The 446,321-nt window shown below is 66.4% G+C and carries 407 protein-coding genes, 17 tRNA genes, 1 other RNA gene, 5 pseudogenes and 1 riboswitch (1 of these 431 cut by a window edge); of the genes and pseudogenes, 253 read left to right on the forward strand and 177 right to left on the reverse strand.

Annotated features, from left to right (window positions below; all coding sequences use genetic code 11):
• The 3 genes in view from ACZK3W_RS07360 to ACZK3W_RS07370 are tightly spaced (at most 7 nt apart) and all read right to left on the reverse strand, a layout consistent with a single transcriptional unit that may run on beyond the window.
• A protein-coding gene (locus ACZK3W_RS07360; protein WP_293791277.1) for a fimbria/pilus outer membrane usher protein crosses the window boundary here: on the reverse strand, window positions 1-1,067 show its beginning. The gene continues 1,312 nt to the left of window position 1, outside the view; 1,067 of the gene's 2,379 nt are visible here — the first part of the coding sequence; its start codon is at window positions 1,065-1,067; the stop codon falls past the left edge of the window.
• Window positions 1,068-1,074: 7 nt separating this feature from the next.
• The gene (locus ACZK3W_RS07365; protein WP_049399527.1) at window positions 1,075-1,824 is read right to left on the reverse strand and encodes a fimbrial biogenesis chaperone; all 750 of its coding nucleotides are present in this window, start codon (window positions 1,822-1,824) and stop codon (window positions 1,075-1,077) included.
• Window positions 1,824-2,354, reverse strand: a complete 531-nt coding sequence (locus ACZK3W_RS07370) for a Csu type fimbrial protein (protein WP_032127934.1) — start codon at window positions 2,352-2,354, stop codon at window positions 1,824-1,826. Before ACZK3W_RS07370 ends, ACZK3W_RS07365 begins: the two co-directional genes overlap by 1 nt.
• A 234-nt stretch (window positions 2,355-2,588) precedes the next feature.
• Here ACZK3W_RS07370 and map point away from each other — a divergent pair, with 234 nt between their 5' ends.
• The 6 genes from map to dapE are packed head-to-tail and all read left to right on the forward strand — an operon-like array spanning window position 2,589 to window position 9,479.
• Window positions 2,589-3,365 carry a type I methionyl aminopeptidase gene (gene map / locus ACZK3W_RS07375; protein ID WP_032127933.1) on the forward strand — a complete coding sequence of 259 codons (777 nt, stop codon included), beginning with the start codon at window positions 2,589-2,591 and terminating at the stop codon, window positions 3,363-3,365.
• A gap of 20 nt (window positions 3,366-3,385) precedes the next feature.
• Window positions 3,386-5,995: a [protein-PII] uridylyltransferase gene (locus ACZK3W_RS07380; RefSeq protein ID WP_478450829.1), complete on the forward strand. Its 2,610-nt coding sequence runs from the start codon at window positions 3,386-3,388 to the stop codon at window positions 5,993-5,995.
• A complete protein-coding gene (gene dapD / locus ACZK3W_RS07385; RefSeq protein ID WP_125893845.1) occupies window positions 5,995-7,074 on the forward strand; it encodes a 2,3,4,5-tetrahydropyridine-2,6-dicarboxylate N-succinyltransferase in 1,080 nt (359 codons plus the stop codon). The genes ACZK3W_RS07380 and dapD overlap by 1 nt, the downstream gene beginning before the upstream one ends.
• A 2-nt stretch (window positions 7,075-7,076) precedes the next feature.
• On the forward strand, window positions 7,077-7,943 hold the full coding sequence (locus tag ACZK3W_RS07390; protein WP_125893847.1) for a hypothetical protein: 867 nt from the start codon (window positions 7,077-7,079) through the stop codon (window positions 7,941-7,943).
• A gap of 31 nt (window positions 7,944-7,974) precedes the next feature.
• Window positions 7,975-8,346, forward strand: a complete 372-nt coding sequence (locus tag ACZK3W_RS07395; RefSeq protein WP_180838119.1) for an arsenate reductase — start codon at window positions 7,975-7,977, stop codon at window positions 8,344-8,346.
• On the forward strand, window positions 8,343-9,479 hold the full coding sequence (gene dapE / locus ACZK3W_RS07400) for a succinyl-diaminopimelate desuccinylase (protein WP_125893849.1): 1,137 nt from the start codon (window positions 8,343-8,345) through the stop codon (window positions 9,477-9,479). The genes ACZK3W_RS07395 and dapE overlap by 4 nt, the downstream gene beginning before the upstream one ends.
• A gap of 66 nt (window positions 9,480-9,545) precedes the next feature.
• Here dapE and ACZK3W_RS07405 read toward each other — a convergent pair whose 3' ends face one another.
• The gene (locus ACZK3W_RS07405) at window positions 9,546-10,424 is read right to left on the reverse strand and encodes a tetratricopeptide repeat protein (protein WP_125893850.1); all 879 of its coding nucleotides are present in this window, start codon (window positions 10,422-10,424) and stop codon (window positions 9,546-9,548) included.
• 339 nt (window positions 10,425-10,763) lie between these two features.
• Between ACZK3W_RS07405 and asnB the strand changes: the two genes are divergently transcribed.
• Both asnB and ACZK3W_RS07415 read left to right on the forward strand, forming a co-directional pair.
• A complete protein-coding gene (asnB, locus tag ACZK3W_RS07410; protein ID WP_125893852.1) occupies window positions 10,764-12,455 on the forward strand; it encodes an asparagine synthase B in 1,692 nt (563 codons plus the stop codon).
• A 101-nt stretch (window positions 12,456-12,556) separates the two neighbouring features.
• Window positions 12,557-13,945, forward strand: coding sequence for a cation:proton antiporter domain-containing protein (locus ACZK3W_RS07415; protein ID WP_041864491.1), 1,389 nt, complete (start codon window positions 12,557-12,559; stop codon window positions 13,943-13,945).
• Window positions 13,946-14,027: 82 nt separating this feature from the next.
• Here ACZK3W_RS07415 and ACZK3W_RS07420 read toward each other — a convergent pair whose 3' ends face one another.
• Entirely contained in the window at window positions 14,028-16,355 is a 2,328-nt protein-coding gene (locus ACZK3W_RS07420; RefSeq protein ID WP_293791286.1) for a penicillin acylase family protein, read from the reverse strand.
• Between the two features lie 123 nt (window positions 16,356-16,478).
• Between ACZK3W_RS07420 and bfr the strand changes: the two genes are divergently transcribed.
• On the forward strand, window positions 16,479-16,967 hold the full coding sequence (bfr, locus tag ACZK3W_RS07425; RefSeq protein WP_004151115.1) for a bacterioferritin: 489 nt from the start codon (window positions 16,479-16,481) through the stop codon (window positions 16,965-16,967).
• Between the two features lie 287 nt (window positions 16,968-17,254).
• Here the strand turns inward: bfr and parC are convergent, their stop codons facing one another.
• Both parC and ACZK3W_RS07435 read right to left on the reverse strand, forming a co-directional pair.
• Window positions 17,255-19,498 carry a DNA topoisomerase IV subunit A gene (gene parC, locus ACZK3W_RS07430; RefSeq protein WP_182267510.1) on the reverse strand — a complete coding sequence of 748 codons (2,244 nt, stop codon included), beginning with the start codon at window positions 19,496-19,498 and terminating at the stop codon, window positions 17,255-17,257.
• A 60-nt stretch (window positions 19,499-19,558) separates the two neighbouring features.
• Entirely contained in the window at window positions 19,559-20,440 is an 882-nt protein-coding gene (locus ACZK3W_RS07435) for a helix-turn-helix domain-containing protein (RefSeq protein WP_049399506.1), read from the reverse strand.
• 172 nt (window positions 20,441-20,612) lie between these two features.
• On the opposite strand from ACZK3W_RS07435, the gene emrR reads away from it, so the two are divergent.
• From emrR to emrB, 4 genes are read left to right on the forward strand one after another with little or no spacing between them, the layout of a single operon-like run.
• Window positions 20,613-21,056 (forward strand): multidrug efflux system transcriptional regulator EmrR, encoded by a 444-nt coding sequence (gene emrR / locus ACZK3W_RS07440; protein WP_032127923.1) that lies wholly within the window; start codon window positions 20,613-20,615, stop codon window positions 21,054-21,056.
• Window positions 21,053-22,546, forward strand: coding sequence for a multidrug efflux transporter outer membrane subunit EmrC (gene emrC / locus ACZK3W_RS07445; protein ID WP_049463707.1), 1,494 nt, complete (start codon window positions 21,053-21,055; stop codon window positions 22,544-22,546). The genes emrR and emrC overlap by 4 nt, the downstream gene beginning before the upstream one ends.
• Before the next feature lie 11 nt (window positions 22,547-22,557).
• Window positions 22,558-23,736, forward strand: coding sequence for a multidrug efflux MFS transporter periplasmic adaptor subunit EmrA (gene emrA / locus ACZK3W_RS07450; RefSeq protein ID WP_125893864.1), 1,179 nt, complete (start codon window positions 22,558-22,560; stop codon window positions 23,734-23,736).
• Window positions 23,737-23,743: 7 nt separating this feature from the next.
• Complete coding sequence (emrB, locus tag ACZK3W_RS07455; protein WP_032127920.1) at window positions 23,744-25,330, forward strand: multidrug efflux MFS transporter permease subunit EmrB; 1,587 nt, start codon at window positions 23,744-23,746, stop codon at window positions 25,328-25,330.
• Between the two features lie 110 nt (window positions 25,331-25,440).
• Here the strand turns inward: emrB and ACZK3W_RS07460 are convergent, their stop codons facing one another.
• The 3 genes from ACZK3W_RS07460 to ACZK3W_RS07470 form a co-directional block, all read right to left on the reverse strand.
• Window positions 25,441-25,719 (reverse strand): hypothetical protein, encoded by a 279-nt coding sequence (locus tag ACZK3W_RS07460; RefSeq protein WP_285302816.1) that lies wholly within the window; start codon window positions 25,717-25,719, stop codon window positions 25,441-25,443.
• A 325-nt stretch (window positions 25,720-26,044) separates the two neighbouring features.
• A tRNA-Leu gene (locus ACZK3W_RS07465) sits at window positions 26,045-26,129 on the reverse strand.
• Between the two features lie 50 nt (window positions 26,130-26,179).
• Window positions 26,180-27,079 (reverse strand): LysR family transcriptional regulator, encoded by a 900-nt coding sequence (locus ACZK3W_RS07470; protein WP_285302815.1) that lies wholly within the window; start codon window positions 27,077-27,079, stop codon window positions 26,180-26,182.
• A 99-nt stretch (window positions 27,080-27,178) separates the two neighbouring features.
• On the opposite strand from ACZK3W_RS07470, the gene ACZK3W_RS07475 reads away from it, so the two are divergent.
• Window positions 27,179-27,925: a sulfite exporter TauE/SafE family protein gene (locus ACZK3W_RS07475; protein ID WP_285302814.1), complete on the forward strand. Its 747-nt coding sequence runs from the start codon at window positions 27,179-27,181 to the stop codon at window positions 27,923-27,925.
• A 78-nt stretch (window positions 27,926-28,003) separates the two neighbouring features.
• Here ACZK3W_RS07475 and ACZK3W_RS07480 read toward each other — a convergent pair.
• Window positions 28,004-28,088 (reverse strand) — tRNA-Leu (locus tag ACZK3W_RS07480).
• Between the two features lie 38 nt (window positions 28,089-28,126).
• On the reverse strand, window positions 28,127-29,119 hold the full coding sequence (locus ACZK3W_RS07485) for a DMT family transporter (protein ID WP_458073666.1): 993 nt from the start codon (window positions 29,117-29,119) through the stop codon (window positions 28,127-28,129).
• 20 nt (window positions 29,120-29,139) lie between these two features.
• Between ACZK3W_RS07485 and ACZK3W_RS07490 the strand changes: the two genes are divergently transcribed.
• From ACZK3W_RS07490 to ACZK3W_RS07500, 3 genes are all read left to right on the forward strand, one after another.
• A complete protein-coding gene (locus ACZK3W_RS07490) occupies window positions 29,140-29,700 on the forward strand; it encodes a helix-turn-helix domain-containing protein (RefSeq protein ID WP_132809718.1) in 561 nt (186 codons plus the stop codon).
• 79 nt (window positions 29,701-29,779) lie between these two features.
• Window positions 29,780-30,607, forward strand: a complete 828-nt coding sequence (locus tag ACZK3W_RS07495) for an AraC family transcriptional regulator (RefSeq protein ID WP_478450614.1) — start codon at window positions 29,780-29,782, stop codon at window positions 30,605-30,607.
• Between the two features lie 75 nt (window positions 30,608-30,682).
• A complete protein-coding gene (locus ACZK3W_RS07500) occupies window positions 30,683-31,069 on the forward strand; it encodes a cupin domain-containing protein (protein WP_032127914.1) in 387 nt (128 codons plus the stop codon).
• 54 nt (window positions 31,070-31,123) lie between these two features.
• Here ACZK3W_RS07500 and ACZK3W_RS07505 read toward each other — a convergent pair.
• Window positions 31,124-31,208: transfer RNA gene (locus tag ACZK3W_RS07505), tRNA-Leu, on the reverse strand.
• 128 nt (window positions 31,209-31,336) lie between these two features.
• Here ACZK3W_RS07505 and rnr point away from each other — a divergent pair.
• The 3 genes from rnr to rlmB all read left to right on the forward strand — a co-directional run bounded on the left by rnr (window position 31,337) and on the right by rlmB (window position 35,228).
• Window positions 31,337-33,802, forward strand: coding sequence for a ribonuclease R (rnr, locus tag ACZK3W_RS07510; RefSeq protein WP_478450615.1), 2,466 nt, complete (start codon window positions 31,337-31,339; stop codon window positions 33,800-33,802).
• A 94-nt stretch (window positions 33,803-33,896) separates the two neighbouring features.
• Window positions 33,897-34,391 carry a GFA family protein gene (locus ACZK3W_RS07515; protein WP_164080700.1) on the forward strand — a complete coding sequence of 165 codons (495 nt, stop codon included), beginning with the start codon at window positions 33,897-33,899 and terminating at the stop codon, window positions 34,389-34,391.
• 93 nt (window positions 34,392-34,484) lie between these two features.
• Window positions 34,485-35,228 carry a 23S rRNA (guanosine(2251)-2'-O)-methyltransferase RlmB gene (gene rlmB, locus ACZK3W_RS07520; protein WP_005408775.1) on the forward strand — a complete coding sequence of 248 codons (744 nt, stop codon included), beginning with the start codon at window positions 34,485-34,487 and terminating at the stop codon, window positions 35,226-35,228.
• A 76-nt stretch (window positions 35,229-35,304) separates the two neighbouring features.
• Here the strand turns inward: rlmB and ACZK3W_RS07525 are convergent, their stop codons facing one another.
• The 3 genes from ACZK3W_RS07525 to ACZK3W_RS07535 are packed head-to-tail and all read right to left on the reverse strand — an operon-like array spanning window position 35,305 to window position 39,937.
• Window positions 35,305-36,744: an efflux transporter outer membrane subunit gene (locus tag ACZK3W_RS07525; RefSeq protein ID WP_478450616.1), complete on the reverse strand. Its 1,440-nt coding sequence runs from the start codon at window positions 36,742-36,744 to the stop codon at window positions 35,305-35,307.
• Entirely contained in the window at window positions 36,741-38,699 is a 1,959-nt protein-coding gene (locus ACZK3W_RS07530) for a MacB family efflux pump subunit (protein ID WP_329893097.1), read from the reverse strand. Before ACZK3W_RS07530 ends, ACZK3W_RS07525 begins: the two co-directional genes overlap by 4 nt.
• Window positions 38,696-39,937, reverse strand: a complete 1,242-nt coding sequence (locus tag ACZK3W_RS07535) for an efflux RND transporter periplasmic adaptor subunit (RefSeq protein WP_478450617.1) — start codon at window positions 39,935-39,937, stop codon at window positions 38,696-38,698. The genes ACZK3W_RS07530 and ACZK3W_RS07535 overlap by 4 nt, the downstream gene beginning before the upstream one ends.
• A 204-nt stretch (window positions 39,938-40,141) precedes the next feature.
• On the opposite strand from ACZK3W_RS07535, the gene ACZK3W_RS07540 reads away from it, so the two are divergent.
• From ACZK3W_RS07540 to ACZK3W_RS07550, 3 genes and pseudogenes are all read left to right on the forward strand, one after another.
• On the forward strand, window positions 40,142-40,870 hold the full coding sequence (locus ACZK3W_RS07540) for a response regulator (RefSeq protein ID WP_005408779.1): 729 nt from the start codon (window positions 40,142-40,144) through the stop codon (window positions 40,868-40,870).
• A 6-nt stretch (window positions 40,871-40,876) separates the two neighbouring features.
• Window positions 40,877-42,286: an ATP-binding protein gene (locus tag ACZK3W_RS07545; protein WP_049421607.1), complete on the forward strand. Its 1,410-nt coding sequence runs from the start codon at window positions 40,877-40,879 to the stop codon at window positions 42,284-42,286.
• Between the two features lie 177 nt (window positions 42,287-42,463).
• Window positions 42,464-45,489: pseudogene (locus ACZK3W_RS07550) on the forward strand (two-component regulator propeller domain-containing protein).
• Window positions 45,490-45,584: 95 nt separating this feature from the next.
• Here the strand turns inward: ACZK3W_RS07550 and rnt are convergent.
• The 11 genes from rnt to pstS (ACZK3W_RS07605) form a co-directional block, all read right to left on the reverse strand.
• Window positions 45,585-46,235, reverse strand: a complete 651-nt coding sequence (rnt, locus tag ACZK3W_RS07555; RefSeq protein ID WP_014036542.1) for a ribonuclease T — start codon at window positions 46,233-46,235, stop codon at window positions 45,585-45,587.
• A 169-nt stretch (window positions 46,236-46,404) separates the two neighbouring features.
• Window positions 46,405-46,926 carry an HvfX family Cu-binding RiPP maturation protein gene (locus ACZK3W_RS07560; protein ID WP_478450618.1) on the reverse strand — a complete coding sequence of 174 codons (522 nt, stop codon included), beginning with the start codon at window positions 46,924-46,926 and terminating at the stop codon, window positions 46,405-46,407.
• 26 nt (window positions 46,927-46,952) lie between these two features.
• The gene (locus tag ACZK3W_RS07565) at window positions 46,953-47,708 is read right to left on the reverse strand and encodes an HvfC family RiPP maturation protein (RefSeq protein ID WP_032127952.1); all 756 of its coding nucleotides are present in this window, start codon (window positions 47,706-47,708) and stop codon (window positions 46,953-46,955) included.
• Window positions 47,701-48,576 (reverse strand): HvfB family MNIO-type RiPP peptide maturase, encoded by an 876-nt coding sequence (locus ACZK3W_RS07570; protein WP_180855169.1) that lies wholly within the window; start codon window positions 48,574-48,576, stop codon window positions 47,701-47,703. Before ACZK3W_RS07570 ends, ACZK3W_RS07565 begins: the two co-directional genes overlap by 8 nt.
• Entirely contained in the window at window positions 48,563-48,922 is a 360-nt protein-coding gene (locus ACZK3W_RS07575; protein WP_049421602.1) for an HvfA family oxazolone/thioamide-modified RiPP metallophore, read from the reverse strand. Before ACZK3W_RS07575 ends, ACZK3W_RS07570 begins: the two co-directional genes overlap by 14 nt.
• Window positions 48,923-49,127: 205 nt before the next feature.
• Complete coding sequence (gene phoU, locus ACZK3W_RS07580) at window positions 49,128-49,835, reverse strand: phosphate signaling complex protein PhoU (protein WP_008265615.1); 708 nt, start codon at window positions 49,833-49,835, stop codon at window positions 49,128-49,130.
• 97 nt (window positions 49,836-49,932) lie between these two features.
• Window positions 49,933-50,763: a phosphate ABC transporter ATP-binding protein PstB gene (pstB, locus tag ACZK3W_RS07585; RefSeq protein WP_005408788.1), complete on the reverse strand. Its 831-nt coding sequence runs from the start codon at window positions 50,761-50,763 to the stop codon at window positions 49,933-49,935.
• 19 nt (window positions 50,764-50,782) lie between these two features.
• A complete protein-coding gene (pstA, locus tag ACZK3W_RS07590; protein WP_032127902.1) occupies window positions 50,783-51,646 on the reverse strand; it encodes a phosphate ABC transporter permease PstA in 864 nt (287 codons plus the stop codon).
• Window positions 51,646-52,614 (reverse strand): phosphate ABC transporter permease subunit PstC, encoded by a 969-nt coding sequence (pstC, locus tag ACZK3W_RS07595; protein ID WP_008267250.1) that lies wholly within the window; start codon window positions 52,612-52,614, stop codon window positions 51,646-51,648. The genes pstA and pstC overlap by 1 nt, the downstream gene beginning before the upstream one ends.
• 82 nt (window positions 52,615-52,696) lie before the next feature.
• The gene (gene pstS, locus ACZK3W_RS07600) at window positions 52,697-53,785 is read right to left on the reverse strand and encodes a phosphate ABC transporter substrate-binding protein PstS (protein WP_049399479.1); all 1,089 of its coding nucleotides are present in this window, start codon (window positions 53,783-53,785) and stop codon (window positions 52,697-52,699) included.
• A gap of 511 nt (window positions 53,786-54,296) precedes the next feature.
• Window positions 54,297-55,313 carry a phosphate ABC transporter substrate-binding protein PstS gene (gene pstS / locus ACZK3W_RS07605; RefSeq protein WP_049463600.1) on the reverse strand — a complete coding sequence of 339 codons (1,017 nt, stop codon included), beginning with the start codon at window positions 55,311-55,313 and terminating at the stop codon, window positions 54,297-54,299.
• 552 nt (window positions 55,314-55,865) lie between these two features.
• Between pstS (ACZK3W_RS07605) and ACZK3W_RS07610 the strand changes: the two genes are divergently transcribed.
• Window positions 55,866-57,098 (forward strand): porin, encoded by a 1,233-nt coding sequence (locus ACZK3W_RS07610; protein WP_032127900.1) that lies wholly within the window; start codon window positions 55,866-55,868, stop codon window positions 57,096-57,098.
• Window positions 57,099-57,179: 81 nt separating this feature from the next.
• Here ACZK3W_RS07610 and nth read toward each other — a convergent pair whose 3' ends face one another.
• The 3 genes from nth to ACZK3W_RS07625 are packed head-to-tail and all read right to left on the reverse strand — an operon-like array spanning window position 57,180 to window position 59,012.
• Window positions 57,180-57,872 carry an endonuclease III gene (gene nth / locus ACZK3W_RS07615; protein ID WP_049463598.1) on the reverse strand — a complete coding sequence of 231 codons (693 nt, stop codon included), beginning with the start codon at window positions 57,870-57,872 and terminating at the stop codon, window positions 57,180-57,182.
• A complete protein-coding gene (locus tag ACZK3W_RS07620) occupies window positions 57,872-58,225 on the reverse strand; it encodes a hypothetical protein (protein WP_049399879.1) in 354 nt (117 codons plus the stop codon). The genes nth and ACZK3W_RS07620 overlap by 1 nt, the downstream gene beginning before the upstream one ends.
• 4 nt (window positions 58,226-58,229) lie before the next feature.
• Complete coding sequence (locus ACZK3W_RS07625) at window positions 58,230-59,012, reverse strand: enoyl-CoA hydratase/isomerase family protein (RefSeq protein ID WP_032127897.1); 783 nt, start codon at window positions 59,010-59,012, stop codon at window positions 58,230-58,232.
• 167 nt (window positions 59,013-59,179) lie between these two features.
• Here ACZK3W_RS07625 and ACZK3W_RS07630 point away from each other — a divergent pair, with 167 nt between their 5' ends.
• From ACZK3W_RS07630 to ACZK3W_RS07640, 3 genes are all read left to right on the forward strand, one after another.
• On the forward strand, window positions 59,180-59,881 hold the full coding sequence (locus ACZK3W_RS07630) for an FKBP-type peptidyl-prolyl cis-trans isomerase N-terminal domain-containing protein (RefSeq protein ID WP_032127896.1): 702 nt from the start codon (window positions 59,180-59,182) through the stop codon (window positions 59,879-59,881).
• Between the two features lie 136 nt (window positions 59,882-60,017).
• Window positions 60,018-60,821 carry a CoA pyrophosphatase gene (locus ACZK3W_RS07635; RefSeq protein ID WP_032127895.1) on the forward strand — a complete coding sequence of 268 codons (804 nt, stop codon included), beginning with the start codon at window positions 60,018-60,020 and terminating at the stop codon, window positions 60,819-60,821.
• Window positions 60,818-61,720 carry a sulfurtransferase gene (locus ACZK3W_RS07640; protein ID WP_125893471.1) on the forward strand — a complete coding sequence of 301 codons (903 nt, stop codon included), beginning with the start codon at window positions 60,818-60,820 and terminating at the stop codon, window positions 61,718-61,720. Before ACZK3W_RS07635 ends, ACZK3W_RS07640 begins: the two co-directional genes overlap by 4 nt.
• Before the next feature lie 433 nt (window positions 61,721-62,153).
• Here ACZK3W_RS07640 and ACZK3W_RS07645 read toward each other — a convergent pair whose 3' ends face one another.
• Window positions 62,154-62,720: an N-acetylmuramoyl-L-alanine amidase gene (locus tag ACZK3W_RS07645; RefSeq protein WP_125893473.1), complete on the reverse strand. Its 567-nt coding sequence runs from the start codon at window positions 62,718-62,720 to the stop codon at window positions 62,154-62,156.
• A gap of 72 nt (window positions 62,721-62,792) precedes the next feature.
• On the opposite strand from ACZK3W_RS07645, the gene ACZK3W_RS07650 reads away from it, so the two are divergent.
• Together ACZK3W_RS07650 and rlmKL are read left to right on the forward strand one after the other, a co-directional pair.
• Window positions 62,793-63,320: an alpha/beta hydrolase gene (locus ACZK3W_RS07650; protein WP_014036558.1), complete on the forward strand. Its 528-nt coding sequence runs from the start codon at window positions 62,793-62,795 to the stop codon at window positions 63,318-63,320.
• A 145-nt stretch (window positions 63,321-63,465) separates the two neighbouring features.
• Window positions 63,466-65,604: a bifunctional 23S rRNA (guanine(2069)-N(7))-methyltransferase RlmK/23S rRNA (guanine(2445)-N(2))-methyltransferase RlmL gene (rlmKL, locus tag ACZK3W_RS07655; protein ID WP_293798848.1), complete on the forward strand. Its 2,139-nt coding sequence runs from the start codon at window positions 63,466-63,468 to the stop codon at window positions 65,602-65,604.
• Window positions 65,605-65,759: 155 nt separating this feature from the next.
• Here rlmKL and ACZK3W_RS07660 read toward each other — a convergent pair whose 3' ends face one another.
• The 7 genes from ACZK3W_RS07660 to aptA form a co-directional block, all read right to left on the reverse strand.
• Entirely contained in the window at window positions 65,760-66,089 is a 330-nt protein-coding gene (locus tag ACZK3W_RS07660; protein ID WP_032127891.1) for a DUF3325 domain-containing protein, read from the reverse strand.
• Entirely contained in the window at window positions 66,086-67,723 is a 1,638-nt protein-coding gene (locus ACZK3W_RS07665; RefSeq protein WP_071228416.1) for a PepSY-associated TM helix domain-containing protein, read from the reverse strand. Before ACZK3W_RS07665 ends, ACZK3W_RS07660 begins: the two co-directional genes overlap by 4 nt.
• Window positions 67,720-68,034, reverse strand: coding sequence for a DUF3649 domain-containing protein (locus ACZK3W_RS07670; RefSeq protein WP_125893479.1), 315 nt, complete (start codon window positions 68,032-68,034; stop codon window positions 67,720-67,722). The genes ACZK3W_RS07665 and ACZK3W_RS07670 overlap by 4 nt, the downstream gene beginning before the upstream one ends.
• 107 nt (window positions 68,035-68,141) lie before the next feature.
• A complete protein-coding gene (locus ACZK3W_RS07675; protein ID WP_125893481.1) occupies window positions 68,142-70,367 on the reverse strand; it encodes a TonB-dependent siderophore receptor in 2,226 nt (741 codons plus the stop codon).
• 291 nt (window positions 70,368-70,658) lie between these two features.
• The gene (locus ACZK3W_RS07680) at window positions 70,659-71,945 is read right to left on the reverse strand and encodes a DUF445 domain-containing protein (RefSeq protein ID WP_125893483.1); all 1,287 of its coding nucleotides are present in this window, start codon (window positions 71,943-71,945) and stop codon (window positions 70,659-70,661) included.
• 118 nt (window positions 71,946-72,063) lie between these two features.
• Complete coding sequence (locus ACZK3W_RS07685) at window positions 72,064-72,942, reverse strand: plasmid replication/partition related protein (RefSeq protein ID WP_032127886.1); 879 nt, start codon at window positions 72,940-72,942, stop codon at window positions 72,064-72,066.
• A gap of 63 nt (window positions 72,943-73,005) precedes the next feature.
• Window positions 73,006-74,358 (reverse strand): omega-aminotransferase AptA, encoded by a 1,353-nt coding sequence (aptA, locus tag ACZK3W_RS07690; RefSeq protein WP_478450619.1) that lies wholly within the window; start codon window positions 74,356-74,358, stop codon window positions 73,006-73,008.
• 104 nt (window positions 74,359-74,462) lie between these two features.
• On the opposite strand from aptA, the gene ACZK3W_RS07695 reads away from it, so the two are divergent.
• Window positions 74,463-75,959 carry an aldehyde dehydrogenase gene (locus ACZK3W_RS07695; protein ID WP_293798857.1) on the forward strand — a complete coding sequence of 499 codons (1,497 nt, stop codon included), beginning with the start codon at window positions 74,463-74,465 and terminating at the stop codon, window positions 75,957-75,959.
• A gap of 153 nt (window positions 75,960-76,112) precedes the next feature.
• On the opposite strand, the gene ACZK3W_RS07700 is transcribed toward ACZK3W_RS07695, so the two are convergent.
• A complete protein-coding gene (locus tag ACZK3W_RS07700; RefSeq protein ID WP_125893489.1) occupies window positions 76,113-76,754 on the reverse strand; it encodes a hypothetical protein in 642 nt (213 codons plus the stop codon).
• Between the two features lie 147 nt (window positions 76,755-76,901).
• On the opposite strand from ACZK3W_RS07700, the gene ACZK3W_RS07705 reads away from it, so the two are divergent.
• Window positions 76,902-78,203, forward strand: a complete 1,302-nt coding sequence (locus tag ACZK3W_RS07705; RefSeq protein ID WP_478450620.1) for an MFS transporter — start codon at window positions 76,902-76,904, stop codon at window positions 78,201-78,203.
• Here ACZK3W_RS07705 and ACZK3W_RS07710 read toward each other — a convergent pair.
• The 3 genes from ACZK3W_RS07710 to ACZK3W_RS07720 form a co-directional block, all read right to left on the reverse strand.
• Window positions 78,184-78,645, reverse strand: coding sequence for a bacteriohemerythrin (locus ACZK3W_RS07710; protein WP_004151683.1), 462 nt, complete (start codon window positions 78,643-78,645; stop codon window positions 78,184-78,186). The two genes, ACZK3W_RS07705 and ACZK3W_RS07710, sit on opposite strands and share 20 nt — an antisense overlap.
• 85 nt (window positions 78,646-78,730) lie before the next feature.
• Window positions 78,731-80,074 (reverse strand): diguanylate cyclase, encoded by a 1,344-nt coding sequence (locus ACZK3W_RS07715; protein WP_032127881.1) that lies wholly within the window; start codon window positions 80,072-80,074, stop codon window positions 78,731-78,733.
• Between the two features lie 95 nt (window positions 80,075-80,169).
• Window positions 80,170-81,705 (reverse strand): MASE1 domain-containing protein, encoded by a 1,536-nt coding sequence (locus tag ACZK3W_RS07720; RefSeq protein ID WP_125893544.1) that lies wholly within the window; start codon window positions 81,703-81,705, stop codon window positions 80,170-80,172.
• A gap of 346 nt (window positions 81,706-82,051) precedes the next feature.
• Here ACZK3W_RS07720 and ACZK3W_RS07725 point away from each other — a divergent pair, with 346 nt between their 5' ends.
• A complete protein-coding gene (locus ACZK3W_RS07725; protein WP_260467283.1) occupies window positions 82,052-82,471 on the forward strand; it encodes a hypothetical protein in 420 nt (139 codons plus the stop codon).
• 109 nt (window positions 82,472-82,580) lie between these two features.
• On the opposite strand, the gene ACZK3W_RS07730 is transcribed toward ACZK3W_RS07725, so the two are convergent.
• From ACZK3W_RS07730 to ACZK3W_RS07740, 3 genes are all read right to left on the reverse strand, one after another.
• Window positions 82,581-84,170 (reverse strand): MASE1 domain-containing protein, encoded by a 1,590-nt coding sequence (locus ACZK3W_RS07730; RefSeq protein ID WP_125893546.1) that lies wholly within the window; start codon window positions 84,168-84,170, stop codon window positions 82,581-82,583.
• Window positions 84,171-84,361: 191 nt separating this feature from the next.
• Window positions 84,362-85,969 (reverse strand): MASE1 domain-containing protein, encoded by a 1,608-nt coding sequence (locus ACZK3W_RS07735; protein ID WP_125893495.1) that lies wholly within the window; start codon window positions 85,967-85,969, stop codon window positions 84,362-84,364.
• Between the two features lie 51 nt (window positions 85,970-86,020).
• A complete protein-coding gene (locus tag ACZK3W_RS07740) occupies window positions 86,021-87,298 on the reverse strand; it encodes an NAD(P)/FAD-dependent oxidoreductase (RefSeq protein WP_125893497.1) in 1,278 nt (425 codons plus the stop codon).
• A gap of 161 nt (window positions 87,299-87,459) precedes the next feature.
• On the opposite strand from ACZK3W_RS07740, the gene ACZK3W_RS07745 reads away from it, so the two are divergent.
• The 3 genes from ACZK3W_RS07745 (at window position 87,460) to ACZK3W_RS07755 (ending at window position 90,816) form a co-directional block, all read left to right on the forward strand.
• On the forward strand, window positions 87,460-88,221 hold the full coding sequence (locus ACZK3W_RS07745; RefSeq protein ID WP_125893499.1) for a gamma-glutamyl-gamma-aminobutyrate hydrolase family protein: 762 nt from the start codon (window positions 87,460-87,462) through the stop codon (window positions 88,219-88,221).
• Window positions 88,218-89,615: a glutamine synthetase family protein gene (locus tag ACZK3W_RS07750; RefSeq protein WP_049423285.1), complete on the forward strand. Its 1,398-nt coding sequence runs from the start codon at window positions 88,218-88,220 to the stop codon at window positions 89,613-89,615. Before ACZK3W_RS07745 ends, ACZK3W_RS07750 begins: the two co-directional genes overlap by 4 nt.
• A gap of 91 nt (window positions 89,616-89,706) precedes the next feature.
• Window positions 89,707-90,816: a polyamine ABC transporter substrate-binding protein gene (locus ACZK3W_RS07755; protein WP_125893501.1), complete on the forward strand. Its 1,110-nt coding sequence runs from the start codon at window positions 89,707-89,709 to the stop codon at window positions 90,814-90,816.
• Between the two features lie 39 nt (window positions 90,817-90,855).
• On the opposite strand, the gene ACZK3W_RS07760 is transcribed toward ACZK3W_RS07755, so the two are convergent.
• Window positions 90,856-92,256, reverse strand: coding sequence for a flavin-containing monooxygenase (locus tag ACZK3W_RS07760; protein ID WP_125893503.1), 1,401 nt, complete (start codon window positions 92,254-92,256; stop codon window positions 90,856-90,858).
• 273 nt (window positions 92,257-92,529) lie between these two features.
• Between ACZK3W_RS07760 and ACZK3W_RS07765 the strand changes: the two genes are divergently transcribed.
• From ACZK3W_RS07765 to ACZK3W_RS07780, 4 genes are all read left to right on the forward strand, one after another.
• On the forward strand, window positions 92,530-93,666 hold the full coding sequence (locus ACZK3W_RS07765) for an ABC transporter ATP-binding protein (RefSeq protein ID WP_478450621.1): 1,137 nt from the start codon (window positions 92,530-92,532) through the stop codon (window positions 93,664-93,666).
• On the forward strand, window positions 93,663-94,595 hold the full coding sequence (locus ACZK3W_RS07770; protein ID WP_049399899.1) for an ABC transporter permease subunit: 933 nt from the start codon (window positions 93,663-93,665) through the stop codon (window positions 94,593-94,595). The genes ACZK3W_RS07765 and ACZK3W_RS07770 overlap by 4 nt, the downstream gene beginning before the upstream one ends.
• Entirely contained in the window at window positions 94,592-95,434 is an 843-nt protein-coding gene (locus ACZK3W_RS07775; RefSeq protein ID WP_253143299.1) for an ABC transporter permease subunit, read from the forward strand. Before ACZK3W_RS07770 ends, ACZK3W_RS07775 begins: the two co-directional genes overlap by 4 nt.
• Before the next feature lie 83 nt (window positions 95,435-95,517).
• The gene (locus ACZK3W_RS07780; RefSeq protein WP_180837462.1) at window positions 95,518-96,882 is read left to right on the forward strand and encodes an NAD-dependent succinate-semialdehyde dehydrogenase; all 1,365 of its coding nucleotides are present in this window, start codon (window positions 95,518-95,520) and stop codon (window positions 96,880-96,882) included.
• A 172-nt stretch (window positions 96,883-97,054) separates the two neighbouring features.
• On the opposite strand, the gene ACZK3W_RS07785 is transcribed toward ACZK3W_RS07780, so the two are convergent.
• The 7 genes from ACZK3W_RS07785 to ACZK3W_RS07815 form a co-directional block, all read right to left on the reverse strand.
• Window positions 97,055-98,077, reverse strand: a complete 1,023-nt coding sequence (locus tag ACZK3W_RS07785; protein WP_125893509.1) for a magnesium and cobalt transport protein CorA — start codon at window positions 98,075-98,077, stop codon at window positions 97,055-97,057.
• 6 nt (window positions 98,078-98,083) lie between these two features.
• Window positions 98,084-99,334, reverse strand: a complete 1,251-nt coding sequence (locus ACZK3W_RS07790) for a lipoprotein N-acyltransferase Lnb domain-containing protein (protein WP_125893511.1) — start codon at window positions 99,332-99,334, stop codon at window positions 98,084-98,086.
• Window positions 99,331-100,212: an HlyC/CorC family transporter gene (locus tag ACZK3W_RS07795; protein WP_005408827.1), complete on the reverse strand. Its 882-nt coding sequence runs from the start codon at window positions 100,210-100,212 to the stop codon at window positions 99,331-99,333. The genes ACZK3W_RS07790 and ACZK3W_RS07795 overlap by 4 nt, the downstream gene beginning before the upstream one ends.
• Window positions 100,213-100,276: 64 nt before the next feature.
• The gene (locus ACZK3W_RS07800) at window positions 100,277-100,864 is read right to left on the reverse strand and encodes a hypothetical protein (protein ID WP_182267537.1); all 588 of its coding nucleotides are present in this window, start codon (window positions 100,862-100,864) and stop codon (window positions 100,277-100,279) included.
• Complete coding sequence (locus ACZK3W_RS07805; protein ID WP_260467285.1) at window positions 100,864-101,451, reverse strand: hypothetical protein; 588 nt, start codon at window positions 101,449-101,451, stop codon at window positions 100,864-100,866. Before ACZK3W_RS07805 ends, ACZK3W_RS07800 begins: the two co-directional genes overlap by 1 nt.
• A 62-nt stretch (window positions 101,452-101,513) precedes the next feature.
• Entirely contained in the window at window positions 101,514-101,999 is a 486-nt protein-coding gene (gene ybeY / locus ACZK3W_RS07810; protein WP_478450622.1) for an rRNA maturation RNase YbeY, read from the reverse strand.
• Window positions 101,996-102,982, reverse strand: coding sequence for a PhoH family protein (locus tag ACZK3W_RS07815; RefSeq protein ID WP_019337148.1), 987 nt, complete (start codon window positions 102,980-102,982; stop codon window positions 101,996-101,998). Before ACZK3W_RS07815 ends, ybeY begins: the two co-directional genes overlap by 4 nt.
• Window positions 102,983-103,465: 483 nt before the next feature.
• Between ACZK3W_RS07815 and ACZK3W_RS07820 the strand changes: the two genes are divergently transcribed.
• From ACZK3W_RS07820 to ACZK3W_RS07830, 3 genes are read left to right on the forward strand one after another with little or no spacing between them, the layout of a single operon-like run.
• The gene (locus ACZK3W_RS07820; protein ID WP_478450623.1) at window positions 103,466-104,422 is read left to right on the forward strand and encodes an HlyD family secretion protein; all 957 of its coding nucleotides are present in this window, start codon (window positions 103,466-103,468) and stop codon (window positions 104,420-104,422) included.
• Between the two features lie 20 nt (window positions 104,423-104,442).
• The gene (locus ACZK3W_RS07825; RefSeq protein ID WP_125893517.1) at window positions 104,443-105,366 is read left to right on the forward strand and encodes an ABC transporter ATP-binding protein; all 924 of its coding nucleotides are present in this window, start codon (window positions 104,443-104,445) and stop codon (window positions 105,364-105,366) included.
• Entirely contained in the window at window positions 105,363-106,475 is a 1,113-nt protein-coding gene (locus ACZK3W_RS07830; protein ID WP_478450624.1) for an ABC transporter permease, read from the forward strand. Before ACZK3W_RS07825 ends, ACZK3W_RS07830 begins: the two co-directional genes overlap by 4 nt.
• Window positions 106,476-106,554: 79 nt before the next feature.
• Here the strand turns inward: ACZK3W_RS07830 and miaB are convergent, their stop codons facing one another.
• Window positions 106,555-107,973: a tRNA (N6-isopentenyl adenosine(37)-C2)-methylthiotransferase MiaB gene (miaB, locus tag ACZK3W_RS07835; protein ID WP_125893521.1), complete on the reverse strand. Its 1,419-nt coding sequence runs from the start codon at window positions 107,971-107,973 to the stop codon at window positions 106,555-106,557.
• 198 nt (window positions 107,974-108,171) lie between these two features.
• Window positions 108,172-108,792: a glutathione S-transferase family protein gene (locus ACZK3W_RS07840; RefSeq protein ID WP_012510589.1), complete on the reverse strand. Its 621-nt coding sequence runs from the start codon at window positions 108,790-108,792 to the stop codon at window positions 108,172-108,174.
• A gap of 80 nt (window positions 108,793-108,872) precedes the next feature.
• On the opposite strand from ACZK3W_RS07840, the gene ACZK3W_RS07845 reads away from it, so the two are divergent.
• The 7 genes from ACZK3W_RS07845 to ACZK3W_RS07875 all read left to right on the forward strand — a co-directional run bounded on the left by ACZK3W_RS07845 (window position 108,873) and on the right by ACZK3W_RS07875 (window position 114,946).
• On the forward strand, window positions 108,873-109,841 hold the full coding sequence (locus ACZK3W_RS07845; protein ID WP_293794655.1) for a helix-turn-helix transcriptional regulator: 969 nt from the start codon (window positions 108,873-108,875) through the stop codon (window positions 109,839-109,841).
• A 46-nt stretch (window positions 109,842-109,887) separates the two neighbouring features.
• Window positions 109,888-110,814, forward strand: coding sequence for a lytic transglycosylase domain-containing protein (locus ACZK3W_RS07850; RefSeq protein ID WP_125893525.1), 927 nt, complete (start codon window positions 109,888-109,890; stop codon window positions 110,812-110,814).
• Window positions 110,815-111,014: 200 nt separating this feature from the next.
• On the forward strand, window positions 111,015-111,635 hold the full coding sequence (gene petA, locus ACZK3W_RS07855) for a ubiquinol-cytochrome c reductase iron-sulfur subunit (RefSeq protein WP_010486121.1): 621 nt from the start codon (window positions 111,015-111,017) through the stop codon (window positions 111,633-111,635).
• Window positions 111,635-112,894 carry a cytochrome b gene (locus ACZK3W_RS07860; RefSeq protein ID WP_032128877.1) on the forward strand — a complete coding sequence of 420 codons (1,260 nt, stop codon included), beginning with the start codon at window positions 111,635-111,637 and terminating at the stop codon, window positions 112,892-112,894. Before petA ends, ACZK3W_RS07860 begins: the two co-directional genes overlap by 1 nt.
• On the forward strand, window positions 112,887-113,636 hold the full coding sequence (locus ACZK3W_RS07865; protein WP_032128878.1) for a cytochrome c1: 750 nt from the start codon (window positions 112,887-112,889) through the stop codon (window positions 113,634-113,636). The genes ACZK3W_RS07860 and ACZK3W_RS07865 overlap by 8 nt, the downstream gene beginning before the upstream one ends.
• Window positions 113,637-113,773: 137 nt before the next feature.
• Window positions 113,774-114,409, forward strand: a complete 636-nt coding sequence (locus ACZK3W_RS07870) for a glutathione S-transferase N-terminal domain-containing protein (RefSeq protein WP_032128879.1) — start codon at window positions 113,774-113,776, stop codon at window positions 114,407-114,409.
• An 84-nt stretch (window positions 114,410-114,493) separates the two neighbouring features.
• On the forward strand, window positions 114,494-114,946 hold the full coding sequence (locus tag ACZK3W_RS07875) for a ClpXP protease specificity-enhancing factor (RefSeq protein WP_019659028.1): 453 nt from the start codon (window positions 114,494-114,496) through the stop codon (window positions 114,944-114,946).
• Window positions 114,947-115,031: 85 nt separating this feature from the next.
• On the opposite strand, the gene ACZK3W_RS07880 is transcribed toward ACZK3W_RS07875, so the two are convergent.
• The 4 genes from ACZK3W_RS07880 to ACZK3W_RS07895 all read right to left on the reverse strand — a co-directional run bounded on the left by ACZK3W_RS07880 (window position 115,032) and on the right by ACZK3W_RS07895 (window position 117,644).
• Entirely contained in the window at window positions 115,032-115,382 is a 351-nt protein-coding gene (locus ACZK3W_RS07880) for a DUF3301 domain-containing protein (protein ID WP_049423257.1), read from the reverse strand.
• 67 nt (window positions 115,383-115,449) lie between these two features.
• Window positions 115,450-116,451, reverse strand: a complete 1,002-nt coding sequence (locus ACZK3W_RS07885) for a DUF2272 domain-containing protein (protein WP_164079885.1) — start codon at window positions 116,449-116,451, stop codon at window positions 115,450-115,452.
• A 75-nt stretch (window positions 116,452-116,526) separates the two neighbouring features.
• Complete coding sequence (gene nadC / locus ACZK3W_RS07890) at window positions 116,527-117,378, reverse strand: carboxylating nicotinate-nucleotide diphosphorylase (RefSeq protein WP_049463565.1); 852 nt, start codon at window positions 117,376-117,378, stop codon at window positions 116,527-116,529.
• Window positions 117,375-117,644 carry a Trm112 family protein gene (locus ACZK3W_RS07895; RefSeq protein WP_032128883.1) on the reverse strand — a complete coding sequence of 90 codons (270 nt, stop codon included), beginning with the start codon at window positions 117,642-117,644 and terminating at the stop codon, window positions 117,375-117,377. The genes nadC and ACZK3W_RS07895 overlap by 4 nt, the downstream gene beginning before the upstream one ends.
• Window positions 117,645-117,702: 58 nt before the next feature.
• Between ACZK3W_RS07895 and purE the strand changes: the two genes are divergently transcribed.
• The 3 genes from purE to ACZK3W_RS07910 all read left to right on the forward strand — a co-directional run bounded on the left by purE (window position 117,703) and on the right by ACZK3W_RS07910 (window position 119,805).
• Window positions 117,703-118,206: a 5-(carboxyamino)imidazole ribonucleotide mutase gene (purE, locus tag ACZK3W_RS07900; RefSeq protein ID WP_005412808.1), complete on the forward strand. Its 504-nt coding sequence runs from the start codon at window positions 117,703-117,705 to the stop codon at window positions 118,204-118,206.
• A complete protein-coding gene (locus ACZK3W_RS07905) occupies window positions 118,203-119,351 on the forward strand; it encodes a 5-(carboxyamino)imidazole ribonucleotide synthase (protein WP_032128885.1) in 1,149 nt (382 codons plus the stop codon). Before purE ends, ACZK3W_RS07905 begins: the two co-directional genes overlap by 4 nt.
• A gap of 112 nt (window positions 119,352-119,463) precedes the next feature.
• A complete protein-coding gene (locus ACZK3W_RS07910) occupies window positions 119,464-119,805 on the forward strand; it encodes a carboxymuconolactone decarboxylase family protein (protein ID WP_004152082.1) in 342 nt (113 codons plus the stop codon).
• Between the two features lie 114 nt (window positions 119,806-119,919).
• Here ACZK3W_RS07910 and ACZK3W_RS07915 read toward each other — a convergent pair whose 3' ends face one another.
• Complete coding sequence (locus tag ACZK3W_RS07915; protein ID WP_049423333.1) at window positions 119,920-120,498, reverse strand: superoxide dismutase; 579 nt, start codon at window positions 120,496-120,498, stop codon at window positions 119,920-119,922.
• 120 nt (window positions 120,499-120,618) lie between these two features.
• Here ACZK3W_RS07915 and grxD point away from each other — a divergent pair, with 120 nt between their 5' ends.
• The 11 genes from grxD to ACZK3W_RS07970 all read left to right on the forward strand — a co-directional run bounded on the left by grxD (window position 120,619) and on the right by ACZK3W_RS07970 (window position 134,819).
• On the forward strand, window positions 120,619-120,939 hold the full coding sequence (gene grxD / locus ACZK3W_RS07920) for a Grx4 family monothiol glutaredoxin (protein ID WP_005408852.1): 321 nt from the start codon (window positions 120,619-120,621) through the stop codon (window positions 120,937-120,939).
• On the forward strand, window positions 120,936-121,712 hold the full coding sequence (locus tag ACZK3W_RS07925) for an SDR family NAD(P)-dependent oxidoreductase (RefSeq protein WP_049399918.1): 777 nt from the start codon (window positions 120,936-120,938) through the stop codon (window positions 121,710-121,712). Before grxD ends, ACZK3W_RS07925 begins: the two co-directional genes overlap by 4 nt.
• 232 nt (window positions 121,713-121,944) lie before the next feature.
• Window positions 121,945-125,193, forward strand: a complete 3,249-nt coding sequence (locus ACZK3W_RS07930) for a TonB-dependent receptor (protein ID WP_080355163.1) — start codon at window positions 121,945-121,947, stop codon at window positions 125,191-125,193.
• Window positions 125,194-125,445: 252 nt separating this feature from the next.
• The gene (ppnN, locus tag ACZK3W_RS07935) at window positions 125,446-126,834 is read left to right on the forward strand and encodes a nucleotide 5'-monophosphate nucleosidase PpnN (RefSeq protein ID WP_010486098.1); all 1,389 of its coding nucleotides are present in this window, start codon (window positions 125,446-125,448) and stop codon (window positions 126,832-126,834) included.
• A 161-nt stretch (window positions 126,835-126,995) separates the two neighbouring features.
• On the forward strand, window positions 126,996-127,514 hold the full coding sequence (locus ACZK3W_RS07940) for a GspH/FimT family pseudopilin (protein WP_049412580.1): 519 nt from the start codon (window positions 126,996-126,998) through the stop codon (window positions 127,512-127,514).
• Window positions 127,511-127,978, forward strand: coding sequence for a type IV pilus modification protein PilV (gene pilV / locus ACZK3W_RS07945; protein WP_125893529.1), 468 nt, complete (start codon window positions 127,511-127,513; stop codon window positions 127,976-127,978). Before ACZK3W_RS07940 ends, pilV begins: the two co-directional genes overlap by 4 nt.
• A gap of 56 nt (window positions 127,979-128,034) precedes the next feature.
• Window positions 128,035-129,168 (forward strand): PilW family protein, encoded by a 1,134-nt coding sequence (locus ACZK3W_RS07950; RefSeq protein WP_049412604.1) that lies wholly within the window; start codon window positions 128,035-128,037, stop codon window positions 129,166-129,168.
• A gap of 7 nt (window positions 129,169-129,175) precedes the next feature.
• On the forward strand, window positions 129,176-129,667 hold the full coding sequence (locus ACZK3W_RS07955) for a pilus assembly PilX family protein (protein WP_029380064.1): 492 nt from the start codon (window positions 129,176-129,178) through the stop codon (window positions 129,665-129,667).
• A 416-nt stretch (window positions 129,668-130,083) separates the two neighbouring features.
• Window positions 130,084-134,031, forward strand: coding sequence for a pilus assembly protein (locus ACZK3W_RS07960; RefSeq protein ID WP_478450625.1), 3,948 nt, complete (start codon window positions 130,084-130,086; stop codon window positions 134,029-134,031).
• Window positions 134,032-134,260: 229 nt separating this feature from the next.
• Window positions 134,261-134,674 carry a type IV pilin protein gene (locus ACZK3W_RS07965; RefSeq protein ID WP_125893533.1) on the forward strand — a complete coding sequence of 138 codons (414 nt, stop codon included), beginning with the start codon at window positions 134,261-134,263 and terminating at the stop codon, window positions 134,672-134,674.
• Between the two features lie 68 nt (window positions 134,675-134,742).
• Window positions 134,743-134,819: transfer RNA gene (locus tag ACZK3W_RS07970), tRNA-Asn, on the forward strand.
• 60 nt (window positions 134,820-134,879) lie between these two features.
• On the opposite strand, the gene ACZK3W_RS07975 is transcribed toward ACZK3W_RS07970, so the two are convergent.
• Window positions 134,880-135,440: a GspH/FimT family pseudopilin gene (locus ACZK3W_RS07975; protein ID WP_253143284.1), complete on the reverse strand. Its 561-nt coding sequence runs from the start codon at window positions 135,438-135,440 to the stop codon at window positions 134,880-134,882.
• A gap of 92 nt (window positions 135,441-135,532) precedes the next feature.
• Between ACZK3W_RS07975 and uvrB the strand changes: the two genes are divergently transcribed.
• The 3 genes from uvrB (at window position 135,533) to ACZK3W_RS07990 (ending at window position 137,912) form a co-directional block, all read left to right on the forward strand.
• Window positions 135,533-137,557: an excinuclease ABC subunit UvrB gene (gene uvrB, locus ACZK3W_RS07980; protein ID WP_032128896.1), complete on the forward strand. Its 2,025-nt coding sequence runs from the start codon at window positions 135,533-135,535 to the stop codon at window positions 137,555-137,557.
• A 107-nt stretch (window positions 137,558-137,664) separates the two neighbouring features.
• Window positions 137,665-137,739, forward strand: a tRNA-Val gene (locus ACZK3W_RS07985).
• Between the two features lie 98 nt (window positions 137,740-137,837).
• A tRNA-Val gene (locus ACZK3W_RS07990) sits at window positions 137,838-137,912 on the forward strand.
• Window positions 137,913-138,010: 98 nt separating this feature from the next.
• Here the strand turns inward: ACZK3W_RS07990 and ACZK3W_RS07995 are convergent.
• A complete protein-coding gene (locus ACZK3W_RS07995) occupies window positions 138,011-138,343 on the reverse strand; it encodes a hypothetical protein (protein ID WP_125893534.1) in 333 nt (110 codons plus the stop codon).
• 182 nt (window positions 138,344-138,525) lie between these two features.
• On the opposite strand from ACZK3W_RS07995, the gene ACZK3W_RS08000 reads away from it, so the two are divergent.
• Window positions 138,526-138,666: a hypothetical protein gene (locus ACZK3W_RS08000; protein ID WP_165929929.1), complete on the forward strand. Its 141-nt coding sequence runs from the start codon at window positions 138,526-138,528 to the stop codon at window positions 138,664-138,666.
• A 44-nt stretch (window positions 138,667-138,710) separates the two neighbouring features.
• Here ACZK3W_RS08000 and ACZK3W_RS08005 read toward each other — a convergent pair whose 3' ends face one another.
• Both ACZK3W_RS08005 and ACZK3W_RS08010 read right to left on the reverse strand, forming a co-directional pair.
• On the reverse strand, window positions 138,711-138,995 hold the full coding sequence (locus ACZK3W_RS08005; protein WP_032128898.1) for a hypothetical protein: 285 nt from the start codon (window positions 138,993-138,995) through the stop codon (window positions 138,711-138,713).
• A gap of 30 nt (window positions 138,996-139,025) precedes the next feature.
• Complete coding sequence (locus ACZK3W_RS08010) at window positions 139,026-139,793, reverse strand: MipA/OmpV family protein (protein WP_125893535.1); 768 nt, start codon at window positions 139,791-139,793, stop codon at window positions 139,026-139,028.
• A gap of 145 nt (window positions 139,794-139,938) precedes the next feature.
• Here ACZK3W_RS08010 and ACZK3W_RS08015 point away from each other — a divergent pair, with 145 nt between their 5' ends.
• From ACZK3W_RS08015 to ACZK3W_RS08085, 15 genes and pseudogenes are all read left to right on the forward strand, one after another.
• Complete coding sequence (locus tag ACZK3W_RS08015) at window positions 139,939-140,610, forward strand: response regulator transcription factor (RefSeq protein ID WP_032128900.1); 672 nt, start codon at window positions 139,939-139,941, stop codon at window positions 140,608-140,610.
• 1 nt (window position 140,611) lies between these two features.
• On the forward strand, window positions 140,612-141,964 hold the full coding sequence (locus tag ACZK3W_RS08020) for a sensor histidine kinase (protein WP_049399928.1): 1,353 nt from the start codon (window positions 140,612-140,614) through the stop codon (window positions 141,962-141,964).
• 59 nt (window positions 141,965-142,023) lie between these two features.
• Window positions 142,024-144,423: a DNA internalization-related competence protein ComEC/Rec2 gene (locus ACZK3W_RS08025; RefSeq protein ID WP_478450626.1), complete on the forward strand. Its 2,400-nt coding sequence runs from the start codon at window positions 142,024-142,026 to the stop codon at window positions 144,421-144,423.
• 3 nt (window positions 144,424-144,426) lie between these two features.
• Window positions 144,427-145,089: a MotA/TolQ/ExbB proton channel family protein gene (locus ACZK3W_RS08030; RefSeq protein ID WP_019337175.1), complete on the forward strand. Its 663-nt coding sequence runs from the start codon at window positions 144,427-144,429 to the stop codon at window positions 145,087-145,089.
• A gap of 3 nt (window positions 145,090-145,092) precedes the next feature.
• Window positions 145,093-145,515 (forward strand): ExbD/TolR family protein, encoded by a 423-nt coding sequence (locus tag ACZK3W_RS08035; protein WP_125893537.1) that lies wholly within the window; start codon window positions 145,093-145,095, stop codon window positions 145,513-145,515.
• Window positions 145,512-147,260, forward strand: a complete 1,749-nt coding sequence (gene msbA, locus ACZK3W_RS08040; RefSeq protein WP_032128904.1) for a lipid A export permease/ATP-binding protein MsbA — start codon at window positions 145,512-145,514, stop codon at window positions 147,258-147,260. The genes ACZK3W_RS08035 and msbA overlap by 4 nt, the downstream gene beginning before the upstream one ends.
• Window positions 147,260-148,279 carry a tetraacyldisaccharide 4'-kinase gene (gene lpxK / locus ACZK3W_RS08045; RefSeq protein WP_125893538.1) on the forward strand — a complete coding sequence of 340 codons (1,020 nt, stop codon included), beginning with the start codon at window positions 147,260-147,262 and terminating at the stop codon, window positions 148,277-148,279. Before msbA ends, lpxK begins: the two co-directional genes overlap by 1 nt.
• 74 nt (window positions 148,280-148,353) lie before the next feature.
• Entirely contained in the window at window positions 148,354-149,127 is a 774-nt protein-coding gene (gene kdsB, locus ACZK3W_RS08050) for a 3-deoxy-manno-octulosonate cytidylyltransferase (RefSeq protein ID WP_478450627.1), read from the forward strand.
• Complete coding sequence (locus ACZK3W_RS08055) at window positions 149,124-149,612, forward strand: low molecular weight protein-tyrosine-phosphatase (RefSeq protein WP_032128907.1); 489 nt, start codon at window positions 149,124-149,126, stop codon at window positions 149,610-149,612. The genes kdsB and ACZK3W_RS08055 overlap by 4 nt, the downstream gene beginning before the upstream one ends.
• Window positions 149,609-151,021 (forward strand): hypothetical protein, encoded by a 1,413-nt coding sequence (locus ACZK3W_RS08060; RefSeq protein WP_478450628.1) that lies wholly within the window; start codon window positions 149,609-149,611, stop codon window positions 151,019-151,021. Before ACZK3W_RS08055 ends, ACZK3W_RS08060 begins: the two co-directional genes overlap by 4 nt.
• Entirely contained in the window at window positions 151,018-152,862 is a 1,845-nt protein-coding gene (gene uvrC / locus ACZK3W_RS08065) for an excinuclease ABC subunit UvrC (RefSeq protein ID WP_071228378.1), read from the forward strand. The genes ACZK3W_RS08060 and uvrC overlap by 4 nt, the downstream gene beginning before the upstream one ends.
• A gap of 18 nt (window positions 152,863-152,880) precedes the next feature.
• Entirely contained in the window at window positions 152,881-153,507 is a 627-nt protein-coding gene (pgsA, locus tag ACZK3W_RS08070; RefSeq protein WP_012510614.1) for a CDP-diacylglycerol--glycerol-3-phosphate 3-phosphatidyltransferase, read from the forward strand.
• 293 nt (window positions 153,508-153,800) lie between these two features.
• Window positions 153,801-153,876: transfer RNA gene (locus ACZK3W_RS08075), tRNA-Gly, on the forward strand.
• 138 nt (window positions 153,877-154,014) lie between these two features.
• Window positions 154,015-155,121 (forward strand): annotated as a pseudogene (locus ACZK3W_RS08080) (NAD(P)/FAD-dependent oxidoreductase).
• 115 nt (window positions 155,122-155,236) lie between these two features.
• A tRNA-Gly gene (locus ACZK3W_RS08085) sits at window positions 155,237-155,312 on the forward strand.
• 66 nt (window positions 155,313-155,378) lie between these two features.
• Here ACZK3W_RS08085 and ACZK3W_RS08090 read toward each other — a convergent pair.
• On the reverse strand, window positions 155,379-155,726 hold the full coding sequence (locus ACZK3W_RS08090; RefSeq protein ID WP_317217839.1) for a hypothetical protein: 348 nt from the start codon (window positions 155,724-155,726) through the stop codon (window positions 155,379-155,381).
• Window positions 155,727-155,916: 190 nt separating this feature from the next.
• Between ACZK3W_RS08090 and ACZK3W_RS08095 the strand changes: the two genes are divergently transcribed.
• From ACZK3W_RS08095 to ACZK3W_RS08110, 4 genes are read left to right on the forward strand one after another with little or no spacing between them, the layout of a single operon-like run.
• Window positions 155,917-157,380, forward strand: a complete 1,464-nt coding sequence (locus ACZK3W_RS08095) for an efflux transporter outer membrane subunit (RefSeq protein WP_478450630.1) — start codon at window positions 155,917-155,919, stop codon at window positions 157,378-157,380.
• Window positions 157,377-158,516 carry an ABC transporter permease gene (locus ACZK3W_RS08100; protein ID WP_414578612.1) on the forward strand — a complete coding sequence of 380 codons (1,140 nt, stop codon included), beginning with the start codon at window positions 157,377-157,379 and terminating at the stop codon, window positions 158,514-158,516. Before ACZK3W_RS08095 ends, ACZK3W_RS08100 begins: the two co-directional genes overlap by 4 nt.
• A gap of 10 nt (window positions 158,517-158,526) precedes the next feature.
• A complete protein-coding gene (locus tag ACZK3W_RS08105) occupies window positions 158,527-159,255 on the forward strand; it encodes an ABC transporter ATP-binding protein (protein WP_032128913.1) in 729 nt (242 codons plus the stop codon).
• Window positions 159,252-160,166, forward strand: a complete 915-nt coding sequence (locus ACZK3W_RS08110; RefSeq protein WP_329893776.1) for an HlyD family secretion protein — start codon at window positions 159,252-159,254, stop codon at window positions 160,164-160,166. The genes ACZK3W_RS08105 and ACZK3W_RS08110 overlap by 4 nt, the downstream gene beginning before the upstream one ends.
• Before the next feature lie 10 nt (window positions 160,167-160,176).
• On the opposite strand, the gene ACZK3W_RS08115 is transcribed toward ACZK3W_RS08110, so the two are convergent.
• The 3 genes from ACZK3W_RS08115 to ACZK3W_RS08125 form a co-directional block, all read right to left on the reverse strand.
• The gene (locus tag ACZK3W_RS08115) at window positions 160,177-160,659 is read right to left on the reverse strand and encodes a hypothetical protein (RefSeq protein WP_223224653.1); all 483 of its coding nucleotides are present in this window, start codon (window positions 160,657-160,659) and stop codon (window positions 160,177-160,179) included.
• Between the two features lie 64 nt (window positions 160,660-160,723).
• Window positions 160,724-161,167, reverse strand: a complete 444-nt coding sequence (locus ACZK3W_RS08120; protein WP_478450631.1) for a hypothetical protein — start codon at window positions 161,165-161,167, stop codon at window positions 160,724-160,726.
• A complete protein-coding gene (locus ACZK3W_RS08125) occupies window positions 161,160-161,561 on the reverse strand; it encodes a hypothetical protein (RefSeq protein WP_478445643.1) in 402 nt (133 codons plus the stop codon). Before ACZK3W_RS08125 ends, ACZK3W_RS08120 begins: the two co-directional genes overlap by 8 nt.
• A gap of 130 nt (window positions 161,562-161,691) precedes the next feature.
• On the opposite strand from ACZK3W_RS08125, the gene ACZK3W_RS08130 reads away from it, so the two are divergent.
• The 3 genes from ACZK3W_RS08130 (at window position 161,692) to ACZK3W_RS08140 (ending at window position 162,125) form a co-directional block, all read left to right on the forward strand.
• Window positions 161,692-161,767 (forward strand) — tRNA-Gly (locus ACZK3W_RS08130).
• A 142-nt stretch (window positions 161,768-161,909) separates the two neighbouring features.
• Window positions 161,910-161,985, forward strand: a tRNA-Gly gene (locus ACZK3W_RS08135).
• Window positions 161,986-162,051: 66 nt separating this feature from the next.
• Window positions 162,052-162,125, forward strand: a tRNA-Cys gene (locus tag ACZK3W_RS08140).
• A gap of 77 nt (window positions 162,126-162,202) precedes the next feature.
• Here the strand turns inward: ACZK3W_RS08140 and ACZK3W_RS08145 are convergent.
• Window positions 162,203-162,607, reverse strand: a complete 405-nt coding sequence (locus ACZK3W_RS08145) for an NUDIX hydrolase (protein WP_107432306.1) — start codon at window positions 162,605-162,607, stop codon at window positions 162,203-162,205.
• Between the two features lie 107 nt (window positions 162,608-162,714).
• Here ACZK3W_RS08145 and ACZK3W_RS08150 point away from each other — a divergent pair, with 107 nt between their 5' ends.
• A complete protein-coding gene (locus ACZK3W_RS08150) occupies window positions 162,715-163,236 on the forward strand; it encodes an N-acetyltransferase family protein (protein ID WP_478450632.1) in 522 nt (173 codons plus the stop codon).
• 10 nt (window positions 163,237-163,246) lie between these two features.
• Here the strand turns inward: ACZK3W_RS08150 and ACZK3W_RS08155 are convergent, their stop codons facing one another.
• On the reverse strand, window positions 163,247-163,888 hold the full coding sequence (locus ACZK3W_RS08155; protein ID WP_107432308.1) for a flavin reductase family protein: 642 nt from the start codon (window positions 163,886-163,888) through the stop codon (window positions 163,247-163,249).
• Window positions 163,889-163,993: 105 nt separating this feature from the next.
• Between ACZK3W_RS08155 and ACZK3W_RS08160 the strand changes: the two genes are divergently transcribed.
• On the forward strand, window positions 163,994-164,698 hold the full coding sequence (locus tag ACZK3W_RS08160; protein ID WP_049420989.1) for an ArsR/SmtB family transcription factor: 705 nt from the start codon (window positions 163,994-163,996) through the stop codon (window positions 164,696-164,698).
• Between the two features lie 123 nt (window positions 164,699-164,821).
• Window positions 164,822-165,091 (forward strand): hypothetical protein, encoded by a 270-nt coding sequence (locus tag ACZK3W_RS08165; RefSeq protein WP_032128923.1) that lies wholly within the window; start codon window positions 164,822-164,824, stop codon window positions 165,089-165,091.
• A gap of 15 nt (window positions 165,092-165,106) precedes the next feature.
• Here the strand turns inward: ACZK3W_RS08165 and ACZK3W_RS08170 are convergent, their stop codons facing one another.
• The 3 genes from ACZK3W_RS08170 to ACZK3W_RS08180 form a co-directional block, all read right to left on the reverse strand.
• Window positions 165,107-165,871, reverse strand: coding sequence for a thioesterase family protein (locus ACZK3W_RS08170; RefSeq protein ID WP_293792561.1), 765 nt, complete (start codon window positions 165,869-165,871; stop codon window positions 165,107-165,109).
• Between the two features lie 118 nt (window positions 165,872-165,989).
• Window positions 165,990-166,190 carry a hypothetical protein gene (locus tag ACZK3W_RS08175; protein WP_032128925.1) on the reverse strand — a complete coding sequence of 67 codons (201 nt, stop codon included), beginning with the start codon at window positions 166,188-166,190 and terminating at the stop codon, window positions 165,990-165,992.
• A gap of 88 nt (window positions 166,191-166,278) precedes the next feature.
• The gene (locus ACZK3W_RS08180) at window positions 166,279-167,232 is read right to left on the reverse strand and encodes an alpha/beta hydrolase family protein (protein WP_478450830.1); all 954 of its coding nucleotides are present in this window, start codon (window positions 167,230-167,232) and stop codon (window positions 166,279-166,281) included.
• Window positions 167,233-167,616: 384 nt separating this feature from the next.
• On the opposite strand from ACZK3W_RS08180, the gene ACZK3W_RS08185 reads away from it, so the two are divergent.
• Both ACZK3W_RS08185 and ACZK3W_RS08190 read left to right on the forward strand, forming a co-directional pair.
• Window positions 167,617-168,129: a P-loop nucleotide/nucleoside kinase family protein gene (locus tag ACZK3W_RS08185; RefSeq protein WP_180837488.1), complete on the forward strand. Its 513-nt coding sequence runs from the start codon at window positions 167,617-167,619 to the stop codon at window positions 168,127-168,129.
• A 96-nt stretch (window positions 168,130-168,225) separates the two neighbouring features.
• The gene (locus tag ACZK3W_RS08190) at window positions 168,226-169,059 is read left to right on the forward strand and encodes an AraC family transcriptional regulator (protein ID WP_032128928.1); all 834 of its coding nucleotides are present in this window, start codon (window positions 168,226-168,228) and stop codon (window positions 169,057-169,059) included.
• A gap of 3 nt (window positions 169,060-169,062) precedes the next feature.
• Here ACZK3W_RS08190 and crcB read toward each other — a convergent pair whose 3' ends face one another.
• Both crcB and ACZK3W_RS08200 read right to left on the reverse strand, forming a co-directional pair.
• Entirely contained in the window at window positions 169,063-169,455 is a 393-nt protein-coding gene (crcB, locus tag ACZK3W_RS08195; RefSeq protein WP_032128929.1) for a fluoride efflux transporter CrcB, read from the reverse strand.
• Between the two features lie 82 nt (window positions 169,456-169,537).
• Window positions 169,538-169,601: riboswitch (Fluoride riboswitch) on the reverse strand.
• A gap of 22 nt (window positions 169,602-169,623) precedes the next feature.
• A complete protein-coding gene (locus tag ACZK3W_RS08200) occupies window positions 169,624-170,025 on the reverse strand; it encodes a transcriptional regulator (RefSeq protein ID WP_010486043.1) in 402 nt (133 codons plus the stop codon).
• A gap of 111 nt (window positions 170,026-170,136) precedes the next feature.
• Here ACZK3W_RS08200 and ACZK3W_RS08205 point away from each other — a divergent pair, with 111 nt between their 5' ends.
• Together ACZK3W_RS08205 and ACZK3W_RS08210 are read left to right on the forward strand one after the other, a co-directional pair.
• Window positions 170,137-170,346, forward strand: coding sequence for a helix-turn-helix domain-containing protein (locus tag ACZK3W_RS08205; protein ID WP_032128930.1), 210 nt, complete (start codon window positions 170,137-170,139; stop codon window positions 170,344-170,346).
• Window positions 170,347-170,699: 353 nt separating this feature from the next.
• Entirely contained in the window at window positions 170,700-170,936 is a 237-nt protein-coding gene (locus tag ACZK3W_RS08210) for a hypothetical protein (protein WP_032128931.1), read from the forward strand.
• Window position 170,937: 1 nt separating this feature from the next.
• Here the strand turns inward: ACZK3W_RS08210 and ACZK3W_RS08215 are convergent, their stop codons facing one another.
• Together ACZK3W_RS08215 and ACZK3W_RS08220 are read right to left on the reverse strand one after the other, a co-directional pair.
• Complete coding sequence (locus ACZK3W_RS08215; RefSeq protein ID WP_478450633.1) at window positions 170,938-171,987, reverse strand: 4Fe-4S dicluster domain-containing protein; 1,050 nt, start codon at window positions 171,985-171,987, stop codon at window positions 170,938-170,940.
• Window positions 171,984-172,271, reverse strand: a complete 288-nt coding sequence (locus ACZK3W_RS08220; protein WP_010486039.1) for a hypothetical protein — start codon at window positions 172,269-172,271, stop codon at window positions 171,984-171,986. The genes ACZK3W_RS08215 and ACZK3W_RS08220 overlap by 4 nt, the downstream gene beginning before the upstream one ends.
• A 179-nt stretch (window positions 172,272-172,450) precedes the next feature.
• Between ACZK3W_RS08220 and ACZK3W_RS08225 the strand changes: the two genes are divergently transcribed.
• Both ACZK3W_RS08225 and hemN read left to right on the forward strand, forming a co-directional pair.
• Window positions 172,451-172,891: a group III truncated hemoglobin gene (locus ACZK3W_RS08225; protein WP_032128934.1), complete on the forward strand. Its 441-nt coding sequence runs from the start codon at window positions 172,451-172,453 to the stop codon at window positions 172,889-172,891.
• 44 nt (window positions 172,892-172,935) lie between these two features.
• On the forward strand, window positions 172,936-174,345 hold the full coding sequence (gene hemN / locus ACZK3W_RS08230; protein WP_125894748.1) for an oxygen-independent coproporphyrinogen III oxidase: 1,410 nt from the start codon (window positions 172,936-172,938) through the stop codon (window positions 174,343-174,345).
• Window positions 174,346-174,368: 23 nt separating this feature from the next.
• Here hemN and ACZK3W_RS08235 read toward each other — a convergent pair.
• A tRNA-Leu gene (locus tag ACZK3W_RS08235) sits at window positions 174,369-174,455 on the reverse strand.
• Window positions 174,456-174,585: 130 nt separating this feature from the next.
• Here ACZK3W_RS08235 and ACZK3W_RS08240 point away from each other — a divergent pair.
• From ACZK3W_RS08240 to ACZK3W_RS08255, 4 genes are all read left to right on the forward strand, one after another.
• On the forward strand, window positions 174,586-175,020 hold the full coding sequence (locus tag ACZK3W_RS08240; RefSeq protein ID WP_032128935.1) for a BLUF domain-containing protein: 435 nt from the start codon (window positions 174,586-174,588) through the stop codon (window positions 175,018-175,020).
• 142 nt (window positions 175,021-175,162) lie between these two features.
• On the forward strand, window positions 175,163-176,449 hold the full coding sequence (locus tag ACZK3W_RS08245; RefSeq protein WP_032128936.1) for a nucleotide sugar dehydrogenase: 1,287 nt from the start codon (window positions 175,163-175,165) through the stop codon (window positions 176,447-176,449).
• Between the two features lie 55 nt (window positions 176,450-176,504).
• Window positions 176,505-178,127, forward strand: coding sequence for an FMN-binding glutamate synthase family protein (locus ACZK3W_RS08250; protein WP_049420983.1), 1,623 nt, complete (start codon window positions 176,505-176,507; stop codon window positions 178,125-178,127).
• Between the two features lie 75 nt (window positions 178,128-178,202).
• Window positions 178,203-178,664: a GNAT family N-acetyltransferase gene (locus ACZK3W_RS08255; protein ID WP_132809775.1), complete on the forward strand. Its 462-nt coding sequence runs from the start codon at window positions 178,203-178,205 to the stop codon at window positions 178,662-178,664.
• Window positions 178,665-178,772: 108 nt separating this feature from the next.
• Here ACZK3W_RS08255 and ACZK3W_RS08260 read toward each other — a convergent pair whose 3' ends face one another.
• Together ACZK3W_RS08260 and ACZK3W_RS08265 are read right to left on the reverse strand one after the other, a co-directional pair.
• Window positions 178,773-180,020 carry a TIGR03862 family flavoprotein gene (locus tag ACZK3W_RS08260; RefSeq protein WP_164080505.1) on the reverse strand — a complete coding sequence of 416 codons (1,248 nt, stop codon included), beginning with the start codon at window positions 180,018-180,020 and terminating at the stop codon, window positions 178,773-178,775.
• Window positions 180,007-180,441: an FKBP-type peptidyl-prolyl cis-trans isomerase gene (locus ACZK3W_RS08265; protein ID WP_478450634.1), complete on the reverse strand. Its 435-nt coding sequence runs from the start codon at window positions 180,439-180,441 to the stop codon at window positions 180,007-180,009. Before ACZK3W_RS08265 ends, ACZK3W_RS08260 begins: the two co-directional genes overlap by 14 nt.
• 70 nt (window positions 180,442-180,511) lie before the next feature.
• On the opposite strand from ACZK3W_RS08265, the gene ACZK3W_RS08270 reads away from it, so the two are divergent.
• The 4 genes from ACZK3W_RS08270 to ACZK3W_RS08285 all read left to right on the forward strand — a co-directional run bounded on the left by ACZK3W_RS08270 (window position 180,512) and on the right by ACZK3W_RS08285 (window position 183,758).
• Window positions 180,512-180,877 carry a DUF6164 family protein gene (locus tag ACZK3W_RS08270; protein WP_346487352.1) on the forward strand — a complete coding sequence of 122 codons (366 nt, stop codon included), beginning with the start codon at window positions 180,512-180,514 and terminating at the stop codon, window positions 180,875-180,877.
• 329 nt (window positions 180,878-181,206) lie between these two features.
• On the forward strand, window positions 181,207-181,974 hold the full coding sequence (locus tag ACZK3W_RS08275; RefSeq protein WP_478450635.1) for a sulfurtransferase: 768 nt from the start codon (window positions 181,207-181,209) through the stop codon (window positions 181,972-181,974).
• A gap of 222 nt (window positions 181,975-182,196) precedes the next feature.
• Window positions 182,197-183,192, forward strand: a complete 996-nt coding sequence (locus tag ACZK3W_RS08280; protein ID WP_478450636.1) for an LLM class flavin-dependent oxidoreductase — start codon at window positions 182,197-182,199, stop codon at window positions 183,190-183,192.
• A gap of 68 nt (window positions 183,193-183,260) precedes the next feature.
• A complete protein-coding gene (locus ACZK3W_RS08285) occupies window positions 183,261-183,758 on the forward strand; it encodes a pyridoxamine 5'-phosphate oxidase family protein (protein WP_293792615.1) in 498 nt (165 codons plus the stop codon).
• A 92-nt stretch (window positions 183,759-183,850) separates the two neighbouring features.
• On the opposite strand, the gene ACZK3W_RS08290 is transcribed toward ACZK3W_RS08285, so the two are convergent.
• Both ACZK3W_RS08290 and ACZK3W_RS08295 read right to left on the reverse strand, forming a co-directional pair.
• Window positions 183,851-184,510 (reverse strand): exopolysaccharide biosynthesis protein, encoded by a 660-nt coding sequence (locus ACZK3W_RS08290; RefSeq protein WP_043034336.1) that lies wholly within the window; start codon window positions 184,508-184,510, stop codon window positions 183,851-183,853.
• Window positions 184,494-185,798 (reverse strand): hemolysin family protein, encoded by a 1,305-nt coding sequence (locus tag ACZK3W_RS08295; RefSeq protein ID WP_293792625.1) that lies wholly within the window; start codon window positions 185,796-185,798, stop codon window positions 184,494-184,496. Before ACZK3W_RS08295 ends, ACZK3W_RS08290 begins: the two co-directional genes overlap by 17 nt.
• 292 nt (window positions 185,799-186,090) lie before the next feature.
• Between ACZK3W_RS08295 and ACZK3W_RS08300 the strand changes: the two genes are divergently transcribed.
• Both ACZK3W_RS08300 and ACZK3W_RS08305 read left to right on the forward strand, forming a co-directional pair.
• A complete protein-coding gene (locus tag ACZK3W_RS08300; protein WP_004152833.1) occupies window positions 186,091-186,717 on the forward strand; it encodes a DUF47 domain-containing protein in 627 nt (208 codons plus the stop codon).
• A gap of 13 nt (window positions 186,718-186,730) precedes the next feature.
• Window positions 186,731-187,852, forward strand: a complete 1,122-nt coding sequence (locus ACZK3W_RS08305; RefSeq protein ID WP_180837493.1) for an inorganic phosphate transporter — start codon at window positions 186,731-186,733, stop codon at window positions 187,850-187,852.
• A gap of 375 nt (window positions 187,853-188,227) precedes the next feature.
• Here the strand turns inward: ACZK3W_RS08305 and ACZK3W_RS08310 are convergent, their stop codons facing one another.
• The 3 genes from ACZK3W_RS08310 to parE form a co-directional block, all read right to left on the reverse strand.
• Window positions 188,228-189,724, reverse strand: coding sequence for a S10 family peptidase (locus tag ACZK3W_RS08310; RefSeq protein ID WP_180837494.1), 1,497 nt, complete (start codon window positions 189,722-189,724; stop codon window positions 188,228-188,230).
• 109 nt (window positions 189,725-189,833) lie between these two features.
• Entirely contained in the window at window positions 189,834-190,412 is a 579-nt protein-coding gene (locus ACZK3W_RS08315; protein WP_107432345.1) for a GNAT family N-acetyltransferase, read from the reverse strand.
• Window positions 190,413-190,558: 146 nt separating this feature from the next.
• A complete protein-coding gene (parE, locus tag ACZK3W_RS08320; protein ID WP_019338185.1) occupies window positions 190,559-192,448 on the reverse strand; it encodes a DNA topoisomerase IV subunit B in 1,890 nt (629 codons plus the stop codon).
• 172 nt (window positions 192,449-192,620) lie between these two features.
• Here parE and ACZK3W_RS08325 point away from each other — a divergent pair, with 172 nt between their 5' ends.
• From ACZK3W_RS08325 to truD, 10 genes are all read left to right on the forward strand, one after another.
• Window positions 192,621-192,854 carry a hypothetical protein gene (locus ACZK3W_RS08325; RefSeq protein ID WP_005416022.1) on the forward strand — a complete coding sequence of 78 codons (234 nt, stop codon included), beginning with the start codon at window positions 192,621-192,623 and terminating at the stop codon, window positions 192,852-192,854.
• A gap of 400 nt (window positions 192,855-193,254) precedes the next feature.
• Complete coding sequence (locus ACZK3W_RS08330; RefSeq protein ID WP_032130113.1) at window positions 193,255-194,919, forward strand: CTP synthase; 1,665 nt, start codon at window positions 193,255-193,257, stop codon at window positions 194,917-194,919.
• Between the two features lie 89 nt (window positions 194,920-195,008).
• Window positions 195,009-195,839 carry a 3-deoxy-8-phosphooctulonate synthase gene (kdsA, locus tag ACZK3W_RS08335; protein ID WP_014036736.1) on the forward strand — a complete coding sequence of 277 codons (831 nt, stop codon included), beginning with the start codon at window positions 195,009-195,011 and terminating at the stop codon, window positions 195,837-195,839.
• On the forward strand, window positions 195,836-196,183 hold the full coding sequence (locus tag ACZK3W_RS08340) for a hypothetical protein (protein WP_125895670.1): 348 nt from the start codon (window positions 195,836-195,838) through the stop codon (window positions 196,181-196,183). The genes kdsA and ACZK3W_RS08340 overlap by 4 nt, the downstream gene beginning before the upstream one ends.
• The gene (locus ACZK3W_RS08345; protein WP_049400376.1) at window positions 196,183-196,512 is read left to right on the forward strand and encodes a hypothetical protein; all 330 of its coding nucleotides are present in this window, start codon (window positions 196,183-196,185) and stop codon (window positions 196,510-196,512) included. The genes ACZK3W_RS08340 and ACZK3W_RS08345 overlap by 1 nt, the downstream gene beginning before the upstream one ends.
• A gap of 96 nt (window positions 196,513-196,608) precedes the next feature.
• Window positions 196,609-197,901: a phosphopyruvate hydratase gene (gene eno, locus ACZK3W_RS08350; protein WP_032130116.1), complete on the forward strand. Its 1,293-nt coding sequence runs from the start codon at window positions 196,609-196,611 to the stop codon at window positions 197,899-197,901.
• Window positions 197,902-197,905: 4 nt separating this feature from the next.
• A complete protein-coding gene (gene ftsB, locus ACZK3W_RS08355; protein ID WP_032130117.1) occupies window positions 197,906-198,259 on the forward strand; it encodes a cell division protein FtsB in 354 nt (117 codons plus the stop codon).
• Window positions 198,256-198,954 carry a 2-C-methyl-D-erythritol 4-phosphate cytidylyltransferase gene (gene ispD / locus ACZK3W_RS08360; RefSeq protein WP_049400377.1) on the forward strand — a complete coding sequence of 233 codons (699 nt, stop codon included), beginning with the start codon at window positions 198,256-198,258 and terminating at the stop codon, window positions 198,952-198,954. Before ftsB ends, ispD begins: the two co-directional genes overlap by 4 nt.
• 34 nt (window positions 198,955-198,988) lie before the next feature.
• Window positions 198,989-199,486: a 2-C-methyl-D-erythritol 2,4-cyclodiphosphate synthase gene (ispF, locus tag ACZK3W_RS08365; protein ID WP_005409005.1), complete on the forward strand. Its 498-nt coding sequence runs from the start codon at window positions 198,989-198,991 to the stop codon at window positions 199,484-199,486.
• Window positions 199,483-200,514 carry a tRNA pseudouridine(13) synthase TruD gene (truD, locus tag ACZK3W_RS08370; RefSeq protein ID WP_478450637.1) on the forward strand — a complete coding sequence of 344 codons (1,032 nt, stop codon included), beginning with the start codon at window positions 199,483-199,485 and terminating at the stop codon, window positions 200,512-200,514. The genes ispF and truD overlap by 4 nt, the downstream gene beginning before the upstream one ends.
• A 69-nt stretch (window positions 200,515-200,583) precedes the next feature.
• Here truD and ACZK3W_RS08375 read toward each other — a convergent pair whose 3' ends face one another.
• Window positions 200,584-201,123, reverse strand: coding sequence for a Smr/MutS family protein (locus ACZK3W_RS08375; protein WP_478450638.1), 540 nt, complete (start codon window positions 201,121-201,123; stop codon window positions 200,584-200,586).
• 209 nt (window positions 201,124-201,332) lie between these two features.
• On the opposite strand from ACZK3W_RS08375, the gene surE reads away from it, so the two are divergent.
• The 5 genes from surE (at window position 201,333) to ACZK3W_RS08400 (ending at window position 204,864) form a co-directional block, all read left to right on the forward strand.
• A complete protein-coding gene (gene surE / locus ACZK3W_RS08380; RefSeq protein ID WP_180837497.1) occupies window positions 201,333-202,112 on the forward strand; it encodes a 5'/3'-nucleotidase SurE in 780 nt (259 codons plus the stop codon).
• Window positions 202,109-202,786, forward strand: coding sequence for a protein-L-isoaspartate(D-aspartate) O-methyltransferase (locus tag ACZK3W_RS08385; protein WP_010485977.1), 678 nt, complete (start codon window positions 202,109-202,111; stop codon window positions 202,784-202,786). Before surE ends, ACZK3W_RS08385 begins: the two co-directional genes overlap by 4 nt.
• 18 nt (window positions 202,787-202,804) lie before the next feature.
• Window positions 202,805-203,419, forward strand: coding sequence for a YqaA family protein (locus tag ACZK3W_RS08390; protein ID WP_014036746.1), 615 nt, complete (start codon window positions 202,805-202,807; stop codon window positions 203,417-203,419).
• Complete coding sequence (locus tag ACZK3W_RS08395) at window positions 203,416-204,201, forward strand: peptidoglycan DD-metalloendopeptidase family protein (RefSeq protein ID WP_253144629.1); 786 nt, start codon at window positions 203,416-203,418, stop codon at window positions 204,199-204,201. Before ACZK3W_RS08390 ends, ACZK3W_RS08395 begins: the two co-directional genes overlap by 4 nt.
• Window positions 204,202-204,375: 174 nt before the next feature.
• Entirely contained in the window at window positions 204,376-204,864 is a 489-nt protein-coding gene (locus ACZK3W_RS08400) for a hypothetical protein (protein ID WP_478450639.1), read from the forward strand.
• 27 nt (window positions 204,865-204,891) lie between these two features.
• Here ACZK3W_RS08400 and ACZK3W_RS08405 read toward each other — a convergent pair whose 3' ends face one another.
• Both ACZK3W_RS08405 and yhbY read right to left on the reverse strand, forming a co-directional pair.
• Window positions 204,892-205,266, reverse strand: a complete 375-nt coding sequence (locus ACZK3W_RS08405; protein ID WP_012510659.1) for an Mth938-like domain-containing protein — start codon at window positions 205,264-205,266, stop codon at window positions 204,892-204,894.
• A 13-nt stretch (window positions 205,267-205,279) separates the two neighbouring features.
• Window positions 205,280-205,585: a ribosome assembly RNA-binding protein YhbY gene (yhbY, locus tag ACZK3W_RS08410; RefSeq protein ID WP_004152868.1), complete on the reverse strand. Its 306-nt coding sequence runs from the start codon at window positions 205,583-205,585 to the stop codon at window positions 205,280-205,282.
• Window positions 205,586-205,650: 65 nt separating this feature from the next.
• Between yhbY and rlmE the strand changes: the two genes are divergently transcribed.
• The 15 genes from rlmE to ACZK3W_RS08485 all read left to right on the forward strand — a co-directional run bounded on the left by rlmE (window position 205,651) and on the right by ACZK3W_RS08485 (window position 221,037).
• Window positions 205,651-206,283, forward strand: a complete 633-nt coding sequence (gene rlmE, locus ACZK3W_RS08415; RefSeq protein ID WP_005409014.1) for a 23S rRNA (uridine(2552)-2'-O)-methyltransferase RlmE — start codon at window positions 205,651-205,653, stop codon at window positions 206,281-206,283.
• Window positions 206,284-206,352: 69 nt separating this feature from the next.
• The gene (ftsH, locus tag ACZK3W_RS08420) at window positions 206,353-208,287 is read left to right on the forward strand and encodes an ATP-dependent zinc metalloprotease FtsH (RefSeq protein ID WP_010485966.1); all 1,935 of its coding nucleotides are present in this window, start codon (window positions 206,353-206,355) and stop codon (window positions 208,285-208,287) included.
• A 102-nt stretch (window positions 208,288-208,389) separates the two neighbouring features.
• Entirely contained in the window at window positions 208,390-208,575 is a 186-nt protein-coding gene (locus tag ACZK3W_RS08425) for a hypothetical protein (protein ID WP_021202558.1), read from the forward strand.
• Window positions 208,576-209,184: 609 nt separating this feature from the next.
• Window positions 209,185-210,081 (forward strand): dihydropteroate synthase, encoded by an 897-nt coding sequence (gene folP / locus ACZK3W_RS08430; protein ID WP_125895280.1) that lies wholly within the window; start codon window positions 209,185-209,187, stop codon window positions 210,079-210,081.
• Window positions 210,081-211,034: a tRNA (adenosine(37)-N6)-dimethylallyltransferase MiaA gene (gene miaA / locus ACZK3W_RS08435; RefSeq protein WP_125895282.1), complete on the forward strand. Its 954-nt coding sequence runs from the start codon at window positions 210,081-210,083 to the stop codon at window positions 211,032-211,034. The genes folP and miaA overlap by 1 nt, the downstream gene beginning before the upstream one ends.
• A 96-nt stretch (window positions 211,035-211,130) precedes the next feature.
• Window positions 211,131-211,406: an RNA chaperone Hfq gene (hfq, locus tag ACZK3W_RS08440; RefSeq protein ID WP_004152891.1), complete on the forward strand. Its 276-nt coding sequence runs from the start codon at window positions 211,131-211,133 to the stop codon at window positions 211,404-211,406.
• Window positions 211,407-211,420: 14 nt separating this feature from the next.
• On the forward strand, window positions 211,421-212,731 hold the full coding sequence (gene hflX / locus ACZK3W_RS08445; protein WP_032128411.1) for a ribosome rescue GTPase HflX: 1,311 nt from the start codon (window positions 211,421-211,423) through the stop codon (window positions 212,729-212,731).
• A gap of 122 nt (window positions 212,732-212,853) precedes the next feature.
• Complete coding sequence (locus tag ACZK3W_RS08450; protein ID WP_010484249.1) at window positions 212,854-213,348, forward strand: CinA family protein; 495 nt, start codon at window positions 212,854-212,856, stop codon at window positions 213,346-213,348.
• Window positions 213,349-213,382: 34 nt separating this feature from the next.
• Window positions 213,383-215,065, forward strand: a complete 1,683-nt coding sequence (ubiB, locus tag ACZK3W_RS08455) for a 2-polyprenylphenol 6-hydroxylase (RefSeq protein ID WP_049461320.1) — start codon at window positions 213,383-213,385, stop codon at window positions 215,063-215,065.
• A 212-nt stretch (window positions 215,066-215,277) separates the two neighbouring features.
• Window positions 215,278-215,913, forward strand: coding sequence for a transcriptional repressor LexA (gene lexA / locus ACZK3W_RS08460; protein WP_032128412.1), 636 nt, complete (start codon window positions 215,278-215,280; stop codon window positions 215,911-215,913).
• Between the two features lie 204 nt (window positions 215,914-216,117).
• Window positions 216,118-217,155 (forward strand): recombinase RecA, encoded by a 1,038-nt coding sequence (recA, locus tag ACZK3W_RS08465; RefSeq protein ID WP_010484252.1) that lies wholly within the window; start codon window positions 216,118-216,120, stop codon window positions 217,153-217,155.
• Between the two features lie 110 nt (window positions 217,156-217,265).
• A complete protein-coding gene (recX, locus tag ACZK3W_RS08470) occupies window positions 217,266-217,757 on the forward strand; it encodes a recombination regulator RecX (RefSeq protein WP_125895284.1) in 492 nt (163 codons plus the stop codon).
• 109 nt (window positions 217,758-217,866) lie between these two features.
• A complete protein-coding gene (alaS, locus tag ACZK3W_RS08475; protein ID WP_125895286.1) occupies window positions 217,867-220,515 on the forward strand; it encodes an alanine--tRNA ligase in 2,649 nt (882 codons plus the stop codon).
• A 147-nt stretch (window positions 220,516-220,662) separates the two neighbouring features.
• Entirely contained in the window at window positions 220,663-220,866 is a 204-nt protein-coding gene (gene csrA, locus ACZK3W_RS08480; protein WP_004152909.1) for a carbon storage regulator CsrA, read from the forward strand.
• Window positions 220,867-220,944: 78 nt separating this feature from the next.
• Window positions 220,945-221,037: transfer RNA gene (locus ACZK3W_RS08485), tRNA-Ser, on the forward strand.
• A gap of 84 nt (window positions 221,038-221,121) precedes the next feature.
• Here the strand turns inward: ACZK3W_RS08485 and ACZK3W_RS08490 are convergent.
• Window positions 221,122-221,577 (reverse strand): DUF4189 domain-containing protein, encoded by a 456-nt coding sequence (locus ACZK3W_RS08490; RefSeq protein ID WP_180838531.1) that lies wholly within the window; start codon window positions 221,575-221,577, stop codon window positions 221,122-221,124.
• A gap of 121 nt (window positions 221,578-221,698) precedes the next feature.
• Entirely contained in the window at window positions 221,699-224,029 is a 2,331-nt protein-coding gene (locus ACZK3W_RS08495; RefSeq protein ID WP_125895290.1) for a TonB-dependent receptor, read from the reverse strand.
• 139 nt (window positions 224,030-224,168) lie between these two features.
• Between ACZK3W_RS08495 and ACZK3W_RS08500 the strand changes: the two genes are divergently transcribed.
• Window positions 224,169-225,107 (forward strand): helix-turn-helix transcriptional regulator, encoded by a 939-nt coding sequence (locus ACZK3W_RS08500; RefSeq protein ID WP_049422688.1) that lies wholly within the window; start codon window positions 224,169-224,171, stop codon window positions 225,105-225,107.
• Window positions 225,108-225,218: 111 nt separating this feature from the next.
• The gene (fauA, locus tag ACZK3W_RS08505; protein WP_125895292.1) at window positions 225,219-227,390 is read left to right on the forward strand and encodes a TonB-dependent alcaligin siderophore receptor FauA; all 2,172 of its coding nucleotides are present in this window, start codon (window positions 225,219-225,221) and stop codon (window positions 227,388-227,390) included.
• Window positions 227,391-227,407: 17 nt separating this feature from the next.
• Here fauA and ACZK3W_RS08510 read toward each other — a convergent pair whose 3' ends face one another.
• The 4 genes from ACZK3W_RS08510 to ACZK3W_RS08525 form a co-directional block, all read right to left on the reverse strand.
• A complete protein-coding gene (locus ACZK3W_RS08510; RefSeq protein ID WP_125895293.1) occupies window positions 227,408-228,514 on the reverse strand; it encodes a YdcF family protein in 1,107 nt (368 codons plus the stop codon).
• Window positions 228,514-231,009 carry a TonB-dependent receptor gene (locus ACZK3W_RS08515; protein ID WP_478450640.1) on the reverse strand — a complete coding sequence of 832 codons (2,496 nt, stop codon included), beginning with the start codon at window positions 231,007-231,009 and terminating at the stop codon, window positions 228,514-228,516. Before ACZK3W_RS08515 ends, ACZK3W_RS08510 begins: the two co-directional genes overlap by 1 nt.
• Before the next feature lie 86 nt (window positions 231,010-231,095).
• Window positions 231,096-232,253: an ROK family protein gene (locus ACZK3W_RS08520; protein WP_125895295.1), complete on the reverse strand. Its 1,158-nt coding sequence runs from the start codon at window positions 232,251-232,253 to the stop codon at window positions 231,096-231,098.
• Window positions 232,250-233,479 carry an MFS transporter gene (locus ACZK3W_RS08525; RefSeq protein ID WP_125895296.1) on the reverse strand — a complete coding sequence of 410 codons (1,230 nt, stop codon included), beginning with the start codon at window positions 233,477-233,479 and terminating at the stop codon, window positions 232,250-232,252. The genes ACZK3W_RS08520 and ACZK3W_RS08525 overlap by 4 nt, the downstream gene beginning before the upstream one ends.
• Window positions 233,480-233,668: 189 nt before the next feature.
• On the opposite strand from ACZK3W_RS08525, the gene ACZK3W_RS08530 reads away from it, so the two are divergent.
• Window positions 233,669-234,151 carry a LuxR family transcriptional regulator gene (locus ACZK3W_RS08530; RefSeq protein WP_125895297.1) on the forward strand — a complete coding sequence of 161 codons (483 nt, stop codon included), beginning with the start codon at window positions 233,669-233,671 and terminating at the stop codon, window positions 234,149-234,151.
• A gap of 51 nt (window positions 234,152-234,202) precedes the next feature.
• Here ACZK3W_RS08530 and aceE read toward each other — a convergent pair whose 3' ends face one another.
• Together aceE and ACZK3W_RS08540 are read right to left on the reverse strand one after the other, a co-directional pair.
• A complete protein-coding gene (gene aceE / locus ACZK3W_RS08535; RefSeq protein ID WP_125895298.1) occupies window positions 234,203-236,875 on the reverse strand; it encodes a pyruvate dehydrogenase (acetyl-transferring), homodimeric type in 2,673 nt (890 codons plus the stop codon).
• Window positions 236,876-237,119: 244 nt separating this feature from the next.
• The gene (locus tag ACZK3W_RS08540) at window positions 237,120-237,419 is read right to left on the reverse strand and encodes a hypothetical protein (protein ID WP_032128423.1); all 300 of its coding nucleotides are present in this window, start codon (window positions 237,417-237,419) and stop codon (window positions 237,120-237,122) included.
• Window positions 237,420-237,557: 138 nt separating this feature from the next.
• On the opposite strand from ACZK3W_RS08540, the gene ACZK3W_RS08545 reads away from it, so the two are divergent.
• From ACZK3W_RS08545 to ACZK3W_RS08560, 4 genes are all read left to right on the forward strand, one after another.
• The gene (locus tag ACZK3W_RS08545) at window positions 237,558-238,073 is read left to right on the forward strand and encodes an RNA polymerase sigma factor (protein ID WP_032128424.1); all 516 of its coding nucleotides are present in this window, start codon (window positions 237,558-237,560) and stop codon (window positions 238,071-238,073) included.
• Complete coding sequence (locus tag ACZK3W_RS08550) at window positions 238,070-239,092, forward strand: FecR family protein (RefSeq protein ID WP_125895299.1); 1,023 nt, start codon at window positions 238,070-238,072, stop codon at window positions 239,090-239,092. Before ACZK3W_RS08545 ends, ACZK3W_RS08550 begins: the two co-directional genes overlap by 4 nt.
• Window positions 239,093-239,233: 141 nt before the next feature.
• Entirely contained in the window at window positions 239,234-242,167 is a 2,934-nt protein-coding gene (locus ACZK3W_RS08555) for a TonB-dependent receptor (RefSeq protein ID WP_125895300.1), read from the forward strand.
• Between the two features lie 10 nt (window positions 242,168-242,177).
• Window positions 242,178-243,773 (forward strand): alkaline phosphatase D family protein, encoded by a 1,596-nt coding sequence (locus ACZK3W_RS08560; protein WP_125895301.1) that lies wholly within the window; start codon window positions 242,178-242,180, stop codon window positions 243,771-243,773.
• A 113-nt stretch (window positions 243,774-243,886) separates the two neighbouring features.
• On the opposite strand, the pseudogene ACZK3W_RS08565 reads toward ACZK3W_RS08560, so the two are convergent.
• Window positions 243,887-245,996: pseudogene (locus tag ACZK3W_RS08565) on the reverse strand (phosphocholine-specific phospholipase C).
• Window positions 245,997-246,004: 8 nt separating this feature from the next.
• Complete coding sequence (locus ACZK3W_RS08570) at window positions 246,005-248,383, reverse strand: TonB-dependent receptor (RefSeq protein WP_121503741.1); 2,379 nt, start codon at window positions 248,381-248,383, stop codon at window positions 246,005-246,007.
• Between the two features lie 150 nt (window positions 248,384-248,533).
• Here ACZK3W_RS08570 and ACZK3W_RS08575 point away from each other — a divergent pair, with 150 nt between their 5' ends.
• Window positions 248,534-250,063, forward strand: a complete 1,530-nt coding sequence (locus tag ACZK3W_RS08575) for an OmpA family protein (protein WP_478450641.1) — start codon at window positions 248,534-248,536, stop codon at window positions 250,061-250,063.
• A 12-nt stretch (window positions 250,064-250,075) separates the two neighbouring features.
• Here the strand turns inward: ACZK3W_RS08575 and ACZK3W_RS08580 are convergent, their stop codons facing one another.
• Together ACZK3W_RS08580 and ACZK3W_RS08585 are read right to left on the reverse strand one after the other, a co-directional pair.
• Entirely contained in the window at window positions 250,076-251,002 is a 927-nt protein-coding gene (locus tag ACZK3W_RS08580) for a c-type cytochrome (protein WP_032128430.1), read from the reverse strand.
• Window positions 250,999-252,345 carry a c-type cytochrome gene (locus ACZK3W_RS08585; protein WP_478450642.1) on the reverse strand — a complete coding sequence of 449 codons (1,347 nt, stop codon included), beginning with the start codon at window positions 252,343-252,345 and terminating at the stop codon, window positions 250,999-251,001. Before ACZK3W_RS08585 ends, ACZK3W_RS08580 begins: the two co-directional genes overlap by 4 nt.
• A 185-nt stretch (window positions 252,346-252,530) precedes the next feature.
• Between ACZK3W_RS08585 and ACZK3W_RS08590 the strand changes: the two genes are divergently transcribed.
• Window positions 252,531-253,649 (forward strand): alpha/beta fold hydrolase, encoded by a 1,119-nt coding sequence (locus tag ACZK3W_RS08590; protein ID WP_049400454.1) that lies wholly within the window; start codon window positions 252,531-252,533, stop codon window positions 253,647-253,649.
• A gap of 82 nt (window positions 253,650-253,731) precedes the next feature.
• On the opposite strand, the gene ACZK3W_RS08595 is transcribed toward ACZK3W_RS08590, so the two are convergent.
• On the reverse strand, window positions 253,732-254,871 hold the full coding sequence (locus tag ACZK3W_RS08595; protein ID WP_336686288.1) for an MFS transporter: 1,140 nt from the start codon (window positions 254,869-254,871) through the stop codon (window positions 253,732-253,734).
• A gap of 184 nt (window positions 254,872-255,055) precedes the next feature.
• Between ACZK3W_RS08595 and ACZK3W_RS08600 the strand changes: the two genes are divergently transcribed.
• On the forward strand, window positions 255,056-255,751 hold the full coding sequence (locus ACZK3W_RS08600) for an alpha/beta hydrolase (RefSeq protein ID WP_336686280.1): 696 nt from the start codon (window positions 255,056-255,058) through the stop codon (window positions 255,749-255,751).
• 147 nt (window positions 255,752-255,898) lie between these two features.
• Window positions 255,899-258,103 carry a TonB-dependent siderophore receptor gene (locus ACZK3W_RS08605; protein ID WP_478450643.1) on the forward strand — a complete coding sequence of 735 codons (2,205 nt, stop codon included), beginning with the start codon at window positions 255,899-255,901 and terminating at the stop codon, window positions 258,101-258,103.
• A 115-nt stretch (window positions 258,104-258,218) separates the two neighbouring features.
• On the opposite strand, the gene ACZK3W_RS08610 is transcribed toward ACZK3W_RS08605, so the two are convergent.
• Entirely contained in the window at window positions 258,219-258,920 is a 702-nt protein-coding gene (locus tag ACZK3W_RS08610; protein WP_012510689.1) for a pirin family protein, read from the reverse strand.
• A gap of 140 nt (window positions 258,921-259,060) precedes the next feature.
• Between ACZK3W_RS08610 and ACZK3W_RS08615 the strand changes: the two genes are divergently transcribed.
• Window positions 259,061-259,981: a LysR family transcriptional regulator gene (locus tag ACZK3W_RS08615; protein ID WP_180844130.1), complete on the forward strand. Its 921-nt coding sequence runs from the start codon at window positions 259,061-259,063 to the stop codon at window positions 259,979-259,981.
• 758 nt (window positions 259,982-260,739) lie between these two features.
• On the opposite strand, the gene ACZK3W_RS08620 is transcribed toward ACZK3W_RS08615, so the two are convergent.
• The 10 genes from ACZK3W_RS08620 to ACZK3W_RS08665 form a co-directional block, all read right to left on the reverse strand.
• Window positions 260,740-260,816: transfer RNA gene (locus ACZK3W_RS08620), tRNA-Arg, on the reverse strand.
• A gap of 32 nt (window positions 260,817-260,848) precedes the next feature.
• Window positions 260,849-260,925: transfer RNA gene (locus ACZK3W_RS08625), tRNA-Arg, on the reverse strand.
• A 69-nt stretch (window positions 260,926-260,994) separates the two neighbouring features.
• Window positions 260,995-261,071: transfer RNA gene (locus ACZK3W_RS08630), tRNA-Arg, on the reverse strand.
• On the reverse strand, window positions 261,062-261,988 hold the full coding sequence (locus ACZK3W_RS08635) for an alpha/beta hydrolase family protein (protein ID WP_049421725.1): 927 nt from the start codon (window positions 261,986-261,988) through the stop codon (window positions 261,062-261,064). The genes ACZK3W_RS08630 and ACZK3W_RS08635 overlap by 10 nt, the downstream gene beginning before the upstream one ends.
• The gene (gene thiD / locus ACZK3W_RS08640; protein WP_478450644.1) at window positions 261,985-262,794 is read right to left on the reverse strand and encodes a bifunctional hydroxymethylpyrimidine kinase/phosphomethylpyrimidine kinase; all 810 of its coding nucleotides are present in this window, start codon (window positions 262,792-262,794) and stop codon (window positions 261,985-261,987) included. Before thiD ends, ACZK3W_RS08635 begins: the two co-directional genes overlap by 4 nt.
• Window positions 262,795-262,858: 64 nt before the next feature.
• Complete coding sequence (locus ACZK3W_RS08645) at window positions 262,859-263,527, reverse strand: YoaK family protein (protein ID WP_032128844.1); 669 nt, start codon at window positions 263,525-263,527, stop codon at window positions 262,859-262,861.
• Between the two features lie 12 nt (window positions 263,528-263,539).
• Window positions 263,540-264,046 (reverse strand): hypothetical protein, encoded by a 507-nt coding sequence (locus ACZK3W_RS08650; RefSeq protein WP_004153046.1) that lies wholly within the window; start codon window positions 264,044-264,046, stop codon window positions 263,540-263,542.
• Window positions 264,043-265,443, reverse strand: coding sequence for a PhoH family protein (locus ACZK3W_RS08655; RefSeq protein ID WP_010484287.1), 1,401 nt, complete (start codon window positions 265,441-265,443; stop codon window positions 264,043-264,045). The genes ACZK3W_RS08650 and ACZK3W_RS08655 overlap by 4 nt, the downstream gene beginning before the upstream one ends.
• An 84-nt stretch (window positions 265,444-265,527) precedes the next feature.
• Complete coding sequence (locus ACZK3W_RS08660) at window positions 265,528-266,007, reverse strand: peroxiredoxin (protein ID WP_182267592.1); 480 nt, start codon at window positions 266,005-266,007, stop codon at window positions 265,528-265,530.
• Between the two features lie 79 nt (window positions 266,008-266,086).
• Window positions 266,087-266,647, reverse strand: a complete 561-nt coding sequence (locus ACZK3W_RS08665; protein ID WP_005409051.1) for a glycine cleavage system transcriptional repressor — start codon at window positions 266,645-266,647, stop codon at window positions 266,087-266,089.
• Window positions 266,648-266,811: 164 nt separating this feature from the next.
• On the opposite strand from ACZK3W_RS08665, the gene dapA reads away from it, so the two are divergent.
• Together dapA and ACZK3W_RS08675 are read left to right on the forward strand one after the other, a co-directional pair.
• Window positions 266,812-267,705 (forward strand): 4-hydroxy-tetrahydrodipicolinate synthase, encoded by an 894-nt coding sequence (dapA, locus tag ACZK3W_RS08670; protein WP_049463695.1) that lies wholly within the window; start codon window positions 266,812-266,814, stop codon window positions 267,703-267,705.
• Window positions 267,706-267,737: 32 nt separating this feature from the next.
• Window positions 267,738-268,253 (forward strand): hypothetical protein, encoded by a 516-nt coding sequence (locus ACZK3W_RS08675; RefSeq protein ID WP_006432432.1) that lies wholly within the window; start codon window positions 267,738-267,740, stop codon window positions 268,251-268,253.
• A 243-nt stretch (window positions 268,254-268,496) separates the two neighbouring features.
• Here the strand turns inward: ACZK3W_RS08675 and fdxA are convergent, their stop codons facing one another.
• Entirely contained in the window at window positions 268,497-268,820 is a 324-nt protein-coding gene (fdxA, locus tag ACZK3W_RS08680; protein WP_004153066.1) for a ferredoxin FdxA, read from the reverse strand.
• A 192-nt stretch (window positions 268,821-269,012) separates the two neighbouring features.
• Here fdxA and ACZK3W_RS08685 point away from each other — a divergent pair, with 192 nt between their 5' ends.
• Window positions 269,013-270,437 (forward strand): sugar porter family MFS transporter, encoded by a 1,425-nt coding sequence (locus ACZK3W_RS08685; protein ID WP_329914603.1) that lies wholly within the window; start codon window positions 269,013-269,015, stop codon window positions 270,435-270,437.
• A 377-nt stretch (window positions 270,438-270,814) separates the two neighbouring features.
• Here the strand turns inward: ACZK3W_RS08685 and ACZK3W_RS08690 are convergent.
• Window positions 270,815-270,889: transfer RNA gene (locus ACZK3W_RS08690), tRNA-Glu, on the reverse strand.
• A 52-nt stretch (window positions 270,890-270,941) separates the two neighbouring features.
• On the opposite strand from ACZK3W_RS08690, the gene pcnB reads away from it, so the two are divergent.
• From pcnB to ACZK3W_RS08735, 9 genes are all read left to right on the forward strand, one after another.
• Complete coding sequence (gene pcnB, locus ACZK3W_RS08695) at window positions 270,942-272,321, forward strand: polynucleotide adenylyltransferase PcnB (protein WP_478450831.1); 1,380 nt, start codon at window positions 270,942-270,944, stop codon at window positions 272,319-272,321.
• 3 nt (window positions 272,322-272,324) lie between these two features.
• A complete protein-coding gene (gene folK / locus ACZK3W_RS08700; RefSeq protein WP_478450645.1) occupies window positions 272,325-272,810 on the forward strand; it encodes a 2-amino-4-hydroxy-6-hydroxymethyldihydropteridine diphosphokinase in 486 nt (161 codons plus the stop codon).
• Between the two features lie 34 nt (window positions 272,811-272,844).
• The gene (gene panB / locus ACZK3W_RS08705) at window positions 272,845-273,660 is read left to right on the forward strand and encodes a 3-methyl-2-oxobutanoate hydroxymethyltransferase (protein ID WP_005416119.1); all 816 of its coding nucleotides are present in this window, start codon (window positions 272,845-272,847) and stop codon (window positions 273,658-273,660) included.
• On the forward strand, window positions 273,657-274,496 hold the full coding sequence (panC, locus tag ACZK3W_RS08710) for a pantoate--beta-alanine ligase (RefSeq protein ID WP_478450646.1): 840 nt from the start codon (window positions 273,657-273,659) through the stop codon (window positions 274,494-274,496). The genes panB and panC overlap by 4 nt, the downstream gene beginning before the upstream one ends.
• A 64-nt stretch (window positions 274,497-274,560) precedes the next feature.
• On the forward strand, window positions 274,561-275,058 hold the full coding sequence (locus ACZK3W_RS08715; RefSeq protein WP_049400941.1) for a hypothetical protein: 498 nt from the start codon (window positions 274,561-274,563) through the stop codon (window positions 275,056-275,058).
• A gap of 87 nt (window positions 275,059-275,145) precedes the next feature.
• Entirely contained in the window at window positions 275,146-275,526 is a 381-nt protein-coding gene (panD, locus tag ACZK3W_RS08720; RefSeq protein WP_032128853.1) for an aspartate 1-decarboxylase, read from the forward strand.
• On the forward strand, window positions 275,523-277,037 hold the full coding sequence (pgi, locus tag ACZK3W_RS08725; protein ID WP_478450647.1) for a glucose-6-phosphate isomerase: 1,515 nt from the start codon (window positions 275,523-275,525) through the stop codon (window positions 277,035-277,037). The genes panD and pgi overlap by 4 nt, the downstream gene beginning before the upstream one ends.
• Window positions 277,038-277,353: 316 nt before the next feature.
• Window positions 277,354-277,560 (forward strand): DUF6229 family protein, encoded by a 207-nt coding sequence (locus ACZK3W_RS08730; protein ID WP_478450648.1) that lies wholly within the window; start codon window positions 277,354-277,356, stop codon window positions 277,558-277,560.
• Between the two features lie 80 nt (window positions 277,561-277,640).
• Entirely contained in the window at window positions 277,641-280,538 is a 2,898-nt protein-coding gene (locus ACZK3W_RS08735; protein ID WP_478450649.1) for a type 2 lanthipeptide synthetase LanM family protein, read from the forward strand.
• Window positions 280,539-280,556: 18 nt separating this feature from the next.
• Here the strand turns inward: ACZK3W_RS08735 and ACZK3W_RS08740 are convergent, their stop codons facing one another.
• Both ACZK3W_RS08740 and ACZK3W_RS08745 read right to left on the reverse strand, forming a co-directional pair.
• Complete coding sequence (locus tag ACZK3W_RS08740; RefSeq protein ID WP_012510702.1) at window positions 280,557-281,126, reverse strand: response regulator transcription factor; 570 nt, start codon at window positions 281,124-281,126, stop codon at window positions 280,557-280,559.
• Entirely contained in the window at window positions 281,123-282,349 is a 1,227-nt protein-coding gene (locus ACZK3W_RS08745; RefSeq protein ID WP_094000016.1) for an ATP-binding protein, read from the reverse strand. The genes ACZK3W_RS08740 and ACZK3W_RS08745 overlap by 4 nt, the downstream gene beginning before the upstream one ends.
• A 114-nt stretch (window positions 282,350-282,463) precedes the next feature.
• Between ACZK3W_RS08745 and ispG the strand changes: the two genes are divergently transcribed.
• The 3 genes from ispG (at window position 282,464) to ACZK3W_RS08760 (ending at window position 285,308) form a co-directional block, all read left to right on the forward strand.
• Window positions 282,464-283,729: a flavodoxin-dependent (E)-4-hydroxy-3-methylbut-2-enyl-diphosphate synthase gene (ispG, locus tag ACZK3W_RS08750; protein WP_478450650.1), complete on the forward strand. Its 1,266-nt coding sequence runs from the start codon at window positions 282,464-282,466 to the stop codon at window positions 283,727-283,729.
• Complete coding sequence (locus ACZK3W_RS08755; protein ID WP_478450651.1) at window positions 283,710-284,459, forward strand: phosphatase PAP2 family protein; 750 nt, start codon at window positions 283,710-283,712, stop codon at window positions 284,457-284,459. Before ispG ends, ACZK3W_RS08755 begins: the two co-directional genes overlap by 20 nt.
• A 201-nt stretch (window positions 284,460-284,660) precedes the next feature.
• Window positions 284,661-285,308 (forward strand): response regulator, encoded by a 648-nt coding sequence (locus ACZK3W_RS08760; RefSeq protein WP_004153112.1) that lies wholly within the window; start codon window positions 284,661-284,663, stop codon window positions 285,306-285,308.
• 329 nt (window positions 285,309-285,637) lie between these two features.
• Here the strand turns inward: ACZK3W_RS08760 and eda are convergent, their stop codons facing one another.
• The 5 genes from eda to zwf form a co-directional block, all read right to left on the reverse strand.
• Window positions 285,638-286,297, reverse strand: coding sequence for a bifunctional 4-hydroxy-2-oxoglutarate aldolase/2-dehydro-3-deoxy-phosphogluconate aldolase (gene eda, locus ACZK3W_RS08765; RefSeq protein WP_032128859.1), 660 nt, complete (start codon window positions 286,295-286,297; stop codon window positions 285,638-285,640).
• Between the two features lie 205 nt (window positions 286,298-286,502).
• The gene (gene edd / locus ACZK3W_RS08770) at window positions 286,503-288,419 is read right to left on the reverse strand and encodes a phosphogluconate dehydratase (RefSeq protein ID WP_478450652.1); all 1,917 of its coding nucleotides are present in this window, start codon (window positions 288,417-288,419) and stop codon (window positions 286,503-286,505) included.
• 58 nt (window positions 288,420-288,477) lie between these two features.
• Complete coding sequence (gene pgl / locus ACZK3W_RS08775; RefSeq protein ID WP_049423528.1) at window positions 288,478-289,203, reverse strand: 6-phosphogluconolactonase; 726 nt, start codon at window positions 289,201-289,203, stop codon at window positions 288,478-288,480.
• Window positions 289,200-290,207, reverse strand: coding sequence for a glucokinase (gene glk / locus ACZK3W_RS08780; protein WP_049400948.1), 1,008 nt, complete (start codon window positions 290,205-290,207; stop codon window positions 289,200-289,202). Before glk ends, pgl begins: the two co-directional genes overlap by 4 nt.
• Window positions 290,204-291,640 (reverse strand): glucose-6-phosphate dehydrogenase, encoded by a 1,437-nt coding sequence (gene zwf / locus ACZK3W_RS08785; RefSeq protein WP_049400949.1) that lies wholly within the window; start codon window positions 291,638-291,640, stop codon window positions 290,204-290,206. Before zwf ends, glk begins: the two co-directional genes overlap by 4 nt.
• Before the next feature lie 352 nt (window positions 291,641-291,992).
• Here zwf and ACZK3W_RS08790 point away from each other — a divergent pair, with 352 nt between their 5' ends.
• Window positions 291,993-293,075, forward strand: a complete 1,083-nt coding sequence (locus ACZK3W_RS08790) for an ABC transporter ATP-binding protein (RefSeq protein ID WP_369353732.1) — start codon at window positions 291,993-291,995, stop codon at window positions 293,073-293,075.
• 87 nt (window positions 293,076-293,162) lie between these two features.
• On the opposite strand, the gene ygfZ is transcribed toward ACZK3W_RS08790, so the two are convergent.
• Complete coding sequence (gene ygfZ, locus ACZK3W_RS08795) at window positions 293,163-294,038, reverse strand: CAF17-like 4Fe-4S cluster assembly/insertion protein YgfZ (protein WP_478450653.1); 876 nt, start codon at window positions 294,036-294,038, stop codon at window positions 293,163-293,165.
• 39 nt (window positions 294,039-294,077) lie between these two features.
• Between ygfZ and ACZK3W_RS08800 the strand changes: the two genes are divergently transcribed.
• From ACZK3W_RS08800 to ACZK3W_RS08845, 10 genes are all read left to right on the forward strand, one after another.
• On the forward strand, window positions 294,078-294,248 hold the full coding sequence (locus ACZK3W_RS08800) for a DUF1674 domain-containing protein (protein WP_005409075.1): 171 nt from the start codon (window positions 294,078-294,080) through the stop codon (window positions 294,246-294,248).
• A 56-nt stretch (window positions 294,249-294,304) separates the two neighbouring features.
• Window positions 294,305-294,697 (forward strand): succinate dehydrogenase, cytochrome b556 subunit, encoded by a 393-nt coding sequence (gene sdhC / locus ACZK3W_RS08805; protein WP_024958620.1) that lies wholly within the window; start codon window positions 294,305-294,307, stop codon window positions 294,695-294,697.
• Complete coding sequence (gene sdhD, locus ACZK3W_RS08810) at window positions 294,694-295,080, forward strand: succinate dehydrogenase, hydrophobic membrane anchor protein (RefSeq protein ID WP_032128865.1); 387 nt, start codon at window positions 294,694-294,696, stop codon at window positions 295,078-295,080. Before sdhC ends, sdhD begins: the two co-directional genes overlap by 4 nt.
• A gap of 31 nt (window positions 295,081-295,111) precedes the next feature.
• Window positions 295,112-296,902, forward strand: coding sequence for a succinate dehydrogenase flavoprotein subunit (sdhA, locus tag ACZK3W_RS08815; protein ID WP_049460632.1), 1,791 nt, complete (start codon window positions 295,112-295,114; stop codon window positions 296,900-296,902).
• Window positions 296,903-296,968: 66 nt separating this feature from the next.
• Window positions 296,969-297,754 (forward strand): succinate dehydrogenase iron-sulfur subunit, encoded by a 786-nt coding sequence (locus tag ACZK3W_RS08820; RefSeq protein ID WP_478450654.1) that lies wholly within the window; start codon window positions 296,969-296,971, stop codon window positions 297,752-297,754.
• Window positions 297,755-297,886: 132 nt separating this feature from the next.
• Window positions 297,887-298,135, forward strand: coding sequence for an FAD assembly factor SdhE (locus ACZK3W_RS08825; RefSeq protein ID WP_005409080.1), 249 nt, complete (start codon window positions 297,887-297,889; stop codon window positions 298,133-298,135).
• Window positions 298,086-298,535, forward strand: a complete 450-nt coding sequence (locus tag ACZK3W_RS08830; protein ID WP_071229280.1) for a hypothetical protein — start codon at window positions 298,086-298,088, stop codon at window positions 298,533-298,535. The genes ACZK3W_RS08825 and ACZK3W_RS08830 overlap by 50 nt, the downstream gene beginning before the upstream one ends.
• Window positions 298,536-298,558: 23 nt before the next feature.
• A complete protein-coding gene (locus ACZK3W_RS08835) occupies window positions 298,559-299,800 on the forward strand; it encodes a lipoprotein-releasing ABC transporter permease subunit (RefSeq protein WP_099554219.1) in 1,242 nt (413 codons plus the stop codon).
• A complete protein-coding gene (gene lolD / locus ACZK3W_RS08840; RefSeq protein WP_005409083.1) occupies window positions 299,793-300,506 on the forward strand; it encodes a lipoprotein-releasing ABC transporter ATP-binding protein LolD in 714 nt (237 codons plus the stop codon). Before ACZK3W_RS08835 ends, lolD begins: the two co-directional genes overlap by 8 nt.
• Window positions 300,507-300,710: 204 nt before the next feature.
• Window positions 300,711-301,160 carry a DUF6491 family protein gene (locus ACZK3W_RS08845; protein WP_049460626.1) on the forward strand — a complete coding sequence of 150 codons (450 nt, stop codon included), beginning with the start codon at window positions 300,711-300,713 and terminating at the stop codon, window positions 301,158-301,160.
• A 74-nt stretch (window positions 301,161-301,234) separates the two neighbouring features.
• Here ACZK3W_RS08845 and ACZK3W_RS08850 read toward each other — a convergent pair whose 3' ends face one another.
• From ACZK3W_RS08850 to ftsY, 3 genes are all read right to left on the reverse strand, one after another.
• Window positions 301,235-301,504, reverse strand: a complete 270-nt coding sequence (locus tag ACZK3W_RS08850) for an oxidative damage protection protein (RefSeq protein WP_049400957.1) — start codon at window positions 301,502-301,504, stop codon at window positions 301,235-301,237.
• A 5-nt stretch (window positions 301,505-301,509) separates the two neighbouring features.
• Window positions 301,510-302,634, reverse strand: coding sequence for an A/G-specific adenine glycosylase (mutY, locus tag ACZK3W_RS08855; RefSeq protein ID WP_478450655.1), 1,125 nt, complete (start codon window positions 302,632-302,634; stop codon window positions 301,510-301,512).
• 82 nt (window positions 302,635-302,716) lie between these two features.
• Window positions 302,717-304,045 carry a signal recognition particle-docking protein FtsY gene (gene ftsY, locus ACZK3W_RS08860; protein WP_279913381.1) on the reverse strand — a complete coding sequence of 443 codons (1,329 nt, stop codon included), beginning with the start codon at window positions 304,043-304,045 and terminating at the stop codon, window positions 302,717-302,719.
• A gap of 129 nt (window positions 304,046-304,174) precedes the next feature.
• On the opposite strand from ftsY, the gene ACZK3W_RS08865 reads away from it, so the two are divergent.
• Window positions 304,175-304,474, forward strand: coding sequence for a hypothetical protein (locus tag ACZK3W_RS08865; protein WP_478450656.1), 300 nt, complete (start codon window positions 304,175-304,177; stop codon window positions 304,472-304,474).
• Window positions 304,475-304,754: 280 nt separating this feature from the next.
• Here the strand turns inward: ACZK3W_RS08865 and htpG are convergent, their stop codons facing one another.
• Window positions 304,755-306,644: a molecular chaperone HtpG gene (htpG, locus tag ACZK3W_RS08870; protein WP_125895124.1), complete on the reverse strand. Its 1,890-nt coding sequence runs from the start codon at window positions 306,642-306,644 to the stop codon at window positions 304,755-304,757.
• Between the two features lie 312 nt (window positions 306,645-306,956).
• Here htpG and ACZK3W_RS08875 point away from each other — a divergent pair, with 312 nt between their 5' ends.
• From ACZK3W_RS08875 to ACZK3W_RS08910, 8 genes are all read left to right on the forward strand, one after another.
• Entirely contained in the window at window positions 306,957-307,526 is a 570-nt protein-coding gene (locus ACZK3W_RS08875) for a hypothetical protein (RefSeq protein ID WP_253143889.1), read from the forward strand.
• Window positions 307,504-308,049: a hypothetical protein gene (locus tag ACZK3W_RS08880; protein WP_125895128.1), complete on the forward strand. Its 546-nt coding sequence runs from the start codon at window positions 307,504-307,506 to the stop codon at window positions 308,047-308,049. Before ACZK3W_RS08875 ends, ACZK3W_RS08880 begins: the two co-directional genes overlap by 23 nt.
• Window positions 308,050-308,182: 133 nt before the next feature.
• Window positions 308,183-308,761 carry a 16S rRNA (guanine(966)-N(2))-methyltransferase RsmD gene (rsmD, locus tag ACZK3W_RS08885; protein WP_125895130.1) on the forward strand — a complete coding sequence of 193 codons (579 nt, stop codon included), beginning with the start codon at window positions 308,183-308,185 and terminating at the stop codon, window positions 308,759-308,761.
• A gap of 26 nt (window positions 308,762-308,787) precedes the next feature.
• Complete coding sequence (gene coaD, locus ACZK3W_RS08890; RefSeq protein ID WP_032130277.1) at window positions 308,788-309,297, forward strand: pantetheine-phosphate adenylyltransferase; 510 nt, start codon at window positions 308,788-308,790, stop codon at window positions 309,295-309,297.
• Between the two features lie 60 nt (window positions 309,298-309,357).
• Entirely contained in the window at window positions 309,358-309,849 is a 492-nt protein-coding gene (locus ACZK3W_RS08895) for a hypothetical protein (protein ID WP_004153167.1), read from the forward strand.
• Between the two features lie 132 nt (window positions 309,850-309,981).
• Window positions 309,982-310,263, forward strand: coding sequence for a YfhL family 4Fe-4S dicluster ferredoxin (locus tag ACZK3W_RS08900; RefSeq protein WP_004153175.1), 282 nt, complete (start codon window positions 309,982-309,984; stop codon window positions 310,261-310,263).
• Window positions 310,260-311,990, forward strand: a complete 1,731-nt coding sequence (gene ggt / locus ACZK3W_RS08905) for a gamma-glutamyltransferase (RefSeq protein WP_032130276.1) — start codon at window positions 310,260-310,262, stop codon at window positions 311,988-311,990. The genes ACZK3W_RS08900 and ggt overlap by 4 nt, the downstream gene beginning before the upstream one ends.
• 120 nt (window positions 311,991-312,110) lie before the next feature.
• Window positions 312,111-312,998 carry an MBL fold metallo-hydrolase gene (locus ACZK3W_RS08910; RefSeq protein WP_125895132.1) on the forward strand — a complete coding sequence of 296 codons (888 nt, stop codon included), beginning with the start codon at window positions 312,111-312,113 and terminating at the stop codon, window positions 312,996-312,998.
• Between the two features lie 85 nt (window positions 312,999-313,083).
• On the opposite strand, the gene ACZK3W_RS08915 is transcribed toward ACZK3W_RS08910, so the two are convergent.
• Window positions 313,084-313,377: a PsiF family protein gene (locus ACZK3W_RS08915; RefSeq protein WP_032130275.1), complete on the reverse strand. Its 294-nt coding sequence runs from the start codon at window positions 313,375-313,377 to the stop codon at window positions 313,084-313,086.
• A 146-nt stretch (window positions 313,378-313,523) separates the two neighbouring features.
• A complete protein-coding gene (gene upp, locus ACZK3W_RS08920) occupies window positions 313,524-314,156 on the reverse strand; it encodes a uracil phosphoribosyltransferase (protein ID WP_005409099.1) in 633 nt (210 codons plus the stop codon).
• Window positions 314,157-314,369: 213 nt separating this feature from the next.
• Between upp and ACZK3W_RS08925 the strand changes: the two genes are divergently transcribed.
• The 4 genes from ACZK3W_RS08925 to ACZK3W_RS08940 are packed head-to-tail and all read left to right on the forward strand — an operon-like array spanning window position 314,370 to window position 319,987.
• Entirely contained in the window at window positions 314,370-316,883 is a 2,514-nt protein-coding gene (locus ACZK3W_RS08925) for a TonB-dependent receptor (RefSeq protein WP_263010093.1), read from the forward strand.
• Complete coding sequence (locus tag ACZK3W_RS08930; RefSeq protein ID WP_132809827.1) at window positions 316,883-317,998, forward strand: NHL repeat-containing protein; 1,116 nt, start codon at window positions 316,883-316,885, stop codon at window positions 317,996-317,998. Before ACZK3W_RS08925 ends, ACZK3W_RS08930 begins: the two co-directional genes overlap by 1 nt.
• 14 nt (window positions 317,999-318,012) lie before the next feature.
• A complete protein-coding gene (locus ACZK3W_RS08935) occupies window positions 318,013-319,362 on the forward strand; it encodes a purple acid phosphatase family protein (protein WP_293797175.1) in 1,350 nt (449 codons plus the stop codon).
• A 10-nt stretch (window positions 319,363-319,372) separates the two neighbouring features.
• Window positions 319,373-319,987 carry an inorganic diphosphatase gene (locus tag ACZK3W_RS08940; RefSeq protein ID WP_478450657.1) on the forward strand — a complete coding sequence of 205 codons (615 nt, stop codon included), beginning with the start codon at window positions 319,373-319,375 and terminating at the stop codon, window positions 319,985-319,987.
• Between the two features lie 19 nt (window positions 319,988-320,006).
• On the opposite strand, the gene ACZK3W_RS08945 is transcribed toward ACZK3W_RS08940, so the two are convergent.
• Window positions 320,007-320,591, reverse strand: coding sequence for a hypothetical protein (locus ACZK3W_RS08945; protein WP_478450658.1), 585 nt, complete (start codon window positions 320,589-320,591; stop codon window positions 320,007-320,009).
• A 109-nt stretch (window positions 320,592-320,700) separates the two neighbouring features.
• Here ACZK3W_RS08945 and ACZK3W_RS08950 point away from each other — a divergent pair, with 109 nt between their 5' ends.
• Complete coding sequence (locus ACZK3W_RS08950) at window positions 320,701-322,116, forward strand: cryptochrome/photolyase family protein (protein WP_478450659.1); 1,416 nt, start codon at window positions 320,701-320,703, stop codon at window positions 322,114-322,116.
• A 139-nt stretch (window positions 322,117-322,255) separates the two neighbouring features.
• The gene (locus tag ACZK3W_RS08955) at window positions 322,256-322,951 is read left to right on the forward strand and encodes a YiaD family glycine zipper/OmpA-like lipoprotein (protein WP_008267948.1); all 696 of its coding nucleotides are present in this window, start codon (window positions 322,256-322,258) and stop codon (window positions 322,949-322,951) included.
• 209 nt (window positions 322,952-323,160) lie between these two features.
• On the opposite strand, the gene ACZK3W_RS08960 is transcribed toward ACZK3W_RS08955, so the two are convergent.
• Complete coding sequence (locus ACZK3W_RS08960; RefSeq protein WP_005409107.1) at window positions 323,161-324,192, reverse strand: LysR family transcriptional regulator; 1,032 nt, start codon at window positions 324,190-324,192, stop codon at window positions 323,161-323,163.
• Between the two features lie 147 nt (window positions 324,193-324,339).
• On the opposite strand from ACZK3W_RS08960, the gene ACZK3W_RS08965 reads away from it, so the two are divergent.
• From ACZK3W_RS08965 to ACZK3W_RS08990, 6 genes are all read left to right on the forward strand, one after another.
• Window positions 324,340-324,567, forward strand: a complete 228-nt coding sequence (locus tag ACZK3W_RS08965) for a hypothetical protein (RefSeq protein ID WP_032128321.1) — start codon at window positions 324,340-324,342, stop codon at window positions 324,565-324,567.
• Entirely contained in the window at window positions 324,564-325,334 is a 771-nt protein-coding gene (locus ACZK3W_RS08970) for an SDR family NAD(P)-dependent oxidoreductase (RefSeq protein ID WP_049400332.1), read from the forward strand. Before ACZK3W_RS08965 ends, ACZK3W_RS08970 begins: the two co-directional genes overlap by 4 nt.
• Window positions 325,335-325,425: 91 nt before the next feature.
• Complete coding sequence (locus ACZK3W_RS08975; RefSeq protein WP_478450660.1) at window positions 325,426-326,652, forward strand: efflux RND transporter periplasmic adaptor subunit; 1,227 nt, start codon at window positions 325,426-325,428, stop codon at window positions 326,650-326,652.
• Between the two features lie 127 nt (window positions 326,653-326,779).
• Window positions 326,780-329,950 (forward strand): efflux RND transporter permease subunit, encoded by a 3,171-nt coding sequence (locus ACZK3W_RS08980; RefSeq protein ID WP_032128264.1) that lies wholly within the window; start codon window positions 326,780-326,782, stop codon window positions 329,948-329,950.
• A 64-nt stretch (window positions 329,951-330,014) separates the two neighbouring features.
• Complete coding sequence (locus ACZK3W_RS08985; protein ID WP_012510730.1) at window positions 330,015-330,752, forward strand: SDR family oxidoreductase; 738 nt, start codon at window positions 330,015-330,017, stop codon at window positions 330,750-330,752.
• Window positions 330,746-332,167: an efflux transporter outer membrane subunit gene (locus ACZK3W_RS08990; protein ID WP_478450661.1), complete on the forward strand. Its 1,422-nt coding sequence runs from the start codon at window positions 330,746-330,748 to the stop codon at window positions 332,165-332,167. Before ACZK3W_RS08985 ends, ACZK3W_RS08990 begins: the two co-directional genes overlap by 7 nt.
• A gap of 41 nt (window positions 332,168-332,208) precedes the next feature.
• On the opposite strand, the gene ACZK3W_RS08995 is transcribed toward ACZK3W_RS08990, so the two are convergent.
• Window positions 332,209-332,586 (reverse strand): VOC family protein, encoded by a 378-nt coding sequence (locus ACZK3W_RS08995; protein WP_071229462.1) that lies wholly within the window; start codon window positions 332,584-332,586, stop codon window positions 332,209-332,211.
• A 140-nt stretch (window positions 332,587-332,726) separates the two neighbouring features.
• Here ACZK3W_RS08995 and ACZK3W_RS09000 point away from each other — a divergent pair, with 140 nt between their 5' ends.
• Window positions 332,727-332,990 (forward strand): hypothetical protein, encoded by a 264-nt coding sequence (locus ACZK3W_RS09000; protein WP_049423576.1) that lies wholly within the window; start codon window positions 332,727-332,729, stop codon window positions 332,988-332,990.
• A gap of 19 nt (window positions 332,991-333,009) precedes the next feature.
• On the opposite strand, the gene ACZK3W_RS09005 is transcribed toward ACZK3W_RS09000, so the two are convergent.
• The 6 genes from ACZK3W_RS09005 to ACZK3W_RS09030 all read right to left on the reverse strand — a co-directional run bounded on the left by ACZK3W_RS09005 (window position 333,010) and on the right by ACZK3W_RS09030 (window position 337,305).
• The gene (locus tag ACZK3W_RS09005) at window positions 333,010-333,864 is read right to left on the reverse strand and encodes an endonuclease/exonuclease/phosphatase family protein (protein WP_478450662.1); all 855 of its coding nucleotides are present in this window, start codon (window positions 333,862-333,864) and stop codon (window positions 333,010-333,012) included.
• Between the two features lie 156 nt (window positions 333,865-334,020).
• Window positions 334,021-334,263 carry a hypothetical protein gene (locus tag ACZK3W_RS09010; RefSeq protein ID WP_478450663.1) on the reverse strand — a complete coding sequence of 81 codons (243 nt, stop codon included), beginning with the start codon at window positions 334,261-334,263 and terminating at the stop codon, window positions 334,021-334,023.
• A 135-nt stretch (window positions 334,264-334,398) separates the two neighbouring features.
• A complete protein-coding gene (locus ACZK3W_RS09015) occupies window positions 334,399-334,632 on the reverse strand; it encodes a hypothetical protein (protein ID WP_032128272.1) in 234 nt (77 codons plus the stop codon).
• Window positions 334,633-334,719: 87 nt separating this feature from the next.
• Window positions 334,720-335,424: a PA1136 family autoinducer-binding transcriptional regulator gene (locus ACZK3W_RS09020; RefSeq protein WP_049423583.1), complete on the reverse strand. Its 705-nt coding sequence runs from the start codon at window positions 335,422-335,424 to the stop codon at window positions 334,720-334,722.
• Between the two features lie 5 nt (window positions 335,425-335,429).
• Window positions 335,430-336,302: a glyoxalase III HchA gene (gene hchA, locus ACZK3W_RS09025; RefSeq protein WP_423163439.1), complete on the reverse strand. Its 873-nt coding sequence runs from the start codon at window positions 336,300-336,302 to the stop codon at window positions 335,430-335,432.
• A gap of 70 nt (window positions 336,303-336,372) precedes the next feature.
• Window positions 336,373-337,305 (reverse strand): cupin domain-containing protein, encoded by a 933-nt coding sequence (locus ACZK3W_RS09030; RefSeq protein WP_478450664.1) that lies wholly within the window; start codon window positions 337,303-337,305, stop codon window positions 336,373-336,375.
• Window positions 337,306-337,403: 98 nt separating this feature from the next.
• Between ACZK3W_RS09030 and ACZK3W_RS09035 the strand changes: the two genes are divergently transcribed.
• A complete protein-coding gene (locus ACZK3W_RS09035; RefSeq protein WP_125895148.1) occupies window positions 337,404-338,096 on the forward strand; it encodes an alpha/beta hydrolase in 693 nt (230 codons plus the stop codon).
• 74 nt (window positions 338,097-338,170) lie between these two features.
• On the opposite strand, the gene ACZK3W_RS09040 is transcribed toward ACZK3W_RS09035, so the two are convergent.
• Window positions 338,171-340,192, reverse strand: coding sequence for an esterase/lipase family protein (locus tag ACZK3W_RS09040; RefSeq protein WP_032128277.1), 2,022 nt, complete (start codon window positions 340,190-340,192; stop codon window positions 338,171-338,173).
• A 153-nt stretch (window positions 340,193-340,345) separates the two neighbouring features.
• On the opposite strand from ACZK3W_RS09040, the gene ACZK3W_RS09045 reads away from it, so the two are divergent.
• Window positions 340,346-340,807, forward strand: a complete 462-nt coding sequence (locus ACZK3W_RS09045) for a methyltransferase family protein (RefSeq protein WP_478450665.1) — start codon at window positions 340,346-340,348, stop codon at window positions 340,805-340,807.
• Between the two features lie 14 nt (window positions 340,808-340,821).
• On the opposite strand, the gene ACZK3W_RS09050 is transcribed toward ACZK3W_RS09045, so the two are convergent.
• Both ACZK3W_RS09050 and soxR read right to left on the reverse strand, forming a co-directional pair.
• On the reverse strand, window positions 340,822-341,307 hold the full coding sequence (locus ACZK3W_RS09050) for a hypothetical protein (protein ID WP_317217772.1): 486 nt from the start codon (window positions 341,305-341,307) through the stop codon (window positions 340,822-340,824).
• A gap of 91 nt (window positions 341,308-341,398) precedes the next feature.
• A complete protein-coding gene (gene soxR / locus ACZK3W_RS09055) occupies window positions 341,399-341,869 on the reverse strand; it encodes a redox-sensitive transcriptional activator SoxR (protein WP_032128280.1) in 471 nt (156 codons plus the stop codon).
• A 108-nt stretch (window positions 341,870-341,977) separates the two neighbouring features.
• Here soxR and ACZK3W_RS09060 point away from each other — a divergent pair, with 108 nt between their 5' ends.
• On the forward strand, window positions 341,978-343,411 hold the full coding sequence (locus ACZK3W_RS09060) for an MFS transporter (protein ID WP_478450666.1): 1,434 nt from the start codon (window positions 341,978-341,980) through the stop codon (window positions 343,409-343,411).
• Between the two features lie 48 nt (window positions 343,412-343,459).
• On the opposite strand, the gene ACZK3W_RS09065 is transcribed toward ACZK3W_RS09060, so the two are convergent.
• Complete coding sequence (locus tag ACZK3W_RS09065) at window positions 343,460-344,965, reverse strand: S8 family serine peptidase (protein WP_223224726.1); 1,506 nt, start codon at window positions 344,963-344,965, stop codon at window positions 343,460-343,462.
• 343 nt (window positions 344,966-345,308) lie between these two features.
• Window positions 345,309-345,701, reverse strand: a transfer-messenger RNA (tmRNA) gene (gene ssrA / locus ACZK3W_RS09070).
• A 197-nt stretch (window positions 345,702-345,898) separates the two neighbouring features.
• On the opposite strand from ssrA, the gene ACZK3W_RS09075 reads away from it, so the two are divergent.
• The 3 genes from ACZK3W_RS09075 to ACZK3W_RS09085 all read left to right on the forward strand — a co-directional run bounded on the left by ACZK3W_RS09075 (window position 345,899) and on the right by ACZK3W_RS09085 (window position 347,357).
• On the forward strand, window positions 345,899-346,126 hold the full coding sequence (locus ACZK3W_RS09075) for a hypothetical protein (protein ID WP_258015708.1): 228 nt from the start codon (window positions 345,899-345,901) through the stop codon (window positions 346,124-346,126).
• Between the two features lie 64 nt (window positions 346,127-346,190).
• Entirely contained in the window at window positions 346,191-346,643 is a 453-nt protein-coding gene (locus ACZK3W_RS09080; RefSeq protein WP_293799520.1) for a GNAT family N-acetyltransferase, read from the forward strand.
• 141 nt (window positions 346,644-346,784) lie between these two features.
• Complete coding sequence (locus tag ACZK3W_RS09085; protein ID WP_032128284.1) at window positions 346,785-347,357, forward strand: hypothetical protein; 573 nt, start codon at window positions 346,785-346,787, stop codon at window positions 347,355-347,357.
• 36 nt (window positions 347,358-347,393) lie between these two features.
• Here the strand turns inward: ACZK3W_RS09085 and ACZK3W_RS09090 are convergent, their stop codons facing one another.
• Both ACZK3W_RS09090 and smpB read right to left on the reverse strand, forming a co-directional pair.
• The gene (locus ACZK3W_RS09090) at window positions 347,394-348,332 is read right to left on the reverse strand and encodes an IS110 family transposase (RefSeq protein WP_478450667.1); all 939 of its coding nucleotides are present in this window, start codon (window positions 348,330-348,332) and stop codon (window positions 347,394-347,396) included.
• A gap of 353 nt (window positions 348,333-348,685) precedes the next feature.
• Window positions 348,686-349,189, reverse strand: a complete 504-nt coding sequence (gene smpB / locus ACZK3W_RS09095) for an SsrA-binding protein SmpB (RefSeq protein WP_010484447.1) — start codon at window positions 349,187-349,189, stop codon at window positions 348,686-348,688.
• Window positions 349,190-349,246: 57 nt separating this feature from the next.
• On the opposite strand from smpB, the gene ACZK3W_RS09100 reads away from it, so the two are divergent.
• Together ACZK3W_RS09100 and ACZK3W_RS09105 are read left to right on the forward strand one after the other, a co-directional pair.
• Entirely contained in the window at window positions 349,247-349,672 is a 426-nt protein-coding gene (locus ACZK3W_RS09100) for a type II toxin-antitoxin system RatA family toxin (RefSeq protein ID WP_010484449.1), read from the forward strand.
• Between the two features lie 3 nt (window positions 349,673-349,675).
• Complete coding sequence (locus ACZK3W_RS09105) at window positions 349,676-349,933, forward strand: RnfH family protein (RefSeq protein WP_032128285.1); 258 nt, start codon at window positions 349,676-349,678, stop codon at window positions 349,931-349,933.
• Window positions 349,934-349,969: 36 nt separating this feature from the next.
• On the opposite strand, the gene ACZK3W_RS09110 is transcribed toward ACZK3W_RS09105, so the two are convergent.
• Window positions 349,970-350,362, reverse strand: a complete 393-nt coding sequence (locus tag ACZK3W_RS09110) for an outer membrane protein assembly factor BamE (protein ID WP_010484453.1) — start codon at window positions 350,360-350,362, stop codon at window positions 349,970-349,972.
• Window positions 350,363-350,465: 103 nt separating this feature from the next.
• Between ACZK3W_RS09110 and fur the strand changes: the two genes are divergently transcribed.
• Window positions 350,466-350,873: a ferric iron uptake transcriptional regulator gene (gene fur, locus ACZK3W_RS09115; protein ID WP_005409235.1), complete on the forward strand. Its 408-nt coding sequence runs from the start codon at window positions 350,466-350,468 to the stop codon at window positions 350,871-350,873.
• 58 nt (window positions 350,874-350,931) lie between these two features.
• On the opposite strand, the gene ACZK3W_RS09120 is transcribed toward fur, so the two are convergent.
• Window positions 350,932-352,176, reverse strand: coding sequence for an SGNH/GDSL hydrolase family protein (locus ACZK3W_RS09120; RefSeq protein WP_478450668.1), 1,245 nt, complete (start codon window positions 352,174-352,176; stop codon window positions 350,932-350,934).
• 97 nt (window positions 352,177-352,273) lie between these two features.
• Between ACZK3W_RS09120 and ACZK3W_RS09125 the strand changes: the two genes are divergently transcribed.
• Window positions 352,274-353,191: a LysR family transcriptional regulator gene (locus ACZK3W_RS09125; RefSeq protein WP_478450669.1), complete on the forward strand. Its 918-nt coding sequence runs from the start codon at window positions 352,274-352,276 to the stop codon at window positions 353,189-353,191.
• A gap of 121 nt (window positions 353,192-353,312) precedes the next feature.
• Here the strand turns inward: ACZK3W_RS09125 and recN are convergent, their stop codons facing one another.
• Window positions 353,313-354,974: a DNA repair protein RecN gene (gene recN, locus ACZK3W_RS09130; protein ID WP_478450670.1), complete on the reverse strand. Its 1,662-nt coding sequence runs from the start codon at window positions 354,972-354,974 to the stop codon at window positions 353,313-353,315.
• A gap of 114 nt (window positions 354,975-355,088) precedes the next feature.
• On the opposite strand from recN, the gene hrcA reads away from it, so the two are divergent.
• The 4 genes from hrcA to dnaJ all read left to right on the forward strand — a co-directional run bounded on the left by hrcA (window position 355,089) and on the right by dnaJ (window position 360,116).
• Window positions 355,089-356,153: a heat-inducible transcriptional repressor HrcA gene (gene hrcA, locus ACZK3W_RS09135; RefSeq protein ID WP_107432375.1), complete on the forward strand. Its 1,065-nt coding sequence runs from the start codon at window positions 355,089-355,091 to the stop codon at window positions 356,151-356,153.
• Window positions 356,154-356,216: 63 nt separating this feature from the next.
• Window positions 356,217-356,732 carry a nucleotide exchange factor GrpE gene (grpE, locus tag ACZK3W_RS09140; protein ID WP_032128290.1) on the forward strand — a complete coding sequence of 172 codons (516 nt, stop codon included), beginning with the start codon at window positions 356,217-356,219 and terminating at the stop codon, window positions 356,730-356,732.
• Window positions 356,733-356,914: 182 nt separating this feature from the next.
• Window positions 356,915-358,837 carry a molecular chaperone DnaK gene (gene dnaK / locus ACZK3W_RS09145; RefSeq protein WP_100449879.1) on the forward strand — a complete coding sequence of 641 codons (1,923 nt, stop codon included), beginning with the start codon at window positions 356,915-356,917 and terminating at the stop codon, window positions 358,835-358,837.
• A gap of 154 nt (window positions 358,838-358,991) precedes the next feature.
• Window positions 358,992-360,116 (forward strand): molecular chaperone DnaJ, encoded by a 1,125-nt coding sequence (gene dnaJ, locus ACZK3W_RS09150; protein WP_478450671.1) that lies wholly within the window; start codon window positions 358,992-358,994, stop codon window positions 360,114-360,116.
• Between the two features lie 60 nt (window positions 360,117-360,176).
• Here the strand turns inward: dnaJ and ACZK3W_RS09155 are convergent, their stop codons facing one another.
• On the reverse strand, window positions 360,177-360,974 hold the full coding sequence (locus ACZK3W_RS09155) for an AraC family transcriptional regulator (protein WP_164162774.1): 798 nt from the start codon (window positions 360,972-360,974) through the stop codon (window positions 360,177-360,179).
• 72 nt (window positions 360,975-361,046) lie between these two features.
• Between ACZK3W_RS09155 and ACZK3W_RS09160 the strand changes: the two genes are divergently transcribed.
• The 3 genes from ACZK3W_RS09160 to ACZK3W_RS09170 all read left to right on the forward strand — a co-directional run bounded on the left by ACZK3W_RS09160 (window position 361,047) and on the right by ACZK3W_RS09170 (window position 364,800).
• Entirely contained in the window at window positions 361,047-362,246 is a 1,200-nt protein-coding gene (locus tag ACZK3W_RS09160) for an MFS transporter (protein WP_293796513.1), read from the forward strand.
• 524 nt (window positions 362,247-362,770) lie between these two features.
• A complete protein-coding gene (gene pdxY, locus ACZK3W_RS09165; RefSeq protein ID WP_478450672.1) occupies window positions 362,771-363,679 on the forward strand; it encodes a pyridoxal kinase in 909 nt (302 codons plus the stop codon).
• Entirely contained in the window at window positions 363,676-364,800 is a 1,125-nt protein-coding gene (locus tag ACZK3W_RS09170; protein WP_478450673.1) for a prephenate dehydrogenase, read from the forward strand. Before pdxY ends, ACZK3W_RS09170 begins: the two co-directional genes overlap by 4 nt.
• A 266-nt stretch (window positions 364,801-365,066) precedes the next feature.
• On the opposite strand, the gene ACZK3W_RS09175 is transcribed toward ACZK3W_RS09170, so the two are convergent.
• From ACZK3W_RS09175 to ACZK3W_RS09195, 5 genes and pseudogenes are all read right to left on the reverse strand, one after another.
• A complete protein-coding gene (locus ACZK3W_RS09175; RefSeq protein ID WP_005409247.1) occupies window positions 365,067-365,261 on the reverse strand; it encodes a hypothetical protein in 195 nt (64 codons plus the stop codon).
• A 70-nt stretch (window positions 365,262-365,331) separates the two neighbouring features.
• Window positions 365,332-367,104, reverse strand: a complete 1,773-nt coding sequence (locus tag ACZK3W_RS09180) for an ABC transporter transmembrane domain-containing protein (RefSeq protein WP_369353952.1) — start codon at window positions 367,102-367,104, stop codon at window positions 365,332-365,334.
• Entirely contained in the window at window positions 367,097-367,693 is a 597-nt protein-coding gene (locus tag ACZK3W_RS09185; protein WP_049400110.1) for an IMPACT family protein, read from the reverse strand. Before ACZK3W_RS09185 ends, ACZK3W_RS09180 begins: the two co-directional genes overlap by 8 nt.
• A gap of 40 nt (window positions 367,694-367,733) precedes the next feature.
• A pseudogene (locus ACZK3W_RS09190) lies at window positions 367,734-368,737 on the reverse strand (hypothetical protein).
• Window positions 368,734-369,252 (reverse strand): RNA polymerase sigma factor, encoded by a 519-nt coding sequence (locus ACZK3W_RS09195; protein WP_229301232.1) that lies wholly within the window; start codon window positions 369,250-369,252, stop codon window positions 368,734-368,736. Before ACZK3W_RS09195 ends, ACZK3W_RS09190 begins: the two are co-directional and overlap by 4 nt.
• Window positions 369,253-369,499: 247 nt before the next feature.
• Between ACZK3W_RS09195 and ACZK3W_RS09200 the strand changes: the two genes are divergently transcribed.
• On the forward strand, window positions 369,500-372,340 hold the full coding sequence (locus tag ACZK3W_RS09200; protein ID WP_478450674.1) for a bifunctional diguanylate cyclase/phosphodiesterase: 2,841 nt from the start codon (window positions 369,500-369,502) through the stop codon (window positions 372,338-372,340).
• A gap of 19 nt (window positions 372,341-372,359) precedes the next feature.
• Here the strand turns inward: ACZK3W_RS09200 and ACZK3W_RS09205 are convergent, their stop codons facing one another.
• Window positions 372,360-372,953 carry an LOG family protein gene (locus tag ACZK3W_RS09205; RefSeq protein WP_032128301.1) on the reverse strand — a complete coding sequence of 198 codons (594 nt, stop codon included), beginning with the start codon at window positions 372,951-372,953 and terminating at the stop codon, window positions 372,360-372,362.
• 217 nt (window positions 372,954-373,170) lie between these two features.
• Complete coding sequence (locus ACZK3W_RS09210) at window positions 373,171-374,667, reverse strand: aminotransferase class III-fold pyridoxal phosphate-dependent enzyme (RefSeq protein WP_478450675.1); 1,497 nt, start codon at window positions 374,665-374,667, stop codon at window positions 373,171-373,173.
• Between the two features lie 210 nt (window positions 374,668-374,877).
• On the opposite strand from ACZK3W_RS09210, the gene queA reads away from it, so the two are divergent.
• The 6 genes from queA (at window position 374,878) to fabV (ending at window position 382,627) form a co-directional block, all read left to right on the forward strand.
• Window positions 374,878-375,945: a tRNA preQ1(34) S-adenosylmethionine ribosyltransferase-isomerase QueA gene (gene queA, locus ACZK3W_RS09215; RefSeq protein ID WP_032128303.1), complete on the forward strand. Its 1,068-nt coding sequence runs from the start codon at window positions 374,878-374,880 to the stop codon at window positions 375,943-375,945.
• A 177-nt stretch (window positions 375,946-376,122) separates the two neighbouring features.
• Window positions 376,123-377,253 (forward strand): tRNA guanosine(34) transglycosylase Tgt, encoded by a 1,131-nt coding sequence (gene tgt, locus ACZK3W_RS09220; protein ID WP_029379947.1) that lies wholly within the window; start codon window positions 376,123-376,125, stop codon window positions 377,251-377,253.
• Between the two features lie 134 nt (window positions 377,254-377,387).
• On the forward strand, window positions 377,388-377,732 hold the full coding sequence (gene yajC / locus ACZK3W_RS09225) for a preprotein translocase subunit YajC (RefSeq protein ID WP_005409257.1): 345 nt from the start codon (window positions 377,388-377,390) through the stop codon (window positions 377,730-377,732).
• A 61-nt stretch (window positions 377,733-377,793) separates the two neighbouring features.
• The gene (gene secD / locus ACZK3W_RS09230; RefSeq protein ID WP_049400105.1) at window positions 377,794-379,650 is read left to right on the forward strand and encodes a protein translocase subunit SecD; all 1,857 of its coding nucleotides are present in this window, start codon (window positions 377,794-377,796) and stop codon (window positions 379,648-379,650) included.
• Window positions 379,651-379,665: 15 nt separating this feature from the next.
• Window positions 379,666-380,646, forward strand: coding sequence for a protein translocase subunit SecF (gene secF / locus ACZK3W_RS09235; protein ID WP_071228983.1), 981 nt, complete (start codon window positions 379,666-379,668; stop codon window positions 380,644-380,646).
• 721 nt (window positions 380,647-381,367) lie between these two features.
• Window positions 381,368-382,627 (forward strand): enoyl-ACP reductase FabV, encoded by a 1,260-nt coding sequence (gene fabV / locus ACZK3W_RS09240; protein ID WP_049425168.1) that lies wholly within the window; start codon window positions 381,368-381,370, stop codon window positions 382,625-382,627.
• A 108-nt stretch (window positions 382,628-382,735) separates the two neighbouring features.
• On the opposite strand, the gene ACZK3W_RS09245 is transcribed toward fabV, so the two are convergent.
• The 3 genes from ACZK3W_RS09245 to ACZK3W_RS09255 all read right to left on the reverse strand — a co-directional run bounded on the left by ACZK3W_RS09245 (window position 382,736) and on the right by ACZK3W_RS09255 (window position 386,626).
• Window positions 382,736-384,805: a GGDEF/EAL domain-containing response regulator gene (locus ACZK3W_RS09245; protein WP_478450676.1), complete on the reverse strand. Its 2,070-nt coding sequence runs from the start codon at window positions 384,803-384,805 to the stop codon at window positions 382,736-382,738.
• A 91-nt stretch (window positions 384,806-384,896) separates the two neighbouring features.
• Complete coding sequence (locus ACZK3W_RS09250) at window positions 384,897-386,081, reverse strand: BaiN/RdsA family NAD(P)/FAD-dependent oxidoreductase (protein ID WP_121503055.1); 1,185 nt, start codon at window positions 386,079-386,081, stop codon at window positions 384,897-384,899.
• Window positions 386,078-386,626, reverse strand: coding sequence for a YaeQ family protein (locus ACZK3W_RS09255; RefSeq protein WP_478450677.1), 549 nt, complete (start codon window positions 386,624-386,626; stop codon window positions 386,078-386,080). Before ACZK3W_RS09255 ends, ACZK3W_RS09250 begins: the two co-directional genes overlap by 4 nt.
• A 124-nt stretch (window positions 386,627-386,750) precedes the next feature.
• On the opposite strand from ACZK3W_RS09255, the gene ACZK3W_RS09260 reads away from it, so the two are divergent.
• The gene (locus ACZK3W_RS09260) at window positions 386,751-387,629 is read left to right on the forward strand and encodes a pseudouridine synthase (RefSeq protein ID WP_478450678.1); all 879 of its coding nucleotides are present in this window, start codon (window positions 386,751-386,753) and stop codon (window positions 387,627-387,629) included.
• Between the two features lie 6 nt (window positions 387,630-387,635).
• Here ACZK3W_RS09260 and ACZK3W_RS09265 read toward each other — a convergent pair whose 3' ends face one another.
• The gene (locus ACZK3W_RS09265; protein WP_010484520.1) at window positions 387,636-388,124 is read right to left on the reverse strand and encodes a YaiI/YqxD family protein; all 489 of its coding nucleotides are present in this window, start codon (window positions 388,122-388,124) and stop codon (window positions 387,636-387,638) included.
• Window positions 388,125-388,425: 301 nt separating this feature from the next.
• Between ACZK3W_RS09265 and ACZK3W_RS09270 the strand changes: the two genes are divergently transcribed.
• The 3 genes from ACZK3W_RS09270 (at window position 388,426) to ACZK3W_RS09280 (ending at window position 391,112) form a co-directional block, all read left to right on the forward strand.
• Complete coding sequence (locus tag ACZK3W_RS09270; protein WP_004153307.1) at window positions 388,426-388,635, forward strand: cold-shock protein; 210 nt, start codon at window positions 388,426-388,428, stop codon at window positions 388,633-388,635.
• A gap of 189 nt (window positions 388,636-388,824) precedes the next feature.
• The gene (locus ACZK3W_RS09275) at window positions 388,825-389,514 is read left to right on the forward strand and encodes a glutathione S-transferase family protein (protein ID WP_049461212.1); all 690 of its coding nucleotides are present in this window, start codon (window positions 388,825-388,827) and stop codon (window positions 389,512-389,514) included.
• A gap of 32 nt (window positions 389,515-389,546) precedes the next feature.
• Window positions 389,547-391,112, forward strand: a complete 1,566-nt coding sequence (locus tag ACZK3W_RS09280; protein WP_478450679.1) for a protein adenylyltransferase SelO — start codon at window positions 389,547-389,549, stop codon at window positions 391,110-391,112.
• Between the two features lie 433 nt (window positions 391,113-391,545).
• On the opposite strand, the gene ACZK3W_RS09285 is transcribed toward ACZK3W_RS09280, so the two are convergent.
• Window positions 391,546-392,897, reverse strand: a protein-coding gene (locus tag ACZK3W_RS09285) for an IS3-like element ISStma2 family transposase (protein WP_132810585.1) whose coding sequence is annotated in 2 segments (ribosomal slippage) — window positions 391,546-392,450 and window positions 392,450-392,897 — 1,353 coding nt in all. Because the reading frame shifts where the segments join, the coding sequence is not laid out codon by codon here.
• 235 nt (window positions 392,898-393,132) lie between these two features.
• On the opposite strand from ACZK3W_RS09285, the gene ACZK3W_RS09290 reads away from it, so the two are divergent.
• On the forward strand, window positions 393,133-393,669 hold the full coding sequence (locus ACZK3W_RS09290) for an adenine phosphoribosyltransferase (protein WP_032969786.1): 537 nt from the start codon (window positions 393,133-393,135) through the stop codon (window positions 393,667-393,669).
• Window positions 393,670-393,811: 142 nt separating this feature from the next.
• On the opposite strand, the gene dbpA is transcribed toward ACZK3W_RS09290, so the two are convergent.
• On the reverse strand, window positions 393,812-395,188 hold the full coding sequence (gene dbpA, locus ACZK3W_RS09295) for an ATP-dependent RNA helicase DbpA (protein ID WP_049461879.1): 1,377 nt from the start codon (window positions 395,186-395,188) through the stop codon (window positions 393,812-393,814).
• A gap of 154 nt (window positions 395,189-395,342) precedes the next feature.
• Complete coding sequence (locus ACZK3W_RS09300; protein WP_253144384.1) at window positions 395,343-396,422, reverse strand: YeiH family protein; 1,080 nt, start codon at window positions 396,420-396,422, stop codon at window positions 395,343-395,345.
• A gap of 102 nt (window positions 396,423-396,524) precedes the next feature.
• On the opposite strand from ACZK3W_RS09300, the gene ACZK3W_RS09305 reads away from it, so the two are divergent.
• Together ACZK3W_RS09305 and ACZK3W_RS09310 are read left to right on the forward strand one after the other, a co-directional pair.
• Window positions 396,525-397,400, forward strand: coding sequence for a LysR family transcriptional regulator (locus tag ACZK3W_RS09305; RefSeq protein ID WP_125895769.1), 876 nt, complete (start codon window positions 396,525-396,527; stop codon window positions 397,398-397,400).
• A 256-nt stretch (window positions 397,401-397,656) separates the two neighbouring features.
• Entirely contained in the window at window positions 397,657-399,540 is a 1,884-nt protein-coding gene (locus ACZK3W_RS09310) for an ATP-binding cassette domain-containing protein (RefSeq protein ID WP_180836829.1), read from the forward strand.
• A gap of 185 nt (window positions 399,541-399,725) precedes the next feature.
• Here ACZK3W_RS09310 and ACZK3W_RS09315 read toward each other — a convergent pair whose 3' ends face one another.
• Entirely contained in the window at window positions 399,726-400,187 is a 462-nt protein-coding gene (locus ACZK3W_RS09315; RefSeq protein ID WP_006361215.1) for a c-type cytochrome, read from the reverse strand.
• Between the two features lie 9 nt (window positions 400,188-400,196).
• Window positions 400,197-400,586: a c-type cytochrome gene (locus ACZK3W_RS09320; protein ID WP_005413034.1), complete on the reverse strand. Its 390-nt coding sequence runs from the start codon at window positions 400,584-400,586 to the stop codon at window positions 400,197-400,199.
• A gap of 206 nt (window positions 400,587-400,792) precedes the next feature.
• Between ACZK3W_RS09320 and ACZK3W_RS09325 the strand changes: the two genes are divergently transcribed.
• From ACZK3W_RS09325 to ACZK3W_RS09335, 3 genes are read left to right on the forward strand one after another with little or no spacing between them, the layout of a single operon-like run.
• Window positions 400,793-401,944 carry an efflux RND transporter periplasmic adaptor subunit gene (locus tag ACZK3W_RS09325; RefSeq protein WP_149909093.1) on the forward strand — a complete coding sequence of 384 codons (1,152 nt, stop codon included), beginning with the start codon at window positions 400,793-400,795 and terminating at the stop codon, window positions 401,942-401,944.
• A 56-nt stretch (window positions 401,945-402,000) separates the two neighbouring features.
• The gene (locus ACZK3W_RS09330) at window positions 402,001-405,462 is read left to right on the forward strand and encodes an efflux RND transporter permease subunit (protein WP_478450832.1); all 3,462 of its coding nucleotides are present in this window, start codon (window positions 402,001-402,003) and stop codon (window positions 405,460-405,462) included.
• On the forward strand, window positions 405,459-408,545 hold the full coding sequence (locus tag ACZK3W_RS09335) for an efflux RND transporter permease subunit (RefSeq protein WP_478450680.1): 3,087 nt from the start codon (window positions 405,459-405,461) through the stop codon (window positions 408,543-408,545). Before ACZK3W_RS09330 ends, ACZK3W_RS09335 begins: the two co-directional genes overlap by 4 nt.
• Window positions 408,546-408,745: 200 nt before the next feature.
• Here ACZK3W_RS09335 and ACZK3W_RS09340 read toward each other — a convergent pair whose 3' ends face one another.
• The 6 genes from ACZK3W_RS09340 to ykgO all read right to left on the reverse strand — a co-directional run bounded on the left by ACZK3W_RS09340 (window position 408,746) and on the right by ykgO (window position 413,244).
• Window positions 408,746-409,966 (reverse strand): TraB/GumN family protein, encoded by a 1,221-nt coding sequence (locus tag ACZK3W_RS09340; RefSeq protein ID WP_100437560.1) that lies wholly within the window; start codon window positions 409,964-409,966, stop codon window positions 408,746-408,748.
• 4 nt (window positions 409,967-409,970) lie between these two features.
• Window positions 409,971-410,501 carry a GNAT family N-acetyltransferase gene (locus tag ACZK3W_RS09345; protein WP_107432020.1) on the reverse strand — a complete coding sequence of 177 codons (531 nt, stop codon included), beginning with the start codon at window positions 410,499-410,501 and terminating at the stop codon, window positions 409,971-409,973.
• A gap of 14 nt (window positions 410,502-410,515) precedes the next feature.
• Entirely contained in the window at window positions 410,516-411,403 is an 888-nt protein-coding gene (locus ACZK3W_RS09350) for a carbon-nitrogen hydrolase (RefSeq protein WP_478450681.1), read from the reverse strand.
• A 162-nt stretch (window positions 411,404-411,565) separates the two neighbouring features.
• Complete coding sequence (locus ACZK3W_RS09355; protein ID WP_478445700.1) at window positions 411,566-412,603, reverse strand: agmatine deiminase family protein; 1,038 nt, start codon at window positions 412,601-412,603, stop codon at window positions 411,566-411,568.
• A 39-nt stretch (window positions 412,604-412,642) separates the two neighbouring features.
• Window positions 412,643-412,942: a hypothetical protein gene (locus ACZK3W_RS09360; RefSeq protein ID WP_423175526.1), complete on the reverse strand. Its 300-nt coding sequence runs from the start codon at window positions 412,940-412,942 to the stop codon at window positions 412,643-412,645.
• A 176-nt stretch (window positions 412,943-413,118) separates the two neighbouring features.
• Entirely contained in the window at window positions 413,119-413,244 is a 126-nt protein-coding gene (ykgO, locus tag ACZK3W_RS09365) for a type B 50S ribosomal protein L36 (protein WP_005409283.1), read from the reverse strand.
• A 197-nt stretch (window positions 413,245-413,441) separates the two neighbouring features.
• On the opposite strand from ykgO, the gene cmk reads away from it, so the two are divergent.
• The 8 genes from cmk (at window position 413,442) to galU (ending at window position 421,728) form a co-directional block, all read left to right on the forward strand.
• Window positions 413,442-414,119, forward strand: coding sequence for a (d)CMP kinase (gene cmk, locus ACZK3W_RS09370; RefSeq protein ID WP_032130077.1), 678 nt, complete (start codon window positions 413,442-413,444; stop codon window positions 414,117-414,119).
• 198 nt (window positions 414,120-414,317) lie between these two features.
• Window positions 414,318-416,003, forward strand: a complete 1,686-nt coding sequence (gene rpsA, locus ACZK3W_RS09375; protein ID WP_005416230.1) for a 30S ribosomal protein S1 — start codon at window positions 414,318-414,320, stop codon at window positions 416,001-416,003.
• Window positions 416,004-416,090: 87 nt separating this feature from the next.
• Complete coding sequence (locus ACZK3W_RS09380; RefSeq protein ID WP_005409286.1) at window positions 416,091-416,396, forward strand: integration host factor subunit beta; 306 nt, start codon at window positions 416,091-416,093, stop codon at window positions 416,394-416,396.
• A 77-nt stretch (window positions 416,397-416,473) separates the two neighbouring features.
• Window positions 416,474-416,758 (forward strand): LapA family protein, encoded by a 285-nt coding sequence (locus tag ACZK3W_RS09385; protein ID WP_010484569.1) that lies wholly within the window; start codon window positions 416,474-416,476, stop codon window positions 416,756-416,758.
• Between the two features lie 6 nt (window positions 416,759-416,764).
• Entirely contained in the window at window positions 416,765-417,943 is a 1,179-nt protein-coding gene (lapB, locus tag ACZK3W_RS09390; RefSeq protein ID WP_005416232.1) for a lipopolysaccharide assembly protein LapB, read from the forward strand.
• 3 nt (window positions 417,944-417,946) lie between these two features.
• Entirely contained in the window at window positions 417,947-418,936 is a 990-nt protein-coding gene (locus ACZK3W_RS09395) for an MraY family glycosyltransferase (RefSeq protein WP_049399455.1), read from the forward strand.
• Window positions 418,937-418,939: 3 nt separating this feature from the next.
• Window positions 418,940-420,853 carry a polysaccharide biosynthesis protein gene (locus ACZK3W_RS09400; protein ID WP_032130079.1) on the forward strand — a complete coding sequence of 638 codons (1,914 nt, stop codon included), beginning with the start codon at window positions 418,940-418,942 and terminating at the stop codon, window positions 420,851-420,853.
• A complete protein-coding gene (gene galU, locus ACZK3W_RS09405) occupies window positions 420,850-421,728 on the forward strand; it encodes a UTP--glucose-1-phosphate uridylyltransferase GalU (protein WP_019336276.1) in 879 nt (292 codons plus the stop codon). The genes ACZK3W_RS09400 and galU overlap by 4 nt, the downstream gene beginning before the upstream one ends.
• A 618-nt stretch (window positions 421,729-422,346) precedes the next feature.
• Here the strand turns inward: galU and ACZK3W_RS09410 are convergent.
• The 3 genes from ACZK3W_RS09410 to ACZK3W_RS09420 all read right to left on the reverse strand — a co-directional run bounded on the left by ACZK3W_RS09410 (window position 422,347) and on the right by ACZK3W_RS09420 (window position 426,726).
• Entirely contained in the window at window positions 422,347-423,555 is a 1,209-nt protein-coding gene (locus ACZK3W_RS09410) for an acetyl-CoA C-acyltransferase (protein ID WP_049399460.1), read from the reverse strand.
• A gap of 105 nt (window positions 423,556-423,660) precedes the next feature.
• Window positions 423,661-426,033, reverse strand: coding sequence for a 3-hydroxyacyl-CoA dehydrogenase/enoyl-CoA hydratase family protein (locus tag ACZK3W_RS09415; protein WP_014036899.1), 2,373 nt, complete (start codon window positions 426,031-426,033; stop codon window positions 423,661-423,663).
• Between the two features lie 39 nt (window positions 426,034-426,072).
• A complete protein-coding gene (locus ACZK3W_RS09420; protein WP_006431024.1) occupies window positions 426,073-426,726 on the reverse strand; it encodes a TetR/AcrR family transcriptional regulator in 654 nt (217 codons plus the stop codon).
• Window positions 426,727-427,051: 325 nt separating this feature from the next.
• Here ACZK3W_RS09420 and ndk point away from each other — a divergent pair, with 325 nt between their 5' ends.
• The 7 genes from ndk (at window position 427,052) to der (ending at window position 433,683) form a co-directional block, all read left to right on the forward strand.
• Window positions 427,052-427,477: a nucleoside-diphosphate kinase gene (gene ndk, locus ACZK3W_RS09425; protein WP_008265389.1), complete on the forward strand. Its 426-nt coding sequence runs from the start codon at window positions 427,052-427,054 to the stop codon at window positions 427,475-427,477.
• Window positions 427,478-427,487: 10 nt separating this feature from the next.
• Entirely contained in the window at window positions 427,488-428,693 is a 1,206-nt protein-coding gene (gene rlmN / locus ACZK3W_RS09430; protein ID WP_005409296.1) for a dual-specificity RNA methyltransferase RlmN, read from the forward strand.
• The gene (pilW, locus tag ACZK3W_RS09435) at window positions 428,680-429,465 is read left to right on the forward strand and encodes a type IV pilus biogenesis/stability protein PilW (RefSeq protein ID WP_478450682.1); all 786 of its coding nucleotides are present in this window, start codon (window positions 428,680-428,682) and stop codon (window positions 429,463-429,465) included. The genes rlmN and pilW overlap by 14 nt, the downstream gene beginning before the upstream one ends.
• 18 nt (window positions 429,466-429,483) lie before the next feature.
• The gene (locus ACZK3W_RS09440; RefSeq protein WP_032130492.1) at window positions 429,484-430,356 is read left to right on the forward strand and encodes a RodZ domain-containing protein; all 873 of its coding nucleotides are present in this window, start codon (window positions 429,484-429,486) and stop codon (window positions 430,354-430,356) included.
• Between the two features lie 65 nt (window positions 430,357-430,421).
• Window positions 430,422-431,060, forward strand: a complete 639-nt coding sequence (locus ACZK3W_RS09445) for a YfgM family protein (protein ID WP_032130493.1) — start codon at window positions 430,422-430,424, stop codon at window positions 431,058-431,060.
• The gene (gene bamB / locus ACZK3W_RS09450; RefSeq protein WP_478450683.1) at window positions 431,060-432,268 is read left to right on the forward strand and encodes an outer membrane protein assembly factor BamB; all 1,209 of its coding nucleotides are present in this window, start codon (window positions 431,060-431,062) and stop codon (window positions 432,266-432,268) included. Before ACZK3W_RS09445 ends, bamB begins: the two co-directional genes overlap by 1 nt.
• Window positions 432,269-432,285: 17 nt before the next feature.
• Complete coding sequence (der, locus tag ACZK3W_RS09455) at window positions 432,286-433,683, forward strand: ribosome biogenesis GTPase Der (RefSeq protein WP_049453247.1); 1,398 nt, start codon at window positions 432,286-432,288, stop codon at window positions 433,681-433,683.
• Between the two features lie 304 nt (window positions 433,684-433,987).
• Here der and ACZK3W_RS09460 read toward each other — a convergent pair whose 3' ends face one another.
• From ACZK3W_RS09460 to ACZK3W_RS09475, 4 genes are all read right to left on the reverse strand, one after another.
• Window positions 433,988-435,106, reverse strand: coding sequence for an amidase family protein (locus tag ACZK3W_RS09460; protein ID WP_478450684.1), 1,119 nt, complete (start codon window positions 435,104-435,106; stop codon window positions 433,988-433,990).
• A gap of 238 nt (window positions 435,107-435,344) precedes the next feature.
• Complete coding sequence (locus ACZK3W_RS09465) at window positions 435,345-436,127, reverse strand: lysine transporter LysE (protein ID WP_478450685.1); 783 nt, start codon at window positions 436,125-436,127, stop codon at window positions 435,345-435,347.
• Between the two features lie 94 nt (window positions 436,128-436,221).
• Entirely contained in the window at window positions 436,222-436,857 is a 636-nt protein-coding gene (locus ACZK3W_RS09470) for a LysE family translocator (protein WP_478450686.1), read from the reverse strand.
• 74 nt (window positions 436,858-436,931) lie between these two features.
• Window positions 436,932-437,747 (reverse strand): helix-turn-helix domain-containing protein, encoded by an 816-nt coding sequence (locus tag ACZK3W_RS09475; RefSeq protein WP_478450687.1) that lies wholly within the window; start codon window positions 437,745-437,747, stop codon window positions 436,932-436,934.
• Window positions 437,748-437,836: 89 nt separating this feature from the next.
• Between ACZK3W_RS09475 and moeB the strand changes: the two are divergent.
• The 6 genes and pseudogenes from moeB (at window position 437,837) to guaA (ending at window position 446,206) form a co-directional block, all read left to right on the forward strand.
• Window positions 437,837-438,974, forward strand: a pseudogene (gene moeB, locus ACZK3W_RS09480) (molybdopterin-synthase adenylyltransferase MoeB).
• A gap of 218 nt (window positions 438,975-439,192) precedes the next feature.
• Complete coding sequence (locus ACZK3W_RS09485; RefSeq protein ID WP_478450688.1) at window positions 439,193-441,025, forward strand: monovalent cation:proton antiporter-2 (CPA2) family protein; 1,833 nt, start codon at window positions 439,193-439,195, stop codon at window positions 441,023-441,025.
• 240 nt (window positions 441,026-441,265) lie between these two features.
• The gene (gene folD, locus ACZK3W_RS09490) at window positions 441,266-442,144 is read left to right on the forward strand and encodes a bifunctional methylenetetrahydrofolate dehydrogenase/methenyltetrahydrofolate cyclohydrolase FolD (RefSeq protein ID WP_014036908.1); all 879 of its coding nucleotides are present in this window, start codon (window positions 441,266-441,268) and stop codon (window positions 442,142-442,144) included.
• Window positions 442,145-442,599: 455 nt separating this feature from the next.
• Window positions 442,600-444,057 carry an IMP dehydrogenase gene (guaB, locus tag ACZK3W_RS09495; protein WP_049483302.1) on the forward strand — a complete coding sequence of 486 codons (1,458 nt, stop codon included), beginning with the start codon at window positions 442,600-442,602 and terminating at the stop codon, window positions 444,055-444,057.
• 107 nt (window positions 444,058-444,164) lie between these two features.
• Entirely contained in the window at window positions 444,165-444,644 is a 480-nt protein-coding gene (locus tag ACZK3W_RS09500) for a hypothetical protein (protein WP_315974081.1), read from the forward strand.
• Entirely contained in the window at window positions 444,641-446,206 is a 1,566-nt protein-coding gene (gene guaA / locus ACZK3W_RS09505) for a glutamine-hydrolyzing GMP synthase (protein ID WP_012479957.1), read from the forward strand. The genes ACZK3W_RS09500 and guaA overlap by 4 nt, the downstream gene beginning before the upstream one ends.
• Window positions 446,207-446,321: the final 115 nt, after the last annotated feature.

Genomic DNA, 446,321 nt, shown 5'->3' on the forward strand with positions numbered 1-446,321 from the left:
GCCACGGTGCGGTCGTCGTAGGCGAAGGAGCGCTGGCCGAAGTCCTCGCGCAGTTGGCCAACACCGACCGACCAGTCCGACAGGCCCTTGGCCAGCAGTTGCTGGGTGCCATAGAAGCTGAAATCCAGTGTCTGCATGCGGCCGAATGCGTCGGTGACCACCACCTGTGCGCTGCCGGTGCCGCTGATGCCCGGCTGTGCGGCCAGCTGGAACGGGCCGACCGGGACCTGGCCGCTGTACTGGCGCAGGCCATCGACGTACAGCTCGACCGTGGACGGCACCACCGCCTGGCCGAGGAAACTGGGCGTGGGGGTCAGCACGCGATAGGGCTGCAGGCCGTAGTTGCGACCGATCTGCAGGCCACCCAGGCGCACCGGACGGGTCCAGTCGACGAAGCCGCTGTAGAAATCGCCGACCTCCAGCGTCATCGCCTGGTCGGGGAAATCCAGGCTCCAGCGCGTATCCAGGCGCACGCTCTCCCCTCGCCAGCGACGGTCGCCAGGCTGCTGGTAGCGCCTGCTGACCGCGGTGTTTTCGAAGGTGCCGTTGCCGACGCCGAACAGGCGCAGTTCGGAGCTCAGGCTGAGGTTGCCCAGCGTATCCACCCGGCTGCCATACACGTCGTAGTTGAGCAGCAGTCCGGGTGAGGCACTACCTGCGGGCGCGTGTGTCTGCGGGCGGCTGAGCACGGTGGTTGGCAGGGTCAGCTGGTCCAGTGGCACGTCCAGCGCCAGGGTCTGCAGGCGTGCGTCATAGCGCACCACCGCGCCGCTGATCTGGTCCAGGTACACCGGTGCATCGCCGTGGGCGTTGAAGCCGAGCTGGCGCAGTACGTCGGGGCTGGCCTGCAGGCGGCCACGGTTCTCGATGAAAGGCAGCAGTCCGCGTGGGGTGCTGTTGAGCGAAACGTCCAGGTACAGCGTCTGGTTGGCGGTCAACGGTGTGGGCGGTGGCAGCATCGCATCGGCGGAGATGCCTGATACATCGGCGGTGGCGGTAGCCGCTGCACCGGACACATCGGCGGCTTGGGTCGCCGCAGGAGCCAGGGCAGCAAGCAGCGCGCCCATCAACGCCTCAGCGAGCCGATGGGGGCGACAGCGGCGTCTGTTCCGACTCGCCATTGAGCTTGGCCGTGATCTGGTCGTTGTCGCGGTCGATCGCCGTGCGCTCGATCGGCCAGCGCATCACCTGCCCGGGCAGCACGTAACCCAGCAGTCCGGGATGCACGATGCGTGGGCGCGTGGGGCTGCCCAGCGCAAGATCGGCGATCTGCGCATAGCTGTTGCCTGCGTTGGCCACCTCGACGCCGTTGCGGCCATCGGGCAACTGCACCAGGCGGGCCTGCAGCTGCGGCGCAAGCTTGCCGGCGGCGGGCTGCACGAACACCGGTATCGAATAGCGCAGCACGAACTGCATGCCGTCGGCGCGGGTGGCCAGGTCGGGCACCTCGTCAACAATCAGCCTGTAGTACTGCTGTGCCGGCGGTGGCGTCCTGTCCGGACGCATCACCCGGACCAGCTGCTGCTGCCCGGCAGCCAGTTCCTGCATCGGCGGGGTGACCACCAGTTCATCGGTGGGCAACAGTTGCTCCTGGCCGTCCTGCTGCACCCAGCGGAACACCCGAACCTGCAGCTTCACCGGCGAGGTGCCACTGTTGGTCAGCCAAAGCTCGCCGGCACGCTGGCGCGCTTCCAGCTGCAGGCTGGTCGGGGCGACCTGCAGGCTGGTGGCTTCGACCGGGGCGGCGAATACCAGGCTCAGGACGAGCAGCGCCACGCCGGTGGCGCGCCACGGGCGGGGTCCGGCCATGCGGGCGTGCTCCATCAATAGGTGATCGTGGCGGTAACCGTATCCAGGTAGTTGCCGGTCGCCGGGTTGTTGGTGCTCAGGTTCAGGATCTGGCCGTACACGATGTAGGGCACGGCCAGGCCGGTGCCGATGCCAGCCTGGGTGTTGGTGCCGGAGGTGGCACCCCAGACCAGGGTGTGCGCGGCGTCCTGGTAGAGCTGGTAGCCGACGTAGTTGTTGGCGGTCACCGCGGCGTTGGTGTTCTTCATCCGGCGAGTGGTGACGTCATTGGCGGTGCTGGCATTGGCACCCGCATTCAGTGAAATCGTGTAAGGGGTCAGTGCCGAGCACTGGGCGGTCACCGTGCCCTGGCCCAGGGTGGGGGTCGCGGTGGTCGAGGCCGCCGTGCCGAAGTCAACGTTGGTGGCGGCAGCAGCCGTGATCGTGCAGGCCTTGGTCACCACCAGGGTGACATTGAAGGTGGTGGTGTCTGCGGCCAAGGCCGGGCCGGACAGCAGGACCCCGGCCAAGGCCCAGGCAAGCGGGGAACGAAGCGCGGATCGCATGGACAACCTCCCTGACCCGAAGGTCCGTTGAACAAGGCGAAGGCGGCACGTTCGGCACCGCTTCGGCGACGGTGACCCCAGCTTAGGAGGCGTAAGTGTCTGTATTCCGTGATAAACAGGGAGGCGAAAGGGGGGCGGCGATCACGCTTTCACTTTCCTTGCCGGAACCGTGCATGGCCCGCCAGTTGGGTGGCGTTCGTTCAGATTGTGGCCGGATCGGCGATAATGGGGGCCATGAGCGTGAATCTGAAAACCCCGCAGGAAATCGAGATGATGCGAATCGCCGGCCGCATGGCCAGCGAAGTGCTCGACATCGTCACCCCCCACGTCAAGCCCGGTGTCACCACCGAGGAACTGGACCGCATCTGCCACGACCACATCGTGAACGTGCAGGGCGCCGTTCCGGCCAACGTCGGCTACCGCGGCTTCCCGAAGACCGTGTGCACCTCGGTCAACAACGTCATCTGCCATGGCATCCCTAGCGAAGGGAAGGTGCTCAAGGATGGCGACATCATCAACATCGACGTCACCGTCATCAAGGATGGCTGGCACGGCGACACCAGCCGCATGTACTTCGTCGGCACCCCGTCGGTGATGGCCCGCCGCCTGGTGGAAACCACCTACGAAGCCATGTGGCGCGGCATCCGCGCGGTGCGTCCGGGCGCGACCCTGGGCGACATCGGCCATGCCATCCAGAGCTATGCCGAAGGCGAGCGTTTCAGCGTGGTGCGCGAGTACTGCGGCCACGGCATCGGCAAGGTCTACCACGATGAACCGCAGGTGGTGCATTACGGCCGCCCGGGCCAGGGCCTGGTGCTGCAGCCGGGCATGACCTTCACCATCGAGCCGATGATCAACGAGGGCACCCGCTACAACAAGGTGCTGCCGGATGGCTGGACCGTGGTGACCAAGGACCGCAAGCTGTCGGCACAGTGGGAGCACATGATCGCGGTCACCGAGACCGGCGTGGACGTGCTGACCCTGTCGCCGGGCGAGTCGCAGGTCTCCTGAGGATGCTGCCGGCGAGTTCGCTGCTGGACACGCCGGCCGCGTCGCTCAACGACCCGGACTGGGCTGCTGCCGCGCGCCAGGCGCTGCAGCAGGCCGACGCGCGCCTGTACCGCCGCTTCGACCAGGGCGACAACATCGAGCGCCTGCTGGCGCTGCGGGCGCGCGCTGCCGACCATCTGATCCGCCTGGCCTGGCAGCGCTGCCTGCCGGCCGACAGCGGGCTGTCGCTGTTCGCGGTCGGCGGCTATGGCCGCGGTGAACTGTTTCCGCGTTCGGACATCGACCTGCTGGTGTTCGGCGATCCGCCGGCACAGCTGGCCCATGAGGCGGCGCTGGCGCGCCTGTTCGCGCTGCTATGGGATTGCGGGCTGGCCGTCAGCCATGCGGTGCGTTCTGCATCGCAGTGCCGCGAGGCGGCAGTGGACCAGACCGTGCTGACCGCGCTGATCGAGGCGCGCCCGATCTTGGCCGATGATGTGGCGCGCCGCGCGCTGCGCGAGGCCGTCGACGATCGTGAACTGTGGCCGGCGCGCACCTTCTTCCTGGCCAAGCTGGAAGAGCTGCGCAACCGACACCAGCGCTTCGGCGATACCGCCGACAACCTGGAGCCGGACCTGAAGGATGGCCCCGGCGGCCTGCGCGATCTCAATACGCTTGGCTGGATGGCGTTGCGTGCCTTCGGCGTGCGTGACCTGGAGGCGCTGGTCGGGCTCGGCCATCTGGGCGCAGACGAAGCGGCAGCACTGAAGCGCGAACGTGCGGTGCTGGCGCGGCTGCGCTTTGGCCTGCATCTGGTCGCGCGTCGCCCGGAAGAGCGCCTGCGTTTTGATTACCAGAAGACCCTGGCGGCACGCCTGGGCTTTGAAGACGATGCCGAGAACCTCGGTGTCGAGAAGATGATGCAGGGCTTCTACCGCGCCGCGCTGGTCGTGCGCCGGATCAGCGACCGCCTGCTGCAGCGCTTCGAGGAACAGTTCGATGGCGAGGCGCAGCCGGAGCCGCTGACCGTGGGTTTTTCCCTGCGCCGTGGTTACCTGGCGGCCAACGAAGCCGACTGGCCGCGCGGCGACATCGGCCAGGTGTTCGCGCTGTTTGCCAGCTGGGCCAACAACCCGCAGGTGCGCGGCCTGCATTCTCTGACCGCGCGTGCGCTGGCCGAAGCGCTGCCACTGCTGCCGGCCTACGACCAGGCTGATGCCGATGCACGCGAGCAGTTCCTGGCGCTGCTGCGCGGCCAGCGCCCGGTCGATACGCTCTCGCGCATGGCGCGGCTGGGCGTGCTTGGCCAGTGGATTCCCGCGTTCGCCCAGGTCAGCGGGCGCATGCAGTTCGACCTGTTCCATGTCTACACCGTCGACCAGCACACGCTGATGGTCCTGCGCAATATCGGCCTGTTCGCCAGCAGTCGTGCCGACGAGCGCTTCTCGATCGCGCACGAAGTGTGGCCGCGCCTGCGCAAGCCCGAGCTGCTGCTGCTGGCCGGCCTGTTCCATGACATCGCCAAGGGCCGTGGCGGCGACCATTCGGAGCTGGGCGCGGTGGACGCGCGCGCGTTCTGCCAGGCGCATGCGCTGAGCACGTCCGACACCGAACTGGTGGCGTGGCTGGTCGAACAGCACCTGCGCATGTCGGTGACCGCGCAGAAGCAGGACATCGCCGATCCGGAGGTGATCCATCGCTTCGCCACCCTGGTCGGCAGCCGCGACCGCCTGGATTACCTGTACCTGCTGACCTGCGCCGACATCGCCGGCACCAGCCCCAAGCTGTGGAATGCATGGAAGGACCGCCTGCTGGCCGACCTGTACTTCGCCACCCGGCGCGCGCTGCGCGAGGGGCTGGAACACCCGGTGCCGGCGGCCGAGCGCGTGGCCGAAGCGCGTGACAGCGTGCGCGCGCTGGTGCGCGAGCGGGGTTACGACGATGCCACCATCGATCGCCAGTTCGCGGTGATGCCCGACGAAGGCTTCATCCGCCTGCGCCCGGAGCAGCTGGCCTGGCAGGCTGCCGCGCTGGTGCCGGTGAAGCAGGGCCAGGCGCTGGTGAAGGTACGCCGGATCAGTGTCGACGATCCCGCGCTGGAAGTCTTCGTGCATTCGCCGGACCGCGACGGGCTGTTCGCCGCGATCGTGATGACGCTGGACCGCAAGGGCTACGGCATCCACCGCGCACGCGTGCTGGACGGTCCGGCCGATACCATCTTCGATACCTTCGAAGTGAACCCGGCCGATACCTTCGCCGATGGCAGCAGTGCCAACCTGGAAGCGGCGCTGCGCGAGGCACTCAGTGGTGACCTGTCGCGCCTGCGGCCGTCACGCCGGGTGGTGCCACGGCAGCTGCGGCACTTCCGCTTCGCCCCGCGCATCGAATTCCGCGATGAGCCGGGCGCAACCCGTTTCGCCCTGGTCGCCCCCGACCGCCCCGGCCTGCTGGCCGATGTGGCGTTCGTGCTGCGCAATCAGGGCCTGCGCGTGCATGATGCGCGCATTGCCACGTTCGGCGAACGCGCCGAAGACACCTTCGTGATCAGTGACGAACACGACCTCCCCCTGACTGAACCTGCCCGGCAGCAGCTGCATGACGCGATGCTGGCCTGCCTGGACCCTGATCGAAACGCCGGAGACCCCGCCTGATGGCCACCAAGCCCGCCAAGAAGACCGCCGCGACCCCCAAGAGCGCAGCGGCCCGGAAACCTGCTGCTGCCGCACCGGCCGCGAAGAAGACCCCAGCGCCGAAGAAGGCCGCTGCGGTGAAGGCCCCGGCGAAGAAAGCGGCTGCGGTGAAGCGTGCTGTGAAGAAGCCGGCGCCGTCCAAGAGTGCCGAAGCGGTCCGCGCCGAAACCATCGCCCGCAAGTCGCTGCGCAAGCCTTCAGCCCCGGGCGTGGAAGAGCTGAAGTTCGGCATCGAGAGTGCCTTCGAGCGCCGCGCTACCTTGACCCTGCACGAGCTGGAAGGCTCGACCAAGCCGCTGGTCAACCGCGTGATTGACGGCCTGGAGAGCGGTGAGTTCCGTGTTGCCGAGCCGGACGGCCAGGGTGGCTGGAAGGTCAACGAGTGGCTGAAGAAGGCCGTGCTGTTGTACTTCCGTGTCAATGACATGGCCGTGGTCGACGCCCGTCCGGCGCCGTTCTGGGACAAGGTCGAATCGCGCTTCGCCGGCTATGACGAGGCGAAGTTCCGCCGTGGCGGCGTGCGCGTGGTGCCGGGCGCGATCGCCCGCCGCGGCACCTACTTCGGCAAGGACGTGGTGCTGATGCCGAGCTTCACCAACATCGGCGCCTACGTCGGCGAAGGCACCATGGTCGATACCTGGGCCACCGTCGGCTCCTGCGCGCAGATCGGCCAGCACTGCCATCTGTCCGGCGGCGCCGGTATCGGTGGCGTGCTGGAACCGCTGCAGGCCAGCCCGACCATCATCGAGGACCACTGCTTCGTCGGTGCGCGCTCGGAAGTGGTGGAAGGCGTGGTGGTCGGCCACCACAGCGTGATCGGCATGGGCGTGTTCCTCAGCCAGAGCACCCGCATCTACAACCGTGCCACCGGCGAAATCACCTACGGCTACATCCCGCCGTACAGCGTGGTGGTGTCCGGCTCGCTGCCGAGCAAGGACGGTACCCATTCGCTGTACTGCGCGGTGATCGTCAAGCAGGTTGATGCCAAGACCCGCAGCAAGACCAGCGTCAACGACCTGCTGCGCGGCCTGGCCGACTGAAGGTGACTGCGCCGGAGGATCTGGCGCAGTCCGCGATCTACCGGCATCCGTCCGACACCCTGGTCGGGCGGATGCTGCCGCGCCTGCTGCACGCCCCGCGCTGGACCCGGCTGCGCCGTGCACTGTCGCGGCGCTGGCCGATGCCGGCGCTGGTCAGTGACGTGCGCGATGTGGTCTACGTGAGCTGGTGGGTCGACGTGCGTCACGCACCAATGCCACCGCCGGGCCATCATTACGTGGTCCATGCCGGACGCACGCCTTACACCATCCTCAGCTACCGTCACGGCCACTTCGGGCCCGCGCTGGCTGGGCCGCTGCGTTCCCTGATGCCGTCACCACGGCAGAGCAACTGGCGCTGGTACCTGCGTCGTGACGACGATCCGGACGGGACGCCGGTGGTGCTGTTCGACCGCAACGTGATGGACCAGCTGGCCTTCGTCGCCGGCGCGCGCGTTTTCAGCGATGCCATGCAGCCGCATCTGTCGGTGCGCTTCACGCATGCGCTGGATGCCGAAGGGAGTGGCCACACACGGATCGAGGGCGGGCAGGGCAGTGCCCCGGCGCTGCACCTGCAGTGGCAGGCCGCCGCGGGCTGGGACGATGCCGGGTGGGCGGCGGCCTTCGGCAGCCATCAGGCCCTGCTGCGTTTCCTGACCTGCCAGGACGAGGCCATCGCCCGTACCTGCGACGGCCGCTGGGCCAGCACCCGCATCGCGCTGCCGGTGGAGATCGACAGCCTGCAGCCCCTGCGCCTGATCGGTGAGCAGCAGTGTCCGCGGCTGCAGGCGATGGACTTGGCGCTGCAGGAAGGGCTGGCCTTCCGGCTGCCACGGGTGCCGTTCCGGGTCGTGTCCGAGCGCCTGTTGTGAGATTCTGGCCCTCTGTTTTCCAGCATCACAGATGGCCATGAGCACCACTGTCTACGGTTTGAAGAACTGCGATACCTGCAAGAAGGCGACCAAGTGGCTGGACCGCTTCGGCGTGCCTTACACCTTCGTCGATTACCGCGAGAACAAGCCGAGCCCGGAAACACTGCTGGCGTGGGCTGGGCAGCTGGGGGGCCTGGCCGCGATGGTGAACAAGTCGTCCACCACCTGGCGGCAGTTGCCGGACAACCGCAAGGCCGCCGACTCCGAGGCCGAATGGAAGCTGCTGCTGCGTGAATACCCGCAGCTGATCAAGCGTCCGCTGGTGGTCACGGCCGATGGCACGGTCAGCCAAGGCTTCAGCGACAACGGTTTCAAGGCCCGCTTCGGCGTGGGTGACGCATGAGTGCGGTCCTCGACCTGACCTGCGAACTGATCGCACGACCCTCGGTGACGCCGGATGATGCTGGCTGCCAGACACTGCTGGCGGCACGCCTGAAGCAGGCCGGGTTCCAGTGCGATCACCTGCGCCTGGGCGAGGTCGACAACCTGTGGGCGACCCACGGCCAGGGCGCGCCGGTGCTGGTGCTGCTGGGCCACACCGACGTGGTGCCGACGGGCCCGTGCGAGGCCTGGGCCAGCGACCCGTTCACGCCGCAGATCCGTGACGGCGTGCTGTACGGCCGTGGCGCCGCCGACATGAAGGGCAGCGTGGCGGCGTTCGTGGTCGCCGCCGAGCAGTTTGTCGCTGCGCATCCCGATCACCCTGGCACGCTGGCGGTACTGCTGACCAGCGACGAGGAAGGCGATGCCATCGATGGTGTGCGTCACGTTGCACGGCTGTTCGCCGAGCGCGGCCAACGCATCGACTGGTGCATTACCGGAGAGCCATCGTCTACCTCGACGCTGGGTGACCTGCTGCGCGTAGGCCGTCGTGGCAGCCTGTCGGCCAAGCTGCGCGTGCAGGGCGTGCAGGGGCATGTGGCGTACCCGGAAAAGGCGCGCAATCCGATCCATCAGGCGGCACCGGCACTGTCCGACCTGAGCGCAAGGCGCTGGGATGAAGGTTATGAGAGCTTCCCGCCGACCAGCCTGCAGATCTCCAACATCCATGCCGGCACCGGTGCCAACAACGTGATTCCCGGCGAGCTGGAGGTGGATTTCAACATCCGCTACAACCCGCACTGGGATGCACCGAAGCTGGAGGCGGAGATCACCGCATTGCTGGGCCGCCATGGCCTGCAGTACACGCTGAAGTGGCACCGCAGCGGCGAGCCGTTCTACACCCCGGAAGGCACGCTGCGCGCCACCGCGCGTGCGGTGCTGGCCGAGCACATCGGCCGTGCGCCGGAAGAAAGCACCGGCGGCGGCACGTCAGATGCACGCTTCATCGCGCCACTGGGTGCGCAGTGCATCGAAGTGGGGCCGGTCAACGCCAGCATCCACCAGGTGGATGAGAACGTGCGCGTGGACGATCTGGAAGCGTTGCCGGGGCTGTACCAGCGCCTGGTGGAACGGCTGCTGGTGGGAACCCCATGACGGAATGAATCCCGCGAGGGTGGGTGCCGACCGTTGGTCGGCACGCCCCCCGCCGGGGCCGCTTCTCTACTCTGAAAAAATGAAGAACGGCGGCTCGACCGCTTTCTTCCAGTAACTTGGCGCGGCCATGTAGAAGTGTTGCGCCTCGGCTCTGGCGAACCAGCGCGCCGCCGCGTCGGTGTCTTTCTCCACACCCGGCGCACTGCGGCCCAGCAGCAGACCGGCGAAGTACTGGCCGAACACATTGCCCTTCTCACCGGCGCGCTGGTACAGCTGCAGCGCACGCGCCGGATCGCGCGGCAGTCCCATGCCTTTCTCCAGCAGCGCGCCCAGGTCGACCTGCGCTTCGGCGTCGCCGTGCTCGGCACGACGCTGGATCTGCGCCACCAGCGGATGCACGGTGTCACCCTGTGCGGCCACCGCATCCGGCAGTCGCGACGACGAACTCGGGTAGCGCTCGTAGATCATTCCGCGCAGGTCCCAGCGCAGCGCCTGCTGCGCGTCGCCTCGCTGGCGGTAGGCCTTGGCGAGCCCGTAGAACGCATAGGGATTGCCGTGGTTGGCAGCCGCCAGATAGGCGCGTTCGCCACGTCGCCAGGACGCGCGCAGGACAGGTGCAGGGTTGATATGGGGGCTGTCGGCATGCTGCAGCCTGCCGGAGATCCAGATCCGGCCCAGTGCTTCTTCCGCTTTGGTGTTGTGGAAGGTCCAGGGCGTGATCGCGGCAGCACGCTCGTAGTAGGTAACGGCGCGCGGATCGTTGAAACGTTCGAAGGTCTGCGCGGTGTCCCAGGCTCCGTCGAAGCTGCCGTCGGTGCCGCGTTGCTCCAGTGCCTGTTGCTGCGCCAGCGGCAACGTGGAGGGCGGAGGCAGGGTCTGGCAGGCGGCCAGGCCCAGGCAGAGCAGGGCGGCCAGCGCCGCGTTGCGTCCAGTGCGGTGTTGCATTTCCATTACACGTTTCACGGCGGGCCATTATGCGCGCCGGGGAGTGGTTGCCAACGCAACGGTTGCGCCGTGCCGGAAACCGGGGTAGGGTCGATGCCATGTCGATCCGTCTGGTCACCGCCGTCAATAACAACAACCGCAATAATCTGCGCGCGAATAATCGTGCGCGGCCGATGCGGGACTGCGCCCTGGGTAGATAGACGGCAACACACGCCCGGACACCAGAAAACCCGCATCAGCCGATGCGGGTTTTTTTGTGCCCGGGCGCAGCCCCACCCGGGCCTGGATGGCCGGTCGAACACCCTCCCACCCGTGAAATCCCCCAACAGGAGCTCTCCCATGTGTTCGATCTTCGGAATCTTCGGCCTGCAGGCCGGTGACGATCTTCCCGCCCTGCGCCGCCATGCGCTGGAACTGTCGCAGCGCCAGCGCCACCGTGGCCCGGACTGGAGCGGCGTGTACCTCGACGAAGGTGCGCTGCTGGTCCATGAGCGGCTGGCCATCGTCGACCCGGCCGGTGGTTCGCAGCCGCTGCTGTCGGCCGATGGCCAGCTGGCGCTGGCGGTGAACGGCGAGATCTACAACCACCAGGCATTGAAGGCGGCGCTGACCACCGCCTACGACTTCCAGACCGGCTCGGACTGCGAGGTGATCAATGCGCTGTATCGCCAGGGCAGTTCGCCGGCGCAGTGGCTGGAACAGCTCAACGGCATCTTCGCCTTCGCGCTGTGGGACCGCGACAGCGGGCGCGTGCTGGTGGCGCGTGACCCGGTCGGTGTGGTGCCGCTGTACTGGGGCCACGATACCCAGGGGCGCCTGCGCGTGGCCTCGGAAATGAAGGCGCTGGTCGATACCTGTGCCGACGTCGCACAGTTCCCGCCGGGTCACTACTTCGACAGTGCCAGCGGTGAGCTGGTGCGCTACTACCAGCAACCGTGGCGCGACTATGCCGACGTGCAGGGCCGCCAGGCCGACCTGGCCGAACTGCGCCAGGCCTTCGAGCATGCGGTGGAGCGCCAGCTGATGAGCGACGTGCCGTATGGGGTGCTGCTGTCCGGTGGCCTGGACTCGTCGCTGGTGGCGGCCGTTGCCGCGCGCTATGCGCGTCGCCGCATCGAGGATGGCGGGCAGACCGAAGCCTGGTGGCCGCGCCTGCATTCGTTCGCGATCGGCTTGAAGGGTTCGCCGGATCTTGCTGCTGCGGCGATCGCTGCCGAGGCTCTTGGCACCGTGCATCACGGCTTCGAATACACCTTCGAGGAAGGCCTCGACGCGCTGCCGGAAGTGATCCGCCACATCGAAACCTACGACGTCACCACCATCCGCGCCTCGACGCCGATGTTCCTGCTGGCACGGCGGATCAAGGCGATGGGCGTGAAAATGGTGCTGTCCGGCGAGGGCAGCGATGAGATCTTTGGTGGCTACCTGTACTTCCACAAGGCGCCGGATGCACGTGAATTCCACGACGAGCTGGTGCGCAAGCTGGACGCGCTGCACAACTACGACTGCCTGCGCGCCAACAAGTCGATGATGGCCTGGGGCGTGGAGCCGCGCGTGCCGTTCCTCGATCGTGAGTTCCTTGATGTGGCGATGCGCTTCGATGCCGCGCACAAGATGGTCGGTGCCGGCTTCGGTGGGCGCCGCATCGAGAAGGCGGTGCTGCGCGAAGCATTCGAGGGCTACCTGCCGGACAGCATCCTGTGGCGGCAGAAGGAACAGTTCAGCGATGGCGTCGGCTACGGCTGGATCGACGGGCTGAAGGCGCATGCCGAAGCACAGGTGAGCGACCGTGTACTGGCGGCGGCCGACAAGCGCTTCCCGCACAACCCGCCGCAGACCAAGGAGGCGTACTACTACCGCCACCTGTTCGAGCAGTTCTTCCCGAGCCGCGCGGCGGCCGAGACCGTGCCGGGCGGCAAGTCGATCGCCTGTTCGTCGCCGGCCGCCATTGCCTGGGACGCCAGCTTCGCCGCGGCGGCGGACCCCTCGGGCCGCGCGATCGCCGGCGTGCACGAGCAGGCACTGGCCTAAGTCCCAAAAAGGGGACGGAGGGGATTAAGTCGTTTTTGCCACAAACGACTTAATCCCCTCCGTCCCCTTTTTTCGTATCATCGCCCCCTGCACATTGGGGAATGTTCATGGGCGTACAGACCGGGGGCCAGGCGCCGCCGATGAAATGGGGATGGCGTTATCTGGCCTGGGCCGGCGTGCCATTGCTGGCCGGGGTGCTACTGGCGCGGTATGCCGGGCCGGCAGCGCCTGCGGCGGTCGCCCGTGCCTCGGTAGCCGCCGAAGGCAGCTGGGCGCAGCACCTTGCCTCACCGCTGGGCCTGTTCCTGCTGCAGCTGCTGGTGCTGCTGCTGGTGGCCAAGGGCGCGGGCGCGCTGCTCAAGCGCTTTGGACAACCGGCGGTGATCGGCGAGATGGCCGCTGGCCTGATGATGGGGCCGCTGGTGCTCGGCAGCCTGCTGCCGCAGCTGCATGGTGCGTTGTTCCCGGCCAGCTCGCTGGGTCCGCTGGGCATGCTCAGCCAGCTGGGCGTGCTGATGTTCCTGCTGGTAGCCGGTGCCGAGCTGGACCTGGCGGCGCTGCGTGGCCGCCGGCGCTTCGCCTTCACGGTCAGCCATGCCGGTATTGCAGTGCCGTTCGTGCTCGGCGTGGCGCTGGCGATCTGGCTGTATCCGCAGCACGGTCCGCAGGGTGTGGGCTTTACTGCTTTCGCATTGTTCGTCGGCATCTCCATGAGCATCACCGCGTTCCCCGTGTTGCTGCGCATCCTTGCCGATCGTGGGATCACACAAACGCCATTGGGCCAGACCGCGATCGCCTGCGCGGCATTGGGCGATGCCACCGCCTGGTGCCTGCTGGCCTTGATCGTCGCCGCCGCCCAGGCCAGCGGCTGGTTGCCGGCCAGCCTCAACCTGCTGTGCGTGGTCGTGTTCGTGGCGCTGATGCTGGGGCTGGTGAAGCCGTGGTTTGCCCGCCAGCAGATTGCGCCGGGCCGTGAGGGACGTTGGTTGCTGGGTATCCTGCTGCTGTCACTGGCGAGTGCGCTGGTCACCGAGATGCTGGGCATCCACGCGTTGTTCGGTGCATTCGCTGCGGGCGTCGCGGTATCGTCCAACGCGCAGCTGCGCGACCTGTTGATGGCCCGCGTCGAACCGTTCGCGGTGACCCTGCTGCTGCCACTGTTCTTCGCCATGACCGGCCTGCGCATGCGCGCCGATGCGCTGCAGGCCAGCGATATCGTGTTGTGCGTGGTGGTGATCGCGGTGGCCACGGCCGGCAAGCTGCTGGGCACCTTCAGTGCCGCGCGCAGTGCGGGCATGCCCACGCGCGAAGCGTGGCGGTTGGGGGCGCTGATGAACACCCGTGGTCTGATGGAGCTGATCGTGCTCAACCTGGGCTACGAGCTGGGCCTGCTCGGCGATCGGCTGTTCGCGGTGCTGGTGATCATGGCGTTGGTGACCACGGCGATGACCGGGCCGCTGCTGAACCTGATCGAGCGACGCCGGGGCTGAGCGCTGGACGGTAGTGCCGGCCGCTGGCCGGCATCCAGGCTGGTGTGTCCAGCATCATGAGGTTGCCGGCCAGCGGCCGGCACTACCGCGCCGGTACCAGCGTCATCGTGTGCTGCGCCTTGCCGGGCAGGAACGGTGTCGGCCGCCCATGCACCCAGTCTTCGTGGCCGGCGCCCCAGTACGGCGACAGCGGGTGCCCGCTCTGGCCGCCGGGCATGTGCACGATTCCGTCGGCCTCATGTCCGGGCGAAACCACCATGCGTTCGGAGGCGCCGAAGTTCGGCGTCTGCACGCGCGGCATGTCACGGTCGCCGGGCAGCGGGTCGGCGGGCATGCACAGCCAGCGCTTGGCGATGTCCGGCAATGCACGCGCGATGGGATGGCAGAGCGCCGCGGTGTTGCGCTCTCCCCAGGTGCGCTGGGCCAGCGGGCCCTGCTTGGCCAGCTCGCTCTCGGTGCGGCGTGCGGCATCAAGCAGCAGCGCGTCCCAGCTGTCGTAGGCCGGTGGCAGCAGGTTGGCGGGGCGTTGCTGCAGCATCGGCCAGGCCACGCCTTCCAGTTGTGCCAGGCGCGGGTCCAGATAGTCATCGCCCAGCTGCGCGTTGGCCGGTGCCAGCAGTGCTTCGGACAGGGTATCCATCACCTGCGTGCGGAACGCGCGCACCACCCGGTAGCTGACCGAGCCGGCCGAGGCCCGGCCGCCCCATTGATGGCTGACCGCCTTCAAGCGCTTCAGAGCAGGGTCGTCACTGCGTTCGATGACGTCATGCAGCAACGCCCACCAGCGCTGCAGAAACACGGCGCGATCATCGAGCTGGATCGCCAGCAGGTCGTGTTCGTCGAAGCGGTCCTGGATGGCGAGCAGGTCGCGGATCTGCTGCGCACGCGCGCCGAGGTCATAGCCACCGTTGCCAACAGTAGCCAGCGCCTCGCCGTCGAGGACGCGTCCGTTGGCGGTCCACAGGCGATGGTTGGGGGGATCGATCAATGCAGGCGAGGCATCGCTGCGGATCGGCCACGGCGCGCAGTCCTGGTTGCTGGCGGCATTGAAGCCGGCCGGCGCACAGCCGGGGCCGCGGTCAGGGCGGGCGCCGATCAGCCGCCAGGCAATGCGGCCGCTGCGGTCGCCGACCACCAGGTTCTGCGCGGGAATGCCGGCGCGGTCGGCGAAGTGCAGTGCACCGTCAAGGTCACCGGCGCGGGCCAGATCAGCGAAATCCAGGCGTACGGCGCCGGGCAGGTGTGCGACCCAGCGCAGGGCATCGCCACTGCCATCGGCATGGGTGTGCAGGATCGGCCCCCAGGCGGTTTCGCGTACCGGGAACAGCACGTCGGCCTGGCCGGCCACCGCGATGCGTTCTTCGTGCACGGTCACCGTGGCGTTGGCCGGTTCCGTGCGGTAGTCCGCCGTGTCGATGTAGCTGTTGGTGAAGCCCCAGGCGACGTGGCCGTTGCTGCCGACGATCACCGCCGGCAGGCCAGGCAGCGAGAAGCCAGTGACGTCGACCTGGCCGCCGGCGGCCTGCGGGTCCGGATAGCGCAGGCGCACCCGGAACCACAGCCCCGGCGCACGCAGGCCCAGGTGCATGTCGTCGGCAACGATCGCGCGGCCGTCGGCGGTGAGTGCGCCGGCCACCGCGAAGTTGTTGCTGCCGATGACGTCCGCCTCCTCCTGCTCGGTGCCCGGCTTTCCCTTCAATGTGCGCAGATCGAGCTGGCTGGCATCGGGCAGAATCGCATTGCCGGTGGCTTCGCCAAACAGCGGTGCATCCCATTCGGTGCCGTCGTGGGCAATCAGCGCGTACAGCGCCGGCGGCACCACCGCACGGATGCGGCTGAGGGCAAGCTCGGTCTGGTTGTTCGGGTCCTGCAGGTCGGCGTACATGGCCAGCCCGGCCAGCACGCTGTCGCTGGCCTGCCACGGTTGCGGTGACTGCCGCAGCAGCAGGTAGGCCCATGGCCGCACGGAGAGATCGGTAAGGCCTTCGTTGACGCCATCTACATAGGCGCGCACGACCGCGCCGTTGTCGCCCAGCGCGGTATCCAGATGCGCCTCGGTGCGGGCGCGCAGGCGGTGCACGCGCATGCGCTTGTCGGCGTCGATGGCCTTCGGTCCGAACAGCGCCGACAGCTCGCCGGCGGCACTGCGGCGCATCAGGTCCATCTCGAAATAGCGTTCCTGCGCATGCACATGGCCGAGTGCGCGCATCGCGTCGGCCTGGCTGCCGGCAGTGATGGTGACCACCCCCAGCGCATCGCGCTCGATGGTGACCGGCTTGGCCAGGCCCGGCAGCGCATGCTCGCCGTCCAGGTCGGCCAGGCTGCCGCGCAGCAGCAGCCACAGGGCCAGTGCGGTGACCAGCACGATGGCGACCAACACACCCAGCACCCAACGCCATGTACGTCGCATCGCACGTCCTTTCCGAACTCGTGGGCCGATTGTAGCCGCAGGCGCAACTGCGACTGATTCCGATTAGATCACCGTATTTTGAAATGCGGCACCCTATGCCACATCGATTCACAGGAGCCCCCCATGAAAGGCAACCCGGACGTCATCGCCTGCCTGAAGGAACTGCTGCGCGGCGAGCTTGCTGCCCGCGACCAGTACTTCATCCATTCCCGCCGCTACGAGGACCAGGGCCTGTTCGCGCTGTACGAACGCTTGAACCACGAGATGGAAGAGGAAACCCAGCACGCCGACGCGCTGCTGCGCCGCATCCTGTTCCTCGGCGGCGACCCGGACATGCGCCCGCATGCCACCGAGCCGGGCAAGACCGTGGAAGAGATGCTGCAGAAGGATCTCGACACTGAATACGCGGTTCGGAACAATCTCGCCGCCGGCATGAAGCTGTGCGAAGAGAAGGGTGACTACGTGAGCCGCGACATGCTGCTGGCGCAGCTGAAGGACACCGAGGAAGACCACGCCTGGTGGCTGGAGCAGCAGCTGGGCCTGATCAAGCGCATCGGCCTGGAGCTGTACCAGCTGAGCAAGATCGACGGCAACGGCGCTCCGGCGCACTGAGCCGCAGGCGCCGCCGGGCCATGCCCGGTGACCACCCGGTAGAGCCGACCGCTGGTCGGCTGCTCTTCAAAAGACAGCCGACCAGCGGTCGGCTCTACCAGAAGAAGCACAGCGTTCTGTCGCCCGCCAGCACCGGAGCATCGCCAGCCAGCTTTCGCCAGCCAGCCGCTCCACCGCCCGCCAGCCGACAACGAAAAAGCCGGGGAATGCCCCGGCTTTTTCGTGTCTGGTCTCCGGCAAGGCGTGTCAACCAAGGTTGACACCCACCAGGAGCAAGGCCCCAGCCTTTATTCCACCGACAGCCCTTCCACCTTCTGCCAGCCGCGCGGCAGCAGGTGGCCGCGGGTGGCGCGGGCGCCGAGGTAGGCGTCAAGCTCGTTGAACTTCAGGCCCATCGTGCGCTGGCCACTGCGCACCTGCAGGGTCTGCCCCGGGCTGATGGCCACGATGGCGACCACGCGTTCGGTGGCGAGCTTGGCCTTGGGGATCTCGATGATCTTGTTGCCCTTGCCCTTGTCCAGTTCCGGCAGGTCGTTGGCGGCAATCGCCAGCAGGTTGCCGGAGCTGGTCACTGCCACGATGCGGTCGGTGGCGACGTTGGCGACCACCGACGGGGTCAGCACCGACGAACCCGCCGATAGGTTCAGCATCGCCTTGCCGGCCTTGTTGCGGCCGATCAGGTTCTCGAAGCGGGTGACGAAGCCGTAGCCGTGGGTGGAGGCCAGCACGAAGCGGGTGTCCGGCTCGGCGCTGGCCAGGGTCACGAAGCTGGTGCCCGCGGCCGGCGAGAAGCGGCCGGTCAGCGGTTCACCGTTGCCACGCGCGGAGGGCAGGGTGTGCACCGGCGTCGAGTAGGCGCGGCCCTCGCTGTCGAGGAACGCGACCTGCTGCGTACTGCGCGCACGCACCGCGCCCTGCAGGGCGTCACCATCACGGTAGGACAGGGCGGACGCATCGACGTCGTGGCCCTTGGCGGCGCGGATCCAGCCCTTCTCCGACAGCACGACGGTCATCGGCTCGCTCGGCACCAGCTCGGTCTCGTCGATGGCCTGCGCGGCCTGGCGCTGCACCAGCGGCGAACGGCGCGCGTCGCCGAATTTCTTGGCATCGGCGGTCAGTTCGTCGCGGATCAGCTTCTTCAGCTTGGCCTTGCTGTCGAGGATGCCGAGGATCTTCTCGCGCTCCTTGGCCAGCTCGTCCTGCTCGCCACGGATCTTCATCTCCTCCAGGCGGGCCAGCTGCTTCAGCTTGGTTTCCAGGATGTACTCGGCCTGGTCGTCGGACAGGCCGAAGCGCGCGATCAGCGCGGCCTTCGGTTCGTCCTCGGTACGGATGATGTGGATCACCTCGTCCAGGTTGAGGAACGCGACCAGCAGGCCTTCCAACAGGTGCAGGCGGCGCTCGACCTTCTGCAGGCGGTGCTGCAGGCGGCGGGTGACGGTGTTGCTGCGGAAGGTCAGCCATTCGCTGAGCAGCATCTTCAGGTTCTTCACCTGCGGACGGCCGTCCAGCCCGATCACGTTGAGGTTGACGCGGTAGCTGCGTTCCATGTCCGTGGTCGCGAACAGGTGGCCCATCAGCTGCTCGGCGTCGACGCGGTTGGAACGCGGCACCAGCACCACGCGCACCGGGTTGGCGTGGTCGGACTCATCGCGGATGTCTTCCAGCCACGGCAGCTTCTTGGCGCGCATCTGCGCGGCGATCTGCTCGATCACCTTCGACGGCGACACCTGGAACGGCAGCGCGGTGACCACGATGTTGTGTGCTTCCTTGGTGAAGGTCGCACGTGCGCGCACGCTGCCGTTGCCGGTTTCGTAGATGTTCCGCAGATCGTTGGCCGCGGTGATGATCTCGGCGCTGGACGGATAGTCCGGGCCCTGCACGTGCTCGCACAGGTCGCGCACGCTGGCATCGGGGTTGTCCAGCAGGTGCAGCAGTGCGCTGACGATCTCGTTGAGATTGTGCGGCGGCACGTCGGTGGCCATGCCCACGGCGATGCCGGTGGTGCCGTTCAGCAGCAGGTGCGGCAGCCGTGCCGGCATCCAGGTCGGTTCCTGCAGGGTGCCGTCGAAGTTCGGTGCCCAGTCAGTGGTGCCCTGGCCCAGTTCGCCCAGCAGCACTTCGGCAATCGGGGTCAGCTTGGATTCGGTGTAACGCATCGCCGCGAACGACTTCGGGTCGTCGCTGGAGCCGAAGTTGCCCTGGCCCTCGATCAGCGGGTAGCGGTACGAGAACGGCTGCGCCATCAGCACCAGCGCCTCGTAGCACGCGCTGTCGCCATGCGGGTGGTACTTACCGATGACGTCACCGACGGTGCGCGCGGACTTCTTCGGCTTGGACGCGGCATTCAGGCCCAGCTCGCTCATCGAATAGATGATGCGGCGCTGCACCGGCTTCAGGCCGTCGCCGATGAACGGCAGGGCGCGGTCCAGGACCACGTACATCGAGTAGTCGAGGTAGGCGCGTTCGGCGTACTCGCGCAGCGGCAGTTGTTCGAATCCGTGGAACACGGGGCGGGCAAGTTCGGTCATGCGGCGTTGTTACCTGTTGTCGGGAGGCGGCGACGGCGGTCGCCGCTCGCAATCCTGTGATTATCCGGATGCGGCGGGGGATGCCAAGCCGCGCGCAGGGTCCAGCCCGGTTTCCAGGCCGTGTCCGGCCCGTGCCAGGTAGCGCCCCGGTGGCAGCCCGAAGTGGCGGCGGAACACGGTGACGAAGGCGCTGGCGCTGCTGAAGCCCAGCGCGTGGGCGATATCGGCCACGCTGCGGCCGTCGGTCAGCTGGCGCAGGGCTTCGGACAGCCGGGCCTGCTGCCGCCACTGGGCGAAGCTGAGCGTGGTCTCGTCGCGGAAGTGGCGGGTCAGGCTGCGCGGCGACAGTCCGGCCCAGTGCGCCCATTCGGCCAGGCTGCGCTCGTCGGACGGGTCGGCCAGCAGCTGCGAGGCGATCTTCAGCAGGCGCCGGTCATGCGGCATCGGCAGGTGCATGCGCTGGCGCGGCGCGGTACGGATCTCGTCCAGCAGCACCTCGATGATGTGCTGGCGCTCGGGCGTGGTGTCGTAGCCCAGCGGCCATTCGCAGATGCGGTCGGCCAGCGCCTGCGCCAGCTTGGACAGGCCCAGTACGCAGGGATCGGCGGGCAGGGTGGCGCAGGCCGGTGCGGCCAGCGCCATGCCCCAGCCACGCAGCGGGCCGTCGAGGGTGACCGTATGCGGCTCCAGCGGCGGCATCCAGCCGGCCGAGCCCGGCGCCAGTGACCACGTTCCGTGCGAGGTGCGGGTGGTCAACAGGCCGCGTTCGACGCAGATCAGCTGCGCGCGCTGATGGTGGTGCCAGTCCACTTCACGGACCAGGCCCAAGGGGCTGTCGAAGCGGAAGGCGACAACCGGTGGCCCGTCATTGCGCTCGAACCAATCCAGGGCGTCGTCGCGCAGCAACCGCTTGGGAGGGGGGATTTCTGCCTTGTTCATCATATCCGCTGGCTGAAATGTGTCATCCATTGGCTGAATTGTACTACCGGGCCACCTGACCAGATCATTAAGGTAGGCGCCTTCGTTGATCCAGCCCGCTGCTGCAACACAGCATTCGATGCCAGATCGAATATTTCCATTGAGAAATATTTTTTTTGGAAGAGAATGCTCCCCCATGATCTGTCCTGCAACCACTCCCCCCAGCTTCGGCCTGCTGCTGCGCCAGGTGCGCGACGGCCTGGTCCGTCAACTCGACGCATCCATGGCTGAAGAAGACCTGGGTATCGGCTTCACCCATTACATCGGGCTGAAGGTGCTTTCCAACATGGCTCCGTGCACGGCCAACGAGCTGGCCCAGGCCATCGACCAGGTGCCCAGTGCGGTGACCCGCCTGCTGGACAAGCTGGAGTCGCTGGGCTGCGTCCGCCGCGAACCGCATGCCCAGGACCGGCGTGCGCTGCAGATCGTGCTGACCGATGAAGGCCGCGCACTGTGGGCGCGGCTGAAGCTGCGTGGCGACGCGGTGATGGATTACGCCCTGCGTGATCTTTCCGCCGACGAGCGCACGCAGCTGCTGTCCCTCCTCACCCGAATCCGCGATTCCCTGACGACCCCATGAACCCGATCCCGCAATCCACTCTCCGCCGGTCCGGGCGCGCGCTGCTGGTATCAGCGCTGGCCCTGGCCCTGGCCGCCTGCGCCAGCAGTCGTGGCCTCAACCCGCAGGGCCACGTGCTCGACGTGGACAGCCTGCACAGCGAACGCACCCTGGCCGACACCGACCTGAGCGCCACCGGCTTCCCGGCGCAGGACTGGTGGAAGGCACTGGGCGATGCGCAGCTGGACGCGCTGGTCGCCGAGGGCCTGGCTGGCCACCCGAGCCTGGACGCTGCCGATGCGCGCCTGCGCCAGGCGCAGTCGCAGGTCGGTACCGCGCGTGCCGATCGCCTGCCGAGCCTGTCGGTGTCCGGTGGTTACACCGGTCTGCGCCTGCCCGAGTCGATGGCCGGCAGCGAGATGGGTGGCCATTACGCTGGCAGCAGCCAGGTCGCGTTTGATTTCAGCTATGGCGTGGACCTGTGGGGCGGCAAGCGCGCTGCCTGGGAAGCGGCCGTGGACGGCGCCCATGCCGCCACTGTCGAAGCCCAGGCTGCACGCCTGAACCTGTCCACCGGCATCACCCAGGCCTATGCCGACCTGGCGTATGCATGGCAGCTCAATGACGTGGCCGAAGAAGAGCTGGGCCGCTCGCAGAAGTCGCTGGAATTGACCCGCCAACGCCGCAGCGCCGGCATCGACAGTGATCTGCAGGTGCGCCAGGCCGAGGCCCGCGTGCCCGCCGCGCAGCAGCAGGTGCAGGCCGCGCAGCAGCGCATCGATGCGGCCCGCACCGCGCTGGCCGCGCTGGTCGGCAAGGGTCCGGACCGTGGCCTGTCGATCCAGCGCCCGCAGGCGTTGAATCCGATGGCGCTGCAGCTGCCGGGCGTGCTGCCCAGCGAACTGTTGGGTCGTCGCCCGGACATCGTTGCCGCGCGCTGGCGCGTGGAAGCGGCCGACAAGCAGATCAAGGTCGCCAGGACCAAGTTCTACCCGAGCTTCAACCTGACCGCACTGGCTGGCGTCGTCGCACCGAACGTGGGCGATCTGCTGAAAAGCAGTTCGACCTTCGCCTACATCGGACCGGCGCTGAGCCTGCCGATCTTCGAAGGCGGCAAGCTGCGCGCCAACCTGGCCAACACCGATGCGCAGTACGACCTGGCGGTGGCCAACTACAACCAGACCGTGCTCGATGCACTGCGCGACGTGGCCGACCAGGTCAACGCGGTGCGTTCGCTGGCACAGCAGGCGCATTCGCAGCAGCAGGCGGTGGATACCGCACGTTCGGCCTTCGACCTGGCCCAGCAGCGCTACCGCGCCGGCATCGGCAGCTACCTGGACGTGCTGACCGCGCAGTCCACCCTGCTGCAGTCGCAGCAGCAGCTGGCCGGCCTGCAGTCGCAGCAGGTGCAGACCTCGGTGCGCCTGAGCAAGGCGCTGGGCGGTGGTTTCCAGCCCTCTGACGCCGACCGCGCACCGATCGCCTCCCATTCCGATTCCTCGCATTCCTGAAGACTTCCGCCATGAGCCAGACCCAAGACACTGCGGCCCCGGCCGCCCCCAACCGCCGCGGCAACCTGCTGCGCGGCCTGTTCGTGATCGTCGTGCTGCTGCTTGCCGCACTGGCGCTGTGGTACTTCATGTTCGGCCGTTGGTTCGAAGAGACCGACGACGCCTACGTGCAGGGCAACCAGGTGCAGATCACCCCGCTGGTGGCCGGTACCGTAGTCGCCATCAACGCCGATGACGGCATGCGCGTGGAGCGCGGCCAGCTGCTGGTGCAGCTGGATCCGTCCGACACCGCAGTAGCCCTGCAGCAGGCCGAAGCCAACCTGGCCAAGACCGTGCGCCAGACCCGCGGCCTGTACCGCAGCGTGGAAGGTGCGCAGGCGGACTTGAACGCCCGCCAGGTGACCCTGAAGCGCGTGCGCGACGACTTCGCCCGCCGTAAGGATCTGGCCGCCACCGGCGCCATCTCCAACGAAGAACTGGCCCACGCCCGCGATGAGCTGGCCGCTGCCGAAGCGGCCGTGGCCGGTTCGCGCGAGACGGTCGAGCGCAACCGCGCGCTGGTCGACGATACCGTGATCGCCACCCAGCCGGATGTGCAGGCCGCCGCCGCGCAGCTGCGCCAGGCCTTCCTCAACAACGCCCGCGCCGGCATCGTTGCGCCGGTCACCGGCTACGTCGCCCGTCGTTCGGTGCAGGTCGGCCAGCGCGTGCAGCCGGGCAATGCCCTGATGGCGGTGGTGCCGACCGAGCAGATGTGGGTCGAGGCCAACTTCAAGGAAACCCAGCTGCGCCACATGCGCCTGGGCCAGGAAGTGGAGCTGAAGTCGGACCTGTACGCCGGTGACGTGAAGTACAAGGGCCGCGTCCAGAGCCTGGGCCTGGGCACCGGCTCGGCGTTCTCGCTGCTGCCGGCGCAGAATGCCAGCGGCAACTGGATCAAGATCGTTCAGCGCGTGCCGGTACGCATCGCCATCGATGCCAAGCAGCTGGCCGAACACCCGCTGCGCATCGGCCTGTCGATGAAGGCCGAAGTGAGCCTGCGCGACCAGAAGGGCGAAGTGCTGCCGAGCACCCCGGCCAAGGGCACGGTGTTCGACACCGACGTGTATGCCAAGCAGCTGCATGATGCCGACGAGGTGATCCACACGATCATCCAGGGCAACCTGCCGCAGCAGGCGAAGGTGGGCTGAGGTCGCCATGTCCGCACAAGCTCCAGCCGCGCCCGGTGCTCCGGGCGCCCCGGCGGCGCCGGGTGCGGCCTCCGGGTTCCTGCCGCCCAGCGTCGCCCTGTGCACCGTCGGCCTGGCGATGGCGTCGTTCATGCAGGTGCTCGACACCACCATCGCCAACGTCTCGCTGCCGACCATCGCCGGTAACCTCGGCGCCAGTTCGCAGCAGGCGACCTGGGTCATCACCTCGTTCGCGGTCAGCACAGCCATCGCGCTGCCGCTGACCGGCTGGCTCAGCCGCCGCTTCGGCGAACGCAAGCTGTTCGTCTGGGCCACGCTGGCCTTCGTCATCACCTCGCTGCTGTGCGGCCTGGCGCAGAGCATGGGCATGCTGGTGCTGTCGCGTGCGCTGCAGGGTTTCGTGGCCGGCCCGATGTACCCGATCACGCAGTCGTTGCTGGTCTCGATCTATCCACGGGAGAAACGCGGGCAGGCACTGGCGCTGCTGGCGATGATCACGGTGGTGGCGCCGATCTGCGGCCCGATTCTCGGTGGCTGGATCACCGACAACTACAGCTGGGAATGGATCTTCCTGATCAATGTGCCGCTGGGCATCTTCGCTGCGCTCGTTGTGGGCAACCAGCTGAAGGGGCGCCCGGAGCACATCGAGAAGCCGAAGATGGACTACGTCGGCCTGGTCACCCTGGTGATCGGTGTCGGTGCGCTGCAGCTGGTGCTCGACCTGGGCAACGACGAGGACTGGTTCTCGTCGATGAAGATCGTGGTGCTGGCGTGTGTGGCCGTGGTCACGCTGACGGTGTTCCTGATCTGGGAACTGACCGACAAGGATCCGATCGTCGACCTGAAGCTGTTCCGGCATCGGAACTTCCGCGCCGGTACGCTGGCGATGGTGGTGGCCTACGCGGCGTTCTTCAGCGTGGCGTTGTTGATTCCACAGTGGTTGCAGCGTGACATGGGCTACACCGCGATCTGGGCGGGCCTGGCGACAGCGCCGATCGGCATCCTGCCGGTGATCATGACCCCGTTCGTGGGCAAGTATGCATCGCGCTTCGACATGCGCATGCTGGCTACGATTGCGTTCATTGTGTTGTCGATGACCAGCTTCCTGCGTTCGAACTTCAACCTGCAGGTGGACTACAACCATGTGGCGGGCGTGCAGCTGATCATGGGCATCGGCGTCGCGCTGTTCTTCATGCCGGTGCTGCAGATCCTGCTGTCGGACCTGGATGGGCGCGAGATCGCGGCGGGCTCAGGCCTGGCCACCTTCCTGCGTACGCTGGGCGGCAGCTTCGCGGCGTCGCTGACGACGTGGCTGTGGGCGCGGCGCACCCAGGTGCACCACGCCGACCTGACCGAGCACATCTCGGTCTATCAGCCGGGCATGCAGGACCAGGTGACAGCGATGGGGCAGGGCGACCTGCAACATGGCGCAGCGGTACTGAACAACATGATCAACCACCAGGCATCGCAGATGGGCTTCAACGACATCTTCTTCCTGCTGGGCTGGATCTTCCTGGCGATCATCGCGTTCCTGTGGCTGGCCAAACCGCCGTTTGGCGCAGGCGCAGGTGCGGCCGCCGGTGGCGGACACTGAAACTCCCTGGAAACACGTGCTGTATTTTGACCCCGCCGCAAGGCGGGGTTTTTGTTTGTGCACCGCGGGTCGCACAGGCCCTGCCCTTGGGGTCCTGCCGTGGCGCAGGTTCAGCGCGTGCGATAGACGCGCTTGAACTCCACCCGATCGCGGAACAATCGGGAGATGGCCCACATTCCCGCCACAAGTACGGCGCCGCATGTGAGCCAGCCAGCAGTGGCCTGCAATCGGCTGCCGACCAGTGCGCCGCAGATGATGGCGGCAACAAAGACCAGCATTACGGCCTCCTTCGATGCGCCGTAGTGGACCTCGGCCTGGCATCCCACGCATACGCGTACGCCGTGGTTCGAGCCTGTATGGCAGTGAGGGCAGATGATGCTGCGCTGCATGGGTGCGTCCTTTGGGGAAGGGGGAGGGCGCTGGTCAGGTCGTGGCGATACACCTGCAACCGGCTTCTGTAAATCTGCCTTCCACCGAAAAGGAATCGGGTAAATCTCGACTAGGAAAAGTACGAATTGAACGGCTAACGTGAAATCCGCCCCAAAAAGGGGGCCGTTCAAGGCCTGGTAACGACGCGCCGGGAGGAGATATGCAGCAGCAGGCGACTGCCGGGTGGTGCGAGATACGACAGTTCCAGCGGTAGATGCGATGCCAGGTTCGCCAAATCCCGGAAACGAAAAAACCCGCTTTCGCGGGTTTGATCATCTTGAGTCATGGTGCCCAGGAGAGGACTCGAACCTCCACGGTTTTACCCGCTAGTACCTGAAACTAGTGCGTCTACCAATTCCGCCACCTGGGCGACTCAGGAGATGAATTATGGGGAGCGACAGAAGATGTGTCAACAACATTTCACACCTTTTTCTGCGGCTGTACGCCCAGGTGAAGCAGCAGGCTGCGCATCGCCGATGACAACTGCGCCCACTCGGCAAAACAGGCGCACAGGCGGCGCTGTGCCCATGCATCGGCGAGCGGTACGCCGACGGTATGCGTGCTGCGCCGATGCTGGCGGGCGATGGTCCGCGGCACGATGCCGACACCAATGCCGTGGCCGACCATGATGCATACGCCTTCGAAGGTCTTCATGCGGATGCGTACGTCCAGGCGGCGCCCGATGTCGCGCGCCTGGTCCTCGATGTAGGTCTGCAGTGCATTGCCATCGGCCAGTGCGACGAAGGTCTCGCCGGCAACATCGGTGAAGGCCACGCTGCGCTGCGATGCGAAGCGGTGGTCTGCGGGCAGCAGCATCACCAGTGGATCTTCGGCGACCACATGCTGCTGCAGGCCGGCAGCGTCGACCGCATCGCTGATGATGCCGGCCTCGGCCTGGCCAGCGCTGATCGCGCGCACGACTTCGGGGCTGGTGCGCTCCAGCAGCTCCACGTGCAGGCGCGGGCGTTCGGCCAGCCACGGTGCGAGCCGCGAGGGCAGGTAGTTGGTCAGCGCTGCGGTGTTGGCATACAGATGCAGGGTGCCGCGCGCACCGTGCGCGAACGCCTGCAGTTCACCGCGCAGCTGCGCCTGCTGCTGCAGGATCAAACGTGCATGGTGGGCGAGAGCGGCACCGGCTTCGGTCAGGCTGACGCCGCGCGGATGGCGGTTCAGCAGTACGGTGCCGGCATCGGCTTCGATCGTGCGCAGGCGTTCGCTGGCGGAAGCCAGTGCCAGGTTTGCCTGCGCGGCACCGGCCGTGATGCTGCCCGCCTCGGCAATGGCCAGGAACAGGCGCAGGTCGGCGATATCCATCCGCATGTGATGCCCTCATCGCAACGCCTGCGCCTTCGGATCAGCCGAAGGCGAGGCCGGGAAGACCGCATTGTGCGCCGAGCGGCCGGCCGATCCAATGAAGGCATGAATGAATCGATGTACTTCTACGTGCTGCTGGTGGTGGTGTTCGTGCTGGCCGGTGTGGTCAAGGGCGTGACCGGCATGGGCTTGCCGACAGTGGCGATGGGTCTGCTCGGTGGCGTGCTGTCGCCGGTGGCGGCGGCATCGATGCTGTTCATCCCCACCTTCGTCACCAATGCGTGGCAGCTGTTGTCCGGGCCATCGCTGGGCCACATCGTGCGGCGCCTGTGGCCGATGATGCTGGCCGTGGTGGTGGTGACGCTGGGTTCGGCGGCGCTGCTGGTGCGGGTCGATCGCACCTTGTCGCGTGTTGCGCTGGGCGTTGCGCTGGTGGTTTATGCGGCCTATGCCCTGCTTGCGCCGGTGTTCCGCGTGCCGCAGCGGCGCGAGCGATGGCTGGGGCCGCTGGTGGGGGCGTTGTCGGGTGTGGTGACCGGCGCCACCGGCGTGTTCGTGATGCCGGCGGTGCCGTACCTGCAGTCGCTGGGGTTGCAGCGCGAGGAGCTGGTGCAGGCGCTGGGACTGGCGTTCACTGTGTCGACGATTTCGCTGACCACTGGCCTGGTGCTGCACGGCGCATTCGGCATCCAGCAGCTGGGGCTGAGTACGCTGGCGGTGCTGCCGGCATTGCTGGGCATGTGGCTGGGGCAGGTGATCCGGCAGCGCATCAGTGCGCGGGTGTTCCGCGCCTGTTTCCTGGGTTTCCTGCTGCTGCTGGGGCTGGAGCTGGTGCTGCGGCCGCTGTTGTGATGCCGGCTGCCGGTCGCGGCGATGCCGAATCACGGGCATGAAAAAACCCGCTTTCGCGGGTTTTTCTCATTCTCGACGTGGTGCCCAGGAGAGGACTCGAACCTCCACGGTTTTACCCGCTAGTACCTGAAACTAGTGCGTCTACCAATTCCGCCACCTGGGCGTCGAGGAGCGAGATTATGGGGTGTTGTTACGGGGGTGTCAACACTTTTGGTCGTGTTCGGCGTCACTCGCTGTGCCGCCCTGCATTCCGCCCGCCCGCAGCAGGTTCATGCCGGCGACGGCGCCGAGGATCGCCGCGCTGCCCATCCATTGGGCCGGCCCCAGCACATGGCCGAATGCCGCCGCATCGATGGCAATGGCGATGACCGGGTAGAGGAAGGACAGGACGCCAACCAGCAGGGTCGGTAGTTTCTTCAGGGCTGAGTACAACAGCGTCGACATCATGCCAGTATGCACGAAGCCCAGCGTCAGCAGCAGTGCCCATCCATGCGACGGAGCGTCGCCCGGCCAGCGCGCGAAGGGCAGCAGCAACAGGCTGCCCATCAGGAGCTGCACCGTTACGACCACGGGCGTGGGCACGTCCACCAGTCGTTTGCCGATGGCTGCGGCAATGGCGTAGAGGAGGGCGGCCGCCAGCGCCAGCAGAATGCCAGTGAAGTAGTTGGCCGAAGGGGTGGTGCCTGAGGGGGTGGCAACAACGATCATCACCACGCCGCCGAAGGCCAGCAGCAGCCAGCCCCACTGAGCGGGGCGTGGGCGTTCGCCGAAGGCCAGCACGCCAAGGGCCACCAGCAGGAACGGTTGGGTGTGATAGGTGACGGTCACCACGCCGATCGACGCATACGGGTAGGCGGAGAACAGGCAGATCCAGTTGAGGGTCAGGGCTGCACCGCCAGCAAGAATCCAGGGTAGGCAGCGCCGCTTGCGCGCATCCCCTAGCGGCAGGCGCAGTACGACGCAGGCCAGCAGCATGGCCAGTCCGCCCAGCAGGCAGCGCCAGAACACCACGGTCGGCGCGGGCAGTCCGGTTTCCACCACGAACCAACCCACGCTGCCGGATATCACCATCGCTGCCGCCATCTGCAACGCGCCAACGCGGATGGACTGCATGCCACCTCCAGCGGTGTTCGATATGTCGAACGATTGGCCGCTAAGATAGAAGTGATCACTAGTGTTCGTCAAGTCGAACATTCGTTCGATATGGAGTATTCATGTCTTCATCCAAGTTCGCGCCCATTGATGTCCTCGCCCGTGCCCTCAGGCGGGAGCGCGAGCATTTGGGGGTGTCTGTTTCTGAGCTGGCCAAGCGGGCTGGCGTTGCCAAGTCCACGCTTTCCCAGCTGGAGGCTGGTATTGGCAATCCCAGCCTTGAAACGCTGTGGGCGCTGGCCTCGGCGCTGGAGGTTCAGGTATCGCAGCTGATCGCTCCGCCGCAGCAGCCGGTGCAGGTGATACGTGCTGGAGAGGGCGCTCGTTTGGCCTCCGAGCAGGCTGATTACGTCGTGCATCTGCTGGCCGCGTGCCCCGCGGGGGCGCGCCGCGATATCTATCGGGTCGTGGTCGAGCCTGCATCCATCCGTGAATCCGCACCGCATCCGCCGGGAACGGTGGAGCACGTGGTGCTATGCAGTGGCCGCGCGCGCTTGGGGCCAGTGGGGCAGTGCGTCGAACTGGGGGCGGGCGACTACATCAGCTATGCGGCCGATGTCGCGCATGTGCTGGAGGCGATGTCGGAACCGGTCACCGCGGTGATGTTGATCGAGCATCGCTGAACCCGGACGACCGGAACGCTGGTAAGAGAATCCCTGCCGACATCCATGCTGGAGTGGTGGTGCCTGATGGAGCGTGGAAATGACTGAGAAGGCTTCGCCAGGTGACTGGGTCAAGCGCGGGGAGGGTGACGGTGGCATTGAGCGCATCGAGGCGTTCTTCGAAGGCCACGGTTACGCGCCTCATCGACATGACACTTATGCCATCGGATTCACGCTGGCTGGGGTGCAGAGTTTCCAGTATCAGCGCTCACGGCGGCACGGCGTGCCTGGATCGGTGCTCGTGCTGCATCCTGATGAACTGCACGATGGTGAGGCGGGCACGGCCGCCGGATTCCGCTACAGGATGGCCTATGTCTCACCTTGGCAGGTGCAACAGGTGCTTGGCGGTGCGCCGCTTCCCTTCGTGCAGGGGGGGGGGGTATCCAGCGACCCTCGCCTGAGGGCCGCGATTCTGCCTCTACTGGCGCACCTACAGGCCTGCCTGGATCCCATGGAAGAGGCTGACGCGCTCTATGATCTATCGCACAGCCTTGTCGCGGTGGCCGGGCGCCCGCGTGCCATGCGCAGGCCCGATGCGGCCGGGGTGGAGCGGGCCCGCGCTTACCTGATGGACAGGCTCGGACAGCAGGTGACCTTGGATGCGCTGGAGCAGGTCAGCGACATGGATCGCTGGCAGCTGAGTCGTGATTTTCGCGCGCTGCTGGGTACCAGCCCCTATCGGTTCCTGACACTTCGGCGGCTCGACAGGGTGCGCAGGGCCCTGCTGGCCGGGCAATCAATCGCCTCGGCTGCACTCGATACGGGCTTCTTCGATCAGAGCCACATGGCGCGGCAGTTCCTGCTTGCCTACGGGGTCACGCCTGCGCTGTGGCTCAAGCGGATGGGCATGCGCGGCCGGCGCCGTTGATCGTTGCACGATCGTACAAGAACCCCACGGCGGAGTTTTCCATGCTTCCTCTTCCATGTCGCCAAGAGCATCCGCATGTCACACCTTGATCCCTCTCCTCTGCCCCAGCCGGTCTCGCTTGCCCGGAAATTTGCGCTGTTTACCGAACAGTGGGCACCCAAGGTCATCGCCGAGATGAATGACTACCAGTTCAAGATCGTACGCATCGAGGGCGTATTCGTATGGCACGTGCACGCCGACACTGATGAGGCGTTCCTGGTGGTTGAGGGAGAGCTGCGCATCGAATTCCGCGACGGGCACATCCTGCTGCGACGAGGCGAACTGTACGTCGTGCCTAAAGGGGTGGAGCACAGAACCTGTGCCGATCACGAAGTGTGGTTGATGCTGGTCGAGCCGCGAGGCGTGCTCAATACGGGCGATTCGCGCGGCGAGCGCACTGCGCAGAACGATGTCTGGATATGAGGCGGAGGCGCCGGACAACAAAAAACCCCTGATCGCTCAGGGGTTCTTTATCAGTGGTGCCCAGGAGAGGACTCGAACCTCCACGGTTTTACCCGCTAGTACCTGAAACTAGTGCGTCTACCAATTCCGCCACCTGGGCGTTCCAGAGGCGCAATTGTGAAGATGAATCCGCAGGCTGTCAACGACTTCCTGAATATTTTTCATGCAAGGCCTTCAAGACAGCCGCTGACCCGTTCTGCACGCCGTCAGCGGCTACCATGTAGGGCGATGACTACCAAAAAACCAAGCAAGGGCGGGAGCACCTCCCGCAGCCAGGCCCCGAAGAAGGGCGCCAAGGCGGGCACGGCCCGCACCACCAAGCCGGGCAAGCCGTTGCCGGGCTGGTTCCCCGAATTGAATGAAGGCGGCGCACCACCGCGTGGTCGCAAGGTCCGCAGCGCCGATGCCGCCGCTCCGGGCCCGGCCCCGGGCCGCAAGCTGCCGCCGACCGGCAAGGTGATCGACGATCCCTATGCCGCCCGCGAAGCCGAGAAGTACGAACAACCCATCGCCAGCCGCGAGGCCATCCTGGCCCTGCTGGAGCGCTGCGAAGGGCCGCAGACCGCCGAAGAACTGGGCGCGCGCCTGGGCCTGACCGCGCCGGACCGGGCCGAGGCGCTGTCGCGCCGGCTCGGTGCCATGGTCCGCGACGGCCAACTGGTGCAGAACCGTCGCGGCGGTTTCGCCCCGATCCAGACCCTGAACCTGGTCACTGGCGTGGTGATCGCCAACCCGGAAGGGTTCGGTTTCCTGCGCCCGGTCGAGGGCGGTGACGACCTGTTCCTGCCGCCGTATGAAATGCGCAAGGTCATGCACGGCGACAAGGTGCTGGCCCGTGTGACCGGCATCGACCATCGTGGCCGTCGCGAAGGCAGCATCGCCCGCGTGCTCGAGCGCGGCATGACCCGCCTGATCGGCCGCTTCAGCATCGAGATGGGCATCAACTACGTGGTGCCCGACGACAAGCGCGTGCAGCGCAACGTGCAGGTGCCGCCGGACCAGACCGGTGGTGCGCGCGATGGCCAGCTGGTGGTCTGTGAACTGACCCAGGCGCCGGACAGCCGCCGCCCGCCGATCGGCCGCATCATCGCCGTGCTCGGCGACAAGCTGACCGCCTCGCTGGTGGTGGAAACCGCCATCCACGGTCATGAGCTACCGTTCGAGTTCCCGCAGGAAGTGTTGGACGAAGCCGCCTCGGTACCGCTGGTGGTCGAACCGGCGATGATCGGCGACCGCGTCGACCTGCGCAGCACGCCGCTGGTCACCATCGATGGCGAGGATGCCAAGGACTTCGACGACGCGGTCTACTGCGAGCCGAATGCCGAGGGTTTCCGCCTGGTGGTGGCGATCGCCGATGTCTCGAACTACGTGCGCCCCGGCACGCCGCTGGATGAGGAGGCGCAGAAGCGCGCCACCTCGGTGTACTTCCCGGGCTTCGTGGTGCCGATGCTGCCGGAGACGCTGTCCAACGGCATCTGTTCGCTGATGCCGAAGGTCGACCGCATGTGCTTTGTCTGCGACATGCAGATCGACCGCGACGGCCTGGTCACGCGTTCGCGCTTCTACGAGGCGGTGATGAACTCGCACGCGCGCCTGACCTACACCCAGGTGTGGAAGGCGGTGGGCGAGGACGATGCCGATACCAAGGCCTGGATGGGCGACCTGCTGCCGCAGGTGCAGCGCCTGCACCAGCTGTACAAGGTGCTGTCCAAGGCACGTGCCAAGCGCGGCGCCATCGAGTTCGAAAGCAGCGAAGTGCGCTTCGTGCTGGACAACCGCGGTGAAGTCACCCAGGCCGGCATGCTGGTGCGCAATGACGCGCACAAGCTGATCGAGGAATGCATGATCGCGGCCAACGTCGAGGCGGCCAGGTACCTGCTGTCGCGCCATGTGCCGGCCCCGTACCGCATCCACGAGAAGCCGCCGGAAACCAAGTACGCCGACCTGCTGGAATTCCTCAAGGAGTTCAAGCTGAGCCTGCCGCCGTGGTCCAAGGTGCGTCCGGGCGATTACACCAAGCTGCTGAAGAAGATCCGCGACCGTCCTGATGCCACGTTGCTGGAATCGGTGCTGCTGCGCAGCCAGAGCCTGGCGATATACAGCCCGGAGAATCACGGTCACTTCGGCCTGGCGCTGGAGGCGTACGCGCACTTCACCTCGCCGATCCGTCGCTACCCTGACCTGCTGGTGCACCGCGCGATCAAGCACGCGCTGTCCGGCAAGCCGCTGGACAAGTTCACCTACAACGCACGCGAAATGGCTGCGCTGGCGCTGCAGTGCTCCGAGCGTGAGCGCCGTGCCGATGAGGCCGAGCGCGAGGTCGACGAGCGCTACCGCGCCGCGTGGATGGAAAAGCACGTGGGCGGCCAGTTCGATGGCGTGATCAGCGGCGTGACCAGCTTCGGCCTGTTCGTGGAGCTGGACGAGTCGAAGGTGCAGGGCCTGGTCCATGTGACCCAGCTGCCGCAGGACTATTACAAGTTCGACGCGACCCGCAAGACGCTGACCGGCGAGCGCCGTGGCAGCAGCTACCGGCTGGGCGACCGCGTGCGCATCCTGGTGCTGAAGGCCAGCATGGAAGAGCGCAAGATCGACTTCCGCCTGGTCGAGCACAAGGGTGAGGATGAAGGCGATGGCCTGCCGCCGCTGCCCGAGCGTGGCAAGCCGGCCAAGCGGAAGAAAGAGAAATATTGATGACCGTGGTAGTGCCGGCCGCTGGCCGGCATCCATGGCACCCTCGGCACCGACGGGTTGCCGGCCAGCGGCCGTCACTACCAGGAGACATCGCATGCAGGGCCAACCCGAATACAGCGGCGGCTGCCAGTGCGGCGCGATCCGCTTCCAGGCGCGAGGCGAGCTGACCGACAGCTCGATCTGCCACTGCCGGATGTGCCAGAAGGCCTTCGGTGCCTATTACGCGCCGCTGGTGTCGGTGCGCGGCGTGCAGTTCAGCTGGACCCGCGGCCAGCCACGCTATTTCCAGTCGTCCAACGTGGTGCGGCGTGGCTTCTGCGCCGACTGCGGTACCCCGTTGACCTATGAAGCCCCCGACGGCGTGGCCGTGGCCGCTGGTGCCTTTGACCAACCCGAACGCCTGCCACCGACCATCCAGTACGGAGTCGAACGCAAGCTGCCCTTCGTCGACAGCCTGGCCAGCCTGCCGGCGCGGCGCACCGAGGAGGACATCGCGGCGCTGGATTTCCTGGCCACCATCGTGTCCCACCAGCACCCCGACCACGACACCCCGCACTGGCCGCCGCGCAGCCGCTCCGCCGAAGGCTGAGCGGCGGGTAGCGCCGGGCCGTGCCCGGCGAGCGCGCAGCGCGGTCGGCGCCGATGCTCTACCATAGCCACCCCCTTTCCGGTCCCCGCCCGCATGAGCAAGAACAGCCAGTGGATTGTCGGCGTCAACGCCGTCGCCTCCTCCATCGAGAACGACGCCGAGAACGTCCGCGAAGTGCTGGTCGAGGCCGGTGCGAAGAACCCGCGCCTGACCGAGATCGAGGAAAACGCCCGCCGCAAGGGCATCGACGTGCGCAAGGTGAACAGCCAGGCGCTGGACGGTGTCGGCGGTTCGGTACGCCACCAGGGCGTGGCCGCGCGCTATGCCGCCGCCCGCACCTACAGCGAGAACGAGCTGGAAGGCCTGGTCACTGCAGCCGAGGGCAAGGCCCTGCTGCTGGTGCTGGACGAGGTGCAGGACCCGCACAACCTGGGCGCCTGCCTGCGCTCGGCCGCTGCCGCCGGCGCCACTGCAGTGATCATCCCCAAGGACAAGTCGGCCACGGTCAATGCCACCGTGCGCAAGACCTCGGCGGGTGCCGCCGATCTGATCCCGGTGGTGGCGGTGACCAACCTGTCGCGCTGCCTGAAGGACCTGCAGAAGCAGGGCGTGTGGATCTACGGCCTGGCCGGCGAAGCCACCGCCTCGCTGTACCAGCTGGACCTGAAGGGCAACATCGCGCTGGTGCTGGGCGGTGAAGCCGATGGCCTGCGCCGCCTGACCCGCGAGAACTGCGATGGCCTGGTCAAGATCCCGATGCCGGGCGAGATCGAGAGCCTGAACGTCTCCGTCGCCGCCGGCGTCAGCCTGTTCGAGGCCGTGCGCCAGCGCGGTTGATCGGCAGCAGCGGCTGTGTCGACCAAGGTCGACACCCACCAGGTAGTCGCCAACCTTGGTTGGCGCTCTTGCCGCCTCACCCCGCGCTGCCGCCCAGTGCCTTGAACAAGGTGACGTCGTTGTTCAGCTGGCCCTGGCGCACGCGCGCCAGCGACAGCTCGGCATCGCGCCGGGTCTGCTGCGCTTCCAGCCAGGTGCGCAGGTCGGTGGCACCCACGCGGTAGCGCACTTCCTGCGCCCGTTCCACTTCCACCGCTTCGTCGTACGAAGCCTGCGAGGCCGCCACCTGGCGCGCCAGCTGCTCGCGTGCCGACAGCGCGTTGTCCACTTCCGAGAGCGCGGTATACAGCGTCTTGCGGAAATTGGTCGCGGCGATCTGGTAGGCGGTGCCGGCGATATCGGTATCCAGCTGCGCGCGCTGCAGGTTGAGGAACGGAAGCGACAGGCCGGCGCCCAGCGTGGCCACCGGGTTGCGCAGCACGTCACCCAGCGACGTTGCGCTGGAACCGAGGCTGCCGGTCAGGCTCAGCGCCGGGTAGTACTGGGTGGCGGTGACCTTGATGGTCTTCAGGCTGTTGCGCAGGCGCAGTTCGGCCGCGCGCAGGTCGGGACGGCGACCGAGCAGGTCGGTCGGCAGGCCCTCTGCGATGCTGGGGCTGCGTGCGCCCAGCAGGTCCTGCGGTTCGTCCTGCTGCGGCCAGGGCGTGCCGTCCAGCAGCACGGTCAGTGCGTTGCGTACTTCCACCCGCTGCTGCTCCAGTGCGCTCTGCGAAGACCGCTGCGACTGCAGGTTCTGCAGCGCCTGGCGTACTTCCAGGCGCGATACCGCACCGGCGTCGAAGCGTGCCTGCACCAGTTCGCGGGTGCGTTCCAGGCGCTCCAGGTTGGCCTGGCCGGTGGCAATCGACTGGTTGAGGTAAGCCAGCGTCCAGTACTGGGTGATGGTGTCGCTGATCACCAGCAGCGCGGTGTTCTGCCGGTCTTCCTCGCTGGCCTCGGCTTCCCAGCGGGCGATGTCGCGCTGGGTGCGCAGGCGGCCCCACAGGTCCACTTCCCAGCCCAGCGAGACGCCGGTGGAATAGCTGCGGCGCCAGTCGTCGGCCTGGTCGGTGGCGCGGCTGGCATTGCCGCTGACGCCGGACGACGACGGCTGTGGCCACAGCGCGTTGCTGGCCAGGCCGGCCTGCAGGCGCGAACGCTGCACGGCCAGGCCAGCGGCGGCAAGATCGCTGTTGGCGGCCAGCGCCTGCGCCACCAGACGGTCGAGACGTTCATCGCCGAAACCGGTCCACCAGGTGTCCTGGCGGATGTCGCGGCCCGGAGTATCCAGGCTGCTGCGCGGATCGTCGGCGGGCGCATTGAGGGTGGCGTCGCCACGACCGTAGGTCGCCGCCACGTCGGGGTCCTGCACCGGATAGCGGCCCATCGATGCGCAGCCTGACAGGGCGAGCAGTACAGCGCCCGCCAGCAGCAGGCGCGAGGGGGCAGGGAAGAGCAGTCGGGTCATCATCTTCATTCGCGGGCCAGGGCCTCCACCGGGTCGAGCTGCGCGGCGTTGCGCGCGGGCAGGAAGCCGAACGCCACGCCGATCAGGGTCGAGCAGGCGAACGCGGCAACGATCGAGGCCGTGGAGAACAGCACCTGGAAGTCGCTGGCGAAGCGCCCGATCATCGAGCCCAGCAGCAGGGCCAGGCCGATGCCGAGCACGCCGCCAAGCAGGCAGACCAGCACCGCCTCGATCAGGAACTGCTGGCGGATATCACTCTGCCGTGCACCCACGGCCATGCGCACGCCGATCTCGCGGGTACGCTCGGTGACCGAGACCAGCATGATGTTCATCACACCGATACCACCGACCAGCAGTGCGATGGCGGCGATGGCGCCGATCAGCAGGGTCATCGTGCGCGTGGTCTGCTCGATGGTCTGGCGGATTTCGGCGCTGTTGCTGAGGAAGAAGTCCTCGGTGCCATGGCGCATGGTCAACAGTCGGGTGATCGCTTCCTGTGCGGCATCCATCGGCGTGGCGTCGTCCACGCGCACGGTGATGCTGGACACGTGGCTCTGGCCGAGCATGCGCGACATCACCGTGGTGTACGGCAGCCACACGCTCAGGCTGGTGCTGCCGCCGAACCCGAAGCTCTGGCGCTTGGCCACGCCGACCACGCGCGCCGGCACGTTGCCCAGCAGGATCACCTGGCCGATCGGATCGACATCGGGGAAGAACTGGGTCTGGGTGTTCTCGTCGATCACCGCCACCTGGCCGAGGCTCTTCACCGCATCGGCATCGAAGAAGCTGCCGCTGAGCAGGGTCACGCCCTTGACCCGGAAGAACTGCTCGCCGACGCCGCTGACCTGGGCGGTGGAGGACTGGTTGCGGTAACGCGCGGTGACCGAGGTCGACACGCTGGGCGTGGAGCTGTCGACGTAGCTCTGCCGGGCCAGCGCATCGGCATCACTGGCTTTGAGCGTCTGCACACGGGCCGAGCGCATGTCGCCGAAACCACGGCCGGGGTAGACATCGATGGTGTTGGTGCCGAGCGCGCTGATGTTCTGCAGGATCTGCTGCTGCGAGCCGTTGCCCAGCGCCACCACCGAGACCACCGAGGCGATACCGATGATGATGCCGAGCATGGTCAGGAAGGTGCGCAGCCGATGTGCATTCATCGCCAGCAACGCCATGCGGAATGCTTCGGTGAAGCGGTCGCGCGCGGCCCGCCAGCTGTTGCCGCGGGCGACGCCGGTGCTGGCCTCGCGCTGCGCGCGGTAGGTCGGTGCATTCGGGTTGGCGCGGTCGGCGATGATCTCGCCGTCGCGGATCTCGATGATGCGCTGCGCGTGTTCGGCCACGCTCATGTCGTGGGTGACAATGATGATGGTGTGGCCTTCGGCGTGCAGCTCGCCGAGGATCGCCATCACTTCCTCGCCGGATTTCGTGTCGAGCGCGCCGGTCGGTTCGTCGGCCAGGATCACCTCGCCGCCGTTCATCAGGGCACGGGCGATCGACACGCGCTGCTGCTGGCCGCCGGACAGCTGGCCCGGCTTGTGGTGCATGCGGTCGCTCAGGCCCAGCCGCTGCAGCAGCTGCTCGGCACGCGCGTTGCGCACCGGGCCGGGGCTGCCGGCGTACACCGCCGGCACTTCCACGTTGCCGCGCGCATCGAGGTCGCCCAACAGGTGGTAGCGCTGGAAGATGAAGCCGAAATGCTCGCGGCGCAGTTCGGCCAGCTCGTCCGGCTCCATCTTCCCGGTTTCGCGGCCGGCCACCTGGTAGCTGCCACGGGTGGGACGATCGAGGCAGCCGAGGATGTTCATCAGCGTCGACTTGCCTGAGCCGGACTGGCCGACGATGGCCACCATCTCACCGGCGTGGATGTCGAGGTTGACGTCACGCAGCACGGCGATCACATCGTCGCCGGCCGGGAATTCGCGTCGCAGGTCACGCAGGCGCAGCAGCGGCGCCGTCGTGCTCATCGGCGCCCCATGCCCGGGCCGCCGACCCGCATCTGCATGCCGCCGCGGTTGCCGCCGCCGGCGCTGGCACCAGCCGCACCGGCTTCGCCGACCACTACTCGCTCGCCTTCCTTCAGTCCCGACAGGATCTCGGCCGAGGCGCCGTTGTTGATGCCCACGGTAACCTTGCGCGGCTGCGGCTGGCCCTTGTCGTCCAGCACCCGCACCATGCGCTCGTCGCCACGGCGCTTCGGCCCCAGTGCCACCGCCGGCACCATCAGCACGCCCTTGGCCTGCTTCAGCAGTACCGAGACCTGCGCGGTCATGTCGATGCGCAGGGTGCCATCCGGATTCTCCACGTCGAACAACGCGTTGTAGTAGACCGCGCTGCTGGAACTGGAACTGGACGAACTGCTGGAACTGGACGAACTCTCGTTGGCGATCGAGGCCGGCGCCGGATTGATCTGGCGCAGCGTGGCGTGGTACTTGCGGTCCGGGTCGCCCAGCGTGGTGAAGTACACCGGCATGCCGGCCTTGATCTTGACCACGTCGGCCTCGGAGATCTCGGCATTGACGGTGACCACGTCCAGCCGTGCCAGCATGACGATGGTCGGTGCGGTCTGGTTGGCGTTCACGGTGCGACCTTCCTCGGCCACCACCGCCACCACGGTGCCGTTCATCGGCGCGGTGATGCGGGTGTAGGCCAGGTTGGCGCGGGCGGTGCCCAGCTCGGTTTCGCGGCCCTTGATCTGCGCCTCGTAGGACTGCAGCTGGGCACGGGCGGTCTTCAGCTGCGCCTCGGCGGCATCGTATTCCTGGCGCGAGGTGGCCTCGGCGGCCAGCATCTGCTGCTGGCGCGCGAATTCCAGTTCGGCCTGGCGCAGGGTGGCCTGCTGCACGGCGCGCTGGGCGGTGACCTGGTCCAGCGAGGCCTGCGCATTGAGCACCTGGTTCTGCTGGGTGGTGGCGTCGATCTCGGCGATCAGGTCGCCTTCCTTCACGGTGTCGCCCAGCTGCACCTTCAGCGACTTGATCTGGCCCGAGGCCTGGGCACCGACGCTGACCAGCTTGTAGGCGTCGATCACGCCAGTGGCGTCCACCGTCTGCTCGATGTCACCACGGCTGACGGGCGTGGTCGCCACCGCCGGGGCGGCGGGCTTGCGCAGCAGCCACCAGGCGGCTGCGGCAACGGCAAGGGCGAGCAGGGCGATCAGTATCAGGCGACCCCGGCGGGTCGCGGGCAGCAGGCGGAACGTCACGTCGTGGCTTCACTCTCGGGGCCGCGGTGGCGGCGTTGGTGGGCATTGTGAAGACCGGGCGATGGGCGGCTCAATCCTCGGGGTATGTCTCTATGTAACACTGTCGGTGAATACGCGTAACCACAGGTATCCCGCCCATGGCTGGATACACTGGTACGCATTGCCCCGGATGCGGTTCAGCTGCCGACACGGGATGATCGCGACATGGAGACTGAAAACACGATGCATCGACTGCTGATCGTCGACGACGACAACGACATCCGCACCCTGCTGGCCGAACAGCTCGGCCGGGCCGGCTACCAGGTGAGCACGGCCGCAGACGGCACCGCCATGCGCCAGCTGCTGGACCGCGAACACGTGGACCTGATCGTGCTCGACCTCAACCTGCCGCGCGAGGATGGCCTGACCCTGTGCCGCGACCTGCGCGCGCGCTCGAACACACCGGTGATCATGCTGACCGCGCGTGCCGAGCCGATCGACCGCGTGCTGGGCCTGGAAATGGGCGCCGACGACTACCTGGCCAAGCCGTTCGAACCGCGCGAGCTGCTGGCACGCATCCGCAACGTGCTGCGCCGGACCGAGGCGCTGCCGGCGAACCTGGAGCCGCTGGCGGTGCGCCGTGCGCGCTTCTCGCGCTGGGTGTTCGATCTGGAGCATCGCCACCTGGTCGATCCGGACGATCGCGTGGTGGTGCTGTCCGGCGCCGAGTTCCGCCTGCTGCGGGTGTTCATCGCCCACGCCAACAAGGTGCTGTCGCGCGAGCAGCTGGTCGCGCTCAGCAGCGGCCGCAACTACGAGGCACAGGACCGCGCCATTGATCTGCAGGTCAGCCGGCTGCGCAACAAGCTGGGCGACGACGGTGGCCCGGACGGGCTGATCAAGACCGTTCGCAACGAAGGCTATGTACTGGCCTCCTCGGTGAACCTGGAATAAGCCGCGATGAAGCGCCTGCGCCATTTCCTGTCCTCGATGGTCGGGCGGTTGTTCGTGATCCTGCTGCTGGGCATGAGCGTGGCCGCGATCGGCGCGACCATGCTGGCCACCTCCAAGCGCCAGCAGGAGTTCGAGCGGCAGAACCTGAACCGCATCGCCGACCGCCTCCAGGGCTACGTCAACCTGCTCGACGGCAACCCCGAACTGCGCGAGCGCCTGCTCGAAATCGGTGGGCCGAGCGTGCGTGCGCTGCAACCCGGCGCACGCCTGGGGCGGGCCGATACCGCGTTGATGGAAGTACTCGATGACCGGCCCGGGCCGGTCGCACGCGCGCATGTGCACTTCGCTTCGTTCCGCTCCTGCATTCCCAAGCTGCAGGACCTGCTGCCCCCGCCGCCACCGGGGCATCGCAAGCATCCGCGCGAACGTGATCCGGCGTTCATCCCGCCCAAGTGCCGTGCGGTCGACGTGACCCTCAACGACGGCACGCTGCTGAAGCTGGCGCTGGATTCGCCGGCGGTGGCACACAACGGCATCCTCGCCGTGGACCCGTGGTTCCTGACCCTGCTGGTGCTGGCGATCGCGGTGCTGGCCTATATCGTCGCGCGCATGGCCAGCGCGCCGCTGCAGGAACTGGCCGCAGCCGCCGAAGACCTGGGCGACGACCTGCAGCGCGATCCACTGCCGCTGCGCGGCCCGCGCGAAGTGCAGCGCGCCGCAGAGGCCTTCAACGCCATGCAGCATCGCCTGCAGCGGCACCTGGCCGAGCGCACGCAGATGCTGGCGGCGATCACCCATGACCTGCAGACCCCGCTGACCCGGCTGCGCCTGCGCCTGGAGAATGTCAGCGACGAGGTGCTGCGTGAGCGCCTGATCGGCGATCTGGCCGCGATGCAGGCGTTGGTGCGCGAAGGCCTGGAGCTGGCGCGCAGCGCGGAGAGCGCCGAGCAGCGCGCCGCACTGGACCTGGATTCGCTGCTGGAGAGCATCGTTGAAGACACGGCCGAGGGCGGCGGAGATGTCGTCTTCGAAGGTGGCAGCGGAGCGGTGCTGATGTTGCGTCCGCTGGCCATGCACCGCCTGTTTTCCAACCTGGTGGACAACGCGGTGATGTATGCCTACCGGGTGCGGGTACGGGTCGAGCGTAGTGGTGGCGCGATCACCGTGGTGGTGGCCGATGACGGCCCGGGCCTGGCCGAGGATCAGCTGGAAGCCGTGTTCGACCCGTTCGTGCGGGTGGAAACCTCGCGTTCGCGCGAAACCGGCGGCGCCGGTCTGGGCCTGACCATCGCCCGCGCCCTGGCTGAGAAAGACGGGGCGCGGCTGTGGCTGCGCAACCGCGCCGAAGGTGGGCTGGAGGCGGTAGTGCAGTGGCCGGCCAGTGCACAGGTGACGCCGCCGGGCCGCGCGGGCTGAGCCTTCGCGGCTGGCGATGGTGACGCCGTGGGCAGGGTTTGGCCTATCATCTGCGCATCTTCCCAGTTCCCCCCCGATGAGCCAGCCCGTCCCCGCCGGCATGCCGTCCCGCGCTGCCCGGCAGTTCCCGCATGCTGCCAGGCCCGGCAGCCCTGACTGGCCGCCGCCGCTGCACTGATGGCCGGACAGGGGGACATCGCGCGCTGGGTGGAGCGCTGCGGATCAGATATCGGTCGATGGCTGCGACAGGGCCTGCTGTGGCTGCTGCTGGCCCTTGCACTGCCGGTGGCAGCGCAGGAGGGGGCTCCGCCACTGCGCGACTACGCCATTGATGTATGGACGTCGCGCAACGGCCTGCCGCACAACTCGCTGCGCGACATCGCGCAGACCCCCGAAGGCCACCTCTGGTTCGCCACCTGGGAAGGCCTGGTGCGTTACAACGGCCTGGATTTCACCGTGTTCGACCGCAGTACCCGGCCGGGACTGCGCGACAACGGCATCGGCGCGCTGTTCGTCGACCGCCAGGGTGGGCTGTGGATCAGTGATTCGCGGGGCAATGTCAGCCATCGCGGCAACGATGGCCAGTGGCGTGTCTGGGAGCACCAGGCCGATACCCCGCAGGTCCTGATCCAGTCCATGCAGATGGACAGCCAAGGCCGCCTGTGGCTGCTGTATGAAGGCAAGGGCATCGGCTATCTGACGCCGGACACCGGCATCGTCTACCACGCTCCGGCCGCCGACCTGCCGATGGCGATGAGCTTCACCAAGCTGGTGGTCGATGCGCAGGACCGGGTCTGGGCCGGCACGTTGGATGGACTGGTGCTGCGCGACAACGATGGCGTGCTCAAGCGCGCGCCAGCGACTGGGGGCTGGGCGCCGGCAGTGGCCTGTCGTGGCCGTACCGCGCTCCGGATGGCGCGCTGTGGATCGTCGCCGGCGAGCGCCTGTACCGGGTGGAGGATGATCAGCTGGTGCTGATGCACCGCCTGCCGGGGCAGCTGCACCTGACCTCGATGCTGCAGGATCGCCATGGTGACCTGTGGCTGGGCACCGAGAACCAGGGCCTGCTGCGGATCTCAGCGCATGGCCTGGAGCGCCTGCCGGCGGGCCTGAACCTGCCGGGTGGGCGCGTGGTCAGCCTGCGCGAGGATGCCGAGGGCAGCATCTGGGTGGGTGCCAATGGTGGCCTGTACCGCCTGCGCGAAACACTGTTCAGCAGCTACACCGAGCGCGATGGCCTCAGTGGCGACTATGTGCGGACCGTGTTCGAGGACCGCGAACGCCAGTTGTGGGTCGGCAGTGCCAGCGGCCTCGACCTGCAGGCTGCTGATGGCCGCTTCCGCGCGATGCCGCTGCACAACCGCGGCGGCAAGGCACCTTCGGTGCTCAGCCTGGCGCAGGGCCCGGACGGTGACCTCTGGGTCGGAACGTTCGGTGATGGCGTCTACCGTCTTGGCCCCGATGGCCGGCTGCGGCACAACTATGCCGCCGCCGATGGCATGCCGGGCGGCAACATCCGCGCGATCAGCGTGGACCCGCAGGGTGTGGTCTGGGCCGGCACCCAGAAGGGCGTGGTCCGCATCGACGGTGACCGCGTGCAGGTATCAAGCGTTGCGGGCATGCCCAGCGGCCTGATCACCGCGCTTGAGCACGATCACCAGGGCAACCTGTGGATCGGCACCATCGAGGGCATCCGCGTACTGCGCGGCGATCACGTGCAGTCGATCGACCTCGCGCCGATGGGCGGTGGCCGCAGCGTGTTCGGCTTCCATCAGCTGGGTGACGCGATGTGGATCAGCAGCGACCGTGGCCTGTACCGCTGGCGCAACGGCACGCTGGCACGGGTGGGGCTGGAGCAGGGCATGCCGGTGGATGCGGTGTTCCAACTGGTGCCGGATCGCCTTGGCAACGTGTGGATAAGCAGCAACCGCGGCGTGCTGCGCACCGACATGGCCACGCTCAATGCGGTTGCCGACGGGCGCGCGCCGCGGGTGGTGGTGGAGCGCTACAACGAGATTGATGGCATGGCCAACGCGCAGGCCAACGGCAGCTCCGGGCCATCGGCGATCCTGCGCCAGGACGGCACGTTCTGGGTGGTCACCGCCGGAGGCCTGAGCACCGTCGATCCGCAACGCCTGCAGCGTTTCCGCGAGCGTCTTTCACCGCCGGCAGCGATTGAAAGCGTGCAGGTGGATGGCGCACCGGTGCATTGGGAAGGCCCGGACCGCAACTACATTCCCGGCGGCCGCCGCTTGGCGGTGAGTTATGTCGGCCTGAGCTACCTGATGTCTGACCGGATCCGCTACCGCACGCGGTTGGACGGCCTGGATACGGGGTGGGTCGAACGCGGCCCGCAGCGCAGCGTGGAGTTCGTTGGCCTGCCGCCGGGCGACTACACCCTGCACGTGGCCGCTGCCCATCCGAGTGGCAGCTGGGGCCAGCAGGAAGCGGTATGGAGCTTCACCGTGGAGCCGTTCTGGTGGCAGCGACGCAGCGTGCAGGTGCTGGGTGGCCTGTTGCTGCTGGCCGGGCTGGTGGCGCTGTACCGGCTGCTGCTGCAGCAGCTGAAGGCCAGCAACCTGCGCCTGGCACGGCGCGTGGACGAGGCGACCTTCGACCTGCAGGCCAAGACCGTGCACCTGCAGGCGCTGAACCAGGAAAAGACCGAACTGGCCGAGCGCCTCGCACGCCAGGCCGAGGCATTCGAACGGCAGGCCCGCGAGGATGCACTGACTGGCCTGGCCAACCGCCGTGCCTTCGATGAAACGCTGGCGCGTGACTTCGCCCGTTCGCAGCGCAGCGGTCATCCGCTGTGCCTGGTGGTGCTGGATATCGACCACTTCAAGGACGTCAACGACCGCCACAGCCACAGCATCGGTGATGCGGTGCTGGTGCAGGTGGCGCGGTTGATCGCCGCCGCCAGCCGCGATTCGGACCTGCCGGCGCGGACTGGCGGCGAAGAGTTTGCGCTGCTGCTCAACGACACCCGCCTGGAGGAAGCCGCACAGCTGTGCGCGCGCCTGCGCGGCCTGTTCCATGACCACCCCGACTGGGCCGGCGTGGACGGCCTGCGCGTGACCTTCAGCGCAGGGCTGGTGGAACTGGATGCCGACGACCGCACCCCGGCACTGCTGTACCAGCGCGCAGACCGCGCGTTGTACCGCGCCAAGAGCGACGGCCGCGACCGAACGAGCATTGGTTGATCGCATCCACGCATGGCGTGGATCTACCGTCCGGTGAGTGGTGGGTGCGGACCGTTGGTCCGCACTGCGTGGATGCGGTTGCGCCGTTGGCTGGCTTACCGCGGCCAGGCGTTGGCGATGGTGCAGAACAGCCGCGCGGTCTGCTCGGTGTCATACACCGCGCTGTGCGCCTCGTTGGCATCCCAGCCCAGCCCGGCGGCGGTGGCCGCACGCGCCAGCACGGTCTGCCCGTAGGCGATGCCGGCCAGGGTCACCGTATCGAACACGCTGAAGGGATGGAACGGATTGCGCTTGTGGCCGGTGCGCGCCACGGCGGCATTGACGAAGCCGAGGTCGAAATGCGCGTTGTGGCCGACCAGGATCGCGCGCTGGCAGCCGTACTTCTTCATGGCCGCGCGTACCGGGGTGAAGATGTGGTCCAGTGCCGCCTTCTCTTCCTTGGCCAGCCGGAACGGGTGGTCGAGGATGATGCCGGTCACTTCCAGCGACTTCGGGTCGATCTCCAGGCCCTCGGCCGGCACCACGTGGGCACTGGCGGTCTGGCCGGGGTAGAGCAGGCCGTTCTCGTCCATCTCGATCGGCACGGCGGCGATTTCCAGCAGCGCGTTGCGCTGGCTGTCGAAGCCGCCGGTTTCCACGTCCACCACCACCGGCAGGAAGCCGCGGAAGCGTTGTGACATCGCGCGCTGCGCCTGGGGGACTGCGGAATCGGGAGCGGCGGCAGGTGCGGGGGTGGGGTCAGTCATGCGTGAATTCTAGCAGAGCGACCCTGAGCGCCCGGCCAGCCCTCGGTGCATGCGTTCCCTGCGCGGGCGTGTGTCGACCAAGGTCGACACCTACCGGGGCACCGCGCGCTCAGGATTCCGGTAGGTGCCAACCTTGGTTGGCACACGGTGCGCCGACCAGGTTTGGCGATTACCGGACTGCTGGCCGTGCAGGCGTGGCCGAGGGAGACCACCGCGCCAACCACGCATCCACGCTCAGCCTGCCGGCGCCGGTGAAGATCAGCGGCAGCAACATGGCCATGAACAGCACCGGCAGCTTGAAGTTGCCGAAGCCCTGGTCAGTGATCGCGTAGCCCATGGCCAGGTCGGCCAGCGAGTTCCATCCCATCGGCCAATGCACCGCATAAGTGGCCACTACGGTCAGCACCAGCAGACTGGCGGCGGCAAACCGGGTGCCGAAGCCAACCAGCAGGCAGGCCGCGCCAATCAGCTCGAACCAGGTGGCAAGCTGCCAGTTCAGTGCGGCCGGCAGCTGGTCGAACGGGAACGGGAAAGCGTCCTGCAGGTCGGCGAACCAGTTCTGGCCGCGCAGCTTTTCGCGGCCGGATTCGAAGTATTCCCAGGCCAGCAGCAGGCGCAGGCCAAGCGGCGCCAACCAGGGGGCGAGACGGTCCAGCTGGCTGCGCGCGGCGGCCAGGGTCGGAAGGTTCATCGGTGGTTCTCCGGGGGGAAGGGGCGTCAGCCAGGGACTGTGAGCGGGCCGATCACGCCGGCCTGCAGGAACTGCTGCAGCAGTGCAGCACCGGGTTCGGCCAGCGCCTCCTCAGCCAGGCCGTGCGCGGCGGCCAATTGCCGCAGATAAGCATGTCCATCGAGGCCGGGTTGTTCGCCGATGCTGGACAGCAGGTATACCGCCAGCGGGCTGAGTGCGGCGAAGCGCACTTCGCCGTCAGCCTCACGGCGCACCAGCAGGCCGGTCGGCTCGGTGGGCGGCTGCATTGGTGCATCCTCGGCGCCGAGCCGGTGCACCGGCCACTGGTACAGCAGCGGCCACGCCAGCGGCGAGCGTTGCAGTGGCACCCGCAGCGGATCGATCTCACCCCGCACCGGCAGCGGCTCGGCAGGAAGCTGGTACAGCGCGGTTTCCACCCACTCGTAGTGGGCCAGCTCGGCCAACGCCGGGTGCGGCAGCTGCGGCTGTGCCTGCAGCCACTGCACGAATTCGGCGGCCAGTTCGGTGAACAGCGGCGTCTGGCAGCGATGGGTGGCGAAGTAGTGGCGCACCAGGTCGCTCCAGGCCGGTTCGCCGAGCAGGCGCACGCAGACCGGGAAGCCGTTGCTCAACAGGCCGAGCAGGTTGTTGAACAGCAGCCGCTGGTACACCGCGACCCGGCGTGGTTCCAGCCCGGCGGGTGCGGCCACCGCCTGCGGATCGCGCAGGTGTGCGGTGAACGCATGCTGCTGTGCGCGCAGAGTGTGGGAGGTATCAGCCATGGGCGATACCGGTATGGCGGGACTGCAGGCGGCGGATGGTCTGCAGTTCGCCCTGCAGCTCGGCGTACGGGGGGAAGTTGAAATCGCGTTCGAGCAGGGTGGGGCGTGGGCCGATGCGCGCGTAGGTACGCGCCAGCAGCTCCCAGACCGGGTCGATCACCGCGCTGCCATGGGTGTCGATCTTCAGGTCCGGTGCCTCGTCCAGGTGCCCGGCCACGTGCAGGCAGACGATGCGCTCTGCGGGCAGCCCGGCAATGAAGCTGTCGGCATCGTAGCCGTGGTTGCAGGCGTTGACGTAGACATTGTTGACGTCGAGCAACAGGTCGCAGTCGGCTTCGGCGAGCACGGCATTGGTGAAGGCCAGTTCGTCCATCGCCGGCTCCGGCGCCAGGTAGTAGGACACGTTCTCCACCGCGATGCGGCGACCCAGCAGGTCCTGCACGTGGGTGATGCGTGCGGCGGTATGGCGCACGGCTTCGTCGGTGAACGGAATCGGCAGCAGGTCGTACAGGTGGCCGTCGTCGCTGCAGTAGCTCAGGTGCTCGCTGTACAGCGGCACGCGGTGCTTTTCCAGGAACTGGCCGACCTGTTCCAGCAGCTGCGTATCCAGTGGCGCGCTGCCGCCCAGCGACAACGACAGGCCGTGGCAGCTCAACGGATGGCGCTGCGCCAGTTCGGCCAGTGCATCCCCGGCGGGACCACCGACATGGATCCAGTTCTCCGGCGCGCATTCGAGGAAATCGAAGTCGCCTGCCGGGGCGTCACGCAGGTCCTGTAGCAGCGCCCGGCGCAGGCCCAACCCGGCGGCCGCCGCACGAAGCGGCGACCGCGGGTGGACGAGGCTGGCGCGGACGTCAGTGCTTGCCACCGCACTTGCCTTCGCCGCACTTGCCTTCAGCCGACTTCTTGTCGCCTGTCTTGGCAGCGGCTGCACCAGCAGCCTTGCCCTTGTCGGCACCGCACTTGCCTTCGCCACACTTGCCTTCGGCAGCCTTGCCCTTGTCACCGCCGCACTTGCCTTCAGCGGTCTTGCCGTCGGCGCCGCACTTGCCTTCGGCGTGCTTGGTATCGGCAGCCTTTGCCGCCTGGCCAGCCACCAGGTAGCCCTGGGCCAGGTCGCTCATGCTCAGGGCCGAGGCACTGGCGGTCATGCCCAGGCCGGCGGCCAGGGCCGTAGCGGTCAGCAGGGACAGGGTCTTGTTGGAACTGCTCATCGGTCTTACTCCTAGGTGGTGGGCAGGCGCCCGGGGTGAATCGATGGTGCAGCGATCCTACTCAACGAATCCTCGCCAAGAACTCAAATTTTCGTGAGATTTGTTACAGAGCGGGAGACCGGTGGCCGGAACGCCCACAACAAAAGGGCCGCTGTCACCAGGACAGCGGCCACCTTGGAGTCAACTCCGGTGTTGCAGTGCAGCGTCAGGGCTGGCCGGTGCTGGAGGTTTCATCGCGTTTTTCACGCGGCGGCAGCGGCTGCTCGCCATGCACCAGGAACCACACGTTCTCGGCGATGTTGGTGGCGTGGTCGCCCACGCGCTCCAGGTTCTTCGCCATGAACAGCAGATGCGTGCAGGGGGTGATGTTGCGCGGGTCTTCCATCATGTAGGTCAGCAGCTCGCGGAACAGCGCGGTGTACTGCGCGTCCAGTCGGGCGTCGTCCTCGCGCAGCGCCAGCGCAGCGTCGGCATCGTTGTCGCGGTAGGCGGCAATGGCGCGGCGCACCTGCTGCGCGGCCAGGCGACCCAGCGCCCGCAGGCCCTGGATCTGTGGCAGCGGCGGCACTTTGCCCAGCGCGATCGAACGCTTGGCAACGTTGGCCGCATAGTCGCCGATGCGCTCGATGTCGGCCGGGATGCGCAGGCCGGCCAGGATCTCGCGCAGGTCGCGCGCCATCGGCCCACGCAGCGCCAGGCGCATCACGTCATGGCTGATCTGCTGCTCCAGCGCATCGATCGCTTCGTCGTTGGCGATGATGCGATGGGCGGCGTTCTCGTCGCGCTTCTCGATCACGTCCATCGCCGCTTCGAGCTGAGCGACGGCCATCTCGCCCATGCGCACGATTTCGGCCACCAGCCGCTGCTGTTCTTCGTCGTAGCTCTTGACGATGTGGTCGTTGGGAAGATTCATGGTCTGCAATCCGGGTAGAGCCAGGCCATGCCTGGCTGGCGTGATTTGTAGAGTCGAGCCATGCTCGACTGACATTGTCTGTCTGTCGACTGACGTTTCAGCCGAAGCGACCGGTGATGTAATCCTCGGTCTGCCGCTGCGACGGCTGCGAGAAGATCACTTCGGTGCGGTCGTGCTCGATCAGGTCGCCCAGGTACATGAAGGCGGTGTAGTCGGACACGCGCGCGGCCTGCTGCATGTTGTGGGTGACGATGACGATGGTGTACTCGTGCTTGAGCTCTTCCACCAGCTGCTCGATGCGGCTGGTCGAGATCGGATCCAGCGCCGAGGTCGGCTCGTCCAGCAGCAGCACCGACGGGCGCAGGGCCACCGCACGGGCGATGCACAGGCGCTGCTGCTGGCCACCGGACAGGCCCAGTGCGCTCTGCCCCAGCTTGTCCTTCACTTCGTCCCACAGTGCGCCCTGGCGCAGTGCCTGCTCGACGCGGTCGGCCATGTCGGCCTTGCTCAGCTTCTCGTGGTGGCGGATGCCGTAGGCCACGTTCTCGAAGATGGTCATCGGGAACGGCACCGGCTTCTGGAACACCATGCCGACCTTGCTGCGCAGGCGGTTCATCGGGTACTTCGGCGACAGGATGTTCTCGCCGTCCAGCAGCACTTCACCACGCGCCTCCAGCTTCGGGTACAGCGCGTAGATGCGGTTGAAGATGCGCAGCAGGGTCGACTTGCCGCAGCCGGAGGGACCGATCAGCGCGGTCACGCGCTTTTCCGGGATCTCCAGGTTGATGCCCTTCAGGGCATGGAACTTGTCGTAGTAGAAGTCCAGTCCACGCGCAGCCAGCTTCACCGGCGACGGCGTGTGCAGGCTCTCGTGCGAGGACGGCACGGCGATGCGCTGCATCGGCACGGCGTTGGAAAGGTCGTTCATGGCGTTATCCACGGAAAGGTCAGTCATGGGAGATACGGTTGCGCAGCAGGATGCCGCGGGCGGCAAGGCTGACCAGCAACACGAAGACAGTCAGCACCAGGGCACCGGCCCAGGCCAGCACCTGCCAGGATTCATACGGGCTGCCGGCGAACTGGTTCATCACCACCGGCACCGAGGCCATCGGCTGGAAGATGTTGTTGTTCCAGTACTGGTTGCCGAAGGCAGTGAACAGCAGCGGTGCGGTCTCGCCGGAGATGCGGGCCAGCGCCAGCAGGATGCCGGTGATGATGCCGGCCGACGCACTGCGGTACAGCACCTGCACGATCACCTTCCACTGCGGGATACCCAGCGACAGGGCTGCCTCACGCATCTGCGAGGGCACCAGGCGCAGCATCTCGTCGGTGGTGCGCACCACCACCGGCAGCACGATGAAGGCCAGCGACAGGGCACCGGCGAACGCCGAGAAGTTGCCGCCGGTCTGCATCACGTACAGCGTGTAGACGAACAGGCCAAGCACGATGGATGGGGCCGACAGCAGGATGTCGTTGACGAAGCGGACCACGGTGCCGGCCTTGCGGGCGTTGCCGTACTCGGCCAGCCAGGTGCCGGCCAGCACGCCCAGCGGGGTGCCGATGCCGATCGCCAGCGCACACATCACCGCACTGCCGAAGAAGGCGTTGGCGAGACCGCCTTCCTGCATCGGCGGCGGCGTCATCTTGGTGAACAGATCCCAGTTGATGCCGGCCAGGCCCTTGGAGGCCAGGGTGAACAGGATCCAGCCCAGGAAGAACAGGCCGAACAGGGCGGTGGCGCAGGAGGCGGTGATCGCAACGACGTTGCCGATGCGACGGCGCAGGTACAGCGAATCAGCGGTGGTGGACATCAGTTGCCCTCCTTGCGGGACAGGCGCATCAGCATCAGGCGGGCGATGGCCAGCACCACGAAGGTGACGATGAAGAGGACGAAGCCGAGCAGCAGCAGGGCCGAGCGGTAGGTTTCAGTGGCTTCGCCGAAATCGTTGGCGATCAGCGCGGCGATGGTGGTGCCCGGTTCCAGCAGCGACGGTGACAGACGCACGCTGTTGCCGATCACGAAGGCCACTGCCATCGTCTCGCCGAGGGCGCGGCCGAGGCCGAGGAAGATGCCGCCGATCACTGCCGAGCGGGTGTAGGGCAGGACGATGTCCCAGCTCACTTCCCACTTGGTGGAGCCCAGCGCGTAGGCCGATTCCTTCAGGCGGGTCGGCACGGTCAGGAACACTTCGCGCATCACCGAGGAGATGAACGGAATGACCATGATGGCCAGCACGAAACCGGCGGTGAGCATGCCGATGCCCAGCGGCGGACCCTGGAACATCGGGCCGATGATCGGCCATTCGCCCAGCGTCTCGTTGAGGAACGGGGTGACGTACTCGGTCATCACCGGCACCAGCACGAACAGGCCCCACATGCCGTAGATGATCGAGGGAATGCCGGCCAGCAGTTCGATGGCGGTACCGACCGGGCCACGCAGCCAGCGCGGCGCGACTTCGGTGAGGAAGAAGGCGATGCCGAAGCTGACCGGCACGGCGATGACCATCGCGATGAGTGCGGTGACCAGGGTGCCGTAGATCGGGGCGAGGGCGCCGAACTTGTTTTCGACCGGATTCCAGTCGGCGGAGAAGAAGAAGCTCAGGCCCTGCATCTGCAGGGCATGGCGGCCGCCCCACAGCATCGACAGCGCGGCGCAGGCCAGCGCGATCAGGACGAAGATGACGGTGCCGACCAGCACCCATCGGAACAGTTTGTCGTTGCGGGCATCACGCGCATCACGCGTGGACGGGGCGGCTACAGGCTGGGCGATGGCATTCATGGGGACGGCAGGGCCAGGAAGGGGCGGGGCGGCACGGCGTGGAAGAAGCGGTGCCCGCGCGGGGCGGGCACCGTCGTGTCCATCACTTCAGGTCGGTCGCCCAGTAGGCCTCGATCTGCTTGACCAGTTCGGCCGGCAGCGGCACGTAGTGCAGCTCGTTGGCCTGGGCCTGGCCGTTCTCGAAGGCCCACTTGAAGAAGGCCAGGGTGTCCTGGTTGCGCTTGGCGTCCTTCGGCTGCTTCTGCATCAGCATGAAGTTGGTGGCGGTGATCGGCCACGCCTGCTCGCCCGGGGCGTTGGTGATGACCAGGTTGAAGTCCTTGGCGCTGGCCCAGTCGGCGCTGGCAGCCGCAGCGGCGAAGGTTTCCGCGCTCGGTTCGACCCAGTTGCCGGCCGCATTCTGCATGGCGGTGTACGGCATGCCGTTCTGCAGCGCGTAGGCCAATTCGACGTAGCCGATCGAGCCCTTGATCTGCTTCACGTAGGAAGCGACGCCTTCATTGCCCTTGCCACCGACGCCGTCCGGCCACTGCACCGAGGTGCCTTCGCCGACCTTGCTCTTCCACTCCGGGCTGACCTTGGACAGGTAGTTGGAGAAGTTGAAGGTGGTGCCCGAACCATCCGAACGGTGGACCAGGGTGATCTTGCCGTCCGGCAGCTTCACGCCCGGGTTGGCGGCGACGATGGCCGGGTCGTTCCAGGTCTTGACCTTGCCCAGGAAGATGTCGGCCAGCAGGGCGCCGCTCAGGCGCAGCTTGCCGGTTTCCAGGCCTTCGATGTTGACCACCGGCACCACGCCGCCGATGGCGGACGGGAACTGGGCCAGGCCGGCCTGGGCCAGCTCTTCGCTGCTCAGCGGCTTGTCGGAGGAACCGAAGTCGACGGTGCCGGCCTTGATCTGGGCGATACCGCCACCGGAGCCGATCGACTGGTAGTTGATCTTGGCACCGGTGCTGGCGTTGTAGTCAGCCGACCACTTGGAGACCAGCGGGAAGATGAAGGACGCGCCCGCGCCGGACACTTCGGCGGTCACCTTGGCACCGGCAGCGGCCGGGGCGGCGGCACCGTCGGCAGCCGGCTGCTGCGCGGCCTGCTTGTCGCCACCGCAGGCCGACAGGCCCAGGGCGATGGCCAGGGAAAGGGCGGCAAGGCCGGCCGAGTGCAGTTTCATGGTCACTCCATAGCGGGGAAGAGCCGACGTCGTCGGCGGATGCGGCTATGAAATGATGTTTTTGTTACAGCCGTATTACGACCATGACAGGGGTGTCCTGGATCACGTTCTGGCAAGGGTTTCACGGGGTTGGCCACGGTCCGGGAGACCCCCGGAGACCCCGGATCTGCGCACCGATATGACGGCCGGGGCTCTACAAACGCTCTTGCCTTTGCTCCTGCCTTTCATGACCCCACCGCGCCCCCGATGAACTGTCCAGAGTCGGCGCAGGGCCCAGCCCGGGACCGTTCGCGCCATGGATGGCGCGATCGAGCCCCCATGGACGGGTTTACGGCGTGTCCCGGGCTGGGCCCTGCGTCGGCTCCGGCCAGTAGATTGGAAGCGCAGCGCTCTTCACGTCCAACCCCCAAAAACAAGAAGAGCGCGAGATCTCGAGGATCTCGCGCCCGGGGTGGGATCGGTGGGGGAGAGAGGACCCGCCGATCCCGTTCCTGCGGGGGAACGCGCTTGCTTACTTCAGGTTCTGCGACCAGTAGGTCTCGATCTGGCGGACCAGGCTGTCCGGCAGCGGCACGTAGTCCAGCTGGCGGGCCTGGGCATCGCCGCTCTTGTAGACCCAGCGGAAGAACTCCTGGGTGGCCTTGCCGTTGGCAGGGTTCTTCGGCTTCTTGTGCACCAGGATGAAGTTGGTGGCGGTGATCGGCCAGGACTCGGCGCCCGGGGCATTGGTCATCACCAGGTAGAAGTCCTTGGCGCTGGCCCAGTCGGCGCTGGCAGCAGCGGCGGCGAACGAGGCGTCGCTCGGCTGCACGAAGCGGCCGGCGGCATTCTTCATCGCGGTGTACGACAGCTTGTTCTGCAGCGCGTAGGACAGTTCGACGTAGCCGATGCCGCCCTTGATCTGCTTCACGTAAGCGGCAACGCCTTCGTTGCCCTTGCCACCGATGCCGGCCGGCCACTGGACCGAGGTGCCTTCACCGACCGAGCTCTTCCACTCCGGGCTGACCTTGGACAGGTAGTTGACGAAGTTGAAGGTGGTGCCCGAGCCATCCGAACGGTGCACGACGGTGATCTTGGCGCTCGGCAGGGTCACGCCCGGGTTCAGTGCGGCGATGGCCGGGTCGTTCCAGGTCTTGATCTTGCCCAGGAAGATGTTGGCCAGCACGGTGCCGTCCAGCTTCAGCGCGCCCGGGGCGATGCCGGCAACGTTGACCACCGGCACCACGCCGCCGATCACCGACGGGAACTGGGCCAGGCCCGCAGCAGCCAGTTCTTCCGGCTTCAGCGGAGCATCGGAGGAGCCGAAATCAACGGTCTTGGCCTTGATCTGGGCGATACCACCGCCGGAACCGATCGACTGGTAGTTGACCTTGTTGCTGGTGGCGGCGTTGTAGTCGGCCGACCACTTCGACATCACCGGGTAGATGAACGAGGCGCCCGCGCCGGTGATTTCAGCGGCGTTGGCGGCGAACACGGACGACGCTGCGAAGACGGCAACGGCAACGCGCGACTTGAAGGCGTGGATCACGGGGTGGCTCCTGGGTTGATTGGGATGCGGGGTTACCCGCCCGGCGCACATTCCATAACGGTTCGATGACAGCGCAGGGACCGTTGTATGACGCAACCGTTACAGCGCTGCCCGGCGCCCGCACAGCCAGGGGCGTGAAGGTTCTGAGTGCTGCGGGCAACGTGATGACCATGCGCCGGAGACGGCCGTGGCCCGGTTGCGATCACGTTCTATATGTCGCTGATGGACTGCCCGGTGTGGTCGTCAATGCCATCCCGGCCTGGCATTCCGCAGTGATGCCGCGTCATCCACACGAAACCACCAATGCAGTTGAGCGCTGCGCGGCGGTCGGCCCGGGCCGGGACGCTGATACGTGACGCCATATGCCGCAAGGGATCGACAAGCATGTGGCGGCAAATGAGTCGTACGCATGACCGCACGAAGAAATCTGTGGTTGGTGCTCAGGTTGTCATTCGGCTGTCATGGTTTTAACGGAATGTTCGCAAAACGCTTGACCGGCCAGCCGGCGTGGCGTTCTGCCCAAGCCATTCCAACCCTCTGGAGAAATCCAAAATGCGTTCCCATTTGCTCGCCGCCGCGGTCGTTGCAAGCCTCGGTCTGGTTTCCGCCGACGCCTTCGCAGCTCCCGCCAGCACGGGCGTATCCCAGGCACAGCTGCAGCAGCTGCAGGCGCAGATCGCTGCCCTGCAGGCCCAGGTCCAGCAGTTGCAGAACGATTCGCAGGCGCTGCAGGCACAATCTGACGCGCAGTCCGAAGTGAACATCACCCAGGCCCAGGCTCTGGAAGGTGCGCAGAAGACCCAGACCAGCGTCGACAAGCTGGCCAAGCTGGTCAATGACAACAAGATCGGCGGTCGCATGTTCTTCGACCTGACCAACATCGACAAGACCAGCAACGGCAAGGACACCGCCGCCAGCGGCACCGGTCTGGACGTCAAGCGCTTCTACCTGACCGTCGACCACAAGTTCAACGACATCTGGTCGGCCAACCTGACCACCGACTTCCAGTACAGCTCGGCCATCGGCAACACCGAACTGTTCGTCAAGAAGGCCTACGTGCAGGGTAGCTTCGACCCGGCCTTCAATCTGCGCGTCGGTGCCGCCGACATGCCGTGGATTCCGTACGTCGAGAAGTTCTACGGCATGCGTTATGTCGAGAACACCCTGACCGATCGCCTGAAGTACGGCAACTCGTCCGACTGGGGTCTGCATGGCTTCGGCAACCTGGGCAACAACTTCAACTACGCGGTCTCGGTCGTGTCCGGCGCCGGTTACAAGAACCCGACCCGCAGCAAGGGCATGGACGTGGAAGGCCGCGCGGCCTATACCCCGAACGAGAACTTCGTGGTTGCCGTCGGTGGCTACAGTGGCAAGCTGGGCAAGGAAACCGACATCCAGAGCGCCGAGAACACCTACACCCGCGCCAACGCGATGGTGGCCTACGCCAGCAGCGACTTCCGCGTCGGTGGCGAGTACTTCCAGGCCAAGAACCTCAACAACGTGATGACCGTTGCCACCGACAAGACCAGCGGCTGGTCGGTGTGGGGCAGCGTGCGCGTCACCGACGGCGGCATCAACGTGTTCGGTCGTTACGATGACACCGACGTCAGCAAGACGCTGGACCCGACCCTGAGCGACAAGTACTGGAACGTCGGCGTCGAGTTCCCGGTCATGAAGAACCTCAAGCTGTCGACCGTGTACAAGTACACGCACCTGGCCAACGCCAGCGACAAGAAGAACGACAAGACCAAGGAGTTCGGCGTCTGGGGCGACCTGTCGTTCTGATGTCCTGAAGCACTCTTGTCTACAAGCAAAGACGGCGGGCCCTGTGCCCGCCGTCCTTGTTTTGTCACACCACGAACGCGTTCACGCCTCGGCCGTGGTCTTTTCCTTGAACCGGCACAGGTCGGCGATCACGCAGCCCGGGCAATCCGGCTTGCGCGCCTTGCACACATAACGTCCGTGCAGGATCAGCCAGTGATGCGCGTCGAGCAGGAACTCGGCCGGAATCACCTTCACCAGTTTGTCTTCCACTTCGCGCACGTTCTTGCCCGGGGCCAGGCCGGTGCGGTTGGAGACGCGGAAGATATGCGTGTCCACCGCCATCACCGGCTCACCGAACGCAGTGTTGAGCACCACGTTGGCGGTCTTGCGGCCCACGCCCGGCAGCGCTTCCAGTTCATCGCGATCGCGCGGCACTTCACCGCCGTGCTTCTCCAGCAGGATCGCGCAGGTGGCGATCACGTTCTTCGCCTTGGCGTTGAACAGACCGATGGTGGCGATGTACTGCTTCAGCCCGTCCTCGCCAAGCGCGAGGATCTTTGCCGGGGTATTGGCCACCGGGAACAGGCGGCGCGTGGCCTTGTTGACGCCCACGTCGGTGGCCTGCGCCGACAGCGCGACCGCCACCAGCAGTTCGAACGGTGAGCTGTACTCCAGTTCGGTCTTCGGGTGCGGATTGAGTTCGCGCAGGCGGGTGAACATCTCCACCACGTCGGCGCGCGGCATGCTGCCACCGCGTCGCGCCGGCGCGCGCGGGGTCTTCTTCGCAGCGGCCATTACTGCTCCTTGCCGGTGGCGCGGGCCTTGGCCCGGGCGAGAATCGCGGCGGCGGCCGGGGGCAGGGCGGGCTTCACGTCCGGCGCCGGGGCTGGCGTGCGTCGCGCATCGCGTTCGGCCTCGCGGCGCGCCAGGCGCACGGCACGGGCACGGTAGCGTTCGCGTGCGGCCCAGGCAGCGTGCAGCTGCTGCTGGGCCTGCTGCAGGCGTCGTGGAAGGTCCGGGTGGCCGGGCAGCAGCTGTTCGTCGCCGGCACGGGCAACGTAGTCCATGAGACCGGCCTGCAGGGCGCCATCGAGATCGTCTGCCTGGACCCGGGCGAACAGCTGCGCGGGGTTGGGTCGGGATGCCATGGCGTCAGCGGTTCTGGAAGGCCGGCGGGCGGCGCTGCAGGAAGGCGCTGGTGCCTTCGCGCATGTCTTCGGTGGCGAACAGCAGGCCGAACTGCGCGCTTTCGTACTCCAGCCCAGCCTCCAGGCTGCATTCGCCACCCACGTGTACCGCGTCGAGCAGGCCACGCAGGGCCAGCGGGGCCGAGCGTGCCAGCTGGCGCGCGATGTCCTGTACACGGTTGTCCAGCGCATCGGCGGGCACCACCTCGTTGACGATGCCCAGTTCCAGCGCACGCGCGGCGTTGATCGGTGCACCCAGCAGGCACAGCTCCAGGGTGGCGGCGCGGCCGCACAGGCGCAGCAGGCGCTGGCTGCCGCCGAAGCCGGGAATCAGGCCGAGATTGATCTCCGGCTGCCCGACCTTGGCCGTATCGGCAGCGATGCGCAGGTGGCAGGCCATGGCCAGCTCCAGCCCGCCGCCCAGGGCGAAGCCGTTCACGCGTGCGATCACCGGCTTGGGCATGCGCTCGATCTGGCGCATCAGGGCCTGGCCGAGCAGGGAGAAATCACGTCCCTGAACCGCACTGAGTGTGTTCATCTCGGCGATGTCGGCCCCGGCCACGAAAGCCTTCGGACCGGCACCGGTCAGCACCACCACGCGCACGTCCGGGTCGGCGGCGGCAGCGCTGAACGCCTCGGTCAGCGCCTGCAGGGTCGCGGCATTCAAGGCGTTGAGCTTGTCCGGGCGCTGGACGGTCACGGTGCGGATGGCGCCGTCGTCGGCGACAGCGATCAGGGCATCGGCCACGGGGAAACTCCTGAAACGTTAAAAAAAAGTGAGATTGAACTCCGCCAACGCAGACGGGTCTTAGCCTGCATCGTGAGTAGCGGTTACACGTTGTGCCCGTTATCCTAACCCGTCGCCTCAGGGCGGCGCAGAACGTCCCTGAGTTACCACCCCTGGAGAACTGTTTGATGAAGTTGCGTTCTATCGCGGTCGCCGTCGCGGCCCTGGCCCTGACGGGCAATGCCTTCGCCCAGGACGTCTCGTCCGAAAAGGGCAAGCTGAGCTACTACTTCGGTTACGACTACGGCAACAACCTGGCGGAGCTGACCGGTCGTGGTGAGCAGCTGGACATCAACTCGGTGGTGAAGGGTCTGCAGGACGCCTACGCCAAGAAGCAGCCGGCGATCACCGCCGACCAGCTGAAGCCGGCCGTTGAAGCGTTCCAGAAGCGCGAGCAGGGCCGTGCCCAGGCTGCCAAGGCCGAGTACGAAAAGGCTGCTGCCGAAAACAAGACCAAGAGCGATCAGTTCATCGCGGCGAACAAGGCCAAGGCCGGCGTGCAGTCCCTGCCGAGCGGCGTCCAGTACCGCGTGATCGAAGCCGGCAAGGGCGCCAAGCCGACCCAGGCCAGCACCGTGCAGCTGGAAGTGGCCGGTCCGTTCCCGTACGGCCAGCGCCCGACCGAAGCCCGCCCGGCCCAGCAGATTCCGTCGATCAAGGTCAGCGAAGTCGAAATGAAGGCCATGCGCGAGACCCTGCTGCAGATGCCGGCTGGCTCGAAGTGGGAAGTCACCCTGCCGCCGGACCAGGCCTACGGTGCCGACCCGCGCACCCCGTTCCCGCCGAACGTGGCTGTGCAGTTCGAGATCAAGCTGGTCAGCGTCAAGTAAATCGAAGCGGTAAACGAAACGCGCCGGTGATCCCACCGGCGCGTTTTTGTTTGCGCGGAGCGCGACGCTGCCGTGCACTGCATATTGACCCCGCGCAAATTCAGCCCGATCGCGCTACTGTTGCCGGGTGCAAACAATGGAAAAAACGGCGCGTGTTGTCGCAAGTCCCTGCATCGGAGTGTGCACGCTGGATCCGCACCGGCAATGCACCGGCTGCGGGCGGCATATCGATGAGATCGCGCGGTGGTCGTCGATGAGCAACGAGGAACGCAGCCGCATCCTGCATCGCGTGCAACCTCTGCGTGAACAGCTGCAGCAATCACTGCGCGGCTCGCTGGCTGATCACGAGCGCCTGATGCGCGCGCTGCATCCACTGGCCGAGCCGCCGGCCGGCGACGGCTGGAACCGCAGTGAACTGATCGATCTGCTGCCGCCCGGGCCCCCGGTGGAAGCCGCCGTACTGGCCGGCATCGTGCCACGCGCCAACGGCGCACAGGTCATTCTCACCCGTCGCACCGAAACCCTGCGTACCCATGGTGGCCAGGTCGGTTTCCCCGGTGGCCGCACCGAACCCGATGACCGCGATGCGTTGGCCGCTGCACTGCGCGAGAGCCAGGAGGAAATCGCATTGGCGCCCGGCCAGGTGCAGGCGCTGGGCTATCTCGATCCCTTCGTGACGATCACCGGCTACCGGGTCACGCCGGTGGTGGCCGTGGTCGATCCGGATTTCGTGCCGGTGCCACAGCCCAGTGAAGTGGCCGAAGTGTTTGAAGTGCCGCTCGATTACCTGATGGCAGCCGACAACCTGCACCAGGTCGAAATCAATCATCGCGGCCGCGTCCGCCACGTCCTCGAATATGGCTGGCCCGGCCAGCGCATCTGGGGCGCCACCGCCGCCATCCTCTACAACCTGCGTCGCCGACTGGAGCAAGTGCAATGAAGCCGATCGATCCGCCGTGGACCACCCTGGTCGATGTCACCACCCTGGCCGCAGTGTTGGGCGAAGGTGTGCGTGTGGTCGACGCACGTGCCACCGCCAGTACCGCCGTACGCGTGGTCGATGCACGTTCCTCGCTGGCCGATCCGCAGGCGGGTAACGGCCAGTATCTGGCGGGGCATGTTCCGGGCGCGGTGTATGCCGACCTCAATCGGGACCTGTCGGATCTGACCCGCAGCGGCCACGGCCGTCACCCGCTGCCGGACAGCGATGCCTTCGCCGCGAAGCTCGGCCAGTGGGGCATCGGTCCCGACACCCAGGTGGTGGTCTACGACGGCAGCGATGGCAGCATGGCCGCCTCGCGCCTGTGGTGGCTGCTGCGCCTGATCGGGCACAGCAAGGTGGCCGTGCTTGATGGTGGTATCGCCGCATGGCAGGGCGCAGGGCATCCCTTGGCGACGGGGCAGGATGAGGTGACCGCGCTGCCGGCTTACCCAGGCCGTTTCGACACCACTCAGATCGCCAATGCCGAGGAAATCAGCGCACGCCTGAAGCACGCGCCGGGCTGGTTGGTCGACGCACGCGCAGGCGAGCGCTTCCGCGGCGAAGTGGAGCCGCTGGACCCGGTCGCCGGCCACGTGCCGGGCGCGGTCAACCGTCCGTTTGCGTTGAACGTCGCCGACGGCCGCCTGCGTGATGCACAGGAACTGCGCGCCGAACTGCAGGGCGTGATCGGCAACCGTGATCCGCAGCAAGTGGTGCTGATGTGCGGCTCCGGCGTGACCGCCTGCCACCTGTTGCTGGCGATGGAAGCGGCCGGTCTGTCCGGCGCACGCATCTACGCCGATTCCTGGAGCGGCTGGGTCAGCGACAGCAGCCGCCCGGTGGCGACCGGCGCCTGAGGCGCGCGGGGGCGGATCCGTTTTCCAACGGAAAACGGCTCTGACCCCCCTCGTGCCCGATTCGCACGCAAAGAGCAGTCGAGCGTGGCTCGACTCTACAAAGGCACCCTCCGATCGATTCGATCCCGTGCCGACCAACGGTCGGCACCCACCAACAGCAGCGGGAATCTGTCGAAGGCGGGGTGGGTCCGGTTGCGGGGGCGTGAGCGCCATGGATGGCGCGACCGAGCTTACATGGGTGAGGGCGCTCTGCTTGCGAAGCACTGCTTCGCAAGCGCCCGAACGCCCAGCCGCCAGCGGCTGGGCCGGGCCCCGGAGGGGGACTTGCAGCGCCCCCCGCAACCGGACCTACCTCGCCTCCCCTCAGGAAGTCAGCTTCTGCTGTTGCTCTGGCTTAGGCTTCTGCAGGTGCAGGGCGCAGCCCTGCAAACCCTCACCCAACCGGCTGCAACGGCACCTTCGCCAGGATCCGCGCCCACGGGAACAACGGCCCCGGATCACGCTTGCGTGCCACCGTCAGCGTCGCATCGTCGCTGGCCGGCACCTGGTCCAGGTCCAGCTGGTCATGCCCGGCAATCCGCCGCAGCGACGGATAGTGCGCCACCAGCGCCTGCAGCAGGCCTTCCAGCGCCTGCAGCTGTGCCTCGGTGTAGGGCTCGTCCATCGCCTGTTGGCGGCTGTCGAACCAGTGCGGGTAGCGCCCGGTGTTGACCAGCTCGATGCCCAGCGTATGCGCGTTCATGCCGCGCACGTGATGCGCCACGCGCTCCGGCGCCACGTACTGCACCACGCTGCCATCGCGGTCGATGTAGAAGTGGCCGCTGTTGCCGGCACCGCTGTCGTACAGCACACGCTCACCGTACTCGCGGGCCATCGCCAGGTCGGGCAGCTCGGTGCAGTGGATCACCACCATCTCCAGCGTGGCCGGGTCGCGCAGTGGCAGACGGTCTTCGTAGGGCAGGGGCTGCAGTTGCAGGCCGGGCAGGAGCGGGTTGGGCATCCGGCGATGCTAGCATTGCGGCATGAACCTGCCTTCCCTTTCCTCGTTGGCCCGCGCCCACGGAGCACGCGCATGAGCCGCGGCCACTGCATCCTGTCCCATGGCTTCGAGAGCGGCCCGGAGGCGACCAAGGTCACCGCGCTGGCCGACGTGGCGCAGCGCCTGGGCTGGACTCATGAGCGCCCGGACTATACAGACCTGGACGCGATGAGCGAGGTCAGCCGCGTAGGTGACGTGCCGACCCGCCTGCGCCGCCTGGTTGAACGCACCGCCATCGCCGCCCGGCAGGGTCCGGTGGTGCTGGCCGGTTCCAGCCTGGGCGCCTACATCTCCGCCATCGCCTCGTTGCAGGTCCCGGTCGCCGGCCTGTTCCTGATGGTGCCGCCGACCACGATGGGCCCGATGCCGGCGCTGGACGCCGCCGCCGTGCCGACCACCGTGGTCCAGGCCTGGCATGACGACGTGGTGCCGGCCGCTGGAGTGATCGCCTGGGCCCAGGCGCGCTCCGCGCAGCTGCTGCTGGTCGACGACGGCCACCGCCTGGAGCACCACGTGGAGGCCTCCGCGCAGGCCTTCGAGCGCCTGCTGCGGCAACTGTGAAGCCCGGGCGCACGGCGCGCCCGCCCGCATTGACTACAATGGCAGCCCCGCCGCCCCCGGCGCGGGCTTGCCGGCCGTGCCTACGGCCCTCCTTTCCGACTGGCCCGGCCCCAGTGCCGCGCCCGACCACCTGCGAACCGATCCTGTGAAATTCTTCGTCTCCTGCGCCAAGGGCCTGGAATACCTGCTTGCCGATGAACTGTCGGCCCTGGGCCTTGGCAAGGCCACTGCCACCATTGCCGGCGTCAACGCCGAGGGCGAACTGGAGCAGGCGCTGCGGATCGTGATGTGGTCACGCCTGGCCAGTCGCGTGCTGTGGCCGATCGACGAATTCGAGTGCCCGGACGAGCAGGCCCTGTATGACGGCGTGCGTGCGCTGCCGTGGCACGAGCACCTCAAGCCGGAGATGACCCTGGCGGTGGACGCGCACGTGTCGGGCGACAAGATCACCCATGCCCGCTTTGCCGCGCAGCGGATCAAGGACGCCATCGTCGACCGCATGCGTGATGAAGGTCTGGAGCGCCCGTCGGTCAACACCGACCTGCCGGATGTGCGCGTCAACCTGTCACTGCGCAAAGGCCGTGCCTCGCTGTCGATCGACCTCGGCGGCGGCCCGTTGCATCGCCGTGGCTGGCGCGGCGCCGCTCACGAGGCACCGCTGAAGGAAAATCTGGCCGCCGCGCTGCTGCTGCGCGCGCAGTGGCCGCGGCTGCACGCCGCCGGTGGCGGCCTGCTGGACCCGATGTGCGGCAGCGGCACGCTGCTGATCGAGGGCGCGCTGATGGCCGCCGACGTCGCGCCCGGCCTGATGCGCCACGGCAGCCTGCCGCCGAGCCGCTGGCTGGGCTTCGACAAGGCGACCTGGAAGAGCATCCAGAGCGAGGCGCGTGACCGCGAAGCGGCTGGCCTGGCCGCGCTGAAGCCGGTCATCCACGGCAGCGACATCGACCCGACCGCGATCCAGGCGGCACGCGAGAATGCCGAGGTCGCGGGCGTCGCCCACGCGATCCGCTTCACCCGCGCCGATGTGGCCGACCTGGCCGCGCCGGAGCAGGAGATCGGTGCGGTGGTCTGCAACCCGCCGTATGACGAACGCCTGGCCGCCGACCCGGCGCTGTACCGCGCACTGGGCAATGCCCTGCAGAAGGCGGTGCCGCAGTGGCGCGCCAGCCTGCTGTGCGGCAACGACGAACTGGCCTTTGCCACCGGCCTGCGTGCGGGCAAGAAGTACCAGATGTTCAACGGTGCGCTGGAATGCGCGCTGATCGTCTGCGACCCGATCGCCGTGCCGGGCCGTGACCCGGCGCAGCCGCGCGAGCTGAGCGAAGGTGCGCAGATGGTGGCCAACCGCCTGCGCAAGAACCTGAAGAAGTTCAAGAGCTGGCGTGCCCGCGAGGACATCACCTGCTTCCGCGCCTACGACGCCGACCTGCCGGAATACGCGGCGGCCATCGATGTCTACGAGGAAGACGGTGGCAAGCGCCGTACCTTCCTGCACGTGCAGGAATACGCCGCACCGGCGGCGATTCCGGAGAACGACGTGCGCCGCCGCCGCAACGAACTGCTGGCCGCCGCGCGTGAAGTGTTCGGCGTGCCGCCGGAGCAGGTTTCGATGAAGTCGCGCGAGCGCGGCAAGGGCGGCAGCAAGTACGGCCGCTTCGAGCAGCGCGACGAATTCATCGTAGTGCGCGAGAACAACGCGCTGCTGCAGGTGAACCTGTTCGACTACCTCGATACCGGCCTGTTCCTCGACCACCGCCCGCTGCGCCGGATGATGGCCGAGCAGGTGCGTGGCAAGCGTTTCCTCAACCTGTTCTGCTACACCGGTGTGGCCAGCGTGCAGGCCGCGGTGGCCGGTGCGGCCAGCACTACCAGCGTCGACCTGTCGGCCACTTACCTGCAGTGGTGCTACGACAACCTGGCGTTGAACGGGCAGGGCGGCAACCAGCACCTGCTGGTGCAGGCCGATGCGATGGCGTGGTTGGAAGGCGACCGTGGCCAGTACGACGTGATCTTCTGCGATCCGCCGACGTTCTCCAACTCCGCACGTGCCGACGACTTCGACGTGCAGCGCGAGCAGTTGAAGCTGCTGCGCGCGGCGGTTGCGCGGCTGGCACCGGGCGGCGTGCTGTACTTCTCCAACAACTTCCGCCGCTTCAAGCTGGAAGAGAACGCCATCGCCGAATTTGCCCAGTGCCGCGAGATCACCGCACGCACCATCGGCCCGGATTTCGAGCGCAACGCGCGCATCCACCGCGCGTGGGAACTGAAGCGGTTGGGGTAAGTCCGGTAATGCCGGCCGCTGGCCGGCAACGGTGTCAGATCCGCAGAGGGTTCATGGGATGCCGGCCAGCGGCCGGCACTCCCCATATCTGGCCGGTACATCCACGCCATGCGTGGAGGGCTGTTCAGTAGATCCACGCCATGCGTGGATGGCGGTTACAGCAACGCCACCAGCAGCCCGGCCACGGGCAGCGCGATCGCCAGCGGCGCGATCCATTTCGGCCGGTACGGGTACAACCCGAACGACAGCACCACGCCGCCCACGGTCATCACGCCCAGCCACAGCACCGGGCCCATCGCCCAGCCGTGGTCGACCACGCACAGTGCGAACGCTATCGTCAGCAGGGCCCAACCCAGCACCCGCCACTGGGTGCGCCGTGCCGGGGTGGCTGCAGCCTTGCCGTGCAGGTCGTGCTGGTGCTTCTCCATCGCCAGCGACAGCGCGGTGAACGCAGAGAACGACAGGGTCAACGCGAGCAGCATCATGCGCTGGCCTCCGCTTCGGCGGTTTCTGCAGCGTCCACCGGGGCCTTGGGCGCCGCCGCCGCCGCTGCACGCTTCTTCTTCTCGGCCGCGCTCAGCGGTGGTGTCCAGCGCTGCATGCGCCAGCCGCACAGCGCCAGCATCGCGCCGAACGCGATCATCGACAGATCAAAGCCAGCCAGCACCCAGTCCCCGTTGCGCAGGGTGTTGCCCAGATGCGCATGCGTGGTCAGCGCATTGACCACCGGCACCAGCGCGAACGCGGCTGCGCCCAGGTACAGCTGCCAGGCCCACATCATCCGCTTCGGCCAGATGAAGGCGGCCAGCAGTGCCGCGCCCCAGGCGTAGAAGAACACGTTGGCCTCGGCGCTGGAGCGTTCGGCGATGTCCAGCGGCAGCAGGCGGTTGCCCCAGAAGTACGCTGCAAAGGCGATCGGCAGGCCGGCCACGGTACCGATGTTCAACGCATCGACCAGGCGCAAGCCGAAGCCTGTGCGGCCACTCTTGGCGTGCTTGGGCCGTTCCTTCACCGCCCACAGCACCACGCCGCTGGCCACCATCAGGCAGCCGACCAGGCCGGACAGGAAGAACAGTGCGCGCAGGCCCCAGTCGGCGAAGCGCGCCAGGTGCAGGCCGTACAGCACGCCGCGGGTGGCGGTGGCGCCACCGGAAGGCGGTGTTTCTTCCAGCAGCGTGCCGTTGACCATGTCGTAGCGCACGGCCGGGGTGTCGGTGGACAGGCGCTTGCCGTCGCGCTGGCGGATGTCGATCACCGCATTGGCCGCGCCCGGGTTGGACACGGTGAAGCCGGCCACTTCCACGCCGTGCCAGTGTGCACGCGCGCTGTCCAGCAGCTGCGCGATCGGCAGCGGGGTGGCGCGGCCTTCGGCAGGTGCAGTCACCTCCGGCATGCCACCGAAGGCCTCGCTGTAGAAGGCATCCTCGTCCTGCGGGTAGGCCACCTTCACGCCCCACGGCAGGTACATGATCATCAGGGTGACGATGCCGGTGTAGGTGATCATCGCGTGGTAGGGCAGGGCCATCACCGCGCTGACGTTGTGGAAATCGAGCCAGGACCGCAGGCCCTTGTCCTTGCGGAAGGTGAAGAAGTCCTTGAAGATTTTCTTGTGGGTGATGACGCCGGTGATGATTGCCACCAGCATGAACATCGCACAGAAGCCGACCAGATAGCGCGCCCACAGCACCGGGATGTAGTGCAGGTCGAAATGCAGGCGGTAGAAGAAATCACCGCCGCGAGTCTCGCGGGCCTTCAGTGCCTGCCCGGTGTTCGGGTCCAGTGTTGCGTCGCCGAAGCCCCCTCGACGGCCACGGCTGGGGTCGGCCAGCTCCGGCGGCAGCCGCCAGAACATCTGCATGGCGGGGTTGCGCGGTTGTGGCAGGGTGACGAACCAGTTCTCGGCCTGCGCGGCGTTGGCCTGCAGGTAGTCCACGGCACGCTGCGCGGCCACATCGATGCTGACGTTGCTGGAGGGCAGTTCCGGGCGCATCCAGCGGCTGATTTCCTCGCGGTAGTAGCTGGCCGTGCCGGCCATGAAAATCAGCAACAGCAGCCAGCCGACCAGCAGGCCGGTCCAGGTGTGCAGCCAGGCCATCGACTGGCGGAATCCGTTCTTCATGCCCAGGCCCCCAGCATGCGCGCGATGACTGCCATCAGCAGGGTGGGGGCGAGGATGCCGACCCACGCACGCAGCGCACTGCGGGTGGCGAACGCCCACAGCGCCGCGCAGGCGGCCACCAGAATGGCCAGCAGCATGCCGGTCAGCACGGTCTGGCCACGTGCGCCGGGCAGCGCCACCGCGCAGAATACGCTGGTCACAGAAGCCAGCGTGTAGCCGCCGAAGATCGCCGCCAGCGAGCGTGACAGCACGCCCCAGCGCGGGTTGGAGAAGAAGGTGCGGGGGCTGGCGGTTGCGGGCGAGCGGTCCACGGCGTTCCTGCAGGTTTCAGTGAAAAGGAACCGGCGCACCGCAGCGCGCCGGGGTTGGCCATCCGTGGCCGGGCACCGGTCGCAGAACCGGTGCCATCCATCGAGGGTCAGAGCTTCCAGCGCAGTGTCATCGTCACATTGCGCGGTTCGCCCCAGAACACGCCGTCATAGAAACCGACGCGGTTGTAATACTTCTTGTCCAGCAGGTTGTTCACGTTTACCTGCGCGGTGAAGTTCTCGTTGAAGCGATAGCCCGCCGACAGGTTGAGCAGGTAGATGTCGCCCTGTTCGATTGCCACGCGGTCGCGCTTGCCGCTGGTCAGGAAATCCGCACGCGGCTTGTTGCTCAGGCTCCAGATTCCGCTCTGCCAGGTGGCGCCACCGCCCAGCCAGAAGCGGCCTTCAGCACCGCCCGGTCGCCAGCTGGCGTTGAGGCGGAACAGATCGACCGGGACGACGGTGTTCTGGCGCACGCCCTGCGCATTGCGGCTGACGGTGTGGGTGAAGCCGGCCGCCAGGTTCCAGTTCTCACCAAGGCTGCCTTGTGCTTCGATCTCCCAGCCCTTGACCTTGTTGCCCTTGCCGGTGGAGCGGTAGGCACTGACCCCACCCGGCAGCGAGTTTTCCGGCACCGAGTCATCAAGCTCGGCAACGTTGTCCTTCTGGCCCTTGAACACGGCCGCGGAAGCATTCAGCAGACCGTCGAAGAACTCGGCCTTGACGCCGGCCTCCCACATGTCACCGACCACCGGTTCGAGGTAGTTGTTGTCCCGGTCACGGTAGTTCTGCGGCTGGAAGATGTCGGTGTAGCTGACGTAGCCGCTGAAGTAGCGGTTGAAGTCGTAGATGAAGCCGGCATACGGAGTGAGCGAGTCGTCCGGCTTGTAGCCGCCGCGACGCGTATCGGTCAGGCGACCGGCGGCGTCATGGGTGTAGTTCCAGGTACGCGTTTCCCAGCTGCCGTATCGCGCGCCAAGCACCGCGGTCAACGGATCGGCCAGCTGCAGGCGCGTCGCCAGATAGGCCGCGCGCTGGCGCAGTTCGTCTTCAGAAGCCAGATAGCCCAGGCGCGTAACCTGCAGCGGCGCGACGTCTCCGTTCCAGCGGTGCCAATCGGGTACACGGGTGTAGCTGTCCGGGTAGGCAGCGGTGTCGGTGGCAGGCACGTCACCCTTGCGCACCGATTGGCCGAAACCGAGCACCAGCTCGTGTTCCCGGCCGAACAGCCGGAACGGACCGCCAACGTTGAAGTCGAACACCTGCATGTCGCCGTTCTCGCCGAAGCTGCCGACGAAGGCGCTGATGCCGCTGCCATCGGCATTCGGGTAGCCGGAGGCCCCATACCACACCGCACCGTCGGTTTCGCGCTTGGAGCGGGTATAGGCGGCCTTCGCGGTCCAGCCGTTGCCCAACTGCTGCTCAAGGCGTGCGAATGCGCTCTTTTCGATGATCGGCCAACTGCTCCAGCGGGCGGACAGGTTGGTCGAGCGCGGCAGGTTGGCGGGCTGGCCATCGGACCCCCAGTACGGCACCACGCCCCAGGTCACGCCCGTGGTGCGCGGCGACTGGTATTCGTAGCCGGCCTCGAGCAGGGTCGTGTCGGTGATGTCGGCCTGGACGATGCCGTAGAACACGTCCTTGTCCAGTTTGTAGACATCGCGGAACGAGTCACTCTGTTGTTTGGCCGCCACCACGCGCGCGCGGATGCGGCCGTCGAGCGCAACCGGGCCACCGAGGTCGGCCTCCAGGCGCTGGTTGCCCCAACGCCCGAGGGTCAGGTTGGCGCTCATCTGGAAGCTGTCGGTAGGACGCTTGCGCACGAAGTTGATGGTGCCCGAGGGATCGCCGGCACCGGTGGTCAGGCCGGTTGCGCCGCGCACCACTTCGATGCGGTCATAGATCACGCTGTCGGTGTTGGTCTTGATGTACCCACCGAAGGTGTTGAGCATCCCATCGACCTGGAAATTGGTGATGTTGTAGCCGCGCGAGACGTAGTTGATGCGCTCACTGTCGGTAACCGATACCGCCACGCCGGTGACCTGGCCCATCACATCGGACAGCGAGAACAGGCCCATGTCGTCCAGGCGCTGGCGGGTGACCACGGTCATCGACTGCGGTGTCTGGCGCAGCGACAGGCCGAGCTTGGTGGCCGTGCTGGCACGCTTGACCGTATAGCTGTCGACGATATCGCCGTCAGCGGTGACCTGGACCGTATCCAGCGTGCGCGCGGAAGGATCGGCAGTGCCGTCGGCATGGGCCAGCGGGGCGATCATCAGTGCGGTCACGGCCAGGGCCAGCAGAGTGGGATGAGGGTGGTTCAACGGCATTGCCATCGGTGCGATTCCATGCAGGACGAAACAGGCGATGGAATGCGCAGACACAGCAGCCATGCGCTTCGCGCACGTCGCCCAGCGAGTCCCATCGACGGTGCGCCACCCGCTTGGTGCGGGCGACCCGTTAGTCGGGGGATGTACACGGGCGAAGGGGCGGGTAGGTGCGTGCTTCCGTGCCCCGCTTGGCTAAGCGTACAACCGATCGGCAAATGATAGGCATTCGCATTTCGTTAATCAAGCGTGACGAATTCCGTCTCCACGCAGAGCGTGGATCGACTGCCGGATGGGGTCCTAGAACCTGAACACCAACGTCGCGGCGTGCAGCAGCAGGCCGATCAGGCCGCCCACCAGGGTGCCGTTGAAGCGGATGAACTGCAGGTCGCGGCCCACGCTCAGTTCCAGCTGTTCGACCAGATGCCGTTCGTCCCAGCTCTTCACGGTCTGCGCGATATGCATGGTCACGCCTTCGCGCAGGCGGCCGGTGAGGCGCTGGGCGCCCTCCAGAAGATGCTGGTTCAGCGCGTCGCGCAGGGCCGGGTCGGCCTGCAGGCTGCTGCCCAGTGACGCGAGGCTGCGCTGCAGGTGCCCGACTAGCGCCGAATCCTCACGCTGCAGGTCGGCACGCAGGCTGGCATGGATGCGCGCCCACAGCCCCTGCACGTACTCCTGCAGGGCGGGGTGATCGATCATTTCCTGTTTGAGCTGTTCGATGCGCTCGGCCAGGGCCGGGTCCTCGCGCAGGCGCTGCACGTAGTTCTGCAGCCAGCTCTCGTAGTCCTGGCGCAGCGGATGCTGCGGCTCGGCCAGCACCTGCTGCAGTTCTTCCAGCACCGCCCGCGCCAGTCGCTCGGCCAGGCTGTCGCCGATCTCGTCGATCGGCTTGACCCAGTTCACCGTGCTCGACAGCGTCGGCCACTCGCGCTGGATGTAACGCACGATCAGCTGCGAGGCGCGCTCCTTCACTTCCGGCTGCTCCAGCCAGCGTCCCAAGCGCTGCAGGCCCTCGTCCAGCACGCGCTGGTGGCGCCCATCGGCGGTCAGCAGGGCCAGCAGCTCACCGGCGGTGGCGGCGGCATTCCACTGCCGCAGCTGCTGCACCACGAAGGCGTGCAGCTGCCGACGCACCGCGGTTTCGTCGAAGAAGTCCAGTGCCTGCAGGGCCCAGCCGCGGGCCATGTCGGCCAGCATCCGCGAACGTGCAGGGTCGGCCAGCCAACTGCCGAGACGGCTGGCCGGGTCGAATACCTGCAGCTTTGCCAAGAGGACCTGTGGTTCAAGGAACTGGTCGCGCACGAACAGGGCCAGGCTGTCGCCGATGCGTTCCTTGCTGCGTGGGATGATTGCCGTATGCGGGATCGGCAGGCCCATCGGCCGCCGGAACAGCGCGACGACCGCGAACCAGTCGGCCAGTGCGCCTACGGCCGCTGCTTCGCAGAAGGCCGAGACCCAGGCCCAGATGCCGCGCTCGCCCTGCCAGTGGCTGACCGCGAAACCGGCGAGCATCAACAGCAGCAGGCCCAGCGCGAGGGCTTTCAGGCGCCGCAGCTGTGCGCGGCGCGGATCGTTGGCAGACGTCATGCCGGAAGTCTAACCGGCAGGGCATGAGCATCTGGTAGTGCCGGCCGCTGGCCGGCATGCGCAACGCACCCGGAACGTTCATGGGGTTGCCGGCCCGCGGCCGGCACTACCCGTTGGTTCAGAGCGCTTCGAGCTGCTTGCGCAACGCAGCCAGCTGCGCGCGCAGGGTGTCGTTCTCGCGGGTCAGCGCGACCACGCGGCGGCGCAGCGCCGGGGCATCCTCGCCCAGCTGCTCCAGTGCCGACAGCACCTCGGCGTCGCGGCTGGCGATCTGCTCTTCGTCCGCTTCCTCGAAGTCCATCTCGGCTGCTTCCGGCTTCGGTGCACGCGGCTTGCGCTTGGACTCGCGCACGCGCTTGGCGGCCTGCTTCAGCTCATCCTTGCCACCGGCGGCAGCGGCGCGCTGCTCGTCTTCCGGCAGGTCGGCCACGGCAGCAGCAGCGCTGATCGAGATCACGCCGGCCTTCACCGCTTCCACCACCTCGGCCGCGGCCTGGGCGTGGATGCGTTCGATCATGCCGACCTGGCTGGTGCTCAGCTTGGCCTCGCGGGCCAGCTCGGCGCGGCTGATCTTCGGTGCCGGTTCCCACGGCGGGCTGTCCTCACCCGCGTCCTCGATGGCTTCGGCGGTGCCGTCGCTCTCGCGCTGCAGCTGCGCCTGCTCGATCTGCTTGCGGGCGGCCAGGATGTCGCGCTTGCGCAGCGCCAGCACGCCGCGCTGGAAGTCGGACACGCTGCGGCGGCCCAGGTGCTGCTCGATCATCCACAGGTGCACGTCTTCCATGCTCTGGAAGCGGGTGTTCTGCACGGTATTGAAGGGCAGGCCATGCTTCTGGCAGATGCCGAAACGGTTGTGGCCATCGACCAGCACATCACCCCACAGCACCAGCGCATCGCGGCAGCCTTCGGCCAGGATGCTGCGCTCCAGCGCGTCATGTTCGTCCGCGGTCAGCGGGTCGATGTAGGCCTTGAGTTCTTCTTTGACGACGATATCCATGGGCACGGCAGCGAGCAGGAGCGGAACCGCCCATTGTACCCGCTCGCCACCGCCGGCCCGGGCTCAGGCGGTGGCCCTGATCATCTCGCCCAGGGTGCCGGTGATCTGGTCGATCTGTGCCTTGTCCACGATCAGAGGTGGCGACAGCGCGATGATGTCGCCGGTACAGCGCACCAGCAGCCGGCCGTCCTGGAAGCAGCGCCGGAACACCTCGTAGCCACGGCTGCCGGGGGCATCGCGGCGCGGCGCCAGCTCGACCGCGCCGACCAGCCCGAAGTTGCGGATGTCGATCACGTTGGGCAGGCCCTGCAGCGCGTGCAGCCGTTCCTGCCAATATTCGCCCAGTTCGATGGCACGCTCGAACAGGCGCTCCTCGGCATAGACCTCCAGCGTGGCCAGCGCTGCGGCGCAGGCCAGCGGATGGCCGGAATGGGTATAGCCATGGAACAGCTCGATGGCCTGCGGCGGTGCCTGCAGCAGGGTTGCATGCACGGCGTCGCTGGCCAGCACGCCACCCAGCGGTACCGCGCCGTTGCTGACCGCCTTGGCGAAGGTCAGCAGGTCCGGGGTGACCCCGAAGCGCTGCGCGGCGAAGGGCATGCCGACCCGGCCGAAACCGGTGATGACCTCGTCGAACACCAGCAGGATGCCGTGGTGGTCGCACAGCTCGCGCAGGCGCTGGAGGTAGCCGGGCGCGGGCAGGATCACCCCGGCCGAACCGGCAATGGGCTCGACGAACACCGCCGCGATGGTCGAGGCATCGTGCAGCGCGATCAGCCGTTCCAGGTCGTCGGCCAGCTCCGCGCCCTGGCGTGGCAGGCCCTTGCTGAACGCATTGCGCGGCAGGTCCAGGGTATGCCGCAGGTAGTCCACGCCGCCCAGCTGCAGGCCGAACGCCCTGCGGTTGTTGGGCAGCCCACCCAGCGCCATGCCGCCGAAACCGACCCCGTGGTAAGCCTTCTCGCGGCTGATGAAGCGGGTGCGCTGGCCCTCGCCACGCTGGCGGTGATAGGCCAGCGCGATCTTCATCGCGGTATCCACCGCCTCGGAGCCGGAGCTGGTGAAGAACACATGGTTGAGCGGGGCAGGCGCCAGTGCGGCCAGCCGCTGCGCCAGCGCGAAGGCCGGCGGCGAGCCCATCTGGAAGGCCGGCGAGTAGTCGAGGGTACGTGCCTGCTCGACGATGGCGTCGACGATGCGTGGGCGGGCGTGGCCGGCGTTGCAGCACCACAGGCCGGCAGTGCCGTCGAGGATCTGGCGGCCGTCGACGTCCTCGTAGTGCATGCCTTCGGCGCGTACCAGCATGCGCGGCGCGGCCTTGTACTGGCGGTTGGCGGTGAACGGCATCCAGTACGCGTCCAGTGACTCGGGGCGCTGGGTGGCCAGGTCGTGCAGGTCGCTTTCGGGACGCTTCATGCCAGCTCCATCGGGTCCGATGCGACGAATGTAGCGCAGCCGCGTCACGGTGGAGTCGCGGCGGTCCCGGTATAACCAAAGCTCGTTGACCGCTGGAGCTTCCCATGGCCGATTTCCCCAACCGCAGCCACTGGCAGGCGCTGTCCCTTCAGCTCTCGATGCCGGGCCAGGCCTTCATCGATGGCCGATATGTCGATGCCGCCAGCGGCGCCCGCTTCGACTGCATCAGCCCGATCGATGGTCGCGTGCTGGGCGCGGTTGCCGACTGCGACGCGCAGGATGTCGAACGCGCGGTACTGGCCGCGCGGCGCAGCTTCGAGGCGGGCCACTGGTCGCAGGCGAGCCCGGCGCATCGCAAGCGCGTGTTGCTGGCGCTGGCCGCGCTGGTGGAAGCGCACGTCGATGAACTGGCGCTGCTGGAAACCCTGGACATGGGCAAGCCGGTTCGTGACGCACGCCGTATCGACCTGCCCGGTGTGGTGAGGTGCCTGACCTGGACCGCCGAAGCGGTGGACAAGCTGTATGGCGAGATCGCGCCGACTGGCCCGCACGAACTCGGACTGGTCACCCGCGAAGCCGCTGGCGTGGTGGCGGCCATCGTGCCGTGGAATTTCCCGTTGCTGATGGCCTGTTGGAAGATCGCACCGGCGCTGGCGATGGGCAACTCGGTGGTGCTCAAGCCTTCGGAGCGGTCGCCGCTGAGTGCGCTGCGGCTGGCGGCGCTGGCCGCCGAGGCGGGCCTGCCGGAGGGCGTGCTGAACGTGCTGCCGGGCCATGGCGCGCGCGTTGGCGAACCGCTGGCCCTGCACATGGACGTGGATGTGTTGGCGTTCACCGGTTCCACTGCCACCGGCGCGAAGTTGCTTGAGTATTCCGGGCGATCCAACCTCAAGCGGGTCTGGCTGGAATGCGGCGGCAAGAGCCCGCACGTGGTGTTCGCCGACGCTCCCGATCTGGACGCGGCGGCCAAGGCCGTGGCGCAGGGCATCTTCTTCAACCAGGGCGAAGTCTGTACCGCCGGGTCGCGCTTGCTGGTGCAGCGCTCGATCCGTGAGGATTTCGTGCACCAGGTGGTTGCTTATGGCCAGCACATGCAGCCGCAGCATCCGCTGGACGCCGACGCGCCGATGGGCGCGCTGGTGGACGCCGCGCATCTGGACAAGGTGATGCGGGATATCGCACGCGCCGAAGCTGAAGGTGCCCGCCTGCTGCTGGGGGGGCATCGTGCCGAGGTGGAGGCGGGTGGCAGCTATGTGCAGCCCACGGTGTTCGACCAGGTGCGCCCGGAGCAGGCCTTGGCACGCGAGGAAGTGTTCGGGCCGGTGCTGGCGGTGCTTGGCTTTGACGACGAGGCCGAAGCGGTGCGCCTGGCCAACGACAGCCGCTACGGACTGGCCGCCGGTCTCTGGACACGCGATCTGGGCCGCGCGCATCGGGTTGCGCGCCAGCTGCGCGCCGGCAGCGTATGGGTGAACGGCTGGGATGGCGGCGACATGACCGCACCGTTTGGTGGTTACAAGCAGTCCGGCAACGGCCGGGACAAATCGCTGCACGCCTTCGATAAGTACAGCGAGATCAAGGCCACCTGGATCCAGTTGTAACGACGTGGCTGCTTGACCGCTGTTCGCTCTTTGTAGAGTCGAGCCTTGCTCGACTACTTTTCGTTCTTCGGTAGAGCCGAGCCATGCTCGGCTGCTTCTCGCGAAGAGCAGTCGAGCATGGCTCGACTCTACAGAAGGCAGACAGCTGTCGAGCTACCGGCAGCGGGTACTCACCTGCAGCACTGCCGCACGCAGCATGTCGCGGTCGGCTTCTTCGACGGCGTTCTGGAAATACTCCATGTCCTGCTTGCCCAGCTCGCAGGGGTCGACAATGTACCCCGGTGGCCACAAACCCAGCAGTTGCGCTACGCCATGCACGATCTGCTCCGGCGTCATCTGCCGGCGGATCCGGAAGTAATTGCGGCGCGGCGCGAATGCCGGGTGTATCTCGCGGCGACCAATAAGGCGCGGAGCGACACCCGCAGCGCTGATGCCGTCGCCACCGTCGATGCTGCCCGCCGGGAGGCCCAGGATCAGCGGCGCCGCAACGGCCGTTTCCTCTGCGGCTGGTAGGGTGGAATCTGTCTGGGCAGCCGGGGCAGGACGTGGCATCGCCGAAGCGGCCGGACGCGTCACCTGTGCGGAGCGCAGGGTAGGCTGTTGAGGCGCCAGCGTCGGCGGTTCCGGCGGCAGCCAGCGCAGCGAGATCCTTGCGTCGTCGTTACTGCGCAGCATGATCCTGCCGCTGCCCAGCAGCCACACTGCCATCAATCCATGCACCAGCAGCACCACCAGCCATGCCGCCATGCGCGGCAGCTTCGGCGAATCGGACCACGACAGCGCGACTGCAGTCATCGGCAAAGCATCCATGCAGGGACCGGTGGCGCAGCCTAGCGGGTGGCCCGAAAAATTCCGTTGGCATCGGTGTCGGCTGAAACCATCGCCCCGTGCGGCCACCGGCCCGTGGCAGAATCGGGCGATCCGCCGTTACCCGTGTTGCCGATGTCGACGATCACCGCTGCCGCGCCGTCCGTGAATTCCCCCAGTCGAGTCCTGCTGGCCAGCCTGATCGGCACCACCATCGAATTCTTCGATTTCTATATCTACGCCACGGCCGCCGTGCTGGTGTTCCCGCACCTGTTCTTTCCGGACAGTAGTGAGCAGGCGGCGCTGCTGCAGTCACTGGCAACGTTCGCGGTCGCGTTCATCGCGCGTCCGGTGGGCTCGGCAGTGTTCGGCCACTTCGGTGACCGTATCGGCCGCAAGGCCACGCTGGTGGCCGCGCTGCTGACCATGGGCCTGTCCACGGTGCTGATCGGTTTGCTGCCGACCCACGCGCAGATTGGCTTGTGGGCCCCCGCGTTGCTGGCGCTGTGCCGCTTTGGCCAGGGCCTGGGGCTGGGCGGCGAGTGGGGTGGGGCAGTGCTGCTGGCCACCGAGAACGCACCGCCGGGCAAACGTGCCTGGTACGGCATGTTCCCGCAGCTGGGTGCGCCGCTCGGCTTCCTGCTGTCGGCCGGCATTTTCCTGGTGCTCGGCCGCTGCCTGAGCCAGGATGACTTCCTGCAGTGGGGCTGGCGTATCCCGTTCGTGGCCAGCGCACTGCTGGTCGGCCTTGGCCTGTGGGTGCGCCTGAACATCCACGAGACGCCCGATTTCAAGAATGCGCTGGAGCGCAAGGCGCCGGTGCGGCTGCCGATGTGGACGGTACTGCGTGACCATCCGGTGCCGATGCTGCTGGGCACCCTGGGCGCGTTCGCCACCTTCGTGCTGTTCTACCTGATGACGGTGTTCAGTCTCGGCCATGGCACCGCGGTGCTGGGCTACAGCCGCGAGCAGTTCCTGCTGATGCAGATGGCCGGCATGCTGTTCTTCGCGCTGGGTATCCCGCTGTCGGCGCGCTATGGCGACCGTTGGGGCACGCGACGCACGATGATCGTCGCCAGCGTACTGATCGTCGGTTTCGGTGTGCTGTTCGCGCCGCTGTTCCAGCCGCACAGCCCGTGGCTGGTCACTGGCTTCCTGTGCCTGGGCCTGTTCCTGATGGGCCTGACCTACGGCCCCTGCGGCACCTTCCTGGCCGAGATCTACCCGGTGGAGGTGCGCTATACCGGCGCGTCGCTGTCTTTCAACCTGGCCGGCATCCTTGGCGCGGCACCGGCGCCGTACCTGGCCACCTGGCTGGCCGAACGCTTCGGCCTGGTCGCGGTGGGTTACTACCTGTGCCTGACTGCGGTGGCGACCCTGTGCGCGCTGGTGGCATTGCACCGGCGCGCCCTGAGGCTCAACCAAAGAAGCGCTTGAGCGTACGCCCCAGCCAACCGCCCCCTTGGTGCTCGCGGGCGAACTGGTTCAGGTGCGCCTTGACCTGTTCGGCATAGGCCTGGTCATCACCGCGTATGTGATTGAACAGCCAGCGTGAGAGCATGGTGCGCAGTTCGTCGCTGATGTCCTCGCCGGCCTGGAAGCGCATGCGGTATTCCGATACCCGCTTGATGAAGACCTCATGCACGCGCTTGTGCGCGGCACAGAACGGGTAGCCCGCTTCTTCCATCAACTCTTCTTCAAATGCGAAGTGCGACATGGTGTAGTCCACGACCTCGTCGATCACTTCACCCACCGCCGCACGCTGCATGCTGGCCTGGGCCACGTGCAGGTGGTTGAGCATCTCGATGATGCGGCGGTGTTGTTGGTCGATCACATCGATGCCGATGTTCAGATCGTCCTGCCAGACCAGTAGTGCCATCCCCGGCTCCCCTTCGTGCGTATGTCGGGGCCGACTGTAGAGCCGCCGCGCGGGTGCGGCGTTGATCTGGATCAAAGCGGGCCGGTCAGGGCAGGGCGGGCTCGCGCGGGCGCAGCGGGCTGGCCACCGTGGTGCAGCTGACCCGGTTGCGGCCACCGGCCTTGGCCAGGTACAGCTGGCGGTCGGCCTCGGAGATCAGCCGATGCAGCGCATCACGCTGCGGGCGCAGGCAGCACAGGCCAATGCTGACCGTCATGCGAAGCGTCGCGGTGCCAATGTCCACTTCCAGTGCGGCGATGCGCTGTCGCAGTTCCTCGAAGTACTGCAGTGCCTCGTCCTGTTCCATGTCCGGCACCAGCAGGCAGAACTCCTCGCCACCGAAGCGTGCGATCAGGTCCTGGCTGCGTGCATGCGCGGCCACCGCACCGGCCACCGCACGCAGCGCATCGTCGCCGGCCTCGTGGCCGTGGGTGTCGTTGATGTGCTTGAAGTGGTCGATGTCGATCATCGCCACCGCCACGCACTGGCCATGCAGCTGCAGCTGCGGCAGCTGGCGCTGGCTCTGTTCCAGGAAGCAGCGGCGGTTGGGCAGGCCGGTAAGGAAGTCTCGGGTGGCCAGATCCTGCAGGGTGCCGATCAGTTCCAGCTGGTCCACGTTCTGCGAGACCCGGCAGAAGAATTCCTCGCGCGAGAATGGCTTGCGCAGGAAGTCGTTGGCACCGTTCTTCAGGAAGCGCGGGATCAGCGATGCGTCGGTGTTGCCGGAGATGCCGATCACCGCCACCTTGTCGCGTGAGCGCAGGGTGCGCAGGCGGCGGGTGAATTCCACGCCCTGCATGCCGGGCATCTCCTGGTCGACCACCGCCAGGCGGATCGCCGGATGCGCCTCGATCGCGGCCAGGCCCTCGTTGCCATCGGCCGCTTCGTGCACCTCATGGCCATACATGCGCAGCAGGGCGGCGGCATAGCCGCGCGCGGACGGGGAATCGTCCACCACCAGCGCCGCGATGCGGCGGTTGCGTTCCAGCCGCTGCACCAGCCACACCAGGTAGTCGATGCTGCCGGGGGTATTCTTCAGTACGTAGTCGATGATCTGCTGCTGCAGCACGCGCTTGCGCAGGTCCTCGTCGTACACGCCGCTGACCACCACGGTCGGCAGGTCGCGCTTGAGGAAGAACTCGACCACCGCATCGCGGTCGCCGTCGGCCAGCACCAACCCGGTCAGCACCAGGAACCAGCCGCCACCCTCGCTCAGCAGGCGATCGGCCTCGGCCAGGGTGGAGGCGATCACCACCGGCAGTTCCAGGCGCTGCTCGATGGCTTCGCGCAGCATGCCGGTAAAGGCACGGGAATTTTCGACCAGCAGGATCCGCTGCGGCAGCGGATCGGCCAGGTCGCCATCGACGGCGGCCTGCGGCAGGACGGGCATGATGCGGTGGCTCACGAAGGAGGGCTCGGCACGGATAGCGGCGGTTTCGGGTGTAACTTTAGCGGCGAACGTTGCGCGCCGGGCCAGATCCCGTGTCAGGCCGCCGCTGGCGAGGTGTGGGTGATCGATTCATGCAGGACCAGTCGCAGGCGATTGCCCCGGCAGTGGACCGTTCCGCCGTAGGCAAGCATCCGTCCGGCCAGACGCTCGACGGCCTGTTGGGTGGTGCGTGTCGACAGCGTGCAGTCACGGTCGAGCAGGCTCACGATAGCAACGATGCCGCGACGTCCGCCCGCCTGGCCACTTCGGGCACGCACGCAGACCTGCCCAGTCTCCAGCTCCAGCAGCAGTGACACCGCCTCGATCAAGGAGCGGTAGATGGCCAGTTGCAGATCCACAGTCAGCAGGCAGGGGTTACCCGCCAGCCTGGGCGGAATGACGCGATGCGTGTTGTTCCAGATCTCGCATGCGCCGCCTGCTTGCAGCGCGATGTACAACCCGACCTGTTCCAATCCAGTGGGGTAGACCATGCTGGCCTGCTCGCGGAACAGACGTGAGTGCACGGATGACGCGTGTTGCAGGCTGTTCGCCACGGCATGATGGCCCTGCGATTTGAGCCAGCTGACCATTTCAACGAGCGAGCTGTCCATGCCGTCGCCCAGACGCTTCAGATGGGCGGCCCGTTCACGCAGCTCACGTTCGCTGGTCTGGTGAGAACTGCGTGTCAGGCGCAGCGTCGTTTCCTCGGCCAGACCGCGGGATCGGGCGCGCTGATGGTGATAGCTGATGCTGGAACCGAGCGCAAGCAGCGCGACACTCATCACCGCCATGTTCTGTTGGGTGGAAAACGTGCCCAGATCAAACGAGGCCGGCAGGCCGGTGCTGGGGGTGGCGAAATGAAGTGGAAGGTTCAACAGTGGAATCGCGATGGCAGCGCCACGCCATCCATGCATGAAGGTCAGGGTGATGGCTGGGAGTGCCGCCAATAGCACAAGGTGGGTACGGGTCGAATGGGCATCCGTCGAAATCAGCTGCATGCACAGCCCCAGGGCCAGCATCAGAGCAATGGCCACGAGGGATGGAACGAGCAACCTCTTCTGCCATGGAGAACCGGAGCGCCGCCGGGCCCAAAGAAGGGCCAGGGGGGCCATGGTAATGATCGCGGCAAAATGACCAAATACGACTCTTTCGGCAGCATCCAGCAGGGTGTCCGGGGGAGGAACTGGCCACAGCAGGCGAGAAAGGCTCAGGTTGAGGCCGGTAACCGCAACCGCTGCCGAGATTGAAAGGGACAGCAGCCAGAATCCGGTGGCTGCCTCGGATATGGTTTTTCTCAGATGGAGGTGAACTACCAGCATCGCCATCGGCATCAGCAGCGTGGACGCCAGGATGACCCATTCCAGACCGTACTCGTCGATCGTAGGGATGCGCAGATATGCGAAGTAGCCCAATTCTCCCAGCAATACATAAGGCCATCGGCGTTGTGGAACGATCAAAAGCGCTGCCACGCGGATACCGGCGGGAAGGAAAAACTGGTCCAGGGAAAACTGTCGGGCGGAAACGCAGGCAATAGCGTACGCGGCAGCCAAGAGAAGCCCGGCCGGGTGCACTGGAATGCCGGCTAGTGCCATGTTCTTCACGGCGCTCCATCTCGGATGGGCTGGTACGCGAGCAACGCTCACATTCCCTCGGGGCGGTAACGGTCCAGCGGCGAAAGTAGCGGTACTTCGCGGGGTGTGCAACGGTATTGGCAGAAACTCCGCCGTTGTCCGTATCCACGTAGGGCGAGTGATGCGAACGGCGGGGTTGTGAGCGGCGCAAGTATGCTGACAGGGAAGCGTGTCCTGAGATTGTTCACGTCGCCAGGGGGGCACTCAGGGGATATTGCACTATCTACCAAGGCCGCGCCTGTGTTGCCTTGATGTTGTCCACCTTTCAATCATGGAGATGCCTGTGAGATTTTCCCGGTTGTCGAAGTTGAGCGCCGCTGCTGCGCTGCTGGTCGTTCCTGCGCTGTCGTTTGCATGCTGTCCCGGCGGAGGGCAGGGTGTACCACTGGCAACGGCTGGGTTGGGAGAGAGCCAGCCTGCGGCGCTTGATCTGAGTTCAGATCCCGCATGGCTTGTCTACGCATTCGAGCGGGATGGAGTGTCGTACTACCAGGTCAATGATCTGACCGGCCAGGTCAATCTGATCGTTGCCAACATCGAATCGACGTTCTGGGCATTGCCGGCCGGCAAGACCGTAGCTCGCGTGTCGTTGCCGTCCAAACCTTTGGCGATACCGAAGAATGCTCGCCGCAGCGTTGTCTTCCGCGGGCCTGATTTTTCTCTGGTCGTCTATGGAGAGGGCCGTGGGGCAGTCTGGTCCGTCGAGCGCGAGGTCAGTAGCAAATGACGGGCTGAATACAGGTGGCCTGCCTGTGGCTTGCTTCGCAGAGCGAGGAAACACCTCTGCGGGGGGCGAGCCACAGGCGTCGCCTGGGCTATCGATCGTCCGTCTGCGATCACTGGCGCGCGGGCGTCTCGCAAATGTCGTTTCGCTTGTATGGAAGTGTTCCGCGCTCGGCCTCGCCTGCAGTGTCCAGCAACACCATGGTGATGCGGTGGCCCCGGCATTGCACGCGTCCGGAATAGGCGTGCACGCGTGCAGAGAGGCGATCAATGGCGCTCTCCATGGTTCGCGAGGCGAGTGTGCGATGTCGGTCCAGCAGCGCGACCCTCAGCACGATACCGTGCACGCCTCTATAGCGACCGCAGCGAGCGCTGATCTGGATCTGGCCGGATTCGTCCTTCAGGAAAAGGGATACGGCTTCGGCAAAGGTGCGATACGCGGCAAGCTGCAGGCCCATGCTCAGCTGGCATGGATCCCCGCCAAGTATCGGACGGACGATGCGATGGCTGGCGTTCCAGGTTTCGCTGAGTCCCCCGGCACGCAAGGCGACATAGAGGCCTGCATGCTCGAGCTCCGTGGGATAGACCATACTGGTCAGTTCACGGAATCGTCGTGAGCGTTGCGAGAAGGTGCGGAGCAAATCAGACGCAGGAACTTCATGGCCATCGGCCTTGAGTTGTTGCACTGTCTCTCCCAGAGCCTCTTCGATGTCATCTGCAATCTGGCGCAGGCCCAGCGCGCGTTCGCGCAGGTCCTGCTCGTTGGCAAGATGCGCCGAGCGCGAGAGTGCATTGACCCGCGATGCTGACATCGCTACAGGTGTGCGCTGATTGTAATGATGGGTGATGCGCGGTCCCAGCGCGATAAGCGCTGTACTAGTGATGGCAATGATCTGCTGGGTGAAGAAAGTGGTCTCGTCGAATGACCCGGGCAGACCTGTGGTTGGCATGGTCTGGCTGAGGATGATGTTCATCAGAGGAACACCCACAGCCGCCCCTCGCCAACCGTGCATGCAAGTCAGTGCGATGACTGGCAGCACCAGCAACAACTGCAGTGTTGCTCGTGCCGAGTGATCCTCCGTGCTGACCTGGAGCAGCAGGGCGCCCAGCATGCCCAGCGAAGTGAGGGCTGCGATGGTCGGTCGGCGTCGCCAGGTCGTCCAGTCATAGCCGCTGTGTCGGCGTATCCAGAGCAGCGCCAGGGGCGCGACCGTAAGGATTGCAATGTAGTCGCTGAGCACGTAGAGCATCGCGTTCGTGTAGAACGGCATGCTCGGCGGAACTGGCCACAGCATGTGAATCAGACCGAGCTTGAGAGCAGTGGCCACCAGCGCAGCGGATGCCGCGATCGAAAGCAACCAGCTTTCGGTAGTGGAAGCAATCAGCTTGTGATGAAGATGAACGATCAGCGCCACTGCTGGTATGAGGCATGCGGATCCGAAAATGACCCAGGCCATTCCGTAATCTTCAATCATCGGATAGCGCATGTGGGCGAAGTAGGCATACTCGCCAAGTACCAGATAGGCCCACATTCGCTTCGGGGTCAGCAAGAGCGCCGCAACACGGATTCCAGCCGGAAGGAAGAACTGATCGACGGAAAGGTGCCAGGTGGTCCAGCACGCGACAGCGTAGAGTACCGCCAGCGCAAGGCCTGCCGGGCGGATACGGAAACTCAGCTCAAACCCATTTCTCAGCCACTTCAAACGCAAGCCTCCCCTGCTCGTCGAACACTATCGCTGTCCAGTCGATACATGACGCACTCCCTTCAGCGCGACAGTATCGATAGATTCAGATGGGCGCAATCTCACCCTACTATCCGTGATGCGGACATACGAAAAGGAGACTTGGAGAATGTCACGACAAGGTTGTGATATTCATCGCATTTTTCACCGGGCTACAAAGAGTGGGGGGCTGTCCCGGGCGGCTGCAGTCCGGCAGGTACACCGGTTCCCCAGACCGAGGCCTCTTCGCCCTGTGATGCATCGGCTGCTTCAACCAGCATCAGCCTGATTCTCCTACGGCCACAATGCAGCGCACCACGATAGGCGGTTATCCGAGCAGATAATTGGGACGTTGCAAGATCGAGGGTTGCCGTTGACAGCGTCTGATGCGGATCCATCGCCGCAACCACAACGACGATGCCGCGGTGGCCGGCACGTTGCCCGCAGCGGGCCTGGACCATGAGCTGGCCTTTCTCGCTGCCCAGGAGGATCGAAACTGCTTCGACGATCGAGCGATAGGCTGCCAGCTGCAAGCCGGGGCTGAGCTGACACGGATCACCCACCAACCTGGGTTGCCCGATTCGATGCGTGGCATTCCACGCCTCACGCACTCCACCCGCCTGCAAGGCCACGTACAAGCCCAGCCGTTCCAGGGCGGCGGGATAGATCATGCTGGCCTGGGCCCGGAACAGGCGTGAATGCACCTCCGAGGTATGCCGCAGGCTGTCGGCCACGGCGTGATGGCCCTGCGCATGCAGCCAGTTCACCATTTCGTTCAGCGACAGGTCCATGCCATCGCCCAACTGGCGCAGATGGGCCGCGCGCTCACGCAGGTCCATCTCGCTGGCCAGATGTGAATTCCGTGCGAGCTGCAGGGCCGCTCTGCCATCTTCCTCGCGCAACCGGTGCTGGTTCTGGAAGTGGGTGATGCGTGCGCCAAGCAGCAGGAGGGCGATGCTGGCGATGGCCATGGCCTGCTGGGTAGCGAAAGTGGCCGGGTCGAATGCCGTCGGATGGTCGGCGGGGGTGCTGACGCCAAGAATCATGTTAACGGCGGCGACACCGATGGCCGCACCGCGCCATCCCAGCAGGCAGGTCAGGGCGATTGCGGGAATAGGCAGGATCAACAACAACTGCAGCGAGCCAGGCGCCGTGATCGAGGCAGGTACCGGAGTCGCCTGCAGGCCAACGACCAGCATGGCTGCGAGTGCTCCTGCCACAGCAGCAACTGACCGGGGCGTCCATTGCTCCTCGGCGCGACGGATCCAGAGCAGTGCGAGTGGCGCCAGGATGAGGATGCCGGTGAAGTCGCCCAGCGCATAGCGCAACACGTTGGTGATGAATGATGCGTTCTGCAACGGCTCCCAGAGCAGGTACGAGATTCCCAGGTTGAGCAGGCTGATGACCGTCGCGGCGCATACCGCAATGGAGATCACGCCGAGGATCGTGGTGCGCGCAAGCAGCTTCCGGTGCAGGCGCACGATCAGCATCACGGCGGGCATCAGGAACACCGAGGCCAGGATCACCCAGGTCAGGTTGTATTTGCTGATCAGGGGGATGCGCAGATGCGCGAAGTAGGCGTATTCACCAATCAGCAGGTAGGGCCACAGTCGAGGCGGGCACAACAGCAATGCGGCCACCCGTACGCCGGCAGGCAGGAAGAACTGGTCCAATGACAGCTTGCGCGCACCCCAGCAGGCGACGGCATAGACGAGTGCGAGCACCAGCCCCTCGGGGCTGACCCGTATCCTCACCAGCAGGCCGTCTTTCCACCACTGCATCCACGTGCTCCCCCAGCTCCTGCACCGATTATGTGGGCGGGAAGGGTTCCGCTACCACAACGCATCCCGCAGCTTGTACCACGACATCGCTGCCACCAGCAGCGGCATCCGCAGCAGCCGCCCACCAGGGAAGGGCGCGTGCCGCAGGCGCTGGAACACGTCCAGACGCTCGCTCTGGCCGGCAATGGCGGCGGCGATCACCTCGCCGGCCAGCCCGGCGGCGGCCACCCCATGGCCGGAGAACCCCTGCGCGAAGTACAGGTTGCCGTCCAGCCGACCCCAATGCGGGGCGCGGTTGCGGGTAATGTCCACATAACCACCCCAGACCTGGTCCAGTGCCACGTCGGCCAGCTGCGGGAACACCTGGTGCATGCGCCGCTGCATCACCCCGCGCAGGCCGGGTGGGGGCAGGGCCGAGTAGCTGGCGCGGCCGCCGAACAGCAGCCGGTGGTCGTGGCTGAGGCGGAAGTAGTCCAGAGCCCATGCGGTGTCGGCCACGGCCATGTTGTTGCCGATCAGCGCCCGGGCGCGTTCAGCACCCAGCGGTTCGCTGGCGCCGATATAGGTGCCGACCGGCATGATCCGCCGCTCCAGCACGGGCAGCAGGCCCTGCAGCCAGGCGTTGCCGGCCACCACCAGATGCGCAGCGCGCACGCTGCCCTGAGCGGTATGCAGGGAAGGCTGTGGTCCCCGCTGCACGCGGGTCACCGCGGAGTTCTCGTGGATCACCACGCCGGCGGCGCGCGCCGCGTCGGCCAACCCGCGTGCATACGCCAGCGGTTGCAGGTGCGCGCTGAGCGGGTCGAACATCGCGGCGCGGTAGCGTGGGCTGTCCAGCTGCGCGCGCAGGGCATCACGGTTCCACCATTGCATCGGGTAGTCGTAGTGGCGCTGCAGGTGCTCGCAGTTGGCCAGTAGTTCACGCTCATGCCGTTCGCGGATGGCGACGCTGGCATGGCCTTCCACCCAATGGCAGTCGATGCCGTGGCGATCGATGCGGGTGCGCATCGCCTGCACCGCGTCACGCGACCAGTCGAACAGGTGGCGTGCATCGTCGCGGCCGAGCTGGCGCTCCAGCTCGTCCACCTCGCAGCCATAGCCCACCAGCGCCTGGCCACCGTTGCGACCGGACGCGCCCCAACCGATCCGCTGCGCGTCCAGCACCACCACGCGCTGGCCACGCGTAGCCAGTTCCAGTGCTGCGGTCAGGCCGGTGTAGCCCGCGCCAAGCACTGCGACATCGGCCTGCACATTCCCCTGCAGCGAGGGAAGTGCGGGCGGCTCGGGCAAGCTGGCGGCGTACCAGCTGGGCGGGAAGGCGGCGCTCATCGCAGGCCTTGCGGGCGCAGTACGGACGGGCGGAGCGGGGGAGGGCGATCAGCGTTCACGCGCTTAGTTTCGCCGATGCGTGACGGCCATGGTGTGACGGCGACGACTTGCCGCGTTCGCCGGGCGACGGGTAACGTGTCGGCACGCCAAGGAGTTTTCCCATGCGCCGCCTGCCCTGGGTGGGCCTGCCCACCGACAGCACCGTGCTCGGCCATCACCGCTTCGCGGTGGCCGGCGAGAAGTACGTGCGCGCGCTGGCCGAGGCGGCCGAGGTGACCCCGGTTGTGTTGCCGAGCCTGCAGCCTCCTTTGCCGGCTGGCGAATGGCTGCAGGGGCTCGATGGCCTGCTGTTGACCGGCGCGGTCAGCAACATCGAACCGCAGCACTACGAGGGCGGCCGCAGCTGGCCAGGCAATCCGCACGACCCGGCCCGCGATGCCAATGCCTTCGGGCTGCTGCGCGAAGCGCTGGCGTTGGACCTGCCGGTGCTGGCGATCTGCCGCGGCTTCCAGGAGCTGAACGTCGCGCTGGGTGGCAACCTGCATCCGCAGGTGCACGCGGTGCCTGGTCTGGCCGACCATCGCGAAGACCCGCAGGCGCCGGTGGAGGTGCAGTACGGGCCGGCCCACACGGTCACCCTGGCCGCTGATGGCTGGTTGGCGCGGTGGAGCGGCAGTGACCGGACGCAGGTCAATTCGGTACACGGGCAGGGTATCGCTCGTCTGGCGCAGGGGCTCCAGGTCGAAGCCGTGGCCGATGATGGCCTGGTCGAGGCGGCACGCAGCCTGCACCATGATTTCGTGCTCGGCGTACAGTGGCACCCGGAGTGGCGTGTCATGGATTCGCCGTTCTATCACGCTATTTTCCGTGCGTTCGGCCAAGCTTGCCGGCAGCACCAACAGAACCGACTGGATTCCCGATGAGTTCCCGAACGCGCCCGCGCAAGACGGCTACGCCCCCCGCACCGCAGGAAAGCAGTCTGCTGCGTTGGCTGAAGGAGCGGCGCATCACCGAGGTCGAGTGCCTGGTGCCGGACATCACCGGCAACGCGCGCGGCAAGATCATTCCGGCTGACAAGTTCTCGCACGACTACGGCACGCGGCTGCCCGAAGGCATCTTCGCCACCACCGTCACCGGCGAGTTCCCTGACGATTACTACGACCTGACCTCGCCGTCGGACTCGGACATGATGCTGCGCCCCGATCCGGACACGGTGCGCATGGTGCCGTGGGCGGCCGATGCCACCGCGCAGGTCATCCACGATTGCTACACCAAGAGCGGTGAGCCGCACGAGCTGGCACCGCGCAACGTGCTGCGCCGCGTGCTGGCGGCCTACGCCGAGCTGGGCCTGCGCCCGGTGGTGGCGCCGGAGCTGGAGTTCTTCCTGGTGCAGAAGAACACCGACCCGGACTTCCCGCTGCTGCCACCGGCCGGCCGCTCCGGGCGTCCGGAAACCGCGCGGCAGTCGTACTCGATCGATGCGGTCAACGAATTCGACCCGATTCTCGACCTGATGTACGACTACGCTGATGCGATGAAGCTGGACGTGGACACGCTGATCCACGAATCCGGCGCGGCACAGCTGGAGGTCAACTTCACCCATGCCGATGCGATGGACCTGGCCGACCAGGTATTCCTGTTCAAGCGCACCATGCGCGAAGCGGCGATGCGCCACGGGGTGTATGCCACGTTCCTGGCCAAGCCGATGGAAAACGAGCCGGGCAGCGCCATGCACATCCACCAGAGCCTGGTGCGGGTGAGCGATGGCAGCAATGTGTTCGCCGGTGAGACCCATGCCGAGGGCGAGTTCAGCCCGGTGTTCGGCCACTACCTGGGCGGCCTGCAGAAGTACGTGCCGCAGGCGATGGCCTTCTTTGCGCCGAACGTGAATTCCTATCGCCGGCTGGTGTTCGGCGAGGTCTCGCCGAGCAACGTGCACTGGGGCTATGACAACCGCACCTGCGGGCTGCGTGTGCCGCTGGACACGCCGGAGAACATGCGCGTGGAAAGCCGTTTCGCCGGGTCCGATGCCAACCCGTACCTGGCGATGGCGGCGACCCTGGCCTGCGGCCTGCTGGGCATCCGCGAGCGGCTGGCACCGGATGCGCCGGTGACCGGCAGCGCCAAGGAACTGGGCTACAACCTGCCGCGCTCGCTGGGCGAAGCGCTGGACGGGCTGGAGCAGTGCAGCGAGCTGCAGGCCCTGCTGGGCGAGCGCTTCTGCCGTGCCTACATCTCGGTCAAGCGCAAGGAATACGAGACCTTTTTCCGTGTCATCAGTTCGTGGGAGCGCGAGTTCCTGCTGCTGAACGTCTGAGCATCTGGAATAGAAAAATCCGCCGCCGGGGGGTAGGCTGGCACCCGTTGCCGGCCCCGCCGGCCCCCCTTCCCGCATTCTGGAGCACCCGATGAAGCTGCGTATCCTCACGCTCGGCCTGGCCTCCGCCATGCTCGCCGCCTGCAGCGGTGGCAACGGCGGCGCGCAGGACAGCCAGGTCCTGAACGTCTACAACTACAGCGATTACATCGCCGAGGACACCATCCCGACCTTCGAGAAGGAGAGCGGCATCAAGGTGACCTACGATGTGTTCGACAGTGATGAGATGGTCGAGACCAAGCTGCTGGCCGGCAACAGCGGCTACGACGTGGTGGTGCCGACCCTGAACTTCTTCGGTCGCCAGATCCAGGCCGGCGTGTTCCTGCCGCTGGACAAGAGCAAGATCCCGAACCTGGCCAACCTCGATCCGGCGGTGATGAAGCGCATCGCCACCCAGGACCCGGGCAACCAGTACGGCGTGCCGTACATGATCGGCACCACCGGCATCGGCTACAACGTGGAGATGCTGAAGCAGCGCTTCGGCGGCAGCACCGACATCGCCAACAGCTGGGACCTGGTGTTCAAGCCGGAGAACATCAGCAAGATGAAGGACTGCGGCGTGACCATCCTGGACACGCCGGCGGACATGATTCCGATCGCGCTGCATTACCTGGGCCTGGACCCGCACAGCGGCGACCCGGCCGAGCTGCAGAAGGCGGCCGACCTGCTGAAGTCGATCCGCCCTTACGTGCAGAATTTCCACTCCTCGCAGTACGTGGGTTCGCTGGCCAATGGCGGCACCTGCCTGGTGGTGGGCTGGTCGGGTGACATCATCCAGGCCCGCGACCGCGCCGAGGAAGCCAGCAATGGCGTGCACGTGGCCTACTCGATCCCGAAGGAAGGCGCCCCGCAGTGGTTCGACATGCTGGCGATCCCGAAGGACGCCAAGCATCCGGAAGCCGCGTACGCCTTCATCAATTACCTGCTGCAGCCGAAGGTTGCCGCGGCCAACACCAACTTCATCCACTACGCCAACCCGGTGCCGACCGCGACCCCGCTGGTGGATGAGGCGATCCGTACCGACCCGACCATCTACCCGCCGGCCGACGTGGCCGCGAAGATGTTCACGTACTCGATCAACACGCCGGAAACCGACAAGCTCTACACCCGGCTGTGGACCGAGGTGAAGACCGGCCGTTAAGCCGGTCTGGCGCCGCCGGGCCATGCCCGGCGGATTGCTTCATCCTTGGCCGGGCGCGGTACCGCCGCCCTGGTCAAGGTGCCGCAGGATCGCCGGCAACAGGTCACGTGCATCGCGACCGCCGTTGCACAGGAACGACGAACTCATCCGCTGCAGGTTGTGCATGCCGATGAAGAACAGCCCCGGATGCGGTGAAACGCCGAACTCGCCGAGCGGATAGCCATGTGCGTCCAGCACGCCCTGCACGTCGAGCCACGGCCATTCGGCGACGAAGCCGGTGGCCAGCACCACCGAACGGATGCCTTCCGTCCGCAGATCCAGTTCACGCGGGGCGGCGTCCGGCTCCCAATGCAGATAGACCTCGTCGGGAATGTAGCGGGCATCGTCGGTGCGCGGTTCGGGCCGCGTGGCGTAGTACGCGCTGGCCAGCGAATCGAGATAGGCATATTCGGTCCGTGTCGCCTCGATCGCGGTGCGCAGCTGCGGGCGCACATCGGCGAAGCGGGCGACGTTTCCATCGAAGCCCTGCAACCGACCCAGCAGCCTGATGCCTGCGCGGTGCATCGCCAGCAGGCTGATCGAGCTGCCCAGGCCGGCACGCCCCTTGCCGGAAATCAGCGGGAATTCGGCGGTACGGGCCTTGCGCAGCGCATCCGGTTCTCCGGCCAGGACGGCGGCCGCTTCACTCACATGCTGGTGGATACGCCCGGCCATGTCCCACCAGGTCATCGAGTCCTTGCCGCGCAGCCGGCGGGTATGCGAATGCCGCTGGGCCAGTGACCAGTGCACGCTGCGACCGCTGTCGCGCAGGTCCTGGGCGATCTGCGCGCCGGACTGGCCGCCACCGATGACCAGCACGCCGCCGTCGGGCAGCTGGCGGGGGCTGCGGTAGTCGCCGGAGTGCAGCACCGTCAGACCCCGCGCGGGCGCGAACGGGACCCGGGGCATCCGCGCGCGCCGGTACTCGCCGGTGGCGACCACAACCGCCCCAGCGCGGATCAATCCGTGGCTGGTTTCGATGGCATAGCCGCCCGATTCGGGCGTGACCCGCTGAACCGCACAACCTTCGCTGATCGGCAACGAACGTTCGTCGGCATAGTCGCGCAGCCGCCGGATCACCTCCGGGGCCCCCATGAAACCTTCCGGGTCGTCACCCGCATAGGCATGGCCGTGCAGGGCCATCGTCGCGTTGGCGGTGTTGGTCTGGAACGAATCCCAGCGCCGCTGCCAGCTGGCGCCCACGGTTTCGGCCTCCAGCACGCGATGCTCGACGCCGGCTTCCTGCAGGAGCGCGCTGAGGGACAGCCCGGCCTGGCCGGCGCCGATGATGACCAGCGGCAGCGTTGCAGGCAGGGAGCCCGGCATGCGGGGCGGGAAAGGGGAGGGGCGGTCCGGGGAAGTCACCAGGATGGGTCCATGCAGGGGCTTGATCCGGGCCATTGCGCGGGGAATGCCCCGGGCCTTCAACAGATCCGGTTCTGAAAAACGTTGCAGATCGAGGCGTCGCCTGTGGTGTCTGGCCGGGACGACCGCAGGGGCGTCCAGGGGAGCCCGGGCCTTTGCGCGGACAGGCCACCATGGCGGGGGAAAACCGACACTCCCAGGGCCCCCGGGGCTGGCCAGCGGCCGCTTCCGCCTGCCGCCGTCATATCCCCTGGGCCCCCCGGCCGTTAGAATGGCGGCCGCTGTCCACCGCCCGCTCCCGGAGCCCCCATGCCCGTTGAAGCCCAGCCGGTAGCCACCGTCGTCGACACGACCGGTGCGCCCGGCTATCTCTCCATTCGTGACCTGCGCAAGGAATTCGACGGTTTCGTCGCCGTCGACGACGTCAACCTGGACGTGCGCAAGGGCGAGATCTTTGCCCTGCTCGGTGGCTCCGGCAGTGGCAAATCGACCCTGCTGCGCTGCCTCGGCGGCTTTGAGACGCCTACCAAGGGCAGCATCACCCTCGATGGCCAGCGCCTGGACGCGCTGCCGCCGTACCAGCGGCCGGTCAACATGATGTTCCAGTCCTACGCCCTGTTCCCGCACATGACGGTCGAGCAGAACATCGCCTTCGGCCTGAAGCAGGATGGCCTGGGTAAGGACGCGATCAGCAAGCGCGTCGGCGAGATGCTCGACCTGGTGCAGATGGGCTACCTGGGCAAGCGCAAGCCGCATCAGCTGTCCGGCGGCCAGCAGCAGCGCGTGGCGCTGGCGCGGTCGCTGGCCAAAGGGCCGAAGCTGCTGTTGCTGGACGAGCCGATGGGCGCGCTGGACAAGAAACTGCGCTCGCAGATGCAACTGGAACTGGTCAGCATCATCGAATCGTCGGGTGTGACCTGCGTGATGGTCACCCACGACCAGGAAGAAGCGATGACCATGGCCACCCGCATCGCGGTGATGGATGCCGGCTGGATCCAGCAGGTCGGCAAGCCGGACGAGGTCTACGAGCAGCCGGCCAACCGCTTCGTCGCCGAGTTCATCGGTTCGGTCAACCTGTTCGACGGGGTGATCGACGAGGACCTTCCCGAGTACGTGACCGTGCGCTCGCCGCTGTTCCCTGCGCCGATCTACATCGCCCATGGCATCACCGGCTATGAAGGGCAGCCGGTCGCGTTCGCGCTGCGCCCGGAAAAGGTGATGATCGGCAAGGACGAGCCGGAAGGGCACACCAACAAGGCGCAGGGCGTGATCGAGGACATTGCCTACTTCGGCAGCCACTCGGTGTACCACGTGCGCCTGCCCAGCGGTGCCAAGGTGCTGGCCAACTTCGCCAACTCGCAGCGCTGGGCCAGCGACGGCCTCACCTGGGGTGACAGCGTGTGGGTGCACTGGCGCGACAACGACGGCGTGGTGCTGACCTCATGAGCGTCGCCGGCCTGAAGCGCTGGCTGCCGGGGCTGCGTGCCACGGTGATCGGCATTCCGTACCTGTGGCTGCTGCTGTTCTTCGCAGTGCCGTTCCTGATCGTGCTGATGATCAGCTTCTCGCTCAGCCGGGTCGGCTCGCCGCCGTACACCTGGCTGCTGCAGTACGCCGACGGCGGCTTCTCGCTGAAGCTGAACCTGGAAAACTACCTGGCGCTGTTCCGCGATTCGATCTATGCGCAGGCGTTCCTGAGCTCGATCAAGATCGCGGCGATCTCGACCTTCCTGACCCTGCTGATCGGCTACCCGATGGCCTATGCCATCGCCCGCCTGTCGCCCGCCGCACGCAACGTGGCAATGATGCTGGTGGTGCTGCCGTCGTGGACCTCGTTCCTGATCCGCGTGTATGCATGGAAGGCGATCCTGGACCGCAACGGCCTGCTCGACCAGTTCCTGCAGTTCACCGGCCTGCAGACGCTGATGACGTCGATGGGCCTGCCGAAACTGCAGCTGATCGACACCCCGACCGCCGCCTATATCGGCATCGTCTACTGCTATCTGCCGTTCATGGTGCTGCCGCTGTACGCCAATCTGGTCAAGCATGACCACCGCCTGCTGGAAGCCGCCTACGACCTTGGTGCCAAGCCGTGGCAGGCGTTCCTGCGCATCACCCTGCCGTTGTCCAAGGCGGGCATCATCGCCGGCTGCATGCTGGTGATGATTCCGGCCATTGGTGAATTCGTGATCCCGGAAATGCTGGGTGGCTCGGAGACGCTGATGGTGGGCCGCCAGCTGTGGAACGAGTTCTTCAACAACCGCAACTGGCCGGGCGCCTCGGCGATGGCGGTGGCGATGATCCTGTTGCTGCTGGTGCCGATCCTGCTGTTCAACCGTTCCCAGCAGCGCCTGCTGGAAGGGAAGCAGGCATGAGTCCGCGTAGCGCAAAGGGCCTGGGGCTGGGCGTGCTGCTGCTCGGCTTCGCCTTCCTGTACCTGCCGATCCTGCTGTTGATGTTCTATTCGTTCAACAGCTCGCGGCTGGCGATGGTCTGGGCCGGGTTCTCCACCCGTGCCTACAGCGACCTGTTCGCCGACCGCGCGCTGATGGATGCGATGTGGACCAGCCTGGTGGTGGCGTTCTGGACCGCTTGTACCGCCACCGTGCTGGGCACGCTGGCGGCGATGGTGATGACGCGCTTCAAGCGCTTCCGTGGCAAGCCGCTGTTCGGCGCGCTGGTCACCGCGCCGCTGGTGATGCCGGATGTGATCCTGGGCTTCTCGTTGATGGCGCTGCTGGCCTCGATGGGCGCGATTCCCGGCTTCCCGGCGCGCGGCCTGACCACCATCTGGATCGCCCATGTCACCTTCACCCTGTGCTTCGTCACCGTGGTGGTGTCCTCGCGGCTGCAGGAAATGGACCTGTCGCTGGAAGAGGCGGCGATGGACCTGGGCGCCAGCCGGTTGACTGTGTTCGGCCGCATCACCCTGCCGATCATCGCACCGGCGCTGGTGGCGGGCTGGCTGCTGGCGTTCACTCTGTCGCTGGATGACGTGGTGGTGGCCAGCTTCGTCGCCACGCCGGGCTCGACCACGCTGCCGATGAAGGTGTTCGCCTCGGTGCGCATGGGCATCAGCCCGAAGATCAACGCACTGGCCACCCTGCTGGTGTCGGCGGTGTCGATCGCCGCGGTGATCGGCTGGTACATCAACGCCCGCGCCGAGAAACGGCGCAAGCGCGACCTGCAGCTGGCGCGGCAGGAAAACGGCTGAGCACACGGTTTGTCGACAGCGTCGGCAACATCCGGCTCACGGCCGGCGGCGCACAATGGGGGTCTTCCAGATGGAGATCCCCCATGACCGTCGAGATTGTCGACCCGGCCACCGGCCAGGTGACCTACCGCCATGAACTGATGGGTGCTGCCGACATCGAGCAGCGCCTGCAGGCTGCTGCCGATGCCTTCCCCGGCTGGGCCGAGCGCTCGCTGCAGGAGCGGGGGGCGATCCTCAAGCAGATCGCTGGCCAACTGCGTGCGCGCCGCGATGATCTGCAGCAGGCGATGACCCACGAGATGGGCAAGCTCAAGGCGGAGGCGCTGGCCGAGGTCGACAAGTGCGCGGCGACCTGCGAGTTCTACGCCGACCACGCCGCTGATTACCTCAAGCCGCAGCTGATCGACACCGAAGCACAGCGCAGCTATGTGCGCTACGAGCCGATCGGCTGCGTGTTCGCGGTGATGCCATGGAATTTCCCGATCTGGCAGGTGTTCCGTTTCCTCGCGCCAGCCTTCATGGCTGGCAACGTGGCCCTGCTCAAGCACGCCAGCAACGTGCCGCAGTGCGCCGACCTGATCCTGGCGGTGTGCCGTGACGGCGGCCTGCCTGATGGCGTGTTCGACGTGCTGCACATCGACAACGACCAGGCCGCCGACGTGCTGCGCGACGCACGGGTGAAGGCGGTGACGCTGACCGGCAGCGAGCGGGCAGGGCGCTCGATCGCCTCCAATGCCGGCAGCCAGCTGAAGAAGTCGGTGATGGAGCTGGGTGGCAGCGATGCCTTCGTGGTGCTCGACGATGCCGACCTCGACAAGACCGTGGCCGCGGCAGTGAAGTCGCGCTTCGACAACAGCGGGCAGACCTGCATCGCGGCCAAGCGCTTCATCGTGGTCGAGGCGGTGGCCGATGAATTCACCCGTCGCTTTGTGCAGGCGGCGGGCGAGCGCCAGTACGGCGATCCCGATGAGCGCGGTACCACGCTGGCGCCCATGGCTCGCGCCGACCTGCGTGACGAACTGCACAAGCAGGTGCAGGCCAGCGTGGCCAAGGGCGCGCGGGTGCTGATCGGTGGTGAGCCGATTGCCGGCACCCATGCCGGCTATCCGGCCACGGTGCTCGACCAGGTCGGCCCGGGCATGCCGGCGTATGACGAGGAGCTGTTCGGGCCGGTGGCCGCAGTGATCCGGGTCAAGGATGAGGCCGAGGCACTGCGCGTGGCCAACGACACCCGCTTCGGCCTGGGCGGCAGCGTGTGGACGCGCGATCCAGTGCGCGGCGAACGTTTCGCGCAGCGCATGGAGTGTGGTGCAGCGTTCGTCAACGCCATCGTCAAGAGCGACGCGCGGCTTCCGTTCGGCGGCAGCAAACAGTCCGGTTTCGGCCGGGAGCTGGCCGACCACGGCATCCATGAGTTCATGAACATCAAGACCGTCTACGTGGCCTGATGCCGCTGCTTCTGTAGAGTCGAGCCATGCTCGACTGCGCTTCGCTCGATTCTACGGAATGCGTCGTATAGCAAGTCGAGCATGGCTCGACTCTACAGAAGGCGGGTCATGCGCCACGGCCAACGGTCGTGGCCTACCTGCGCGGTGGGTATCGACCGTTGGTCGATACCCCTCACAACCACTTCGCGCGCTTGAACAACCGGTACAGCCCCACGCACACACCGCCCACGCCCACGATCATCAGCGGGTACGACCACGGCTCGCTCAACTCCGGCATGTGGCTGAAGTTCATGCCGTACCAGCTGGTGATCAGTGTCGGCGCCGCCAGCAGCGCGGCCCATGCACCCAGCCGCTTGACCGTCTCGCCCTGCGCCAGCGTCACCAGCGACAGGTTCACGCTCAGCGCGGTGCCCAGCATCTCACGCAGCGTGTCGATCACATCGCTGATGCGTACTGCGTGGTCGTGGACGTCGCGGATGTACAGCTTCACTTCGTCGGGGATCAGCTCGCCCTGGTAGCGGCGCAGCTGCGCCAGCACATCCTGCAGCGGTGCCACCGCCATCCGCATCTTGTTCAGTTCGCGCTTGAGCTCGTACAGCCGCACCACCGTGCTGCGCTTGTAGGTGTCGGCGAAGATGTCCTTTTCCAGCAGGTCCAGGGTGTCGCGGAAGCGGTGCACGATCGGCAGGTAGTTGTCGACCACGAAGTCGGTCACCGCGTACAGGCAGTACGACGGGCCCATCTTCAGCAGCTGCGGCTCGCGCTCGACGCGTGCGCGCACCGGCGCGTAGGACAGCGAGGCGCCGTGGCGGACCGTCACCAGGAAGCGCGGGCCGAGGAAGGCATGGGTTTCGCCATACTGGATGCGTTCGTCGACCATCTGCGCGGTGGTCACCACCACGAACAACGAGTTGCCATAGGTCTCGACCTTGGGCCGTTGGTGCGCGTTGCGCGCATCCTCGATGGCCAGGTCGTGCAGGCAGAATTCTTCCTGCAGTTTCAGCAGCACGTCTTCGTTGGGGTCGTACAGGCCGACCCAGACGAAGCCGTTGCCACTGGCAATGACATCGCTGATGGCATCCAGGCTGATGTCGTGGCGCTTGCCCTCGTCATCGTAGTGGACGCAGTTGATGACGCAGGTAGGGTTGGCCGAAGCGGGGGCGGAAGCGGAGGCGGGCAATGACATGCCCGCCATCGTGCGTCAGGGCTGTGTTTTGGACAAGTGAGGAGTACGCCCCAGCACCCATGCCAGCGCGACGTGGACGGGCAGCAGCAGCACGATCCACTGCACGTTGTACTGTGCCTGCAGGCTCAGCCAGTGCAGTACCAGCGCGGCCACCGCCTGTACCGCCAGCAGCCACAGCACGATCCTGAACATGCGGCCCGGCACGCGACGACGCAGCAGGGCGATTGCACCCGGCAACAGCAGCACGGCCAGCGGCGAAAGCAACAGCAGGTTGCGATTGGCCCACGCGGCGTAGTGGATGCTGAAGCCCCACAGGAACACCAGCACGCCACCAAACAGGGCGCACAGCAGCCAGAACGGCAGGGCCAGCCCGGCCAGCAGGCGCGGGCGGTTGCGCAGCGCCAGCACGCCGCCGGCCACGATCAGCCCGAGCAGCAGCCACGGCCACCAGCGGCGCGCGAATTCCTTCGGCTCCGGATCGATACGATGCGGCAGCAGTTCCTGTTCGGACTGCACCAGCGGACGGCCATCGGTGTTGCGTGCCTGGCGCAGCGCATCGGCCAGGCGCATCGGCACGAAGGCTTCCTGCCAGCGCGACAGCGGCTGGTCGGCGAACGGCCCAAGGCCGACATCGAAGCCCAGCCACATCCACGGTGCCGGCGACGCCAGGCGGACCGATTCACTGCGGTAGGTGTTGCCGCGCGAGCGCCCCGACAGCTGCGACTGCAGGCCGCCACCCAATGCCTTGTCCACCGTGTCGCGCACCATCGTGGCGCAGTTGGCGGTGTAGTAATCGTAGTGGTAGCGCGCGTTTTCCGGCTTGGCCCGCTCGGCCAGGTCGGCGGCCAGCGCACGCGCCTGGTCCGGGCGCAGGTCCAGCCACTGCACGCTGGCGCCACGGCCGGTCTCGTCGTAGTAGGACAGGTCCTGCTGCAACGGCAGCGCCACCAGGTAATACATCATGTCGCCGCGTGCGAAGCGGCTGATGAAATCGTCCTCGGACGGATCGAAGTAGCCGAAGTTGTACGAGGTTGCCTCGCCGCTGACCGGATCGACCACGACGATGGCGTCGTGGCCGAAGCGTTCGAAGAACACGGTGCCCGGCTGCATGGTCACCACGCCGATGCGCGGGGCAGGGGCTTCAGCGTTGGTCGCGGGTACGGCAGGTGTGGCTGCGACCGGCTGCGCGAAGGCGGCCAGCGGCAGGGCCATGGCCAGCACGCACAGTGCCAGCCACACCATGAGGATCAGGCCGCGGCGCTTCAAGCGTCGTCCTGCGCGTCCGGCGGCAGCACGGTCACGTGGAAGGCCTGTACCCGGCGCGCATCGGCGCGGGCCACGCGGAACATGAAGCGATCCAGCGCCAGCTCGTCACCGACTTCCGGCAGATGGCCCACGGCCTCGGTGACCAGGCCGCCGATGGTGTCGTAGTCCTCGTCGGAGAACGTCGCGCCGAAGCGCTCGTTGAAGTCGCCGATCGGGGTCAGCGCGTCGACCACGTACTGGCCGTCGGACTGGATGGCGATCTGCGCCGAGGGATCTTCAGCCTCGTCATGCTCATCGTCGATCTCGCCGACGATCTGTTCCAGCACGTCCTCGATGGTGACCAGGCCGGCGACACCGCCGTACTCGTCCACCACGATGGCCATGTGGTTGCGCGACAGGCGGAATTCCTTCAGTAGCACGTTGAGCTTCTTCGCTTCCGGGATCAGCACCGCCGGGCGCAGCAGCTCGCGCACGTTGGCCGGGCCGTTGTCGGCAACCACGCCGCGCAGCAGGTCCTTTGCCAACAGGATGCCAAGGATGTCGTCCTTGTTCTCGCCGTGTACCGGGAAGCGCGAATGGCCGGATTCGACCACCTGCTTCATCAGTTCCAGGAAGGGCGCTTCAACCGGCAGCGAGACCATCTGCGAGCGCGAAATCATCACGTCGCCCACGGTCAGCTCGGCCACCGAAATGGCGCCTTCCATCATCTTCAGGGTATCGGCGGCGATCAGACCCTCTTCCTGCGCGGTGTGCAGGACAGCGACCAGCTCGTCGCGGGTATGGGGTTCGCCGGAGAAGGCGGAGGTCAGGCGTTCAAGCCAGCCGCGCTTCTTTTCACTGTGCTCCGCAGGGGAGCTACTACTGTCGTCTTCTGACATCTCTGGAAAAAAGGCACCCGGCAGGCCGGGCGTTGACCCAAGTCTAGCAGGATGTGACGGCCTGTCAGTGACTGCCGGTGGCCGGGGTTGGGGCGGCCGGGGCCGGCTCCTCCTCGGGCAGGTCCAGGCTGTAGGTGCAGCCGGCCAGGGTCTTGCCGGGGTGGGAGGCCACGGTGGAGACGCTGAGGATGATCGACTCGATCTGGGCCTCGCCGGTCTTCGGGTCGGTCACGTCGCGGCTGACCAGTTCGCGACCGGCCATGAACTTGCCGTCCTGGTCGTAGCCGGTCTCCAATTCCAGCCGTTTGGCCAGCGGGCGTGGGTCGGCCTGGTCGAGCACCGCCATGATGCTGGCGCCGGCCACCGCCACCCGCTCGGTCTGTTGGCCGAAGACGGTGATCGGGCTGGCCAGCCGGAACTCGCTCATGAACTGGTTGCCCTGCGGCAGCGGCTGCAGGCCCTGGGCCACGGCCTTCAGCGGATCGGCCAGCAGCGGCGCCAGCGCGGCCTGCTCGGCCACGCCCTGGCGGCATTCGATCAGGGCCGGCAGGTCCAGGCTGGTGGCGAAGGCGGAGGGAGCGGCGAGGGCACAGAGCAGGGGCAGGCAGCAGCGCAGTGACACGGTCGGTTTCCGCAGGCGAAGGGCCGCCATCATAGCCCCGGCGAGCGCCGGAACAGCCCGGTGAGAAGGCGCAGGAAACCGGTCATCGCCCGCCGCACGACCATCAGTGAGAGGGTCAGCACGACCGCAAGCATGGCGACCTGCATCGATTGCCCCGCGATGCGCGCCACCGCCGGCCACAGGCCCGGGCTGGTCAGCCAGGGCATCAGTTCCGCTGCCGCGGTCCTGGCCACTTTCATGTAGATCACAGCCAGCACGAACAGCACCAGCAGCGAGGTGCGGCTGGCGTGGAAGAACGGGAGTGCGTTCACGGAGCGGCCCAGGCGGCGGTGCACGATCATCCGCCACAGGACCGGAAGGGTCAGTGCACCCACCAGCGTCAGCACCATCGACGTTTCAAGCAGGCCGGGGAGATGGGCCGGTTCCAACCGTCCGCTGAGGTGCGGGCCGATCATGCCGATCGCCAGCCCGGCCAGCAGGCACACGGGCGAGAGCAGGGCCACGCTGCGCAGCAGCCAGTGCCTGCCGCTGGGGGCGCGGGCGCCGACGCGGCGCACGGTATAGGCACCCAGCACCAGCAGCATGGCGAACAAGGTGGCGCCGATCACAAACATCATTGAGCCGTTTCCCGAGGTCATCCTTGTTCCTCTCGTGTTCCTGGCAACGGGCGGTGGCCCGCTCAGCGCTCGCCCGCGTATGGATCGTCGATGCCCAGCTCGGCCAGGATTTCCCGCTCCAGCTGCTCCATCACCTCGGCTTCCTTGTCGTCCTCGTGGTCCCAGCCGAGCAGGTGCAGCACGCCGTGCACGGTCAGATGCGCGTAATGGGCATTGAGTGCCTTGCCCTGTTCGTCGGCCTCCCGTGCCACGACCGGAGCACAGATCACCAGGTCACCCAGCAGCGGGAACTTGACGCCCTTGGGCAGGCCTTCTGGCACTTCGGCCGGGAAGCTGAGCACGTTGGTGGCGTAGTCCTTGCCGCGGTAATGGCGGTTCAGCGACTGTCCTTCCTTGGCATCGACCACGCGGATGGCCAGATCGGCCTCGCGGATGCGGCCCTTCAACGCGGCGGCCACCCACTTGCGGAAGCTCACTGCCGCCGGCAGGCCGGCGCGCGGCAGGGCATAGCTGACGGCGACGTCCAATCGCACGGGACCACGGGTCATGGAGTTGCTCCAGGTTGGATCTGATGCAGGTCGCGGCGGTCGTACGCGCTCACGATGCGCGCGACCAGCGGGTGGCGGACCACGTCACGGGATTCGAAGAAGGTGAAGCTGACGCCCTCGACCTCACGCAGCACGTCGATGGCGTCGCGCAGGCCGGACTTCACGTGCTTGGGCAGGTCGGTCTGGGTCAGGTCACCGGTGACCACCGCAGTGGAGCCGTAGCCCAGGCGGGTCAGGAACATCTTCATCTGCTCGATGGTGGTGTTCTGTGCTTCGTCCAGGATCACGAACGCATCGTTGAGCGTGCGGCCGCGCATGTAGGCCAGCGGCGCGATCTCGATGACGTTCTTCTCCAGCAGCTTGACCACCTTTTCCACGCCCATCATCTCGTACAGGGCGTCGTACAGCGGTCGCAGGTAGGGATCGACCTTCTGGCTCAGGTCGCCGGGCAGGAAGCCAAGCTTCTCGCCGGCCTCCACCGCCGGGCGCACCAGGATCAGGCGCTGCACCCGCGATTCATTCAGGGCTTCGACCGCGCTGGCCACGGCCAGGAAAGTCTTGCCGGTGCCGGCCGGGCCGATGCCGAAGTTGATGTCGTGGGTGGCGATCTGGTGCAGGTAACGGCCCTGGTTGGCGCCGCGGCCGCGCACTGTGCCGCGCTTGACCTTGATCGCAACCTCCTGCGCTTCGTAGGAGCGCTCGGCGATCTGCTCGACATTGGCCTGCGCCAGGCGCAGGTGGATGGCGTGGTTGTCGAAGGTCGTTTCGCCGGCTTCGGCGTACAGCGCTTCAACCAGCTTCTGCGCCTCGACGATGGCTTCGTTGGGGCCGCTGATGCGGAACACGAAGCCACGATTTGCGATCTCCACGCCGAGCTTCAGCTCGATCTGGCGCAGGTGCCCGTCGAAGGGGCCGCACAGGTTGGCCAGTCGCTCGTTGTCTTCCGGCGACAGGGTGAAGTCTCGATGATCGATGCTTTTCATTGCTTGGGGTGGGGCGGACGCCTTCCACCGCAGTGTATTCAGGGAGGACAAGGGTAGCGCGCGTGCGGGGCACACGGCCAGCAGACGGTCGATACAGCGTTTTCCACACCCGGTGTGGACGGGGCACGCGGAAACCTGTGGATAGACCTTCGCAATGCTTGTGCCACAAGGCCCATGAGGTCCTGGTGAAAAAAGCGTCATGGTCGCCGGTCGCTACGGCAGCACTGCCACGGGGCGCCTGCACGGGGGGCATTCATCGTGATGGCAGTGCAGGTTTCGTTGCCGGGCGAGCAACAGCGCCGGGTCCTGCCGGATTTCCACAACGGTTGTGGAATGATGCCGAATCAACCTGTGGATAGGTGGTGCGGAGCCTTGCAGCAAAAGGCTTGCCCACGCGTGGTGAAAAAACCGTCAGGGCTGATTGGAATCATTGAGGGTGCACGGGGCACATGGCACCGTGTCGCCGTCGCAGGAGGGGATGGCATGGGCATCGGCAACGGGATGCGTGGAATCGGACTGGCGGGCATCGGCCTGCTGGTGGGGTGTGGGCAGTCAACGCCGACTGCGCTGGGCACGCTGGAGTGGGACCGGATCACGGTGCCGGCACCGGCGGCCGAAGTGATCGCCACGGTGGAGGTGCGCGAGGGCCAGCAGGTCAAGGCCGGGACCGTGCTGATGCAGCTGGACCCGGCGCGGGGAGACGCGCAGTTCGCCGCAGCGCAGGCTGATACGGCGCGTGCGCAGGCGCAGCTGGAAGAACTGCAGATCGGCCCACGCCAGGAGCAGATCGCTCAGGCCCAGGCACAACTGGCCGCGTTGCGCGCACAGGCTGCCGAAGCAAGTGCCTATTACCGACGGGTCCAGCCGTTGGCGCAGCAGCGCCTGATCGCCGCCGCCGAACTGGATCGCGCACGTGCCGCCGCCGGCAATGCCGAGGCCAGCGTGCGTGCCGCCGAACAGGCCTGGCTGGAGCAGGTGCACGGCAGCCGTGTGCAGGATATCGCCCAGGGCCAGGCGGCCGCCGATGCCGCACGGGCACAGCAGGTGGTACAGAGCGTGAACCTGCAGAAGCTGCAGTTGCGTGCACCGCGCGACGGGGTAGTCGATGCATTGCCCTACCGGCAGGGGGACCAGGCACCGATCGGTGCGCCGCTGGCAGTGATGCTGGTCGGCGAGCGCCCCTATGCGCGCGTCTACCTGCCGCAACCGCTGCGTCTGCAGGTCAAGGTCGGGCACGCCGCGCAGATACAGCTGGAAGGCGGCAACACCGTGCTGAAGGGGCATGTACGTGCGATCCGTAGCGAACCATCGTTCACGCCGTACTACGCACTGACCGGCGATGACGTCGAACGGCTGAGCTATCTGGCCGAGATTGAAGTGGACGGGAACAGCGACATGCAGAAACTGCCAGCGGGTCTTCCGATACAGGTGCGCTTCTGAACACCGGTGCGGACATCGCGGTGCATGCGCAGGGCCTGACCCGCCGCTTCGGCGAGCTGCTGGCCGTGGACAACGTCGACCTGACCGTACCGCGCGGACAGGTATACGGTTTTCTGGGCCCGAACGGGTCTGGCAAGTCGACCACCATCCGCATGCTGTGCGGCCTGCTGGAACCCAGCGCAGGGCAGATCGAGGTGCTGGGGTTGGCGGTGCCGGAGCAGGCAGAGGCGCTGCGCCGGCGCATCGGCTACATGACCCAGCGCTTCTCGCTGTACGAAGACCTGTCGGTGCGCGAGAACCTGGAGTTCCTCGCCGCCATCCAGGACCTGCCGCGTGCGCAGGCCCGGCAGCGGATCAAGGCGCTGCTGCAGCAATACCGGCTGCAGGACCGCCAGCCACAACTGGCTGGCACGCTCAGTGGTGGCCAGAAGCAGCGCCTGGCCCTGGCCGGTGCCGTGGTGCATTCGCCCGAACTGCTGTTCTTGGACGAGCCGACCAGTGCGGTCGATCCCGAATCGCGCCGCGATTTCTGGGAAGCCCTGTTCGAGCTGGCCGATGCCGGCACGACGGTGCTGGTGTCGACCCACTACATGGACGAGGCCGAGCGTTGCCACCGGCTGGCGATCCTCGATCGAGGCGCGCTGGTCGCCGACGGCACGCCGGCCGAACTGTGTGCACGGCTGGACGGCCGCACGCTGCAGGTCACCTCGACGCAGCCGCGCCAGGCCAGCCGCGCACTGTCTGAGCTGCCCGGCGTGCTGAGCGTGGCGCAGATCGGCACCCAGCTGCGGGTATTGTGCAGCGAGGATGTCGCGGACGCCGCCGCATTGCGGCGCGCGCTGGCCAGCGCCGATCCGCAGGCCCGCATCGAGGCGGTGGCACCGAACCTGGAAGACGTGTTCGTGGCGGCCACCCGCGGCCGTGGCCGGGAGCCGGCGGCATGAACCTGCGCCGCCTGTGGGCGATCATGCTCAAGGAGCTGCGGCAGCTGCGCCGCGACCGCATCACGCTGGCGATGATCGTCGGCATTCCGGTGATGCAGCTGCTGCTGTTCGGCTGCGCGATCAATCTCAACCTGCGCCATCTCAACGCCGGTGTCGCCGACCAGGCCAACAGCGCGGCGTCACGCGCGCTGGTGCAGGACATGGTCGCCACCGGCGTGATCACGCCGCGCAGCGAGGCGTACACGCCCGATCAACTGATGCAGGCGCTGCGCCGTGGCGAAATCAGTGTCGGCATCGTGGTGCCGGCCGACTTTGAGCGTCGTCGCTTCGATGGACGCGAAGCGGTACAGGTGCTGGTCGACGGCAGCGACACCGTGGTGCAGAGCGCAGCGATCCAGCTGGCACAGGTGCCGCTGGATACGCGTCCGACCAGCAACACGCGGCCGCTGCGCGAAGGCAGCATCGCTGGTGGTCCGATCAGCGTGACCAGCTTCTACAACCCGCAGCGGCGTTCGGCGGTGAACATCGTGCCGGGCCTGATCGGGGTGATCCTGACCATGACCCTGGTGATGTTCACGGCCGTAGCGGTGGTGCGCGAACGCGAGCGCGGCAACATGGAACTGCTGATCGCCACACCGGTGTCGCGCAGCGAACTGATGGTCGGCAAGGTTCTGCCCTATGCGGCTATCGGTCTGCTGCAGACCACGCTGGTATTGGTGCTGGGCACCTGGCTGTTCCAGGTGCCGATCCGCGGCAGCCTGCTGGACATCTATCTGGCCGCGGTGCTGCTGGTGCTGGCCAACCTGGCGCTGGGCCTGCTGATCTCCACGCGCGCGCGCTCGCAGTTCCAGGCGATGCAGATGACGCTGTTCCTGTTCCTGCCGTCGATCCTGTTGTCGGGCTTCATGTTCCCGTTCGTCGGCATGCCACGGCCGGTGCAGTGGCTGGCCGAAGTGCTGCCGCTGACCCACTTCCTGCGCCTGGTGCGCGGCATCATGCTGCGCGGCGCCTCGCTGTGGGAGCTGTGGCACGATGCACTGGCGCTGCTGGCCTTCATCGTGGTGATGATGACTCTGGCGATCCTGCGTTTCCGCAAGCGATTGGATTGAGGCATGCCATCCGGTAGTGCCGGCCGCTGGCCGGCATCAACTCCGGTGGGTGCCGACCGTTGGTCGGCACACCCTAACCTTATTCCGCCACCACCCGCGCGCGCAGCGAATTGGTCAGCGCTTCGGTGATCACCACGTCCACGAACTGGCCGATCAATCGTGCCGGCGCCGGGAAATTCACCGAACGCATGTTCTCGGTTTTGCCGGTCAGTTCGTTCGGGTTCTTCCGCGAAGGACCTTCCACCAGCACCGTCTGCACGGTACCGACCATCTTTTCGGAAATGCCGGCAGCGTGCGCATTGATGCGTTCCTGCAGGCGCGACAGGCGCGCGTGCTTCTCGGCATCGCTGATCGTGTCCTCCAGATCCGCAGCCGGTGTACCCGGGCGACGCGAATAGATGAAGGAGAAGCTGTGGTCGAAGCCGATGTCCTCGATCAGCTTCATGGTCTTCTCGAAGTCGGCATCGGTCTCGCCGGGGAAACCGACGATGAAGTCCGAGCTGATCGAGATGTCCGGGCGCACCGCGCGCAGCTTGCGGATCTTCGACTTGAATTCCAGTGCGGTGTAGCCACGCTTCATCGCCGACAGCACGCGGTCGCTGCCTGCTTGTACCGGCAGGTGCAGGAAGTTGGCCAGCTGCGGCACGTCGCGGAACGCGTCGATCAGCGAATCGCTGAACTCCAGCGGATGCGAGGTGGTGAAGCGGATGCGGCCGACGCCATCGATCTCGGCGATGGTGCGGATCAGCAGGCCGAGGTCGGCGAACTCGCCGTCCCCATAGGGCCCACGGTAGGCGTTGACGTTCTGGCCGAGCAGGTTGATCTCACGCACGCCCTGTGCAGCCAGCTGCGCCACCTCCACCACCACGTCCTCGAACGGGCGGCTGACTTCGGTACCGCGGGTGTAGGGCACCACGCAGAACGAGCAGTACTTGGAACAACCTTCCATGATCGAGACGAAGGCCGAAGCACCTTCGGCGCGTGGCTCGGGCAGGCGGTCGAACTTCTCGATCTCAGGGAAGCTGATGTCCACCTGCGGGCGCTTCTGCTCGCGCCGTGCACGGATCAATTCCGGCAGGCGGTGCAGGGTCTGCGGGCCGAACACCAGGTCGACGAACGGCGCGCGCTTGATGATTGCCTCGCCTTCCTGCGAAGCGACGCAGCCGCCCACGCCGATGATGACCTCGCGGCCCTTGTTCTTCAGGCTCTTCCATACGCCCAGCTGGCTGAATACCTTCTCCTGCGCCTTCTCGCGGATGGAGCAGGTATTGACCAGGATGACGTCGGCGTCGTCCGGGCTGTCGGTCAGTTCCAGCCCATCGCTGGCGGCAAGCACGTCGGCCATCTTGGCCGAGTCGTACTCGTTCATCTGGCAACCGTGGGTCTTGATGTACAGCTTGCCTTTCACCTGGTCGGGCTTGCGCGGACCGGCGGGCAGGGCAACGAGCGGGGTACCGCCCGGCGTGGCGGGCGGAAAGACGTCTGGCGTCCCGGTCATGGCGCTTAATCCATTCGGGTGGCGGGAAAGCGGGCAATTCTACCCGCATCCCAGCGCGCGCGCCGGCCCAGTAGAGCCAGGCCATGCCTGGCTGCTTTCCGTCCCGCAGGCACGGCGGGCGGGTCATGCACGCATGGCGTGGATCTACTGGAATTCCGGGTCCCCCCGGTAGCGCCCGGCCGCGCCCGTCGGCATGCCTCAGGCCGCTGCCAGCTCCGCATCGATCTGCCGCGAACGGTCGAAAGCGGTCATCGCACTCATCCGTGCAATGTAATCAGCCGTGGCCGGCGCCGGCTGCACCAGGCCAAAGGCGGTGGTCCAGGCCAGCGCATTGCCCCACAGCACGTCGGCGGCGCTCATCGTCTCGCCGAGCAGGTACGGCCCCTGCGCCAGCTGGGCTTCGATCACCTGCAGCACCGTCTCCGCGTCGTTGTAGGGCGACATCAGGCGCGGCGGCGGCTCGCGATGCATCGCCTTGTCGATCATCGCCGGCTCGAAACAGGCGCCGTAGAAGGCCATCCAGCGCAGGTAGGGGCCGCGCAGGGCGTCGCCGATCGGCGGGGCCAGCCCGGCTTCCGGGTACAGGTCGGCCAGGTACAGGTAAATCGCCACCTGCTCGGTCACCAGTGCGCCGTTGTGGACGATAGCCGGCACCTTGCCCATCGGGTTGATGGCCAGGTAGGCCGGGGCCAGGTTGGCGCCGGCCTTCAGGTCCAGCACCTGCATGCGGTAGTCGGCACCCAGCGCTTCGAGCAGGGCCACGGCGCCGCTCGAGCGTGAACGGGCGGCGTGGTACAGGGTGATCTGGCGGGATGTCATGGCATTGCTCCTTGCGGTGGGTGGTGAACTGGAGCTCATCCTGGGGCACTATTGCGGACGACTTCTGTCCTCGATCCTTCATGCGCCATACCGCCCATCGACTGTTGCGCCTGATCGCCCTGCTGCAGGCCCGTCGCCAGTGGTCCGGGGCCGAGTTGGCCGAGCGCATGGGCGTGGACCGGCGCAGCATCCGCCGTGACATCGAGCGCCTGCGCGAGCTGGGTTACCCGGTACAGGCCTCGGCCGGCGTTGGTGGCGGCTACCAGCTGGGGTCCGGCGCGCCGGTGTTGCCGATGCTGCTGGACGAGGAGGAGGCGACCACCCTGGCCATCGCGCTGCGTGCGGCCTCGGCCACCGTCGCCGGGATCGACGACACCGCGCGTGGCCTGCTGTCCAAGCTCGACCCGCTGGTGCCGGCCCGCCGTCGCCAGCAGGCAGGCGAGGTGCATGCAGCGACGGCTACCCTGTCCGATCTTCCGTCAACCGATGCACGCCTGCTGGGCCGGCTGGCCCTGCATTGCCGGCAGGCGGCGCGGCTGGCCTTCGAGTACCGTAGTGCGCAGGACGCGGTGACCCAGCGCGAGGTCGAGGCCCAGCACCTGGTCAACTACGGGCGGCGCTGGTACCTGCTGGCCTGGGATCTGGGCCGGCAGGACTGGCGCACCCTGCGAGTGGACCGGATGGGCGAGGTGCGTGAGTGCTCCGAGCCGGGCATGCACCGGCGCACCCCGGCGCCGCCGGACGTGATGGTGCGGCAGGCGGTCAGCCAGGCCCCGTTCGCGCTGCAGGCCATCGTCCGTCTGGCCGGCAGCCGCGCCGAGCTGGAAGGTCGCATTCCACCCTGGTGCGGGGTGCTGGAGGCGGACGGCACCGAGCACTGCCTGCTGCGCATGGGTGCTGAGAGCCGGGGCATGATGCTGGCGCAGATCCTGAGCCTGGACCGCGTGCCGGTGGCGCTGTGGACCACGCCGCCGGGCCTGCGCGACGAACTGGCCCAGCGCCTGGCCGGGCTCGGCCAGGTACTGGCTGTGCCGCCGGTCACAGGCTGAGCCACATCGCTTGGCAAGCCCCGGCGAAGCTGGGACACTCGCCGCCATGAAGGGGATACTGGGGACAACGGCGATCATCATCGCTGCGCTGACCGCTGCGCCGGCCAGCGCCGGAACCCTGTACAAGTGCCAGGGCCCTGACGGCGTCACCAGTTATGTGAGCAAGCGGGTGGCGGGTGCGCGCTGCAGTACCATCAGCTACAGCCGCGACCCCCGTCCGGCGCCGCGCCCCGTCGTGGCCGCGCCCAGGCCGACGCCGACCGCAGTGGCCAGCATCGAACGCAATCCGGTGGCCGTTGCCGCCAGCGCCGCAACGCCGGCAGCGGCCGCGCCGACATCTGCATCCGCGCCCGCAGCTGCTCCAGCACAGCCGGTCGCCCCGCGCGCCGGACGCATGGTCAGCGGCCAGGTCTATTCCTTCATGAAGGACGGCGTGCGCCACTACACCAGTGCGCGCCCGACCCAGGTCGCCAATCTCGGCCCGGTCCGGACCATCCGCTACAGTTTCATGGAGCGCTGCTACGCGTGCGGGGTCAATCCACGCGTGGACTTCGGCACCGTGCGCCTGAACACCTCGGCCTTCCAGGCCGAGATCACCTCGGCCGCGCGCGAGTTCGGTGTGGAAGAGGCTGTGGTGCGCGCGATCATCCACGCCGAGTCGGCCTACAACCCGACCGCGCTCAGCCGCGCGGGTGCGCAGGGACTGATGCAGCTGATGCCGCCAACCGCCGCGCGCTTCGGGGTCAGTGATTCCTACGATGCCGGGCAGAACATCCGTGGCGGCGTGCAGTATCTTGCATGGCTGCTGAAGCGCTTCAATGGCGACCTGACCCTTGCCGCCGCCGGCTACAACGCCGGCGAAGGCGCGGTCGACCGCCACGGTGGCGTGCCGCCCTACAGCGAAACCCAGTACTACGTGCGCCGGGTCGGGCAGCTGGCCGAGCGTTACCGCACCGCATTGACGCACCAGTAGTGCCGGCCGCTGGCCGGCAACCCCTGGGCAATGGCCGGTACCGACCGGCCGCTGGCCGGCAACCCCGCAATCAATGTTGTTGCAATGCGTTGTGTGGCGCGCGACGGTTCCGCTACACTCGACCGTGATTCAATGCGGCTCTGGCCCCCACCGGATCCGCTGGCAGCCTTAAAGCTACCTAATCAATATCGGAGTGCCGGATGGCCAACGATGGGGTACACGATCCAGTCAACACCGGACGTCGGCGTTTTCTTTCTGCCACCACAGCCGTGGTGGGCGCCGTCGGCGTCGGATTCACCGCAGTTCCTTTCATCAAATCCTGGAACCCCAGTGCCCGCGCCAAGCTTGCCGGCGCACCGGTGGTGGCCGACATCAGCGCCCTGCAGGAAGGCCAACGCCTGATCGTGGAATGGCGTGGCCAGCCGATCTGGATCGTCAAACGGTCCAAGGCGATCCTCGATGCGCTGCACGGGCTGGATGGCCGTCTCAAGGACCCCGAGTCCGGCGAGAAGGACCAGCAGCCGGAGTACGTGCTGAAGCAGAACCCCGAGCTGCGCTCGATCAAGCCGGACATCTCCGTGCTGGTCGGCCTGTGCACGCACCTGGGCTGCTCGCCGGAAATGGTCGCCGAGATCCGGCCTGAACCCTACGACCCGCAGTGGAAGGGCGGTTACTTCTGCCCCTGCCACAAGTCGCGCTTCGACATGTCCGGCCGCGTCTTCAAGGACGTGCCGGCGCCGATCAACCTGAAGGTGCCCGCGCACCACTACCAGGACGACAACACCATCATCATCGGTGTCGATCCGCAGGGGGCTGCCTGATGGCCAATATCCTCAGCCGTACCGCCAGCGGCGTGGCCGACTGGGTCAATGCCCGGGCACCGGGCCTGATGCCGGTGTACCGCAAGCACGTCAGCGAGTACTACGCGCCGAAGAACTTCAACATCTGGTACTACTTCGGTTCGCTGGCGCTGCTGGTGCTGGTCAACCAGATCGTCACCGGCATCTTCCTGACGATGCACTACAAGACCAACGCCGCCGAGGCGTTCGGTTCCATCGAATACATCATGCGCGATGTGGAGTGGGGCTGGCTGATCCGCTACATGCACTCCACCGGGGCCTCGCTGTTCTTCATCGTGGTCTACCTGCACATGTTCCGCGGCCTGCTGTACGGCAGTTACCAGAAGCCGCGCGAGCTGGTGTGGATCCTGGGCATGCTGATCTACCTGGTGCTGATGGCCGAAGCGTTCATGGGCTACGTGCTGCCGTGGGGCCAGATGTCGTTCTGGGGCGCCAAGGTGATCATCTCGCTGTTCGGCGCCATACCGGTGATCGGCAACGGCCTGACCGAGTGGATCATGGGCGACTACCTGCCCAGTGACGCCACGCTCAACCGCTTCTTCGCGCTGCATGTCATCGCTTTGCCGCTGGTGCTGTTGCTGCTGGTGGTGCTGCACCTGGGTGCGCTGCATGAAGTGGGGTCGAACAACCCGGACGGGGTGGAGATCAAGAAGGGGCCGAAGGGCAACCGCTGGTCGCCGAACGCGCCGGCCGACGGCATCCCGTTCCACCCGTACTACACGCTCAAGGACGGTGTCGGCGCCGGCTTCCTGCTGATCATCGCCGCCTTCATCATCTTCTTCGCGCCCGGTTTCGGCGGCCTGTTCCTGGAGCACGACAACTTCACCGAGGCCAACCGCCTGGTGACCCCGGAGCACATCAAGCCGGTCTGGTACTACACGCCGTACTACGCGATGTTGCGCGTGGTGCCGAACAAGCTGGGCGGCGTGCTCGTGATGTTCTCGGCCATCGCGATCCTGTTCCTGGTGCCGTGGCTGGACAAGGCGAAGGTGAAATCGGTGCGCTACCGCGGCTGGATCTCGAAGGTGATGCTGGGCGTACTGGCGGTGTGCTTCGTCTGGCTGGGCGTGATCGGTTCCGGCCCAGGCACCGACGTGCACGAGACCTACATCGGGCGGGTGCTGACCTTCCTGTACTTCGCGTTCTTCATCACCATGCCGCTATGGACAAGGTTGGACAGGACCAAGCCGGTACCGGAGAGGGTGACAACCCATGACTGAACGCTGGATGGTCCGGCTGGCCCTGACGGCCGCCCTGATGCTGGGCAGTTTCCTGGCCTCCGCCGCCGAGGGCGGCACCAAGCTGCTGCAGGCCGGCAACGATCTCGGTGACCGCGCCTCGCTGCAGCGCGGCGCGCAGCTGTACATGAACTACTGCTCCGGCTGCCATGCGCTGAAGTACCTGCGCTATTCGCGGATGGCGCAGGACCTGGGCCTGACCGAGGAAGAGGTGATGAACAACCTCAACTTCACCGGCTCGGCGATCGGTGACCCGATTCCGGTGGCGATGCCCAAGGAGAACGCCGAGAAGTGGTTCGGCAAGATGCCGCCGGACCTCAGCCTGATCGCGCGCGTGCGCGGCAGTGACTGGGTCTACACCTACCTCAAGTCGTTCTACCTGGACAGCAGCCGGCCGCTGGGCTGGAACAACGCGCTGTTCGCCAACGCGTCCATGCCCAACCCGCTGTGGGAAATGCAGGGCCTGCAGCATGCCGTGCATGGCAAGCCGGAGGCGCCGGGCATGGACCCGCCGGTGACCGGCCTGCGCCTGGAAACGCCAGGCAACGTCGATGCCGGACAGTACGACCAGGCCGTGCGTGACATCACCAACTTCCTCGAATACGCCGGCGAACCGGCCGCGCTCAAGCGCCAGCAGCTGGGCGTGTGGGTGATCCTGTTCCTGGCCCTGCTGACCTTCCTGCTGTACCTGCTGAAGAAGGAATACTGGAAGGACGTTCACTGAATTCACTGCCGCCGACCATCACACGGGCCTATTGGCTTTTGTGATGGTCGGTTGCACACTCGGGGAGGAGTCGATCGCTGGCACGGTGCCGGCGGCGCCGATGCGGCAGGCGGTCTCCTGTCGTGGGAGAGCCTTTGATGGCGGCGAGCGTACGCATGCGCAATACACTGACGCTGTTTTCCTCGAACGACGACGTACTGTGCCACCGTGTACGCCTGGTCCTGGCGGCCAAGGGTGTGACCTTCGACTTCGTTCCGGTCGATCCACAGAACCCGCCTGAAGACCTGATCGACCTCAATCCGTACCACTCGGTGCCGACCCTGGTCGAACGCGAACTGGTGCTTTACGCCGCGTCGGTGGTCAGCGAATACCTCGATGAGCGCTACCCGCATCCGCCGCTGATGCCGGTCGATCCGCTGTCGCGTGCCCGCATCCGGTTGGCCATGCTGCGCATCGAGCACGACTGGGTGCCGCAGGTGCAGGCCATCCAGCTGGGCAACAAGACCCAGGCCGAGGCCGGTCGCAAGCGCCTGAAAGAACTGCTGACGGCCTCGTTGCCACTGTTCAAGGCCAGCAAGTTCTTCCTCAACCCGGAAATGAGCCTGGCCGACTGCGCGATGGCGCCGATCATCTGGCGCCTGCAGTCGCTGGATGTGCCGCTGCCGAAGGACGGCAAGGCGATTGAAGACTACGGCAACCGCATCTTCCGCCATCCGGGATTTGTCCGCAGCCTGACCGACCAGGAAAAGAAGCTGCGCGATCTGCCGGGCTGATCCCGTCTTGCTTTACCCGTCTGCACGCCGACCGGCGTGCAGGCGATCCGCCCCGGCGGGGCGCCGGGCGCGTACACTTCACGCATGACCGAAGACTTCTTCCACATGACCAGCCACCGCCCGTACCTGCTGCGGGCGCTGGTGGAATGGATCAACGACAACCAGCTGACCCCGCACATCCTGGTCGACGCCGGCGTCCCCGGCGTGCAGGTCCCGCCTTCGGCGGTCAAGGATGGCCGGGTTGTGCTCAACATCGCCGAACGCGCTGTCGTGCGGCTGATGATCGACAACGAGATGGTGAGCTTCTCGGCGCGCTTCTCCGGCACCAGCTACCCGGTGCAGGTGCCGATCAGTGCCGTGCTGGCCGTCTATGCCCGCGAGACCGGGCAGGGCATGGCACTGCCGGATGACATTCCGGGCAGCGAAACTGCGCCGACCAGCGACGAACTGCTGCATGAGGAAGGCACTCCGCCGGACGATACCCCGCCGGCCAGTCCGCCGCCCAAGGGTCGCCCGAACCTGCGCGTGGTCAAGTAATCCCTCTGACGCCGCCCCGATGGGCGGCGTTTTCCTTTACAGGATTTACCGGTGGGTGCCGACCGTTGGTCGGCACTCAAAGCCCTTAGACATCCTCGGCATCCTCCGCATCCGGCCGGATCTGGCTGATCCGCGCCGCGCCCGGGCCAGTGAACGAGATCAACTGGTCGCCGCGCAGCACCATGCGGCCCACGTGGCGATCGATGCCATCGTAGGAATACTCGAACTTGAACGTGCGCTCGAAACCGAGCCGGCCATCCTCGCCGCGCGACAGGCGCAGGCCGGTGGCATGCACCGCCTGGTCCAGCCATTGCACGTCGGCTGCGCGGCAGGCATTTCGACCCAGCTCGACCGCGCGCTCGGCGGCCGAACGCGCAGCGTTCCAGAAGAAGTAGATGATTCCGCCGGCAATCAGCAACAGCAGCAGGGTGGGCATGGCGTCAGCCGTCAGAGGTCGATTCCGCAAAGATGGCGGCGAACGAGCGCTGGATCAAGCGCTGGATTCACCGCCGCGGCTGCGGTTCGCTGGATACCGGTTGCGCGGGCACGATGACCGGTTGCGGTGTCGGGGCGGGCTGCATCGGCGTCGCAGTGGGCGAGGGCATCACCAGCGGTGATGTGGCGGTCAACTGCAGCAGTGCTGCCCAGTCCTGGCGGTTGAAGCTGCATTCGTCCTCGCGGCCCGGCGTGCAGCTGGGGTCGATGCCGGTGCTGTTGCGTTCGCGCGCGGGCGGCAGCTTGATCAGCCCGGTGCGGTCCAGCGGCAGCAACCGCATCGCCACGGTGTTCATCACGTTGCCACCGACCAGGTACAGGGTCTGGTCGCCGCCAAGATTGGCCGCTACCACCACTTCGCAATGTGATTTCCAGTGGCCCACCGAGCCATTGCCCAGTGCCTGCACCAGCCCGCTGTAGCTGAGCGTGGTGCTGCGGTCGCGCAGGAAGCACAGCAGGTCGCCCGGTGCGGGCTTTGCGGACGCGGGATCGACCAACCGGTACGGCACGCCCGAGGGGCCGCCCTGGTACGCGGCACGGATGTAGTCGATGTGGCGTGGCGAGGTGTTGAAGCCAGGAACGCCGGACTGCACCATCACCCAGGAAATGAACGCGGCTGACCACGGGTTGTCGACCAGGAAGGCGCGGCAGTCGCTGTCGGTGTAGCGCGTACCCAGCGGTGCCAGGCAGCTGCTGGCGCCGGCGATGCTGCCCATTGCGTTGAGCGTGCCGCTGTTGCGCCAGTAGCCGGCCACGCGCTGCCAGGCGATCAGGCCGTTGTCGGCCAGGTGATCGCTTTCGGCTTCGGTGACACTGAGGCTGGCGGCGCGGCCATCGCGATCAATGAAGGGCCGGAACCACAGCCGGTGCTCGTTGCAGGCGGTATTGCGGATGGCCACCGCCAACGGGCTCAGGCCGAAGCGGGGCGGCACATCGCAGGCTTCGGCGGCCGCTGCGGACAAGGGGGCTGCGGCCAGCAGCAGGCAGGCAGGCAAGAGCATCCGGCGCATGCGCGGCTCCTGTGGGGGATGACCGCAGCGTCGCAGCGCTGTCGTGAACGCCGGGTGTGAGAACCGGGTCAGGCCTCAGCCCGGCGGCGGGCCCAGCTTCAGCGACAGATCAATCGCCTGCACGTGCTTGGTCAGGCCGCCAATGGAGATGCAGTCGACGCCGTCCTCGGCGATCGAACGCAGGCCACCCAGGCCCACGCTGCCGGACACTTCCAGCGGAATGCGGCCCGCCGTGATGCGCACCGCCTCGCGGCGCAGGTCGGGGCTGAAGTCATCCAGCAGGATGCGTTCGCAACCAGCTTCCAGCGCCTGGCGCAGCTGCGCAAGATCCTCGACCTCGACCACCAGCGGCAACCCAGGCCATTGCCGGCGTGCGGCAGCCACGGCTGCGGCCAGTGAACCGGCAGCGCGGATGTGGTTTTCCTTCAGCATCACCGTGTCGTACAGGCCGAAACGATGGTTCTCTCCACCGCCGCAGCGCACCGCGTACTTCTGCGCCAGGCGCAGGCCGGGCAGGGTCTTGCGGGTGTCGAGGATGCGCGTGCCGGTGCCGGCCACCGCCGCCACGTAACGCGCGGTGGTCGTGGCGGTGCCGGACAGCGTCTGCAGGAAGTTCAGCGAAGTGCGCTCGGCGCTCACCAGGCTGCGGCTGCGCCCGTGCAGCAGCGCCAGTACGGTGCCGGCGGTGACCGTGTCGCCCTCGGAGACATGCCATTCGATGCGCACGTCCGGATCGAGTGCGCGGTGGGTGGCGTCGAACCAGGGGCGGCCGGCGATCACCCCGTCCTGCTTGCACAGCAGGTAGGCGCTGTCGGCCTGGTCGGGCAGCAGGGCGGCGGTGACGTCGCCGCTGCCCAGGTCCTCGGCCAGCGCACGCGCGACATCGGCGGCGACAACGGCCGCATCCGGCGTCGGCAGCGCGCTCATGCGGCCGGGAAGTCGGCGATCTGGGCGGTCGGGATGGCTTCCTCGGCCAGCAGCACCGGGATGCCGTCGTCAACGCGGAACACCTGCTTGCGGTCGCGGGTGACCAGCGCTTCGCGCAGCGGCTGCGCCAGCGGGTTGCCATCGGCCTTGTTCACCGCGCCGGTGGAAATGGCCTTGTTGAGGGCTTCCAGGCCCTTGCCATCCAGCAGGGACAGGGGCTGGCGGGTGTCCGGCGACACCAGCAGGTCGAGCAGCTTGCGATCCATGGTTCTTCGTCTTGCGTGGAAGATGGCTAGAATACGTCTTTAAGGCAGGTGACGGCCAATGACCCCCAACCCGATCGCGCCGCTTGTCGGCATCGTCATGGGTTCCCGTTCCGACTGGGAAACCATGCAGCACGCCGCCCAGAAGCTTGAAGCCCTGGGTGTTCCGTTCGAAGTGAAGGTAGTGTCCGCGCATCGGACGCCGGATGTGTTGTTCAGTTACGCCGAGCAGGCGGGCCCGCGTGGCCTGCGCGCGATCATCGCCGGTGCCGGCGGGGCCGCGCACCTGCCGGGCATGATCGCCGCCAAGACCGCCGTGCCGGTGCTGGGCGTGCCGGTGCAGTCCAAGGCCCTCAACGGCATGGATTCGCTGCTGTCGATCGTGCAGATGCCAGCCGGCATCCCGGTCGCCACCTTCGCCATCGGCAATGCCGGCGCCTCCAACGCCGCGCTGTTCGCCGCCGCAATGCTGGCCAGTGACCAGCCGGCGATCGGCCAGGCGCTCGACGCGTTCCGCGCACGCCAGACCGAAGACGTGATGGCCCACGACGATCCACGCCAATGAGCCTGACCGTAGGCATCCTGGGTGGCGGCCAGCTCGCCCGCATGATGGTACTGGCCGGTGCGCCGCTGGGATTGCGCTTCGAACTGTACGACCCCGCAGCCGACGCCTGCAGCGGCCCGCTGGCGCCGCTCACCGTCGGTGCCTTCGATGACCGTCAGGCGCTGGCGGATTTCGCGGCCAAGGTCGACGTGGTCACGTTCGATTTCGAGAACGTGCCGGCCGACAGCGCGCAGTTCCTGGCCGACCGCGTGCCGGTCTACCCGCCGCCGGCCGCACTGGCCGTGGCCCAGGACCGGTTGAGCGAGAAGACCTTGTTTCAGCAGCTGGGCATTCCGCTGCCGGCCTTCGCTGACATCCGCAGCCGTGACGAGTTGGCCGCGAAGGCTGCCGAGTTCGGTCTGCCGTGCATCCTCAAGACCCGCCGCCTCGGTTACGACGGCAAGGGTCAGTTCCGCCTGCGCAGCGAGGCCGACATTGATGCCGCATGGGATGCGCTGGGTGCGCAGGTCGAGCGTACTGGTCTGATCCTGGAGGGCTTCGTGGCCTTCCAGCGGGAGGTCAGCGTGGTTGCCGTGCGTGGCCGCGATGGCAGCTTCGAGGCCTGGCCGGTCACCGGCAACTGGCACGTCGACGGCGTGCTGTCGGCCAGCGTGGCGCCGGCCGTGTTGTCGGCCGCCGAGCACGAGGCCGCGATCGGCTATGCCCGTCGCGTCGCCGAGCACCTGCAGTATGTCGGCGTGTTCGCGCTGGAGCTGTTCTGCCGCGATGGCGAGCTGTTGGCCAACGAGATGGCGCCGCGCGTGCACAACTCCGGCCACTGGACCATCGAAGGCAGCGAGACCTCGCAGTTCGAGAATCACCTGCGCGCCGTGCTGGGCCTGCCCCTGGGCAGCACCCGCATGCTCGGCCATGCCTGCATGCTGAACTGGCTGGGCGCGATGCCGGACCCGGCGCCGGTGCTGGCCCAGGCCAGCGGCCACTGGCACGACTACGGCAAGGAGCCGCGTGAGGGCCGCAAGGTCGGTCATGCCACGCTGCGCGATGATGCTGCTGATGCACTGGCCGATGCACTGGACCAGGTGGGTCTGGAGCTGGGTCGCCAGGCCCAGGTGGCGCCGGCGGTACACGCGCTGCGCAACCGCTGAACCCGGTAGTGCCGGCCGCTGGCCGGCAATGCAACGATGTGGCGCGCCGGTGCAGGCATCGGCGCAACATTCCCGGTGGTAGCGTGGAGCTCCTTTCACAGGAGTCACGACCATGCTCGACTGGAATGCCTACCGCAAGGAACTGAAGGGCCGCATCGGCGAGATCGGCAAGCTCTCGCCGGATACGGTCAAGGGCTATGCCACCCTGGCCAATGCCGGCGCGCAGACCAACCACCTGGATGCCAAGACCCGCGAGCTGATCGCGCTGGCCGTGGCAGTGACCACCCGCTGCGACGGCTGCATTACCGTGCATGTGGATGCAGCGCTGAAGCACGGCGCCAGCCGCGAGGAAATCGCCGAGGCGCTGGGCGTGGCAGTGTCGCTCAATGCAGGCGCCGCACTGGTGTACTCGGCACGGGTGATGGACGCGGTGGCCGCGCACGAGAGCGCGTGAAGCTCCGTACTGTTTCCCGGTAGTGCCGGCCGCTGGCGGGCGGATCGGGTATGCTCGTGCGCGTATGGGGATGCCGGCCAGCGGCCGGCACTACCCCGTGGCGGAGCCGCTGCCTCAGCGCAGCTGGCTTTCGGCGAATTCCCAGTTGACCATCTGCCAGAACGCGTCCAAGTAGCGCGCGCGATCATTCTGGTAGTCGGTGTAGTAAGCGTGCTCCCATACGTCGCAGCACAGGAGCGGGGTGCTTTCGCCGGTCAATGGCGTGCCGGCGTTGCGGGTGGCCTGCAGGCCCAGCTGCCCGCCCGGATGCTGCACCAGCCACACCCAGCCCGAGCCGAACAGGCCCAGTGCGGTGCGGTTGAATTCCTCGCGCAGGCGCTGCACGTCGCCGAACTGGCGCTTGACCAGCTCGCCCAGCCGCCCCTGCGGCTCACCGCCGCCGCGCGGGCGCAGGCACTGCCAGTAGAAGCCATGGTTCCAGGCCTGTGCGGCGGCATCGAACAGCGTGCCCTGGGCGTGGCGGACGATCTCTTCCAGTGACGCTTCCTCCCACTCGGTGCCGAGGATGCCGGCGTTGACGGCATCCACGTAGGCGCGATGGTGGCGGCCGTGATGCAGTTCCACGGTCTGTGCGGACAGGTGCGGCTGCAGGGAGCCGGGAAGGTAGGGCAGGGCAGGCAATTCGACAGGCATGGACAGGTTCGTGGCCAGGGGGCGGCGGCAGCCGGTTCCATCCGCTTACAATGGCGGCTACCGTGGGCAGTCTAGCCGACCATCACGGTCGGTTTGTCCGGCGAAGCAAGGAGTGTGGTTGTGGCGGTAATGCAGCAAATCCAGGCCGAGGTCGATCGTTACCCGCTCGTGCTGTTCATGAAGGGCACCCCGCAATACCCGATGTGCGGCTTCTCCAGCCGCGCCGTACAGGCATTGATGGCGGCCGGCGCGGTCACCCTGCGCACCGTCAACGTGCTGGAAGAGCCCGAGATCCGCGCCAACCTGCCGCGCTTTTCCAACCTGCCGACCTTCCCGCAGCTGTTCATCAACGGTGAATTGATCGGCGGCTGTGACATCGTGCTGGAGCTGTTCGAAGCCGGCGAGCTCAAGCGCATCGTCGAAGAGGCGACCCAGGGATGAGTGCCTGGCCATCGACGTCACCGACCGACGGGGCGCTCGATGGCCGCCCGTTGCAGGATCGCGTGGTACTGGTCGCCGGTGCCGGTGGTGGGCTGGGCAGTGCTGCGGCAGTGGCTGCTGCAGCCGCTGGGGCCACCGTGGTCCTGCTGGGCCGCAAGCCGCGGCGCCTGGACCGTGTCTACGCCCAGGTCCAGGCGGTCGGCCCGGAACCCCTGCTGTACCCGTTGGACCTGGAAGGCGCAGGCCCCGACGACTATGCCGAGCTGGCCCAGGCCCTGCAGCGCGAGCTGGGGCGGCTGGACGGCCTGCTGGTCTGTGCCGCCCACTTCCCGGGCCTGACCCCGTTCGAGCTGGCTGACCCAGCCAGTTTCGCCCGCGCGGTGCACGTTACCTTGACCGCGCCGGCCTGGCTGGCCCAGGCCTGCCTGCCACTGCTGCGGCAGCGCGAAGATGCGGCGCTGGTGTTTGCGGTCGATGCCCCCGACCGGGTCGGGCAGGCTTACTGGGGCGGTTACGGTGTGGCCCAGCATGGCCTGCGTGGCCTGATCGCCAGCCTGCACGACGAACTCGGCCGCAGCCCGGTACGGGTCAGTGGCCTGTACCCCGGCCCGCTGCGCACAGCCCTGCGGGCCCGGGCGTATTCCGTCGACCAGGACCCGGCCGCCCAAGGCCCGGAGGCCGCCGCCGCTGCGGCCGTGACCCTGTTGTCCGGTGCTGGCGCCACCTGGCGCGGCCGGATTCTCGATGCCAGCGGGGCGTCCCCGGCCGAGTGAGTGCTAGGGAAAGGCGGAGTGAAGAACCCGTCACGATTGCGTTGCGATCGGGTGCCGTTTGTCGCACAACCGTCACATTGATGGCGTAGCGTGTTAATCTAGTGTTAACCGTTGTGGCTTCCTTCAGCCAAGCGGTAGGGAACCCCAGATAAATGTCCGACCAGCCACCCGCAGGGCTGTTTGGATGCGCTTTTTTTCCGCCATCGCCAACTCGCATCGAGGCTACCGAAAAATGACCCACCCACTCCGGATGTCCAAGCTCACCCTTGGTCTCGTGGCTGCGCTCGCCGCCGCTCCCGCCTTCGCCCAGAGCACCTCTGCCGGTGTCGGCGGCCAGGTGATGTCCTCTGCAGGCCAGCCTGTCGCTGGCGCTGAAGTCACCATCACCCACACCGAGTCGGGCACCGTTTCGCGTGCCACCACCGACGCGTCGGGTCGTTACAACGCGCGCGGCCTGCGCGTGGGTGGCCCGTACACCATCACCATCACCAAGTCCGGTGAAGGCACCAAGACCGAAGAAGGTGTCTACCTGAACCTGAACCAGGTCAACACGGTCAACGCCAGCCTCGGCGGCGATCTGGCCGCCACCAACCTGGACGCCGTGAACGTTGTCGCCACCGCCGGCGGCCTGGACCTGTTCAGCGCCACCAAGATGGGCAGCGGCACCAACGTGACGCGCGAAACGATGGACGCGCTGCCGTCGGCCAACCGCAACATCCAGGACTACATCCGCCTGGATCCGCGCATCTCGCAGGTCAGCAAGGCTGACGGCGCGATCTCGGCCGGTGGCCAGAACACCCGTTACAACGCCATCCGCATCGACGGCATCAGCGCCTCCGATCCGTTCGGCCTGGGCTCCAACAACCTGCCGACCGAGCGTCAGCCGGTGTCGATGGACGCCATCCAGGAAATCAACATTGACCTGGCCAACTACGACACCACCATCGCTGGTGGTACGGGTGCGGTGATCAACGCCGTGACCAAGTCGGGTACCAATGAATTCCACGGCACCGTGTACGGTTCGTACCGCGACAAGGACATGGTCCGTTCGCGCCTGGAAGGTGACAAGCAGGACTTTAACGGCTTCAAGGACGAGAAGACCTACGGCATGACCTTCGGCGGCCCGATCGTCAAGGACAAGCTGTTCTTCTTCACCAACTACGAAAAGTACGAGCGTAGCGGTGGCGGTGTCAGCCTTGGCGAAAGCCCCTACAACAAGGCTGGCGGCATCAGTGATGCTGATATCGCCCGCGTCCAGAAGCGCATGTCCGATCTTGGCTATCAGGTCGGCGGCGTCGGTGCGCTGAACAACAAGACCGAGATCGAAGAGTACGCGGTCAAGCTGGACTGGAACATCAACGAGAACCACCGTGCGGCCCTGCGCTACAACAAGATGAAGCAGGACGTGGTGCGTTTCCCGAAGGTCAGCAACAGCGAAATTTCGCTGAGTGACTTCTGGTACACCCAGCCGACCGAGTATGAGACCTGGATGGGTGAACTGTTCAGTGACTGGTCCGAGAACTTCTCGACCGAGTTCAAGGTCTCGCACAAGGACTACTCGTCCAACCGCGTTGCCGCTTCGCACCTGCCGCAGATCCGCGTCCGCTTCGACAACAACAATTCGCTGTACCTGGGTACCGAGCAGAACACCCACACCAACCTGGTGGAGTCGAAGGAACTGAGCGCCTTCGGTGCCGGTACCTGGTATGTCGGTGACCACACCGTCAAGTTCGGCTTTGACTACACCGACAACGACCTGATGAACTTCTACGGTCGCAACCTGTACGGCGCGTATGAGTTCGCCAACCTGGCTGCGTTTGAAGCCGGCACCCCGTCCGCGTACCAGGTGCGCGTGCCGCGTGCTGGTGGCAGCCTGGATGACATTCCGGCGAAGTTCCACCTGAAGAACACGGGTCTGTTCATCCAGGATACCTGGGCGATCAACTACAACCTGAGCCTGATGTTCGGTGTCCGCGTTGACATGCCGGACTTCAGCACCCAGCGCCTGTACAACCCGCGCATCGAGCAGCTGTACGGCTTCAACAACACCAAGCTGGTCGACAAGAAGCTGTTCCAGCCGCGCGTCGGCTTCAACTACACCTTCGATAGCGACCGTCCGACCCAGCTGCGCGGTGGCGTGGGCCTGTTCGGCGGTGCTGCCCCGAACGTGTGGCTGGCGGGTGCCTACCAGAACACCGGCCTGAACTACGCCGAGTACAACCTGACCCGCAATCCGGGTGGTTTCAGCTTCGATGCTGACAATCCGTTCATCCCGGACCCGTCGCTTGCTTCGGCACGTCAGAACGTCGACCTGATCGCTCCCGGTACCCGCCTGCCGTCGGTCTGGAAGGCCAACCTGGCCTTCGATCACGAACTGCCGTGGTACGGCATCGTGGCGTCGGCCGAGCTGCTGGTCACCAAGGTCAAGGATGGTCTGTACTTCGATCGTCTGGACGTCATGACCCCGAACGCCAACCGCTCGGTTGGTCAGGACGGTCGTGCGCTGTACTGGAACGACTACGGCATGAACGGTGCCAATGCTGGCTCGAACGGCATGCAGGCTGGCCAGAAGAACGGTCGTGCCTGCTCGGCCACCGATCAGACCTGCCCGAGTGACCGTGTCAACCGTCCGAGCGATATCGGCGACGTGATCCTGCTGCGCAACACCGACAAGGGTCGTGGTTCCCAGGCTACGTTCTCGCTGGCCAAGCCGCTGACCGAGAACTGGGGCTGGTCGCTGGGTTATACCTACACTCAGGCGAAGGAAGTGAGCCCGCTGTCCAGCTCGCAGAACACCTCGAACTGGAACAACACGCTGAGCCTGAACGCCAACGACAACGTTGCGTACAACTCGCGCTATGCGATCAAGGACCGCATCACCGGTACCCTGGAGTGGAAGCACAACTTCTTCGGTGACAATGCCACCCGCGTCGGCCTGTTCTATGAAGGCCGTTCGGGTCGTCCGTACAGCTACGTGTTCTATAACGACGTGAACGGCGACGGCGCAGGCACCAACGATCTGTTCTACGTGCCGAAGGGCCCGGGTGACGTGATCTTCACCGGCGGCGCCGACATGGAGAAGAAGTTCTTCGAATGGCTGGCGCAGAATCCGGAGCTTGATGCCTACCGTGGCAGCGTGGTCCCGGCCAACGCGCACCGCGCCAAGTGGGTCAACAGCTTCGATGTCCGCATCAGCCAGGAGTTCCCGGGCTTTGCGAAGACCCACAAGGGCGAGATCGCGCTGGACATCATGAATGTCGGCAATCTGCTCAACAAGAAGTGGGGTCTGATCGACGATTACGGCTTCTACGCCACCCGTCGCGTTGCCAACTACTCGGGTATCGACCCGGCTACCGGCAAGTACCTGTACAACTTCACCGGCCGTACCGACAACTCGTCGATCCAGGAAAACAACAACGACAAGGGCAACACCGCCGTGTCGCGCTGGTCGATGCAGCTGACCGTGAAGTACAAGTTCTGATCCGTCAGAGCCTGAAGCAGTAAGTGGAAACGGCCGGGGAAACCCGGCCGTTTTCCGTTCATGCGAAAGTCCTTGCAGGTCACCTGGCATCGGCGTAGCATCCGGAAATGTGCGTGGTGCCAACGCCGCCGATGCGGTCCCGGAAAGGCGAACGCGGGAAGCACACATCCAACGGTCGGGCTTCCCGGCCGTTTTGCTTTTTAAGGGGGCGGCAGTACAGTCGGAAACCTTGAAGGAAGCGAAAAATTGGACATGACCACGAACGAAAAATCAGCCCGTGCACTGCCGGTGCAGGATGCGCGGATCTACCCGCGCGGTGGGCTGGATGTGCTGTCGCGGGCCGAAGTGGCCCGCCTGCGCGATGCGTCTGCCGGCGGTATGCACGAGCTGCTGCGCCGCTGCGCGCTGGCCGTGCTGACCAGCGGAAGCGCCTCTGACGATCCGCGCGCGGCGCGCGATCTGTATCCCGATTTCGACATCCAGGTGGCGCAGCAGGATCGCGGCGTGCGCATCGACCTGGTCAATGCACCGGCGATGGCCTTCGTCGATGGCGAGATCATCCGCGGCGTCGCCGAACTGCTGTTCGCCGTGGTGCGTGACCTGGCCTACATGGCCATCGAGATGGGCCCGGCCTACGCGGCCGAGCTGGAGTCGTCCGAGGGCATCACCAACGCGGTGTTCGGCCTGCTGCGCAATGCGCGCATCCTCAACCCGGGCGACCCGAACCTGGTCGTGTGCTGGGGTGGCCATTCGATCTCGCGCGACGAGTACCTGTACACCAAGCAGGTGGGTTATGAGCTGGGCCTGCGCGGCCTGGACATCTGCACCGGCTGCGGTCCAGGCGCGATGAAGGGCCCGATGAAGGGCGCCACCATTGCCCACGCCAAGCAGCGCCGCACCGTGACGCGCTACATCGGCCTGACCGAGCCGGGCATCATCGCGGCCGAGTCGCCGAACCCGATCGTCAACCACCTGGTGATCATGCCGGACATCGAGAAGCGCCTTGAGGCCTTCGTCCGCATCGGCCACGGCATCATCGTGTTCGCCGGTGGCGTCGGCACCGCCGAGGAAATCCTGTACCTGCTCGGCATCCTGCTGCGCGAGGAAAACAAGGACCTGCCGTTCCCGCTGATCCTGACCGGCCCGACGGTGGCAGCGCCGTACTTCGAGCAGATCGATCGCTTCATCCGCCTGACCCTGGGCGATGCAGCCGCCGAGCGCTACGAGATCGTCATCGGCGACCCGGTGGCGGTGGCAAAGAAGATGGCCAACGGCATCAAGCGCGTGCGTGAGCACCGCCTGGCACAGAAGGACTCGTTCTTCTTCAACTGGTCGATCGAGATTCCGTGGGAGTACCAGCAGCCGTTCGTGCCGACCCACGAGGCAATGGCCGCGCTGGACCTGCACCACGGGCGTGCCCCGCACGCGCTGGCGGCCGACCTGCGCCGGGCGTTCTCGGGCATCGTTGCCGGCAACGTGAAGGAAGACGGCATGCGCCGCATCGAGCAGTTCGGGCCGTTCCAGATCCATGGTGACCCGGACATGATGCAGGCCCTGGACGCGCTGCTGCGCGCCTTCGTCGAACAGCGCCGGATGAAGATCTCCGGCGAATACCAGCCCTGCTACCAGGTGCTGGCCTGAGCCTGCGCCGGCGCGATGGGGATCGCGCCGGGACAGGCAGGGGAGGGCGGGCCGTCAAGGCGTTGACGCCCGTCGCCCCGGAATGACCGTTCATCCTGCCGCCGCTTGCCGGTGGCAGGGCGATGGCCCATCGTGGCCATCAACACGCTGGGGAGCGTCCAATGTCTTTGCGCCGGCAAAACGGCTTTACGCTGGTTGAGTTGATGGTCACGATCATGGTCCTGGCCGTGCTCGCCACGATCGCCTTTCCCAGTTTCCAGGGCACCCTGCGATCCAATCGCATCGCTACCGCGAGCAACGAGTTGATCGCTTCACTCGCATTGGCCCGCAGCGAGGCGGTAAAGAATCGTCGTGGTGCGGGTGTCTGTGCGTCGTCTGCGGGCAGTACATGTGATGGCAAAAGCTGGGCTGACGGCTGGCTGGTCTGGGCGGACACCAATGGAGATGGTGCGCTGAGCGCTGGGGAGACCGTGCTCCGCTACAGCGCCGGTCGGCCGGGTCTGACTACGGCGGGTACGCCGGATCTGTCCGTGGGTTTTGACCCACGTGGTCGCAACCGCGCGAATGCATCGCTGGACCTGACCCTGCGCCCGGACACCTGCGGCAAGCAACCGCTGCAACGAACGTTGCGCATTTCGCCGACCGGACAGGTCCGGCTGTTGAAGGAGGATTGCAAGTGAGGCCGTCCCGATCCCATTCCCCGCGCGGCGTGCAAGGGGGCTTCAGTCTGATCGAAGTGCTGATCGCCATTCTCGTGCTTGGCGTTGGCCTGCTCGGTTTCGCGCTGATGCAGACCATGAACGTACGCTTCGTCCAAAGTGCCAACTACCGCACCCAGGCGACCAATCTGACCTACGAGATGCTGGACCAGCTGCGGGTGAATCGGAAGATGGCGCCGGTCTATGTCGGCGACTATACCGCCACCACGTCCGGCAAGAACTGCTTACCTCCCACCGGCAAGGACATCAGCAAAGACGCCTTCACCCTGGATTGGAGGTGCCGCCTGGGCAAGGCGCTGGGCGACGGCGCTACGGGGAAAGTAACCCGGAACGGTGATCAGTACTCGGTCAGCGTGAGCTGGGGGGATGAGCGCTGGAATGCCGATGCCGGTGACACCACGTTCACTGCCAGGAGCGGCTTGTGATGCGCGCCTCATGCTCTTCATCCCGACACATGTCGGGTCTTTCCATGGTTGAGCTGATGATCGCACTGGCCATTGGTGTGATCGTCATGCTCGGCGTGGTGCAGGTGTTTGCAGCATCGAGGGCGGCCTACCAGCTGTCCGATGGCCTGGCGCGGGTGCAGGAAAACAGTCGCTTCGCGATGGATGCCCTGCAACGCGAACTTCGCATGGCCGGGCATTTCGGCTGTGTCAATGACCAGGGGCGAAATACACCGGACAATGCCTCGCTGTTCAGTACCTTCGCAACGGCTCCGCATCCGGCGCTGGACTTCCAGACGTCGATCCAGGGCTTTGAAGCTACCGGAACCGCGCCGGGAGCGGCGGTTACCCTGACAGCCACACCCGCAACCGGCGGAACCGACTACAAGCCCGCGCTGCCTGCCGAGTTTGCTGCGGCCATGCCCAACCGAGTCAATGGCAGCGACATCGTGGTGCTGCGTTACCTGATGCCGGATGGTGTGCCGATCACCGCCATTGGCGGCGTTCCAGGCAAGCCGATTTTCAGTTTTGACAAAGCGCGCCTTGCGGTACTGCAGAGTGGTGTCTCCAACCCGGGGCTGTATGGTGCGGCCGACTGCGCCAGCGTCACGATCTTCCAGGCGCGCGCGGTGGACAAGGGCGCCGGCACCGTCACCTTTGGGGATGCGCCGAACAATGCAGGGAACTTCACCCGTCCGGTCACCACCGGTCAGGCGATGCTGCACCGTGCAGAAAGCGCGCTGTACTACATCGGCTATGACGCCGCCATTGCCCGTTCTTCGTTGTATCGCGTGCGCTTCACCGCCATCCCCAATGGCGCGCTGGTGGCCAATGCGCCGGAGGCACTGGTGGAGGGCGTAGAAAACATGCAGTTGTTGTATGGCCAGGACCGCGGGCTTACCGACGTTTATCCAACCGGTTTCATTGATCGCCAGGGCACTGCCGAAACGGTGCAGGGGTCTACCAATCCGGCCGCGAATGGTTGGCGTCGTGTCGGCGCCGTGCAGCTGGGGATGGTGATGTCCAGTCCGGATCCATCGGCGGCGCCGCAGGCCGACCAGAACGCTGCGCTCACTTCGCTGGGCGTGACGTTCACGGCGCCGGCAGACGGTCGCATGCGCGCTGTCTATCAAACCACCATCGCCCTTCGCAACCGCCTCTTTGGCAACTGAGGCTCGCATGTACACACGCCCGCGTCTTCCTTCCTTCACAGCACGCCGGCAGCAGCGAGGCGCTGTGCTGTATGTCGCCCTGATCATGTTGATCCTGCTGGCTCTTATCGGCATCGCCGGCATGCAGGTTACCGGTATGCAGGAGCGCATGGCGGCCAACTACCTGCGTTCCAATCAGGCCTTCCAGAACGCCGAAGCCGACGTGCGTACCCAGGAGGCGGCCATCAAGACAGCCATCGAAAGCGGCGGCGTTTTCGAGGCCAACCAGGAAGAATGCAGTCCGGTATTCGACCCGGCAACCTGGGCCGATGGCAAGACTGCGGCTGCGGCAATCCATACCCGGCGCCTTGATAAGTGCGTGATGGGCGGCGGAGGGACCGGCCTCGGGGGCCGGAAGAACGAAGAGACCGAAAACATCTACCAGATCACCGTCCTGGCCAGTGACGATCCGGCCAATCCATCTTCCAGCGCTGTCATCGATACGATCTTCATTCCATGAACACTTCGCGCCGCTTCTCCCGCATCGTCTCGACTCCCTGGCTGCGCGCGGGCGCTGCCGTTGCCGTGCTGGCTGGGGTGGGGGCGTTGGTCTACCCGCTGTTCGCTGCGCTTGGCGACTACGACATCGCGCAGGAGCCGTTGTACAGCAAGAAGACCCAGCCGCCGCTGATGATGATGGTGATGTCGCGCGACGAGCAGCTGTTCAACAAGGCCTACAGCGATTACAGCGACCTGGATGAGGATGGCACCCTCGACACCACATACCAGGACAAGTTCGATTACTCCGGTTACTTCGATTCCAACCTCTGCTATTCCTACGCCAGCGGCCAGTTCAAGGCCAGTGCACAGGCCGGCGGCACCTGGAAGCACAGCTGCGGTGGAAGCTGGTCCGGCAATTTCCTGAACTGGGCAACGATGAGTCGCCTGGACGTGATGCGCTACGTGCTGTACGGCGGCCATCGCATCACCGACAGCGCCGCCAGCACCGTGCTGGAGCGCGCGCAGATCCCCAACGATCTGCACGCGTGGGTAAAGGTATACAGCGGCAGTGATATCAACAGTTTCACCCCGTACAAGACCACCATGTCCTTCTGCAACGCCACCATCGAATCCGGTGGTGCACCGCTGATGCGCGCTGCGTCGGGCAACTGGGGCGAGTGGGCGGCCACCGCCAGCCGCCAGTGCATCACCGGCCGAAGCGATGAAGGCAAGGCTGATTCACCTGGCTCTGCCACCAACTTCAACGTCCGGGTTGAGGTCTGCGCCAGTGGCAGCGGAGCTTTCCCGGAGGCGTTCTGCCGCAAGTACAACGATGGCACAAGGGACTATCTGAAACCGGCTGGGCTGCTGCAGTCGTATGGCGAAAGCGGCCGTCTTCGCTTCGGTCTGGTCACGGGTACCTATGTCAATCCGCGCGATGGTGGCGTGGTGCGGCGGAACATCGGAAAGATCGCAGGTAACGGCACCGGATTCTGTGCGGCCGGCGACGAAATCAACCTGTCCAACGGTCAGTTCTGTAACAGCTTGTCCGGTGGTGCGGAAGGCATCATCAATACCATCTCCAACTTCCGTATCGACCAGTGGAACTGGAGCAATAACTGGAATGACTGCAACGACTACAGCATCCTCAACCGACAGGGCTTCGGTGACAGAGGTAATCTGACCGATCCGGGCAATGCCTCGAAGAAGTGCAGTGCCTGGGGCAATCCCCTGGCCGAGATGTATGCCGAAGCTGTGCGCTACATCAAGGGTGAAACCAAGGGCATCTACAGTGCGTCCGGGGACCTGAGCGGGCTGCCCAATGCGGTTGCCTGGAAGGATCCCTACCGCTCCCCGAACGATGGCGGCAACTCCTACTGCGCCACCTGCAACATCCTGGTGATGTCCTCAGGCCTGCCGTCGTTCGATAGCGACAACATCGGGTCGATCAATGGTCTGGCACCTGCGGCGTCGGCAACGGATGCGATCGGCAATCTTGAAGGCATTACTGGTGGCAGTTACATGGCTGGCCGCGTCGGCCTGACCGAGCGCTATGCCTCGATCAATACCCATGAGGACATCTGTCGCGCGGCCAAGGTTACTGGCCTGTCGCTGGTGCGTGGCATCTGCCCGGATGTGCCTTCCACGGAAGGCAGCTACCTGATGGCGGGCTTGTCAAAGGCCGCGGCCGAGACCGACCTTCGTCCGGGCGTGCAGAACAAGCCGGATACCTACAAGCTCACTGCGACCACCTATACCGTGGCCATGGCTGAGAGCCTGCCCAAGTTCGAGATTCCGGTGGGCAACGGCAAGATCACCCTGGCCCCACTGTGCCAGGCCAACAATACCGGTACGGCAAAAATCACCAGCAATGGCTGGCGCAGTTGCTTCCTCGGTTCTGTTGGTATCGGCACCAAACAGTCTACGGTCTCGCCGAATTTCGTCTATGGACGAACTTATCGCGCAGACGGCAAGGCTGGCAGTTTCTCGCTGGTATGGGAAGACTCGTTGTGGGGCAATGACCACGACAACGACGTGGTCTCCATGCTCAGCTACTGCGTGGGCGCTACCTGCAACGACGGCGACAATACGAATTTCCGCAACATCTGCTGGCGCTCCAGCAGTGCGGAGTGCAGCAACAATGCTGTACGCAATACCGTGGGCAGCGATGAGGTGCTGGTCCGCATTGAGAATCTTTCTGCCTATGCCGGCAACGCGATGCTCACCGGCTACACGATCGTGGGTTCGAACGCGGCCGACAACGTGCAGCGACTGGTACTGCGGCCCGGCGACAAGAACGGTTCGGTGCTGACGACCACCTCGGCTCCTCCGGCAGAATGGACAGGTGCCATTGTCCTGCGCTACCGCCTGGGAAGCGGCCAGGCCAATCAGTTGGAGAGCCCGCTGTGGTACGCCGCCAAGTATGGCGTGCCGGCTGGCAAGAAATGGGACAGCAAGGTGCCTGGCGTGCCGGACAACTATTTCCTGGCGCGCAATCCGGCCAAGCTGAAGTCTGCGCTGGAGTCGATCTTCGACAGTGCTGCCGCGGGCGAGGCGCCGGTGGGGGGCAGCGCGACTGGCGCCCGGGTCAACGCAGGTTCCTTCACCGTCTCGGCGCACTACACGGTACCGTCGGGATCCAATGACTGGACTGGCGATCTCATCGCCCGTCAGACCCTCTCCAATGGCGAAGTCGGCCCTGAGCTGTGGCGGGCGTCGACCAGGATGAGCGCTTCGGGCCGCAATATCGTGGTGTCGACTGCGCCGACTTTTGTGAACAAGTCCAATCAGTTGATTCCTGTAGCAGCGGCAGATTTCACTGCGGACAACATTCCCGGCCGCGACCGCGCCGAGAAACTGGGCAACCTTGGGCTCAATACCGTTCCCAACTGGTTCGGTTCGCATACGGTTGCCGATCTCGTCAGCTATCTGCGTGGTTCACCGGTCAGCGGGTTCCGTCCGCGCAGTGTACTGCTCGGCGACATCGTCAATTCCAGCGTCGAGATTGTTTCCACCCGGGATGACTACGGCTATACATCCTGGAAGGAGCAGGGCGAGATAGGCTGGAAGACCACACTCGGTACCCGCTACAAGGCCTATCTGACATCGAAGACTGCGTCTGGCGGCCCGCCCTCAATGGTCTATGTCGGGGCCAACGACGGCATGCTGCACGGATTCAATGCCGGCACCGGAACCGCGGCCGGCACTGAACAGTTCGCCTACATTCCCTCCACGTCGCTGCAGCACATGGCCGAACTGGCCAACCCTGCCTATGGCCATCGCTACTACGTTGACGGCGGACTGACGGCATCCGACGTCCACTACGGCGAGGCGTGGCATACGGTACTGGTAGGGACCACCGGCGGTGGCGGTGCCACGCGCGGCCCGTCCGCCACGGCAGTCGGTAACGGCTCGGTGTTTGCGCTGGATATCAGCAATCCAACGGCGTTCAACAGCGGCAACGTGCTGTGGGAGATTTCCGGCAAGACCGAATCGGACATGGGCTTCGCGTTCGGCAAGCCGGTGGTGGTGCCTGTCGCTGGCACTGATCCGAACGGCGCGCCGCGATTTGTTGCACTGTTCGGTAACGGCGTCAATTCGAGTACGGGCCGTCCTGTGTTGTATGTGGTCGACATCCAGAGCGGTGAGGTACTCAAGCGCCTGTATCCGAGCGGGGGCAAGTACGCGATCGCCAATGGCCTCAACCACGTCACAGCGGTGGCACTGCACAACAGCAGCAGCCTGGCCGATACCGTGTACGGTGGTGACATGCAGGGCAACATTTGGCGCTTCGATCTGCGGGGGGGCGACCCCACGGCATGGAATGTGTCGCTCAGCGGTACACCACTGTTCACCGCCATGCGCAGCGCGGTGGCGCAACCGATCACAGGAGCGATCCAGACGTCTGCGGGGCCGGGTGGGGGCGTCAGCCTGTTCTTCGGTACCGGTCGTTATTTCACCGCCGATGACAACGCCGTTACCCGCAATTCACCTGTGCAGACGCTGTACGGAATATGGGACAACCTCAGCGACGCGATCTCCAGCCGCGACGTGCTGGTGGGGCAGTCGATCAGTGCCAATGGTGCAGCATTCCGCGACATATCCAGCAACGCGGTGGACTATTCAACAAAGCGTGGCTGGTACGTTGATCTGATCGTGGATACCACGGTGGAGGGTGAGCGCTTCTTTGGATATCCGACGTTGCAGGGTGGCACCGTGATGTTCACCACGTATGTGCCTGGACAGTCCGTCTGCGGTACAGGTGGTGGCGTCAACTGGCGCTATCGGCTGAACATGGCCACCGGCCAGCCCGCGATGGGCGGCCTCACCGACGAAGTGGGGGGGATCCGCTGTGTGGCGCGAATTGTGGCGCCGGGGCGTTGACTCGCGGCGGCGACGTCGCGACGGGGGCTCCTGTGCTGGATACACAAGTCAGTACATCGATGCGCAAGGGCTGCGACCCCAGCGATCCGAAGTGCTCGGTCGATGGTTCGATTGACCGGTGCATCGTGACGCTGAACACTCCGGGCGCGGATACTGCATACGGCCAGCGTGCCTGCGGTCGCCAGTCCTGGCGCCAGATCCGCTGATGACCATGAACATGAGAGCGCCGATGCACACATCCTCAACCCGCCGCTTTGCAGCCGGTTTCACCCTGATCGAGCTGATGATCACCGTAGCCGTGATCGCCGTCCTGGCGGCCGTGGCCCTGCCGTCCTATCAGCGGCATGTGCTGAAGACCAACCGGGCCCTGGCCAAGGCCGATCTGGTCGAGATCGCACAGCTGCTCGAGCGCTACCATACGGTGCAGAACAGCTATGACGGTTTCTCACTGCCGTTCAACCAGTCGCCGCGACAGGGCAACAAGCGCTACACGCTGTCCCTGAACGGTAAGGCCACGGCCAGCACCTACACGCTGCAGGCGGTGCCGGAAACCGGCCAGGACAAGGATGTGTGCGGCACGCTGACGCTGGATCAGGCCGGACGCAAGACGCCGGACAAGAAGACCAATGCGGAGTGCTGGTAACGGTTGGGCATCGCACCTGCAAAAAGGGCTTGCGCTGGCCGCCAAACGCTGGCTAAAATGCGCACCCCGCCCGAATAGCTCAGCCGGTTAGAGCACTTGACTGTTAATCAGGGGGTCGTTGGTTCGAGTCCAACTTCGGGCGCCAGATTCGAAAAAGCCGCGAGAAATCGCGGCTTTTTTCGTTTCCACGATGGCATTGCAGGTTTCAGCAGGGGGTGGACCTGCGCGGGCGCTGGCTCCTGACCCGTCCGGGGACGCTGATGATGACGCGGCTGTGCTCCTGTCCATCCACGCACAACACGATGGACTGGTTGGTACCGGCATTGCGGCCGTCGGGCCGGAACCGCACGTCGGGCCGATGATCGCTGGTGCGCAGGTCGACATGACGCTGGCGTGTCCTGTGCACGCGCAGTTCCCTTGCGGCGGCGGTCGCGCTGTTGGCCGGTTCGACCTGCACCCGCCAGCCCTGGCTCCATGCCTGGTCACACATCATGCCGTCCGACGATCCGCAGACCGTCACGCGGCGGCGTTCGGTGATGGCGGCGCTGCGCGCCATCGACAGGCTGGCGACCAGTTCGGCGCGCAGCGCTTCCGCCTGGAAGTGCCGCAGCGTGCGTTGCCAGGGGCCCCAGGCCAACGCCAGCAGGACCGACAGCACCATGACGGCGACCAGCAGCTCGATCAGATGGAGCCCGCGGTGGAGCCGGACAGGGCGAAGACGATGAGGCATGCCTCCAGCCTCGACGTACGCCGGGGCATTCACCATCAGCCAACGCCGCGCTCACCTGCCCGGAAACCCCTCAGCGGGCCGTCACTCCATGCCCCGTATACTCATCACTCCCGGGAACTGGCACCACCATGAGCGACCGTTTTGAACTCGTCTCGCCGTATTCGCCGGCGGGCGACCAGCCTGATGCCATCGCGAAGCTGACCAGCAACTTCGAAGCGGGCATCGCCAAGCAGACCCTGCTGGGCGTCACCGGCTCGGGCAAGACCTACACCATCGCCAACGTCATCCAGAACGTGCAGAAGCCGACGCTGATCATGGCGCCGAACAAGACGCTGGCGGCGCAGCTGTACGGTGAGTTCAAGGCGTTCTTCCCGCACAACGCGGTGGAGTACTTCGTCAGCTACTACGACTACTACCAACCGGAAGCCTACGTGCCATCGTCGGACACCTTCATCGAGAAGGACAGTTCGATCAACGAGCACATCGAGCAGATGCGGCTGGCGGCGACCAAGACCCTGCTGTCGCGCCCGGACGCGATCGTGGTGGCGACGGTGTCCGCGATCTATGGCCTGGGCGCGCCGGAAGACTACCTGTCGCTGCGCCTGATCCTGTCCAAGGGCGAGCGCATCGACCAGCGCGACCTGATCAACCACCTCACCCAGCTGCAGTACACGCGCAACGAATACGAGCTGCAGCGCGGTACCTTCCGCGTGCGTGGCGAAGTCATCGACGTGTTCCCGGCCGAGTCGGACAGCGAGGCGCTGCGCCTGGAGCTGTTTGATGGCGAGGTCGAGAAGATCACGTTGTTCGATCCGCTCACCGGCGAGACGCTGCGCAACATGCAGCGCTTCACGGTCTACCCGAAGACCCATTACGCCACCACGCGCGAGCGTGTGCTGGCGGCGATCGAGACGATCAAGGTCGAGCTGAAGGAGCGCCTGGAGCAGCTGTACGCGCAGAACAAGCTGGTGGAGGCGCAGCGCCTGGCGCAGCGCACCCAGTTCGATCTGGAAATGATGGCCGAGGTCGGCTACTGCAACGGCATCGAGAACTACTCCCGGCACCTGACCGGCAAGAACGCCGGCGAACCGCCGCCGACATTGTTCGACTACCTGCCGGCCGACGCGCTGCTGGTGATCGACGAATCGCACGTGACCATTCCGCAGATCGGTGCCATGTTCAAGGGCGACCGTTCGCGCAAGGAGACGCTGGTCGAGTTCGGGTTCCGGCTGCCCTCGGCGCTGGACAACCGGCCGCTGCGCTTCGAGGAGTGGGAAGAGCGCTGCCCGCGCAGCATCTATGTGTCGGCCACGCCAGGCCCCTATGAGTACCGCGAAGCCGGTGACGAGATCACTGAACTGGTCGTACGCCCCACCGGCCTGATCGACCCGGTGGTGGAGATCCGCCCGGTGGGCACCCAGGTTGACGACCTGATGAGCGAGGCCAACGCGCGCATCAAGGCCGGTGACCGTGTGCTGGTCACGACGCTGACCAAGCGCATGGCCGAAAATCTCACCGAATACCTGACCGAGCACGGCATCCGCGTGCGCTACCTGCACTCGGACGTGGACACGGTCGAGCGCGTGGAGATCATCCGCGACCTGCGCCTGGGCAAGTTCGATGTGCTGGTGGGCATCAACCTGCTGCGCGAGGGCCTGGACATGCCCGAGGTGTCCCTGGTGGCGATCCTGGATGCCGACAAGGAGGGCTTCCTGCGCTCGACCGGCTCGCTGATCCAGACCATCGGCCGTGCCGCCCGCAACGTGCGTGGCAAGGCGATCCTGTATGCGGACAAGATCACCCGCTCGATGCAGGCAGCGATCGACGAGACCGACCGCCGTCGCGCCAAGCAGGTCGAGTACAACGAGCAGCACGGCATCGTGCCGCGCTCGGTGGCGCGTCCGATCACCGACGTGCTGGAAGGTGCGCGCTCCGATGCGGCCGAGAAGGAAGCAAAGAAGGGCAAGGGCAAGGGCAGGCCCGGCGTTGCCGAGGAGGGGAGTGACTATCGATCGCTCAGCCCGGCCCAGCTGGCGTCCCGTCTCAAGGCGCTGGAGCAGCAGATGTACCAGCACGCCAAGGACCTGGAATTCGAGGATGCCGCCCGCGTGCGTGACCAGATCCGGCAGCTGAAGGAAGCGAGTCTGGGCTGAACGCGGCAGTGCAGCATCTTCTTCACAAAAGTGTTGCGCTTCACGGCCGGCATCCGTAATATACGCGGCCTGCACCGACGCAATCGCGGACGTTCAGAAGCAAAATCGGGCGGTTAGCTCAGCGGTAGAGCACTACCTTGACATGGTAGGGGTCACAGGTTCGAACCCTGTACCGCCCACCACGAAGTCCCTGGAAGGGGGCTGTCGTGAACTGCAAAGCCCGGCCCTGGCGCCGGGTTTTTACGTAGCAAGGCCAGCTTTCGGGCGGCAAGAACAAGATGGGCGGTTAGCTCAGCGGTAGAGCACTACCTTGACATGGTAGGGGTCACAGGTTCGAACCCTGTACCGCCCACCACCTGGCTCCCGGCATTGCCGGTGCAGCGGTGGATCACGACGGAAGCCGGCCTTGTGCCGGTTTTTCTCGTTTCAGGCATCGATCACGGTTCCACATGGTCAGCGTTGCACGACCAGGTCTTCGACGCTGATCATCCGCTGCAGCTTCCAGTGACCGTCCACGCGCTCCCAGAGCTGGGCGACGCGAACCGTCGCACCACGCGTGGGCTGGGCAACGCCGGGTTCGTGTTGCAGGGGCTGGTTGGCCAGCCTCAGGACCCGGTCCTGGCGCAGCCGGTAAAGCAGCAGGGAGGGCGAACCGCAATCCTGTCGTACGACGTCCGGCTGCTGGGTTTCGGCAAGCAGGATCTGGCTGCGAAGGGCCTCTTCAGTGGGCCCGTTGCCAGCGCCGAACAGGCTGGAGAGCAGCAGCATCAGGGCAAGCATCGGCATGGCACGGTGCTCCAGCGGGAAAGTGCACGCAGGCTGGCATGACATGTGGGGTGCTGCAGCCGGCCTGCGACGAAGGCCGGAATTGAACCGCCAAAGACGGCCGGGGGGCGATGAATCCGGGCCGTGCAGGCGTAGACTCCGGTCTACCGCGCAATCGCGCCGTCACTGCAAGGAGCTGCCGCATGAGTGATCACGTTCCGGTTTCACGGCCCAATCCCATCATCGAACTGCTGTTCGGCGGCAACATGCTGGAGGGTACCTTCAAGGCGGTGATCTGGGTGGCCCTGCTGGCGGCAGTGCTGGCGTGGACCACGTTCCGCTGAGTCTTCCCGCTGCCTGCGGCACCGGCGGCGTCGCTGGCCTGCGCTCAGGCGCTGAAGGCCTGGCGCAGGCTGCGCAGCGTGGCCTGGCGATGTTCCTTTGCGGTCGCTTCGCCCATCTCCAGTTCCTGCAGGCGCAATCCCACCAGCGTCATCGACAACGCGTAGCCGCGTGCCGCATCGGCAGCACGCGAAAGGCCCAGTGCGCGGCGCGTCAGCGCGTTCACGTGTTCCAGGTCGGGCAGCAGCCCCAGGTAGACGCGCTCGGCGCTGTCCAGGTCGGGGGCACGCAGGATCGCGTGCGCTTCAGCAGCAGGGGAGACGGAGGCCATGGGGGGTCCTTGTCCGTTGCGGGCGCTCGATCAGAACGAGCGCATCAGAGAAACGAAGGCCGACGTCTGTGTACCGCGACGGGCCATCGGGCTGTCCTTTACTGCATCGCCGAACCACTGGTTGGCGACGACGCCGGTCGCGCGCCACTTCGTGCCCAAGGGCGTGCTGACTGCGATCTGCAGGCTCGGTGATGTCGCGCTGCCCGGGTTGTAGGCGGCAAGTCCCGAGCGCAGCGCTTCTTCGTCGGTGATGCCGTAGTAGTAGTCGAGCAGGCGCGCACTGGAGTGCACCACGCCGACCTTGGGCACCCAGGTGAAGCGACCGGCCTGGATCGGATAGCTGTAGTGCAGGCGCGACTCCATGCCACCTCCGTGCCCGGTGACCTCGCGCATCACGCCGGCCTCGACGATGCCCCAGTCGGCGCTGTACTCACCGTTGATGCCGGCCATGGCCGACATCTGCCGGCTGTGCAGGCGGCGCAGCTGCGGGTCGTTCACGTCGTCGGTCTTGAAGCGCAGCGTGTAGGGCGTGACTGCCGCCGACAGGCGCAGGCCCTCGCGCTTGTACAGGTACATGCCCAGCGAGCCCGGGCTGGCGAAGAAGCGCTCGCCCTGCCAGGCAATGGACGGTACGACCAGCGGCTTGACGTCGTAGTGGGCGTACGCCCCCGAGGTCGCGCCGGCACTGATACCGGCCTGCACGCCCGGGTTCCGGTCGGCGGCGTGGGTGATCAACGGCAGGCCGATGGCAGCGGAGAACAGCAACGGGCGCAGCAGGGTCGGGGACAGCGACGGCATCGATCAACCACTTTGCGGGGGATGGCTGTGCATGGTGCGGGTACAACATTGTCAGAACATTGCGCCTTCGCAACTGGCACACGAAGACGCCCAAACCTGGCGCCAGGCACTATGATCGGCACCGTTTCCGGTAGCCGAGCCCCTGATGCGCATTCTCCTGGTCGAAGACGATCCCGATCTGTCCCGAGCCCTGCAGTCGGGCCTGGAGCGGCAGGGCGTGGTAGCCGACGTGGTCGGCAGCCTGGCCGAAGCCGCGGTTGCGCTGCGCGAGCCGGTACACCAGCTGATGTTGCTGGACCGCCAGCTGCCCGATGGCGATGGCGTGGCTTTCGTCGCCACCGCACGCGCGCTGCGCCCGAACCTGGCGGTGATCATGCTGACGGCCAAGGGCAGGTTGTCAGACAAGGTCGAGGGCCTGGATGTCGGTGCCGACGACTACCTGGTGAAGCCGGTGGCGATCGAGGAGCTGATGGCGCGGATCCGTGCTGTCTCGCGGCGGCCCTCGGCCATGGTGACACCGAGCCTGCATCTGGGCCGGCTGGAATTCGACTTCGAATCGCTGCAGGCACAGGTGGAGGGCCAACCGCTGGCGCTGCCGCGGCGCCAGGTGCTGGTGCTGCAGGCACTGGCGATGCGCCAGGGGCGCACGGTCACCCGCACGGCACTGGAGGCCGCGGTGTACGGCTTCGACGATGAGATCCAGTCCAATGCGCTCGATGCGCACATTTCCAAGCTGCGCAAGGCGCTGCAGCAGGCCGGGGCGGGCGTTGAAATCCATGTGATCCGGGGCGTCGGCTACCTGCTGGCGGAGGCCTGAGATGGCGCGTCCGACACGTCCGATCCGTTCCATCACGCTGGGGTTGGCCTGGCGGTTGTTCCTGGCGCAGGCCTTCACCGTGCTGTTCGCCGTTGTTGCGCTGATCCTGACCTGGGGCGACAAGGACACCTGGGGCATGGACATGTTCATGGCTGAAGCCGTGGCCAAGGCCGTGCACAGTGAAGGCGGGCGGTTGGTGCTGGACCAGGCGCGCTGGAACAAGCTCGACGCCGAGGCCGGGGGCAACCTCTGGTTCGCGGCGGTCGACGACAAGGGTGTCTGGCTGGAACGCGGCACGATTCCGGCGATCCACGCCCCGCTGCTCGCGCGCCTGCCGACGCTGGGTGCCACCGAACTCGGCTCGCTGGTGCCGCCGTACCTGGACGTGGCGCGGGTGATGATCCGCAAGGAAGATGGTCGCCGCATCACGGTGATGGTGGGTGGGGCGCCGAAGGGCGGGTTGCTGGACGGTGCGCTGATGGTGCTGCGCCTGATCGGGCTGTGGTTTTTCCTGCCGCTGATCGTGATCACGCTGCTGGTCATGCCGACCGTGATCCACCGCGCGATGCGCGGCGTGCGCCGCTCCGCACAACAGGCCAAGGAGCTGGATATCGGCCAGCCGGGGGCGCGTCTGGATGCGCAGCTGGTGTCGACCGAGGTCGCACCGCTGGTGGAAGCCTTCAACGACGCGATCGACAAGGTGCAGCAGGGGTATGCCGCGCGTGACAAGTTCCTCGCCGATGCCGCGCACGAACTGCGGGTGCCGATTGCAGTGGTGCAGGCGCGCCTGTCGCAGTTGCCGCAGGGCGAGCTGAAGTCGCAGCTGCTGACCGACGTGGCGCGGCTCGGTAACGTTGCCGAGCACCTGCTTGACCTGCAGCGACTTGATCGTAATGTCGGCGCACTGCAGCGGCTGGATCTGGCGTTGCTGGTGCGCGAAGCGGCCGCCGATCTGGCGCCGCTGGTGGTGGGGGCCGGTTACGGCTTCGAAGTGGATGCACCCGAGATGCCAGTGTGGATCCATGGCGACAGCCTGGCGCTGGGGCGGGTGATCGCCAACCTGGTGCACAACGCCATCGTCCACGGCGGCGGACGCGGCACCATCTGCGTGCGCCTGGATGCACGTGGCCTGCTGGAGGTCAGCGACCAGGGCGCCGGCATTCCGGTGGGCGACCGTGAAGCGATCTTCGAGCCGTTCCATCGTCTGCGCGCAGCGGGTAGCGGCAGTGGCCTGGGCCTGCATCTGGTGAAGGAAATCGTGCAGCACCATGGCGGATCGGTCAGCGTCGGCGAGGCGGCCGGTGGTGGCGCCAGTTTCCGTGTCAACTTCCATCGCGGCACCGTCCGGCGCTGACAGCCACGCGGGGAAATCCCCGATAGGCAACCTGCCACGTCCCTCGGCAGGCTGCTGGAATGGTTCCCGAACGATCCGCTCCACCGCTGTTTGACAGTGGTTGTGCCGCCGGTCTGGTGCTGGGTGCGCTGGCCTGCGTGCAGCTGCCGGTGCTGCCGCCGCTGTGGCTGTGCATGCCGTTGGCCATTGCCAGCGCCACAGGCTGGATCGTGCCTTGGCGCGGCCGCGCCTGGACGGCTGCGCTGTTCGGCCTGTCGTGGGCGGCATTGCACGGACACTGGGTCCTGCAGGGCCAGCTTCCACCCGGAGGGCCCGCGCAGGACGTGCAGGTCCTTGGCCGAGTGGTTGATCTTCCACACAGTGGCCCCGGCTATACCCGTTTCGTGTTGAAGGTCAACGAGGCCGATGCGCTGCCCTCGTTGCGTGGCAAGCGCCTGCAGATCACCTGGAACGATCCATGGCGTGGACCGCCAGCGCACCAGGCGGAGGGCGGGCGCCATGCGGTTCGTGCGGGATCACATTGGCAGTTGTCGTTGCGCGTCCGCGCGCCACGCTCGCGGATCAATCCTGGCGGCTTCGACGGCGAACGCCATGCATTGCTGCGCGGTATTTCCGGCAATGGCACGGTGCGCGACCCCGGCGCTGCGCGTGAGCGCGCGCCTGCACAGGGCCTGCCGGCCTGGCGCGAGCGCAGCAGTGACGCCATCGCAACGCAGGTGGCACATCCTGCCGCGCGGTTCGTGCAGGCCCTGGCACTGGGCGACACGCGCGGCCTGTCCGATGCCGACTGGGAGCACCTGCGCGCGCTGGGCCTGACCCATCTGGTCGCCATTTCCGGTTTCCACGTTGGCGTGGTGGCTGGCTTTGGCGTACTGCTGTGCCGCGTGTCGTGGTGGCTGTGCCCGGTGCTGGGACGGTTCTGGCCTCGGCCGCAGGCGGCGGCATGGGGCGCGGCGCTGGCCGCAGCCGTCTATGCCGTGGCCGCCGGCGGCGCGCTTCCAACAGTGCGTGCGGCGCTGATGATCGGGCTGGTGGCACTGGCCCGTGCCGGGCGTCGCCCGGTGGGTGCGGGGCAGGGACTGGCCCTGGCCGCGATGGTGATGCTGCTGCCGGCGCCGCTGTCGGTGCTGTCGGCCGGCTTCTGGCTCAGTTTCGGGGGCGTGCTGTGGCTGCTGTGGTGCCTTCCACGAACCGGGCCGGACGGCGTCGGTGGGGGCCTGCGCGGCTTTCTGGCCGCCCAGGGCGTGGCCAGCCTCGGCCTGTTGCCGCTGTGCGTGGCTCTGTTCGGCGGCACCGCGCGCTTGGGGCCGCTGGTCAATCTGCCGATCATTCCGTGGTGGACCCTGCTGGTGGTGCCGTTGTCGCTGCTGGGTACCGGCCTGCACGCGTTGCATGATGGCGCCGGGCGCTGGGCATGGCGCGCCGCCGCCTGGCTGTTCGAGCTCAGCTGGCAGGCCCTGCAGCCGTTGGCGCTGCACCCGCAGGCGATGTGGTGGTTGGCCGAGGCGCCGCGCTGGGCGGTGCCGGCGGCAGTGGCGGGGGTGTTCTGGTGGCTGCTGCCACGCGGCGCTGGCGGTACCTTGGCAGGCCTGCTGCTGTGCCTGCCGCTGCTGTGGCCCGCCCGGCATGCACCGGCTGAAGGCGAACTGGAGCTGCTGGTGCACGACGTAGGGCAGGGCACCGCGGTGCTGGTGCGTACGGCGAGGCACGCGCTCTGGTACGACGTGGGGCCGCCGACCGGCGGCGACGGCAACGAACGCATTCTGGTCCCGTCCCTGCGCGCGCTCGGACAGGGGCCGCCCCAGCAGGCGATGCTCAGCCATGACCATCTTGATCACACCGGCAGCCTGCCGAGCCTGCGAAGGCAGCTGCCCGGGCTGCAGCTGCTGGCGCCACCGGGCAGCACCATCGCCGGCGCTGCGCCCTGCCAGCAAGGGATGCAGTGGCAGTGGGACGGAGTTGATTTCCAGGTCCTGCACCCGGCACCGGGCAGCCGCCAGGCCGAGAACGAGGACAGCTGCGTGCTGCGCGTCGCCAGCCGTCACGGCGTGGTCCTGCTGCCTGGCGATATCGGCCGCCCGGCCGAGCAGGCGCTGCTGAAGGCATACCCGGCAGCGCTGAAGGCGGATGTGGTGCTTGTGCCGCACCATGGCAGCGGTGGCAGTTCCAGCGCGCCGTGGGTCGAGGCCGTGGCGCCACGGCTGGCGGTGGTCTCGGCCGGGCACCGCAACCGCTTCGGGCACCCCCGCCAGGACGTGGTCCAGCGCTGGCAGGCGCAAGGGGCCGAGGTGCTGGCCACGGCCGATTCCGGGGCGATCCGCATATGGCTTGGCGCACAAGGGCTGCAGCTGCGTGAACAGCGCATCCACGCATCCCAGTGGTGGGATGCCGCTGGGCGGGCGCGGTCGGCTGCTATCCTATCGCCGATCGAACAAGCGGCCGTTGGGCCGGAGGGTTGAAACGTGTGGGAACTGGTCAAGGCCGGTGGCTGGCCGATGGTGCCGCTGCTGCTGTTGGGCGTACTGGCTTTGGCGATCATCCTGGAGCGTTTCTGGTCCCTGCGACGTACTGAAGTGCTGCCGCCCGGCCTCGGCCAGGAAGTGCGCAACTGGGCGGCACGCGGCAAGCTCGACCCCGCCCACCTGCAGACCCTGCGGGCGAACTCGCCGCTGGGCGCGCTGCTGGCCGCCGCGCTGGAAGCGCGCAACCGTCCGCGTGACCAGATCCGCGAGCGCATCGAAGACACCGGCCGCCACCTGGTGCACCGCATGGAGCGTTTCCTCAACGCGCTGGGCACCATCGCATCGGCCGGGCCGCTGCTGGGCCTGCTGGGTACTGTGATCGGCATGATCCAGATGTTCCTGGGCATCCTCGACCATGGCGTGGGTGATGTGAACCAGCTGGCCGGTGGTATCGGCAAGGCGCTGGTGTGCACCGCCACCGGCATGATCGTCGCCATTCCAGCACTGATGTTCCACCGCTACTTCAAGGGCCGTATCCACGGTTACGTGGTAGAGATGGAGCAGGAAGCCAGCGCGCTGCTGGATACGCTGGATGGCCGCCCCGGCGTGATGAACCCTGCTGCTGCCACGCGCCCGGCCGGCGCGGCCACGGCGAAGGCCTGATCGATGCGTATCGGCAACGACCGATCCCAGGATGAGCCGCATATCGACCTGGTGCCACTGATCGATGTCATCCTGGTGCTGATCATCTTCTTCGTGGTCACCACCACCTTCGATGCGCGCTCGACGCTGCAGGTGCAGCTGCCGACCGCCAGCCAGCAGCAGACCAATGAGCCGCCGCGCTCGTTGAGCGTGCTGATCAACGCCGAAGGCCGCTACTTCATCAATGATCAGGAAGTCCTGCGCAGCGACGTCGAGTCGGTCAAGCAGACCATCGCGGCCGTGGCCGGCAGCGACCGCACGCAGCCGGTGCTGTTACGCGCCGATGCACGCACTCCCTACCAGGCCGTGGTGACCGCGCAGGATGCGCTTGGTCAGCTCGGCTTCCGCCGTATTGCCATTGCAACAGCACCCGAGGTGCGTCCATGAGTTCCAAACACGCGCCGGTGTGGCCGATCTACAAACGTCTGCTGGGATACACCCGTGCCTACTGGGGCATGATGGTCGCCGCCGTCATCGCCATGGCGGTGGAGTCGGTAGCCGGCTACCACTTCACCAAGCTGATGGAGCCGCTGGTCAACCGTGGCTTCGTCAATCCCGAACCGAAAATGGCGGTGATCCTGCCGCTGACCATCCTTGGCCTGTTCCTGATGCGCAGCGCCGCCACCTGGGTGAGCGACTACGCGCTGGCCAAGACCGGTCGCAGCGTGGTGCGCGACCTGCGTGAACAGGTGCTGGCCAAGTACCTGCACCTGCCGTCCTCGCATTTCGATACCGAATCGACGCCGGTGATGGTCAGTCGCCTCAACTTCGATACCGAGCAGGTCACCCAGGCCAGCGCCGATGCGCTCAAGACCGTGGTTGCCGACACCCTGACCATCATCGCCATGCTGGCGGTGATGCTGCAGATGAGCGTCAAGGTGACCGTGGCCATGCTGGTGGTGGTGCCGATGATCGGCGTGATCGTGTCTTACGTGGGCAAGCGCTACCGGCGCATCAGCCGCGGTATCCAGGACGGCATGGGCACGATGGCGCAGACCGCCGAGCAGTCACTGGCGGCCCAGCAGGAAGTGAAGGTGCACGGCACCCAGCAGCATGAGATGTCGCGCTACTCGCGCCTGGCCAACCGCATGCTGGCGCTGAACATGAAGGTGGAAATCACCCGTGCCGGTGCCTCCAGCGTGGTCCAGTTCCTGGCCGCGCTGGCGCTGGCGGTGATCGTCTGGGTGTCGACCCGTGAAGCACTGGCAGGGCGCCTCAATGCCGGCCAGTTCATGGGCCTGATGATCTCGATGACGGCGATCATCCCGTCGCTGCGCCGCCTGACCAGCGTGCAGTCCTCGATCTCCCGCGGTGTGTCCGCCGCCGAGCGCCTGTTCGACATCCTCGACATGCCGGTCGAGCGCGACGAAGGCCGCAACACGGTGCAGCGCGTGCGTGGCGAACTGGCCTTCGAGCACGTCATGCTGCGTTACCGCGAAGACAGTGGCATCGCCCTGGACGACATCAGCTTCGTGGCCAAGCCGGGTACGGTCACCGCCATCGTTGGTCGATCCGGCAGCGGCAAAACCAGCCTGATCCGGCTGGTGCCGCGCTTCTACGAACCCAGCGGCGGGCGCATCACCCTCGACGGGGTGGCACTGGACGACTATCCGCTGGCCGACCTGCGTCGCCAGGTGGCGATGGTCGGGCAGAAGGTCATGTTGTTCGACGACACCATCGGCGCCAACATCGCCTATGGCATGGACGCGACGGATGAACAGATCCGAGCGGCAGCTGAAGCCGCGAATGCCTGGGAGTTCATCGCACGCATGCCGCAGCAGCTGCAGACCCCGGTGGGCGAGAACGGCGCGCTGCTGTCCGGTGGCCAGCGCCAGCGCCTGGCGATCGCGCGTGCGATCCTGCGCGACGCGCCGATCCTGATCCTCGATGAAGCCACCGCAGCGCTGGACAACGAATCGGAGCGCCTGGTGCAGGACGCGCTGCAGCGATTGATGCCCGAGCGCACCACGCTGGTCATCGCGCATCGCCTGTCGACCATCGAGCATGCAGACCAGGTGCTGGTGATGGACCACGGTCGCATCGTCGAGCGCGGTACCCACAAGGAGCTGCTCACCATGGGTGGCCTGTACCAGCATCTGCACAGCATGCAGTTCCGCGAAAGGCAGGACTGATGGCCGGCAAGGGTACCCAGACCCCGCCGTACTGGTACGACGGCACCCCGGTTCCGTGGGCGATGCGCCTGCTGGCGCCGCTGTATGCCGGCGTCACCGCGCTGCGCCGGCGCGCCTATCGGCGTGGCTGGCGCAAGCGCTACACGCTGCCGGTGCCGGTCATCGTGGTTGGCAACATCACCGCCGGTGGGACTGGCAAGACGCCGCTGACCATTGCGCTGGTGGAGCGCCTGCGTGCCGCCGGTTGGAAGCCGGGCGTGGCCAGTCGTGGCTACGGCCGCGAAGATGCCAACAAGCCGCTGTGGGTCAAGGCCGATACGCCGACCGCCAAGGGTGGCGACGAGCCGGTGCTGATTGCCTGGAAGACCGGCGTGCCGGTGCGCGTGGACAGTGATCGTGTTGCAGCCGGCAAGGCGCTGATCGAGGCCGGCTGCGATGTGATCGTCTGCGACGACGGCCTGCAGCACTACCGGCTGGCACGCGACATCGAGATCGAGGTGGTCGATGCGCAGCGCCGCTACGGCAATGGCCGGATGATTCCGGCCGGGCCACTGCGTGAGCCGGTCAGCCGCGCCAGCGAGTGCGATTTCCGCGTGGTCAACCTCGGCCAGGCCGATGAGGAGACTGCAGCACAGGCCTGCGGCTTCGGCCAGTGGCCGATGGCCCTGCACATCGACAGCGCACAACCGCTGGCCGGTGGCCGTGCCCGTCCGCTGTCGTATTTCAAGGGCCAGCGCGTGCACGCCGTGGCCGGCATCGCCCACCCGCAGCGCTTCTTCGACATGCTGCGCGCGCGTGGCATCGGCGTCGTGCCGCACGCCTTCGCTGACCATCAGGCCTATCAGCCGCAGGACCTGTCCTTTGGCAGCCAGCTGCCGGTGCTGATGACCGAGAAGGACGCGGTGAAATGCCGCGCGTTCGGCAATGACTGGCACTACGCGGTCCCGCTGCGCGCCGAGCTGCCTGCCGCATTCTGGGTGGCGCTGACCGACCGCCTGGACAAGCTGCGACCGAACTGAGTGGCGCGGCGGCGCTTGCATTCATGCGCCGCCGGCCGCATTCCCGTTGTAACGAGCCTGCCGAGTACCGCCCCATGACCGAATTCGTCGTCGCCATCCCGGCCCGCTATGCCGCCTCGCGGCTGCCGGGCAAGCCGCTGCGCCCGCTGGGCGGTGAGCCGCTGGTGCTGCACGTGGCGCGTCGCGCGCTGCAGGCCGGTGCCGGCGAGGTCTGGGTCGCCACCGACGATCAACGCATTGCCGACGCACTGTCCGGCCTGGCCGAAGTGAAGGTGGCGATGACCGCCACCTCGCATGCCTCCGGTACCGACCGCCTGGCCGAGTGCGCGCGCATCGCCGGCTGGGCCGATGACACTGTCGTGGTCAACCTGCAGGGCGATGAGCCGTTCGCACCGGCGGCGGGTATCCGCTCGGTGGCCCAGGCATTGGTTGAAGGCAATACGCCGATGTCGACCCTCGCCACGACCGTCGAAGACGCGCATACCCTGTTCGACCCGAACGTGGTGAAGCTGGTGCGCAACGTGCGCAACGAGGCGATGTACTTCAGCCGCGCCCCGATCGCCTGGCACCGCGATGGCTTTGCCCGCAGCCGTGACACGCTGCCGGCCGGTCACAACTGGCTGCGCCACATCGGCATCTACGGCTATCGCGCCGGTTTCCTGCAGCAGTTCGCGGCGATGCCGCCGGGCCAGCTGGAGCAGGTCGAATCGCTGGAACAGCTGCGCGTGCTGGAAGCGGGTTTCCCGATCAGCGTGGCGATCTCGCCCGAACCGTTCCCGCCGGGCATCGACACGCCCGAGGACCTGGAACGCGCCGAAGCATTGCTGCAGACGCTGGCTGCCCGATGAAGCTGCTGGTCGTCTGCCTCGGCAACATCTGCCGTTCGCCGATGGCCGAAGGTGCGCTGCGCGCGCGCCTGGACGCCTCGCCGCTGGCTGGTCGGGTGCAGGTCGATTCGGCCGGCACCGGCGACTGGCATGTGGGCGAGCCACCGGACCGGCGAGCGATCGCCTGCGCGGCCGGGCATGGCGTGGACATCGGCGGCCTGCGCGCGCGCCAGCTGCAGGTCGCGGATTTCGACCGTTTTGACTGGATCCTGTGTGCCGATGAGGCCAATCTGCGGGATGCCGGTCGCTTGGCCACACCCGCCCAGCGCGAACGCCTGGCGCTGTACCTGCCGTGGTCCGGCGGGCAGGGCAGGGGTGCGATCCCGGACCCGTACACCGGCGGCAGTGAGCATTTCGAACAGGTCTGGACATTGGTCGACGATGCTGCAAAACGTGCCGTGGCACGACTGTTGCATGACGCCGACTCCGGCATAATCGGGCCATGAACGTCCAGCCCGTCCCGGACCTGCCCGAGTTCGCCACCTGGCTCAACGCCACCCCCTGCACCCTGACCGAACTGCGCGGTCGGCCGGTGGCGCTGTTGTTCGTCAACGCCGCCTCCGCCTGGAGCGCGCAACGCCTGGCCGAGTTCGGCCAATGGCTGTCGCGCCACCCCGGCAAGCTGCAGCCGCTGGTGCTGCAGGTGCCGCGCTTCGATTTCGAACGCGAGGCCGGCGCCGCATTGAAGCTGCTGCGTCGCCAGGGCCTGACGATGCCGGTCCTGCTTGATGCCGACTGGGATGGCTGGCGCCGCTTCGGCATCACCGCCTGGCCGACCCTGGTGCTGCTGGATGCGCAGGGCCGCGAACAGCAACGGCTGGTCGGGCAGGGCGCCCCCGGTGAGCTGGAGCGTGCCTTGAACGCGCTGTGCGAAGGCGCACCGTCGGCGCCGCCGCGTGGCGGCAGCGAACTGCACCCGGAACCCCGCCAGGCGCTGCGCTTCCCGCTGGGCCTGGCAGTCAGTACCGAACGCCTGTACATCGCCGACAGCGGCCATCACCGCATCCTCGAATGCAGCCATGGTGGCCGCATCCTTCGCCAGTTCGGGCTGGGCACCGCCGATTTCATGGACGGCAACCTCGCCGAAGCCGCGTTCCACCGCCCGCAGTCGCTGGTGCTGGAGCGCGATTCGCTGTACGTCGCCGACACCGGCAACCACGCGGTGCGCCGCATCAACCTGCTGACCGGCATCGTCGATACCCTGTGTGGCAACGGCCGTCCCGGTGCACCGATGGAAGGCCCGGTCGCGCAGGCGCGGCAGGTTGCGCTGGACCATCCTGTCGGCCTGGCCATTGCCGACAATCAGCTGCACATCGCCATGGCCGGCGACAACCGCATCTGGAGCTACCACCTGGGCCAGCGCAGCCTGCAATGGCGCGCGGGCAGTGCTTCCATCGACGAGCGCGATGGCAGCGGGCATCTGGCCGCCTTCGCCCAACCCACCGCGTTGGCCGTGGTGCAGCAGGTGCTGTACGTGGCCGATGCGCTGGGTTCCTCGATCCGCGCGCTGCAGTTGCGCGGCGATCTGGTGCAGACCCTGGTCGGGCAGGGGCCGTGGCGCTTCGGTAGCGAAGACGGTCCGCGTTCGGACGCCAGCCTGCAGTTCCCGCAGGCGATCGCGCTCAGCCCGGATGCGCCGCTGTTGTGGATTGCCGATACCGGCAACGGCCGCCTGCGCACGCTGCGCCTGGGCGGTGGCGAACTGACCACCCAGCCGTTGCCACGACGCCTGCATGGCCCGGCGGGGTTGGCGGTAGGCGCCGGTGCGGTGTGGATCGCCGAGACCGACGCCCATGCCGTGCTGCGATTCGACCCGGATAGCGGCGTGCTCAGCGAAGTCCCGATCAGCGAATGACAGACGTTCCCGCCCCGGCCTTCGACGGCAAGGCCTTCGCGGCCCAGCTCAGTACCGCCCCTGGCGTGTACCGCATGTACGCCGCCGACGACACGTTGCTGTACGTGGGCAAGGCGCGCGCGCTGCGCAACCGTGTCGGCAGCTATTTCAACGGCAGCCCGAAGAACGCGCGGATCATGTCGATGATCTCGCAGATCGCGCGCATGGACGTGACCGTGACGCGCTCGGAAGCCGAGGCGTTGCTGCTGGAAAACCAGCTGATCAAATCACTGTCGCCGCGTTACAACGTCTCGTTGCGCGACGACAAGACCTATCCGCACGTGCTGCTGACCCGAGAGGACTGGCCGCGCATCGCGCTGCATCGCGGTCCGCGCGCCATTCCCGGCCGCTACTTCGGGCCGTATCCAGGCGTCACCGCAGTGCGCGAAACGCTGAACCTGATGCACAAGCTGTTCAAGCTGCGCAGCTGCGAGGACAGCGTGTTCCGCAACCGCTCGCGGCCGTGCTTGCAGTACCAGATCGGTCGCTGCAGCGCGCCCTGCGTGGAGCTGGTGCCGGCGCCGGACTACGCCGAATCGGTGCGTCGCGCCGCACTGTTCCTGGAAGGCAAGAGCGACGAGCTGACCCGCGAACTGGGCGAGCAGATGCAGGCCGCCAGCGAGGCACTGGAGTTCGAGCAGGCCGCGCGCCTGCGCGACCTGATCTCCTCGCTGCGCAGCATGCAGACCCGCCAGTACGTGGATGGCCGTGCCGCCGATCTGGACGTGCTGGCGGTGGCCATGCAGGGTTCGCAGGCCTGCGTGCTGCTGTTGGCTTTCCGCGATGGCCGCAACCTCGGTACCCGCCCGTTCTTCCCACGCACCAACGGTGAAGAAAGCCCGGAGGAAGTGCTGGCCGCGTTCGTCTCGCAGTACTACATCGAATTCGAGCCGCCGCGCGAGATCCTGCTGGATCGCGAGATTCCCGATGCCGACCTGCTGGTGGCCGCGCTGTCAGCCTCGGCCGAGCGCAAGGTGCAGCTGAAGTGGAACGTGCGCGGCGAACGCGCCGGCTATGTGGAACTGGCCAGCCGCAACGCGCAGCTGACCCTGGCGACCGAACTCAACAGCCGCAACGCGCAGCACGCGCGCAGCGACGCGCTGCGCGACATGCTGGGCCTGGCCGAGCCGGTCAAGCGTGTTGAATGTTTCGATATCAGCCATACCATGGGTGAGGCCACCGTGGCCTCATGCGTGGTGTTCGACGCCGCCGGTCCGGTGCGCGCGCAGTACCGCCGCTTCAACATCAGCGGCATCGAGCCGGGCGACGACTACGCCGCCATGCGCCAGGCCATCGACCGCCGTTTCCGCCGTGCGGTGGAAGAGCAGGGCGTGCTGCCGGACGTGCTGCTGATCGACGGCGGCGCCGGCCAGTTGGCCCAGGCCCAGGCCGCGCTGGCCGACCTGGGCGTGGAAGGCGTGCTGCTGGTGGGCGTGGCCAAGGGCGTGGAACGCCGCGCCGGCCACGAAGCGCTGGTGATGCCCGATGGCCGCGAGCTGCGCCCGGGCGCGGCCAATCCGGCGCTGCAGTTCATCCAGCAGGTGCGCGATGAGGCGCACCGCTTCGCCATCACCGGCCACCGCGGCCGCCGCCAGAAGGCGCGGATGACCAGCAAGCTGGAGGACATCCCTGGTATCGGGCCGCGCCGCCGCGCCAGCCTGCTCAAGCATTTCGGCGGCCTGGTCGGCCTGAAAGCCGCTGGTGAAGCGGAAATCGCCAAGGTGGAAGGCATCAATGACGCCCTCGCGGCACGTATCTACGCTAACCTGCACGGGTTGGCCACGCCTGATGCGGCCGAGTAGAGAGAGAAGCACGCAAGCATGAAGTTGACCCTGCCCACCTGGCTGACGTTGTTGCGGATCGTGATGATCCCGGTGCTGGTGCTGGTGTTCTACCTGCCCTACACCTGGACCAACTTCGCTTCGGCGGCGATCTTCGGCCTGGCCGCGATCACTGACTGGCTCGATGGCTGGATCGCACGCCGTTACCAGCTGGAATCGGCCTTCGGCGCCTTCCTCGACCCGGTCGCGGACAAGCTGATGGTGGCGGTGGCGCTGTTCCTGATCGTGCAGGGTCACCCGACGCCGTGGATGGCGTTCTGGGCGGCAGTCATCGTCGGCCGTGAAATTGCGGTATCGGCGCTGCGCGAATGGATGGCCGAACTCGGCCAGCGCGCCAAGGTGCGCGTGGCGATGATCGGCAAGGTCAAGACCACCGCGCAGATGGTCGCGCTGCTCTGCCTGCTGTATTCGGTGGCACCGAACGTGCCGGTGGAAGACATCTGGATGGGCTGGCCGGTGTTCCACATCGGCGACTGGACCCTGGCGATCGCCGCGGTGCTGACCCTGTGGTCGGGCCTGCAGTACCTGCACGCCGCCTGGCCGAGCCTGCGCGATGACGAGCGCGCGGCGCGCGAGCGTGCGCGGCAGAAGAAGCTGGGCAACTGAGCGCCGGGGTAGGATCCCTTTCCGCAGGAAAGGGCTCTGACCACATCGATGCGCCTATCCACGCATGGCGTGGATCTACTCGACGCGCTGGACGGATCTACGGTAATGCCCCATCCACGCATGGCGTGGATCTACTGGAAATGCCGCATCGACGGATGATGCGGATCCATCGGTTTGCGGGGATGCCATGGTAGATCCACGCCATGCGTGGATACGCAATGCAAGGTGCCACGCAGACCCTGAGAAAAAGCGCTTGACGCCATTCTTGGAATAGGTAAAATTTCGCCTCCCAAGCGGGAATAGCTCAGTTGGTAGAGCGCAACCTTGCCAAGGTTGAGGTCGCGAGTTCGAGTCTCGTTTCCCGCTCCAGATTCAAAAAAAGGCGCTCCCGTAAGGGGGCGTTTTTCGTTTGCGTCCAACGCGCTTCATTGCCACTTCACCGTCGCCCCATCGCCCCACCACATGAAGGTTGGATGCTGCATCCTTCGTTCCAAGGGTGACGCCGCGATGCCTCATCAATCCTCCGCCTACGACCACGACGTGGTCATCGTCGGCGCCAGTTTCGCCGGTGCCGCCTGTGCGTTGGCTGCTGTCCAATATGGACTGCGCGTGTGCGTACTCGAACGCAAGGCAGATCCCGGCGAGCGCCTGCACACCACCGGCATCGTGGTGAAGGAAGCGATGGAGCAGACCTGGCTGGGGCGCATGCCCGAACACCTGGTGCAACGCGTTGCCAATGTGCGCCTGTATGCGCCGAACCTGCGCAGCCTGTTGTTGGCCGCGCCGGGCTATTACTTCCTCACTACCGATACGCCGAACCTGATGCGCTGGCTAGCCAGCGAGCTGCGCGCGAACGGTGTCGACCTTCGCCTGCAGCAGTCCTTCACCGACGCCCATCGCAGTGGTGACGGCTGGCAGGTGGAAGGGGCAGGGCGGTGCGCCTACCTGGTCGGCGCCGATGGCGCACGCTCACGCGTTGCCCAGCGCACCGGCCTCGGCCAGGTGCGTGACAACCTCTACGGCGTCGAACGTGAGTTCGCCGGCCTCCAGTTGCCGCAGAGCGACGCACTCCATTGCTTCGTCAGCAAGCGCTTTGCAGCGGGTTACATCGGCTGGGTCGCACAGAACCCGACCGGGCTGCAGGTCGGCTTGGCGCTGCGCCATGACCCGAACCAGGTGCGGCCGCCTGATATCGATGGCTTTCTTGAGCACGTGCGCGATGTGGTCGGCATTCCGCCTTCGGCGCGTCCCTCGGCCACCCGCGCAGGGCTGGTGCCCTGCGGCCGGCCGGATGGGCCGTTCACCGGCCAACGCGTCATCCTGACCGGCGACGCGGCGGGCATCGTCTAACCACTGTCCGCCGGAGGCATCCATTCCTCGTGGCGGCACGGCTGGGCGGTCGGCGAGGCGATTGCCCGCCATCTGCGTGGGCAAGGGCCGGAAGCGGAACGGGTGGCGCGGCAGGTGGCGCCGGCATTCCATGGCAAGCGCCTGCTGCGCTGGGCGATGGATCATCTGCAGGCCGACTGGCCGCTCAACGCACTGCTGCACACGGCGACCACGCGGCGCATCGCTGAGCAGGTCTACTTCCATCGCCGTGGCCTGCGAACCTGAGGTATCGGTCCTGGGGGCCTGAACGCCGCCCCACAATGCACGCGAAAATTCCTGTTGACGCCGTGCAGCAATATCGACACAATAGCGCTCCTTCGACGCAGGTCGAACGGAATCTGCGGGAATAGCTCAGTTGGTAGAGCGCAACCTTGCCAAGGTTGAGGTCGCGAGTTCGAGTCTCGTTTCCCGCTCCAGATTCAAGAAAACGCTCCCGAAAGGGGGCGTTTTTCGTTTGTCACACCGGTTGCACCACTGCCGCGCTAGCGTGCCTTGCCGGGCAGGGCGCTGCACCAGGTCCGGGCATCCTGCCGGTCGAAACCGGGGCAGCGGTTGTCCCGCCGGATGTAGACGTAGGGCACGTCGTCTTCGTAGGTGAAGTGGTAGTAGTAGGTCCGGTCCTTTCCGTACAACCAGTAGTTCGACGAGCCCTGGTTGATGGCATATGGCTCGAACGTGAAGATCGAAGATTCACGAGGGATGAAGTTGCTGCGCTCCATCAGTAGCAGCGTGGCGTTCGAGACCAGTGGGGTGGTCAGGACGAGCACGATCACACCGACAGTCGCTGTCGTGATCGAGCCAATCAGCAGCCAGCGGCGAGGGCGTTTCACGGTCGGGCAGCATCGAAGCAAGACAATGCCGCAATGTGCAATACGCTGTGAAAGTCGTCCAGTGTTCCGTGCCGGGAACGCATTGAAAGCGTAGTGAAAGACTGGGTCGGCGTTGCCTGAACCGCACGCGTGCTGTGACCTTTTTCGGACGATTTCTCCATGTTCGCTCCACAATCGCACGGTAGCCTTCATGCTCCTTCTACACGTTGGCGGGCTGGTGGTCAGGCGTATCACTTCAGTGGCAGTGCCCAAGGCCGGGTACGGACTCTCCCTGCATGCAGTGCTGCGCCCTGGTGCGTTGTTGGCAAGCCTGGCCCTGGCCGGTTGCATGTCGGTGCCTGTTCCGGACCTGCCTGACCGCACGCCCAGCGCCTGGACCCAGGTGCCGCAGGGCCAGGGCGTGGCAGTGGATGCCAGACAGTGGTGGAAAGTGCTGTCCGACCCGGCACTGGATGGCCTGGTCGACCAGGCCATCGCCGGCAATCTGGACCTGCAGCAGGCTACGCTGCGCCTGCAGGCCGTTCGGATCGTCGCCGGCACTTCCGACTCGCGTTTCCTGCCGGAAATCTCGGCCAGCGCCAAGCAGGTGCAGGACGCCGCCGCCGTCGATACCTACTTCCATGCCGGCATCGAAGCGATCTGGGACCTGGGCCTGTTCGGTGCCGCCGAGAGCGCGCAGTTGAGCGCGCAGGCTTCGGCCGGCAATGCCGAGGCGCTGCGCAATGCCGCGCAGGTGGCGGTGATTGCCGACGTGGTGCGCAGCTATCTGGACCTGACCGTTGCACAGGCCCAGCAGGACCTGCTGGCCCGCCAGCAATCGGTGGATGACCGCGGCGAGCACCTGGCCCTGGTCCGCCAGCGCCTGCGCCTGGATGAGCCTGGCGAACTGGATCGCCTGCGTGCACGCCAGGCCGCGACCCGCGCCGCCATCGCACAGGCCCGGGAAAACGCTGACAACGCGGCTCGCGCGCTGGCATTGCTGCTGGGCCGCGATGGCCCGGATCCAGCCTGGCGCGCCTATCGCACGCCGCCAAAGCTGGGTACGTTCTCGCTGCAGCAGGTGCCGGCGGATCTGCTGCGTCATCGCCCGCAGATCCTGTTGGCCGAAACGGAGGTGATGCAGGCGGCGGCCAGCAAGGGCTCCGCACGTGCCGCGATGTATCCGCGGGTCAGCCTCGGCGGCTCGATCTTGTACGCCTACAACCTCACCCAGAACGCGCGCTCCAATTCCGACTCCAGTCCCTCGATCGGCCCATACATCGATATCCCGCTGTGGGATTGGGGCCAGCGCCGCGCGCGCTTCAATGCCGATGAAAAGCAGCTGGATGCCGCGTTGCTCGGTTACCGCAAAGCGGTACTGGAAGGCGTGAGCGAAGTGGAAGGCGCGCTCGGCAGCCTTGCACGCCAGGACAGCAGCATCCAGTCGCTGCGCGCGGCCAATGATGTTGCCGGCCAGCAGGTCAAGCGACAGGCACGTCAGGTGCAGCTGGGGCTGTCCAGTGAGTTTGATGGCCTGGATACGCAGCGTGCCGCGCTCGCCTCGCAGGCTGATCTGATCGGTGCGCAGGGCGCACGCGTGCTCGCGTTTGCTTCGCTGTACCGCGCGCTTGGCGGTGCACCGCTGCCGGCTGAGGGTGAGGGCGAACAGCAATGATCGCGCTGGCCCGCAAGACCCTGGCCTATGAGTGGCGCCGGTTTCTGCCGGTAGTGCTGGCGATGTGCTTCGCTGGCGTGCTGCTGATCGTGCAGGCGGCGCTGGTGCTGGGTATCTTCGGTACCGCCGCGATCTACGTGAAGGCATCGTCGGCTGATATCTGGGCCGGTTTCCCCGGCACCCAGAGCGTGAACTACGGCCATGCAATCAGTGCGGATGTGGAAAGCCACCTGCGCATGGATCCGGATGTCACCCGCGTCGAACCCTACGAATGGGTCGATGGCGAATGGCGTTCCAGCGCGCAGGGTACCGGCAACGTGTCGGTGTATCTGTCCGGCATCTCCACCCAAGGCGACGCGATGATGTTCGCGCGCATCCTGCCCGCCGACCTGCGCGCGCAGCTGCGCGAACCCGGTGCGGTGATCGTCGATAGCGCCGATCTGGATACGCTGGGCGTGGACCTGCAGAACAACCGTGCGTGGATCAATGGCAAGGCGGTGCGCGTGGTCGCGGCACAACCGGGCCTGCGTGGCCTTGGTGGCGTCAACGTGCTGGCCTCGCTGGATACCGCGCGCGCCATCGCGGGTACCGATCCGCACGAGGGCAGTACCTATTTCGTGGCGGGCCTGCGTTCGCCCGACCTGGCCGACCGTGTGCGCGACCGCCTGGCCACGTCGATGGGGCAGGCCACGCCGGTCGAGTTCTGGACGGCACCGGAGTTCGCCAGCCGCTCGCAGCAATACTGGCTGTTCGATACCGGTGCCGGCATCGCAGTGTTGTTCATGGCCGTCATCGTCTGCTTCGTCGGCGCGGTGATCACCAACCAGTCGTTTGCTTCGGTGGTGGCCGGTTCGGTACGCGAGTACGCCACGCTCAATGCACTTGGTGCCGGTCGCTATGCGCTGGCGCGGGTGGTGTTCGAGCAGGCGCTGCTGATCGGCGGCGTGGGCATGTTGCTGGCGGCGGCGTTCAGCACCGTGGTGTTGTTGATCGCACAGACCCAGCGCGTGCCGGTGCAGCTGACACCGATGGTGATCATCGGTTGCGTGGCGCTGGTCGCGGTGATGGCCATGCTGTCGAGCATCATGGCGGTACGCAGTGTCGTCCGCTCCGATCCATCGTTGCTGCTGCGTTGAGGACCGGTCGATGACTTCCATACGCGCCGTCGCCCCGACCCTGCAGGCCGACGCACTGGAAAAGGGTTTCATGTCCGGCGACGTGCAGGTGCCGGTGCTGCGTGGCCTGTCACTGGACATCTATCCCGGTGAACTGACCCTGGTATCGGGCCCATCCGGTTGCGGCAAGAGCACGCTGCTGTCGTTGCTGTCTGGGTTGTCTGCGCCCGATGGCGGCCGCGTGCACGCGCTCGGGCAGGATGTGGGCCACATGACGCGCAGCGAAGTGGAGCGCTTCCGCCTGCACCATGTCGGCTTCGTGTTCCAAGGCTTCAATCTGTTCCCCGCACTGACCGCACTGGAACAGGTGCAGCTGCCGCTGGGCTATCGCGGCATGAGCAATCGCGAAAGCGAACCGCTGGCCCGCAAGGCATTGGACGAGGTGGGCCTCAGCCACCGCAGCCACATGCGACCGGCGCAGCTGTCCGGTGGTGAGAAGCAGCGCGTGGCCGTTGCGCGCGCCTTCGCCAAGTCGCCGACGCTGATCTTCGCCGACGAACCCACCAGCGCGCTGGACGCCGAGAACGGCCAGCGCGTGATCGACATCCTGCATCGCTACGCACGTGCGCATGGCGCCACCGTGCTGTGCGTGAGCCACGATCCACGCCTGATCCGGCATGCGGATCGGGTGATCGCCATGGAAGACGGCATGGTCCGTGATGACCGCCGCCAGAACGAAACTGTAGAGTCCGCCCCATGACCAAGACGTTGCACCTGCTTCCCTTCAGCCTGGTACTGTCCGCGGCGCTGCTGCTCGGCGCCTGTTCCAAGGACGCGCCTGCCCAAGCACCTGCAGGTAAAGCCGGCACTGCCACCGCCGGCAAGGTCGCGGTGGCGCGCGGCATCATCGACGTCGAGGGTGGCCTGATCGCGCTGGCGCCGCCGGTGGATGGTTCGATCACCGCCGCGCCGGTGAAGGAGGGTGCCACGGTGAAGAAGGGACAGTTGCTGCTGTCGCTGGATGGCGCCCTGCTGCAGCAGGAAGTGGCGATGGCCACCGCCGATCTGGCCCTGGCCAACGACCGCCTGAAGGGCAGCCAGGCGCAGTTGCGCGAACTGGAGCGCAACGCCACCCGTCTGTCCACCGGCGCCAGCGAAGGCGTGTCGTCCAACCAGCAGGCCGATGCGGCCAAGCAGCAGCTGGCAGGTGTGCGCGCCGATGTCGATGTGGCCGGTGCGCAGGTCGACATGGCCCAGCACAAGCTGGAACACGCCAGACTGAAACTGCAGCAGATGTCGCTGAGCGCGCCGGAAGCCGGCACCGTGGTCGGCCAGATGCCGGGCCTCGGTGCATTCGTGCAGGGTGGCAAGCCGGCGATCTCGCTGCTGCCGGCACGCCCGCTGCAGGTGCGTGCAGAACTGAGCGCCGCCTATGCCGATGCCGTGCAGGTGGGCATGAAGGCCACCGTCGTGCCGGACAGCGATGGCGCCGAAAACACCGGCACGCTGCCACCCGCGCGCGTGGTGCGCATCAGTCCGGTGTTCGCGCAGGCGCGCCTGCCTGAAGACGCCGGGCGTGGCGTGGCCAAGGTGGTGGAGTGCGTGCTGGAGTTCGACGGCGCGGCCAAGGCGCGGTTCGGCCAGCATGTGCGGGTGGAGTTCCGGAAGTAGGGCGTGGGCCTCAGTTCCCGAGCCAACGTCGCAGGCGAGGCCAGAGTGAGGCCGGCACAACCACGAGCAGTGCCAGCAGCAGGATGGCGCTCATGCCGAGCAGCCAGTTCGAGTGGACGTCGCGCACGGGGGATTGATGCATGGCAGCCAAGCCCCATAGGACGTTCCACCCCAGCCATGGAATGAGGCTGATCAGGATCCGCAGCCACAGGCGGCGGAACCGCCATGGCTGCACAGCCAGGCCCAGCGCTGTCATTTCCACGAGGACGATCAGCGCGAACGTGATCACCGAGCCGATGGGATAGGGCAGTGTCCCGGACTCGGTGTGACGCAGTTGCCAGTAGTCTGGCTTGAAGCCGGCATGGATGAGCGCGGCAACCAGCAGTAGCCAGATGAGTGATGCCAGCAGCCAGAAGGAAGGGGGAGCACGGAATGCGATGGGCAGGGGCACGATGCAGGCGTTCGTCGCTGGCGGATCCTCAACTTCCTGCATCGGCCTGCCGCAATCCATGCAAGAGATCCGAAAATGAAGCGGTGAAGCCCTCGGATCCAGCGCCTTAAGGAACCGCAGTCGGGGTCTTCTTCCTGCCGGAAATGCGTCCCAGGACGCTGACCAGCGACACCACGCACAGCGCCAGCAGCAGTCCCACGTCCAACAGCAGCAACCACAGCAGGTGCATTCCCTGCACCGGTGGTTGGTGCATCGCCGACAGCAGCCATGGTACCGACCAGGCCAGCAGCAGCACGAAGGCAATCAACAGGCGCAGCCACAGTCGCTTCAGTTTCCATGGCCGCACGATCAAGGCGGCCACGACCAGTTCTACCGTGCCCAGCAACGCGAACACGATGACAGTGCTGGTCGGGTAGGGCAGTTCGGCGCCTTCCAGGCGGTGCAGCAACCAGTAGTCCGGGGTGAAGCCGGCATTGACCAGCGCGACGATCAGCGCCAGCCAGGTCAGCGCGACCAGCAACCAGAACAGGCGGACGTAGCGTCTAGGCATCGGCGGTGTCCATGGCGGCGGGGAGGCGGTTGCGTGATGCATACCATGCGGAGATGACGATTGCGGCCAGTGCCAGCAGGCCGGGCCCGGCGGTGAAGTACAGCAGGCGCAGCGGATGGTTGTGCATCAGCGTCCAGCTGGCGAACGCCAAAGGAATCGTCAGGACCAGCAGCTTGGCAAACAGTGGCCGCAGCACCGCGATCAGCGGCTGGGCGCCAATGAACATCCAGAACAGATAAAACTGGGCGATGCCCAGGCTGATGTCGCGATGGGAGGTGAAGCCGAAATGGTCGCGATACCAGTTCATTCCCAGGGGAATCAGTGCCCAGTACAGCAGGGCCACCAGCAGATGCAGCAGCAGGGCGATCAACAGGGGCTTGCCGCGAAGGAACATGGGCGCACGGGGCTGGGCGGGGCAGCGTACCCCAGTGCGGACGCCCATGACCGCATCGTGTGAAGACTGTTGACGGCGTGAAGGAATTTGGACACAATAGCGCTCCTTCGACGCAGGTCGAACGGAATCTGCGGGAATAGCTCAGTTGGTAGAGCGCAACCTTGCCAAGGTTGAGGTCGCGAGTTCGAGTCTCGTTTCCCGCTCCAGATTCTACAGGGCCCCGGTAGGGGCCTTGTTTTTCTCCCGCCACGGCAAGGCGGGGCACGTTGGGCCACAAGGCTTTACGCGCAGTCAGAAAAGTGAAATCGCTGGTGTGTGTTCCGGATTTCCGGTACCATGGCGGCTTACGCGGGAATAGCTCAGTTGGTAGAGCGCAACCTTGCCAAGGTTGAGGTCGCGAGTTCGAGTCTCGTTTCCCGCTCCATGTTCCGACAGGCCCCATCATGGGGTTTTGTCTTGTCAGGGCTCCGTTCCTGGCGCGCAGTACGTTGGCCTCATGGCAGAGTGGCTATGCACCGGATTGCAAATCCGTTTACAGCGGTTCGATTCCGCTTGAGGCCTCCAATTGAAAAGCCCTGACTCCGGTCAGGGCTTTTTTGTTTGTCTGGATGCCAGCTAACCTGCGTCCGGATCGATATCCGCTACAGCTTGGCCAGCGCCTGCACCGTGGCTTGGGTCAACGGCTGGGGCAGGGCATCCAGCGCGAACCAGCCCAGCCCTGTCTGCACACCCGGCTCCTGGATGGAGGCCTCGGCACCGGCAGGTGCCCGAGCCTCGAAGATCGGCGCGACCCAGTGCTGCGCAAGTGTCGGCTCGAAATGATCGGCCACGCACAGCAGGCGCAGCAGCGTCACTTCCAACGCCGTCTCCTCGCGAGTTTCGCGGACCACGGCAGCCTCCACCGTTTCCATCCAGTCGACTTTGCCGCCGGGCAGGCCCCAGTGCCCGCGCTCCGGATCGCGTCCGCGCTGGATCAGCAGGATGCGGCCGTCGGCATCACGGACGACGGCGCCGCATCCAACGCGGGGAATCTGAAGTTCAGTCATGGCGGAGAGTGAAGAAGGAGCCGTCTTCATTCTTGCATGCACGCCGTATCAGGCGAACCCGCGCTAGGCTGGGCACCTGTGCATCAGCAAGCTCACAGGTGTGTCGCATGCTTCTCCGGCAACTCGGCGCTGACGACGCCGATATTCTCTGGCAAGCACGGTTGCAGGCCCTTCGCGAGTCGCCTGCGGCGTTCCTGTCCACGCTGGCCGAGGCGCAGAATGACTCGGCGGACGTGATGCGCGCCCAGCTTGGCGATCCCAGCACGCGCTACTTCGGCACGTTCGTGGACGGCATGCTGGTGGGTTTCCTGCGTTACGTACGCCCGGTGCGGATGGCGCGACGGCATACGGCGGAAGTGCACAGTGTCCATGTGGGTGCTGGCCATCGAGGCCAGGGTATCGCCCGTCAGCTTCTTCTTGCCGCGTTCGCGGCTGCGCGCGCGGAAGGCATCGAATCGCTCACTCTCACGGTGCTGGCGGACAACGCCGCCGCGCGCGCGCTGTATGAATCGCTGGGTTTCACCGAATCCGGCGTCGCGCCGCGCGCGGTGAAGCGCGACGGCCGCTATGTGGACATGGTGTCGTACTGGATTTCAGTGACCAGCCACCCACCATCGCCGGCACCTTGAATCACCCGCTCTACGCCGGATCGTGGACCGGCGTCTGCGCGCGGAAGTTGCGCCCGACTGGTTCACCCACGCTCAGGTAGTGGCGGAACAGATAGATCAACGGTTTCCAGTGGGCGACATCGATGTGCTGGGTGCCAGCCACGGTGATCGCTTCGTGCGCATGCACGCAACGGATCCGTCCTTCGACGATCACGAAGCCCTGACCGTCATCCTCGCCGGGCGGGTGCATCGCCATCACGCTGACTTCCACCTGCAGCGGGCACTCGGCAATCGCCTCTGGCGCGACGTGCGTCGAGGCGACCGCACTGAAGCCCCCCAGCGCGAACTTGTCGCGGACGTGCACGTAGCCCATCGCCTGTTTGGCAGTGGGCACCGGGTCGCAGCCTGTCGCGCGCGCGATGGCCTCGACCTGTGCGGCCTGCGCGGAGGATGGGAAGTTCAGTACGCACTCGTTGCGCAGCTGCAGGTTGCGATAGCCCTGACCCTGCACGCCGAGGCCCAGCACTACCCGGTTGCCCAGGGCCCAGAACGAAGACAACGGACTGATGTTGCTGCTGCCGTCGTCGTTCAGCGTGGTCATCAGCAACACAGGCGTGCCCGGGTACAGGACCGAAGGGGTGATGCGGCGGCGGGGAATCGGAGCGGTTTTCACGGCAGGCCTTGCACTATCGGGGTGGCCACTGTGCCGTGGCAGCGGGTGCCGACGCTTCGGCCTGCATCGAACTGTCGGCCTGCAATGGCGTGCCACAATGCGGGCATGGTCCACACCTCAGGTTCCCTTGTCAGCGTCGGTGCCCTGGTTGGCGACCAGGCGCGCGCATCCATGCTGCTGCAGTTGATGGATGGGCGTGCGTATACCGCGACGGAGCTGGCACGCGTGGCTGGGGTGACACCGCAGACGGCGAGCACGCATCTGCGCAGGCTGGTCGAGGGCGACCTGCTGGTCGCTGTCGCGCAGGGGCGCCATCGCTATCACCGGCTGGCCTCGCACGAAGTCGCCGACATGCTGGAGGGCATCCTGCGCGTTGCGGACCGCACGCCGTCCTGCACCGCTGAGGCATCACGCAGCATGCCGGCGTTGCGCCAGGCGCGTTCCTGCTACCGGCATCTGGCCGGTGTGCATGCGGTGGCGATCACCGACCGCTTGTTGCAGGCAGGGCACCTGGTCCCGCACCAGGCGCATTGGCGGGTGAGTGTGGAGGGCGCAGCGTTCCTGCAGGAGCTCGGCCAGCCGCTGGCTGAGCTGCTGCGGCTTCCCGTGACGGTCAAGCCTGCGCGCTACTGCCGAGGATGCCTGGACTGCACCGAGCGGCGCCCGCATCTGGCCGGGCTGGTCGGCGAGGCGATGCTGGACAGCTTCGTGAAGAACGATTGGCTTCGGCGGGTTGAGGGTCGACGCGAACTGCGCCTGACGCAGCCGGGGCGCGAAGCGCTGTGGACGCGGTTCGGCCTGGCGACATAAGGGCCCCTCCAGTCTCATTCGCCCACGACATGGCAAGGCGCTATGGTCGAGTTCCAAGTCTTAGGGAGCTGCAATGGCGAGCAAGGACATGAACGATCGCGGCACGCTGGCGGTATGCCGGCAATGAGCAAATCTTCTGTGGAAGTACGTTGGCTGACGTTCCGCCTGATGAACGGCCAGTCGATCGGACCGGATCGGCTGAAGGATGGATGGGTGATTGCTTCGGAGACCCGCCACTGTGGCGTGCGGCGTGAAGCCATCGAAGGCGCGGGCGTGGTCTACGCGCTGTATGCACCGGCCAACCTCGCCTCACCGCGGCGCGCGGAGATGCGCATGCGCGAATTCCTGATGAGCTCCGGCTACACCTTCACCATGGGTACGCTGGGCGGCTGACGCCGCCCTTTGGGGTCACGGGCGTACGGTCAGTGCCTGGCCGAGCATGCCGATCGGACCGCGCGCATCGTGCAGCACGGTGCTGGTCAAGCCGAGACCCTGGTGGCCAAACGACACCGACGTGTCGAAGCCCAGCCACTCGCCTTCGGGCATGCCGAACAGGTGCGCGGTCAGATCGAGGTTGGGGAAGGCGACCTCCTTCGGATCGGCGCGCACGGCCATGCCATTGGACAGATCGAACAGGGTGGCGGCACGGGCCAGCGGACTGACCGGCTCGCCGTCCAGCAGCGCGTGCTTCGCGCGCGCCCAGTAGGTGGCACGGCCGGGCCCCTGATCGTGTCGGCGGATCTCCACGCTCTTGATGAAACCGCCTGGCCAGACCGTACCTGGGTCCCACGCGGGCATTGATTCCGGCGGAGCAATGCCGGCGATCGGCGTGCCGGCGATGGCCTGCGTATCGTTCGGGCGCATCAGCCATGCACGCACGCGCAGCGCCGGGCGATCGTCATGGCGCAGCGTGGCTTCGACCAGTTCGATGGTGCGACCACCGCGCAGCACCTGTACGTCGGCCTCCATCGCTTCGATCGGAATGGTGCCGAGGATGTCGTAGGACAGGCGCGCGATCAGAAAACCGTGCCCACGCGCTGCGGCGTCGCGTTCCAGGTGGTGCGCCAGCAGCCCGATCGCAGGTGCGATGTGTTGTTCGCGGATGTTCCAGGCGCCGCCCGTGTGTTCGGTCGGCAGGTAGCGGGTGTCGCTCAGTCGTTCGAAGAAGGCCATCGTATGCGTTGTGTCAGTAGGGAGGGGAGGCGGCAGATGCTGCGCGGGTCCCTGCATCGTAAGCGTTTGGCAGCGTGGCCGGCTGAGCCGGCTCCCGCAGGAGCCGGCCGGATGCCGGTCAGGAGGACTGGCAATCCATTTCGCGGCACATCTTGTACTGGGCCAGGCATTCTGCGGGTGTCTTGGCCAGTGGGCCTGAGGTTGCGCGCAGACAATATTCGTACTGCTGGCTGCAGAATTCACAGGGGCCTGCGGCGAAGGCCAGCCCGGTCACGGCCATGCCAAGGAACATCACGGTCTTCAAGGTCGTCTTGATCATCACGTCAGTCCTTTGTGTGCCCGTCAATGGGCCCGGCCACCATAGCAGTCCTTATGGCGCGCCCCTGATGCGCTGCGACACGTTGAGCTCAACGCTGGATTGCCTTCAAGGCATCGACAACCTGTGCTTCAGAGAAGCCACAATGCCCTTCGCCCACCGGCGGCAGCACGCGCGGCAATGGTCGCGCGCCGGCCTGTGCGGCCATCTGCGGATACACTGCCTGCATGTGCGGCACGATGGTGGGATCGTTGTTGTTGAACTGGACCACCAGCGGTCGCTTCAACGCGCCGCTAAGTGCCAGCTTCGCGCGGACATCGGCCTGTGCCGCAGGCACGGGAGCGATGCGCTGCACGCCGGCATTGAACGCGGCGTCGTCACCGAATCCGCTGTACACCACACCAAGGTTGCCGGCCGGCATGCCGCCGCTGCGCGTGGCCAGTTCATGCAGGACCAGCGTGTGCAGGCTGATTGTCCCGGCCAGTGCATCCGGAGCGACCTGCAGTCGCTTGGCGAGCACGTCGGCATGCTGGGGATTCCGTTGCAGCGCGTCGGCGATGCCCTGATAGAGCACTCCCTGCGGCAGCACGGCCGCTTCATGCGAAGCCAGTCCGGTGGCCGGCAGGCCTGCAGCGTTGGGGAAGAAGTAATCGAAGGCGACCAGCGTGGTCAGCAGATCTGCGGCGATCTGTTCGCCACTGAGATTGGCACCGCACAGCGAGACGCCACCGGTGTAGTGCTGCGGGAAGCGTTCGAGGCTGGCGAGTGTCACCGCGCCGCCCATCGAGAATCCGAGCAGCCAGGTGTGGCGCACGCGCTTGAGTTCGCCCAGCGCGTGCTGGCGCAGGCGCTCCATGTCGGTGATCGCATCGGCCACTGCCCAGCCCTGGCTGGCGTAGGCACTCTGCGCGACGGCGTAGCCTGCGGACAGCAGCGTTGCGGTGCTGTCATTGGCGGTCATCGGCGTAGTGCGTGGCACGCCCACCGGCTCGTAGCCGTGCGCCAGCATCACCAGGTCGCCGTTCCAGTCAGCCGGCACGTCCAGCCGCTAGGGGGCGCCCTGCAGCTCGCCGCTGAGCATGCGTGGTGCCGTGGGTGGCGCGGCCAGCAGCGATGCCGCAGGCAGCAGAAGGCCGAGGGCGAGGGCGCATCGAAGCAAGGGTCGCATCGTGGTCATTCCATGCGGGAATGGCGCCGAGCATAGATCCCCGCAAAACCTTGCGCGCGCTGCACTGCCGCAGGGGATTGCCCGCCGGCCAGGCTGCGCTCTACGCTGGCGGCATGGTCCTGCACAGCACCGCGTCGATTATCCGCATTCCCCACGGGAAGGCGGGATAGCGCGCGGTCGCCACGGCCATGCAACCCGCCCGGGAAGGCGGGTTGCATGCGGCGCTCTCCCGGGTACTGGAATCCATCGAGGAGAACGCAGATGCATCATCTTTCATCGACCGACAATGCGCCGACCCTGCACCTGGTGTGCGGCAAGATCGGTGCCGGCAAATCCACCCTGTCGCAGCAGCTGGCGGCGCAGCCACGTCACGTGCTGATCAGCGAGGACGCCTGGCTGGCCGCGCTGTATCCCGACCAGATCCATTCCGTTGCCGATTACCTGCAGCGCGCGGCCGCGCTGCGCGGAGCGCTGATGCAGCATGTATGCGCAATCCTGCAGGTCGGCGTTTCGGTCGTGCTCGACGTTCCGTTCAACACGCCGGCCGCCCGTGCATGGGGCCGCGAACTGTTCGAGTCGGCCGGTGTTGCCCACCAGCTGCATTTTCTCGATGTTGCCGACGCCATCTGCAAGGCGCGGCTGCATGCCCGCAACGCGCGCGGCGAGCACCCGTTCCAGGCCAGCGACCAAGCCTTCGAGCAGATCACCCGTCACTTCGTGGCACCTGCGCAGGAAGAGGGCTTCGTGGTGATCCGTCATTCACAGGAGGCTTGAGGGCGCAGAGAGGGCGGCGTTCAGTCGACCATCTCGGTGGCGATTCCGATACGATCTGTCGCATTGAGCTCGCCTCGCTTGACCCGGAGTCCCGTCATGGTCGACCGTCTCGCCATACTGCTTGAACGTTTTGCGGTGACCGCCTCGGTATTCCATGCCGGTGCGCTGTGCGGCATCAACACGCTGGAGGGCGAAGACGAGGCGGGTCAGCTGCACCTGGTGCGGCGCGGGCCGGTGCAGGTCAGCCACGGGCAGCAGACCGTGCAGGTCGAAGTGCCGAGCCTGCTGCTGTATCCGCGGCCGATGCCGCATCGCTTCAGCACCGACCCGCAGCAGGGCGCCGACATGGCCTGCGCCAACCTGCATTTCGAGGGCGGTCGGCTCAATCCGATCAGCGCCGCGCTGCCTGATTTCATCTGCCTGCCGCTGGCCGATCTGTATGGCGGCAACGCGGCGCTGGAACTGCTGTTCGAAGAGGCGTTCGAGCAGCGTTGCGGGCGGGCGGCGATGGTCAACCGGCTGTTCGAGGTGGTGATGATCCAGGTGCTGCGTCAGCTGATGGAAGGCGGCGAGATGCGTGGCGGCCTGTTCGCCGGGCTGGGTCATCCGCGGCTGCGGTTGGCGCTGGTGGCGATGCATGAAGCGCCGGCGCAGGCGTGGACGCTGGAAGACCTGGCCGAAGTGGCCGGCATGTCACGCAGCGTGTTCGCCGCCAGCTTCCGCGAGGCGATGGGCACCACGCCGGGCCAGTACCTGCAGGGCTGGCGGGTGGGGCTGGCGCAGCAGGCACTGCGCCAAGGCAGACCGCTGAAGCGGATTGCCGACGATGTGGGGTACGGCAGCGAAGCGGCGCTGTCGCGCGCGTTCAAGGCGCACACCGGGCAGTCGCCGCGGGAATGGCGGGGACAGGCCCGTGCCAGTGCGGCCTGAGCGTCAGCCGAGCACCAGCCGGGCCAGCTTCATCCCACCGAACAGGCCGGCCAGGCCCAGTGCCACCGAGCCGCCGGCATACAGTGCCGCCAGCCCATGCTGGCCACGCTGCAGCAGCAGGCCGATCTCCAGCGCATAGGTGGAAAACGTGGTGTAGCCGCCGAGGATGCCGGTGGCCAGCAGCAGGCGCAGCTGCGGCGAGGCGCCATTGCGCATCGCGAAGACCTCGACCACCACGCCCATCAGCAGGGCGCCGCTGACGTTGATCAGGAAGGTCGACCAGGGCCAGGGACTGCCGACGGCCACCCGCGCGCCGATCAGGTTGCAGGCATGGCGCAGGCAGGCACCGATGCCGCCTCCGACGAAGACCAGGAAATAATTGTTCAGTGTTTGCATGGCGTGCCTCGAATGCGGGTTCGCAGGGTCAATGGCGAACGCCGAGGGCAGGCACGACCTGCCGTCGACGAACACCGGGTTCGTCCTGGCAGGAGCCATCAGCCTTCTCAGGCGGTTATCGGGGGAGCCCCATCCCCATCGCGGTCCATGCTACCAGCGGCGGTGCATTCACGTCATCGAAGTCGTCAGCACGCGGGCGACCTTGCTGCGGCTGAAGCCATCCATCAGCAGTTCGAACGCGAGCAGATCCAACGCTGCATGGCGGCGATGGTCGATCTCCAGCCCGTTCTCGGCCACCAGGTGACTGACCAGCTCGTAGGCGTCCTGCCAGACATCCAGATGGGCCTGGCTGGGGATGTAGGCACTGCCAGGCTCACCGACGCCGAGCCCGCTGACCCCGTACAGCAGCTCGCGTGCGTCCAGCTTGGCCGCATCGGCGATGCGGAACAGCTGTTCGGCTTTCACGTGCGAGGCGCTCACGTGGTCGTTGAGCCAGTTGCTGATGGTTGCTGTCGTTGATTTGGCGGCGCGTGCCAGATCGGCCGGGCGTGGGTGCCCGGCCTTCTTCATGGCTGCCGCGAGTCGTTGGCCGAGAGTATTCATCTATGCAAGCCAGCTTAACGCGTGGATTGCGAAGAAGCCTTGTCGCAAGAATCAGTCTGGTTAACAGAAGGACCGACCGTGACCGAATTCTGGAGCAAGCGGCAGGTGCGCACCCGGCTGGGATTCCAGACCGATGCCGAACTGGCCCGCTTCTTTGGCATCAGCCGTTCCGCAGTGTCGCAATGGCCGAAGGATTTCCCGATTCCGGCCCTGCGGCAGTACATCCTGCATCAGCGCTATCCGAACCTGTTCCCCACGACAGAAGCGTCGGCGGGCGAATCCATCTGACTTGCGCCGCCTTTTGTCGCATTTAGCACGCTAAGCGCAATTTGCTAAGTATGCTTAGAAAAATAGGCAAGATCGATCGATCTGAGGGTCACAATCGGCGCCATCTACTGGAGTCATCGGTCCATGGTTCCCGCGGCCTGTCGGCTTCACCCCATCCGGGGGCCCCGGGGTCCCGTATGTGGTTTCGTGAACGATTAATAATTTCAATCGCGAAAGTCGCCGCATGTAATTGACCTGTCGTGAAATCTATGACTAATTGGAGTCAACCAGGCGTGAAGCCTGGGAGCCTTTCAGTAGCACGCAAGTGAGTCGGTAGACCGTCAACGATGCAGAACAAGTCCAACGGAGGTCGTATGGAATACGGCATGCATGGCTTGGCTGAACGGGTACGCCGCGAACTGGAAGCCAGTTACCACAAACACGGATGCGGTCCGGCGTTCTGGGATACCTACCAGCAGGTGCTGGACCGTCTGGTCCCGCAGGGGACCGAGCGTACCGAAGTCACCAACGAAATGGCGCTGATCATCGAACAGCTGGGCATCGTCCGGCGTGCGCAGCTTGTGCCGCCGCACGCCAGCGGGTCGCGTTGATTCAGAGCAGGCGCCAGGCGCCGCAGGCAAGCAGCGCCAGCAACAAGGACAGCAGCGCCAACGTCCGGGGTCGCCACAGGCGCTTCGGTTGTCCGGCCATTGCCTGCGGACTGCAGTAGCGCACCAGTGCCGGACCGAAACCGGCCCGGTGCTGCTGTTGTGCGCAGGCCTCCAGGCAGGCACCGCAGGCCAGGCAATCGGCTTGCGGTCCCTGTCGGATGTCCAGTTGCATCGGGCAGGCAATGACGCAGGCCGCGCAATCGGTGCAATCACCCAGACGGTCGGCGCTGAAGGTCGGCATCGGTCCAGCCAGCAGCGGATGCGCGGCGCGGAATACGTAGTCCTGCGCAGTGGTCGGGTCGAGCAGGCCGCGGCCACGGCCCAGCACCCCGCCGAGCCCGGATGGACGTGGCCCGCGCGGCTCACCGCGACGGGCGTCGTACAGCATGCGCGGCGTATGCGGATCGGTCAGCAGTGGCTGCATGCGTGCGAACGGGCACAGCGAACGGCAGACCTGCTCGCGCAGGAAACCGGCGTTTCCCCAGGTGGCAGCGGCATAGAACAGTACCCAGAACGTTTCCCAGCCGCTCCAGCCAGCGTTTGGCGCGGCGGCCAGCAAGCCGGTGATCGGGCTGAACAGGCCGACGAAGGTAATGCCGGTCCACACTGACAGCAGTCCCCAGGCCAGCTGGGTGACCGGGCGTACAGCAGGTGCCGGCAGCATGCGGGCCGCGCTGCGGGCGATCCAGTCGAAGGCGCGCCGCCACAGCGTCTGCGGGCAGGCATGGCCGCACCAGATGCGTCCGGCGAGGTGGCTAAGCAGCGCCAGGCCGACGGCCAGTACCGCCAGCAGGCCGATCAGTACGCCGACGTCGCCGGGCCACAGGGTCCAGCCGAACAGGTCGAATCGCCGCGCGTTGATGTCCAGCAGCAGCGCCTGGCGGCCCTCCCAGCGCAGCCACGGCAGTGCGTAGAACAGCGCCAGCAGGGCGGCGCTGAGCGTGCCGCGCCAGTGCCAGGGACGGGGAGTCCGGGTACATGACGTGCTCATCCCAGCGGCAGCTCGTCGTCGTCATCGCTCGGCATGGGCCGCTGCAGGTACCAGGTGACCGCGCTGGACAGTGCCGTCACCGACCAGAACATGAAGAATCCCGCCGTGTAACCCAGTTCGCGGCTGATTGCGGTGCCCGGGAAACTGATGGCCTGCAGGCGCAATGGATCGACGAAGGCGAAGAACACCACGCTGGCCACGCCGGCGGCGATGAAGCTGGGCCAGAGGATGGCGCCCCACTGCTGGATCAGCCGCTGGCGGCGGTTGGGAGAAGGTCTGTTCATGCTGTCCCGGATCGAAAAGTGGGCGGCGCGTATACTTCGCCAGGGTCGGCGCCGCATCCGCAGGGCATGCTTCCTGCAAGCGTGCCAGCCTAGGCGCAGCGGACTGCGCCGACATTGATCTGGATCAACGGTGGTGATGGCCGGCTGCGGCACACTGCCGGCACGCTTTGGGTACCCCGATGAACGCAACACCGCCGCCTGTCCTCCCCGTCGCCTCGCCCGAGTTGTGCACCGAGCAGGAAGTGACCCGCCTGGTTCACGACTTCTATGCGCGCGTGCGCGAGGAAGAGCGGCTGGGGCCGGTGTTCGGCGCGCACGTCCACGATTGGCCCGAGCACCTGGCGCAGCTGGTCGACTTCTGGTCGGCGATGTTGCGCGGCACCCGCCGGTTCAAGGGCTCGCCGATGTCCAAGCACATGGCCATCGAGCTGGACAAGGACCTGTTCGACCGCTGGCTGGTGCTGTTCCGGATCACCACCGCCGAATGCAACAACCCGCCGATGCAGGAGCTGGCCAACGACGTGGCCGCGCGCATCGGTGACACCTTCTGGAAGCGCTACCAGATGCTGCGCTGGCCGCAGGTCGGCCTGCCGGTGCTGGGCATCCCTGCCAAGGATTGATCTGGGTCAAGGCGGCGCAGGCCGCCCGGCGCGATGCTGGCGGCATGGACACGTTCTCTCCCGCCGCTGGTGGCCTGGCCTGGACCTTCGACCCCGATCTTCTGCGCCGGCACGACCGGCCGGGCCCGCGCTACACCTCGTACCCGACCGCGCCGCATTTCCATGATGGCTTCGACGCGCCGGCACTGCGCCAGGCGATCGCCGACAGCAACCAGCTGGCCCGTGCGCTTTCGCTTTACGTGCATGTGCCGTTCTGTTCCAGCCCCTGCTTCTACTGCGGCTGCAACCGGGTGATCACCCGTGATCGCGGTCGTGGCCACAGCTACGTCTCACGCGTGCTGGCCGAGGCCGACCTGCTGGCGCCGCAGTTCGATGACGGCCGCGAGGTGATCCAGCTGCACCTGGGTGGTGGTACGCCGAACTTCCTCGATGCCGAAGCGATGACCACGCTGGTGGAAGGGTTGCGCCGGCGCTTCGATTTCAGTGATTCGCCGCAGCGCGATTTCTCGATCGAACTCGATCCGCGCTTCATCGACACCCGCGACGTCGCCATGCTGGCGCGGCTGGGGTTCAACCGGGCCAGCCTGGGCGTGCAGGATTTCGATCCGCAGGTGCAGGAATCGATCAACCGCGTGCAGGGCGTGCAGCAGACGCTGGACATCCTGCGCGCCTGCCGCGACAGCGGCATGCGTTCGGTCAACGTCGATCTGATCTATGGGTTGCCGGGACAGAGCCTGGAAGGCTTCGGTCGCACCCTCGAGCTGGTGCTGGCGCTGCGCCCGGACCGTCTGGCGGTCTACGGCTACGCGCATCTGCCGCATCTGTTCCGCGCGCAGAAGCAGATCGACGAAAGCCGCTTGCCGTCACCGGAAGACAAGCTGGCGCTGCTGGGCCTGGCGGTGGAGAAGCTCTCCGCGGCGGGCTACCAGTACATCGGCATGGATCACTTTGCGTTGCCGGAAGAGGATCTGTCGCGCGCACAGCGCGCCGGCCAGCTGCATCGCAACTTCATGGGCTATACCACCCATGCCGATACCGATCTGCTCGGCCTGGGCGTGAGTGCGATCAGCCACATCGGTGCCACCTACAGCCAGAATCCGCGCGACCTGCCGTCGTGGGAGGACGCGGTGGACCAGGGCCAGCTGCCGGTCTGGCGCGGCGTGGCGTTGAGTGCCGACGACCAGTTGCGCGCGGAACTGATCCAGCAGCTGATGTGCCAGGGCGAGGTGGATGGCGTGCTGCTGGGGCAGCGTCACGGCTTGGATTTCGAGCAGTACTTTGCCGAGGACCTGCGTTCGGTACAGCGGCTGCAGGAAGATGGCCTGGCCGAATACCGCGATGGCGTGGTGCGTGCCAGCGAACCCGGGCGACCGTTGCTGCGGTTGCTGGCGATGTGCTTCGACCCGTATCTGCGTGCCGCGCACGAGCAACCACGTTATTCGCGGGCGATCTGAAAGCGGGATGTGCTGCGTGCGTGTGGTGCCCGGAGCCGGAATCGAACCGGCATGGGGTTGCCCCCGGCGGATTTTAAGTCCGATGCGTCTACCAGTTTCGCCATCCGGGCCTGCAGCGCGGCGCCGATTGTAGCCCACCTGCGGTTCCGCAACCGGATTGCATCATGGCCGCGGCGTGCTTAACTGTCGATCGCATTCATGTCATAGTCCCTGCCATCGTTCCCAGGGGGGAGCCACCTGATGTCGCTGCACGCGATTGCCTATGCCAGTGAGGCCCGCGCCGATCTGCAGACAACCGATCTTGACCGCCTGCTGGCCGACGCCACGGCATTCAATCGTGTAGCCGGTGTCACCGGTGTGCTGATGTTCGACGGAGCGCGCTTCCTGCAGTATCTCGAGGGCCCGGAGGACGGCATCGATTCGGTGTTCCAGCGCATCCTCAATGCGCGCAGCCACGGGCAGCTGAAAGTGTTGTGCCGTGCCCCCGTGGTGCAGCGCGCATTTCCGCGCTGGTCGATGGGCACGCGGCGGATCGAACCGGAGCTGCTGGCACAGATCGTCGACGCCGCGTGGCCCGGCTTCCTGCTTGGCAGCGGTGGATTCGAGCGCCTGCTGCAGGCCTGGACCGGCGCAGACGGCGAACTGGAACCGGCCGCGGTGGCGTTGGGGTCCTGAGCCCGCCTTGGCGGCAGGGCGCCGGGGCCGGTAGGCTGTAGCCTTTCTGGCGCAGGTTTTCCGGAGTGGTGCAGCAGATGAGTGTGTTGGCCGAGGCCATGGCAGCGTATGTGCGATCGCATCCGTTGCGCGGGATGTGCCGATGAGTGCGCCGGTAGCGGCGGCCAGCGCACCCCGGTTTGCGGTGATCGGCCTGGGCTACGTCGGCCTGCCGTTGGCGGTGGCGTTTGGCCGGCAGTGGCCGACGTTGGGTTTCGATATCGATGCCGGTCGCATCGCCGAGCTGCGCAACGGCCAGGACCACACGCTGGAAATGGAATCCGACGAGCTGGCCAGTGCGCAGCTGCTGCAGTACGGCAGCGATCCGGCACTGCTCGATGCCTGCAACGTCTACATCGTCACCGTGCCGACCCCGATCGATGCTTACGAGCAGCCCGACCTGGAGCCCCTGCGTTCGGCGACACGGCTGATTGCCAGTCATCTTCGCGCCGGCGACCTGGTGATCTACGAGTCCACGGTCTACCCCGGTACCACCGAGGAAGTGTGCGTGCCGCTGCTGGAGCAGGGTTCGGGCCTGCGCTTCAACGAAGACTTCTATTGCGGCTACAGCCCGGAACGGGTCAGCCCCGGCGACCGCCAGCGGCGCCTGGCCGACATCCGCAAGATCACTTCCGGCTCGACACCGGAAGTTGCTGCGGTGATTGATGGTCTGTACCAGCGCATCATCGCCGCCGGTACCTTCCCGGCACCGTCGATGCGGGTGGCCGAAGCGGCCAAGGTGGTCGAGAACATCCAGCGCGACGTCAACATTGCGCTGGTCAACGAGCTGGCCCTGATCTTCGACAGGCTGGGCATCGATACCCAGGACGTACTGGACGCCGCCGGCAGCAAGTGGAATTTCCTGCCGTTCCGGCCGGGGCTGGTCGGCGGCCACTGCATCGGCGTGGACCCGTACTATCTGCTGCACAAGTCCGAGAGCGTGGGCTATCACCCGGACCTGATCCACACCGCACGACAGGTCAACAACCGCGTCGGCGAGCACGTGGCGGCGCGGGTGCTGGCGATGCTGGCCGAGCGTGGCCGTGCGCCGGCGGACGCACGCATCCTGGTGCTGGGCGTGACCTTCAAGGAGGATTGCCCGGACCTGCGCAACAGCCGCGCGCTGGAACTGGCGCAACGCCTGCGTGATGCCGGTGCGCAGGTGGAGGTCAGCGACCCCTGGGTCGGCCCGGCGGCGCTGACCGGCGAGGGCCTGGATTGGCTGGCCGATCCCGGGGCGGGATGCTATGACGCGGTGGTGCTGGCAGTGGCCCACGCCCGTTTCAAGGCGATGGATGAATCCGCAATCCGGGGCCTGCTGGCGCCGGGAGGCCTGGTCTACGACGTGAAATCGGCCTGGCCGCGCAACGTGGTTGACGATCGCTTGTAAGCCTTGGCAGCGGGTGGCGCGGTAGACTCGGGGGCAGTTGCAACCGAGGAAAGCCATGCACCGGTATATCGTCTACCTGCTCGCCATCCTGATGTTCCCGATATGCCTGTGGCTGGCCACGATCTGGCCGGCCTGGTATTGGGGCGTCGGCCTGACTGCCGCGATGGTGGCGCTGGGGACCTGGGACCTGCTGCAGAAGCGCAGCACGCTGCGCCGCAACTATCCGGTGATGGCGCACTTCCGCTACGGGCTGGAATCGATCGGCCCGGAGATCCGCCAGTACTTCGTGCAGAGCGACCTGGAAGACGTGCCGTTCTCGCGCCAGCAGCGTGCACTGATCTACCAGCGCGCCAAGAACGAGATGGACACGGTGCCGTTCGGCACCCTGCGCAGCACCTATGCGGTGGATTACGAGTGGATCAACCATTCGCTGGCACCGACCGCCATCGCCAAGCATGACTTCCGTGTGTTGATCGGCCCGAACTGTGCCAAGCCTTATTCGGCCAGCGTGTTCAACATCTCGGCGATGAGCTTCGGTTCGCTGTCGGCTAATGCCATCCGCGCGCTGAACGAAGGCGCACGCCGCGGTGGCTTCTATCACGACACCGGCGAAGGTTCGATCTCGCCCTACCACCGCGAGATGGGCGGCGACCTGGTGTGGGAGATCGGCTCGGGCTACTTCGGTTGCCGTGACGAGAAGGGCGGATTCAGCGAGGAACGCTTCGTTGCCAATGCCACCCATGATCAGGTCAAGATGATCGAGATCAAGCTGTCGCAGGGCGCCAAGCCCGGCCACGGTGGCGTGCTGCCGGCGCCAAAGGTGACCGCCGAGATCTCGGTGACGCGTGGCGTGCCGATGGGTGTGGACTGCGTGTCACCGTCGCGTCACTCGGCGTTCTCGACGCCGGTCGAGCTGCTGCAGTTCGTTGCACGCCTGCGCGAGCTGTCCGGTGGCAAGCCGGTCGGTTTCAAGCTGGCCATCGGCCATCCATGGGAGTGGTTCGGCATTGCCAAGGCGATGCAGGAAACCGGGCTGCTGCCGGACTTCATCGTGGTCGACGGCGCCGAGGGTGGCACGGGTGCGGCACCGGCGGAGTTCGTCGACCATGTCGGCGTGCCGATGCACGAAGCGCTGCTGTTGGTGCACAACACCCTGGTCGGCCTGGATCTGCGCGATCGCATCCGCATCGGTGCGGCCGGCAAGATCACCAGCGCGTTCGACATCGCGCGGACCATCGCGCTGGGGGCTGACTGGTGCAATGCCGGCCGAGGCTTCATGTTCGCGCTGGGCTGCATCCAATCACTGAGCTGCCATACCGACAAGTGCCCGACCGGCATCGCGACCCAGGACCCTGCACGCTGGAAGCATCTGGATGCACCGGACAAGGCCACCCGTGTGTACAGCTACCACGAGCACACGCTGCACGCCCTGAAGGAGCTGCTGTGTGCGGCGGGCCTGAACGATCCTGCCGAGCTGGGGCCGGAGCACATCCTGCGCCGCGTCTCACCGGTGGAAATCCGTTCGCTGGCCTCGCTGTACCGCTACCTGGAACCAGGCGAACTGCTGCACAAGGTGCCCGACCATGCGGTGTTCCATGCGTTCTGGGCCGATGCACGCAGCGACTCGTTCCAGCCGCCGCCGAAGATCCAGGCGCTGCGCGCCAGCAAGTCGCGATAACGATTCTGTAGCGTCGAGCCATGCTCGACTGCTTTTCCACGCAGTCGAGCAAGCTCGACCCTACAAGGAGGCGTCATGCAGTTCAGGACCGGCACCATGGATGATGTGGCCAGGCTGTGGGCCCTGCGTACGCGCTGCGTGCGCGAGATCTGCAGCAGCCATTACCCTCCCGAGGTCATCGCGCCCTGGTCTGCCTCGCCGCCACCGTCGCAGTACGCGCGGCTGTTGTCGCAGGGGGGCTGCGTGGTGGCCGAGGACGGGCAGGGTGTCCTGCTCGGGTTCGGCGTGTTTGATACCGATGCCAACGAGGTTGATGCGTTGTTCGTCGATCCGGATCGCGGCGGCAAGGGCATCGGCCAGGCGCTGATGCAGCGCCTGCTGGCGATGGCCGATCGTGATCGTGAGGTAGTGCTGTCGGCCTCGCTCAACGCCGTGCCGTTCTATCAACGGCACGGGTTCATCAGCGTGCGCGAGGAGACCTATCCGCATCCCAGTGGCGTCGCGTTGGCGTCAGTGAGCATGCGCCGGCCGTGGTGATGTAGCGTCGAGCTTGCTCGATGGTTTTTGTAGAGTCGAGCCATGCTCGACTGCTCTATCGCCTGAATCAAAAGCAGTCGAGCATGGCTCGACTCTACAACGCAGGTGTCACCGCGCTGCCAGCCACCCGATCACGCCTTCCGCAGCACGCAGGCCACTGGCGTAGCACGCGGTCAGCAGGTAGCCACCTGTCGGCGCCTCCCAGTCCAGCATCTCGCCGGCACAGAACACGCCGGGCACTGCCCGCAGCATCAGGCCATCATCCAGCGCATCCAGGCGCACGCCACCGGCGGTGCTGATCACCTCGGCCATCGGCCGGGGGCGCAGCAGGCGCAGGGGCAGGCGCTTGAGCGTAGCTGCCACGGCAGGCAGGTCGTTGCCCGCTTCCTTGCCCAGCATCTCGAACACCAGTGCGGCTTTCACTGCATCCAGGCCGGCCTGGCGGCGCAGGTGCTCGCCGAAGCTGCGACCCTTGCGCGGGCGTGACAGGTCGGCCAGCAGGCGTGCTTCATCGCGGCCCGGTACCAGGTCCAGCCACAGCATCGCGTGGCCATCGCGGTTGATGGTCTCGCGCAGGTCTGCGGCCAATGCGTAGATCAGGCTGCCTTCGATGCCGTACTCGCTGGCCACGCACTCGCCCTGCAGCGACTGCGGTTGTCCCGCCAGGTCCAGCCAGTGCGCGACCACCGGCTTCAACGGTGCGCCGGCATTGCGCTCGGCGAAGAACGGCGTCCAGTCCACGTCGAAACCGCAGTTGGCCGACTGCAGCGGTGCGATGTCCACGCCACGTGCCTGCAGTGGCGAGACCCAGGCGCCGTCGCTGCCCAGCTGCGGCCAGCTGCCGCCGCCCATGGCCAGCACGGTAGCATCGGCATGCACTTCAACGGCGCCGTCTTCGGTTTCAAATCGCAGGGCGCCGTCGTCGCTCCATCCGATCCAGCGGTGGTTGGCGTGCAGGCGCACACCCTGTTCTTTCAGGCGGCGCACCCAGCCGCGCAGCAGCGGCGCGGCCTTGCGGTCGACCGGGAACACGCGACCGGAGCTGCCCACATAGGTCTCCACGCCAAAGCCGGCAGCCCAGTCGCGTAGCGCCTGCGCGTCGAAGCCGTCCAGCCAGCGTCCCACGGCAGAGGCCTGCTCGCGGTAGCGGCTGTCGAACAGCGGCCGCGGATCGGAATGGGTGAGGTTGAGCCCGCCCTTGCCGGCGATCAGGAACTTGCGGCCGGGCGAACCCTTGGCCTCGTACAGGTCCACGTCCATCCCAGCGGCGCGCAGGCGCTCGGCGGCAAACAGGCCGGCCGGGCCGCCGCCGATGACGGCGACCCGTGGAGGCGTTGCGGTATTACGGTTTGACATCGAGCAGCTCGACATCGAACACCAGCGACGAGCCGGCCGGGATCGGGCCAACCCGGCGGTCGCCGTAGCCGTAGTCCGGCGGGATCATCAGCGTGCGCTTGCCGCCGACCTTCATGCCGGCCACGCCCTCATCCCAGCCGCGGATGACCTGGCCGGCGCCGAGCGCAAAGGTGAACGGTTCGCCACGGCTGACCGAGCTGTCGAAGGTCTTGCCGTGCTTGGTTTCGGTGCGGTTGTCGTAGATCCAGCCGGTGTAGTGCACGGTGACCTTGCTGCCGGCAACGGCTTCGGTGCCGGTGCCGGGCACGGTATCGATGCGCTCGAAGGTGGTCAGGGTGCCGCCGGGCGGTGGGCCGGACGGTTCGGTTGTGCAGCCAGCGGCGGCGAGGGACAGCAGCAGGGGAAGCAGCAGGCGGCGCATCGGGCGTCTCCGGAAGGGCGCAGGGCGAGGGCGGCAAGGGTAGCGCATCGGCGCCGGGTATCATGGGGGCATGGCAAAACTCCTGCTCAATCTGCGCAATGTCGGCGACGACGAATATGCCGATGTCTGCACGCTGCTCGACCAGCACGACATCGCCTGGTATCGCACCGAACCCAGCCCCTGGGGCATCTCCAATGGTGGCCTGTGGCTGCGCGAGGACGCTGATCATCCACGAGCGAAGGCGCTGATGGCGGAATACCAGGCCGAACGCGGGCCGCGCATCCGTGCCGAGCGTGAGCAGGCATTGCGTGATGGCACGGCGGAGACCTTCGGCAGCCTGTTCCGGCGCCGGCCGGTGTATGTGGTGCTGGTGCTGCTGGCGATGGCCGGTGCGGCGGCGCTGGTGCTGCTGCCGTTCGTGCTGTTGCGGGGGTAAGGGGGGCTTCTGGCCGGGTTGCACCCGGCACCCGCCGATGCCAGGGCAACTACAACAGCAACTACAACAGCAACAGCAACAGCAACAGCAACAGCAACAGCAACAGCAGGCAATCCGTGGTGGGCAGGGCGGTGTGGGCAGGCGGGACACGCCGTAAACCCGTCCATGGGGGCTCGATGGCGCCATCCATGGCGCCAACGGTCCCGCCTGCCCACACCGCCCTGCCTCTGACAGGTTCCGGGTGCCTGCCGGGGTCGGATCCCTCTGCCGTGCAGAGGGATCCGACCCCTGAATCTGTCCGTGCGGGCGGGAGGCGCTAAAATGGCGGGATGATCGCCAATACCGCTGCCTATCATTTCGCCGTCATCGACGCTCCCCAGGCCCTGTGCGACCAGTTGCTGGCGCGTGCCGAGGCGGCGCAGTTGCGGGGCACGATCCTGGTGGCGGGCGAGGGGCTGAACCTGTTCCTGGCGGGTGCGCCGGAGGCGGTCGAGGGTTTCTACGCGGCGCTGCGTTCTGACGTGCGGTTTGCCGATATGCGGGTCAAGACCAGCTTCAGTGAACATCAGCCGTTCGCGCGGCTGAAGGCCAAGGTGAAGGACGAGATCATCAGCTTCCGCCGTGACGACGGTCAGCCGCTGGACTATCCGCGGGCGCCGGCGGTCGATCCGGCCACGGTGCAACGCTGGTTGCGGCAGGGGCATGACGACGCCGGCAAGCCGGTGGTGATGCTTGATACGCGCAACCAGCAGGAAGTGGAGTACGGCACCTTCAAGGATGCGCTGGTGCTGCCCATCCACAAGTTCACCGACCTGCCGGAGGCATTGGCGCCGCACCGCGAGGCGCTGAAGGACAGCACCGTGGTCAGTTTCTGCACCGGCGGCATCCGCTGCGAGAAGGCCGCGCTGTGGATGGTCAACGACGGCATGGACAACGTGCTGCAGCTCGATGGCGGCATCCTCGGCTATTTCGAGGAGGTGGGGGGCGAAGGCTATGAAGGCCGCTGCTTCGTGTTCGATGAGCGCGTGGCGCTGGATGCCGAGTTGAAGCCGATGGTCGACCAGCCGCTGCCGGAGCCGCGCCCCAGCGCGTTCTGACGCTTCCTTGGTAGAGCCGGCCGCTGGCCGGCTGCGAAGCGATCTACCTGCATGCCGGCCAGCGGCCGGCACTACCAATCGCGCTTGGCGCGGATCAGGGCACCCCGGATCGGTCCGGCGGGCCCTGAACCCGTCCCACGGGAATCAGCATCCCGCCACCGTCACTGGCCGCCGCGCCCGACCGACCCCATGCATGGGGGATCCTGTGACGGAAAACTGCTGATGATCCCGTTGTCGATCCTTGACCTGGCCCCGGTCTGCGAGGGCAGTGACACCACCGCTGCCTTCGCCAACATGCTGGAACTGGCCCAGCACGCCGATGCGCTGGGCTACCGCCGCTACTGGCTGGCCGAACACCACAACATGCCTGGCATCGCCAGCGCGGCCACCGCCGTGCTGATCGGTCACGTGGCAGGTGGCACAAAGCGCATCCGCGTCGGTGCCGGCGGCATCATGCTGCCCAACCATGCGCCGCTGCAGGTGGCCGAGCAGTTCGGCACGCTCGCCTCGCTGTATCCGGACCGCATCGACCTCGGCCTGGGCCGTGCACCGGGCACCGATCAGCCGACCGCGCGTGCACTGCGCCGCTATTTCGACAGCGCCGACCAGTTCCCGCAGGACGTGCGCGAGCTGCTGCATTACTTCGAGCCGGTACAACCCGGGCAGGCGGTGCAGGCGGTTCCGGGTGGCGGCCTGCGGGTGCCGACCTGGATCCTCGGTTCGAGCCTGTTCGGTGCGCGCATGGCCGCCTCGATGGGCCTGCCGTATGCGTTCGCCTCGCACTTCGCACCCGACGCGATGGATGAAGCCCTTGCCGTGTACCGCCGCGAGTTCCGCCCCTCGGCCACGCTGAAGCAGCCGCACGCGATGCTGGCCCTGAACGTCGTTGCCAGCGACAGCGAAACCGAATCGCGGCGCCTGTTCACCAGCCAGCAGCAGAGTTTCGTGAACCTGCGTCGTGGCCGACCGGGCAAGATTCCGGCACCCATCGACGACATCGAGTCCTTCTGGGAGCCGCACGAAAAAGCGGGCGTGGAGCGGGCACTGGCCTGCACCGTGCTGGGGGATCCGCAGCAGGTGGCGGAAGGCATCGCCGCGTTTGTCGAGCGCCACAAGCCGGACGAGCTGATGCTCACCGCCAACCTGTATGACCACCGTGCGCGCCTGCGCTCGTTCGAACTGGCGATGCAGGCCTGGCACGCCCGCCACGCGGGCTGAACAATTGCGTCACGGCCCATTGCGGCCGAACCGCGTCTGATGGGGGCTCATATCGAAGGAGCCCCCACATGGCCGACACCCGCGCCGAACACATTGCCCAACTGGCAGAACTGATCAAGGACGTGGAGGTGGCGATGTTTACCACCACCGGCGTCGACGGCCGCCTCTACAGCCGGCCGCTGGCCACCCAGCAGGTCACCTTCGACGGTGATCTGTGGTTCGTCATCACTGCCGACAGCCCGAAGGTGGCCGAGATTGCGCTCGACCCGCGCGTCAACGTGGCCTATGCCTCGCCATCGAAGAACACCTATGTGTCGGTGGCCGGGCGCGCGCGCGTGGTTGATGATCGCGCGAAGATCGAAGAGTTGTGGTCACCGGCGATGAAGCTGTTCTTCCCCGGTGGCAAGGATGACCCCAACCTTCGCCTGATCCATGTGCGCGCCGACAGTGCCGAGTACTGGGACGGTCCGGGCACGCTGCTGGGCAAGGCGTTGACGTTCGTGCTGTCGGCGGTGCAGGACGAACCGGCGGCGCTGGCCGACAACGGGTTCATCGATCTTCGGTGATGACCGATGTCCGGTATTGGTAGTGCCGGCCGCTGGCCGGCAAACCTGGAAACGTGGCAGCCGGCCAGCGGCCGGCTCTACCGGATTCCGGATCAGAACCAGCGCTGGAACAGCTCCACCGTATAACCCACCAGCTGCCCCGAACTGAAACCGAAGAAGGCGATCGCTGCCACGGCGGCGATCCAGTTGAACAGCATCAGCGCGCCATCGCGTTCCAGCAGCGCCAGCGAGAACAGCAGCAGCTGGAAGCCGAACAGGAAATTGGTGAAGGGAATCGGCAACGACAGCAGCAGGCCCAGCAGCACCAGCAGCAGGCCGGTGAAGGCGTGCGCCATCAGCGGTGTCAGCAGTTGCGGCAGGCGGGGTTTCAGCATCTTGTCCAGGCGCCGCAGCGGGCGGTCGATGCGGTCCAGGAAACGATGCATGGTGCCGCGCTTCGGCCCGCGGCGGGCAATGAAGCCGGGCAGCCAGGGCCGGCGCAGGCAGAACAGCATCTGCAGGCCGATCAGGACCACCAGTGGGCCGCTGACCGCGCCGCCCATGCCCGGGATCGGGATGAACGACGGCAGGATCGCCACGAACAGGAACACGCCGAACGCGCTCTGCTGCAGGTTGCCGAGGATCTGGCCCAGCGGCATGTGCTCGGCGGGATCGCCAGAGGCGAACATCTCCAGCAGGGTACGGATGCCCTCGTTGCGGTAGGCCGGGCGTTCGTCGCCCGGACCCTTGCCGGCCTCAGGCGGTGAGCTCATCGGCCTGCTCGTCGGACAACGTGCGCAGCAGCAGCTTGTCCACGCGCGCACCATCCAGGTCAACCACTTCGAAGCGCCAGCCCGCCCAGTCGAAGTACTCGCCTGCGTGCGGAATGCGGCCGAAGTAATGGATGCACATGCCGGCCAGCGTGTAGTAGTCGCCGTCCTCGGCGTCGGGCAGGTCGTTGCTGCCGATCAGTTCGCGCACGTCTTCGATCGGCAGCGAGCCGTCCACCAGCAGCGAGCCGTCTTCGCGGGTCACCACCAGCGCGTCCTCGTCGGCGTTCTCCACCGCCTGCAGGCGGCCGACCACCGCGCCCATCAGGTCGCTGATGGTCACCAGGCCCTGGATCTCGCCGTACTCGTCCACCACCAGTGCCATCGACTGCTGTTCCTCGCGGAAGATCTCCAGCAGCTTCATCGCGTGGGTGGATTCAGACACGTACAGCGGTTCGCGCAGGGTCTGGAACAGCGCGTTGTCGCCGCGCGCCATGCGTGTGGCCAGCGATTTCAGTTCAAGCACGCCGACCACGTCCATGTCGTTGTCGCGCAGCACCGGGTAGCGCGAGAACTCGTGCTCGGCCATGATTTCCAGGTTGCGCTCCAGCCCAGCCTGGGTATCCAGCCAGGCGATGCGGTTGCGCGGGGTCATCAGGCTGTCGGCGGTGCGGTCGCCCAGGCGCATGACGCGGTTCATCATGTCGCGCTCGTGGGCATCGATCACGCCGGCCTCGTGGCTTTCGGCGACCAGCATGCGGATCTCTTCTTCGGTCACCGAGGCGACTTCATCCTTGCCCAGGCCGAACAGGCGCAGCACCAGCTGGGTGGTCCTGGACAGCAGCCAGACGAAGGGCAGGGCGAGCTTGGCCAGCCAGCTCATCGGCATCGCGACCAGGCCGGCAATGGCCTCCGAACGGGTCAGCGCCAGGCGCTTGGGCACCAGTTCGCCGAAGATCAGCGTAATGAAGGTGATCAGGCTGACCGCCAGCGCGGTACCGATGTTGCCGGCATAGGCGAAGCCCGGCATCAGGCCCTGGATCCAGCCGGCGAAGGCTTCGCCCAGCGCTTCGCCGCCGAGGTAGCCGGTCAGCACGCCGATCACGGTAATGCCGATCTGCACGGTGGACAGGAAGCTCTCCGGCTTCTCGGACAGCTCCAGCGCCTTGGCCGCGCGCTTGGAGGTGGCGGCCATCTGCTTCAGGCGGCTCTTGCGCGAGGTCATGACCGACATCTCGGACATGGCGAAGAAGCCGTTCAGCAGAACAAGCGCGAAGACAATCAGGATCATTTCAAACACGGGCGTCGTCCCCGGTTGGTGGCAGGGAGGGCGGGTGCTTGCGATGGCGGCAGGCGCTCAGGAACGGGGTCCGGCGCGGCGCTGGGGGATAGGGGTCGTCGTCCATAGGATGCGCCCGAAGGCGCGCTGGCATCTTAGCAAAGGGGCGTGGCAGGGTGGCAACCGCCTGTTCAGGTTCGGGGTTCCGAGCCCCGGAAAGGGGGCGGGGATACCCGAGATGGTCATCTAGCCGTCATAATTCCGTCTGGTGCCGTCCTTCCCGCGACGGCTGACAGGTTTCTCAATGTTCTCTCTGCAGACCATTTTCGGTTCCGGCAAACAGTTCTACACCCTGCTCGATGAGGCCGCCGTCGCGGCTTCCGACGCCGCCAAGGCGCTGCATTCCATGCTGCGCGAGGCCGACCGCCAGCCCGCGCTGGACGCGTTCAAGCTGGCCCGCCTGCGCGAACGCGCGGCCTCGGACAAGATCAGCCAGGCGCTGGTGGACAGCTTCATGACCCCGATCGAGCGCGAAGACATCGAAGCGCTGGGCTCGGCGCTGTACAAGATTCCGAAGCAGATCGAGAAGTTCGCCGATCGCTATTCGCTGGCCACGACCCACCTGGAGCACATCGACTTCGCGCCGCGCGCGGCGATGCTGGAACAGGCTGCCGGCGTGGTGGTGGAGATGGTGGCCGACCTGCGCCACATGAACCTGGACCGGATGACCGCTCTCAACGAGAAGCTGCGTTCGCTGGAGAACGAGGCCGACCGCCTGATGCTCGAGCTGTACCGCGACATCTACTCGGGCCGCCTGGACAACCTGCAGATGTTCCTGCTGAAGGAATTCTTCGAGATCCTGGAAAAGGCCATCGACCGCTGCCGCGAGGCCGGCGTGGTGGCGTACCAGATCGTGTTGAAGAACAGCTGACGGACGCCGCCGCATGTTGACCCTTGTCCTGGTGGTGATCCTGGCCGCGCTCGTCTTCGAGTTCATCAACGGCTTCCACGACACCGCCAACTCCATTGCCACCGTGGTGGCGACCAAGGTGCTCTCGCCCGGCTGGGCGGTGATGCTGGCCGCCTTCATGAACCTCATCGGTGCACTGACCGGTACCGCGGTGGCGCTGACCATCGCTTCGGGCCTGCTCAACACCAACGTGGTCGACGTCACCCCGCAGGTGATCCTGTGCGCCCTGCTGGGCGGCATCATCTGGAACCTGATCACCTGGTGGAAGGGCCTGCCGTCCTCGTCCTCGCACGCCCTGATCGGTGGCCTCTGCGGCGCCGGCCTGGCCGCTGCCCACAACAACTGGGACGCGCTGATCTGGTCCGAGCGCCTGGGCAGCTGGGCGCAGAACAAGGGCCTGCTGTGGAAGGTGTTCGTGCCGATGATCACCTCGCCGATCGCCGGCTTCCTGCTCGGCGTCGTGGTGATGGTGCTGCTGTGGGGCCTGATTGCCGGCCTGGCCAAGATTGGTGGTGCCATTGGTCGCCTGGCCCGCCCGCGCATCGTCAACGCCTTCTTCGGCAAAGCGCAGATCGCCTCGGCGGCCTACATGGGCTTCGCCCACGGCCACAACGACGCGCAGAAGACCATGGGCATCATCGCCATGACCCTGATCGGCGCCGAAGCGACCGGTGCGCTGGATGACCTGCCGTCGTGGCTGGCCTTCATGCACCCGGACGCCAGCGCCGGTGACGGCATCGCGATGTGGATCGTGCTGACCTGTGCGGTGGTGATGGCCGCCGGTACCGCCTCGGGCGGCTGGAAGATCATCAAGACCCTGGGCCACAAGATGGTCAAGCTGCACCCGATCCACGGCTTCGCCGCGGAGACCAGCTCGGCCACCATCCTGACCCTGGCCGCCCACTTCGGCATGCCGGTCTCGACCACGCACAGCATCTCCACCGCGATCATGGGCGTCGGCTTCGCCAAGAACCCGCGCTCGCTGAAGTTCGGCGTCATCGAACGCATCGTCTGGGCCTGGATCCTGACCATCCCGGCCGCAGGTGGTTGTGCGTACCTGATCCTGAAGCTGTTCGAGCTGTTCGGCTGGACCTGATCGCCGCGCCAAGGTGCACACGAAAAAGCCCGCCGGATACCGGCGGGCTTTTTTCATGGGCAGAGAATTCTTCCGGACACATCGTGTCGACCAAGGTCGACACCTACCAGAGCAGAAACAGGGATCCGCCCTCGTGCCGACCAACGGTCGGCACCCACCAACAGCGCACGGAAACTGTCGAAGGCGGGGTGGGATGGGCAGGCGGGGGCGCAGAGCGCCATGGATGGCGCTCTACGAGGCACGCAGGAGCAGTTTTTGCCGTCCCCCGCCTGCCCATCCCACCCCGCCAACCCACGGAATGCCAGCTCTTGCTGTTGCAGTGGCAGTTGATCCCCAGCGGGTGCCGGGCCGCAGGCCCGGCCACCACCACCACCCTCAGTTACGCTGGAACAACGCCTGCACATCCCTGCGGAACGCCGCCTGGCTGTCCGCCCGGCTGTAGAACATGTGCCCGCCCGGATAGCTGCGCACCTGCACCCGGTCCGGATTGCTGCCCATCGCCGGCATCTGGTCCACCGTCAGGATCGACCCCATGAACGGGCACGACAGATCATTCCAGCCATGCACGATCAGCACCTGCAGATGCGGATCGATCGCCACCGCCTGGCGCAGCTGGGTCACCGCGCCCTGGCGCAGCTCGCCGTTGCGGTCCCACAACCGGTTCACGTCGTAGTTCAGCGCCTGGTAGCGTGCATCCACCTTCCAGCCAACCACCCGCGTCACGAAGTCGACCATCGCAGTGGTGGTCGGCGCAATGATGCTGTCCAGCAGCGGATCGTTGGCGCGCTGCTCCGGATCGTTCGGGAACGGATCGAACGCGGTCACGTTGGAGTCGTAGCGGCTGCCCAGCGTGCCCTTGTCGCGGAACACCTCACGCAGATAGGCCTGCGTCTCCAGTCGGCCACCGGCGCGGCGCACGAACTGCGGGTCCAGCCCGGTCAGCTCGGTCACCCGGCGCAGCATCGCCTCGGTCGCCTGCGGATCGCTGCGGCCCTTCATCAGCGCAGTGGCGTAGTCGCCCCGGGTGTATTCCACCACGTCGCGCATCGCCGCATCGGTCAGTTTGCCCTGGCGCTCCAGGTGCGCTGCAGCGATCGACGGCAGCGTCTGCATCCACGCCATCGGCGAGACATCGGCGTTGTCTTCCAGGGTCGGGCTCAGGTACGGCGACACCAGCACCAGGCCGTTCATCGCCACGCCCAGCCGGGTCTGCAGGAAGTGGGTGATGCGCGGGCCGCGGTAGCCGCCGTAGCTCTCGCCGGTCAGGTACTTGCGTGCACCCATGCGCTGGTTGCGCAGCAGCCAGTCGTAGATCGAGCGCGACAGGTATTCGATGTCGGCGCTGGGGTTGTACAGCTGCTTCTTCGCCTCGTCATCGCCGATGCGTGCACGGCTGAAGCCAGTGCCGACCGGGTCGATGAACACCAGGTCGGTGAAGTCCAGCCAGGTGCCGGGGTTGTCGTGCAGGGTGGCCGGCGCCGATGCGCTGTCCCCCTCCGAACCAAAGGTGACCACCTTGGGCCCGATCGCGCCCATGTTGAGGTAGACCGACGATGCACCCGGGCCGCCATTGAGCGCGAAGGTCACCGGCCGGTCCTTGCCCGGCATCGTGTAGGCGGTGAACACCACGTCGGCGATCACCTTGCCCTTGGCATCGCGTACCGGCAGGGTGCCGACGGTGGCGGTGTAGTCCAGGGTGCGGCCGGCCAGGCGCATGCTCTGGCGGGCCGACGCATCGGCGGGCAGCGCGGGCGCTTCGGTCTTGTCGTCTTTCGGGTCGGGCGTGGCCTCGGCGTCAGGCGCGGCCAGCACGCTGGCAGGGGCGATGAGCAGGCCGACGCAGAGCGCGGCAGTGTGCAGCAGGGACTTCATGGCACCGGATCGGCAGCGGAAGGGGGTTCCGATGCTAGGCCGGTGGAGGGCATGTCGTATGTGTCCAAAGGCATGGCCGCGCGTCGAGGCCGCCAGTGGCCAGATTGGGTCAAGCGGGCAGGGTGGTGCGCAGTTCGTCGTCAGCCAGCAGGCCGTATACCGCCGAATCGGACAGTTCGCCCTGGATGCGCCAGCGCTGCCGCAGCACGCCCTCCAGGTGGAAGCCCAGCCGTTCAAGCACGTGTGCCGAGGGCCGGTTGCGCGGGTCGACTTCGGCTTCCACGCGATGCAGGCGCAGGGTCTGGAACAGGTAGTCCAGCAGGTGCTGCAGCGCTTCGTGCATGTAGCCCTGGCCTTGCCTGTCGGGGGCCAGCAGGTAGCCGATCTCGGCACGAGCGGCATCGCGATCCAGGGCGAACACCACGCAGATGCCCAGCAACGGGCCGTCCAGCGTTTCGCGCACGGCCAGCTTGAGCTGGGTGCCGGTGGCCTGTGCAGCCAGGTCATCGTCGATCTGCGCGCGCGCTTCGGCCGGTCGTGTCCACGCCGGGTGGTTCCAGAACCGCATCACGTCCGGATCGGACTGGATCGCGAACAGGGCGGCCGCATCGTCGCGGCGGATCGGGCTCAGGACCAGGCGCGCGCTGTGCAGCGGCAGGCCCGGGAACAGCAGCGAGTGGCTGGCCAATACGATGGTCCACACAGATGGACGCGCATTATGGCGCCGCCGGGTTTGCCGATGGGGGCGTAATGCCAAGGCACATGAACCGGCATTACCGGGCGATGGGGCCAGAGCCGTTTCCCTGCAGGAAACGGATCCGGCCCCGCGTCGGGTCAGACTTCCAGCGAAGCCAGGTCGCCCTTGCTCTCCAGCCAGCCCTTGCGGTCGGAGGCGCGCTTCTTGGCCAGCAGCATGTCCATCAGCGAACGGGTCTGCTCGCCGTCGTCCACGGTCAGCTGCACCAGGCGACGGGTGTCGGGGTGGATGGTGGATTCACGCAGCTGTGGCGGATTCATCTCGCCCAGGCCCTTGAAGCGGGTGACGTTGATCGCGCCCTTGATCTTCTCGCGTTCGATCTTGTCCAGCATCGAGCGCTTCTCTTCTTCGTCCAGGGCATAGAACACCTGCTTGCCCACATCGATGCGGAACAGCGGTGGCATCGCCACGAACACGTGGCCGGCATCGACCAGCGCCGGGAAGTGCTTGAGGAACAGCGCGGTGAGCAGGGTGGCGATGTGCAGGCCGTCCGAGTCCGCGTCGGCCAGGATGATGACCTTGCCGTAGCGCAGGCCAGCAATGTCGTCCTTGCCGGGGTCGCAGCCGATGGCCACGGCCAGGTTGTGCACTTCTTCCGACGCCAGCACGCTGTTGGAGGACACTTCCCAGGTGTTGAGGATCTTGCCGCGCAGCGGCAGGATCGCCTGGAAGTCCTTGTCACGCGCCTGCTTGGCGCTGCCGCCTGCCGAGTCACCCTCCACCAGGAACAGCTCGGTGCGCGACAGGTCCTGGCTGATGCAGTCGGCCAGCTTGCCGGGCAGGGCCGGGCCCTGGGTGACTTTCTTGCGGACGACCAGCTTTTCGGTCTTCAGGCGCGCGCTGGCGCGCTCGATGGCGATCTGTGCGATCTTCTCGCCCAGCTCCACGTTCTGGTTCAGCAGCAGGCTGAACGCATCGTGGGCGGCGCCTTCGATGAAGCCGGCGGCCTGGCGCGAGGACAGGCGTTCCTTGGTCTGGCCGCTGAACTGCGGGTCGGTCATCTTCAGCGACAGCACGAACGACACGCGGTCCCACACGTCTTCCGGGGCCAGCTTGACGCCACGCGGCAGCAGGTTGCGGAAGTCGCAGAACTCGCGCAGCGCCTCGGTCAGGCCGGTGCGCAGGCCGTTGACGTGGGTGCCGTGCTGGGCAGTGGGGATCAGGTTGACGTAGCTTTCCTGCACCAGCTCGCCTTCCGGCAGCCAGGCCACGGCCCAGTCCACGATCTCGGTGTCTTTCTTCAGGTTGCCGACGAACAGTTCGGCCGGCAGCATCTCGCGATCGCCCAGCTCCAGCTTCAGGTAATCGCGCAGGCCGTCTTCGTAGTACCAGGTGTCGACTTCACCGGTGGCCTCGTCGGTCAGCTTCACGGTCAGGCCGGGGCACAGCACGGCCTTGGCGCGCAACAGGTGCTTGAGCGCGCGCACCGCGAACTTGGGCGTGTCGAAATACTTCGGGTCCGGCCAGAAGCGCACGCGGGTGCCGGTGTTCTTCTTGCCGACGCTGCCGACCACTTCCAGCGGGGTGGCGCGGTCGCCGTTGCGGAAGGTGATGCGGTGTTCGGCGCCTTCGCGCTTGATGTGCACTTCCACCAGGGTCGACAGCGCATTGACCACGCTGACGCCGACGCCGTGCAGGCCGCCGGAGAAGGTGTAGTTGTTGTTGCTGAACTTGCCGCCGGCATGCAGGCGGGTGAGGATCAGCTCGACGCCCGGGATCTTCTCTTCCGGATGGATGTCCACCGGCATGCCGCGGCCGTCATCGCTGACCTCCACGCTGCCGTCCTTGTACAGGGTGATCTCGATCGAGCGGGCGTGGCCGGCAAGGGCCTCGTCCACCGAGTTGTCGATCACTTCCTGCGCCAGGTGGTTCGGGCGCGCGGTGTCGGTATACATGCCGGGACGGCGCTTGACCGGGTCAAGGCCGGACAGGACTTCAATATCGGCGGCGTTATAACGGGCGTTCATCTGTCTTCGAAAGCTTGGAGCGACGGGCAAGTGTGGGGTCTGGCACGGGATTTTGCACGCCTGCGGTTCAGTCTCGGCGACGCAGAGGGGGTAAAATGGCAGCTGCTGGAATCTGAACACCGGCGACCCCCGTTGGGTCGAAACATCCAAGCCATACCGCGAGGAGGACCTCATGAAGAAGTTGCTGACCATTGCGATCCTGGCCGCTGCCGCCGTTGCAGTGCCGCTGGTGGTGGCGCAGAACGCCGGCCAGCCGGCCCCGCAGCAGGGTGACCAGGCCGACAAGGCGCAGGCCGAGGCCGATGCCAAGGCCAAGCGTCGGGCCCAGGCCAATGCCGAAATGAAGGCGCAGGGCCAGCCGGCCCCGCAGCAGGAAGAGGAAGAGGAAGCGCGCAAGAAGCGCTGATCCCGCCCCATGCCAGGCGCCCTTGCGACAAGGGTTGCGCTCCGGAACGCCCCGCTTTGCGGGGCGTTTCTTTTTAGTGGCGTGCCATCTGCCTCTTGGGTTGGCGGCCATCAATCTGTAAACTATGGCTTTCCGGGAGTAAGTGCGTGTCCACCATTTGCGAATGGGCTGGAGCGGCCAAGCGTGGCTTCCAGCATGGCGGGTCGCAGGTGACGGTCGATTTGACCGGCACGGCCACCCCGACCTCGCACGGTGGTCCCCGTCCGGCGCCTGCCGCCGCACGGATCAGCACCTCCCTCGCTGTCCCAGCGAACCGGAAAACCCCCTCTGAGCACCATGCCCGCCCTCCGGGTGCGCGTGGTGCTGCCGTTTTCCATTTCCAGACAGGATGCTTGCAGCCATGACTCCCTTGATTTTCGTAACCGGCGGCGTGGTGTCCTCGCTCGGCAAAGGCATTGCCGCCGCGTCGCTGGCCGCCATTCTCGAAGCCCGTGGCCTGAAGGTCACGATGATGAAGCTCGACCCGTACATCAACGTCGACCCCGGCACCATGAGCCCGTTCCAGCACGGTGAGGTCTACGTCACCGACGACGGCGCCGAGACCGACCTCGACCTGGGCCACTACGAGCGCTTCGTGCGCACCCGCCTGAGCCGCAAGAACTCGGTCACCACCGGTCGTATCTACGAGAACGTGATCCGCAAGGAACGCCGCGGCGACTACCTGGGTGCGACCGTGCAGGTCATTCCGCACATCACCGACGAGATCCGCCGCTGCATCGACGAAGCCACCGAAGGCTACGACGTGGCGCTGGTGGAGATCGGCGGTACTGTCGGCGACATCGAGTCGCTGCCGTTCCTGGAGGCGATCCGCCAGGTGCGCACCGAGCGTGGCCCGGAGAAGGCACTGTTCATGCACCTCACCCTGGTGCCGTACATCGGCGCCGCCGGTGAGCTGAAGACCAAGCCGACCCAGCACTCGGTGAAGGAACTGCGCTCGATCGGCATCCAGCCGGACGTGCTGCTGTGCCGTTCGGAACAGGCCGTGCCGGATTCGGAGCGCCGCAAGATCGCCCAGTTCACCAACGTTTCCGAGCGCGCGGTGATCAGCGTGCCGGACGTGGACGTCCTGTACCGCATTCCGTCAGGCCTGCATGCGCAGGGCCTGGACGAGATCGTCGTCAACCAGCTGAAGCTGGCCGACAAGGTCGGTCCGGTCGATCTGTCGATGTGGGAAGACGCGGTCGATGCGACCCTGCATCCGCTGGACGAAGTGACCATCGCCGTGGTCGGCAAGTACGTCGATCACCAGGATGCCTACAAGTCGGTCGGCGAAGCGCTCAAGCACGGCGGCCTGCGCCAGCGCACCAAGGTCAACCTGAAGTGGCTGGAAGCACAGGACCTGGAAGGCACCGACATGGCCGCACTGGCCGATGTCGACGGCATCCTGGTGCCGGGCGGCTTCGGTGACCGTGGTTTCGAAGGCAAGGTGCTGACCTCGAAGTTCGCCCGCGAGCAGCACGTGCCGTACTTCGGCATCTGCTACGGCATGCAGGCGGCCGTCGTCGATTACGCCCGCAACGTGGTCGGCCTGGAAGGTGCCAACAGCACCGAGAACGACCGCCAGTCGCCGAACCCGGTGATCGGCCTGATCACCGAATGGCGTACGGCAACCGGCGACGTCGAAAAGCGTGATGACAAGAGCGACCTCGGTGGCACCATGCGCCTGGGCCTGCAGGAACAGCGCCTGAAGCCGGGCACGCTGGCCCGTGAGCTGTACGGCAAGGACGTGGTTGCCGAGCGCCACCGCCACCGCTACGAGTTCAACAACCGCTACCGCACCCAGCTGGAGGATGCGGGCCTGGTGATCGCCGGCAAGTCGATGGACGACACCCTGGTGGAAGTGGTGGAGCTGCCGCGCGATGCGCACCCGTGGTTCCTGGCCTGCCAGGCGCACCCGGAATTCCTGTCCACGCCGCGTGACGGCCACCCGCTGTTCATCGGTTTCATCCGTGCCGCACGCGAGCGCAAGGCCGGCGGCAAGCTGCTGCAGGAAGCCCGCGCCTGACTTGTGATGGGGGCCGCCGGCCCCCATCTTGCACGCTTCAACCCCCAGCGCACCGGCCCGGCCGGTGCCGCGGACAACAAGGAAACGCCATGAAACTGTGTGGATTCGAGGTCGGGCTGGACCAGCCCCTGTTCCTGATCGCCGGCCCCTGCGTGATCGAGTCGATGCAGCTGCAGCTCGATACCGCCGGCAAGTTGAAGGAAGTCACCGACAAGCTCGGCGTCAACTTCATCTTCAAGTCCAGCTTCGACAAGGCCAACCGCACTTCGGGCACCGCATTCCGCGGCCCGGGCATGGAAGAGGGCCTGAAGGTCCTGGCCGAGGTCAAGAAGCAGATCGGCGTGCCGGTGCTGACCGACGTCCACGAATACACCCCGATGGACGAAGTGGCCTCGGTGGTGGACGTGCTGCAGACCCCGGCGTTCCTGGTCCGCCAGACCGACTTCATCCGCAAGGTGTGCTCGGCCGGCAAGCCGGTCAACATCAAGAAGGGCCAGTTCCTGGCGCCGTGGGACATGAAGCCGGTCGTGGAAAAGGCCAAGGCCACCGGCAACGAGCAGATCATGGTCTGCGAGCGCGGTGCCAGCTTCGGCTACAACAACCTGGTCAGCGACATGCGTTCGCTGGCGGTGATGCGCGATACCGGTTGCCCGGTGGTGTTTGACGCCACCCATTCGGTGCAGCTGCCGGGTGGGCAGGGCACCAGTTCCGGTGGCCAGCGTGAGCACGTGCCGGTGCTGGCCCGTGCCGCCGTGGCGGTGGGCATCTCCGGCCTGTTCGCCGAGACCCATCCGGACCCGTCCAAGGCGCTGTCCGATGGCCCCAATGCATGGCCGCTGGACCAGATGGAAGCGCTGCTCGAGACCCTGATGGAACTCGATGCGGTGACCAAGAAGCACGGCTTTTCGCGCTTCGCGTGAGTCGTGACCCGTGGCTGGCGCTGGAAACCCAGCGTCACCGCCGGCACTGGAAACAGTGGCCCTGGGGCGTGATCGCACTGGGTCTGGCCGTGCTGTTCACCGTGGGCATGTTCGGGCTGGTACTGATCGGCGCTGCGTCGGTGCGGCCCCCCGGTGATGGCAGCAGTGCGCTCGATCTGCGGGCGTACTTCATTGCGCTGCTGATGGCGGAGCTGCTCGGTGCGGTGGGATGCGTCGCTGCCGCTGTGCTGGCCTGGCGGCTGAATCGCGGCAAGGTCACGGCTGGCCTGGCGATCATCCTGCTCTCGCTGTGGCTGGGCGCCCTGTTCTACGGATTGCTTTGATGAATACGACCACATCGGCGCGTGGCTGGCCCTGGGGCCTGATCGCCCTGGGGCTGTCCGTGTTGACCTGGATCGCCCTGGTGGTGGGCGTGCTGGCCTTCACGTCCGGTTTCCGGCCGCCGGGGGATGGAAACAACGGCGTGCAGGCCACGCAGTGGTGGCTGCTGGGCGCGCTGGTCACGATGGTGCTGTCCTTCCTGGGCAGTCCGGTGGCGATGGTGCTGGCCTGGCGACGGCGGCGTGGCCCCATCCTGGCAGCGATTGCCGGTGCATTGCTGGTGATGCTGGTGTCGATGATCCTGATCGTGATCGGGTCCAGTTGGGGCTGAGGCCGCCCACGCCATTTGGCAAGTGGCGGGCAGCCGGGGATAATCACGCGGCATTCGTTTTGTCGCCCCCTCTCCATACAGGTAACCGGCCCGACCATGAGTACGATCCGCAGCATCCACGCCCGTGAAATCCTCGACAGCCGTGGCAACCCCACGCTGGAAGCCGAAGTCATCCTGGAGGACGGTTCGTTCGGTCGTGCCGCGGTTCCCTCCGGCGCCTCGACCGGCACCAAGGAAGCGGTCGAGCTGCGTGACGGCGACAAGACCCGTTACCTGGGCAAGGGTGTGCGCAAGGCTGTCGACAACGTCAACACCACCATCGCCAATGCGCTGAAGGGCTTCGAAGCCACCGACCAGGCCGGCCTCGACCGTCGCCTGATCGACCTCGACGGCACCGAGAACAAAGGCCGCCTGGGCGCCAACGCGCTGCTGGGTGTTTCGATGGCCGCCGCGCACGCCGCCGCTGCATCGAACAAGCAGGCGCTGTGGCAGTACCTGGCTGCCAAGACCGGCGTGACCCCGTCGCTGCCGGTGCCGATGATGAACATCATCAACGGCGGCGCGCACGCCGACAACAACGTCGACTTCCAGGAGTTCATGGTGCTGCCGGTCGGCTTCACCTCGTTCTCCGAAGCGCTGCGCGCGGGCACCGAAATCTTCCATTCGCTGAAGTCGGTGCTGAAGGGCCACGGCCTGAGCACGGCGGTCGGCGACGAAGGCGGCTTCGCACCGGACTTCCGCAGCAACGTCGAGGCGCTCGACACCATCCTCGAAGCGATCGGCAAGGCTGGCTACACCGCCGGTGAAGACGTGCTGCTGGGCCTGGACGTGGCCTCCAGCGAGTTCTTCGAAAACGGCAAGTACAACCTGGTCGGCGAGAACAAGCGCCTGACCTCCGAGCAGTTCGTCGACTTCCTCGCCGACTGGGCCGCGCAGTACCCGATCATCACGATTGAAGATGGCCTGGCCGAGAACGACTGGGCCGGCTGGAAGCTGCTGACCGACCGCATCGGCAAGAAGGTGCAGCTGGTTGGCGACGACCTGTTCGTGACCAACCCGAAGATCTTCCAGGAAGGCATCGACTCGGGCACCGCCAACGCGATCCTGATCAAGGTCAACCAGATCGGCACGCTCAGCGAAACCCTGGAAGCGATCGCGATGGCCGACCGCGCCGGCTATGCCGCCGTCGTCTCGCACCGTTCGGGCGAAACCGAAGACACCACCATTGCCGATATCTCGGTGGCCACCACCGCCACCCAGATCAAGACCGGCTCGCTGTGCCGCAGCGATCGCGTGGCCAAGTACAACCAGCTGCTGCGCATCGAGGAAGCCCTCGGCGCCGGCGCGCGTTACGCCGGTCGTGACGCGTTCGTTTCGCTGAAGCGCTGAGCCGATGCGCGACTGGCGCTGGATGCTGCTGGTGCTGGCCCTGCTGCTGGGCTGGCTGCAGTACCGCTTCTGGTTCGGTCCGGGCAACTCGGGTGAAGTGATGATGCTCGAAGCCCAGGTCGCCAACCAGGAGCGGGACAATGAGGGTCTGCAGCAGCGCAACGACGCGCTCGCTGCCGAAGTGAAGGACCTCAAGGAAGGCCAGTCCGCCATCGAGGAACGCGCGCGCAGCGAGCTGGGCATGATCAAGCCTGGCGAGAAGTTCTACCGTGTGGTCGAGGATGCGCCGGTCCACCCGGCGCAGCCTGCTGCCGGCGTCACTGCCCAGGCGGGCGAACACCCGGCAGACGTGCCATGAGCGCGGCGATCTGGGTCGTCGTTCCTGCGGCCGGCCGTGGCACCCGCTTCGGTGCACCGCTGCCCAAGCAGTACCTGCAGGCGGGCGGGCAGATCCTGCTCGCCCACACGCTGGACGCGCTGCTGGCGCACCCCGCCGTGGCCGGAGCGATGGTGGTGATCGGCCAGGACGATGCCGACTGGCCGGGCTGGAATGAGTGGTCGGGCAAGCCGGTGCTGACCTGCATCGGCGGCGCGACCCGTGCCGCCTCGGTGCTGGCCGGGTTGCAGGCGCTGCCGGACACCGTGCGTGCCGATGAATTCGTGCTGGTTCACGATGCTGCACGGCCGAACCTGTCGCTGGCCGATCTCGGTCGTCTGCTTGAAGTCGGTCGTGCCGACCCGGTCGGGGCGATCCTGGCTGCGCCGGTGCGCGACACCCTCAAGCGCGCTGGCGACGACGGCGGCATCGATGGCACCGAGCCACGCGAGCGCCTGTGGCGCGCACTGACGCCGCAGCTGTTCCGCCGCCACCAGCTCAGCCGCGCGCTGTCTGACGCTGCGGCCGCCGGTGTTGACGTCACCGACGAGGCCATGGCCATGGAGCGCCAGGGCCAGCGCCCGCTGCTGGTGGAAGGCAGCGAGGACAACTTCAAGGTCACCACCCCGGCCGATCTGGACCGGTTCGAATTCGTACTTTCCCGCCGCGCCGGCTGACCGTCCGCGCGGCCCTGTTGCAAGGGTTGCATCCATGAGCACCGCACCGTTCCCGCCCGTCCGCATCGGCCAGGGCTACGACGTCCATGCCTTCGGTGAAGGCGATCACATCATGCTCGGCGGCGTGAACGTGCCGCACAGCTGCGGCGTGCTCGCGCACAGCGATGGCGACGTGATCCTGCACGCCCTGTGCGATGCGATGCTCGGCGCGCTGGCGCTGGGCGATATCGGCCAGCATTTCCCGCCGAGCGACGACCGCTGGAAGGGCGCCGACAGCAGTGATTTCGTTCGCCATTGCGACAGCCTGCTGCGCGAGCGTGGCTGGCGCGTCGGCAACACCGACATCACCGTGATCTGCGAGCGTCCGAAGGTCGGCCCGCATGCGCTGGCGATGCGTGAGCGCATCGGTGGGTTGCTGCAGTTGCCGCTGGATGCAGTCAGCGTCAAGGCCACCACGTCTGAGAAGCTGGGCTTCACCGGCCGTGGCGAAGGCATCGCCGCACAGGCGGTGGTACTGCTGGTGGCGGCATGATCCCGCTGCCGTTGGCGTTTGGTGCACCGTTGCTGACGGCGCGCATCCGCACCACGCCGGACGATTTCCAGGTTGACGAACTGCCGGCCTTCGAGGCGACCGGTGAAGGCGAGCACCTGCTGCTGCATATCCGCAAGCGTGGAGCCAACACCGTGCATGTGGCCAAGCTGCTGGCCAAGTGGGCGGGCCTGCCGGAAATGGCGGTGAGCTACGCCGGCATGAAGGATCGCCATGCGGTCACCACCCAGCGTTTCAGCGTGCACCTGCCCAAGCGCGTCGCGCCGGACCTGGCCGAGCTGGCCAGCGACGAGATCGAAGTGCTCGAAGCCACCTGGCACAACCGCAAGCTGCAGCGTGGCGCACTGGCCGGCAACCGCTTCAAGCTGGTGCTGCGCGAGGTGCAGGGGGATGCCGCCGCGATCAGCGAGCGCCTGCAGCAGATTGCCGAGCGCGGCCTGCCGAACTGGTTCGGCGAGCAGCGCTTTGGCCGCGACGGCGGCAATGTGCCGGCGGCACTGGCGATGTTCGGTGGCCGCCGCATGCGCAAGGACCAGCGTTCGCTGCTGCTCTCTGCAGCCCGTTCGGCGCTGTTCAACCGCGTGCTGGCCGCGCGCGTGGAGCAGGGCAACTGGGATCAGCCGCTCGATGGCGAAGTGTGGATGCTCGATGGCAGCCGCAGCGTGTTCGGACCCGAGCCGTACACCGAGGTGCTGGCCGAGCGACTGGCGCGTTTCGACATCCATCCCAGCGCACCGCTGTGGGGCGAAGGCGAGCTGCGCAGCACCGAGGCTGCCCGCACGCTGGAGCTGGCCGCGCTGGACGACGACGAGTCAAAGGCACTGCGGGCCGGCCTGGAAGACGCACGGCTGAAGCAGGAGCGCCGCGCATTGCGCCTGCGCCCGGCGCTGCTGCAGCACCAGTGGCTGGCCGACGACGTGCTGGAGTTGTCATTCGCGCTGCCGCCAGGCTGCTACGCCACCGCCGTACTGCACGAACTCGGCTCGGTCGAAGACGCCTCGCAGGCCTGACAGAAAAAGGGGACGGAGGGAATTAAGTCGTTTGTAGCACAAACGACTTAATTCCCTCCGTCCCCTTTTTCATCTACGGGCCAGCAGCACCAGCACCGCGCCGGTGCCGCCTTGTCCGGTCGGCGCCGAATGGAACGCCAGTACGTCGTTGCGCAGCCGCAGCAGGCGATCGACCAGATTCTTCAGCACCGGTGCACCGCCATCGGACTGCAGGCCCTTGCCGTGGATGATGCGCACGCAGCCATAGTCGTGTGCATGCGCCTCCAGCAGGAACTGGCGCAGCAGCGCCTCCGCCTGCGACGCAGTGGCGCCGTGCAGGTCCAGCTCGTCCTGCACCGAGTACTGGCCACGCTTGAGGCGCTGGAACAAGCGTGGTGGCAGGTTGTCGCGGCGATGGCTGGCCACGTCGCCGGCTTCCAGCGGCGTGCTGTCGCGCAGCAGCCGGGCGAATTCGCCGGCGGCTTCGGCCTCGTCACGTTCGGCCATGCGCGCGCGCGGCTTCGGCCGGGGCGCGGCAGGCGCCGGCTCGGCATCCTTGCGCAGCGGCGTCACTTCGCCGATGGCCGCACGGAACAATGCGGCCGGATCTTCGTCTTCAGGGTGCGACATGCGCACAGGGTAAACCGCCGGCGCAGCTCTGCCTATGACGGTTCGATGTCGGTCATGACCGCCGACAGGGTAGGACCGGCGGCTCGCATGCGGCACAATAGACGATGCCCTTGCAGGGTCGACGGCTTCCGCAGGGGAGTACGGCGGTCCCGCCCACACTGCACGGTGACGGAATCGAATTCTTGGAAAATCAAGCGGTTAAATCGAAGATGCGAATCCTGGTCAGTAACGACGATGGCGTCGACGCCGCAGGCATCCGGATGCTTGCTTCGGTGCTGCGCGAGGCCGGACACGAAGTCACGGTGGTCGCGCCCGACCGTGATCGCTCCGGCGCCAGCAATTCGCTGACCCTGGACCTGCCGATCCGCCTCAAGCGCATCGACCATTACACCGTCTCGGTGGCCGGCACTCCGACCGACTGCGTGCACCTGGCGCTGACCGGGCTGCTCGAGTTCGAACCGGACATTGTCGTGTCCGGCATCAACAATGCCGCCAACCTCGGCGATGACGTGATCTACTCCGGCACCGTCTCGGCGGCGATGGAAGGTCGCTTCCTCGGGCTGCCGGCGGTGGCGGTCTCGCTGGTTACCCGCAACCACGATCCGAAACACTTCGAGACCGCCGCGCGCGCTGCCGTGGAGATCGTTGCCCGGCTCAAGGCCGATCCGTTGCCGGCTGACACCATCCTCAACGTCAACGTGCCTGATCTGCCGTGGAGCGAGGTCGAGGGCTTCGAGGTCACCCGCCTCGGCAACCGCCACCGCGCCGAAGGCTGCATCGCGCAGAAAGACCCGCGCGGCAACGAGGTGTACTGGATCGGCCCGGCCGGCCGTGAGCAGGACTCCGGCCCCGGTACCGACTTCCATGCGGTGCGCACCGGGCATATCTCGATCACCCCGATCCAGGTCGACCTGACCCGCTACCAGGCACTGGAGAAAGTGGCCAGCTGGGTCGGCGGCCTCAGTGCCGCGCTGGACCGGCCGGCATGAGTCCACGCCTGCGCCTGCAACCGGAAGCCGTCGGTATCGGCATGACCTCGCAGCGTGTGCGTGACCGCCTGGTCGACCGCCTGCGCGAAGCCGGCATCGTTGACGAGCCGACCTTGAATGCGATCCGGGTGGTGCCGCGCCATCTGTTCATTGATGAGGCGCTGGCGTCACGGGCTTACGAAGACACTGCGCTGCCGATCGGCCACGGCCAGACCATCTCGCAGCCCTGGGTGGTCGCGCGGATGACCGAGGCGGTCCTCCAGGTCGCGCCGAAGCGGGTGCTGGAAGTCGGCACCGGTTCCGGTTACCAGGCCGCCATCCTCGGTGCGCTGGGCCTGGAGGTCTACACCGTGGAGCGAATCGGTGATCTGCTGCGGCAGGCCCGCAAGCGCTTCCGTGCGCTGGGCATGAACATCCGCACCAAGCATGACGACGGTCGCGTCGGCTGGGCCGAGCACGGTCCGTTCGATGCCATCGTGGTTACTGCGGCGGCGCCGGCACTGGTCGACGCCCTGATCGAGCAACTGGCCGAGGGCGGCCGCCTGGTGGCGCCGGTCGGTGGCCCCGGGGCGCAGTCGCTGGTACAGCTGGACCGCAAGGCCGACGGCAGCATCGAACAACACGTGCTGGCGCCGGTCACGTTCGTGCCGCTGCTGTCTGGCATGCTCGACTAATCCACGGAGCAGGGTTGCATGAAGATTTTCGGGCCGCTGTACGAGCGGGCGATGAAGTGGGCGGCGCACGAACGCGCGCCGACCTACCTGACGGTGTTGAGCTTCTTCGAGGCGATCATCTTCCCGGTGATGCCGGAGGTGATGCTGGCGCCGATGTGCGTGGCCCAGCCCAAGCGCGGTTGGTGGTTCGCCACCCTGAGCCTGGCCGGCTCGATGGTCGGCGCACTGGTTGGCTACGCGCTGGGTCATTACGCCTTCGAGGCGATCAAGCCGCTGTTCGAGGCGCTGGGTATGCTGCCGGCCATCGAGCAGGGCATCACCACCGTGCAGGCGAAGATGGCCGAGTCGCCGTGGGCAGTGTTCACCTTCCTGGTGCTGGGCGGATTCATGCCCATCCCGATGAAGGTCTTCACGTGGGCATCGGGTATCGTCGGTGTACCGATGCCGCAGTACCTGTTGAGCATGCTGATCGGTCGTGGCAAGCGCGTGTTCGTGCTGGCTGCGGTCATCCGTATCGGTGGTGCGCGTGCTGAAGCGGCACTGCGTCGCTGGATTGAACCGCTGGGCTGGATCGCCACCGCGCTGGTGGTGGTGCTGATCGCCTGGCTTGTATGGAGGTCGAAGTTCGCATGAGTCCTGATCGTCTGAGCAAGGGAGTGCGCATCGGCGCGCTGGCGTTGCTGGTTTCCACCCTGTCCGCCTGCGGCACCGCCACCGTGGTTCGTCCTGGTGGTGGCAGCACCGGTGGCGGTGTGACCACGCCGAAGACCTCGGTACCCAAGCCGGGGCAGACCGTGGTGGTGCGCAAGGGCGACACCATCTATGCGCTGGCCCGCATCCATGACATCACCCCGGCCGACCTGATTGCCTGGAACAGCCTGGACAACCCCTCGACGATCTATCCGGGGCAGGTGATCCGGCTGTATCCGGCCGGTGCCAGCGGCGGCCGCGCGCCCACCACGGTGGTCACCCCGCCGCGTTCCGGTGGCAGCAGTGGCGGCAGCACCACGCCGGCCCCGGCGCCGGTCGGTCCGGTGAAGAGCAACATCGCCTGGCGCTGGCCGGCTGATGGCGCCATCGTTGGCCGTTACGTGGCTGGTGATGCGACCAAGCAGGGCGTCGACATCGCCGGCACCAGCGGCCAGGCGGTCAAGGCCACCGCCAATGGCGTGGTGGTGTATTCCGGCGCCGGCCTGGTCGGCTACGGCGAGCTGATCATCATCAAGCACAGCGACCAGTGGCTGTCGGCCTATGGCCACAACCGCAAGCGCCTGGTGAATGAAGGCCAGAGCGTGAAGGCCGGTGAGCAGATCGCCGAAATGGGCCGTACCGGTGCGAACCGCGACATGGTCCACTTCGAGATTCGCTACAACGGCAAGCCGGTCGACCCGCAGCAGTACCTGCCGGCACGCTGATCGTCAGATGCGATAGCGCCGGGCCATGCCCGGCGTTCCTGACCTGTAGAGGCGAGCCATGCTCGACCCGGGTACTGCAGAGTGGTCATTTGCGACCTTGTGTGTCGCAGGCTCACCTTCACGGCGGACGGGATACCCGGCATTCTTGAGCGGTCCCAGTCGATCCGGTGCCCCATGCTCCGTCTTGCTTCCACTCTCGCGTTGCTCATCGTCGCGCCGCTGGCCTCCGCAGCCAGCGATCCGCGCGACGTGGTCACCCGTCTTTACGCGGCCGTCCAGGCGCTGGCTTCGGACGAAGCGACCATTCCGCCGTTGCTGGGCGATGCGCTGCGCTCAGCCATCGATGCGCAGCGCGCTTACGAGCGGACCTGTGCGGTGCTGGCCGCGCATGACGAGAAGCCGCACATGCTGGACCAGAGCCCGTATCTCATGGCGCCGGATCGGCCGGAAACGGTAAAGGTGGGGCTGCCCGCGACGAGCGGCGATGGCAGTTGGGTGCTCGTCGAAATGGCGATAGGCGACTATCGCTGGACCGACCGTGTCCTGCTGCAAAGGCAGGGCCAGGACTGGAAGGTCATGGACATCCGCTGGGGCCAGGGCGGCAACCTGATCGGGCGGCTGAAGCAGTTCTCGGCCTTCCGCTGCACCGCTTCTGGCGGCTAGCGCCGGGGCGCGCCCGACGCCTCGACCTCAGCCTTCCAGAATGAAAGCGGCCGCGACCTTGCGGCCTTCGCCCGCCAGGATGTTGAAGGTGCGCGCGGCGGCCGGATTGTTCATCACTTCCAGGCCGATGCCGCGTGACAGGCAGGCAGCCATCACCACTGCCGGCGGGAATACCTGACGGTCACCCGTGCCGAGCACGATCAGCGCCGGGTTCAGCGCCAGGATCGGCTCCAGGTCAGCCAGCTGCAGCGCGGTGGCGCTCACTACCGGCCATTGCGTGACCAGCTGGTCCGGGGTCAGGAAGAAACTGCTGCCCAGCACCTGGTCATTCACCTTGGCCGAGCGGCCATCGGCGGCGCGCAGGCTGTAGGCGTAATCGGGCGGTTCGTGGTTCAGCTGCATGGCAGTAAGACGATCAGCCGCGCGGCAGCACGATCTGGCGCTGTTCCTTGCTCGGGCGGTACAGCACGGCGACGTGGCCGATGCGCTGTACCAACGCGCTCTCGGTGGCTTCGACGATCTCGCCGATCATCACGTCACGGGCGTCGCGGTCTTCGGCAGCGACCTTCACTTTGACCAGCTCGTGGCGCTCCAGCACTTCGTTCAGCTCAGCGATGAAGGCCGGGGTCACGCCCTTGCCGCCGGTCTGCAGCAGGGCCTTCAGGTCGTGGGCTTGGCCGCGCAGGAAACGGGTCTGGGAAGCGGTCAGGGCGATGGACATGCAGGAAAACACGGTTGAATGGGGCGATCAGGGTATCATGAGGACCCCATCAGCCCCTATTTTCAATGGCTACCCGCAGCAAAAGCAGCCAGCGCTGGCTCAAGGAACACTTCTCCGACCCCTTCGTGAAGAAGGCCCAGGCCGAAGGCATGCGCTCGCGCGCGGCCTACAAGCTCGAAGAGCTGCTGGAACGTGACCGGTTGCTGAAGCCGCACATGGTGGTGGTCGACCTCGGCGCGGCCCCCGGCGGCTGGTCTCAGCAGGTTCGGAGACAGATCGGCGACACCGGCCGCGTGCTGGCATTGGATATCCTGGACATGCCTCCGCTGGCCGGTGTGGAGTTCCTTCATGGTGACTTCAGGGAAGAGGCCGTTCTATCGCAGTTTGAAGCCATGCTCGGGGATCAGCCGGTAGACCTTGTGCTGTCGGACATGGCCCCCAATAAGAGTGGTGTAGGCGCGGTCGACCAGCCGCGGATGATGCACCTGGCGGAGCTGGCTCTGGATTTTGCCGACAACCACCTGAAGACCGGTGGGGCATTCCTGATCAAGCTGTTCCAGGGCGAGGGCTTTGACGACTACGTGCGCGACATGCGCCGCCGGTACGACAAGGTCTCCATCCGCAAGCCGGAAGCCTCGCGCAAGCGCTCTCCCGAGGTGTATGCCTTGGGTCAGGGAAAACGCGCCCACATGAAGTAAGCTCGCAATGTACGCAAGTTCGACCCCAACGCAACGCCAGCACTGAGAGGAACACCGGAGCCAATGAGGATGAACGACTTGACCAAGAACCTCCTGCTATGGGTGGTCGTCGCCGTCGTGCTGATGGTGGTCTTCCAGAGCTTCTCGCCGAAGTCCTCCGGGGCCGGCGCGCAGGGCGCGTCGTACTCGCAGTTCCTGGATCAGGTGGACAGTGGCAACGTGCAGAAGGTCGCCTTTGGCGGCGACATGCGCGGCGGCACCAGCCAGCTGACCTACACCACCCGCGGTGGGCAGTCGTCCACCATCACCGCACCGTTCGATCGTGACCTGATCAACGTGCTGCGTACCAAGAACGTGGAGATCGTGCAGGAGGAGCCGTCCAGCGGCATTTCCCTCGGCGCGATCCTGATGAATTTCCTGCCGGTCATCCTGATCATCGGCTTCTGGTTGTTCATCATGCGCCAGATGCAGGGCGGTGGTGGCGGTGCCAAGGGCGCGATGTCCTTCGGCAAGTCGCGCGCCAAGCTGCAGGGCGAAGACCAGATCAAGGTCACCTTCGCCGACGTCGCTGGCTGCGACGAGGCCAAGGAAGAAGTGGGCGAGCTGGTCGACTTCCTGCGCGACCCGTCCAAGTTCACCAAGCTGGGCGGCAAGATTCCGCGCGGCGTGCTGATGGTCGGCCCGCCGGGTACCGGCAAGACGCTGCTGGCCAAGGCCATCGCGGGCGAAGCCAAGGTGCCGTTCTTCTCGATCTCCGGTTCGGACTTCGTGGAAATGTTCGTCGGCGTCGGCGCCAGCCGCGTGCGCGACATGTTCGAGCAGGCCAAGAAGCACGCCCCCTGCATCATCTTCATCGACGAAATCGACGCCGTCGGTCGTCACCGTGGCGCCGGCCTGGGCGGCGGTCATGACGAGCGCGAGCAGACCCTGAACCAGCTGCTGGTCGAAATGGACGGTTTTGAAGGTGGCGAAGGCGTGATCGTGATCGCTGCGACCAACCGTCCCGACGTGCTGGATCCGGCGCTGCTGCGCCCGGGCCGTTTCGATCGCCAGGTCGTGGTCGGCCTGCCGGACGTGAAGGGTCGCGAGCACATCCTGAAGGTGCACATGCGCAAGCTGCCGCTGGCCGACGACGTCGAGCCGATGGTGATCGCGCGTGGTACCCCGGGCTTCTCCGGCGCCGACCTGGCCAACCTCTGCAACGAGGCTGCCCTGTTCGCCGCGCGTGGCAACGAGAAGGAGGTCCGCATGGACCACTTCGACCGTGCCCGCGACAAGATCCTGATGGGTGCCGAGCGCCGCTCGATGGCCATGAGCGAGGAGGAGAAGACCCTCACCGCCTACCACGAAGCCGGCCACGCCATCGTCGGCCGTCTGGTACCCGAGCATGACCCGGTCTACAAGGTCACCATCATTCCGCGCGGCCGTGCGCTGGGTGTGACCATGTACCTGCCGGAAGGCGACAAGTACTCGATGAACCGCGTGGCGATCAAGTCGCAGCTGTGCTCGCTGTACGGTGGCCGCGTGGCCGAGGAGCTGATCTTCGGTGCCGACAAGGTCACCACCGGCGCCTCCAACGACATCGAGCGCGCCACCAAGATGGCCCGCAACATGGTCACCAAGTGGGGCCTGTCCGACCAGCTCGGCCCGATCGCCTATGGCGAAGAGGACGACGAGGTGTTCCTGGGCCGTTCGGTCACCCAGCACAAGAGCGTGTCCAACGACACCGCGCGCCGCATCGACGAGGAAGTGCGCAACATCCTCGATGAGGCTTACGCACGCACCACCGAGCTGATGACGGCCAACCTGGACAAGCTGCACGCGATGTCCCAGCTGCTGCTGCAGTACGAGACCATCGACGCGCCGCAGATCGACGCCATCATGGAAGGCCGCGATCCGCCGCCGCCGGCCGGTTGGAACAAGTCGAACAAGGATGGTGGCAACGACAAGGGCGGCGACGCCCGTCCGCTGCCGCCGATCGCAGGCCCGGCCGAATCGCACTGACGGCCCGCTGCACGTGACACCAGACGAGGCCGGGGCAACCCGGCTTCGTCGTTTCCGGGCCACTGGCCCATCCCGAAGAACTGATCTAACGCTGGAGCCCGCATGTCCGCCCCGAAGCCCGAACCGATTTCCCACACCGCCGAAATGGTCATCGCCACCGTGGTCGGCGTGGGTGTGGGCCTTGGGGCCGACAATCTGCTGCTGGGCTGCGTGGTGGGTATCGGTGTCGGCATCGTGCTGAGCATCGCCAGGACCCTGTACGTGGACCGCAAGCGCCGCCGCCGTTAAGGGTGTCGGCAGGGCTGCGCCCTGCGCCCGCGGTAGTGCCGGCCGCTGGCCGGCAACCTCAGCAGCAACAGCAACAGCGGGCTTTCCGTAGGATGGCGGGGCGGTGTCGGAGTGCGGGGACGCTGCAAGTACGTCCCTGTAAGCTTGGCAGCCGCTTGCTCGCGTGCGCATTCCTGCGCACACGGCAAGACCGGGGTTGGGCGTCCTGCCCAACCCGCCCGAGGCATGCCTCGGGCCCATGCGGCTGACACCCCGCACTCCGACACCGCCCCACCTCTGACAGATCTCCGCGGCTGTTGGTAGATGTCGACCTTGGTCGACACATCTGTCAGATATCGAATGAGTCATCCACGCATGGCGTGGATCTACTGCAGATCGCAGAAAACTGTCGAAGGCGGGGTGGGTCCGGTTGCGGGGGCGTGAGCGCCATGGATGGCGCGACCGAGCCTCCATGGACGGATTCACGGCGTCCCCCGCAACCGGACCCACCCCGCCATCCCTCAGTAAACCCGCTGTTGCTCCGGCTCTTGCTGTAGCTCTGGCCTCTGCGGGTGCAGGGCGCCGCCCTGCCGAACTAAACTACCCGCCGTTGTCCCTGCAGGATTGCCCATGTTCGATACCTCGCCCCAGCTCGATTGCGCCGGCCGCATCCTGCGCCTCGACCGCGCCCGGGTCATGGGCATCGTCAATGTCACCCCGGACTCGTTCTCCGATGGCGGCGCGCACGACACCACCGAGGCCGCGGTCGCACATGGCCTGAAACTGGTCGAGGACGGCGCGGACCTGCTCGATATCGGTGGCGAATCCACCCGCCCCGGCGCCGCGCCGGTATCGGTCGAGGACGAGCTGCGCCGGGTGCTTCCGGTGATCGAGCAGCTGGCCGTCCGCACCCAGGTGCCGATCAGCATCGACTCCTTCAAGCCCGACGTGATGCGGGCGGCAGTGGCCGCTGGCGCCGGCATGATCAATGACATCTACGGCCTGCGCCAGGAGGGGGCGCTGGATGCCGCCGCTGAAGCCGGCGTGCCAGTGGTGCTGATGCACATGCAGGGCGAGCCGGGCCATATGCAGGCCGATCCGCATTACGACGACGTGGTCGCCGAGGTGCATGGTTTCCTGGTGCAGCGCCTGTTCGCTGCCGAGATGGCGGGCATCGCGAAGAAGAACCTGCTGATCGATCTCGGTTTTGGTTTCGGCAAGACTACCGCTCACAACATGACCCTGCTGGCGCGCTCGGAACGCTTCCTGGAACTGGGCGTGCCGATGCTGGCTGGCCTGTCGCGCAAACGCAGCTTGGGCGAACTGACCGGCCGCGACACGCCGTCTGAGCGAGTGGCTGCTTCGGTTGCCGCACACCTGATCGCAGTCCAGCGAGGTGCGCGCATCGTGCGCGTGCATGACGTGGCCGCCACGGTCGACGCACTGAAGATCTGGCAGGCAGTGGAGGCCGTACCGACGCCGCGCGCCGACGCCACGCCGACGATCCGCTGGCCGGACGAAGACTGATGGGGATCGACCAGCGGCCGCTGGCGATCGCCGTGATGGGACCGACCGCCAGCGGCAAGACCGCCACCGCGATCGCTCTGGCACAGCAGCTGGATGGCGAAATCGTCAGCGTCGATTCGGCGCTGGTGTACCGCCACCTGGATATCGGTTCGGCCAAGCCCGATGCGGCAGAGCGTGCGCAGGCGCCGCACCATCTGCTGGACCTGCGCGATCCCTGGCAGACCTACTCGGCAGCCGAATTCGCCGCCGATGCCGGCCGGGTCGTGGCCGACATCGTGGCACGCGGCAAGATGCCGATCCTGGCCGGTGGCACTGGCCTGTACTTCCGCGCCCTGTTGCAGGGCCTGTCGCCGATGCCCGAGGCCGATCCGGCGACGCGCGAAGCGCTCAGCGCCGAGGCGGCCGAGCGTGGCTGGGCGGCGCTGCACGCAGAGTTGGCCAAGGTCGATCCAGCAGCAGCGGCACGCATCCATGCCACCGACCCGCAGCGCATCCAGCGGGCGCTGGAGGTCTATCGCCTGACCGGCACCCCCATCACTGAATGGCAGCGCCGGCCGGGCGTGGCGCCGTTGCCGGTGCGCACCCTCAAGCTGATCCTGGCGCCGCGTGACCGCGCGGTGCTGCACCAGCGCATCGAGGCGCGCTTCGACGCCATGCTGGCGCAGGGCTTCCTCGACGAGGTGCGGGCGTTGCGCGCGATGCCGGAAATGGCTGCCGTGGAGGCGCCACTGGACCTGCCGGCGGTGCGCGCGGTCGGCTATCGGCAGGCCTGGGAGTACCTGGACGGGGAGGGCGATGCCGCCCGCTTCCGTGACAAGGCGATCTTCGCCACGCGCCAGCTGGCCAAGCGCCAGCTGACCTGGCTGCGCGGCGAGCTTGATGCGCGCTGGTTCGACCCCCATATCGACCAGGAGCGCCTGGCCGGCGCGGTGTCGACCTTCGTCGCACGCTGAACCCCCGCCAGCCGTGTAACATCATCGGTCGGCGGGCGGCTCGGGGGCCGTGGCAACCGTCGGCAACCCAATAAGAACAATAATCAGGAGTGTGCAATGTCCAAGGGGCAATCGCTGCAGGATCCTTTCTTGAACGCACTGCGGCGCGAACGCGTGCCGGTTTCGGTGTACCTGGTGAACGGCATCAAGCTGCAGGGCACGATCGAGTCGTTCGACCAGTTCGTGGTCCTGCTGCGCAACACGGTCAGTCAGATGGTCTACAAGCACGCCATTTCCACGGTCGTTCCGGCACGCAACGTGAAGGTCGGTCCGGGTGGCGGTTACGTGCAGTCGGGTGAAGGTGGTCAGGCAGGTGATGAAGCAGACGAGTAATACCGGAGCGGTGAATGTTTGACCGCTCGAAAAAGGGTGAACACGCCCTGTTGATCCAGCCCCATTTCGGCAAGCTGGAAGACGATGTGCTGGAAGAATTCGGTGATCTGGCCCGCTCGGCTGGGGCCAGCATCGCCGCGACGATCACGGCACGCCTGGACCGTCCGAATCCGTCGACCCTGATCGGCAGCGGCAAGCTGGACGAGATCAAGGCCGCGGCCGATGCCAGCGGTGCCGACCTGATCCTGGTCAACCATGCGTTGAGCCCGGGCCAGGAGCGCAACCTGGAACGCTTCCTCGAGCGCCGGGTGATCGACCGTACCGGCCTGATCCTGGACATCTTCGCCCAGCGTGCGCACAGCCACGAGGGCAAGCTGCAGGTCGAGCTGGCACAGCTGCGTCACCTGGCCACGCGGCTGGTGCGCGGCTGGACCCACCTGGAGCGCCAGCGCGGTGGTTCGATCGGCCTGCGTGGCCCGGGTGAAACCCAGCTGGAAACCGACCGCCGCCTGTTGCAGAAGCGGGTCGAGCAGCTGCAGAAGCGGCTGGAAAAGGTCGAGGTGCAGCGGACCCAGATGCGCCGTGCGCGCGTGCGCAGCGAGCTGCCGCGTGTCGCGCTGGTGGGCTACACCAACGCCGGCAAGTCGACCCTGTTCAACGCCATGACCGGCGCCGAGGCCTATGCCGCCGACCAGCTGTTTGCCACGCTGGATCCGACCGTGCGCCGCATCGCGGTGCCGGGCGGCAACGTGGTGCTGGCCGACACCGTCGGCTTCGTCCGTGATCTGCCGCATGACCTGGTCGCTGCGTTCCGCTCGACCCTGTCCGAGGCGCGCGAGGCCGATTTCCTGCTGCATGTGGTCGACGCCGCCGATCCGCACCGCGAGGAGCGCATCGCCCAGGTCGACGAGGTACTGACCGCGGTCGGTGCCGGTGACCTGCCGCAGCTGCTGGTGTTCAACAAGATCGACCGCATCGAAGGTGCCGACGTCCGCCACGATGGCCAGGACGGTATCCCGGATGAGTCGCGCCGGGAGCGGGTGTGGATTTCCGCGCGTGACGGGCAGGGCCTGGAGCTGCTGCAGGCAGTGCTGGGCAAGCGCCTGGGCCTGCAGCATGTCACCGGCGAACTGCGCCTGCCGCCGGATGCCGGCCGCCTGCGTGCGCGCCTGCACCAGCTGGAAGTGATCCGCAGCGAGCAGGCCGACGAAGACGGCTGGCTGCTGCAGGTCGACCTGCCGATTGCCGAAGCCGAAAAACTGGCTGCCAGTGCCGACGGCGCGCCGATCCGGGCGCTGCTGCCGGAGAAACTGCCGGAGTGGTGAGGTAGCGGCCCATGCCCGGTAGTGCCGGCCGCTGGCCGGCAGCGTAACCGTGCCGGAGGGGCGCGACATCCAGCTGTCATCTGCGGTACAACGTGCAGGTTCTTCACCCCACCGTCATGCCGATGTCCATTCCCACCGACGCTGAACTCAATGCCCAGTCCGCCGCGCTCGGGCAGCGCCTGCAGCAGGCTTCGCTGCAGCTGGTGACCGCTGAAAGCTGCAGTGGTGGCTGGATCGCCAAGTGCATGACCGATATCGCCGGTTCCTCGGCGTTCTTCGACTGCGGCATGGTGGTCTACAGCTACGAGGCCAAGCAGCGCCTGCTGGGCGTGCGTGCGCAGACCCTGGAGCAGTTCGGCGCGGTCAGCCGCGAAACCGTGCTGGAAATGGTGTCCGGTGCGCTGGTCAATTCCGGCGCCGGTATCGCCGTGGCGGTGACCGGCATCGCCGGTCCTGGTGGCGGCAGCCCGGACAAACCGGTCGGCAGCGTCTGGATTGGCTGGAAGCGCCGCGGCGGCTATGCCCGTGCCGAGCTGTTCCAGTTCGATGGCGACCGCGAAGCCATCCGCCGGCAAACCGTGGCGGCGGCATTGCGCGGTATCGACGCCCAGCTGTGACATGCTGCTCCGGTAATCGTCCGGAGCACGCATGATGTGGGAAACGCTGGGCACGGTCCGTGACCTGGGCCGACTGCAGGAAATCGCCGTCGTCCTGATCCGCTATGGCTTCGGCGATGTGGTGCGGCGCATCGGCCTGGCCAGCACGCTGGAGCGGGCAGGGCGCCTGCTGCACTGGAACGAGGAGCGGCAGGAACTGCTGCGGATGACCGCGCCGGTGCGCGTGCGCAGCGCGATGCAGGATCTCGGCCCGACCTTCGTCAAGCTCGGCCAGGTGCTGGCGACGCGCGTCGACCTGCTGCCGCCGGAATGGATCGCCGAGCTCTCTGAACTGCAGAACGCAGTACCGGCGCTGCCGTACGCGGATATCCGTGAGCAGCTCGAGGCCGATCTTGGCGCATCGCCTTCAGAAGTGTTCGCCTTCCTTGATGAAACCCCGATGGCCGCCGCCTCGCTGGCGCAGGCCCATCGCGCGCGTCTGCATGACGGTCGCGAGGTGGTGCTGAAGGTGCGTCGCCCCGGCATCCGCGATGTGGTCGAAGCGGACCTGCGGCTGCTGGCCCGCCTGGCCGAGATCGTTGAAGCCCGGCTTCCGGACCTGCGTCGTTACCGCCCGGCCGAGGTGGTGCAGCAGTTCACGGTGTCGCTGCGCCGCGAGCTGGATTTCGCCGCCGAGTGCCGCAATGCCGAGCGCATCGCGCGCAACTTCAAGGGCCGCGACGACATCCTGATTCCCGACGTGCACTGGCAGTGGACCTGCGAAAGCCTGAATGTGCAGGACTTCGTCGACGGCATTCCAGGGCGTGATCTGGCCGGCGTCGATGCCGCGGGGCTGGACCGGCGCGAACTGGCGCGACGCGGTGCGGACATCGTGCTGAAGATGGTGCTGGAGGACGGCAGCTTCCACGCTGATCCGCACCCGGGCAACATCATCTACCTGCGTGACGGCCGCATCGGTGTGATCGATTTCGGCATGGTCGGTGCGCTGTCCGAAGTGCGTCGTTTTCAGGTCGCGCAGCTGCTGCACGGGCTGGTCGAGCAGGACCCGCAGGGCGTGGCCGACGTGCTGCTGGACTGGGCCGGCGGCGTGGAAGTGGACGAGAACCGGCTGCAGCACGACATCAGCCAGTTCGTCGACCAGTACCGCGGCGTGCCGTTGAAGGACCTGCGGATCGGCCTGATGCTGGGCGACATCACCCAGTTGCTGCGTAGCTACAGCCTGACCCTGCCGGCCGACCTGGCGTTGATGATCAAGGCGTTCCTGACCCTGGAAGGCATGGGCCGCCAGCTCGACCCGGATTTCGACATGGCCAGTGCCGCTCGCCCGTTCCTGGAACGGGTGGTGCTGCAGCGCTATGCGCCCAGGGCCCTGCTCAAGCGCGGCCGCCGCAGCTTGCTGGGCCTGGTCGACTTCGCCGGTGAACTGCCCCGCGACCTGCGCAAGCTGGTCCAGGCCGCCCGCCGTGGGCGCCTGCAGCTGAAGGTGGAAACCACGGCGCTGCAGGGCTTCGGCGAGCAGGTGAACCGTGCGGCGAACCGGCTGGTGATGGGCATCGTCACCGCCGCATTGATCATCGGCTCGTCGATCGTGATGCACAGCGTTGGCGGCGTCTCCAGCCGCTGGCTGCTGGCACTGGGCGTGTGCGGCTTCATCGGCGCCGGCTTCTGCGGCGTCTGGATCCTGTTTTCGATCTGGAGAAGCGGCAAGCACACATAGTGTGCTTGCCGCAGCGGTTCCCAACGGGAACCGCGGAATCGCTGCGCGATTCCTGTAGAGCCGACCGCTGGTCGGCTGCTTTTGCTCCGCCTTTGTCTCTGCCAGCCAGGCCAAGCCCAGCGACGATCGCCGAGCACAGCTCGGCACTACAGCCGTCGCCGTGTCGCCCCCGGCACTTGCAGTCCCGCTCATTAGTAGTAATACTACTAACCATGGACCTGACCGACACCCAGCAGGCGATCCTGCAGTTGATCGCCGAGCGTATCGAGAGCGAAGGCGCGCCGCCGTCGCAGACTGAAATCGCACGTGCGTTCGGCTTCAAGGGCGTGCGCGCGGCCCAGTACCACCTGGAAGCCCTGGAGCAGGCCGGTGCGATCCGTCGCATCCCGGGCCAGGCCCGCGGCATCCGCCTGGTACAGGCGCCGCCTGTCGAGAAGCTGGCCGAGCCGGGCCTGCCCGACAGCGTCCTGCGCCTGCCGGTGCTGGGCCGTGTCGCAGCCGGCCTGCCGATCGGTGCCGATATCGGCTCGGACGACTTCGTGGTGCTGGACCGGGTGTTCTTCTCGCCGGCACCGGATTACCTGTTGAAGGTGCAGGGCGATTCGATGATCGACGAGGGCATCTTCGACGGTGACCTGATCGGTGTGCACCGCACCCGCGATGCTCATTCCGGACAGATCGTGGTGGCCCGCATCGATGACGAGATCACCGTCAAGCTGCTGAAGATCGCCAAGGATCGTATCCGCCTGCTGCCGCGCAATCCCGACTACAAGCCGATCGAGGTGCTGCCTGACCAGGACTTCTCGATCGAGGGCCTCTATTGCGGCCTGTTGCGACCCAACCGTTGACCCGTTCCATAGCGCATTACCCCGCGGTCTTTTGTGGCGATTCTCTGGTTCCACTGAGGTTGGTACGGATGTCCGATAATTCTTTTCAGAGCGCCGGGCAGAATCTCAGCCTGTGCGATACGTCCGACTTAAAGTGAACCCATGGCAAAGAAGACCCCCAAAGACAGCACCTCCAACGACACGACCTCTGCAAGGACCAATCCGATGGACGAGAACAAGAAGCGCGCCCTCGCTGCAGCTCTGGGCCAGATCGAAAAGCAGTTCGGCAAGGGCTCGGTGATGCGCATGGGCGACCGCGTGGTCGAGCCCGTCGAAGCCATCCCGACCGGTTCGCTGATGCTCGACATCGCGCTGGGCATTGGCGGTCTGCCGAAGGGCCGTGTCGTTGAAATCTACGGGCCGGAATCCTCGGGCAAGACCACGCTGACCCTGCAGGCCATCGCCGAATGCCAGAAGATGGGCGGCACCGCGGCCTTCATCGACGCCGAGCACGCGCTGGACCCGATCTACGCCGCCAAGCTGGGCGTGAACGTGGACGACCTGCTGCTGTCGCAGCCGGATACCGGCGAGCAGGCGCTGGAAATCGCCGACATGCTCGTCCGTTCGGGTTCGGTGGACATCCTGGTGATCGACTCGGTCGCCGCGCTGACCCCGAAGGCCGAAATCGAAGGCGAGATGGGCGACCAGCTGCCGGGCCTGCAGGCCCGCCTGATGAGCCAGGCGCTGCGCAAGCTGACCGGCAACATCAAGCGCTCCAACACCCTGGTGGTCTTCATCAACCAGCTGCGCATGAAGATCGGCGTGATGATGCCGGGCCAGAGTCCGGAAACCACCACCGGCGGCAACGCGCTGAAGTTCTACGCTTCGGTGCGCCTGGACATCCGCCGTATCGGCGCAATCAAGAAGGGCGACGAGATCATCGGCAACCAGACCAAGATCAAGGTCGTCAAGAACAAGCTGGCGCCTCCGTTCAAGCAGGTCATCACCGAGATCCTGTACGGCGAAGGCATCAGCCGCGAGGGCGAGCTGATCGACATGGGTGTGGACGCCAAGCTGGTCGAGAAGGCCGGCGCCTGGTACAGCTACGGTGAGGAGCGCATCGGCCAGGGCAAGGACAACGCCCGTGGCTACCTGCGCGACAACCCGACGGTCGCTGCCAAGCTTGAAGCCGAGCTGCGCGAGAAGTTCCAGCCGACCGAAGCCAGCCGTGAGGAAGGCGACGACGAAGGCGACGACGAATAAGGCTTGCTGTGGGGCAGGGCGGCGCCGTCAGTGACGTCGCCCTGTCCCGCAGGTTCGAATCGCCCAGGGATGGGCAGGGCGCCACGGATGGCGCCACCCTTGGAGCACCGATGTCCGACGCCGACGACATTCCCACCGGCCGCAAGCGCCGGCCGCGCGAGCAGACGCCCGTGCAACGCGCTCTGGGCCTGCTGGTCCGCCGCGAGCACTCGCGCAAGGAGCTCACCCGCAAGCTGACCTCACGCGGTATCGAAGACGAAGCCGCGCAGGCGGCTGTGGCCAAGTTGACAGAGGCCGGCTGGCAGGACGACACCCGTTTCGCCGAGAACCTGGTGCGGATGCGCGCCAACACCGGTTATGGGCCGATCCATGTCCGCGCCGAGCTGGGCACTCACGGCCTGGACAGTGCCGCGATTGCCGCGGCGATGGACAGCTACGAAGGCGACTGGCAGGAAAATGCCCGTGATCTGGTCCGCCGACGCTTTGGCGAGGCCGGTCCGCAGGACCTGACGCAGCGGCGCAAGGCCGCCGATCTGCTGGCCCGACGGGGCTTCGACGGCGACAGCATCCGCCGTGCGACCCGCTACGACCCGGATGACTGAGACTGGCGGCGCCGGGCCTGATACCCTTTAGGTTTTCGGCGGTCCCTCGCGACCCTGGCCAACGCGGCCGGTGGTCCGGGCCCGCCGGCCCGCAGACTGCCAGCCCCCAATGAACGCATCCGCCAAATTCACGACTTCCCAGATCCGCAGCGACTTCCTTGAATTCTTCAAGGGCAAAGGCCACACCATCGTGCCGTCGGCGCCGCTGGTGCCGGGCAATGATCCGACCCTGCTGTTCACCAACTCCGGCATGGTGCAGTTCAAGGACGTGTTCCTTGGCGCGGAGAAGCGCAGCTACGTGCGCGCGGCCGACGTGCAGCGCTGCCTGCGCGCGGGCGGCAAACACAACGACCTCGACCAGGTCGGCTACACCGCACGCCACCACACTTTCTTCGAAATGCTGGGCAACTGGTCGTTCGGCGACTACTTCAAGAAGGATGCGATCGCCTGGGCCTGGGAACTACTGACCCAGGTCTGGAAGCTGCCGGCCGAGCGCCTGCTGGTCACCGTCTACCAGACCGATGACGAAGCGTACGCACTGTGGCGCGACATGGTCGGCGTGCCGGAAGAGCGCATCGTGCGCATTGGCGACAACAAGGGCGCACCGTTCGCTTCGGACAACTTCTGGCAGATGGCCGACACCGGTCCGTGCGGCCCGTGCACCGAGATCTTCTACGACCACGGCGACCATATCGCCGGCGGCCCCCCGGGCTCCCCGGATGAGGACGGCGACCGCTTCATCGAAATCTGGAACCTGGTGTTCATGCAGTTTGACCGCCAGCCCGACGGCACCCTGGTGCCGCTGCCGGCGCCGTGCGTGGATACCGGCATGGGCCTGGAGCGCCTGGCGGCGATCCTGCAGCACGTGCACACCAACTACGAGATCGACCTGTTCCAGGCGCTGATCCGCAAGGCGTCCGAGCTGACCGGCACCGCCGACCTGGAAAACAAGTCGCTGCGCGTGATCGCCGACCACATCCGTGCCTGTTCGTTCCTGATCGTCGACGGCGTGCTGCCGTCCAACGAAGGCCGCGGCTACGTGCTGCGCCGTATCATCCGCCGCGCCCTGCGCCACGGCTGGATGCTGGGTGTGCGCCAGCCGTTCTTCAGCAAGCTGGTGCCGACCCTGGTCGAGCAGATGGGCGAGGCCTATCCGGAACTGCCGGCGGCGGTCGATACCGTCACCCGTGCGCTGCAGGCCGAAGAAGAGCGTTTCGCTGAAACCCTCGACGCCGGCATGAAGATCTTCGAAGACGTTGCCGGCAAGGCCAGCAATGGCGTGATCCCCGGCGTTGATGCGTTCCGCCTGTACGACACCTATGGCTTCCCGCTCGACCTGACCCAGGACATCGCCCGCGAGCGCGACCTGACCGTCGACATCGCCGGCTTCGATGCGGCGATGGAGCAGCAGCGCGAGACCGCGCGCGCGGCCGGCAAGTTCGGTGGCGGCGTGACCCTGCCGGCCGAGCTGGTGGCGACCCTCAGCCCGACCGTGTTCCTGGGGTATGACCGCCTGCAGGCCGACGGCCTGACCGTGCTGGCCCTGCTCAAGGACGGTCGTCCGGTGCAGTCGGCCGATGCCGGTGATGCGGTCATCGTGATCACCAACCAGACCCCGTTCTACGCCGAGTCCGGCGGCCAGGTCGGCGACACCGGCGTGCTCACCGGCAACGGCGTGCGCCTGGCGGTAGAAGACACCCAGAAGTTCGCCGGCCAGTTCCATGGCCACGTCGGCACCCTGTCCGAAGGCGGCCTGAAGGTCGGTGATGTGCTGTCCGGCCAGGTCGATGGCGAGCGCCGTGGCGCCACCATCCTCAACCACTCCGCCACCCACCTGCTGCATGCCGCCCTGCGCGAAGTGCTGGGCACCCACGTGCAGCAGAAGGGCTCGCTGGTGGCGCCGGACCGCCTGCGCTTCGACTTCTCGCACTTCCAGCCGATCAGCGCGGAAGAGCTGGCCGTGATCGAGCGCAAGGTCAACCAGCAGGTGCGTGCCAACAACGCTGCCGAAGTGCACAACATGGGCATGCAGGAAGCGCTGGACTTCGGCGCGATGGCCCTGTTCGGCGAGAAGTACGGCGAACACGTGCGCGTGCTGAAGATGGGTGACTACTCCACCGAGCTGTGCGGCGGTACCCACGTCAACCGCACCGGCGACATCGGCCTGTTCAAGATCACCTCCGAGGGTGGTGTCTCCGCTGGCGTGCGCCGTATCGAAGCGGTCACCGGCCAGGGCGCCCTGGACTACGTGGACGCCGAAGAGGCTCGCCTGGCCGAAGCCGCCGACCTGCTCGGTGGCAGCGCTGCCGACGTGGTCGAGAAGATCCGTGCCCTCGGCCAGCGCCAGAAGCAGCTGGAGCGCGAACTGGACGCCGTGAAGGCCAAGGTTGCCGCCGGTGCTACCGCCGACCTGTCCGGCCAGGCGGTCGAGGTTGCCGGTGTGAAGGTGCTGGCCGCCCGTCTGGAGGGCTTCGATGCCAAGGCCCTGCGTGACGCCATGGACCGCCTGAAGCAGCAGCTGGGCGATGCGGTGATCGTGCTGGCCGGCGCCCAGGACGGCAAGGCTGCCCTGGTCGCAGGTGTGAACGGCAGCGCAATGGGCAAGGTCAAGGCCGGGGAACTGTTGTCCCATATCGCCGGTCAGATCGGGGGCAAGGGCGGCGGACGCCCGGACCTCGCCCAGGGTGGTGGCGAGGACGGGCCCGCCCTTGCCACTGCGCTGGCTGCAGTCGTCGAATGGGTCAGCCCCCGCCTGTGATGAACCTGGCCTTCCCCCTCCTTGTAGGAGCGGGACGGCTGACGGTACCATTGCGAATCTTTTCCCTTTGTCGTGGTAGCGCTTCTTGACGGAGCGTCAAGCCGGTGGGGGATACCCTTCCACACGGTTCCATGGAGACTTACAAAAATGTTGATCCTGACTCGCCGCGTCGGCGAAACCCTGATGATCGGAGACTCGGTGAGCGTCACCGTGCTTGGCGTCAAGGGTAACCAGGTGCGTATCGGCATCACCGCGCCGAAGGACGTCGCTGTGCATCGCGAAGAGATCTATCAGCGCATCCAGCGCGGTGACGAAGCCGGTGGCACCGGTAGCGAAAATTCTGCCGAATAACGCTTTACCTTCGCACTCGATTAACGTTATGATTCACGCCCCGCTGAGGTGCAACGCACCAGACGCGGAGAAAACCCCGGAGTGATGCCCGAGTGGCCGAAGGGGCTCCCCTGCTAAGGGAGTATAGGGTCAAAAGCTCTATCGAGGGTTCGAATCCCTCTCACTCCGCCAGATACAAAGAAGCGCCTGCAGATCCTCGATCTGCAGGCGTTTTTCTTTATCCGACACTCGAAAGTACAGCCGGCGTGGAGCTGGCTATCCTGGCTGATCCGTACGGGTGGCAGGCACTGGCGCGGGCGTCGCCGCTGGTGCCGGAGCGGGCGCACCGGGCAGCTGTGGCGGTTCAAGATAGCGAGTTGAGGTTTCCCGCCACAGCAAGGCAAGCGTGCAGTCGTTGGCACGTTCCCTGCACATTCTTTCGGCCTTCCGCTGCGCGGCGTCCGCGGTCTTCTCACCCAGTGCAAAGCCCAACGCAATCGTGCCGGTCGCTATGGCCGAATAGCCTTCGCTGCTGGTGCTGGCGGACTGACCGCAATTGCGCGATCGCGCTGCGCAGTAGTGCAGCGACTGCTGCATCGCAGTGGTGAGGGAAGATTGGTTCATCGAATAGCCGTAGCGGCCATCCTTGTCGTAGGTGATCGCAGACGCAGCACTTGCGCCTGATGAAACGGACAACAACAGCGCCAGTGAAACCGCATGCTTCCAGTTCATCACGCTCTCCTTTTCTGCCGATGGTGAATCAACCGGGGAGCGTGGCGCAACCACGCAGGGGGGGCGATGGACGACGCCTGCAGGCCGTCTGCCTGCAGGCGTGTACCGATGCATCCGGTTGTCAGAGCTTCACCGTCACACCCACCTGGAAGCCCCGCCCGGGCAACGGTGCGATGTACTTCAACGGCGAATTGTGCGGCCGTGCTTCTTCATTGAGCAGGTTGCTGCCGTTGACGAACACCTCCACGCCGGCGATGTAGCTGTTGCGCACCGGCAGTTCGCGGCTGACCTGCAGGTCGACCATGTTGAACGCATCCAGTGGCACTTCCTCGCTGACATTGCGGCCGAGGTAATTCTGGGTGTCGTAGTAGGTGCTGGACAGCTGCGCCTTCCAGCCCTCGCGCTGCCATTGCAGGTTGGCACCGTAGCGGTTGGTCGGCATGTTCGGCAGGTACTCGCCGTCATTGTGGGCACGCAGCGAATCGGGGCGGTCGGCCTTGTTCTTCACCAGGTCGGCGAAGGCGGACACATTCAACGTGCCGAAGCGGCCCAGGTCCAATGCCTGCGAAGCATCGATCTCGAAGCCCTTCACCGTGGTGTCGGTCTGCTTCCAGTACTTCAGTGGCAGGCGGTTGGCGGTCTGCAGGCCGGAGTAGCCGAGGTAGAGATAATTCTCGTACTTCATCCGGTACGCGGTGGCGGAGAGCTCGAAACCGCCGAGATGGAACAGGCCGGTCAGTTCCAGGTTCTTCGCGCGTTCCGGTTCCAGATTCTGGTTGCCTTCTTCCTGGGTCATCACCGAGTAGTGTGCGTTGCTGGCATACAGCTCGTTGATCTCCGGGGCACGTTGCGAAGACGAGTAGCGCACCTTGGCCGCGAACATCGGCCCCAGCTCGACATACGAACCCAGGCTGTAGCTGTTGAGCCGGTAGTCGCGGTCCTGCAGTTTGGTGTTGGCGGCATTGCGCGCGGTCTTGAAGCGGCTTGGTTGCAGGTCATGGTCAACGCGCTCGTGGCGCACGCCAGCGTCGAAACTGGCCCAGCCGAAGTCGAGCGTTTCCTTCAGGAACACCGCATTGCTGCGGGTGTCCACGTCCGGCAGGTAGCGCTGAGAACCACTGCCGGTGACATCACGCGACTGATGGCTGAAACCGAGCAGGCCGCTGAGCGGGCCGATGCGTTGATGGCTGAGCAGCAGCTCGGCCTGGGTGCTCTCGAAATCGTAGTCGTTGGCCTTGGTGGCGCCCAGCCGCTCGCCTGAGGTGTTGTCCAGCTTGGAAACGCGGAGTTCCGCGCGCTCGAACCACGGTAGTGGATCACGCAGCAGGGCTTCCAGCGCGTAGCGCTGTTGCTTGATCACCACGCCCACCGGCAGGCCATCGGCATAGTTGGAACCGAACGACAGGTTCTGCATCGAGAAGCCTGGAACGCCGTACTCGCTGTCCTTGGCATCAATGCTGACACCCACGTAGCCACGGTCGAAGAACAGGGTCGAGCCGAAGGCCACCTGACTGTTGCGCGCATAGCTGTTGCCCAGCCGGTGATGGTAGTCGGGCGTCACATCGTTGTTGATCTGCTTCTGCACATACGACGGCGTGCCGGGCACGTAGGCCGGGTTGACCGGATTGATGTAGGTGCGGCGCTGCCAGACCGACGTCGGATTGTTGGTGTAGAAGGAGAAATCACCATCGGCCCAGTCCGGGTTCTCGGTCATGAACTGGTCGATGTACGGCTGCGAGGCTTTGTTGTAGATCTGCTGGACGCGCGCCTCTTTCTGGCAGGCGTCGGCCAGTGCCGAGTTGACGCCCCCGCCTGCCGGGAACAGCCCGGTGTTGCAGACGCTGGCCTTGCTGTTGCCGGGGATGTCGTAGTGCGAGATGCGCTGCCGCGACACCTGCAGATTGGTGGAGATGTTGCGCTGGTTGTTGAAGTTCATGCGGAAGCCCTGCGCGTCGGCCGCGTTGAAGCCCTTGCGCAGGACCAGTTCCATCGACTGATCCCTGTCTTCCATGCTGCGCGAGATCAGGCCCGAGTCGATCTCCACGCTGCCGCCGATCGCATTGCCCCCATAGCGCACGGTGTTGGAGGACTTGTTGACGGTGACGCTGCGTACGAACAGCGGATCGAACGGGATGTTGATGTCACCGCTGATCGCGTTCATGCCCAGAATCGATTGGCCGTCCTGCAGGATCTGCACGCGGTTGCCGCTGAGGCTGCGGATGACCGGAGCGCCCGCGTTTGGCCCGAAGGCGGTGCTCTGCACACCGGAGACATGTTCGAGCAGGCCGCCGAGGGTGCGGTTCTGCGCCTGCGGATTGTCGACGGCGACCCGGCTGTCGATGCGCGAGGGCTGGGTGGCCTGGACCTGGAGGGTGGGGAGGGTGGGTTCGTCCGCGGCCTGGGCGGTGTGGACGGCGAACAGAATGGCTGCAGCAAGGAGATGGCGGCGCATGACACGATCCGTGAAGTTGATGTGAAATGTTATAACGTAACTCTTTGTATCGACAAGGGCGGATTGGGCCTTGCCACCAGGGCTGGATATGAGAACGGTTCTCATATGAGAATGGCGGGTGATTCTTCACGGGCGCACCATGCACAGCCTCACCCTCGCCGACCTGGACCGCTTGGGCCGCAGCAGTGGTTTCCGCTATCGGCTGCCAGCACTCGCGTCCGCCGCCGATTCGGGCGCGCTGTGCGTGGTCGAGGGCAGGGTGGAACAGCGCTGCTTGCGCCCTGGCATCAGCCTGGCGCTGTCGGACGTGGTCGCGCATCAGCCGTTCGAGGCGACTTCGGAGGCACCCCCGCCGTTCGCTGCGATCGTGATGCTGGAAGGTCGTGCCGGAGCACGCCTGGAAGGACAGGCTGTGATCGGCATGAACCGCGGCGCCGGCGCGATGGTGTTGGCCGATGCCACGCCGATGACTGCGATTCATCCGGCCGGTCAACGGATGCGCAGTCTGAATGTCTCGCTGGATGCACCGGCCGAGATGGATGATCCGGTGATCAGCGAACTGCTGTTGCAGGCGCATCGCCATGGTCGCCGGCGGCTGCACAGCTGGCAGGTACCCGCGCATCTTGAACATGCCGCCGAACAGTTGCTGTCGGGGACCTGGCAGGGCGCAATGCATGCGCTGCTGTGCGAGGGTGTGGGCCTGCAGATGCTGGCGATGGCGTTGGGTGCGCCTGCCCAGGAGGCATCGCCGGACCAGCGTGTTTCAGCACGTGATCGCCGCATGCTGCAACGGGTGATCGACTGCCTGCAGGCATCACCTGCGGCTGACCACAGCCTGGAGGATCTGGCGCGCCTGGCCTGCATGAGCCCGAGCAGCCTGCGGCTGAAGTTCCAGCAGGTGCACCGGTGTTCGGTGTTCGCCTGGCTGCGCGAGCGGCGCCTGCAGCTGGCCTGCGAGCAGCTGCGGCAGGGCTGCAGCGTGCAGCAGGCCGCACATTTCGTCGGCTACCGGCACGCCACCAATTTCGCGACCGCATTCCGCGCGCGCTACGGCATCGCGCCCAGCGAGCTTCGCTGAGTCCGGACCACCGTCGGCAGTGCGCATACGCCTGCTGCGTCCGCGCATACGTACGCTCCCGCTCAAATGACAATAATTCTCATCCAGCCTTTCCTTCCCGCTGGATCTCCCATGCCTGCCTGTTTCCGCCCGTGTGCCCTGGCTAGCGCCATCGGCACGACCCTGGCGCTGTTCAACGCTGCCCACGCCGCCGAACGCACTCCGTCCGTAACGCCTTCCCAGCTTCCAACCGTGCAGGTCACGGCCGACCTCGATGGCAGCACCGAAACGTCGCGTTCCTACACCACCGACTCGATGGGCACGGCGACCGGACTGTCGCTGACCTCGCGGCAGACCCCGCAATCCGTCAGCGTGGTCACCCGCCAGCAGATCGAGGACCGTGGCCTGCTCAGCACCGCCGATGCCTTGGCGACCGCACCTGGCATCTCGGTCACGCGCAGCGACGCCAACCGCTACTCGTTCTCCGCACGCGGCTTCGACATCGACAACTACCAGTTCGATGGCGTGGTGATGCCGGTGCTGTCGCCGTGGAATTTCGGCGAGAACAACCTGGACATGGTGGTGTATGACCGCATCGAGATCGTGCGCGGCGCCAACGGCCTGATGACCGGCGCCGGCAATCCCTCGGCGGCAGTGAACTACGTGCGCAAGCGCCCGCTGCGCGAGTTCGCTGCCAGTGGTGGCATCAGCCTCGGCAGCTGGGACGCACGGCGCGCGTGGGCGGATGTGTCCAGCCCGCTGAGCCGGGAAGGGCGTGTGCGTGGTCGCCTGGTGGCCGCGCAGGCAGAGGGCGACAGCTACACCGCTGGCCTGGACAGTACGGCGAAGACGCTCTACGGCGTGGTCAGCGTGGACTTGGGCGAGGACACCGGGTTGATCGCCGGCATCTCCTACCAGGGCAACGACAACCGTGGCTTCGGCAGCGGCTTCGCGCTGTTCAACGCCGATGGCACGCGCACCCGTTTCGACCGCTCGGTATCAGCCACCGCGCCGTGGGCACGGATGACCACCGACACCCGCAATGGCTTCTTCGACTTCAACCATCGTTTCGGCAACGACTGGCAGGCGCGCGTGTCCTACAGCCGCTCGCATACCGACATGGAAATGAAGCATCTCTATCGCGGTGGCTACCCCGATCCGGTTACCGGCGCCATGCCCAATGGCAACAGCTTCATCCGCTACGACGGTCCGGTGCGCCGCGAAGCGATCAGTGCCAGCCTGTCCGGTCCGTTCCAGCTGTTCGGCCGCCAGCACACTGCGTCCATCGGCTGGTCGCGCTCACGCGATGAAATCGCGCTGGGGCAGTACCGCGCGCTGGCGCCGCTGCCGCCGCTGGCCAGCTATCTGGACTGGCACGGGCCGGGCACGCCGGAGCCGACGTGGGCCAGCAGCGAGACCCAGGCCGATGACCTGGACAACCATCAGAGCGGTGCCTACGCGGTGGCGCGGCTGTCGCTGGCCGATCCGCTGCACGTGATCGTCGGTGGCCGCATGAGCAACTGGGAGACCGACCAGGTCTACTTTGGCACCAAGCGGAAGTACCGCTACCGCAACGAGTTCGTACCGTATGCCGGCGTGGTCTGGGATTTCAACGGCTACAGCAGCGTGTACGCCAGCTACACCGGCATCTTCAAGCCGCAGAACAACCGCAACGAATCCGGGCAGATCCTCGATCCGGTCAGTGGCCGCAGCTATGAGCTGGGCCTCAAGGGCAGCTGGCTGCAGGAGCGCTTGAATGCGTCGGCGGCGCTGTTCCGCACCCAGCAGGACAACCTGGCCGAGGCCACTGGTGGTCTGGTCGAAGGCAGCACGCAGGCGGCCTACCGTGCGGTGAAGGGCGCAACCGTGGATGGCCTGGAACTGGAGCTGGCCGGCGAGCCGCTACCGGGCTGGAGCCTGGGTACCAGCTTCACCACCTTCATCGCGCAGGATGCACAGGGACGGGCGATCAACACCGCCAAGCCGCGCAGCCTGTTCAAGCTGTTCACCACCTGGCGCCTGCCAGGTGCCTGGGACCAGCTGACGATCGGCGGTGGCGTGGACTGGCAGAACCGCATGTACCAGACCGCCACCGCGCCCGGAAATCGCCGGGTGCCCGTGGAGCAGCCCAGCTACGCACTGGTGAACCTGATGGCGCGCTACCAGTTCAGTTCCAACGTGTCGGCGGCGGTCAACATCAACAATCTGTTCGACCGCCACTATTACTCGCAGATCGGCTTCTACAACCAGGGCTGGTACGGTGCACCGCGAAACGTGATGTTCACGCTGAAGGTCGGCTACTGAGGATGACGTCGCGCCTTTCAGGGGTCCAATGGATCCATCGGGTCGATGCGAAGTGATTCGGGCGCTGGCACGAAGGTGATCGCGTACGGTGAAATGCGTGAACCGACCTTGCCGGGAACGTAGCCCAGCTCACGGCGGTTGCGGTCACTGAACCCGCTGCTGGCGACCGAATCGATATGCGACGGACTGCTGACCACCAGTGCCGGTTGCCGCGGCGGTGCCTGCAGGGCCGCCAGCAGCCGGGCTGCATTGCGCAGGTTGGTGGTGGTGTGGCGGGCATACGGTTCGATGATGATCGCCTCTGCGGGAATGCCGAAGCGCGCGATCAGCGCTTCGCGCATCTGCACCGCTTCGACGCTTCGGGTGCCGCGTGGATGCACGGCGCCACCGGAGACGATGATGAAAGGTGCATCGCCCGCCGCATAGCGCTGCGCAGCGGCTTTCAGGCGCAGCTTGCTGCCAGCGCTGAGTGGGGTGGTCAGCTCGTCCGGTCCCTGGCCCAGCACGATGATCGCTGTGTACGGATGCACATTCCAATCGAACTGCCGCGCGCGCGCGAATGGCGCGGCGTTCATTCCCGCGTTGAGGGGCTCGAAGCGGATCGCATCGAGGCGGTCATTGGCATCAAGCAGGCCCACCGCCACGGCGATGCTGCGATCGAATGCGGTGTAGGCCGCGCCGGCGTCCACTTCGCTCATCTGCATGGCAATGGCAACATCGCCGGCCAGTCGCGTGCTGCCCGCCGCACCGACCGGGCCGTCGATGGCGTCGTAGCGGGGCGGCTGGCCGTGGCCGTAGACGGAGAGGATGTTGTTGAGGCCCGCAAGCTCTCTTTCGATGGCATCGGCGCGCGCCGGAACCGCGGTGGTCAGCAGGCCTGCCTGCGCCGGCGTCCAGTGTGCCGCCTCGAGTGTGCAGGCCGCCGTCCGGCAGCCAGTCATGCGCTGCGTGCGTTCGACCATGAGGGCGCGCGCAGGGGCGGGCAGTGCGTCGTGCTTCAGCTGCACCAGGGTTGGAAACAAGCGCCCGGCCAGTGCCGTGCTGTCGCGGTCGTCAGCGGCCGCCGCAAGCGGCAGCGCTGCCGTGGCAAGCAGGGCGAGGGACAAGCTCAATCGTCGATGCATCACCAGCTCCTGCTGACCATCAGGCGGACGTTGCGGCCGAACAGCGGCCGTCCATAGATTGCCTCGGCCGAACCCTGTCCGGCCAGGGCGTCGGTACGGGTGTTGCCCTCGGTGAGCCCCTTTTCATTGGTCAGGTTGTCGCCCACCAGCTGTGCGCCCCAGTTGCCGCGCTTCCATGAAATGCCCAGGCCCAGGGTCTGGTAGGCCGGCAACGCGGTCTGGTTGAACAGATCGACATACGATTTGCCGACCACGTCATAGCGCAGCCAGGTCTCGAACTGGTCCTGGCCGTGCTGGAAGCTGAAAGTCGGTCGCAGGTTGCCGTAGAGCTTGGGTTCGCGAACGATCTGCTTGCCATTGACCGCCGCCGGATCGGCACCGGAATCGTTCTGCAGGCTGTCGTACTGCGGATCGCTGACCGTGATCGAACCGGCGATGCTGAACCAGTCCAGCGGCCGGAACAGGCCATCCAGTTCGATGCCCTTGGAGACGGCGGTACCGATGAAGGGCACCGACTGGTCATTGCGGCCGGTCGTCGGATTGAAGGCAACGAAGGACGCGTTGAGTGGATCGAACTTCGTGTAGAACGCGGTCAGGTAGAGATAGGACCGGCCGAACCCGGCCTTCAGGCCCAGCTCGTACTGGTCCAGCTGGGTCTGCACGATGGTGGGATCGATCGAGCGCGCCACCGACGAATTGGGAACGATCTCCATGTGCGAGACGCGGGCGTAAGCACCCACTGAAGTGGTGAAATCGAAGTTCGCACCCACGGTCCAGTTGGTCGCGGACGGGTTCAGGCGATGGTTCTGGACGACGCCGGTGAACCGGCGCGTGGTGTTGTCGGCCAGTGTGTTGCGGTCGCCGAGGTCGACCTGGGCTGTCTGCTCGGCATAGCCCTCGTAGCGGTAGCGCTCATGGCGGATGCCGGCATCAAGCTTGAAGCGGTCCGACAGTGCCCAGGTGTCATTGGCATACACCGCGAACATGCGGGCATCGACCTTGCCGCGATTGAGGGTGGTGGTGTAACGCAGCGTGCCCTTGTCGGTGACATAGCCCAGTGGGGCGCCATCGTTACCGTAGGCCACAAGATCCAGCAGGCGTGGCTTGCCGCGCATCTCCATCAGCATGTCCTGGTACAGGCTGAAGGACGTGGCGCCGAAGAAGGCGGTGTAAGCGCCGATGTTCAGATCGTGATTGCCCCAGGCCGTTTCAAACAGCCGCGTCGCACTCAAATCGGCCTGACCGGAGTAGAAGTCCGAATCAGCAGCACGGTACTGGGCTGAGATCACCAGGCCGGAGTCGGCGTAGGGATCGTAGGCAGTGGCGCCGTTGCTGCCGGCCAGCGCGTAGCCCATCCGCGCGACGCCGGCACCGAAGGCGCTGCGGGCCGCACCCAGATAGCCGTTGGCGAAAGTGCGTGCGTCGACCGGGTTGGTGGTCGAGTACAGCGCGTCGAACGTATTGCGGCCCTTGGTGTAGCCGGTTTTCAGCGAGATCGTCCAATCGCTGGCGGTGTTCTCGTACTGGAAGCCGATGTTGCCGAAGCGCATGTGGCGGCCATCGGCCAGGTCGCGGTTCATGCCCTGCAGGACACCGCCGCCATCGAGGTACTTCAGGTTGACGCTGCGCAGTGACGGCGAGTTCAGCGTACCGTCGAAGTAGTCGATGTAGGGATCCAGCGACACGCTGGGATTGCGAGGGTCGGCGACCGGGATCGGCAGGTAGAACGTATTGTGGTCGTCAACGAAGGTGCCGCTGACCTTGAACCAACTGGTGTCGTCGAAGTAGTGCTTGATGTTGCCACGGATCTGCCCGCCCTTGTCGTTCGGGAAGCCGTTGTCGCGGTACCCATCGTTCTGGCGCAGGAAGCCACCGACGGCGTAGAAGGTGTCATTGCCCAGCGCGCCGGACTGGTACATCTCGCCGCGGTACAGCCCGGTATCGCCGATGGTCAGCTGCGCCTTGCCGTGGGTCTCTTCCGAGCCCTCGGCCAGGATGTTGTTGACGATGGCGCCGCCGCTGCTGGCATAGATCGGCGCCGGCCCGCCGCGCACGATCTCCACCCGCTGGTTCATCACGTCGAACCGGTTCATGCCGTCGCCGGAATTGAAGAAGTGGCCATCCAGCTCCTGGTAGAGCGGCAGGCCGTCCTGCTGGAAGGCGATGAAGCCACGATCGGTGGGAATGCCGCGCAGCCGGGTGATGTTCTGCACCTCGCCGCCGGTGGCCTCGACATGGATGCCGGGAACCGAGCCGAGCAGGTCGGCGTAGCTTTTCGGTGCGAGCTTCTGCACGTCTTCGCGGCTGAGTGAATTGACGGCGAAGGACGCATCGAAGCGACGCTGGGTGCGTGCCGCGCCGGTGACCACCACCGCATCAAGTGTTGCGGCATCGGCGCTGTCCTTTTTCTGGACGGGGGCGTCCTGCGCAGACGCGCTGCCGTGCAGGGAGATCAGGGCCAGGGAGATGCCCAGGACCAGGGGGCTGATGTTCATCGGAGGGCGGCCATGCAGGGAAGGGGGACCGCTGCACGGTAGGTCCGGGCGATGACGGAATTGTTTACTTCGGCGGAAATAAACAATTAAGCGATGGCGTCGGCGCCCAGCTGATGGATCGGCAGCAGCGCCGCGCCCACCGATACCGCGGATCCTCCCAGCCGTGACACATGCACCTGTGGCAGGCGCAGGCTGTCCAGCGCACTGCTCCAGCGTGCCGGTTGCTGCAGGTGTTGCCCCAACACTTCCAGCACCTGCCTCGGCAGTGAGCCGGACAGGATCACGGCGCCAGGATCGAGCCATGCCACACCGGTATTGGCCGCCACGCCCAGCTGGTTGCCCGCACGTTCTGCCCAGGCATTGATGATGCCGGCATGGGTTTCCAGGCAGGACTCCAGTTCGAACAGTGAAGGAATGCCGGCGCCGGCGTCGCGCAGCGTGGCCAGCAGGTCGATGCCCGAGGGGCGCGGCGCGTCCATGCGGAACAGGCGACCGATATCCCCGGCATTGCCGAACTCACCGCGCATCACATCACGTCGATGGATCACGCCACCGCCCACGCCGTGGCCGACATACAGCAACAGCGCCGACGCGCAGTCGCGGATCAGTCCGCTGTCGTAGTACTCCGCCAGCGCCGCCAGGGTCGCATCGTTCTCCACCCAGACCGGGAAACCGAAGTAGTCTTCGAAGAACTGGTCGTTGTCGATATCGCGCCAACCGTGCAGCCAGTCCACCGCGTGCCTGCGTGCCGGCCCGGTTTCGACCACGGGCCCGGGAACCGCCACGCCGAGGCCCAGGAAGCGCGCGCGCATGAGCCCAGTGCGGCTGGTAAGGCTGCGCAGGCGCTGGTCCACTGCGTGCACGAAGTCGTAGGGATCTGCGCTGTCGAATGCGGTTGCATCGCGGGCGATGACCTGGCCGGCAAAATCCACCAGCGCGATCTCCAGCCAACCGGGATGTACCGTGGCACCGGCGGCATAGCCGCCCCGCCCGGACAGCGCCAGTGGCACCGAGGGTCGGCCGCGCTGGCCATCGGACAGTTGCCCCTGTTCCTCGATCACCTCCAGCATCAGCAGTTCACGCGCCAGGCGGGTCAACGCGCCGTTGTGCATGCCCAGCTGGTGGGCAATGGTGATGCGGGGAACGGCGCCCATCGTGCGCAACAGCCAGATGATGCGCTTGTGGTCGGCATCCAGCGCGATCAGCGGTTTGCGGCGCAACCGCGATGTGGGAGCCAGGTTCATGGGTGCAGGCCCTCGGTACGTGGCAGCGCGACCGGCCAGGCCAATGCGGCCAGCGACAGCAGGCTGCCGACGGCAACCAGCGAGACCAGTGCGGCAGAGGTGACCGGATCACCGGCCTGTATGCCGGGCAGCAGCTGGCCCAGCAGCAACGAGGAGGCGGCAATGGACAGTTTCATGGTTCCAGTGAGCAGGGCAAAACAGCTCAGGTCATCCTCACGTCCGCTGCGGGCGGCATGGCGACGGGCGATCAGCGCGGTGCGCCGCCACAGCACCAGGCCGACACTGGCCACCGCCGCCCCATGGACAGCGGCACACGCAATCGCTACAGGCAGGGAGGGCTTGGCCTGGTAAACGCAGACGGCAGCGATGACCAGCACCGACATCAGCGCGATCAGGCCTGTCTCGCTGCACAGCGGGGGGCGCAGGCGCAGATCGAGCCAAGGCGCGACCACCATGCCAGCCACCATCGCGAAGGTCAGTGCTGCCCCATGTTCGGCGAAGGGGAACAGACGCCCGGCCAGGCCAACCAACGCGGTCTCCGCCGCCGCGGCCAGCAGAACCGGCAGCAGTGCCGGCAGCGGCAGGGCGCCGGCAACGGGCCTGCTGGTTGTGGCGGGCTGTGCGGGCGTGGCGACGCAGGCCAGGGGAAGCGCGGCGGCCGCGATCAGGATGCCGATGATCATGCAGATCAGCAGCGCGCTGCCACTGCCTGCAGATTCAGGTGCACCGACCACGCCGAACAGTGCTGCAGCGATGCACAGCTTGGAGATCGGTACCACTACCGCGCGAGCGGAAACGTAGCGCATGGCCTCGTTCTCGTCGCGGGGCAACAGCGAAGTCAATGCATTCTGGGCCACGTCGTAAACCGCGTAGCAGGTACGGAACAAGAGCGAGGCGGCCAGCAGCGGCAGGAAGGCGGGCTCGGTCGCGGTGCTGGGGCTGAACAGCAGGCAGGCGCTGGCGGCGGTGCCGAGCCCGCCGATCAACTGCAGGCGCAAGGCGAGGCGACGCTGGTCGTGCAGGCGGGTGAACACGGCGGCCAGCAGCAGGTCGAGCACGCTGCTGTAGGCCAGGGAGATCGCCAGCAGTTGGCCGGTGTGGGCAGCCGACAGCCCCAGCCGCGCGTGCAGGTAGTAGCCGAGTGACAGGTCCACGAACGACCAGACCAGAGTGCGGGCGAAGTGGCCGGCGGCATAGAGCTGCCGCAGCGATGGCTGCGCGTTCAACGCTGTTTTTGGGGGAGGAGGCCGGAGATCCGGGATCGTTCTACTACCCCTGTGTGACAGCGGTCTGACATGGTGCGAGGTCGGCCATTCAGCGAGTGGCTTGCAGCGCACGCCGTGGGCGAGCAGCATTGACCGTGCTGCGCGCCACAACGCCTCACGCAGAGCCTTCTTCGCCGAATGGAGCAACGTATGAAGCTGTTGTCCGCTGTGTTGTTGTCTGCGCTTTCATTCCCCGCCGTTCCGGCGCTGGCAGTGGAGGCGTCTCCTTCACCGCTGTTGGGGCGCTGGTCGCTGGATATCGCTACGTCTGCGTTGCCCGAGGCGCAGCGCCCGAAGCAGGTGGTGCTGGAGTTCAAGGACGCCGGTGCGGGGCGTTGGAGTTCACATGTGGACATCGTCCTGCACGATGGCAAGACCATGAAATCCGACGGCACGCTGGCGCTGGATGGTACGCCGGGCGCCCTGTCCGGCACCTATGGCGCGGACAAGGCCAACCTGAAACTGCCGGCGCCGAACACCCTGGTGATGCAGCTGGTGGACCACGGCACGCCGGCCTCCACCCGTATCTATACTGTGGCGGCTGACCGCTCGACGATGACCGAGACCAAGGCGTTCTACAGCCACGATGGTACGCCGATCCTGCAGACCAATCTGTTCAAGCGGATGCCCTAGCGTTGCCACCGGCACCACGCCCGCAGAACGGGCGTGGTGAATGCTGCAGCCTTACACCGCGGCCGGGTCGCGCTTGCCGGTGTCGATGCCGTACTTGTCGATGGCGTCCTGCATCCGCGCGCGCTCGATGCGGCCTTCGTCGGCCAGCGACTTCAGGGCGGCCAGCACGATGAAGTGGCGATCCACTTCGAAGAACGTGCGCAGCGACTCACGCGTGTCGGAGCGGCCGAAGCCATCGGTACCGAGTGCGGTGAAGCGGCGGTCGTTGATGAAGGGACGGATCTGGTCGCCGACGATCTTCATGTAGTCGGTGGCCACCACCACCGGGCCTTCATGGCCCCGCAGGCACTGCTGCAGGTAGGGCACGCGGGGCTCCTCGGCCGGATGCAGCAGGTTCCAGCGCTCGGCGGCCAGGCCATCGCGGCGCAGTTCGGTCAGGCTGGTCGCGCTCCACACATCGCTGGCGATGCCGAAGTCCTGCTGCAGCAGTTCTGCCGCGGCTTCCACTTCGCGCAGGATCGAACCGCTGCCCATCAGCTGCACGCGTGGCTGCGAGTCGCTGTCGGCGGCCGCCGGGTGCAGCAGGTACAGGCCCTTCAGGATGCCGGCCTCGGCGCCCTCGGGCAGCGCCGGCTGCGGATAGTTCTCGTTGAGTACGGTGATGTAGTAGTAGATGTCTTCCTGCTCGACGTACATGCGGCGCAGGCCGTCGTGGATGATCACCGCCAGCTCGTAGTTGTAGGTCGGGTCGTAGGATACGCAGCTCGGGATGACCGACGACAGCACGTGGCTGTGGCCGTCGTCATGCTGCAGGCCTTCGCCCATCAGCGTGGTGCGGCCGGAGGTGGCACCCAGCAGGAATCCACGGGTGCGCGCATCGGCGGCGGCCCAGGCCAGGTCACCGACGCGCTGCAGGCCGAACATCGAGTAGAAGATGTAGAACGGGATCGTCGCCAGGCCGTGGTTGCTGTAGGCGGTGCCGGCGGCGATCCACGAGCAGATCGCGCCGGATTCGTTGATGCCTTCCTGCAGGATCTGGCCGTCCTTGGCTTCCTTGTAATAGCTCAGCTGGCCGGCATCCTGCGGGGTATACAGCTGGCCCAGGTAGGAGTGGATGCCGATCTGGCGGAACAGGCCTTCCATGCCGAAGGTGCGCGATTCATCGGGCACGATCGGAATCACCAGCTTGCCCAGTTCCGGGTCCTTCAGCAGGCTGGTGAGAATGCGCACGAAGCCCATGGTGGTGGACTGTCCGCGATCGCCGCTGCCCTGCAGCTGGGTGTTGAAGATCGACAGCGGCGGCAGCGGCAGCGGATCGACCTTGGCCAGGCGCGCGGGTAGTTGCCCGCCCTGGATGCGGCGGCGCTCGGCGAAGTAGATGGCTTCGGCGCTGCCCGGTTCCGGGCGCAGATAGGGCATCTCTTCCAGCTGTTCGTCGCTGACCGGCAGGTTGAAGCGGTCACGGAAGGCGCGCACCGCGTCGGCGCTCATTTTCTTCAGCTGGTGGTTGATGTTCTGGCCTTCACCGGCTTCACCCATGCCGAAACCCTTGACCGTCTTGGCCAGGATCACCGTCGGCCGGCCGCTGGTGTTCACCGCCTGCTGGTAGGCGGCGAACACCTTCTGCGGATCATGGCCACCACGTGCCAGCGCCCAGATGTCGTCGTCGCTCATGTGCGCGACCAGCTCCAGCAGCTCGGGGTAGCGGCCGAAGAAATGCTCGCGCACGTAGGCACCGTTCTGCGACTTGAAGGTCTGGTAGTCGCCGTCCACGCATTCCATCATGCGCTGGCGCAGCAGGCCGCTGTGGTCGCGGGCGAGCAGGTCGTCCCAGCCGCTGCCCCAGATCAGCTTGATCACGTTCCAGCCGGCCGCGCGGAAGGTGCCTTCCAGTTCCTGGATGACCTTGGCGTTGCCGCGCACCGGACCGTCCAGGCGCTGCAGGTTGCAGTTGACCACGAACACGATGTTGTCCAGCCGCTCGCGACCGGCCAGGGAAATTGCCGCCAGCGATTCGGGCTGATCCATCTCGCCGTCGCCGAGGAAGGCCCAGACCTTGCGGCCCTGGTGTTCTTTCAGGCCGCGATACTCGAGGTAACGCATGTAGCGCGCCTGGTAGGCGGCGGTCAGCGGGCCCAGCCCCATCGACACGGTGGGGAACTGCCAGAACTCCGGCATCAATCGCGGGTGTGGATACGAGGACAGGCCTTCGCGCCCGGCTTCACGGCGGAAGTTGTCCATGCGCGCCGGATCGATGCGGCCTTCCACGTACGCGCGGCCATAGATGCCCGGCGCGGAGTGGCCCTGGATGTAGATCATGTCGCCGTCGAAGGTGTCGGTACGGCCACGGAAGAAATGATCGAAGCCCACGTCGTACAGTACTGCCGCCGACTGGTAGGTGGCGATGTGGCCACCGACGTTGGAATGCTTGCCGGCACGCAGCACCATCACCATCGCGTTCCAGCGGATCATCGCGTTCAGGCGGCGCTCGATGGCCAGGTCACCCGGGTAGGCCGGCTGGCGCTCGGGCGGGATGGTGTTGACGTAGGCGGTCCAGGCACGGGTATGCAGGTCGCCGTGCTGCTGTGCATCCAGCTCGCTGAGCTGGTCGATCAGGTAGTGCGCGCGCGGCCGGCCACCGGTCTGCATCACCGCTTCCAGTGATTCACGCCACTCGCGGGTTTCCAGCGGATCGGTGTCGAAGGGAATGAGCGCTTGGTTCATGACTGTCTCCAGAGGGCGCCGGTCGGACTTCTGCCTGGGCGACAACACCGGCAGGGCGCACAGCACTGGAGCGGGGTCGCAACGGCGGGGCCGTGACGCGAAGGGCGACCGTGGCGGCCGCCGAGAAGACAAGCGTAGGCCCGGCCCCCCGGCTTCGATAGGCGGGCAGGGCTTGGGTCTCTGGCAAGCAAGGGTTGGCACGGGGCGCCGTATCATGGCCGGGCGCGCCGGGTGCGGCCGCTGATCAGGCCGGGGACAGGCCCGGGAAGAACATCGGGATGACCGCCACACCAACCCCCAGCAGGCACCAGGCCACGATCGGCAGCCAGCCTGAGAGCTGCTGGCAGCGTTCCGGCAAGCGGCGTCCTCCGATCCACAGCAGCAGGGTGAGCAGGCCCAGCGCGTAGGCGAGGGCGACGACCACCGGATGCACGTGGACGACACGGCTGGGCGGCCACATCTGCTGCTGGTAGGCGGTGGTGTGGGCGACCAGCAGCAGGAACAGCAGGCTGCTGAGGGTGTTGATGGCGGTGCGGGCGTTCATTGCGGGGCACTCCTTGTGCCGGCTGCCGGAAACTGCAAGGGCGGCATTCTAGCGGCTGCCTGCCGGCAGTTGAAACGCCACTGTCATCGATGGCCGTCACCCTGCGGGGCTTTCCAGCCTTGGGGTGGTTGGCCGGCCGTGAACAGCGTGAGGATCTGGGAGAAGAGCTATGCGCTGCGGCGGCGGCTGCTGCGCGGCTTCTTCCTGCGCCGGGGTTCTGCCAGTGAAGATGCCGAGGATCTGGCGCAGGAGGTTTACCTGCGGCTGCTGCGCAGCACCGGTGAGCATGCCGACGCGGTCGAGAACCCGGAAGCCTACCTGTTCACCGTGGCCGCCAATCTTGCACGGGAGCACGCGCGCGCGCGTTCGTCGCTGCCGCCGCTGGAGGACGTCGACCTCCTGGCCGAAGTGTTGAAGAGCGAAGAAGACATCGAAGGCGAATTCGAGCGCGCGCAGCGCTGGAGCGATATCCGCAGCACCATCGCACGGCTGCCGGCGACCACGCGGCGGGTGATGGAGCTGCATTATCGCGACGGGCTGGACTGCCCGGCAATCAGCCAGCAGCTGCAGGTCTCGGTGCACATGGTGCGCAAGCATATCGGCAAGGGGCTGGACGCCTGCAGGAAGGCGCTGGGCGCCAGGGAGCTCACATGAAACGGAATCCATCGGGTGCGGCCGACGACGTGATCGCCAGCGAGGCCATGGACTGGTTCCAGCGCAATCGCGAGGGCGTGCTGGGCGAAGCCGAGCGGGTTGCGTTGCTGGACTGGATGAAGCGCTCGCCGGAGCATGTGCGCGCCTATATGCACGCGCTCGCACTGCACCGGCAGGTTGGTGAGGCGCTGCAATCGGCATTGGCTGAAGAGGCCTCGGTGCCGCCACAGCAGGCCGCTGACAAGGTCGTGCCGCTGTTCGGACACGCACAGGCCCCGCTGCGCAGTGCGCCGCACAGCCGTCGCACGCGTTGGTGGGTGGCGGCTGCCGCAGCCTGTATCGCCCTGCTCGGCGTGGGCCTGGTACCGCAGCTGATGCCTACCGAGCAGCTTTACAGCGCCGGACATGGAGAAATTCGCGACCTGGTGCTGCCCGACCAGACCCAGGTGCGGCTCAACGCGGACAGCCGCCTGCGGGTGCGCATGGGCGGGTTCAGCCGCAGGGTGGAGCTGCTGCAGGGCGAGGCCACGTTCGACATCGCCCAGGACCGACGGCCGTTCGAGGTGCAGGTGAACGGACTGCAGATCCGCGATATCGGCACGGTGTTCGACGTGTCGCGAAGGCTGCAGGGCACCCGCATCGGAGTGGTTTCCGGCGAGGTGGAAGTGTGGAGCCACGGTGCGGATGCGCGGCGTCTTGCACAACTGGGTAAAGGCCAGGTGGTGCAGGTCGACGCGCGCAGCCATGCGGTCGAGTCGTTGGATGTGCCGTTGTCGATGCTGCTGGACTGGCAGCAACGCAAGGTCTCTTTCCTGGACGAGCGGCTGGATGAGGTGGCCGCCGCTTTCAACCGCCACAACCAGGTGCAGGTGCGGGTGCTGGATGAAGGTGCGGCGTCGGCGCGGTTGTCCGGCAGCCTGGACGCGCATCGCATCGGTGCGCTGCAGGCCTTCCTCGAGCGCGACCCGCGCTTCGTGGTGCGGCGCGAAGGCGACACCGTGCGGGTTGGCAGTCGCTGAGGTCGACATGGCCGTGGGTTGTCAGAAAAAATTCATCAAATCCGCGTTCTCCACTTCGGTGGATGCGGGCTCTTACTTGGGAGAAGCCGCTGCCGAGTCACGCAGCGGCACCTGCTGCCTTCTCTCTTCCAAGGACCCGTGATGCGCAACACGCTCTACCTGTCGATCATCCTCGCCCTGTCTCCCTGCAGCGTGCCGCTGGCGGCTGCGGCCACTGCCGATGGCCTCGAGGCCCGCGTTTCGGCGCCGATCGCGGCGCAGCCGCTGGCGCGAGCGCTGGAGCAGTTGTCGCGCAGTTCCGGCGTGCAGTTCCTGTATTCGGGCAGTGGTGAAGTGCACATGGCCGGGGCGGTGCCGCGCGGTGCCACCGTCAAGCAGGCGCTGGACGCGCTGCTGGCAGGGACCGGCCTGGGCTACACCGTGGTGGATGGCAACGTCATCGCCATTGATCCTGCGCCGGCACACAACGATCCGAAGCCGGCCGCGCCGAAGCCGCGCGAGGCCGAAGCGGTGGTGGCGCCGACCCTGGGCACGGTGAAGGTGATTGCTGCGCATGAGGTGATCGACCAGAAGAAGACCTCGCCGGTGATCAAGGATTCGGTGGTCTACGACGAGATGGACAGCTACGGCGACGAGACACTGGCCGAGAGCCTGATGGCCGCGCCGGGCCTGAGTGCCGTGGAGGATGCCGGTGAGCCCCGTTACGTGACGGTGCGTGGCGTGCAGGCCAACCTCAACTACACCACCATCGACGGCATCGCGATTGCCAGCGTGGGTGGCAGTGGCTCGGGTGAGCGCATGAACAACCTGCAGCTGATTCCCAGCGACATCGGCACCCGCACCGACATCTACAAGAGCTTCAGCGCAGAGCAGGCGCCGGATGCGATCGGCGGCGTGATCGACATCATCAGCCGCAGTGCCTTCGACCGGTCCGGCAGGTACGTGTTCGCCGATGTGGCTGGTATCTACTCCACGGCCGAGACCAATGTCGAGCGCAGTGCCGGTGGCAACCACGAGACCCTGGGGCATTTCGGCAAGAGCGCCAAGATGGTGTTCTCCAACCAGTTCGGTGCCGACCAGGAATTCGGCCTTGTTGCGGTAGCGCGCTATGAGCAGCGTTCGCGCAACAGCGTCAAGCGCTGGGTGGAGTCGAACTACTACTACAACGACGCCGGCAAGTACCTCACCGACGGCACCACCGGGCCGGACGAGGCCAAGGGCTGGAACGGACTGCGTGCGCCGGGCAACTTCAGCACCGGCACCTACACCAACTTCATCACCAACTTCGGTGGCTCGGCCAAGCTGGAATGGAAGCCATCGGACGATCCTTTCTACGCATCGTTGCTGCTGTACTCGTACCGGTTCTACGAGAACTCGACGATGAACAAGACCGATCTGTACGGCAACGCCAAGTTTCCGATCCGAAACCAGACCGAAGACAGTGGCACCACCCAGATCAACAGCATCTACATCAAGAACCGCCACGACCGCTGGGACCGCAGCAACCGTGGCGCCATCGCCAGCTTCAACTGGGATATCGGTGATCGCTCGCGGCTGACCCTGCGCGGTGGCCACACCGAAGAGACCTTCCACAACAACCAGGTCTACTGGGGTGTGCGCGCCTACCCAAGCAACCTGTTCGTCGACTACGAGAACGACAGCCACGGCTTCCCGAACGCAGTGGCGGTTTCCGATTCCAGCCTGCTGACCAGCTCGGCGTTCAAACTCAACCCGGCACAGGCCTATGTCTCGCCGCGCGACGCCAAGGAGAGCATCGACAACCTGCGTGCCGACTTCAGCTACAACATCGACGCCGATGCGCGTGGCTTCGGCCTGGCCGCCGGCGCCGAATACCGCCATCTGAAGATCTGGCAGGACATCGACTTCGACTACTTCAAGAGCAGTGCCACGCTCAACGATTACCTGTATCCGGGTTCGACGCTGCTGGGCAGCGTGCCGGGCTTCCCGCTGATCGACAACCGCAAGTGGAACGAGGAACTGCTGCCGAAACTGGGCAACAACAATGCGGCGTATCCAAATGCCAACTTCACCAGCGACTACAAGTACGTGGAGGACATCACCAATGCCTACGTGTCCGCACACTACGCCTGGGACCGACTGCTGCTGATCGGCGGCCTGCGCTACGACCACACCCGCTTCGATGCCTACAGCCCATTCAGCGATGATGGCGGCACTACGTATACCTCTGCCTTCCGCAATACGAGCGGTGGCTACAACAACCTGCTGCCTTCATTGAATGCGACGTTCAAGTTGAGCGAGGACCAGCGCCTGCGCTTCTCCGCCAGCCGAACGCTGGGCCGGCCGACACCCAGCAACATCGCCCAGGCCACCAGCACCAGCTGTGGTGATGACGAGGAGGGCAGGGGCTTCTGCACCATCAAGCAGGGCAACGCCAACCTGCAGCCGCGCCGTTCCACCAACATCGACCTGGCGTGGGACCTGTACTTCAACGGCAACAACGGCCTGGTCTCGGTGGCACTGTTCGACAAGGTGATCAAGGACGACATCTACACCCTGACCACCTTCGAGAACGTGGGTGACACGCGCTACCGGGTCACCCAGCCGATGAACACCGATGAGTCCAGGCTGCGCGGCGTCGAGTTCGCGGTCGCCAATCGCAACCTGCAGTGGGGCCGTCAGCGCTTCGACATGTACTTCAACGCCACGCGGCTGGAAGGCCAGACCAACTACCGCATCAGTGATGGCACCGAACGCCGCCTGGACCGCCTGCTGTACCAGCCGGACTGGTCGCTCAATGGGTCGGTGATCTGGCGCATGCCGTGGAAGAGCGCACAGCTGCGCCTGTCCGGTACCTACCGCAGCCGGATGCTGGTCGACTTCGGTGATACCCAGTGGCTGGACTCGTACTACGACCCATACATGACCTTCAACTTGGCCTTCAGCCACAAGGTCAGCAGGCACGTGACGCTGAAGTACGAGGCCAAGAACCTGTTCAACACGCAGCCGACCTACAGCACCGGCCCGAACGGGCGCTTCCGTACCGAGATCGACGACTACGGCCGCTTCTTCTATTTCCACATCATCTACAACTGAGGGCGCAGCCGTGGATACGATCAATCGCAGGCGATTCCTGGCCCTGGCCGGCCTGTCTGCTGCCGGCGCGTGGATGGGCACGGCGCACGCGCTGGCCGCACAGACCGATGCCGCCGCGCTGAACCCGCGCAACCTGCTGGCGTCGCCGCGGTTCGCCAGCACGCCGTTCACCCTGGGCGTGGCCTCGGGTGATCCTTCGGCCGATGGCATGGTGCTGTGGACACGGCTGGCGACCGAGCCGCTGGTGTTCGGCGGTGGCATGCCGACCCGGCCGATGGTGGTCGAATGGCAGCTGGCGGCGGACGAGGGCATGCGCAGGGTGGTACGCCAGGGTTCGGCGATGGCGCATCCCGAACTCGGCCACGCTGTGCACGTGGAGCTGGGTGGGTTGGCGCCCGCACGGCCTTACTGGTACCGCTTCACCGTAGGCGGCCACGCCAGTGCGGTCGGTTGCACCCGCACGCTGCCCGCAGCCACGGCCGCAGTGGATCGCGTGCGTTTTGCGGTGGCCGGTTGCCAGCACTACGAAGAAGGCCACTACACCGCGTGGCGGCGCATTGCCGAGGAACCGCTGGATTTCGTCTTCCACTACGGTGATTACATCTACGAAGGCGAAAGCCAGCCGGGCCTGCGGAAAATGAACGGCCAGTCGTTCACCAACCTGCGCAATCATGTCGGGCCGCAGACCTACACGCTGGACGACTACCGTCGCCGCTACGCCCAGTACAAGAGCGATGCCGACCTGCAGGCCGCGCATGCGTCGGCGCCGTGGTTCGTCACCTTCGATGACCACGAAGTGGACAACAACTGGGCCAGCGCCGAAGACCAGGACGATACGCCCAGCGAAGTGTTCCTGCTGCGCCGCGCACAGGCGTTCCAGGCCTACTACGAGAACATGCCACTGCGCCGATCGGCATTCCCGCGCGATGGCCACATGCAGATGTACCGGCGTGCACGCTACGGCACGCTGATGGACCTGCACCTGCTCGACACCCGCCAGTACCGCAGCAAGCAGGTGAACATGGCGCTGCGTGAGGAGGTGGAATCGCCGGAGCGCAGCATTGTGGGGGCGAAGCAGGAGCGCTGGCTGTTCGACGGCCTGGCCGATGCCGCGCCGCGCTGGCACACCATCGCCCACCAGGTGGCACTGGGCAACTACATGCGCGAGAAGGACGGCGTGGTGCAGTCGTCCGATGACCAGTGGTCGGGTTATCTGGACAGCCGCCGGCGCCTGCTCGATCACATCCAGAAGGTCGGATTCGGCAACGTGGTGACGGCGTGTGGCGACGCGCACCGGCATTACGCCAGCGACCTGGTGCAGGACCATCGTGATTCGGGCGTGGTCTCCAGTGAGTTCCTCGCCACTTCGATCACGTCCGGCTCCGACGGACAGGGCGTGGATGCGTACGCAAGGAATCAGCTCGCGCACAGCCCTTATCTGAAGGCGACCACCGACAAGCGTGGCTATGTGCTGTGCGATGTCACCCGTGATGCATGGATCGGCGACATGAAGACGCTGGATACCGTGATGCAGCCGAACGGAACGGTGCAGAGCTGGAAGCGCTACGCGGTCGAGCACGGTCGGCCGGGGCTGCAGGAGGCCTGATCAGCCAGCACCACTGTAGAGTCGAGCCATGCTCGACTGCTTTTCGATCGTTCTTCGATCATTGACCGGAAAAAGCAGTCGAGCATGGCTCGACTCTACAAGGGCGGAGCGGCTCAATCGTGCTCGAAGCGCAGTGGTTCGCTGCCCATCGCCGGGTCACTGGTGCCAGGACGCCCATCCTCGGCGCGGCCCGCCAGGCGCAGCACACTCTCACCTGCGCTGACCTGCAGGTCATACCAGCCGGCGGTAGGCGTTGCATCCCACGCCAACGAAGTCTCTGCATGCGCCGGCAGTGCCAGCGTCTGCTCGGGCATGTGCCCGGCATAGGCACCGGCATGCACGCGCAGCTGCTGTGCGGTATCGCTGAGATTGCGCAGGTGCAGCCGCAGCTGGCCGTCGGCGCGCTCGACCGACGCCTGCACGATGGGCCCTTTGGCAGCACCCTGAAAGTGACGGTGGAAGCCGTTCGGGCCAAGCAGCCACAGGTCGTAACGCCCCTGTGCATCCAGCGCCCAGCGTTCGCGCAGCGGCGTGCCCGGTACCAGCGTATAGCGGCGTGGCACCGCACCCAGCCGCAGTCGGTCGTACACATGCAGCACCGCCGCTGCACCTTCGCAGGACAACGTCAGATCCAGGCCCGATGCGTCGACCGCAGCAATCGATGCCTGCGGCCGGTAGGGCAGGGCGCGTGCCGGGCGTACGCCGCTTTCCTGTTTCGCCGGCTTCAGTCCCTCCGGCAACGCCGGCACGGTGCGCCCCGGCAGGGCGGCGGCACGTGCGGCCGCCGCGCTCACGTCGGGCAGGCCGCGTACGAACGGACGGGTATCGCGCTGGGCGAAGTCGAAGGCGTTGCTCAGGTCTCCGCAGACCGCACGGCGCCAGGGTGAGATATCCGGTGCGGCCACGCCGAAGCGGCGTTCGATCAGCCGTATGACCGAGGTGTGGTCGTACACCTGCGAATCGACCCAGCCACCGCGGCTCCAGGGCGAGATCACGTACAGCGGCACGCGCGGGCCCAGCCCATAGGGGCGGCCGCGCAGCTCGGCGGCGTCGTACTTCTCGTCACCCGGCGCCGGATGACGGTGGTACTCGCCTTCGGTACTGATCGAAGACGCACCCGCCCAGCCACCGTTTTCCAGTGAAGGCGGTGCCGGTGGTGGCATGTGGTCGAAGAAGCCGTCGTTCTCATCGAACATCAGCAGCAGGGCGGTGCGGCTCCACACCTCCGGATCGGCGGTCAGTGCATCCAGCACGCGTGCGGTATAGGCCGCGCCCTGGGCCGGGCTGGAGGGGCCGGGATGCTCGCTGCCGGCCGCGTCGGCGATGATGAAGCTGACCCGCGGCAGGCGCCCGTCGACCACGTCCTGGCGCAGTTGTGCCAGCCCACGCGAGCTGACCCCACGCGCGCGCAGCTGCGGGTCATGCCCCGGCGCAGCGCGGTAGGCCTGGCGGAACGCCTCGAAGCCGGCCAGCGGGTTGTCGGTGAAGTTGTCGGCCATGTCCTGGTAGATCTGCCAGGAGACGCCCGCCTTCTGCAGGTGTTCGACATAGCTGGTCCAGCGATACGACGCCGGATGCCCGCCGTGCTCGGGGAAGTTGTCGTGCGAGTTGGCGATCACCGGGCCGCCAGCACGCGCGTGTGCATCATTGTGACCGGTCCACAGGAACACCCGGTTCGGGTTGGTTCCGGCCTGCATCGCGCAGTGGTAGGCGTCGCAGATGGTGAAGGCATCGGCCAGTGCGAACTGGAAGGGCAGGTCGCTGCGCTGGAAGTAGCCCATCGAGTGGTTCTGCTTGGCCTTCGGCCATTGCCCCATGCGGCCGTGGTCCCAGGCGCGCTGTGCGTCCGGCCAGGTGTGTGGTGTGCCCTCCACCCGCATGTAGCCGAAGTGCGCAGCGGTATCCAGCGGGAACGGTGCGATCGCGCGCGTGCCGCTGGCATCGGGTTGCAGCCACAGGCTGCGCGTGCGGCCGCCGGTCTGCAGTGCCGGCGCGGGAGCCACGAAGCGATCGCCGAAACCCCCGTACGCCCGGCAGCGTGCCGAAGTAGTGGTCGAACGAGCGGTTCTCCTGCATGAACACCACGATGTGCTGCAGGTCTTCGAGGCTGCGCGTCTGCGCGGCGGGGGCGATCGCTGCGGCCCGGGCGATGCTGGGCAGCAGCGGGGAAAGGCCGGCGGCAACGCCGGCCTGCAACAACCGGCGTCGGCCGATATCAGTCACGGGCTCACTCACAGGTCCACACGGAAGGAGATGCCGACAGTGCGCGGGGCGCCGATGAAGGCATTGTCGCGGCCGTCCACCCCTGCAAGATACCGCTTGTCGGTGAGGTTGCTCACCACCAGGTTGGCACCCATGCCCTTCAGGCGCGGCGACAGGCCCTGCAGGTCGAAGCCGATATTGGCGTTGAACACGGTGGCCGAGGGCAGCTTGTTGACGTTGGCGGCATCGAGGTAGCGCGTGCCCAGGTAGCGACCGGACAGGCCGAAGTTCCAGTTTTCGCCCTGCCAGTCGGCCGACAGCACCAGGGTCTGCTCGGGCTGGCCGATCACCTTGGCACCGTCGACGATGCCAAGCTGGGTATCACGTGCGGCATCGCCGCTGCCCAGGTACTTGGAGCGGTTGTAGGTATAGGCGGCGTTGAGACGCCAGCCGTTGTCCCAGCCATAGCCGAACGCCGCCTCCAGGCCGTTGCTTTCCACGCCACCGAAGTTCTCGTAGACACCGTCGGTCTCGCCCAGGTAGTCGATGCCGCTGACGAAACCGGCCGGCAGATAGACGATGCGGTTGTCGAACTTGATGTTGTACAGGGTGACCGACGCGGTCAGCGGCCAGCGGCTGATGCGCATGCCGACTTCGATGTTGTCGGCGGTCTCCGGCTCGACGTTGCGGAAGCGCTGCGGGTCGGTCTCGCCGAGCACGCCGGAGGGAATGGCGGCGAAGTTCTGCGAGAAGCCAGCGAACAGCTCCATGCCTTCCACACCGGGCGCCCAGGTGAAGCCGGTGGACAGCAGCGGATCGGACTTGGAATCGGATTTGACGTGCTCGCTGGCACCGATCACGCGGCGGCGCGACTGGTCGACGAAGAACTGCTTCACGCCCAGGCGTGCGCTGAACGGCCCGAAGCGGGCCACGTCCTCGACGTAGTACATCTGTTCGTCAACCTTGTACTTGTCCTCGAACTGCACCCAGTACGGCTGATGGTCGAAGGCGATGTCCTGGCCTACGTTGAGCAGGCGATGCCAGTCGCGGCGCGCCGAGCGGTCCAGCTTTTCCACCCACAGACCGCCACGGATCGTGTTGTCGACCGCACCGAAGGTCTGCCGCCATTCGACGTCGGCGGTCACGCCCATGCGGTCGTTGTCGTAGTGGGTGTGGCGGTAGGACTGCGCGCCCAGCACGTTGCCCGCGTAGCAGTTCGGATCGTACTCGGCAGTGAAGCCCAGCCGTGGGGTGCAGCTGGCCAGGCGCTGCGCGGCGCTGCCATCGGGATTGACGAAGAAAATCTGGCCGCGGTTACTGCCGCCGTACACGGTCTTTCCACCGATGTACTCCGACTCCGGGCGACCGGCACCATCATCGCTGACCTGCGCCAGGTAGGGGGGCAGCCAGTCGCCACGACCTTCCATGCGGTGCCCGTAAGCCGCCACCGAGGCCTTGAAGCCGTTGCCGCCGTCGAAGGCCGCGCGCAGGTAGCCGAAGGTGTTCTCGCGCAGCGCACGCGAGCCGGAACGGTAGTTCTGGTCCAGGTACGGAATGCCGGTGAGGGTGCCGACCAGGTTGTCGCGGTCCGGATTGGTGGCGAAGCCCTTCGGCGAGACGCTGGTGTACTCCGGCTCGTCGGCATCGTTGTAGGACAGGTAGCCGGTCAGCGTCCAGCGATCCAGCTCGGTGATGAACTTGCCGGCGATGTGGTCATTGCTGGTCTTGCCGCTGCCATCGATCCAGTCGTGCACACGTGCGGAAGAAGCGCTGACCCAGGCGCGGGTATGGCCGCCGAGCAGGCCGGTGTCGTAGCGCACGTAGTACTTGCGCGCCTCGTTGTCACCGGCACCGACCACGAAGCGCAGGCGGCTGTCCTGCAGTGGGTCGCTGGTGAGGAAATTGAGCGTGCCACCCAGCGCCTCGTTCGAGCGCGAGGAGATGTCGGCAGTGCCCTGGCTGACTTCCACTGTTTCCAGGTCCAGGGTATCGATGTAGCGGTTGGCCAGCGAACCGCCACCGTAGCCCGAGCCGCCATTGGGCAGGCCGTCGATGGTGGTGCCGATCTGCTGGGTGTCACGGTTGGTGACGAAGCCGCGCATGCTGATCTGCGTGCCCCACACCGACGAACCGGTGGCATCGGCCTCGCTGACCACCACGCCGGGCACTTCGTTGAGCGCGTCGTTGACGCTGCTCATCACGGTCTGCCGGTTCAGTGTTTCCGCGCGCACCGAAGTCTTCGCGTAGCTGGTGGCCTGACCAATCACCTGTACCTGGTCGAGGGTACGCGCATCGCTGCTGCGCGCTTCGCCCGTATCGCCCTGCGGTGCTTCTGCGAGGGCGTCCAGGGCGGGGGCGATCAGCAGGGCCAGCAGCGAGACACGGGGAAAACGCGCAATCGTTCGCATCGAAACCGGACCTTCAGAGGGAGGAAACCCCGGAGTGTCGGCAGCGCCAATGACATCGGGATGACGTGGCAGCGCAGGAACGATGGCACTGTGGGGGCGGTCACGGCCTTCGGGTATGCTCGGCGCTTCAATGGACCTGAGGTGGTGGCGATGCAGAAGCGATCGAAGATCTGGCTGGGAGGTGCAGCCCTGGTGCTGCTGGCAGGGTGCAACCGGACGCCCTCGGATGGAGAGGTGGCACCGTCTGCGCCAGCCACGGCGGACGAGGCCGCAGCACCGGCCGCCGCCCCAGCGGGTTCAACGGCCGCCGCCGACGGCACCGCACTCACCGACCGCGATGGCAAGCCGGTGCCGCTGGTGCCTTTCGACACCGGCAGCGTGCCGCTGAGCGACACCACGCTGGGTGAGCTGCCGTTCTTCAGCCTGCCGCAGGGCTACGCGCCGCAGAACGCCCCGCACCCGCGCGCCTGGGCGCGCTTCCCGTTCCGGATGGGCGAGGGTGTGCATTGGGCGGAAGGTCCGAGCTGGTCGGCACGCATCGTGACCGACAGTGAGGCGGCCCCCGACAAGGCGTTCTCCGCGCTGGAAGTGCAGCGCAACTTCGACGGCGTGATCACCGCCGCCGGCGGCCGCAAGGTCTTTGAAGGCAAGCTGCTGCGCGACATCTACTACGGCCCGCAACTGGAAGGCGAGATCGGGGGTGGCTTCATCGATGCGGTGAACGGTGAACAGGACGCACCCACCACCGTCTACGTGCCGCGCCAGGTCAACCGCACCGTGTGGGTGCAGCTGGCAGTGGACAGCAACGGCGCCGGTCTGGTGGTCGTGGATGACGTTCCGTTCAAGGCCACCGCGCAGTGGTCGGACCGTTTCCCGCACCTGTCCCTGCCCGCCGGCTATCGCGAGCGCAACACGCCCGAGCAGCGTGATTTCGATGCCTTCCCGTTCTGGACCGGAGATCACTTCGAACCGGTCGAGGGCCGCACCTTCGCTGCCGATTTCGACAAGGGCGAGCGCGAATACTCGATGCATGAAGTACGCCGCAACCTTGAGGCGATGATGGCCCAGGTCAACGGCACCAAGGTGTTCGAGGGGCGCATCCCGCACGAGGCGGCCGAGGGCGTGTCGACGCAGGTGCAGTCGTCCTACGGCAACGCGGCCAGCTACAGCTGGGACAACTACGACACCGTGGTCTATCGCGTCGATCTGGCTGATGGCCGCCAGGTGTGGGTGCATGCTCGCCTCGAGTACCTCAGCGCAGGCTGGGTCGTGGTCGAGCGCAAGGGTTTCACCCAGACCGCGGCGCTGCTGCCGGCCGATGCGTTGAAGAAGAAGCTGGACAGCGACGGCCGCGTGGCGATCCAGGTCAACTTCGCCACCGACAAGGCGCAGATCCTGTCGACGTCCGAACCGCAACTGGCGCAAGTGCTGGACCTGCTGCGTGCCGACCCGTCGCTGAAACTGTCGATTGAAGGCCACACCGACAACAGTGGCGCGGCCGCGCACAACCGCAGCTTGTCCGAGGATCGTGCGCGGTCGGTGGTGGCGGCGTTGACCGCCAAGGGCATCGCCGCCGACCGCCTGCAGGCGGCCGGCTTCGGTGCCGACAGGCCGGTAGCCGACAATGGCAGCGAGGAAGGCAAAGCGCGCAATCGCCGGGTCGAGCTGGTCAAGCGCTGAACCACGCCCTCCTCAGTACCGCGCGTCCTTGGGTTTCGGGTCGCGCGGCCAGTCCTTGGCCTTGTTGGCGAAGTCCGGCCGCGGCTGGTTGATGAAGTAGCTGGCGATGTCCACCGCATCCTGGTCGGGCATCACCTGCTGCCCCAGTGGCGGCTCGCGGGTCACCGCCGGCGGCATGTTGTGCTTGACGAAACCGGCCGCCTTGTACAGGCGCGCCATGCCGGCGCCGATGTTGAAGCTGTGGTCGCCCCACAGCGGCGGGAAGGCGATATCACCGCTGGCGTCGCGCCGGCCTTCGCCGTTGTCGCCATGGCAGGCGGCACACTGCACGGCGTACAGCGCCTGGCCACGGATCGGGTCCGGGGTCAGCGTGCTGTCGATGGGGCCCTCGCTGGGGGCGGCCACCTTTGCACCGTCTGGCACTGGACTGCTCAGCCACGCCATGTAGTCGAGCATGGCGCGCATCTGCGGTGAGTCCTTCGGCAGCGGCTTGCCGTTCATCGAGCGCTGCAGGCAGCCATTGATGCGCTCGGTCAGCCCGATCACCTTGCCCGGGCGCGGCATGTAACGCGGATAGGCGCCGCCGCCCGTATTGAAGTAGTGGTTGCCGAACGGTCGCTTGCCCTCGGCCATGTGGCACGAATTGCAGTTCAGATCGTTGCCGACGTTGTCCGGCAGCAGCCGTGCGGTCTCGTTGAGGAGGCGGCGACCAAGCATCACCGATTCGGCATTGCCGAGCCCGGCGATCTCCTCGGCGCTGGGTGCATGGTAGTGGCCGACCACCTTGCCCTGCGCATCGAGGATATCGATCGTGCTGGCTACGGCAGCATCCAGGTCCGGGTACAGATGGCGATAGGCGAGGGTGCCGGCGCCGGCCAGCAGCACGAGGGTGACCACGCTGCCGACCAGCAGGCGGGAGCGTTTGCGCGAACGTTTCATCGTGCGGCCTCCTGCGGAAGGTAGTGCACCGGCTTGTCACGCACCACCCGGCGCATGCGCGCCACGTCGACCTCGCTCACCGCGCTGGCCTGGTTGCCCCAGCTGCTGCGGATGAAGGTCAGGATCTGTGCCAGCTGCGCATTCGGCAACTGCTCGAAGCCGGGCATGGTGAAGGCCATGCGGTCGTGCGGGGTATGCGGCGTGCGGCCGCCGATCAGGGTTACCTGTACCAGCGAGCTGGGATCATCGGCGAACACGATCGAGTTGCCGGCCAGCGCCGGGTAGACCCGTGGCATGCCGCGGCCGTCGGCGCGATGGCAGGCCTGGCAATGCTCGGCATAGGCCAGCGAGCCGGCCACGCGATAGTCGCCACTGCGTAGTGCGGCGGTGGTGGTGTCGGTACCCGGCGACCACTGCGCACTGCGGCCCTCGCGCGCCGGCAGCTGTTTCAGGTAGCGGGCCATCGCCAGCAGGTCGGCGTCGGACAGGTACTGCGTGCTGTGCTCGACCACGTCGGCCATACCGCCGAAGGCCGCGGAGCGATCGGTGCGTCCGGTGCGCAGGAAGTCGACGATCTCGCCCTCGTTCCAGCTGGCCAGACCGGTTGATTCATTGCGCAGGTTCTTCGCATACCAGCCTTCCAGCACCGAGCCGGACAGGAACTGGCGGCTGCCATCATCGGCCATCGCCTTTTCCTGGAACGCGAGGCCACGTGGCGTGTGGCAGGCGCCGCAGTGGGCCAGGCCTTCCACCAGTTCGGCGCCGCGCTGCTGGCTGGCATCCAGCGACGGATCCGGGTTGAACGTACGCGGGCGTGCGAACAGCAGCTGCCACCAAGCCAGTGGCCAGCGCATGTTGGCCGGCCACGGGATCGTGCTGTCGGCGTTGCCCTGCTTCACCGGCTGCACCGAGCCCATGAAATAGGCGTACAGCGCCTTGATCTCGGCATCGCTGGCGATCACGTACGAGGCATACGGCATTGCCGGATACAACGGCTGCCCATCGTGACGGATGCCGCGACGGACCGCGCGCTCGAAGTCGGCGTAGTCGTAGGCGCCAATGCCGGTGTCGGGATCGGGCGTGATGTTGGTCGAGTAGATCGTGCCCATCGGCGTCTGCATGCCGAGGCCACCGGCGAACGGCTTGCCGCCCGGCGCAGTGTGGCAGGCGGCGCAGTCGGCGGCGCGCGACAGGTACTGTCCCTGCGCGATCAGCGTCGGATCGTGGATGTCGACCTGCGCCGTCTGTCGCGGTGCGAACCAGTAGGGCGTGGTGCGGGCGATGCCGTAGGCGGCGGCCAACGTGGCGGCCAGGGCAATGGCGAGCTTGAGCGAGGTGCGCATGGCGGCACTGTGGGCAATCCCGCGCGCGCGTTCATTGATCCGGATCAATGACTGAACGGATACAGCTTGTACACCAAGCTGAATCGTTCCTGCGTTGTCATCAAGCCGTCATCCGCGCGCGATAGATGACCGGTCTATCGGGGCGTTAACGTCCCAGCCTGTCTGATTCACCCCTATGACGTGATATGAAGCGCCTGCTGCTGTTGTTGCTGGCGTGCGCCGGCCTGTGGCTGGCTGCATGCTCCTCCTCGATCAATGCCTCGTCCACCTCGCTCGCCGACAGGCTGATCGCGCCAGGTGGCGTATCGACCCTGCTCGATCGCCCGCGTATTGCCGCGGCCATCGCCGAACTGCCCAACCGCCATGGCTTCGCGCCGGGCCGCGATGGCGTGCCGATCTTCTGGCGTGTGTTCGATCCCGGCGACTACGGCGCGCGTTATCACTACCTGCCGCAGCGCCACGAGAACGGCCTGCCGCTGGATACCGGCCTGAGCCTGGCAGTACCGCAACCGTTCCGCGCGCAGGCCCCGCGCGGCACCGTGGTGCTGCTGCACGGTTGGATGATGAACGGCGATTCGATGCTGCCGTGGTCGCTGCAGCTGGCCGAATCCGGCTATCGCGTGATCACGCTCGACCTGCGCAACCATGGACAGTCCGGTGCAGGTCCGTCCGGATACGGCACCTATGAATCCGACGATGTGGTGGATGTAATCGGCGAGCTGCGTGCACGTGGTGAAGTAACCGGCCCGCTGTACCTGTTCGGCGTGTCCTATGGCGCCGCCACAGCGGTATTCACCGCCGACAAGCTCGGTGACCAGGTGGAAGGCGTGGTGGCGATGGAATCGTTCGCCAATGCCGGTGTGGCGATCCGCACGATGATTCCGCACCTGATGGGACTGCAGCCGGAAGGCCTGAAGGCGCAGGCGGTGGCGTCGTACGCGCGCTGGCGCTACGGCGGTCAGGACATCAACCAGGTGATCGCCGCCGCCAGCCGCCGCATCGACGTCGATCTGGACCGCGTGGATGTAGCGCGCGCGCTGGCCGATACCCGCGCCTGCGTGCTGCTGCTGCACGGGCAGGGCGACCAGCACATTCCGGTCAGCCAGGGCCGCGAACTGGCCCAGGCCAACCCGCGCGCACACTACATCGAGATGCGCGGCGAGGACCACATCACCCTGCCGCTGCGGCTGGACCTGCTGGCCGGGGTGGTCGATGACTGGATGGCACGCGACGAGCACCATCCGCAGAGTGCCTGCCCGGCGCCCCAGCTGCCGGCCCAGGCCGAGTGGCTGACACGCAGCTGAGAAAAGGGGACGGAGGGGATTAAGTCGTTTCCCGCACAGCTGGGCCAGAAACGACTTAATCCCCTCCGTCCCCTTTTTTCTGTCAGGCCACCCGTCTTGCCAGCGAGCGCGCAGACGCCGCGACGCCCAGCAGCAGCGCGGCCACGCACAGGAAGGCGAAGCCGAGGCTGGTAGCGTGTGCGAGTGCGCCGATCGCTGCCGGTCCGGCGAGGATGCCGGCGTAGCCCAGCGTGGTGACCGCAGTGATGGCGATGCTCTCCGGCATCACCCGCTGTTGGCCGGCCATCGAGAACAGCGCCGGCACGATGTTGGCGCAGCCCAGCCCGACCAGTATGTAACCGGCCAGCGCCACCGGAAACGATGGCACCAGCGTGGCCAGGGTGAAACCCGCAGCAGCGGTGATGCCGCCGAAGACCATCGTGCGGGTGCGGCCGAGGCGTTCGACGATACCGTCGCCGAACAGGCGCATCGCGGTCATCGCCAGGGTGAACAGCGCGAAGCCGGCGCCAGCCTGGTCGCGTGGCACCTGCCGCACTTCGGCGAGGAACACCGCGCTCCAGTCCAGCATCGAGCCCTCGGCGAGGAACACCACGAAGGCCAGCACGCCGATGAACAGCACCACGCCATGCGGCAGTGCCAGCAGGGGGCCTTCATGCAGGATCCGTTGCGGGCGCCAGTGCGGTGCCGACAGCACTGCCACCAGCAGCAGTGCGGCCACCGAAACCAACGCGGCCAGCCACAGCGGCGTACCCAGGATCAGCATGCCGGTCATGCAGCCGGCGCCGACGAAACCGCCGATGCTGTAGAAGGCATGGAATCCGGACATCATCGCGCGCCCGGCGTCGCGCTCGACCGCGACCGCCTGCATGTTCATCGCACAATCCAGTGCACCGACGCCGGCGCCGAACACGAACAGGGCGGCGCCCAGCGCTACCGGAGAGGGCGCCAGCACCAGCAAGGGCAGGGCGCACAGCATCGTCGCGCAGGTGATCACCATCACCCGGCGGCATCCCAGCCGCCCGGTCAGCGCACCTGCCAGTGGCATCGCCAGCAGTGAGCCGAGCCCGAGGCACAGCAGCACCGCGCCGAGGCTGGCGTCGGACAGCCCGGCCTTGGCCTTGGCGTAGGGCACCATCGGCGCCCAGGCGGCGGTGGCGAATCCGGGAATGAAGAAGGCGGCACGGGTGGCGTGCTGTTGGGCACGTGGGGATGAAGGCGTCATGCGCGGTGCGAAGCTCCAGGGGGTGTCCATGAAAACGTTTTCAGGACGGCTCGGCAAGTGCCATGCGTGACATCGGGCGACGCATACGATTGCAGTGACCCGATCGCGTCACTGGCGATTAACGTCGCCCACGGACAGTGGCGACACGGTCGGCATTCCGCCGGCCGCTGCCGGAGATCCGTACATGAGCACGACACCGACCATCCTCCTCGTCCATGGTTTCTGGGGTGGGGCCGCACACTGGGCCAAAGTGATCCTGGAGCTGCATCGCAACGGCCATGACCGCGTGCAGGCGGTGGAACTGCCACTCACCTCGCTGGCCGACGATGCCGGCCGCACCCAGAAAATGATCCGGCAGATCGACGGGCCGGTGCTGCTGGTCGGCCACTCCTATGGCGGCGCGGTGATCAGCCAGGCCGGCAACGAGGCCAACGTGAAGGGCCTGGTCTACATCGCGGCGTTCGCCCCGGATGCCGGCGAGAGCCCCGGTGGCATCACCCAGCAGCACCTGCCGGAGGCGGCGCCGAACCTTGCGCCGGACAGCGATGGCTACCTGTGGCTGCGTGCGGACAAGTTCCATGAGAGCTTCTGCCAGGATCTGAGCGAAGACGAGGGCCGGGTGATGGCGGTGACCCAGAAGGCGCCGCTGGCCAGCACTTTCGGTGATGCGGTGAGCGACCCGGCGTGGAAGCACAGGCCGAGCTGGTACCAACTGTCCCGCCACGACCGCATGATCGCGCCGGAGAACCAGAGGGCCATGGCCACGCGCATGCAGCCCAAGCGACTGCTGGAGCTGGATGCCAGCCATGCCTCGCTGGCCTCGCAGCCGAAGGACGTGACCGCACTGATCCTGGAGGCCTGCGCCGCCATCGGCGGCTGAGCCTGCGGCAGCGCGCCGCACCACAGCACATCGCACGACAGCCGGGGCGCAGGGGAGTACACTCCTGCGCCTGCGGCCATCCGGCCGCGTCCCCGTCTTCCCTCCAGCCGCCGCCAGAGGATCCCACCCGATCGTGGAGGTCCCGCCGTGCTGTCTGTGCCTGATGCCCGTATTCCGTCCCAATTGCCGCGTCGCCGTGCGTTGCCGCAGGCGCTTGCCCAGGGCCTGCTGATCACCGCACTGGCCAGCAGCGGCATCGCAGCCGCGCAGTCCGCCACCGAGCCGGACAAGGCCGCCGAGGCCCCGGCATCGCAGACCCTGCAGACCGTGCAGGTCACCGCCAATCTGCTCGGTACCATCACCGAGGGCAGTGGCGCGTACACGCCGGGCACCATCGCCACCGCCACCCGCCTGGTGCTGACCCCGCGGCAGACCCCGCAGACCATCAGCGTCATTACCCGCGCTCAGATGGACGACTTTGGCCTGAACGGCATCGATGACGTGATGCGGGTGACCCCGGGCATCAGCATCGTCACCTACGACAGCGAGCGCACCGAGTACTACGCACGTGGATTTGCCGTGCAGAACTTCCAGTACGACGGCATTCCGATGTCGCGTGACTCGGCCTATTCGGCGGGCAACACGCTCAGCGATACCGCGATCTATGACCGCATCGAAGTGCTCAAGGGCGCGACCGGCCTGCTGACCGGCATGGGCGATCCGGGCGCGACCATCAACCTGGTGCGCAAGAAGCCGGGCAAGGAGTTCGCCGGCAGTGCCACGCTGGGTGTCGGCCGCTGGGATGACTATCGTGCCGAGATCGATGTTGGCGGCCCGTTGACCGCCGATGGACGCGTGCGCGGTCGTGCGGTGGGCGCCTGGCAGGACAAGCATTCCAATCTCGACTTCTACCAGCGCACCAGCAAGGTGGGCTACGCGGTGCTGGAAGCCGATCTGGGCGAGCGCACCCTGCTGACCGTGGGTGGCGATGCGATGGACAGCGACCCGAAGGGCTCGACCTGGGGGGGCATCCCGCTGCTGGACAGTGCCGGCAACTTCAATGACATGCCGCGTTCGTTCAACAACGGCACCCGCTGGAGTGGCTGGCGCCAGTATGTGCGCACCGGTTTTGCCACGCTCGAGCATACGTTCGCCAACGATTGGGTGGCCAAGCTGCAACTCAACCACCAGGTCAACGGCTATGACGCCGCACTGGCCGGCGCCGCCGCCGGCAATCCCGATCCGTTGACCGGCGAGGGCGTCAGCCTGTGGCTCGGCAAGTACGTTGGCAAGACCGTCAGCAATGCTGCCGACTTCTATGTGAGCGGTCATTTCGGCCTGTTCGGGCGGGAGCATGAGCTGGTGGTCGGTGGCAGCGCCTCGCGCAAGCGCTGGACCAATACCGGCTACGGCCCGCACGCGGGGTTCCCGGATACCGTGCCGGACTACAGAACCTGGAATGGCGACATTCCCGAGCCGGAGTGGCAGCGCAGCTACAGCAACAACGAAGTGACGCGTGAGAACGGCCTGTATGTGGTCGGCCGTTTCGACGTGGCCGATCCACTGAAGGTGATCGTGGGCAGTCGCCTGGCCAGCTACCGCTCGCCGGACACGCGCGAGACCGGCGTGTTCGTGCCGTATGCCGGTGTGGTCTACGACCTCGGTGAGCACTATTCGGTGTACGCCAGCTACAGCACCATCTTCAAACCGCACAGCGAACGCGACGAGCAGGGCAAGGCACTGGATCCGCTGGAAGGCCGCAGCTACGAGATGGGCCTGAAGGCCGAGTTCCTCGATGGGCGCTTCAACGCCAGTGCGGCGCTGTTCCAGCTCGACCAGGACAACTTCGCCCAGCCCACTGGTGGCAAGACACCGGACGGGCAGGATGCCTATCGCGCCCTGATGGGCGTGCGTACCAAGGGTTACGAGCTGGAAATGTCGGGCCAGCTGGCCGAAGGCTGGCAGGTGCAGGGTGGGTTCTCGCACAAGATCGCCCGCCAGGCCGGTGCCAAGGTAACCACACTGGAGCCGGAAAACCAGTTCAGCCTGCACACCAGCTACCGCCTGCGCGGCGACTGGAAGGGGCTGACGCTGGGCGGTGGCGCGCGCTGGCAGGATTCCACTTTCGGTGAGATCACCAACCCGGCCACGCAGGCCAAGGTGGTGCATCGCACCCAGCCCTATTGGCTGCTGGATGCGATGGCGCGCTATGAATTCAACGATCGCCTGTCGGCCACGCTCAACGTCAACAACCTGCTGGACAAGCGTTACTACACGATCTTCAGCTGGTACAGCACCTACACCTGGGGTGAGCCGCGCAATGTGCGCCTGGCGATGACGTACAAGTTCTGACGCCGGTGGTGCTGTAGAGCCGAGCCCGCGCTCGGCTGGCTGTCAAACCGCAGCCGAGCATGGCTCGGCTCTACAAATACGCCCGCGATGCTTTTCGGCATCGCGGGCGTTATCGTTACAGCGGCAGGTCGAACACCAGCACTTCGGCGTCGTTGCCGTTCTCCAGGGTCAGCTGCGCTTCGTCGCTGACCTGCAGTGCATCACCGGCTTCCAGGGTGATGCCATTGACCTGCAGCTGGCCTCGGGCCACCTGCACATAGGCGCCACGGCCGTTGCCGAGGGCGTGGTGCAGCTTCTGGCCGCCATCGAGGATGGTGGCGAAGATGCGGGCATCCTGGTGGATGCGCAGCGAACCATCGGCACCGTCCGGCGAAGCGATCAGGCGCAGCTGGCCGCGCTTGGTTTCCGGGGCGAAGTGGGTCTCTTCGTACGACGGAGTAATGTTCTCCGCGTCCGGGAAGATCCAGATCTGCAGGAAGTGCACGGTCTCGTCGGCGGAGTGATTGAACTCGCTGTGGCTGACACCGCTGCCGGCACTCATGCGCTGCACGTCGCCGTAACGCAGCACCGAACCGGTGCCCATCGAGTCCTTGTGCTCCAGCGCGCCGCCCAGCACATAGGAAACGATCTCCATGTTGCTGTGGCTGTGGGTGCCGAAGCCCTGGCCGCCGATCACCTTGTCTTCGTTGATCACCCGCAGCGGTCCGAAGCTGACGTAGCGGGGGTCGTAGTAGTTGGCGAAGGAGAAGGTATGGCGCGAGGACAGCCAGCCATGCTCGGCCAGGCCACGGGTAGCGCTCTTGCGGATCTGCAGCATGATGGAATCTCCTTGTTCGATGGTTTCGATGGGGCGGGGTGGGCTTGTAGCCGCTGTGTTTCCCCGTTGGAGAGAAGTATCCGCTTGCGCCCGGGGTTTGAAAAACGGATAGTTTTGACAGCCATCATCGAAAAATTCGAATGCTCAAACTCAGCCTCGATGCCCTGCAGATCCTGGACGCCATCGACCGCCGCGGCTCGTTCGCCGGCGCCGGAAAGGCCCTGCACAAAGTGCCTTCGACCATCTCCTACACCGTGGCCAAGCTGGAGGAGGACCTGGGCGTACAGCTGTTCGACCGGGTCGGCCCGCGCGCCGAGCCGACTGAGGCTGGCCGCGCGCTGCTGGACGAAGGCCGCCACCTGCTGCGCGCAGCCCGGGAGCTGGAACTGCGGGTGCGCCGGGTGGCATCGGGCTGGGAGACCGAACTGACCCTGGCGGTGGACTCGGTGTTCCCGACCTGGCTGCTCGGCCCGGACATCGCCGCGTTTCGTGAGGCCGAGGCACCGACCCGGCTGCGGTTGATCGGCGAGGCCCTGTCCGGTACCTGGGAGGCCTTGCTGGACCGCCGTGCCGACCTGCTGGTCGGTGCGCCGGGCGAGGGTCCCAGCGGCGGCGGTTACGTGGTCGAGCCGCTGGGTACGGTGGAGTTCGTGTTCGCGGTCGCCCCCGATCATCCGTTGGCCGCAGTGCCGGGCGTGCTCGGACGCGAACAGCTGGTCGAGCACTGCGCGATCGCGGTCTCCGATTCGGCGCGGCGGCTGCTGCCGCGCACGGTCGGTCTGTTGATGGGGCAGGAGATGCTGACGGTGCCGGACATGGCCAGCAAGCTGAAGCTGCAGTGCGAAGGCGTGGGCTTCGGTTTCCTGCCCGAGCCCTGCGCGCGTGCGGCGGTGGCGCGTGGCCAGCTGGTGATCCGCGAGGTGGAGGAGCACAAGCCGGAAGAGACCTTCTGGCTGGCCTGGCGCACCGGCGAGGATGGCGCCGCACTGCGCTGGTGGCGAGAGCGCCTGCGCAGGCCGGAGCTGCTGTCACAGTGGTGGCAGTCAATGGCCAAAGGGTAGGGGTTTGGCAGGGCTGCGCCCTGCACCCGCTGCGAGCTGGAGCAACAGCAACAGCAACAGCAGAAGCTGGTTTCCTGTGGGGAGGCGGGGTGGGTCCGGTTGCGGGGGCCGCTGCAAGTCCCCCTCCGGGGCCCGGCCCAGCCGCTGGCGGCTGGGCGTTCGGGCGCTTGCGAAGCAATGCTTCGCAAGCAAAGCGCCCTCACCCATGTAAGCTCGGTCGCCGCTTGCTCGTGTGCGCTGTCCTGCGTACACGGCAAGACCCGGGTTGGGCCTCCTGCCCAACCCGCCCGAGGCATGCCTCGGGCCCATGCGGCTCACGCCCCCGCAATCGGACCCACCCCGCCTTCGACAGTTTTCCGCGATCTGTCGGAACGGCGTGCTGCTCTGGTAGGTGTCGACCTTGGTCGACACGGTAGATCCACGCCATGCGTGGATGACTCATTCGATATCTGACAGATGTGTCGACCAAGGTCGACACCTACCAACAGCCGCGTGAACCTGTCGAAGGTGGGGCGGTGTCGGAGTGCGGGGTGTCAGCCGCATGGATGCGGCTGCCAAGCCTACAGGGACGTACTTGCGGCGTCCCCGCACTCCGACACCGCCCCGCCAACCCACGGAATGCCAGCTTTTGCTTTTGCTTTTGCTTTTGCTGTTGAGGTTGCCGGCCAGCGGCCGGCACTACCAGGGGTGCAGGGCGCAGCCCTGCCGAAAAACACACATAAAAAAACAGCAGGCCGGGGCCTGCTGTTTCGGTGTAATGGTGCGCCCGGAGAGATTCGAACTCCCGACCGCCTGGTTCGTAGCCAGGTACTCTATCCAACTGAGCTACGGGCGCCAATTACATAAACTTGTTGTGCTGACTGTGTATGGTGCGCCCGGAGAGATTCGAACTCCCGACCGCCTGGTTCGTAGCCAGGTACTCTATCCAACTGAGCTACGGGCGCGCGGTACACAATCAACTTACTGCTTAATTTTACTGCATTTCCAGCGGCGGATGCTGAAAACCTGTCGAGTGGTGCGCCCGGAGAGATTCGAACTCCCGACCGCCTGGTTCGTAGCCAGGTACTCTATCCAACTGAGCTACGGGCGCCCTGCGACAGGAGCGGAATTATGCGGATGTCGGCGCGTACCGTCAACAGTTTTGTGAAAATTTTCATCCAACTGAATGAAAAAGCTGTCAGCTACGGCCTCCGGCGCCTTCAGCCACGCGAAATGATCGGCGCGCGTGCCCAATTCCTGCGCGGACAGCACGCGCAGCTGCGCGTCCACATTCGGCAGCTTCGCCAGCAGCGTCTGCATCGATCCGGTCGGTGCCAACCAGTCGTGCTCCATCAATACGGCCTGTGCGCTGCCATGCACGCGCGCCATCTGCGCATCGAGGTCTTCGTTCATGCCGGCCGCGGCGTAGTGGTTGTTCAGGCCAACGCGTGCCCAGTCGGCGATCAGCCCGCGCGCTTCGGTGCCACCGAAGCCGAGGCGCCGACCATGCAGCACGCCCTGGCGTTGCGCGATCCACGGCAGGAAACGATAGACCAGTGGCAGCAGCCAGCCACGCGGTGGCGGGAAGCCGCGCCAGAACGGTGAGCCGCTGGCGGCCAGCCACAGCCGGTTGAAGTGCTGCGGGTTGCGGCCGGCATGCACGCAGGCCAGCTGCCCGCCCAGACTGTGTCCACCGATGATCCAGGGCAGGGCGTCGGTGGCGTCATCGGCTGCGGCCAGGACGGCCTGGCTGGCCGGCAGATCCTGTTCGAGTACTTCGCGATAGCCCCAGTCCTGCGTGCGCGAGGGGCGCAGTGAGCTGCTGCCGTTGCCGCGCCACTCATGCAGGTAGACCGCCACGCCCTTCGCCGCCAGCGCCAATGCCAGTGGCAGGTAGTGACGCGCGGCCACGCCCAGCGCTGGCAGCCACAGCAGGCGCGCGATGGGCTGTGCGGGCACGCAGGCGATCACTTCGTAGCGATGGCCATCAGTGCACTGCACGGCAACGACGTCCGGTGCGAGACTCATGCGTGCGGTGCCGCGCCGAAGTGATCGAGTACCAGCACCTCGCTGCGGCCAGGCGCGTAGCCCTGCTGCAGGCCGCGCGCAACGTAGTCGATGCCGGCTTCGCAGGCATTGGCCAGGCTCAGGCCGTTGCACAGCTGCGCGGCGATGGCCGAGGCGAGCGTGCAGCCTGTGCCATGTGCGTCCAGCGGCAGGCGGGCGTGGATGAATTCTTCGCTGCTGACGCCGTCGAAGTAGCGATCGATCACGCGGTTGCCTTCCTGCAGGTGGCCACCCTTGAGCAGGACTGCGCCGGCTCCGAGATCGAGCAGGGCAGAGGCAGCCTGTTCGGCGTCATCGCCGTTGGCGATCTTCTGGCCGATCAGGAGTTCTGCTTCCGGGGTATTGGGCGTAACCAGCGTCGCCAACGGCAGCAGGCGTTCGCGCATGGCCTTGAGCGCACTTTCCTCCAGCAGGCGCGCGCCGCTGGTGGCGACCATCACCGGGTCCAGCACCACGTGCGGCGGGCGATGCTTTTCCAGTGCGTCGGCGACGGCATGGATCACCTCGGCGTTGGCCAGCATGCCGAGTTTCACGGCATGGATGTCGAAGTCATCGAAGCAGGCCTCGATCTGCGCCTGCAGGAATGCGATCGGTGGCACATGCACGGCGGTGACGCCACGGGTGTTCTGTGCAGTCAGCGCGGCGAACACGGCCAGGCCATGCACGCGGTGCGCGGCGAAGGCCTTGAGATCGGCAGGGACACCGGCGCCACCGCCGGAGTCGGAGCCGGCGATGGTGAGGGCGGAAACGGGAGTGGTCGGGCTCATCAGTTGATTGTGCCGTGGTCCCGCAGGGGAAGGTAGATCCGCGCCATGCGTGGATGCCTTTGATTCAATGCCGCCAGCGCGCCCACTGCTGGTACACCACATACCCCAGCCCGGTCAGGCCGGTCAGCAGGGCGGGGGCGAGCAGGGCGTCGTACTGCCAGCGCATGAACAACCAGGCGCCGAGGATGCCGCCGCCGAGGAAGCCGCTGATGATCAGGCCGCTGAGGGTCAGCCGTCGAACCTGCAGCGGCAGTCCACGCAGCAGGTGGCCCAGGCCGATGCCGAGGTCGGTGAACATGCCGCTGAGGTGGGTGGTGCGCACCACCGCGCCACTGAAGGTGGTGGCCATCGCGTTCTGCAGGCCGCAGGCCATGGCGGCGGCCAGTGCACCCCAGATCTGATGCTGTTCGAACAGCGGAATGGCCACCAGCAGCAGTGCCGATTCCAGCGCCAGCGCGACACCGTAGCGGCGGCCCAGCTGCAATGCGCTGTCCTGGATCAGCAGGCCGCTGAGCATCGCGCCCAGTGAAAACGCGATCAGCAATCCCCACAGGTGGCCGACCGCGCGCCAGTCACCCTGGGCCAGCGCCATGCCCAGCTGGCTGGTGCTGCCGGTCATGTGGCTGACCGCCTGGTGCTCGAAACCGAGGAAGCCGACCACGTTGACCATGCCGGCAACGCACGAGAGCGCGACCGCGCCGATCCAGACCCAGGTGGGCAGGCGTATTCCCATCGGCGGGGCCCCTCAGGGCCCGCCGAAGCCGCCGTTGAACTGCAGCTCGCTGAAGGTGTTGCTGGCCGGGTCGAATACCGCGCCCCAGAACTGCGTGCCGCCGTCACAGACGCGGATCGCTTCCCGTGCCGGGTTGATGCCGCTGTCGTCGGGCAGATGGAAGGCGTTGATGTAGATCAGACGCTTGCCGGCGCTTTCGATGCCGACGTATTGGCGGTCGAAGTCCAGCACCTTCGGTACCTGTGATTCCAGCGACGACAGCTGCGCTTCCAGCTGGTCGATCTGCTGCCGGCTGGGCGCCCAGTAACCACTGACCCGCCCGGCCTCGCGGCCGGGACTGGGGCGCGAGCAGGTATCGAGCACCTGCGCGGCGATGATCGGGCGGGTGACCACCCAGGATTGGCCGGTACGCTCGGCGGTCGGCACGCTGGCCGGGCCGCGCGTGGTGGTGCAGGCACCCAGGGCGGCTGCGAGGGCGATCGCAGCCGTGGGCAGCAGCAGGCGGGTGCAGCGGTTCACAACACCTCCGAAGCGTAATCGGCCAGGCGCGAGCGTTCGCCTCGGCGCAGGGTGATGTGCGCACTGTGCGGCCAGTTCTTGAAGCGATCCACCGCGTAGGTCAGGCCCGAGGTGGTCTCGGTCAGGTACGGGGTGTCGATCTGCTCGACGTTGCCCAGGCAGACGATCTTGGTACCGGGTCCGGCACGGGTGATCAGCGTCTTCATCTGCTTGGGGGTGAGGTTCTGCGCCTCGTCCAGGATCAGGTAGCGCGACAGGAAGGTGCGGCCGCGCATGAAGTTCATCGAGCGGATCTTGATGCGGCTGGCGAGCAGGTCGTTGGTCGCCTGGCGTCCCCAGGTGCCGCCTTCCTGGTTGTGCGTGAGCACTTCCAGGTTGTCGGTCAGTGCACCCATCCACGGCGTCATCTTCTCTTCCTCGGTGCCGGGCAGGAAGCCGATGTCCTCGCCGACGCTGACCGTGGCGCGGGTCATGATGATCTCGCGGTAGCGCTGCTGGTCCATCGTCTGCGCCAGGCCGGCGGCCAGCGCCAGCAGGGTCTTGCCGGTGCCGGCGGTACCCAGCAGCGTGACGAAGTCGATCTCCGGATCCATCAGTGCGTTGAGCGCGAAGTTCTGTTCTCGGTTGCGTGCGCTGATGCCCCACACGGCGTGGCTGCCGTGGCGGAAATCATCGACCAGTGACAGCACCACCTTGCCGTCGCCGACCACGCGGCTGACGCGCAGCTCGACTTCATCTTCGCCAGGCAGGTAGACGTACTGGTTCGGGTACCACTCCTCGCCATCCTGCGCCAGGATTTCGTAATGCGTGCGGCCCTTGTCGCTCCAGCTGCGCAGGTCATCGCCGTGGCGCTTCCAGAAGTCTTCCGGCAGCTCGGTGGCGCCGGTGTAGAGCAGGCTGAAATCGTCCAGCGCGCGGTCGTTCTCGTAGTCCTCGGACACGATGCCGGCGATCGCGGCCTTGATCCGCAGGTTGATGTCCTTGGAAACGAACACCACCGGCAGGTCCGGGGTTTCTTCCTTCAGTGCCAGGATCGCGCCGAGGATGGCGTTGTCCGGGATGACCTTGCCGAAGCTCTTGCCGGCGTCGAAATGGCTGGTCTGGAAGCGCAGCTTGCCGGCGCTTTGCTTGCCGCGCAGCTGCAGGCCATTGGGTCGCTGCAGCGGAATGCCGTCGGCCAGGTTGTCCAGGCCGGATTCCTGCACCAGCTCGTTGAGGAAGCGGCTCACCTGGCGGGCGTTGCGGCTCGCTTCGGAGGTGCCCTTCTTGCCGTTGTCCAGCTCCTCGATCACCTGCATGGGCAGGTAGACGTCGTGCTCCTCGAATTTGAACAGCGCGGTGGGATCGTGCATCAGCACGTTGGTATCCAGCACGTAGATGCGCTTGCCTCGGGTCATCGTCGATTCCTGGTTACGGACAGGGAAAAACCACCACGGCCTGCTGCGGGGCAGGGTGATGGCAGACACAGTAGGCAGTGGGACTCACTTGGACTGGGAGGCCTTCAGTTCGGTGAGAACGGCATCGGCATGGCCGGCAACCTTGACCTTGCGCCAGGACTGCACGATGCGGCTGTCGGGGGAAATCAGGAAGGTGCTGCGTTCGATGCCACGTACCTGCTTGCCGTACATGTTCTTCATCTTGATCACGTCGAAGGCGCTGCACAGCGCTTCGTCGCCATCGCTGACCAACGGGAAGTTGAAGCCCTGCTTGGCACAGAAGTTGTCGTGCGACTTCACCGAGTCGCGCGAGACACCGAGTACCACCGCGCCTGCCTTCTTGAATTTCGGCAGCAGTGCGTTGAAGTCGATGCCTTCGGTGGTGCAGCCGGGGGTGCTGTCCTTGGGATAGAAGTACAGCACCAGCCAGTGGCCAGCGTAGTCGCCGAGAGTGGCCTGTTCGCCACCGGACAGCGCCAGCGGCAGGGAGAGGGTGGTGCTGTCCAGGGTATCGCCGTTGTTCATGAGGTCCTTCTGTCGAGCCTGGGTTCTTTCTACGACAATTGCATGAAACGCCACGCGCCCGTGAGAGGCGCGCGAAGAATCAGAATTTCATCGGGTCCATGATCGCGTCCAGGTTCAGGTGGTCGCAGAATTCAAGGAAGTCGTCGCGCAGCGCGGCGATGTGCATGTTGGCCGGCACGCCGATGGTGACCTGCGCGCTGAACATCTCCGCACCGGTCTGCATGGCGCGGTAGCGCGTGCTCTGCAGGTTCTCGATGGTGATGCCCTGGCGGTCGAAGAAATCGGCCAGCTGGAACAGGATGCCCGGCTTGTCGGCGGCGATCACTTCGACGATGTACGGCAGCAGGTTGGACTGCGCCTGCTTGGCGGCAGTGCGGTACCAGACCAGCTTCAGGCCCTCTTCGCGCTCCAGCCGGGTCAGCATCGCTTCCAGCTTGGCCACCGAGTCCCAGGAGCCGGTGGCCAGGGCGGTGACCGAGACATCGCGGCCGACCGTGGCCAGGCGTGCGTCCACCAGATTGCAGCCGCTGTCGGCAATGCGGCGGGTGACGGACAGCAGGGGGGACTCCGGATGCGTCGTGTAGGCGTTGATCAGGAGGTGGTTTTCGCTCGGCGCGGGGCGCGGGGTGGTGTCGGTCAAGGCGATTCCGGGTAATGCATGCGTTAGTCTGAATGCCCGCCAGAGGCGGGGATCCACCGGTGTCCAGCATACTTGCCCGTGCTTTCGCGCCGCAAGTAACATTCAGGTCGCCCCCGGCCTTTCGTGGCGGGCGTTTTCCCTTTCCAGCCAAGAGCAGCACGTCCTTGTCCCTTTCCGGCCTCATCACCGCGCTGGCGACCCCGTTCCGGGCCGACGGCGCCCTCGATCCCGACGGTTGGCAGCGCCTGCTGCACCTGCAACTGGAAGGTGGCGTCCATGGCGTTGTCGTAGCCGGCTCGACCGGTGAAGCAGCGACCCTCACCGATGCCGAGTACGACCTGCTGCTGGCCAGCGCGGTCGAGCGCATCGGCGGCCGCATCCCGGTCATGGCCGGTACCGGCCTGTCGGGCACCGCCAAGACCATCGAACAGACCCGCCGTGCCGCCGCGCTTGGCGCCAGCCACGCGCTGGTGGTCACCCCGCCGTACGTGCGGCCGACCCAGGCCGGCCTGATCGCCCACTACCGCGCGGTTGCCGACCAGGGCGGGCTGCCGGTCGTGCTGTACAACGTGCCCGGCCGTACCGGGTGCGACATGCAGCCGGAGACCGTGGCCGAACTGGCCAGCCATCCCAACATCGTCGGCATCAAGGAGGCGGTGGGTGACACCGGCCGGGTGCAGGCGCTGCTCGCCCTGCGCAGCCCGCAGTTTGCCGTGCTCAGTGGCGACGACGGTACGGCGGCGCGCTCGATCCAGGCCGGTATCGATGGCCTGATCTCGGTCGGCTCCAACGTGCTGCCCGGCGCCTACCGCCGGATGTGCGAGCTGGCTGCCGCCCACGACCACGAAGCCACCGGGTCCTGGGATGCGCGCCTGCAGCCGTTCCATGATTTCTGCGGCGTTGAGCCGAACCCGATTCCGGTCAAGGCGCTGCTGCGCCGTATCGGCATCGGTCACGACCTGCGCCTGCCGCTGCTGCCGCTGTCGGCGGCGCACCATCCGGCGGCCGATCATCTTGCCGGCGACATCGCCGCCCTCGAAGCCCTTTCCAGCCACTGACCTTCCGTCTTGGTCTGACCCAGGAGATTCACATGCGTCAATCCGTATCCACCGTCCGCGTGCTGTCCTACGCCCTGCTTGCGGTGGCCGTTGCCGCCGGCACCACCGGCTGCTTCAAGCGTGGCGTCAAGGGCGACTACGCCCTGGCCCCGGAAATGCGTCCGCTGGAAGTGCCGCCGGACCTGAACCTGCCCAACGCCACCAGTGACAACAAGGTGCCGACCCTTGCCTCGGCGACCAAGCCGGCGGCCCCGGTGGCTGCGGCCCCGGCCGTGGGCAACACCGGTTTCACCATCGCCGGCGGCAAGGACGAGGCTTTCGCCAAGGTCGGCACCGCGCTGGAAGGCGTGGAAGGCGTGACCATCGCCAGCCGCGCGCAGCTGCTGGGCTCGTATGACGTGGCCTACGAAGGCAGCAACTTCCTGGTCCGCGTGGTCGCCGTCGATGCCGGCGCCTACATCTCCGCGGTCGACCCGCGTGGCCTGCCGGCCACTGCAGAAGCGCCGGTGAAGCTGATCGCCGCGCTCAAGGCAAAGCTGGCCCAGTAAGGGCCGGTCGGGTAGGTGCGGGCCCAGGTCCGCACGTGCCCGGGTAGAGGCCGACCTTGGTCGGCGCTTCTGTGCCAACCAAGGTTGGCACCTACCGGATCCTGCGGTTGGCAGCTACCGGATCCTGCGGTTGGCACCTATCGGATCTTGCGGTTGGCATCTATCGGATCGCGCGGATGCTATCTGCCGAGCAACGAAAAAGGGCGCCATAGGCGCCCTTTTCGTTGCGGCAAGAGGCGCTTCTCAGCGCTCCAGCAGCTTCAGCTTGTCCGGCTTGCCGTCCCATTCGCCGGCGTCGGCGGGCGGGTCCTTGCGCACGGTCAGTACCGGCCACTCCTTCGCCAGCTCGGCGTTGAGGGCGACGAAGCTCTCCTGGCCGGCAGGAACATCGTCCTCCGGGAAGATCGCGTTGACCGGGCATTCCGGTTCGCAGAGGGTGCAGTCGATGCACTCATCCGGGTCGATCACCAGGAAGTTCGGGCCTTCGTGGAAGCAATCCACGGGACATACTTCCACGCAATCGGTGTGTTTGCACTTGATGCAGTTTTCGGTGACGACAAAGGGCATGGGCTGGGGGTGGATCGATTCCTGAACCCGCCAATTCTAGAACAGGTTGGCCCCCGGTGTCGGCGCGGGGCGGAAATCGGGCGTCTGGCAGGCGCGGCCGTGGTGGTCGTTGGCGGCAGGGTGAGGCCTGTGCGACGCTGCGGGTCAGCCGGCTGCGTTGGATGGCCGGACCCCTTCCCAGCAGGATCGTTCATGTCCCCAGCCCAGCCCAACATCGCCTCCCATGGCGGTGAGAACACTGCATTCATCGTCCTGATCAGCTGCGTGGCCACGCTGGGTGGATTCCTGTTCGGCTTCGACAGTGGTGTCATCAATGGCACGGTCGACGGCCTGCGCCAGGCCTTCAACTCCAGCGAGGCGGCGCTCGGTTTCGAAGTCGCCTCGATGCTGCTGGGCTGCGCGATCGGTGCCTTCCTGGCCGGCTGGCTGGGGGATCGCCTGGGCCGTCGTGGCGTGCTGATTGCCTCGGCACTGATGTTCCTGGTCTCGGCGCTGGGCGCCGGTGCCGCTCACGCTTCCTGGCTGTTCATCGCCGCACGGGTGCTCGGCGGCTTCGCGGTGGGCGCGGCCAGCGTGATGTCGCCGGCCTACATTGCCGAGGTGGCCTCGGCGCGCTATCGCGGGCGTTTGGCCACGGTGCAGCAGATGGCGATCATCTGCGGCCTGTTCGCCGCCTTCCTCAGCAATTACCTGCTGGCCCGAGCTGCTGGGGCGTCAACCGAGCCGCTATGGCTGGGCCATGAGGCCTGGCGCTGGATGTTCTGGATGCAGGCGCTGCCGTCCGGGCTGTTCCTGCTGTTGTTGCTGGTGATTCCGGAAAGCCCGCGCTTCCTGGTCCTGAAGGGGCGTCAGCAGCAGGCGAGGGCGGTACTGTCGCGGCTGTACGGCGAGGCGGCAGCGGCGACCAAGCAGGCCGAGATCGAAGCCAGCTTGGCCCAGGATCAGCACAAGCCGCGCTTCAGCGACCTGCGCGACACGGTCACCGGCAAGCTGCGCCCGATCCTCTGGGTAGGCATTGGCCTGGCCATGTTCCAGCAGCTGGTCGGCATCAACGTGGTGTTCTATTACGGCGCGGTGCTGTGGCAGGCGGTGGGCTTCTCGGAAAGCGACGCGCTGCTGATCAACGTGCTGTCCGGCGCGCTGAGCATCGGCGCCTGCCTGCTGACGGTGCTGTTGATCGACCGCATCGGGCGCAAGCCGCTGCTGTGGATCGGCTCGGTTGGGATGTCGGTGGCGCTGGTGCTGATGGTGGTCGCCTTCGCCAGTGGCAGCCTGGCCGATGGTCGCCTGCAGCTGTCCGACGGCATGGGCCGGCTGGCGCTGGTTGCGGCCAACGTCTACGTGGTGTTCTTCAACATGTCCTGGGGCCCGGTGATGTGGGTGATGCTGGGCGAAATGTTCCCGAACCAGATCCGCGGCCCGGCACTGGCGGTGGCCGGCGCGGCGCAATGGACCTCGAACTTCGCCATTACCGTGACCTTCCCGATGCTGCTGGCCGGCATCGGCCTGGCCGGTGCCTATGGCATCTATATGGTCGTGGCGATCCTTTCGATCTTCTTCGTGGTCCGCTACGTGCGCGAGACCAAGGGCAAGGAGCTGGAGCAGATGGAAGGCTGACGGCCGGCCTGTGTTTCAGCGCCTCCTTTCTCCGTGGGGAGACTGCAGGCCAGCCGATCCAGGACACGCCGTAAACCCATCCATGGGGCTCGATGGCGCCATCCATGGCGCCAACGGTCCTGGATCGGCTGGCCTGCAGCCTCTCGACACATTGCGGGTGGCGGACGCAGGTCTGCGCGTCGGGATTGAATTGGCTGCGGAGGAGCGAGGCTGTTCGTGCCGCCGTCGCGGGAAATCGTCTGGAGGGGGTGGCCCGCCCCCTCCCGCGCAGGAACAGGAAGGCGCTACTGCGACCAGGCCGACCGATGCCAATGCAAACCCCGGAAAACAGAAAAGCCCGCACAAAGGCGGGCTTTTTCGGTTCCTGCTGCGGCGACTGGCGCTCCCTAGGGGACTCGAACCCCTGTTTTAGCCTTGAGAGGGCCACGTCCTAACCACTAGACGAAGGGAGCGTAACTGTGTCGCTGCCGAGGCAGGAGCGCTAGTATATGCACCTCGATGCCATTGGGCAATCCCGAAACTTCAACCGGAAGCGCCAACATCATTTCCTCTGCTACATCACCGTTCAGCCTGCGCGTCATCCCGCGCGACCAGCACACGATCTCCCGCAAGGACATCAGCCCGAACGCCCTGCGCGTGCTTTATCGCCTGCGCGATGCCGGCTTCGGCGCCTACCTTGTCGGCGGCGCGGTGCGCGATCTGCTGGTCAATGGCCAACCCAAGGATTTCGACGTGGCCACCGACGCCACGCCCGAGCAGGTCAAGCAGTTGTTCCGCAACTGCCGCCTGATCGGCCGCCGATTCCGCCTGGCCCATGTTGTGTTCGGCCGCGAGATCATCGAAGTGGCCACGTTCCGTGCCAACAGCGATGACGGCAGCGGCGACCGCGAGATGGAAAACGGCATGCTCGTGCGCGACAACGTGTACGGCACCATCGAAGACGACGCCATCCGCCGCGACTTCACCTGCAACGCCCTGTACTACGCCATCGAGGACTTCTCGGTGCGTGATTACACCGGCGGCTTCGAGGACGTCCAGGCGCGCCTGATGAAGCTGATCGGCGACCCCGAGCAGCGTTATCGCGAAGATCCGGTGCGCATGCTGCGTGCGGTGCGCCTGGCGGCCAAACTCGGCTTCCAGATCGAAGAGGGCACCGCCGCGCCGATCCCGCACCTGGCGGGCCTGCTCAACGAAGCCGCACCGGCGCGCCTGTTCGAGGAAGTGCTCAAGCTGTTCCTGTCCGGGCACGGCGTGGCCAGCTTCGAAGGCCTTGAGCGCTACGGCCTGCTGGACGTGCTGTTCCCTGAAAGCGCCAAGGCGCTGAAGTCCAACCGCACCGGCGCGCTGCGCCGCATGCTGGTGGAGGGCCTGGCCAACACCGATGCCCGCGTGGCCAACGATGAACCAGTCTCGCCCGCGTTCCTGTTTGCGCTGCTGCTGTGGCCGGCGTTCTGCCGGGCCCAGGCAACCCTGCTCAAGCAGGGCGTGGCACCGGAAGAGGCGCAGCGCCGTGCCGCCGATCGCGTCACGGTGCAGCAGCTGAGCACCATCGCGCTGCCGCGCCGCTTCTCGCTGCCGATGCAGGAAATCTGGCTGCTGCAGTCGCGCTTCAGCTCGCGCCAGCGCAAGCGCGTGTTCCGTACCCTGACCCATCCGCGCTTCCGCGCTGCGTTCGACTTCCTCAGCCTGCGCCAGGTGGCCTCGGCCGAGCACGCCGCCGATGTCGAGTTCTGGCGTGAGGCGCAGGCGCAGTCCGGTCGCGAGCTGGAATCATCGCTGGACGTGATGCACAGCGAAGAGGGGGATGACGAGAGCGGGGCACCGCGCAAGCGCCGCCGTCGCCGCCGTCGTCCGGGTGCCGCGGCCGGTGCGGCTGGCGAGTAAACGATGACCCTTGCCTGGATCGGCCTCGGCGCCAACCTTGGCGACGCGGCCGTCACCCTCGGCGCGGCGATTGCCGCGCTCGACGGCCTGCCCGATACCCGCCTGCGCAAAGCCTCAAGGCTGTACGCCACGCCGGCCTGGGGCAATGAAGACCAGCCGCCGTTCGTCAACGCGGTGGCTGCGGTCGAGACCACGCTGCCCGCCGATACGCTGCTGCAGGCGATGCTGGCGCTGGAGCAGCGTTTTGGTCGCGTACGCGATCCGGCGGTGCACTGGGGCCCGCGCGCGCTGGACCTGGACCTGCTGCTGTATGGCGCGCAGGTGCTCGACCAGCCTGGTCTGCAGGTGCCGCATCCTTACCTGCACGAGCGTGCCTTCGTGTTGGTGCCGCTGGCCGAAATCGCGCCGGATCTGGCCATTCCCGGCCATGGCCGCGTGCGGGATGCAGTGATGCGGGTGGATGCCTGCGGGATTGCGCCGATAGGGTGATAATGCCCGGGTTATCTCCCCCGGTTATCAGCACATGAGCACCCACGCAGACAGCAAGCCCTGGACCGTTCCCGCCCTGGCCGAGGCCAAGCGCAATGGCCAGAAGCTGGTCATGTTGACCGCCTACGACGCCGGCTTCGCCCGCACTTTCGATGCCAACGGCGTCGACCTGATCCTGATCGGCGATTCGCTGGGCATGGTCGTGCAGGGCCATGATTCGACCTTGCCGGTGACCGTGGCCGACATGGTCTACCACACCCGCGCCGTGGCCCGCGTGCTGCAGCGTGCGTTGCTGGTGGCCGACCTGCCGTTCGGCGCCGATGCCACCCCGGAGCGCGCGCTGGATGCCTCGTTGCAGCTGCTGCAGGCCGGCGCCGAGATGGTCAAGATCGAAGGTGCCGGCTTCAAGGTCGACATCATCCGCTACCTGGTGGAGCGCGAGATTCCGGTCTGCGCGCATCTGGGCCTGACCCCGCAGTCGGTGCTGCGACTGGGCGGCTTCAAGATCCAGGGTCGTGGCGATGCCGCGCGCCAGCTGGTGGAAGATGCCAAGGCTGTGGCCGCTGCCGGCGCCAGCATCATGGTGCTCGAATGCGTGCCGACTCCGGTCGCCGCCGAAGTGACCGCTGCGGTGGATGTGCCGACCATCGGCATTGGCGCAGGCCCGCAGTGCGATGGCCAGGTGCTGGTGCTGCATGATTTCCTCGGCCTGGACAGTGGTCATCGCCGTCCCAAGTTCGTCAAGGATTTCCTTGCCGAAGGCGGTTCGGTGGCCGGTGCCACCCGCGCCTATGCCGACGCCGTGCGCGACGGCAGCTTCCCCGACGAACAGCACGCCTACGCCCAATGATCCAGACCTTCAACGAGCTCGGCGCACTGCGCGGGCAGATCGCCCAGTGGAAGCGCGAGGGCCTGCGCGTGGCGCTGGTGCCGACCATGGGCAACCTGCATGGGGGTCACCATTCGCTGGTGACCCTGGCCCGCCAGTACGCCGACAAGGTGGTGGCGAGCATCTTCGTCAACCCGACCCAGTTCGGGCCGAACGAGGATTTCAGCCGCTACCCGCGCACGCCCGAGGCCGACGTGGCCGGGCTGGAGCAGGCCGGCTGCGATGCGGTGTGGCTGCCCAGCGTCGAGGCGATGTACCCGCTGGGCGTGGACAAGACCACGCGCATGCACGCGCCGGGCGTGAGTGAAGTGCTGGAAGGCGCCAGCCGCCCGGGTCACTTCGATGGCGTGTGCACGGTGGTCGCGCGCCTGTTCCTGCAGGTGCAGCCGGATGTGGCCGTGTTCGGCCGCAAGGATTACCAGCAGTTGGCGGTCATCCGCCAGATGGTGGCCGAGCTGTCGTTCCCGATCCAGATCGTCGGTGCGGACATCGTGCGCGACGAGGATGGCCTGGCCAAGAGTTCGCGCAACCAGTACCTGAGCGCCGAACAGCGCCCGCTTGCGACCACCATCCACCGTACCCTGCTGGGCATGCGCGAAGGCTACGTGGCCGGGCAGGCACGTGATCGCATCGAGGCCGACGCCACGGCGGCATTGCAGGTGGCCGGTTTCCAGGTCGACTATGCAGTGCTGCGGACCCCGGAGCTGGCCGAGCCGACCTTCGACGGCGGTGGCCGCGTGGCGCTGATCGCCGCGCGGCTGGGTACTACCCGCTTGATCGACAACCTGGAGTTCTGAGCCGCATGCGGCTCCGGGGCGCCCGCAACGGGCGCCTCTCGACTTCCCACGGACGGGACCGAAAATGAAGACCCCCAGCACTGATACCGGCCGTCTTGCCCAGGCCTCGATCCTGGCGGTGCTGGCCGCCGGCATGCTGCCGGCCCAGTTGTTTGGCGGCCTGTTGTTCGCGCTTGAATTCAGGCGCACGCCGATGCCTGCGCTCACCGGCGGTGGGCTGATGTTCGTGTTGGCCGTGTGCAATGCGATCGCGGTGTTGCTGCCGATGGCGCTGATCCTGCAGTCTCAACAGCGGCTGCGCCGGACTGGATTCGTGCTGGTCGGCTTCGGACTGGGCGCGCTGGCCATGGCCACCTGCACCTGGCCGGGCGCGGACAATGGTCCGCTGCTGCAGCGCCTGCGCTATGTCGACACCTTCGACGTGATCAGCTATGCCTTGCAGGTGCTGGCCGCAGGTGGCTTCGGCCTGGTCGCCGGGCTGGCCTTCCATACGGTGTTCCGGCTGTCTCTGGAGGGCCGTTCCGGGCATGCCGCGCCGCCGCCGCCGGGGGAGGGGGCCTGAACAGCCCTCAGCGTCCTGCTGCGGCCCCCTGACGATGGCCAAGCGGGTGCTAGAATCCGCTCTTTCCTTTGCCGTTGCAGCGCCCCCATGCACCTGTCCCTGCTCAAGACCAAGATCCACCGCGCCACCGTCACCCATTCCGAGCTGAACTACGAAGGCTCGATCGCCATCGATGACAACCTGCTGGCTGCCACCGGCATCCGCGAGTTCGAGCAGGTGCACATCTGGGACGTGACCAACGGTGCGCGCTTCTCGACCTACGCCATCCGCGCCGAAGCAGGCAGCGGCGTTGTCTCGCTCAACGGTGGCGCCGCGCGCCACGTGCAGGTCGGTGACATCATCATCATCGCCGCGTTCGCCAGCATGACCGAGCAGGAAGCTGACAGCTTCAAGCCGAAGCTGGTGTACGTTGATGGCAAGAACCAGATCTCCCACACCAACGACACGATCCCGACCCAGGCCGCATGACAACGAACAACGGATTCGACTCGCTGCATTCCCACGCCCAGCGCCTGAAGGGCGCAAGCATTCCCAGCCTGCTCGCCGCCGAACCCGGCCGCGTGCAGGACCTGGCGCTGCGGGTCGGTCCGTTGTATGTCAATTTCGCGCGGCAGAAATACGATGCCGCGGCGTTGCAGGCCCTGCTCACGTTGGCCGCCGACCGTGATGTCGGCGGTGCCATCACCCGCTTGTTCCGTGGCGAGCAGGTCAACCTGACCGAAGGTCGCGCCGCGCTGCATACCGCGCTGCGCGGCGACGTGGTCGATGCGCCGGTGGCGGCCGAGGCCTATGCCACCGCGCGCGACATCCGCCAGCGCATGGGCGTGCTGGTGCGTGCGCTGGAAGACAGCGGCGTCACTGACGTGGTCAGCGTCGGCATCGGTGGTTCCGATCTCGGTCCGCGCCTGGTCGCCGATGCGCTGCGCCCGGTCACCGGTGCGCGCCTGCGCGTGCATTTCGTATCGAACGTGGACGGCGCCGCCATGCAGCGCACACTGGCCACGCTGGATCCGGCGAAGACCGCCGGCATCCTCATCTCCAAGACCTTCGGTACCCAGGAAACCCTGCTCAACGGCCAGATCGTGCACGACTGGCTGGGTGGCAGCGAGCGCCTGTACGCGGTCAGTGCCAATCCGGAACGTGCCGCCAAGGCCTTCGCGATCGCTGCCGATCGCGTACTGCCGATGTGGGACTGGGTCGGTGGCCGTTATTCGCTGTGGTCGGCCGTTGGTTTCCCGATCGCGCTTGCGATCGGCTTCGAGCGCTTCGAGCAGCTGCTGGACGGCGCCGCGCAGATGGATGCGCACGCGCTGGATGCACCGCTGGAGCGCAACCTGCCGGTGCTGCACGGCCTGACCGACATCTGGAACCGCAACGTGCTGGGCCATGCCACGCATGCGGTGATGACTTACGACCAGCGCCTGGCGCTGCTGCCGGCCTACCTGCAGCAGCTGGTGATGGAAAGCCTGGGCAAGCGCGTGCAGCGTGACGGCCAGCCGGTCACCACCGACACCGTGCCGGTGTGGTGGGGCGGCGCGGGCACCGATGTGCAGCACAGCTTCTTCCAGGCACTGCATCAGGGCACCAGCATCGTTCCGGCAGATTTCATCGGCTGCGTGCACAACGATGATCCCTACACGATCAATCATCAGGCCCTGCTGGCCAATCTGCTGGCGCAGACCGAAGCACTGGCCAATGGCCAGAGCAGCGACGACCCGCATCGTGATTACCCGGGCGGCCGCCCGAGCACGCTGATCCTGCTCGACGCGCTGACCCCGCAGGCGCTGGGTGCGCTGATCGCCATGTACGAACACGCCGTGTATGTGCAGTCGGTGATCTGGAACATCAACGCGTTCGACCAGTTCGGTGTCGAGCTTGGCAAGCAGTTGGCCAGTGGCCTGTTGCCGGCGCTGCAGGGTGAGGATGTGGCGGTTGCCGATCCGATGACCCGCGAGATCCTGGCGCAGCTGAAGGGCTGACCCGGCCTGCGGATGTGCCGGCGCCGGCCGGCCATCCGATGCCTCTCCGGTTGCCTTCGATCCGGTCGCGCAGGAATGGCGGCGCGGCCACTCATTCCACGTCACTTCCGTACCGCACGTGCAGCGTATTCGTGCGTCCTGCCGCAGCGCAGCTTGACGCACTTCACACGCGGATGCAGTGTGCACGGGCGGCTGTACCTGTCATCCAGTATCGCTCGCAGCATGATGTCGATGCCAGGGACTGGCCGTATCCGAAGGGACGTGGAATCGATCCATGTCCTCAACGCCTCATGTTGTGAATGACAGGAGATTGCGAATGGATCTGAACGACGATGTTGTGTCCGGCTGGCTCAATGGCTCGGACGATGTGGATGGGTTTGCCAACCCTGCGGGTTCGCTGTTCATCTATGGCGCTGGGGCCACCGAGTCCGCGCTCACGTCGGCCTCCGACACCCTGATCACCGGTGGCGGTACCGAGTGCACCACCACGATGTCGGTGGTCAATCACTGCCTGTGCTGTTGATGTAGCCCGAGCCGGCACGCAGCGGCTTGCGCTGCGTGCCGGCGACTGGAACAGACTCTGGACACTTTGCAGGGGGCGTAATGACCGCTTCTCCGGCTGCGGCCGCGTTTGCGCGCATCACCGAACATTTTCTTGTCGACGCGCGCACCGCGTTGACGGCTGGCCTGCATGACCCCGCCATCGATCTGCGGCCAGACGAGCGCGCACTCCTGCATGAGCAGGGCGATGCGGCGCTTCGTGAACATGCCCAGCTCAAGCTCAACCGCGTACTGCTGCTGGAACTGCATGCGGCCGCGCGCGGTGGTGACATCGGCCCGCTTGAGGGCGCCGGTGCGCTGGACGAATTCGTGGCCCTCGCCACCGGCGAGGGCTTCCATGAGCATCTGCAGCGACGCTACCCGGTGCTGCTGCCGCGACTGTCGCGCATGCTCGAAGGACAATGTGCGGCTGTGGTGGAGCTGGCCGCGCGCATCGGCCGTGATCGTGCGCTGCTGACGGACCTGCTCGGCAGTCCGGCAGGATCGCTGCGTGCGATCGCGCTGGGACGGGGTGACCTGCACGGCGGCGGCCGGACCGTGGCACGGCTGCAGTTCGATGGCGGCGTGCTGATGTACAAGCCGCGCTCGCTGCGCATCGATGCGGCGCTCGATGGCCTGCTCGCTGCGGTCTTTGGCGAGGGCCCGGATCGGGTGCGCGTGCCGCGTGTGGTTGATCGCGGCAGCCATGGCTGGGCCGCGTTTGCCGCGCACCGTCATTGCGCCGATGACGAAGAACTGCGTGCCTACTACCGCGGTCTTGGCCATTGGCTGGCGATCCTGCGCCTGGTCGGTGGTACCGACATCCATCTGGAGAACCTGATCGCTGTCGGGCCGGTGCCGGTCGTGATCGATGCAGAAAGTGTGTTCTCGCAGGTGATCGACGTCGAGCCGTCGGGCCTGGGTGACGCCTACGACACGGCCATCAAGCTGATGCGCAATTCCGTACTGCGCACCGGCATTGTGCCGTTCCGCACCACCGGCCTCGGCATGGAAGGTGTGGACCTGTCGGCCGCCGGCGCATTGCCGGGCGAGCAGCCGCGGGTACAGGTGCCGGTGATTGTCGAGGATGGGACGGGGCCGGCCCGGCTGGGCATGGTCGAGGCCGAAGTCGCCATCGCGCAGAACCACCCCAGCCCACAGCCGGATGTTTCGTTGTACTGGGACCACATCAGCGAGGGCTTCATCGACGCCAGTGGGCGCCTGCGCGCGCTCGATGCAAAGGGCGAACTGATGCTACTCCTGGCGGCTTTCGAAGGCTGCCAGGTGCGGGATGTGCGGCGGCCGACCATGGCCTACGCCGAGCTCGGGCGGATGCTCTGGCATCCGGCATCGCTGCACAAGGAAGCCCAGGCGGTTGAACGCGCGATCGATCTGCTGGTGCGCAATGCAGCGGTGTCACCGGCTGCGCCATCGGACCTGGAAACCGTACGTGGAGAAGTGGACGACCTGCGCCACGGTGACATTCCGATCTTCACTTCACAGCTGGACGCGACCCGCATCCGCTCCATCGCCGACAACTGGCGTTCGATGCGCATCGACCTCGAAGACGTGACCATCCGCAGCACGTTGGTGGCCACCGACCTGAACCAGCACGCGCTGGCCCGCGCCGAGGCTCGGTCCGGCTATAGCTACGCCGCGCAGCAGCCTCGCGCGGACGATCTGGACCTGCGCCGACGAACGCTTGCGGCACGCGCGGTGGAGAATCTTCTGCGTCTGGCCGTGCACGGTGAAGATGGTTCGATGACCTGGATCACGCCCGAGGTGACCCGTACCGGGTGGACCGTCCAGCCGGTGCAGCCCGACCTGTATTTCGGGCTGGGAGGCATTGCGTTCGCGCTGGCGGCCTACCGCCGGGAAGTGGAGCAGGGACGTGCCGATTCGGTGGCTGGGTTGGATCCGGCCATCGAAGGCGCCATTGCGGTGTTCCAGACCATGTGCGAGCGCCATCCCGCCGAGATCGATGGTGGTTTCGTCGGCTCGGGCTCGCAGATCTGGACCCTGCTGGCATTGCATGATCTGCTGCAGCGCCCCGCACTGCTCGCGCTGGCCGAGCGCTGTGCGGAAGGAGTGGAACGTCGTGGTTTCCAGGGGCCGGTGAAATTCGAACTGATTGATGGCGTGTCCGGCATGATCCTGCCGTTGCTGGCGCTGGCCGAGGCCACCGGCAGATCGCGCTGGCTGGAGTTGGCGGCTGCAGCCGGGCGCCGCATGCAGGAAGCAGCGATCGTCGATGCCGACGGCGCACGCTGGCCGACGCCACAGTTCCGCGAGCCGATTGGTGGCTTCGGCCACGGCGCGATGGGGATGGGCTGGGCGCTGGCACGGCTGGCGCGTTCGGATGCCGGCAGCGTGCCTGAGCGGGCCGCCTGGCGGCAGCTGGCCGAAGGAGCATTTGCGTTCCAGGCGGCGCTGTTCGAGACGCATACCGGGCGCTGGCGCGATATCCACCTGGAGGACGGGCAGAAGAATTTCCCGACCTGGTGCCATGGCAGTGTCGGCATCGGTCTGGCGGCCGCGGATCTGTATGCCCGCACCGGCGATCCCGCGCAGTTGCGTGACATGCGGCGGGCTGTGGCCGACGCGCGCGGCAAATGGGGGTTCAGCCACACCCTGTGCCACGGCGATGTGTCCACCCGGGAGCTGCTGGTTCTTGCGGCTGCGCTGGATCCGGAGGGATGTCCCTATCCGCAGGACGAGGCCGCCATCGAGATCGTTTCTTCGATCGAGGAGCACCAGGGCATGGTCGGCGGGCTGACCCGCGCGGCCTTTACTCCGGGCCTGATGATCGGTCTGGCAGGTACGATCTATGGCTTCCTGCGCATGCATCCGGCCTGCACGCTGCCGTCGCCGCTGCTGCAGGAGACGGTAGCGGCGCGGGTCGATGCGACGGCGTCGCGCTCCAGCGCCGCGCAGGACCGAGCAGTGCTGGCCGAGGTCTGAGCCGGACGGGTCCGGCGATCAACGGCTGGGATCGCGTTCCGGGCTCGGCCGCTTGGCCAGCTTGCGCTGCAGCGAACGCCGGTGCATGCCGAGCAGGCGGGCGGCTGCGGACACGTTGCCGCCGGTCTCGTGCATCGCCTGCTGGATGTGTTCCCACTGCAGGCGGCTGATCGGCGTCATCGCATCAGGCACTTCCATTTCACCATCGTCGGCCGGGCCGTCGTCTTCCTCGCCGAGCGCGCGCAGGATCATCGGTACCGTGGCCGGCTTCGGCAGGTAGTCGTCGGCACCGAGCTTGATCGCCTCCACCGCGGTGGCGATGCTGGCATAGCCGGTCACCAGCAGGATGCGCATGTCCGCGCGCAGGGCACGCAGCGGCTGGATCAGTGCCAGGCCGGAATCGCTGCCCAGCTTCAGGTCGATCAGCGCGAACGCCGGCGGATGCTGGCGGGCCAGCGCCAGCGCACTGGCGGCATCCTGTGCGGTCTGTGTTTCAAGCCCCTTGCGGGCCAGGCTGCGCTGCAGGGTGCGCAGGTACAGTTCGTCGTCGTCGACCAGCAGGCCCAGGGTGGAGTGATGAAGGCTCATGGGGTGTCCTCACGTGGGGCCAGCGGCAGGCGGAAGCCGACGCGGCTGCCGGCCCCTTGGGCCGGGCGCATCCACATCTCGCCGTCGAGGCGTTCGATGGTGGCATGGGACAGGGCCAGGCCGACGCCCATGCCCTCGCTTTTGCTGCTGCCGAACAGCTTGCCCGGCAGCACCGCGGCACGGGCGTCGAAGCCGTGGCCGTAGTCGCGGACTTCGCCGATCAGGTCGTCGCCTTCGATGCGCAGGTCCAGGTCCACGCGCGGCCGGCCGGCCTGCTCGCCGGCATCGGCGGCATTGTTGAGCAGGACCATCAGCAGATGGCCCACGCCCGGGTCGAGTGGCAGCCGCAGCGGCGCATCGTCATTGCGATGCAGGTCGATGGTCGGCCGCACCAGGCGCCACTGTTCCAGTACCTGCTGGGCGCTGGAGTGGCTGCGACCCGGTGCATCGGCCGAGGCCGGTGCGGCCAGCGCCAGCACGCGCTCGCGGCACTGCACCAGCAGCTCGCGCAGGGTTTCCATGTCTTCGCGTACTTCGGGCTCTTCGCTGCGCTCGGCGACGTCATCGGCGAGCAGCGTCATGGTCGCCAGCGGCGTGTTCAGTTCATGCGCCACCGAGGCGGCATGGGTGGCCAGGGCGACGATGCCCTCGTTGCGGGCGAAGCGTTCGCGCAGGGCCGACAGTTCCAGTTCGCGCTGGCGCAGCGCCAGTGCCAGGCGGGTGGAAAAGGTCAGCACGACCGCTGCGGAAATCAGGAAATTGGCGACCACGCCCCAGCGGTTGAGGTCCTGGGCGCGGAAATAGCCATCCGGCAGCGACTGGCCGAAGATGCCGCTGGCGGCGTAGCCGAGCAGGCAGGCCAGCGCCACCGCCAGTGCCCAGCGCAGGGGCAGGGCGAACGCGGCGAGCGCGATCAGGATCAGGAACAGCGAACTGAACGGGTTGGCCATGCCGCCACTCCAGCCCACCATCCAGGTCAGGATGATCACGTCCACCAGAATGTGGCCGAATGCGGTCAGTGGCGCGGTGTCGGCCGCCTCCGGGCGCAGCTGGGTGTAGATGTTGAACAGGGTCAGCACGGCCACGCCCGCCCACAATGGCAGCTGCGGCAACGGCAGGCCCAGCACCCAGGTGGCAACCAGGATGGTGGCGGCCTGGCCGCCTACGGCAAGCCAGCGCAGGCTGCACAGGGTTCGGAGAAACGGGGCGTCGGGACCGGTCATTCACGCTCATCGTATGCGTTCACGCGTGACCGTGCCTGCGACAATCGGCCGCAGCCGTGCCGCCGGCTGAATGCGAGTCACCCGGAATGCGGAGGCGGGCGGTAGAATGCGCCCATGCACGACGCCGTTACCCGCCCGACGCCCCCTTCCGATGCCACTGCCTGGCCCCGCCGCCAGACCCATGCCGTCCAGATCGGCGGGGTCACCGTAGGCGGAGGCAAGCCGGTCGTGGTGCAGTCGATGACCAACACCGATACCTCCGACGTGGCCTCCAGCGTGAAGCAGGTGGCCGATTTGTGGCGTGCGGGTTCGGAAATGGTGCGGCTGACCGTCAATACCGTGGAGGCGGCTGCGGCGATCCCGCGCATTGTCGACAAGCTGGCGATGATGGGCATCGACGTGCCGCTGATCGGTGACTTCCATTACAACGGCCATCAGCTGCTGACCGCCGAACCGGCCTGTGCCGAAGCGCTGGCCAAGTACCGCATCAACCCGGGCAATGTCGGCTTCGGCAAGAAGAAGGACCTGCAGTTCGCCCAGCTGATCGAGTTTGCGATCCGCTACAACAAGCCGGTGCGCATCGGTGCCAACTGGGGCTCGCTGGACCAAGCCCTGGCGGCAAAGCTGATGGACGAGAACAACCTGCGTGAGCAGCCCTGGGACGCCGGCCGCGTGCTGCGCGAGGCGCTGATCCGCTCGGCGCTGGATTCGGCAGAGCAGGCGGTGGAGCTCGGCCTGCCGCGCGACCGCATCGTGCTGTCGGCCAAGGTCAGTGGCGTGCAGGAGCTGATCGCGGTGTACCGCGACCTGGCCCAGCGCTCGGATTTCGCCCTGCACCTGGGCCTGACCGAGGCCGGAATTGGCAGCAAGGGCATCGTCGCCTCGTCCGCGGCGCTGAGCGTGCTGCTGCAGGAGGGCATCGGTGACACCATCCGCATCTCGCTGACCCCGGAACCGGGCCAGTCGCGTACGCAGGAAGTGATCGTCGCCCAGGAACTGTTGCAGACCACCGGCCAGCGCGCCTTCACGCCGCTGGTCACGGCCTGCCCGGGCTGCGGCCGCACCACCTCCGAGTTCTTCCAGGAGCTGGCCAAGGTGGTACAGAACCACGTGCGCGAGAAGATGCCGCTGTGGAAGATCCACCACCCGGGTGCGGAGAACATGACCCTGGCGGTGATGGGCTGCATCGTCAACGGACCGGGTGAGTCGCGCCATGCCAATATCGGCATCTCGCTGCCCGGCACGGGTGAAACGCCTGCAGCGCCGGTGTTCGTCGATGGCGAAAAGAAGGTGACCCTGCGTGGTGAGAACATCGCCCAGGAATTCGTCGCCCTGATCGACGATTACGTCGAACACAAGTATGTCCGAAGCGCCGGATAAGCCTGCGATCCTCGCTGCACCGGAGTCCGCCTCCGGCTTCCGCCACTGGATGGCGCGCAATGCCTGGCGCCTGGTCCTGCTGTTCGGTGGCGTGCTGCTGCCGCTGGCCGGCTTCGTCGCCCTGGCTGACGATGTGCACGAGTTTGAATCGTTCCATTTCGATGCGCCGCTGCTGTGGCAGATGCATGGCCTGCATTCGCCGCTGCTGGACCGCTTCTTCGTGCTCATTTCCAGACTGGGCTACGAATGGTTCCTGATCCCGGCCGACGTGCTGATCATCGGCGTGCTGCTGGGCTACCGGCGTTGGCGCGAGGCGACCTTCGTGGCGGTCAGCTTCGTCGGCTCGGCGCTGCTGAACATGGGCAGCAAGCACTTCTTCCAGCGCCAGCGCCCCAGCCTGTGGGAATCGATCGCGCCGGAATCGACGTTCAGCTTCCCCAGCGGCCATGCGATGGGCTCGATGACCCTGGCAGTGACCCTGGTACTGCTGGCCTGGAACACCCGCTGGCGCTGGCCGGTGCTGCTGCTGGCACCGGCATTCAGCCTGCTGGTCAGCGTGTCCCGGGTCTACCTGGGGGTGCATTACCCCTCCGATATCCTGGCCGGATGGTGTGCCGCGCTGGTTTGGGTGGTAGGGTGCTATCTGGTCATGTTCAGTCGCCGGCACCCATGGCGACGTCACGGCTCGCCGCCAGCGAAGGCCAGCGAAGCATCATCACAGGGGGATTGACGTGGATGGCCCTTGAGGGACGTCTACGTGATAGATCAGTTGTTTCGTTGCAGCAGGTTCTGCAAGACAGGGGGCAAGCACAACGCGCGGTAGTGTGATGCGCAAGGCAGATTGCCGGGGTCGCATTCCGAACGCGCTTGCAGGGGTATCGGCACCCTGCCTAGCTTGACCTGCAATGGCCGCATTCGAAGAGGTACGTGAATGACGATTCGAGTCTACCTGGTGGATGACCACGCGCTGGTCCGCACCGGGATGAAGATGATTCTGTCGGGGGAAACCGACATCGAGGTGGTGGGCGAAGCCGAGACCGGCGAAGACGCGCTGCGTGAAGTCCGCCAGCTGCTGCCCGATGTGGTGCTGTGTGACCTGCACCTGCCGGGTGTGAGCGGCATGGAAGTGACCGAGCGCATCGTGCGCAGCCACCGCAATACCCGCGTGGTGATCGTGTCGGTGCTGGAAGATGGCCCGCTGCCGAAGCGGCTGCTCGAGGCTGGCGCCGCCGGTTACATCGGCAAGGGCTGCGATGCGCAGGAGCTGTTGCGCGCGGTGCGTGACGTGGCCGGTGGCCGCCGTTACCTGGGCACCAGCATCGCGCAGAACCTGGCGCTGTCGACGGTGGAAGGCAACGGTTCGCCGTTCGACAGCCTGTCCCCGCGCGAGCTGGAGGTGGCGTTGCTGCTGACCCAGGGCCTGCGCCAGGAAGACATCGCGCGGCGGCTGAGCCTGAGTGCGAAGACGGTGAACACGCACAAGGCGCGGTTGTTCGAGAAGATGGGGATCCACGACAACATCGCGTTGGCGCGGATGGCCAGCCAGTACGGGCTGGTGGATCCGGCACGGCCGCTGTAAGGGGTTCGGCCAACGGCGAAGCCCCTCGCGGTGTGCGGCAGGATTCGTGGGGTTGGCCCTGCGGAGGGATTGCGCAGGGGACGCCGTGAATCCATCCCTGGAGGCTCGGGCGCGCCATCCATGGCGCTTACGCCCCTGCGCAATCCCTCCGCAGGGCCACGGACAGTTTCCGTGCGCCGCCACCGCGGAATGAAGAAGGAAGAGCAGGAGCGGGTCGCGCGCTGTGCGCGCTCGTCGCCTGGGGTCGGATCCCTTTCCCGGTGGGAAAGGGCTCTGACCCCTTATGACGCCGAGCCGAGCTTGGGCTCGGCTCTACACCTTTGTCGGGCTCAGTGGCCGCGCACGCGCTTGATGATCTTTGCCGCGTCTGCGGCGCTGGCGCGCACCTTGTCCCATTCGCCGTCGGCGATCCAGTTGCCCGGCACCATCCACGAACCACCGATGCAGACCACGTTCTTCTGCTCGAGGTATTCGGCGGCGGTGTTTTCGGTGATGCCACCGGTCGGGCACAGCTTGAGGTCGGCGACCGGGCCGGCCAGGCCCTTGATCATCGCCAGCCCGCCCACGGCCGTGGCCGGGAACAGCTTGCACACGCGGAAGCCGCGCGCGTACAGCGACAGCAGCTCGGTCGGCGTTGCCGCACCCGGCACCACCGGCAGCGGCGCAGCGGCCAGTGCATCAGCCAGCGCCGGCGGCGTACCCGGGGTCACCAGGAAGTCCGCGCCCGCATCGATCGACTGCTGCATCTGCTCCACGGTCAGCACCGTGCCGGCGCCCACCACCACGTCCGGCAGCTCACGCTTGAGCATCGCCAGCGCTTCCATTGCCACTGGCGTACGCAGGGTCAGCTCGATCGCCGGCAAACCACCTTCCAGCAGCGCCGCGCTGACCGCACGCGCCTGGTCCAGCGTATGAATCGTCACCACCGGCAGGATGCCTGCCGCACGCAACAGCTCCGCCGCCTTCACCTGATGTTGTTCGATACCCATGCTTTTGCCCTTGCCTTTGCTCTTCTTGATTCAGTGGCCGCAGCGCAAATGACGCGCCGGGAATTGTCCAAGGGCAGTAGAGCGCCCTGGCCGGGACCGTGAGCGGCATGGATGCCGCGATCGAGCCCCCATGGATGGGTTTACGGCGTGTCCCGGCCAGGGCGCTCTACTGCCCAAGCCGGGAAGCCTGCCGCGGCTTTTCGCTTCAGGCGTCTTTCGCCTCATGCGGCGCCGCCGCCGCCGCGGCATCGTGCCCCAGCTCATACTCCGCGTCGTACTCCCACGGCCCACCATCAGCCGCCGCCGGCCCGCACGAAATCGAAATCGCACCCTGGTCGGCCGGACCCACCACACGACGGTTGATCGCGAACAGGTTGCGGCCCAGATCATGCGCGGCAGGCGCGGTGTTCGGCGCCAGCGGACGTGCAGCCCATTCGGCTGCGTCCACCAGCACTTCCAGCGTGCCGGCCTCGCCATCCAGGCGGATCATGTCGCCCTCGCGGACCTTGGCCAGCGGACCACCCCGCGCCGCTTCCGGCGTCACGTGGATCGCTGCCGGAATCTTGCCCGAGGCGCCGGACAGGCGGCCGTCGGTGACCAGCGCCACGCGCCGGCCCTGGTTCTGCAGCAGACCCAGCAGCGGCGCCAGCGAATGCAGTTCCGGCATGCCGTTCGCTCGCGGGCCCTGGTAACGCACCACCGCCACGAAATGCTCGGGCAGCAGGCCACCGGCATGCAGCTTGTTCAACACCTGTGGTGCATCCACCACTACGGCCGGTGCTTCGATCGTGCGGTACTGCGGCTTCACCGCCGACAACTTGATCAGCGATTTGCCCAGGTTGCCACGCAGCAGGCGCAGGCCACCCTGGTGCTCGAACGGATTGTCGACGCCACGCACCACTTCGTCATCGGCGCTGCGTTCCAGGCCCGGCAGGTAGACCAGCTTGCCGTCGCGCAGCTGCGGTTCGCGTGCGTAGTCGGCCATGCCGCCACGCGCCACGCTGACCAGGTCGCCGTGCATCAGGCCGGCCTTGATCAGTTCGCCGAACACGAAGGCCGGGCCGCCTGCTGCGGCGAAGCGGTTTACATCGGCTTCGCCGTTCGGGTAGACGCGGGCCAGCAGCGGAATCAGCTGTGACAGCTCGTCGAAGTCGTCCCAGGTCAGCACGATGCCGGCCGCACGCGCCACCGCGATCCAGTGGATGGTGTGGTTGGTCGAACCGCCGGTCGCCATCAGCGCAATGACCGCGTTGATGATCGCGCGTTCGTCGATGATCCGGCCCAACGGGCGGAAGTCGTCGCCGAGTGCCGTGATGTCGAGCGCGCGCTCGGTGGCTTCATGGGTGAGGGCGTCGCGCAACGGCGTGCCTGGATTGACGAACGATGCGCCCGGCAGCTGCACGCCCATCGCTTCCAGCAGTACCTGGTTGGAATTGGCAGTGCCGTAGAAGGTGCAGGTGCCGGCGCCGTGGTACGACGCGGACTCCGCTTCCAGCAGTTCTTCGCGGGTGGCTTCGCCGGCGGCATAGCGCTCGCGCACTTCGGCCTTCTGCTTGTTCGGGATGCCCGGGGTCATCGGGCCGGCCGGCACGAACACCGCCGGCAGATGGCCGAAGGCCAGCGCACCGATCAGCAGGCCCGGCACGATCTTGTCGCACACACCGAGGTAGACGGTGGTGTCGAACATATCGTGGCTGAGCCCGATCGCGGTGGCCTGCGCGATCACATCGCGCGAGAACAGTGACAGTTCCATGCCGCCGCGGCCCTGGGTGACGCCGTCGCACATCGCCGGCACGCCGCCGGCCACCTGTGCGGTGGCGCCCAGCTCGCGGGCGATCTCGCGGATCTGCTCGGGATAGGTCTCGAACGGCTGGTGCGCCGACAGCATGTCGTTGTAGGCGGTGATGATGCCGAGGTTCGGCGTCACGCCGCCGCGCAGGCGGCTCTTGTCGGTGCCGCCGCAGGCGGCGAACCCGTGGGCGAGGTTGCCGCAGCTCAGGCGGCTGCGGAACGGGCCTTCACGCAGCGAGGCGTCGATCGCGGCCAGGTAGGCGGCACGCGAGGCGGCGCTGCGGCGGATGACGCGCTCAGTGATGGCTTGCAGTTGCGGATGGAGGCTCATTGGCTACCGGCGTTCGTGGTGGCGAGAGGCAAGCGGCGGCGCGGCGCCGCCGCCGACATCAATCAGCCCAGTGGACGCGCAGGCGCGCGCCGTCCAGATTGATCGCATTGAGGATGGGGTACTGCTGGGCGTCATTGCTGTCCAGCGCTTGGCGCAGCACCTGCAGCTTCTGCTTGCCGCGCAGCAGCAGCAGGCGCTGGCGGCACTGGCGCAGGCCATGCGGGGTCAGGGTGATGCGCAGCGGCCACTGGTTCGCGCCCGGGCAGCCGGTGGCATCCAGCGCCGCGTAGGGCAGGGTGCTTTCCAGTGCGCGGGCCAGGTCCTTCGAGCCGGGGAACAGCGAGGCGGTGTGGCCGTCGTTGCCCATGCCCAGTGCCACCAGGCTCGGCGGCTGGCTGTGCTGCGCCTGCAGGTTGGCGGTGTACACGCATTCCGGCAGCGGCTTGCCGATCCGCACCAGCGGATCGAAGTGGGCACCCTCGGCGCGCTTGAGCAGATTCTCGCGCACCAGCCAGGCATTGCTGTCGCGATCCTGCGGCGACAGCCAGCGCTCATCGGCCAGGCTCACTTCCACGCGGTCCCAGTGCACGTCCAGTTCGGCCAGCGCCTGGTACACCGGTGCCGGCGTGGTGCCGCCAGACAACAGGATGCGGGCGCGGCCCACTTCGTTGATGTCGTGGTTGAGGGTCTGCGCCATCTCGGCGGCCACCGCCTCGATCCAGCCATCGGCATCGCCGTGCTGGATGAACTCGATGCGGTCGTCGTGGAAGGTGGTGGGGCTCATGCGGCAACTCCAGGTGCGTCACGTTCGGCGTCGGCGGCATAGGCGGCGGCGCCCAGTAGTCCGGCGTGGGGGTGCATCACGGCCAACGAGGGCACCCGCGCCATGATCGAGGAGAAGCGGCCCTTGTGTTCGAAGCGCTGGCGGAACCCGGAGTGCTGCAGCGAATCGAGCATCTTCGGGGTCAGCCCGCCGGTCAGGAACACGCCGTCCCACGCGCCCTGGGTCAGCACCAGGTCGCCTGCGATGGCGCCGAACACGGCGCAGAACACATCGACGGTGCGCATCGCCTGCGGGTCACCGTGCAGGGCGCGGGCGGTCACGTCCACCGGCTGCAGTTGGCCCGGATCGATGCCGGCCATCTCGCATACCGCGCGATGGATGTTGACCAGGCCAGGGCCGCAGATCAGGCGCTCGTTGGAGACGCGGCCGAACTGTTCGGACAGGATCTCCAGGATGCGGATCTCCTCCGGGGTTCCCGGCGGGAAGCTGACATGGCCGCCTTCGGTTTCCAGCGGGTAGCAGCGGCCGTGGCGCAGGATCAGGCCACCGACACCCAGGCCCGTACCCGGCCCGATCACCGCGTAGTTGCGCGGCTGGCCGGGTTTGCCCGGCACCCAGGCCGCACCGCCGACCTGGACCACGTCATCGGGCTGCAGCAGCGAAATCGCCATCGCCTGTGCGGCGAAGTCGTTGATCAGGTGCAGTTCGTTGAAGCCGAGCATGGCGGCGGTGCGGCTGCGCGAGATCACCCACGGGTGGTTGGTGATGCGCGCTTCGTCACCGTCGACGCGACCGGCCACCGCGAACACGCCGCGGCTGGCCGTGGCGCCGATCTGTTCCAGATGGTGGCGCGCGGCATCACCCAGCGACGGGAACTCCGCCACCGCGTACTCGCGGATGCTGTCCTTCTGCAGCGGTGCGTCCTGCGAGGTGTCGGCCAGGGCGAAGCGGGCGTTGGTACCGCCGATGTCGGCGACCAGCACCGGCTGCGAGCTGGCACTCATGCCGACGCTCCGCTGTCCGGCGCGTCCACGCCCTGCGGCAGGAACTCGCCCGCGTTGGCCGGGCCCCACTGGCCGGCGGGGTAGGGTTCCAGCGGCAGCTTGGCATCCTTCCAGGCGTCGGCGACGCTGTCGATCCACGCCCAGGCGGCGCGCACTTCGTCATCGCGCACGAACAGCGTGTGGTTGCCGTTGAAGGCATCCAGGAACAGGCGTTCGTAGGCGATGCGGCGGTGCAGGCCAGTCGGCACCGACAGTTCCAGTTCCAGCGGATGCAGTTCCAGCGCGCCCCATTCCGGGCCGGCCAGGCTGCTCATCAGGCCCAGTTCGATGTTTTCCTGCGGCTGCAGCTGGAACACCAGGCGGTTCGGTGCGGCCTGCGCGCGCTGCGGGCGCTCGAACAGCCAGTGGGTGACCGGCTTCAGCGTGACCACCACGCGGGTGGTGCGTTCGGGCAGGCGCTTGCCGGTGACCAGGTGGAACGGCACGCCGCTCCAGCGCCAGTTGTCGATATGCGCGGTGACCCCGGCGAAGGTCTCCACGTCGCTGCCTTCCGGCGGCTGGTAGGCCTGGGCCGGCTGGCCGTTGATGGTACCGGCAGTGTAACGGCCACGGATGCTGTCACGCGCGGCGTGCTTGGCATCGAGCGGGCGCAGGGCGCGCAGCACCTTGACCTTCTCGTCGCGGATGCGGTCGGCTTCCAGCGAGGCCGGCGGCTCCATCGCCACCATGCACAGCAGCTGCAGGATGTGGCTCTGCACCATGTCGCGCAGCGCGCCTGAGCGGGCGTAGTAGGCGTCGCGGCCATCCACGCCTTCGCTCTCGGCCACCAGGATGTGCACCGATTCGATGTAGTTGCGGTTCCACACCGCTTCCAGCAGCGTGTTGCCGAAGCGCAGCGCGATCAGGTTCTGCACTGCGGCCTTGCCCAGGTAGTGGTCGAGGCGGAACACGCGGTCCTCGTCGATCCACTGGCCGATGGTGCTGATGATTTCCTCGGCGCTCTCGCTGTCGCTGCCGATCGGCTTCTCCAGCATCAGGCGTGCCGGTGCGGCGAGGGCGCCACCCTTGGCCAGGCCTTCGCAGGTGGAGATGTACAGGCCCGGCGGAATGGCCAGGTAGCTGACGCACTTGCGGTGCACCAGGTCGGAGACCGCGGCGGCAACCGAGTCGACGTCGCGCAGGTCCACCGAACGATAGTCGATGCGGCGCAGCAGGGCGCTGATGTCGTCCTGCGTGGCCATCGGCATGGCCTGCTGCAGGCGCGGCCGCAGGATGTCATGGAAGGCTTCGGTGTCATGCCCGGACAGGGCCAGCGCACGGATGCGGAAGTCCTCCGGCAGCAGGCCGTCGCCAAGCAGGCGAAGCAGCGAAGGGAACAGGTAGCGCTGGGCCAGATCACCTGTGGCACCGAACAGGAAGAGGGTGTCGTGCATCGCTCGAGTTTCAGATCCGGGTGACATCGTTGTCAATCGCTTCATGGCTGGGTTCGGGGGACATCCGCGCAACTGCCTGTCCGAGGTTCGTCAGGTGCGATCTCCGGGGTAGCGGAAGACCGTTCCATTCGAAACCACTGCCTCGGCGGAACCTTCGTTCAACCGCCGACGCAGATCGGTGCGCACCGATCATCGGATAGTGCCACGTGAAAACGTTTACATGGCAGAATGGGCAACTGTATTCGATTGCAGTGCTCGCCGTCATGCGGCAGGCGCGCAATCATCACTGCCATCGGGAGGGCCGAGGCAGTCCCAAAAGACAGCCCGGCTTCGGGCGGACCGGATAGGTGATATGGCAAAAGTGCAGTTGCAGGGTGTGCGCAAGGTCTATGACAACGGCCAGGTCGCGGTGAAGGACGCCAGCTTCGAGGTCGCCGATGGCGAGCTGATGGTGCTGGTCGGTCCGTCCGGCTGTGGCAAGTCGACCCTGCTGCGGATGGTGGCTGGCCTGGAGGAGATCAGCGGCGGCACGCTGACCATCGGTGATCGCGTGGTCAACGACGTGGCGCCGAAGGACCGCGACATCGCCATGGTGTTCCAGAGCTACGCGCTGTACCCGCACATGACCGTGGCCGAGAACCTGGCCTTCGGCCTGAAGCTGCGCGGGCATGACAAGGCGACCATCGACAAGCGCATCGCCGAAGCAGCGCAGACCCTGGGCCTGACCGAGATGATGGACAAGCTGCCCAAGGCGATGTCCGGTGGCCAGCGCCAGCGTGTTGCGCTGGGCCGTGCACTGGTGCGCGAGCCGGCGGTGTTCCTGCTGGACGAGCCGCTGTCCAACCTCGACGCCAAGCTGCGCCACAGCGTGCGTACCGAGATCGCGCAGCTGCATCGCAAGCTGGGCACCACCATGATCTACGTGACGCACGACCAGGTCGAAGCAATGACCCTGGGCCAGCGCATCGTGGTGCTGAAGGACGGCATCATCCAGCAGATCGATACGCCGATGGCGCTGTACGACCGCCCGGCCAATCTGTTCGTGGCCGGTTTCCTCGGCAGCCCGGCGATGAACGTGCTGCGTGGCACGCTGCAGGGCGATGCCGGTGGCGTGACCGTGGTCGACGGCGAATGGCGGGCACCGCTGGGCCAGGCCACGATCGATCCGGCGTGGCTGCAGAAGCCGATCGCGGTGGGCGTGCGCCCGGAACACCTGCAGCCGGCCCGTGCCGATGATGCGCATGCATTTGCCGCACGCATTGAAGGCATCGAACCGGTCGGCAACGAGATCTTCGTCAACCTGAGCAGTGGCCAGCACGCGCTGACCATGCGCGTGGCGCCGCAGTCGCTGCCGGCGGTGGGCGAGCAGATCCGCGTGGCGATCCACCCGCAGGGCCTGCACTTCTTCAACCCGGAATCCGGCGAGCGGCTGTAACGGGTAGTGCCGGCCGCTGGCCGGCAACTTCAACCATGCATGGTTGCCGGCCAGCGGCCGGCACTACCATTCCTTCATCCACCGGGCTCAGCGCGCCAGGCCATCCAGCAACGGCATGCGCTGCGCGATCGCATCACCCACCTGCAGATCAGCGTCGCTGGCTTCCAGTGGCAGCACCGCCAGTGCCAGGTCGCCGGCCACGCAGGCAATCGTGCCCAGCGCTGCGCCATCCTGCTGCACGCCATCGCCGGCCTGCGCCGGTGCCGCGGTATGCAGCAGCTGCACCGCGCGCTTGGCTTTGCCGAGGAAGTGGGTGCGGGCGACGATTTCCTGGCCGGGATAGCAGCCCTTCTTCACGCTGTAACCGTTCAGGCGGTCCAACCCCAGCTGCTGCGGGGTCCACACTTCGCGCTGGCTTTCTTCCAGCCGCGGCAGGCCATAGCGCAGGTCGGCCTGGCGCCAGGCCAGGGTGAAGGCGGCCTCATCGGCTTCGCTGCCGGCGGCGAAGGCATCGGCGCTGCCGATACGCAGAGTGCGCGGCAGGGCATCGCTGCCCAGGTCCAGCTCCCAACCGTCACCTGCGGTCTGCGCAATCGCGGCGCCGCTGGCGGCCTCGGGTGCGGTGAACGCGCCGGCCACGGCCAGATCGCTGCGCACCTGCACCTTCACCTTGCGGCGGAACACGAAGCGCTGCAGTTGCGACGCAATCGCATCGGCATCGCCGTCGGCCAGCACCAGCGTCACGTGGTCGTCGGCCAGCCGAAGCAGCTGGAACACCGCCAGGGTGCGGCCCTTGGCGCTCAGCCAGGCACTCCACTGCCAGTGCTGCAGGGGCAGGGCGGTGACATCGCTGCTGAACTGGGCGTGGGCAAAGACAGCCGCATCCGGGCCTTGCAGGCTCAGCAGCTGGTGGCCGGGCAGGCGCGGATATCCGACGAAAGCAGGGGGCAGGTTGTCAGGCACGTGAACGAGGTCTAAAATTTGTGCGTTGCGAGACCGAACATGATAGGCCAAACAACCCCCACTCCCGACGACGAATCTGAAGCCCCGCTGGTCCCCGCGGCACCCGTGCCCGTGGAACAGGAAAAAGCAGAAGAATTCGGCGGCCGCGGCGGACTTGATCCGGTGCGGTATGGCGATTGGGAGAAAAACGGACGCTGCATCGATTTCTGATCAGCATTGAGCCAACGCGGCCGCGTGCCGCCCAGCCGAGACAACGAGCCCAGCGAATGGCGACCAGACAACGCCCACTTTCCCCGCACCTTCAGGTGTATCGCTGGCAGATTCAGATGGCCACCTCGATCCTGCATCGAGCCACTGGCGTCTTTCTGTCTGTTGGTGCCCTCATCATCGCCGCCGGCCTGCTGGCCCTGATGATGGGGCCCGAGTCCTGGAACTGCTTCACCGGCCATGCCGGGGCCTGGTATGGCCGCGTGTTCCTGTTCGCGTGGACATGGTCGTTCGCCTATCACCTGTGCAATGGCATCCGCCATGTGGTGCAGGACTTCGCCATCGGCTTCAGCATCCCCGCCTTCATCCGCAGCAGCTGGCTGTCGGTCATCGGCAGCCTGGTGATCACCCTGCTGGTGTGGGCCTATGTGATGTTCGGAGGTGCCGCGTGAGCAAGTTCCGTACCCCGTTGAAGAGCGTGCGTGGCCTTGGCTCGGCCAAGACCGGCACCGAGCACTTCGTGCACCAGCGCCTGACCGCCGCCGCCCTGGTGGCGTTGGGCATCTGGTTCCTGGTCTTCGTGCTGGGCCTGCTGGGCTCGGACTACGCGACCGCCGCCGCCGCCGTGGCCAAGCCGTGGAACGCCGTGCCGCTGATCGGCCTGCTGATCGCCATGTTCTGGCACGCGCAGCTCGGCATGCAGGTCGTGCTGGAAGACTACATCCACGAATCGCTGCTGGCCCTGGTGCTGCAGACCGCGGTGAAGTTCGTCGCCGTGCTCGGCATGATCGTCAGTGTGTTTGCGGTGGGCCGCATCGCCCTCGGCGTTGCCTGAGCCCAGGCACCTACACAGGAATCCAGATTAGATGTCCGCTTACAAGATCACCGAACACAAGTACGACATGGTCGTGGTGGGCGCCGGCGGCGCCGGCCTGCGCGCCACGTTCGGCCTGGCCGCCAAGGGCCTGCAGACCGTGTGCCTGACCAAGGTCTTCCCGACCCGTTCGCACACCGTTGCCGCCCAGGGCGGTATCTCGGCCGCACTCGCCAACATGGGCGAGGACGACTGGCGCTACCACTTCTTCGACACCATCAAGGGTTCGGACTGGCTGGGCGACCAGGACGCCATCGAATACATGTGCCGTGAGGCCATCCCGGCCATCATCGAGCTCGAACACTACGGCGTGCCGTTCTCGCGCACCGCCGAAGGCAAGATCTACCAGCGTCCGTTCGGTGGCATGACCACCAAGTACGGCGAAGGCCCGGCGGCGCAGCGTACCTGCGCGGCGGCCGACCGTACCGGCCACGCGATGCTGCACACCCTGTACCAGCAGTCGCTGAAGCACGATGCGCGCTTCATGATCGAGTACTTCGCGCTCGACCTGATCTTCGACGACGAAGGCGCCTGCCGCGGCGTGCTGGCTCTGGACATGTCCGACGGCACCCTGCACCTGTTCCGCGCCCAGGGCGTGGTGCTGGCCACCGGCGGTTACGGCCGTGCCTACTTCAGCGCCACCTCGGCGCACACCTGCACCGGTGACGGTGGCGGCCTGGCCATGCGTGCCGGCATCGCCATGCAGGACATGGAGTTCGTGCAGTTCCACCCGACCGGCATCTACGGCGCCGGCTGCCTGATCACCGAGGGTGTCCGCGGTGAAGGCGGCATCCTGCGCAACAGCAGCGGCGAGCGCTTCATGGAGCGTTACGCACCGCACTACAAGGATCTGGCCTCGCGCGACGTGGTCAGCCGTTCGATGACCATCGAGATCCGCGAAGGCCGCGGCGTCGGCGAGCACAAGGACCACATCCTGCTCGACCTGACCCACCTTGGCCCGGGCGTGATCGACGAGAAGCTGCCGGGCATTGCCGAGAGCGCCCGCATCTTCGCCGGCGTCGACGTGCACAAGCAGCCGATCCCGGTGATCCCGACCGTGCACTACAACATGGGCGGCATTCCGACCAATTACCACGGCGAAGTGGTGCGCAAGGATGGCGACAACCCCGATGCGGTGATCCCGGGCCTGTACGCGATCGGCGAAGCCGCCTGCGTGTCGGTGCACGGTGCCAACCGCCTCGGCTCGAACTCGCTGCTGGACCTGGTGGTGTTCGGTCGTGCGGTGGCCAACCGTTGCGCCGAGACCATCAAGCCGGGCGCGTCGCACAAGCCGCTGGCGGCCGATGCCTGCGACAAGGCGCTGGGCCTGCTGGACAAGCTGCGCCACGCCAACGGCGATACCCCGACCTCGGTCATCCGCGATCGCATGCAGCGCACCATGCAGGCCGACGCGGCGGTCTTCCGCACCAGCCAGACGCTGAAGGAAGGCTGCGAGAAGATGGACAAGATCTTCGACTCGTTCCAGGACGTGAAGGTCTCCGACCGTTCGCTGGTCTGGAACTCGGACCTGATCGAGACCTACGAGCTGAACAACCTGCTGCTCAACGCGGTGGCGACGATCAACTCGGCCGAACAGCGCAAGGAAAGCCGCGGCGCGCATGCGCACGAGGACTATCCGGACCGCGACGACGTCAACTGGCAGAAGCACACCCTGGTCAGCGTCGACGAGAAGGGCAAGTGCAGCTTCGACTACCGTCCGGTGCACATGTACACGTTGACCGACGACGTGTCCGTGGTGCCGCCGAAGCCGCGCGTGTACTGATCCGACCCCGCCTACCATGCAATCCGCGCCCACGGGCGCGGGCCGCCTGAGCCAACGAGAGCAGCCATGGCCGAGTTTTCACTCCCCAAGAATTCCAAGATCACGAAGGGCAAGCACTTCCCCGTCAAGAACGGCGGCAAGAACGTGCGCACCTTCAAGATCTACCGCTGGAGTCCGGACGACGACAGCAACCCGCGCACCGATACCTATGAAGTCGATCTGGACGCCTGTGGCCCGATGGTCCTGGACGCCCTGATCAAGATCAAGAACGAGATCGACCCGACCCTGACCTTCCGCCGCTCCTGCCGCGAAGGTATCTGTGGTTCGTGCGCGATGAACATCGACGGCACCAACACCCTGGCCTGCACCCGAGCCATCTCGGACTGCGGCAAGAAGGAAGTGCCGATCTACCCGCTGCCGCACATGAACGTGGTCAAGGATCTGGTTCCGGACCTGACCCACTTCTACGCGCAGTACGCCTCGATCAAGCCGTGGATCCGCACCCAGACTCCGGCACCGCCGGATCGTGAGCGCCTGCAGTCGCCGGAAGACCGCAAGAAGCTGGACGGCCTGTACGAGTGCATCCTGTGCGCCTGCTGCTCGACCAGCTGCCCGAGCTACTGGTGGAACGGCGAGCGTTACCTGGGCCCGGCGATCCTGCTGCAGGCCTACCGCTGGATCATCGACTCGCGCGATGAGGACACCGGTGTGCGCCTGGACGATCTGGAAGATCCGTTCAAGCTGTACCGCTGCCACACCATCATGAACTGCGCCCGGACCTGCCCGAAGGGCCTGAACCCGGCGCTGGCGATCGCCGAGATCAAGAAGCTGATGATGGAACGCCGCGCCTGATCAGGCCTGGCTGTACCCGGTAGAGCCACGCCACGCGTGGCTGTGCCACCCCAGTAGAGCCACGCCATGCGTGGCTGTGCCACCCCAGTAGAGCCACGCCATGCGTGGCTTTGCTGTATCTGGAGAAACATGATGGAAGAAGACGTTCTGCTGAAGAAGCTGCGCTGGCGTTGCCGCCGCGGCATGCGTGAGCTGGACCAGCTGTTCGGTCGCTACCTGGACCACGAATGGAGCACTGCGCCGACCGAAGAGCGCGAGGTTTTCCTGTTCCTGCTCGACTGCGAGGACGATAAGTTGTGGCGCTGGTTCATGGGCTATGAGGCCTGTCCACATGCGCACGCGATCCCCCTCATGCAGAAGATCCTCGCCCTCAAGCCTTGAGTGGCGCCCCTCGCGGCTGCAGGCTGCCGCCCAGTTGGCGGTGCTGCTGGCTGCGCCCTGGCTGCTGCGCGCATCGGATCTGCCTTCACGGTTGCTGATGCCCGCGGTGGTGCTGGCCTGGGTCATCGGGTTGGCCGAACTGGCCTGGCGACAGCGCAGGCCGCGCGTGCAGGTGCTTCTGCCAGCACCGCCCGAGCCGCTGCAGGTGGCCGGGCAGGACGCCGATACACCCCAGCTGGTCGTGCGTGGTCCATGGCTGTTGTTGCTCTGGCGTGAGGATCGCCGCCGCCGGCGCCTGCTGTTCTGGCCGGATGTGCTCGATTCCGGGCAGCGACGTGAACTGCGACTGGCCGTGGCCGCACGTGGCGTTTCCCGTAGGCCCCGGTCGATGGCACCATAAGCTGAATTGACCGGCGTGCCTGCATGTTCAAACCCATTCCCGTGGCCATTGGCCTGCGCTACCTGCGCGCCAAGCGCCGCAACGGCTTTATCTCCTTCATCTCGATGGCATCGATCCTGGGCATCGCGCTCGGCGTCACGGTGCTGATCACCACCTTGGCGGTGATGAGCGGTTTCCAGAAGGAAATCCGCAGCCGCCTGCTGCAGATGACCGCGCACACCACCATCAGCCGCGACGGCGAGCCGATGCCGGACTGGATGCGCGTAGTCGACGTGGCCAGCAAGGACCCGCGCGTGGCCGGTGCTGCGCCGTACATCGAGATCCAGTCGATGATCAGCGGCCCGCGCGTGCAGGGCGCGATCATCCAGGGCATCGATCCGGCGCTGGAGCCGAAGGTATCGGTGATCGACAAGAAGGTCACCAAGGGCAGCTATGACAGCCTCACGCCGGGCAGCTTCAACCTGCTGCTGGGCAAGGAGCTGGCGATCTGGCTGGGCGTGGACGTTGGCGATCAGGTGCTGGTGACGTTCGCCGAAGTGCAGGGCACGCCTGCCGGTGCGGTGCCACGGATGAAACGCTTTACCGTGAGCGGAATTTTCGAGGCCGGCTACAACGAGGTCGACCGCGGCGTCGGCTTCGCCAACATGCAGGACCTGGAGCGCGTGCTGCGCAGCGACGGTGCCACCGGCGTGCGGCTGAAACTGCACGACATGGACCGCTCGCTGGAAGTGGGCGTGGACCTCGCGCAGAACCTCGGTGGTGCGTACCGCGTGAGTGACTGGACCCAGCAGAACGCCAACCTCTACCACTCGCTGCGCATGGAGAAGGTGGTGATGGGCATCCTGCTGTCGCTGATCATCGCCATGGGCGCGTTCAACCTGGTGTCCTCGCAGGTGATGCTGGTCACTGACAAGCAGGCCGACATCGCCATCCTGCGCACGCTCGGCCTGACCCCGGGCGGGGTGATGCAGGTGTTCATGGTGCAGGGTTCGCTGATCGGCATCTTCGGCACGCTGGCCGGCCTGATCGGTGGCATCACCCTCACACTCAACCTGGAGCGCATCCTCGGTGCCATCGAGAGCGTGTTCAACGTCAAGCTGATGCCGGAGGATGTGTACTACATCACCGGCCTGCCGACCGACATGCAGACCGGCGACGTGGTGGCGATCACCGTGGTCGCGCTGCTGATGAGCTTCCTGGCCACCCTGTATCCCGCCTGGCGGGCAGCACGCACCCAGCCGGCGGAGGCCCTGCGTTATGAATAAGGTCTTCAACCGCGGCGATGAAGTGATCCGCGCCGAAGCACTGGGCAAGACCTACGCCGAAGGGCGCATGCAGACCCCGGTGTTCGATGGCCTGGACCTGACCGTGACCGCCGGCGAAACGGTGGCGATCATCGGTGCCTCCGGCGCCGGCAAGAGCACGCTGCTGCACCTGCTGGGTGGCCTGGACATTCCGACCGCCGGCGAGGTCTATGTGACCGGCCAGCGCATGTCAGCGCTGTCCGATACCGCGCGCGGCCTGCTGCGCAACCAGGCGCTGGGCTTCGTCTACCAGTTCCACCACCTGCTGCCTGAGTTCACCGCGCTGGAAAACGTGATGATGCCGGTACTGCTGGCCGGTACTGCAGTAGCCGAGGCGAGCAGCCGGGCCACCACGCTGCTGGAAGCGGTCGGCCTTGGCCATCGCCTGGACCACAAGCCCGGCGAACTGTCCGGTGGCGAACGCCAGCGTGCCGCAGTGGCGCGTGCGCTGGTCAATCATCCGGCCTGCGTGCTCGGGGACGAGCCGACCGGCAACCTGGATGACCGCACGGCTGCAACGGTGTTCGAGCTGATGCTGGAGCTCAACCGGGCGCGGCATACCAGCCTGGTGCTGGTGACCCACGACCGCAGCCTGGCACGGCGCCTGGACCGGGTGCTGGAGCTGCGCGAGGGGCGCCTGCACGCGCTGGCCCACGCCGACGTCTGAGGCGCTGGGCCCGCTTTGGTGGAAGCCGACCTTGGTCGGCTGCTCTTGCAGGGCAAGCACCAACCAAGGTTGGCGGCTACCGGAATCCGGAGCCTTGGGCCTGCTTGGGGCGACCGCCGACCAGCTGCTGAATGGGGTACTGGCTTTCGCGCCGGCGTTGTCTGCGCAGGCGCATGATGGCGACAGTTCCCCGAGGAGATCGCCATGAAGACCCCGATCCTGATGGCCGGACTCTGCCTGGCCCTGGCCGCCTGCGCGACCACCGGCCGGCTCAGCTCTGCCGAGAAACTTGACCTGTACCGTGCCCATGCCGGCGCGCCGCAGAACGACATGCAGTTCTTCGGCAGCCTCAACGGCTGGACCGAACTGGGTGACAGCGCGTTGGCGGTGTGGACGCGTCCCAGCGAGGCCTATCTGCTGGAATTGAGGGGTCCCTGCCAGGACCTGCCGTATGCCACCGCCATCGGCCTGACCAGCCAGATGAACCGTGTTTCGGCGCGATTCGACAAGGTGCTGGTGCGCGACCCTGCCGGTGGCCCGCGCATGCCGTGCTTCATCGACAGCATCCGCAAGCTGGACGTGAAGGCGCTGCGCGCCTCCGAGCAGGAGCTGCGCCAAGCGCAGGTGCAGGAGCGCGAGGAAAGCACGAAATAGCGTGGTAGTGCCGGCCGCTGGCCGGCATCGCGCAGATGCCAGGTTGCCGGCCAGCGGCCGGCACTACCTGTGTGTCAGGCTTCCGGGGTGAAGCCGGCCGGCTTTTCCGCGTCCTTCTCGAACAGGAACTTGACCAGCTCGCCTTCAAGGAACGCGCGATGCTCCGGCGTGCGCGGCGACAGGCGGTTCTCGTTGATCAGCATGGTCTGGTGCGCCAGCCACGCAGCCCACGCCTGCTTGCCGATGCTGTTGAAGATGCGCTGGCCCAGTTCGCCGGGGTAGGGCACGAAGTCCAGGCCCTCGGCATCGCGTTGTTCGTACTGGCAGAAGACGGTTCGGGACATGGCATTCACTCGTGGTTGCGGGGTTTCTTGGAATTTCGTTTCGGCGTATTGATCGTTGCGCCGTCGAGCAGTTTGCGGATCGGTGCCGGCAGGCCCAGCGCGTGCAGTTCGTCGCTGGCGACCCAGCGCAGCGTGGGTTCTTCCATGCGCAGTCCGTGTACCTGCCGCGACAATACCTGCAGATGCAGCTTGTAGTGGCTGAAGGTGTGCTGCAGCACTGGCAGCTCTTCGGCCTCTTCCAGCGAGCCGTCGACGTGCACGTCGAACCAGTCCTGCAGCACGCTGCCGGCATCGGCCTGCGGCAGCGTCCACAACTGCGCCCAGATGCCGGTGTCCGGCCGCTTCTGCAGCAGCACACGCTGCTGGGCGTCGCGCAGCAGCAGCGCAACGGCCTCGCGCTCGGGCAGGGTCTTGCTGGGCCTGGGCGTGGGTAGTTCAGCCGTGCGGCCTTCGCGCCGTGCCACGCAGTCATCCTGCAACGGGCAGATCACGCAGGCCGGTTTGGCACGGCTGCACACCGTCGCGCCCAGGTCCATCTGCGCCTGCGTGTAGTCGGCCATGCGCCCGGCCGGCACCTGCGCCACATGCGCCTCGGCGATCGCCCACAGCTGCTTCTCGATGGCCGGCAGCCCGGGGAAGCCATCGATGCCGTGGTAGCGGCTGAGCACCCGCTTGACGTTGCCATCGAGGATCGCGAACGGGTCGTTCCAGGCCTGGCTGAGGATCGCACCGGCGGTGCTGCGGCCGATGCCGGGCAGGGCATGCAATGCATCGAAATCACGCGGCAGGTCGCCGTCGTGCAGTTCCATGCAGCGCTTAGCAGCGGCATGCAGGTTGCGTGCGCGGGCGTAGTAGCCGAGCCCGGCCCACTGCGCCATCACCGCGTCGTTGCTGGCTGCGGCAAGGTCGGGCAGGGTCGGGAAGTGCTGCAGGAACCGCTGGAAATACGGGATGACCGTACTCACCTGGGTCTGCTGCAGCATGATTTCCGACAGCCAGACCCGGTAGGGACTGCGTGGGTGCTGCCAGGGCAGGTCGTGGCGGCCGTGGTCGTCGAACCAATGCAGCAGGTGGGCGACGAAGTCGTCAGTCTGCGTGGTTCCGGCGCTGGCGTGCGGCTGGCGGGGCATCGGTGTTCCAGAGAGGCAGCCACCCGTGGGGTGGCTCTACTGGATTGCAGTAGAGCCACGCCATGCGTGGCTGCACGGTGTATCAGGCGCCCAGCGCTTCGGGCAGCAGGGCGTCGACGAAAGCTTCCGGGTCGAACACGCGCAGGTCTTCCGGGCGCTCGCCGATGCCGGCGAAACGGATCGGAATGCCGAACTCGCGGGCCAGCGCGAACACCACGCCGCCCTTGGCGGTGCCGTCCAGCTTGGTCACCACCAGCCCGGTCACGTTCACTGCGGCATTGAACTGGCGCAGCTGCGACAGCGCGTTCTGGCCAGTGGTGCCGTCGATCACCATCAGCACTTCGTGCGGGGCGGTGGGGTCGATCTTGCCGAGCACGCGGCGGATCTTGCCCAGCTCGTTCATCAGGCCGGACTGGGTATGCAGGCGGCCGGCGGTGTCGGCGATCAGCACCGAGGTGCCACGGGCCTTGCCGGCCTGCAGCGCGTCGAATGCCACCGAAGCGGCATCGGCGTTCTGCCCCTGCGCGACCACGGCCACGCCGTTGCGCTCGCCCCAGGCCTGCAGCTGTGCCACGGCGGCGGCGCGGAAGGTGTCACCGGCGGCCAGCATCAGGCTGTGGCCATCGTCCTTGAAGCGCTTGGCCAGCTTGCCGATGGTGGTGGTCTTGCCGACGCCGTTGACGCCGACGGTGAGCACCACGAAGGGCTTGGCGTTGCGGTCGATCACCAGCGGCTTGGCCACCGGCTGCAGGATCGCGATCAGCTCCGCGCGCAGCGCGGCCAGCAGCGCATTGGCGTCGGCGAACTCGCGCGACTTCATGCGCTTGCGCAGGCCCTCGACCAGGTCGGTGGTGGCGCCCACGCCGACGTCGGCGGTGATCAGTGCGGTTTCCAGCTCGTCCAGCAGGTCGTCGTCAAGCTTGGGGTTGCGCGAGAACAGGCCACCAAAGCTGCGCGCGATGACGCTGTTGCGCAGGCGCTCGCGCCAGCCGGGCTTGCCAGCCGGCGCCGGAACGGCGTCGATCGAGGCGGCGGCAGGCAGGTCGTCGGTGACCGGTGCCGGTGTCGGTGCCGGGGTGGGCTCAGGCAGCGGTACGGGGGCCGGTTCGATGGCCGGAGTCGCGATAGGGGCGACGTCGATCTGAGCCGTCGGCGCAGGAGCTGCCGGAACCGGTGCGGCTGGGGCCGGAATAACCGGGGTGGGCTCGACAGCGACCGGAACGGCGGTTGCTGGGGGCGGCTCGACCGGTACAGGCTCGGCCGGTACTGCTACCGGCGCCGGCTCCTTGTCCTCGACCGGCGCGGCCGACGGGAATGCCGCCGCCAGCTCTTCAGCCGAGTAGTGCTGGGTCTTGGGCGCCTCCGTTGCGGGGGCATCCTGGGGCTTCTTGCGGCGGAAAAAACTGAGCATTGGCAAAAGGCGCTGAAATCAGAGGGATATGCTACCACTCGGGCCTGTCGGGCCGATGTGGACTCAAGGTTGCGGCCCACCGGCCGTTAACCGGTCCGGAGGGCTGCGTCGTGCGGCCCGGAGACCGCCATGGGCAACGTGATGGGAATCGCCCTCAGCGGGATGCGTGCGGCCCAGCAGTGCGTGCAGGTGGCCGCCCACAACGTGGCCAACCTGGCGACCCCGGATGCCCAGCACTTGCAGTTGCAGCGCATTCCCACCGAGCAGGGTGGGGTGCAGGCTTCGGTGGCGTCCATCGGCGCCGATGCCGGCGCGCCGCTGGGTGATCTGCTGGCCGCGAAAGCCGAGGTCGTGGCCTTTGCCGCCAATGCCACGGTGATCCGTCGCCAGGACCAGATGCTGGGCTCACTGCTGGATCGGGACGCCTGAACCCCCTCGGCAGCTGCCAACCGCCACCCCTGGTGGGTGCCAACCTTGGTTGGCACGCTCGACCCGCCTTGGTAGGTGCCAACCTTGGTTGGCACGCTCGACCCGCCCTGGTAGGTGCCAACCTTGGTTGGCACGCTTTTGGGGCGCCAACCAAGGTTGGCCTCTACCAGGGCAGCAGTGCCAACCAAGGTTGGCACCTACCAAAGCAGGAATGCCAACCAAGGTTGGCATCCACCAGCACCCGGTAGCGCCGGGCCATGCCCGGCGACCACCGCCTCGATCAGACCGACAGCTCCAGCAGCAGCTTGTTCAGGCGCGCCACATAGGCACCCGGATCCTTCAGGCTGTCACCGGCGGCCAACGCAGCCTGGTCGAACAGCACCCGGCCGAGGTCGTCGAAGCGCGCGCCATCGGCTTCGGCATCAAGCTTGGCGATCAGTGGGTGGCCCGGGTTGATCTCCAGCACCGGCTTGCTGTCCGGCACCTTCTGCCCGCTGGCCTCCAGGATCTGGCGCATCTGCAGGCCCAGGTCCTGTTCGCCGATGGCCAGCACAGCCGGCGAATCGGTCAGGCGGTGCGAGACGCGCACTTCGGCCACGTCATCGCCCAGCACCGTCTTCAGGCGCTCGACCAGGCCCTGCTTGTCCTTCGCCGCCGCTTCCTGTTCCTGCTTGTCCGCTTCGGTTTCCAGGGCGCCCAGGTCGAGGTCGCCACGGGCGATGTCGACGAAGCCCTTGCCGTCGAAATCGGTCAGGTAGCCCATCAGCCACTCGTCGATGCGGTCGGTCAGCAGCAGCACTTCCACACCCTTCTTACGGAACACTTCCAGGTGCGGGCTGTTGCGGACCTGGCTGTAGCTCTCGCCGGTCAGGTAATAGATCTTGTCCTGGCCTTCGGTCATGCGGCCGAGGTAATCGGCCAGCGACACGCTCTGCGCATCGCCGTCGCCACGGGTGGAGGCGAAGCGCAGCAGGCCGGCCACCTTCTCGCGGTTGTTGTAGTCCTCGGCCGGGCCTTCCTTCAGCACTTGGCCGAATTCCTTCCAGAACGTGGTGTACTGCTCCGGCTTGTCAGCGGCCAGCTTTTCCAGCATGTCCAGCGAGCGCTTGGTCAGCGCCGCCTTCATCGAATCGATGACCGGGCCGGACTGCAGGATCTCGCGCGAGACGTTCAGCGACAAGTCGTTGGAGTCGACCACACCCTTGATGAAGCGCAGGTACAGCGGCAGGAACTGCTCGGCCTGGTCCATCACGAACACGCGCTGCACGTACAGCTTCAGGCCCTTGGGTGCATCGCGGTGATACAGGTCGAACGGTGCGCGGCCGGGCACATACAGCAGCGAGGTGTACTCCAGCTTGCCCTCGACCTTGTTGTGGCTCCACGCCAGCGGATCGCTGTGGTCGTGTGCCACGTGCTTGTAGAACTCGGTGTACTCGGCGTCGCTGATCTCAGTGCGCGGGCGGGTCCACAGCGCGCTGGCGCGGTTGACGGTCTCCCACTCGCCGGCAGCGCCGTCTTCGCCCTCCTTGGGCATCTGGATCGGCAGGCCGATGTGGTCCGAATACTTCTTGAGAATGCTGCGCAGGCGCCAGCCATCGGCGAAGTCGTGCTCGCCGTCCTTCAGGTGCAGCACGATGCGGGTGCCGCGCTCGGCCTTGTCGACCGTGGCGACTTCGAAATCGCCTTCGCCGCGCGAGGTCCAGCGCACGCCTTCGCCTGCAGCCAGGCCAGCGCGGCGCGAGGTCACTTCCACTTCGTCGGCGACGATGAAGGCACTGTAGAAGCCGACGCCGAACTGGCCGATCAGCTGCGAATCCTTCTTCTGGTCGCCGGACAGCTGGCGCAGGAAATCGCCGGTGCCGGACTTTGCAATCGTGCCGAGGTGGGCGATGGCTTCGGCGCGGCTCATGCCGATGCCGTTGTCTTCGATGGTGATGGTGTGGGCGGTGGGGTCGAAGCTGACGCGCACGCGCAGTTCGCTGTCGCCTTCCAGCAGGGCCGGCTGGGTCAGGGCCTCGAAACGCAGCTTGTCGGCGGCGTCGGCGGCGTTGGAGACCAGCTCGCGGAGGAAGATTTCCTTGTTGGAGTACAGCGAGTGGATCATCAGTTGCAGCAGCTGCTTGACTTCGGTCTGGAAGCCAAGGGTTTCGGTCTGGGTGGTCTCGGTCATCGATAAGGCTCCGTGTGCAATGCCGCGCCAGCGCGTGCGGCCTCGCCAAGGGGTATGGCTGATTGTCCCGAAATCAAGGGGGCGAGCGGGGGGGGGGGCGTGAATCCCGTTGGATTGCCTTGACCGTTCGCTGCCATCACTCGCGTGGGTCGCATTTGGCCCTGCTCAAGGCGGTCGGTCAGCCCCAGGGTCGCGTCAGCCAGGCACACGATGGGCTGATCCAAGGGGGGGCGCCCAGATTGTCGTATTCAATCTCTTGTCTTGCCCAGGAAAGCCGGTCAGGGTCGTGAGACAATTCAGCGGGGCGGTTCGATGGCGATAATCACCATGACAAGGCATCTGGATTTCGATCAGTTCCTCAGGGAGCAGAATGCAGGGAAGGCCGAACGCGGCAACTTGGTTGACCGCAAGGCTCAATGGCTGGAGAAAATCCAGATTCTCTATGCGACTGTCCAGGAAATTCTTTTTCCGTACATAGAGCGCGGCGCCATGGGGGTCCGTGTGTCCAGCATGGAGCTCCGTGAAGAGTTGCTGGGTAGTTACGAAGTGCCGAGTCTGAACATCGACCTGGGAAACAGCAGCGTACGCTTCGTTCCGGTAGGGACGATCCTGCTGGGGTCGCCTGGGCGTGTGGACCTCGTGGGGCCGCACGGCAAAGTCCGCTTCGTGCTGACCTTGCCGGATGCAGATCGACCGATACTTGTCGGGTCGACCGCTTCCGAAGGGGCTCGCCCCGACAAGCAGCCGAAACCGATGGATCTGGCTGCGTACGTCTGGAAAGTGTCCACGTCTCCGCCCCTGATCCGCTACAGCGCTCTGGATCCGGAAGCACTGCAGTCGGCCATCATGGATGTTGCCCGTGGCCAATCCGCTCGTCGTTAATCCCGATCTTCCCAATTACATGCACGTGATGGGACATCACGCCACCACACGCGCAGCGATCGACCTGCTCTTTTCCGAAGACAATCCTGACAACTCGGACCTATCCCGGCAGGAGCTCGAAAAGCGCCGCAAGGCATGCGTCCAAGTCCAGCAAAATCGGGACATGATGGCGTTGCTGGCCTTTCTGGAAGCATGTTTCCGATTGGACTACGCAAACAGAAAGCGTCTGAAGCTCAAGGATGGACTGTCCAGGGTCCTCATCAGGTTGTTCAATCGCAAGCGCAACAAGGCCGCGCTCATGGACGACATCGTCAAGGCCTGGCTGCAGCAGGGTGTGCTGACCCATCACCAGTACGACCGTATCAACAGCGCATTCCAGCTTCGGCACTGGATTGCCCATGGACAGTATTGGTCCCCAGCGAAGATCAAGCCTCATGATCTTTGGGAAGTGGCCGAGTTCGTAGAGAGTCTGGTCAATGCGCGGATGTTTCAGAGCGATGGAGTCGACCTGGCTGGGGCGTGATCCCGACATTGGAGTCCCATGCCCCCCAGGTGACCTGCGGTGACCGTTGATTCGACGCATCCCCGGGCGCTGCCCGGACGACTACAATCCCGCTCATGCTGAAATTCTCGAATACCTCCCGCCGGGGGAGCCGATGAGCGGCCGTGGCGGCAATGAAGGCCAGGTCCGCATCATCGGCGGGCGCTGGCGCAATACCCGCCTGCCGGTGCCGATCCTGCCGGGGCTCCGCCCCAGCAGCGACCGTGTGCGCGAAACCCTGTTCAACTGGCTGATGCCCAGGCTCGGTGGGGCCCGCGTGCTGGACCTGTTCGCCGGCAGTGGCGCACTGGGCCTGGAGGCGGTCTCGCGCGGTGCCGCACACGCCACCCTGGTCGAACGCGACGCGCAGCTGGGACGCAATCTGACCGCTGCCGTGACCAAGCTGCAGGCCAGCGACCAGATCAGCGTCGTGCAGGCCGATGCCCTGCGCTGGCTGCAGGGCGCGCCGGCGCAGCAGGCCGATCTGGTCTTCATCGACCCGCCGTTCGCCGACGGCTTGTGGCAGGACGTGCTGGCGCAGCTGCCGCGGCATCTGGCCGCCGATGCCTGGCTGTACCTAGAATCGCCGGCCGGCCACGTGCCGGTGCTGCCGCCGGACTGGCTGCTGCACCGCGAGGGTGGCACCCGCGAGGTGCGCTTTGCCCTGTACCGCCGCGCCACTGCTACACTTTGACCTCATCTGAACATCTGCAACCGCCCATGACCGTGGCCAATCGCCGCATCGCCGTTTACCCCGGCACGTTCGACCCCATCACCAATGGTCATATCGATCTGGTGAGCCGGGCCGCGCCGCTGTTCGAAAAGGTCGTGGTCGGCGTGGCGCAGAGCCCGTCCAAGGGCCCGGCGCTGCCGCTGGAGCAGCGCGTGCAGCTGGCGCGTGGCGCGCTGGCCCACCACAGCAACGTCGAGGTCATCGGCTTCGATACCCTGCTGGCGCATTTCGTACGTTCGGTCCAGGGCGGGGTGCTGCTGCGCGGCCTGCGCGCGGTGTCCGACTTCGAGTACGAGTTCCAGATGGCCAGCATGAACCGGCACCTGATCCCCGAGGTCGAGACCCTGTTCCTGACCCCGGCCGAGCAGCACAGCTTCATTTCGTCCTCGCTGGTCCGCGAGATCGCGCGCCTGGGCGGCGACGTGTCCGGCTTCGTGCCGGCCGCGGTGCTCGAAGCCCTGCGCAAGGTCCGCGAAGCGAAGTCGGCACAGTCGTAAGCCCCGCTGTACCCGCACCCCATTACGTACAACACCACGCACCATTCCGGGAGGAAACCCATGAACACCACCATGCGCGCGATGCTGATCGCTTCGTTGGCCCTGGCCTTCACCGCCTGCAAGAAGGAAGAGGCCGCTCCGGTCGACGAGGCCAAGCAGGCCCTGGTCGCTCCGTCCAAGGACGACGATGCAGGCTGGAAGAAGTACCTGCAGGAAGTGGCGATCCAGAACATGGGCAACATCACCAACAGCCCGTTCCTGTACTACCTCTCGCCGGAATCGGACCCGGACTTCCAGGCCAAGTACGAGCGCCAGACCGAGAGCGCGACCCAGGCCGTGGCCCGTGGCGTGCAGCCGGGCAACATGCTGGCCTTCGGTTCGTCGGCCTCGGGCAAGATGGCTGACATGATCCAGGCCGTGTTCAAGGACGTGTCGCCGGATTCGATGAAGGGCGTGCGCGTCGTCTTCATCGGCCAGTCGGCCGACAACGCCCGCGTACAGGCTGCGATCCAGCCGACCGGTGCCGAATACATTTTCGTCGAAGCCAAGTAATACCGAGCCATGGCGGCCATGCTCCGGCATGGCCCGGGCGGCGTCCTGCAAGGGCGCCGCTGATGACCTGACCGGCCCGCGCGCCCGCGCTGGCCGGTCCTTTGTCCCAGGGCGCGGGCGAGGAGTATCGCCGTGTCGCTGAAAATCAACGAGCTCTGCGTCAACTGCGACGTATGCGAGCCGGCCTGCCCGAACCAGGCCATTGCGATGGGTGAAACCATCTACGTGATCGACCCTGCGCGCTGCACCGAATGCGTGGGTCATTTCGACGAGCCACAGTGCGTGGTCGTCTGCCCGGTCGAGTGCATCGACCCGGACCCGGAGATCGTGGAAACGGAAGACCAGCTGCTGGCCAAGCTGCGCCAGCTGCAGCACGATCACCCCGAACTCTACGCGGAGCCCCCATCCGAATGAAGACGCTGATCGTCCGCCCCCTGTTGCTGCTCGGCCTGCTGCTGAGCCCGATTGCCTGGGCCGACAGCCCGGCCCGTGCCGAGCGCCCCGATGGCGCGGCCATTGCCAGCGGCCATGCGCTGGCCACCCAGGCGGGCATCGACATCCTGGCGCAGGGCGGCAACGCCTTCGATGCCGCGGTGGCGGTATCGTCCACGCTGGCGGTGGTCGAGCCGATCAGTTCCGGCCTGGGCGGCGGTGGCTTCTTCCTGCTGCACGACGCGGCTACCGGCAAGGATGTGATGCTGGATGCGCGCGAGACCGCACCGGCCGCTGCGACCCCGCAGGCGTTCCTCGACAAGCAGGGCAACCTCGACCGTGACCGCTCGGTCAATGGCGCCTGGTCGGCCGGTATCCCGGGCCTGCCTGCGGCGCTGGTCGAGCTGTCGGCCAAGCACGGCAAGCTGCCATTGGCGACCTCGCTGCAGCCGGCGATCCGCATCGCGCGCGAAGGCTTCCCGGTGTACGACCGCATGGCCAAGGGCTATGCCTCGCGCCGTGAAGTGATGGAGCGCTATCCCGGAACGCGCGAGGTCTACCTGCGCAACGGCAAGCCGATCGCCAGCGGTGACCTGTTCAAGCAGCCGGAGCTGGCACAGACGCTGGAGCGCCTGGCCGCAGGTGGCTTCGATGGCTTCTACAAGGGCCAGACCGGAACGCTGTTGCTGGCCGGCGTGAAGCAGGCCGGCGGCAAGTGGACCGCTGAAGAGCTGGCCGGTTACCGCGTGAAGCAGCGCGAGCCGATCGTGTTCAACTACAACGGCTGGAAGATCACCACCGCGCCGCCGCCGTCGTCCGGTGGCATCGCGCTGGCCAGCATGCTGCAGATCCTGGAAGGCTGGGATATCAAGAAGATGGACCCGGCGCACCGTACCCACCTGGTGGTGGAGTCGATGCGTCGCGCCTACCGCGACCGCACCTTCTTCCTCGGCGATCCGGACTTCGTGCAGATCCCGCAGAAGGTGCTGACCAGCAAGGACTACGCACAGGGCCTGCGGGCGACCATCCATCCGGAGAAGGCCACGCCCAGCGACCTGCTGTCGGGCAACCCGACGCCGCTGGAAGACGACGAGACCACGCACTTCTCGATCATCGACCGCGACGGCAACCGCGTTGGCGCCACCCAGACCGTCAACCTGCTGTACGGCTCGGGGCTGATTCCCAAGGGCACCGGCGTGCTGCTGAACAACGAGATGGACGACTTCGCGCTGAAGCCGGGCACGCCCAATGCGTTCGGTGTGATGGGCTATGAAGCCAATGCGCCGAAGCCGGGCAAGCGCATGCTCAGCTCGATGACGCCGACCTTCATGGAGAACGCCGACAAGGTGGTGGTGCTGGGCACCCCGGGTGGCAGCCGCATCATCACCATGGTGCTGCTGGGCATCCTCGGCTACGACGACGGCCTGGATGCGCAGCAGGTTGCCGCACTGCCGCGCTACCACCACCAGTGGCTGCCGGACCTGATCGAAGCCGAGGACGATGCGTTCGACGCGGCGACGGTGAAGCAGCTGCAGGCGATGGGCCACAAGATCGACCTGCCGGGCAATGTCGCCGCGGGTGGCCGCGGTTCCAGCCACGTGTGGGGCAACCTGCAGACCGTGGAATGGGACCGCAGGGCCAACAAGCTGTTCGGTGGCAGTGACCCGCGCAACCCGGTGGGCAGTGCCCAGGTGGTGCCGGCACACTGATCCGGTGGTGCCGGCTGCTGGCCGGCAATCCGGCTGATTATCGAAACCCCGCCTTTGCCGGCGGGGTTTTCTGTTTCCCTTCTAGCGATTATTTAACGAGCCGGCGCCGATAATCGACACATGAAACTCTGGTCTATTCGTGGAAACTCGCAGCGCCTTGATGGCGGCGCGATGTTCGGCAACGCGCCGCGCGCGTTGTGGGAAAAATGGGCGGCACCGGACGAGCTCAATCGCATCGAGCTGGCCTGCCGTGCGCTGCTTGCCAGCCCGCTGGAAGGCAAGACGGTGCTGTTTGAAACCGGTATCGGCGCGTTCTTCGATCCGCGCATGCGCGAGCGCTACGGCGTGCAGGAAAGCCAGCACGTGCTGATCGATTCGCTGCGCGAAGCCGGCTTCGAGCACGAGGATATCGACGTGGTGGTGCTCAGCCACCTGCATTTCGATCATGCCGGTGGCCTGCTGGCGGCATGGAGCGAAGGACGTGAGCCCGAGCTGCTGTTCCCCAACGCAACCTATGTGGTCGGCGCGCAGCATTGGCAGCGCGCCGTGCAGCCACACCCGCGCGATCGCGCCAGCTTCATTCCGGAACTGCCGGGCCTGCTGCAGGCCAGTGACCGGCTGGAAGTGGTGGACGGGGAGTACTCGAAGGCGCTCGGCCGCAGCGTGCGCTTCAGTTACAGCGACGGGCATACACCGGGGCTGATGCTGGCCGAGATCGTCGGTCACGCGCATCCAGGCGAAAGTGCGCATGGTGGCGTGGTGTTCTGTGCCGACCTGATCCCGGGCCGCTCATGGGTACACGTGCCGATCACCATGGGCTATGACCGCAATGCCGAGCTGCTGATCGACGAGAAGCGGCAGTTCCTGGAAGACAAGCTGGCGCGCAACGTGCGGCTGTTCTTCACCCACGACCCGCAGGTGGCATTGGCGCAGCTTGGCAGGGATGACAAGGGGCGTTTCGTGACCCTGCACGAGCAGGGTGAGCTGAAGGCACGCGCCCTGGGGTAATGGCATGGCCGGGCAATGCCCGGCCTTTTACTGATGACGGTATATCCACGCCATGCGTGGATGGCGTTTCATCCGGACACGACCATTACGACGCCTTCAGGCAGCTGCTCATGAAGGTCTTGCGCGCATCACCGGCCAGCTTTTTGGCGCCCGCGTCAGCGTTGCACTTGCGCATGCGTTCCTGCTGCGTATTGACCGGCTTGGCGTCGGCGGCGTGGCCGCTGAGGCAGGAGCTCTGTGCAGTCTTGTAGGCATCGCCCTTCAGCCCCTTGTTCTTGGCCGAACATTCGGCCATGCGCTGCTGCTGCGGAGTGGTGGCATTGGCAGCCAGGGGCAGGCCGACCAGCAGGACGGCGGCCAGCAGGAAAGAGGCTTTCATCGGGAGCTCCAAGGGTAGCGGGTGCGCGGAGCATTCGCTTCCCGGCGCCAAGAGCACGTGAAGAATCGCAACGCGGCCGCGATGGCCTGCGCTGTTGGGGTCAGACCCCTTTCGCGGCGAAAGGGCTCTGACCCCGGTTCTTCGGATCAGCCGACGCGGGTACCGAAGATGCGGTCACCGGCATCGCCCAGGCCCGGCAGGATGTAGCCCTTGTCGTTGAGCTGGGCATCGATGGCCGCGGTGTAGATCTCCACGTCCGGGTGCACGGCCTTGACCGCCTCGATGCCTTCCGGCGCGGCCACCAGGAAGATGCCCTTGATGCGGCGGGCGCCGGCACGCTTGAGCATGTCGATGGTGGCGATCAGGGTACCGCCGGTGGCCAGCATAGGGTCCAGGATCAGCGCGTCGCGCTCTTCCAGGCGCCCGGTCAGGCGCTCGAAGTAGGGCACCGGCTGCAGGGTTTCCTCATCGCGCTGCAGGCCGACCACGCTGACACGGGCCGCCGGGATCAGCGACAGCACGCCGCTGAGCATGCCCAGGCCGGCGCGCAGGATCGGCACCACGGTGATCTTGGCGCCCGCAATGCGCTGCACGGTGACCGGGCCGGCCCAGCCGGGCAGGGTGTGCGGCTCGGTGTCCAGGTCGGCGGTGGCCTCGTAGGCCAGCAGCGTACCCAGCTCGTTGGCCAGTTCGCGGAAATCCTTGGTGCTGAGCGCAGCGTTGCGCATCAGGCCGATCTTGTGCTGCACCAGCGGGTGGCGCACTTCGACGATCTTCATGGTCGGAAGGGGAAAAGGAGAGAGGGCGCCATTTTGCCGGATCGGCGGGCCGAACCCAAACCGGGCCGTGGCCCTGGTACGCGAAATGTGCAGATGCATGTCATTGCCATGCAACCTTGCGGACATACCGTGCAGACCCATTCTTAACAGGAATGGGGATTCCCAGTGCATATCAAGACTCCGTTGGCCGTTGCCATCACCCTGACCCTGGCGATGGGGGCCGCAGCCCCGCTGCAGGCGGCCGGGCAGCAGGCGGTAGCCGCCACCGGCGCCGTGGCGTCCGACGCGGTCGACCTGGACCGCATCGAAGTGCGCGCCCAGCTCGAATCACAGATCCGCGCGGTTGACCTCAAGCGCAGCAGTGATGCGATCGAAGACGCCGTGTCCTCCGATGCACTGGGCCAGTACCCGGACAAGAACGTGGCCGAGTCGCTGCAGCGCCTGCCGGGCATCAGCGTGACCCGCGACCAGGGCGAGGGGCGCTTCGTGGTCATCCGTGGTCTGGACGCCAACCTCAACAGCGTCAGCGTGGATGGCATCGCCATCGGTACGCCGGAGGATTCCAGCCGCGCCGCACCGCTGGACGTGATCCCGTCCGACTCCACCGAGCGCCTGCGCGTGGTCAAGTCGCCGACCCCGGACATGCCGGGTGATGCCATCGGTGGCGCCGTGCTGGTGGAATCGGCCTCGGCCTTCGACCGCAACGGTCGCAGCCTGCGTGGCAAGATCGAAGGCAGCCACCAGCAGTTGTCCGGTGAGACCAGCCCCAAGGCTGCCTTCAACTACAGCGAAGTGTTCAACGACACCTTCGGTGTGGCGCTGGGCGTGAACTACCAGAAGCGCAAGTTCGAGTCGGACAACACCGAAGTGGAGTATGACGGCAAGGACGATGCCGTCCCCGGCGATGTCACCGCGATCAACCTGCAGCACCGCAAGTACGAGATCGAGCGCAAGCGCATCGGTGCCAACCTCAACCTCGACTGGCGCCCGAATGAAGACAGCAAGTACTACCTGCGCACGCTGTACAGCCAGTTCGACGATGCGGAGACCCGCCAGCGCGTGATCTTCAACTTCGACGACGCGAAGATGGTCAAGACCGGCACCGACCAGTACCGCCTGGATGGAATGCCGAAGGATTCCATCGACAAGCGCATGCGCTACCGCACCAAGAAGGAAAACACCTTCGCGGCCAGTCTCGGTGGCGAGAACAAGCTGACCAACGCCGTGGTCGATTACCGGATCGGCTACACCCGTACCGAAGAGCGCGTGAACGACGAGATGGAGGCCCGTTTCAAGCTTGATGGCAAGGCCTTCAATGGCACCCTCGACCAGCGCAGCCGCCTGCCCAGCTACAGCTTCGACAACCCGCAGTGGCTGGACAACAGCAACTACGCGTTCGACCGCTTCGTGCTCTCGCCCAAGCAGGTCAACGACAAGGAACACAGCGCGCAGGTCAACGTACGCTTCGACGGCGACAGCAGCAGCATCAAATTCGGCCTGCTGGGTCGCTGGCGCGACCGTGACGTGAATGTGGACGAGCGCGAACTGCGTGTCGGCCCGAAGGTGGCGCTGTCGAGCTGGAGCACCTCCTCGCCGGAGCACCGCCACGGCAACCTCGGTGACGGCATGGATTCGGCCGCGATGCGTGCCTTCTGGGCGGCCAATGGCGGCCAGTACAGCGCCCGTCCCCAGGATGCCGGTGGCAACGCAATGACATCGCTGGAAGAGGACTACGTGGCCAGCGAAGACATCTTCGCCAGCTATGCGATGGGCACATGGGACGTGGGCGCGCTGCGCATCATCGGCGGTGTGCGCGTGGAAAACACCCAGTTCAAGGCGGTCGGCAATCAGGTGGACGTGGCCTCCAACGGCCGCAGCTTCACCGTCACCCCGAGGGTGGCCAACAGCAGCTACACGAACGTGCTGCCGGGCCTGCACCTGCGCTACGACGCGGCCGATGACTGGGTGCTGCGCGCCTCGGCCAACAAGACCGTATCGCGCCCGTCCTTCGGTGACATCTCGCCGCGCGTGGGCTACAGCCGCGGCGACGAGGAAGTGCGCCTGGGTAATCCGGAACTGGATCCGTACGAGTCGAAGAACATCGACCTGTCGGTGGAGAAGTACATCGGCAGCACCGGTATCGTTTCACTTGGCCTGTTCCACAAGTCGATCGATGGCTACATCGTGCAAACGGTGCGGACCAATGATCCCGCTTATGGCGGCTTTGACGTGACCCAGCCGATCAATGGCCGCAAGGCCACCGTGCGTGGCGCGGAATTCAACTGGCAGCAGCAGCTGGCCTTCCTGCCGGACGGCCTGGATGGCCTGCTGGTCGGTGCCAGTGGCACCTGGCTGGATACCAAATTCGATGCCGGCATCAAGGACCGTGCAGGCGAGGATTTCACACTGCCGCGCGCCTCCAAGCATGTCTACAGCGCACACATCGGCTATGAAAAGTACGGTGTGAGTACACGCCTGGCGGCGGTATACCGCAGCGAGTACCTGGACAGCATCGGCAAGGGCCGGGCGTTCGACATCTACGTTGCGCCGAACACCCAGCTCGATTTCTCGCTGGACTACAAGTTCACCCCGCGCGTAAGCATGTACTTCGAGGCGCAGAACCTGCTGGACAAGCCGCTTGAGCTGTACCAGGGCACGCGCTCGCGCACCCTGCAGATGGAAGAATACGGTCGTACCTACGCGCTCGGCCTGAAGGTGGCACTGTGATGGGGCGTGGCATCACCGTCCTGGCGGTCGCGCTCGCGGCGACCCTGGCCGCCGGCTGCACGCCGGCGACCGGCAACGATCCGGCCGCGGCCCCTACGGCAGCGAAAGCCGGGGGCGCGCGCACGGTGACCACCATCGCCGAAGCCTTCCTGTCACCGATGACCCCGGCCGACAACATCGACTCGCCGGCGGCCTGGCGCGCGCCGGACGGCGCGCTGTGGCTGATCGCCACCGCCAAGGCCACCGACAAGCTGGTGGTCTACGACGGCAGCACCGGCCAGCACCTGCGTGACGTCGGCAGCAGCGGCTCCGCACCGGGGCAGTTCGACCGCCCAAACGGCATCGCGGTAATCGACGACCTGCTGTGGATCGTGGAGCGCGACAATCACCGCGTGCAGGTGCTGAGCCTGCCGGACTTCGCGCCGCTGGCGACATTCGCTGCGGACGACCTGCGCAAGCCGTACGGGCTGTGGGTCGACCGCCGTGCCGATGGCTACAGCGTCTACGTTACCGACTCCTGGGACAACGGCGAGGATGCGCAGGGGCGTGACATCCTGCCGCCGCTGGCCGAGCTGGACAAGCGCGTGCGCCAGTACCACGTGACCCGCGACGGTGCGAAGGTCGAGGCGAAGCTGGTGGCCAGCATCGGTGACACCAGCGAAGCCGGTGCGCTGCGCGTGGTCGAGTCGATCTGGGGCGATCCGGAGAATGATCGCCTGTTGATCGCCGAAGAGGATGAGAGCTACGCCAGCGAGTTCAAGGTCTACACCCTGGCCGGACGCTTCACCGGCACCACGTTCGGCCGCGACGTGTTCAAGGCGCAGGCCGAAGGCGTGACCCTGCGTACCTGCGGCAAGGACGGCTGGTGGATCACCACCGAACAGGGCAAGCAGCGCAGCGTGTTCCATCTGTTCGACCGGCACACGCTGAAGCCGGTGGGCGCGTTCCAGGGGAATACCGTGGCCAACACCGACGGCATCTGGATGATGCAGCAACCCAGTGCGCGCTTCCCGCACGGCGCACTGTATGCAGTGCATGACGACCAGGGCGTGGTGGCGTTCGACTGGGAGAGCATCGCCAAGCAGTTGGCATTGCCGCTGGAGTGTGGCGCATGAGCCGGCAGTGCGCGATGCGCACGCTGGCGTTGGGCCTGCTGCTGGCACTGCCGTCGCTGTCGTTCGCAGCGGCCGAACCCAACACCCAGGTGCCAGCGGGCAGCCGCCACTACGCAGCGACGCCGGTGCCGGATCGCATCGTCGCCTCGCCGGCGGTGGATCCCAGCCACGGTTTCGCCGTGGCCTGGCGTACTGACGGCAGCGTGCAGGCACCGCTGCTCGAGATTGCCCTCGCCGGGGATTCGCCGGCGATCGAGGGCATCCGCCAGGTGCGCGCAACGACCCGCGCGCTGCAGACCGAGAACGGGCTGTCGCATCATCATCGCGCGGACATCAGCGGCCTGCAGCCGGATACCCAGTACGTCTACCGCGTGCAGGGCAACGGCAGTTGGAGCGCCTGGAACCAGTTGCGCACGCTGGCCGCGGCCGATCAGCCGCTGACCCTGCTGTACTTCGGTGATACCCAGAACAAGAACGTCAGCCATGTCAGCCGTGTAGTGCGCGCCGCGCAGAAGGCCGCACCGCAGGCACGCATGAGCCTGTTCGCCGGTGACCTGGTCAGCGGCGGCGACAACATGGATGACAGCGAATGGGGCGAGTGGTTTGCCGCCACCGGCTGGCTGGCGCAGGAAACGCTGTTGGCCCCGGCGATCGGCAACCACGAGTACTTCGAGGAATTCGAGGATACCCCGCAGGAGCGGCGCGTGCTGGGCAAGCATTGGCCGGTCACCTTCGCGCTGCCGGGCAACGGCGCCACCGCCGCGCAGCAGACCAGCTACTGGTTCGATGCGCAGGGTGTACGCGTGGCGGTGGTCGATGGCACCTCGGCACTCGACCTGGGTACCGCCAAGGCGCAGGCACAGTGGCTGGACAAGGTTCTGACCGGCAACCCGCAGCCGTGGACCATCGTGCTGCTGCACCAGCCGTTCTACTCACCCCGCGAAGGCCGCGAGAACGCTGCGCTGCGTGACGTGCTGTTGCCGGTGGTACGCCGCCACAGCGTCGATCTGGTGCTGCAGGGCCACGATCACACCTATGGTCGCCGTGGCGAAGGGCAGGCCGCGACGCCGCAGTATGTGGTGACCGTGGCCGGACCGAAGCAGTACCGCCTTTCCGACGAAGCACGCAGGACGATGGATCCGGTGGCCGAGGATACCCAGTTGTTCCAGGTGTTGAACATTGATCCGCAGCACCTGCGCTATGAAGCACGCACGGTGACCGGCCGTCTCTACGATGCCTTCGAACTGCGCCGTGATGCCAAGGGTGGCAAGCGGCGCACGGAGCTGACCGAAGGTCGCATCAGGCCACGCGACTGCCCGCGTGCACAGACCGCCAAGGGTCGTGCCGACCGCTGCTGGGAGTGAGAAGACGCATATGACCACGCCCCGGCGCATCCTTCCGCTCGCCGCCATCGGTGCCGCCCTGCTGTTGCTGGCCAGTGCGGTGACCGCTGCCGATACCGTATTGCATCCGTTCCTGGTGGCCCAGCCGAAACAGGCCCCACAGGAGGTGAATCTGGCGGTGGAGATTCCGGCCGGCAGCTTCACCAAGTACGAGATCAAGGAAGACGGCCTGGTCCATGTGGACCGCTTCCAGTCGATGCCGGTCGCCTATCCGGCCAACTACGGTTCGATGCCGCGCACTCTGGCCGGCGACAACGATCCGCTGGACGCGCTGGTGCTGACCCGTGAACCGCTGCATCCGGGCGTGATCGTGCGCTTCCGGCCGATCGGTTACCTGAAGATGATCGATGGCGGCGAGCACGACGAGAAGATCATCGGCGTGCCGACCGACACGGTCGACCCGACCTACGCCAGCATCCGCGACCTGAAGGATCTGCCGGAGGTCGAGCGCCAGCGCATCGAGGCGTTCTTCCGGGTTTACAAGGCCCTGCCGGCGGGACGCAACCCGGTGCAGCTCAATGGCTGGGGCAACGCCGCCGAGGCGCGGGTACTGATCAGCGAGGCGATGCAGCGTTTCGAGAAGTAGATCCACGCCATGCGTGGATTCAGTCCAGCAACGTCCCGATGAACGACTCGGCCTGCAGGCGGTCGCCCAGTACCTGGGCCACCGCCTGTACGGCTACCTCCTGGTGTTCAGGACGGATGCCACCATCGTCTTCGTCGTTGTAGAGGTCATCGCCTGCATCGAGGTACACCGTGCCTGCAGCAGCCAGAGCCGCCATCAAGGTCGGCACATCGGTAGTGACCTCGCCGGCATCCAGCAGGCCCGCACCGTGGTGACTGAACAGCACACGGCCGTCATCCCGGTCGAGGATGAACGGATCGGCGCCGCGATCGGCGATCACCAGCCAGTTCGATGGCCAGTTGTCGATCGGCTCGCCGCTGATGCCATGCCAGCGATAACCGGCCTGGTGACTCCACACACGCCGCAGCGGCGGTATCCAGACATCGAGGCCCGGAATGGTGATGCCGGAGTTGCCCACCTTCGCATTGATCTCATGACCCAGCGGTCCCACCTGCGCGTAGAAGCGCGCCAGCAACGGTGGGAGCGGGAACGGTCCCTGCCAGTCACCTTCGTACTGGGCCCGCAGCAGCCCGAAGCGGGCGAATGAGGCGTGCAATTCATCCATGGCGGGGTCCAACGAGGAGCGGCCCAGCAGCCTAGCAGACGGCGTCTGCGTGCAACGCCTTCATCGCCGCTGGCTATCATGTCCGCCTTCAACAACGAAGGCGGTGCCTGTGTCGGTAGCGTTGGTATGGTTCCGCCGTGATCTGCGGCTGCAGGACAATCCGGCCCTGCAGGCCGCGCTGGATGCCGGTCACGACGTGGTGCCGATCTACATCCATGCGCCCCACGAAGAGGGTGAGTGGGTGCCGGGTGCCGCCTCCGATGCGTGGCGCCACCGTTCACTGGCCGCGTTGGACGCCGACCTGCGCGTGCGCGGTTCGTCGCTGGTGCTGCGCAGCGGTGACAGCCTGCCGGCCCTGCAGTTGCTGATCGTGCAGACCGGCGCCGAGGCGGTGTACTGGAACCGCAAGTACGAACCGGCCACCCAGCCACGCGACGCCACCATCAAGCGCACGTTGCGCGAGCAGGGCATCGACGCACAGAGCTGCAATGGCAGCCTGCTGTTCGAGCCGTGGGACATCGCCACCCAGCAGGGCCAGCCCTACAAGGTATTCACGCCGTACTGGCGCAACGTACTCAGCCACTGGCGCCTGCCCGCACTGCAGGCCGCACCGAAGGCACTGGCGACGCACGCGGTCGACAGCCTGGCATTGGATGATCTCCAGTTGGGACCGACGCTGGACTGGGATACCGGCTTCTGGGAGCACTGGCAGCCGGGTGAAGCCGGTGCGCTGGAAGCGCTGTCCGTGTTCGAGGACGGTGCGCTGCGCGGCTACCGCGAGCAGCGTGACCTGCCAGATCGCGTGGGCACCTCGCGGCTGTCGCCGCACCTGCATTTCGGCGAAATCGCACCCTGGCGGATTGCCCATGCGCTGGAAGGGCTGCGCAGTGCCGGCACCGACGCCGACATCGACGGCTACCTTCGCCAACTGGGCTGGCGTGACTTCGCCTACCACCTGCTGCATCACTTCCCGAAGACGCCGACCGACAACCTCAACCCGCGCTTTGACCGTTTCCCGTGGGCCACACCGAGTGCCGCGCAGCTGCACGACTGGCAGCGCGGCAACACCGGCGTGCCGATCGTCGATGCAGGCCTGCGCGAGCTGTGGCACACCGGTTACATGCACAACCGGGTGCGGATGATCGTGGCCAGCTATCTGTGCAAGCACCTGCGCGCGCACTGGCTGCATGGCGCGCGCTGGTTCTGGGACACCCTGGTCGATGCCGACCTGGCCAACAACACGATGGGCTGGCAGTGGGTGGCCGGGACCGGTGCCGATGCCGCACCTTACTTCCGCGTGTTCAACCCCGTGACCCAGGCCGAGAAGTTCGACCCCCAGGCCCGCTACATCAGCCGCTGGGTGCCCGAACTGGGGGCGCTGCCGGTGAAAGCGCGCTTCGCGCCGTGGCAGCATCCGTTGCTGCTGGCGGCACATGCCCCGGGCTATCCGCGCACGCCGCTGGTGGATCTGGCGGTTGGCCGCGATGCCGCGCTGGCTGCCTACCGGCAGTCGGGAGCGGGGTAAAGTGCGGGCTGAGCGATCCGGTCAGTTAGCTGAACGCGGCCCTGTCGACGTGCCCGATCATCATTCCGGCATCGCATCGGGCTGTTTATTCTCTTTGCGCCCGCAGGCCGCCGGCCGACCGGAAACCAAGGAGAACCTCATGATCCGCAATACCACCCGCAACGTCGCACTGGCCCTGATGAGTGCGGCCGTCCTGTCGGCCTGCGCCACCGGCGGCTCCTACGTACAGAGTGACCAGTACGGCAACCCGACCGAGCAGCAGAACCGCACCGGCCGCAACGCGCTGATCGGCACCGCCATCGGCGTAGCCGCCGGCCTGCTGACCGGTGACAGCGCCACGGAGCGCCGCCAGCATGCGCTGATCGGCGCCGGTATCGGCGCGCTCAGCGGCGCCGCGGTAGGCCAGTACCAGGATCGCCAGGAACGCGCACTGCGCGAGCGCACTGCCAACACCGGCATCGATGTGCAGCGCCAGGGCGACAACATCATGCTGAACCTGCCGGACGGCATCACCTTCGACTTCGGCAAGGCGACCCTGAAGCCGCAGTTCTACGGTTCGCTCAACGGCGTGGCAGGCACCCTGCGTGATTACAACCAGACCATGATCGAAGTGGTCGGCCATACCGACAGCATCGGCAGTGACGCGGTCAACAACCGCCTTTCGAAGGAACGTGCCGACTCGGTCGCGCAGTACCTGATCGGCCAGGGCGTGCAGAGCGTGCGCATCGAAACCCTGGGCGCCGGCAAGTCGTACCCGATTGCCGACAACAGCACCGATGCCGGCCGCGCCAAGAACCGCCGCGTCGAAATCCGCGTGATTCCGCTCAAGCAATAACGCTACGCGTTATTGCTTGAGCCGGTCCGGCTATCGGCCGGAACGAAAATGCCGCCCTTGCAGGCGGCATTTTTGTGGGTGCCGAGCGTTGCTCGGCACACCGATAGCACCCGTAGAGTCGAGCTTGCTCGACTGAAGCGCAAGAGCAGTCGAGCAAGCTCGACTCTACGGAATGCCGGTAGATCCACGCCATGCGTGGATGCTTCCGGTCATGCGGCCGAAGCGGCCACCTTCTCCAGGATCCGCTTGCCGCTGCTTTCCAGCGCGGCGTCTTCCTTTTCCTTCTGCTGCTGCGCCAGCTTCGCGCCCGGGCACTGGGCGAGCATGTAATTGGCGTCGAAGTTGAGCTTCTCGACCAGGAAGTCGACGAATGCACGCACCTTCGGCGAGACCAGGCGGCCACCGGCGAACACGGCGTTGAAGTCCACTTCCGGGCCAGTCCAGCCGGCCAGCACGCGGCGTACCATGCCCGACTCGACGAACGGCTTGGCCATCACGTCGCCGGTCAGCAGCAGGCCTTCGCCGCACACCAATGCACCATTCAACGCAGACATGTCGTTGGCGGTCATCAGCGGGGTAACAGGGAAGTCGCGCAGCTCGCCGCCGTTCTCGCCCAGCTGCCAGGTGAAGCGCGGCGAGTTGCCGGTGTGGTACGGCTTGCGCATCGCCAGGATGCGATGGAACTGCAGCTCTTCCGGATGCAGCGGCTCACCATAGCGTTCGATGTAGGCCGGGCTGGCGAACACCTGCGTGCGCAGGCTGCCCAGCTTGCGTGCCACCAGGTTGGAATCGGGCAGGGCACCCACGCGCAGGGCCAGGTCCGCCTCACCTGCAATCAGGTCCAGCTTCTCGTTGCCCATGTGCATGTCCAGGCGGATCTCTGGATACTGCGCATGGAACTGGCCCAGCAGCGGCGCAATCCAGGTGATGCCGATCGAGTAGGGCACAGTGAAGCGCAGCCAGCCGCGCGGACCGGACTGCAGCTGGCTCACCGCGCTCTCGGCTTCTTCCAGTTCGCGCGCGATGCGCTGGCAATGTTCGTGGTAGATCGAACCCGCTTCGGTCAGGCCGAGGCGGCGGGTGGTCCGGTGCAGCAGGCGCGCACCGAGGCGCGTTTCCAGCTCCTGCACTTTGCGGCTGACCGTGGTCTTGGGCAGGCCGAGCGATTTGGCAGCGGCAATGAAACTGCCTTGCTCGACCACTTTGACGAAGATCAGCGTCTCGTTGAGATCGTGGGACATGGTCTGGGATCCTGGACGTCGGGGATGGGACAATCGTGACAGAACGATTGGACCGGGAGCGGGATGATTATTCCCCTTAATCAGGACTAATCAAGTAAAGGTTTGAGGTCTATCGTGGCGCCATTCGTTATTTGGAGCCCGTCCGCCATGAGCCTGCGCAACATTCTTGCCCGTCTCCGGAACGCCGGCCAGAGCACCCTGGACCTGGCAATGACCGTTGAAGTCCGCCCGAGTTCCTTGGTACACAAGGACTTCCGTGAGTTTACCGCGCCGATGCGTCAGCAGCGTGGCGGTGCCATCCGCCTGGCCCCGCACAAGGGCGACCGGCTGCGTCGAATCGGGACTATCCCGGATTTGGGAGGAAATGTCCCGTGAATGGGATGCTGACGCCCGAAGTCCTGGTCCTCGGCGGCACCGGTGCCGTCGGCCAGGGCGTGGTTGGCGCACTGCTGGAAGCCGGCAGCCCGGTGCTGGTGGTCGGTCGCGACCCGGGCCGGCTGGCGGCGCTGCATGAGCAGTTCGCCGATGAGCCGGGCCTGGAGACGCTGCTGGGTTCGCTCAGCGATGACGGCTCGGCGCGCGCACTGGCCGAACGCATCGCGCATCGCCCGCGTCCGCTGGCGGCAGTGATCGCCGCAATGGGCGGCCCTTACCGTCGCGGCCGGGTGACTGACCGCAACGGCGATGAACTGCTGGGCGCGATGCAGGCCGATCTGATGCCGCACGTGCACGCGGTGCGTCATCTGCTGCCGCTGCTGCAGGACAACGTGCATGCGCGCCGCTACGTGATGATCGGCAGCCCGGCCAATGCCAAGCCATGGGCGGGCTACGGCGAAACCTCGATCACCACTGCGGCGCTGCGTATGTACGCGCAGGTGGTGCACCAGGAAGCCCAGGCATTGGGCGTGCGCGCGCAGATGCTGGAAGTCTGCAGTCCGGTGTGTACGCCGGCCAACGCGGCCAATGCCTGCATCGAGTGGCCCAGCTCACTGCTGGTCGGCCGTCGCGTGGTCTCCCTGCTCGACGGCTGCCGCGACAACCGCGCCATCGTCCGCTGCGACAGCAGTGATGCCGAACTGCCGCGCGGCCTGCTGCACCTGGACGTTCCTCCCCTGTGGCGCGATACCGCAGGCGTCGCTTGACCTCGACCATGGTTGAGGTCGCAGGATACGCCGCCTGTTTTTGCAACACGTTCTCATCTAGCTGTACCACCCCTCCGTACGGATGCATGCCATGACTTCCCCCAATTCCACACCACATCGTTTCGGCCATCGCATCGCGATGGTCGGCGTGTCGATCCTCGCCGCAGCCGTGCTGGCGGCCTGCAGCGGCGGCCACGCCGAAGAAGCCGGTGCACCGCCGCCGCCGCAGGTCAGTGCTGCACCGGTGCTGGTCAAGCAGGTCAGCCAGTGGGACGAGTTCAGCGGCCGCGTCGAAGCGGTACAGAGCGTTGAACTGCGCCCGCGCGTGTCCGGCTACATCGACAAGGTCAACTACGTCGAAGGCCAGGAAGTGAAGAAGGGCGAAGTGCTCTTCACCATCGACGCGCGCAGTTACCAGGCCGAGTACGATCGCGCCGCTGCCGAACTGGCCCGCGCCCGCACCCAGGCCACGCTGGCCCGCAGTGAATCCGAGCGTGCCAAGCGCTTGTCCGAGCAGCAGGCCATTTCCACCGAGACGGCCGAGCAGCGTCGCGCTGCGGCTGACCAGTCCGGTGCCGCCGTACAGGCGGCGCAGGCTGCGCTGGATGCGGCCCGCCTCAACCTGGAGTTCACCAAGGTGCGTGCGCCGATCGACGGCCGTGCCGGCCGCGCGATGGTCACCGCCGGCAACCTGGTCACCGCCGGCGACAGCGCCAGCGTGCTGACCACGCTGGTCTCGCTGGACACCGTGTTCGTCTACTTCGATGCCGATGAAAGCACTTTCCTTCGCTATGCACAGATGGCACGCAAGGGTGAACGCCCGAGCGAGCGTGACAGCGATCTGCCGGTGAAGGTCGGCCTGTCCGGCGAAGAGGGTTACCCGCATTCGGGCAAGGTCGACTTCCTCGACAACCAGGTGGCACGCAGCACCGGCACCATCCGCGTCCGCGCGCTGCTGGACAACGCCGACCGCCAGTTCACGCCGGGCCTGTTCGCCCGCGTGCAGTTGCTCGGCAGCGGCCAGTTCCAGGCCCTGCTGATCGACGAGAAGGCTGTTCTGACCGACCAGGATCGCAAGTACGTGTACGTGGTCGACAAGGATGGCAAGGCCCAGCGCCGTGACATCCAGCTCGGCCGCACCGCCGACGGCCTGCGTATTGTCGAGCATGGCCTGGTGGCCGGCGACAAGGTGATCATCGACGGCGTGCAGAAGGTCTTCATGCCGGGCATGCCGGTGCAGGCCAAGGCCGTGGCGATGCAGCCGCAGGCTGCGCCGCCGGCACTGGGCCGCGATGCCACCGCCGCGCTGAACCACTGATCCGCCGTCTCCTGATCCGCGTCCCCGCTTAGCTGCCGGCGCCAGCAGCAGCCTTCTCTGCCTTCGTCATCTCGGCGAGGGGCGGGGAGGCTGTTGCCCGCCGAACGCCTTTCCCAGGAATTCCTCCATGGACTTTTCCCGTTTCTTCATCGACAGGCCGATCTTCGCGGCGGTGCTGTCGATCGTGATCTTCGCCGCAGGCCTGATCACGATTCCAATCCTGCCGATCAGCGAGTACCCGGAAGTGGTGCCGCCGTCGGTGGTCGTGCGCACGGTGTATCCGGGCGCCAACCCCAAGGTCATTGCCGAGACCGTCGCCACGCCGCTTGAAGAGGCGATCAACGGCGTCGAAGGCATGATGTACCTGAAGTCGGTCGCCGGCTCGGACGGTGTGCTGCAGATGACCGTCACCTTCCGCCCGGGCACCGACCCGGACGCGGCGGCGGTGAAAGTGCAGAACCGCGTGGCGCAGGCGCAGGCGCGCCTGCCCGAGGACGTGCGCCGGCAGGGCGTGACCACGCAGAAGCAGTCACCGACCTTCCTGATGGTGGTGCACCTGACCTCGCCGAACGGCAAGTACGACACCCTGTACCTGCGCAACTACGCCCGTCTGCACGTCAAGGATGCGCTGGCGCGTATTCCGGGCGTGGGTGACGCGCAGATCTTCGGTGGTGGTGACTACGCCATGCGCGCCTGGCTGGACCCGGACAAGGTCGCCTCGCGCGGCCTGACCGCCAGTGACGTAGTGCGCGCCATGCGTGAGCAGAACGTGCAGGTCTCGGCCGGCCAGCTCGGCGCCGAACCGCTGCCGAACAGCCAGTTCCTGACCCTGATCAATGCCCAGGGCCGCCTGAAGACTGAAAAGGAATTCGGCGACATCGTGCTCAAGAGCGGTGTTGATGGCGAGATCGTGCGCCTGGCCGATGTGGCCCGCCTGGAACTGGGTGCCGGTGACTACACCCTGCGTTCGCAGCTGGACGGCAAGAACGCGGTGGGTATCGGTATCTTCCAGTCGCCGGGTGCCAATGCACTGGAGATCCGCGACCAGGTCATCTCGACGATGGACGAGATGCAGAAGACCATGCCGGCCGACGTGAAGTACGAAGCCGTGTATGACACCACCATCTTCGTGCGCGACTCGATCAAGGCCGTGGTCTCCACGCTGCTGGAAGCGATCGCGCTGGTGGTGCTGGTGGTGATCCTGTTCCTGCAGACCTGGCGTGCGTCGATCATTCCGCTGATCGCGGTGCCGGTGTCGGTGGTCGGTACTTTCGCCGCGCTGTACCTGCTGGGCTTCTCGATCAATACGCTGAGCCTGTTCGGCCTGGTGCTGGCGATCGGCATCGTGGTGGATGACGCGATCGTGGTGGTGGAGAACGTCGAGCGCAACATCGAAGAAGGCCTGTCGCCCACCGCCGCGGCCCACCAGGCCATGCGTGAGGTGTCCGGCCCGATCATCGCGATCGCGCTGGTGCTGTGTGCCGTGTTCGTGCCGATGGCCTTCCTGTCGGGTGTCACTGGCCAGTTCTACAAGCAGTTCGCGGTCACCATCGCCATCTCCACGGTGATCTCGGCGATCAACTCGCTGACCCTGTCGCCGGCCCTGGCCGCGCGTCTGCTGAAGGCCCATGGAGCGCCGAAGGACGGCCCGAGCCGCTTGATCGACCGCCTGTTCGGCTGGGTGTTCCGTCCGTTCAACCGCTTCTTCAAGTCCAGTTCGGAGAAGTACGAGCGTGGCGTGGCCCGCATCCTCGGCCGTCGTGGTGCGGTGTTCGTGGTCTACGCGATCCTGCTGGTCGGTACCGGTGTGATCTTCAAGCTGGTGCCGCCGGGCTTCATCCCGACCCAGGACAAGCTGTACCTGATTGCCGGTGTGAAGCTGCCGGAAGGTTCGTCGATCGCGCGTACCGATGAAATGCTGCGCAAGGTCGCCAAGATCGCCCAGGAAACCGATGGCGTGGCCCACACCATCTCGTTCCCGGGTTTGAACGCGCTGCAGTTCACCAACACGCCGAACACCGGTGTGGCGTTCATTCCGCTCAAGCCGTTCGCCGAGCGTCATGGCCGTACCGCCGCGCAGATCAACGCCGAGATCAACCAGAAGATCGCCGGCCTGCAGGAAGGCTTCGCCTTCTCGATGATGCCGCCGCCGATCCTCGGCCTGGGCAACGGCAACGGCTACCAGATGTTCATCGAGGACCGCGGCAACCTGGGTTACGGCGCGCTGCAGAATGCTGTACAGGCAATGCAGGGCACCGTTGCGCAGACGCCGGGCATGGCCTTCCCGATTTCCAGCTACCAGGCCAATGTGCCGCAGCTGGATGCCGAGGTCGACCGCGTCAAGGCCAAGGCACAGGGCGTGCAGCTCACCGAACTGTTCGACACGCTGCAGACCTACCTCGGCTCGGCCTACGTCAACGACTTCAACCAGTTCGGCCGTACCTGGCAGGTCATCGCGCAGGCGGACGGTCCGTACCGCGAAACGGTCGAGGACATCGGCAAGCTGCGTACCCGCAATGACCGCGGCGAGATGGTGCCGATCGGTTCGATGGTCACCATCAAGCAGACCTTCGGCCCGGACCCGGTGCTGCGCTTCAATGGCTATCCGGCAGCGGATCTGGCCGGTGAAGCCGACCCGCGCCTGCTGTCTTCGGCCGAGGCGATGAACAAGCTGACCGAGATCGCCGGCAAGGTGCTGCCGGTGGGCATGACCACCGAATGGACCGACCTGAGCTACCAGCAGGCAACCCAGGGCAAGGCCGCCTTCATCGTGTTCCCGGTGGCGATCATGCTGGCCTTCCTGGTGCTGGCCGCACTGTACGAGAGCTGGTCGCTGCCGCTGGCGGTGATCCTGATCGTGCCGATGACCCTGCTGTCCGCGCTGTTCGGCGTGTGGCTGACCGGTGGTGACAACAACGTGTTCGTGCAGGTCGGCCTGGTGGTGCTGATGGGCCTGGCGTGCAAGAACGCGATCCTGATCGTCGAATTTGCCAGAGAGCTGGAGATGGGCGGCAAGGGTATCGTTGAAGCTGCGCTGGAAGCCTGCCGCCTGCGCTTGCGCCCGATCGTGATGACCTCCATCGCGTTCATCGCCGGCACCGTACCGCTGGTGCTGTCGCACGGTGCAGGTGCCGAGGTGCGCTCGGTGACCGGTATCACCGTGTTCGCCGGCATGCTGGGCGTGACCCTGTTCGGCCTGTTCCTCACCCCGGTGTTCTACGTGGCCCTGCGCAAGTTCGTCACCCGCAACGGTGGTGGCCAGCTGGTGCAGCACGGCGAGCCGACCATCCACCACTGACATGGAACCCCGTCGCCGCCGGTCGCTGGCCGGCGGCGGCTTCCCCCTCACGAGGCAAGAATCCATGAACTCTCATCAGAACAAGATCGCGCTGGTCACCGGCGCCACCCGCGGCATCGGCGCCGAGACCGTGCGCCAGCTGGCCCAGGCCGGCGTGCATACGCTGCTGGCCGGCCGCAAGCGCGAGACCGCCGTAGAGCAGGCGCTGAAGCTGCAGGCCGAGGGCCTGCCGGTGGAAGCCATCCAGCTGGACGTGACCGATGCAGCCAGCATCGCCGAAGCGGTCGAGCAGGTACGCCAGCGCCATGGGCGCCTGGACATCCTGGTCAACAACGCCGGCATCATGATCGAGAACCCGGCGCAAGCGCCGTCCGAACAGTCGCTGGATACCTGGAAGCGCACTTTCGACACCAACGTGTACGCACTGGTTGCGGTGACCCAGGCCTTCCTGCCACTGGTCAGGCAGGCCAAGTCCGGGCGCATCGTCAACGTTTCGAGCATGCTCGGCTCGCAGACCCTGCACGCTGATCCGACCTCGGGCATCTACGATTTCAAGATCCCCGCGTACAACGCCTCCAAGGCAGCGGTGAACAGCTGGACGCTGGCACTGGCGCATGAACTGCGCAGCACCCAGATCAAGGTCAATACCGTGCATCCGGGTTACGTGAAAACCGATATGAACGGCGGCCACGGCGAGATCGAGATCAGCGAAGGCGCGCGCTCCAGTGTGCAGATGGCACTGATCGGCCATGAAGGTCCGAACGGCAGCTTCACCTACCTGGGCGAGGTGCTGCCATGGTGATCCGCACGTTGGCGATGGCCGTCTCCAGCCTGGTGCTGGCAGGCTGTGTCAGCGTCGGCCCGAACTACAAGGCGCCGGTGCAGGATCCGGTGGTGCTGCAGGGGGCGCAGCAGCCGGTGTTCAGCACCACCTCGCCGGTGGCCAGCTGGTGGGCGCAGTTCGATGATCCGGTGCTGGAAGAGCTGGTGCACGGCGCACTGTCGGACAACCTGGACCTGCGCGTGGCCGTGGCCCGCGTCAGCCAGGCCCGTGCGGTGTTCGTCGAAAGCCGCTTCGACCAGGCGCCCCACGTTACCGCGGGCGGCAGCTACGATCGCCGCAAGCAACCCGATCCGCAGCTGGGTGGGCAGCGGGTGTTCAGTGAAAGCTACCAGCTCGGCTTCGATGCGGGCTGGGAGCTGGATCTGTTCGGCCGCAAGCGCCGTGCTGCAGAAGCCGCGCGTGGCGACCTCGACGCCGAGCAGGCCAACCTGGCCGACGCACAGGTACTGATCGCCGCCGAAGTGGCACGCAACTACTTCGAGCTGCGCGGCACACAGAAGCGCATCGCCGTGGCCCAGCACACCCTGGTCAATCTGCGCGAGACGCAGAAGCTGACCGAGGCACGCTGGGAGCTGGGCGCCGGCAGCGAGCTGGACGTGCAGAGCAGTCGTGCCCGGCTGAAGGCGATCGAGGCCGACATTCCGCTGCTGGAAGTGGCCGAAACGCAGTCGCGCAACCGCCTGGCGGTTCTGCTGGGCCAGCGTCCGGAAACGCTGACCGCCATGCTTGCGCCGCACGAAGTGCCGGCATTCGCCAAGGCGCTGCCGCTGGGCGATACCCGCGAGCTGCTGCGCCAACGCGCCGACGTGCGCGTGGCCGAGCGTCGTCTTGCCGCCGCTACCGCGCGGGTGGGCGTGGCCACGGCGGATCTGTTCCCGCGGCTGTCGCTGTCCGGATTCGTCGGCTTCCTCGGTGGCGATGCCAGTGGCCTGGTCAATGGCAACAACAAGGCCTGGTCGCTGACGCCGTCGCTGAGCTGGGCGGCCTTCGATTTCGGCACCGTGCGTGCACGCCTGCGTGCCAGCAAGGCCGAGGCCGAAGGCGTGGCAGCACAGTATGAGCAGACGGTGCTGCTGGCACTGGAAGACACCGAGAACGCGCTGACCCGCTATTCCAAGCAGCAGGCGCGGCTGGCGATCGTGGTCGAGCAGGCGCAGGCGGCACGCCGTGCCGAGTCGCTGGCGCAGATCCGCTATCGCGAGGGCTCGGAGGACTTCCTGACCCTGCTGGATGCGCAGCGTACGCAGCTGGCAGCCGATGATGCGTTGGCCGCGGCCGAGTCCGAGGTCAACGTCAGCGTGGTGGGGGTGTACAAGGCGCTGGGTGGTTGGGGTCAATCACCGCAGCCGGCGAGTGTGGCGCAGGTGCAGTAACCGCAGGGGACGGAAGCAGTGGCTTCCGTCCCTTTCTTCTTTCAGGGCCAGTGATTGGCTGGTGTCTCGCGCTCGCGCATGCGCACGATGCAGAAGCGATGGCCGGTCGGTGCTTCCATCACCCACCAGCGTTTGACGAAGCCTATCCGCCGCGCGCCGAGCTTCTCCAGGCGGTCGGCCTCGGCGTCGATGTCGTCGCTCTCGATGTCCAGGTGCACCCGTGAAGGATGATTGACGCGTTGCACCTCCACGTTCAGGCCTGCGGGCGCGCCTTGCAGGTCGGCGTACTCGGCGCCGTCTTCGGCATAGGCGGGCTGCGCCTGCAGGCCGAGCGCGGCGGACCAGAAGCGGGCACCTTCGTCGGCGGGAATGCCCTCGCAATCGATGATGAAACCGGCCAGGCGGCTCTGGTGTGCCATGCCTTTCTCCACAGTTCGGGAACGGGGGCAGGGTAGCGCGGTGTGTGCTGTGGACGTTGTCACAGTCGTGACGTTTCTGACTCTGCCGGAAGCCGTGTCCGCCGTGTAACTAGTGGGGCAGATTCCAGGGAGTACATACGATGAGTGATGACAGGCGGGATACCCAGCGCATGCTGTTTGGCGACCCGGGGCCACCCGGCGCAGGCCTTTCGGTGGCGGTCGTTGTGCTGCTGGTGCTGGCGACGATGGCCGCTGCGATCGGTTTCCTGCGACTGCCTGATCCGATGCTGGGGCTGGGCCTGATCGGCGTTGCCGTGTTCCTTGCTGTCGGCGCCCGCATCTGCCAGGCGCGCAACCAGCACCTGGCGTTGTACCGGCTGTTGTCGCGGCAGCCGCCGCGGTAGCCACGGCTGCCGCAGAGATTCAGTGCTTCGGCCAGTCCAGCTCGACCACCAGCGGGAAGTGATCCGACGGCAGCACGCCGTCGATGCGGCGGTCATCGGTGAGGAAACTGCGGGCATGGAAGCCGCGCACCAGCACCCAGTCCAGCTGCACGGTGGCCTTGCCGGTGAAGTCGTGGAAGGTCAGGCGTGGTCCCTGCGGTGCATTCACCTGCGTGCGTGTGTCCTGCAGCTGGCGGGTGAATGCCTTGTAGGTGTCACCGCCAGGCTCGCTGTTGAAGTCACCGGTCAGGACCACCGGCAGGTCGGCAGGCAGGGCTTGCAGGCGCTTGCCGATCAGCTCGGCACCCTTCACCCGGCGCGGTTCGTCCTCGTCGCGATAGGGCAGGTGGGTATTCATGAAGTAGAAACGGCGGCCATCGTCCAGGCGCCGGAACAGGGCCCAGGTGACCATGCGCGGGTACAGGTTGCCCCAGCTGATGCTGCCGGGTACTTCGGGCGTATCGGATAACCAGAAGTTGCCGGATTCCTCGATGGCCAGCACCTTGCTGTCGTAGAACACGCCCATGTGTTCATCGCCGCTGCCACCGCGGCGGCCTTCACCGAACCAGCGGTAGCCGGGCAGATGCCCGGACAGGAAGTCGGCCTGTTCCTTCACCAGCTCCTGCGTGCCAATCACGGCCGGGTGTGCATCGAGGATGACCTTGACCATGGCATCGCGACGGTCCGGCCAGCGCTTGCCCGGTTCGGTATCGGCCGGGGTACGGACATTGAACGACATCACTTTCAGTGGCACCGGCGCAGCAGCCCAGGCGACGGCAGGCAGAGCAAGCGCCAGCAGCGCACACAGCGCAGGGCGACGGAAACGCGACAACATCGTGGAATCCCTCCATTCCATGAAAACGGTTTCATGAAGCATGCCATGGACGGTGGGGTCGGCGATATGCCGGGATGGGCGGATGGAAGATGCCGGGCGGGCGGTGAAGGTCCCGCCCGGCGGATCGCGCGGGCGCGATCAGGAGGTCATGGGTGCTTAGTCGGCAGGCAGGTACCACTGGCCATTCTGGTCAATCCAGTACACCTCGATGTAGGGAGTGCCGTCCTCGTCGAAGTACGTCACTTCGCAACGTTGATGGTAATAGGGCCCCATCTTGACCCGGACGCAGTTCGTGTTCTCCGGACCACCGCCACCACCGCCGGCGGTGGCCTGGGACGGCGTGGAGAGAGCTCCCACGGCAAACATCAGTGCGGCCATCGAGGCCAGGTGCAGTTTCATGGGCATCATCCTTGTGTCTGCAATCGCGCATCTGCGCGGTGTCGTGCAACTACCCCCGGGTAGAGCATGCGCCCGAGTGGCAGCCGCTGCATGCGCGCCGGCCCGGCGGGCGGCCCGGCGCATTCCCCTGCCGGCTCAGTCGCGCAGGTAAGGGTTGCCGTACTCGTCGATCCAGTACTCGGCTTCGTACACGTTGCCGAACTCATCGGTGTAGGTTTCCGTGCAGTGCTGGTGGACCCGGTTGTGGTCCACTTTCACCGGCACGCACGAAACATTTTCTTTCGGTCCCCCGGCATTGGCGTCCGCCACCGGAGCCAGGGTTGCCGTTGCCATCACCAACGCGGCCATCGCGGCCAGTTGCAGTTTCATAAGCATCGTCCTTGCTTTCTGCAATCGCGCACATGCGCATGGCGTGTGTAACACGCGAACCAGAGCGCCGGAAGTGTCTTGCCCGGATCAGTCCTCGATCTCGCCGCGCCGACTGGCAGCACGCACCGCCTGCGCGGTGGTTGCCACGCCCAGGCGCTGGCGCGCGCGTCGCAGATGATTCTCCACCGTACGGGCGGAAAGTCCCAGCGTGGCCGCGATTTCCGCTTGGCGACGGCCGGCGGCGACCCAGCGCAGCACCTCGCGTTCGCGCGTGCTCAACGCACTTCCGGAAAGCTCGGTGGGCGTCTCGGAAAGCCGGCGTGCGGCACGGAATGCTGCAGCTGCAGCAGCATCCAGCAGCAGTCGCGCGCTGGCCGATGCATCGATCGCTGTCCCGGCAAAACTGATCGCGCCTTCCAGCCCTGTGGTGCCGAACACCGGCACCTGCAGACCGTGCAGGCCTTCACCACGTGGCTGCTTTACCACCTGATAGCGTTCGCCGCGAACGCCCTGGCGCTTGCTCCAGAAGAACGGCGCGTCACTGTCCAGAACGTGGCGATTGACCGGACAGGCGTGCAGGTAGCGCGCGAGGTCGGTAGTGCTGCCGTCGCCGAACCAGTCGCCCTCGATCCAGTACACGCGCTGGGTACCGCGTTCCAACCCCGTGCCGGTGGCGAACACCAGCACGCGGTCGTAGCCCAGCGGTGCAGAGATGCCGCGTAGTACCGCGCCCACCGCACTCAGTGAGCGGGCGCGTTCCAGTTCCAGCAACGCCTGCACCAGATCGCTCACGCCAGTCAGCGCCCGGCCAATGCGTCGAGCAGCGTGCGCGCGGCCAGCTTGCCCAGCGCATTGCCGGCCAGCGGGCTGTCGCCGGTCAGCAACAGGCGGTCCTGCAGCACGCTGCCATCGATGCCGTCGTTGACGATCTGCACGCCCTGCTGCGCCAGGCGCTCACCGAAGAACCACGGCAGCTGCCCGGGCATGTAGCCGATCTCCGGCGTTTGCCGGTCCATCGCATCGGGGAAGGCACAGATGCGGTAGCCGCGGAACAGCGAGCCACCGTCGGCCTCGTCAACGCCTGTGGCCAGCAATGCGGCCGGGCCGTGGCAGAGGGTGATGATGTGACGCTGCTCGGCCATCGCCCAGTGCAGGGCCGCCTTTACCGCGCGACTCTGCGGCAGTCCGATGAGGGCGCCGTGGCCACCGGGAATGAACACGGCTGCATAGTCCGACGCGGCATCGAGGCCTGCCACCACCTCTTCCAACGGCAGTGGCTGGCGGAAGCGGGCTTCGTAGCGGTCGTACAGTCCGCCGATCTCCTTGTCCTCATGCGGGAACGCCCACCACTCGAACTTGGCGGCGTTGCCGGACAGCGTCGCCACATCGATGTCGAAGCCGGCCTTGTCCAGGTGGTACATCGGCAGCAGGGTTTCCACCGGATGGTTGCCGGTGGAGAACAAGTGGCCGTTGGCGGTGGGCAGATAGCGTTCGTCCGCAGCGATCATCAGCACCTTCCAGCGGCCATCGCGGCGCGCGTCGGGATAGTCGGCGCCGGACAGGTCGCTCTTCGCCGATGTGAACTGTGACAGCGAGTACGGCGACGGGAAGAAGGCGTCGCGCTCGGCCGGATCGGGGCTGGGGTGGCGGCTGGGCTCTTGCGTGTTCATGCGGACCTCCAGTGGGGTAGTGGAGCCAGCATAGAAGGGCGGATGCGTACAGGCGATGAGGGTTTTCCCCTCATTCGCGCGACGTTGCCACCTGTTGGCGCCAGGCATTCGGGCTCATACCGAAGGCGCGGCGGAAAGCACGACTGAATGCCGGTTCGGAGAGATACCCGACGTCTCCGGCGATCTGAGAAACCCGCCGGTTTCCGCTGCGCAGCAGCTCTGCGGCCAGTTGCAGCCGCGATCCAGCGAGATAGCGCATGGGTGACATGCCAGTGGCCAGGCTGAACCGCTGCGCGAAATTCGAGCGCGATTGATTCAGGCTTGCCGCCAGAGACTCGACCGTCCATGCCTGTGCGGGGTGTGCCTGTATCAACGCCAGTGCCCGCCCGATCAATGGGTCGGCCAGCGCATGCAGACGCTGGCAGTTGTGTGGACTGGAGGTTCCCAGCCAGTAGCGCAGCGTCCAGACAAACAACAGGTCGAGCAGGCGTGACAGCATAAGCCCACTGCCCAGGGTGGGCCGGGCCGCTTCAACCTGGATCGCGCCCAGGGTAACCGCCACCCAATCGGCCGAGCTGGCGGGAAATCCGTTTGGCATCCGGTCCACCCCGGGGACATGCAGCCAGCCGGGCAGGGCATCAAGCAGCAACTGGCTGCCTGGGCCGTCAAATCCAAAGGATGCCGTGGTCAGATGGACGGGCTGCATAGCTTCGCCGGCACAGTCGATGCGATGTGTCCGGCCATGCGGCATCAACAGCAGCTCGCCGGCCTGCAGTGGCACGACCGCTGCATCCGCATGCAGACGTGCCGTGCCCTGTTCGATGAAATGGAAGCAGCCGCGCCCCTCGGCAATGATGCGGGTTCCATCGGGCTGCACGACGTGGCGGGTGATGTCGCCGCCGTGCATGCGCGAGGACTGGAAGATCGCAAACAAGGCATCGGATCCGGCCTGGAGCGATTCGGTGGTGTGGAGCCTTGGCATGGTTTTCAGGAGTCCGTGCATCGCCGCTGGCAGTGGCGATCCGTAGTCTGGTCGGGTGGCTTCAGGCAGCGCTGGTGGCTGTCGGGCAACGATCCCATCCAAGTGAGGAGTTCTGCAAGATGAGCAAGCCAAGCATCGTTCTGGTTCATGGTTTCTGGGGTGGCGCCGCGCATTGGTCCAAGGTGATCCTGGAGCTCGATCGCCGGGGTTTCCACGACCTGCATGCCGTGGAACTGCCATTGACGTCGCTGGCCGACGACGCAGAGCGAACCCGGCGCATGATCCGCCAGATCCCGGGGCCGGTGCTGCTGGTCGGTCATTCCTATGGTGGCGCGGTGATCTCCGAAGCCGGAAACGAACCCAACGTGACCGGCCTGGTGTTCATCGCCGCGTTCGCGCCGGATGCGGGTGAGAGTCCCGGTGGCATTACCGAGCAACAGCTGCCGCAGGCGGCGGCCAATCTGGCGCCGGACAGCGACGGCTATCTGTGGCTGCAGCCCGGCAAATTTCACGAGAGTTTCTGCCAGGACCTGCAGGCCGACGAGGCGCGGGTGATGGCGGTCACGCAGAAGGCGCCGATGGCGAGCACGTTCGGTGATGCCGTCAGTGACCCGGCGTGGCGACACAAGCCGAGCTGGTACCAGGTCTCCAGCGCTGACCACATGATCCACCCTGACAACCAGCGGCGCATGGCGGCCCGCATGCAGCCACGTGCCAGCATTACGCTGGACGCCAGTCATGCTTCGTTGGCATCGCAGCCGGTAGCGGTGGCCGAACTGATCACCGACGCTGCGGCCCACGGACAAGGCTGAGTACGCCGGTCATGCCTCAGTGGCGGTGTCCCGGCCCGCCAGAGCACTGCTGCCGTGATGCCGCCACGCTTGCGTTACTTGTTCTGCCGGTCGTGCTCCTGCATGTCTTCATGCAGGATCCGCCGCAGTTCGACGATGGCCGGCGTGGCTTCCTGCACGCTGTGCCCGGACACGATCACCTTCTCCGAATCCGCGTGCGGAAGGTGCGAGCTCCAGTAGGGCACCAGCCCGTCGTCGGTCTTTTCCAGCGGACCATCTGCCTTGGCGCGCGCGATGATCGAGTGGTAACGCACCTTCGGTGCCATCGGCAGGTCGGCCACGGCGCGCACGAAGGGATCGTCCTTGTCCAGGTTCTGGATGCTGTTCATCTGGTAGCCGTGCTTGCCGTCGTTGCGATCGATCTTGCCGTCGTTGGCGATGGTGGCCACGTCCTCCAGGACGGTCAGTGGCAGCCGTACCAGGCGGCCGATCCAGCGGCCGAGGCGGGTGCTCGCCACATCGGTACCGCGGTGCGGTGTGGCAATGAATACCACGCGAGATACTTCCGGTTCCGGCAGGAAGGTCAGCACCGGCGCGCCCTTGGTGCGCAGCAGCTCCTGCTGCGCAGGCGTCATCTGTGCGGTCGCCAGCAGGGTCTCTACCAGGTGGTCGCCGGAAGAAGACACCATCAGCCGTGAGATCACCCCACCCATGCTGTGCCCGACCAGCACCATGTCATGAGAGGCCTGCGCCTTGCCGCTGGGGTCGAAGTGCTTGAACACCTCATCCAGCGTGTGGCGCATCGCATCGTGGCTCATCGCGATGGGCATGTTGGTCGGGTAGTAGAACTGCCAGACCTGGAAGTCCTGGCGGATCTCGTCGTCGCGCATCAGCTCGTTGGCGACGTTGACCCAGGCTTCCGGGCTGCTGGCCAGGCCATGGATCATCAGCAGCACGCGGCGGTTCGGGTCGTAGGGCTGCATCATGTACAGATGCGGCGTGTCGATGCCGCCCTTGCCACCGAACAGCGAACGCAGCGATTGGTGGCTGAAATTGGAGCGCGCCAGCCACAGTGCGTAGCCTGCGGTGAAGTTCGCGGCCAATGGCACCTGCTGCCCATGCAGGGTGACTTCCGTGACCTGGTAGGGATCGTGGATCTCCAGTTCCGGCTCGTCGTCGTGCAGTACTTCCCACAGGTTCTTTCCGGAGAAGCGCAGCAGCACCGTCATCGATGGCGACGGCATCTCGCTCCAGCTCTGCGTGACGGGCGTGGTGGCCTGCGCGGCGGCTGTGGTGGCCGGCGGCGTGGTGGCCGTAGTGGCGGCGGGATCATCCATCACGGCCACCAGTTCGGCACCGAAGCCATCGCGGCGATGCACGCTGCGCAGCGTGCCGGTGAACGACAGCGAGGCTGCCGGTACCAGTTCGGTGGGCGTACGCGTATCCAGCGGTGATGCTTGGCCCGACGGCGCCAGCACGAACGTCCAGCGGCCCAGCTGGAAGTGGCTGGCTTCACCATGCACGCGCCCGGTGGCATAGGCGTTGTACAACTGTACCGAGGCTTCCTGCACGGCCAGGTTGTAGTAGTCGCGCACCTGGGTCTGGCGGTCTTCGAAACCGCGCTGGTTGGCCGTGCGCTCGGTGAAGAACAGGTAGGCGTAGGCCTGCCGCGCGACCTGCATCCACGCGTCCAGGCGCGGCTGGAAGTCCGCATCCAGTTCGGTGATCGCGCTCTTGGCACGGCCTGACGTGGAGTACTCGCGCTTGGGCGCGGGCAAGGTCATCGCATACTGCAGCCACAGTTCGGCCAGGCTTGAGCGCTTGTCCTCCTCGCGCACCACGATGCTGCCTTCCATGGCCTCGATGCAGGGCAGGCCTGGCTTGGCGCAGACGCCTTCGTCGAGGCCGGCGACGCGCAGCGTCTCCATGGTGGCCGAACTGAGCTTGCCGGTGGTCAGGATGTCGCCGCGTTTCAGGGCGATGTACTGGCCGGGGGTGACCGAGGCCACCTGCACCGACGGCCCGAACTGGCGCAACGTCGCGCAGCCGCCCAGAGTGAGCAGCACGGTGATGATGAGGGTCGTGCGGCCGATGAAGCCCAAGCCCGTGGTTGCCATACGATCCTCCTGCGCGGTGGCGCCACTCTAGCGGTCGGCATGTCAAAGCGGAAGATACCGGGCGGTCGGTTTGGAGCGCGGAAATGCCGCCAACCGGGCGATTCAGGCATTTCCGTGTGACACTGGGGTGAACAGGATGAATGCGGGGCTGCGATGCGATGGCTTGAGACCCGTGTTCCTCCGCCTCTCGTGATGCTGTTGTGCGCCGCCATCGGCTATATGGTCAGCCGATGGCAGCCGGGCGCGGCGCTGCAGCTACCCGTGCCGGAGTTGCTTGCGGGTCTGGTGATGGCCTTCGGCGTGGTATTGAACCTGCTGCCGAAGCTGGCCTTCCGGCGCGTGGGCACCACGGTCAACCCCCTGCGGCCAGCGACGTCGAGCGTGCTGGTCACGCACGGCGTGTACCGCTACACGCGCAACCCGATGTACCTGGGCCAGGCCACTGTCCTGGCAGGTGCCATGCTGTACCTGCAGAATCTGACCGCACTACTGGCCGTGCCGCTGTTCGTGCTGTACATCAGCCGATGGCAGATCATGCCGGAAGAGCGGGCACTGTCGGCCCGCTTTCCGGAGGCATACGCAGCCTTCCGCCAGCGCGTACGGCGCTGGCTCTAGCGCGGGTCAGGCCGTCACGGTGTGATCTGGCACTTCACGGCAGCGGAATAGCCTTCGTAATCATCACCGGCAATCACGTGCAGGGTGTGGTGCTTGTCGATGCGCTTCACGTAGGACGGTGCTTCGGTGTTGGCGTATTCGTTGACCGTGGTCACCGACCAGGTCTTGGCCAGGCGCTTGGGGTCGACACCGTTCAAGTAGACGAAGATGCTCTTCTCGCCCTCGGCGACATTCACGTCGGCATGGGTGACGGTACCGCCGAACAGGGCGACCGGCGTGGTTTCCGGCTCGAACGTGCCGCCAGGCTTTCTGGCCAGGCCGGCTGCCTGCAGGGCATCGATGGCCTCGGCTTCGCTGAAGGTCGAGCCTGCCTTGCAGGCCAGCAGGGCTTCGAGTGTTGCGGTGCCGGGCGGCGCGATGGCTGGTGCAACCGCGTGCGCAGCCGGGGTCGCGGCACAAGCAGCCAGGAGCAGGGCAGAGGTGATGATCACAGTTCTCATCGCAGGTCCTTCTGTAGGTAGTGGGCAGCAACGCGGGGAGGATGCCGCTTCATTTTGCGATGTTTCAGTCAGTGCCGCGTGCAGCAATGGATCATGACCCATTCCGGCTGCCGTCGTCCGATTCAAGCAAGACGGCGCCGTCGCCGCGTTGTGACAACTGGTCGCCAGGGTTTCGCAACGGACAGTCCTTCAGTGACAGGCAACCACAGCCGATGCAGCCGTCGAGCTGGTCGCGCAGCTGGACCAGGCTGCGGATGCGCTCGTTCAGCATGTCGCGCCAGTTGCTGGACAGCCTTGCCCAGTCCTTCGAACTGGGCGCCCGTTCGGCTGGAAGATCATCCAGCGCGATCTTGATCGTGGCCAAAGGAACGCCCGCCCGCTGTGCGACCTTGATCACGGCAATGCGCCGCAGCACGTCGCGGCGGTAGCGGCGCTGGTTGCCGTTGTTGCGCCAGCCATGGATCAGTCCCTTGGCTTCATAGAAGTGCACGGTGGCAATGCTGACCCCGCTGCGACGCGCGACTTCGCCCACGGAAAGCGGAACGCTGACATCGATCTTCATGGCCGGGGTTCCTTGACCTCATCAATACATGAGGTTTTATAAGGCAGTTCCCTTTTTCCTGCATGTGAACCCTGGGCTGCAGGTCATGAATCATAGGTTTGAACGAAAATGGAACAGCAAGGCATCGCCGTCCCCGGCACCCGCTGGGGCGATCTCCTGTCCGGCCGCAATGCAGTGCGCTCACTTGCCCTGGCGGGCGGGGTCGCACTGCATGCGGTCAACGTCTACATCGCCACCACCATGTTGCCAACCGTGGTGGAGGACATCGGTGGCCTGGATCTCTACGCATGGAACACCACGCTCTTCGTGGTCGCGTCCATCCTGGGGTCGGCACTGTCGATCAAGCTGCTTGAACGTGCCGGGCCTCGTGGAAGCTATGCACTGGCGACGCTCATCTTCGCAGCCGGTGCCGTGATCTGCGCGCTCGCGACCTCGATGCCGATGATGCTGGTGGGGCGGCTGGTGCAGGGTGTCGGCGGCGGCTTCCTGTTCGCACTGGCCTACGCCATGATCCGGCTCGCGTTCGAAGAGCCGCTCTGGCCCCGCGCGATGGCCCTGGTTTCGGGGATGTGGGGCGTGGCGACGTTGATCGGACCTGCGGTGGGCGGCGTCTTCGCCGAATGGGGCGTATGGCGGGCCGCATTCTGGTCGGTCACCGCGGTTGCCGTGTTGTTCGCGCTGCTGGCGTCGAAGGTCCTTCCGCAGAGGGAGGCATCGTCTTCAGCTGCGGCCAGGTCCTCGGTCCCGTGGTTGCAGATCCTGCTGCTGACCCTGGCCGTCATCAGTGTCTCCCTAGGCAGTACATCCTCGAGCGCAGTCAACAATTTCATTGGCATCGTGATGGCCGTGTTCCTCGCAGTGGTGCTGATGAGGATCGAGTCCCGAGCGAAGCAGACGCTGCTTCCTTCCGGCGCTCTCCGGCTCCGCTCGCGGCTGGCCGCGTTGTATGGGCTGATGTCGCTGCTGGTGGTGATGATCACCAGCGGCGAGGTCTTCGTGCCACTGTTCCTGCAGGTGCTGCATCAGCAATCACCGCTTGCTGCGGGCTACCTCGCGGCGCTGATGGCGGCCGGTTGGACGCTCGGGTCGTTGGTCGGCTCCGGCTTCAGCGGGCGCGGCGTTGACCGGGCGTTGATGATCGGCCCGGCGCTGGGGTGGGTGGGCATGATCGGGCTGGCGCTGCGGGTGCCGGCTGCGGGCAGCGGTACGTGGTTGCAGATGGTGCCGATCTGCGTGGCGCTGGCCGTCATCGGGATCGGCGTGGGTCTGGCTTGGCCTCACCTGCTGACACGTGTTCTGACCTCTGCACCGCCGGAGGAACAGGAGCGCGCCGGTGCGTCGATCACCACCATCCAGCTGTTCGCCACCGCGGCCGGGGCAGCGCTTGCCGGGATGGTCGCCAATGCAGCGGGACTGATCGAGCCGGGCGGGGCCGAGGGAACCGCGCGTGCGGCCCGGTGGCTGTTTGCCACCTTCGCGCTGGCGCCGATGCTGGGCATGCTGCTGGTGAAGCGATGCCGCTTTCCGGCAGACGTGAACTGAGGAACGGAGGAGGGCGCAGCGACCTTGCCGGGCCGCTGCGCCATGCCATCAGTTGCTGGCTGCCTTCACGGCTTCGGCCGCGTCAATGATGCCTGGCCCGCAGCCACCCGGGCAGTTCGCTGCGGCGATCGGGTGCGCAGTGCGACGCAGGATGTCCTTGACCTGGTCGGTGGTCTTTGGCACCGGCGCCACCGCTTGCATCAGCGCGACGATGCCAGCGACGTGAGGCGCCGCCATCGAAGTGCCGGACATGAAGTCGAAGGCGTTGTTACCCACCGTGGACAGGATGCCCTGTGCCGGATGCTGACGGGTCGGGGCGCAGTTGGCCTGGCTAGGCGGCGTGGCCAGCGGCAGGAACTCGCCGACGGACGCGCGGCAGGACCAGGTTTCACCACCGGGTGCGGTGATATGGATGCCTGCGCCATAGTTGGAGTAGAACGCGCGTCGCCCGCCCTGATCGTTGGCAGCCACCGCGATCACGCCCTTGCAGTTCGCCGGAGCAAACTCGGACACATCCAGATTGCTGTTGCCGGCGGCGACCACCACGATCGTGCCCTGCGCGGTGATGTCGTCGATTGCATCCTGCTCGGCCGGCGAGCAGGCGCGGCGGCCGCCCAGGCTGAGATTGATGACTTCGGCCGGGTTCGCATTGGCCGGGACGTTGGGCACGTTGATACCGGCACTCCAGAGCATGCCATCGATGATGTCGGCGGAACCGCCATTGCCCTGGTTGCCGAGTACGCGTACCGGCACGACCTTCGCGTTGTAGGCCACGCCGGCCACGCCGATCTGGTTGTTGGTCACCGCAGCGACCGTTCCAGCGACGTGGGTGCCGTGTGCGATGCCCGAGGCATCGAAGGCATCCGCGTCGCGTCCATCGCCATCGTCGGAGCCGCCACAGCCGGGATTCATTCCGCCGATGATGCATTGCCAATCACTGAACGGACGGGTCGACGAGATCATGTCGTAGCCCGGCAGCAGGTTGGCCTGCAGGTCGTTGTTGTTGAGGTAGCCCGAATCGACCACAGCCACCACCACGCCCTGGCCAGTGGAGCGATCCCACGCGCCGGGCAGGCGCGCGCCACTGGTCGGATTGCTGTAGTGCCACTGCTCGCCGTAGCGTGGGTCGTTCGGTGTGGCGAATGCGCTCATCATGTAGTTCGGCTGCACATACTCGACGTCCGGATCGTCGGCGATGCGCTGCATCAGGATCTGCGCTTCCGGGAGGTCCAGTGGCTTGTCCGTGGTGACCACGTCGGCCCCGCCGCCCATGCGGCGTTGATGGGTTACGGACGCGGCTGCTGGCGGTGCGTTGCCGATCGAACGCTTGCTGCGCTGCTGGACGCCGAGGCGCTTCTTCAGCGCATCCTGCGCGGTGGTGGCGGAGACGCGCTTGCTGCTGCCGTCCCGGTACTTGACGATGAAACTGCTGTACTGCTCGTTGCTGGCCATGCCTCGCGTCCATACCCGTTCGGTGGGTTGGGCGAAGGCGGGGGCGCTGGCCAGGACCAGGGTGATGGCGCTGGCAAGGGAAACCCGAAGCGACGTACGCATGGATACAGTTCCTTTGTGGAAGATGTGTCGAGCAGGCCGTGCCCTTCGGGCTCGGCTTGGATGTGAAGGGTGCAGGTGTCCCGTGGTCTCCTTTTGATGGCGACCAAGGACGAACGGCTTCGCGGACACATCCCCCCCAAGGAGAGGGTGGGAAATTTCTGAAGTGGTTTAGTGATGTCGAAAGCGAGAGAAGATGGCGGTTGCCGACATTGCTTGACGGCATCGGACCGCGATTGCGCCGGGGCGTCGAACTTCGCAGCGGCGTAGAGCAGCCAATAAAAAAGCCCGGAAACCCACGCTGGTGGAATTTCCGGGCTTCTCCGGTCCTTGACGAACCGTTCGTTGGTGGAGGTGGGCGGAATTGAACCGCCGTCCGAAGGCACTCCATCCCCAGCACTACATGCTTAGCTCACCGTTGAATCTCATCCCCGAGCAGCACGGTGTGCAAAGCGCACCCGGGAACCAGCCTGTTGTGTTCTAGTGCCGGACTGACAGGCAGCCGCCCAGCGCGATTCCATGATAATGACTCTACGCTGCGAGCATGGACACAAGCAGTTTCGAGGCTCCGCCTAAGTCGGCAGAAGGTCACGCACCGCAGTTTTTAGGCTGCGAGAGCGACCGGAGCGTAGTTGTCGTCGTTGGCAACTAGAGTTTTGCAGCTGGATTTACGAGGAAAGCTACCCCCTCGGCATGCGCCAGGCGACTTCACAACCCCCGTCGAAACCAATGCACCCCCGGTTTCTTCAAGCATTGCAAGGCTTTGGGGCCAATGCCGTCATAAAAGCTGACACTGACCCTGCCCAACGAGACGGATCTTACGGCAATCTTCCTGAACAGTCACGCGGGTGAGCGTCCGTCTCCCAGCTGATTGGCACGTTGCGATCCCTTGGGACGCCGTGCTCGAATTTCCGGTACCACTCCACGGGGGGCCTCATGGCCATTTCCGTCAGCCCCGGCAACTGGGGACAGTATCGGATCGGGCAAGAGGTGCGCGCTGGCATGCTGTCGGCTGAATCGTCCTGGTACATCCAGCCACACGCAGATCGGGCGGCGAAGGCCCTCGCGGCGGCGTTTCCGGCAACAGGTCCTGCATCAGGGCTGCAGGCCGATCTGTTGTTGAAGGCAGTGGCATCGGTCTGTGCTCAAGACGGGCCGCAATAGCGCCAAACGCTGAAGCGGGCCGGCGTAGGTGCGATCAGGCTTGATAGCATCCAGATTCCTGAAGTTGAGCCAGTGGAAGGACGCCATGACGCTAGACGTTGCAGTAACAGATGAACTCAGCGACGAAGCGCTGGAGGTGATTGGCACTGGCTTGGACCAGTTCAATCTGGAGGCTGCAGGGTATGCCGATCGACGCGCGCTGGCGGTACTGGTTACCGATCCGGCCAGCGGCAAGGTAGTAGGGGGCCTTACCGGGCGAACCTCACTGGGCCTGTGGTTCGTGGATCTGTTCCATCTGCCAGCGGCCCATCGCGGCAACGGGCTGGGGTCGCGTGTGCTGAAGGCCGCAGAGGATGAAGCGCGGCGTCGCGGTTGCCGTTCCGGCGTGCTGTACACCCTCAGCTTCCAGGCGCCCGACTTCTATGTGAAGCATGGATGGGTCGTGTTTGGCCGGGTGCCATGCGATCCGGCCGGCACATGCAGGGTGTTCCTCAGCAAGGATCTGTCGGCGGGGTGAGCGCTGCGGGCGAGCCGCGCGTCCTGTCAATCCGCAACTTGTTGTAGAGCGTCTGTCATAGCGGATTGCTAACTTCGTGGGCACGAATTTGCGACACACTGGCGATGACCATCCGAGCCAGGACAGACACGGAGACCATGGGTGACCGATGCAAGCCAACAACGCAGCCTGCGGCAGCTGATCGGGCCGGTCGGTGCCGACTACCAGCGGCGTGCGTTGCCGCCGGGCTGGGTCTGGGCGGTGCTGGCGGTGCTGCTGGCGGCCACCTGGGTGACGGAGTTGCCGGCCACGGCAGCTGCGGCACTGGTCGCCAGCGCGGTGGTGGTGCACTGGTCGCAGCGCGGCCGCATCCATTGGCTGGGGTGGCGCCTGCCGGGCCTGGCGGTGCTGGCTGCCCTGCTGTGGGGGCCGGAGGTGCTGTCGCAGTGGTTCGAGCACGGGCTGGCCGTGGTCCTGATGTCGCTGGCCAGTCTCAGTATCGGTGTGCACGTGTGGCAGTCGCGACAGATGGCACGCCAGCTGCAGGGCGCGGCCGATGCACTGGACGACGCCCAGTTGCTGGCGTTGCTGCCGGCTGATGCCGCGAACCTGGCCCAACAGTGGCGCTTGGGCGATGACCGTTACGCACCGGAGCTGGCGGTAGTGATGCACCTGGCGGTGATGCACGCGGCGCTGTCGCCGCGGATGCGCAGGCAGGGCATGCTGGCGGGGTGACCTGCCTTTTGTAGAGTCGAGATCCTATGTTCGTGGTCAAGCCTGCTGGAAGCAGGCTTGACCCACCTTCAGCATGGCCGGATCGAAGTCCCGGCCGCTTTTGAAGACACCCCAGGCGATCCTGGCCAGCTTTCTGGCCAGGATGTTGAAGACGGCGGTGCTGGGGTGACCGCGTTTTGACAGCTCGTCGTAGAGCGGTTGCCCCCGACGACACCGCTTGAGCCCCATGGCGGCCATGTAGAGCATCTGGCGCAGCACTGGCGCGCCCTGTTTGGACAGCCGACGCCGTCCCGTTCTGCCGCCAGACTCGTTAGGCCGGGGATCCAGGCCGGTGCAGGCGATCCACGCGTTGGCGTTGGCCAACGGCCAGCGCGTCATGTAGTAGATCAGGTGAGCGGCGACGGCAGGGCCGATACCAGGGATGGTCAACAGGCGCTTGTAGAGCGCGCCATGCTCTCCATCGCGACCCAAGCGCTGCAGTTCGCTTTCCAGCTCGGACAGCGTCCCAGCCAGAGCGCAGAACAGATCTGACAGCTCCCCGGGGGCACTTTTGCTTACCCCGAAGGATTGCTCCAGGCGCGCGCGTGTCTTTACCAGCGTCTGCCGCTTGCGCAGCAAATCGTGCATCTGCTGCTGCTCGTCGGTACGCGGTACGTATTCACGCAGGCGATCGCTCTCCTTCTTCACGTACCGGGCGATCGCTTCGGCGTCCATGGCGTCCGTCTTGCCACGCGAGCCCGTCGCCCGGCCGTAGTACTTGATCAGACGTGGATTGATCACATAGACAACGTGGCCTGCCTGGCCAGCCATCCGAGCCAACAACTCGTAGTACCGCCCCGTCGCCTCCATGCCAATCCGGCATCGCTGGGGCAAGGTGTTGAGCCACTGGGCTATGCCGGCCCGGGTGTTGGCGATCCTGTCGCCGGCCTTGCGGTCGGCCACTGCCGGTACGAACTCCTTGGAGTCCACGTCCACGCCAATATCGAGAGAATCAGACATTTGTACGGCTCCCAGCTATCTTTAAGGGGCTGGGGTGGTACCGCACCGACGTTAGCTTGCCTACATCGACGATCCCCTTTGGGGGCCGTACGATCCTTTATCGACGTTCGTGTGCGGGATGGGGATCGCTCGACTCGTCTGTCGGCTAGTATCCGCAGATGCATGCTTGACGGTCCCTCCACCCTGGCTCCTACATACCGCGTAGGAGCCGGGAGGAACATACAAGCCATGCTCGACTGCTTTTCTTATCGAAGCCGAGCATGGCTCGGCTCTACAGAAGCCAAGGCAGTCGAGCATGGCTCGACTCTACAGGGTGATGCGCAGACGCCTTACGCGTCGCGGTTGCCGCGACGCATCACGCGCTGCTTCTCGATCGCCCAGTCGCGGTCCTTGGCGGCATCGCGCTTGTCGTGGGTCTGCTTGCCCTTGGCCAGCGCGACTTCGAGCTTGATCTTGTTCTTGCTCCAGTACATCGCGGTGGGCACGATCGTGTAGCCATCGCGCTCGACCTTGCCGACCAGCTTGTCGATCTCGCTCCGGTGCAGCAGCAGCTTGCGATCGCGCCGGTCGTTGGCCACGACATGGGTCGAGGCCTGGATCAACGGAGTGATCTGCGCGCCGATCAGGAAGATCTCACCATCCTTCACGTAGGCGTAGGCGTCGACGATGTTGCCGCGGCCAGCACGGATCGATTTCACCTCCCAGCCCTGCAGGGCCAGGCCGGCTTCGAAGCGGTCTTCGATGTGGTACTCGTGGCGGGCACGCTTGTTCAACGCGATGGTTTTGTTGGCCGTCGCGCTCTTTGCTTTATCCTTGCCGCTGTTCTTGCTCATTTCCGTATTGTCTCCGATTCGGGCCCGCCCGGTCGATTGCCGAAACGTCCTGTATTCATGCCTACTATCCGCCGCAGCGCCCTGGTCGAACATTCGGCCGCGCGCATGTTCGACCTGGTCAATGATGTCCAGGCCTATCCGCGCCGTTTCCGCTGGTGTTCGGCTGCCCAGATCCTGGAGCAGGGCGAGGACCGGCTGGTAGCGCGCCTGGACCTGGGCCTGGGCTCGTTCAGCACCTGGTTCCAGACTGAAAACACACTGCAGCGCCCGCACAGCATCGATATGCAGCTGCGCGATGGCCCGTTCAAGCAGCTGCACGGCCGCTGGGAGTTCCATGCGCTGGCCGAAGATGCCTGCAAGGTCACCCTGACCCTGGACTTCGAGCCCAGTTCGCGCCTGCTCGGTCCGGCGCTGGCATTGGGCTTCCAGAGCCTGGCCGACCGCATGGTCAACGACTTCATCCGCGTTGCCGACGAGGCCTGAGCGATGATCGAGGTCGAGGTGGTGCTGGCCTGGCCGCAGCGGGTGCTTTCGCGCCGGTTGCAGCTGGACGAGGGCGCGACCGTGGCCGAGGCCATTGCCGCTGCTGCGCTGGAAGGCAGTGCCGACTGCCCGGCGGCGGCCGTGCATGGGCTGCTGGCGCGCCCGCAGCAGGTGCTGCTGGATGGCGACCGCATCGAGCTGCTACGCCCGTTGCAGGCCGACCCCAAGGACAACCGCCGGCGTCGCGCGCTCGGCGGTTGATTTCTGTCGCCCGTCCGCGAGGACGGGCAGGGGGCGTCAGCGACCCTTCTTCTTCTTGTCCTTCGGCAGATTGCGGCCGAACTGGCGCACGGTCTGCTGGGCCAGGGCCTTGTCGTTACCCGGGAAGTAATCGCCTTCCCAGCGGGTCACGTTGTCATTGTCGAAGAACACGGTGAAGTTCTTCACCTCGGTACGGCCCAGGCGGTTCACGCGCTGGCTGGAGGTGTAGTCCCAGCGCTGGGCGTGGAACGGGTCCGGAATGGACGGGGTGCCCAGCAGCGCAGTGACCTGCTGCTTGCTCTGCCCGACCTGCAGCTTGGCCACGGCATCTTCCCGGATCAGGTTGCCCTGATAGATGGGTTGCTTGTAGATGATGCCGCACCCGGTGGTGGACAGGGCGACGGCGGCGACCAACAGGAGATTGCGCATCGGGACTGGCGGTTGGGGAAATCAAACCGATGATACACTCCCGGCGTGCCACCGCGACCCAATCCGAGGCAGCTGGCGCTAAATCGCCAATGAACGGAGACCTATGGAAACCCACGACCTGCGAAAAGTCGGCCTGAAGGTGACCCATCCACGGATGCGGATCCTGGCGCTGCTTGAACAGCGCAATGCCCAGCACCACATGACCGCCGAAGACATCTACCGCCAGCTGCTCGAGCATGGCGACGAGATCGGCCTGGCGACGGTCTACCGGGTGCTGACCCAGTTCGAGGCCGCCGGCCTCGTGCTCAAGCACAATTTCGAAGGCGGCCAGGCCGTCTACGAGCTGGACCGTGGCGGCCACCACGACCACATGGTCGACGTGGACAGCGGCAAGATCATCGAGTTCGAAAGCCACGAGATCGAGGAGCTGCAGCGCAAGATCGCGGCCGACCACGGCTACGAGCTGGAAGAGCACTCGCTGGTGCTGTACGTGCGCAAGAAGCGCAAGTAAGCCGTTCCAGCCAGCTGGATGCGACGAAACCCCGGGCCTGCCCGGGGTTTTTCGTTGCTTACGGCAGATCCGCGCCATGTGTGAGGGGCCCCATCAACACCTCCAGATCCACCGCCTCGGCCATGGCCCGGTTACCCGCATCGCCCGGATGCAGGTGGTCGCCGGAGTCGTAGGCGGCGGCCATCCGTGACGGATCGGCCGGGTCGCGCAGCGCCGCATCCAGGTCGATCACTGAATCGAACGGGCTGTCGCTGCGCAGCCAGGCATTGAGCTGTTGGCGCAGGGCCTCCTTGTCCGGCTGGTAGTAGTCGTCCAGCGGCGTGCCGGGCAGGGCGCCGGCGAACGGTGTCAGGGTGGCGCCGAGGATGCGTAGACCCCGCCGATGGGCCTGCTCGGCCAGGGTGCGATACCCCGCCTGCAGTTCGGCCAGCGTGGGCCGGGCCTGGTTCCGGGCGAAGGCGGTGCCGGGCCAGCTGATGTCATTGATGCCGATCAGCACGACTACGCTGACCACGCCTGGTTGATCCAGCACGTCACGCCGGAAGCGGGCCAAGGCGGATTCGCCCATGCCATCGCGCAGCAGCCGCCCCCCGGAAATACCGGCGTTGACCACGGCAACGCCCCGCGGTGCCAGACGCGCCGCCAGATGGTCGGTCCAGCGCTGGTCCTGATCGAGGCTGGCGGTGGCGCCATCGGTAATCGAGTCGCCGATCACCACCACGCTGCGTGCGCTGGCAGCGGCCTCGACCTCGATGCCGGCCAGGAACAGGCGGGCAGTGGTGCTGCTGGCCCCGCTCAGAGCCTGGGCCAGGCTCTGGTCGCCGGGCGCAATCCAACTGGTCTGCCGACCCTCCCAGTGGAACGTCTGCACGGACGTCGGCCCGGGCACGAAGACACTGATCTGCAACGCCTGGCGGTCATCCGTGGCCACCGCTAGTGGATCGCTCAGCCGTTCCTGACCGGGCTCGATCGATACGCCGGGCTGGCCGTCGAAACTGAGCGGCTGCGGGGTGACACCCGCGTGTGCGGCCACGCTGGCCGCCCCGATCCGCAGCGGCTGGGTGCCGTAGGCATTGCTCAGCCGCAACCGCAGCCGGGGCCCGCCCAGGCTGATGCGCGCGGTCTGGCGGAAGGTCTGGTCCTGCAGCGTGGCCGGAACCAGGGTCGGGAACAGGAAATCGGCGCCCCAGACCGGTTGCGGACTGGCCTGCCAGCTGGCGACCCAGTGCGGGGCCGGGGCGGCACTGGCTGCGCTGGAGAGGGCGATCAAGGCGGTCGCGGTGAGCTGGCTGAGGCGGTTCATCGGGCAATCCCGGGAGGAGGGAGGGCCATGGTGATTCTCCGTCGATCTGTGAACTAGACTGCGCATGGATAATCATCTGTGAACTGGATTCATCGCCATGGCGCGACCCGACATCAACCGATCCGGCGAACTGGAAGTGTTCGTGCGGGTGATCGAGACCGGTGGCTTCTCCGCCGCGGCCCGTACCCTGGACATGACGCCGTCGGCAGTCAGCAAGCTGGTGGCCCGGCTGGAGCAACGGCTGGGTACGCGCCTGCTGCAGCGCTCCACCCGCCAGCTGCAGCTGACCCCGGAAGGCTGCGCGTTCTACGAGCGCGGCCTGCGCGTGCTGGCCGACCTGGAGGAGGCCGAGCGCTGCGCCAGCGCCCATGCCGAGCCGCGCGGACGCCTGCGGGTCAATTCCAACGTGCCGTTCGGCCAGCATTTCCTGTTGCCGCTGCTGCCGGCATTCCTCGAACGCAACCCGCAGGTGGGCGTGGACCTGACCCTCAACGACGAGGTGATCGACCTGCTTGAGCAGCGCACCGACGTGGCGGTGCGGGCCGGTCCGCTGAAGAGTTCCAGCCTGGTGGCGCGACGGCTGGGTGCGACGCGGATGATGATCGTGGCCGCGCCAGCCTACGCGCAGCGGCATGGACTGCCGCGCAACGCTGAGGAGCTGATGTCGCACAACCGTCTGGACATCGGCCATGCGCGTGCGATGCAGGGCTGGCCGCTGCTGCAGGACGGACGCGAGCGGATGGTGCTGCCCAGTGGCAATGCCCGCGCCAGCAATGGCAACGCGCTGCGGCAGCTGGTGCTGGGCGGGTTGGGCCTGGCGCGGCTGTCGACCTACCAGGTGCAGGAGGACATCGCCGCCGGACGCCTGCTGCCGGTGCTGGAAGAGGCCAATCCCGGTGACCTGGAAGAGGTCCATGCGGTGTTCCTGGGGCAGGGTGGCTACCTGCCGCTGCGGGTGCGCGCCTTCCTCGATTTCCTGGTGGAAACGGTGGATCTGGCGCGGCCACGGGGGTAGTGCCGGCCGCTGGCCGGCAACCTCATGATCTTCGTTCACCTGTGTTGCGTTGCCGGCCAGCGGCCGGCACTACCTCGCGCGTTGTAGATCCACGCCATGCGTGGATAACCGCGAACAGGCCTCAGACCTGCAGCAGCTTGCGTGCGGCGGCGCGCGCTTCCTTGCTCACTTCCACGCCGCCGAGCATGCGCGCCAGTTCTTCCTCGCGTGCCTTGCTGTCCAGCTTTTCCACTGCGCTCTGGGTCATGCCTTCGACCGGGGCCTTGCTGACCCGGTAATGCGCGTGGCCCTTGGAGGCGACCTGCGGCAGGTGGGTCACGCAAAGCACCTGGCGCTTCTCGCCAAGGGCGCGCAGCTTCTGGCCGACGATGTCCGCCACCGCGCCGCCGATGCCGGAGTCGACTTCGTCGAACACCATGGTCGGTACTGCATCCAGGTCCAGCGCGGCCACTTCGATGGCCAGCGAAATGCGCGACAGTTCACCGCCCGAGGCCACCTTGCGCAGGGCGCGCGGTGGCTGGCCGGCGTTGGCCGCGACCAGGAATTCCACGCGTTCGGCACCCTGCGGATCGGGCTTGCCGGCGTCCTGTGGCTCCAGCTCGATCAGGAACTGGCCACCGCCCATGCCCAGCTCGGCGATGATGCCGGTGGTGGTGGCCGACAGTTCGGCAGCGGCGCTGCGACGGCTGGCGGTCAGCACCTCGGCCTGTACGCGCCAGGCGGCGGCGGCTTTGTCGATCTCGCCGGCCAGGCGCTGCAGGCGTTCGTCGGCGCCGCGCAACTGTTCCACTTCGGCATGCATGCGCTCGCGCTGCGCGCCCAGCTCGTCCATCGGCACGCGGTGCTTGCGGGCCAGGTCGTGCAGGCGGCCGAGGCGACGCTCGTTCTCCTCGAACTGCTCCGGGTCGGCGTCGAGGTCGTCATGCACGCGGTCCAGCAGCGACAGGGCTTCGTGCAGCTGGATCGAGGCGTTCTCGATCAGGCCGTCCACCTCGCCCAGGCGCGGGTCGTGTTCGATCAGGCGCGACAGCTCGTGGCGCACCTGCTGCAGCAGGTCCAGCGCGGAACTGCCGTCGTCGCCATTGAGCTGGTTGCTGGCCGCCTGGCAGGCGCTCAGCAGGGCGCTGGCGTGGGCCTGGCGGCGGTGGCTGGCACCGAGTGCGACGATCGACTCCGGTTCCAGATCTTCGCGGTCCAGTTCGCGCAGCTGGTGCTCCAGGAAGCCGATCCGGTCACTGACGTCGCCCTGTTGCGACAGCGCCAGCGATTCATCGACCAGCGCCTGCCAGGCCGCAGCGGCGCGGCGCACCTGGCGGCGCTCGTTCTCGTTGCCGGCATAAGCGTCGAGCAGGGCCAGCTGCGACGGACGGGTCAGCAGCGCCTGTTGCTCATGCTGGCCATGGATCTCCACCAGCAGCGCGGCCAGGTCGGCCAGCTGTGCGAGGGTGACCGGACGGCCATTGATCCAGGATCGCGATCCGCCGTCGGCGCGGATCACGCGGCGCAGCTGGCACTGTTCCTCATCGTCCAGCTCGTTGTCGGCCAGCCACTGGCGCGCGGCCTGCAGCTGGTCCAGCGCGAACTCGGCGGAAAGCTCGGCGCGGGCGGCGCCGTGGCGGACCACGCCGCTGTCGGCGCGCAGGCCGGACAGGAAGCCCAGCGCGTCGACCATCAGCGACTTGCCGGCGCCGGTCTCGCCTGAAACCACGGTCATGCCCGGCCCGAACTCCAGTTCGGTGGCGCGGACGACGGCGAAATCCTTGATCGAAAGATGTCTGAGCATGGGTAAGGGGTATCGGCAGCCGCGCAACGCTAGCACGCGGGGGAGGGAGGTCCAATGACTTGCCAAGGTGATGCGCCGCCATTATCTAGTGTCCGTGTCTCACAGGTTGATTCCATGCACGGTTCTCCCGACCAGCTTGCCCCGCGTGCGCGCCATCTGCTGCGCACGCTGATCGCACGTTACATCCAGGACGGTGAGCCGGTCGGCTCGCAGACGCTGGCGCGCGTGGCCGGCCTGGAGGTCAGCCCGGCCACCATCCGCAACATCCTTGGCGACCTGGAAGACCTGGGGCTGCTGGCCTCGCCGCACACCTCGGCCGGGCGCATCCCGACCGCGCATGGCTATCGGGTGTTCGTCGACAGCCTGCTGCAGATGCAGCCGCCGGGCGAGGGCGAGCTGGCCCGGTTGCGCCAGGAGCTGGCCAGCGGCGGCAGCACCCAGGCCCTGCTCGGCAGCGCCTCGGAGCTGCTGTCGGCGATGAGTCACTTCGTCGGCGTGGTCAGCGCGCCACGGCGCGAGCAGTTCGCCTTCCGCCAGATCGATTTCGTGGCGCTGGACGGGCGCCGGGTGCTGGCGATCCTGGTGTTTGCCGACAACGAGGTGCAGAACCGCGTCATCGAGACCCGGCAGGAGTTCGCGCCGGGCCAGCTGGAGCAGGTGGCCAACTACCTCAATGCGCATTTCGCCGGCCTGCCGATGGCCGAGATCCGCACCCGCCTGCTGCTGGAGCTGCGCGATGCCCGTTCCGAGCTGGAGCAGCTGCTGGCGCACAGCATCGAACTGGCCGAGCAGGCCCTGCAGCCGGCCGCCGACGACATGCTGGTGGCCGGCCAGACCCGCCTGATGGGGGTGCAGGACCTGTCCGACCTGGAGCGCCTGCGCGAACTGTTCGAGCTGTTCTCCAGCAAGCGCGAGATCCTGCAGCTGCTGGAGCGGACCATCCAGGCCCCAGGCGTGCGCATCTTCATCGGCGAAGAGACCGGGATGATGCCGCTGCAGGGGGTCTCGCTGGTCACCGCCCCGTACACCGCCAATGGCCAGGTACTGGGCGTGCTGGGCGTGATCGGCCCCAAGCGGATGGCCTACGACCGCATGATTCCGCTGGTCCAGGCCACTGCCGATGTGCTCGGCGCGGCCTTTTCACCGGCCGGGCGCACTCCAGGAACATCCGACGCTTGAAACGCAGCATCCCGCCCACACTAGGGTGGGTGGAGGCGGAGATTGACCGCCAGGGACCCAGACATGAACCACGAACATCCAGATATCGAATCCCAGCAGACTGCCGCCGATGCGGCCGCCGCCGCCGGCGTCAACGACGAAGTGGAGCGCCTGCGCGCCGAAGTCGAGCAGATCAAGGCCGATGCGCTGCGTGAGCGCGCCGACCTCGAGAACCAGCGCAAGCGTGTTGCCCGTGACATCGAGCAGGCCCGCAAGTTCGCCAACGAGAAGCTGCTTGGCGAGCTGCTGCCGGTATTCGACAGCCTGGATGCCGGCCTGAAGGCCGCCGGCGACGACCCGCATCCGCTGCGCGAAGGCCTGGAGCTGACCTACAAGCAGCTGCTGAAGGTCGCTGCCGACAACGGCCTGGTCCTGCTGGACCCGATCGGCCAGCCGTTCAACCCGGAACACCACCAGGCGATCAGCCAGGTGCCGACCCCGGGCGCCGCCCCGGGCAGCGTGGTGACCGTGTTCCAGAAGGGCTACCTGCTCAACGAGCGCCTGCTGCGGCCGGCGCTGGTGGTGGTGGCCGCCGATTGATCGGCCGGGCCGGGCCATGCCCGGTCCCGGTCGTGCCAGGCCATGCCTGGCAAGGTTTTCCAGGCGCTGAACACAGCGTTCGGGAGGTGGCTTGAATGTTCCACGAGCCTCCCCCACATCGTATTCATCCACCGGCCGAGCGGCCGGACTGACCCCAACAAGCATCCTCAGGAGTCTCCCCCATGGGCAAGATCATTGGTATCGACCTCGGCACCACCAACTCGTGCGTGGCGATCATGGACGGCGGCAAGGCCCGCGTCATCGAGAATTCGGAAGGCGATCGCACCACCCCGTCGATCGTCGCCTACACCAAGGACGGCGAAGTCCTGGTCGGCGCCTCGGCCAAGCGCCAGGCCGTGACCAACCCGAAGAACACCTTCTATGCGGTGAAGCGCCTGATCGGCCGCAAGTTCACCGACGCCGAAGTGCAGAAGGACATCGCCCACGTCCCTTACGGCATCCTGGCCCATGACAATGGCGACGCCTGGGTGTCGACCAGCGACGGCAAGAAGATGGCCCCGCAGGAAATCTCGGCCAAGGTGCTGGAAAAGATGAAGAAGACCGCCGAGGACTTCCTCGGTGAGAAGGTCACCGAAGCGGTCATCACCGTGCCGGCCTACTTCAACGACAGCCAGCGCCAGGCGACCAAGGACGCCGGCCGCATTGCCGGCCTGGACGTCAAGCGCATCATCAACGAGCCGACTGCGGCTGCGCTGGCCTATGGCCTGGACAAGGGTGACAACAAGGATCGCAAGATCGTGGTGTACGACCTGGGCGGCGGCACCTTCGACGTCTCGGTGATCGAGATCGCCAACGTCGACGGCGAGAAGCAGTTCGAAGTGCTGGCCACCAACGGCGACACCTTCCTGGGCGGCGAAGACTTCGACAACCGCGTCATCGAGTACCTGGTTGAAGAGTTCAACAAGGACCAGGGCATCGACCTGCGCAAGGATCCGCTGGCCCTGCAGCGCCTGAAGGACGCCGCCGAGCGCGCCAAGATCGAGCTGTCCAGCGCCCAGCAGACCGAAGTGAACCTGCCGTACGTCACCGCTGACGCCTCGGGTCCGAAGCACCTGAACATCAAGCTGACCCGCGCCAAGCTGGAAGCGCTGGTGGAAGACCTGATCAAGAAGTCGATCGAGCCGTGCCGCGTCGCCCTGAACGATGCCGGCCTGCGTTCGAGCGACATCAGCGAAGTGATCCTGGTCGGTGGCCAGACCCGCATGCCGAAGGTGCAGCAGGCGGTGACCGAGTTCTTCGGCAAGGAACCGCGCAAGGACGTCAACCCGGACGAAGCCGTGGCACTGGGTGCTGCGATCCAGGGCGGCGTGCTGGGCGGCGACGTCAAGGACGTGCTGCTGCTGGACGTGACCCCGCTGTCGCTGGGTATCGAAACCATGGGCGGCGTGTTCACCAAGATCATCGAGAAGAACACCACCATCCCGACCAAGGCTTCGCAGGTGTTCTCCACCGCCGAGGACAACCAGTCGGCCGTGACCGTGCACGTGCTGCAGGGTGAGCGCGAACAGGCCCGCTTCAACAAGTCGCTGGCCAAGTTCGACCTGTCCGGCATCGAGCCGGCCCCGCGCGGCCTGCCGCAGGTGGAAGTGTCCTTCGACATCGACGCCAACGGCATCCTGCACGTGTCGGCCAAGGACAAGAAGACCAACAAGGAACAGAAGGTCGAGATCAAGGCCGGTTCGGGCCTGTCCGAGGAGGAGATCGCACGCATGGTCGCCGACGCGGAAGCCAACCGCGAAGAAGACAAGAAGTTCCAGGAGCTGGTGCAGGCCCGCAACCAGGCCGACGCCCTGATCCACGGCACCCGCAGCGCCATCACCGAGCACGGCAGCAAGGTCGGCGGCGATGTCATCGGCAAGGTCGAGGCGGCGCTGGCCGACCTGGAAACCGCGATGAAGGGTGACGACAAGGCGCAGATCGAAGCCAAGTCGAAGGTGCTGGAGGAAGCCGGCCAGTCGCTGTTCGCCGCTGCTTCGGCCGACCAGGGCGGTGCCCCGGGTGCCGACGCCGGCAACGCCGGCAAGGCGCAGGACGACGTGGTCGACGCCGAGTTCACCGAAGTCAAGGACGACAAGAAGTCCTGATCCGGACCGACACGGGACGCTGGCCATCAGCGTCCCGTTGTCGCATCAGGGTCCTGACCGCCCACCGGCGTGTCGGGGCGCCCGACGCAAGAGCGGACCTGGTTCCGCTCTTCCGCTTTGACGAATCCCGACTTTCCGGAACCCGATTCACGATATGAGCAAGCGCGATTACTACGAAGTGCTGGGCGTTGCCCGCACCGCCACCGACGACGAGCTGAAGAAGGCCTACCGTCGCTGCGCGATGAAATTCCACCCGGACCGCAACCCGGGTGATGCGGCGGCCGAAGCCTCCTTCAAGGAGTGCAAGGAAGCCTACGAAGTGCTGTCCGACGGCAACAAGCGTCGCATGTACGACAGCCACGGCCACGCCGCGTTCGAGCACGGCATGGGTGGTGGTGGTCCGGGCGGCCCGGACATGAACGATATCTTCGGCGATATCTTCGGCAACATTTTTGGCGGTGGCGGCGGTGGTCCGCGCCAGGCCCGTCGCGGCGCCGACATCGGCTACGTGATGGAACTGGATCTGGAAGAGGCCGTGCGCGGCGTCGAGCGCCGGATCGAGATCCCGACCCTGGCCGAGTGCGGCGACTGTGATGGCAGTGGCTCCGAAGACGGCAAGGTCGAGACCTGCAGCGTGTGCCATGGCCGTGGCCAGGTGCGCATCCAGCGCGGCATCTTCGCCATGCAGCAGGCCTGCCACAACTGCGGCGGCCGTGGCCAGATCATCGCCAAGCCCTGCAAGACCTGCCACGGCAACGGCCGTGTCGAGGAAGACAAGGTGCTGTCGGTGAAGGTGCCGGCGGGCGTCGATACCGGCGATCGTATCCGCCTGCAGGGCGAGGGCGAGGCCGGTCCGGCCGGTACGCCGCCGGGTGACCTGTACGTGGAAGTGCGCGTGCGCGAGCATGCGATCTTCCAGCGTGATGGCGACGACCTGCACTGCGAAGTGCCGATCCGCATCTCGCAGGCGGCGCTGGGTGACACCGTACGCGTGGCGACCCTCGGCGGCGAAGCGGAAATCCGCATCCCGGCCGAGACCCAGACCGGCAAGCTGTTCCGCCTGCGTGGCAAGGGCGTACGTTCGGTGCGCAGCCGCAGCGAGGGCGACCTGTACTGCCGCGTGGTGGTGGAGACCCCGGTCAACCTCACCAACGAACAGCGCAAGCTGCTGGAGCAGTTCGAAGCCACCTTCGTCGGCGAGGAAGCGCGCAAGCATTCGCCGAAGTCGGCCACCTTCATGGATGGCGTGAAGGGCTTCTGGGACCGGATGACGTCCTGAGTTTTTCGACGGAAGCGATGAACGATAGCGCCGGGCCATGCCCGGCGTTGTCGTATGCGGTCAACGGAAAAACGCCGCCGGCGTCTGCCCCAGCTGCCGCTTGAACATGCTGGTGAACGCGCTGGGGCTGTCGTAGCCCATCGCCAGCGCCACATCGATGACCTTGTCGCCGACCGCCAGTCGCTCCAGGGCGGCCAGCAGCCGTGCCTGCTGCCGCCACTGCCCGAAGGTCATGCCCAGTTCACTGGCGAAATGACGCTGGATGGTTTTCACGTCCACCTGCAGCGCCTGCGCCCAGTCCTGCAGGGTGGCGTCGTCGCCGGGATGTTTCTGGATGTGCTGGCAGATCCGCTGCAGGCGCGGGTCGGTGGGCGAGGGCAGGTGCAGCGGCAGCACGTCCATGCGGTGCAGCTCGTCCAGCAGCAGGCGCACCACGCGGCCGTCGCGGCTGTCATCCACATGCGCGGTCTCGATCAGGCTGGCGGCGAGCAGCAGCTCGCGCAGCAGCGGCGCTACCTGTACCGCGAACGCCTCGTCCGGCAGCTGCGGCGCGAAATCCGGTTCCACGTACAGGCTGCGCATATGCACCTCAGCGATGCAGTCCACCGCATGGGCCATGCCGGCCGGCACCCAGATCGCGCGGGTCGAGGGCACCACCCAGCGGCCGCCGTCCGCACGCACCACCATCAGTCCGGACATGGCGAACACCAGCTGGTGACGGCGATGCCGGTGGGGCGCGATGTGGGTGCCGGGTTTGTAGTGGCGGGCGCGGCAGGTCACCGGGCGGTGCACCGGAACCTCGTTCCACGGCGCAGTCTCGCGGACCGGGCAGGGAGTGTCCTTTTTGCGATATGCCATGACCCGAACGCGGCAGAAGGGAGGGGGAGGCCACCGTAGCATGCGTGGCTCGCCCCCAACCTGACTGTGTCCATGTCGACCCTGGCTTCTCCCGCAACGACCTCACGCCCGGTGGCCCCCGGCGTGCTGGCCGCCATCTCCACCTCGCATGTCGTCAACGACATGATGCAGTCGCTGATCCTGGCCATCTATCCGGTGATCAAGGGCGGCTTCAATCTCAGCTTCACCCAGATCGGTCTGATCACGCTGACCTACCAGCTTACCGCCTCGATCTTCCAGCCGTTGATCGGCATGGCCACCGACCGTCGCCCAGCCCCGTACTCGCTGCCGATCGGCATGGCCTCGACCCTGTGCGGCATGCTGCTGCTCGGCTTCGCACCGAACTACGCGGTTGTGCTGATGGCTGCGGCGATGGTCGGTATTGGCTCGGCCATCTTCCATCCGGAGGCCTCGCGCATCGCGCGACTGGCCTCGGGCGGCCGTCACGGCTTCGCGCAGTCGGTGTTCCAGGTGGGTGGCAATTTCGGAACAGCGCTGGGCCCGTTGATCGCCGCCGCAGTGATCGTGCCGTATGGCCAGCACGCCGCATCGTGGTTTGCCGGTGCTGCCCTGATCGGCATGGCATTGCTGACCTATGTCGGCCGCTGGTACGCGTTGCATCTGGGTACGCCTCGACCGGTCAGCACGGCTGCGATGGCGCCGCGGCATCCGTCGCGCACCGTGGCCAAGGTGCTGGCGATCCTGCTGGTGCTGATCTTCAGCAAGTACTTCTACATGGCCAGCATCGGCAGCTACTTCACCTTCTACCTGATCCACCACTTCGGCATTCCAGTGGCGCAGGCCCAGCTGCATCTGTTCGCGTTCCTGGTGGCGTCCGCCGCCGGCGGCTTCCTTGGTGGCCCGCTGGGTGACCGCATCGGCCGCAAGCCGATCATCTGGACCTCGATCCTGGGCGTGGCGCCGTTCGCGCTGATGCTGCCGCATGCTGATCTGCTGTGGACGACCGTGCTGGCGGTGCTGATCGGCTTCGTGCTGTCGTCGGCGTTCTCGGCGATCGTGGTGTACGCGCAGGAGATGATGCCGCACCGCATCGGCATGGTGTCCGGCCTGTTCTTCGGCTTCGCCTTCGGCATGGGTGGGCTTGGGGCGGCTGTGCTGGGCCTGCTGGCGGACAAGACCAGCATCGAGTACGTCTACCAGTTGACCGCGTTCCTGCCGCTGCTGGGCATCGTGGCGGCGTGGCTGCCACCGTCGCGGCCTGCTGCTCACTGAGGGGGTGGGGTTTGCAGGGCTTGCCGCCCTGCACCTGCTGAATCAACGTCAACGTCAAAAGCCTGCATTCCGCGGGTTGGCGGGGTGGGTCCGGTAGGTGTCGACCTTGGTCGACACGGTAGATCCACGCCATGCGTGGATGAATTCATTCGATATCTGACAGATGTGTCGACCAAGGTCGACACCTACCAACAGCCGCGCGGAACAACAGGCGCAGTTACCAACAGCCGCGTGAACCTGTCGAAGGTGGGGCGGTGTCGGATTGCGGGGTGTCAGCGGCATGGATGCCGCTGCCAAGCCTACAAGGACGTACTTGCGGCGTCCCCGCACTCCGACACCGCCCCGCCACCCCACGGAATGCCGCTTTGGCTACAAGGACGTACTTGCGGCATCCCCGCACTCCGACACCGCCCCGCCACCCCACGGAAGGCCGCTTTGGCTTCGGCCGTTGCGATTGCCGTTGCATTGAGCAGGTGCAGGGCTGCAAGCCCTGCCGAAAACTCCCTTGGGCGTAGAATGCGGCCATGAGCGAATCCCTTGATAACCACCTGGTCCACGGCCGCCGCCAGCGGCCGGATGGTCCGTCGCCGATCGATGTCATCTCGGTCCAGTCGCAACTTGTCTACGGCCACGCCGGCAACAGCGCCGCCGTACCGCCGATGCGCGCACTCGGCGTGCGCGTGGCGGAGATCCCGACCGTGTTGCTGAGCAACGCGCCGTTCTACGACACCACGCGTGGTCGCGTGCTGCCCGCCGACTGGTTCGCCGACCTGCTGCTGGGCACCCACGAGCGCAGCCTGCCGCAGCGGGCGAAGATGCTGGTGTCCGGCTACTTCGGCAGCACCGCCAACGGTGCCGCCTTCGCCGACTGGCTGGACAACATCCTGCCGGTTTGTCCGCAGCTGCGTTACTGCCTGGATCCGGTGATTGGTGACACCCACACCGGCCCCTACGTGGAACCGGGCCTGGAAGCGATCTTCGCCGAGCGATTGCTGCCGCATGCCTGGCTGGTGACCCCGAACGCCTTCGAACTGAATCGTCTGACCGGTATGCCGGCGCTGGCCGAGGCCGATGCCATCGCCGCCGCGCGCACGCTGCTGGACCGTGGCCCGCACTGGGTGATCGCGCACAGTGTGGGCGGTAACCCGGGTGAGCTGGTGACCCTGGCGGTCGGTCGCGAGGAAACCTGGCGCTGGACTTCGCCGCTGCTGCCGGTGGACGTGGCCGGCACCGGTGACGTGCTGATGTCGCTGGTGGTGTCGTTCCTGTTGCGAGGTGAATCGATGCAGCAGGCGATTTCGCGTGCGATTGCCGGTACCCATGCGGCGCTGGAGGCGACTCTGGACAATGGCTTCGAAGAGTTCGACGTGATCGCGGCGGCGCCTGCCGCACTGGCCGAAGGCACGCGCTTCCGCGCCGAACGCGTGGCATGAGCAGCTTGCTCGAACGCACGCCGCGCACGGTCGGCATCGTCGGCAGTGCCGGCGCCTATGGGCGCTGGCTGAGCCGCTTCTTCCAGCAGCACATGCAGCTGCAGGTGATCGGCCACGATCCGGCCGATCCGGACTCGCATACGCCGGAACAGCTGCTGGCGCAGGCCGACGTGCTGGTGTTCTCGGCACCGATCCGGCACACGCCGGCGTTGATCGCTGATTACGTACGGCAATCGGCGGGCCGCGAACAGGGCAGGCTATGGCTGGATGTGACCTCGGTAAAGGAGGAACCGGTGCAGGCGATGCTGGCCTCGCAGGCCGAAGTGGTCGGCCTGCACCCGATGACCGCGCCCCCGAAGGCGCCGACCCTGAAGGGCCGGGTGATGGTGGTCTGCGAAGCGCGCCTGCAGCACTGGCAGTCGTGGGTCGATACGCTGTGCACGGCGCTGCAGGCCGAGTGCGTGCGCGCCACGCCGCAGCACCACGACCAGATGATGGCGCTGGTGCAGGCGATGGTGCATGCCACCCACCTGGCCCAGGCCGGCGTGCTGCGCCAGTACCAGCCGCAGCTGGGCGATCTGGCCGCGATGATGCCGTACCGTTCGGCATCGTTCGAGCTGGACACGGCGATCATCTCGCGCATCCTGTCGCTCAACCCGGCGATCTACGAAGACATCCAGTTCGGTAACCCGTACGTGGCGCCGATGCTGGAACGGCTGGTCGGCCAGCTGCAGGCCCTGCAGGCGCAGGTCGGGCAGGGCGACGACCGTGCGCGTGGTGAATTCCGCGAGCAGCTGCTTTCGGCCAACCGCAGTGCCTTCGGCGAGCAGGCGCTGGCGGACGGCAACTACACCTTTGAACGCGTGGGTTATCTGCTGGCTGACCTGACCGAGCGTAATGCGTTGTCGGTGCACCTGCCGGAAGACCGGCCCGGCTCGCTGCGTGAGCTGCTGAACGTGTTCGAGCAGCATCGCATCAGCCTGGCTTCGATCCATTCCTCGCGCACGCCCGGTGGCGAAGTGCATTTCCGCATAGGGTTCGTGGCCGGCAGCGATGCGGCGGCGATTACCCGGGCAGCAGCCGACGTGGACGCCAGCGGCATCGGGCGGGTACTGGGCTGAATTCATCCACAGGCGGTGTGGATGGTTCCTGAGCAAACGTGTGGATAACCTTGCTCAGGCCTTGGCAGCAAAGGCTGTCAAGATGCTTGGTGAAAAATTGATCACGCCTTTTGTAGAGTCGAGCCATGCTCGACCGCCTTGGGCAAAAGGCGTGTCTACCAAGGTCGACACCTACCAGAGGCAAGAAAGCGGGTCGATCAAGGTCGACACCCGCCAGAGCGAGGCGATACGAAATCCGGTAGCGCCGGGGCCATGCCCGGCGAACCTCAGATCGTCAGCCGCAGCTCGCCGCCACTGGTGGTGAACTCGCGGCCATCGCGCACCAGCGGCCGCCCGTCATCCAGTTCGTAGCGTGGCGTGGCTTCGGAATGGTGCCCGCTGCCATTCGCCTCGGGCTTGAACTCGATGATGATGTGGCTTTCGCCGTTGCTGTCGACAGCGGGGAACTGACGGAACGACATCGTGCACCTCCTTCAGCGGATGCGGCTGTTGCGCGACCAGCTTGGCCGCGCCGATGTTAGCCGGACGTCATCAATCGATGAACTGCAGGCGCGCAAGTTCAGCGTACAGTCCACCTTCGGCCAGCAGCTGTGCGTGCGTGCCCTCGGCGACGATGCGGCCCTGGTCCATCACCACGATGCGGTCGGCCTTGAGCACGGTGGCCAGGCGGTGGGCAATGACCAGTGTGGTGCGGCCCGCCATCAGCCGCTCCAGCGCTTGCTGCACGCTGTGCTCGCTCTGCGCGTCCAGCGCGCTGGTCGCTTCGTCCAGCAGCAGGATCGGCGCATCCTTCAGCAGCGCACGGGCAATCGCCACACGCTGCTGCTGGCCACCGGACAGGCGGGCACCGCGCTCGCCCAGCTCACTGTCATAGCCCTGCGGCAACGCGCGCAGGAAGCCATCGGCCTCGGCAGCACGCGCGGCAGCCTCGACTTCGGCGTCGCTGGCCTGCAGGCGGCCATAGCGGATGTTGTCGCGCGCACTGGCAGCGAACAGCGTCGGCTGCTGCGGCACCAGCGCCAGCTGCGCACGCAGCTCGGCCGGGTCGGCCTGGCGCACGTCGATGCCGTCCACGTCGATGCGGCCGCTGGCTGGATCATGGAAGCGCAGCAGCATCGAAAGCACCGTGCTCTTGCCCGCCCCCGACGGACCCACCAGCGCCACGGTCTCGCCGGGGTGCACGTGCAGGTTGAAGTGGTCCAGTGCGGCCTGGTCCGGTCGCTGCGGGTAGTGGAACACCACGTCGTCGAACCGGATCTCGCCACGCAGCGGCTGCGGCACCGCGTGCGGCTGTGCCGGCGCGCGGATCTCGATGTCTTCCTGCAGCAGTTCGCCGATACGGCCCATGCCGCCGGCCGCGCGCTGCAGTTCGTTCCACACTTCGGCCAGCGCGCCCACCGAGCCGCCACCGATCAATGCATACAGCACGAACTGGCCCAGCGTACCGGCGCTGAGGCGGCCGTCGATGACGTCGTGCGCGCCCAGCCACAACACACCGACGATGGCGCCGAACACCAGCAGGATGGCGCTGGCGGTGACCAGCGACTGTGCGCCGATGCGGCGACGGGCGGCGCCGATGGCATCACCGAGTGCCTTGTCGAAGCGCCCGCGCTCGTACGGCTCGCGTGCATGTGCCTGCACCGTGCGTACCGCACCCAGGGTTTCACTGGCCAGGCTGTTGGCATCGGCGATGCGGTCCTGGCTGTTGCGTGCGACCGTGCGCAGCTTGCGCGCGCCGATGATGATCGGCAGCACCGCCAGCGGAATGCCGAGCAGCGACCATGCGGCCAGCCGCGGGCTGGTGACGAACAGCATTGCCAGGCTGCCGATGACGGTGACCGTGCTGCGCAATGCTACGGACATGGTCGAGCCGACCACGCTGCGCAGCAGTTCGGTGTCCGCGGTCAGGCGCGAGACCAGCTCTCCGCTGCGGCTGCGGTCGTGGAAGCCGGCGCCCAGCTGGATCAGGTGGGCATACAGCTGGCTGCGCAGGTCAGCCACGACCTTTTCACCCAGCAACGATACGAAGTAGAAGCGCGCGGCCGTGCCCAACGCCATGACGACCGCCACCAGCATCAGCAGGGCGAAGGCACGGTTGATCTGGCCGCCGCTGCTGAAACCGTGATCGATCATCTGCTTCACCGCCGGAGGCAGGCTCAGCGTGGCTGCAGACGACACCGCCAGGGCCAGCAGCCAGGCGGTGAACAGGCCGCTGTGGCGGCGCACGAACGGCCACAGCGTGCGCAGGCTGCCGAGGCGCCGCAGTGGCGGGGTCGAAGCGGGGGCGTCGTCCTTGTCAGTCATCCTGGTCGTCGTCTTCTATGCGGATACGGTCACGGGTGGCGTCGCGCAGGCGGATTTTCAATGCGTCGACCTGATCGGCAGGCAATTCGATCCGCAGGCACACGCCATTGGCATCGAACTGTTCATCGCGCTTTTCGGCACCGAAGGCGGGCAGGGTGGCATGCAGGGTACCCAGGTCCTCGAAGCCGGCCAGCAGCTGCAGCCGGGCCATCGCCACCAGCGGCAGGCGCGGGGCGGTGCGCAGGCACTCGGCGGCGGCGCCGCCGTAGGCGCGCACAAGGCCACCGGCACCGAGCTTGATACCGCCGAACCAGCGCGTCACTACCACCATCACCCGGTCGAAACCCTGGCCGTCGATCGCCGCCAGAATCGGACGTCCCGCCGTGCCGGCCGGCTCACCATCGTCGCTGGAGCGATAGTCCTGCCCATGCCGGTAGGCCCAGCAGTTGTGGGTGGCATCGGCCACCGCAACCTGCTGCAGGAACGCCATGGCCGCTGCGGCGCCATCGATCGGCGCGGCATGGGCGATGAAACGGCTGTGTTTGACTTCCAGCGTGTGGCTGACCGGCTGGGCGAGAGTATCGAGCATTCCCGTCATTCTACGGGGTTGCCGGGTATTCCCGTCCGCTTCAGTCGTCCAGCAGCGGGCGCAGGTCGCGCGGCAGGCGTGCTTCCGGGTACTGCTGCATGTAGCGCTCCAGGCTGGCACGGGCCAGATCGCGCTGGCCCTCGTCGCGTCGTGTACGGATCTTCTGCAGCCACTGCCGGCGCGGCAGTCGTGCGTCAGCGTCCACCTCGGCCTGCACGGCATCCGCGCTCAGGCCCGCATCGCTGCCGCGGCGCATGATGCCAGGTGCGGAACGGCTGGGAGCCTCGCGCTTCATCGAGGTGATTTCTACCCGGTCCAATGCCGGGGCCTGTTCGGCCTGCACGCTGTTGGACTCTGGCGTGCCTGCCGAGCGCGCCTTCAGCGAACCACTGGCGACAACCGGCGCCATCAGCGGCGCGGGTGCCGAGTAGGCGGTGGGAGCCGGAGGCGCAGGGGGGCTGCTGCCGGCGCTGCGGCCGGAGCGGGCGGCAGGGCCGCAAAGGAGGTATCGGCGGCCGCATCCGCAGCCATCGATCGTGCAGCCTGGGCCGGCGCTTCAGCGGTCTCGGCCGGCGCAGGCTTGCTTGCGCGCGCGATGGCCGGTGCCGGGGCAGCGGCAACCGGGGCTGCCTCGGGTGCTGCGGGCGCAGCGGCCGGTTCCGCAGTCGCCACCGCGCTGTCGGCTGCACTGCGCTCAGCGGCCTGATCGGCAGCCGCGACGTCTTCTGCCGCAGCCGGTGCCGCCGCAACAGCGGCCTCGCCCGCCGGAACCGGTGGCGGTTCCGGACGCAGCTGCCAGGCGATGCCGATGGCGAACACCATCGAAGCGGCGATGCCGAACACCGCCGGCCAACGCGGGCGTGTGCGCTGCGTACGTGGTGCTTCGGGAGAGGGGGCCGCATCGGCAGCCGGAGCGTCCACGGCAGCGCGGGCCGCGGCCAGGATGGCGGCGTCCAGTGCGGCGGGCGGTGCCTGTTCGGCGCGACGGCCGAGCAGCCGGGCCAGCTCGCGTTCTTCCGGCGTCAGCGGTTCGTCTCGGTTCATGCGTTCAATCCCGCACGCAGCTTGTCCATCGCATAGCGCAGCCGCGATTTCACGGTTTCCCGGCCTACGCCGGTGATCTGGCCGATCTCCTCCAGGCTCAGTTCCTGATCCAGCCGCAGTTGCAGCACTTCGCGCTGCTCGGGCGGCAGTTGTTCCATCGCCAGCTGGATGCGGCGACGTTGTTCGAATTCGGAAAGCTCGCCTTCCGGGGTCTGTCCATCCTCGATCGCGGCCAGGCGCAGGTCGGCATCGGCCGGGGCAGCCGGCCGGTGGCGGGCGGCGCGCCAATGGTCGTTCAGGCGGTTGTGGGCGATGCGGAACAGCCAGGTGCTGAACGCCGCGTCCGGTTGCCACCCCGCACGGGCGCTGATCACCCGCTGCCAGACGTCCTGGAAGATCTCCTCGGCCAGCGCGTTGTCGCGCAGTTGCCGCAGCAGGAAGCCGAACAGGCGCTTGCGATGGCGCGCATACAGGCTTTCAAACGCGCGCAGGTCGCCACCGGCCCAGGCCAGCATCAAGGCTTCATCGGTTGGCAGTGCGCTGGCTTCCACGGCGTACAGGGTAAGGCCTGCAGGCGATGGCGCATAGCCGGTGGCGAGGGCGGGCAGGGCGAGGGTCATGGCTCGGAAGGGGCTACGGTCAGCAGGAAAAACGTACGGGCGCACGATTCGGGGTTTACGGGCTTCCATTGCCCCCCGGGTGGCGCGCTATGCTCGGCGGCTCAGGGGAGGCGACGCACTGACGGCGCCAAGAGATTGTCATTTGTCCACGCATGCTGAACCGGCGGAAGAGCCACCACACGAGGCCGTGCTGAGCGCGGCGCTGGTGCGCGCGTTGCATGCGCTTCTGCCGGAAACGGCCGTGGTCCGCGTCGGCTGGGATGACCCGCAGCTTGGCCGTGGCCAGGGGGCCTGGCCGAGGGCGACTGCCGGAGGTGATGCGGCAGCGCCAGGCGTGGGCGACGGCCAGCACGGCTGGGAACATGATGGGGCGCGCCTGCTGTTGTCGGTGGAAGGCGCGGTGCCTTCACCGGCATGGTGGGGGGTTGCCCGGCAGGCGATGGAGCTGGCGCTGCAGCGCGGCCGCCAGGCCGGCCAGATCAAGGCGCTGGAAGAGGCCGAGCGGTTGCAGCAGGCCTTGTTCCAGATTGCAGATCTGGCCGGTGCCGACCTGGAAATGCCTGAGATGCTGCGCCACGTGCATGGTGTGCTGGGCACGCTGATGTATGCCGAGAACTGCTACATCGTGGAATACGACGATGTGCGCGACCAGATCCGTTTCCTGTACTTCGCCGATCAGGTCGATGATTTCGTCGCCGATCCCACGCAGAGCCATGACGCCAGCGAGATGCCGCGCAGCCTGACCGTGGCGTTGCTGCGTCATGGCAAGCCGCTCAGTGGTCCCTCGCGCGAACTGCTGGCGCAGGTGATGGAGCAGGAGCACGACCCGCAACGCGGGCCCGAAAGCCTGGATTGGCTGGGCGTGCCGATGCTGCGCGATGGCCGCGTATGCGGTGCCATCGTGGTCCAGAGCTATGAGCAGGCGGCCCGCTATGGCGAGGCCGAGCGCGCATTGCTGGGCTTCGTTGCGCAGCACGTGCAGACCGCGATGGACCGGCGCCAGGCGCAGGTGCGGCTGGAGCAGCAGGTGGCGCGGCGCACCCAGGAACTGCAGCGCGCCAATCACAGCCTGCAGGACGAGGTGGCCGAGCGTCGACGCGCCGAACAGCTGCAGACCGCCCTGTACAACATCGCCGAGATGGCGATGTCGGCCGACAGCCTGGCGCAGTTCTACGGACAGGTGCATGGGGTGGTCGGGCGCCTGCTCGACGCTCGCAATTTCTACATCGCCCTGGTCAACCCGGCCGGCAACGGCCTGGACTTCGTCTATTCGGTGGACGAGCACAACGCCAGCCGCGCGCCGCGACCGTTCAGCCGGGGCCTGACCGAGTACGTCGTGCGCAACCGGCGGCCACTGTTGGCATCACGCGCGCAGATCGATGCGCTGCTGGCCAGTGGCGAAGTGCGTGAATCCGGTGCGCGCTCGCACTGCTGGCTGGGCGTACCGCTGCTGCGCGACGACGAAGTGGTCGGCGCGATCGTGGTGCAGAGCTACAGCGAGAACAGCATTTTCAGTGTGCATGACCAGCGCCTGCTGACCTTCGTCGCACAGAACATCGGTACCGGCCTGGCCCGTCAGCGCGACCAGCAACGGCTGCGCTCGGCGCATGCCGAGCTGGAGAAGCGCGTGGAGGAACGCACGCGCGAACTGGCCGAGGTCAACGAAAAGCTGCTCGGCCAGATCGGCGAGCGCCTGCGTGCCGAACAGCGCCTGACCCACCAGGCCATGCACGATGCGCTGACCGGGCTGCCCAACCGCCTGCATCTGCTGGACCGCCTGCAGGATGCGCTGGCCCTGGCCAAGCGTGAGGGCGGCCCGGTGTTCGCCGTGCTGTTCCTCGATCTGGACCGCTTCAAACTGGTCAACGACAGCATCGGCCATGCCGCCGGCGATCGCATGCTGGTGGAAGTGGCCAAGCGCATCGTATCGATGGCCGGCACCGAGGACGTGGTGGCCCGGCTGGGCGGTGACGAATTCGCGGTGCTGCTGCAATGCCCGCAGGGCCTGGCCCAGGCCTTGGACTTTGGTCAGCGCCTGCTGCTGGCGCTGCAGGAGTCGATGTGGATCGCCGGGCGCGAACTGTTCCCGTCCGGCAGCCTGGGCATCGCGCTGTGGAACCCCCGCTACCGCACCGGCGAAGAGCTGCTGCGTGATGCCGACGCGGCAATGTACCGGGCCAAGGCACAGGGCCATGACCGCTGTGCGATCTTCGACGAAGACATGCGCGAGCAGGCCATGCGCAGCCTCGATCTGGAAGCCGACCTGCGTCGTGCGATCAACAACCGCGATTTCGTGCCGTTCTACCAGCCGATCGTGCGCCTGTCCGATGGCGAGGTGGTGGGCCACGAAGCGCTGCTGCGCTGGCAGCATGAGCGCCGCGGCCTGCTGCTGCCGGGGGCGTTCCTGGAGCTGGGCGAGGAAAGCGGCCTGATCGAGCAGGTCGACTGGCTGATCTACGAACAGGTGATTGCCGGCCTGGCCGAGGGCGGGCAGAGCTACGTCTCGGTGAACGTATCACCGCGCCATTTCCGCTCCGCCGGGTTCAGCGGCCGCCTGTTCGGCCTGCTGGATGCATGTGGTGCCGATCCGCACCGGCTGCGCCTGGAGATCACCGAGGTCGCACTGCTGGACGATGGCCCGCACACGCTGCGCATCCTGCAGGGCCTGCGCGAGCGCGGCATCCAGGTGCAGCTGGACGATTTCGGTACCGGCTTCTCGGCGCTGTCCTACCTGCACCGTTTCCCGATCAGTACGCTGAAAATCGACCAGAGCTTCATCGCCGGCCTGCATGGGCCGGAAGTGCAGAGCACGCGGGCGCTGGTCGAGGGCGTGCTGTCGTTGGCGCGTACGCTGGGCATCGAGACCATCGGTGAGGGCATCGAAACCGAGGCGCAGCGGCAGACCCTGCGCGAACTGGGTTGCGACTACGGCCAGGGCTATCTGCTGGGGCGGCCCGCACCGTGGAGCTGCGCGGCGGTCTGAGCCGCCGCGCAGGAAAGCATCAGCGCAGGGCGGCGCGACGCTTTTCGTCGATCCACTTCGAGGCCTGCGCTGGCTTGTAGTTCTTCATCCACTCCAGCATCTCTTCGATATCCGAGCCGTACCACAGGTCCTGGCGCTGGTCCGGGTGCAGGAAGCGCTCTTCCACCATGCGGTCGATCATGCCGATCAGCGGGGCGTAGAAACCTTCCACGTCGAGGAAGGCGCACGGCTTGTTGCCGATGCCAAGCTGGCGCCAGGTCAGCATCTCGAAGATCTCTTCCATGGTGCCGAAGCCGCCGGGCAGCGTGACGAAGCCATCGGCGAGGTCGAACATGCGCGACTTGCGCTCATGCATCGAACCGACAATTTCCAGTTCGGTCAGGCCGCGGTGGGCCACTTCCCAGTCGGCCAGCTGGCGCGGGATCACGCCGGTCACTTCGCCGCCGGCCGCGAGCACGGCATTGGCCACGGTTCCCATCAGGCCGACATTGCCGCCGCCGTACACCAGGCGCATCCCGTCGCGGGCGATGCGGTCGCCCAGGGCAAGGGCGCGTTCGGTATAGGCCGGCTTGCTGCCAGCGTTGGAACCACAGTACACACAGATCGATTTCATGGATCTTCCTGTCTTTTGGCCGGAAACGAAAACGCCCCATCGCCGACCGCAGAGCGGTCAGGGACGGGGTGCCCAAGGATTATGAGGCCTTCAGGGGCCTTCTGTAGAGCCGCGCCGCGCTCGCCTGCTCTTCGTTCAGTAGAGTCGAGCTTGCTCGACTATCGCGGTGCCTGAACGAAGTGCAGTCGAGCAAGCTCGACTCTACAAAGAACGAGACTTACGCCGCCGCTGCCTGCTCGCGGCGCGGGCCTTCACGCAGCGCGCGGCCGACCATCCCCACCAGCAGGTCCAGCTCTTCGCTGTCCATGCCGAAGTGCGGAGTGAAGCGCAGCGAGTTCTCGCCACCGTGAATCACGTTGATGCCGTGCTGGCGCAGCCATTCCTCGGTGGAGTTGGCGCCGTAGCACTTGAACTGCGGCGCCAGTTCGCAGGAGAACAGCAGGCCGGTGCCCTGCACCTTGGTGATCAGTCCGCCCAGCTCGTTCTTCAGCTGTTCAAGCTTGCGCACGGCCTCGGCACCACGCTCGGCGATGTTGGCGCGCACCTGCGGGGTCAGCTGGGCCAGGGTGGCGCAGGCCACGTCCAGTGCACGCGGGTTGCTGGTCATCGTGTTGCCATAGATGCCCTTGCGGTACAGCTGCGCGGCATGCTCGGTCACCGCCAGCACCGACAGCGGGTACTGCGCGGCGTTGAGTGCCTTGGAGTAGGTCTCCATGTCCGGCGGGTCCAGGCCTTCGAAGCCCGGGTAATCGACCACCGAGAGCACGCCATGCGCACGCAGGCCGGCCTGGATCGAGTCCAGCAGCAGCAGGCTGCCATGGGCACGGGTCAGTTCGCGGGCAACGGCATAGAACGACGGCGGCACCGAGCGGCCCGGGTCGCCTTCGCCCATCACCGGTTCCAGGAACACCGCCTCGATGAACCACTGGTTGCGTGCGGCATCCTCGAACACCTTGCGCAGGCCGGCTTCGTCGTACGGCGCCACGGTGATCACCGAATCCTCGCCACGGTAGCTGGCCAGGTGCTGCATGTAGCTCTTGCGGCTGGAGTCCGAATAGAGGGCAGGGCGGTCGGTACGGCCGTGGAAGCTGCCCTTGACCACCACGCGCTTGATCGCAGCACCGGCGTGGCGTGCGCCCGGGTCGGTCTGCAGCTTGGCGTTGACGTCGGCGATGCGCGCGGCCAGGCCGACCGCCTCGGAACCGGAATTCAGGCACATGAAACGGGCGAACGGGCAGCCGCCACGGCGGTGGCCGATCTCGGCGCGCAGGGCGGTGATGAAGCGCTGCTGCGACAGGCTGGGGGTCATGATGTTGGCCATCACCTGCGGGCGCGCCATCGCCTCCAGCACGGCGTCCGGGGTGTGCCCGAAGCCGAGCATGCCGTAGCCGCCGGCGTCGTACAGCACGCCGCCTTTCAGGGTGACCACCCACGGGCCGCGCGCAGCCAGTGCCACATACGGGGTCACCGCGTCATCGGCATAGAAATTGACGAAACCGTCCTGCATCGCGTCGATCTGCGCCTGTTCGTCCTGCGCCAGCAGCGGCCCCAGGTCGGCCTGCACGCGCGCGAATTCCTCGGCGGCGGCGTCCACCGCGGCGACCAGCTGCGGGTGGTTGGCGGACAGGGCGGTCAGGGTGGCGTCGTCCAGGCCGGAGGTGAGGCGGGTGCCGGGCTGGTTGCGCAGGGGGGCGAGGCGTTCGATGAAGCTCATTGCAGATCTCCTGAAACAATGGGTCGCACGGGTCTTCAAAAGCAAAACGCGCGTCATCACGCGCGCTTGGGGCAGGCTCGTGCAGCGGACTTCCGACTCGATGCTAGCACTTGTTTTTTTGCGCGATAACCCCGCAGAAACCTGCTGCATAGCAGCATTTTGCGCGACGTTCGCCGCGAAGCACGCCGGCTCGCAGACGCTGGACGTACAATGCGCGCCATTGTCGACCTGTTGCCGCCCACTGCCTTGAAGAAGTCCGATTTCAACTACGACCTGCCGGCTGAACTGATCGCGCAGGCGCCCCTGGCCGAACGTTCCGCAAGCCGCCTGCTGCTGGTGCCTCCGGCGCCCGATGCCTTCACCGACCTGCAGGTGCGCGACCTGCCGTCGCTGCTGCAGCCGGGCGATCTGCTGGTGTTCAACGACACCCGGGTGATCCCGGCGCGCCTGTTCGGGCAGAAGGCCAGTGGCGGCCGCGTGGAGATCCTGATCGAGCGCCTGCTCGGTGGCCAGCAGGCCCGCGCGCAGGTGGGCGCCAGCAAGTCGCCCAAGGCCGGCAGCCGCATCGCGCTGGATGCCGGTGGCGAAGCCGAGGTGCTGGGTCGCGATGGCGAGTTCTACGTGCTGCAGTTCCATGTGCCGGAATCGCTGGAACAGTGGCTGCTGCATGCCGGCCGCCTGCCGCTGCCGCCCTACATCCAGCGCGAGCCGGGTGTGGATGACCGCGAGCGCTACCAGACCGTGTTCGCGCGTGAAGTGGGCGCGGTGGCCGCGCCGACCGCCGGCCTGCATTTCGACGAACCGCTGCTGGCCGCATTGAAGGACAAGGGCGTGGACTTCGGCCACGTCACCCTGCACGTGGGTGCGGGCACCTTCCAGCCGGTGCGTGCCGATGACCTGAAGGACCACGTGATGCACCGCGAGTGGCTGAATGTCGGTGCCGAGCTGGTGCAGCAGGTGCGGCGCACGCGCGCCGCCGGCGGCCGCGTGATCGGCGTCGGCACCACCGTGGTGCGCGCGCTGGAAAGCGCGATGCGCGATGGCGAGCTGCTGCCGTTCGCCGGCGAGACCCAGATCTTCATCACCCCGGGCTACCGCATCCGCAGCGTCGACGCGATGGTGACCAATTTCCACCTGCCGGAAAGCACGTTGCTGATGATGATTTCCGCGTTTGCCGGCAAGCAGCGCGTATTCGAGGCCTACCAGCACGCGATCGAGCAGCGCTACCGCTTCTTCAGCTACGGCGACGCGATGCTGCTGTTCCCGCAGGCGGGGTAGGGCGCTGACCTCTGCCTGCTTGTGGTGGGTGCGCACCGTTGGTGCGCACTTGCCGGTGCCTGGAGGTCAGGAAAGCCACGCATGGCGTGGCTCTACTGCCGTGCCGTTCAGGCCTGAATGGGCGGTCGACTCGGTTTTGGGAGACAATGGGCGACTATTTGCCCGAATGACCGCTCCATGTCCCGATTGCAGTTCCAGCTCCAGACCCGCGACGGCCGTGCCCGCCGTGGCCGCCTGACCTTCCCGCGTGGCACGGTGGAAACGCCGGCCTTCATGCCGGTGGGGACCTATGGCTCGGTCAAGGGCATCCTGCCGGACCAGGTGCGTGCGCTGGGCGCCGAGATCATCCTCGGCAACACGTTCCACCTGTACCTGCGCCCGGGCCTGGACATCATCGCCGACCACGGCGGCCTGCACGGCTTCTGCCGCTGGGATGGCCCGATCCTGACCGACTCCGGCGGCTTCCAGGTGTTCTCGCTGGCCCACCGCCGCAAGATCACCGAGCAGGGCGTGACCTTCGCCTCGCCAACCGACGGTGCCCGCGTGTTCCTGGGCCCGGAAGAGAGCATGAAGATCCAGAAAGTGCTCGATTCGGACGTGGTGATGATCTTCGACGAGTGCACCCCGTACCCGGCTACCGAGGATGTGGCGCGCCGCTCGATGGAGCTGAGCCTGCGCTGGGCCCAGCGCAGCCGCAACGCGCATGACGAGCTCGGCAACGACGCGGCCCTGTTCGGCATCGTCCAGGGCGGCGTGCACACCGACCTGCGCAGCCGCTCGGCCGAGGCCCTACAGGCGATCGGCTTCGACGGTTACGCCATCGGTGGCCTGGCCGTGGGCGAGCCGGAGCACGAGCGCAACGCCATGCTCGACCACCTGGATCCGGAACTGCCGGGCGACCGTCCGCGCTACCTGATGGGTGTGGGCCGGCCGGAGGACCTGGTCGAGGGTGTCGCACGTGGCGTGGACATGTTCGACTGCGTGATGCCGACCCGCAACGCCCGCAACGGCCACTATTTCACCTCGTTCGGCACCGTCCGCATCCGCAATTCCCAGTACGCGCGCGACATGGACCCGATCGAGCCGGGCTGCGGCTGCGTGGCCTGCACCGGCGGTTACACGCGTTCGTACCTGCGCCACCTGGACCGCTGCAACGAGATGCTGGCGCCAATGCTGGGCACCCTGCACAACCTGTTCTATTACGAAAAGCTCATGGCCGACATCCGTGCGGCCATCGAGGCGGGAACCTTCCTGGCCTTCCGTGAGTCTTTCTACGCGGCACGCGGGGCGGTAGCACCGCCCCTGTAACCCGAACACCCCCTGCCAAACGGCCCAAGGACGAACGCCCGGGGCCGTGGCATACTTCAAGGCTGACCCAGATCCGCGGTCGACACCTCGTGCCCGTGAAAGGGCCGAAGCGCCGCCCAACCAAAGGACCAACAATGAACCTGCTTGCCTTCCTGATTCCCGCCGCCCACGCCCAGGCCGCCGGCGGCCAACCGCAGGGCATGGGCCTGACCACGCTGCTGTTCCCGGTCATCCTGATCGCCATCATGTACTTCCTGATGATCCGCCCGCAGATGAAGCGGCAGAAGGAGCACAAGGCCATGCTGGAGAAGATCAAGCGTGGCGACGAAGTGCTGACCAACGGCGGCATCGCCGGCATCGTCACCGACATCGGCGACAACTTCATCACCATTGAAGTGGCGGACAACGTGCGCATCCGCGTGCAGAAGGGCGCTGTCGGCAACGTGCTGCCGGCCGGTACCCTGAAGTCGGCCCAGTAAGCCACTCCCTTTCCGATGCACAACCGCGGCGCCGGGGATGGCGCCGCGCGGGACCCAAGCAATGCTCGAATTTCCACGCTGGAAGTACGTCGTCATCCTGATCGTACTGGCGCTCAGCGCGCTGTACGCGCTGCCCAACATCTACCAGAAGGACCCGGCCCTCCAGATCACCGCCAACCGTGGCGGCCAGATCGACGATGCGCTGCGTGACCGTGTGCTGGCCGACCTGAAGAAGGCCGGTGTCGCCACCGTCGGTGCCGAGAAGGAAGGGGAAAGCCTGATCGTCCGCCTGCCGGACCTGAAGGCGCAGTCCGCTGCCAGCGACGCCCTGCGTGACACGGTCGGCGAAAAGTACACCGTGGCCCTGAACCTGGCCTCGACCGTGCCGGACTGGCTGGCCAACCTCGGCGGTCGCCCGATGGTGCTGGGCCTGGACCTTCAGGGTGGCGTGCACTTCGTGCTGCAGGTCGACCAGAAGGCCGCCCTGGACAAGCGCCTGGACGCCTACACCGAAGACGTGCGCAGCACGCTGCGCGACGCCCGCATCCCGTACCAGTCGGTGGAACGCCGCGCTGACAACAGCATCGTGGCGAACCTGAGCCCGTCCGCCGGTGACGACGCCGCGCAGCGTGCCCGCACTGCCCTGGTGAAGGCGCAGCCGACCCTCGGCTACGACGTCAGTGGCAATCGCATCACGGTGACCGTGCCGGAAACCGAGATCACCCAGATCGCCAACGGCGCCATCGAGCAGAACATCAACACCCTGCGCAACCGCGTGAACCAGCTCGGCGTGGCTGAGCCGATCATCCAGCGCCAGGGTGCCGACCGCGTGGTGGTGCAGCTGCCGGGCGTGCAGGACACCGCCGAAGCCAAGCGCATGATCGGCGCCACCGCTACCCTCGAGTACCGCGCGGTGGTTGACGGCAATGCACAGGACGCCATCAACTCCGGGCGCATTCCGCCGGAAGCGAAGGTCTACCAGCGTCGTGATGGCGGTGGTCCGGTCCTGCTGAACAAGCGCGTGATCGTCACCGGTGACCAGATGGTCGGCGCGCAGGCGGTGACCGATTCGAACAGCGGCTCTCCGGCGGTCAGCGTGACGCTGAACAATGTCGGCGGCCAGCGCATGTTCGACTTCACCAGCGCCAACGTGAACAAGCCGATGGCGGTGGTCTACACCGAGCGCGTGCCGACCGTGACCGTCGTCGACGGCCAGGAAGTGCGTGGCTTCAAGGTCAACGAGGAAGTGATCTCGGTGGCCAACATCAACGGCGTGTTCGGCAAGAACTTCCAGACCACCGGCCTGCAGAAGAAGGAAGCCGAGGACCTGGCCAAGCTGCTGAAGTCCGGCTCGCTGGCCGCGCCGATGGACTTCGTCGAAGAGCGCGTGGTGGGCCCGAGCCTGGGTGCCGAGAACGTCAAGAACGGTATGCGCGCGGTGGTGTTCGCATTCCTGTTCACCCTGGTGTTCTTCAGCGTCTACTACCGCATGTTCGGCGTGATCACCTCGATCGCGATGCTGTTCAACCTGCTGATCGTGGTGGCGGTGATGTCGCTGTTCGGCGCGACCATGACCCTGCCGGGCTTCGCCGGTCTGGCGTTGTCGGTCGGCCTGTCGGTGGACGCCAACGTGCTGATCAACGAGCGTATCCGTGAAGAGCTGCGTGCCGGCGTGCCGGGCAAGACCGCGATCGTGACCGGTTACGAGCGTGCTTCCGGCACCATCCTCGACGCCAACCTGACCGGCCTGATCGTCGGTGTGGCGCTGTTCGCATTCGGTACCGGTCCGCTGAAGGGCTTCGCGCTGACCATGATCATCGGTATTTTCGCCTCCATGTTCACCGCGATCACCGTGTCGCGTGCGCTGGCGACGCTGATCTACGGCCGCCGCAAGAAGCTCCAGAACGTGGCCATCTGACGGGACGACACGCACATGAAACTGTTTCCGCTGCACATCCTCCCGAACGACACCAAGATCGACTTCATGCGCTGGCGCCATGTCGCGATGGTCGTCACGGTCATCGTGTTCCTGGCCTCGGTTGCCATCATCGGCTTCAAGGGCTTCAACTACGCCCTGGACTTTACCGGCGGCACCCTGATCGAAGCCCGCTTCGACAAGGCGGTGGACGTCGAGCAGGTCCGTACCAAGCTCGAGGAAAGTGGCTTCGACGGTGCCCAGGTGCAGAGCGTCGGTGGCAACACCGATCTGCTGATCCGCCTGGCCCCGCACGGTGAGCACGCTGCCGGTACCGGTGACGCCGCGCACGAGGACAAGGCCACCGCCGCCGCCGTGGTGAAGGCACTGTCCACCGCCGACAACCAGGCCACCGTGCTCCGCAACGAGTTCGTGGGCCCGCAGATCGGCAAGGACCTGGCGATGAATGGCCTGTACGCCACCATCTTCATGCTGGCCGGCTTCCTGATCTACATCGCGGTGCGCTTCGAATGGAAGTTCGCGGTCACCGCCAGCATCGTGGCGATGTTCGATCTGATCGTGACGGTCGCTTACGTGTCCCTGCTGGGCCGTGAGTTCGACCTGACCGTGCTGGCCGGCCTGCTGTCGGTGATGGGTTTTGCGATCAACGATCTGATCGTGGTCTTCGACCGCGTCCGCGAGAACTTCCGCAGCCTGCGCGTGGACTCGATGGAAGTGCTGAACCGTTCGATCAACCAGACGCTGTCGCGTACGGTGATCACCGCGGTGATGTTCTTCCTGTCGGCGCTTGCCCTGTACATGTACGGCGGCAGCTCGATGGAAGGCCTGGCCGAGACGCACATGATCGGTGCGGTGATCGTGGTGTTGTCCTCGATCCTGGTGGCGGTGCCGATGCTGACGATCGGTTTCCTGCGCGTCAGCAAGCAGGACCTGCTGCCGAAGGCGAAGGACATCGAGGCCCTGGCCCGTCGCCCGTAAGCACCCGCTGCACGCAACACACAGAGAACCCCGCGCAAGCGGGGTTTTTGTGGGCAGGGCTTGCAGCCCTGCACCCGCGGTAGTGCCGGCCGCTGGTCGGCAACAGCAATAGCAACAGCGGGCATTCCGTGGAATGGTGGGGCCATGTGGATTGGCAGGACACGCCGTAAACCCATCCATGGGGGCTCGATGGCGCCATCCATGGCGCCAACGGTCCTGCCAACCCACATGGCCCCACCTCTGACAGATTCCTGCGGCTGTTGGATCGCGCGGCTGTTGGTAGGTGTCGACCTTGGTCGACACATCTGTCAGATATTGAATGAGTTCATCCATGTCGACCAAGGTCGACACCTACCAGAGCAGGATGCCGCTCCAACAGATCGCGGAAATCTGTCGAAGGCGGGGTGGGTCCGGTTGCGGGGGGGGGACGCGGCATGGATGCCGCGGCCAAGCCTCCATGGACGGATTTACGGCGTCCCCCGCAACCGGACCCACCCCGCCAACCCACAGGAACCCAGCTTTTGAAGTTGCTCCGGCTCCGGCCGTTGCTCCGGCCTCTGCGGGTGCAGGGTGCAACCCTGCAGAACAAACCCCACCCTACGCCGCCGTCGGTTGTGCAATCTTCCCCCGCGCACTACGATCCTGCGGTTCGCGCGCGCAGGCGCGCGCCCGTATTCCTGCTGAGCGCCCCGCGCGCCGCATCTGCCAACCCGAGGTATCCATGGTCATCAAACCGCGCGTCCGCGGCTTCATCTGCGTCACCACCCACCCGACCGGCTGCGAAGCCGCGGTCAAGCAGCAGATCGACTACATCCGCGCACGTCCGCCGATCCAGAATGGTCCCAAGCGCGTGCTGGTGATCGGCGCCTCCACCGGCTACGGCCTGGCGGCGCGCATCACTGCCGCCTTCGGCAGTGGCGCCGCCACCCTTGGCATCTTCTTCGAACGCCCGGGTAGTGAAACCAAGCCGGGCACCGCGGGCTGGTACAACTCGGCCGCGTTCCACAAGTACGCCGACGAAGCTGGCCTGTACGCCAAGAGCATCAACGGCGATGCCTTCTCCGATGAAGTGAAGGCCAGGACCATCGAGATGATCAAGGCCGATCTCGGCCAGGTCGACCAGGTCGTCTACAGCCTCGCCGCGCCGCGCCGCAAGCACCCGAAGACCGGAGAGATCATCAGCTCCACGCTGAAGCCGATCGGCGAGCCGATCACCCTGCGTGGCCTGGATACCGACAAGGAAGTGCTGACCGAGACCCATCTGCAGCCGGCCACCCCGGAAGAAATCGCTGGCACCGTCGCGGTGATGGGCGGCGAGGACTGGCAGATGTGGATCGATGCGCTGGCCGACGCCGGCGTGCTGGCCAATGGCTGCACCACCACCGCCTTCACCTATGTGGGCGAAGAGATCACCCAGGCGATCTACTGGAATGGCTCGATCGGTGCGGCCAAGAAGGACCTGGACAACAAGGTGCTGGGCCTGCGCGAGAAGCTGGCCAGGATCGGTGGCGACGCGCGCGTGTCGGTGCTGAAGGCCGTGGTCACCCAGGCCAGCTCGGCCATTCCGACCATGCCGCTGTACCTGTCGCTGTTGTTCAAGGTGATGAAGGAAAAGGGCACGCACGAAGGCTGCATCGAACAGCTCGACGTGCTGTACGACATCCTCTACGGCGGCAAGGCCGATGGCGTGGCGGTCGATCGTCTGCGCCACGACCTGGTCGATGGCGATGGCCACACCGTCGCGCTGGTCGATGACGAAGGCCGCCTGCGTGCCGATTACAAGGAAATGGCCGCGGACGTGCAGGGCAAGGTGGTCGCGCTGTGGCCGCAGGTGACCAACGAGAACCTGTACGAGATCAGCGATCTGGCCGGCTACAAGGCCGATTTCCTGCGCCTGTTCGGTTTTGGCGTGGAGGGTGTCGACTACGAGGCCGACGTCAATCCGGACGTGAAGATCGAAAATCTGGTCGACATGACCTGATCAACGAAGAGGCCGGCGAAAGCCGGCCTTCTCTTTGGGTGGTGCCGGCCGCTGGCCGGCAACCCCGGGTACTTGCAGCTGCCGGCCAGCGGCCGGCACTACCATCGGTCACCCGAACTCGAAACCCATCTCCGGCAACGCCGGGCCGACGAAGTCGCCCTGCACGTAGTCCACGCCGGCACTGAACAGCAACGTCATCGAATTGGCATCGCTGACGAACTCGGCGATGGTGCGGATGCCGGCTTCCTGCGCGCGCGCGGTGATCTGGCTGATGCGATCGATGTTCTCGCGGGTGGCCGCCAGGTCACCGGTGAAGCCACGGTCCAGCTTGAGGAACTGCGGCTGGAAGTGGGCCAGCAGCTGGAACGAATCCAGCCCCGAACCGAACTGCTCCAGGCCGATGCGGCAGCCCAGCGGTGCTACTTCGGCAAGGAACTGCTGTGCACTGCGCAGGTGAGTGAACACCTTCGCTTCCGGCGCATGCAGCCACAGCCGTTCGCCGGGCACACCCTGAGCCTGCAGCTCGCGGCGCAGGGTAGCGATCATCTGCGGGTCGTCGAACGATTCCGGCGTCACTTTCACCAGCATCTGCGTGGCATGGCCTTCGCGTGCACGCTGGCCCAGCACCGCGATCGCCCGTGACACCACCCAGCGGTTGATGTCGGCCAGCAGGCCGTGCTCCTCCGCGATACCGAGGAACGCGGTCGGGCTCAGCAGTTCGCCGTTGTGCTCCAGGCGCAGGTAGGCCTCATACAGCTCCAGCGACTCGCCCTGCAGGTTCAGCACCGGCTGGTAGTGCAGCTGGAAGCCGTCACCGGCCAGCGCTTCACGGATTCGGGCGACCCAGCGCAGCACGCGTTCTTCCTCCACGCGGTCGGCGGCGGCTGGGTCGAAGATACGGCAGGTATTGCCCAGCTCGGCGGCGGCCTGCGTGCATTCGCTGGCGCGTGCCAGCACCTGGCCGATGCTGGCGATCTTCTCGCCCACCTGCACGCCACCGATGCTGACCGTTACCGTGGCCGAACGCGCGCCGATGCTGAAGACGTGTGCGGCGTAGGCTTCGCGGATGCGCTCGGCCAGCGCCACGGTCTGCGCATAGGGCCCGGCCTGCAGCACGGCGAAATTGTGTTCGCCGAAGCGGGCCAGCTGTGCGTCCTCGCCGACCACCTCGGCCAGCAGGCCGGCAAGGGCGCCGATCAGGGTGTCGGCCGAGGCCAGGCCAATGTCCGGCAGCAGGCGCGCGTAGTGGTCCGGCTCGATCAGCAGCAGGCCGAACTGCCCCTCGCTGCGCCCGGCCTGGGCCACCGCGCTTTCCAGCTGCAGCATGAAGGTCGGGCGGTTGAGCAGGCCGGTGACCTGGTCGCGCTGGCGCAGGTCCTCGACCTCACGTGCCAGCTCGGGGTCGAATTCCATGCGGCGGCGGAGCACCACCTGCAGGCAGGATTCGCCTTCGTAGGTGGCAGCGGCAAACTCCATCGTCGCCGGGAACGCGCTGCCATCCTCGTGGCGCGCGTCGAGCTGGTACTGCGGCGGCGGCGCCTCGCCACGGCTCAGCCCCTTCAGCAGCTGCTTGAAGCCCTCCACGTGCTGGGCGGCGACCATGTCCAGCAGCGAGATGCCTTCGATGTCGTCGAAATGCTCGTAACCGAACATCTCCAGATAGGCATCGTTGGCGCGGATGTGCATGCCTTCATGCACGTAGGCGATGGGGTCGCGCGAGGAGGCGATCAACGCATCGCAGCGGCGCTCGGTTTCGCGCATCTGTGCTTCGATGCGGCGCAGGCCGCGACGCGCCTGCAGGTCCACCCACTGGTCACGGACCACGGCGAGCAGGTGCTCCGGGCGTTGGCGCAGGGCGAGGGCGCGGATGCCGTGGCTGCTGGCCTGCACCAGTTCGTCTTCGTCGATGCGCTCGGCCAGCAGCACCAGTGGAATGTCCTTGCCGCTGGCAGCAATATGCTGGGCCACCAGTGGCAGCGGGATGCCCTGGGAGGGCGAAGCCAGCACCAGGTCGATGGCCTGGCTGGCCAGCACCTGGGCCAGCTCGGCTGCATCCTGCGGACGCCACGGGCGTACCGCGATGCCGCTGTTGCGCAGCGTGCTGACGATGGCTTCGGCATTCTCGCCGCTGTCATCGACGATCAGCAGGCGGATGGTGATGTCGTTCGCGTTCTGCATGCACTGCTCCCCAATCTGCAAATCTAGATACACGATGCGCGGCGAACCGTCCATGCGCGCACCCCTTGCACGCATTGAACGGCGATGCGGTTCACACCACGCCACCGGCTGCGTGGCCGCTGGCCCAGGCCCACTGGAAGTTGTAGCCGCCCAGCCAGCCGGTCACATCCAGCACCTCGCCGACGAAATGCAGGCCGGGCACGCGCTTGGATTCCATCGTCGAGGACGAGACCTCGGCGGTATCCACGCCGCCCAGGGTGACCTCGGCGGTGCGGTAGCCCTCGGTACCACTGGCCACCAGCGGGAACGCGCCCAGCAGCTGTGCGGCCTGGCGCAGCACCGGCTCGTCCAGCTGGCGCACGGGCCGGTCGGGCAGCCAGTGTTCGCACAACCGCTGTGCCAGCCGCTTCGGCAGTACCTCGCCCAGCACCGTGCGCAGCTCGGCGGCAGGACGTTCGCGCTTCATCTGGCGCAACCACTCGCCGGCATCCTGGCCGGGCAGCAGGTCCAGCTCCAGCGCGTCGCCGGGTTGCCAGAACGAGGAGATCTGCAGGATCGCCGGGCCACTCACGCCGCGATGGGTCAGCAGCATGAAATTCTGGAAGCTCTTTCCGTTGCAGCGCGCCTCGATGGGCAGAGCGACGCCGCTGAGATCGGCCAGCCGTTCCTGGTGCTTGCCGCTGAGCGTCAGCGGCACCAGCCCGGCGCGGGTCGGCAGCACCTGGTGGCCGAACTGTCGGGCCACTTCATAGCCGAAGCCGCTGGCGCCCATGCTGGGAATGGAGAGGCCGCCGGTGGCCACCACCAGCGAGGCGCAATGGAACAGGCCCTGCGTGGTGTGCACGCGGAAACCATCGCTGCCATGCTCGATGCGCTGCACGCTGCAGTCGGTACGCACCTGCACGCCTGCCGCCTGGCATTCGTCCACCAGCATCTTCACGATCTGCTTGGACGAGACATCGCAGAACAGCTGGCCCAGCTCTTTTTCGTGATACGCGATGCCGTGCTTGCTGACCAGCTCGATGAAGTGCCAGGGCGTGTAGCGCGCCAGTGCCGACTTGCAGAAGTGCGGGTTGGCCGACAGGAAGTTGGCCGGGGTGGTGCCGGTGTTGGTGAAGTTGCAGCGGCCACCGCCGGACATCAGGATCTTCTTGCCGACCTTGTTGGCATGGTCGATCACCTGCACCTGGCGGCCGCGCTGGCCAGCCGTGATTGCGGTCATCAGCCCGGCCGCACCGGCGCCGATGACCACCACGTCGCAACGGATCGTGCTCATGCCTTGGCGCGCTTGCGCCAGTTCGGGATCACGTCGAGCTGGATCTGGTCGTTGAGCAGCTGCACTTCACCGTCCTGGATCAGCACGCTCCAGCGCATGGCGCGCTGGATCTGCTGGCCCCAGCGCTCGACGAATTCACCGTCCAGATCAACCGCCGAGAGATTGTCGAAGCGTGCCAGGCCCTTGCTCTGCTTGCCCCACCAGATCTCCGAGGCGTTGCCGCCGTAGTTGATCACCTGCACCTGGCGGCTGCGATTGCTGGCCTTGCGGATACGCGATTCGTCCGGATGGCCCAGGTCGATCCACTGCAGGATGTCGCCGGTGTAGTCGTGTTCCCACAGATCGGGCTCGTCATCGGTGCTCAGGCCGCGGCCGAATTCCAGGCGGTCGCCGGCGTTCAGCGCGAAGGCGAGCAGGCGCACCATCAGGCGATCGTCGGTCTCGGACGGGTGCTGGGCCAGGGTCAGGTTGTGGGTCGCGTAGTAGCCGCGATCCATGTCGCTGATCTGCAGTTCGGCCTTGCGGATGGTGGCGGTGAGGGCCATGGGGGGTCCGTGGACTAAAGACGACAATGATAGAGGTTTGCTCCAGGGGTGTCCGTTGCCGGTCTGTCTGCGCAGCGTCAACGGTGGCACTCTTGCGCTCTTTCCCGTGGCCGGAGTGGACGCCATGACCTTGCCCAGCCGCCTGCAGCTGCCACCCGGCCACTGGTCCAGCCTGCTCGATGGCCTGTGCGCGCGTTTCCCGCGCATCGACCGTGCGCAATGGCAGGACCGCTTCGCCCGAGGCCGCGTGCAGGATGCGCAGGGCAGGGCACTGGCGCCGGACATGCCTTGGCAGGTGGGGCTGGAAATCCAGTACTTCCGCGAGGTGGCCGACGAGCCGGTGATTCCCTTCGCCGAGACCATCCTGCATCTGGATGCGCACCTGCTGGTGGCCGACAAGCCGCACTTCCTGCCGGTGACGCCGGCCGGTGGGTATGTACGGGAAACCCTGCTGTCGCGCCTGGTCGCCCGCACCGGCAACACCGAACTGGCGCCGCTGCACCGCTTGGACCGGCTGACCGCCGGCCTGGTGCTGTTTTCCACCCAGGCAGGCACGCGTGATGCCTACCAGCGGCTGTTCCGCGAGCGGCGCATCGGGAAGACCTACGAGGCGCTGGCACCGGCGCTGCCGGGGCTGGAGTTTCCGCTGCAGCGGGACAGTCGTCTGGTGCCGGGGGAGCCGTTCTTCCGCATGGCCGAAGTGCCGGGCGAGCCCAATGCCCGCAGCCGGATCGAGCTGATCGAGGCCGAGGGGCCGGTCTGGCGCTACCGGTTGCGGCCGGAAACCGGCCGCAAGCACCAGTTGCGCGTGCATATGGCGATGCTGGGCGCCCCCATCGAGGGCGATGACCTGTATCCGCAGCTGAGGCCGCGCCCGGATGAAACGGTCGAGTCACCCCTGCAGCTGCTGGCGCAGGGGCTGGCCTTCGACGATCCATTGAGTGGGGAGCCCAGGCGGTTCAGCAGTCAGCGTCGCCTGTGCCTGCCGGGCCAGAGCGGGTAGGGCCGTTCAGCGAACCGGGCGCCGCGCAAGCCAGCGGTCCAGCTCGGCGGCGAACAGCTGCCGGTCGCGCGGGCCCAGCGGCGGTGGGCCCCCGGTCTGCACCCCGGCGCCGCGCAGCTCTTCCATGAAATTGCGCATCGACAGCCGCTCGGCCATGTTGTTCGGGGTGTACAGCTGGCCACGCGGGTTCAGCGCCACCGCCTTCTTCTCCAGCACCAGCGCGGCCAGCGGGATGTCCTGGGTGACCACCAGGTCACCGGCGGCGACCCGCTCGACGATGGCGCTGTCGGCCACGTCCAGGCCCTGGGGGACCTGGATCGAGCGCAGCCAGCGCGAGGGCGGGGTCCGGATCCACTGGTTGGCGACCAGGGTCAGCTCGATCCCAACGCGTTCAGCGGCCCGGAACAGGATGTCGCGAATGACGGTGGGGCAGGCGTCCGCGTCTACCCAGATGCGTGGGAGAGCGGGTTCAGCTTGGGTTTCAGCTTCAGTCATTTACCCAGTGTAGGGTAGGAAAATCCTGAATGGGGACTCGGGGTTAGCCTCGATCGGCTGCCAGCCCTTGTCACGTCTAGCGGGCGGGGTCTGCCCATGAACGTCCGGGCTATCGCTTTTTGCAGAAAACACGCGTATCGTTCGTCCCACTGTGTTTGCTAGGGTCACCGTGAATCGTGGCCTGGTGCAGTTGATCTCACGATCCGCTCATCGATCCGCTTTACCAACGCCTGCAACTCAGTCTCGGCCCCGATACCCGGTGGCTGCGATTTTTTCAACATGTGTTTCAGGAGTTAGTCAAATGTCTGATCGTCAGACCGGCACCGTCAAGTGGTTCAACGACGCCAAGGGCTTCGGCTTCATCACCCCGGAAAGCGGCCCGGACCTGTTTGTGCACTTCCGTGCCATCCAGGGCACCGGCTTCAAGACCCTGCAGGAAGGCCAGAAGGTTACCTTCATCGCCGTCCAGGGTCAGAAGGGTATGCAGGCTGACCAGGTGCAGGCGGTCTAATCCGTCTGCTACCGTTTGGTAGCCAGAACGCCGGAAGCGAAAGCTTCCGGCGTTTTTTATTGCCCGCTGTTTTGTAGAGTCGAGCTTGCTCGACTGTCTCTGGAAAGCAGTCGAGCAAGCCCGACTCTACAAAAGGCATGCAGCCGGGCGGGCTAAGATCAGATGCATCCTCCCATCGCGGAACCGTCCATGCGCATCGTCCACCACCTGGAAAACTCCCGTTCCCTGCGCGTGCTGTGGATGCTGGAGGAGCTGGGGCTGGACTACGAACTGCGCCGTTATCCGCGTGATCCGAAGACGCTGCTGGCGCCGCCGGAACTGCGCAACGTGCATCCGCTGGGCAAGTCGCCGGTGCTGCAGGATGGCGAACTGGTACTGGCCGAGTCCGGGGCGATCCTCGACTACCTCGCTGACCGTTACGACACCCAGCGCCAGCTGTCGCCGTCACCGATGCCGGCCGACGGAGCTGAACGCATCGCCTACCGCTACTGGCTGCACTATGCCGAAGGTTCGGCGATGCCGCCGCTGCTGCTGACCCTGGTGATCGGTCGCATCCGCAGCGCACCGATGCCGTTCTTCGCGCGCCCGATCGCACGCAGCATCGCCGACAAGGCCGAGCGCGGCTTCATCGGTCCGCAGCGGCGCCTGCACCTGGACTGGATGGAGCGCCGCCTGGCCGAAAGCCCGTGGTTTGCTGGCGAGCGCTTCAGTGCGGCCGACATCCAGATGAGCTTCCCGATCCAGGCCGCTGCCGCGCGCGGTGGTGGTCTCGACGACAAGCCGGCACTGCGTGGCTTCCTCAAGCGTATCGGTGAGCGCCCGGCCTACCAGCGTGCCGAGGCCCACGGCGGCCACCTGCAGGCGCTCAGCGGCAATTGAGGAGGGCGGCCGTCGCCCCCATCTTCAGCACCATGGATACCGACAGCCCCCGTTTCGACAACCGCCTGCTGCATACCCTGCCGGGCGACCCCGAATCCGGCCCGCGCAGGCGTGAAGTGCTGGGCGCGGCCTGGTCGCCAGTGATGCCGACCCCGGTGACGGCGCCCACGCTGCTGGCTTGGGCACCGGACGTCGCCGAGATGCTTGGCTTCGATACCGCTGAGGTCGAGAGCGAAGGCTTCGCGCGTGTATTCGGCGGTAACGCACTGTATGCAGGCATGCAGCCTTGGGCGGCCAACTACGGGGGCCATCAGTTTGGTCACTGGGCCGGCCAGCTCGGCGACGGCCGTGCGATCTCGCTGGGTGAACTGGTCGCACCGGATGGCCGCCACTGGGAGCTGCAGCTGAAGGGCGCCGGCCCCACGCCGTATTCGCGCGGGGCCGATGGGCGCGCAGTGCTGCGCTCGTCGATCCGCGAATTCCTGTGCAGCGAAGCGATGCACCATCTGGGCGTGCCGACCACGCGCGCGTTGTCGCTGGTCGGTACCGGCGACGACGTGGTGCGTGACATGTTCTACGACGGCCACCCGCGCGCGGAGCCGGGTGCCATCGTGTGCCGGGTATCGCCGTCGTTCCTGCGCTTTGGTTCCTTCGAACTGCCGGCCTCGCGTGGCGAAACCGCGTTGCTCCAGCAGTTGGTCGACGCCTGCATCGCCCGCGACTTTCCGGAGCTCGAAGGGCAGGGCGAGGCGCTGTATGGCGACTGGTTCGCGCAGATCGCGGTGCGCACCGCCGAGATGATCGCGCACTGGATGCGCGTGGGTTTCGTGCATGGCGTGATGAACACCGACAACCTGTCCGTGCTCGGCCTCACACTCGATTACGGCCCTTACGGCTGGGTCGAGGATTTCGATCCGGACTGGACGCCGAACACCACCGACGCGCAGGGCCGGCGTTATCGCTTCGGTACCCAGCCGCAGGTGGCGTACTGGAACCTGAGCCGATTGGCCCAGGCGTTGTCGCCGTTGTTCGCCGATGTGGCGCCGCTGCAGGCCGGTCTGGCGGCCTACCAGTCCACCTTCGTGGCCTGCACCCGTCGCGATGCCGCAGCCAAGCTGGGCCTGGCCGCTGCCGACGATGACGACCTGCAGCTCTACCTGCGCTGGCAGCAGTTGATGCAGGACGGTGCCATGGACATGACCCTGGCCTGGCGCGCGCTGATGCGCCTCGATCCGACGGCAGCGGATGCGGCGCTGCTGGACGCGGTGTACTACGACGAGGCGCGCCAGCAGGCGGTGCAGGCACCGTTGCAGCAGTGGCTGCAGGACTACGCGGCACGGTTGCAGGCCGATCCGTTGTCGGCCAGCGAACGCACGGCGAAGATGGCCGCGGCCAATCCGCTGTATGTGCTGCGCAACTGGTTGGCGCAGGAAGCCATCGACCGCGCCGAACAGGGCGACCTCGGCGGTGTTCATGCGTTGCAGGACGTACTGCGTGATCCGTACACCGAGCGTGCCGGGCTGGAGCATTTCGCCGGCAAGCGCCCGGCGTGGGCCGACAACCGCGCCGGCTGCTCGATGCTGTCCTGCAGTTCCTGAGGGTGGGTTTCGGCAGGGCTGCGCCCTGCACCCGCAGAGGCCAGGGCAACAGCCAGAGCAAAAGCGGATTCCGTGGTCTGGCGGGGCGGTGTGGGGCTGCAGGACACGCCGTAAACCCGTCCATGGGGGCTCGATGGCGCCATCCATGGCGCCAACGGTCCTGCAGCCCCACACCGCCCCGCCTCCGACAGATTCCCGCTGCTGTGGGTAGGTGTCGACCTTGGTCGACACGGTAGATCCACGCCATGCGTGGATGCTCTTCGTTCAATTCTCGAAACATTCGATTTCGATAGAGATCCATCCACGCATCGCATGGATCAACAGATCGCAGAAGTCTGTCGAAGGCGGGGTGGGTCCGGTTGCGGGAGTGTCCGCGGCATGGATGCCGCGGCCAAGCCCCCATGGTGAAGTGACCCCCGAGACTTGGACGGGGTCAGGCGGCCGATTGGGCCTGCTCCCGGTACTTTATCGGGCTCAGACCTTTCAGTTTCAGTTTGATGCGCTCTTCGTTGTAGTACTGGATGTATTCCACCAGCCCAGCCTCCAGACTCTCGAGGCTGTCAAAGCTGTTCAGGTAGAAGAACTCCGACTTCAGCGTTCCAAAGAAGCTCTCCATCGCCGCATTGTCCAGGCAGTTGCCGCGCCGGGACATGCTTTGCTTCAACGAGTGCTTTTCCAGCATATGCCGGTAGTTTTCATGCTGGTACTGCCAGCCCTGGTCGGAGTGGATCATCGGGCGCTCATCCGGGGAAAGCTTCTTGATGGCCTCCTCCAGCATTTGACCCACCAGATCAAATACGGGCCGACGCTTGATCTGATAAGCCACGATTTCGCCGTTGTAGAGGTCCATGATCGGCGACAGGTACAGCTTCATGCCCTGCACCTTGAACTCGGTCACGTCAGTCACCCACTTCTGGTTGGGCCGCTCGGCATGGAACTGGCGATTGAGGTCATTGCCAACCACAACATTGGCCGCCCCCTTGAAGGCCTGGTAGCGCTTCACACGCACCCGCGATTTCAGTCCCATCTCCCCCATCAGGCGCTGAACCCGCTTGTGATTGGTCCGATGACCCTGATTGGCTAATTCCAGCGTCACCGTGCGATAGCCATAGCGCCCTTGGCTTTGATCGTAGATTGCACGGATGCGCTCGCACAGGGCTGCCTCATCCTGATCCGGATGGGCCAGGACATGGTTCTGGTAATAGAACGTACTGCGTGACAGCTCAGCTGCTTCGAGCAGAAGCGACAGCGTATGAACCTGCCTCAATCCTTGGACGGCTTGCGCTTTGCGTCCTGCGCCGCCTGCTCTTCCCGGATCAAGGCATCGAGTTTTTTTAGGTAGTCGGTCTCCGCACGCAGATAGGCGACTTCCTTGAGCAGCTCATCGCGGCTCATATCCTCAGGTGGCTTGGACGAACGGGTCTTTTTCATCGGCTTTCGGGGCGGCGGCGGAGGGGGTGCCAACGCTTGGGCACCGCCTTGAGCATACAGGCGCCGCCATCGCCCCACCGCGCCGGCATCGCCAATTTGAAAGTAGGTGGTGGCCTCCCGCCCGGACAAGCCGTCCTGGCTCATCTTCTCCAGGACAGCCAGTTTGAACGGGAGGTCATAGGACCGGGCCTGGCGATGAAATCCCCGCCTACCATGCAGCCGATAGGTCGCCACCCAGCGCCTGACCGTGGAGAACTCCAGGCCGTGGCGACGGGCAATGGCTTTGACCGATGTGGAGGTCTTACAGGCCTCTTTGGCGACCTGCAGTTTGAAACGCGCGTCGTATTTGTTCATGTATCCCTCGGGGTTGGATCTGGTGTCCAACTCCCGGGGGTCACTTCATGGACGGGTTTACGGCGTCTCCCGCAACCGGACCCACCCCGCCATCTCTCGGAATGCGGCTTTTGCTTTCGCTTTTGCTTGCGCGGTAGCCTCTGCAGGTGCCGGGCGCAGCCCGGCCGAACACCCCCAACAGGCAGGCGGCGCCCGGAACAGGTACCCTATGCCGCCATCAGATAGCCAACGTGACATGACCGACGCCATCGTCGCTCCGCAGTGGGCCTCCCGCCTGCGCGACATCGCCGACTTCCCCAAGCCCGGCATCCTGTTCAAGGACATCATGCCGCTGCTCGCCCACGGCGAGGACTTCCGCGGTGCCATCACCGCGATGGCCGACCGCTGGCGCGACCAGAAGCTGGACGCGGTGGTCGGCATCGAATCGCGCGGCTTCATCCTCGGCGCCGCGATGGCGCTGGAACTGGGCGTCGGCTTCGTGCCGGTGCGCAAGCCGGGCAAGCTGCCGGGCCAGGTGCTGCGCGAGGAATACACGCTGGAATACCGCAGCGACTGCATCGAAGTGCACGCCGATGCGCTGCCGGCCGGTGCCCGCGTGGCAATCATCGACGACGTGCTGGCTACGGGTGGCACGCTGGTCGCCGCGTTGTCGCTGGTGCGCCGCCTGGGCGTTGACGTGGTCGGTGCCGGCGTGCTGGTCGAACTGGACGGTCTCGGCGGCCGCGCCCGCTGGGAAGCGGACCTGCCGCTGCACACCGAACTGGTGTTCTGATCGAAGGGTGGGTGCCAACCAAGGTTGGCATCTACCAGAGCGAATGGCCTGGAGCCGGTAGTTGCCAACCTTGGGTGGCAGCGCTGTTGCCGTTCGCTGTTCCCACAGAGTCGAGCATGGCTCGACTCTACAGGTCACCCGGTTACATCATCCGCACGCGGAAACGTCGGCCCTTGATCTTGCCGGCTTCCAGCTTGGCCACGGCCTTGTTGGCCTGCTCACGCGCGATCGCCACATAGGAGCGGGTTGGGAAGATCGCGATCTTGCCGATGAACTTGCTCGACAGGCCGGCGTCGCCGGTCAGTGCACCGAGGATATCGCCCGGGCGCAGCTTGTCGGTCTTGCCACCGTCGATACGCAGCGTGCGCATCGCGGCCTGCGGCAGCTCGGCCGGGCGCGAAGTCGCCAGCGGCGTCTTCTGCCAGTCCAGTGGCTGACCCATCTGCGCTTCGATGGCTTCGGCACGGGTCTTCTCGCGGCCGGCCACCAGGCTGATCGCCAGGCCGCTGGCACCAGCACGGCCAGTACGGCCCACGCGGTGCTGGTAGCTCTCCACGTCGGTCGGCAGCTCGTAGTTGATTACCGCCGCCAGCTCTTCCACGTCCAGGCCGCGTGCGGCCACATCGCTGGCCACCAGTACGTTGCAGCTGCGGTTGGCCAGCAGCAACAACACTTCCTCGCGGTCGCGCTGCTCCATGTCGCCGTGCAGGGCCAGTGCGGAGAAGCCGAACTGCTGCAGCGAGTTGGCCACTTCGTCCACGTCCTTGCGGGTGTTGCAGAACACCACCGCCGATTCCGGCGTGTACTTCAGCAGCAGGCCAGCCAGCGCCTTCTGGCGGTGCGCCGGTTCCACCTCGCAGAACAGATGGCGGATGGCCGGTGCCTGGTCGGCACCCTCCACGGTCACTTCCACCGCGTCGCGCAGCAGGTCACGCGCCATGGTGCGGATGCTGTCGGGGAAGGTGGCCGAGAACAGCAGGCTCTGGCGATCCTTGTGGGTGCGGCCGGCGATCTCGCGGATCGGCTCCTCGAAGCCCATGTCGAGCATGCGGTCGGCTTCGTCCAGCACCAGCGTGCGCACCGCGCCAAGATTCAGCGCGCGCTTGCGTGCAAGCTCCTGCACACGGCCAGGAGTGCCGACCACCACGTGCGGGTCGTGGCCTTCCAGCGACGCCAGCTGCGGGCCCAGCGGCACACCGCCGACCAGCAGCAGCAGCTTCAGGTTGGGGATGCCGGTGGCCAGCTTGCGGATCTGCTTGCCGACCTGGTCGGCCAATTCGCGGGTCGGGCACAGCACCAGCGCCTGCACGCGGATCAGGCTGGGGTCGATGGCCTGCAGCAGGCCGAGGCCGAAGGCGGCGGTCTTGCCGCTGCCGGTCGGCGCCTGTGCGATCACATCGCGGCCATCCAGGATGGCCGGCAGGCTCTGCGCCTGCACGGGGGTAAGGGTGGTGTAGCCGAGGGCATCCAGGCCGGGCTGCAGGGCCGGGCTCAGCGGCAGGGTCGAGAAGTCAGTCATGGCGCATTGTACCCGTCCGCGCGGCCGCTCCCGCCTAATGGGGTGGGGTCGGATCCCTTTCCGCAGGAAAGGGCTCTGACCCCCAATTGGAGCCGCCATCCACGCATGGCGTGGATCTACTGGTGGGTGCCGACCTTGGTCGGCACGCTCCTGCTCAGCCAAGCACCGCCAGCACGCCCTGGTGGATCGCCAGGCCCCCGAACAGCAGCCAGGCGAACAGGATCAGTGCCAGCAGCAGCGGCTTCAGGCCGGCCTGGCGCAGCGCCGAGACGTGGGTGGTCAGGCCCAGCGCGGCCATCGCCATCGCCAGCAGCACGGTATCCAGCTGCACCAGCCCCGCCTGAAGGCCGGCCGGCAGCAGATGCAGCGAGTTGAACCCGGCCACCGCCACGAAACCAAAAGCGAACCACGGCACCACAATGCGCGCCTTGCTGCCATCGGCGCTGGCCTTGCCGCCACGCGCCAGCCACAGCGACAGCGCCACCAGGAACGGTGCCAGCAGCATCACCCGCACCATCTTGGTGATCACCGCCGTGTCAGCCGCCGCTTCGTTGACCGCGCGGCCAGCGGCGACTACCTGTGCCACTTCATGCACCGTCGCGCCGGTGAACAGACCGTACTGGCGCGCGTCCATTGCCAGCCAGCCGTGCGACTGCACCAGCGCATACAGGGCGGGATACAGGAACATCGCCAGCGTGCCGAACACCACCACTGTCGACACCGCTACCGTGACCTGCGCAGCACGGCCGCGCACCACTGGTTCGGCGGCCATCACCGCCGCCGCGCCGCAGATCGCGCTGCCGGCACCGATCAGCATTGCCGCCTCACGCTCCATCTTGAACACACGCACGCCCAGCCAGCAGGCCAGGCCGAAGGTGCTAGCCACCACCAGCACGTCCATCAGCACGCCGCTGACGCCGACATGGCCGATGTCCTGGAAGGTCAGGCGCAGGCCGTACAGCACGATGCCGGCGCGCAGCAGCCAGTGCTTGGAGAAGCCGACACCGGCTGCGCTGCTCGGCGCCAGCCGCGGATAGAGGGTGTTGCCGACCACGATGCCGGCGACGATGGCCACTGTCAGCGCGCTCAGACCGTGCGCCTGCAGCCAGGGCAGCTCGGCCAGGTACAGCGACGCTGCCGCGATCAGACCCACCAGCAGCAGGCCGGGCAGGCGCGGCTGCCAGCGTTGGCGCAGGGCGGGCAGGGACCAGGGGGAGAGAGCGGGGGCGTTCATGGCAGGGGCAGGGCTGGAGTGATGGGGCAAGCGTGCGCCTCTGTCGCTGACCTGTAAAACGAATAATATGGGTGAAACCTACCCATCAAGAAGGTAAGTGCCATGCGCCTGACCTTGCGCCAGCTGCAGGTCTTCGTCGCCATCGCCGACCATGGCAGCACCACTGCTGCCGGCCAGGCCATTGCGCTTTCGCAGTCGGCCAGCAGCGCCGCCCTGCAGGAGCTGGAAGCGCACTTCGGCACGCCCCTGTTCGACCGCATCGGCCGCCGCCTGGCGCTGAATGGCCACGGCCGCGCCCTGTTGGAACCCGCGCGCACGCTGCTGGTCAACGCCGCCGACCTCGAGCGCCAGCTCGCCGCCGGCGGTGACCCGTCGCAGGGCGCGCCACTGCGGCTGGTGCTGGCCGCCAGCACCACCATCGGCAATTACCTGCTGCCCCCACGCATCGCCGATCTGCTGCGCCAGGCGCCACAGGCCGAGGTCGACCTGCGCATCGACAACAGTGCCGGCGTTGTCGCCGCCGTGCAGCGACTGGACGTGGACGCCGGCCTGATCGAAGGCCCGTGCCACGAGCGCGGCCTGCAGGTCACCGCCTGGCAGCAGGACCCGCTGGTGATCGTCGCCGCCACCGATGCCCCCGCGCGCTGGTCGCTGGACGAACTGCGCCGCGCACGCTGGCTGCTGCGCGAACCGGGCTCGGGTACCCGCGAAGCGGTGGAGCAGGCCTTGTTGCCGCACCTGCGCGGTTTCGCGCAGACCCTGCAGCTGGGCAATACCGAAGCGATCAAGCAGGCCGCCATCGCCGGGCTCGGTCTGGCCTGTCTCTCGCGTCATGCGCTGGAAGAGCCGCTGGCCCTCGGCCGCCTGCGCGTGCTTGAGACCCCGTTGCCCGCCCTGCAGCGCACCCTGTGGCTGGTACGGCATCCCGGCAAGCAGTGGCTGCCGGGGTTGCAGGCGTTGCTGGGGGAGGTGGGGTAATCCATCAGAACCCCAGTTGATTCCATCCATCGACACTTCTTGTAGTGCTCATCCACGCATGGCGTGGATCTACTGTGTCGACCAGGGTCGACACCCACCAGAGCAGAATGCCGTTCCGACAGATCGCGGGATCCACTCCGCCATCCCGCAGGAAACCCGCTTTTGACGTTGCCGTTGAGGTTGCCGGCCAGCGGCCGGCACTACCGCGGGTGCCGGGTGCAGCCCGGCCGACGCCCCCAACCGGTACAATGGCCGGATGCCTCTGATTACCCTACAGAACGTCGACTTCAGCGTCGGCGGCCCGTTGTTGCTGGAAAAGGCCGAACTGTCGATCGAGCCGGGCGAACGCATCGCCCTGATCGGCCGCAACGGCGCCGGCAAATCCACCCTGCTCAAGCTGCTGTCCGGCGACCACAAGCCCGATGACGGCGAAGTCCGCGTGCAGCAGGGCGTGCGTGTCACCCGCCTGGAGCAGGAAGTGCCGCACGGCGCTGCTGGCTCGGTGTTCGACGTCGTCGCCGACGGCCTCGGCGAACTGGGCCAGTGGCTGGCCGAGTTCCACCACCTCAGCCATGCCGAAGTATTCGATGGCGAAGCCCTTGGCAACGTACAGGCCAAGATCGACGCCGCCAACGGCTGGGGCCTGGACCAGCGTGTCAGCGAAACCCTGACCAAGCTCGACCTGGATGGCGAGGCCGAGTTCGGCCGCCTGTCCGGCGGCATGAAGCGCCGCGTGCTGCTGGCCCGTGCGCTGGTGTCCAGCCCGGATGTGTTGCTGCTGGACGAACCGACCAACCACCTGGACATCGAAGCCATCGACTGGCTGGAAGCGTTCCTGAAGGGCTGGAGCGGCAGCGTGGTGTTCGTCACCCACGACCGTCGCTTCCTGCGTGCACTGGCCACCCGCATCGTCGAGATCGACCGCGGCCAGGTCACCAGCTGGCCGGGCGACTGGGCCAACTACGAGCGCCGCCGCGAGGAACGCCTCAACGCGCAGGCGCAGGAAAACGCCCGTTTCGACAAGCTGCTGGCGCAGGAAGAAGTCTGGATCCGCCAAGGCATCAAGGCCCGTCGTACCCGCGACGAAGGCCGCGTGCGCCGCCTGAAGGCGATGCGCACCGAACGCTCGCAGCGCCGCGACCTCAGTGGCAACGTCAAGATGGAAGCTGCCCAAGGCGTCAGCTCCGGCAAGAAGGTCATCGACGTCAAGGACATTTCGTTCGCCTTCGGCGAGCGCACCATGGTCCGCGATTTCACCACCACCATCCTGCGTGGCGACCGCATCGGCCTGATCGGCCCCAACGGCAGCGGCAAGACCACGCTGCTGAAGCTGCTGCTGGGCGAACTGCAGCCGGCCAAGGGCGAGGTCAACGCGGGCACCAATCTGCAGATCGCCTATTTCGACCAGTACCGCGCGGTGCTGCGCGAAGACTGGAGCGCGATCGAGAACGTGGCCGAAGGCCGCGATTTCCTCGAGTTCAACGGCAAGCGCAAGCATGTGCATGCCTACCTGCAGGACTTCATGTTCACCCCGGAACGTGCGCGTGCGCCGATCACCCGCCTGTCCGGTGGCGAGCGCAACCGCCTGCTGCTGGCCAAGCTGTTCGCGCAGCCGTCCAACCTGCTGGTAATGGACGAACCGACCAACGACCTCGACGTGGAAACCCTGGAGCTGCTGGAAGAGCTGCTGGGCGAGTACACCGGCACGCTGCTGCTGGTCAGCCATGACCGTGACTTCATTGACAACGTGGTGACCTCCACGCTGGTGATGGAAGGCGACGGCGTGATCGGTGAGTACGTGGGTGGCTACAGCGACTGGCAGCGGTACGCCAGCAGCATTGCCGCCGCGCCGGCGGTGGTGGCTGCCGCCAAGCCAGCGGCAGCTGCACCTGCTGCAGCGGCCGCTACGCCGGCCGCGCCCAAGCGCAAGCTGGCCTACAAGGAAGCACGCGAGCTGGAGCAGCTGCCGAAGACCATCGAGAAGCTGGAAGGCGACGTCGAAGGGCTGACCTCGGCGATGAACGACCCGTCGTTTTACACCCGCAGCAGCGCTGAAGTGGCGGCGCACACCCAGCAGCTGGCCAAGGTGCAGGCCGAGCTGGATGCGGCGTACGCGCGCTGGGAAGAGCTGGAAGGCTGAGCTGAGCGTCCGCCGGCGCTGCCGGTGAACTCAGTAGATCCACGCCATGCGTGGATATCGGGATCCGTGCGGACCAACGGTCCGCACCTACCGAAGCCGGTTACGCCTCCGTACGGACCAAGGTCCGCACCCACCAATCAACGGTCCGTGCGGACCAAGGTCCGCACCCACCGGGGCGCCGGCGGTCATTTGACCCCGTGCAGATCCCGCAGCTGGCTCGGCCGGCTGCCGAAATACGCCGCCAGATCAGCGATGTCCTGATCGCTCAGGTCCTTCGCCTGTGGGGTCATCAGCGCATGCTGGCGGTCGCCGGCACGGTACGCCTGCAGCGCATGCGCCAGATAGTCGCCGTACTGCCCACCGAGCTTCGGGTAGGTCGCATCGATCGGCGCGTTGCCGTCGGCGCCGTGGCAGTCGATGCAGCTCTGGTTGGTGGCCTTGCTCTTCACCTTGGCGCGGGCCTCGCCGGCGGCCTCGCGGCCCGGTGGCAGGCCGGCGGAGGATGAAGAGCCGTGTTCGCCGCTGGCATGGCCCGGGTCGGCGGCGGATTTCTCGCTGTTTTCCACCTGCGACTGTGAACAGGCGGCCAGCAGCAGGGCAACGGACAGGGCGATGGCGTGACGCATCGGATGCGCGGCTTTCGACATGGGCGGGCCTTACTTGACGGTGGACAGGTAAACAGAGAGATCGGCGATCTCCTGTTCGCTGAAACTCATCGACTGCGCCTGCATCGTCGGATGCCTGCGCTTGCCCTGGCGGTACTCGGTCAGGGCCTGGGCCAGGTACTGCTGGGTCTGGCCGCCGATCTTCGGCACCCGGTAACTGGGGTAGGCGTTCTTGTAGCCGGTGATGCCATGGCACCCCTGGCAGGTGTAGGCCAGGACACGGCCATTGTCGAAGTTGCCGGTGGGGGCGGCAGGCGCCGGGGCAGCGGCGGGAGCCGGGGCCGGGGCAGGTGTGGCAGGAGCAGGAGCGGGCTGTGCGGCGGCCCCAAGGGGCAGGAGGACGGCCAGAGCGAGACAAGCGGCGAGCGGCTGCGGGCGCATGGTGTCGTTTCCGGGGATTCGGGTCTGGTCGTTCCGGCGTGGGGTACGGAACGACCCGAGTATAGCCCCAGGTTTCATCTAGCTGAAATGGGGGGCGGGCCGACCAGTGGCACGAAGACACCATGACCTTTGGGATATGGTGTTGCCGTGAAGTGGTGCATTACTTTGCTACCACACCTGTCCACGCATCCTCCAGGGATCTGACGATGTCGCACCCAACCTTCCTGTCAGGCCGTCGCAGCGGAATCTGCGCTGCCGCACTGCTGATCTCCACCTCCCTGCTGCTGGGCGGTTGCGCCGCAGGGCCCAATTCCGAAGCCAAGGCCGCCGAGACCAAGGAGGAGAAGAAGGTCGATGCGGTCCCGGTCGAAGTGGCCGTGGCCAGCCACCGTGCTGTCGCGGCCAGCTACACCGGTACCGCTGCGCTGGAACCACGCGCCGAGTCGCAGGTGGTGGCCAAGACTTCCGGCGTGGCGCTGGCGGTGCTGGTCGAAGAAGGCCAGCGGGTCACCGCCGGCCAGCCGCTGGTGCGGCTGGACCCGGACCGCGCTCGGCTGGCTGTGGCGCAGAGCGAAGCGCAGATGCGCAAGCTGGAAAACAACTACCAGCGCGCGCAGAAACTGGTTGGCCAGCAGATGGTCAGCGCCGCCGACGTCGACCAGCTGCGTTACGACCTGGAAAACGTACGCGCGCAGTACCGCCTGGCCACGCTGGAACTGTCCTACACCACGGTGGTGGCGCCGATCTCCGGCGTGATCGCGTCGCGCTCGATCAAGACCGGCAACTTCGTGCAGATCAACACGCCGATCTTCCGCATCGTCGACAACTCGCGGCTGGAAGCCACCCTCAACGTGCCCGAGCGCGAGCTGGCCACCCTGCGCGCTGGCCAGCCGGTGACGCTGGCCGCCGACGCGCTGCCGGGCCAGAGCTTCACCGGCACCGTCGATCGCATCGCGCCGGTGGTGGATTCGGGCAGCGGTACGTTTCGCGTGGTCAGCGCCTTCGATGGCGCCGCACATGCGCTGCAGCCCGGCATGTTCGGGCGCATCCGCATCGATTACGACCAGCGTGCCGATGCGCTGGTGGTGCCGCGCCTGGCGCTGCTCGACGATGGTGAGCCGGCGGTGTTCCGGGTGCGCGAAGGCAAGGTCGCACGCGTTCCGGTCAAGCTGGGTTACGCCGAGGGCCCGTGGGTGGAGATCCGTGATGGCCTGGCGGCCGGTGATCAGGTGGTCACCGCCGGCAAGGTCGCCCTGCGCGACGGCACCGCAGTGCAGGTGATCGCCGATCCGAAGGCAAAGCCGAAGACGGTCGCAGCGGCCGCCAAGCCGGCAGACAAGGCCGGGAGCACGCAATGACCGCCCCGGGCCACGACCACGTTGCCTCGCCGGCGAGCGACGGCGCCGCCGCCAGCATGCGCGGCGGCCTGGTGGAATTCGCCACCCGCCGCCGCGTGACCATCGCCATGTGCACGGTCACCCTGCTGCTGTTCGGCCTGATCGCGCTGGGCAACCTCAAGGTCAACCTGCTGCCCGACCTGAGCTACCCGACGCTGACCGTGCGCACCGAGTACACCGGTTCGGCGCCGACCGAAATCGAAACCCTGATCACCCAGCCGGTTGAAGAAGCGGTCGGCGTGGTCAAGAACCTGCGCAAGCTGAAGTCGGTCTCGCGCACCGGCCAGAGTGATGTAGTGCTGGAGTTCGCCTGGGGCACCAACATGGACCAGGCCAGCCTGGAGGTGCGCGACAAGATGGAAGCGCTGAACCTGCCACTGGAGGCCAAGGCCCCGGTGCTGCTGCGCTTCAATCCGTCCACCGAGCCGATCATGCGCCTGGTGCTGTCGAACAAGGTGGCGCCGACCAGCGATGCCGATGCGGTCCGCGAGCTGACCGGCCTGCGCCGCTACGCCGATGAAGACCTGAAGAAGAAGCTGGAGCCGGTCAGCGGTGTGGCGGCAGTCAAGGTCGGTGGTGGCCTCGAGGACGAGATCCAGGTCGACATCGACCAGCAGAAGCTGGCCCAGTTGAACCTGCCGATCGACACCGTCATCAAGCGCCTGAAGGACGAGAACATCAACATCTCCGGCGGCCGCCTGGAGGAGGGTTCGCAGCGCTTCCTGGTGCGTACCGTCAACCAGTTCGCCGATCTGGAGGAGATCCGCAACCTGCTGGTCACCACCCAGGCGTCGAACGGCAGCGCGGCCGACTCGGCGTTGCAGCAGATGTTCAACATCGCCGCGTCGACCGGTTCGGCGGCAGCCATCGCGGCGGCATCGGCGGCGCAGAGCGCATCGTCCGGCGGTGGTTCCAGCGTGGTCGCCAACGGTGTGCCGGTGCGCCTGAAGGACGTGGCCACCGTGCGCCAGGGCTACAAGGAGCGCGAAGCGGTGATCCGCCTGGGCGGCAAGGAATCGGTCGAACTGGCGATCTACAAAGAAGGCGACGCCAATACCGTGTCCACCGCCGAAGCGCTGCGCAAGCGCCTGGAGCAGATCAAGGGCACGTTCCCGTCCGATGTCGAGATGACCACCATCGAGGACCAGTCGCGCTTCATCGAGCACGCCATCGCCGACGTCAAGAAGGATGCAGTGATCGGCGGCCTGCTGGCGATCCTGATCATCTTCCTGTTCCTGCGTGATGGCTGGAGCACGTTCGTGATCAGCCTGTCGCTGCCGGTCTCGATCATCGCCACGTTCTTCTTCATGGGCCAGCTCGGCCTGAGCTTGAACGTGATGTCGCTGGGCGGTCTGGCACTGGCCACCGGCCTGGTGGTGGATGACTCGATCGTGGTGCTGGAGAGCATCGCTAAGGCCCGCGAGCGTGGCCTGGGCATCCTGCAGGCGGCCATCGCCGGTACCCGCGAAGTGAGCATGGCGGTGGTCGCCTCCACCCTGACCACCATCGCGGTGTTCTTGCCGCTGGTGTTCGTCGATGGCATCGCTGGCCAGCTGTTCCGCGACCAGGCGTTGACCGTGGCGATCGCCATCGCGATCTCGCTGCTGGTGTCGATGACCCTGATCCCGATGCTGAGCTCGCTGAAGGGACGGCCGCCGCTGGCGTTCCCGGAAGAAGCGCCGAACGAACCGTGGCAACCGCAGAACCGCTGGCAGAAGCCGGTGGCACTGGGCCGTCGTGGTGCCGTGGCGACCGCGCGCTGGAGCTTCTACGCGCTGGCCTGGCTGGTCGTGCGGGCGTGGCGTGGCGTGGTGGCGGTGGTCGGCCCGGTGATGCGCAAGGCCAGCGATCTGGCGATGAAGCCGTACGCCGGTGCCGAGCGTGGCTACCTGCGCCTGCTGCCGAGCGCACTGGCGCATCCGGGCAAGGTGCTGGGTGTCGCCTCGATCATCTTCGTGGCGACCATGGCGCTGGTGCCGATGCTCGGTGCCGACCTGATCCCGCAGCTGGCGCAGGACCGTTTCGAGATGACGGTGAAGCTGCCGGCCGGTACGCCGCTGAAGCAGACCGATGCGCTGGTGCGCGAGCTGCAGTTGGCCCACGGCCAGGGCGAGGGCGTGGCCTCGCTGTATGGCGTCAGCGGCAGCGGCACCCGCCTCGATGCCAGCCCGACCGAAAGCGGCGAGAACATCGGCAAGCTGACCGTGGTGATGGAAGGCGGCGGCAATGCGCGTACCGAAGCCGAGATCACCGAGCGCCTGCGTGACACCATGGGCCAGCATCCGGGGGCACAGGTCGACTTCGCGCGGCCGGCGTTGTTCAGCTTCTCCACGCCGCTGGAAATCGAGTTGCGCGGGCAGGACATGGCAACCCTGGAAGTGGCCGGCCAGCGCCTGGCGGCGATGCTGCGCGGCAATGCGCACTACGCCGATGTGAAGTCGACGGTGGAAGAGGGCTTCCCGGAAATCCAGATCCGCTTCGACCAGGAGCGTGCCGGTGCGCTGGGCCTGACCACGCGCCAGATCGCCGACGTGGTGGTGAAGAAGGTGCGCGGCGATGTCGCCACCCGCTACAGCTTCCGTGACCGCAAGATCGACGTACTGGTGCGTGCGCAGGAGGGCGACCGCGCCAGCGTGGAGAGCATCCGCCGGCTGATCGTCAACCCGGGCAGCACCCGTCCGGTCACGCTGGACGCGGTGGCCGAAGTGGTCGCCACCACTGGCCCCAGCGAAATCCACCGCGCCGACCAGACCCGGGTTGCGGTGGTGTCGGCCAACCTGCGCGACATCGACCTCGGCGCGGCCATGCGCGAGGTGCAGCAGATGGTCGCCGAGCAGCCGCTGGGTGCGGGCGTCGGCCTACACATCGGTGGCCAGGGTGAGGAGCTGGCGCAGGCGGCGAAGTCGTTGATCTTCGCCTTCGGCTTGGCGATCTTCCTGGTCTACCTGGTGATGGCTTCGCAGTTCGAATCGCTGCTGCATCCGTTCGTGATCCTGTTCACCATCCCGCTGGCGCTGGTCGGTGCGATCCTGGCGCTGATGCTGACCGGCAAGCCCATCTCGGTGGTGGTGTTCATCGGCCTGATCCTTCTGGTCGGCCTGGTCACCAAGAACGCGATCATCCTGATCGACAAGGTCAACCAGCTGCGCGAGGCCGGCGTAGCAAAGCACGAGGCGCTGGTGGAAGGCGCGCGCTCGCGCCTGCGGCCGATCATCATGACCACGCTGTGCACGCTGTTCGGCTTCCTGCCGCTGGCGGTGGCGATGGGTGAGGGTGCCGAAGTGCGCGCGCCGATGGCGATCACCGTGATCGGCGGCCTGCTGGTGTCGACCCTGCTGACTCTGCTGGTGATCCCGGTGGTGTACGACCTGATGGACCGTCGCGGCGATGCGTATTACCGCGAACGTGGCCGAAAGCATGCCGGTGAGATCGAGCCGGGTGCAGCGGGCAGTGCGGCGGGTGCGGAGGAACCGGCATGAGTGTGGCCGAGTTCTCCATCCGCCGTCCGGTCACCACCATCATGTGTTTCGTGTCGCTGGTGGTGATCGGCCTGATCGCTTCATTCCGGCTGCCGCTGGAAGCCCTGCCGGACATCTCCGCGCCGTTCCTGTTCGTGCAGATTCCGTACACCGGCTCGACACCGGAGGAAGTGGAGCGGACCATCATCCGCCCGGTCGAGGAATCGCTGGCGACGATGACCGGCATCAAGCGCATGCGCTCGTCGGCCACCTCCGAGGCAGCGCTGATCTACATCGAGTTCAGTGACTGGGATCGTGACATTGCGATTGCTGCTTCCGATGCGCGCGAGCGCATCGATGCAATCCGCAGCGACCTGCCCGACGACCTGCAGCGCTACAACGTGTTCAAGTGGTCCAGCAGCGACCAGCCGGTGCTGAAGGTGCGCCTGGCCAGCACCACCGACCTGACCACCGCCTATGACATGCTCGACCGCGAGTTCAAGCGGCGCATCGAGCGCATTCCCGGCGTGGCCCGTGTCGACATCACCGGTGCGCCGCCGAACGAGGTGGAGATCGCCATTGATCCGAACCGCCTCAACGCGCACGGCCTGAGCATCAATGAACTGAGCGAGCGCCTGCGCACGCTGAATTTCTCGATCTCGGCCGGGCAGATCGACGACAACGGCCAGCGCGTGCGCGTGCAGCCGGTGGGTGAGATCACCGACCTGCAGGAAATGCGCGATCTGGTGATCAACGCCAAGGGCCTGCGCCTGGGCGATATCGCTGATGTGCGCCTGAAGCCGGCGCGGATGAACTACGGGCGCCGCCTGGACGGCAACCCGGCGGTTGGCCTGGATATCTTCAAGGAGCGCAGTGCCAATCTGGTGGAGGTGTCGCGCGCGGCACTGGCCGAGGTTGAATCCATCCGTGCCGAAGCGTCGATGCGCGACGTGCAGATCAAGGTGATCGACAACCAGGGCAAGGCGGTGACCTCCTCGCTGCTGGAACTGGCCGAGGCCGGTGCGGTCGGCCTGATCCTGTCGATCACGGTGCTGTTCTTCTTCCTGCGCCATTGGCCGTCCACGCTGATGGTGACCCTGGCCATTCCGATCTGCTTCACCATCACCCTGGGCTTCATGTACTTCGTCGGGGTGACGCTGAACATCCTGACCATGATGGGCCTGCTGCTGGCGGTGGGCATGCTGGTCGACAACGCCGTGGTGGTGGTGGAGAGCATCTACCAGGAACGCGAGCGCATGCCGGGGCAGCCGCGGCTGGCCTCGATCATCGGCACCCGCAACGTGGCCATCGCGCTCAGCGCCGGTACGCTGTGCCACTGCATCGTGTTCGTGCCGAACCTGTTCGGCGAGACCAACAACATCAGCATCTTCATGGCACAGATCGCGATCACCATCTCGGTCTCGCTGCTGGCCTCGTGGCTGGTCGCGGTCAGCCTGATCCCGATGCTGTCCGCGCGCATGGCCACGCCGAAGCTGGTGCACTCGCAGACCGGCGTGATCGCGCGCCTGCAGCGGCGCTACGCGACACTGCTGGACTGGTCGCTGCGCCATCGCGGCTGGAGCCTGCTCGGCATCGTGCTGGTGGTGCTGGTCAGCCTGGTGCCGATGAAGCTGACCAAGGTCGACATGTTCGGTGGTGACGGCGGCAAGGACATCTTCATCGGCTATATGTGGAAGGGCGCCTACACCTACCGGCAGATGTCCGAGGAAGTGGCGCGGGTGGAGAACTGGATCGACACCAATCGCGAGCGCCTGCACGTGAAGCAGGTGTATTCCTGGTACAGCGAGCAGGAAGGCAGCTCCACCGTGGTCACCCTGGACGAAAAGTACGCCAAGGACATCAAGGCGCTGCAGGAAGAGCTGCGCAAGGGCCTGCCGAAGTCGGCCCGCACCGACTACTTCGTCGGCAACCAGGGCGGCGATGGCGGCGGTGGCGGCAACCAGGGCGTGCAGGTGCAGCTGGTCGGCGACTCCAGTTCGATGCTGCAGGAGATCGGCCAGGAAGTGGTGCCGCTGCTGGCCCAGCGCGCCGAGCTGCGCGATGTGCGCATCGACAACGGCGAAAAGGGTGGTGAACTGAAGGTGCGCGTCGACCGCGAGCGTGCGGCGGCGTTCGGCTTCAATGCCGAACAGGTAGCCAGCTTCGTCGGCCTGGCCCTGCGCGGTGCACCGATGCGCGAGTTCCGCCGCGGCGACAACGAAGTGCCGGTATGGGTGCGCTTCGCCGGTGCCGAGCAGAGCAGCCCGGAAGACCTAGCCGGTTTCAGCGTGCGCACCGGCGATGGCCGCAGCGTGCCACTGCTGAGCCTGGTCACCGTCGACGTTGGTTCGTCCGCCACCCAGATCGGACGCACCAACCGCCAGACCACGCTGACCATCAAGGCCAACCTGGCCGAGAAGGTCACCGCGCCGGATGGCCGCAAGGCGATGGAGTCGGTGCTCAAGCCGATGAACTTCCCGGCCGGCTATGGCTTCACCTTCGATGGCGGTGACTACGGCAACGACGACGAAGCGATGCAGCAGATGGTGTTCAACCTGCTGATCGCGCTGGTGATGATCTACGTGGTGATGGCGGCGGTGTTCGAGTCGCTGCTGTTCCCGGCGGCGATCATGAGTGGCGTGCTGTTCTCGATCTTCGGTGTGTTCTGGTTGTTCTGGATCACCGGTACCTCGTTCGGAATCATGTCCTTCATCGGCATCCTGGTGCTGATGGGCGTGGTGGTGAACAACGGCATCGTGATGATCGAGCACATCAACAACCTGCGGCGCGGCGGCATGGGACGCACCCAGGCGCTGGTGGAGGGCTCACGCGAGCGATTGCGGCCAATCATGATGACCATGGGCACGGCAATCCTGGCGATGGTGCCGATCTCGCTGACCAGTACGCAGATGTTCGGCAACGGCCCGGAGTACGCGCCGATGGCGCGCGCGATTGCCGGCGGCCTGGCGTTCTCGACCGTGGTCAGCCTGCTGTTCCTGCCGACGATCTATGCAGTGCTGGATGACCTGCGCAGTGCGGTCACGCGACTGATCCGCCGCGCCCGCGGTCTGGATATGGTAGAGCCGGGCGCTGCCCGGCTGTAATGGGCGCCAACGTGTTGTGGTGTGGGGGAGGCCGGTCGTAGTGGGGCGGCCTCCCCCTTTTTTGATGTTCTGCGCAGAGCATGCTCGGCCGATCTTTGCGGTCGGCGTAAAGCGTGCCAACCAAGGTTGGCACCTGCCGGTCGCGCGCGCAGACGCCGTGCGGCCGGTAGCGCCGGGCCATGCCCGGCGGGGCGTTGCAATCAACCGGCGACCTTGCCCCACACCTTGAACGTGGTCAGCCACAGGCCCAGCATGCTGCCGATGTTGGTCAGCATGAAGGTCAGCACCACGCGGGTGACGCGGTTGCGATACCAGCCCTTCAGGCTCTGCGCATCGTCGCGCAGCTTCAGGAAGTCCTCATACGCCGGCTTGCGCAGGCGCGCTTCCACCAGGGCCGAGAATGCGCCGGTCGGGATGCTCAGGCGGAACGGCTTGAACGGCGCCACCGCGATCGCGGTGAGGATGCTCAGCGGATGGCCGCCGGCCAGCAGGCAGCCCAGGCCCGCCAGGCCGCCGGTGTACATCGCCCAGGTTGCCAGTAGCTCGGTGCCCACGCCCAGACCGCCGCGGTAGAAGCCCACGCCGATGCCGGTCGCCACGATCGCCAGGATGCCGAGCGTGAACCACGGAATGTTGCGCTTCTTCGGCACCGCCTCCAGCTCGGCACGCAGCGGTGCCGGTGCCTCGGTGTCGGTTTCCAGGTAGCGGGCCAGCCCGGCCAGGTGACCGGCACCGACCACCGCCAGCACTTCACGCTGCTGCGGGTCGTGTTCCTCGCGCAGGCGCGTGGCCATGTAGCGGTCACGCTCGCCGATGATGGTCTCGTACAGCGCCGGGCTCTCGCTGGCGAACTCGCCGAAGCTCGACTCCAGCATGTCGCCCTGCTTGAGCTTCTCGATCTCGTTTTCGCCCACTTCCTCGGATGAGAACAGACCTGCGCCAAGCCCGGCGACCAGCTTCAGCTTGCCGAAGAAGCCCAGCCGTTGCGAGGCACGGCGGAAGGTCAGGCCGACTTCACGGTCGATCAGGTGTACCGGCAGGTTGCGCTCGCGCGCCAGTTCCACCGCGCGCTTCAGTTCGGCGCCCGGCTCGATGTCGAGCTGTTCGGCCAGGCGGCGCTGGTACGCGGACAGGGCCAGGTTGGCGGCGAACAGGGCCACGCGGCCCTTGCGGATCACTTCGACCAGGTCGAGCTTGGCCAGTGTGTCCGGATCGCTCAGCGCCTGCAGGCGCTGCGGATCGAGCTCGACGGCCACCGCGTCGAAGCGGCCGCTGTCGATGGCTTTTTCCACCGCCTCGACGCTGGCGCGGGAAACGTGCGCGGTGCCGAGCAGGGTGTAGCGCACGCCGTCGCGTTCAACGATGCGCACCGGCTGGCCGGCGAACAGGTCGTCGCCGGTGTCAGGAAGGGTTTCGGTCATGGGTTCATTCATTGGAAGGTGCGGTGTCGGCGCCATCGCCGAGCGCGCGCTGCATCTGCACGGTATCCAGCCAGCGGCCGTGCTTGCGGCCAAGGCCACGGAACACGCCGACCAGCTCGAAGCCGAAGCGTTCGTGCAGCTTGATCGACGCGGCGTTGGTCGGTTCGCCGATCACGGCCACCATCTGCCGGTAACCACGCGCCACGCAGGCATCGATCAAGGCCTGCAGCAGGCCGGTGCCCACGCCCTGGCCCTGGAACGCGGCATCGACGTAGACCGAGTTCTCCACGGTCCACTGGTAGGCAACGCGGGTGCGGTAGGTGTTGGCGTAGGCATAGCCGGCCACCTGGCCGTCGATCTCGGCGACCAGGTAGGGGAAGCCGCGATCGATGATGTCGCGCATACGGCGCAGCATCTCGGTCGCGTCGGGGATGTCGTACTCGTAGGTGTTGACGAAGTCGGTCACTTCCACCGCGTAGATCGCGGTGATCGCGGCGATGTCGGCCGGGCCGGCATCACGGATGAGGACGGCCATGCGCGGGCTCCGGCTCAGTCGATGTAGCGCTTGAGCAGGTCACCGTACGCGTCGATGCGGCGATCGCGCAGGAACGGCCAGATGCGGCGTACGTGCTCGCTGCGCTGCGGGTCGACATCGCACAGCAGCACGGTGGCGTCAGTGCCGGCTTCGGCCAGGAACTCGCCCTGCGGGCCGAGCACGTGGCTGTTGCCCCAGAACTGGATGCCCGACGCGCCCAGTGGCGATGCCTCGTGGCCGACGCGGTTGCAGCTCAGCACCGGCAGGCCGTTGGCCACGGCGTGGCCGCGGTGACTCAGCACCCAGGCGTCGCGCTGGCGGGTCTTCTCGTCCTGCACGTCGTCCGGGTCCCAGCCGATCGCGGTCGGGTACAGCAGCAGCTCGGCGCCGGCCAGCGCCATCAGGCGTGCCGCTTCCGGGTACCACTGGTCCCAGCACACCAGCACGCCGAGGCGACCCACCGAGGTATCGATCGGCTTGAAACCGATGTCGCCCGGGGTGAAGTAGAACTTCTCGTAGAAGCCCGGATCGTCCGGGATATGCATCTTGCGGTACTTGCCGAGCAGCGTACCGTCCTTCTCGAACACCACGGCGGTGTTGTGGTACAGGCCGGCAGCACGGCGCTCGAACAGCGAGCCGACCAGCACCACGCCATGCTTCTTCGCCAGCGCGCCCAGGCGCTCGGTGCTCGGGCCCGGGATCGGCTCGGCCAGGTCGAACTCATCGACCGACTCGTGCTGGCAGAAATAAGGACCGTTGTGCAGTTCCTGCAGCAGCACCAGCTTGGCACCCTGGGCAGCCGCCTCGGCCACGCGTGCTTCGATCACCGCCAGGTTGGCGGCGGCATCACCGTGGTTGCGCTCCTGGATCAGGGCGACGGTAAGGGGGCTGCGCGAGTTCATGCGGGGCGTTCCTGCGGGGGAAAACCAGCATGTTAGCGCGGATGGGCGGCGACGGCGTGTCGCGCGCTGAATGGGTGCTGGTAGTGCCGGCCGCTGGCCGGCAACCCCGTCAATCCATCAGGCATTGCATGGTTGCCGGCCAGCGGCCGGCACTACCCATCCTCAGGCCTTCAACAACCCGGCCGGCAGCTGCATGGTGATGCAGTGCAGGCTGCCGTTCTGCCAGATCAGCGAGCGGCAGGGCACTTGCACGATCTCGCGGCCCGGGTGCGCCTGCGCCAGTACATCGCGGGCCAGGTCATCGGCCGGATCGCCATAGGCCGGCATCAGCACCGCACCATTGACGATCAGGTAGTTGGCGTACGACGCCGCCAGGCGGCGGCCTTCGTCGATCACCGGCTGTGCCCACGGCAGCGGGAACAGGCGGTACGGCTGGCCATCCTTGGTACGCAGCGCGGCCAGCTCATTGCCCATCGCCTGCAGTTCGGCGTAGTGCGAGTCGCTCTCGTCGTCACAGGCCTGGTAGACAATGCTGTCAGCCGAGGCGAAGCGGGCGAGGGTATCGATGTGCGCATCAGTGTCGTCGCCTTCCAGATAGCCGTGGTCCAGCCACAGCACACGGTCCTGCTGCAGCCAGTCGGCCAGGTGGGCAGTCAGGCTGGCGCGGTCGCGGTCCGGGTGGCGCTCATGCAGGCACTTCCAGGTGGTCAGCAGGGTGCCTTCGCCATCGGTTTCGATGCCGCCGCCTTCCAGCGCGAACGGAATGCTGCGCACCGGTGCGTCGTTGAACACGCCGGCCTGGTCGAGCACGCCCACCAGCTGGTCATCCAGGGTGGCGTCGAACTTGCCGCCCCAGCCGGTGAAGCGGAAATCCAGCAGCTGGAAGCCGCCGTCGGCACGGCGCAGGGTGATCGGGCCGGAGTCGCGCAACCAGGTATCGTCGTAGGCCGCCGTGGTGAAGTGGACCTTGTCCATGTCGATGCGGTTGGAGCGCAGCCGCATCTCGGCATAGGTCTCCACATCGTCGTCGGCCACGCAGATCAGCACCGGCTGGAAGCGGGTGATGGCCGCGACCAAGGCGATGTAGGTCTCTTCCACCTGGCCCAGGCGGTCGGCCCAGTCGGTGTCGGCGGTGGGCCAGGCAATCAGGACGCCGCTCTGGGCTTCCCACTCGGCAGGAAAACGAAGGGTCTGGTTCATGGTCTCGCTACACAGGCCCGCCCAGGGCGGGTAAAGGGATCAACGGATCGGCGGTTTCGGGCCGATTTCGTTCGGGTCCGCCTGGTTGGCCACCACGTCGATCACCTTCTGCTTCTCGAAGTAGACGGTGAACTGCGGGTACACCCAGCGGTTGATGGTCGGCCATTGCCGCTTCTGCCCGCCACGCGGCTGCAGCTGCTCGCTCGGCGCGCCGAACTGCGCCTGTACCTGCTGCATGCTCTGGCCGCGCACGGGCAGGGCACCGGCCGGCTTCTCGCGGGCACGGTCGACAAGCAGGGTATCGGCCAGCGCCGGCGTGGCGGTGGCCAGGGTGGCCATCACGGCCAGGGCGGACAGGTAACGCTTCATCTCGATCTACTCCCCAGTGGTCAAGAAAGGCGATTACAGCAAAAACGGCAGGAAAAAGCCGCATAAACAAAAAACCGCCCGAAGGCGGCTTTTTGCATCGGGTCGGCCCCGCGTAGGGCCAGCCGCAGCCGCGAAGGCTGTTGGGCTTAGCGCTGACGCGCCTTGAAACGCGGGTTCGACTTGCAGATGACGAAGATCTTGCCACGACGACGCACGACCTTGCAGTCACGGTGACGGGCCTTCGCCGACTTCAGGGAGGACAGGACTTTCATGGCATACCTCGGCGTAAACAGTAGTTGTTCGGGTGGAGCGTGGCCGCGATATGCGAAAGACAATCGGCAGTTGACGCTCGTTCAAGCCCGCCATTCTACCGGGCTTTTCCTCGTGGTTTCAAGTGGTTGCACAAAAGATCCCATTGGGGGCGTCTGACAGGGGCTAGAATGACCCCTTCACACGCTCTGGGAACCCCATGAATCCGCTCGCTCCCGTCCTGACCATCGACGGCCCTTCAGGGGCTGGCAAGGGTACCATCAGCCGCATCATCGCGCGCCGCATGGGCTGGCATTACCTGGATTCGGGCGCGCTGTACCGGGCGGTGGGCGTGGCCGCGAGCTGGGCCGACATCGATACCTCCGATGCCTCGGCGCTGGTCCGCTGCACCTTTGATACCCACGTTCAGTTTGTCGAGCAGGGTGAAGCCATGCGGGTCATGGTGAACGGGACCGATGCCACCGACGAGCTGCGCCTGGAGACCACCGGCGCGCTGGCCTCGGCCATCGCCGCCATTCCCGAGGTCCGGGCTGCCCTGAAGGAGCGCCAGCGCGCATTCAGGGAGCTGCCCGGCCTGGTCGCCGATGGCCGCGACATGGGCACGGTGATCTTCCCGGACGCCTCCTACAAGGTCTTCCTGACCGCCAGTGCCGAGGAGCGCGCCGAGCGCCGGCATAAGCAGTTGAAAGACAAGGGGGTTTCTGTTAACTTTGATGACCTCCTGCGCGAGATCATGGCCCGCGACGCCCGTGATGCTCAGCGTACCGTGGCGCCCCTGAAGCCGGCAGACGATGCTGTCCTCATCGACACCACAGGCATCGGCATCGCAGATGTCGTTGCCAGAGTGATGGATCTGCTTCCGGTTCCGGCTGCCTGATCCGTTCGCGCGGGAGCACTGCCAGCAGCATCGGTGGTGGTCGCGCATAGCAGTGCTGTACCAGCTCCGTCGCGCAATGATGCGTGGCGGTTTTCCTACTACACACGACCTGCGTTTCCGGGGTCGACCAACAGGCGGGCGGTCGCCATTCCCCTGAAGGGGACGCCACCGACCCATGTGTCCAACAGAGTAAATCTAATGACCGAATCATTTGCCGAACTGTTTGAAGCCAGCCAGGCCAATCTGGCCAAGCTGAAGCCGGGCGCCATCGTCAGCGGTACCGTTGTTGAAGTCCGCGGCGACGTCGTGGTGATCAACGCTGGCCTGAAGTCCGAAGGCATCGTGCCGATCGAACAGTTCCGTAACGACGCTGGCGAAATCGACGTCGCCGAAGGCGACATCGTCAAGGTCGCCCTCGACTCGATCGAGAACGGCTTCGGCGAAACCGTCCTGTCGCGCGAGAAGGCCAAGCGCGCGATGGTGTGGGACGAGCTGGAAGAAGCGTTGGAAAAGAACGAAACCATCACCGGCCGCATCAGCGGCAAGGTCAAGGGTGGTTTCACCGTGGACATCAAGGATGTCCGCGCCTTCCTGCCGGGTTCCCTGGTCGATGTGCGCCCGGTGCGCGATCCGGCCTACCTGGAAGGCAAGGAACTCGAGTTCAAGCTCATCAAGCTGGACCGCAAGCGTAACAACGTCGTGGTCTCGCGCCGCGCTGTCGTCGAAAGCGAGCACTCGGAAGAGCGCGAGCAGCTGATGGACAAGCTGCAGGAAGGCGCGATCCTGAAGGGTGTCGTCAAGAACCTGACCGATTACGGCGCGTTCGTGGACCTGGGCGGTATCGACGGCCTGCTGCACATCACCGACATGGCGTGGAAGCGCGTGCGTCACCCGTCGGAAGTCGTGAACGTCGGCGACGAGCTGGACGTCCGCGTGCTGAAGTTCGACCGCGAGCGCAACCGCGTTTCGCTGGGCCTGAAGCAGCTGGGCGAGGATCCGTGGGACAACATCGGCCGTCGTTACCCGGCCAACAGCCGCGTCTTCGGCAAGGTCTCCAACGTCACCGATTACGGCGCGTTCGTTGAGATCGAGCCGGGCGTCGAAGGCTTGGTGCACGTCTCCGAGATGGATTGGACCAACAAGAACGTCAACCCGTCCAAGGTTGTCCAGGTTGGTGATGAAGTCGAAGTGATGGTGCTGGACGTCGATGAAGAGCGTCGCCGTATCTCGCTGGGCATGAAGCAGGTTGCCGCCAATCCGTGGGAAACCTTCGCTGCCACCCACAAGAAGGGTGACAAGGTGTCGGGCCAGATCAAGTCGATCACCGACTTCGGCATCTTCATCGGCCTGGACGGCGGCATCGACGGCCTGGTTCACCTGTCCGACATCAGCTGGAACACCACCGGCGAAGACGTCGTTCGCAACTTCAAGAAGGGCGATACCCTGGACGCCGTCGTCCTGGCTGTCGATCCGGAGCGCGAGCGCATCTCCCTGGGCGTGAAGCAGCTGGAGCAGGATCCGTTCGGCCAGTACATGGCTGCCAATCCGAAGGGCTCCAAGGTCGAAGGCGTGGTGAAGGAAGTCGACGCCAAGGGCGCGATCATCGAGCTGGCTGACGGCATCGAAGGTTACGTCTCGGCACGCGACATCGCCAACGAGCGCGTTGACGACGCCACCCAGCACCTGAAGGTCGGCGACAAGGTCGAAGCCAAGTTCGTGGGCATGGACCGCAAGGGCCGTACCCTGCAGCTGTCGATCAAGGCCAAGGACGACGCTGAAATGCGCGAAGTGCTGGAGGAATACCAGTCCTCTTCGGCTTCCAGCGGCACCACCCAGCTGGGCGCGCTGCTGCGTGCACAGCTGAACGGCAACAAGTCCGAGTAATCGGCCTTACGCTGTTCGTTGTTTCCTGGACGGCCCGGGCATTGCCCGGGCCGTTTCAGGCTGAGATACCCCTGATGTGAGCCGGTAATGACCAAATCCGAACTGATCGAAATCCTTGCGCGCCGCCAGGCGCACCTGAAGGCCGATGATGTCGATCTGGCGGTGAAGTCGTTGCTGGAAATGATGGGCGGATCGCTGTCCGCCGGGGATCGCATCGAAATCCGTGGTTTTGGCAGCTTCTCGCTGCACTATCGTCCGCCGCGCCTGGGTCGCAACCCGAAAACCGGCGAATCGGTTGCCCTGCCGGGCAAGCACGTCCCTCATTTCAAGCCGGGCAAGGAACTGCGTGAGCGGGTCAGCAGTGTGCTGCCGCTGGACGCCGATCCGGCCTGAGCCTTCCGTCGCGCCACCGCGTGCGAATCCAGCCGCGAGTCGGATAAGCTACGGACTCCTGCCACTGGAGCTGTCGCATGAAGGTTTTTCGTCTGCTGGTCCTGCTGGCGGTTCTGATCCTTGGGTTGATCATCGGTGCGGTCAACATGACCGCGATGTCGATCAACCTGCTGTTTACCCAACTGCATACCTCGGTAGGCGTGGCCCTGATCGCCGCGCTGCTGGTGGGTGTCATCGTCGGTGCCGGCCTGGTGCTGGTGAGCGTGGTCATTCCGCTCTACAGCCAGTTGCGCCGCGCCAACAAGTCCGCTGTCGCCACGCCGGCACCGGTTGCTTCCCCCCAATCTTTTGATGGACGCTGATCGAAGATGGATTTCGTCACCGAGTGGTTCTGGTTCTTCCTGTTCGTTCCGCTGGCCGCACTGGCCGGGTGGGTGATCGGACGGCGTGGTGGTCAACGCCACGGTGACAGCCAGGTCAGCCGCCTGTCCAGCACCTACTTCCGCGGCCTGAACTACCTGCTCAACGAGCAGCCGGACAAGGCCATCGAGCTGTTCCTGCACATCGCCGAGCTGGACAAGGAAACCTTCGAGACCCAGGTCGCGCTGGGCCACCTGTTCCGCCGCCGCGGCGAAGTCGACCGCGCCATCCGCCTGCACCAGGGCCTGGTCAACCGCCACGACCTCAGCGATGCGCAACGCGTGCAGGCGCTGCTGGCACTGGGCGAGGACTACATGAAGTCCGGCCTGCTGGACCGCGCCGAGACCGTGTTCACCGAACTGGCCCAGCTGGATCAGCGTGCTCCGCAGGCACTCAAGCACCTGATCGGCATTTACCAGGCCGAGCGCGACTGGGAAAAGGCGATCGACAACGCGACCCGTTTCGAGGACGTCACCGGCGAGCCGATGGGCAAGCTGATCGGGCAGTTCGAGTGCGAACTGGCCGAACGCTTCCGCGGTGCTGGCAAGCTGGAAGAGGCGAGGGCAGCGATTGCCCGGGCCTACCAGGCCGATGCGATGTCGGTACGTGCCGGCATCATTGAAGGACGCCTGGAAACCGATGCCGGCAATCCGGAAGCGGCCGTACGCGCCTTCGAGCGTGCCGCGCGCAACGATCCGGAGTACCTGCCGGAGCTGCTGCCGGCGCTGATGCAGAACTACCGCAAGGTCGGCGATCTGGCAGGCGCACGCGCGTTCCTGTCGGAGATGACCGAGCACTACCGCGGCATCGCCCCGGTGCTGGCGCTGACCCGCCTGATGGAAGAGCAGGAGGGCGTGGCGCCGGCTCGTGCCTACCTGGGCCGCCAGCTCAAGGATCGCCCGTCGGTGCGTGGCGAGTCCGCGCTGATCGACCTGACCCTGGCTGAAGGCGCCGATTCCACGGCGACCCTGCACGACCTGAAGCACATCACCGACCAGTTGCTGGTGCGCAATCCGGCCTATCGCTGCACCCGTTGTGGTTTCGGTGCGCGCACCCACCACTGGCAGTGCCCGAGCTGCAAGGAGTGGGGTACGGTCAAGCCGCTGCTGAACTACGCGGTGCTCTGATCCATGCCGTGGCTCGTGATGGGCGCGCTGCTGGGCCTGGCCCTGCTGAGTGCGGCACTGACCTGGGCGGCGCGGGGTTACGCGCTGCGCCGGCAACTGTTTGACCAGCCGGGCGAGCGCCGCAGCCATAGCGTGGCGACCCCCCGCGGCGGCGGCATCGCCATTGTCATCAGCCTGCTGGTGACCGCCGGTGTTGCCATGTGGGCCTGGCCCGAAGCCCGTCCGAGCCTGCTGGTCGCCAGCCTTGGCCTGGCGCTGGTGGCGGGTATCGGCTGGTGGGACGACCACCGGCCGCTGCCGGCCATGCGCCGCCTGATGGTGCACTTCATCGCCGCCGCGCTGCTGGCCGCGCTGGTCAAGGTCCACGGTGGCAGCTGGCTGCTGGCCGTACTGGTCCTGCTGTTCACCGCCTCGCTGATTAACATCTGGAATTTCATGGATGGGATCAACGGCATCGCGGCCAGCCAGGCCATCGTGGTCGCGCTGGGGCTGGCGCCGCTGCTGCCCTGGCCGTACTCGCTGGCGGCGGTCGCGTTGGGCCTGGCCTGCCTGGGCTTCCTGCCGTTCAACTTCCCGCGGGCCCGGATCTTCATGGGCGATGTCGGGAGTGGCGCGCTGGGCTACGCGGTGGCGGCAGTGCTGGCACTGGCCAGCGTCAAGACCGACATCCACTGGATCCTGCTGCTGGTGTCGGCATCGCCGTTCCTTGTGGACGCAGGCTTCACACTGCTGGCGCGCATCATTTCGGGACAACGCTGGATGGAACCCCATACCCAGCATGTCTACCAGCGCGCGGTGCAGGCAGGAGCCAGTCACGCCCAGGTAACAGGGATGTACTTTGCTTTGGGCCTGTTCAGTATTACAGTGCTTAATGTCTGCTCCAATTTGCAGCCGAGGTGGGAGGCTGCCGTGGCGATCGCGTGGTTCATTGCGCTGAGCGTCCTCTGGCTCCTCCTGCGCAATGGATTGCGCCACCCAAAAGGAAATACCTGACTTATGGCTTCACCCTGGCGGGACAGAATCCTCGGCCTGATGCCGCGTTCGGCCATCGTCTGCCACGACCTGTTCATGGTCTGGGCATGCTGGCAGCTGCTCCACGCGGGGCGGTATTCGATCCTGGCCAACGCCCCCGAGCTCCCTCTCTGGAACGTCGACACCACGCTGGTGCTGCTGCTGCAGGGCATGGTGTTCTGGCGCGTGGGCCTCTATCGGGGCCTGTGGCGGTTCGCCAGCGTCAGCGACCTGCTGAACATCTTCAAGGCCAGCTTCATCGGCATGGTCGCCATCGTGCTGGTGCTGATGTGGAAGCGCTTCGACGGCGTGCCGATGTCGGTGCTGGTGATCTATCCGTTCGCGCTGTCGGCGCTGCTGGGCGCGCCGCGCCTGCTGTACCGGGCCTGGAAGGACTATCAGGCACTGCAGTCGGACTCGTCCGCGCGCCGCGTGCTGATCCTGGGTGCCGGCCAGGCCGCCGAGACCCTGGTCCGTGACCTGCGCCGTTCCGGTAATTTCGAGCCGGTCGGCCTGCTGGACGACGCGCCGCACCTGCGCGGCGCCAAGCTGCAGGGCCTGCCGATCCTCGGCACCCTGGACGATGCGCCGACAGTGGTCCGGGAGACGGCGGCCAAGCTGCTGGTGATCGCCATTCCGTCGCTGGACGCGGCGGGCATGCAGCGGATCGTCGCCATCTGTGAAAGCACCGGTGTGCCGTTCCGCACCGTGCCCAAGCTCAGCGACATCCTGCAGGGCCAGTCGCTGCCGGGGCAGCTGAAGGAAGTGGCGATCGAGGATCTGCTGGGCCGCAAGCCGATCATGCCGGACTGGAACCTGATCCGTGGCTGGCTGGGCGGGCGTACGGTGATGGTCACCGGTGCCGGCGGTTCGATCGGCTCCGAGCTTTGCCGCCAGTGCGCACGGCATGGTGCCGGCCGCATCATCCTGCTCGAGATCAGCGAACTGCTGCTGCTGACCATCGAAGGCGAGCTGCGGCGCAGCTTCCCCGATGTCGAGATCGAAGCGGTGCTGGGCGACTGCGGTGACCCGGCGGTGATCCGCCACGCCCTGTCGCTGCATCCGGTCGACACCGCCTTCCACGCGGCTGCCTACAAGCACGTGCCGGTGCTGGAGCGGCAGCTGCGCGAAGCGGTGCGCAACAACATCCTGGCCACCGAGAACGTGGCCCGCGCCTGCCTGGAAGCGCGCGTTGAGCATTTCGTGTTCATCTCCACCGACAAGGCGGTCGACCCGGTCAATGCACTGGGCGCCAGCAAGCGCTATGCGGAGATGATCTGCCAGAGCCTGGACCAGAAGTCCACGCATACCCGTTTTGTTACGGTGCGCTTCGGCAACGTGCTGGCCTCGGCCGGCAGCGTGGTGCCGCTGTTCCGCGAACAGATCCTGCGTGGCGGTCCGGTGACCGTCACCGACCCGGAAGTCAGTCGCTACTTCATGACCATCCCGGAGGCCTGCCAGCTGATCCTGCAGGCGGCCGCTTCGGCATCGCATGGTGCGATCTATACGCTCGACATGGGCGAGCCGGTGCCGATCCGCGTGCTGGCCGAGCAGATGATCCGCCTGGCCGGCAAGCAGCCGTACAAGGACATTCCGATCATCTACACCGGGCTGCGTCCGGGCGAGAAGCTGCACGAGACGCTGTTCTATTCGGACGAGGACTACCGTTCCACCGCGCACCCGAAGATTCTCGAGGCCGGTGTACGTACGTTCTCGCGTGACCTGGTGCTGGGCAATGTCCCGCGCCTGCGCGATGCCGTGGCTGGTTACGACACGACCAGCATCCAGGAGATCCTGTTCGCGACGATGCCGGAGTTCTCTCCCATCGAACAGGATGCTTACATTTCATCCGCTAAAGTCGTGCCCTTTCCGGCACGTGAGGCCAACAGGCACCAATGAGCAAGCGAATTCGCAAGGCAGTTTTTCCAGTGGCAGGGCTCGGGACGCGCTTTTTGCCGGCAACCAAGACGGTTCCGAAGGAAATGTTGCCGATCATTGATCGTCCGCTGATCCAGTACGCGGTCGATGAAGCGATTGAAGCCGGTTGCGACACGCTGGTGTTCATCACCAACCGCTACAAGCATGCCGTGGCCGACTACTTCGACAAGGCCTACGAACTGGAGCAGAAGCTCGAGCGCGCCGGCAAGCAGGAGCAGCTGGAGATGATCCGCCATGTGCTGCCCAATGGCGTGCGCGCGATCTTCGTGACCCAGGCCGAAGCACTGGGCCTGGGCCATGCGGTGCTGTGCGCCAAGGCCGTGATCGGTGACGAGCCGTTCGCGGTGCTGCTGCCGGACGACCTGATCTGGAACCGCGGCGACGGCGCACTGAAGCAGATGGCAGACCTCAACGAGGCCAGTGGTGCCAGCGTGATCGCCGTTGAAGACGTGCCGCACGACAAGACTGCCAGCTACGGCATCGTTGCCACTGACGCGTTCGACGGCCGCAAGGGTCGCATTTCGCAGATCGTGGAGAAGCCGAAGCCGGAGGACGCACCGAGCGACCTGGCCGTGGTCGGTCGCTACGTGCTGAGCCCGAAGATCTTCGAGCTGCTGGAGCAGACCGGCAGTGGTGCTGGTGGCGAGATCCAGCTGACCGATGCGATCGCGCAGCTGCTGAAGACCGAAGAGGTCGATGCCTACCGCTTCGAGGGCACCCGCTTCGACTGCGGCACGCACCTGGGGCTGGTGGAGGCGACGATCCGCTTCGCGCTGGACAACCCGAAGCTGGCAGGGCCGGCGCGGGAGAAACTGACGGCGATGTTGGCGGAGTAAGGGTTCTATCAAGCGCTCCGTGCTGCGCCTTGATTGATACGTGATGGGCGGGACGGGTGGGCCTTTGCAGGACACGCCGTAAACCCGTCCATGGGGGCTCGGTCGCCGCATCCATGCGGCGAACGGTCCTGCAAAGGCCCACCCGCCCCGCCTGTCATGTTTCCTGCGGGCGCGGACGGGAAGGGCGGAATCAAAGGCAAAAACAGAAACGAAAAAGGCAGCCAATGGCTGCCTTTTTCGTTTCCGCGAGCATCCACGCATGGCGTGGCTCTACTGCCCTTGCCTTTGCTCACTCCTCCGCCGGGGGAGGCTGGAAGGGCCGGGTCGGCAGGGCTGCCCGGGACCGTTTGCGCCATGGGCCCAAGGCATGCCTTGGGCGGGTTGGGCAGGACGCCCAACCCCGGTCTTGCCGTGTGCGCAGGACAGCGCACACCAGCAAGGCGCCATCGAGCCCCCAGGGGTGAGGGCGCTTTGCTTGCGAAGCACCGCTTCGCAAGCGCCCGAACGCACAGCCGCCAGCGGCTGGGCCGGACCCCGGAGGGGGGTTCACGGCGTGTCCCGGGCAGCCCTGCCGACCCGGCCCACGCCATGAAGCCCAACGAGGCAACGCTTTGAACCTTACAGCGCCTCGAAAATGCCCGCTGCGCCCATGCCGGTGCCGATGCACATCGTCACCATGCCGTACTTCTGCTGGCGACGGCGCAGGCCGTGCAGCAGGGTCGCGGTGCGGATCGCGCCGGTCGCGCCCAGCGGGTGGCCCAGGGCGATCGCGCCGCCCAGCGGGTTGACCTTGTTCGGGTCCAGGCCGCAATCGCGGATCACCGCCAGCGACTGCGCGGCGAAGGCTTCGTTCAGTTCAATCCAGTCCAGCTGGTCCTGGGTCAGGCCGGCCTGCTTCAGTGCCTTCGGGATCGCGGCGATCGGGCCGATGCCCATCACTTCCGGACGCACGCCGGCGACCGAGAAGCTGACGAAACGAGCCAGCGGGGTCAGGCCGTAGTCCTTGATCGCCTGTTCCGAGGCCAGCAGCACGGCACCGGCGCCATCGCTCATCTGCGACGAGTTGCCAGCAGTGACGGTGCCGCCGAACTGGCCGTTGCGGAACACCGGGCGCAGCTTGGCCAGGCCTTCGGCCGAGGAATCCGGGCGCGGGCCTTCGTCGGTGTCGGCGATCTTGTTGCGGGTGATGATGCGCTGGCCATCGGCCAGGTCCGGCAGGTGCGAGACGATCTCGTACGGGCTGATCTCGTCCTTGAACTCGCCGTTCTGGATCGCGGCCATGGCTTTCTGGTGCGAGGCGAGGGCGAAGGCGTCCTGGTCTTCGCGCGAGACCTTCCACTCTTCGGCGACCTTCTCGGCGGTGATGCCCATGCCGTAGGCGATGGCGACGTGGTCGTTGTCGAACACGCTCGGCGCCATGGCGATCTTGTTGCCCATCATCGGCACCATCGACATCGATTCGGTGCCACCGGCCAGCATCAGGTCGGCATTGCCCAGGCGGATCGCGTCGGCGGCCTGCGCCACGGCCTGCAGGCCGGAGGAGCAGAAGCGGTTCACGGTCTGCGCGGCGATGGTGTTGGGCAGGCCAGCCAGCAGCACGCCGATGCGCGCCACGTTCATGCCCTGCTCGGCTTCCGGCATGGCGCAGCCGATGATCGCGTCATCGATGCGGTTGACGTCCACGCCCGGGGCCTGGGCGACGACGCTGCGCAGCACGTGCGCAAGCATGTCGTCGGGGCGGGTGTTGCGGAACATGCCCTTGGGCGCCTTGCCAACCGGGGTACGGGTGGCGGCGACGATGTAGGCGTCCTGGATTTGCTTGGTCATTGCAGTGATCTCTCGAATAGGTTTTGTAGAGTCGAGCCATGCTCGACTGCCACATCAGGGAGTGCCGACCAACGGTCGGCACCCACCGAAAGCAGGGAGGGGCGATCAATTACGCAGCGGCTTGCCGGTCTTGAGCATGTGCGCGATGCGGGCCTGGGTCTTTTCCTGCTGGGCCAGTTCGACGAAGTGCTTGCGCTCCAGGGTCAGCAGCCACTCTTCGTCCACCAGGGTGCCGCGGTCGACCTTGCCACCGCACAGCACGGTGGCGATGCGCTCGGCGATCTCGTAGTCGTATGGGCTGATGAAACGGCCTTCCAGCATGTTGACCAGCATCATCTTGAAGGTAGCGATACCTACGTCGCCGGCCACCTGGATGCGGCGTGCCGGCAGCGGCGGACGGTAGCCCGCTTCGGCCAGGGCGCGCGCTTCGGCCTTGGCGATGTGCAGGGCCTCGTAGCTGTTGAACACCACCTTGTCGGTGCTGCGCAGCAGGCCCAGTTCCTTGGCGTTGACCGCCGAGTTGGAGACCTTGGCCATCGCCACGGTTTCGAAGGTCTTCTTCAGTTCGGCGAACACGTCACCGCCCGGGCCAGCGGCCTGCGAGGCGCGCACGGCCAGTTCCTTCAGGCCACCACCGGCCGGCAGCAGGCCGACGCCGGCCTCGACCAGGCCGATGTAGCTTTCCAGGAAGGCCACAGTCTTGGCGCTGTGCATCTGGAACTCGCAGCCACCACCCAGCGCCAGGCCACGCACGGCAGCCACCACCGGCACCAGCGAGTACTTGATGCGCTGGCTGGTGCGCTGGAAGTTGGCGACCATCTCTTCGAACTGGTCGACCTTGCCGGCCTGCAGCAGGCCCAGCGCGCCGGCCAGATCGGCGCCGGCGGAGAAGGGTTCCTTCTGCTGCCAGATCACCAGGCCTTGGAAGTCCTTCTCGGCGCGGCTGACACATTCCTGCAGGCCGTCCAGCACCTGGTCGGACACGGTGTTCATCTTGGTCTTGAAGCTGACCACGGCGATGCCATCACCGTCGTGCCACATGCGCAGGCCGTCGTTCTCGAACACGGTCTCGCCCGGCGCGAACTTCTCGCCCAGCAGCGGATCCGGGAAACGCTGGCGCTGGTACACCGGCAGCGACGAGCGCGGCAGCTTGGCGTTGCGCGACGGGCTGTAGCTGCCTTCGGCGGCATGCACGCCGTCGCGGCCATCGAACACCCAATCCGGCAGCGGGGCGTTGCTCATGCTCTTGCCGGCGACGATGTCATCGGCAATCCACTGTGCCACCTGCTTCCAGCCGGCGGCCTGCCAGGTTTCGAACGGGCCCAGCGACCAGCCGTAGCCCCAGCGGATGGCCAGGTCGACGTCGCGCGCGGTCTCGGCGATGTCGGCCAGATGGTAGGCGCTGTAGTGGAACAGGTCGCGGAAGGTCGCCCACAGGAACTGCGCCTGCGGGTGCTGGCTTTCGCGCAGCTTGGCGAATTTCTCGGCCGGGTTCTTGATCTTCAGGATCTCGACCACTTCCGGTGCGGCGGCGCGGTCGGCCGGACGGTAGTCCTGCTTCTCCAGGTCCAGCACCACAATGTCCTTGCCGACCTTGCGGAAGATGCCGGCGCCGGTCTTCTGGCCCAGTGCGCCCTTGGAAATCAGCGCGTCCAGCCACTTCGGCGACTTGAAGAACTCATGCCACGGGTCGTTCGGCAGGGTATCGCCCATGGTCTTGATGACGTGGGCCATGGTGTCCAGGCCGACCACGTCGGAGGTGCGGTAGGTGGCCGACTTCGGGCGGCCGACCAGCGGGCCGGTCAGGCCGTCCACTTCATCGAAGCCCAGGCCGAACTGCTGGGTGTGGTGGATGGTGGACAGGATCGAGAACACGCCGATGCGGTTGCCGATGAAGTTCGGGGTGTCCTTGGCGTACACCACGCCCTTGCCCAGGGTGGTGACCAGGAATTCTTCCAGGCCTTCCAGCACGGCGGCGTCGGTGGTGGTGGCCGGGATCAGCTCGGCCAGGTGCATGTAGCGCGGCGGGTTGAAGAAGTGCACGCCGCAGAAGCGGTGGCGCAGCTGCTCGGGCAGCACGTCGGCCAGCTTGTTGATGCCCAGGCCCGAGGTGTTGGAGGCCAGCACGGCGTGGTCCGCCACGAACGGCGCGATCTTCTTGTACAGGTCCTGCTTCCAGTCCATGCGCTCGGCGATGGCCTCGATGATCAGGTCGCAGTCCTTCAGCTGCTCCAGGCCGGACTCGTAGTTGGCCGGGGTGATGGCTTCGGCCAGCGACTTGCTGGCCAGCGGCGCCGGGCTCAGCTTGCCCAGGTTGGCGATCGCCTTCAGCACGATGCCGTCAGCCGGACCTTCCTTGGCGGGCAGGTCGAACAGCACGGTGTCGACGCCAGCGTTGGTGAGGTGGGCGGCGATCTGGGCACCCATGACGCCGGCACCCAGCACGGCGGCGCGGCGGACTAGCAGGGAATTGGACATGGTGTAGGGCCTTTGTTGGTCAGCAGTTACTGGGTGGAATCAAGGGGAAGCGGGCAGGGCGCTGGCGCGAGCGGCGGCGCGGAACCCGGCTTCGGCGAAATGGATCAGTTCGTGGGCGGCATGGGCACGATGCGCCGCTTCGGTGACACCGGCGGGACGCTTGATCAGCCCGAAGTCGGCCATGGCATAGGTGAGCGAGCCGGCCAGGAAATCCAGGCGCCAGTACAGCTCTTCCTTGCTCAGGTCGGGTGCGCATTCGGCAATCGCCTTGCCGAACGCACGCAGCACGTGACCGTAGTGGTCGGACAGGAACTTGCGCAGGTTGTCGTTCTTCTCGGCGTAGGCGCGGGCGATCACGCGCACGAAGGCGCCGCCGTTCTGGCGGTCCTGGGCCAGCGCCAGTGCCGGCTCGACGAAGGCGGCCAGCACCGGGCGCAGCTGCCCGGGGTGTTCGCTGCGGGCGCGCTCGAGCTGCGCCAGGCGCGCGCCGGTCATCTCGTCCATGCGGCGGCGGAACACCTCGTTGACCAGGTTTTCCTTGGAGCCGAAGTGGTAGTTGACCGCAGCGATGTTGACGTCGGCCTGGCTGGTCACCTGGCGCAGCGAAGTGCCGGCGAAGCCGTGCTGTGCGAACAGCTCCTCGGCCGCGCCGAGGATCCGGTCCTTGGTCGAGAAGTGGGCGGGTTTGGCCATCGGCGGGCGGACCTTAATCAAACGATTGTTTGATACTAGGACCAGACGGTAGCGTATGGCATTTTGCAGTGCAGCAAAAATGCCCGGACCGGTCAGATTTCACTCAGGTGGGTGAATGGGCGCAAAGGGTAGTGCCGGCCGCTGGCCGGCAACCGCAGGCAGCCCGTGGGGCGCCAGCCTGCCGGCCAGCGGCCGGCACTACCACCCTGCCGCTTTATCTTTTACAATTCGCCTACGTTTATCAGGCTAAGCCCGCGTCCCGACGCGGGTTTTTTTCATGTTACCCTTCGGGCCATCAGCGGCCCGATTCCATTGGAGACATCCCATGGCGCTGGAGCGCACCCTTTCGATCATCAAGCCGGACGCCGTTGCCAAGAACGTCATCGGCGAAATCTACGCCCGCTTCGAGAAGGCCGGCCTGAAGGTCGTGGCCGCCAAGTACAAGCAGCTGTCGCGCCGTGAAGCCGAAGGCTTCTACGCCGTGCACCGCGAGCGTCCGTTCTTCAACGCGCTGGTCGAGTTCATGATCTCCGGCCCGGTGATGATCCAGGCCCTGGAAGGCGAGAACGCCGTCCTGGCCCACCGCGACCTGCTGGGCGCCACCAACCCGAAGGAAGCCGCTGCGGGCACCATCCGCGCCGACTTCGCCGAATCCATCGATGCCAACGCCGCCCACGGCTCGGACTCGGTCGAGAATGCCGCGATTGAAATCGCCTACTTCTTCGCCGCCACCGAAGTCGTTTCGCGCTGAGAGTAATGCCGTGAACGAGGTCGTACAGTCCCCCGCCATCCAGCCGCTGCCGAAGTCGGCACCCACGGCTGGCAAGCAGAACCTGCTCGACCTCGATCGCGCGGGCCTGGAGAAGTTTTTCGTCGAGGTTCTCGGCGAGAAGAAGTTCCGTGCCCATCAGGTGATGAAGTGGATCCACCATCGCTACGTCACCGATTTCGATGAAATGACCGACCTCGGCAAGGTCCTGCGCGCCAAGCTGCAGGCCCATGCCGAGGTGCTGGTTCCCAACATCGTGTTCGACAAGCCCTCCGCCGACGGCACCCACAAGTGGCTGCTGGCGATGGGCGTGGATGGCAAGAACGCCATCGAGACCGTGTACATCCCGGACAAGACCCGCGGCACGCTGTGCGTGTCCTCGCAGGTCGGTTGCGGCCTGAACTGCACGTTCTGCTCCACCGCCACCCAGGGCTTCAACCGCAATCTGACCACCGCCGAGATCATCGGCCAGGTGTGGGTTGCCGCACGCCACCTGGGCAACGTGCCGCACCAGATGCGCCGCCTCACCAACGTGGTGATGATGGGCATGGGCGAGCCGCTGATGAATTTCGACAACGTCGTGCGCGCCATGAGCGTGATGCGCGACGACCTGGGCTACGGCCTGGCCAACAAGCGCGTGACCCTGTCGACCTCCGGCCTGGTGCCGCAGATCGACCGCCTGTCTGCCGAAAGCGACGTGTCGCTGGCGGTGTCGCTGCATGCGCCGAACGACGCGCTGCGCGAGACCCTGGTGCCGCTCAACAAGAAGTATCCGATCGCCGAGCTGATGGCCTCGTGCGCACGCTACCTGCGCGCCAACAAGCGCCGCGAATCGGTCACCTTCGAATACACCCTGATGAAGGGCATCAACGACAAGCCCGAGCATGCCCGCGAGCTGGCCCGCCTGATGCGCCAGTTCGACAACGCGGTGCAGGCCAAGGATTCGGGCAAGGTCAACCTGATTCCGTTCAACCCGTTCCCGGGCACCCGCTACGAGCGTTCGGAAGAAGCGCACATCCGTGCCTTCCAGAAGATCCTGCTCGACAGCAACGTGCTGACCATGGTCCGCCGCACCCGTGGCGACGACATCGACGCCGCCTGCGGCCAGCTCAAGGGCCAGGTGATGGACCGCACCCGCCGCCAGGCGGAGTTCAACAAGACGCTGCAGGCGGGGAAGGGGAGCGATGCCGCGGCCTGACCGCCTCTGGCTGGTTCTGTTCGCAGGCATGCTGGCCGTTGCGGTCGGCGGCTGCAAATCCCATCCCAAGGCCAAGCTGGGCCCCAGCGAGGCGCCGGTCTACTCGGTCCGTGATCCGGACAGCGTGCGGCGCCAGGTGCGCCTGCAGGACCTGCTGGCCCTGGCCGCCCGCGACATGCAGGTGGGCAACCTCGATGCGGCCGAGCGCAAGGCGCGCGAGGCGCTGAAGCTGGCCCCCGAGTCGCCCGATGCGCTGGTGCTGCTGGCCGGCATCGACGAGCGTCGTGGCCGCACCCAGCAGGCTGGCGAGAGCTTCCGCAGGGCTGCCGAGCAGGCGCCGCAGCGCGGGGACATTCTCAACAATTACGGCGCGTGGCTGTGCCAGCAGGGCCGGCCGGCCGAGTCGCTGGTCTGGTTCGATGGTGCGCTGCAGGCGCCGGGCTACGCCACGCCGGCCGAGTCCCAGGCCAATGCCGGGGGCTGTGCGCTGGACGCCGGCCAGTTCGAACGTGCCGAGCGCGACCTGCGTGCGGCGCTGGCAACGCTGCCGGGAAACCCGGTCGCGCTGGAGGCGATGGCCCAGCTCAGCTTCCGCCAGGGGCGCTTCATGGAGGCCCGGGCCTTCGCCGAACGTAGGATTGCGGCTGCACCCGCAACGCGTTCCGTGTTACAACTTGCGTCTCAAATCGAAGCGCGGCTGGGAGATCGGGCGGCATCTGACCGCTATCTTCAGCGCATTCGACAGGAATTTCCGCAGGAAGCGGGCTCCTAACTCCAGGGTTGATGCATTGTGATTGATGACCAGACTGTGAGCGCTCTCGAGACTGCGGCCGGCTGCGGCAGCCGCCTGCGCCAGGCCCGCGAGGCGGCCGGACTGACCCTCGAAGATGTCGGCTCGCGCCTGCGCATGCCGGTCCAGGTGGTCAAGTCGCTGGAAGAGGAACAATGGCAGAAGCTGGGCGCGCCGGTGTTCGTGCGCGGCCAGCTGCGCAGCTACGCGCGCCTGCTGGACGTGGATGTGAGCCAGCTGCTGGAGCAGGCCCAGGTCGGCCCGGTGGTTCCACCCACCCTGGTCAGCCATACCCACACCCCGCGTGCGCGCCGCATTGCCGAGAATCTCGGCCGTCGCGTGCTGTATGTCGGTATCACCGCGGTGCTGGCGGTGCCGGTGTGGTTCGCCACCCGTGGTCATTTTGATGGCAGTGCGACGCCGTCGCCGAACACCGCTTCGCTGGACGCGATCCCGGCCGCTGTGCCGGTGACCCCGTCTGCCGCCGGCGTCGAGCCGGCCGCCGTGGCTGACGTGGCGAGCGCCCCGGCCAGCAAGCCGGCCGCCACCCCGTACGTAGCCTCGCTGGCCCCGGTGCCGCGTTCAGCCCCGGCACCAGCGGCTGCCGCCAACACGCTGGACATGCAGTTCAGCGGCGACAGCTGGGTCGATATCGGCGGCCCGGACGGCGCTACCGTCGAGAAGGCGCTGATCAAATCCGGCGAGAGCCGCAGCTTCACGCCGGGCCAGGTGACCCGGGTGACCTTGGGCAACGCCTCGGCGGTCCAGGTTCAGCAGAACGGCGCTATCGTCGATCTGACCCCCTACCAGCGAGCCAACGTGGCACGCTTTCAGGTATCCTCTGAAGGCTCCGTAGTCCCGGTTTCGCACTGAGGCGCGGTTTCACCACCTTCGATTAATCCCAATGGTCCCTCCCGATGGGCGGGGCGAGAGTACGCATGGCGATCGACGATCTGCTCGACGAGCACGAACAAAGTGAACGCGTCCGCAGCTGGCTGCGGAAGAATGGCGCCAGCATCCTCGGTGGCGTAGTCATCGCCATCGGTGCCATTGCCGGCTGGCAGTGGTACCAGAAGGATCAGGGCGGCAAGCTGGCCTCGGCCAATGTCGAGTACCAGAAGGCGCTCGTTGGCCTGCAGCAGAACAAGCTCGACGACGCCTCCAAGGCGGTCAAGGCGCTCGAAGCCGGCCCGTCCAGCATCTACGGCGACCTCGCGGCGCTGCAGCTGGCCAAGGCCCAGGTCGACGCCGGCAAGAACGAAGAAGCCCTGGCCACTCTGCGCGGCGTGAAGGTCGAAGGTGACCTGCAGCGCGTGGTCGACCAGCGTGTGGCCCGCCTGCTGGTGGCCACCGGCAAGAGTGACGAGGCGATCAAGCTGCTGGGCAGCGCCACCGACAGCAGCAGCCTGGAAATCCATGGCGACGCGCTGATGGCGCAGGGCAAGCGTGATGACGCCCGAGGCCAGTACGAGAAAGCGCTGAAGTCGCTGGACGTGGCAGCGCCGCAGCGGCGCCTGCTGGAAACCAAGGTTATGGACGCCGGCGGCACCGTTGCCGCCCCTGCGGAGTCGGTTTGATGAGTCAGAAGGTCATGATCACCCGCGTCGCCACCGTGCTCCTGATGGGCATGGCCCTGACCGGCTGCAGCACCGTGAAGGGCTGGTTCGCCGGCAAGGACGCGGCCGCGAAGAAGGCACAGGAACCGGCTGAGCTGGTCAAGTTCGAGCCGACCGTGAAGGTCAACAAGGCCTGGTCGGTCAACCTCGGCAAGGGCGAGCGCCGCATCGGCGTGCGCCAGGGCCCGGCCGTGGCCAACGGCCACGTGTTCGCTGCGGCACTCACCGGTGGCGTGCACGCCATCGACCTGCAGACCGGCAAGAAGGTCTGGACCTGGGAGCCGAAGAAAAAAAAGAAGAAGGCCAAGCTGCGCCTGTCCGGCGGCCCGGGGGTCGGTGAGAACCTGGTCGTGATCGGCACGCTCGATGGCCAGGTCATCGCCCTGGACATCAACGACGGCAGCGAGAAGTGGCGCGCCCGTGTTCCGGGTGAAGTCATCGCCGCGCCGGCCATCGCCCAGGGCGCGGTCTACGTGCGCAGCAATGACGGCCGCATCACCGCATTCGATGCCGGCAACGGCACCCAGAAGTGGTTCAACCCGAGCGAGCTGCCGGCGCTGACCGTGCGTGGCAACGCGCCGGTGGTGACCGGCCCGGGCGTGCTGTTCATCGGCAAGGACGAGGGCGCGGTTGCCGCCCTGGCCCAGCAGGATGGCCGCACCCTGTGGGAACAGAATGTGGGCAACGGTGAAGGCCGTACCGAGCTGGAGCGCATGGCCGATGTCGACGGTGCGCCGGTGCTGGATGGCAACACCCTGTTCGTGAGCAGCTTCAAGAACCAGACGATGGCCATCGAAGGTCCGACCGGTCGCCCGCTGTGGGCGCGCGACCATGGCGGTGCCGGTGGCGTGGCGGTCTCGTCTGGCAATGTGTTCGTCACCGACAACAAGGGCGGCGTGTTCGGCCTGGACAAGGCCAGCGGCGCGGCGATGTGGTCGCAGACCGCACTGGCCCGTCGCTCGCTGACCGGCCCGGCACTGCACGGCGACTACGTCGTGGTCGGCGACTACAAGGGATACGTGCACTGGCTGCAGACCTCCGATGGTGCGATGGCGGCACGGGCAAAGAGCGGCGGTGACGCCCTGCTGGCCCAGCCAATCGTCGTAGACGGGGTGCTGCTGGTGCAGAACGTTGATGGCAAGCTGACCGCCTTCCGGTTGGCAAATTAAAAATTGGAGTAATCGCGATGCTGCCTTTGGTCGCCCTGGTTGGACGGCCGAATGTCGGCAAGTCGACTATTTTCAATGCGCTTACGCGCACCCGTGACGCGCTGGTCCATGACCAGCCCGGCGTCACCCGCGACCGCAACTACGGTGTCTGCCGTCTGGACGAGGACAATCATTTCCTCGTCGTCGACACCGGCGGTATCGCGGAAGAAGAAGAGGGTCTGGCAGGGGCTACCACCCGCCAGGCCCGTGCCGCTGCGGCGGAAGCCGACCTGATCCTGTTCGTGGTCGATGCCCGTGAGGGTACCTCGGCGATGGACGACGAGATCCTGGCCTGGCTGCGCAAGCTGTCGCGCCCGACGCTGCTGCTGATCAACAAGATCGACGGCACCGACGAGGACACCGTGCGTTCGGAATTTGCCCGTTACGGCTTCGGCGAGATGCTGACCGTGTCGGCCGCGCATCGCCAGGGTCTGGACGACCTGCTGGACGAAGTGGTCCAGCGCCTGCCGGAAGAAGGCAGCGGCGAAGAGCTGGACAACGATCCGAACCGCATCCGCATCGCCTTCGTCGGCCGCCCGAACGTGGGCAAGTCGACCCTGGTCAACCGCATCCTCGGCGAGGAGCGCATGATCGCCTCCGACGTGCCGGGCACCACCCGCGACTCGATCGCAGTGGACCTGGAGCGTGATGGCCGCGAGTACCGCCTGATCGACACTGCCGGCCTGCGCCGTCGTTCGCGCGTGGACGAGGTCGTCGAGAAGTTCTCGGTGGTCAAGACCATGCAGTCGATCGAGCAGTGCCAGGTGGCCGTGCTGATGCTCGACGCCACCGAAGGCGTGACCGACCAGGACGCCACCGTGCTCGGTGCCGTGCTCGACGCCGGCCGCGCGCTGGTGATCGCCATCAACAAGTGGGATGGCCTGACCGAGTACCAGCGCGAGCAGGCTGAAACCATGCTGTCGCTGAAGCTGGGCTTCGTGCCGTGGGCCGAGTCGGTGCGCATCTCGGCCAAGCATGGCTCGGGCCTGCGTGAGCTGTTCCGCGCGGTGCACCGCGCGCACGAATCGGCGAACAAGACCTTCACCACCAGCGAAGTGAACAAGGCGCTGGAAGTGGCGTACGAGACCAACCCGCCGCCGACCATCCGCGGCCATGTCTCCAAGCTGCGCTACGTGCACCCGGCCGGCGCCAACCCGCCCACCTTCATCGTGCACGGTACGCGCCTGAAGGAGCTGCAGGAATCGTACAAGCGCTACCTGGAGAACTTCTTCCGCAAGCGCTTCAAGCTGATCGGCACGCCAGTGAGCTTCATCTTCCGCGAGGGTACCAACCCGTACGAGGGCAAGAAGAACGTCCTCACCGAGCGGCAGGTCAAGGCCAAGCGGCGCTTGATGAAGCACGTGAAGGGCAAGTGATGCAGAGAAAGGCGGCCGCAGGGCCACCTTTTTCGTTGTGGTAGTGCCGGCCGCTGGCCGGCAACCCCCGTGTTCGCAGATACCGGTCGACGCGGTCCGGCGCCCCGTGCCCGACAATGCGGCCATGAGCATCGAAGAGATTCCCCCGCGCAGGCGCGTGAGCGCCTGGCCTGAGGCGCTGTGCTGATTGATGTGCGCTGGGCGGTCGCTGGGGGACCTACCTCGATGTGGAACTCGACGAGGGGACCTTTCAGCGACGGGATTTGGGCATGGACGCTTCCTTAGGGCCAGGACTGGATTCGACTTATGCAATTCCTTCTGTCATCTGCCTGGCTGAGGCCAGCACGAATTCATCCTGATAATGACCAGCGGCAACAGAGAGTCCAACCGGGCAATTGTCGACAGTCAGCAACGGCATGGAAATCTCGGGCAGCCGCGCGACACCGGAAAAGGCGGTGATCGCCATTGTCCTATCGTAGAAGTCCAGCACGGCTTCCAGCGTCGTCAGCGATCCCTTGAGAGGGGCAATGACAGGCGTCGTGGGGAAGCAGATGACGGTTCCGGGCATGAGGAAAGCATTGATCCTCTCGAAGAACCATTCGCAGCGGGTGATGCTGTCGAGTGCGGTAAGCCGGTCGAACGATTGCACATTTCCATACGCCATGGAGAAGGCAAAGCCAAGCTCGGGCTTGTGTGTTTCGATCCAGCTGCCAACCGTGCTCTGGAATTCGGCCGTCTGCAGATTCCGAAGCGCCTTCACATTGCAATCGACTAGCGGAACGTCCGCGCCGACGATCTGCGAGAAGCGGACTGTCTCCGGCTCGATGCCTGTGCGGGTGGCGATCGCCTGCAAGGCGGCCTCCGCCTGGTTTCTCACTGCTTCGTCAGCAATGTCCAGCGCATCGGCGAGGACCAGGATACGTCGCAGCGGCGCCGGCTGGCTTGAGCTGCTGCGCAGCAAAACCCGTGTCGCTGCATCAAGCAGGTTCAATGATGCGGCAACGACGCCCACCGTGCTGACGCTCGGCATGAAGGGCAGCACGCCGGCTTCGGAAATCCGATGCAGGGATGGGCGCATGCCCCAAATACCGCACAGGCTCGCAGGAACACGGATTGAGCCGCCCGAATCGGTGCCGATGGAGAAATCGGCCACGCCATTGGCGACCGACGCTGCCGATCCACTTGAAGAGCCGCCGGGAATGCGATCTGGAGCCCTGGCATTCACCGGCGTGCCGAAGAACTGGCTTTCGCCGTCGAGGCTATACGTGAATTCGTCCGCGACGACCTTACCCACGCAGCGCGCGCCCGCAGCCAATACCTGATCGACGCAAAGCGCATTGAGCTTCGGCGCAGGATGCCTGGCCCGCCAAGCGGGGCTGCCATAGGAGGTCTTATGACCCGCCAGATCGATATTGTCCTTCACCGTGAAGGTTGTTCCCTCCAAAGGCCCTGCTCCAAGCGGTGCTATGTCGGTCCTTTCGACGATCGAGCCGGACGGATCATCAGGGCAACTACTGTGCATGCTCATCTCGTGGTCGGTTCTGAAGCGTTGTGGCGATTGTCCGTGCGAACATCGGCCTAATAGTATGAAACCCGAACCCTGCTGTTGCGGGCGCGCTGGGCGTGCCAGCCAGGCATGGGTTTGGTTCTCGATGTCTCGATCATGGCGGACTGCTGCGACGAGCGCGGCAATGCGGCAACGCGCATGGCATGCCCCGGCCGCGCCGCGATGTTGAAGCAGGTTGCACCTGGCTTGTGGCGGGGATCGATTCCGGCATCTGCACCTGCCCCGTGATGCTTGCCCAGACCAGGGTCGTACCCAGTGCACCTGCCAGGTACGCCACCGACACCGCCCCGATCAGCAGGCCCGCGGCATGCTCCAGCCATGGAAGCAATCGGCAACACCCCTGTGCCCTGCGCGGATGGCTGCCGAGCCACGCCATCAGCAGGCCGAGCGACAGCGCGACGCCGCTCAGGCCGGCCACGTACGCGGCCTGGGTGCCCGTGTCGGCAACGAGGCCGGTAATCAGGGCTGCAATCGCGAACTGCAGCATCCAGTTGCTGGTGCTGGCGAGCGCCAACAGGCATCCAGCCTCGGCGTGCGGCCAACGGGAGCGGGCCCTCAGGCCCCAGGGCATCTGCAGGGAAAGCGGAGAGAGGGTGGTCAGCCCGGCATCGCGCAGGCACATGCCCGCCAGGCGCAGCAGCAGGAGGCAGCCCGCGCACTGCATCGCCAGCGTCCACAGGCCGCGGTTTCCCAGCATGCCCGCTGCAACGAAAGCCGTCGCACAGATGACGCCCGTACCGATGGCGATACCGAACGACGCGGCCATGGCGGCGTGCCCGCCCGTGCCCATCGCGGTGCGCAGGATCTTCGCGTGATGCGAAGCAGGCAGGAGCATGGCGAAGCCGTACAGCACCGCGACGATGAAGAACTGCTGCACGTAAACCTGCCACTGACCTACAGAAAGTGCAGAGTGTGGGCGGGTGTGAACGCGCGGTATTGAACGCCATTGCGACAGGCGCGAATCGCCGGCATCAGCCCACCCACAGCGACACGACGATCCATAGCGCCAGCGCAATCATCAGGAGCCCTGCGGCCCGCTCCAGCCAGGGCAGGGCGCGTGCGAACCGACGCAGCACCCACGGGTGGCCGACCAGCGCGGCTACCAGCAGATCCCATAGCAGGACGATGCCGAACATCCACGCGCCATAGAAGAACTTCGTTGCGGCGCTGGCCTGCGGGCCGTTGAGCATTGCCGCCAACGTTGCGTAGAACAGCGCATTCTTCGGGTTCAGCAGCGCAGACAGGGCGCCCAGCCCTGCCGCCTTCCACCATCCGTGGGCACCGCCCGCTCGCGATCCGGCGGCAGCGTCAGATGCCTGCAGCGTCGTCGAACCCGCATGGCGCAGGAACAGCGTGCCGAGGTACAGCAGGAACCCGCAGCCCGCCAACTGCGCCGCAATGAACCCTGCGCTATCTGCGCGCAGCATGGCCATTCCAGTGAAGGCGGCCACGATGAAGACGCCATTTCCGAGGGCGATGCCTGCGCAGGCGCCACTGGCGGTGCGCCAGCCAGAGGTGATCGCAGTGCGCGCAACAAGGAAGAAGTCGGGGCCGGGTGAGAGCAGGGCGAGAAAATGTACGGTGGCGATGACCAGGAACTGTTCCATCGGGTCCGGCGGCGGCTGGCGGGGGCGCCAGTCTGGGGATGTGCCGCGCGGTGGTATTGAACGTTATTGCAGGCTCAGCGCCGGTACTGGCCCGGGGTCGCACCGGCGTGGGCCTTGAAGACCCGCTGGAAATGGCTCTGGTCGGCGAACCCCAATGCATGCGCGACCACGGCCAGTGCCTGGCCTTCGCACAACCGTCGGCGAGCCTCCTGGATGCGCTGGTCGATCTGCCAGGCGTGTGGCGTCAGGCCCGTGGCACGTCGGAAGGCGCGGATCAGCTGGTAGCGGCTCATGCCTGCCAGCGATGCCAGTTCCTGCAGGGCCGGGGTGTGTTCGAGCCGCTGGCGCAGAATGTCCATCACCGGCTGCAGCCGCTGCTGTAATGCGGCATCTTCAGGTGGGCCGGCCACGGCTACACCATCGTGTTCATCCAGATCGCCGACGAACGCGATCAGGGCAGCTTCCTTGACGCTGACCGGATCGTCGGAGAACAGCGTCTGGTTGAGCTGGCAGTACTGCTGGTAGCGCAGGCGATGGCTGGAAATCCGGATCGGTTCCTGCTGCCAGTCGGGTTCGGGCAGGTCGTCATACTCGGCGCGGACTTCGGCCATCCAGCGCGCATCCAGATGCAGCATCTGGTAGCTCCAGACCTGGCCGGGCAGGGGGTTGCAGGCGTGCACGCGGCCTGCAGGTACGCCGACCAGGCTGCCAGGCTGCAGCAGGCGCGGTCCTTCCGCCGCGCCGGTGAACACGCTGTTGCCAGCGTCCACGGCGCCGATCGAGAAAGTGTCATGGCTGTGCGGGCGATGGCAGGCGCGACTGTCGCACGCCCGTCGGCTTTCGACGAAGGGCATGCGCGGGTCACGCCAGAATTCGGTGGCAGAGCGCATGCAGCGGTTCCGGGATGCAGGGAGCAACGCCCGCATGGTGCCATGTTCGGGGCAAGGCGCGTCGAGGGTGTCTGCGCGATAATGCGGCCATGAGCATCCAAGAGCTTTTCCCCCGCGCACGCACGTGAGCGCCTGGCCCATGGCGCCGTGTTGATCGATGTGCGCGAAGCGCATGAACGGGCCGGGGGCATGGCCGAGGGCGCGCGCGGCGTGGCCAAGGGCGAGCTGCAGGCCGACCCGGCCGCGCATCTGCCAAAGCACGACCAGGAGATCCTGCTGATCTGCCAGAGCGGCAAGCGCTCGGCCGATGCCGCGCAGTTCCTGCTGGAGGCTGGATATACCAATGTGGCTTCCGTGAGCGGCGGCACCGTGGCCTGGCGCGAGCAGTCGCTGCCGCTGGTGCAGCCGCTGGCCAGCGCCGCCGACCGCGACTTCTACGACCGCTATTCGCGCCACCTGCTGCTGCCGCAGGTGGGCGAGGCTGGCCAGCGTACGCTGCAGCAGTCGCGCGTGCTGGTGCTGGGGGCGGGCGGGCTGGGTGCGCCGGCTGGCTTCTATCTGGCCGCCGCCGGGGTAGGGCACCTGCGCTTCGCCGACCACGACCGCGTGGAGCGGAGCAACCTGCATCGGCAGATCGTGCATACCGAAGCCAGCGTCGGCCAGCTCAAGGTTGATTCCGCGCGCGAGCGGCTGCTGGCGTTGAATCCGTCGATCGAGGTCGAGGCCGTGCCGGAGCGGGTCACCTCCGAGAACGTGGATGCGCTGCTGGAGGGCGTGGATGTGGTGCTGGATGGGTCGGACAACTTCCCGCTGCGCTATCTGCTCAACGATGCCTGCATCAAGCAAGCCAAGCCGATGGTCTACGCCGCCATCGAGCGCTTTGACGGCCAGGTAAGCGTGTTTGACGCCGGCCGCCAGCGTGGCGTGGCGCCGTGCTACCGCTGTCTGTTTCCGGAGCCGCCGCCGCCGGAGTTCGCGCCGAACTGTTCCGAGGCCGGCGTGCTGGGTGTGCTGCCTGGCCTGGCCGGTGTGCTGCAGGCCACCGAGGTGCTGAAGCTGCTGCTGGGCATCGGCGAGCCGCTGGTCGGCCGCCTGCTGCGCTTTGATGCGCTTGGCATGCGCTTCCGCGAGACCGGCATCCGGCCGGACCCGCATTGCCCGGTGTGTGCGCCGGGCATGCCGTTCCCGGGGTATATCGATTACGCCGCGTTCTGCCGGGGCGGGTGAGGCTGGCCGGGGAATCATCAACGCATGGCGTGGATCTACTAATGCTTCGGTAGATCCACGCCATGCGTGGATGGATGTATCGGGTTTCGGGATGATGCTGGGGGTCGCTCCCTGCATCGTTCCACCTCCAAGACAATCCGGCGCAACATGCGTGCTATTGCCGTCATCGGCATTGCTCTATTGTTGAACCCGATTCTGGATCTTGGGGAAAACACCGCATGGCGGTAGAAGCAGCGACCAGCGAGCTGGTCAAGGTCGTGGCCCTGCTGGGCGCGGCGGTGGTGATGGTGCCTTTGTTCCGCCGGGCCGGCCTGGGCTCGGTGCTGGGCTACTTCGCCGCTGGCCTGGCGATCGGACCGTTCGGGCTGGGCTGGTTCTCCGACCCGCAGGCCATCCTGCATACCGCCGAGCTGGGCGTGGTGATGTTCCTGTTCGTGATCGGCCTGGAGATGCGGCCCTCGCATCTGTGGAGCCTGCGCAAGGAGATCTTCGGGCTGGGCACGCTGCAGATCGTCACCTGTGCGCTGGTGCTGACCAGTATCGCCAAGCTGTTCGGCCTGCCATGGCAGGTGGCCTTCATCGGTGCCACCGGCTTCGTACTCACCTCCACCGCGGTGGTGATGCAGCTGCTGGCCGAACGTGGTGACATCGCGCTGCCGTCGGGGCAGAAGATCGTCTCCATCCTGCTGTTCGAAGATCTGCTGATCGTGCCGTTGCTGGCGCTGGTGGCCTGGATGGGCCCGAGCGCGGGCAGCGCCGATGGCGAGGGTTCGCGCTGGCTGTCGGTGGCGATCGGCGTCGGCGCCATCGTCGGCCTGGTGCTGGTCGGCCGCTTCCTGCTCAACCCGCTGTTCCGCGTGCTGGCCGAATCGAAGGCGCGCGAGGTGATGACCGCCGCCGCGCTGCTGGTGGTGCTGGGCGCGGCGCTGCTGATGCAGCTGTCCGGCCTGTCGATGGCGATGGGTGCGTTCCTCGCCGGCGTGCTGCTGAGCGAGTCGACCTTCCGCCACCAGATCGAGGCGGACATCGAGCCGTTCCGCGGCATCCTGCTCGGCCTGTTCTTCCTCAGCGTGGGCATGGCGCTGGACCTGGGCGTGGTGGCTGGCAACTGGCAGCTGATCCTTGGCCTGGTGCTGGCGTTGATGGCAGCCAAGGCGCTGTGCATCTACGTGGTGGCGCGCGTGATGGGCAGCGACCACGCGCAGGCGCTGGACCGCGGCGTGCTGATGGCGCAGGGCGGCGAGTTCGCCTTCGTGCTGTTCTCGGCTGCGGCTTCGGCCGGCGTGATCAACATGGAGATCAATGCCAACTTCACCGCCGTGGTGGTGCTGTCGATGGCGCTGACCCCGCTGGTGGTGCTGGTCTACAAGCGCATCGCGCCGAAGCCGACGGTGAACATGGACGGCGTGGACGAGGCCGATGGCCTGTCCGGCAGCGTGCTGCTGATCGGCTTCGGCCGCTTCGGCCAGGTTGCCAGCCAGTCGTTGCTGGCGCGCGACGTGGACGTGACCATCATCGACAACGATGTGGAGATGATCCAGAGCGCGGCGCGCTTCGGTTTCAAGATCTATTACGGTGATGGCACGCGTCTGGATGTGCTGCATGCCTCCGGTGCAGCGACTGCGCGTGCGATTGCGGTGTGCGTGGACAAGGCCGAGGCCGCCGACCGCATTGTTGAACTGGTGGCGCATGAATTCCCGCAGGCCAAGCTGATGGTGCGCTCGTTCGACCGTGAGCATTCGTTGCGGTTGATCCATGCCGGCGTCGATTTCCAGATTCGCGAGACGTTTGAATCGGCGGTGCTGTTCGGCCAGGCCGCGCTGGTGGAGCTGGGGGCGGATGAGGATGACGCGGTGGAGATCGCCGAGCAGATCCGCCGTCGCGATGCCGAGCGCTTTGAGCTGGAAATTGCCGGTGGTGGTTTGAATGCCGGCGCGCGGATGATCTACGGCAACAGCCCGCAGGGCGTGCCGACGCCGACGCCGTTTACTGCGCCGAAGCGGGAGAGCAAGACGCTGAACCCGCAGGATGTGCCGGAAGAGGAAGAGTAGCCCCCGGTAGTGCCGGCCGCTGGCCGGCAGATACGGAAACGTCACGACGTCATGAGGTTGCCGGCCAGCGGCCGGCACTACCGGTGGTCGGCCATTTGCCGTTGTCAGCCAGCGGCCCGTGTTGCCGGTCGGTGCCAATGTGCCGTTGTCGGCCAGCGGCCGGCATTGCCGAAGCGGGCGGTGGGCGAGGGGGCCTGAATCGGGGACAATAGCGTCCCCGCCGCCCCACGCCCGCTCCCGATGACCGATTCCGCCCCCCAGCTTCCTGCCCGCATCCTTGATGGCCGCCGTATCGCCGAGGACCTGCTCGACAGCCTGAAGGTGCGCGTCGACGCCCGCGTGGCCGCCGGTGGCAGCCGCCCGGGCCTGGCCGTGGTGTTGGTCGGCGGCGACCCGGCCTCGACCGTGTACGTGCGCAACAAGCGCCGTGCCGCCGAGAAGGTCGGCATCGAAGCGCATGACTACGACCTGCCGGCCGGTACCACCGAAGCCGAGCTGCTCGACCTGATCGACCAGCTCAACGCCGATCCGAAGATCAACGGCATCCTGATCCAGCTGCCGCTGCCGGGCATTCCGGACGCGCGCCGGCTGATCCAGCGCATCGACCCGCGCAAGGACGTGGACGGCTTCCACCCGGAAAACGTCGGCCACCTGGCCCTGCGCGAGTTCGGCCTGCGCCCGTGCACCCCGCGCGGCATCACCACGCTGCTGGGCCACACCGACCAGCCGGTGCGCGGCCGCAACGCCACCATCGTGGGCGTGAGCAACCACGTTGGCCGCCCGATGGGCCTGGAGCTGCTGATTGCCGGCTGCACCGTGACCAGCTGCCACAAGTTCACGCCCAAGGACGTGCTGGAACAGGCCGTACGCAACGCCGACATCTTGGTGGTGGCGGTGGGCCGCCCGGGCATCGTGCCGGGCGAATGGGTGAAGCCGGGCGCGGTGGTGATCGATGTGGGTATCAACCGGTTGGATGACGGCCGGTTGGTGGGCGATGTTGGGTTTGAAGCGGCCGCCCAGCGGGCCAGTTGGATCACCCCGGTGCCGGGTGGCGTGGGCCCGATGACCGTGGCCACCTTGATGCAGAACACCCTGGAAGCCGCGGAAGCGCTGAGCTGACCTGCTGTTGGGGAGATCTGCCGTCGGTGGGTGCCGACCGTTGGTCGGCACAATGCTGGGGCACGCCGGTGACCCGCTCCTGGTAGGTGCCAACCTTGGTTGGCACACATCCATCGGGGCCATCGGCCCATCTGGGGCACCGGTGCCGGACGGATCGTGCCAACCAAGGTTGGCACCTACCAAAGGCAGTTCCAGGACTGGCCCGAGTGATCCTCTTAAGGTGGGTGCCGACCGTTGGTCGGCACATCCATCGGGGTCATCGGCCCATCTGGGGTCCAGGTGCCGGATGGGCCGTGCCAACCAAGGTTGGCACCTACCAAAGGCGGTATGCCGTCGGCCCCGACGGCCCCCCTGAACCAACCACCGCCCGCGCGACACTGCGTCGCATCTACCCCCTGCCACACGGCGCGAAAAAGGGGTAAAATGTCGCGCTTCCCCACATCTCGGGTATGCCGATGCTGCGCATCCAGGCTGAAGCACTCACTTACGACGACGTCTCGCTCGTCCCCGCCCATTCGACCATCCTGCCCAAGGACGTCAACCTCGAAACGCGGTTGACTCGCGACCTGAAGCTGAAGCTTCCGATCCTGTCCGCAGCCATGGATACCGTCACCGAAGCCCGCCTGGCCATCGCCATGGCCCAGCTCGGCGGCATGGGCATCATCCACAAGAATCTCAGCCTGGAACAGCAGGCCGCGGAAGTGGCCAAGGTCAAGAAGTTCGAGGCCGGCGTCATCCGCGACCCGATCACCGTCGGCCCGGAAACCACCATCCGCGACGTGCTGGCCCTGACCCAGGCGCACAACATTTCCGGCGTGCCGGTGGTGGGCAGCGACGGCCTGCTGGCCGGCATCGTGACCCACCGCGACATGCGCTTCGAAACCGAGCTGGACGATCCGGTCCGCCACATCATGACCAAGAAGGATCGCCTGATCACGGTCAAGGAAGGCGCCGCGTCCGACGAAGTGCTGCAGCTGCTGCACCGCAACCGCATCGAAAAGGTGCTGGTGGTCAATGATTCGTTCGAACTGCGTGGCCTGATCACCGTCAAGGACATCCAGAAGAACACCGACTTCCCGAACGCCGCCAAGGATCTGTCGACCCGCCTGCTGGTCGGCGCTGCCGTCGGCGTGGGTGGCGATACCGATCGCCGCGTGGAAGCGCTGGTCGCTGCCGGCGTGGACGTGATCGTGGTCGATACCGCGCACGGCCACTCGCAGGGCGTGCTGGACCGCGTCAGCTGGGTCAAGAAGAACTTCCCGCAGGTGCAGGTCATCGGTGGCAACATCTGCACCGGCGAAGCCGCACTGGCGCTGCTGGACAGCGGCGCGGACGCCGTGAAGGTCGGCATCGGCCCGGGCTCGATCTGCACCACTCGCGTCGTCGCCGGCGTCGGCGTGCCGCAGGTCACCGCCATCGACCTGGTGGCCGAAGCGCTGCAGGACCGCATCCCGCTGATCGCCGACGGTGGCATCCGCTACTCGGGCGACATCGGCAAGGCCCTGGCCGCCGGTGCCTCGACCATCATGGTCGGTGGCCTGCTGGCCGGTACCGAGGAATCGCCGGGCGAGACCGAGCTGTACCAGGGCCGTTCGTACAAGAGCTACCGCGGCATGGGTTCGCTGGCTGCCATGGAGAAGGGGTCGAAGGACCGCTACTTCCAGGACGCCGCCACCGCCGACAAGCTGGTGCCGGAAGGCATCGAAGGCCGCGTGCCGTATCGCGGCCCGGTGGGCGGCATCATCCACCAGCTGATGGGCGGCCTGCGCGCCACCATGGGCTACGTGGGCTGCGCCACCATCGAAGACATGCGCAGCAAGCCCAAGTTCGTGAAGATCAGCGGCGCCGGCCAGCGTGAGAGCCACGTCCACGACGTGACCATCACCAAAGAGCCGCCGAACTACCGCGCCTGATGCGCTTGCGAACTGCTCTTGCGATTACGGGCAGCCTGCTGATGGCAGGCTGTTCGTTGTCCGAACCGCCGCCGCGCTCCGGGTCTCCGGGCGCGGCGGTTTCGCAATTGCAGGACGTACAGGCGTGCCAGAACGCGTTCTCGCTGCCGAAGGGCTGGCAGGTGCAGGCCGCTGGCGAGCAGCGCTGGCTGCTGAAAGGCACCGGCGAGCGCCCGCTGCAGGTCATCCTGCGGTGCGTTACCGATCTGGGTGACAGGCTTGAAGACCCCGTGGTCACCGCCGAGCTGGGGCCGCTGGAGCCGAAACGGATGAGCGCGCAGTCCGCTTTCTGGGGCAATGCCGTGGATTCCGGTTACCCGATGCACGCCATGCAACGGCGCATCGTGCCCGGCACCGAAGTGCAGGAAATCGCCGAGCTGCCGCGCGCTGACCGCGCCAACCCCAACGCACCGCATGGCCTGCTGATGCTGCGCTGGGACGAGGAAGACCCCTCACATATTCAACAACGCGAGGCGTTCATCGCCACGCTGACGCAGAGCCTTGAAGCGCCGGGCGCTGCGAAAAACACCACTGGAACGGCACCATGACCAACATCCATAACGACAAGATCCTCATCCTCGATTTCGGCGCGCAGTACACGCAGCTGATCGCCCGCCGCATCCGCGAGCTGGGCGTCTACTGCGAAATCTGGGCGTGGGACCACAACCCGGCCGAGATCGCCGGCTTCGGCGCCAAGGGCATCATCCTGTCCGGTGGCCCGGAATCGACCACGCTGCCGGGTGCGCCGGCCGCGCCGCAGGAAGTGTTCGACAGCGGCCTGCCGATCTTCGGCATCTGCTACGGCATGCAGACCCTGGCCGCGCAGCTGGGCGGTGCCACCGAAGCCGCTGACCAGCGCGAATTCGGCCACGCCGAAGTGAACGTGATCAACCCGGATGCGCTGTTCAAGGGCCTGAGCGACCACGGCGGCGAGCCGAAGCTGAATGTCTGGATGAGCCACGGCGACCACGTCTCCGTCGCGCCGCCGGGCTTCACCATCACCGCCACCACCGACCGCATTCCGGTGGCCGCCATGGCCAACGAAGAAAAGCGCTGGTACGGCGTGCAGTTCCACCCGGAAGTGACCCACACCCTGCAGGGCCAGGCGCTGCTGCGCCGCTTCGTGGTGGACGTGTGCGGCTGCCAGACCCTGTGGACCGCCGCCAACATCATCGACGACCAGATCGCCCGTGTACGCGAACAGGTGGGCGATGACGAAGTGATCCTGGGCCTGTCCGGCGGCGTCGATTCGTCCGTGGTGGCCGCGCTGCTGCACAAGGCCATCGGTGAGAAGCTGACCTGCGTGTTCGTGGATACCGGCCTGCTGCGCTGGCAGGAAGGCGACCAGGTGATGGCAATGTTTGCCGAGCACATGGGCGTGAAGGTGGTGCGCGTGAATGCCGCCGACCGTTACTTCGCCGCGCTGGAAGGCGTGAGCGACCCGGAAGCCAAGCGCAAGATCATCGGCAACCTGTTCGTTGAGATCTTCGACGAAGAGTCGAACAAGCTGAAGAACGCCAAGTGGTTGGCGCAGGGCACCATCTACCCGGACGTGATCGAGTCGGCCGGCAGCAAGACCGGCAAGGCGCATGTGATCAAGAGCCACCATAACGTGGGCGGCCTGCCGGAGCACATGAAGCTGGGCCTGGTGGAGCCGCTGCGCGAGCTGTTCAAGGACGAAGTGCGCCGCCTGGGCGTCGAGCTGGGCCTGCCGCGCACCATGGTCTACCGCCATCCGTTCCCGGGCCCGGGCCTGGGCGTGCGTATCCTGGGCGAAGTGAAGCGCGAATACGCCGAGCTGCTGGCCAAGGCCGATGCCATCTTCATTGATGAGCTGCGCAAGGCGGACCTGTACGACAAGACCAGCCAGGCGTTTGCCGTGTTCCTGCCGGTGAAGTCGGTGGGCGTGGTGGGTGATGCGCGGGCTTATGAGTGGGTGATTGCGCTGCGTGCGGTTGAGACGATCGATTTCATGACCGCGCACTGGGCGCATCTGCCGTATGAGTTCCTGGGTACGGTGAGCAACCGGATCATCAATGAGTTGCGGGGGGTGTCGCGGGTTGTTTATGACATCTCGGGGAAGCCGCCGGCGACTATTGAGTGGGAATGAGTTGAAAGAACGAGGGCGCCGAGAGGCGCCCTTGTTGATTGCGGGGAGGGCGTCGCAGACATTGGAATTGGGGTGGTAGTTGGATGCGGTAGTGCCGCGCTGGCCGGCAGCCGAT

The organism is Stenotrophomonas sp. 80084_Sma, from assembly GCF_056481995.1.

Excerpts from the sequence above, each read along its gene's own strand:
- ACZK3W_RS07950 (WP_049412604.1), top strand. The coding sequence starts at position 128,035 with ATGATCGCACTGGCCATTGGTGTGATCGTCATGCTCGGCGTGGTGCAG.
- ubiB (WP_049461320.1), top strand. The coding sequence starts at position 213,383 with ATGTGGGAAACGCTGGGCACGGTCCGTGACCTGGGCCGACTGCAGGAA.
- ACZK3W_RS07700 (WP_125893489.1), bottom strand. The coding sequence starts at position 76,754 with ATGACTGCAGTCGCGCTGTCGTGGTCCGATTCGCCGAAGCTGCCGCGC.
- ACZK3W_RS08170 (WP_293792561.1), bottom strand. The coding sequence starts at position 165,871 with ATGGCCTTCTTCGAACGACTGAGCGACACCCGCTACCTGCCGACCGAA.
- ACZK3W_RS08345 (WP_049400376.1), top strand. The coding sequence starts at position 196,183 with ATGAATACGACCACATCGGCGCGTGGCTGGCCCTGGGGCCTGATCGCC.
- ACZK3W_RS07765 (WP_478450621.1), top strand. The coding sequence starts at position 92,530 with ATGCCCGTTGAAGCCCAGCCGGTAGCCACCGTCGTCGACACGACCGGT.
- ACZK3W_RS08220 (WP_010486039.1), bottom strand. The coding sequence starts at position 172,271 with ATGAACAGACCTTCTCCCAACCGCCGCCAGCGGCTGATCCAGCAGTGG.
- ACZK3W_RS07645 (WP_125893473.1), bottom strand. The coding sequence starts at position 62,720 with ATGCCCAACCCGCTCCTGCCCGGCCTGCAACTGCAGCCCCTGCCCTAC.
- yajC (WP_005409257.1), top strand. The coding sequence starts at position 377,388 with ATGAACCTGCTTGCCTTCCTGATTCCCGCCGCCCACGCCCAGGCCGCC.
- rlmE (WP_005409014.1), top strand. The coding sequence starts at position 205,651 with ATGGCTACCCGCAGCAAAAGCAGCCAGCGCTGGCTCAAGGAACACTTC.
- bamB (WP_478450683.1), top strand. The coding sequence starts at position 431,060 with ATGAGTCAGAAGGTCATGATCACCCGCGTCGCCACCGTGCTCCTGATG.
- ACZK3W_RS08450 (WP_010484249.1), top strand. The coding sequence starts at position 212,854 with ATGTCCATTCCCACCGACGCTGAACTCAATGCCCAGTCCGCCGCGCTC.
- rsmD (WP_125895130.1), top strand. The coding sequence starts at position 308,183 with ATGAGCGGCCGTGGCGGCAATGAAGGCCAGGTCCGCATCATCGGCGGG.
- ACZK3W_RS07735 (WP_125893495.1), bottom strand. The coding sequence starts at position 85,969 with ATGCAGTGGTGGAAAGACGGCCTGCTGGTGAGGATACGGGTCAGCCCC.
- parC (WP_182267510.1), bottom strand. The coding sequence starts at position 19,498 with ATGACCGAACTTGCCCGCCCCGTGTTCCACGGATTCGAACAACTGCCG.
- ACZK3W_RS09345 (WP_107432020.1), bottom strand. The coding sequence starts at position 410,501 with ATGGCCGTCCTCATCCGTGATGCCGGCCCGGCCGACATCGCCGCGATC.
- grpE (WP_032128290.1), top strand. The coding sequence starts at position 356,217 with ATGAACCACGAACATCCAGATATCGAATCCCAGCAGACTGCCGCCGAT.
- ACZK3W_RS08645 (WP_032128844.1), bottom strand. The coding sequence starts at position 263,527 with ATGGGAATACGCCTGCCCACCTGGGTCTGGATCGGCGCGGTCGCGCTC.
- ACZK3W_RS09270 (WP_004153307.1), top strand. The coding sequence starts at position 388,426 with ATGTCTGATCGTCAGACCGGCACCGTCAAGTGGTTCAACGACGCCAAG.
- ACZK3W_RS07530 (WP_329893097.1), bottom strand. The coding sequence starts at position 38,699 with ATGAGCACGACGGCGCCGCTGCTGCGCCTGCGTGACCTGCGACGCGAA.
- ACZK3W_RS08055 (WP_032128907.1), top strand. The coding sequence starts at position 149,124 with ATGAAGCTGCTGGTCGTCTGCCTCGGCAACATCTGCCGTTCGCCGATG.
- ACZK3W_RS08395 (WP_253144629.1), top strand. The coding sequence starts at position 203,416 with ATGAGTCCTGATCGTCTGAGCAAGGGAGTGCGCATCGGCGCGCTGGCG.
- msbA (WP_032128904.1), top strand. The coding sequence starts at position 145,512 with ATGAGTTCCAAACACGCGCCGGTGTGGCCGATCTACAAACGTCTGCTG.
- secD (WP_049400105.1), top strand. The coding sequence starts at position 377,794 with ATGCTCGAATTTCCACGCTGGAAGTACGTCGTCATCCTGATCGTACTG.
- folP (WP_125895280.1), top strand. The coding sequence starts at position 209,185 with ATGTTCGATACCTCGCCCCAGCTCGATTGCGCCGGCCGCATCCTGCGC.
- fdxA (WP_004153066.1), bottom strand. The coding sequence starts at position 268,820 with ATGCCCTTTGTCGTCACCGAAAACTGCATCAAGTGCAAACACACCGAT.
- ACZK3W_RS08990 (WP_478450661.1), top strand. The coding sequence starts at position 330,746 with ATGGTGATCCGCACGTTGGCGATGGCCGTCTCCAGCCTGGTGCTGGCA.
- ACZK3W_RS07795 (WP_005408827.1), bottom strand. The coding sequence starts at position 100,212 with ATGTCAGAAGACGACAGTAGTAGCTCCCCTGCGGAGCACAGTGAAAAG.
- ACZK3W_RS07995 (WP_125893534.1), bottom strand. The coding sequence starts at position 138,343 with ATGCCGATGCTTGCCCTGATGCTGCTGCTCTCCAGCCTGTTCGGCGCT.
- recN (WP_478450670.1), bottom strand. The coding sequence starts at position 354,974 with ATGCTCAGACATCTTTCGATCAAGGATTTCGCCGTCGTCCGCGCCACC.
- rlmB (WP_005408775.1), top strand. The coding sequence starts at position 34,485 with ATGAGCAAGAACAGCCAGTGGATTGTCGGCGTCAACGCCGTCGCCTCC.
- ACZK3W_RS09260 (WP_478450678.1), top strand. The coding sequence starts at position 386,751 with ATGACCTTGCCCAGCCGCCTGCAGCTGCCACCCGGCCACTGGTCCAGC.
- ACZK3W_RS08660 (WP_182267592.1), bottom strand. The coding sequence starts at position 266,007 with ATGAACAACGGCGATACCCTGGACAGCACCACCCTCTCCCTGCCGCTG.
- ACZK3W_RS07705 (WP_478450620.1), top strand. The coding sequence starts at position 76,902 with ATGTCGACGATCACCGCTGCCGCGCCGTCCGTGAATTCCCCCAGTCGA.
- guaA (WP_012479957.1), top strand. The coding sequence starts at position 444,641 with ATGACCAACATCCATAACGACAAGATCCTCATCCTCGATTTCGGCGCG.
- ACZK3W_RS08540 (WP_032128423.1), bottom strand. The coding sequence starts at position 237,419 with ATGAACGCCCGCACCGCCATCAACACCCTCAGCAGCCTGCTGTTCCTG.
- ACZK3W_RS08555 (WP_125895300.1), top strand. The coding sequence starts at position 239,234 with ATGCGCAACACGCTCTACCTGTCGATCATCCTCGCCCTGTCTCCCTGC.
- emrA (WP_125893864.1), top strand. The coding sequence starts at position 22,558 with ATGAGCCAGACCCAAGACACTGCGGCCCCGGCCGCCCCCAACCGCCGC.
- ACZK3W_RS08000 (WP_165929929.1), top strand. The coding sequence starts at position 138,526 with ATGAGTGATCACGTTCCGGTTTCACGGCCCAATCCCATCATCGAACTG.
- ACZK3W_RS08225 (WP_032128934.1), top strand. The coding sequence starts at position 172,451 with ATGAACGCAACACCGCCGCCTGTCCTCCCCGTCGCCTCGCCCGAGTTG.
- sdhA (WP_049460632.1), top strand. The coding sequence starts at position 295,112 with ATGTCCGCTTACAAGATCACCGAACACAAGTACGACATGGTCGTGGTG.
- ACZK3W_RS08635 (WP_049421725.1), bottom strand. The coding sequence starts at position 261,988 with ATGAGTCTCGCACCGGACGTCGTTGCCGTGCAGTGCACTGATGGCCAT.
- queA (WP_032128303.1), top strand. The coding sequence starts at position 374,878 with ATGCGCGCCATTGTCGACCTGTTGCCGCCCACTGCCTTGAAGAAGTCC.
- ACZK3W_RS09065 (WP_223224726.1), bottom strand. The coding sequence starts at position 344,965 with ATGCGTACGTCGCTTCGGGTTTCCCTTGCCAGCGCCATCACCCTGGTC.
- ACZK3W_RS07515 (WP_164080700.1), top strand. The coding sequence starts at position 33,897 with ATGCAGGGCCAACCCGAATACAGCGGCGGCTGCCAGTGCGGCGCGATC.
- ACZK3W_RS08175 (WP_032128925.1), bottom strand. The coding sequence starts at position 166,190 with ATGATCAAGACGACCTTGAAGACCGTGATGTTCCTTGGCATGGCCGTG.
- panB (WP_005416119.1), top strand. The coding sequence starts at position 272,845 with ATGAGCACCCACGCAGACAGCAAGCCCTGGACCGTTCCCGCCCTGGCC.
- ACZK3W_RS08255 (WP_132809775.1), top strand. The coding sequence starts at position 178,203 with ATGCAGTTCAGGACCGGCACCATGGATGATGTGGCCAGGCTGTGGGCC.
- emrB (WP_032127920.1), top strand. The coding sequence starts at position 23,744 with ATGTCCGCACAAGCTCCAGCCGCGCCCGGTGCTCCGGGCGCCCCGGCG.
- ACZK3W_RS09035 (WP_125895148.1), top strand. The coding sequence starts at position 337,404 with ATGAGCAAGCCAAGCATCGTTCTGGTTCATGGTTTCTGGGGTGGCGCC.
- ACZK3W_RS07435 (WP_049399506.1), bottom strand. The coding sequence starts at position 20,440 with ATGATGAACAAGGCAGAAATCCCCCCTCCCAAGCGGTTGCTGCGCGAC.
- phoU (WP_008265615.1), bottom strand. The coding sequence starts at position 49,835 with ATGAATCTTCCCAACGACCACATCGTCAAGAGCTACGACGAAGAACAG.
- ACZK3W_RS09015 (WP_032128272.1), bottom strand. The coding sequence starts at position 334,632 with ATGAAACTGCAACTGGCCGCGATGGCCGCGTTGGTGATGGCAACGGCA.
- ftsH (WP_010485966.1), top strand. The coding sequence starts at position 206,353 with ATGAACGACTTGACCAAGAACCTCCTGCTATGGGTGGTCGTCGCCGTC.
- ACZK3W_RS09445 (WP_032130493.1), top strand. The coding sequence starts at position 430,422 with ATGGCGATCGACGATCTGCTCGACGAGCACGAACAAAGTGAACGCGTC.
- ACZK3W_RS07525 (WP_478450616.1), bottom strand. The coding sequence starts at position 36,744 with ATGAAGATGATGACCCGACTGCTCTTCCCTGCCCCCTCGCGCCTGCTG.
- ACZK3W_RS07635 (WP_032127895.1), top strand. The coding sequence starts at position 60,018 with ATGGAAAAAACGGCGCGTGTTGTCGCAAGTCCCTGCATCGGAGTGTGC.
- ggt (WP_032130276.1), top strand. The coding sequence starts at position 310,260 with ATGAAGACGCTGATCGTCCGCCCCCTGTTGCTGCTCGGCCTGCTGCTG.
- ACZK3W_RS08850 (WP_049400957.1), bottom strand. The coding sequence starts at position 301,504 with ATGTCCCGAACCGTCTTCTGCCAGTACGAACAACGCGATGCCGAGGGC.
- dnaJ (WP_478450671.1), top strand. The coding sequence starts at position 358,992 with ATGAGCAAGCGCGATTACTACGAAGTGCTGGGCGTTGCCCGCACCGCC.
- pstA (WP_032127902.1), bottom strand. The coding sequence starts at position 51,646 with ATGTCCACCACCGCTGATTCGCTGTACCTGCGCCGTCGCATCGGCAAC.
- ACZK3W_RS09010 (WP_478450663.1), bottom strand. The coding sequence starts at position 334,263 with ATGAAACTGCACCTGGCCTCGATGGCCGCACTGATGTTTGCCGTGGGA.
- ACZK3W_RS09470 (WP_478450686.1), bottom strand. The coding sequence starts at position 436,857 with ATGGAACAGTTCCTGGTCATCGCCACCGTACATTTTCTCGCCCTGCTC.
- dapE (WP_125893849.1), top strand. The coding sequence starts at position 8,343 with ATGAGTGCGGTCCTCGACCTGACCTGCGAACTGATCGCACGACCCTCG.
- ACZK3W_RS09385 (WP_010484569.1), top strand. The coding sequence starts at position 416,474 with ATGAAGGTTTTTCGTCTGCTGGTCCTGCTGGCGGTTCTGATCCTTGGG.
- petA (WP_010486121.1), top strand. The coding sequence starts at position 111,015 with ATGGCCAACGATGGGGTACACGATCCAGTCAACACCGGACGTCGGCGT.
- ACZK3W_RS08835 (WP_099554219.1), top strand. The coding sequence starts at position 298,559 with ATGTTCAAACCCATTCCCGTGGCCATTGGCCTGCGCTACCTGCGCGCC.
- ACZK3W_RS08610 (WP_012510689.1), bottom strand. The coding sequence starts at position 258,920 with ATGCTGCAGATCCGCAAGAGCGCTACCCGTGGCCTGGCCGAGCATGGC.
- lapB (WP_005416232.1), top strand. The coding sequence starts at position 416,765 with ATGGATTTCGTCACCGAGTGGTTCTGGTTCTTCCTGTTCGTTCCGCTG.
- ACZK3W_RS08980 (WP_032128264.1), top strand. The coding sequence starts at position 326,780 with ATGGACTTTTCCCGTTTCTTCATCGACAGGCCGATCTTCGCGGCGGTG.
- ACZK3W_RS07740 (WP_125893497.1), bottom strand. The coding sequence starts at position 87,298 with ATGAGCGCCGCCTTCCCGCCCAGCTGGTACGCCGCCAGCTTGCCCGAG.
- eda (WP_032128859.1), bottom strand. The coding sequence starts at position 286,297 with ATGGGTATCGAACAACATCAGGTGAAGGCGGCGGAGCTGTTGCGTGCG.
- ACZK3W_RS08105 (WP_032128913.1), top strand. The coding sequence starts at position 158,527 with ATGACTTCCATACGCGCCGTCGCCCCGACCCTGCAGGCCGACGCACTG.
- ACZK3W_RS08570 (WP_121503741.1), bottom strand. The coding sequence starts at position 248,383 with ATGCGAACGATTGCGCGTTTTCCCCGTGTCTCGCTGCTGGCCCTGCTG.
- ACZK3W_RS07965 (WP_125893533.1), top strand. The coding sequence starts at position 134,261 with ATGCACACATCCTCAACCCGCCGCTTTGCAGCCGGTTTCACCCTGATC.
- ACZK3W_RS08755 (WP_478450651.1), top strand. The coding sequence starts at position 283,710 with ATGTCCGAAGCGCCGGATAAGCCTGCGATCCTCGCTGCACCGGAGTCC.
- ACZK3W_RS07895 (WP_032128883.1), bottom strand. The coding sequence starts at position 117,644 with ATGGATCGCAAGCTGCTCGACCTGCTGGTGTCGCCGGACACCCGCCAG.
- ACZK3W_RS08615 (WP_180844130.1), top strand. The coding sequence starts at position 259,061 with ATGCTCAAACTCAGCCTCGATGCCCTGCAGATCCTGGACGCCATCGAC.
- coaD (WP_032130277.1), top strand. The coding sequence starts at position 308,788 with ATGACCGTGGCCAATCGCCGCATCGCCGTTTACCCCGGCACGTTCGAC.
- rpsA (WP_005416230.1), top strand. The coding sequence starts at position 414,318 with ATGACCGAATCATTTGCCGAACTGTTTGAAGCCAGCCAGGCCAATCTG.
- ACZK3W_RS09310 (WP_180836829.1), top strand. The coding sequence starts at position 397,657 with ATGCCTCTGATTACCCTACAGAACGTCGACTTCAGCGTCGGCGGCCCG.
- recA (WP_010484252.1), top strand. The coding sequence starts at position 216,118 with ATGGACGAGAACAAGAAGCGCGCCCTCGCTGCAGCTCTGGGCCAGATC.
- ACZK3W_RS08110 (WP_329893776.1), top strand. The coding sequence starts at position 159,252 with ATGACCAAGACGTTGCACCTGCTTCCCTTCAGCCTGGTACTGTCCGCG.
- ACZK3W_RS07370 (WP_032127934.1), bottom strand. The coding sequence starts at position 2,354 with ATGCGATCCGCGCTTCGTTCCCCGCTTGCCTGGGCCTTGGCCGGGGTC.
- ACZK3W_RS09245 (WP_478450676.1), bottom strand. The coding sequence starts at position 384,805 with ATGCAGAACGCGAACGACATCACCATCCGCCTGCTGATCGTCGATGAC.
- ACZK3W_RS07500 (WP_032127914.1), top strand. The coding sequence starts at position 30,683 with ATGTCACACCTTGATCCCTCTCCTCTGCCCCAGCCGGTCTCGCTTGCC.
- ACZK3W_RS07560 (WP_478450618.1), bottom strand. The coding sequence starts at position 46,926 with ATGAACCTTCCGACCCTGGCCGCCGCGCGCAGCCAGCTGGACCGTCTC.
- ACZK3W_RS07770 (WP_049399899.1), top strand. The coding sequence starts at position 93,663 with ATGAGCGTCGCCGGCCTGAAGCGCTGGCTGCCGGGGCTGCGTGCCACG.
- surE (WP_180837497.1), top strand. The coding sequence starts at position 201,333 with ATGCGAATCCTGGTCAGTAACGACGATGGCGTCGACGCCGCAGGCATC.
- ACZK3W_RS08575 (WP_478450641.1), top strand. The coding sequence starts at position 248,534 with ATGCAGAAGCGATCGAAGATCTGGCTGGGAGGTGCAGCCCTGGTGCTG.
- recX (WP_125895284.1), top strand. The coding sequence starts at position 217,266 with ATGTCCGACGCCGACGACATTCCCACCGGCCGCAAGCGCCGGCCGCGC.
- ACZK3W_RS09170 (WP_478450673.1), top strand. The coding sequence starts at position 363,676 with ATGAGCAGCTTGCTCGAACGCACGCCGCGCACGGTCGGCATCGTCGGC.
- ACZK3W_RS08290 (WP_043034336.1), bottom strand. The coding sequence starts at position 184,510 with ATGAGCTCACCGCCTGAGGCCGGCAAGGGTCCGGGCGACGAACGCCCG.
- ACZK3W_RS08875 (WP_253143889.1), top strand. The coding sequence starts at position 306,957 with ATGGCGATAATCACCATGACAAGGCATCTGGATTTCGATCAGTTCCTC.
- ACZK3W_RS07490 (WP_132809718.1), top strand. The coding sequence starts at position 29,140 with ATGTCTTCATCCAAGTTCGCGCCCATTGATGTCCTCGCCCGTGCCCTC.
- ACZK3W_RS08015 (WP_032128900.1), top strand. The coding sequence starts at position 139,939 with ATGCGCATTCTCCTGGTCGAAGACGATCCCGATCTGTCCCGAGCCCTG.
- ACZK3W_RS09340 (WP_100437560.1), bottom strand. The coding sequence starts at position 409,966 with ATGACCGAAACCCTTCCTGACACCGGCGACGACCTGTTCGCCGGCCAG.
- ACZK3W_RS07955 (WP_029380064.1), top strand. The coding sequence starts at position 129,176 with ATGTACACACGCCCGCGTCTTCCTTCCTTCACAGCACGCCGGCAGCAG.
- ispF (WP_005409005.1), top strand. The coding sequence starts at position 198,989 with ATGAGCACCGCACCGTTCCCGCCCGTCCGCATCGGCCAGGGCTACGAC.
- ACZK3W_RS09155 (WP_164162774.1), bottom strand. The coding sequence starts at position 360,974 with ATGGCATATCGCAAAAAGGACACTCCCTGCCCGGTCCGCGAGACTGCG.
- ACZK3W_RS08550 (WP_125895299.1), top strand. The coding sequence starts at position 238,070 with ATGAAACGGAATCCATCGGGTGCGGCCGACGACGTGATCGCCAGCGAG.
- smpB (WP_010484447.1), bottom strand. The coding sequence starts at position 349,189 with ATGAGCAAGAACAGCGGCAAGGATAAAGCAAAGAGCGCGACGGCCAAC.
- crcB (WP_032128929.1), bottom strand. The coding sequence starts at position 169,455 with ATGCAAACACTGAACAATTATTTCCTGGTCTTCGTCGGAGGCGGCATC.
- ACZK3W_RS08115 (WP_223224653.1), bottom strand. The coding sequence starts at position 160,659 with ATGCAGGAAGTTGAGGATCCGCCAGCGACGAACGCCTGCATCGTGCCC.
- ACZK3W_RS08800 (WP_005409075.1), top strand. The coding sequence starts at position 294,078 with ATGATAGGCCAAACAACCCCCACTCCCGACGACGAATCTGAAGCCCCG.
- ACZK3W_RS08830 (WP_071229280.1), top strand. The coding sequence starts at position 298,086 with ATGCGCACGCGATCCCCCTCATGCAGAAGATCCTCGCCCTCAAGCCTT.
- dnaK (WP_100449879.1), top strand. The coding sequence starts at position 356,915 with ATGGGCAAGATCATTGGTATCGACCTCGGCACCACCAACTCGTGCGTG.
- ACZK3W_RS07665 (WP_071228416.1), bottom strand. The coding sequence starts at position 67,723 with ATGAAGAACGGATTCCGCCAGTCGATGGCCTGGCTGCACACCTGGACC.
- asnB (WP_125893852.1), top strand. The coding sequence starts at position 10,764 with ATGTGTTCGATCTTCGGAATCTTCGGCCTGCAGGCCGGTGACGATCTT.
- ACZK3W_RS07840 (WP_012510589.1), bottom strand. The coding sequence starts at position 108,792 with ATGACATCCCGCCAGATCACCCTGTACCACGCCGCCCGTTCACGCTCG.
- ACZK3W_RS08305 (WP_180837493.1), top strand. The coding sequence starts at position 186,731 with ATGTTGACCCTTGTCCTGGTGGTGATCCTGGCCGCGCTCGTCTTCGAG.
- ACZK3W_RS09120 (WP_478450668.1), bottom strand. The coding sequence starts at position 352,176 with ATGAACCGCCTCAGCCAGCTCACCGCGACCGCCTTGATCGCCCTCTCC.
- ACZK3W_RS07575 (WP_049421602.1), bottom strand. The coding sequence starts at position 48,922 with ATGAGCAGTTCCAACAAGACCCTGTCCCTGCTGACCGCTACGGCCCTG.
- ACZK3W_RS09175 (WP_005409247.1), bottom strand. The coding sequence starts at position 365,261 with ATGTCGTTCCGTCAGTTCCCCGCTGTCGACAGCAACGGCGAAAGCCAC.
- ACZK3W_RS08760 (WP_004153112.1), top strand. The coding sequence starts at position 284,661 with ATGACGATTCGAGTCTACCTGGTGGATGACCACGCGCTGGTCCGCACC.
- ACZK3W_RS07960 (WP_478450625.1), top strand. The coding sequence starts at position 130,084 with ATGAGTCGCCTGGACGTGATGCGCTACGTGCTGTACGGCGGCCATCGC.
- ACZK3W_RS08600 (WP_336686280.1), top strand. The coding sequence starts at position 255,056 with ATGAGCACGACACCGACCATCCTCCTCGTCCATGGTTTCTGGGGTGGG.
- yhbY (WP_004152868.1), bottom strand. The coding sequence starts at position 205,585 with ATGTCCATCGCCCTGACCGCTTCCCAGACCCGTTTCCTGCGCGGCCAA.
- ACZK3W_RS08925 (WP_263010093.1), top strand. The coding sequence starts at position 314,370 with ATGGGGGCCGCAGCCCCGCTGCAGGCGGCCGGGCAGCAGGCGGTAGCC.
- ACZK3W_RS09040 (WP_032128277.1), bottom strand. The coding sequence starts at position 340,192 with ATGGCAACCACGGGCTTGGGCTTCATCGGCCGCACGACCCTCATCATC.
- rnr (WP_478450615.1), top strand. The coding sequence starts at position 31,337 with ATGACTACCAAAAAACCAAGCAAGGGCGGGAGCACCTCCCGCAGCCAG.
- dapD (WP_125893845.1), top strand. The coding sequence starts at position 5,995 with ATGGCCACCAAGCCCGCCAAGAAGACCGCCGCGACCCCCAAGAGCGCA.
- ACZK3W_RS08310 (WP_180837494.1), bottom strand. The coding sequence starts at position 189,724 with ATGAAGTCCCTGCTGCACACTGCCGCGCTCTGCGTCGGCCTGCTCATC.
- ACZK3W_RS07485 (WP_458073666.1), bottom strand. The coding sequence starts at position 29,119 with ATGTTCGACTTGACGAACACTAGTGATCACTTCTATCTTAGCGGCCAA.
- ACZK3W_RS07675 (WP_125893481.1), bottom strand. The coding sequence starts at position 70,367 with ATGGCAATGCCGTTGAACCACCCTCATCCCACTCTGCTGGCCCTGGCC.
- ACZK3W_RS07800 (WP_182267537.1), bottom strand. The coding sequence starts at position 100,864 with ATGGCGGCCCTTCGCCTGCGGAAACCGACCGTGTCACTGCGCTGCTGC.
- galU (WP_019336276.1), top strand. The coding sequence starts at position 420,850 with ATGAGCAAGCGAATTCGCAAGGCAGTTTTTCCAGTGGCAGGGCTCGGG.
- ACZK3W_RS08730 (WP_478450648.1), top strand. The coding sequence starts at position 277,354 with ATGGATCTGAACGACGATGTTGTGTCCGGCTGGCTCAATGGCTCGGAC.
- ACZK3W_RS08240 (WP_032128935.1), top strand. The coding sequence starts at position 174,586 with ATGTCGCTGCACGCGATTGCCTATGCCAGTGAGGCCCGCGCCGATCTG.
- ACZK3W_RS07405 (WP_125893850.1), bottom strand. The coding sequence starts at position 10,424 with ATGCAACACCGCACTGGACGCAACGCGGCGCTGGCCGCCCTGCTCTGC.
- miaA (WP_125895282.1), top strand. The coding sequence starts at position 210,081 with ATGGGGATCGACCAGCGGCCGCTGGCGATCGCCGTGATGGGACCGACC.
- ACZK3W_RS09400 (WP_032130079.1), top strand. The coding sequence starts at position 418,940 with ATGGCTTCACCCTGGCGGGACAGAATCCTCGGCCTGATGCCGCGTTCG.
- ACZK3W_RS09420 (WP_006431024.1), bottom strand. The coding sequence starts at position 426,726 with ATGGCCAAACCCGCCCACTTCTCGACCAAGGACCGGATCCTCGGCGCG.
- miaB (WP_125893521.1), bottom strand. The coding sequence starts at position 107,973 with ATGACCGGGACGCCAGACGTCTTTCCGCCCGCCACGCCGGGCGGTACC.
- ACZK3W_RS08895 (WP_004153167.1), top strand. The coding sequence starts at position 309,358 with ATGAACACCACCATGCGCGCGATGCTGATCGCTTCGTTGGCCCTGGCC.
- bfr (WP_004151115.1), top strand. The coding sequence starts at position 16,479 with ATGAAAGGCAACCCGGACGTCATCGCCTGCCTGAAGGAACTGCTGCGC.
- guaB (WP_049483302.1), top strand. The coding sequence starts at position 442,600 with ATGCTGCGCATCCAGGCTGAAGCACTCACTTACGACGACGTCTCGCTC.
- hrcA (WP_107432375.1), top strand. The coding sequence starts at position 355,089 with ATGCACGGTTCTCCCGACCAGCTTGCCCCGCGTGCGCGCCATCTGCTG.
- ACZK3W_RS09160 (WP_293796513.1), top strand. The coding sequence starts at position 361,047 with ATGTCGACCCTGGCTTCTCCCGCAACGACCTCACGCCCGGTGGCCCCC.
- ACZK3W_RS08210 (WP_032128931.1), top strand. The coding sequence starts at position 170,700 with ATGGAATACGGCATGCATGGCTTGGCTGAACGGGTACGCCGCGAACTG.
- ACZK3W_RS08190 (WP_032128928.1), top strand. The coding sequence starts at position 168,226 with ATGGTCGACCGTCTCGCCATACTGCTTGAACGTTTTGCGGTGACCGCC.
- ACZK3W_RS07775 (WP_253143299.1), top strand. The coding sequence starts at position 94,592 with ATGAGTCCGCGTAGCGCAAAGGGCCTGGGGCTGGGCGTGCTGCTGCTC.
- ACZK3W_RS09315 (WP_006361215.1), bottom strand. The coding sequence starts at position 400,187 with ATGTCGAAAGCCGCGCATCCGATGCGTCACGCCATCGCCCTGTCCGTT.
- dbpA (WP_049461879.1), bottom strand. The coding sequence starts at position 395,188 with ATGACTGACTTCTCGACCCTGCCGCTGAGCCCGGCCCTGCAGCCCGGC.
- ACZK3W_RS07680 (WP_125893483.1), bottom strand. The coding sequence starts at position 71,945 with ATGACGTCTGCCAACGATCCGCGCCGCGCACAGCTGCGGCGCCTGAAA.
- ACZK3W_RS08095 (WP_478450630.1), top strand. The coding sequence starts at position 155,917 with ATGCTCCTTCTACACGTTGGCGGGCTGGTGGTCAGGCGTATCACTTCA.
- ispD (WP_049400377.1), top strand. The coding sequence starts at position 198,256 with ATGAGCGCGGCGATCTGGGTCGTCGTTCCTGCGGCCGGCCGTGGCACC.
- ACZK3W_RS08490 (WP_180838531.1), bottom strand. The coding sequence starts at position 221,577 with ATGAACTGGAAGCATGCGGTTTCACTGGCGCTGTTGTTGTCCGTTTCA.
- ACZK3W_RS08910 (WP_125895132.1), top strand. The coding sequence starts at position 312,111 with ATGAAACTCTGGTCTATTCGTGGAAACTCGCAGCGCCTTGATGGCGGC.
- ACZK3W_RS09030 (WP_478450664.1), bottom strand. The coding sequence starts at position 337,305 with ATGCACGGACTCCTGAAAACCATGCCAAGGCTCCACACCACCGAATCG.
- rnt (WP_014036542.1), bottom strand. The coding sequence starts at position 46,235 with ATGACTGACCCCACCCCCGCACCTGCCGCCGCTCCCGATTCCGCAGTC.
- fur (WP_005409235.1), top strand. The coding sequence starts at position 350,466 with ATGGAAACCCACGACCTGCGAAAAGTCGGCCTGAAGGTGACCCATCCA.
- ACZK3W_RS08935 (WP_293797175.1), top strand. The coding sequence starts at position 318,013 with ATGCGCACGCTGGCGTTGGGCCTGCTGCTGGCACTGCCGTCGCTGTCG.
- ACZK3W_RS08930 (WP_132809827.1), top strand. The coding sequence starts at position 316,883 with ATGGGGCGTGGCATCACCGTCCTGGCGGTCGCGCTCGCGGCGACCCTG.
- ACZK3W_RS08200 (WP_010486043.1), bottom strand. The coding sequence starts at position 170,025 with ATGAAGAAGGCCGGGCACCCACGCCCGGCCGATCTGGCACGCGCCGCC.
- ACZK3W_RS09300 (WP_253144384.1), bottom strand. The coding sequence starts at position 396,422 with ATGAACGCCCCCGCTCTCTCCCCCTGGTCCCTGCCCGCCCTGCGCCAA.
- thiD (WP_478450644.1), bottom strand. The coding sequence starts at position 262,794 with ATGAGCCCGACCACTCCCGTTTCCGCCCTCACCATCGCCGGCTCCGAC.
- ACZK3W_RS08715 (WP_049400941.1), top strand. The coding sequence starts at position 274,561 with ATGAAGACCCCCAGCACTGATACCGGCCGTCTTGCCCAGGCCTCGATC.
- folK (WP_478450645.1), top strand. The coding sequence starts at position 272,325 with ATGACCCTTGCCTGGATCGGCCTCGGCGCCAACCTTGGCGACGCGGCC.
- ACZK3W_RS09320 (WP_005413034.1), bottom strand. The coding sequence starts at position 400,586 with ATGCGCCCGCAGCCGCTCGCCGCTTGTCTCGCTCTGGCCGTCCTCCTG.
- ACZK3W_RS07715 (WP_032127881.1), bottom strand. The coding sequence starts at position 80,074 with ATGCCCGTCCTGCCGCAGGCCGCCGTCGATGGCGACCTGGCCGATCCG.
- ybeY (WP_478450622.1), bottom strand. The coding sequence starts at position 101,999 with ATGACCCGTGGTCCCGTGCGATTGGACGTCGCCGTCAGCTATGCCCTG.
- ACZK3W_RS07940 (WP_049412580.1), top strand. The coding sequence starts at position 126,996 with ATGTCTTTGCGCCGGCAAAACGGCTTTACGCTGGTTGAGTTGATGGTC.
- ACZK3W_RS08400 (WP_478450639.1), top strand. The coding sequence starts at position 204,376 with ATGCTCCGTCTTGCTTCCACTCTCGCGTTGCTCATCGTCGCGCCGCTG.
- ACZK3W_RS09275 (WP_049461212.1), top strand. The coding sequence starts at position 388,825 with ATGCGCATCGTCCACCACCTGGAAAACTCCCGTTCCCTGCGCGTGCTG.
- ACZK3W_RS08965 (WP_032128321.1), top strand. The coding sequence starts at position 324,340 with ATGAGCCTGCGCAACATTCTTGCCCGTCTCCGGAACGCCGGCCAGAGC.
- ACZK3W_RS08390 (WP_014036746.1), top strand. The coding sequence starts at position 202,805 with ATGAAGATTTTCGGGCCGCTGTACGAGCGGGCGATGAAGTGGGCGGCG.
- ACZK3W_RS08595 (WP_336686288.1), bottom strand. The coding sequence starts at position 254,871 with ATGACGCCTTCATCCCCACGTGCCCAACAGCACGCCACCCGTGCCGCC.
- edd (WP_478450652.1), bottom strand. The coding sequence starts at position 288,419 with ATGAGCCTCCATCCGCAACTGCAAGCCATCACTGAGCGCGTCATCCGC.
- ACZK3W_RS09180 (WP_369353952.1), bottom strand. The coding sequence starts at position 367,104 with ATGACTGACAAGGACGACGCCCCCGCTTCGACCCCGCCACTGCGGCGC.
- sdhC (WP_024958620.1), top strand. The coding sequence starts at position 294,305 with ATGGCGACCAGACAACGCCCACTTTCCCCGCACCTTCAGGTGTATCGC.
- ACZK3W_RS08955 (WP_008267948.1), top strand. The coding sequence starts at position 322,256 with ATGATCCGCAATACCACCCGCAACGTCGCACTGGCCCTGATGAGTGCG.
- ACZK3W_RS07805 (WP_260467285.1), bottom strand. The coding sequence starts at position 101,451 with ATGATGTTTGTGATCGGCGCCACCTTGTTCGCCATGCTGCTGGTGCTG.
- ACZK3W_RS07815 (WP_019337148.1), bottom strand. The coding sequence starts at position 102,982 with ATGAAAAGCATCGATCATCGAGACTTCACCCTGTCGCCGGAAGACAAC.
- emrR (WP_032127923.1), top strand. The coding sequence starts at position 20,613 with ATGATCTGTCCTGCAACCACTCCCCCCAGCTTCGGCCTGCTGCTGCGC.
- ACZK3W_RS07695 (WP_293798857.1), top strand. The coding sequence starts at position 74,463 with ATGGCCGATTTCCCCAACCGCAGCCACTGGCAGGCGCTGTCCCTTCAG.
- alaS (WP_125895286.1), top strand. The coding sequence starts at position 217,867 with ATGAACGCATCCGCCAAATTCACGACTTCCCAGATCCGCAGCGACTTC.
- ACZK3W_RS07885 (WP_164079885.1), bottom strand. The coding sequence starts at position 116,451 with ATGCGCCGGATGCTCTTGCCTGCCTGCCTGCTGCTGGCCGCAGCCCCC.
- ACZK3W_RS07650 (WP_014036558.1), top strand. The coding sequence starts at position 62,793 with ATGAGCCGCGGCCACTGCATCCTGTCCCATGGCTTCGAGAGCGGCCCG.
- ACZK3W_RS07620 (WP_049399879.1), bottom strand. The coding sequence starts at position 58,225 with ATGGCATCCCGACCCAACCCCGCGCAGCTGTTCGCCCGGGTCCAGGCA.
- panD (WP_032128853.1), top strand. The coding sequence starts at position 275,146 with ATGCACCTGTCCCTGCTCAAGACCAAGATCCACCGCGCCACCGTCACC.
- ACZK3W_RS09000 (WP_049423576.1), top strand. The coding sequence starts at position 332,727 with ATGAGTGATGACAGGCGGGATACCCAGCGCATGCTGTTTGGCGACCCG.
- ACZK3W_RS08495 (WP_125895290.1), bottom strand. The coding sequence starts at position 224,029 with ATGCGCCGCCATCTCCTTGCTGCAGCCATTCTGTTCGCCGTCCACACC.
- ACZK3W_RS08745 (WP_094000016.1), bottom strand. The coding sequence starts at position 282,349 with ATGACCGGTCCCGACGCCCCGTTTCTCCGAACCCTGTGCAGCCTGCGC.
- ACZK3W_RS07785 (WP_125893509.1), bottom strand. The coding sequence starts at position 98,077 with ATGGCGGGCATGTCATTGCCCGCCTCCGCTTCCGCCCCCGCTTCGGCC.
- ACZK3W_RS08120 (WP_478450631.1), bottom strand. The coding sequence starts at position 161,167 with ATGCCTAGACGCTACGTCCGCCTGTTCTGGTTGCTGGTCGCGCTGACC.
- hemN (WP_125894748.1), top strand. The coding sequence starts at position 172,936 with ATGGACACGTTCTCTCCCGCCGCTGGTGGCCTGGCCTGGACCTTCGAC.
- ACZK3W_RS08375 (WP_478450638.1), bottom strand. The coding sequence starts at position 201,123 with ATGTCGCACCCTGAAGACGAAGATCCGGCCGCATTGTTCCGTGCGGCC.
- secF (WP_071228983.1), top strand. The coding sequence starts at position 379,666 with ATGAAACTGTTTCCGCTGCACATCCTCCCGAACGACACCAAGATCGAC.
- fauA (WP_125895292.1), top strand. The coding sequence starts at position 225,219 with ATGCCTGCCTGTTTCCGCCCGTGTGCCCTGGCTAGCGCCATCGGCACG.
- ACZK3W_RS09050 (WP_317217772.1), bottom strand. The coding sequence starts at position 341,307 with ATGAGAACTGTGATCATCACCTCTGCCCTGCTCCTGGCTGCTTGTGCC.
- ACZK3W_RS08385 (WP_010485977.1), top strand. The coding sequence starts at position 202,109 with ATGAGTCCACGCCTGCGCCTGCAACCGGAAGCCGTCGGTATCGGCATG.
- pgi (WP_478450647.1), top strand. The coding sequence starts at position 275,523 with ATGACAACGAACAACGGATTCGACTCGCTGCATTCCCACGCCCAGCGC.
- ACZK3W_RS09185 (WP_049400110.1), bottom strand. The coding sequence starts at position 367,693 with ATGCTCGATACTCTCGCCCAGCCGGTCAGCCACACGCTGGAAGTCAAA.
- ACZK3W_RS08185 (WP_180837488.1), top strand. The coding sequence starts at position 167,617 with ATGCATCATCTTTCATCGACCGACAATGCGCCGACCCTGCACCTGGTG.
- ACZK3W_RS07540 (WP_005408779.1), top strand. The coding sequence starts at position 40,142 with ATGGAGACTGAAAACACGATGCATCGACTGCTGATCGTCGACGACGAC.
- ACZK3W_RS07845 (WP_293794655.1), top strand. The coding sequence starts at position 108,873 with ATGCGCCATACCGCCCATCGACTGTTGCGCCTGATCGCCCTGCTGCAG.
- eno (WP_032130116.1), top strand. The coding sequence starts at position 196,609 with ATGAGTACGATCCGCAGCATCCACGCCCGTGAAATCCTCGACAGCCGT.
- ACZK3W_RS09005 (WP_478450662.1), bottom strand. The coding sequence starts at position 333,864 with ATGTTGTCGCGTTTCCGTCGCCCTGCGCTGTGTGCGCTGCTGGCGCTT.
- ACZK3W_RS08165 (WP_032128923.1), top strand. The coding sequence starts at position 164,822 with ATGAGCAAATCTTCTGTGGAAGTACGTTGGCTGACGTTCCGCCTGATG.
- ACZK3W_RS07610 (WP_032127900.1), top strand. The coding sequence starts at position 55,866 with ATGCGTTCCCATTTGCTCGCCGCCGCGGTCGTTGCAAGCCTCGGTCTG.
- ACZK3W_RS08515 (WP_478450640.1), bottom strand. The coding sequence starts at position 231,009 with ATGAACATCAGCCCCCTGGTCCTGGGCATCTCCCTGGCCCTGATCTCC.
- ACZK3W_RS08405 (WP_012510659.1), bottom strand. The coding sequence starts at position 205,266 with ATGCAGCTGAACCACGAACCGCCCGATTACGCCTACAGCCTGCGCGCC.
- nadC (WP_049463565.1), bottom strand. The coding sequence starts at position 117,378 with ATGAGCGCGCTGCCGACGCCGGATGCGGCCGTTGTCGCCGCCGATGTC.
- ACZK3W_RS07780 (WP_180837462.1), top strand. The coding sequence starts at position 95,518 with ATGACCGTCGAGATTGTCGACCCGGCCACCGGCCAGGTGACCTACCGC.
- ACZK3W_RS08915 (WP_032130275.1), bottom strand. The coding sequence starts at position 313,377 with ATGAAAGCCTCTTTCCTGCTGGCCGCCGTCCTGCTGGTCGGCCTGCCC.
- ACZK3W_RS08150 (WP_478450632.1), top strand. The coding sequence starts at position 162,715 with ATGCTTCTCCGGCAACTCGGCGCTGACGACGCCGATATTCTCTGGCAA.
- ACZK3W_RS08270 (WP_346487352.1), top strand. The coding sequence starts at position 180,512 with ATGGCAAAACTCCTGCTCAATCTGCGCAATGTCGGCGACGACGAATAT.
- ACZK3W_RS08265 (WP_478450634.1), bottom strand. The coding sequence starts at position 180,441 with ATGCGCCGCCTGCTGCTTCCCCTGCTGCTGTCCCTCGCCGCCGCTGGC.
- ACZK3W_RS07870 (WP_032128879.1), top strand. The coding sequence starts at position 113,774 with ATGGCGGCGAGCGTACGCATGCGCAATACACTGACGCTGTTTTCCTCG.
- ACZK3W_RS08060 (WP_478450628.1), top strand. The coding sequence starts at position 149,609 with ATGAACGTCCAGCCCGTCCCGGACCTGCCCGAGTTCGCCACCTGGCTC.
- pdxY (WP_478450672.1), top strand. The coding sequence starts at position 362,771 with ATGAGCGAATCCCTTGATAACCACCTGGTCCACGGCCGCCGCCAGCGG.
- emrC (WP_049463707.1), top strand. The coding sequence starts at position 21,053 with ATGAACCCGATCCCGCAATCCACTCTCCGCCGGTCCGGGCGCGCGCTG.
- ACZK3W_RS09355 (WP_478445700.1), bottom strand. The coding sequence starts at position 412,603 with ATGAACCAGACCCTTCGTTTTCCTGCCGAGTGGGAAGCCCAGAGCGGC.
- ACZK3W_RS08125 (WP_478445643.1), bottom strand. The coding sequence starts at position 161,561 with ATGTTCCTTCGCGGCAAGCCCCTGTTGATCGCCCTGCTGCTGCATCTG.
- ACZK3W_RS08025 (WP_478450626.1), top strand. The coding sequence starts at position 142,024 with ATGGTTCCCGAACGATCCGCTCCACCGCTGTTTGACAGTGGTTGTGCC.
- ACZK3W_RS07720 (WP_125893544.1), bottom strand. The coding sequence starts at position 81,705 with ATGGCACTAGCCGGCATTCCAGTGCACCCGGCCGGGCTTCTCTTGGCT.
- nth (WP_049463598.1), bottom strand. The coding sequence starts at position 57,872 with ATGGCCGCTGCGAAGAAGACCCCGCGCGCGCCGGCGCGACGCGGTGGC.
- ACZK3W_RS08245 (WP_032128936.1), top strand. The coding sequence starts at position 175,163 with ATGAGTGCGCCGGTAGCGGCGGCCAGCGCACCCCGGTTTGCGGTGATC.
- ACZK3W_RS09205 (WP_032128301.1), bottom strand. The coding sequence starts at position 372,953 with ATGAAATCGATCTGTGTGTACTGTGGTTCCAACGCTGGCAGCAAGCCG.
- hchA (WP_423163439.1), bottom strand. The coding sequence starts at position 336,302 with ATGAACACGCAAGAGCCCAGCCGCCACCCCAGCCCCGATCCGGCCGAG.
- ACZK3W_RS08520 (WP_125895295.1), bottom strand. The coding sequence starts at position 232,253 with ATGAACCTGGCTCCCACATCGCGGTTGCGCCGCAAACCGCTGATCGCG.
- ACZK3W_RS09325 (WP_149909093.1), top strand. The coding sequence starts at position 400,793 with ATGTCGCACCCAACCTTCCTGTCAGGCCGTCGCAGCGGAATCTGCGCT.
- tgt (WP_029379947.1), top strand. The coding sequence starts at position 376,123 with ATGTCCCGATTGCAGTTCCAGCTCCAGACCCGCGACGGCCGTGCCCGC.
- ftsB (WP_032130117.1), top strand. The coding sequence starts at position 197,906 with ATGCGCGACTGGCGCTGGATGCTGCTGGTGCTGGCCCTGCTGCTGGGC.
- uvrB (WP_032128896.1), top strand. The coding sequence starts at position 135,533 with ATGAGCGACCGTTTTGAACTCGTCTCGCCGTATTCGCCGGCGGGCGAC.
- pgsA (WP_012510614.1), top strand. The coding sequence starts at position 152,881 with ATGAAGTTGACCCTGCCCACCTGGCTGACGTTGTTGCGGATCGTGATG.
- ACZK3W_RS08675 (WP_006432432.1), top strand. The coding sequence starts at position 267,738 with ATGCGTCAATCCGTATCCACCGTCCGCGTGCTGTCCTACGCCCTGCTT.
- ACZK3W_RS08845 (WP_049460626.1), top strand. The coding sequence starts at position 300,711 with ATGAAGACCCCGATCCTGATGGCCGGACTCTGCCTGGCCCTGGCCGCC.
- ACZK3W_RS08735 (WP_478450649.1), top strand. The coding sequence starts at position 277,641 with ATGACCGCTTCTCCGGCTGCGGCCGCGTTTGCGCGCATCACCGAACAT.
- ACZK3W_RS07660 (WP_032127891.1), bottom strand. The coding sequence starts at position 66,089 with ATGATGCTGCTCGCGTTGACCCTGTCGTTCTCTGCGTTCACCGCGCTG.
- ACZK3W_RS09305 (WP_125895769.1), top strand. The coding sequence starts at position 396,525 with ATGCGCCTGACCTTGCGCCAGCTGCAGGTCTTCGTCGCCATCGCCGAC.
- uvrC (WP_071228378.1), top strand. The coding sequence starts at position 151,018 with ATGACAGACGTTCCCGCCCCGGCCTTCGACGGCAAGGCCTTCGCGGCC.
- ACZK3W_RS07640 (WP_125893471.1), top strand. The coding sequence starts at position 60,818 with ATGAAGCCGATCGATCCGCCGTGGACCACCCTGGTCGATGTCACCACC.
- ACZK3W_RS09290 (WP_032969786.1), top strand. The coding sequence starts at position 393,133 with ATGACCGACGCCATCGTCGCTCCGCAGTGGGCCTCCCGCCTGCGCGAC.
- ACZK3W_RS07880 (WP_049423257.1), bottom strand. The coding sequence starts at position 115,382 with ATGCCCACCCTGCTGCTGTTGCTGATTGCCGGCGGAATCATCTACTTC.
- ACZK3W_RS09280 (WP_478450679.1), top strand. The coding sequence starts at position 389,547 with ATGGATACCGACAGCCCCCGTTTCGACAACCGCCTGCTGCATACCCTG.
- ndk (WP_008265389.1), top strand. The coding sequence starts at position 427,052 with ATGGCGCTGGAGCGCACCCTTTCGATCATCAAGCCGGACGCCGTTGCC.
- pstS (WP_049399479.1), bottom strand. The coding sequence starts at position 53,785 with ATGAAACTGCACTCGGCCGGCCTTGCCGCCCTTTCCCTGGCCATCGCC.
- ACZK3W_RS08995 (WP_071229462.1), bottom strand. The coding sequence starts at position 332,586 with ATGGCACACCAGAGCCGCCTGGCCGGTTTCATCATCGATTGCGAGGGC.
- ACZK3W_RS09110 (WP_010484453.1), bottom strand. The coding sequence starts at position 350,362 with ATGCGCAATCTCCTGTTGGTCGCCGCCGTCGCCCTGTCCACCACCGGG.
- ACZK3W_RS08740 (WP_012510702.1), bottom strand. The coding sequence starts at position 281,126 with ATGAGCCTTCATCACTCCACCCTGGGCCTGCTGGTCGACGACGACGAA.
- ACZK3W_RS08005 (WP_032128898.1), bottom strand. The coding sequence starts at position 138,995 with ATGGCCTCCGTCTCCCCTGCTGCTGAAGCGCACGCGATCCTGCGTGCC.
- ACZK3W_RS07820 (WP_478450623.1), top strand. The coding sequence starts at position 103,466 with ATGGGCATCGGCAACGGGATGCGTGGAATCGGACTGGCGGGCATCGGC.
- ACZK3W_RS07905 (WP_032128885.1), top strand. The coding sequence starts at position 118,203 with ATGAGCCTGACCGTAGGCATCCTGGGTGGCGGCCAGCTCGCCCGCATG.
- ACZK3W_RS07925 (WP_049399918.1), top strand. The coding sequence starts at position 120,936 with ATGAGTGCCTGGCCATCGACGTCACCGACCGACGGGGCGCTCGATGGC.
- ACZK3W_RS07860 (WP_032128877.1), top strand. The coding sequence starts at position 111,635 with ATGGCCAATATCCTCAGCCGTACCGCCAGCGGCGTGGCCGACTGGGTC.
- ACZK3W_RS07710 (WP_004151683.1), bottom strand. The coding sequence starts at position 78,645 with ATGGCACTACTGGTCTGGCAGGACGATCTGAACATCGGCATCGATGTG.
- ispG (WP_478450650.1), top strand. The coding sequence starts at position 282,464 with ATGCACGACGCCGTTACCCGCCCGACGCCCCCTTCCGATGCCACTGCC.
- kdsB (WP_478450627.1), top strand. The coding sequence starts at position 148,354 with ATGACCGAATTCGTCGTCGCCATCCCGGCCCGCTATGCCGCCTCGCGG.
- aceE (WP_125895298.1), bottom strand. The coding sequence starts at position 236,875 with ATGAACCAAGCGCTCATTCCCTTCGACACCGATCCGCTGGAAACCCGC.
- ACZK3W_RS08655 (WP_010484287.1), bottom strand. The coding sequence starts at position 265,443 with ATGACCCGAGGCAAGCGCATCTACGTGCTGGATACCAACGTGCTGATG.
- ACZK3W_RS08940 (WP_478450657.1), top strand. The coding sequence starts at position 319,373 with ATGACCACGCCCCGGCGCATCCTTCCGCTCGCCGCCATCGGTGCCGCC.
- ACZK3W_RS08865 (WP_478450656.1), top strand. The coding sequence starts at position 304,175 with ATGGGCAACGTGATGGGAATCGCCCTCAGCGGGATGCGTGCGGCCCAG.
- aptA (WP_478450619.1), bottom strand. The coding sequence starts at position 74,358 with ATGAAGCGTCCCGAAAGCGACCTGCACGACCTGGCCACCCAGCGCCCC.
- ACZK3W_RS07930 (WP_080355163.1), top strand. The coding sequence starts at position 121,945 with ATGACCCACCCACTCCGGATGTCCAAGCTCACCCTTGGTCTCGTGGCT.
- glk (WP_049400948.1), bottom strand. The coding sequence starts at position 290,207 with ATGAGTGCCAGCTCGCAGCCGGTGCTGGTCGCCGACATCGGCGGTACC.
- ACZK3W_RS08985 (WP_012510730.1), top strand. The coding sequence starts at position 330,015 with ATGAACTCTCATCAGAACAAGATCGCGCTGGTCACCGGCGCCACCCGC.
- ACZK3W_RS08590 (WP_049400454.1), top strand. The coding sequence starts at position 252,531 with ATGAAGCGCCTGCTGCTGTTGTTGCTGGCGTGCGCCGGCCTGTGGCTG.
- ACZK3W_RS09210 (WP_478450675.1), bottom strand. The coding sequence starts at position 374,667 with ATGAGCTTCATCGAACGCCTCGCCCCCCTGCGCAACCAGCCCGGCACC.
- ACZK3W_RS08010 (WP_125893535.1), bottom strand. The coding sequence starts at position 139,793 with ATGCCGTCGCTGTCCCCGACCCTGCTGCGCCCGTTGCTGTTCTCCGCT.
- pstC (WP_008267250.1), bottom strand. The coding sequence starts at position 52,614 with ATGAATGCCATCGCCCAGCCTGTAGCCGCCCCGTCCACGCGTGATGCG.
- ACZK3W_RS08285 (WP_293792615.1), top strand. The coding sequence starts at position 183,261 with ATGGCCGACACCCGCGCCGAACACATTGCCCAACTGGCAGAACTGATC.
- ppnN (WP_010486098.1), top strand. The coding sequence starts at position 125,446 with ATGACCACGAACGAAAAATCAGCCCGTGCACTGCCGGTGCAGGATGCG.
- ACZK3W_RS08530 (WP_125895297.1), top strand. The coding sequence starts at position 233,669 with ATGAAGCTGTTGTCCGCTGTGTTGTTGTCTGCGCTTTCATTCCCCGCC.
- der (WP_049453247.1), top strand. The coding sequence starts at position 432,286 with ATGCTGCCTTTGGTCGCCCTGGTTGGACGGCCGAATGTCGGCAAGTCG.
- kdsA (WP_014036736.1), top strand. The coding sequence starts at position 195,009 with ATGAAACTGTGTGGATTCGAGGTCGGGCTGGACCAGCCCCTGTTCCTG.
- pstB (WP_005408788.1), bottom strand. The coding sequence starts at position 50,763 with ATGAACGACCTTTCCAACGCCGTGCCGATGCAGCGCATCGCCGTGCCG.
- hfq (WP_004152891.1), top strand. The coding sequence starts at position 211,131 with ATGTCCAAGGGGCAATCGCTGCAGGATCCTTTCTTGAACGCACTGCGG.
- ACZK3W_RS07755 (WP_125893501.1), top strand. The coding sequence starts at position 89,707 with ATGAAGCTGCGTATCCTCACGCTCGGCCTGGCCTCCGCCATGCTCGCC.
- ACZK3W_RS09335 (WP_478450680.1), top strand. The coding sequence starts at position 405,459 with ATGAGTGTGGCCGAGTTCTCCATCCGCCGTCCGGTCACCACCATCATG.
- csrA (WP_004152909.1), top strand. The coding sequence starts at position 220,663 with ATGTTGATCCTGACTCGCCGCGTCGGCGAAACCCTGATGATCGGAGAC.
- ACZK3W_RS08500 (WP_049422688.1), top strand. The coding sequence starts at position 224,169 with ATGCACAGCCTCACCCTCGCCGACCTGGACCGCTTGGGCCGCAGCAGT.
- ACZK3W_RS07750 (WP_049423285.1), top strand. The coding sequence starts at position 88,218 with ATGAGTTCCCGAACGCGCCCGCGCAAGACGGCTACGCCCCCCGCACCG.
- ACZK3W_RS08035 (WP_125893537.1), top strand. The coding sequence starts at position 145,093 with ATGCGTATCGGCAACGACCGATCCCAGGATGAGCCGCATATCGACCTG.
- cmk (WP_032130077.1), top strand. The coding sequence starts at position 413,442 with ATGAATCCGCTCGCTCCCGTCCTGACCATCGACGGCCCTTCAGGGGCT.
- ACZK3W_RS08295 (WP_293792625.1), bottom strand. The coding sequence starts at position 185,798 with ATGATCCTGATTGTCTTCGCGCTTGTTCTGCTGAACGGCTTCTTCGCC.
- ACZK3W_RS09395 (WP_049399455.1), top strand. The coding sequence starts at position 417,947 with ATGCCGTGGCTCGTGATGGGCGCGCTGCTGGGCCTGGCCCTGCTGAGT.
- ACZK3W_RS07475 (WP_285302814.1), top strand. The coding sequence starts at position 27,179 with ATGAATGAATCGATGTACTTCTACGTGCTGCTGGTGGTGGTGTTCGTG.
- pgl (WP_049423528.1), bottom strand. The coding sequence starts at position 289,203 with ATGAGCCCCACCACCTTCCACGACGACCGCATCGAGTTCATCCAGCAC.
- ftsY (WP_279913381.1), bottom strand. The coding sequence starts at position 304,045 with ATGCTCAGTTTTTTCCGCCGCAAGAAGCCCCAGGATGCCCCCGCAACG.
- ACZK3W_RS09475 (WP_478450687.1), bottom strand. The coding sequence starts at position 437,747 with ATGCGCTCTGCCACCGAATTCTGGCGTGACCCGCGCATGCCCTTCGTC.
- ACZK3W_RS09105 (WP_032128285.1), top strand. The coding sequence starts at position 349,676 with ATGATCGAGGTCGAGGTGGTGCTGGCCTGGCCGCAGCGGGTGCTTTCG.
- ACZK3W_RS08825 (WP_005409080.1), top strand. The coding sequence starts at position 297,887 with ATGGAAGAAGACGTTCTGCTGAAGAAGCTGCGCTGGCGTTGCCGCCGC.
- ACZK3W_RS08280 (WP_478450636.1), top strand. The coding sequence starts at position 182,197 with ATGATCCCGTTGTCGATCCTTGACCTGGCCCCGGTCTGCGAGGGCAGT.
- fabV (WP_049425168.1), top strand. The coding sequence starts at position 381,368 with ATGGTCATCAAACCGCGCGTCCGCGGCTTCATCTGCGTCACCACCCAC.
- ACZK3W_RS07915 (WP_049423333.1), bottom strand. The coding sequence starts at position 120,498 with ATGCCTGTCGAATTGCCTGCCCTGCCCTACCTTCCCGGCTCCCTGCAG.
- ACZK3W_RS07760 (WP_125893503.1), bottom strand. The coding sequence starts at position 92,256 with ATGGCCCGGATCAAGCCCCTGCATGGACCCATCCTGGTGACTTCCCCG.
- parE (WP_019338185.1), bottom strand. The coding sequence starts at position 192,448 with ATGAACGCCCGTTATAACGCCGCCGATATTGAAGTCCTGTCCGGCCTT.
- zwf (WP_049400949.1), bottom strand. The coding sequence starts at position 291,640 with ATGCACGACACCCTCTTCCTGTTCGGTGCCACAGGTGATCTGGCCCAG.
- ACZK3W_RS08510 (WP_125895293.1), bottom strand. The coding sequence starts at position 228,514 with ATGCATCGACGATTGAGCTTGTCCCTCGCCCTGCTTGCCACGGCAGCG.
- ACZK3W_RS07460 (WP_285302816.1), bottom strand. The coding sequence starts at position 25,719 with ATGCAGCGCAGCATCATCTGCCCTCACTGCCATACAGGCTCGAACCAC.
- ACZK3W_RS09255 (WP_478450677.1), bottom strand. The coding sequence starts at position 386,626 with ATGGCCCTCACCGCCACCATCCGCAAGGCCGAACTGCAGATCAGCGAC.
- ACZK3W_RS08300 (WP_004152833.1), top strand. The coding sequence starts at position 186,091 with ATGTTCTCTCTGCAGACCATTTTCGGTTCCGGCAAACAGTTCTACACC.
- ACZK3W_RS08945 (WP_478450658.1), bottom strand. The coding sequence starts at position 320,591 with ATGGATGAATTGCACGCCTCATTCGCCCGCTTCGGGCTGCTGCGGGCC.
- lolD (WP_005409083.1), top strand. The coding sequence starts at position 299,793 with ATGAATAAGGTCTTCAACCGCGGCGATGAAGTGATCCGCGCCGAAGCA.
- ACZK3W_RS08425 (WP_021202558.1), top strand. The coding sequence starts at position 208,390 with ATGTCCGCCCCGAAGCCCGAACCGATTTCCCACACCGCCGAAATGGTC.
- ACZK3W_RS08145 (WP_107432306.1), bottom strand. The coding sequence starts at position 162,607 with ATGACTGAACTTCAGATTCCCCGCGTTGGATGCGGCGCCGTCGTCCGT.
- ACZK3W_RS08325 (WP_005416022.1), top strand. The coding sequence starts at position 192,621 with ATGAAGAAGTTGCTGACCATTGCGATCCTGGCCGCTGCCGCCGTTGCA.
- htpG (WP_125895124.1), bottom strand. The coding sequence starts at position 306,644 with ATGACCGAGACCACCCAGACCGAAACCCTTGGCTTCCAGACCGAAGTC.
- ACZK3W_RS09410 (WP_049399460.1), bottom strand. The coding sequence starts at position 423,555 with ATGACCAAGCAAATCCAGGACGCCTACATCGTCGCCGCCACCCGTACC.
- ACZK3W_RS07685 (WP_032127886.1), bottom strand. The coding sequence starts at position 72,942 with ATGGATATCGTCGTCAAAGAAGAACTCAAGGCCTACATCGACCCGCTG.
- ACZK3W_RS07865 (WP_032128878.1), top strand. The coding sequence starts at position 112,887 with ATGACTGAACGCTGGATGGTCCGGCTGGCCCTGACGGCCGCCCTGATG.
- ACZK3W_RS09075 (WP_258015708.1), top strand. The coding sequence starts at position 345,899 with ATGGCCATTTCCGTCAGCCCCGGCAACTGGGGACAGTATCGGATCGGG.
- ACZK3W_RS09250 (WP_121503055.1), bottom strand. The coding sequence starts at position 386,081 with ATGAGCACGATCCGTTGCGACGTGGTGGTCATCGGCGCCGGTGCGGCC.
- ACZK3W_RS07365 (WP_049399527.1), bottom strand. The coding sequence starts at position 1,824 with ATGGAGCACGCCCGCATGGCCGGACCCCGCCCGTGGCGCGCCACCGGC.
- ACZK3W_RS09100 (WP_010484449.1), top strand. The coding sequence starts at position 349,247 with ATGCCTACTATCCGCCGCAGCGCCCTGGTCGAACATTCGGCCGCGCGC.
- ykgO (WP_005409283.1), bottom strand. The coding sequence starts at position 413,244 with ATGAAAGTCCTGTCCTCCCTGAAGTCGGCGAAGGCCCGTCACCGTGAC.
- folD (WP_014036908.1), top strand. The coding sequence starts at position 441,266 with ATGACCGATTCCGCCCCCCAGCTTCCTGCCCGCATCCTTGATGGCCGC.
- soxR (WP_032128280.1), bottom strand. The coding sequence starts at position 341,869 with ATGAAGATCGATGTCAGCGTTCCGCTTTCCGTGGGCGAAGTCGCGCGT.
- upp (WP_005409099.1), bottom strand. The coding sequence starts at position 314,156 with ATGAAGATCGTCGAAGTGCGCCACCCGCTGGTGCAGCACAAGATCGGC.
- ACZK3W_RS08960 (WP_005409107.1), bottom strand. The coding sequence starts at position 324,192 with ATGTCCCACGATCTCAACGAGACGCTGATCTTCGTCAAAGTGGTCGAG.
- ACZK3W_RS09380 (WP_005409286.1), top strand. The coding sequence starts at position 416,091 with ATGACCAAATCCGAACTGATCGAAATCCTTGCGCGCCGCCAGGCGCAC.
- ACZK3W_RS08580 (WP_032128430.1), bottom strand. The coding sequence starts at position 251,002 with ATGAAACGTTCGCGCAAACGCTCCCGCCTGCTGGTCGGCAGCGTGGTC.
- ACZK3W_RS08585 (WP_478450642.1), bottom strand. The coding sequence starts at position 252,345 with ATGCGCACCTCGCTCAAGCTCGCCATTGCCCTGGCCGCCACGTTGGCC.
- ACZK3W_RS07910 (WP_004152082.1), top strand. The coding sequence starts at position 119,464 with ATGCTCGACTGGAATGCCTACCGCAAGGAACTGAAGGGCCGCATCGGC.
- ACZK3W_RS07565 (WP_032127952.1), bottom strand. The coding sequence starts at position 47,708 with ATGGCTGATACCTCCCACACTCTGCGCGCACAGCAGCATGCGTTCACC.
- ACZK3W_RS07830 (WP_478450624.1), top strand. The coding sequence starts at position 105,363 with ATGAACCTGCGCCGCCTGTGGGCGATCATGCTCAAGGAGCTGCGGCAG.
- ACZK3W_RS07495 (WP_478450614.1), top strand. The coding sequence starts at position 29,780 with ATGACTGAGAAGGCTTCGCCAGGTGACTGGGTCAAGCGCGGGGAGGGT.
- ACZK3W_RS08020 (WP_049399928.1), top strand. The coding sequence starts at position 140,612 with ATGGCGCGTCCGACACGTCCGATCCGTTCCATCACGCTGGGGTTGGCC.
- ACZK3W_RS08820 (WP_478450654.1), top strand. The coding sequence starts at position 296,969 with ATGGCCGAGTTTTCACTCCCCAAGAATTCCAAGATCACGAAGGGCAAG.
- ACZK3W_RS08790 (WP_369353732.1), top strand. The coding sequence starts at position 291,993 with ATGGCAAAAGTGCAGTTGCAGGGTGTGCGCAAGGTCTATGACAACGGC.
- pilW (WP_478450682.1), top strand. The coding sequence starts at position 428,680 with ATGCCGCGGCCTGACCGCCTCTGGCTGGTTCTGTTCGCAGGCATGCTG.
- ACZK3W_RS08275 (WP_478450635.1), top strand. The coding sequence starts at position 181,207 with ATGATCGCCAATACCGCTGCCTATCATTTCGCCGTCATCGACGCTCCC.
- ACZK3W_RS07745 (WP_125893499.1), top strand. The coding sequence starts at position 87,460 with ATGCGCCGCCTGCCCTGGGTGGGCCTGCCCACCGACAGCACCGTGCTC.
- ACZK3W_RS07395 (WP_180838119.1), top strand. The coding sequence starts at position 7,975 with ATGGCCATGAGCACCACTGTCTACGGTTTGAAGAACTGCGATACCTGC.
- ACZK3W_RS07630 (WP_032127896.1), top strand. The coding sequence starts at position 59,180 with ATGAAGTTGCGTTCTATCGCGGTCGCCGTCGCGGCCCTGGCCCTGACG.
- ACZK3W_RS09415 (WP_014036899.1), bottom strand. The coding sequence starts at position 426,033 with ATGTCCAATTCCCTGCTAGTCCGCCGCGCCGCCGTGCTGGGTGCCGGC.
- ACZK3W_RS07415 (WP_041864491.1), top strand. The coding sequence starts at position 12,557 with ATGTTCATGGGCGTACAGACCGGGGGCCAGGCGCCGCCGATGAAATGG.
- ACZK3W_RS07470 (WP_285302815.1), bottom strand. The coding sequence starts at position 27,079 with ATGCGGATGGATATCGCCGACCTGCGCCTGTTCCTGGCCATTGCCGAG.
- panC (WP_478450646.1), top strand. The coding sequence starts at position 273,657 with ATGATCCAGACCTTCAACGAGCTCGGCGCACTGCGCGGGCAGATCGCC.
- ACZK3W_RS08250 (WP_049420983.1), top strand. The coding sequence starts at position 176,505 with ATGCACCGGTATATCGTCTACCTGCTCGCCATCCTGATGTTCCCGATA.
- map (WP_032127933.1), top strand. The coding sequence starts at position 2,589 with ATGAGCGTGAATCTGAAAACCCCGCAGGAAATCGAGATGATGCGAATC.
- ACZK3W_RS07420 (WP_293791286.1), bottom strand. The coding sequence starts at position 16,355 with ATGCGACGTACATGGCGTTGGGTGCTGGGTGTGTTGGTCGCCATCGTG.
- ACZK3W_RS07850 (WP_125893525.1), top strand. The coding sequence starts at position 109,888 with ATGAAGGGGATACTGGGGACAACGGCGATCATCATCGCTGCGCTGACC.
- ACZK3W_RS07545 (WP_049421607.1), top strand. The coding sequence starts at position 40,877 with ATGAAGCGCCTGCGCCATTTCCTGTCCTCGATGGTCGGGCGGTTGTTC.
- ACZK3W_RS08975 (WP_478450660.1), top strand. The coding sequence starts at position 325,426 with ATGACTTCCCCCAATTCCACACCACATCGTTTCGGCCATCGCATCGCG.
- lpxK (WP_125893538.1), top strand. The coding sequence starts at position 147,260 with ATGGCCGGCAAGGGTACCCAGACCCCGCCGTACTGGTACGACGGCACC.
- mutY (WP_478450655.1), bottom strand. The coding sequence starts at position 302,634 with ATGCCCCGCCAGCCGCACGCCAGCGCCGGAACCACGCAGACTGACGAC.
- ACZK3W_RS08100 (WP_414578612.1), top strand. The coding sequence starts at position 157,377 with ATGATCGCGCTGGCCCGCAAGACCCTGGCCTATGAGTGGCGCCGGTTT.
- ACZK3W_RS09360 (WP_423175526.1), bottom strand. The coding sequence starts at position 412,942 with ATGGCCACCCTGGCCACCGCCACGCCGGCGCTGGCCGATACCCTGCTT.
- ACZK3W_RS09045 (WP_478450665.1), top strand. The coding sequence starts at position 340,346 with ATGCGATGGCTTGAGACCCGTGTTCCTCCGCCTCTCGTGATGCTGTTG.
- ACZK3W_RS08160 (WP_049420989.1), top strand. The coding sequence starts at position 163,994 with ATGGTCCACACCTCAGGTTCCCTTGTCAGCGTCGGTGCCCTGGTTGGC.
- ACZK3W_RS08330 (WP_032130113.1), top strand. The coding sequence starts at position 193,255 with ATGACTCCCTTGATTTTCGTAACCGGCGGCGTGGTGTCCTCGCTCGGC.
- ACZK3W_RS07875 (WP_019659028.1), top strand. The coding sequence starts at position 114,494 with ATGACCGAAGACTTCTTCCACATGACCAGCCACCGCCCGTACCTGCTG.
- ACZK3W_RS08215 (WP_478450633.1), bottom strand. The coding sequence starts at position 171,987 with ATGAGCACGTCATGTACCCGGACTCCCCGTCCCTGGCACTGGCGCGGC.
- ACZK3W_RS08260 (WP_164080505.1), bottom strand. The coding sequence starts at position 180,020 with ATGTCAAACCGTAATACCGCAACGCCTCCACGGGTCGCCGTCATCGGC.
- hflX (WP_032128411.1), top strand. The coding sequence starts at position 211,421 with ATGTTTGACCGCTCGAAAAAGGGTGAACACGCCCTGTTGATCCAGCCC.
- ACZK3W_RS09265 (WP_010484520.1), bottom strand. The coding sequence starts at position 388,124 with ATGACTGAAGCTGAAACCCAAGCTGAACCCGCTCTCCCACGCATCTGG.
- truD (WP_478450637.1), top strand. The coding sequence starts at position 199,483 with ATGATCCCGCTGCCGTTGGCGTTTGGTGCACCGTTGCTGACGGCGCGC.
- ACZK3W_RS09485 (WP_478450688.1), top strand. The coding sequence starts at position 439,193 with ATGGCGGTAGAAGCAGCGACCAGCGAGCTGGTCAAGGTCGTGGCCCTG.
- ACZK3W_RS09060 (WP_478450666.1), top strand. The coding sequence starts at position 341,978 with ATGGAACAGCAAGGCATCGCCGTCCCCGGCACCCGCTGGGGCGATCTC.
- ACZK3W_RS09330 (WP_478450832.1), top strand. The coding sequence starts at position 402,001 with ATGCGCGGCGGCCTGGTGGAATTCGCCACCCGCCGCCGCGTGACCATC.
- ACZK3W_RS08685 (WP_329914603.1), top strand. The coding sequence starts at position 269,013 with ATGTCCCCAGCCCAGCCCAACATCGCCTCCCATGGCGGTGAGAACACT.
- ACZK3W_RS09195 (WP_229301232.1), bottom strand. The coding sequence starts at position 369,252 with ATGCTGGCCTGGGCCGGTGGCGACCTGCGCGCGTTTGAAAGCCTGTAT.
- purE (WP_005412808.1), top strand. The coding sequence starts at position 117,703 with ATGACCCCCAACCCGATCGCGCCGCTTGTCGGCATCGTCATGGGTTCC.
- lexA (WP_032128412.1), top strand. The coding sequence starts at position 215,278 with ATGGACCTGACCGACACCCAGCAGGCGATCCTGCAGTTGATCGCCGAG.
- ACZK3W_RS09350 (WP_478450681.1), bottom strand. The coding sequence starts at position 411,403 with ATGAACTCGCGCAGCCCCCTTACCGTCGCCCTGATCCAGGAGCGCAAC.
- ACZK3W_RS09125 (WP_478450669.1), top strand. The coding sequence starts at position 352,274 with ATGGCGCGACCCGACATCAACCGATCCGGCGAACTGGAAGTGTTCGTG.
- ACZK3W_RS07975 (WP_253143284.1), bottom strand. The coding sequence starts at position 135,440 with ATGGTGAATGCCCCGGCGTACGTCGAGGCTGGAGGCATGCCTCATCGT.